Source organism: Sphingomonas sp. 179-I 2A4 NHS (assembly GCF_045369135.1).
GTDB lineage: Bacteria > Pseudomonadota > Alphaproteobacteria > Sphingomonadales > Sphingomonadaceae > Sphingomonas.
This window is the reverse complement of sequence record NZ_JBIQFL010000001.1, coordinates 340,920-715,063: the sequence shown is the minus strand read 5'-3', so window position 1 is coordinate 715,063 and position 374,144 is coordinate 340,920. Positions and strand designations below refer to the sequence as shown.

The 374,144-nt window shown below is 66.4% G+C and carries 347 protein-coding genes, 2 tRNA genes, 1 other RNA gene, 1 pseudogene and 1 riboswitch (1 of these 352 only partly in view); of the genes and pseudogenes, 139 read left to right on the top strand and 212 right to left on the bottom strand.

The features are described 5' to 3' along the window. Positions 1-51 precede the first annotated feature (51 nt). From ACH0CP_RS03290 to ACH0CP_RS03265, 6 genes are all read right to left on the bottom strand, one after another. On the bottom strand, positions 52-387 hold the full coding sequence (locus tag ACH0CP_RS03290) for a response regulator (protein WP_406893864.1): 336 nt from the start codon (positions 385-387) through the stop codon (positions 52-54). 54 nt (positions 388-441) lie between these two features. Further along, on the bottom strand, positions 442-2,736 hold the full coding sequence (locus ACH0CP_RS03285) for an ATP-binding protein (RefSeq protein ID WP_406875354.1): 2,295 nt from the start codon (positions 2,734-2,736) through the stop codon (positions 442-444). Positions 2,737-2,837: 101 nt separating this feature from the next. After that, positions 2,838-4,391, bottom strand: a complete 1,554-nt coding sequence (locus ACH0CP_RS03280) for an EAL domain-containing protein (RefSeq protein WP_406888523.1) — start codon at positions 4,389-4,391, stop codon at positions 2,838-2,840. Positions 4,392-4,584: 193 nt separating this feature from the next. Further along, positions 4,585-5,664: an alanine dehydrogenase gene (gene ald / locus ACH0CP_RS03275; protein WP_294442026.1), complete on the bottom strand. Its 1,080-nt coding sequence runs from the start codon at positions 5,662-5,664 to the stop codon at positions 4,585-4,587. Between the two features lie 128 nt (positions 5,665-5,792). Further along, positions 5,793-5,993, bottom strand: a complete 201-nt coding sequence (locus tag ACH0CP_RS03270; protein WP_294442025.1) for a CsbD family protein — start codon at positions 5,991-5,993, stop codon at positions 5,793-5,795. Between the two features lie 52 nt (positions 5,994-6,045). Further along, a complete protein-coding gene (locus ACH0CP_RS03265) occupies positions 6,046-6,930 on the bottom strand; it encodes a tyrosine-type recombinase/integrase (RefSeq protein ID WP_294442024.1) in 885 nt (294 codons plus the stop codon). Between the two features lie 57 nt (positions 6,931-6,987). Between ACH0CP_RS03265 and ACH0CP_RS03260 the strand changes: the two genes are divergently transcribed. Beyond that, positions 6,988-9,156, top strand: a complete 2,169-nt coding sequence (locus ACH0CP_RS03260; protein ID WP_294442023.1) for a primosomal protein N' — start codon at positions 6,988-6,990, stop codon at positions 9,154-9,156. 114 nt (positions 9,157-9,270) lie between these two features. Here the strand turns inward: ACH0CP_RS03260 and ACH0CP_RS03255 are convergent, their stop codons facing one another. The 5 genes from ACH0CP_RS03255 to ACH0CP_RS03235 form a co-directional block, all read right to left on the bottom strand. Next, complete coding sequence (locus tag ACH0CP_RS03255) at positions 9,271-9,522, bottom strand: ATP synthase F1 subunit epsilon (RefSeq protein WP_294442022.1); 252 nt, start codon at positions 9,520-9,522, stop codon at positions 9,271-9,273. 114 nt (positions 9,523-9,636) lie between these two features. Beyond that, complete coding sequence (gene atpD, locus ACH0CP_RS03250) at positions 9,637-11,109, bottom strand: F0F1 ATP synthase subunit beta (RefSeq protein ID WP_294442021.1); 1,473 nt, start codon at positions 11,107-11,109, stop codon at positions 9,637-9,639. A 23-nt stretch (positions 11,110-11,132) separates the two neighbouring features. Next, positions 11,133-12,014, bottom strand: a complete 882-nt coding sequence (locus tag ACH0CP_RS03245; RefSeq protein WP_294442020.1) for a F0F1 ATP synthase subunit gamma — start codon at positions 12,012-12,014, stop codon at positions 11,133-11,135. 121 nt (positions 12,015-12,135) lie between these two features. Then, positions 12,136-13,665, bottom strand: coding sequence for a F0F1 ATP synthase subunit alpha (atpA, locus tag ACH0CP_RS03240; RefSeq protein WP_406875355.1), 1,530 nt, complete (start codon positions 13,663-13,665; stop codon positions 12,136-12,138). 3 nt (positions 13,666-13,668) lie between these two features. Continuing rightward, positions 13,669-14,238 carry a F0F1 ATP synthase subunit delta gene (locus ACH0CP_RS03235; RefSeq protein WP_294444769.1) on the bottom strand — a complete coding sequence of 190 codons (570 nt, stop codon included), beginning with the start codon at positions 14,236-14,238 and terminating at the stop codon, positions 13,669-13,671. Between the two features lie 129 nt (positions 14,239-14,367). On the opposite strand from ACH0CP_RS03235, the gene ACH0CP_RS03230 reads away from it, so the two are divergent. Next, positions 14,368-15,096, top strand: coding sequence for a dienelactone hydrolase family protein (locus ACH0CP_RS03230; protein WP_365928927.1), 729 nt, complete (start codon positions 14,368-14,370; stop codon positions 15,094-15,096). A gap of 30 nt (positions 15,097-15,126) precedes the next feature. Here the strand turns inward: ACH0CP_RS03230 and ACH0CP_RS03225 are convergent, their stop codons facing one another. Together ACH0CP_RS03225 and ACH0CP_RS03220 are read right to left on the bottom strand one after the other, a co-directional pair. Further along, entirely contained in the window at positions 15,127-16,650 is a 1,524-nt protein-coding gene (locus tag ACH0CP_RS03225) for a hypothetical protein (protein ID WP_406888525.1), read from the bottom strand. 65 nt (positions 16,651-16,715) lie between these two features. After that, positions 16,716-17,477 carry an enoyl-CoA hydratase gene (locus tag ACH0CP_RS03220; RefSeq protein ID WP_406888527.1) on the bottom strand — a complete coding sequence of 254 codons (762 nt, stop codon included), beginning with the start codon at positions 17,475-17,477 and terminating at the stop codon, positions 16,716-16,718. A 78-nt stretch (positions 17,478-17,555) separates the two neighbouring features. On the opposite strand from ACH0CP_RS03220, the gene ada reads away from it, so the two are divergent. Together ada and ACH0CP_RS03210 are read left to right on the top strand one after the other, a co-directional pair. Then, positions 17,556-18,596 carry a bifunctional DNA-binding transcriptional regulator/O6-methylguanine-DNA methyltransferase Ada gene (gene ada, locus ACH0CP_RS03215; RefSeq protein ID WP_294444772.1) on the top strand — a complete coding sequence of 347 codons (1,041 nt, stop codon included), beginning with the start codon at positions 17,556-17,558 and terminating at the stop codon, positions 18,594-18,596. A gap of 107 nt (positions 18,597-18,703) precedes the next feature. Continuing rightward, the gene (locus tag ACH0CP_RS03210) at positions 18,704-20,224 is read left to right on the top strand and encodes a CpaF family protein (RefSeq protein ID WP_406888529.1); all 1,521 of its coding nucleotides are present in this window, start codon (positions 18,704-18,706) and stop codon (positions 20,222-20,224) included. Between the two features lie 7 nt (positions 20,225-20,231). On the opposite strand, the gene ACH0CP_RS03205 is transcribed toward ACH0CP_RS03210, so the two are convergent. The 6 genes from ACH0CP_RS03205 to ACH0CP_RS03180 form a co-directional block, all read right to left on the bottom strand. Continuing rightward, positions 20,232-20,307: transfer RNA gene (locus tag ACH0CP_RS03205), tRNA-Val, on the bottom strand. Between the two features lie 73 nt (positions 20,308-20,380). Continuing rightward, positions 20,381-21,325, bottom strand: a complete 945-nt coding sequence (locus tag ACH0CP_RS03200; protein WP_294444765.1) for a winged helix DNA-binding protein — start codon at positions 21,323-21,325, stop codon at positions 20,381-20,383. 124 nt (positions 21,326-21,449) lie between these two features. Beyond that, positions 21,450-22,958, bottom strand: coding sequence for an NAD(P)(+) transhydrogenase (Re/Si-specific) subunit beta (locus ACH0CP_RS03195; protein WP_294444763.1), 1,509 nt, complete (start codon positions 22,956-22,958; stop codon positions 21,450-21,452). Positions 22,959-23,013: 55 nt separating this feature from the next. After that, positions 23,014-23,313, bottom strand: coding sequence for a proton-translocating transhydrogenase family protein (locus tag ACH0CP_RS03190; RefSeq protein WP_294444761.1), 300 nt, complete (start codon positions 23,311-23,313; stop codon positions 23,014-23,016). 124 nt (positions 23,314-23,437) lie between these two features. Next, positions 23,438-24,562 carry a Re/Si-specific NAD(P)(+) transhydrogenase subunit alpha gene (locus ACH0CP_RS03185; RefSeq protein WP_294444760.1) on the bottom strand — a complete coding sequence of 375 codons (1,125 nt, stop codon included), beginning with the start codon at positions 24,560-24,562 and terminating at the stop codon, positions 23,438-23,440. A gap of 3 nt (positions 24,563-24,565) precedes the next feature. Continuing rightward, the gene (locus ACH0CP_RS03180; protein WP_294444759.1) at positions 24,566-24,700 is read right to left on the bottom strand and encodes an aa3-type cytochrome c oxidase subunit IV; all 135 of its coding nucleotides are present in this window, start codon (positions 24,698-24,700) and stop codon (positions 24,566-24,568) included. A gap of 128 nt (positions 24,701-24,828) precedes the next feature. On the opposite strand from ACH0CP_RS03180, the gene ACH0CP_RS03175 reads away from it, so the two are divergent. Together ACH0CP_RS03175 and ACH0CP_RS03170 are read left to right on the top strand one after the other, a co-directional pair. Then, positions 24,829-26,250 carry a sigma-54 dependent transcriptional regulator gene (locus tag ACH0CP_RS03175; protein WP_294444758.1) on the top strand — a complete coding sequence of 474 codons (1,422 nt, stop codon included), beginning with the start codon at positions 24,829-24,831 and terminating at the stop codon, positions 26,248-26,250. 95 nt (positions 26,251-26,345) lie between these two features. Then, complete coding sequence (locus ACH0CP_RS03170; RefSeq protein WP_406875357.1) at positions 26,346-26,546, top strand: hypothetical protein; 201 nt, start codon at positions 26,346-26,348, stop codon at positions 26,544-26,546. Here the strand turns inward: ACH0CP_RS03170 and ACH0CP_RS03165 are convergent. Further along, positions 26,543-27,235, bottom strand: a complete 693-nt coding sequence (locus ACH0CP_RS03165; protein WP_294444178.1) for an HAD family hydrolase — start codon at positions 27,233-27,235, stop codon at positions 26,543-26,545. The genes ACH0CP_RS03170 and ACH0CP_RS03165 overlap by 4 nt on opposite strands. Before the next feature lie 127 nt (positions 27,236-27,362). Between ACH0CP_RS03165 and ACH0CP_RS03160 the strand changes: the two genes are divergently transcribed. Then, a complete protein-coding gene (locus ACH0CP_RS03160; RefSeq protein ID WP_406875358.1) occupies positions 27,363-28,163 on the top strand; it encodes a Coq4 family protein in 801 nt (266 codons plus the stop codon). Positions 28,164-28,270: 107 nt separating this feature from the next. Continuing rightward, the gene (gene phhA / locus ACH0CP_RS03155; protein WP_294444180.1) at positions 28,271-29,140 is read left to right on the top strand and encodes a phenylalanine 4-monooxygenase; all 870 of its coding nucleotides are present in this window, start codon (positions 28,271-28,273) and stop codon (positions 29,138-29,140) included. A gap of 21 nt (positions 29,141-29,161) precedes the next feature. On the opposite strand, the gene ACH0CP_RS03150 is transcribed toward phhA, so the two are convergent. The 4 genes from ACH0CP_RS03150 to ACH0CP_RS03135 all read right to left on the bottom strand — a co-directional run bounded on the left by ACH0CP_RS03150 (position 29,162) and on the right by ACH0CP_RS03135 (position 33,651). Continuing rightward, on the bottom strand, positions 29,162-30,121 hold the full coding sequence (locus ACH0CP_RS03150; RefSeq protein WP_294444181.1) for a 50S ribosomal protein L11 methyltransferase: 960 nt from the start codon (positions 30,119-30,121) through the stop codon (positions 29,162-29,164). After that, the gene (locus ACH0CP_RS03145) at positions 30,111-30,812 is read right to left on the bottom strand and encodes an SDR family NAD(P)-dependent oxidoreductase (RefSeq protein WP_294444182.1); all 702 of its coding nucleotides are present in this window, start codon (positions 30,810-30,812) and stop codon (positions 30,111-30,113) included. The genes ACH0CP_RS03150 and ACH0CP_RS03145 overlap by 11 nt, the downstream gene beginning before the upstream one ends. A 67-nt stretch (positions 30,813-30,879) precedes the next feature. Beyond that, positions 30,880-32,250: a methyl-accepting chemotaxis protein gene (locus ACH0CP_RS03140; RefSeq protein ID WP_294444183.1), complete on the bottom strand. Its 1,371-nt coding sequence runs from the start codon at positions 32,248-32,250 to the stop codon at positions 30,880-30,882. Positions 32,251-32,295: 45 nt separating this feature from the next. After that, positions 32,296-33,651 carry a methyl-accepting chemotaxis protein gene (locus ACH0CP_RS03135; RefSeq protein WP_294444184.1) on the bottom strand — a complete coding sequence of 452 codons (1,356 nt, stop codon included), beginning with the start codon at positions 33,649-33,651 and terminating at the stop codon, positions 32,296-32,298. Positions 33,652-33,820: 169 nt separating this feature from the next. Between ACH0CP_RS03135 and sdhC the strand changes: the two genes are divergently transcribed. The 4 genes from sdhC to ACH0CP_RS03115 are packed head-to-tail and all read left to right on the top strand — an operon-like array spanning position 33,821 to position 37,942. After that, positions 33,821-34,246 carry a succinate dehydrogenase, cytochrome b556 subunit gene (gene sdhC, locus ACH0CP_RS03130; RefSeq protein WP_294444185.1) on the top strand — a complete coding sequence of 142 codons (426 nt, stop codon included), beginning with the start codon at positions 33,821-33,823 and terminating at the stop codon, positions 34,244-34,246. After that, positions 34,246-34,626, top strand: coding sequence for a succinate dehydrogenase, hydrophobic membrane anchor protein (gene sdhD / locus ACH0CP_RS03125; protein ID WP_294444186.1), 381 nt, complete (start codon positions 34,246-34,248; stop codon positions 34,624-34,626). Before sdhC ends, sdhD begins: the two co-directional genes overlap by 1 nt. Beyond that, positions 34,626-36,428 (top strand): succinate dehydrogenase flavoprotein subunit, encoded by a 1,803-nt coding sequence (sdhA, locus tag ACH0CP_RS03120; protein WP_136451411.1) that lies wholly within the window; start codon positions 34,626-34,628, stop codon positions 36,426-36,428. Before sdhD ends, sdhA begins: the two co-directional genes overlap by 1 nt. Before the next feature lie 32 nt (positions 36,429-36,460). Further along, positions 36,461-37,942 carry a DUF389 domain-containing protein gene (locus ACH0CP_RS03115; RefSeq protein WP_294444188.1) on the top strand — a complete coding sequence of 494 codons (1,482 nt, stop codon included), beginning with the start codon at positions 36,461-36,463 and terminating at the stop codon, positions 37,940-37,942. On the opposite strand, the gene ACH0CP_RS03110 is transcribed toward ACH0CP_RS03115, so the two are convergent. Beyond that, on the bottom strand, positions 37,927-38,529 hold the full coding sequence (locus ACH0CP_RS03110) for a 2-hydroxychromene-2-carboxylate isomerase (RefSeq protein WP_294444189.1): 603 nt from the start codon (positions 38,527-38,529) through the stop codon (positions 37,927-37,929). The genes ACH0CP_RS03115 and ACH0CP_RS03110 overlap by 16 nt on opposite strands. A gap of 92 nt (positions 38,530-38,621) precedes the next feature. On the opposite strand from ACH0CP_RS03110, the gene ACH0CP_RS03105 reads away from it, so the two are divergent. The 10 genes from ACH0CP_RS03105 (at position 38,622) to odhB (ending at position 51,085) form a co-directional block, all read left to right on the top strand. Further along, positions 38,622-39,605, top strand: a complete 984-nt coding sequence (locus ACH0CP_RS03105; protein WP_294444190.1) for a C13 family peptidase — start codon at positions 38,622-38,624, stop codon at positions 39,603-39,605. 110 nt (positions 39,606-39,715) lie between these two features. After that, positions 39,716-40,285 (top strand): ClpP family protease, encoded by a 570-nt coding sequence (locus tag ACH0CP_RS03100; protein WP_294444191.1) that lies wholly within the window; start codon positions 39,716-39,718, stop codon positions 40,283-40,285. A gap of 45 nt (positions 40,286-40,330) precedes the next feature. After that, complete coding sequence (gene creD, locus ACH0CP_RS03095) at positions 40,331-41,713, top strand: cell envelope integrity protein CreD (protein ID WP_406888531.1); 1,383 nt, start codon at positions 40,331-40,333, stop codon at positions 41,711-41,713. A 14-nt stretch (positions 41,714-41,727) separates the two neighbouring features. After that, positions 41,728-42,510, top strand: a complete 783-nt coding sequence (locus tag ACH0CP_RS03090) for a succinate dehydrogenase iron-sulfur subunit (RefSeq protein ID WP_294444193.1) — start codon at positions 41,728-41,730, stop codon at positions 42,508-42,510. Positions 42,511-42,627: 117 nt separating this feature from the next. Then, positions 42,628-43,089, top strand: a complete 462-nt coding sequence (locus tag ACH0CP_RS03085) for a PaaI family thioesterase (protein ID WP_294444194.1) — start codon at positions 42,628-42,630, stop codon at positions 43,087-43,089. A 252-nt stretch (positions 43,090-43,341) separates the two neighbouring features. Next, a complete protein-coding gene (gene zapE, locus ACH0CP_RS03080) occupies positions 43,342-44,436 on the top strand; it encodes a cell division protein ZapE (protein WP_294444195.1) in 1,095 nt (364 codons plus the stop codon). A 136-nt stretch (positions 44,437-44,572) separates the two neighbouring features. Next, a complete protein-coding gene (mdh, locus tag ACH0CP_RS03075) occupies positions 44,573-45,535 on the top strand; it encodes a malate dehydrogenase (RefSeq protein WP_227770666.1) in 963 nt (320 codons plus the stop codon). A gap of 75 nt (positions 45,536-45,610) precedes the next feature. Continuing rightward, entirely contained in the window at positions 45,611-46,495 is an 885-nt protein-coding gene (gene sucD, locus ACH0CP_RS03070; protein WP_294444196.1) for a succinate--CoA ligase subunit alpha, read from the top strand. Between the two features lie 219 nt (positions 46,496-46,714). Further along, entirely contained in the window at positions 46,715-49,687 is a 2,973-nt protein-coding gene (locus ACH0CP_RS03065; protein WP_406875359.1) for a 2-oxoglutarate dehydrogenase E1 component, read from the top strand. Between the two features lie 132 nt (positions 49,688-49,819). After that, positions 49,820-51,085, top strand: a complete 1,266-nt coding sequence (odhB, locus tag ACH0CP_RS03060; RefSeq protein WP_406875360.1) for a 2-oxoglutarate dehydrogenase complex dihydrolipoyllysine-residue succinyltransferase — start codon at positions 49,820-49,822, stop codon at positions 51,083-51,085. 70 nt (positions 51,086-51,155) lie between these two features. Here the strand turns inward: odhB and ACH0CP_RS03055 are convergent, their stop codons facing one another. The 27 genes from ACH0CP_RS03055 to ACH0CP_RS02925 form a co-directional block, all read right to left on the bottom strand. Continuing rightward, a complete protein-coding gene (locus tag ACH0CP_RS03055) occupies positions 51,156-51,836 on the bottom strand; it encodes a DJ-1/PfpI family protein (RefSeq protein ID WP_294442856.1) in 681 nt (226 codons plus the stop codon). Positions 51,837-51,855: 19 nt separating this feature from the next. Further along, positions 51,856-51,935: riboswitch (ZMP/ZTP riboswitch) on the bottom strand. A 65-nt stretch (positions 51,936-52,000) separates the two neighbouring features. Further along, complete coding sequence (locus ACH0CP_RS03050) at positions 52,001-52,522, bottom strand: hypothetical protein (protein WP_294442857.1); 522 nt, start codon at positions 52,520-52,522, stop codon at positions 52,001-52,003. Between the two features lie 13 nt (positions 52,523-52,535). Next, positions 52,536-53,069 carry a demethoxyubiquinone hydroxylase family protein gene (locus ACH0CP_RS03045; protein ID WP_294442858.1) on the bottom strand — a complete coding sequence of 178 codons (534 nt, stop codon included), beginning with the start codon at positions 53,067-53,069 and terminating at the stop codon, positions 52,536-52,538. Beyond that, complete coding sequence (locus tag ACH0CP_RS03040; protein WP_294442859.1) at positions 53,066-53,548, bottom strand: disulfide bond formation protein B; 483 nt, start codon at positions 53,546-53,548, stop codon at positions 53,066-53,068. Before ACH0CP_RS03040 ends, ACH0CP_RS03045 begins: the two co-directional genes overlap by 4 nt. Next, a complete protein-coding gene (locus ACH0CP_RS03035) occupies positions 53,545-54,894 on the bottom strand; it encodes a S41 family peptidase (protein WP_294442860.1) in 1,350 nt (449 codons plus the stop codon). Before ACH0CP_RS03035 ends, ACH0CP_RS03040 begins: the two co-directional genes overlap by 4 nt. A 123-nt stretch (positions 54,895-55,017) precedes the next feature. Then, on the bottom strand, positions 55,018-56,148 hold the full coding sequence (locus tag ACH0CP_RS03030; protein ID WP_406875361.1) for a murein hydrolase activator EnvC family protein: 1,131 nt from the start codon (positions 56,146-56,148) through the stop codon (positions 55,018-55,020). A 27-nt stretch (positions 56,149-56,175) separates the two neighbouring features. Further along, positions 56,176-56,598: a 23S rRNA (pseudouridine(1915)-N(3))-methyltransferase RlmH gene (locus tag ACH0CP_RS03025; RefSeq protein ID WP_294442931.1), complete on the bottom strand. Its 423-nt coding sequence runs from the start codon at positions 56,596-56,598 to the stop codon at positions 56,176-56,178. Position 56,599: 1 nt separating this feature from the next. Next, on the bottom strand, positions 56,600-57,001 hold the full coding sequence (gene rsfS, locus ACH0CP_RS03020) for a ribosome silencing factor (protein WP_406875362.1): 402 nt from the start codon (positions 56,999-57,001) through the stop codon (positions 56,600-56,602). Then, positions 56,998-57,633: a nicotinate-nucleotide adenylyltransferase gene (locus ACH0CP_RS03015; RefSeq protein WP_294442864.1), complete on the bottom strand. Its 636-nt coding sequence runs from the start codon at positions 57,631-57,633 to the stop codon at positions 56,998-57,000. The genes rsfS and ACH0CP_RS03015 overlap by 4 nt, the downstream gene beginning before the upstream one ends. Positions 57,634-57,676: 43 nt before the next feature. Then, positions 57,677-59,050 (bottom strand): glutamate--cysteine ligase, encoded by a 1,374-nt coding sequence (locus ACH0CP_RS03010; RefSeq protein WP_294442865.1) that lies wholly within the window; start codon positions 59,048-59,050, stop codon positions 57,677-57,679. 45 nt (positions 59,051-59,095) lie between these two features. Beyond that, entirely contained in the window at positions 59,096-59,962 is an 867-nt protein-coding gene (locus ACH0CP_RS03005) for a hypothetical protein (RefSeq protein WP_294442867.1), read from the bottom strand. Further along, the gene (locus ACH0CP_RS03000) at positions 59,946-60,704 is read right to left on the bottom strand and encodes a 16S rRNA (uracil(1498)-N(3))-methyltransferase (RefSeq protein WP_294442868.1); all 759 of its coding nucleotides are present in this window, start codon (positions 60,702-60,704) and stop codon (positions 59,946-59,948) included. The genes ACH0CP_RS03005 and ACH0CP_RS03000 overlap by 17 nt, the downstream gene beginning before the upstream one ends. Then, positions 60,701-60,877 carry a hypothetical protein gene (locus tag ACH0CP_RS02995; protein ID WP_294442869.1) on the bottom strand — a complete coding sequence of 59 codons (177 nt, stop codon included), beginning with the start codon at positions 60,875-60,877 and terminating at the stop codon, positions 60,701-60,703. Before ACH0CP_RS02995 ends, ACH0CP_RS03000 begins: the two co-directional genes overlap by 4 nt. Further along, positions 60,878-61,315, bottom strand: a complete 438-nt coding sequence (locus ACH0CP_RS02990; RefSeq protein WP_294442870.1) for a DUF2147 domain-containing protein — start codon at positions 61,313-61,315, stop codon at positions 60,878-60,880. It abuts the gene before it with no gap. Then, on the bottom strand, positions 61,312-61,638 hold the full coding sequence (locus ACH0CP_RS02985) for a (2Fe-2S) ferredoxin domain-containing protein (RefSeq protein ID WP_294442871.1): 327 nt from the start codon (positions 61,636-61,638) through the stop codon (positions 61,312-61,314). The genes ACH0CP_RS02990 and ACH0CP_RS02985 overlap by 4 nt, the downstream gene beginning before the upstream one ends. Then, positions 61,635-62,171: a J domain-containing protein gene (locus ACH0CP_RS02980; RefSeq protein ID WP_294442872.1), complete on the bottom strand. Its 537-nt coding sequence runs from the start codon at positions 62,169-62,171 to the stop codon at positions 61,635-61,637. Before ACH0CP_RS02980 ends, ACH0CP_RS02985 begins: the two co-directional genes overlap by 4 nt. Before the next feature lie 39 nt (positions 62,172-62,210). Continuing rightward, an RNA gene (rnpB, locus tag ACH0CP_RS02975) (RNase P RNA component class A) lies at positions 62,211-62,589 on the bottom strand. A gap of 71 nt (positions 62,590-62,660) precedes the next feature. Beyond that, positions 62,661-63,275: a hypothetical protein gene (locus ACH0CP_RS02970; RefSeq protein ID WP_294442873.1), complete on the bottom strand. Its 615-nt coding sequence runs from the start codon at positions 63,273-63,275 to the stop codon at positions 62,661-62,663. Between the two features lie 72 nt (positions 63,276-63,347). Then, on the bottom strand, positions 63,348-64,214 hold the full coding sequence (locus ACH0CP_RS02965; protein ID WP_294442874.1) for a sterol desaturase family protein: 867 nt from the start codon (positions 64,212-64,214) through the stop codon (positions 63,348-63,350). A gap of 93 nt (positions 64,215-64,307) precedes the next feature. Beyond that, on the bottom strand, positions 64,308-64,997 hold the full coding sequence (locus ACH0CP_RS02960; RefSeq protein ID WP_294442875.1) for an N-acetylmuramoyl-L-alanine amidase: 690 nt from the start codon (positions 64,995-64,997) through the stop codon (positions 64,308-64,310). 97 nt (positions 64,998-65,094) lie between these two features. Then, positions 65,095-65,940 (bottom strand): protein-glutamate O-methyltransferase CheR, encoded by an 846-nt coding sequence (locus tag ACH0CP_RS02955; RefSeq protein ID WP_294442876.1) that lies wholly within the window; start codon positions 65,938-65,940, stop codon positions 65,095-65,097. Continuing rightward, positions 65,937-67,007 carry a chemotaxis protein CheB gene (locus tag ACH0CP_RS02950; RefSeq protein ID WP_406875363.1) on the bottom strand — a complete coding sequence of 357 codons (1,071 nt, stop codon included), beginning with the start codon at positions 67,005-67,007 and terminating at the stop codon, positions 65,937-65,939. Before ACH0CP_RS02950 ends, ACH0CP_RS02955 begins: the two co-directional genes overlap by 4 nt. A gap of 17 nt (positions 67,008-67,024) precedes the next feature. Then, positions 67,025-67,390, bottom strand: coding sequence for a response regulator (locus ACH0CP_RS02945; protein WP_294442878.1), 366 nt, complete (start codon positions 67,388-67,390; stop codon positions 67,025-67,027). Between the two features lie 62 nt (positions 67,391-67,452). Then, positions 67,453-67,881 carry a chemotaxis protein CheW gene (locus tag ACH0CP_RS02940; protein WP_294442880.1) on the bottom strand — a complete coding sequence of 143 codons (429 nt, stop codon included), beginning with the start codon at positions 67,879-67,881 and terminating at the stop codon, positions 67,453-67,455. Then, a complete protein-coding gene (locus ACH0CP_RS02935; RefSeq protein ID WP_294442881.1) occupies positions 67,878-70,163 on the bottom strand; it encodes a chemotaxis protein CheA in 2,286 nt (761 codons plus the stop codon). The genes ACH0CP_RS02940 and ACH0CP_RS02935 overlap by 4 nt, the downstream gene beginning before the upstream one ends. Before the next feature lie 77 nt (positions 70,164-70,240). Then, positions 70,241-70,885 carry a histidine phosphotransferase family protein gene (locus ACH0CP_RS02930; RefSeq protein WP_294442882.1) on the bottom strand — a complete coding sequence of 215 codons (645 nt, stop codon included), beginning with the start codon at positions 70,883-70,885 and terminating at the stop codon, positions 70,241-70,243. A gap of 24 nt (positions 70,886-70,909) precedes the next feature. Continuing rightward, positions 70,910-71,320 (bottom strand): Mov34/MPN/PAD-1 family protein, encoded by a 411-nt coding sequence (locus ACH0CP_RS02925; protein WP_294442883.1) that lies wholly within the window; start codon positions 71,318-71,320, stop codon positions 70,910-70,912. A gap of 12 nt (positions 71,321-71,332) precedes the next feature. On the opposite strand from ACH0CP_RS02925, the gene ACH0CP_RS02920 reads away from it, so the two are divergent. The 3 genes from ACH0CP_RS02920 to ACH0CP_RS02910 all read left to right on the top strand — a co-directional run bounded on the left by ACH0CP_RS02920 (position 71,333) and on the right by ACH0CP_RS02910 (position 74,069). Next, a complete protein-coding gene (locus tag ACH0CP_RS02920) occupies positions 71,333-72,280 on the top strand; it encodes an RluA family pseudouridine synthase (RefSeq protein ID WP_294442884.1) in 948 nt (315 codons plus the stop codon). Between the two features lie 61 nt (positions 72,281-72,341). Next, positions 72,342-73,241, top strand: coding sequence for an RNA polymerase sigma factor RpoH (gene rpoH, locus ACH0CP_RS02915; RefSeq protein ID WP_294442885.1), 900 nt, complete (start codon positions 72,342-72,344; stop codon positions 73,239-73,241). A 69-nt stretch (positions 73,242-73,310) separates the two neighbouring features. Beyond that, positions 73,311-74,069 (top strand): hypothetical protein, encoded by a 759-nt coding sequence (locus ACH0CP_RS02910; RefSeq protein ID WP_294442886.1) that lies wholly within the window; start codon positions 73,311-73,313, stop codon positions 74,067-74,069. Positions 74,070-74,460: 391 nt separating this feature from the next. Here ACH0CP_RS02910 and ACH0CP_RS02905 read toward each other — a convergent pair whose 3' ends face one another. Together ACH0CP_RS02905 and ACH0CP_RS02900 are read right to left on the bottom strand one after the other, a co-directional pair. Then, complete coding sequence (locus ACH0CP_RS02905) at positions 74,461-75,351, bottom strand: ROK family protein (protein WP_294442887.1); 891 nt, start codon at positions 75,349-75,351, stop codon at positions 74,461-74,463. A 2-nt stretch (positions 75,352-75,353) separates the two neighbouring features. Continuing rightward, a complete protein-coding gene (locus ACH0CP_RS02900) occupies positions 75,354-75,794 on the bottom strand; it encodes a MarR family winged helix-turn-helix transcriptional regulator (RefSeq protein WP_294442888.1) in 441 nt (146 codons plus the stop codon). Between the two features lie 78 nt (positions 75,795-75,872). Between ACH0CP_RS02900 and hppD the strand changes: the two genes are divergently transcribed. From hppD to ACH0CP_RS02875, 5 genes are all read left to right on the top strand, one after another. Then, the gene (hppD, locus tag ACH0CP_RS02895) at positions 75,873-76,922 is read left to right on the top strand and encodes a 4-hydroxyphenylpyruvate dioxygenase (protein ID WP_294442889.1); all 1,050 of its coding nucleotides are present in this window, start codon (positions 75,873-75,875) and stop codon (positions 76,920-76,922) included. 156 nt (positions 76,923-77,078) lie between these two features. Next, positions 77,079-78,371 carry a homogentisate 1,2-dioxygenase gene (gene hmgA, locus ACH0CP_RS02890; RefSeq protein ID WP_294442890.1) on the top strand — a complete coding sequence of 431 codons (1,293 nt, stop codon included), beginning with the start codon at positions 77,079-77,081 and terminating at the stop codon, positions 78,369-78,371. Next, positions 78,335-78,718 carry a Rieske (2Fe-2S) protein gene (locus tag ACH0CP_RS02885; RefSeq protein ID WP_294442891.1) on the top strand — a complete coding sequence of 128 codons (384 nt, stop codon included), beginning with the start codon at positions 78,335-78,337 and terminating at the stop codon, positions 78,716-78,718. The genes hmgA and ACH0CP_RS02885 overlap by 37 nt, the downstream gene beginning before the upstream one ends. A gap of 10 nt (positions 78,719-78,728) precedes the next feature. Further along, a complete protein-coding gene (locus ACH0CP_RS02880; RefSeq protein WP_294442892.1) occupies positions 78,729-79,604 on the top strand; it encodes an alpha/beta fold hydrolase in 876 nt (291 codons plus the stop codon). Then, complete coding sequence (locus tag ACH0CP_RS02875; protein WP_294442893.1) at positions 79,601-80,245, top strand: DsbA family oxidoreductase; 645 nt, start codon at positions 79,601-79,603, stop codon at positions 80,243-80,245. Before ACH0CP_RS02880 ends, ACH0CP_RS02875 begins: the two co-directional genes overlap by 4 nt. 36 nt (positions 80,246-80,281) lie before the next feature. Here ACH0CP_RS02875 and ACH0CP_RS02870 read toward each other — a convergent pair whose 3' ends face one another. Next, the gene (locus ACH0CP_RS02870) at positions 80,282-80,914 is read right to left on the bottom strand and encodes a glutathione S-transferase family protein (RefSeq protein WP_294442895.1); all 633 of its coding nucleotides are present in this window, start codon (positions 80,912-80,914) and stop codon (positions 80,282-80,284) included. 11 nt (positions 80,915-80,925) lie between these two features. Continuing rightward, a complete protein-coding gene (locus ACH0CP_RS02865; RefSeq protein ID WP_294442897.1) occupies positions 80,926-84,069 on the bottom strand; it encodes a carboxyl transferase domain-containing protein in 3,144 nt (1,047 codons plus the stop codon). 141 nt (positions 84,070-84,210) lie between these two features. On the opposite strand from ACH0CP_RS02865, the gene ACH0CP_RS02860 reads away from it, so the two are divergent. Continuing rightward, positions 84,211-85,536 carry a dicarboxylate/amino acid:cation symporter gene (locus ACH0CP_RS02860; protein ID WP_294442898.1) on the top strand — a complete coding sequence of 442 codons (1,326 nt, stop codon included), beginning with the start codon at positions 84,211-84,213 and terminating at the stop codon, positions 85,534-85,536. After that, entirely contained in the window at positions 85,533-86,792 is a 1,260-nt protein-coding gene (locus ACH0CP_RS02855; RefSeq protein WP_294442899.1) for an MFS transporter, read from the top strand. The genes ACH0CP_RS02860 and ACH0CP_RS02855 overlap by 4 nt, the downstream gene beginning before the upstream one ends. Here ACH0CP_RS02855 and ACH0CP_RS02850 read toward each other — a convergent pair. From ACH0CP_RS02850 to ACH0CP_RS02820, 7 genes are all read right to left on the bottom strand, one after another. Continuing rightward, positions 86,779-87,315, bottom strand: coding sequence for a (2Fe-2S)-binding protein (locus ACH0CP_RS02850; RefSeq protein WP_294442901.1), 537 nt, complete (start codon positions 87,313-87,315; stop codon positions 86,779-86,781). The genes ACH0CP_RS02855 and ACH0CP_RS02850 overlap by 14 nt on opposite strands. Before the next feature lie 30 nt (positions 87,316-87,345). Next, the gene (locus tag ACH0CP_RS02845; protein ID WP_294442902.1) at positions 87,346-87,516 is read right to left on the bottom strand and encodes a hypothetical protein; all 171 of its coding nucleotides are present in this window, start codon (positions 87,514-87,516) and stop codon (positions 87,346-87,348) included. Positions 87,517-87,528: 12 nt separating this feature from the next. Continuing rightward, positions 87,529-88,653 (bottom strand): CaiB/BaiF CoA-transferase family protein, encoded by a 1,125-nt coding sequence (locus ACH0CP_RS02840; protein WP_294442904.1) that lies wholly within the window; start codon positions 88,651-88,653, stop codon positions 87,529-87,531. A gap of 154 nt (positions 88,654-88,807) precedes the next feature. After that, positions 88,808-89,920 carry a CaiB/BaiF CoA-transferase family protein gene (locus ACH0CP_RS02835; protein ID WP_294442906.1) on the bottom strand — a complete coding sequence of 371 codons (1,113 nt, stop codon included), beginning with the start codon at positions 89,918-89,920 and terminating at the stop codon, positions 88,808-88,810. Between the two features lie 10 nt (positions 89,921-89,930). Next, positions 89,931-91,115, bottom strand: coding sequence for an acyl-CoA dehydrogenase (locus ACH0CP_RS02830; RefSeq protein WP_294442907.1), 1,185 nt, complete (start codon positions 91,113-91,115; stop codon positions 89,931-89,933). Positions 91,116-91,264: 149 nt separating this feature from the next. Then, a complete protein-coding gene (locus tag ACH0CP_RS02825; protein WP_294442910.1) occupies positions 91,265-91,618 on the bottom strand; it encodes a DUF6285 domain-containing protein in 354 nt (117 codons plus the stop codon). Beyond that, complete coding sequence (locus ACH0CP_RS02820) at positions 91,615-92,631, bottom strand: phosphotransferase family protein (protein WP_294442911.1); 1,017 nt, start codon at positions 92,629-92,631, stop codon at positions 91,615-91,617. The genes ACH0CP_RS02825 and ACH0CP_RS02820 overlap by 4 nt, the downstream gene beginning before the upstream one ends. Before the next feature lie 90 nt (positions 92,632-92,721). Here ACH0CP_RS02820 and ACH0CP_RS02815 point away from each other — a divergent pair, with 90 nt between their 5' ends. The 4 genes from ACH0CP_RS02815 (at position 92,722) to ACH0CP_RS02800 (ending at position 97,962) form a co-directional block, all read left to right on the top strand. Beyond that, positions 92,722-94,089 (top strand): acyl-CoA dehydrogenase family protein, encoded by a 1,368-nt coding sequence (locus tag ACH0CP_RS02815; RefSeq protein WP_294442912.1) that lies wholly within the window; start codon positions 92,722-92,724, stop codon positions 94,087-94,089. Between the two features lie 134 nt (positions 94,090-94,223). Further along, entirely contained in the window at positions 94,224-95,222 is a 999-nt protein-coding gene (locus tag ACH0CP_RS02810) for a nitronate monooxygenase family protein (RefSeq protein WP_294442914.1), read from the top strand. Between the two features lie 104 nt (positions 95,223-95,326). Next, entirely contained in the window at positions 95,327-97,438 is a 2,112-nt protein-coding gene (locus ACH0CP_RS02805) for a histidine kinase dimerization/phosphoacceptor domain -containing protein (RefSeq protein ID WP_294442915.1), read from the top strand. Positions 97,439-97,506: 68 nt separating this feature from the next. Then, positions 97,507-97,962: a DUF983 domain-containing protein gene (locus ACH0CP_RS02800; protein WP_294442917.1), complete on the top strand. Its 456-nt coding sequence runs from the start codon at positions 97,507-97,509 to the stop codon at positions 97,960-97,962. A gap of 7 nt (positions 97,963-97,969) precedes the next feature. On the opposite strand, the gene ACH0CP_RS02795 is transcribed toward ACH0CP_RS02800, so the two are convergent. The 4 genes from ACH0CP_RS02795 to dksA all read right to left on the bottom strand — a co-directional run bounded on the left by ACH0CP_RS02795 (position 97,970) and on the right by dksA (position 99,585). Continuing rightward, positions 97,970-98,482 carry a biliverdin-producing heme oxygenase gene (locus tag ACH0CP_RS02795; RefSeq protein ID WP_294442918.1) on the bottom strand — a complete coding sequence of 171 codons (513 nt, stop codon included), beginning with the start codon at positions 98,480-98,482 and terminating at the stop codon, positions 97,970-97,972. A gap of 47 nt (positions 98,483-98,529) precedes the next feature. Next, positions 98,530-98,615 (bottom strand) — tRNA-Leu (locus ACH0CP_RS02790). 67 nt (positions 98,616-98,682) lie between these two features. Next, complete coding sequence (locus ACH0CP_RS02785) at positions 98,683-99,048, bottom strand: PilZ domain-containing protein (protein WP_294442919.1); 366 nt, start codon at positions 99,046-99,048, stop codon at positions 98,683-98,685. A gap of 72 nt (positions 99,049-99,120) precedes the next feature. After that, positions 99,121-99,585: an RNA polymerase-binding protein DksA gene (dksA, locus tag ACH0CP_RS02780; protein WP_294442920.1), complete on the bottom strand. Its 465-nt coding sequence runs from the start codon at positions 99,583-99,585 to the stop codon at positions 99,121-99,123. 365 nt (positions 99,586-99,950) lie between these two features. Here dksA and ACH0CP_RS02775 point away from each other — a divergent pair, with 365 nt between their 5' ends. Further along, positions 99,951-100,763: a hypothetical protein gene (locus ACH0CP_RS02775; RefSeq protein ID WP_294442921.1), complete on the top strand. Its 813-nt coding sequence runs from the start codon at positions 99,951-99,953 to the stop codon at positions 100,761-100,763. A gap of 74 nt (positions 100,764-100,837) precedes the next feature. On the opposite strand, the gene ACH0CP_RS02770 is transcribed toward ACH0CP_RS02775, so the two are convergent. Continuing rightward, positions 100,838-101,347, bottom strand: a complete 510-nt coding sequence (locus tag ACH0CP_RS02770) for a host attachment family protein (RefSeq protein ID WP_294442922.1) — start codon at positions 101,345-101,347, stop codon at positions 100,838-100,840. 93 nt (positions 101,348-101,440) lie between these two features. Here ACH0CP_RS02770 and serS point away from each other — a divergent pair, with 93 nt between their 5' ends. The 3 genes from serS to tyrS are packed head-to-tail and all read left to right on the top strand — an operon-like array spanning position 101,441 to position 105,092. Next, complete coding sequence (gene serS / locus ACH0CP_RS02765; RefSeq protein ID WP_294442923.1) at positions 101,441-102,730, top strand: serine--tRNA ligase; 1,290 nt, start codon at positions 101,441-101,443, stop codon at positions 102,728-102,730. A 10-nt stretch (positions 102,731-102,740) separates the two neighbouring features. Beyond that, positions 102,741-103,808: a M23 family metallopeptidase gene (locus tag ACH0CP_RS02760; protein ID WP_294442924.1), complete on the top strand. Its 1,068-nt coding sequence runs from the start codon at positions 102,741-102,743 to the stop codon at positions 103,806-103,808. A 57-nt stretch (positions 103,809-103,865) separates the two neighbouring features. After that, positions 103,866-105,092 (top strand): tyrosine--tRNA ligase, encoded by a 1,227-nt coding sequence (gene tyrS / locus ACH0CP_RS02755; protein ID WP_294442925.1) that lies wholly within the window; start codon positions 103,866-103,868, stop codon positions 105,090-105,092. Between the two features lie 20 nt (positions 105,093-105,112). On the opposite strand, the gene ACH0CP_RS02750 is transcribed toward tyrS, so the two are convergent. Continuing rightward, positions 105,113-105,988 (bottom strand): MBL fold metallo-hydrolase, encoded by an 876-nt coding sequence (locus ACH0CP_RS02750; protein ID WP_046411776.1) that lies wholly within the window; start codon positions 105,986-105,988, stop codon positions 105,113-105,115. 69 nt (positions 105,989-106,057) lie between these two features. Between ACH0CP_RS02750 and ACH0CP_RS02745 the strand changes: the two genes are divergently transcribed. From ACH0CP_RS02745 to ACH0CP_RS02735, 3 genes are read left to right on the top strand one after another with little or no spacing between them, the layout of a single operon-like run. Then, positions 106,058-106,378: a helix-turn-helix transcriptional regulator gene (locus ACH0CP_RS02745; RefSeq protein WP_186314011.1), complete on the top strand. Its 321-nt coding sequence runs from the start codon at positions 106,058-106,060 to the stop codon at positions 106,376-106,378. Further along, positions 106,375-106,893: a rhodanese-like domain-containing protein gene (locus ACH0CP_RS02740; protein ID WP_046410754.1), complete on the top strand. Its 519-nt coding sequence runs from the start codon at positions 106,375-106,377 to the stop codon at positions 106,891-106,893. Before ACH0CP_RS02745 ends, ACH0CP_RS02740 begins: the two co-directional genes overlap by 4 nt. Positions 106,894-106,900: 7 nt before the next feature. Beyond that, on the top strand, positions 106,901-107,680 hold the full coding sequence (locus ACH0CP_RS02735) for a sulfite exporter TauE/SafE family protein (RefSeq protein WP_294442927.1): 780 nt from the start codon (positions 106,901-106,903) through the stop codon (positions 107,678-107,680). 46 nt (positions 107,681-107,726) lie between these two features. Here ACH0CP_RS02735 and recG read toward each other — a convergent pair whose 3' ends face one another. Continuing rightward, complete coding sequence (gene recG, locus ACH0CP_RS02730) at positions 107,727-109,781, bottom strand: ATP-dependent DNA helicase RecG (RefSeq protein WP_294442928.1); 2,055 nt, start codon at positions 109,779-109,781, stop codon at positions 107,727-107,729. 114 nt (positions 109,782-109,895) lie between these two features. On the opposite strand from recG, the gene ACH0CP_RS02725 reads away from it, so the two are divergent. Continuing rightward, the gene (locus ACH0CP_RS02725) at positions 109,896-110,180 is read left to right on the top strand and encodes a succinate dehydrogenase assembly factor 2 (protein WP_046411778.1); all 285 of its coding nucleotides are present in this window, start codon (positions 109,896-109,898) and stop codon (positions 110,178-110,180) included. Between the two features lie 43 nt (positions 110,181-110,223). Further along, on the top strand, positions 110,224-113,679 hold the full coding sequence (mfd, locus tag ACH0CP_RS02720) for a transcription-repair coupling factor (protein WP_406875369.1): 3,456 nt from the start codon (positions 110,224-110,226) through the stop codon (positions 113,677-113,679). 1,036 nt (positions 113,680-114,715) lie between these two features. Here the strand turns inward: mfd and ACH0CP_RS02715 are convergent. Together ACH0CP_RS02715 and ACH0CP_RS02710 are read right to left on the bottom strand one after the other, a co-directional pair. Continuing rightward, positions 114,716-115,459, bottom strand: coding sequence for a hypothetical protein (locus ACH0CP_RS02715; protein WP_406875371.1), 744 nt, complete (start codon positions 115,457-115,459; stop codon positions 114,716-114,718). Between the two features lie 311 nt (positions 115,460-115,770). Then, positions 115,771-116,580: a hypothetical protein gene (locus tag ACH0CP_RS02710; protein WP_294443157.1), complete on the bottom strand. Its 810-nt coding sequence runs from the start codon at positions 116,578-116,580 to the stop codon at positions 115,771-115,773. Between the two features lie 346 nt (positions 116,581-116,926). On the opposite strand from ACH0CP_RS02710, the gene trmFO reads away from it, so the two are divergent. Further along, entirely contained in the window at positions 116,927-118,258 is a 1,332-nt protein-coding gene (gene trmFO / locus ACH0CP_RS02705; protein WP_294443156.1) for a methylenetetrahydrofolate--tRNA-(uracil(54)-C(5))-methyltransferase (FADH(2)-oxidizing) TrmFO, read from the top strand. Between the two features lie 112 nt (positions 118,259-118,370). On the opposite strand, the gene ACH0CP_RS02700 is transcribed toward trmFO, so the two are convergent. Both ACH0CP_RS02700 and ACH0CP_RS02695 read right to left on the bottom strand, forming a co-directional pair. Next, on the bottom strand, positions 118,371-118,856 hold the full coding sequence (locus tag ACH0CP_RS02700) for an EF-hand domain-containing protein (RefSeq protein WP_294443155.1): 486 nt from the start codon (positions 118,854-118,856) through the stop codon (positions 118,371-118,373). Positions 118,857-118,880: 24 nt separating this feature from the next. Then, the gene (locus ACH0CP_RS02695) at positions 118,881-119,543 is read right to left on the bottom strand and encodes a hypothetical protein (RefSeq protein ID WP_294443154.1); all 663 of its coding nucleotides are present in this window, start codon (positions 119,541-119,543) and stop codon (positions 118,881-118,883) included. 80 nt (positions 119,544-119,623) lie between these two features. Here ACH0CP_RS02695 and ACH0CP_RS02690 point away from each other — a divergent pair, with 80 nt between their 5' ends. Genes ACH0CP_RS02690 through ACH0CP_RS02680 form a run of 3 tightly spaced genes read left to right on the top strand, consistent with a single transcriptional unit; the run spans position 119,624 to position 122,888 of the window. Continuing rightward, complete coding sequence (locus ACH0CP_RS02690) at positions 119,624-121,639, top strand: pilus assembly protein (protein WP_294443152.1); 2,016 nt, start codon at positions 119,624-119,626, stop codon at positions 121,637-121,639. Next, positions 121,636-122,226, top strand: a complete 591-nt coding sequence (locus tag ACH0CP_RS02685; RefSeq protein ID WP_294443151.1) for a TadE/TadG family type IV pilus assembly protein — start codon at positions 121,636-121,638, stop codon at positions 122,224-122,226. Before ACH0CP_RS02690 ends, ACH0CP_RS02685 begins: the two co-directional genes overlap by 4 nt. Before the next feature lie 44 nt (positions 122,227-122,270). Next, entirely contained in the window at positions 122,271-122,888 is a 618-nt protein-coding gene (locus ACH0CP_RS02680) for a histidine kinase (protein WP_294443150.1), read from the top strand. Positions 122,889-122,912: 24 nt separating this feature from the next. On the opposite strand, the gene ACH0CP_RS02675 is transcribed toward ACH0CP_RS02680, so the two are convergent. Both ACH0CP_RS02675 and pdhA read right to left on the bottom strand, forming a co-directional pair. Then, positions 122,913-124,352: a pyruvate dehydrogenase complex E1 component subunit beta gene (locus ACH0CP_RS02675; protein WP_294443149.1), complete on the bottom strand. Its 1,440-nt coding sequence runs from the start codon at positions 124,350-124,352 to the stop codon at positions 122,913-122,915. A gap of 1 nt (position 124,353) precedes the next feature. Next, a complete protein-coding gene (gene pdhA, locus ACH0CP_RS02670; RefSeq protein ID WP_294443148.1) occupies positions 124,354-125,397 on the bottom strand; it encodes a pyruvate dehydrogenase (acetyl-transferring) E1 component subunit alpha in 1,044 nt (347 codons plus the stop codon). 142 nt (positions 125,398-125,539) lie between these two features. Between pdhA and ACH0CP_RS02665 the strand changes: the two genes are divergently transcribed. Together ACH0CP_RS02665 and cysK are read left to right on the top strand one after the other, a co-directional pair. After that, positions 125,540-126,832, top strand: a complete 1,293-nt coding sequence (locus ACH0CP_RS02665) for an MFS transporter (protein ID WP_294443147.1) — start codon at positions 125,540-125,542, stop codon at positions 126,830-126,832. Then, positions 126,829-127,749, top strand: coding sequence for a cysteine synthase A (cysK, locus tag ACH0CP_RS02660; RefSeq protein WP_294443146.1), 921 nt, complete (start codon positions 126,829-126,831; stop codon positions 127,747-127,749). The genes ACH0CP_RS02665 and cysK overlap by 4 nt, the downstream gene beginning before the upstream one ends. Before the next feature lie 96 nt (positions 127,750-127,845). Here the strand turns inward: cysK and ACH0CP_RS02655 are convergent, their stop codons facing one another. After that, positions 127,846-128,259: a hypothetical protein gene (locus ACH0CP_RS02655; protein WP_406888488.1), complete on the bottom strand. Its 414-nt coding sequence runs from the start codon at positions 128,257-128,259 to the stop codon at positions 127,846-127,848. Between ACH0CP_RS02655 and ACH0CP_RS02650 the strand changes: the two genes are divergently transcribed. After that, positions 128,239-129,099, top strand: coding sequence for a cell wall hydrolase (locus ACH0CP_RS02650; RefSeq protein WP_406888486.1), 861 nt, complete (start codon positions 128,239-128,241; stop codon positions 129,097-129,099). The genes ACH0CP_RS02655 and ACH0CP_RS02650 overlap by 21 nt on opposite strands. A gap of 95 nt (positions 129,100-129,194) precedes the next feature. Here the strand turns inward: ACH0CP_RS02650 and ACH0CP_RS02645 are convergent, their stop codons facing one another. The 5 genes from ACH0CP_RS02645 to ACH0CP_RS02625 form a co-directional block, all read right to left on the bottom strand. Further along, positions 129,195-130,991: an acyl-CoA dehydrogenase C-terminal domain-containing protein gene (locus ACH0CP_RS02645; protein WP_294443144.1), complete on the bottom strand. Its 1,797-nt coding sequence runs from the start codon at positions 130,989-130,991 to the stop codon at positions 129,195-129,197. Positions 130,992-130,997: 6 nt separating this feature from the next. Then, positions 130,998-131,414 (bottom strand): MerR family DNA-binding transcriptional regulator, encoded by a 417-nt coding sequence (locus ACH0CP_RS02640; RefSeq protein ID WP_294443143.1) that lies wholly within the window; start codon positions 131,412-131,414, stop codon positions 130,998-131,000. A gap of 34 nt (positions 131,415-131,448) precedes the next feature. Then, entirely contained in the window at positions 131,449-131,946 is a 498-nt protein-coding gene (locus ACH0CP_RS02635) for a hypothetical protein (protein WP_294443142.1), read from the bottom strand. Then, the gene (gene hisI / locus ACH0CP_RS02630) at positions 131,943-132,305 is read right to left on the bottom strand and encodes a phosphoribosyl-AMP cyclohydrolase (RefSeq protein ID WP_294443141.1); all 363 of its coding nucleotides are present in this window, start codon (positions 132,303-132,305) and stop codon (positions 131,943-131,945) included. Before hisI ends, ACH0CP_RS02635 begins: the two co-directional genes overlap by 4 nt. Before the next feature lie 102 nt (positions 132,306-132,407). Further along, positions 132,408-132,659, bottom strand: coding sequence for a Rho termination factor N-terminal domain-containing protein (locus ACH0CP_RS02625; RefSeq protein ID WP_294443140.1), 252 nt, complete (start codon positions 132,657-132,659; stop codon positions 132,408-132,410). Positions 132,660-132,774: 115 nt separating this feature from the next. Between ACH0CP_RS02625 and purF the strand changes: the two genes are divergently transcribed. Together purF and ACH0CP_RS02615 are read left to right on the top strand one after the other, a co-directional pair. Then, positions 132,775-134,232 (top strand): amidophosphoribosyltransferase, encoded by a 1,458-nt coding sequence (gene purF, locus ACH0CP_RS02620; protein WP_294443139.1) that lies wholly within the window; start codon positions 132,775-132,777, stop codon positions 134,230-134,232. A gap of 112 nt (positions 134,233-134,344) precedes the next feature. Next, positions 134,345-135,058, top strand: coding sequence for an SDR family NAD(P)-dependent oxidoreductase (locus ACH0CP_RS02615; protein WP_294443160.1), 714 nt, complete (start codon positions 134,345-134,347; stop codon positions 135,056-135,058). 9 nt (positions 135,059-135,067) lie between these two features. Here ACH0CP_RS02615 and ACH0CP_RS02610 read toward each other — a convergent pair whose 3' ends face one another. From ACH0CP_RS02610 to ACH0CP_RS02585, 6 genes are all read right to left on the bottom strand, one after another. Further along, positions 135,068-136,270: a serine hydrolase gene (locus tag ACH0CP_RS02610; protein ID WP_294443138.1), complete on the bottom strand. Its 1,203-nt coding sequence runs from the start codon at positions 136,268-136,270 to the stop codon at positions 135,068-135,070. Further along, positions 136,267-137,475: a cyclopropane-fatty-acyl-phospholipid synthase family protein gene (locus ACH0CP_RS02605; protein WP_294443137.1), complete on the bottom strand. Its 1,209-nt coding sequence runs from the start codon at positions 137,473-137,475 to the stop codon at positions 136,267-136,269. Before ACH0CP_RS02605 ends, ACH0CP_RS02610 begins: the two co-directional genes overlap by 4 nt. A 51-nt stretch (positions 137,476-137,526) precedes the next feature. Continuing rightward, positions 137,527-138,876, bottom strand: a complete 1,350-nt coding sequence (locus tag ACH0CP_RS02600; RefSeq protein ID WP_294443136.1) for a deoxyribodipyrimidine photo-lyase — start codon at positions 138,874-138,876, stop codon at positions 137,527-137,529. A gap of 75 nt (positions 138,877-138,951) precedes the next feature. Beyond that, entirely contained in the window at positions 138,952-139,986 is a 1,035-nt protein-coding gene (locus ACH0CP_RS02595) for a 2-oxoacid:ferredoxin oxidoreductase subunit beta (RefSeq protein WP_294443135.1), read from the bottom strand. Positions 139,987-140,053: 67 nt separating this feature from the next. Continuing rightward, the gene (locus tag ACH0CP_RS02590) at positions 140,054-142,036 is read right to left on the bottom strand and encodes a 2-oxoacid:acceptor oxidoreductase subunit alpha (protein WP_294443134.1); all 1,983 of its coding nucleotides are present in this window, start codon (positions 142,034-142,036) and stop codon (positions 140,054-140,056) included. 35 nt (positions 142,037-142,071) lie between these two features. Beyond that, on the bottom strand, positions 142,072-143,022 hold the full coding sequence (locus ACH0CP_RS02585) for a histone deacetylase (RefSeq protein WP_294443133.1): 951 nt from the start codon (positions 143,020-143,022) through the stop codon (positions 142,072-142,074). Positions 143,023-143,068: 46 nt separating this feature from the next. On the opposite strand from ACH0CP_RS02585, the gene ACH0CP_RS02580 reads away from it, so the two are divergent. Next, positions 143,069-144,088 carry an alpha/beta hydrolase gene (locus ACH0CP_RS02580; RefSeq protein WP_294443132.1) on the top strand — a complete coding sequence of 340 codons (1,020 nt, stop codon included), beginning with the start codon at positions 143,069-143,071 and terminating at the stop codon, positions 144,086-144,088. A gap of 141 nt (positions 144,089-144,229) precedes the next feature. Here the strand turns inward: ACH0CP_RS02580 and ahcY are convergent, their stop codons facing one another. After that, positions 144,230-145,684, bottom strand: coding sequence for an adenosylhomocysteinase (ahcY, locus tag ACH0CP_RS02575; RefSeq protein ID WP_406893866.1), 1,455 nt, complete (start codon positions 145,682-145,684; stop codon positions 144,230-144,232). Between the two features lie 132 nt (positions 145,685-145,816). Then, entirely contained in the window at positions 145,817-146,377 is a 561-nt protein-coding gene (locus ACH0CP_RS02570) for a YqgE/AlgH family protein (RefSeq protein WP_294443130.1), read from the bottom strand. A gap of 108 nt (positions 146,378-146,485) precedes the next feature. Between ACH0CP_RS02570 and ACH0CP_RS02565 the strand changes: the two genes are divergently transcribed. From ACH0CP_RS02565 to ACH0CP_RS02550, 4 genes are all read left to right on the top strand, one after another. Then, positions 146,486-146,965, top strand: coding sequence for a peroxiredoxin (locus tag ACH0CP_RS02565; protein WP_294443129.1), 480 nt, complete (start codon positions 146,486-146,488; stop codon positions 146,963-146,965). 45 nt (positions 146,966-147,010) lie between these two features. Beyond that, on the top strand, positions 147,011-147,283 hold the full coding sequence (locus ACH0CP_RS02560; protein WP_294443128.1) for a hypothetical protein: 273 nt from the start codon (positions 147,011-147,013) through the stop codon (positions 147,281-147,283). An 88-nt stretch (positions 147,284-147,371) separates the two neighbouring features. Further along, the gene (locus tag ACH0CP_RS02555; RefSeq protein ID WP_406875374.1) at positions 147,372-148,805 is read left to right on the top strand and encodes an AMP nucleosidase; all 1,434 of its coding nucleotides are present in this window, start codon (positions 147,372-147,374) and stop codon (positions 148,803-148,805) included. Between the two features lie 93 nt (positions 148,806-148,898). Next, positions 148,899-149,435, top strand: coding sequence for a hypothetical protein (locus ACH0CP_RS02550; protein WP_294443126.1), 537 nt, complete (start codon positions 148,899-148,901; stop codon positions 149,433-149,435). Positions 149,436-149,507: 72 nt separating this feature from the next. Here ACH0CP_RS02550 and ACH0CP_RS02545 read toward each other — a convergent pair whose 3' ends face one another. Genes ACH0CP_RS02545 through ACH0CP_RS02535 form a run of 3 tightly spaced genes read right to left on the bottom strand, consistent with a single transcriptional unit; the run spans position 149,508 to position 152,587 of the window. Beyond that, complete coding sequence (locus ACH0CP_RS02545; protein WP_294443125.1) at positions 149,508-151,346, bottom strand: M2 family metallopeptidase; 1,839 nt, start codon at positions 151,344-151,346, stop codon at positions 149,508-149,510. A gap of 55 nt (positions 151,347-151,401) precedes the next feature. Next, a complete protein-coding gene (locus tag ACH0CP_RS02540; protein ID WP_294443124.1) occupies positions 151,402-152,163 on the bottom strand; it encodes an alpha/beta fold hydrolase in 762 nt (253 codons plus the stop codon). Further along, positions 152,144-152,587: a GFA family protein gene (locus ACH0CP_RS02535; protein WP_294443123.1), complete on the bottom strand. Its 444-nt coding sequence runs from the start codon at positions 152,585-152,587 to the stop codon at positions 152,144-152,146. Before ACH0CP_RS02535 ends, ACH0CP_RS02540 begins: the two co-directional genes overlap by 20 nt. A gap of 130 nt (positions 152,588-152,717) precedes the next feature. Here ACH0CP_RS02535 and ACH0CP_RS02530 point away from each other — a divergent pair, with 130 nt between their 5' ends. The 3 genes from ACH0CP_RS02530 to ACH0CP_RS02520 are packed head-to-tail and all read left to right on the top strand — an operon-like array spanning position 152,718 to position 155,842. Continuing rightward, complete coding sequence (locus tag ACH0CP_RS02530; protein WP_294443121.1) at positions 152,718-153,188, top strand: MarR family winged helix-turn-helix transcriptional regulator; 471 nt, start codon at positions 152,718-152,720, stop codon at positions 153,186-153,188. Then, entirely contained in the window at positions 153,181-154,260 is a 1,080-nt protein-coding gene (locus tag ACH0CP_RS02525; RefSeq protein WP_406875375.1) for an HlyD family secretion protein, read from the top strand. Before ACH0CP_RS02530 ends, ACH0CP_RS02525 begins: the two co-directional genes overlap by 8 nt. Before the next feature lies 1 nt (position 154,261). Then, entirely contained in the window at positions 154,262-155,842 is a 1,581-nt protein-coding gene (locus tag ACH0CP_RS02520) for a DHA2 family efflux MFS transporter permease subunit (protein ID WP_294443119.1), read from the top strand. 9 nt (positions 155,843-155,851) lie between these two features. Here ACH0CP_RS02520 and ACH0CP_RS02515 read toward each other — a convergent pair whose 3' ends face one another. Beyond that, positions 155,852-156,046 carry a hypothetical protein gene (locus ACH0CP_RS02515; protein ID WP_294443159.1) on the bottom strand — a complete coding sequence of 65 codons (195 nt, stop codon included), beginning with the start codon at positions 156,044-156,046 and terminating at the stop codon, positions 155,852-155,854. A gap of 6 nt (positions 156,047-156,052) precedes the next feature. Between ACH0CP_RS02515 and ACH0CP_RS02510 the strand changes: the two genes are divergently transcribed. After that, on the top strand, positions 156,053-156,205 hold the full coding sequence (locus ACH0CP_RS02510; RefSeq protein ID WP_294443118.1) for a hypothetical protein: 153 nt from the start codon (positions 156,053-156,055) through the stop codon (positions 156,203-156,205). Here the strand turns inward: ACH0CP_RS02510 and ACH0CP_RS02505 are convergent. The 3 genes and pseudogenes from ACH0CP_RS02505 to ACH0CP_RS02495 form a co-directional block, all read right to left on the bottom strand. Further along, positions 156,151-156,285 (bottom strand): annotated as a pseudogene (locus ACH0CP_RS02505) (GFA family protein); the annotation flags it as partial. The gene ACH0CP_RS02510 and the pseudogene ACH0CP_RS02505 overlap by 55 nt on opposite strands. After that, positions 156,282-157,310 carry an aspartate-semialdehyde dehydrogenase gene (locus ACH0CP_RS02500; RefSeq protein WP_294443117.1) on the bottom strand — a complete coding sequence of 343 codons (1,029 nt, stop codon included), beginning with the start codon at positions 157,308-157,310 and terminating at the stop codon, positions 156,282-156,284. The pseudogene ACH0CP_RS02505 and the gene ACH0CP_RS02500, both read right to left, overlap by 4 nt. Positions 157,311-157,392: 82 nt before the next feature. Continuing rightward, complete coding sequence (locus tag ACH0CP_RS02495; protein WP_294443115.1) at positions 157,393-159,621, bottom strand: DPP IV N-terminal domain-containing protein; 2,229 nt, start codon at positions 159,619-159,621, stop codon at positions 157,393-157,395. Between the two features lie 141 nt (positions 159,622-159,762). On the opposite strand from ACH0CP_RS02495, the gene ACH0CP_RS02490 reads away from it, so the two are divergent. Continuing rightward, positions 159,763-160,794, top strand: a complete 1,032-nt coding sequence (locus ACH0CP_RS02490) for a TrkA family potassium uptake protein (protein WP_294443114.1) — start codon at positions 159,763-159,765, stop codon at positions 160,792-160,794. Between the two features lie 98 nt (positions 160,795-160,892). On the opposite strand, the gene rplS is transcribed toward ACH0CP_RS02490, so the two are convergent. Genes rplS through ACH0CP_RS02470 form a run of 4 tightly spaced genes read right to left on the bottom strand, consistent with a single transcriptional unit; the run spans position 160,893 to position 163,900 of the window. Beyond that, entirely contained in the window at positions 160,893-161,282 is a 390-nt protein-coding gene (rplS, locus tag ACH0CP_RS02485; RefSeq protein ID WP_294443113.1) for a 50S ribosomal protein L19, read from the bottom strand. A 6-nt stretch (positions 161,283-161,288) separates the two neighbouring features. Then, on the bottom strand, positions 161,289-162,014 hold the full coding sequence (gene trmD / locus ACH0CP_RS02480; RefSeq protein WP_294443111.1) for a tRNA (guanosine(37)-N1)-methyltransferase TrmD: 726 nt from the start codon (positions 162,012-162,014) through the stop codon (positions 161,289-161,291). Next, positions 162,011-163,528, bottom strand: coding sequence for a serine hydrolase (locus ACH0CP_RS02475; RefSeq protein ID WP_294443110.1), 1,518 nt, complete (start codon positions 163,526-163,528; stop codon positions 162,011-162,013). The genes trmD and ACH0CP_RS02475 overlap by 4 nt, the downstream gene beginning before the upstream one ends. 51 nt (positions 163,529-163,579) lie before the next feature. Further along, positions 163,580-163,900, bottom strand: a complete 321-nt coding sequence (locus ACH0CP_RS02470) for a hypothetical protein (protein WP_294443109.1) — start codon at positions 163,898-163,900, stop codon at positions 163,580-163,582. Positions 163,901-163,954: 54 nt separating this feature from the next. On the opposite strand from ACH0CP_RS02470, the gene ACH0CP_RS02465 reads away from it, so the two are divergent. After that, positions 163,955-164,860 (top strand): NAD(P)/FAD-dependent oxidoreductase, encoded by a 906-nt coding sequence (locus ACH0CP_RS02465; RefSeq protein ID WP_294443108.1) that lies wholly within the window; start codon positions 163,955-163,957, stop codon positions 164,858-164,860. Positions 164,861-164,879: 19 nt separating this feature from the next. Here the strand turns inward: ACH0CP_RS02465 and rimM are convergent, their stop codons facing one another. Genes rimM through ffh form a run of 4 tightly spaced genes read right to left on the bottom strand, consistent with a single transcriptional unit; the run spans position 164,880 to position 167,478 of the window. Then, complete coding sequence (gene rimM / locus ACH0CP_RS02460; RefSeq protein WP_294443107.1) at positions 164,880-165,377, bottom strand: ribosome maturation factor RimM; 498 nt, start codon at positions 165,375-165,377, stop codon at positions 164,880-164,882. Then, the gene (locus ACH0CP_RS02455; RefSeq protein WP_294443106.1) at positions 165,337-165,474 is read right to left on the bottom strand and encodes a hypothetical protein; all 138 of its coding nucleotides are present in this window, start codon (positions 165,472-165,474) and stop codon (positions 165,337-165,339) included. Before ACH0CP_RS02455 ends, rimM begins: the two co-directional genes overlap by 41 nt. A 48-nt stretch (positions 165,475-165,522) precedes the next feature. Next, entirely contained in the window at positions 165,523-165,930 is a 408-nt protein-coding gene (gene rpsP / locus ACH0CP_RS02450) for a 30S ribosomal protein S16 (RefSeq protein WP_406875376.1), read from the bottom strand. Positions 165,931-165,963: 33 nt separating this feature from the next. Then, on the bottom strand, positions 165,964-167,478 hold the full coding sequence (gene ffh, locus ACH0CP_RS02445; protein ID WP_294442013.1) for a signal recognition particle protein: 1,515 nt from the start codon (positions 167,476-167,478) through the stop codon (positions 165,964-165,966). Positions 167,479-167,693: 215 nt separating this feature from the next. On the opposite strand from ffh, the gene ACH0CP_RS02440 reads away from it, so the two are divergent. After that, the gene (locus ACH0CP_RS02440; protein ID WP_294442012.1) at positions 167,694-169,298 is read left to right on the top strand and encodes a bifunctional diguanylate cyclase/phosphodiesterase; all 1,605 of its coding nucleotides are present in this window, start codon (positions 167,694-167,696) and stop codon (positions 169,296-169,298) included. A gap of 15 nt (positions 169,299-169,313) precedes the next feature. Here the strand turns inward: ACH0CP_RS02440 and ACH0CP_RS02435 are convergent, their stop codons facing one another. Then, positions 169,314-170,822, bottom strand: coding sequence for a YifB family Mg chelatase-like AAA ATPase (locus tag ACH0CP_RS02435; protein WP_294442011.1), 1,509 nt, complete (start codon positions 170,820-170,822; stop codon positions 169,314-169,316). A gap of 102 nt (positions 170,823-170,924) precedes the next feature. Here ACH0CP_RS02435 and ACH0CP_RS02430 point away from each other — a divergent pair, with 102 nt between their 5' ends. The 8 genes from ACH0CP_RS02430 to dapE all read left to right on the top strand — a co-directional run bounded on the left by ACH0CP_RS02430 (position 170,925) and on the right by dapE (position 176,285). Further along, positions 170,925-171,203 carry a hypothetical protein gene (locus tag ACH0CP_RS02430; protein ID WP_294442010.1) on the top strand — a complete coding sequence of 93 codons (279 nt, stop codon included), beginning with the start codon at positions 170,925-170,927 and terminating at the stop codon, positions 171,201-171,203. Positions 171,204-171,289: 86 nt separating this feature from the next. Further along, entirely contained in the window at positions 171,290-171,424 is a 135-nt protein-coding gene (rpmH, locus tag ACH0CP_RS02425; protein WP_028056723.1) for a 50S ribosomal protein L34, read from the top strand. 59 nt (positions 171,425-171,483) lie between these two features. Continuing rightward, positions 171,484-171,762 carry a ribonuclease P protein component gene (gene rnpA / locus ACH0CP_RS02420; RefSeq protein ID WP_406875377.1) on the top strand — a complete coding sequence of 93 codons (279 nt, stop codon included), beginning with the start codon at positions 171,484-171,486 and terminating at the stop codon, positions 171,760-171,762. Continuing rightward, complete coding sequence (yidD, locus tag ACH0CP_RS02415) at positions 171,759-171,971, top strand: membrane protein insertion efficiency factor YidD (RefSeq protein ID WP_294442009.1); 213 nt, start codon at positions 171,759-171,761, stop codon at positions 171,969-171,971. Before rnpA ends, yidD begins: the two co-directional genes overlap by 4 nt. Before the next feature lie 15 nt (positions 171,972-171,986). Then, positions 171,987-173,690 carry a membrane protein insertase YidC gene (gene yidC / locus ACH0CP_RS02410; protein WP_294442008.1) on the top strand — a complete coding sequence of 568 codons (1,704 nt, stop codon included), beginning with the start codon at positions 171,987-171,989 and terminating at the stop codon, positions 173,688-173,690. Then, entirely contained in the window at positions 173,687-174,427 is a 741-nt protein-coding gene (gene yihA / locus ACH0CP_RS02405; RefSeq protein WP_406875378.1) for a ribosome biogenesis GTP-binding protein YihA/YsxC, read from the top strand. The genes yidC and yihA overlap by 4 nt, the downstream gene beginning before the upstream one ends. Positions 174,428-174,483: 56 nt before the next feature. Continuing rightward, the gene (locus ACH0CP_RS02400) at positions 174,484-175,161 is read left to right on the top strand and encodes a glutathione S-transferase family protein (RefSeq protein ID WP_294442007.1); all 678 of its coding nucleotides are present in this window, start codon (positions 174,484-174,486) and stop codon (positions 175,159-175,161) included. Beyond that, positions 175,110-176,285 (top strand): succinyl-diaminopimelate desuccinylase, encoded by a 1,176-nt coding sequence (gene dapE, locus ACH0CP_RS02395; protein ID WP_406875379.1) that lies wholly within the window; start codon positions 175,110-175,112, stop codon positions 176,283-176,285. Before ACH0CP_RS02400 ends, dapE begins: the two co-directional genes overlap by 52 nt. On the opposite strand, the gene ACH0CP_RS02390 is transcribed toward dapE, so the two are convergent. The 3 genes from ACH0CP_RS02390 to ACH0CP_RS02380 are packed head-to-tail and all read right to left on the bottom strand — an operon-like array spanning position 176,282 to position 178,714. Further along, a complete protein-coding gene (locus ACH0CP_RS02390; RefSeq protein WP_294442016.1) occupies positions 176,282-176,785 on the bottom strand; it encodes a Smr/MutS family protein in 504 nt (167 codons plus the stop codon). The two genes, dapE and ACH0CP_RS02390, sit on opposite strands and share 4 nt — an antisense overlap. Positions 176,786-176,810: 25 nt before the next feature. Continuing rightward, entirely contained in the window at positions 176,811-178,070 is a 1,260-nt protein-coding gene (locus tag ACH0CP_RS02385; RefSeq protein ID WP_294442005.1) for a murein transglycosylase A, read from the bottom strand. Then, positions 178,070-178,714 carry a Tim44/TimA family putative adaptor protein gene (locus ACH0CP_RS02380; RefSeq protein ID WP_294442004.1) on the bottom strand — a complete coding sequence of 215 codons (645 nt, stop codon included), beginning with the start codon at positions 178,712-178,714 and terminating at the stop codon, positions 178,070-178,072. The genes ACH0CP_RS02385 and ACH0CP_RS02380 overlap by 1 nt, the downstream gene beginning before the upstream one ends. Before the next feature lie 150 nt (positions 178,715-178,864). On the opposite strand from ACH0CP_RS02380, the gene secB reads away from it, so the two are divergent. The 7 genes from secB to ACH0CP_RS02345 all read left to right on the top strand — a co-directional run bounded on the left by secB (position 178,865) and on the right by ACH0CP_RS02345 (position 186,067). Further along, complete coding sequence (gene secB, locus ACH0CP_RS02375) at positions 178,865-179,377, top strand: protein-export chaperone SecB (RefSeq protein ID WP_294442003.1); 513 nt, start codon at positions 178,865-178,867, stop codon at positions 179,375-179,377. A 133-nt stretch (positions 179,378-179,510) separates the two neighbouring features. After that, on the top strand, positions 179,511-181,097 hold the full coding sequence (gene murJ / locus ACH0CP_RS02370) for a murein biosynthesis integral membrane protein MurJ (protein ID WP_294442002.1): 1,587 nt from the start codon (positions 179,511-179,513) through the stop codon (positions 181,095-181,097). Positions 181,098-181,102: 5 nt separating this feature from the next. Then, positions 181,103-182,110: a tryptophan--tRNA ligase gene (gene trpS, locus ACH0CP_RS02365; RefSeq protein WP_294442001.1), complete on the top strand. Its 1,008-nt coding sequence runs from the start codon at positions 181,103-181,105 to the stop codon at positions 182,108-182,110. A gap of 52 nt (positions 182,111-182,162) precedes the next feature. Continuing rightward, a complete protein-coding gene (locus tag ACH0CP_RS02360) occupies positions 182,163-182,984 on the top strand; it encodes a metallophosphoesterase family protein (RefSeq protein WP_294442000.1) in 822 nt (273 codons plus the stop codon). A gap of 19 nt (positions 182,985-183,003) precedes the next feature. Further along, positions 183,004-183,918 (top strand): 4-hydroxybenzoate octaprenyltransferase, encoded by a 915-nt coding sequence (gene ubiA / locus ACH0CP_RS02355; protein WP_294441999.1) that lies wholly within the window; start codon positions 183,004-183,006, stop codon positions 183,916-183,918. Between the two features lie 33 nt (positions 183,919-183,951). Continuing rightward, positions 183,952-185,298, top strand: a complete 1,347-nt coding sequence (locus ACH0CP_RS02350; RefSeq protein ID WP_294441998.1) for a TldD/PmbA family protein — start codon at positions 183,952-183,954, stop codon at positions 185,296-185,298. Then, complete coding sequence (locus ACH0CP_RS02345; protein ID WP_294441997.1) at positions 185,291-186,067, top strand: 3'(2'),5'-bisphosphate nucleotidase CysQ; 777 nt, start codon at positions 185,291-185,293, stop codon at positions 186,065-186,067. The genes ACH0CP_RS02350 and ACH0CP_RS02345 overlap by 8 nt, the downstream gene beginning before the upstream one ends. Before the next feature lie 45 nt (positions 186,068-186,112). On the opposite strand, the gene ACH0CP_RS02340 is transcribed toward ACH0CP_RS02345, so the two are convergent. The 7 genes from ACH0CP_RS02340 to ACH0CP_RS02310 form a co-directional block, all read right to left on the bottom strand. Beyond that, entirely contained in the window at positions 186,113-186,859 is a 747-nt protein-coding gene (locus ACH0CP_RS02340) for an HAD-IIB family hydrolase (RefSeq protein ID WP_294441996.1), read from the bottom strand. Beyond that, positions 186,856-187,656: a Cof-type HAD-IIB family hydrolase gene (locus tag ACH0CP_RS02335; RefSeq protein ID WP_294441995.1), complete on the bottom strand. Its 801-nt coding sequence runs from the start codon at positions 187,654-187,656 to the stop codon at positions 186,856-186,858. Before ACH0CP_RS02335 ends, ACH0CP_RS02340 begins: the two co-directional genes overlap by 4 nt. A 10-nt stretch (positions 187,657-187,666) precedes the next feature. Then, complete coding sequence (gene gnd / locus ACH0CP_RS02330; protein ID WP_294441994.1) at positions 187,667-188,650, bottom strand: phosphogluconate dehydrogenase (NAD(+)-dependent, decarboxylating); 984 nt, start codon at positions 188,648-188,650, stop codon at positions 187,667-187,669. Positions 188,651-188,774: 124 nt separating this feature from the next. Beyond that, entirely contained in the window at positions 188,775-189,884 is a 1,110-nt protein-coding gene (gene tal / locus ACH0CP_RS02325) for a transaldolase (protein ID WP_294441993.1), read from the bottom strand. Between the two features lie 121 nt (positions 189,885-190,005). After that, positions 190,006-192,066 carry a transketolase gene (gene tkt / locus ACH0CP_RS02320; protein ID WP_294441992.1) on the bottom strand — a complete coding sequence of 687 codons (2,061 nt, stop codon included), beginning with the start codon at positions 192,064-192,066 and terminating at the stop codon, positions 190,006-190,008. A 65-nt stretch (positions 192,067-192,131) separates the two neighbouring features. Next, entirely contained in the window at positions 192,132-192,809 is a 678-nt protein-coding gene (gene rpiA, locus ACH0CP_RS02315; RefSeq protein WP_294441991.1) for a ribose-5-phosphate isomerase RpiA, read from the bottom strand. Positions 192,810-192,852: 43 nt separating this feature from the next. Then, the gene (locus ACH0CP_RS02310) at positions 192,853-193,746 is read right to left on the bottom strand and encodes a crotonase/enoyl-CoA hydratase family protein (RefSeq protein ID WP_227771001.1); all 894 of its coding nucleotides are present in this window, start codon (positions 193,744-193,746) and stop codon (positions 192,853-192,855) included. 270 nt (positions 193,747-194,016) lie between these two features. Between ACH0CP_RS02310 and ACH0CP_RS02305 the strand changes: the two genes are divergently transcribed. From ACH0CP_RS02305 to ACH0CP_RS02295, 3 genes are all read left to right on the top strand, one after another. Then, positions 194,017-194,451: a MaoC family dehydratase gene (locus ACH0CP_RS02305; RefSeq protein WP_241212609.1), complete on the top strand. Its 435-nt coding sequence runs from the start codon at positions 194,017-194,019 to the stop codon at positions 194,449-194,451. Between the two features lie 86 nt (positions 194,452-194,537). Further along, on the top strand, positions 194,538-195,716 hold the full coding sequence (locus tag ACH0CP_RS02300) for an acetyl-CoA C-acyltransferase (RefSeq protein ID WP_294441989.1): 1,179 nt from the start codon (positions 194,538-194,540) through the stop codon (positions 195,714-195,716). A 184-nt stretch (positions 195,717-195,900) separates the two neighbouring features. Then, on the top strand, positions 195,901-196,377 hold the full coding sequence (locus ACH0CP_RS02295; protein WP_294441988.1) for a pyridoxamine 5'-phosphate oxidase family protein: 477 nt from the start codon (positions 195,901-195,903) through the stop codon (positions 196,375-196,377). A 50-nt stretch (positions 196,378-196,427) separates the two neighbouring features. Here the strand turns inward: ACH0CP_RS02295 and ACH0CP_RS02290 are convergent, their stop codons facing one another. After that, on the bottom strand, positions 196,428-197,645 hold the full coding sequence (locus tag ACH0CP_RS02290) for a polyhydroxyalkanoate depolymerase (protein WP_294441987.1): 1,218 nt from the start codon (positions 197,643-197,645) through the stop codon (positions 196,428-196,430). A 130-nt stretch (positions 197,646-197,775) separates the two neighbouring features. Here ACH0CP_RS02290 and ACH0CP_RS02285 point away from each other — a divergent pair, with 130 nt between their 5' ends. Then, positions 197,776-199,554, top strand: coding sequence for an ABC transporter transmembrane domain-containing protein (locus ACH0CP_RS02285; protein ID WP_294441986.1), 1,779 nt, complete (start codon positions 197,776-197,778; stop codon positions 199,552-199,554). Positions 199,555-199,567: 13 nt separating this feature from the next. Continuing rightward, positions 199,568-200,728, top strand: coding sequence for a trans-acting enoyl reductase family protein (locus ACH0CP_RS02280; protein ID WP_294441985.1), 1,161 nt, complete (start codon positions 199,568-199,570; stop codon positions 200,726-200,728). Positions 200,729-200,752: 24 nt separating this feature from the next. Here the strand turns inward: ACH0CP_RS02280 and ACH0CP_RS02275 are convergent, their stop codons facing one another. Next, positions 200,753-201,064, bottom strand: a complete 312-nt coding sequence (locus ACH0CP_RS02275) for a hypothetical protein (RefSeq protein ID WP_294441984.1) — start codon at positions 201,062-201,064, stop codon at positions 200,753-200,755. Between the two features lie 2 nt (positions 201,065-201,066). Continuing rightward, positions 201,067-203,313 carry a ribonuclease R family protein gene (locus ACH0CP_RS02270; protein ID WP_294441983.1) on the bottom strand — a complete coding sequence of 749 codons (2,247 nt, stop codon included), beginning with the start codon at positions 203,311-203,313 and terminating at the stop codon, positions 201,067-201,069. Between the two features lie 136 nt (positions 203,314-203,449). On the opposite strand from ACH0CP_RS02270, the gene ACH0CP_RS02265 reads away from it, so the two are divergent. Beyond that, positions 203,450-203,737: a hypothetical protein gene (locus ACH0CP_RS02265; RefSeq protein ID WP_294441982.1), complete on the top strand. Its 288-nt coding sequence runs from the start codon at positions 203,450-203,452 to the stop codon at positions 203,735-203,737. A gap of 32 nt (positions 203,738-203,769) precedes the next feature. Here ACH0CP_RS02265 and parE read toward each other — a convergent pair whose 3' ends face one another. Next, positions 203,770-205,749, bottom strand: a complete 1,980-nt coding sequence (parE, locus tag ACH0CP_RS02260) for a DNA topoisomerase IV subunit B (RefSeq protein WP_294441981.1) — start codon at positions 205,747-205,749, stop codon at positions 203,770-203,772. A gap of 152 nt (positions 205,750-205,901) precedes the next feature. Here parE and ACH0CP_RS02255 point away from each other — a divergent pair, with 152 nt between their 5' ends. Further along, on the top strand, positions 205,902-206,777 hold the full coding sequence (locus tag ACH0CP_RS02255) for an outer membrane protein (RefSeq protein WP_294441980.1): 876 nt from the start codon (positions 205,902-205,904) through the stop codon (positions 206,775-206,777). A gap of 156 nt (positions 206,778-206,933) precedes the next feature. Here the strand turns inward: ACH0CP_RS02255 and ACH0CP_RS02250 are convergent, their stop codons facing one another. Further along, positions 206,934-207,668 carry a GcrA family cell cycle regulator gene (locus ACH0CP_RS02250; RefSeq protein ID WP_294441979.1) on the bottom strand — a complete coding sequence of 245 codons (735 nt, stop codon included), beginning with the start codon at positions 207,666-207,668 and terminating at the stop codon, positions 206,934-206,936. Between the two features lie 60 nt (positions 207,669-207,728). Between ACH0CP_RS02250 and ACH0CP_RS02245 the strand changes: the two genes are divergently transcribed. Next, entirely contained in the window at positions 207,729-208,580 is an 852-nt protein-coding gene (locus ACH0CP_RS02245; RefSeq protein ID WP_294441978.1) for an ABC transporter permease, read from the top strand. Between the two features lie 7 nt (positions 208,581-208,587). Here ACH0CP_RS02245 and ACH0CP_RS02240 read toward each other — a convergent pair whose 3' ends face one another. The 21 genes from ACH0CP_RS02240 to ACH0CP_RS02140 form a co-directional block, all read right to left on the bottom strand. Then, the gene (locus tag ACH0CP_RS02240) at positions 208,588-209,766 is read right to left on the bottom strand and encodes a deoxyguanosinetriphosphate triphosphohydrolase (RefSeq protein WP_294441977.1); all 1,179 of its coding nucleotides are present in this window, start codon (positions 209,764-209,766) and stop codon (positions 208,588-208,590) included. Continuing rightward, positions 209,763-212,210, bottom strand: a complete 2,448-nt coding sequence (locus ACH0CP_RS02235; RefSeq protein ID WP_294441976.1) for an SPOR domain-containing protein — start codon at positions 212,208-212,210, stop codon at positions 209,763-209,765. Before ACH0CP_RS02235 ends, ACH0CP_RS02240 begins: the two co-directional genes overlap by 4 nt. A gap of 112 nt (positions 212,211-212,322) precedes the next feature. Then, positions 212,323-213,843: a cell division protein FtsZ gene (ftsZ, locus tag ACH0CP_RS02230; protein WP_294441975.1), complete on the bottom strand. Its 1,521-nt coding sequence runs from the start codon at positions 213,841-213,843 to the stop codon at positions 212,323-212,325. A gap of 107 nt (positions 213,844-213,950) precedes the next feature. Next, the gene (gene ftsA / locus ACH0CP_RS02225; protein WP_294441974.1) at positions 213,951-215,210 is read right to left on the bottom strand and encodes a cell division protein FtsA; all 1,260 of its coding nucleotides are present in this window, start codon (positions 215,208-215,210) and stop codon (positions 213,951-213,953) included. Positions 215,211-215,240: 30 nt separating this feature from the next. Next, the gene (locus ACH0CP_RS02220; protein WP_294441973.1) at positions 215,241-216,152 is read right to left on the bottom strand and encodes a cell division protein FtsQ/DivIB; all 912 of its coding nucleotides are present in this window, start codon (positions 216,150-216,152) and stop codon (positions 215,241-215,243) included. Further along, positions 216,149-217,111 carry a D-alanine--D-alanine ligase gene (locus ACH0CP_RS02215; protein ID WP_294441972.1) on the bottom strand — a complete coding sequence of 321 codons (963 nt, stop codon included), beginning with the start codon at positions 217,109-217,111 and terminating at the stop codon, positions 216,149-216,151. Before ACH0CP_RS02215 ends, ACH0CP_RS02220 begins: the two co-directional genes overlap by 4 nt. Continuing rightward, positions 217,078-218,016, bottom strand: a complete 939-nt coding sequence (murB, locus tag ACH0CP_RS02210; protein WP_294441971.1) for a UDP-N-acetylmuramate dehydrogenase — start codon at positions 218,014-218,016, stop codon at positions 217,078-217,080. Before murB ends, ACH0CP_RS02215 begins: the two co-directional genes overlap by 34 nt. Next, a complete protein-coding gene (murC, locus tag ACH0CP_RS02205; RefSeq protein WP_294441970.1) occupies positions 218,013-219,431 on the bottom strand; it encodes a UDP-N-acetylmuramate--L-alanine ligase in 1,419 nt (472 codons plus the stop codon). Before murC ends, murB begins: the two co-directional genes overlap by 4 nt. After that, complete coding sequence (murG, locus tag ACH0CP_RS02200) at positions 219,428-220,573, bottom strand: undecaprenyldiphospho-muramoylpentapeptide beta-N-acetylglucosaminyltransferase (RefSeq protein ID WP_294441969.1); 1,146 nt, start codon at positions 220,571-220,573, stop codon at positions 219,428-219,430. Before murG ends, murC begins: the two co-directional genes overlap by 4 nt. Then, positions 220,570-221,796: a putative lipid II flippase FtsW gene (gene ftsW, locus ACH0CP_RS02195; RefSeq protein WP_406875380.1), complete on the bottom strand. Its 1,227-nt coding sequence runs from the start codon at positions 221,794-221,796 to the stop codon at positions 220,570-220,572. Before ftsW ends, murG begins: the two co-directional genes overlap by 4 nt. Then, the gene (gene murD / locus ACH0CP_RS02190; RefSeq protein ID WP_294441968.1) at positions 221,793-223,085 is read right to left on the bottom strand and encodes a UDP-N-acetylmuramoyl-L-alanine--D-glutamate ligase; all 1,293 of its coding nucleotides are present in this window, start codon (positions 223,083-223,085) and stop codon (positions 221,793-221,795) included. Before murD ends, ftsW begins: the two co-directional genes overlap by 4 nt. After that, on the bottom strand, positions 223,082-224,152 hold the full coding sequence (mraY, locus tag ACH0CP_RS02185; RefSeq protein ID WP_294441967.1) for a phospho-N-acetylmuramoyl-pentapeptide-transferase: 1,071 nt from the start codon (positions 224,150-224,152) through the stop codon (positions 223,082-223,084). The genes murD and mraY overlap by 4 nt, the downstream gene beginning before the upstream one ends. Further along, positions 224,152-225,522 (bottom strand): UDP-N-acetylmuramoyl-tripeptide--D-alanyl-D-alanine ligase, encoded by a 1,371-nt coding sequence (gene murF / locus ACH0CP_RS02180; protein WP_294441966.1) that lies wholly within the window; start codon positions 225,520-225,522, stop codon positions 224,152-224,154. The genes mraY and murF overlap by 1 nt, the downstream gene beginning before the upstream one ends. A gap of 97 nt (positions 225,523-225,619) precedes the next feature. Beyond that, positions 225,620-225,748, bottom strand: a complete 129-nt coding sequence (locus tag ACH0CP_RS02175) for a hypothetical protein (protein ID WP_294441965.1) — start codon at positions 225,746-225,748, stop codon at positions 225,620-225,622. Next, a complete protein-coding gene (locus ACH0CP_RS02170; RefSeq protein ID WP_294441964.1) occupies positions 225,738-227,159 on the bottom strand; it encodes a UDP-N-acetylmuramoyl-L-alanyl-D-glutamate--2,6-diaminopimelate ligase in 1,422 nt (473 codons plus the stop codon). The genes ACH0CP_RS02175 and ACH0CP_RS02170 overlap by 11 nt, the downstream gene beginning before the upstream one ends. Next, a complete protein-coding gene (locus ACH0CP_RS02165; RefSeq protein ID WP_294441963.1) occupies positions 227,156-228,847 on the bottom strand; it encodes a penicillin-binding protein 2 in 1,692 nt (563 codons plus the stop codon). Before ACH0CP_RS02165 ends, ACH0CP_RS02170 begins: the two co-directional genes overlap by 4 nt. 32 nt (positions 228,848-228,879) lie before the next feature. Continuing rightward, entirely contained in the window at positions 228,880-229,539 is a 660-nt protein-coding gene (locus ACH0CP_RS02160; RefSeq protein WP_294441962.1) for a hypothetical protein, read from the bottom strand. Beyond that, positions 229,540-230,520, bottom strand: coding sequence for a 16S rRNA (cytosine(1402)-N(4))-methyltransferase RsmH (gene rsmH / locus ACH0CP_RS02155; protein WP_294441961.1), 981 nt, complete (start codon positions 230,518-230,520; stop codon positions 229,540-229,542). It lies immediately after the preceding gene. Beyond that, positions 230,517-231,020, bottom strand: coding sequence for a division/cell wall cluster transcriptional repressor MraZ (locus ACH0CP_RS02150; protein ID WP_294441960.1), 504 nt, complete (start codon positions 231,018-231,020; stop codon positions 230,517-230,519). The genes rsmH and ACH0CP_RS02150 overlap by 4 nt, the downstream gene beginning before the upstream one ends. 311 nt (positions 231,021-231,331) lie before the next feature. Further along, positions 231,332-231,649, bottom strand: coding sequence for a hypothetical protein (locus ACH0CP_RS02145; RefSeq protein WP_406888464.1), 318 nt, complete (start codon positions 231,647-231,649; stop codon positions 231,332-231,334). Positions 231,650-231,667: 18 nt separating this feature from the next. Then, positions 231,668-232,645, bottom strand: coding sequence for a cysteine synthase A (locus ACH0CP_RS02140; protein WP_294441958.1), 978 nt, complete (start codon positions 232,643-232,645; stop codon positions 231,668-231,670). 80 nt (positions 232,646-232,725) lie between these two features. Here ACH0CP_RS02140 and ACH0CP_RS02135 point away from each other — a divergent pair, with 80 nt between their 5' ends. Further along, positions 232,726-233,214, top strand: coding sequence for a DNA-deoxyinosine glycosylase (locus tag ACH0CP_RS02135; RefSeq protein WP_294441957.1), 489 nt, complete (start codon positions 232,726-232,728; stop codon positions 233,212-233,214). Here the strand turns inward: ACH0CP_RS02135 and ACH0CP_RS02130 are convergent. Beyond that, positions 233,211-233,915: a glutathione S-transferase family protein gene (locus ACH0CP_RS02130; RefSeq protein ID WP_294441955.1), complete on the bottom strand. Its 705-nt coding sequence runs from the start codon at positions 233,913-233,915 to the stop codon at positions 233,211-233,213. The two genes, ACH0CP_RS02135 and ACH0CP_RS02130, sit on opposite strands and share 4 nt — an antisense overlap. Positions 233,916-234,078: 163 nt before the next feature. On the opposite strand from ACH0CP_RS02130, the gene ACH0CP_RS02125 reads away from it, so the two are divergent. After that, positions 234,079-234,624 carry a hypothetical protein gene (locus tag ACH0CP_RS02125; RefSeq protein ID WP_294441954.1) on the top strand — a complete coding sequence of 182 codons (546 nt, stop codon included), beginning with the start codon at positions 234,079-234,081 and terminating at the stop codon, positions 234,622-234,624. A 50-nt stretch (positions 234,625-234,674) separates the two neighbouring features. Here ACH0CP_RS02125 and ACH0CP_RS02120 read toward each other — a convergent pair whose 3' ends face one another. The 3 genes from ACH0CP_RS02120 to ACH0CP_RS02110 all read right to left on the bottom strand — a co-directional run bounded on the left by ACH0CP_RS02120 (position 234,675) and on the right by ACH0CP_RS02110 (position 238,993). Continuing rightward, a complete protein-coding gene (locus ACH0CP_RS02120) occupies positions 234,675-234,893 on the bottom strand; it encodes a DUF2945 domain-containing protein (protein ID WP_294441953.1) in 219 nt (72 codons plus the stop codon). 71 nt (positions 234,894-234,964) lie between these two features. Further along, a complete protein-coding gene (alaS, locus tag ACH0CP_RS02115; protein WP_294441952.1) occupies positions 234,965-237,628 on the bottom strand; it encodes an alanine--tRNA ligase in 2,664 nt (887 codons plus the stop codon). Between the two features lie 84 nt (positions 237,629-237,712). Beyond that, complete coding sequence (locus tag ACH0CP_RS02110; RefSeq protein ID WP_294441951.1) at positions 237,713-238,993, bottom strand: sulfotransferase; 1,281 nt, start codon at positions 238,991-238,993, stop codon at positions 237,713-237,715. Between the two features lie 147 nt (positions 238,994-239,140). Between ACH0CP_RS02110 and ACH0CP_RS02105 the strand changes: the two genes are divergently transcribed. Continuing rightward, on the top strand, positions 239,141-239,488 hold the full coding sequence (locus ACH0CP_RS02105) for a hypothetical protein (RefSeq protein ID WP_294441950.1): 348 nt from the start codon (positions 239,141-239,143) through the stop codon (positions 239,486-239,488). Between the two features lie 71 nt (positions 239,489-239,559). Here ACH0CP_RS02105 and ACH0CP_RS02100 read toward each other — a convergent pair whose 3' ends face one another. Further along, on the bottom strand, positions 239,560-240,816 hold the full coding sequence (locus ACH0CP_RS02100) for a Xaa-Pro peptidase family protein (RefSeq protein ID WP_294441949.1): 1,257 nt from the start codon (positions 240,814-240,816) through the stop codon (positions 239,560-239,562). Positions 240,817-241,059: 243 nt separating this feature from the next. Here ACH0CP_RS02100 and ACH0CP_RS02095 point away from each other — a divergent pair, with 243 nt between their 5' ends. Then, entirely contained in the window at positions 241,060-242,409 is a 1,350-nt protein-coding gene (locus tag ACH0CP_RS02095) for a dicarboxylate/amino acid:cation symporter (protein WP_294441948.1), read from the top strand. Positions 242,410-242,514: 105 nt separating this feature from the next. Continuing rightward, positions 242,515-243,687 (top strand): alpha-hydroxy-acid oxidizing protein, encoded by a 1,173-nt coding sequence (locus ACH0CP_RS02090; protein ID WP_294441947.1) that lies wholly within the window; start codon positions 242,515-242,517, stop codon positions 243,685-243,687. A gap of 44 nt (positions 243,688-243,731) precedes the next feature. Here the strand turns inward: ACH0CP_RS02090 and ACH0CP_RS02085 are convergent, their stop codons facing one another. Further along, on the bottom strand, positions 243,732-246,209 hold the full coding sequence (locus ACH0CP_RS02085; protein ID WP_294441946.1) for a PhoX family phosphatase: 2,478 nt from the start codon (positions 246,207-246,209) through the stop codon (positions 243,732-243,734). Positions 246,210-246,612: 403 nt separating this feature from the next. On the opposite strand from ACH0CP_RS02085, the gene rplJ reads away from it, so the two are divergent. Continuing rightward, on the top strand, positions 246,613-247,128 hold the full coding sequence (gene rplJ, locus ACH0CP_RS02080) for a 50S ribosomal protein L10 (RefSeq protein ID WP_046406553.1): 516 nt from the start codon (positions 246,613-246,615) through the stop codon (positions 247,126-247,128). Positions 247,129-247,176: 48 nt separating this feature from the next. Further along, positions 247,177-247,557: a 50S ribosomal protein L7/L12 gene (gene rplL / locus ACH0CP_RS02075; protein WP_294441945.1), complete on the top strand. Its 381-nt coding sequence runs from the start codon at positions 247,177-247,179 to the stop codon at positions 247,555-247,557. A gap of 251 nt (positions 247,558-247,808) precedes the next feature. Here rplL and ACH0CP_RS02070 read toward each other — a convergent pair whose 3' ends face one another. The 5 genes from ACH0CP_RS02070 to ACH0CP_RS02050 all read right to left on the bottom strand — a co-directional run bounded on the left by ACH0CP_RS02070 (position 247,809) and on the right by ACH0CP_RS02050 (position 252,177). Further along, on the bottom strand, positions 247,809-248,105 hold the full coding sequence (locus ACH0CP_RS02070; RefSeq protein ID WP_294441944.1) for a hypothetical protein: 297 nt from the start codon (positions 248,103-248,105) through the stop codon (positions 247,809-247,811). A 5-nt stretch (positions 248,106-248,110) separates the two neighbouring features. Then, positions 248,111-248,527: a nucleoside diphosphate kinase regulator gene (gene rnk / locus ACH0CP_RS02065; RefSeq protein WP_294441943.1), complete on the bottom strand. Its 417-nt coding sequence runs from the start codon at positions 248,525-248,527 to the stop codon at positions 248,111-248,113. 208 nt (positions 248,528-248,735) lie between these two features. Further along, positions 248,736-248,939, bottom strand: coding sequence for a hypothetical protein (locus tag ACH0CP_RS02060; protein WP_294441942.1), 204 nt, complete (start codon positions 248,937-248,939; stop codon positions 248,736-248,738). A gap of 33 nt (positions 248,940-248,972) precedes the next feature. Beyond that, positions 248,973-250,214 carry a hypothetical protein gene (locus ACH0CP_RS02055; RefSeq protein WP_406888467.1) on the bottom strand — a complete coding sequence of 414 codons (1,242 nt, stop codon included), beginning with the start codon at positions 250,212-250,214 and terminating at the stop codon, positions 248,973-248,975. Positions 250,215-250,251: 37 nt separating this feature from the next. Then, positions 250,252-252,177, bottom strand: coding sequence for a CocE/NonD family hydrolase (locus ACH0CP_RS02050; RefSeq protein WP_294441939.1), 1,926 nt, complete (start codon positions 252,175-252,177; stop codon positions 250,252-250,254). A gap of 170 nt (positions 252,178-252,347) precedes the next feature. Between ACH0CP_RS02050 and ACH0CP_RS02045 the strand changes: the two genes are divergently transcribed. The 3 genes from ACH0CP_RS02045 to rpoC all read left to right on the top strand — a co-directional run bounded on the left by ACH0CP_RS02045 (position 252,348) and on the right by rpoC (position 262,604). Next, positions 252,348-253,889: a hypothetical protein gene (locus tag ACH0CP_RS02045; RefSeq protein ID WP_294441938.1), complete on the top strand. Its 1,542-nt coding sequence runs from the start codon at positions 252,348-252,350 to the stop codon at positions 253,887-253,889. Between the two features lie 205 nt (positions 253,890-254,094). Then, entirely contained in the window at positions 254,095-258,249 is a 4,155-nt protein-coding gene (gene rpoB / locus ACH0CP_RS02040) for a DNA-directed RNA polymerase subunit beta (RefSeq protein ID WP_294441937.1), read from the top strand. Positions 258,250-258,323: 74 nt separating this feature from the next. Continuing rightward, positions 258,324-262,604: a DNA-directed RNA polymerase subunit beta' gene (rpoC, locus tag ACH0CP_RS02035; protein WP_406875382.1), complete on the top strand. Its 4,281-nt coding sequence runs from the start codon at positions 258,324-258,326 to the stop codon at positions 262,602-262,604. 9 nt (positions 262,605-262,613) lie between these two features. Here the strand turns inward: rpoC and ACH0CP_RS02030 are convergent, their stop codons facing one another. After that, complete coding sequence (locus ACH0CP_RS02030) at positions 262,614-262,955, bottom strand: hypothetical protein (RefSeq protein WP_294442193.1); 342 nt, start codon at positions 262,953-262,955, stop codon at positions 262,614-262,616. 36 nt (positions 262,956-262,991) lie between these two features. On the opposite strand from ACH0CP_RS02030, the gene ACH0CP_RS02025 reads away from it, so the two are divergent. Beyond that, positions 262,992-263,438: a glycine zipper 2TM domain-containing protein gene (locus ACH0CP_RS02025; RefSeq protein WP_294442194.1), complete on the top strand. Its 447-nt coding sequence runs from the start codon at positions 262,992-262,994 to the stop codon at positions 263,436-263,438. A 126-nt stretch (positions 263,439-263,564) separates the two neighbouring features. Here the strand turns inward: ACH0CP_RS02025 and ACH0CP_RS02020 are convergent, their stop codons facing one another. The 5 genes from ACH0CP_RS02020 to ACH0CP_RS02000 are packed head-to-tail and all read right to left on the bottom strand — an operon-like array spanning position 263,565 to position 267,871. After that, positions 263,565-264,884, bottom strand: coding sequence for a chloride channel protein (locus ACH0CP_RS02020; protein ID WP_294442195.1), 1,320 nt, complete (start codon positions 264,882-264,884; stop codon positions 263,565-263,567). Between the two features lie 33 nt (positions 264,885-264,917). After that, positions 264,918-265,463 (bottom strand): GNAT family N-acetyltransferase, encoded by a 546-nt coding sequence (locus ACH0CP_RS02015; RefSeq protein ID WP_406875383.1) that lies wholly within the window; start codon positions 265,461-265,463, stop codon positions 264,918-264,920. Between the two features lie 5 nt (positions 265,464-265,468). Then, positions 265,469-266,260: a LysR family transcriptional regulator gene (locus ACH0CP_RS02010; RefSeq protein ID WP_294442197.1), complete on the bottom strand. Its 792-nt coding sequence runs from the start codon at positions 266,258-266,260 to the stop codon at positions 265,469-265,471. A gap of 7 nt (positions 266,261-266,267) precedes the next feature. Next, complete coding sequence (gene apaG, locus ACH0CP_RS02005; protein WP_294442198.1) at positions 266,268-266,666, bottom strand: Co2+/Mg2+ efflux protein ApaG; 399 nt, start codon at positions 266,664-266,666, stop codon at positions 266,268-266,270. Further along, positions 266,663-267,871, bottom strand: coding sequence for a PLP-dependent aspartate aminotransferase family protein (locus tag ACH0CP_RS02000; protein ID WP_294442199.1), 1,209 nt, complete (start codon positions 267,869-267,871; stop codon positions 266,663-266,665). Before ACH0CP_RS02000 ends, apaG begins: the two co-directional genes overlap by 4 nt. Before the next feature lie 138 nt (positions 267,872-268,009). Between ACH0CP_RS02000 and ACH0CP_RS01995 the strand changes: the two genes are divergently transcribed. Then, the gene (locus ACH0CP_RS01995) at positions 268,010-269,269 is read left to right on the top strand and encodes a glycosyltransferase family 39 protein (protein ID WP_406888469.1); all 1,260 of its coding nucleotides are present in this window, start codon (positions 268,010-268,012) and stop codon (positions 269,267-269,269) included. On the opposite strand, the gene ACH0CP_RS01990 is transcribed toward ACH0CP_RS01995, so the two are convergent. The 6 genes from ACH0CP_RS01990 to ACH0CP_RS01965 all read right to left on the bottom strand — a co-directional run bounded on the left by ACH0CP_RS01990 (position 269,270) and on the right by ACH0CP_RS01965 (position 274,641). Next, positions 269,270-270,370, bottom strand: a complete 1,101-nt coding sequence (locus tag ACH0CP_RS01990) for a glycosyltransferase family 2 protein (protein WP_294442201.1) — start codon at positions 270,368-270,370, stop codon at positions 269,270-269,272. Continuing rightward, positions 270,367-271,410 carry a 3-isopropylmalate dehydrogenase gene (gene leuB, locus ACH0CP_RS01985; RefSeq protein WP_294442202.1) on the bottom strand — a complete coding sequence of 348 codons (1,044 nt, stop codon included), beginning with the start codon at positions 271,408-271,410 and terminating at the stop codon, positions 270,367-270,369. The genes ACH0CP_RS01990 and leuB overlap by 4 nt, the downstream gene beginning before the upstream one ends. 46 nt (positions 271,411-271,456) lie before the next feature. Further along, entirely contained in the window at positions 271,457-272,188 is a 732-nt protein-coding gene (gene recO / locus ACH0CP_RS01980; RefSeq protein ID WP_294442203.1) for a DNA repair protein RecO, read from the bottom strand. Between the two features lie 48 nt (positions 272,189-272,236). Beyond that, complete coding sequence (locus tag ACH0CP_RS01975; protein WP_294442204.1) at positions 272,237-273,124, bottom strand: GNAT family N-acetyltransferase; 888 nt, start codon at positions 273,122-273,124, stop codon at positions 272,237-272,239. Beyond that, positions 273,121-274,071: a polysaccharide deacetylase gene (locus tag ACH0CP_RS01970; RefSeq protein WP_294442205.1), complete on the bottom strand. Its 951-nt coding sequence runs from the start codon at positions 274,069-274,071 to the stop codon at positions 273,121-273,123. Before ACH0CP_RS01970 ends, ACH0CP_RS01975 begins: the two co-directional genes overlap by 4 nt. Before the next feature lie 114 nt (positions 274,072-274,185). Further along, a complete protein-coding gene (locus ACH0CP_RS01965) occupies positions 274,186-274,641 on the bottom strand; it encodes an EF-hand domain-containing protein (RefSeq protein ID WP_294442270.1) in 456 nt (151 codons plus the stop codon). 219 nt (positions 274,642-274,860) lie between these two features. Between ACH0CP_RS01965 and purB the strand changes: the two genes are divergently transcribed. Then, positions 274,861-276,171: an adenylosuccinate lyase gene (gene purB, locus ACH0CP_RS01960; protein ID WP_294442206.1), complete on the top strand. Its 1,311-nt coding sequence runs from the start codon at positions 274,861-274,863 to the stop codon at positions 276,169-276,171. A gap of 45 nt (positions 276,172-276,216) precedes the next feature. Here the strand turns inward: purB and ACH0CP_RS01955 are convergent, their stop codons facing one another. Both ACH0CP_RS01955 and ACH0CP_RS01950 read right to left on the bottom strand, forming a co-directional pair. Continuing rightward, entirely contained in the window at positions 276,217-277,182 is a 966-nt protein-coding gene (locus tag ACH0CP_RS01955) for an agmatine deiminase family protein (RefSeq protein WP_294442207.1), read from the bottom strand. Then, complete coding sequence (locus ACH0CP_RS01950) at positions 277,179-278,819, bottom strand: M28 family metallopeptidase (protein WP_294442208.1); 1,641 nt, start codon at positions 278,817-278,819, stop codon at positions 277,179-277,181. Before ACH0CP_RS01950 ends, ACH0CP_RS01955 begins: the two co-directional genes overlap by 4 nt. Positions 278,820-278,939: 120 nt before the next feature. Between ACH0CP_RS01950 and ACH0CP_RS01945 the strand changes: the two genes are divergently transcribed. Continuing rightward, the gene (locus ACH0CP_RS01945; protein WP_294442209.1) at positions 278,940-280,913 is read left to right on the top strand and encodes a S9 family peptidase; all 1,974 of its coding nucleotides are present in this window, start codon (positions 278,940-278,942) and stop codon (positions 280,911-280,913) included. Between the two features lie 79 nt (positions 280,914-280,992). Here the strand turns inward: ACH0CP_RS01945 and rpsD are convergent, their stop codons facing one another. Beyond that, positions 280,993-281,607, bottom strand: coding sequence for a 30S ribosomal protein S4 (gene rpsD, locus ACH0CP_RS01940; RefSeq protein ID WP_294442210.1), 615 nt, complete (start codon positions 281,605-281,607; stop codon positions 280,993-280,995). A 221-nt stretch (positions 281,608-281,828) separates the two neighbouring features. Between rpsD and ACH0CP_RS01935 the strand changes: the two genes are divergently transcribed. From ACH0CP_RS01935 to ACH0CP_RS01925, 3 genes are read left to right on the top strand one after another with little or no spacing between them, the layout of a single operon-like run. After that, entirely contained in the window at positions 281,829-282,107 is a 279-nt protein-coding gene (locus ACH0CP_RS01935; protein WP_294442211.1) for a chorismate mutase, read from the top strand. A gap of 43 nt (positions 282,108-282,150) precedes the next feature. Beyond that, entirely contained in the window at positions 282,151-284,622 is a 2,472-nt protein-coding gene (locus tag ACH0CP_RS01930; RefSeq protein WP_294442212.1) for a DegT/DnrJ/EryC1/StrS family aminotransferase, read from the top strand. Continuing rightward, on the top strand, positions 284,619-285,683 hold the full coding sequence (locus ACH0CP_RS01925; RefSeq protein ID WP_294442213.1) for a glycosyltransferase family A protein: 1,065 nt from the start codon (positions 284,619-284,621) through the stop codon (positions 285,681-285,683). The genes ACH0CP_RS01930 and ACH0CP_RS01925 overlap by 4 nt, the downstream gene beginning before the upstream one ends. On the opposite strand, the gene ACH0CP_RS01920 is transcribed toward ACH0CP_RS01925, so the two are convergent. After that, entirely contained in the window at positions 285,665-286,297 is a 633-nt protein-coding gene (locus ACH0CP_RS01920; RefSeq protein WP_406875433.1) for a murein L,D-transpeptidase catalytic domain family protein, read from the bottom strand. The genes ACH0CP_RS01925 and ACH0CP_RS01920 overlap by 19 nt on opposite strands. A 279-nt stretch (positions 286,298-286,576) precedes the next feature. Here ACH0CP_RS01920 and ACH0CP_RS01915 point away from each other — a divergent pair, with 279 nt between their 5' ends. Further along, a complete protein-coding gene (locus ACH0CP_RS01915) occupies positions 286,577-287,185 on the top strand; it encodes a L,D-transpeptidase family protein (RefSeq protein ID WP_294442215.1) in 609 nt (202 codons plus the stop codon). A gap of 71 nt (positions 287,186-287,256) precedes the next feature. Here the strand turns inward: ACH0CP_RS01915 and ACH0CP_RS01910 are convergent, their stop codons facing one another. After that, positions 287,257-288,213 carry an isopenicillin N synthase family oxygenase gene (locus ACH0CP_RS01910; protein ID WP_294442216.1) on the bottom strand — a complete coding sequence of 319 codons (957 nt, stop codon included), beginning with the start codon at positions 288,211-288,213 and terminating at the stop codon, positions 287,257-287,259. A 100-nt stretch (positions 288,214-288,313) separates the two neighbouring features. After that, positions 288,314-288,793 (bottom strand): hypothetical protein, encoded by a 480-nt coding sequence (locus ACH0CP_RS01905; protein ID WP_294442217.1) that lies wholly within the window; start codon positions 288,791-288,793, stop codon positions 288,314-288,316. 134 nt (positions 288,794-288,927) lie between these two features. Here ACH0CP_RS01905 and ACH0CP_RS01900 point away from each other — a divergent pair, with 134 nt between their 5' ends. The 3 genes from ACH0CP_RS01900 (at position 288,928) to ACH0CP_RS01890 (ending at position 290,316) form a co-directional block, all read left to right on the top strand. Continuing rightward, positions 288,928-289,275, top strand: coding sequence for a DNA primase (locus ACH0CP_RS01900; RefSeq protein WP_294442218.1), 348 nt, complete (start codon positions 288,928-288,930; stop codon positions 289,273-289,275). A 184-nt stretch (positions 289,276-289,459) separates the two neighbouring features. Further along, positions 289,460-289,945, top strand: coding sequence for a hypothetical protein (locus ACH0CP_RS01895; protein WP_294442219.1), 486 nt, complete (start codon positions 289,460-289,462; stop codon positions 289,943-289,945). A 32-nt stretch (positions 289,946-289,977) separates the two neighbouring features. After that, on the top strand, positions 289,978-290,316 hold the full coding sequence (locus tag ACH0CP_RS01890; protein ID WP_294442220.1) for a DMT family protein: 339 nt from the start codon (positions 289,978-289,980) through the stop codon (positions 290,314-290,316). Between the two features lie 28 nt (positions 290,317-290,344). Here ACH0CP_RS01890 and ACH0CP_RS01885 read toward each other — a convergent pair whose 3' ends face one another. Beyond that, a complete protein-coding gene (locus tag ACH0CP_RS01885) occupies positions 290,345-291,631 on the bottom strand; it encodes a homoserine dehydrogenase (protein WP_406888471.1) in 1,287 nt (428 codons plus the stop codon). A gap of 228 nt (positions 291,632-291,859) precedes the next feature. Next, complete coding sequence (locus ACH0CP_RS01880) at positions 291,860-292,159, bottom strand: PspC domain-containing protein (protein ID WP_294442222.1); 300 nt, start codon at positions 292,157-292,159, stop codon at positions 291,860-291,862. Between the two features lie 217 nt (positions 292,160-292,376). Between ACH0CP_RS01880 and ACH0CP_RS01875 the strand changes: the two genes are divergently transcribed. After that, positions 292,377-294,326: an OPT family oligopeptide transporter gene (locus tag ACH0CP_RS01875; RefSeq protein WP_294442223.1), complete on the top strand. Its 1,950-nt coding sequence runs from the start codon at positions 292,377-292,379 to the stop codon at positions 294,324-294,326. On the opposite strand, the gene ACH0CP_RS01870 is transcribed toward ACH0CP_RS01875, so the two are convergent. The 3 genes from ACH0CP_RS01870 to queF all read right to left on the bottom strand — a co-directional run bounded on the left by ACH0CP_RS01870 (position 294,319) and on the right by queF (position 298,493). Beyond that, on the bottom strand, positions 294,319-295,602 hold the full coding sequence (locus tag ACH0CP_RS01870) for a glycoside hydrolase family 130 protein (RefSeq protein ID WP_294442224.1): 1,284 nt from the start codon (positions 295,600-295,602) through the stop codon (positions 294,319-294,321). The two genes, ACH0CP_RS01875 and ACH0CP_RS01870, sit on opposite strands and share 8 nt — an antisense overlap. A 54-nt stretch (positions 295,603-295,656) precedes the next feature. Next, on the bottom strand, positions 295,657-297,924 hold the full coding sequence (locus ACH0CP_RS01865; protein WP_294442225.1) for a glycosyltransferase family 4 protein: 2,268 nt from the start codon (positions 297,922-297,924) through the stop codon (positions 295,657-295,659). A gap of 125 nt (positions 297,925-298,049) precedes the next feature. After that, positions 298,050-298,493 carry a preQ(1) synthase gene (gene queF, locus ACH0CP_RS01860; protein WP_294442271.1) on the bottom strand — a complete coding sequence of 148 codons (444 nt, stop codon included), beginning with the start codon at positions 298,491-298,493 and terminating at the stop codon, positions 298,050-298,052. A gap of 91 nt (positions 298,494-298,584) precedes the next feature. On the opposite strand from queF, the gene ACH0CP_RS01855 reads away from it, so the two are divergent. Next, positions 298,585-299,421: a sulfurtransferase gene (locus tag ACH0CP_RS01855; protein WP_294442226.1), complete on the top strand. Its 837-nt coding sequence runs from the start codon at positions 298,585-298,587 to the stop codon at positions 299,419-299,421. Next, positions 299,418-300,626: a cystathionine beta-lyase gene (gene metC / locus ACH0CP_RS01850; protein WP_406875385.1), complete on the top strand. Its 1,209-nt coding sequence runs from the start codon at positions 299,418-299,420 to the stop codon at positions 300,624-300,626. The genes ACH0CP_RS01855 and metC overlap by 4 nt, the downstream gene beginning before the upstream one ends. An 80-nt stretch (positions 300,627-300,706) precedes the next feature. On the opposite strand, the gene ACH0CP_RS01845 is transcribed toward metC, so the two are convergent. The 6 genes from ACH0CP_RS01845 to ACH0CP_RS01820 all read right to left on the bottom strand — a co-directional run bounded on the left by ACH0CP_RS01845 (position 300,707) and on the right by ACH0CP_RS01820 (position 307,144). Then, the gene (locus ACH0CP_RS01845) at positions 300,707-301,114 is read right to left on the bottom strand and encodes a DUF3035 domain-containing protein (RefSeq protein WP_294442228.1); all 408 of its coding nucleotides are present in this window, start codon (positions 301,112-301,114) and stop codon (positions 300,707-300,709) included. After that, the gene (gene lspA, locus ACH0CP_RS01840) at positions 301,107-301,634 is read right to left on the bottom strand and encodes a signal peptidase II (protein WP_294442229.1); all 528 of its coding nucleotides are present in this window, start codon (positions 301,632-301,634) and stop codon (positions 301,107-301,109) included. The genes ACH0CP_RS01845 and lspA overlap by 8 nt, the downstream gene beginning before the upstream one ends. Beyond that, on the bottom strand, positions 301,631-304,648 hold the full coding sequence (locus ACH0CP_RS01835; protein ID WP_406875386.1) for an isoleucine--tRNA ligase: 3,018 nt from the start codon (positions 304,646-304,648) through the stop codon (positions 301,631-301,633). Before ACH0CP_RS01835 ends, lspA begins: the two co-directional genes overlap by 4 nt. 70 nt (positions 304,649-304,718) lie before the next feature. Beyond that, positions 304,719-305,648 carry a bifunctional riboflavin kinase/FAD synthetase gene (locus ACH0CP_RS01830; RefSeq protein WP_294442231.1) on the bottom strand — a complete coding sequence of 310 codons (930 nt, stop codon included), beginning with the start codon at positions 305,646-305,648 and terminating at the stop codon, positions 304,719-304,721. 42 nt (positions 305,649-305,690) lie between these two features. Continuing rightward, the gene (locus tag ACH0CP_RS01825) at positions 305,691-306,158 is read right to left on the bottom strand and encodes a dihydrofolate reductase (RefSeq protein ID WP_294442232.1); all 468 of its coding nucleotides are present in this window, start codon (positions 306,156-306,158) and stop codon (positions 305,691-305,693) included. 191 nt (positions 306,159-306,349) lie between these two features. After that, positions 306,350-307,144: a thymidylate synthase gene (locus ACH0CP_RS01820; protein ID WP_294442233.1), complete on the bottom strand. Its 795-nt coding sequence runs from the start codon at positions 307,142-307,144 to the stop codon at positions 306,350-306,352. A 99-nt stretch (positions 307,145-307,243) separates the two neighbouring features. On the opposite strand from ACH0CP_RS01820, the gene ACH0CP_RS01815 reads away from it, so the two are divergent. Next, positions 307,244-307,612 carry a JAB domain-containing protein gene (locus ACH0CP_RS01815; protein ID WP_294442234.1) on the top strand — a complete coding sequence of 123 codons (369 nt, stop codon included), beginning with the start codon at positions 307,244-307,246 and terminating at the stop codon, positions 307,610-307,612. Here ACH0CP_RS01815 and ACH0CP_RS01810 read toward each other — a convergent pair. The 4 genes from ACH0CP_RS01810 to ACH0CP_RS01795 form a co-directional block, all read right to left on the bottom strand. Next, positions 307,535-308,359, bottom strand: coding sequence for a class I SAM-dependent methyltransferase (locus ACH0CP_RS01810; RefSeq protein WP_406888473.1), 825 nt, complete (start codon positions 308,357-308,359; stop codon positions 307,535-307,537). The two genes, ACH0CP_RS01815 and ACH0CP_RS01810, sit on opposite strands and share 78 nt — an antisense overlap. Before the next feature lie 50 nt (positions 308,360-308,409). After that, positions 308,410-309,537 (bottom strand): peptide chain release factor 2, encoded by a 1,128-nt coding sequence (gene prfB, locus ACH0CP_RS01805; RefSeq protein ID WP_294442237.1) that lies wholly within the window; start codon positions 309,535-309,537, stop codon positions 308,410-308,412. Positions 309,538-309,698: 161 nt separating this feature from the next. Continuing rightward, on the bottom strand, positions 309,699-312,218 hold the full coding sequence (locus ACH0CP_RS01800) for a penicillin-binding protein 1A (RefSeq protein WP_294442238.1): 2,520 nt from the start codon (positions 312,216-312,218) through the stop codon (positions 309,699-309,701). 89 nt (positions 312,219-312,307) lie between these two features. After that, positions 312,308-313,552: an N-acetylmuramoyl-L-alanine amidase gene (locus ACH0CP_RS01795; protein ID WP_294442239.1), complete on the bottom strand. Its 1,245-nt coding sequence runs from the start codon at positions 313,550-313,552 to the stop codon at positions 312,308-312,310. Between the two features lie 455 nt (positions 313,553-314,007). On the opposite strand from ACH0CP_RS01795, the gene ACH0CP_RS01790 reads away from it, so the two are divergent. The 3 genes from ACH0CP_RS01790 (at position 314,008) to ACH0CP_RS01780 (ending at position 318,865) form a co-directional block, all read left to right on the top strand. Beyond that, on the top strand, positions 314,008-316,692 hold the full coding sequence (locus ACH0CP_RS01790; protein WP_294442240.1) for a ribonuclease E/G: 2,685 nt from the start codon (positions 314,008-314,010) through the stop codon (positions 316,690-316,692). A gap of 95 nt (positions 316,693-316,787) precedes the next feature. After that, a complete protein-coding gene (locus ACH0CP_RS01785) occupies positions 316,788-318,152 on the top strand; it encodes a M48 family metalloprotease (protein ID WP_294442242.1) in 1,365 nt (454 codons plus the stop codon). Beyond that, positions 318,149-318,865: a DsbA family protein gene (locus tag ACH0CP_RS01780; RefSeq protein ID WP_294442243.1), complete on the top strand. Its 717-nt coding sequence runs from the start codon at positions 318,149-318,151 to the stop codon at positions 318,863-318,865. Before ACH0CP_RS01785 ends, ACH0CP_RS01780 begins: the two co-directional genes overlap by 4 nt. A 36-nt stretch (positions 318,866-318,901) precedes the next feature. On the opposite strand, the gene ACH0CP_RS01775 is transcribed toward ACH0CP_RS01780, so the two are convergent. Continuing rightward, on the bottom strand, positions 318,902-319,546 hold the full coding sequence (locus ACH0CP_RS01775) for an extensin family protein (RefSeq protein ID WP_406875387.1): 645 nt from the start codon (positions 319,544-319,546) through the stop codon (positions 318,902-318,904). Between the two features lie 235 nt (positions 319,547-319,781). Here ACH0CP_RS01775 and ACH0CP_RS01770 point away from each other — a divergent pair, with 235 nt between their 5' ends. From ACH0CP_RS01770 to ACH0CP_RS01745, 6 genes are all read left to right on the top strand, one after another. Beyond that, on the top strand, positions 319,782-320,933 hold the full coding sequence (locus tag ACH0CP_RS01770) for a phosphoserine transaminase (protein ID WP_294442244.1): 1,152 nt from the start codon (positions 319,782-319,784) through the stop codon (positions 320,931-320,933). Between the two features lie 122 nt (positions 320,934-321,055). Next, a complete protein-coding gene (gene serA, locus ACH0CP_RS01765; RefSeq protein ID WP_294442245.1) occupies positions 321,056-322,633 on the top strand; it encodes a phosphoglycerate dehydrogenase in 1,578 nt (525 codons plus the stop codon). A gap of 112 nt (positions 322,634-322,745) precedes the next feature. Further along, a complete protein-coding gene (locus ACH0CP_RS01760; protein ID WP_294442246.1) occupies positions 322,746-323,843 on the top strand; it encodes a VacJ family lipoprotein in 1,098 nt (365 codons plus the stop codon). A gap of 60 nt (positions 323,844-323,903) precedes the next feature. Continuing rightward, positions 323,904-325,007, top strand: coding sequence for an ATP phosphoribosyltransferase regulatory subunit (locus ACH0CP_RS01755; protein WP_294442247.1), 1,104 nt, complete (start codon positions 323,904-323,906; stop codon positions 325,005-325,007). Between the two features lie 111 nt (positions 325,008-325,118). After that, entirely contained in the window at positions 325,119-326,408 is a 1,290-nt protein-coding gene (locus ACH0CP_RS01750; protein ID WP_294442248.1) for an adenylosuccinate synthase, read from the top strand. Between the two features lie 98 nt (positions 326,409-326,506). Continuing rightward, positions 326,507-328,312, top strand: a complete 1,806-nt coding sequence (locus ACH0CP_RS01745; RefSeq protein WP_294442249.1) for an acyclic terpene utilization AtuA family protein — start codon at positions 326,507-326,509, stop codon at positions 328,310-328,312. A gap of 17 nt (positions 328,313-328,329) precedes the next feature. Here ACH0CP_RS01745 and rpoN read toward each other — a convergent pair whose 3' ends face one another. From rpoN to ACH0CP_RS01720, 5 genes are all read right to left on the bottom strand, one after another. Continuing rightward, positions 328,330-329,808 carry an RNA polymerase factor sigma-54 gene (rpoN, locus tag ACH0CP_RS01740; RefSeq protein WP_294442250.1) on the bottom strand — a complete coding sequence of 493 codons (1,479 nt, stop codon included), beginning with the start codon at positions 329,806-329,808 and terminating at the stop codon, positions 328,330-328,332. A 72-nt stretch (positions 329,809-329,880) separates the two neighbouring features. Beyond that, positions 329,881-330,657: an LPS export ABC transporter ATP-binding protein gene (gene lptB, locus ACH0CP_RS01735; protein WP_294442251.1), complete on the bottom strand. Its 777-nt coding sequence runs from the start codon at positions 330,655-330,657 to the stop codon at positions 329,881-329,883. A 104-nt stretch (positions 330,658-330,761) separates the two neighbouring features. Next, the gene (locus ACH0CP_RS01730; RefSeq protein WP_294442252.1) at positions 330,762-331,289 is read right to left on the bottom strand and encodes an LptA/OstA family protein; all 528 of its coding nucleotides are present in this window, start codon (positions 331,287-331,289) and stop codon (positions 330,762-330,764) included. 6 nt (positions 331,290-331,295) lie between these two features. Further along, positions 331,296-331,934, bottom strand: a complete 639-nt coding sequence (lptC, locus tag ACH0CP_RS01725; RefSeq protein WP_294442253.1) for an LPS export ABC transporter periplasmic protein LptC — start codon at positions 331,932-331,934, stop codon at positions 331,296-331,298. Further along, positions 331,927-332,547: a ribonuclease D gene (locus tag ACH0CP_RS01720; protein ID WP_294442254.1), complete on the bottom strand. Its 621-nt coding sequence runs from the start codon at positions 332,545-332,547 to the stop codon at positions 331,927-331,929. Before ACH0CP_RS01720 ends, lptC begins: the two co-directional genes overlap by 8 nt. Positions 332,548-332,827: 280 nt before the next feature. Between ACH0CP_RS01720 and ACH0CP_RS01715 the strand changes: the two genes are divergently transcribed. Both ACH0CP_RS01715 and ACH0CP_RS01710 read left to right on the top strand, forming a co-directional pair. Then, entirely contained in the window at positions 332,828-333,637 is an 810-nt protein-coding gene (locus ACH0CP_RS01715) for a cold-shock protein (protein ID WP_406888476.1), read from the top strand. 163 nt (positions 333,638-333,800) lie between these two features. Continuing rightward, on the top strand, positions 333,801-334,682 hold the full coding sequence (locus ACH0CP_RS01710) for an LOG family protein (RefSeq protein WP_294442256.1): 882 nt from the start codon (positions 333,801-333,803) through the stop codon (positions 334,680-334,682). Between the two features lie 163 nt (positions 334,683-334,845). Here ACH0CP_RS01710 and ACH0CP_RS01705 read toward each other — a convergent pair whose 3' ends face one another. Continuing rightward, on the bottom strand, positions 334,846-335,565 hold the full coding sequence (locus ACH0CP_RS01705; RefSeq protein ID WP_294442257.1) for a cytochrome c family protein: 720 nt from the start codon (positions 335,563-335,565) through the stop codon (positions 334,846-334,848). 109 nt (positions 335,566-335,674) lie between these two features. Here ACH0CP_RS01705 and ACH0CP_RS01700 point away from each other — a divergent pair, with 109 nt between their 5' ends. Further along, a complete protein-coding gene (locus tag ACH0CP_RS01700) occupies positions 335,675-336,565 on the top strand; it encodes a prephenate dehydratase (RefSeq protein ID WP_294442258.1) in 891 nt (296 codons plus the stop codon). An 86-nt stretch (positions 336,566-336,651) separates the two neighbouring features. Then, positions 336,652-338,763, top strand: a complete 2,112-nt coding sequence (locus ACH0CP_RS01695) for a S9 family peptidase (RefSeq protein WP_294442259.1) — start codon at positions 336,652-336,654, stop codon at positions 338,761-338,763. A 51-nt stretch (positions 338,764-338,814) separates the two neighbouring features. On the opposite strand, the gene nudC is transcribed toward ACH0CP_RS01695, so the two are convergent. From nudC to ACH0CP_RS01680, 3 genes are read right to left on the bottom strand one after another with little or no spacing between them, the layout of a single operon-like run. Next, positions 338,815-339,684 (bottom strand): NAD(+) diphosphatase, encoded by an 870-nt coding sequence (nudC, locus tag ACH0CP_RS01690; RefSeq protein WP_294442260.1) that lies wholly within the window; start codon positions 339,682-339,684, stop codon positions 338,815-338,817. A 5-nt stretch (positions 339,685-339,689) separates the two neighbouring features. Further along, a complete protein-coding gene (locus tag ACH0CP_RS01685) occupies positions 339,690-341,048 on the bottom strand; it encodes a serine hydrolase (RefSeq protein ID WP_294442262.1) in 1,359 nt (452 codons plus the stop codon). Further along, positions 341,045-342,082 (bottom strand): A/G-specific adenine glycosylase, encoded by a 1,038-nt coding sequence (locus ACH0CP_RS01680; protein WP_294442263.1) that lies wholly within the window; start codon positions 342,080-342,082, stop codon positions 341,045-341,047. Before ACH0CP_RS01680 ends, ACH0CP_RS01685 begins: the two co-directional genes overlap by 4 nt. 26 nt (positions 342,083-342,108) lie before the next feature. On the opposite strand from ACH0CP_RS01680, the gene ACH0CP_RS01675 reads away from it, so the two are divergent. From ACH0CP_RS01675 to smc, 4 genes are all read left to right on the top strand, one after another. After that, complete coding sequence (locus tag ACH0CP_RS01675; RefSeq protein ID WP_294442264.1) at positions 342,109-342,624, top strand: DUF721 domain-containing protein; 516 nt, start codon at positions 342,109-342,111, stop codon at positions 342,622-342,624. Further along, a complete protein-coding gene (locus ACH0CP_RS01670; RefSeq protein WP_294442265.1) occupies positions 342,621-343,316 on the top strand; it encodes a thioredoxin domain-containing protein in 696 nt (231 codons plus the stop codon). The genes ACH0CP_RS01675 and ACH0CP_RS01670 overlap by 4 nt, the downstream gene beginning before the upstream one ends. Before the next feature lie 45 nt (positions 343,317-343,361). Next, the gene (locus ACH0CP_RS01665) at positions 343,362-344,108 is read left to right on the top strand and encodes a thioredoxin domain-containing protein (protein ID WP_406875388.1); all 747 of its coding nucleotides are present in this window, start codon (positions 343,362-343,364) and stop codon (positions 344,106-344,108) included. Between the two features lie 161 nt (positions 344,109-344,269). Then, complete coding sequence (gene smc / locus ACH0CP_RS01660) at positions 344,270-347,668, top strand: chromosome segregation protein SMC (RefSeq protein ID WP_406888478.1); 3,399 nt, start codon at positions 344,270-344,272, stop codon at positions 347,666-347,668. Here smc and ACH0CP_RS01655 read toward each other — a convergent pair. Beyond that, complete coding sequence (locus tag ACH0CP_RS01655) at positions 347,610-348,863, bottom strand: hypothetical protein (RefSeq protein ID WP_294442268.1); 1,254 nt, start codon at positions 348,861-348,863, stop codon at positions 347,610-347,612. The genes smc and ACH0CP_RS01655 overlap by 59 nt on opposite strands. Before the next feature lie 67 nt (positions 348,864-348,930). Between ACH0CP_RS01655 and ACH0CP_RS01650 the strand changes: the two genes are divergently transcribed. Continuing rightward, on the top strand, positions 348,931-350,184 hold the full coding sequence (locus tag ACH0CP_RS01650; protein ID WP_406875390.1) for a putative DNA modification/repair radical SAM protein: 1,254 nt from the start codon (positions 348,931-348,933) through the stop codon (positions 350,182-350,184). A gap of 19 nt (positions 350,185-350,203) precedes the next feature. On the opposite strand, the gene ACH0CP_RS01645 is transcribed toward ACH0CP_RS01650, so the two are convergent. From ACH0CP_RS01645 to gpmA, 3 genes are all read right to left on the bottom strand, one after another. Beyond that, positions 350,204-350,881 (bottom strand): NAD(P)H-dependent oxidoreductase, encoded by a 678-nt coding sequence (locus ACH0CP_RS01645; RefSeq protein ID WP_294443997.1) that lies wholly within the window; start codon positions 350,879-350,881, stop codon positions 350,204-350,206. Positions 350,882-350,957: 76 nt separating this feature from the next. After that, positions 350,958-351,881: an EamA family transporter RarD gene (gene rarD, locus ACH0CP_RS01640; RefSeq protein ID WP_294443998.1), complete on the bottom strand. Its 924-nt coding sequence runs from the start codon at positions 351,879-351,881 to the stop codon at positions 350,958-350,960. 16 nt (positions 351,882-351,897) lie between these two features. Continuing rightward, complete coding sequence (gene gpmA, locus ACH0CP_RS01635; RefSeq protein ID WP_294443999.1) at positions 351,898-352,584, bottom strand: 2,3-diphosphoglycerate-dependent phosphoglycerate mutase; 687 nt, start codon at positions 352,582-352,584, stop codon at positions 351,898-351,900. Positions 352,585-352,655: 71 nt separating this feature from the next. Here gpmA and ACH0CP_RS01630 point away from each other — a divergent pair, with 71 nt between their 5' ends. Next, the gene (locus ACH0CP_RS01630) at positions 352,656-353,381 is read left to right on the top strand and encodes a dienelactone hydrolase family protein (RefSeq protein ID WP_294444000.1); all 726 of its coding nucleotides are present in this window, start codon (positions 352,656-352,658) and stop codon (positions 353,379-353,381) included. Between the two features lie 84 nt (positions 353,382-353,465). Here the strand turns inward: ACH0CP_RS01630 and ACH0CP_RS01625 are convergent, their stop codons facing one another. After that, the gene (locus ACH0CP_RS01625; RefSeq protein WP_294444001.1) at positions 353,466-353,960 is read right to left on the bottom strand and encodes a helix-turn-helix domain-containing protein; all 495 of its coding nucleotides are present in this window, start codon (positions 353,958-353,960) and stop codon (positions 353,466-353,468) included. A gap of 157 nt (positions 353,961-354,117) precedes the next feature. On the opposite strand from ACH0CP_RS01625, the gene ACH0CP_RS01620 reads away from it, so the two are divergent. From ACH0CP_RS01620 to ACH0CP_RS01605, 4 genes are all read left to right on the top strand, one after another. Then, complete coding sequence (locus ACH0CP_RS01620; RefSeq protein ID WP_294444002.1) at positions 354,118-354,480, top strand: CC_3452 family protein; 363 nt, start codon at positions 354,118-354,120, stop codon at positions 354,478-354,480. A 129-nt stretch (positions 354,481-354,609) separates the two neighbouring features. Continuing rightward, positions 354,610-356,715, top strand: coding sequence for a bifunctional (p)ppGpp synthetase/guanosine-3',5'-bis(diphosphate) 3'-pyrophosphohydrolase (locus ACH0CP_RS01615; RefSeq protein ID WP_294444003.1), 2,106 nt, complete (start codon positions 354,610-354,612; stop codon positions 356,713-356,715). A 160-nt stretch (positions 356,716-356,875) separates the two neighbouring features. Then, positions 356,876-358,687 (top strand): DUF885 family protein, encoded by a 1,812-nt coding sequence (locus ACH0CP_RS01610; RefSeq protein ID WP_294444004.1) that lies wholly within the window; start codon positions 356,876-356,878, stop codon positions 358,685-358,687. 108 nt (positions 358,688-358,795) lie between these two features. Next, complete coding sequence (locus ACH0CP_RS01605; protein ID WP_294444005.1) at positions 358,796-359,812, top strand: glycosyltransferase family 2 protein; 1,017 nt, start codon at positions 358,796-358,798, stop codon at positions 359,810-359,812. Between the two features lie 4 nt (positions 359,813-359,816). Here ACH0CP_RS01605 and ACH0CP_RS01600 read toward each other — a convergent pair whose 3' ends face one another. Both ACH0CP_RS01600 and ACH0CP_RS01595 read right to left on the bottom strand, forming a co-directional pair. After that, positions 359,817-360,545 carry a bifunctional 2-polyprenyl-6-hydroxyphenol methylase/3-demethylubiquinol 3-O-methyltransferase UbiG gene (locus ACH0CP_RS01600; protein WP_294444006.1) on the bottom strand — a complete coding sequence of 243 codons (729 nt, stop codon included), beginning with the start codon at positions 360,543-360,545 and terminating at the stop codon, positions 359,817-359,819. A 1-nt stretch (position 360,546) separates the two neighbouring features. Next, the gene (locus tag ACH0CP_RS01595; RefSeq protein WP_294444008.1) at positions 360,547-360,969 is read right to left on the bottom strand and encodes a GtrA family protein; all 423 of its coding nucleotides are present in this window, start codon (positions 360,967-360,969) and stop codon (positions 360,547-360,549) included. A 131-nt stretch (positions 360,970-361,100) separates the two neighbouring features. Between ACH0CP_RS01595 and ACH0CP_RS01590 the strand changes: the two genes are divergently transcribed. Then, on the top strand, positions 361,101-362,945 hold the full coding sequence (locus tag ACH0CP_RS01590; RefSeq protein ID WP_294444024.1) for an AcrB/AcrD/AcrF family protein: 1,845 nt from the start codon (positions 361,101-361,103) through the stop codon (positions 362,943-362,945). Here the strand turns inward: ACH0CP_RS01590 and ACH0CP_RS01585 are convergent. The 4 genes from ACH0CP_RS01585 to ACH0CP_RS01570 form a co-directional block, all read right to left on the bottom strand. Further along, a complete protein-coding gene (locus ACH0CP_RS01585) occupies positions 362,920-364,254 on the bottom strand; it encodes a cell wall metabolism sensor histidine kinase WalK (RefSeq protein WP_294444009.1) in 1,335 nt (444 codons plus the stop codon). The genes ACH0CP_RS01590 and ACH0CP_RS01585 overlap by 26 nt on opposite strands. Next, on the bottom strand, positions 364,251-365,345 hold the full coding sequence (locus ACH0CP_RS01580) for a DUF2336 domain-containing protein (RefSeq protein WP_294444011.1): 1,095 nt from the start codon (positions 365,343-365,345) through the stop codon (positions 364,251-364,253). The genes ACH0CP_RS01585 and ACH0CP_RS01580 overlap by 4 nt, the downstream gene beginning before the upstream one ends. 36 nt (positions 365,346-365,381) lie before the next feature. Beyond that, positions 365,382-366,560 (bottom strand): hypothetical protein, encoded by a 1,179-nt coding sequence (locus ACH0CP_RS01575; protein WP_406875392.1) that lies wholly within the window; start codon positions 366,558-366,560, stop codon positions 365,382-365,384. A gap of 78 nt (positions 366,561-366,638) precedes the next feature. Then, positions 366,639-366,932 (bottom strand): Hpt domain-containing protein, encoded by a 294-nt coding sequence (locus ACH0CP_RS01570; RefSeq protein WP_294444014.1) that lies wholly within the window; start codon positions 366,930-366,932, stop codon positions 366,639-366,641. A 110-nt stretch (positions 366,933-367,042) separates the two neighbouring features. Between ACH0CP_RS01570 and ACH0CP_RS01565 the strand changes: the two genes are divergently transcribed. Then, the gene (locus ACH0CP_RS01565; protein ID WP_406888482.1) at positions 367,043-369,313 is read left to right on the top strand and encodes a hypothetical protein; all 2,271 of its coding nucleotides are present in this window, start codon (positions 367,043-367,045) and stop codon (positions 369,311-369,313) included. 46 nt (positions 369,314-369,359) lie between these two features. Here the strand turns inward: ACH0CP_RS01565 and ACH0CP_RS01560 are convergent, their stop codons facing one another. The 5 genes from ACH0CP_RS01560 to nuoN all read right to left on the bottom strand — a co-directional run. After that, entirely contained in the window at positions 369,360-369,623 is a 264-nt protein-coding gene (locus ACH0CP_RS01560) for a DUF1467 family protein (protein ID WP_294444017.1), read from the bottom strand. A gap of 6 nt (positions 369,624-369,629) precedes the next feature. Next, on the bottom strand, positions 369,630-371,273 hold the full coding sequence (locus ACH0CP_RS01555; RefSeq protein ID WP_406875393.1) for a ribonuclease J: 1,644 nt from the start codon (positions 371,271-371,273) through the stop codon (positions 369,630-369,632). Between the two features lie 219 nt (positions 371,274-371,492). Continuing rightward, positions 371,493-372,278 carry a type III pantothenate kinase gene (locus ACH0CP_RS01550; protein ID WP_294444025.1) on the bottom strand — a complete coding sequence of 262 codons (786 nt, stop codon included), beginning with the start codon at positions 372,276-372,278 and terminating at the stop codon, positions 371,493-371,495. A 12-nt stretch (positions 372,279-372,290) separates the two neighbouring features. Next, positions 372,291-373,040, bottom strand: coding sequence for a biotin--[acetyl-CoA-carboxylase] ligase (locus ACH0CP_RS01545; RefSeq protein ID WP_294444019.1), 750 nt, complete (start codon positions 373,038-373,040; stop codon positions 372,291-372,293). After that, positions 373,007-374,144, bottom strand: the 3' portion of a protein-coding gene (gene nuoN / locus ACH0CP_RS01540; protein WP_294444020.1) for an NADH-quinone oxidoreductase subunit NuoN. The gene runs 323 nt beyond the window's last position; the window shows 1,138 of its 1,461 coding nt (coding positions 324-1,461); its start codon lies off the right edge, out of view; it ends in the stop codon at positions 373,007-373,009. Before nuoN ends, ACH0CP_RS01545 begins: the two co-directional genes overlap by 34 nt.

Here is a 374,144-nt window from a genome sequence, read left to right as displayed (position 1 = left end):
GCCTTCAATACCATGTTTTATATAGGAAATATAATGGTCAGGACAGCGAAATCAGCGCCTTACTTGGGAAATGTGGGTGAAGATTACGTCGTCAGCGCCGGCGGCGATGCAGCGTTCGCGAAGGTCGATGGCGGTGTCCGCGGTAACGACGATGATGGGCACCCGGCCCTTCGCATCCTCACGCGCCCGCACGTGGCGGATGGCGGTGATGCCGTCCATGCCCGGCATACGCAGATCGACGAGCAGCATGTCGTAATCATTGATGTCGACCAAGCGCAGACCTTCCTCCGCGCTTTCGGCCTCTTCCATGTCGGCCCCGGCAACTTCCAGCATATCCCGGACGACACGGCGATTCATCCGGTCATCCTCGATGAAAAGCACGTTCATAAGTGGAGCCCGGACAGGCAGCTCATTCGTTCCATGTTGCCTACCATTATCGCGTTATGCCGCTTCGGGCACAAGAGCGGCGGCATCCGAATCTGTAGTGAACAATGCTTTAACCAACGCTTCCTTGCCAATCGGCTTTGCGACGAAACGGGTAATGCCTGCTCTGCCGAGACTTGCTCGCTCCACCGGCTCCAGTGCGGGTCCCAGCAAAGCGATCGTCGCCTGAGGCGAAGCGGCCGCCAGGGACGCAATTGCCGAGACATGATCGTCCCACCCGCGCATGGTGGTGTCATCGATGAGCAGAGTCGCGGCAGGTGCGGTCGCCAGCGCCTCGAGCGCGTCCGGCGCGGTGGCGGCAAAAGCCACCGCACCGCCGACAGGGCTGAGCAGCGCCTTGAACATGGCGCGTGTGATCGGGCTTCGATCAATTACCAGTACGCCGCGACCCTGCCCGCCTGCTCGGGCCGGTTCTTCGATCGGCTCATAGGGCAGATCAAGCGTGAAGGTCGCCCCGCCGTCCAGTTCACTTGCCACCGTGACGTCGCCGCCCATCGCACGGGAAAGATTGCGGCAGATCGACAGGCCAAGACCGGTCCCGCCGAATTGACGGGTCGTGCCTGCATCAGCCTGGCGGAAAGCTTCGAAAATTATCTCCTGCTTGTCCGCTGCAATGCCGATGCCGCTATCGGCAACGACCAGGCTCCAGCGCCCGTTCGTAGTCGACGAGGTGACGGTTACATGGCCGGACGGCGTGAACTTCACCGCGTTGGACAACAGGTTGAAGACGATCTGGCGCAACCGCGTGGCGTCGATCATCGAGTTACCGGGGCAGTCCATCAGATCGAGGCTGAAATTGAGCCCCTTCGCACGCGCCTGATCTTCCCACATGCGCGCTGATTCAACGATCGTCCGGCGAACGTCGGCCGGCGCGTTCTCGATCAGCATTTTGCCGGTTTCGATCTTCGCGACGTCCAGGATGTCATCGACAAGCGCGCGCATGGTGGTGCCCGCGCCGTGCACCACCGACAGACGATCGCGCGTACCCGGCTCGAGCTTCGGATCCGCGAGCATGACCTGGGTCATCCCCAGGATGCCATTCAGTGGGGTGCGAATCTCGTGACTGGTTGTCGCGAGGAACTCCGTTTTCGCAGCCAAGGCCTTCGCCAGAGCTTTATTCGAGACGGCAAGCGCATTGCGGCTGCGACGGATCGTGAAAAGGCCGAAGGCAAGCAGGCCGATGATCAGCAGAGTTACGGCCGCCACGCCGACGAAAATCTGCCGCTGCGTGCGCGCACGCGCTTGCTCGAACGCGACGTCCTTTTGCAGATCGGCCGCCTTGAGCTGCGCAATCCGCAGTTCCTGGTTGGCAAAATCGAACCGTGCTGCAGCGATAGCGGCGCTGTTCGACCGGGCGATCTCCGTTGCCTGGTCATCGAGCCGCTTCAACGCAGCGAGGTGTTTCAGCGCAAGATCGGGGCGCCCGACCCGCTCATAGATTTGGTATGCCGTTGCGTGCGCCGGACGATCTGGAGGTAGCGTGGCTTCGAGGTCGACTGCCCGAAACCGTTCTTCGATCAGTTGCCGCGCCCGGGCAACATCACCGCGGTCGAGCGCTAACTCTGCGGCAAGAGCGATAAAGATGGGTCGATAAGCAGCAGCGTCAGACTTTGCCGGGAAGCCGAGCCCCTCCGTGATATAGCGCTGAGCCCCCACGAGGTCCTTACGCTCCAGACGAATGTCGGCAGCGTTGGACAGGACCTGAGCATAAAGCAACGGGCTGTTCATCGAGCGAACGGCGCCGAGCGCCTTCCCGATTTCCGCTTCAGCGGCAGGCAATCGCTCAAGCTCTTTCAGTGCGCGCGCGCGACCGTTGAAGATAGCGACAGACAGTCCAGGATCGGCGCGATGCGCTTCGATCGCTTCGCCAAAGTAGCGCAGCGCCGCGTTATGATCGTTCGCGTTGGCATGCACCAACGCGATCATGATCAAGGCCTTCGCCTGACTGCGCGTGTCTCCCGAAGCCTGGAACATGGCATGAGCACGACGCAGGTTGGTCAGTGCGGGCCCTATCTGCCCTGTAGCGCTCAGCACCCCCCCTTCGGAGAGCAGGATGTCAGCGTTCAACTGCGTGCCGGGCGCCGTCTTTTCAACGATGCGCCGCGCATCTGCGAGAACCCTGGCGGCTTCCTCTGGCTCGGCCACTCGACTCTTCGCTTCGCCGAGCAACCACAGCGCAATCGCTTCCATACGTCGAGACTGAGCGCGCCGGGCGAATGCGAGGGCTTGTTCCGCACCCCCGACTGCGCGCGCCGGATCGGTGAGCATAGCTGCCTTCACATCCGCGGCCATGACATCGAACTTTGGATCGCTTACCGAACGGCTCGGAGGCGCAGCAGCCAGCAAAAGCGGGGCGACCAAGAGGGCTGCAGACGCGCAGCGGCGGAACTGTATCAACCGCGCTTCCAAGCGGTTGCAAGGCGGTTAAAGGATGCTCGCGTATCCTCGGGCGCCTGGTGGTGCCGGTCTTCTTCCAGGTACGTCATCAAAGCCTCGACCGCGATTGGACGGCTGATGAGGAAGCCCTGAACCATGTCGCATCCCATGACGGTGAGCAACGCCAGCGCGGCGTGAGTCTCAACGCCTTCCGCAACGACTTCCATCTCAAGCGCATGCGCGAGGTCGATCGTCGAGCGGACGATGAGCGGGTCGCGGTTCGAACTCGTCAATTGCGTAACGAACAGCTTGTCGATCTTGAGTTCGCGCGCGGGAAGCTGCTTCAGGTAAGCAAGGCTGGAAAGACCGGCCCCGTAATCGTCGATCGCGATGACGATGCCGATGTCCGCGAATCGCTGAAGATTGGCGATCGCAGACTGCGGATCGCGAATGACCGAAGTCTCTGTCACCTCAAAGCCGAGTTTCGCATCTGCCTCCGCAACCAGGTGACAAGCTGCATCGACAAACGCATTGTCGGCGAGCAGTTGGCCCGAGATGTTGATGAAGACGCGTAGATCGTGGCCGGCGGCCGAAAGGCGACGCTGATCGGCGATCGCCTGACGGATCGTCCATAAGGTCAGGAGGTCGATAACCCCGCCATTCTCAGCGGCCGCGATGAAGTCACCCGGGAGGACAAGCCCACGTTCCGGATGACGCCACCGAACCAAGGCCTCGGCGCTGCCAATCTCCTGCCGGCGGACATGCACCTTCGGTTGATAAAGCAGCAGCAATTGGTTTTCGGCGATCGCGACCCGTAGCTCATCTGCCATCCGGCGCAACTCGCGGGCGCCGGGTCCGGTAACATCGTGCTTTACGGCGCCATCTGCCCCTCGCGCCTCCAGCAGGGCCGCTTCCGCTTCCTCCACCAACCGGACGTCATCCGTCTGCGAGGCGCGGCCTACCGCCGCTCCGAAGACGGCCTTTAATCTATGCTCCTCACCCTCGAGGTTAAACGGAGCATCGCAAAGCTCTCGAAGGCGCTCCAACACCCTATCGAGATCGCTTGCTTCGCCGCTCTCCATCGTCAGCTCCACCATGCTGCGGCTTGCCGCGGATAGGCGCGCATCAGGCAACGCGGCGGCAAAGCGCGACACTACATCCGCGGTCAGTAGATCAGCGCGGGCACATCCAAGGTGCCGACGCAGCGCCGCGAAGTTGGTGATCTCGGCCAGCACCATGAAACACCATGCCGGCCGCTCCGCCGGCGACAACGGTAGGGCGTCGTCCGCATGATTCGTCGCTGCGACATGCATGGTTTGGGAGCCCGAGCGAGACATGGCTCCGCGATACGCCGGCATCTCTGAAGATACCTTAAACGTGCACCGTATCGGCACAGATTGTTTGGTTAATTTTCTCTTAAACTGTTTGCTAGAAGGTAAACAAATCGTTAAGGGGTTAGCTGCGTTTCCGTCGCGCACCAAACTAGGGAGACTAAAATGCTCGCTTTCATCCTCGCGCTTATCCACGGCGCTGAAATCAAGCCTTGGTAACTGCTTGGCAGTGCTCGGCATCGGAGTGTCATGTTGCGGCTAGGCTTCATGACGGGAAGATCGCAATGGTGCTGCCGCAGTAATATTAGGGTCGCGACAATCCATTTGGCTGGTCGCGTTTAAAAACAGAAAGACCTCGATCTGACACCAGATCGAGGTTTTTTTGCTTTCGAAGTAAGATGATGAGCGAACAGCGCCGCTCCCGGTGTGGCCGCTACCGCAAGCTCTCAGCCACCGCTTTGTTAACGATTTCGCCGTCGTGAATGTTGAGACCGTCCATGAGCCCGGGATCGCCGTCGCACGCCGCGACACCCTTCGCGGCGAGCGCAAGGCCGTAAGGAAGCGTGGCGTTGTTGAGCGCGTGGCTTGATGTAAGCGGCACCGCGCCCGGCATGTTCGCGACGCAATAGTGAATCACCCCGTCCACCTCGTAGGTGGGGTCAGCATGGGTCGTGGCGTGGCTCGTCTCGAAGCACCCGCCCTGATCGATCGCGACGTCGACCAGCACGGCGCGTCGCTTCATGTGGGACAGCATCGAACGGGTTACCAGCTTGGGTGCCGACGCGCCGGGGATGAGCACCGCACCAATGACAGCATCAGCCTCGCTGATCTCGTGTTCGATCGCCTCCAATGTGGAGACGCGCGTGCGCACCCGCCCCTGGAACAGTTCGTCAAGCTGTCGCAGCCGCGGGATCGAGCGGTCGACGATCGTTACCTCCGCGCCGAGGCCCACCGCCATGCGCGCGGCATGGGTACCCACCACACCGCCGCCGAGCACCACGATGCGAGCGGGCGCCACGCCCGGGACACCGCCGAGCAAGACACCGCGACCACCGTTATAGGCTTTCAGCGCAGCGCCAGCGGCCTCGATCGAGAGGCGACCGGCGACCTCGCTCATCGGCGCAAGGAGCGGCAACCCGCCTGATCGGTCCGTCACCGTTTCATAGGCGACCGCGGTGACACCGGAATCTATCAGTCCCTGCGCCTGTTCGGGATCCGGCGCCAGATGCAGGTAGGTGAAAAGGATCTGGCCCTCGCGAAGCTGCACCCATTCGTTTGGCTGCGGCTCCTTAACCTTCACAACCATCTCGGCGCGCGCGAAAATCTCTTCGGCGGTCGCGACGATGCTTGCCCCTGCGCCAACGTAGGCTGCGTCATCCGCACCGATCCCGGCTCCAGCCGTTGTCTCGATGATGACATCATGGCCGTGCGCGATGTATTCGCGAACCGCTCCTGGGGTCAGACCGACACGATATTCGTGGTTCTTGATTTCCTTCGGAACACCAACCAGCATTCATCTCTCCTGGTATCACCTGATACCACCTGAATTCGCCCTGCGCCCGCGGTTCCGAAATGACAAGGGGCCGCGCCGAACATTCGGCGCGGCCCCTCTCCCGCGTGACACTTCAAATAAAAGCCGCCTTAGATGTCGTCGCCAAGCGCGCCCTTCACCTTGCCGGCAAACTGCTGCGCCTTGCCTTTCATTTCCTGGCCGGCGCCCTCTGCAGCAAGCCGATCATCGGCTGCCGTACGAGTTGCAGGATCCTTGTCGGCAGCGGCTTGCTTGGCTTTGCCCAACGCCTCGTTGACGTTGCCTTTTACCTTGTCGATAAGCTCGCCCATATTCACCTCCTACTACTGCCAGGAAAACGGGCCCCGTCGCCGGTTTGTTCCGTCAGGCCCGGGGATGGGCGTGGCGGTACACATCCAGCAGATGAGCCGCGTCGACAGCAGTGTAGATCTGTGTTGAGCTCAGGCTCGCATGTCCGAGCAACTCCTGCAACGATCGAAGATCCGCGCCGCGACCAAGCAAATGCGTGGCGAATGAATGCCGAAGCGCGTGCGGCGTGGTGCGTTCCGAAAGGCCTAGCAGCCCCCGTGCCTGGCGAACCCGCGCTCGCACCACCCCGGGGGAGAGCGGCCCGCCGCGAAGGCCGCGGAACAATGGTTCTCCCCGATCCGCCAACCACGGCGAGATCGCCAGATACTCCTCAATCGCGCTTCTGACTGGGGGAAGCAGCGGGACAATACGAGTCTTGTCTCGTTTGCCCTGGACGATGATCGTTTCACCGAGCGGCAACACCGATCCGGTGAGCGCCAGCGCTTCACCGATGCGCAGGCCAGCACCATAGAGAAGGAGCAGCAAGGCCCAGTCTCGCTTTCCTACCCACGGCGTCTGCGCGGCCGCTCCCACCTCCTCGGCCAGCGCCACCGCTTCGTGTGGCGCGACAGGACGGGGAACACCCTTGCGCACGCGCGGCCCCTTGAGGCGAGGCGCCTTGCCATCTCCCGCTGACCAACCGAGGAAGTGCCGCACCGCCGAGAGCTCGCGCGCTGCGGATGAGTTCGATAGCCCTTCGCCGCGGCGGTGGGCGAGAAAGGCCCGCAGATCTGCGGCGCCGACCTCCGCTAGACGTAATCGCGTGGGTGGGTCGCCCCAATGCGCGCGAAGGAAGGCGAGGAGGCGCTCAGCGGTCGCGCGATACACTCGCACCGTGTGGATCGAACGGCGGCGATCACGAACAAGGTGCGCGGCATAGAGGCTCGGAAGATCTTCCACGCGTAATGCATAGCGACCGCTTTCCTCCGAGTCGCCAACAACCCATATGCAGGCGCAATGTCCCGTGCTCGCGTCCTCGTCCTGAACTCCGCTCTTGGGCCTTTAGACTACCGTGTTCCCGCCGGCATGAGCGTCGAGCCGGGATCGGTCGTGGTCGCTCCACTTGGTCCCCGTCAACTGCTCGGCGTGGTATGGGAACCGGAACGGATGCCGTCCGAAGCCGAGGTCGGCGACAATCGCCTGCGCAACTTGCTTGGAGTGGTGGATGTCTCGCCGCTCCGTCCAGCGCTGCGGCGGCTGATCGAGTGGACCGCGGACTATTATCTTGCGCCCGCAGCAGCGGTGCTACGCATGTCGCTGTCTTCTACGTCAGCATTGGAGGGCGCGAGAACCGCGATCGAATATCGGGCGACCGGCACGGAGCCGCCACGCCTGACGCCGCAACGGGCGCAGGCCCTAGAACGCATCGGTGAGCGGCAGGGGTTGATCCGCGAGCTTGCGATGATCGCCGATGTCTCGGACGGGGTGATCCGCGGTTTGGTGAAAGCCGGAGCGATTGAGCCGATCGAGGTCAACATCGACAGTCCGTTCCCAATGCCCGACCCGGACCACGCGCCACCAAGACTTTCCCAGGACCAGCGAGCGGCAGCCGATGCTCTCACCGCGGACGTGCGCACGCGCGCCTTCCGCCCCACCCTGCTGGACGGGGTCACCGGATCAGGCAAGACCGAGGTCTATTTCGAAGCGGTAGCAGAGGCGCTTCGGCAAGGACGGCAAGTACTCGTCCTGCTGCCGGAGATCGCGCTGACCGAGCCGTTCCTCAAGCGGTTCCACGATCGCTTCGGGTGCGAGCCGGTCGCCTGGCATTCGGGGTTGCGCTCCACGCAGCGTCGCCGGGCATGGCGCGCGATCGCCAACGGAGATGCGCGTGTGACGGTGGGCGCGCGCTCGGCACTGTTCCTGCCCTACGCCGATCTGGGGCTGATCATCGTCGACGAGGCGCACGAGACGAGCTTCAAGCAGGAGGACGGCGTCCACTATCACGCGCGCGATGTCGCGGTGATGCGGGGCAAGTTCGAGGGCTGTCCTGTGATCCTGGCGTCTGCAACGCCGGCCATCGAGACCCGCCAGCAGGTGACACTCGGCAATTACGCCGAGCTCAAGCTTCCCGGCCGCTTCGGCCCCGCACAAATGCCGGCGATCGAAGCAATCGATCTTCTCGAACACAAGCCCGATCGAGGCCGCTGGCTCGCGCCACCTTTGGTGAAGGCACTGGAGGAAGCGCTGGAACGGCGCGAGCAGTCGCTGCTGTTCCTCAACCGGCGTGGCTACGCACCGCTGACCTTATGTCGTCATTGCGGCCATCGCTTCCAGTGCCCGAACTGCACAGCGTGGATGGTGGAGCACCGCCTGACCCGCCGGCTTGCCTGCCACCATTGCGGGCACGTGGAGCCGATCCCGCGCGCCTGCCCGGAGTGCAGCGAGGAGGACAGTCTGGTAGCATGCGGGCCGGGCGTCGAGCGGATCGCGGACGAGGTATCGGCCCTCTTCCCGGACGCGCGCGTCGCCATCGTCACCTCTGACACCATTTGGTCACCGGCAAAGGCGGCGGAATTCGTCAACCGAATGGAGGACGGCGAGATCGATATCGTCGTCGGCACGCAGTTGGTGACGAAGGGATATCACTTTCCCAACCTGACGCTGGTCGGCGTTATCGATGCTGATCTTGGCTTGGAAGGCGGAGACCTTCGCGCTTCGGAGCGGACGTTCCAGCAGATCCGGCAGGTGTCCGGGCGCGCTGGTCGCGGCGAAAAGACCGGGCGCGTCTTTATCCAGACGCACAGCCCTAAAGCGCAGGTGATGCAGGCGCTCATCACCGGCGATACGGAGGCCTTCTATGCCGCTGAGACAGAAGCGCGGCAGGAGGCCGGCGCCCCGCCCTTCGGCCGATATGCCGCGATCATCGTGTCCAGCGAGGATCAGGGCTGCGCGAGCGAAACGGCCCGCCTCATCGGCCGAACCGCGCCGCAGGTGGACGGCATGCACGTCTATGGCCCGGCGCCTGCACCGCTGGCGATGCTACGCGGCCGCCATCGCTTTCGCCTACTCGTTCACGCCCGTCGATCAATCGATGTCCAGGATGCGATACGCGCTTGGCTCGCGAAGCTCGATTGGCCGGCAAAGGTGCGCGTTGCTGTTGATGTTGATCCGTATAGTTTTCTTTAGAGGCCGCTCCCCGACCCGCACCCGCGACGATCAGGGATCACCCGCTCCCGCACGAAGCAAAAGGCTCCACCAGGATAAACCCGGCAGAGCCTTCCAAAAGCCGTAAGGCGGCGGTCAGCCGGCGTGTTCCGCCAGAACCGTCAAGCCGTTGGCATTCACTTCCGCGAAACCGCCGCGGATCGCAATCGTCTCGGGGGCGGCGCCTTGGGTCTTCTGGACGAGCAGATCGCCGTCGCGGATCGTCGACATCAACGGAGCGTGGCCTTCCAGCACACCGAAGTCACCTTCAGTGCCCGGGACGGTGACCATGTAGACGCTCTCGCTGCGCACGAGACGTTCGGGGGTAACGAGTTCGAAGTGGAGCATCTCTTCTTCTCACTCCCCTCCGCAGACGGGAGGGGTTTGGGGAGGCCGTTGCGAAGGGCACCGCACGGCACCCCTCTCCGGATCCCTCCCGCGCGCAGGCGGGAGGGGATCGGCTTAAGCCTCCTGCGCCAGCTTCTCGGCCTTGGCGACAACTTCGTCGATGCCGCCGACCATGTAGAAGGCTGCTTCCGGCAGGTGATCGTACTCACCATTCACCACAGCCTTGAACGAGCGGACGGTGTCCTCAAGCTGCACGAACTTGCCCGGGATGTTGGTGAACACCTCGGCGACGTGGAACGGCTGGCTGAGGAAGCGCTGGATCTTGCGGGCGCGGCTGACCGTCAGCTTATCCTCTTCGGACAGTTCGTCCATGCCGAGGATGGCGATGATGTCCTGCAGCGACTTGTACTTCTGCAGGATCGTCTGCACGGCGCGTGCCGTCTCGTAATGCTCCTGACCGACGACGCGCGGCTCGAGAACGCGGCTGGTCGAATCCAGAGGGTCCACCGCCGGATAGATACCGAGTTCGGAGATGGCGCGGCTGAGCACGGTCGTCGCGTCAAGGTGAGCGAACGAGGTTGCCGGCGCCGGGTCGGTAAGGTCGTCCGCGGGAACGTACACGGCCTGAACCGAAGTGATCGAACCCTTGTTGGTCGAGGTGATGCGCTCCTGCAGCGCACCCATGTCGGTCGACAGGGTCGGCTGATAACCCACGGCCGACGGAATACGGCCGAGCAGCGCCGACACCTCCGCGCCCGCCTGCGTGAAGCGGAAGATGTTGTCGACGAAGAACAGCACGTCCTGACCTTCCACGTCGCGGAAATACTCGGCGATCGTGAGCCCCGACAGAGCGACACGGGCGCGGGCGCCGGGCGGCTCGTTCATCTGGCCGAACACCAGTGCCACCTTCGAACCTTCGCTGGTCGGGTTGCCGTCGGCATCTTTGGCGATGACGCCGGCGTCGAGGAACTCGTGATAAAGGTCATTACCCTCACGGGTACGCTCGCCAACGCCCGCGAACACCGAGGTGCCGCCGTGGCCCTTCGCGATGTTGTTGATCAGTTCCTGGATGAGCACGGTCTTGCCCACCCCGGCGCCGCCAAACAGGCCGATCTTGCCGCCCTTCGCATACGGCGCGAGCAGATCGATGACCTTGATGCCCGTCACGAGGATCGCGCTCTCCGTCGACTGATCGACGAACAGCGGCGCCGGCGCGTGGATCGGCGCCTTGTGCTCGGAGCTGACCGGACCACGCTCGTCGATCGGCTCACCGACCACGTTCAGGATGCGGCCGAGCGTCGCCGGCCCCACCGGCACAGTGATCTGGGCGCCCGTGTCAGTCACGTTCTGGCCGCGGGTCAGCCCCTCAGTGGAGTCCATCGCGATCGTGCGGACAGTGTTTTCACCCAAGTGCTGAGCGACCTCAAGAACAAGGCGCTGCCCGTTGTTCTCGGTCTCCAGTGCGGACAGGATCGCCGGCAGCTGGTTGTCGAACGTCACGTCGACAACGGCGCCGATCACCTGGCTGATGCGGCCCACATTGTTGCTGCCCGAAATGGTCGGGCGATCATCGAGGACGGTGGCCATGTTCTGCTTCCTGCTTTCGAAACTTAGAGCGCTTCCGCGCCGGAAATGATCTCGACCAGTTCGGTCGTGATCGCCGCCTGGCGGGTACGGTTATACTGGATGGTGAGGCGATTGATCATGTCGCCGGCGTTGCGCGTCGCATTGTCCATCGCGGTCATGCGGCTGCCCTGCTCGGACGCGGCATTTTCCTGCATCGCGCGAAAGATCTGGATTGCGACATTGCGGGGCAGAAGCTCAGCGAGGATCGCTTCCTCGTCCGGCTCGTACTCGACCGCAGCGCCGCCGTCGTTCGCGGTCGAGACCTCGCCGACAGGCACCGCCACCGGGATGATCTGCTGACCAGTGGGGATCTGCACCAGTGCCGACTGGAACTTGGCGAAGAAGAGATGCGCGACGTCGAACTCGCCAGCCTCATACCGGGCAATCAGATCGTCGGCGATCTCACGTGCCTGATCAAAGCCGAGTATCTTGTGCTGGCCTAGCTCATGATCCGCAGCGATCCCGTTCGGGTAAAAGCGGCGCAGCACGCGGCCCTTCTTACCGGCAAGATAGAACCGAACCGTCTTGCCGGCCGCTTCGAGTTCCTCGGCCTTGCGGCGGGCGGCGCGAACAATGTTCGTGTTGAACGCACCAGCGAGGCCGCGCTCCGACGTCGCGACGACGAGCAGATGCACCTGATCCTTGCCCGTGCCGGCAAGCAACTTCGGGCTGTTCTCGCTTACCGTCACCTTGGACGCGAGGCTGGCCATGACCGCCTCAAGCCGCTCGGCATAGGGCCGGCCGGCCATCGCCGCTTCCTGGGCACGGCGCAGTTTGGCGGCGGCGACCATTTTCATCGCCTTGGTGATCTTCTGCGTCGACTTCACCGAGCCGATGCGGATCTTGAGGGCCTTGAGGCTTGCCATTCTACTTCTTCACCGTCCCCTCACTCGTCGCACCGGCCTTGATCCGGCATCCCGCGTCTCCTCATGGATCGAAGCGGAACCCCGGCTCAGGCCGGGGCGACAATGTGTGTTGCCCTGTTCGTTACGCGAAGGTCTTCGCGAACGCGTCCAGCGCCGCGACGACCTTGCCCTTGGCTTCGTCGCCGAGGTCGCGGGTGTCGCGGATCAGCTTCAGCGTGTCGCCATGCTGGTCACGCATGAAGGCAAGCATCGCCGCTTCATAGCGGACGACGTCCTGCACCGCGACACTGTCAAGATAGCCGTTGGTGCCCGCAAAGATCGACACCGTCTGCTCCTCGAACGGCAGCGGCGAGAACTGCGGCTGCTTCAGCAACTCGGTCAGGCGTGCGCCGCGGTTCAGCAGCTTCTGGGTCGAGGCGTCGAGATCCGAGCCGAACTGCGCGAAGGCCGCCATTTCGCGGTACTGCGCCAGCTCCAGCTTGATCGAGCCGGACACCTTCTTCATCGCCTTGGTTTGCGCCGACGAACCCACACGGCTCACCGAGAGACCCACGTTGATCGCCGGCCGGATGCCCGCGAAGAACAGGTCGGTTTCCAGGAAGATCTGGCCGTCGGTGATCGAGATCACGTTCGTCGGGATATACGCCGACACGTCGCCCGCCTGCGTTTCGATGATCGGCAGCGCAGTCAGCGAACCATTGCCGTTCGCGTCGTTCATCTTCGCCGCACGCTCGAGGAGGCGCGAGTGGAGATAGAACACGTCGCCTGGATAGGCTTCGCGGCCCGGCGGGCGGCGCAGCAGCAGCGACATCTGGCGATATGCAACGGCCTGCTTCGACAGGTCGTCGAACACGATCACGGCGTGCATGCCGTTATCGCGGAAGAACTCACCCATCGCGGTGCCGGTGTACGGCGCCAGGAACTGCAGCGGCGCCGGGTCCGAAGCAGTTGCGGCAACGATGATGGAATATTCCATCGCGCCATTCTCTTCCAGCGTGCGGACGAGCTGAGCAACGGTCGAACGCTTCTGGCCCACTGCGACATAGACGCAGTACAGCTTCTTCGATTCGTCGTCGCCCTTGTTCACTTCGCGCTGGTTGATGAACGTATCGATCGCGATCGCCGACTTGCCGGTCTGACGGTCACCGATAATCAGTTCGCGCTGGCCACGGCCGACCGGCACCAGCGCGTCGATGGCCTTAAGGCCGGTCTGCACCGGCTCGTGCACCGACTTGCGGGGGATGATGCCCGGCGCCTTCACTTCGACGCGGCGACGCTCCGTCGACACGATCGGGCCCTTGCCGTCGATCGGATTGCCGAGGCCATCGACCACGCGACCAAGCAGGCCCTTGCCGACCGGAACGTCAACGATGGTGCCGGTACGACGAACGGTGTCGCCTTCCTTGATCTCGGCGTCCGAGCCGAAGATCACGACACCAACGTTGTCGGCTTCGAGGTTGAGGGCCATGCCCTGCACGCCATTGGCGAACTCGACCATCTCGCCCGCCTGGACGTTGTCGAGGCCATAGATGCGCGCGATGCCGTCACCGACGCTGAGCACCTGACCGGTCTCGCTGACCTGGGCCTCGGTGCCAAAATTGGCGATCTGGTCCTTGATGACCTTCGAGATTTCTGCGGCGCGGATATCCATCACTTAGCCTTTCATCGCGCTGGCAAGCGCATTCAAGCGGGTACGGATCGACGAATCGATCATCTGAGAACCGATGCGGACGACGAGCCCGCCAAGGAGCGCGGGATCGACCGCCAGATCGACCGACACTTCGCGGCCGACGCGTTGACGGAGCTGCTGCTTCAGCTGTTCCACCTGGTGGTCGGTCAACGCGTGCGCGCTGGTCACTTCGGCGGTGACTTCGCCGCGATGACGTGCGGCGAGCGTGCGGAAGGCACGGATGATCGCAGGCAGCTCCGCCAGGCGGCGGTTCTGCGCCAGCACGCCGAGGAAGTTGCGCGTCGTCGCGTCGACACCCAACTCGTCCGCGGTGGCAAGAACGACCTTGCTCGCCGCTTCGCGTGCGACCACGGGCGACGTCGTCAGCGCCTTGAAATCATCCGATTGATCGAGCGCGGCGCGAACCTTTGCCAGGCTCGCCTCCACCGTATCAATTGTCTTCGCCTGTTCGGCGAGGTCGAACAGCGCGGTCGCGTAACGCCCGCCCAGGCTCGCCTGGATGCTGCTGCCTAGATTACCGCTGGAACCATCCACGCGATTCGATCCCCGTTCGCACTAAGAGTAACCCCCATGCGAAAACACGGCGCGCGAGCGGCGCCGTCGCTTGGGTTGGCGGGCGCGTAGCAAAGGGATAGCGCAGATGCAACAAAAGCTAACGGAGAGATGGCGATGAACGGCGACGGGATCGGCGGCGGCCAGACGGGAACAGGCCACGCGGGCGCAATGGTCCGCATGACGATGAGCGATGGCGCCGAGATCGCGGTCTATCACGTCGATCCACTAGGTGATCGGCGCGGCGGTGTCGTGCTGGTGCAGGAGATCTTCGGCGTCACCGATCATATTCGCGACATGGCTGATGATTTTGCCGCCGAAGGCTATGAAGTGCTGGCCCCTGCCCTGTTCGATCGCGAGCATCCCGGCTTCGAGGCCGCATATGCCGGTCCGGACTTTGCCCGCGCGGTCGAACTGGCGCGCGAGCTTCACCCGTTCGATCTGTCATTGAAGGACACGCAGACCTGCATCGACGCGCTGCGCAACAAGGGCCCGGTGTTCGTCGTCGGCTATTGCTATGGTGGCTCGGTAGCCTGGGCAGCGGCGACGAAGCTTGATGGGGTGGCGGCAGCCTCCGCCTATTACGGAAGCATGGTACCGGTGCTTGCAGAGGAAGCGGCGCCGCGAGTGCCGGTGATCGCCCATTTCGGCCGCTTCGACACGGGCATCCCAATGGAAGGCGTCGAGAAGGTGATCGCGAAGGAATTTCCGCTCGCGGAGGTGTTCGTTTATGAAGCGGGGCACGGCTTCAACTCCGATCGGCGCAAGGATTATCACGAGCCGTCCGCCGACCTGGCAATTGAGCGCACTCTGAACCTTTTCCGCGCCAATGGCGGCTGAGGACCGGTTTCGCTTACTTATCAGGGCTACCTACTCCTTCGCCGCGTCTCCCGTCATCGGGGGCGCCGCGAGCGTGATCACGTCGTGCCCCTTCTTACCGGCATCGAGCGCGGCGATCATTTGGCTGGCCGGATTATTGGCCTCGGCATGAGGGTGGTAGGCGAGCGGACGTAGCAGCGCCTTGGCCTCATCCACTTCGTTCGCCGCGATCCGGGTGATCGCAGCCGCGAGGCGCACCTCCCCGTCCTGCGGCACGAGCTCCTGAGCCTTGTAGAGACCCTGGATTGATGAGGCGATCGGCTCCCTGCCCTGCATCCCGAAGCTTTGCCAGTACCACCACAAGGGCTGGGCATTATCAGGCTGCGCACGATTGGCGGCGACGATGCTGGCGCGCGCTTTCCCCCACGCCGCATTGTCCGTCGATTTCTCCCGCTCGAGCCGGCGCAGCTGCACCATCCCGCGATAGAGCAGCGCCTGAACCGATGCGGGATCCTTAGCCAAGGCATTGGCAGCCGCTTTCTCCGCGGCTGCGTCCTCATCGGCATCATGCGCCATCTCGGCGAACCAGCCTTGTACGATCGGGTCGTCCGGGTGGCGCACGGCCACAGGCGCAGCCTTGGCGTAGAGCTTCCGCCCAGATTCCTCATTGACGCCGCGAACCGATTCCATCCGCATTGCGATCATTGCCGCCTCACCCTTGGATAAGGGTCGAATCGCGACCGGTGGCACCGCTGCGTCCCCATAGCGCATCGAGACACCGCTCAGCCGGCTCTTCTTCAAGTAAGCGGAAAGCTCGCGATCGAGTTGGCGCATGTCGCCGAAAGCCTTTTGCGCCGCCAGGAGGTTTGGCGCGCCGCGATTCACCTCAGCGATGTAGCTGCGAAACTTCTCGAACCGTGCGGGATCGAACGTCATATAGTGGGTCATCAGCCAGCTTCGGCCATAGAAGCTGTCCATCTCGCTGGCGGTCCAGCTTTTCTTCGTCGACGGCTCGAATACCTGCTCAGCGCGAAGGCGGTCGCCCAGAACCAGTGCATAGGCCCGGTGCTGCGCAGGATAGCCGATGACGGCACGCTCATCCTCGATACGCGTGGTTGAAGCCAGTTCGGCAAATCCTTCCGAAAACCACTTCGGAAAAGCCAGATCGAAGCTGCCGAGCAGAAAATGATGCGCATATTCGTGGAACAGCACCAACCTGGATCCGTCCTGAGCAGTGCTCCAGCCGCCATTACCACTGAATGCGATGGAGCCGCTCACACGCGAAATATAAAAGCCCGCTGCGTTGCGGCACCGGCACAATCGCCGAATATCGTCGTCATCGACCAGAAAGACGGTGAGCTTGCGTGACGCTATTTCCGGCTCGTCCGGCGTGGACATGAACCGGCGAAGGCTCCAGTCGAAGCGCTCCAGTTCCTCCGCCTGCCGTTTCAGCGTCGCCTGGTTGCTGTCGGCATAAAGTATAAAATGGCGCGACTTGGCTTCGAGCCATTCCGCCTTAGATGCCGACGTTCCCAGAAGACTGGCCATCAGCAGCAGTACGCCGCGCCAAATCATGTAACCCCCGCCTGTAAACTGTCCCCTTGCAGTCACTTACAGGGATTGGAGGTGAGCGGAAGTAGCTATTGCGTTCGCCCGCGCGCCTGCACCGCAGCACGGCGTGCCTCGACCGCTTCCGGCGTTACTTGGCGATTTGCCGCGGAAGACCGCTCGTGTTCCAGCGCGAGAGCCTCACCGAACGGAAGCGCAAGGCCATCGTCGATCAGGCGCTTGTATGCAGAAATGAAAGCCGGATCGATGCTGGCGATGTCTGCTGCCAAGCGTTGGGCAGTCGCCACGAGTTTGTCAGCTGGAACGACCCGGTTAACGAGGCCCCACCGCTCCGCCGTCGCCGCATCGAGGAAATTGCCGCTCAGCGAAAGTTCCTTTGCGCGGCTGATGCCAATCAGGCGCGATAGCTTCTGGCTGAGCCCCCACCCGGGCATCACGCCGACGCGCGCGTGCGTATCTGCAAAGCGCGCCCGATCACTCGCGATTAGTATGTCGCAGGCCAGCGCGACTTCGAAGCCACCGGTGATGGCGACCCCATTGATCGCGCCGACCACTGGTTTGCGGCAAAGCTCAATGGCGCGGACAGGATTTTCATCCGCACCGGTCGCGTTCGCGGAACCCAGCGCACCCGGCTGCGACCCGAGTTCCTTCAGATCCAGGCCGGCCGTGAACGCGCGGTCTCCGGCGCCCGTGAGTACGACGGCGCGGACCTCGTCATCAGCATCGATCGCGGTCATCACTTCGTAGAGCCGCGCGCGTAGCGCCTTGGACAGGGCGTTCATCGCGTCGGGACGGTTCAGCGTAACCGTGGCAATCCCGCCCGCCTTTTCCATCAACACCAAATCATTCATTCATCCACTCCTTTTTTTGATCGCAAATCGCGGGATGCCCGCGCTCACGCCTTCGCCTACATCACGCCCACGACCGAGGCCATCGACACCAATGCAGCCTGGCAGGCGTTTGAGCGGCGCGACCGGGCGGCGGATGGGCGCTTCGTCGTCGCGGTGCGAACGACCGGCATCTACTGCAAGCCAAGCTGCCCGGCGCGGCATCCGAAGCGCGAGAATGTGACATTTTACGCCGATCCCGCCGCCGCGCGGACTGCTGGTTATCGCGCCTGCTTGCGGTGCAAACCCGATGAGCTTGGCCGGGACCGTATCGCAGTTGCCCAAGCGCTAGCATTTATCGACGCTGCAGAGGACGTTCCGCCGCTTCAGGTGCTCGCTGCGCATGTCGGCTATGCGCCGCACCATTTTCACCGCCTGTTCAAGCGCGCCACCGGCGTCACCCCCGCGGCGTACGGTCGCGGCCTGAGGGCGCGGCGCGCAGCTGCCGCGCTGAGCGGTGACGGGAGCGTGACGGAGGCGATCTATGCGGCGGGCTACTCCGCGCCTAGCCGCTTCTACGATCATGGCGTCCGACGGCTGGGAATGAGCCCGAGTGCATGGAAGCAGGGCGGTACTGGCGTAACGATCCGCTGGACGATTGTCCCTTCCAGCCTTGGCCCGATGCTGATCGCGGCCACCGATCGCGGGCTGTGCCGCATCGCCTTTGACGAGGACGCGGAGGATTTGGCAATGCGATTTCCTCGCGCTGAGATCATACCCGGCGATGCACGTCTGGCGAATTGGGCGGCAGAGGTGGTGGCGGCAGTCGAATCGCGGGAGCGCGATCACAACCTGCCGCTCGATGTGCGTGGCACCGCCTTCCAGGAGGCGATCTGGCAAGCATTGAAGCGCATTCCGGCGGGAGAGACCCGCAGCTACGCGGAACTAGCCGCGATGGCCGGGCGGCCCGGGGCCGTGCGCGCGGCGGGTTCCGCATGCGGCGCAAACCACCTCCCCGTGCTCATTCCCTGCCATCGGGTTACTCGATCCGGCGGCGAGCTTGGTGGCTACGCCTTTGGTCCGGAGCGCAAACGGGCGCTGCTCGCGCGGGAGCGGGAGAGCTGAGACAGCACGCCGGCCAGGGGAGCTGCCGCTAGGTATATGGCCGTTAAGCATTTTGAAAACCGTTCCCCGTAGCGTCCGATGAACGACCAGCAGGACAGGAAGCGGACGTGAGCGCATTCGGGCGTCGAAGTGCAGTAGGTTCGGCCACGCGACCTGGCTTTGGTGTTGCGCGCCCCATGCAGGGCGGCGGACCTCGGCCGGAGGGCGGGGATCAGTTTCCTCCGCTCGACACGATCGCAATGCCGGGCGAGCTGCCTGCGCCGGACGTTATGCCCTTGATGGGGGGCAGCCAGGGTGACGCGATGCAACGCCTCGCCGACCGGCAGGCAGCGTCAGGAGAGGCCGGCAACAGCCGTGTGGAAGGGTTCGAATCCTCGATCCACAAGATCAAGGAACAGGTGCTCCCGCGCCTACTCGAACGCGTCGACCCGGAAGCCGCCGCCACGCTCGGGAAGGATGAGCTTGCCGAGGAATTCCGGCCGATCATCGGCGAAGTTCTCGCTGAGCTGAAGCTCACCCTAAACCGCCGCGAACAGTTCGCGCTGGAAAAGGTGCTGGTCGACGAACTGCTCGGCCTGGGGCCGCTCGAGGAGCTGCTGGCCGACCCGGATATCTCGGACATCATGGTCAACGGCCCTGAACAGACGTTTATCGAAAAGAAGGGCAAGCTGCAGCTGGCGCAAATCCAGTTCCGCGACGAGGAGCATCTGTTCCAGATCGCGCAGCGCATCTGCAACTCGGTCGGCCGCCGCGTCGACCAGACGACGCCGCTTGCCGACGCCCGCCTGAAGGATGGCAGTCGCGTCAACGTCATCGTTCCGCCGCTTTCGCTGCGCGGCACCGCCATCTCAATCCGTAAGTTCTCCGCCAAGCCGATCACGCTCGACATGATGGCGGGCTTCGGCAGCATGTCGCCCAAGATGGCGACTGCGCTGAAGATCGCCGGCGCTTGCCGCTTCAACATCGTCATCTCGGGCGGCACGGGCTCGGGCAAGACGACGATGCTGAACGCCCTGTCGAAGATGATCGACCCGGCCGAGCGCGTGCTGACGATCGAGGACGCGGCCGAGCTTCGCCTGCAGCAGCCGCACTGGCTGCCCCTCGAAACACGCCCCGCCAACCTTGAGGGTCAGGGCGAAATCTCGATCCGCGACCTCGTCAAGAACGCGCTGCGTATGCGGCCGGACCGCATTATCCTGGGCGAAATTCGTGGCGCCGAGTGTTTCGACATGCTCGCCGCCATGAACACCGGCCATGACGGCTCGATGTGTACGCTCCACTCCAACTCCCCGCGCGAGGCACTGGCGCGTATGGAGAACATGGTGATGATGTCCGACATCAAGGTGCCGAAGGAGGCGATCAGCCGTCAGATCGCCGATTCGGTGGACATGATCATCCAGGTGAAGCGCCTGCGGGATGGTTCGCGCCGGGTGACCAACGTGACCGAGGTGATCGGCATGGAAGGCCCCGTCATCGTGACGCAGGAGCTCTTCAAGTTCGAGTATCTCGACGAGAGCGCGGACGGGAAGATCATCGGCGAATATCGGGCGATGGGCCTTCGCCCGTACACGATCGACAAGGCCAAGCAATATGGCTTTGACCAGGCGTTCCTGGAGGCGTGCCTCTGAGCGGGAATGGTGGGCGCTGACGGGTTCGAACCGCCGACCTACTCGGTGTAAACGAGCCGCTCTACCAGCTGAGCTAAGCGCCCCTGTCGGGAGAGCGGCGGTTTAGCGACCTTTTCGGATCGCACAAGACACCACCATCGATCCGTGAACCGTGAGTCAGACCAGCGGCAGGCCCATGGCGCGGATCGAGGACACGTAACGGCTCATCGCCGTCAGCCCGGCATCGGTGAGTGACATGAAGGCACGGCGGCGGTCGAAGGGATCGGGCGTGCGCTGGAACAGGCCCGCATTCGTCAATCGCGCGATCCAGCGAAGCGCGGTCGTCGGCGCGACGGCGGCGGCGATGCAGAGGCTGGATACCGACACCTGAGCGCGCTCCAGATGCGCGGCGTAGAGATCGAGCATCATGTCCCACGCCGGATCCTCGAACATCCCCTCGCCGAAATGACGATCGCGCATCCGGCGCGCGCGGACGATCTGCCGCACTTCGACCGGTGAGACCTGATGCAGTTCCACCGGTTCGACGCCATAACCCGACAGCTTAGGCTCGTTGATCGCGGCGGGCCGGATGGGGGTTTCGTGCCGCGTCAGATTGGCGAGCACATTAGTGATCCGCGCAACTTCCGCATTCAATTGGGCGATGCGGCCGATGTTGCCTTCGCTCACCCGATCATGAAGCACCAGCGGGTCAACCAGGTGCGCGGTGGCGAGTGCGGTAATCCAATCGGCTTCGGCTGGGTCGCAGAGGATTTCATAGCGCGATTGCACGAGGCCCGCGGCCGCCAGATCGATCTGATGCTCCGTGATCCCGACGATCAGCGCCAGATCGCGCCCCGCCGCCAGACCATCCAGCCGGGCAAGCGCGGTTGCGAGCGCCTCATCGCCCAGCGCGGCCGCCTCCATCAGGATGATGGGCCGCGCCGACATGGCCGTGATCCGCTCGACCGCATCCTGCCAGTCGACCTGGGCAACGACCCGGCCGCCGCAGGATTCCACCGCCGCTACAGGGCCCGTCGGCGCGCCCAGCGAAGCCTCTCCAATGATGAGGGCCTCTACCCCCGCGCTAATTCCCGCCCGTTGCTCATGATTCAACAAGTGCATGTGTTCCTCCGATCCGCCCCAGGACCATGGGATTGGCGTGCAGCCCGCAGTTGATCATAAACATCGAGAATGGAGCGGCTATCCGCAGAATCGGGCAACAGTCTCCATTATGGACAATAATCCATCAGTCCAATGCCTTTACGATCTCCTCCACCATCTTCTTCGCGTCAGCAAGAAGCATCATGGTATTGTCTCGGTAGAATACCTCATTGTCGACACCGGCATATCCAACGCCGCCCATCGAGCGCTTCACGAACAACACGGTCTTTGCCTTTTCCACATCGAGGATCGGCATGCCGTAGATCGGCGAGGACTTGTCCGTCTTTGCAGCGGGGTTGGTCACGTCATTGGCGCCGATGACGAAGGCGACGTCGGTCTGCGAGAATTCCGAGTTGATGTCCTCAAGCTCGAAAACCTCGTCATAAGGCACGTTCGCTTCCGCCAGCAGGACGTTCATGTGGCCCGGCATGCGTCCGGCGACGGGGTGAATCGCGTATTTCACGCGAACGCCCTGCTCCTTCAGCTTGTCCGCCATCTCACGCAGCACGTGCTGAGCCTGGGCGACGGCCATGCCGTAGCCCGGAACGATGATGACCTGTTCGGCCTGGCTCATGAGGAAGGCTGCGTCCTCCGCCGAGCCGCGCTTCCACGGGCGATCGATCTTCGCGGCGCCGTCACCCCCACCGCCGCTTTCGGCACCAAAACCGCCGGCAATGACGCTGATGAAGCTGCGGTTCATCGCGCGGCACATGATGTAGCTGAGGATCGCGCCGGACGAGCCGACCAGCGCGCCGGTGATGATCATCGCGGTGTTGTGCAGCGTGAAGCCCATCGCCGCGGCGGCCCAGCCGGAATAGCTGTTCAGCATCGACACCACGACCGGCATGTCTGCCCCGCCGATCGGGATGATCAGCAGGAATCCGATCGCGAACGACAGGATGACGACGATCCAGAAATCGAGCGGCGCCTGCGTCATCCAGAAGGAGAAGGAGAACCACACGATCATCAGCGCGACGCCGAGATTGATCGCGTGGCGCATCGGCAGGAGGATCGGCGCGCCACCCATGTTGCCGTTGAGCTTCAGGAACGCGATGACCGAGCCCGAGAAGGTGATCGCGCCGATCGCGACACCAAGGATCATCTCGATCCGGCTGACCGGATCGATCGAGGCGAACGGCTGGCCGATCATCGGCGTCACAAGATCGGCGATCCCGAAGGCAAGCGGATTGAGGAAGGCAGCGACGGCGACGAGCACCGCGGCGAGGCCGACGAGGCTGTGGAAGGCAGCGACGAGCTGCGGCATCGCCGTCATCGCAATTCGGCGCGCAATGAGGATGCCGATCGCCGCGCCGAGCCCGATCGCGGCCAGAATCTCGATCACCGCGAGCGTATCAACGCGCTGCATCAGTGCGACCTGATTGTAGCCGGCGATCTCACCCACCGTGAGCACCGGCATGGTCGGCACATGCGTCAGCAGCGTGGTGACCATGGCGATGGCCATGCCGATCATGCCGTAGCGATTGCCGCGGCGGCTGCTCTCGGGGCTCGACAGCCCTCGCAGGGCCATGATGAAACACACGCCCGAGATGAGGTAGGCAAGCGCCACCCAGGGATTGTCCGCGACGTGTTCCACTACCCTCTACCCCTTTAGAAGCTGAAGCGCGCCGCGTGATCGCGGCCGCGCCCGATCAGTGCTTGGCGACCGCTGGCCGCTCCTTCTTCTTGTACATCGCCAGCATGCGCTGGGTGACGGCGAAGCCGCCGAAGATGTTGATGCTGGCGAGGACCACGCCCAGCAGGCCGAGCCATTTCGCACTCGGGCTGCCGCTTGCCGAAGCGGCGATCAGCGCGCCGACGATGATGACGGAGGAGATCGCATTGGTGACCGCCATCAGCGGCGTATGCAGCGCCGGCGTGACAGACCAGACGACGAAATAGCCGACGAAACAGGCGAGCACGAAGATCGACAGGATCGCGATGAAGCTCAACTTCCCCTCCTTGTGCGGCGCGAATGTTGAATAAGTTGAGGCGATCGCGCGTTTTTCTCCAACGCCTCAACTTTCGCCGCGCCGACCCAGGAACCATGGTCGAAAAGCGGCGTGTAGGACAGCATCAGCCCGCGAGCAGCCGCGGGTTCACCACCTTGCCATCCCTGGTCAGCCGCACCGCGTCGCCGATCTCTTCATCGAGCACCGGGCGCCCCTGTTCCTTGTCCCAGAAAGCGGACAGGAAATTGAACAGGTTGCGCGAGAACAGCGCCGAGGCATCCGCCGCAAGCCGCGAAGGCACGTTGCGATGGCCGACGATCTTGACGCCGTGCCGCTCGACGATCTGGCCGGCGACTGCGCCTTCGACGTTGCCGCCCTGCTCCACCGCGAGATCGACGATGACGCTGCCGGGCCGCATGGTCGCGATCTGCGCGTCGCTGATAAGGCGCGGCGCGGGCCGCCCTGGGATCAGCGCGGTGGTGATCACGATATCCTGCTTGGCGATGTGCGACGACACCAGTTCGGCCTGAGCCTTCTGATATTCCTCGCTCATCTCGGTCGCGTAGCCGCCCGAGCCCTCGCCCTCGATCCCCTTCACATTCTCGACGAAAATCGGCTTGGCGCCGAGCGAGAGGATCTGTTCCTTCGTCGCGGAGCGCACGTCGGTGGCCGACACCTGCGCGCCCAAACGGCGCGCGGTGGCGATCGCCTGGAGGCCAGCGACACCGACGCCCATCACGAAGACCTTGGCGGCCGAAATCGTGCCCGCCGCAGTCATCATCATCGGGAAAGCGCGATCATATTCGCCGGCCGCGTCCAGCACGGCCTTGTAGCCGGCGAGATTGGACTGGGAGGACAGGATGTCCATCGATTGCGCGCGGGTGATACGCGGCATGAACTCCATTGCCAGCGCCTCGAGCCCGGCGGCGGCATAGGCATCGACCCGCGCGCGCTCGCCGAACGGGTTGAGCCCGGCGACGAGCCACGTGCCGGGCCTGGCGCCGGCGATCGAGGCCGGATCCGGCCCCTGCACGGCAAGGATTATGTCGGCATCTGCCAGCACGCTGGCGCGATCGCCGATGACCGCGCCGGCATCGGCATAGGCCTGATCGGCGATCGAAGCTGAATGTCCGGCGCTCGCTTCTACGGCGAGATCGGCCCCCAACGATGTGAACTTCTTCACCGTCTCCGGTGTCGCCGCCACTCGTCGTTCGCCGTCCGCCCCCTCCTTAAGGACAGCGATCTTCATGGCTCAGGCGATCAGCCAGATAACGATAGCGACCAGAATGACGCTGGCCACCGTTCCCCACTTGAGCAGGCTCATCACACCTTCATAGGTTGAGACATGCGCCTTGATATCACCGGGGTTCGCGCCCTGATCGGCCATGGTGGTCCTCTTCGTAGATTGTTCCGCGTCCGTCCTTATCCGGCGCCGTCATGACCCTCAACCCTGCTTAAGGGCGCTTTTACTTGCGGCCACTAAAGCTAAGCAAAGGGACGGAGACGGGATACGAGATGACGCGAAACGGCCAGCGCATGCTGATGCTGATCGACGACGAACCCGCGCAGCGCCGGCTGGTCGCAGCACTGGCCGCGCGCGGCGGCTGGCGGACCTTGTTTGCCGGCGATTCGGAGACGGCGATCGCAACCTTGGGAACGCAGGACGGGATGCGTCTGGACGCGATCCTGCTGGATCATTGGGGCGAGGATGCCGACGCGTCCGCGCTGATCGAGGAATTGCGCGTGCGCCGCCCCGCGCTGCCGATCCTGGTGCTGACGGCCAATGGATCGGTGAGCCACGCGGTCAACGCGATGCGCGCGGGGGCAACCGACTTCCTGGTGAAGCCGCTGGCGCCGGAGCGGCTGCTGCGGGCGCTGGACGCGGCGGTGGCCGATACCGCGGCGGGGGAGCTTCGCCCGCTGACCGAGAAGATCCCGGCAATGCTCGGCTTCGACGAGATCGTCGGCTCCGCGCCCGATTTCCGTGCAGCGCTGGCGGTGGCGGCGAAGGCGGCGCGAGCGCGAGTCGCCGTGCTGATCGAGGGCGAGAGCGGCGTCGGCAAGGAAGTGGTGGCGGAGGCGGTTCACGCCGCCAGCCCGCGATCGAAGAAGTCGATGATCCGGGTGAATTGCGGCGCGCTGCCCCCCAACCTCGTGGAAAGCGAGCTGTTCGGCCATGAGCGCGGCGCCTTTACCGGCGCGTTCGAACGCAAGATCGGCAAGATGGTGGATGCCGAAGGCGGCACGATCTTCATCGACGAGATCGGTGAGATGCCACTGGATGCGCAGGCGAAACTTCTGCAATTTCTGCAGACCAGCGAAGTGCTGCCGATCGGCGCGCGCCATGCGCGCGAGGTGGACGTTCGCGTGATCGCGGCGACCAACAAGCGCCTGATCGAGGAAGTGGAGGCGGGCCGCTTCCGCGAGGATCTCTATTACCGGCTGAACGTCGCCCAGGTGACGATTCCGCCGCTGCGCGAACGGGCGCAGGACATCCCTGCCCTGTCGCGGCACCTGCTGGCGCGGATTGCGCAGCAGCCCGGCCTGAAGGAGCTGGGCATCACCGACGATGCACTCGCGCTGCTGACCGACTATGATTGGCCCGGTAATGTCCGCCAGCTGCAGAACGCATTGTTCCGTGCGGCGGTGCTGTGCGAGGGCGACGCGCTGACCCGCGCCGATTTCCCGCAGATCGCCGGTTTCAACGCGCGCCGCACCCGTATGCCGCCGCCGCAGCAGATGGCGACGTCCGGCGGGGTGATGCTGTTCCGCCCCGACGGCAATCTCAGGACGCTGGACGAGATCGAGGCGGACATTATCCGGCTGGCGATCGGCCATTACCGCGGCCGCATGACCGAAGTGGCGCGGCGGCTGGGGATCGGGCGATCGACGCTCTATCGCAAGCTGGGTGAGCTGGGGATCGACAACGCGGCCTGACCAGCACGCCAATCGGGCAACGGTTCGTCGCAAAAAGGGCAGACAACCTCACCTAAGTCTAGCCACATGCGTGTTACTGGATTAACACGGCCGGCATGATCATCGGGACGAAAGCCGCGCCTGAGGACGATAATCTGTCCTATGGCACGCCGACACCGAGCGGCACGGACGGAGAAGACGCTTTCGGCCTTCCCGCCGCCTATGTCGACATGATGTTCGGTGATCTTCCCGATATTCGCGACGAAGATGCTGGCAAAACCGCGCCAGGCCCCAGGTTCGAGGCGGCAGCCCGCTAGAGCGTCGCGATCCACGCCGGCAGTTCGGCCAGCGACGACAGTTCCCGGAAACGATCCGCATCGGCTGGCGGCGGTGCGGCCTCGTGCGACCAGGCGCCTTCCTGCGGGATGAACGCTGCCCAGGCGCCGGCGGCAAGGGCCGGAAGCACGTCGGAGCGCATCGAATCGCCCGCCATAAGGGCCCGATCCGGCGTGACGCCGTAGCGGGCGAAGAGCTGCGCGAAGGTGTCGGGGTTCTTGTCGCTGACGATCTCGACACCGTGGAACCGCTCGCCAAGACCGGAGGCGGCGAGCTTCATTTCCTGGTGCAGCAGATCGCCCTTGGTGACGAGGACGAGGCGGGCATGCTCGCCCAGCTGGTCCAGCGTTTCCTCGATATCGTCGAGCAGTTCGACCGGGTGCGCCAGCAGCGCGCGGCCGGCGGCGAGGATCTCCGCCACTGCGCTTGCCGGCAACGTCTCGCCGACAAGCTCGAGCGCGGTCTCGATCATCGAAAGGGTGAAGCTCTTCGCGCCATAGCCGTAGAGCGGGAGGTTGCGGATCTCGACCGAGGCAAGCGCGTTTCGGGCGATGCCGGCATCGGCGAAGGGCGCAAGCATGGCAACAAACGCCTCCTCCGCCGCGGCGAAGAAGCGCATGTTGTGCCACAGGGTGTCATCGGCATCGAGGCAGACAAGGTCGATCGGCATAGTCGCCGTGCGCTAGCAGCAGGAGCCGGGCGGCGTCACCGGGGAACGACCAGAATGCGCCGGATCTGCCTTGACCCGGAGGCGCGGCTCGCTTATTGACAATATTGTTAATAAGGAGATCGATGTCATGGCGGCGACGCTTCCCCCCTTCCCCGGAACCACCGGCCAGCGCGACTGGCGGACGGCATTCGACGCGATCAAGAAGCTGCTGAACAACGGCGACGACACGGTGCAGGTGTTCCGCATCATGCGCGCGCTGAATACCGGCAGCACCGAATGGGGCTATGCCAAGCTGCTCGCGACGCCCGAGGGCGGGCGGATCGCTCTGGAGAAGGCGGAGCTTGCCGAGCGCTTTTCCGATCGCGCGTGGGTCGACAGCTTCGCACCCGGCACGGTGGGCGCGGCCTATCGCGACTTCCTGGATGCGACGGGCTATTCCGCCGACGGCCTCGTCGCGGTGAGCCGCGAGGGGAATGACAATGTCGAGATCGAGCATCCCTATGCGTGGTTCGGACGCCGCACGCGGGATATCCACGACATCTGGCACGTGCTGACCGGCTACAAGGCCGACGAAAGCCTGGGCGAAGCGGCGCTGGTGGCGTTCAGCTATGCGCAGGTCGGCGGCCTCGGCTGGGCGTTCATCGGCAGCGCGGCGGCGCTGAAGAGCCTGCGCGTGACCAAGGGCACGCTGTTCGCGCGCGCCGTGGCCGAAGGCTATGAGCGCGGCCGCAAGGCGAAGTGGCTGGCGGGCGAGGATTACCTCAAGCTGATGGACGAGCCGCTGGCCGATGCACGCAAGCGACTGAACCTGACCGAGCCGGTGCTCTACAAGAAGGCGCAGCGCGAGCTTGGCGAGGAAATGGCCTCGTATTTGAGCGCGCGGCGCGACGAAGCGGCGGCGGCGGAACCGCAGCGGCTCGCGGCCTGATCGACAAGCCTGGGCGCGCGCTTCCTTTTGGGGGGCAGCGCGCGCTTCAAACCCGTATCAACCGTAACTTTCTTGCCCCAAACTGGCTGCGTGCTATGCGCAACGGCATGGCAGATACCCCGCTGAGCCCGCCGCCGAACGCCGCAGCCGACTGGACCGTGCCACAGGACTGGTCGCACTATACGGCCGAGGAACATGCCACCTGGGACACGCTCTTCGCGCGACAGGCGAAGCTGCTGCCGGGCCGCGCATCGGACGCGTGGCTGCGCGGGCTGGACGTGCTGAAGCTGTCGAAGCCCGGCATTCCCGACTTCGCCGAACTGTCGGACCGGCTGATGGATCTCACCGGCTGGCAGGTGGTGGCGGTGCCGGGCCTCGTTCCCGACGACGTGTTCTTCGACCATATGGCGAACCGCCGCTTCGTTGCCGGCAACTTCATCCGTCGCCCGGATCAGCTTGACTATCTGCAGGAGCCGGACGTCTTCCATGACGTGTTCGGCCATGTGCCAATGCTCGCCGACCCGGTGTTCGCCGACTATCTGGAGGCATATGGCCGCGGCGGGCAGCGCGCGATGCAGCACGACGCGCTGAAATATCTGGGGCGGCTTTACTGGTACACGGTGGAGTTCGGGCTGATCGTCGAGCCCGAAGGGATGCGGATCTACGGCTCGGGAATCGTATCGAGTTATGCCGAGAGCCGCTTTGCGCTCGACGATCCTTCGCCCCACCGGCTGAAGTTCGATCTCGCGCGGGTAATGCGCACCGATTACCGGATCGACGATTTCCAGCAGAACTACTTCGTCATCCCGAGCTTCGACGAACTGCTGCGCGTCACCGTCGAGACCGACTTCGCGCCGCTGTACGATGCGATCCGCGACCTCCCCGAGATCGCGGTGGCGGAGATCGTCAGCGAGGACGAGGTGATCACTCGCGGTACGCAGGAATATGCGCGCAGCAAGGCACATCGCCCCGTCTGAGGCGCCCGCTGAAGCGCCCGATCAGATATCGAGCGCCCAGCCGTCCCGTCCCTTCGGATCGGGCGGGGTGAGGGGCACGTAGCGCTGCGGCCCAGCGGCGAGGCGAAGGATCGTCCAGTCGCCGCGCTGGTCCGCCACCTCAAGCGTGCAGCCGCATGCCTCAAAGGCGGCGACCACCTTCGCGCGCTGCGTCTCGAGCAGCCCGGCGAGCACGATCACCGCACCCGAATCCGCGATCGCTGCAAGCTCCGGCGCCATCGAGACGAGCGGGCCGGCGAGAATATTGGCGATCACCAGATCATAAGGCGCGCGCGCGGTGATGGCATCGCTGAGCGCGCCATCGGCAACGACGAGTTCGACGCCCTCGACACCGTTGGCCTCCGCATTCGTGCGGGTGACATCGATCGCCGCAGGATCGATGTCGGTCGCCACGATCTCGGCATCGGGCCACAGGAAGGCCGCGGCGAAGGCGAGCACGCCGGTGCCGGTGCCGACATCGATGATCCGCGCAAAGCGGCGATCCGCCAGCCCGTCGAGCATCGCAAGGCACCCGCTCGTCGTGGCGTGGTGGCCGGTACCGAAGGCGCGGCCGGCATCGATCAGCAGCGCGCGGCCGCCCGGCGGCGCTTCCACGGGATGCGCGCTGGTATGCACGACGAAGCGGCCCTCATGGATCGGCTCCAGCCCTTCCTGCGACAGCGCGACCCAGTCTTGCGCAGTAAGCGCGACCACCTGCGGCTCGATCGCGGCAGCGCTGGGGACGAGCGCACGAAGCGCGGTCAGCATCGCCTGGTCCGGCTCGTTCTCCATATACGCGTCGAGCCGCCAGCGCTCGACATCGTCCTCCACCTCTTCGGTGGTCATCAACACGGCGTCGATCACCAGATCGTCGGCGGCATCGATCGCCTCGGCCTCTGCGCGCGTACACGGCAGCGTGACGCGCCAGCTGTCGGGGGCGGTTGCCGTTTCCTCAGCGGACATAGCTTGCCCCGTTCACATCGAGCACCGCGCCGGTCATGGAAGCAGGCGCATCGAGCGCGAGCCAGCGCGCCATCTCGGCCACTTCGTCAGGCATCGCCACACGGCCGAGGGGAATGTCGGCCAGCAGCTTGTCGCCGCCGCGGCTCGCCAGATAATCGTCCGCCATGCCCGTCATGGTGAAGCCGGGGCAGATGGCGAAAGCGAGGATCTCGTCCTTGGCATAGCCGCGCGCGATCGTCTTGGTCATCGCGACCATGCCGGCCTTTGACGCGGCATAATGCCAGTGTGCGGGGCTGTCCCCGCGATAGGCAGCGCGGCTCGCCACGTTGACGATCCGGCCGGCCACGCCGCGCGATTGCCAGTGCTTGATGGCGAGCCGGCACAATTCGGCGGACGCGGTGAGATTGATACGCATCGTGCGTTCCCACCCCGCGCGCCATGCCTCGTCATCGGCATCAATCGGGTTCGCTTCGAACACGCCGGCGTTGTTGATGAGAACGTCGATCGTGCCGAGCCGGTCAAGCGCGGCCTGCCACAATTCCGCGGCGGCACCGGGTTGGTCGAGATCGATGCCGATCGTGTCTTCGGCATCACGGCTGGCGTGGCCGACGACCCTGGCGTGCGGGGCGAGCGCGGTGCGGATCGCTGCGCCGATCCCGCGCGAGGAGCCGGTGAGAAGGATGTTCGTCATCCCCCCGCCATAGGCAGGCTGGTGCCGCCGCTCAATCATGGCCTGCGTGCGAGCGCGCCACCCGCGATCAGGCCACCTTCGCGCTGAAATCCTCCGCCGCCGAGCGCAGCGCCACGAGCCGCTCGTCGACCGCGACGAACTCGCTGCTCAGGCGATCATAGTCGCGCGCGAATGCCTGCCCCTCGTGCATGATCGCCGTCATGTTCCCCGCGGTTGCATCCGCGGCCATCGCCGTCTCGTCGATCGCGGCGGTAATCGCGGTCACCGTCTGGGCCTGAACCTCCATCGCGTGGCGGATCCTGGTGGCGGAGGTCTGCACCTCTCCCACAGTCGCGCGGATGCCGGTGCTCGCCTCGACCGTTACGCTGGCGGCCGACTGGATCGCATTGATCTGCGCCGCGATGTCATCGGTGGCACGCGCGGTCTGGTTGGCGAGGCTCTTCACTTCCTGCGCCACCACCGCGAAGCCGCGCCCCGCATCACCAGCGCGGGCAGCCTCGATCGTGGCGTTCAGCGCGAGGAGGTTCGTCTGCCCGGCAATGTCGCGAATGAGGCCCAGGATCGATTCGATCGATTTGGCATGGGCACTGAGCGCTTCGCTGACGCCCACCGCGCGATCTGCCTGTTGCGACGCGCGGATCGCGACCTCGGCCGCGCTTTCCACTTCCGACCGCGCATCCTCGATCGCACGGATCAGGCCCGCAGCGGTGGACGCGGCATCGCGCATCGCGGCCGCGGTCTGTTCGGCGGCGGCGGCGACTTCGGCGCCCCGCCCGATCATGGCGCTCGCCGAGCGCGCGGCGCTGCTCGCCTGGGTGCGCAGATGCTGGCCGAGCGAGGCGGCACCGTCGATGGCACCGGCGATATGCTCCCGAAAGGCCTCTGCGTGGGCGGCGCGTTGCTCGCTCACCCGTGCACGATCGCTTCGCGCAAGATGCGCGGCCATCACGTCCGCCTCGATCAGCGCGAGCCGCTGAACGACGTCCGCCAGCCGCCGCATCCGCGTGACATCGCCCTCGACGCGCGCTTCAAGGATAGTGAGCGTACGGGCATGGGAGAAAGCGAGCGCGGCCGTGAGCGCCGCCAGCGGCACGCCGCCCTTGCGCGTCATCTCGGCATGCTTGATCGCTGCCGCCTTCCACGCCTCATCGAAGGGCGCGGCATGTTTGATGCGCATATAGTGCGCGCTGCGCTCGATCTGCCGCCGGCGCGCGGACCCGTCGAGCATGGCAGCGATATGCTGCGTCGCCGGCAGGGACAGATAATGGTCCCAGAAGGCAGACGCGATGGTCTCGCAATCCGACGCTGTCAGCAGCGCGTCAATCTCTGCCGCGCCGGGGCCGATTGCATCGTCCCAATTGTATTCGCCGACATGCGCCGCGATCGGCCGGGCACGCCCGCCCCATTCCCCGGGGGTCGTGCTCGTCTGCTGCGCCATGATCCTCTCCTCCCTCGCGCCGCTGACGGGCGCTTACCCTTATCCTCAGGCCGCGACGCGCGCGGCGAACTCCCCGGCACTGCCGTTGAGAAGGCCAAGCCGCCCGGCGAGCCGGTCGAACCCGGCACCAAGCGAATCGATTTCGCCGGCGACCGCCTCGGTATCGGCATGGATCGCCGCGATCGTGCCGGACATCGAGTCGGCGGCAAGCGCGGTCTCGTCCACTGCGGCAGTGATCGCAGTGACCGTCTGTGCCTGTACCTCCATCGCGTGGCGGATGCGGGTGGCGGACTCCTGCACCTCCCCGATGGTGGTGCGGATGCCGGCGCTTGAATCCACCGTCACGCGAGTCGCCGTCTGGATCGCGGTGATCTTGGCGGCGATGTCATCGGTCGCGCGTGCCGTCTGGTTGGCGAGGCTCTTCACCTCCTGCGCGACAACGGCGAAGCCGCGGCCGGCATCCCCTGCCCGCGCCGCCTCGATCGTGGCGTTGAGCGCGAGGAGGTTGGTCTGGCCGGCAATGGCGCGAATGAGGCCGAGGATCGATTCGATCGACTTGGCATGATCACTCAGCGCCTCGCTGACGCCGACGGCCTGCTCCGCCTGGCCCGCCGCGCGCGTCGCGATCTCGGCCGCGGCTTCCACTTCGGCGCGGGCATCCTCGATCGCACGGATGAGGCCGGCTGCAGTGGAGGCGGCATCGCGCATCGCCACCGCCGATTGCTCGGCCGCGGCGGCCACTTCGCTCGCCTTGCCCAGCACGCCGCGGGCGGAGGACGAGGCGCCCGACGCCTGGATGCGCAAGTCGCCGCCCTCAGCGGTCGCTTCCTCGACCGTGGCGGCGATGCCGTTGCGGAAATCGACCGCCAGCCGATCGCGGAAGGATCGCGCACTGTGCATGAGATATTCGTTGTAGATCGCCGCGGTCAGCTCCCCCTCCAGCGCCGAGAGCCGCATCAGCGTCTCGATCATCACCGGCAGGCGCGCATCACCCGGGGCAACGCGGCGCAGGAGCACGCCAAGCGCCGCTCGGTCGCTCGCGCTGATCATCGACAGGAGCGCCATCGGTGACACCCCGGCGGCATAAGCCGCGGCGACCGAACGCTCGACCGATTCGACCCAGGCGCGGCCGGCGGTGTCGAGAAAGCGGTTGCGCAGGAAGACGCAGCCAAGATCGATCATCTTGTCGGTTTCAGCCGGTGCCCAACTGCGCTGATCGTTGAAGCAGCGCAGCCATTGCTGCCAATAGGCCTCGGAGACGTCGCGGACCTCCGGTTCGAGCAGCGCCCAGACTTCCCGGCTGGCGCTTTCCAGCGACCCGTCGAAGTCGAACACCCTGAGCCGCGTCTCCAGATCGACGTCGCGAGCGATGGCGCCGAGAACTGGCAGATCTTCTTGCAAGGTGGTGCGCTCCCCGTTGGTGTCGGGGACGCATTACGCGCTTAGTGGTTAAGCCCCGGTTAGGTGCGGTGCTGCAAGCGATTCGCAGTAAGCCCCTCGCGCTTGCATCATCGAAGGCTGCGCCTCATAGACCGCGCCGATCCGTCGGCTCACCGCAGGAAACCACGCTTTGGCCTCCAAACCCGCCCGCCCGAGAAGCCCTCACCTCTTCAGCGGCCCGCTCGCGCTCCATTATCACTGGAGCCCCGCGATGACCGTGTCGATCCTCCACCGCGCCACCGGCAGCGGCATGGCGACGGTCGGCGCGATGCTGCTGGTCTGGTTCCTGGTCGCGCTGGCGTCCGGCGCCGAGGCATATGCGACCTTCGTCGACGTGTTCACGCTGTCCGACGGGCGGCTCAACATCCTGGGTTGGGTGGTCGGCGTTGGCCTCACCTGGTCGCTGTTCCAGCACATGATGAGCGGCATCCGCCACCTCGTGCTCGACACCGGCGCGGCGTTCGAGCTGACGCTGAACCGGCGACTCGCGCTGCTGACCTTCGTCGGCTCGACCATCCTGACGCTCGCCTTCTGGCTCTACGTGGGGACCAAGTAATGGGTACGGGAACCTCGATCGGCCGCGTCCGCGGCCTCGGCAGCGCGCATGAAGGCGCGCATCATTGGTGGCACCAGAAGATCACCGCGGGATCGAACATCCTGCTGATGAGCTGGCTGATGATCTCGCTCGCGCGCCGTCCGGCCTATGACTTCGGGACGATGCGCGAGTGGATGTCGTCGGCCTGGGTCGCGATCCCCATGATGCTGCTCGTCATCTCGGTTTTCTACCACTTCCGCATCGGCCTTCAGGTGGTGATCGAGGATTATCAGCGCCACGAGCGCCGCGTCGCCGCCATGGTGGTGCTGAACCTGTTCGTTGCCGCGATCGCCGGCACCGCCATCTTCGCGATCCTGAAGATCGCCTTCGGAGCAAATTGATGCCCGCCGCTTACCAGATCATCGATCATACCTATGACGCGGTCGTCGTCGGCGCCGGCGGCTCTGGCCTGCGCGCCACGATGGGCATCGCCGAGGCTGGCCTCAAGACCGCCTGCATCACCAAGGTGTTCCCCACCCGCAGCCACACCGTGGCGGCGCAGGGCGGCATCGCGGCGAGCCTCGGCAACAACTCGCCGGATCACTGGTCCTGGCACATGTACGATACCGTCAAGGGTTCCGACTGGCTCGGCGATCAGGACGCGATCGAATATATGGTGCGTGAGGCCCCGGCCGCGGTGTACGAGCTGGAGCACGCCGGCGTGCCGTTCAGCCGCAACGAGGACGGGACGATCTACCAGCGTCCGTTCGGCGGCCACATGCAGAACATGGGCGAAGGCCCGCCGGTGCAGCGCACCTGCGCCGCCGCCGACCGTACCGGCCACGCCATGCTCCACGCGTTGTACCAGCAGTCGCTGAAGTATGACGCGGACTTCTACATCGAATTTTTCGCGCTCGATCTCATCATGGAGAACGGTGCGTGCCGCGGCGTGATCGCGCTCAACATGGAAACGGGGCAGATCCATCGCTTCCGTGCCCATGCGGTGGTGCTGGCGACGGGCGGCGGTGGCCGCGTGTACCAGTCGGCGACGTCGGCGCACACCTGCACCGGCGACGGCAACGGCATGGCGCTGCGTGCCGGGCTCCCGCTGCAGGACATGGAATTCGTGCAGTTCCACCCGACCGGCATCTACGGCGCGGGCGTCCTCATCACCGAGGGTGCACGCGGCGAAGGCGGCTACCTCACCAATTCCGAGGGCGAGCGCTTCATGGAGCGTTACGCGCCCAGCGCGAAGGACCTTGCCTCGCGTGACGTCGTGTCCCGGTCGATGGCGGCGGAAATGCGCGAGGGCCGCGGTGTCGGCAAGGACAAGGACCACATCTTCCTTCACCTCGATCACATCGATCCGAAGGTCTTGGCGGAACGCCTGCCGGGCATTACCGAGACGGGCAAGATCTTCGCCGGCGTGGACCTCACCCGCCAGCCGCTCCCCGTCACGCCGACCGTCCACTACAACATGGGCGGTATCCCGACGAACTATCACGGCGAAGTCGTCCAGCTGAAGGACGGTGATCCGGACGCGGTCGTCCCCGGCCTGTTCGCGGTCGGCGAGGCAGCCTGCGTGTCGGTGCACGGCGCGAACCGCCTCGGCTCCAACTCGCTGATCGACCTTGTGGTGTTCGGCCGTGCGACGGGCCTGCGCCTCAAGGAAACGCTGAAGCCGAACACGCCGCACAATCCGCTGCCCAAGGGCTCGGAAGAAATGGCGCTTGGCCGGCTCGATCATTTCCGCAATTCGACCGGCGGTTCGCCCACGGCGAAGATCCGCGCCGAGATGCAGAAGACGATGCAGCGCCATGCCGCAGTGTTCCGCGACAGCGAGCTCCTGGCCGAGGGCGTCACCAAGATCGACGCGATCTACAAGTCGATGGAAGACGTCGGCATCAAGGATCGCTCGCTGATCTGGAACACCGACCTCGTCGAGACGCTCGAGCTGGACAACCTCATCAGCCAGGCGGTCGTGACGATGCGCGGTGCGGAGAACCGCAAGGAAAGCCGCGGCGCGCACATGCACGAGGATTATCCCGAGCGCGACGACGTGAACTGGATGAAGCACACCATCGCGACCTTCGATGGCTGGGGCGGCAAGGGCGGCAGCTGCTCGCTCGATTACCGTCCGGTGCACGATTACACGCTCACCGATGACGCCGAGTACATCAAGCCGAAGAAGCGGGTGTACTGATCGCGGTGAATGATGCTCTCTCCGGGGCGCCGGTGCGCCCCGGACGTGCTCATGTGATCGCCCGCTGGTGGCGATCGCGCGTGGTGGGCGACGTCCACCACGAAGCCGTCATCACCAAAATCTCCGCCGAATCCGGCTGGAGCGGCGCATATCTGTTCGCGATCGTGATCTCCGCGGGGATCTCGATCCTCGGCCTGCTGCTGCCGTCGAGCGCAGTGCTGATCGGCGCGATGCTGATCTCGCCGCTGATGATGCCGATCATCGGCCTCGGCTTCGGCATTGCGACCTTCGACCTGAACGAGATCAAGCGTGCCGGCTGGGCATTGCTGCTCGGCTCGCTGATCGCGGTCGCCCTATCCGCTGCCTTCGTGGCGGTCTCCCCGATCCAGACGGTAACCAGCGAGATCGCGATCCGCACGCGGCCAAACCTGTTCGACCTGCTCGTCGCGCTGCTCTCCGCGGTCGCCGGCGGCTATGCCCTGATCCGCGAGCGTTCGACCACGGTCGTCGGCGTTGCGATCGCCATCGCGCTGATGCCGCCGCTCGCGGTGGTCGGCTTTGGCCTTGCGACGCAGAACTGGACGGTGCTGGGCGGATCGCTGCTGCTGTTCCTCACCAACCTCATCACCATCGCGCTGACCGCGGCGACGGTGGCACGGCTCTATGGCTTCGGCGCGCACCTGTCCCCGGCGCAGACGCGGCTCCAGGGCCTGCTGATCATCGTCGGCCTCGCGGCGCTGGCGATCCCGCTGGGCCTGGCACTGAAGCAGATTGCGGTGGAGAGCCTTGCCCGGCGGCAGATCCGCGACGCGGTGCTGCAGCCGTTCGAGCGCGACGCCCGGATCAGCCAGCTCGACATCAATTTCGATCGCACGCCGGCAGTGGTTCGCGCCATCGTGCTGACATCCAAGGTCGTGCCGGGGGCGGATGCCGCGGCCGTCGCGCTGGCCAAGCGCTCGGTGAGCATCCCGCTCGACCTTCACGTCGACCAGATCCGGGTGGGCATGGAAAGCGGCGCGGGCGAAGCGGCGCAGATCGCGGCCGCGCAGGGCGGTGCCGGCGCCAGCTCCGCGGCGCGCAACGATCGCAACGCCGTTGCCGAGCGCATCGGGCTTATCGTCGGCGTGCCGGAAACGAACGTCATAGCCGATCCGGTGCTCAAGCGCGCCACCGCCCGCCCGGCCGCCCTGCCCGGCGCCGGGTTCGCCACCTATCGCGCGATTGAACAGCGCGCCGAAGCTGCGGTGCCGGGCTGGAGCGTCGAGCTGACGCCGCCGGACGGAACGCTTCCGCCGGTGCCGATTGGTGAGGATGGGCCCGATGCCAAGGCGCTCGACGACGCCATCTGGGCCGCGCATCGGCTAGGCCGCGCGCTGACCGTGTCCGGGCCGGCCGAGGCGGTCGCCACGGCGATGGAGCGGCTGTCGAATGCCGGGGTAGCGGCGGAGGAAGGCACCACGCGGCGCGGTGACACGCTGACGCTGGCATGGCTGGAGACTCAGGCGGATCGCTGAGCCAGGATCGCCGCACGGACCAGCGGTATCCGATCATTGCCGAAATACATGTCGTCACCGCCGACGAAGATGGTGGGCGATCCGAACCCGCCGCGCGCGATCAGCTCGTCCGTGTTCGCGCGCAGCATTGCCCGGGGCCCCTCCCCCGCAATGGCCGCAAACAGCGCATCGGCATCCACACCGGCGCGCCCCGCCACGTCGGCGATCACCGGATCCTGCGAGATGTCGCGGTTCTCCGTCCAATAAGCGTGGAAAGCGGCGCGCGCGAACGACACGCAATCCTGCCCCAGCCAGCAACAGGCGCGCATCACCTTGACGCTGTTCACCGGGAAGACGGCGGGCGGAAAGTTGATCGTGAGGCCTTGCAGCCGCGCCCAATCCGCAAGGTCCTTTTGCATGTAGCGTGCCTTGGCGGGAACCGGGTTCCTGCGGCCTTCATAGACGCTTGCATTGACTGCATTGAACACGCCGCCGACCAAGATCGGCCGCCACACGATCTCCGCGCCCAATCCTTCTGCCAGCGGCTGGATGCTTTCGAGGCCGAGCCAAGTCCACGGGCTCGAACAGTCGAAAAAGAACTCGATCACGGCCACTCTCCCCTGAACCAAAGTCTTGGCGAGGCGCGCGACAAGTATCAAGTGATTGACAGCGGCCAAAAGCAATCGTGAGATGCGGGCTGATGAAGAAGCTGATCACGCTGCTGCTTGCCACGGTCGCCGGCATGGCCCCGGCGCAGACGTATCAGCCACCGCAACACACCCGCCCCGTTCCCCTTGTCGCGCGTGGCGGGGAAACGGAACTGGTTCAGTTGGCCGACCAAGGGGGCGCGATCGAGCATGACCGTTCGGCCGCCTGGCTGCTGGCCGAGCATCGCCGGCTGGCAACGACACTGGCCAAGATCCAGCCGCAGCGGCGCGGGACAGTGGATGCCTATGTTGTCGCGGCGGCGCTGGACAGTGACCCTGTCTTTGGTCGCGAGGCACGCGAGGCGGGCCGCGTGCTCGCACAGCGCTATGGCGCCGAGGGCCGCACCATCGTGCTGGCCGGCACTGACGGCAGTGCCGACAGCAACCTGCCGATGGGATCGCCCGCCAATATCGACATGGCGCTGGCCCGGGTCGCGGAGTTGATGGATCCGGTCGAGGATGTGCTGGTGCTCTACACCACCAGCCACGGCGCGCGCTTCGGCATCGTCTACAATGATGCGGACCAGGGATTTGGCGCGATCTCGCCGACGCGGCTGTGGACCACGCTGTCGCAACTGGGCATCCGTAACCGGCTGATCCTGATCAGCGCCTGCTACGCGGGCGTGTTCGTGCCGCTGCTGTCGAGCGACACGACCGCGATCGTGACCGCCGCATCGTCGACCAAGACCTCGTTCGGTTGCCAGGCCGACAATGACTGGACGTTCTTCGGCGACGCGCTGGTCAATCACGCGCTGCGCAAGCCGCAGCCGCTCGCGGCGGCGGCGGACGAGGCGGTGAAGACGATCGCGAGCTGGGAGCGTGACGGGCGGCTCGAACCTTCCGAGCCGCAGGTTTCGATCGGTGCCGGCGCCGCACGCTGGCTGGCAGCGCTGGACGCGCGCGCGCCGCGGGTGGCGAGTGCGCCGGTGGGGCGTCCGGCAAACGCCGTTCTGACCACGGCGAAAGCGGGGCGCTGAGCAATCCAGCTGAAGGGTTTCGCGGGTAGCGCCGGCGACGGCCCGAGGCGGCGACACATATATTAACGCGGCACCGGAACTGTCTTCCCCCGCCCGTGGTTCGGCGCGCCATGACCAACAACAACGCCATCAATTATCCGCTGCTCGCCAACCCGCAGATCCAGCTGCACGGGACGGTTGACGACATGATGTACAACAATTTCAAGGATCAGCTTGCCAACGCTTCCGGCAACGGGCCGCTCGTCGTCTCGATCACAACCTTGGGCGGTGACCCGGAAATGGCCCGCGCAATGGGCGATACGATCCGGATGCTGCGGGAATATACCGGCCGCGAGACGCTGTTCCTGGGAAAGGTGGCGGTCTATTCGGCGGGGGCGACCTTCATGTCCGCCTTCCCTGCCGACAAGCGCTTCCTGACGCGCGGCAGTCGGCTGATGATCCACGAGCGGATCATGAACTCCACCGTCCAGCTTTCCGGCCCGCTCAACACGCTGGCGCCGGTGCTGCTGGCCAAGCTGAACGAGATCCAGGATTCGATCCGCATCCAGGACGAGGGTTTCGCGGCGCTGGTTGAGGGCACCAACGTGTCGCTCGACGAACTTCGCGCCAAGGCGCCGTCCAACTGGTATATCGAGGCGGAGGAAGCCCGTAACCTTGGGCTGATCCTCGACATCATCTGACGGCTGCGGCACCAAGGCGGCAGAAAAGCCGAAACGAGGTGCTGCTTGAGGATCGAAGGCCCGACCCCGGGGCGCAAGCTGGGAATGGCGATCCTAATCGCCCTGCTGCTCGCGATCCCGCTCTTCGCCGTCTACCTGCTCGTATACGATCGGCAGGAGCAGTCGAACACGGCGCGCGCCTCGATCGCTGCCGGATGGGGAGGGCCGCAAACGATCGCCGGGCCGGTTCTGATCCTCCCCTATCAGGCGGAGACGACCGAGACCGTCAACGAGGGCGGGCGACAGGTGGTGCGCACCAGCATGGTGTGGCGCGAGTTGACGCTGGCGCCCGAGGTGGCCGATCTCAAGACGCAACTGACCCCCGAACGCCGGCGTCGCTCGATCTATGAAGCGGTGCTGTTCGAGGCACTGGCCAGCGGCATGGTGCGCTTCCGGCTGCCAAGCGATCTCGCCCGGTTCGGGATTACGGCGGACCGGCTGGCCTATGACCGCGCGGAGCTTCGCTTCGGGCTGAAGGATGCCCGCGGGCTGTTCGGCAAGCCGCCCGAGGTAACCGCTGACGGTCGCCAGCTGGCGTTGCAGCCCGGCAAGGGGACGCCGGCGACGAACGGCTCCGGCTTCTTCACCTGGCTGGATGCGGGCACGATCCAGAGCCGGCCGATGACGGTGAGCTTCCGCTACAGTTTCCGCGGCAACGGCTGGCTGGCGCTTGCGCCGCAGGCGGGCGACACACGCTGGCAGGTGACGTCGGCATGGCCGCACCCGAGCTTCCAGGGCGGCTTCCTGCCGACCGCGCAGAAGGTAAGCGAGAAGGGCTTCTCGGCAACGTGGCGGGTCGGCAACCTCGCGCTTGGCCGCAGCCTCGTCTCCTCGGGCGATGTCGTGCCCGAGTCGCGCCCGGATGTAACGGATCGCTACATTACCGCCATTCCGGCCGGCGACTATGAGGCGCGGGTGGATCTGATCTCGCCGGTCGATCTCTACAGCCAGGTCAACCGATCGGTGAAATACGGCTTTCTGTTCATCGGCTTCACCTTCGTCGCCTTCCTCATGTTCGACGTGATCGGCGGCGTGCGCGTGGCAACGGTGGAGTATCTCCTGGTCGGCGCCGGGCTGGTGCTGTTCTTCGTCCTGCTGCTCGCCTTTGCCGAGGTGATCGGCTTTGCCGCGGCCTATATCGTCGCTGCCGGCGCGATCATCGCCCTCTTGGCGGCCTATTCCGCCGCGGTGCTGCGCAGCTGGCGTCGGGGCGGCTATATCGCGGCGCTTCTGGCCGCGCTCTATGCCCTGCTCTACGTGCTGCTGAGCCTGGAGGCGTATTCGCTGCTCATCGGATCGCTGCTTCTGTTTGCGGCCTTGGCCGGTGTTATGTATCTGACGCGCAACCTCGACTGGAGCGGCCTTCGTTCCCAGTCACCAACCGACTGAAGCGGGAACGGAAAATGGCCGAATTCACCCTGCCGGCGAACAGCAAGATCAAGGGAGGGCGCAAGATCCCTTCGCCCGAGCCGGGCGGGACGATGCGCAACTTCAAGATCTACCGCTACGATCCGGACAGCGGCGAGAACCCGCGTTACGACACGTTCGAGGTGAATCTCGACGAGTGCGGCCCGATGGTTCTCGACGCGCTGATCAAGATCAAGAGCGAGCAGGACTCGTCGCTGACGTTCCGCCGTTCGTGCCGTGAGGGCATTTGCGGTTCCTGCTCGATGAACATCGACGGCAAGAACGGCCTCGCGTGCACCACCGCGATCGAGGACGTGAAGGGCGAGGTGAAGATCACCCCGCTGCCGGCGATGGACGTGATCAAGGACCTCGTCCCCGACTTCACGCACTTCTACGCGCAATATGCCTCGATCCAGCCGTGGCTGAAGACGGTCACGCCACCGCCGGCCGGCAAGGAGCGGCTGCAGTCGCCCGAAGACCGCGCGAAGCTCGACGGCCTGTACGAGTGCATCCTGTGCGCCTGCTGCTCGACCTCGTGCCCGAGCTATTGGTGGAATTCGGACAAGTTCCTTGGCCCGGCAATCCTTCTCCAGGCCTATCGCTGGCTGGCCGACAGCCGTGACGAGATGACCGGTGAGCGGCTCGACAGCCTGGAGGATCCGTTCCGCCTGTATCGCTGCCACACGATCATGAACTGCGCGAACACCTGCCCGAAGGGCCTGAACCCGGCGAAGGCGATCGCCGAGATCAAGAAGATGGAGGTCGAGCGCGTTCTCTGACGCGCTCCACCATTCCCTCCCCCGTTCGTTTCGAGCGAAGTCGACGAACGGGGTCACGAGCGCTGCGCTTCCCGTGTCTCGACTTCGCTCGGCACGAATGGAGAATGTGTGGCGCAAGTGGCTGTTGACTCCGAACCGAAGCCGGAGTTCCTCTACGAGGATCATCCGGATCATCCCGGCTGGAAGCGCTGGGGCCTGAAGAATTCCGATCGCTACAACACCTTCCTCGGCGACATGATGGTGCGCGTCGAGGAGGGTATGTGCCGCGTCCGCATGCTGCCGGAGCGGCGCCACTCGAACCTTGGCAACAACGTCCATGGCGGGGCGATGCTGGGATTCATCGACGTGTCACTGTTCGCCGCCGCGCGCAGCTTCGGCCTGATCGAGGCGGGTACGGCGGTGACGCTTGACCTCAACACCCACTTCGTTGGCGCCGGCAAGATCGGCGAGCCGCTGGAAGCCCGCGTGGAGCTGCTGCGCGAGACTGGTCGGCTGCTGTTCATGCGCGGTCTGGTGATGCAGGGCGATGGCCCGATCACGGAATTCTCCGGCACGATCCGGAAGCCGACGAAGCGCTGATGCACCGTCGGCGCGCCGACTGGCTCGGCTGGCGCTTGTCGTGGCGGCGTCTTCTGGCCTACCGGGGCCGGTGACACGATGTTGGCGGCGTCCTGCCGCACCCGTCCAATCCCGGCGTTCAGCCGGGTCCATGCGGCCGCACATCTATTGCGGCCTCGCACCGGGCGTGCCCGCCCGCCGACCGATGGATCCGGCTGAAGACCGGGATGATTTGAGGGTCAAGCAACATCCGACGATGACCGGAGTATCTGCGTGGCCGCTGTTCTTTCCGCCTATGAAGCCCTGATCGCCGCCGGGGAGCTTCGCCCTGATCCCGAACAGGCCGCGGCCGCGGCGAAGCTCGACGCACTCGCGCACGAGCTGGAGAACCCGCGCACCACCGGCTTCTTCCGCAAGAAGGTAATTCCGCCGCGCGGCATCTACATGTGGGGCGACGTGGGCCGCGGCAAATCCATGCTGATGGACCTGTTCTTCGCCAACGTGACGGTCGCGAAGAAGCGCCGCGTGCATTTCGGCGAGTTCATGCTGGAGGTGCACGGCCGCATCGCGGTGGAACGGCGCAAGGAACAGGGTGACCCCATCCTGCCCGTCGCCGCTGCTTTGGCCGAGGAAGCGCAACTGCTCGCCTTCGACGAGATGATCGTCAACAACTCGCCCGACGCGATGATCCTTTCCCGCCTGTTCACCGCGATGATCGAGGCGGGCGTGACGGTGGTGACGACCAGCAACCGTGCGCCGAACGAACTCTACAAGAATGGCCTCAACCGCGAGCACTTCCTGCCCTTCATCGCGCTGATCCAGGAGCGGCTGGACGTGCTCGCGCTGAACGGCCCGGTAGATTACCGCCGCGATCGGCTGGGCCAGCAGGATACCTGGCTCGTCCCCAACGGTCCGGAGGCGACGGCGCAGCTTTCCGCCGCCTTCTTCCGCCTGACTGACTATCCGCCGGAAGATCGCGCGCATGTGCCGAGCGAGGACATGATCGTTCAGGGCCGCATGCTCCGCGTCCCCAAGTCGTTGAAGGGCGTCGCCGTCTTCAGCTTCAAGAAGCTGTGCGGCGAGGCACGCGGCAGTGCCGACTATCTCGCCATTGCGCGGCGCTTTCACACGGTGATCCTTGTCGGCATCCCCATCCTTGGGCCGGAGAACCGGAACGAGGCCGCCCGCTTCGTCAGCCTGATCGACGCTCTTTACGAACATAAGGTGAAGCTGCTGGCCGCGGCGGATGCGCAGCCCGACGCACTTTACCCAGCAGGCGACGGACGCTTCGAGTTCCAGCGTACCGTGAGCCGCCTCGAGGAGATGCGATCCGAGGATTATCTCGCCCAGGGACACGGCACGTCCTGAGGGCTGAATCGCTTATTGCTATTGCGAACGATTATCTTTAATATCTTCCCGCTTCGGCTTTATTGGGTTGCCCGCTGCGCCCAAACGGCGTACGCGACCGAGCCATCACGACCCAGTATCGACGGAAGGGGATTGGATGGCCCGCAAGAAGATCGCGCTGATCGGCGCCGGCAATATCGGCGGCACGCTCGCGCACCTCGCTGCCCTGAAGGGGCTTGGTGACATCGTTCTGTTCGACGTGGTCGAAGGCGTGCCGCAGGGCAAGGCGCTTGACCTGTCGCAGTGCGGCCCGGTCGAAGGGTTCGATGCCAAGATCATCGGCTCGAACGATTACAAGGACATCGCTGGCGCCGACGTGATCATCGTCACCGCCGGTGTCGCCCGCAAGCCGGGCATGAGCCGCGACGATCTGCTCGGCATCAACCTGAAGGTGATGAAGGCCGTCGGCGAGGGCATTCGTGACAACGCGCCCGACGCATTCGTGATCTGCATCACCAACCCGCTCGACGCGATGGTCTGGGCGCTGCGCGAATTCTCGGGCCTGCCGCACAACAAGGTGGTGGGCATGGCAGGCGTGCTCGATTCGGCCCGCTTCAGCCACTTCCTTGCCGACGAGTTCAAGGTTTCCGTCAAGGACGTGAACACCTTCGTGCTGGGCGGCCACGGCGACACGATGGTCCCCGTCCTCGAATACTCGACCGTGTCGGGCATCCCCGTCAGCGATCTGATCGAGATGGGTTTCTCCACCAAGGAAAAGGTGGACGAGATCATCAAGCGCACGCGCGGCGGCGGCGGCGAGATCGTCGCCCTGCTGAAGACCGGTTCGGCCTATTATGCGCCCGCCACCAGCGGCATCGCGATGGCAGAGGCCTATCTCTACGACCAGAAGCGCATCTTGCCGGCCGCGGCTCACCTGACCGGCCAGTATGGCGTTGATGACCTGTACGTGGGCGTGCCCGTCGTGATCGGCGCCGGCGGCGTCGAGAAGGTCGTGGAAGTGAAGCTGTCGGACGAGGCGAAGGCGAACCTTCAGGTCTCGGTCGATGCGGTCAAGGAACTGCTCGTCGCCTGCAAGGGCATCGACGAGAGCCTCGCATAACAACTGAATGGCGCATCCGGGAACGGCGGGGCCAGGTGGCCCTGCCGCTTTCCGGTTGATTGGATTGGAGAGCCAATGAGCATTCTCGTCGACAAGAACACCAAGGTCATCACCCAGGGCATGACCGGCAATACGGGCAGCTTCCACACGCAGGCGGCGCTCGATTACGGCACGCAGATGGTTGCCGGCGTCACCCCGGGCAAGGGCGGTGGCACCCACCTTGGCCTGCCGCTGTTCGATACGGTGGCCGAAGCCGTCGAGAAGACCGGCGCCGATGCCTCCGTCGTGTACGTTCCGCCGCCCTTCGCCGCGGACTCGATCCTCGAGGCGATCGACGCCGAGGTTCCCCTGATCGTGTGCATCACCGAAGGCATCCCGGTGCTCGACATGGTGCGCGTGAAGCGCGCGCTGTCCGGCTCCAAGTCGCGTCTTATCGGCCCGAACTGCCCGGGCGTGCTGACGCCGGGCGAGTGCAAGATCGGCATCATGCCGGGCAACATCTTCAAGAAGGGCTCGGTCGGCGTCGTCTCGCGCTCCGGCACGCTGACCTATGAGGCGGTGTTCCAGACGTCGAATGCCGGCCTTGGCCAGACCACCGCGGTCGGCATCGGCGGCGATCCGGTCAACGGCACGAATTTCATCGACGTGCTTGAACTGTTCCTCGCCGATGATGCGACCGAATCCATCATCATGATCGGCGAAATCGGCGGCAGCGCCGAGGAAGAAGCAGCCCAGTTCCTTCGTGACGAAGCGAAGCGTGGCCGCAAGAAGCCGATGGCGGGCTTCATCGCGGGCCGTACGGCACCTCCGGGGCGCCGCATGGGCCACGCGGGTGCGATCGTCTCGGGCGGCCAGGGCGGCGCCGAGGACAAGATCGCAGCGATGGAAGCGGCCGGCATCAAGGTGGCGGCTTCCCCCAGCGAGCTCGGCTCCACGCTGCTGGAAGTGCTGAAGGGTTGAACCGTTGATGTCCTCTCCCCTTATCGGGGAGAGGATACGAAGCCCGGGCGACACGTTGCCTAGGCGGAAGTTTGGAGCGGGGTCGCGCGGTGTCGCGCTCATCCGGGTTTCGCACGGAAACCGGTTACCCCTCCTCCGGCTGATCGAGGCCGCGCTGGCCAAGATCTGCGCACCCCTTTGCCCCGCGTGACGCGGGCGTGAGGGAAAAGTGAGGCGGCAATGGGCTACGAAGGCCAGGATTTCACGGATATCGCAGGCGGCGTCTCGCCGGCGTTCATCGATGCGCTCTATGCGCGCTACAAGACATCGCCGGACAGCGTCGAGCCGGGCTGGCGGGGGTTCTTCGAAGGCCTGGAAAGCGGCGCCTCGGGACCCAGCTGGAGCAGCGATCGCTGGCCGCTGACCACCACCGACGATCTGACCGCCGCGCTCGATCCGACGCAGATGGAGCCGGCGCCCAAGCCGGCCAAGGGCAAGCCCGCACCTGCCCCCGCGGCGCCCGCCCCCACCCTGTCGCAGGACGAGATCGTCCGCGCGGCGGGTGATGCGATCCGCGCGCAGCTGCTGGTGCGCACGTACCGCGTGCGCGGCCACCTCGCCGCCAATCTCGATCCGCTGGGCCTGAACGCCACGCGTGAGCTGCCGGCTGACCTGCGCACCGAATATCACGGCTTCACCGACGCCGACATCGATCGCCCGGTATACCTCGGCGGCACGATGGGGCTGCAATGGGCGACGATCCGCGAGCTCGTCGACATCCTGCGCGCCAATTACTGCGGCAACGTCGGCCTTGAGTACATGCACATCGCCGATGTCGAGGAGCGCCGCTTCCTCCAGGAGCGCATGGAGGGCAAGGACAAGGCGATCGAATTCACGCCCCAGGGCAAGAAGGCGATCCTGAACAAGGTGATCGAGGCCGAGCAGTGGGAGAAGTTCCTCGGCCGCAAGTACGTCGGCACGAAGCGCTTCGGCCTCGACGGCGGCGAATCGATGATCCCGGCACTGGAAAGCGTGATCAAGTACGGCGGCGCGGCCGGCGTGAACGAGATCGTGTTCGGCATGGCCCACCGCGGCCGCCTGAACGTGCTCGCCAACGTCATGGGCAAGCCGCTGCGCGTGATCTTCCACGAGTTTGCCGGCGGCTCCGCCAATCCGGACGACATTGGCGGTTCGGGTGACGTGAAATATCACCTCGGCACCTCCACCGACCGCGAGTTCGACGGGATCAAGGTCCACATGTCGCTCGTCGCCAACCCGTCGCATCTCGAGGCGGCGGATCCGGTGGTGCTGGGCAAGACGCGCGCGATCCAGACCATCGCCAACGACCTGGAGACCCATTCCAAGTCGCTGCCGGTGCTGATCCATGGCGACGCGGCCTTCGCCGGCCAGGGCATCGTGTGGGAGTGCTTCGGCTTCTCCGGCATCCGCGGCTACAACACCGGCGGCTGCGTCCATTTCGTCATCAACAACCAGATCGGCTTCACGACGAGCCCGCAGTTCGCGCGCTCCTCGCCCTATCCGTCGGATGTCGCGAAGGGCGTTCAGGCGCCGGTCTTCCACGTCAATGGCGACGATCCCGAAGCGGTGACCTTCGCCACCAAGATGGCGATCGAGTTCCGGCAGAAGTTCCATCGCGATGTCGTGATCGACATGTGGTGCTACCGCCGGTTCGGCCACAACGAGGGCGACGAGCCGGGCTTCACGCAGCCGCTGATGTACAAGGCGATCCGCAATCACCCGCCGGTGAGCGAGATCTATGGCAAGCGCCTGATCGAGCAGAAGGTAGTCGACAAGGCGTGGATCGACGAGAACGTCAAGCAGTTCACCACGCTGCTCGAAGGCGAGTTCGAGGCGGGTGCGAGCTACAAGCCCAACAAGGCCGACTGGTTCGCGGGCCGCTGGTCCGGGCTGTCCGCCCCGGCTGACGCCGAGAACGCACGCCGCAGTGTCGACACCGGCATCGAGCAGAAGCTGTTCGACGCCATCGGCCGCACGCTGACGACCGTTCCCGAGGACCTGGCGATCCACAAGACGCTGGCCCGCGTGATCGACGCCAAGCGCAACATGTTCGCGACCGGCGAGAATTTCGACTGGGCGACCGGCGAGGCTTTGGCCTTCGGCTCGCTTTTGTCGGAAGGCTTCGGGGTGCGCCTGTCGGGTCAGGACTCCGGCCGCGGCACCTTCTCGCAGCGCCACGCTGTCTGGGTCGACCAGAATGACGAGCGCAAATACGTGCCGCTCCACAATCTGGAGCATGGCCGTTTTGAGGTGCTCGACAGCCCGCTCAGCGAATATGGCGTGCTTGGCTTCGAATATGGCTACGCCCTCGCCGACCCGAAGACGCTGGTGCTGTGGGAAGCGCAGTTCGGCGACTTCGTGAACGGCGCGCAGATCATGATCGACCAGTTCATTGCGAGCGGCGAAGCCAAGTGGCTGCGCGCCAACGGCCTCGTGATGCTGTTGCCGCACGGCTACGAAGGCCAGGGCCCCGAGCATAGCTCGGCCCGTCCGGAGCGCTTCCTCCAGCTGTGCGCGCAGGACAATATGCAGGTCGCGAACTGCACTACGCCGGCGAACTATTTCCACCTGCTGCGCCGGCAGATGCACCGCACGTTCCGCAAGCCGCTGATCATCTTCACGCCCAAGTCGCTGCTGCGGCACAAGCTGGCGGTGTCGAGTGCCAAGGATTTCGTCGGCGACGCGCACTTCCGCCGCATCCTGTCGGACACGAACGGCGCGCCGGACGAGGCGACCAAGCGGCTGGTGTTGTGCACCGGCAAGGTGGCGTACGACCTGATCGAGGCGCGCGACGCAGCGGGTGACGAGAACACGCAGATCGTTCGCGTCGAGCAGCTCTATCCCTTCCCGACCGAGGCACTGGCCAAGCGCATCGCGCGGATGCCGAACCTCGAAGACGTGGTGTGGGCGCAGGAAGAGCCGCGCAACAACGGCTATTGGTTCTTCGTCGAGCCGTTCATCGAGGAAGCGCTGGCCCAGGCAGGCTGCGCGATCAAGCGGGCACGCTATGCGGGCCGCGCGGTCGCCGCATCGCCGGCAACCGGCCTCATGAAGCGGCACCAGGCCGAACAAGGTGCGTTGATCGCGGATGCGCTCGGCCACAATGTGCGTGAGGAAATCCGCCGCACGCGCTCGGCGGAGACGACGAAGAAGGCTGGCAAGGCGGCGAGCTGAGCCAATAGCATCGCGGGCAGCCCCGGCGGCGCGCCGGGGCGGTTCGCGGAACAGATGTAACGACGCATCGCGTTCTTCACCGAACGCCGCGCAACTGGGCCCCGGTCTTTGGCGGGGTGGAAGGAAACGGGAATGGCAACCGAAGTTCTGGTCCCCACTCTGGGCGAATCGATCACCGAAGCGACGCTGGGCGAGTGGCTGAAGCAGCCGGGCGACAAGGTCGAAGCTGACGAGCCGATCGCCAGCCTGGAGACGGACAAGGTTTCGGTCGAAGTTCCGAGCCCCGTCGCCGGCATCATGGGCCAGCACGCCGTTGCCGTTGGCGACACGGTCGAGGTCGGCGCGATGCTTGCCACGGTGGAGGCAGGCGACGGCGCGCCGGCAGCCACCCCGGCGGCACAGCCTGCGGTCACCGCGTCTCCGGCTACGGCGCCGTCCGAGCCTGCTCCTGCAGCCGGCGGCTATGGCAATCACGGCGCGACGCCGGTCGGCAGCGATGCGCCGGCCGCACTCAGCCCTTCGGTGCGCCGCGCGGTGCTGGAGCATGGAGTCGATCCGGCGACGATCCGCGGCACCGGCCGTGACGGCCGCATCACGAAGGAGGACGTGGCGACCGCCGCCTCCTCGCGCCCGGCATCAGCCCCTGCCCCGGCGCCGACGGTCGCGCCGACCACCCCGTCGGTCAGCGCCTCGGGTGGGCGCAAGGAAGAGCGCGTGCGCATGACGCGCCTGCGCCAGACGATCGCCAAGCGCCTGAAGGACGCCCAGAACACCGCCGCGATGCTGACGACGTTCAACGACGTCGACATGAGCGCGGTGATCGAGGCACGCGCCAAGTACAAGGACCTGTTCGAGAAGAAGCACGGCGTTCGCCTCGGATTCATGGGCTTTTTCGTGAAGGCCGCCTGCATGGCGCTGAAGGACATCCCGTCGGTCAACGCATCGATCGAGGGCGATGAGATCGTCTATCACGATTATGCCGACATCTCGGTCGCGGTCTCGGCACCCAACGGCCTCGTCGTGCCGGTCATCCGTGACGCGCAGGACCTGTCGGTCGCCGGCATCGAGAAGACGATCGGCGACTTCGGCAAGCGCGCCAAGGAAGGCACGCTGAAGATGGACGAGATGAAGGGCGGCACCTTCACCATCTCCAACGGCGGCGTGTTCGGCTCTCTGATGTCGACCCCGATCATCAACCCTCCGCAGTCGGCGGTTCTCGGCCTCCACCGCATCGAGGAGCGCCCGGTCGTCCGCGACGGCCAGGTCGTGGTGCGCCCGATGATGTACCTTGCGCTGAGCTACGATCACCGCCTGATCGACGGCCGCGAGGCGGTGACCTTCCTCGTCGCCCTGAAGAACGCGATCGAGGATCCGACCCGCATCCTGATCGATCTTTAAGTCGTGACGCATCGGCCCGCCGGAGATCCGGCGGGCCGATTGCTTTTTCACCTTCGGCCCGAGGCGCGCTTTAGAAGCCGCGCTGTTTCGCCAGATCGCGAAGCTCCTCGTGCCGGCCCGGCGCCAGTTTCTCCATCCGCTGCTCGAAGGCGTTCACCAGCGCCTTCCCTGCCCGCTCCGGCGAGCCCGCATCGAAAGGCGGCGCGGGATCATATTCCAGGCTCAGCTGAACCATCCGGGCGTGATCCTCACCACGAATGAGGCTGGTCAGCGTCAGCCCAAAGTCGATCCCCGCCGTCACACCGCCGCCCGTCACGCGGTTGCGATCCACCACCACACGCTCCGCAACGGGAATGGCGCCAAACGCCGCCAACTGCTCCCGCCACGCCCAGTGGCTTGTGGCGCGGTAACCGCGCAGCAGGCCGGCCGCGCCGAGGATCAGCGATCCGGTGCAGACGCTCGTCACCCACCCAGCGTCCCCGCCGATCCGCGCAACCCAGTCCATCGCCGCATCATCCGCGATCACGCGATTCACACCCACGCCGCCGGGAACGCACAGGATATCGGCCGATGCCACATCGTCGAAGGTGGCGGTGGGAAGGATCGAGAAGCCGGCATCGGTCGGCACCGGATCCAGCGTCTTCCACACCAGATCGAGGCGCGAATTGCCTCCCAGGCGGGCGAGCACCTGCGCCGGGCCGGTCAGATCGAGTTGCGTGACATTGGGAAACAACAGGAATGCGATACGCATCGGGCCTCTCCTTCGGCTGAAGACATGCCCAGGCGCGCGGCGTCGATCGAGCACGCTCCCCCGCGGTGATCCGCGCATGCGCCAGTCACGTGATCGTGGACCGAGGCTAGACCGGAATCCGATCCCCGATCAATCGCCCTCCTGAACGGACGATGCCCCGCGCGTCAGTACTTGCTGAGGTCGACCGTCGCTGCCTTCTTGCGCGCCTGTGCGTCGGCACGCGCGCGCCGGGCCTGTTGCACGAAGCAGCCGGTCTGGCCCCCCGCACCAACCGTCGAGCAGGATCCGACGCCGACGGCGCCGACGTCCTGATTGGCCTTCTCACGGGCAGCCCAGGTTTCGTTCTCCGGCGTCACTTCGAAAGTGCGGACTTCCTGCGGGATGCGGAACTGCTCCTGCGCGCTGCGGCGCTGGCAGACGACGATTTCCTCGCCGTTGTTGTTCGTCGGGCAGCGTTCGTTGCCGTAGAGCACCAGCACGCCATTCACCGGCGCGTTGCGCGAGGTTTCGGTGGAAACCGTCTGGCGGCTGGCGCGCGGGGCACCCGGCAGCGCAACCTTCGCCGGCGGGGGAACGATCACGACGTTCGGTGCCTTCACGGGTGCCGTTTCAGTCTCCGGCGTCTGCGCCGCCGCTGCCGGGGCGGCGATCAGCATGGCGAGAACGATCGATCGTGTCAGTCGCATTCCTTCTACTCCGTCACACCCGCTTGGCGGTGGCGATCGCCACGCGGCAGCCGAGCCGGATCACCGCCGACAGCAGGGGGTAACCGCGGGCATTTTCTGCGCCGCTCGCCAGCGCGATGTCGCGATGCTCCAGCTCCTCGGCCTGAAATTCGAGCACGGCGCCGCTCAATTCGGGATCGTCATTGCCGAGTTCAACGAGTTGATCGGCATAATGTTTGTCGATCTCGGTCTCGACGGCTGCGGTACAGGCCATCGCCGCCTCGGGCCCCATCGCAGCAGTCACCGCGCCGAGCGCGAAGCCGGCGACCTTCCAGATCGGCTGCAGCAGCGTCGGGCGGACGCCGCGCTCCGCAATCATTCGATCGAAGAAGGCGCGGTGCCGCTCCTCCTGCAGTGCCATGCCGGCGATCTCGCGCGCCATCGGCGAGCGGTGGCCCATCACCGCGAGCTGCCCGGCATAGATGCGCGTGGCGCCATACTCGCCCGCCTGGTCGACGCGGATCATGGACTTCGTGTCGCGCCGGCGATCACCCGGTTTCCAGCTCATCTCGCTCTCCCGATCAGCCAGGCGATCACCGCTGCACCGCCAAGGGACAGGATCGCGTTGAAGCCTGCAAGGGAAACGCCGAACAAGGTCCATTGTGCCGCATCGCACCGGATAACCGGCGCTGCGAGGATCCGGCGCAGCATCTCGTCGGTCGAGATCCCGTCGCCACTCACCATGGTGGAGCAGGCGGTGATGCCCTGCCACCAATGATATTCGACGCCGGCATGGAACACCCCGATCAGGCCGGAGATGGCGATCAGCACCGCGGCGACCGCGATCATTGTCACCTTGCTCGATCGCCCGGGCACGATGAACGCGAATGCCGCCGCGACCACGGCACCGTAATGCGGCCAGCGCTGCCAATGGCACATCTCGCACGGCACGAGCCCGCCGATCAGTTGCGATCCCCAGGCACCGGCCAGCAGCAATAATGGGAGGAGAAGGGCGATCAGCCGCGCCCGCGATTGCGCCTCGGTCACTTGGCGGCGACTTCCTTCTTCATCGATGCGGTCACCGCCGCCACCTGCGTCGGCCCACCAATACGCGCGATCGTCTTCAGCGCATACCAGAGCTGGAAGTCCTCGATGCCCTGCTTCTCCAGCGCCTCGGGCGTCGCGGTGAAGCGCGGATCGTCCTTGGTATCCTCTTCGAGAATCTTGTCGTCGGCCTTCACCTCGTTGATCAGGTGACGGCGCAGGTCAGCCTCGCGGAACACCGGGCGGGACTTGTAATCGGGATCGCTGATCTGCGGCACGCGGATATCGGGCTCGATCCCGCCTTCCTGCACCGACCGGCCGGACGGGGTGTAGTACCGCGCGGTCGTCAGGCGGAGCGCAGTGGTCGGCCCGAGTTGCAGCAGCGTCTGCACCGATCCCTTGCCGAAGGTGCGTTCACCCATGACGAGGCCGCGGTGGTGGTCCTGCAGCGCGCCGGCGACGATCTCGGACGCGGACGCCGTGCCCGGATCAGTGAGCACGATCACCGGCAGGCCTTTCGCCAGATCGCCGGGCTTCGCATAATAACGTTCGACATCGTTCTTGCCGCGGCCGCGCTGCGAAACGATCTCCCCGCCTTCGAGGAAGATGTCGGACACCTCGATCGCCTGGGTCAGCAGCCCGCCACCGTTCGAGCGCAGATCGATGACATAGCCGAGCGGGCGGCGCCCGAGTGCTTTCTCGATTGCCATGACGGCAGCGCGGGTGTCGGCGCCGGTCGTCTCGGAGAAGGTGTTGATGTTGATATAGCCGACGTCGCCCTTCACTTCCCACTTCACCGGGCGCTGCACGATCACCTCGCGGGTGAGCGACAGCTCCATCGGCTTGTCTCGGCCAGGGCGGACGATGGTGATGGCAAGCTTCGTGCCCGGCTTGCCGCGCATCTGGCTGACCGCCTCGTCCAGCGTCCCGCCGTAGATCAGCTTGCCGTCGATGTGGGTGATATAGTCCCCGGTCTTGATCCCGGCGCGCCACGCGGGCGAATCCTCCTGCGGCGCGATCACCTTCACCGCGCCATCCTCCATCGAGACGGTGAGGCCCAGACCGCCGTAATTGCCCTCCGTCTGGATGCGCAGATTCTCGTAATCGGATGCGTCAACATAGCTGGAATGCGGATCGAGCGCCGAGAGCATGCCGTCGATGGCGCCCTTGATCAGCTGCTCGTCGGTGACCTTGTCGACGTAATCGGCCTTCACCCGATTGTAGACGTCCATGAAGCGCTCCATCTCGCGATAGGCGCCGGAATCGACCGCGGCCATCGCGCCCGTGCTGAGTGGCACGAGCGCAAGCGTCGCGGCCAAGGCAGTAGCGGAGAGCAACGGATACTTCATGCGTGCACGTCCTCGGGGGATGCGGATCGGCGTGATGTAGCGGTTTTCACGAGGTCGAGCAAAGCAGTAGGCGAGGTGAACCGCAAATGAGTGGGCGGGCAATCGAAACCGTAGAGCGCACGTTCAGCTCATCAGCGCGGCGGCATCCACCGGCCGGCCGCGGCGGCGAAGCTCGACCGTCACTTCCGCGTCTCCGCTCCTCACCGAACGCCCGATCACCTGCCCCGCCTTGACGGATGCGCCGCGCCCGACAGCGGTGCCCCCCAGCCCGGCAAGCAGCGTCGTCCAGCCGGCGCCATGATCGATAATCACGACCGTGCCGAAGCGGCGAAACGGACGCGCGAAGATCACCCGGCCCGCCGCTGGCGCGTTGACCGCAGTATTGCCGGGGACGGCAAAAGTAAGGCCGCGCGCGCGCACGCCATTGTCCGATATCTCGCCGAAGCCCGTCACGAGGCGCCCCGTCACCGGCAGGCGATATGCGGGGGGCGTATTCGATATCGCCGGATCGGACCGCGGGGGGCCGGCGAGCCCCGACAACTCCTCCAGCGTCGCCTGTGTTTCGCCCAGTGCCGCCATGCGATCGACGATGTCGCGCGCCGCTTCCCCCATTGCGATCGCCCGGTCCGACTGCACCAGCGCGTCGCGATCGAGCCGCACCGCCGCATCTGCGTGACGGGTGCGGAGCGCCGCGAGCTTCTGCCGCTCAGCGACGAGCGATCGGCGGCCTTGCGCCAGGCTCTCTTCCGCCAGCGTGGCACTGGCCTGCAATGCACGCGTACGGGCCAGATCAGCCCGCAGGCCCGCGGTTCGTTCCCGTACCGCCGGCAGGGCGCTGCCGAGCACAGCGCGGACGTGGACGAGATCACTGATGGAACCGGGCTGCACGATCGTCGCCGTTGCCGGCCGGCGGGCAAGCGAGGTGATGGCGGCCATCAGCCGTGCGATCGGCTCCTGCCGGGCGCCGAGTTCGGCGCGTTGCCGCGCGAGCAGCGCTTCGACGATGGCGACGCGGGCGCGCGCGGCGTCGATATCCGCCTGCGCCCGCCTGATCCGGGCTGCGACCGCCGCTTCCTCGGTTCGTGCCTTGCGGGCCGCGTCGCGTTCCTCGTCGGCGCGGCGCTGGAGCTCGACAGCGCGTGTCGCGGCGGCGCGCGCATCGGCCTTGGCCGCGGTCAGCCGCTCGCGTTGGATGGCCAGAGGATCAGGCGCAGCGGTGGCACTGGCGAGCGGCACCGCCGCTGCCACAAGCATCGCTGTCGCCCACCGCCCCATCCGGCGTCAGCCTTCGCGATGATAAGGGTGATTGGCAAGGATGGAGGTGGCGCGGAACAATTGTTCCGCCAGCATCGCACGCGCCAGCATGTGCGGCCACGTGGCGCGGCCGAATGACAGCAGGAGATCAGCCCCGGCACGTTCTTCGTCGTCGAAGCCATCGGCGGCCCCGATCATGAAGCGCGCCTCGCGCACGCCGTCGTCGCGCCACCGCTCCAGCACCCGCGCAAACTCGACCGAGGAGAGAAGCTTCCCCGTCTCGTCCAGCATCACCCGCCGGGTGCCCGGCGCCATTTCGGGCACCTTGCCGCCCCGGTCGGGCAATTCGCTCACGCGGGTCGGCCAGTTGATCCGCTTCAGGTAGCGATCGACGAGCTCCGCCTCGGGCGATCGGCCGATCCGCCCGCGCGCGACGATGTGAAGGATCAGGTCAGGCGTTCCCGGGCGATGGCGCAGCCGGCGCGTCGCCGAACGACCACATGCGCTCCAGATTGTAGAAGGAGCGCACCTCGGGACGGAACAGGTGGACGATCACGTCGCCGGCGTCGATCAGCACCCAGTCCGCCGTCGGCAGGCCCTCGATCCGCGGCGACTTGCCGGTCTCGCCCTTGATCTTCTCGGCGAGCTTTTGGGCCATGGAGGCGACCTGACGGGTCGAGCGGCCGCTCGCGATCACCATGTGATCAGCGATCGACGACTTGCCCGCGAGCGGGATCGAGATGGTATCGGCGGCCTGATCATCGTCCAGGCTGTCGAGGACAAGCTTATGCAATGCCGCGACGCTGTCAGCGTCAGGGGATCGATAGGCGTTGGCGGAAGCGGGCAAGTTCACTCCTGGGTGGAAGGTTTGGCTGCAGATATGGGAAGCGTATAGCGTTGATGCCAGGCAGGATCTGCGGCGCGCAGCTGCGTCGCGGATGTCGGGTCAGGGCGGAAACGTAGCAGCACCAGGGCTGGCACACTCCACTCGGTCCAGTTCTTCGCCTGGCTTGCGGGCCTCTGGAAGCGCCGCAGCCAACCCATCGCGGGTGCCGCGCGGGCAATGCCATCATAGCCTGGCCGCGCGATCACTGCAATCGGCACCGTGCGCGCGATCCGCCGCCATGCCCGCCAGCGATCGAATTGCTGCAGGTTGTCAGCCCCCATCACCCAGATGAAACGGTGACGGGGATAGCGGCGCACCAGCGCCGCCAGCGTATCGACGGTGTAGCGGGTGCCGAGCCGCGCCTCGATGTCGGTCGGCCGGATGCGCGCGGCACGGGCCATGCGCCGCGCGGAGGCGAGCCGTGCGGAGAGCGGCGCCATGCCAACGGCAGGCTTCAGCGGATTGCCGGGGGATACCAGCCACCACATCTCGTCCAGCCCAAGCGCCTCGATCGCCGCCAGGCTGATGCCGCGATGACCGGTATGGGCCGGGTTGAACGAGCCTCCGAGGAGGCCGATTCGCCGGGGCCGGCGGCTCACCAACGCCGTTCGCCCGGGGCCCGGGCCCCTTGGCCAGCGACCCTCAGAAGCTCAGCTCCTCATACACCTTCGAGACGTCGCCGCCCCACACGCCGTGGTAGCGATCGAGCAGATCCTGCGCCGGCACCTTGCCGGTGCGGACGATCTCGCGCAGCGGATTGAGGAAGCCCGTCTCGTCGTCACCCGATGCACTCAGCCGCGCGCGCGCCGCAAGGCCGCGCCCCGCGATGTCGAGCACCTCGCCCGCGATATCACGCAGCGTGCCGCGCCCCGGCACCGGCGCGTCGAGGCCCAGCTTCGGCACCAAATCGCGCAATGCCTGGCGCGCTTCCATCGACCAATGCTTCACCAGATCCCACGCCGCGTCGAGCGCGCCCTGATCGTAGAGGAGGCCCACCCACAAGGCCGGCAGCGCGCAGATCCGCCCCCAGGGGCCGCCGTCGGCGCCGCGCATCTCAAGGAAGGTCTTCAGCCGCACTTCCGGGAAGGCGGTCGACAGATGGTCGTTCCAGTCGTCGAGCGTCGGCAGCTCACCGGGCAGGACGGACAGTTCACCCTTCAGGAAATCGCGGAAGCTCAGTCCTGCGGCGTCGATATATTTGCCGTCCCGATAGACGAAGTACATCGGCACATCGAGCATGTACTCGGCGTAGCGCTCGTAGCCGAAGCCCTCCTCGAACACGAAGGGCAGCATGCCCGTGCGCGCCGGATCGGTATCCGACCAGATGTGGCTACGGTAACTGAGATAACCGTTGGGCTTGCCTTCGGTGAACGGCGAATTGGCGAAGAGCGCGGTGGCAAGCGGCTGGAGTGCCAGGCCGACGCGGAACTTCTGCACCATGTCCGCTTCGGTCGCGTAATCGAGGTTCACCTGGATCGTGCAGGTACGCAGCATCATGTCGAGCCCCATCGTGCCGACGCGCGGCATGTGGCGCAGCATGATGGCGTAGCGGCCCTTCGGCATGATCGGCAGCTCGCCGCGGGTCTTGTCCGGCCACATGCCGAGGCCAAGGAAACTGATGCCGAGCTTGTCCCCCGCCGCCTTCACCTGATCGAGGTGGCGGCCGGTTTCAGCGCAGGTCTGATGCAGGTTATCGAGCGGCGCACCGGAAAGCTCAAACTGCCCAGCCGGCTCCAGGCTGACCGATCCGTCCGCACCGGTCAAAGCAATGAGGCTGCCGTTTTCCTCCACCGGCTTCCAGCCATGCTGCTGCAGTTCGGTCAGCAACGCGCGAATGCCACCGGGCTCGTCCCAGCTGGGCGCATGATGATCCGACCGGGCGTAGACGAATTTCTCGTGTTCGGTGCCGATCCGCCAGCGGTCTTTCGGCTTCTCGCCCCGCGCGAAGCTGGCAATCAGCTGATCACGCGACTCGATCACGGGCGAGTTGCTATCCGAAACTGTCTTCGTCGTCATGGCGCGCCCTTAATCGGGGATGAAGGCGGCGGCTAGAGCGCTCGTTTAGCGCTCCATCGCCTTGCGCATGGCGGACCGCTGGACCTGGGCCGATACGCTATCGGGTGCGGCATAAAGTGCGCGCAGGAAGGCGCGGTCGTTGTCGCTCAGGCCGGCGACGCTTGAGCCCTGGTCGAACACCGACAGGATCGAACCCTCCGGCGCGTTTGCCTCAAGCGGCGGGCGGGCCAGCACCACCATCGCAAGATAGTCGCCGATCTGCCTCAGCGAGAGGCCAGCAAGCCGCTCCGCGTCGACGATGACCAGCATGTTGTCCAGCACCGTGCGCGTGCTCTTCTGCAACCGCGAGCCCGAAAGCCTGCCGACGCCGATCGCGCGCCCGGCGCCGTTCGCAAGACCGTTGGCATCCTTCACCGGGCTACCATCGAACGGCAATTCCGCCACCTGGCTGATCCAGCGAACGGGCTGCGTTGTGTCGGCGAAGTGCCTCAACCGCGCGCGCCCCTCCTGCCCCAGCGTTCGTGGATAGCGGGACCGCAGACGAGCGGCGATTTCCTCGGGGTTGCGCGTCACCAGCACGACGGCATTTGGGCGGCATCCTTCTTTCCCGACGGGGTAGCCGATGGCGCGGGCGGTCTCCTCGATCCGTCCGTTCAACACGACCGCATGTTTCGGCGCCAGCCCCACGATCCCGGTGCACAATGGCAGGTCCCATCGCGGCACCTGGTCGCTGCGCGCCGGGTCCGTGAGGTTCTGCACGAACTGGTCAATCACCGTCCGCTCACGCGCGGTAACGACGATGTCCTTGCCGCCGGTCGCGGGCGCGGGGGATTGGGAAGGCGCATCCTGCGCTACCACCGAAATCGGCAGCGTGACGAGCGCCGCGGCAACGAGGCTAAGGTGCACCCTCATCATTCCCCCTCCAGTCACCGGCCACCGCCATCCAGATCGCGATGGCTGCGGCGGCCGCTGTGTCCGCCCGCAGAATACGAGGTCCAAGGGATATGCCAAGTGCCTGGGGAAGCGCCCGGATCGCGGCGCGTTCGCCGTCATCGAAGCCGCCCTCGGGGCCGATCAGGATCGCCGCCGGCCCAGGCTTCATCGCCTCGCGCGCAGGCGCGCCGCCAAGCTCGTCGGCGAAGTACAGCGCGCGATCGGCCGGCCAGTCGCGCAGCAGCGCGGTTAGCTTCACCGGCTCCGCTACCTGCGGCAGCGCGGTTCGCCCGCATTGCTCGGCCGCCTCGATCATGTGCGCGCGCAGCCGATCGACCTTCGGCTTGTCGACCACGGTGCGATGCGTCAGCACCGGCACCAGACGCGCGACGCCCAGCTCGCACGCCTTTTCCGCCATCCAGTCGACCCGGCCCTTCTTCAGCGGTGCGGCAAGCAGCCACAGGTCGGGCACCGCCTCACGCTCGGCAAGCTTCTGCGTGATGTCGAGCGTCAGGTCGCGCTTGCCGGCAGCGGCGACGATGGCCAGCCATTCTCCCGTGCGATCATCGAACAGCCGCACCGGATCGCCCGGCTTCACCCGCATCACGCCAGCGAGATAATGCGCCGCAGGTCCATCGATGCGCAGCGGCCCGACATCGAGCCGCTGATCGACGAACAGCCGCGGTGTCGAGCGCGGTGGCCAGGCAGGCGTGGCGATCATTGACCTCTGGTCCGCGCCCGGCCGCGGGCGATCGCCCAGCGCGCGATCAGGAACAGCACCAACCCAATCAGGGCGACGCCAAGCACCACCCCGGTGATCGCCCCGGCGACCCGCAGGATGGCGTAGAACAGCGCCTCCACGAAGCGCCCGATCGCAACCGACAAATGGATCATTCAGCGCACGCGGCGCCACGTCTGCGATTTGCAGCCGAAATTGGCGAACAGACAGCCCGTGCCGACGATCGTGTCGCGATCGACCTGCTCGATCGTCCCGTCAAAGGTCTTGTCGATATCGGGCACATAGACCTGACCGTACCACAAGCCGTCATCCTCGCGGCGGAAATCGTGGAACAGCTGCGTGCCGATCAGCCGATCGGTGCCGCCGGCGGCGGCATCCGCCTTTGCCTTCTCGCTTGCCTGGACGACCGTGCCGCACAGCCCCTGTCCGCATCTCGCGACGCGGATGCGCACGCTGTCGGCATTGTTGCGCCAGATGCCTTCCCAGCCCTGCGCTCGCTGCGCTGCGGCGGGGGACGCGAGCATGACCGCGCCGGCCCCGACACCCGCCAGCACGAGGGCGGCAGCGGCGGCGCGCATTGATGCGATCGTCATGATGCTCCTCCATCCCCGGGTGAGTCCGGGCCTTCCCGGAAGCTGCGGGCAAGCTCCGCCACGTCCGCCCCTTCCGGCACCACCAGCCATTCACCGGGGCGCCGACTATCCACCACGGTCACGGCAGCTTTAGGGCAGATGCCAAGGCACCTCGTCTCGACCACGCCGATGTCCGCCTTGCGCCCCTTGCCGAAACCCGGCTCCCCGCGCAGTGCCTTTGCGAGGCGGGTATGCCCCTTGGGCCCGAAACCGCCATCGATCTTCTTCGAACATTTGCCGCACACCAGGATGGCGCCGGTCCAGTGCGAACGCGCACGCTTCACGCCGGCTTCCAGCTCCGTCGCTCCTCGGCGGCGCGCAGCACTTCATAGGCCGCCTGGATACCCTGGAAGCGCTTCGCCGCCTCGGCATCGCCTGGGCGGACATCGGGATGGTTCGATTTCGCCAGCCGCCGCCACGCGGTGCGCACGTCCTCGAACGTCGCGTCGCTCTCCAGTTCCAGCACCTCGAGCGCGCGCATCTCGTCACGCGATCGCGATCCGTCGCCCGGGCCGGCCCAGCCATGGTGACGCGACTGTTCGTAGCCCGATGCATCGCGCCGCTCGTCGCGCTCGCGTGCCGCCGCTTCCTCGGCATCCAGCCCTTCGAAGTAATTCCAGCCGCGGTTGTATTCCGCCGCATGGGCCTGGCAGAAATACCAGCGCTCCGGGCTGTTGGGCGATTTCGGCGCGGGGCAATCGCCGGGTTCCTCGCAGCCATGGCGGTCGCACAGCCGAACCTTCGTCGCCTCGCGCGCCGCACCATAAGGTCGCCAGCGGGGAAATCCCCAATCGTTCGAACGGGTAGAGCGGGCCATTGCCCACCATCTAGCGACTGATCGGCCGCGGTTAAAGGTGACACCAGAGGGCCTGTAAGCCGGGTTCTGTCCACCCGTTGCCGGGATGGGCGACCATTCATCTAGGCGAACCGTTGCCGGCACGCTCAAGCAACCAACCCGGGCGACGGGCGGGAACACGCCCCTATGCCGCCCCTATTCGGTTTTGCTCCCGGTGGGGTTTGCCATGCCGCTGCCGTTACCGGAAGCGCGGTGCGCTTTTACCGCACCCTTTCACCCTTGCCTGGCCGAAGCCTTCATCCGAAGATTGGGCGGTCTGCTCTCTGTGGCACTTTCCCTGAGGTCACCCCCGGCGGGCGTTACCCGCCACCGTTGTTCCATGGAGCCCGGACTTTCCTCGGCATGCGAGAACGCATGACGCGGCCGCCCGGCCCTCTGATGTATGGCGGGCTGTAGCGGGGGCGCGGGCAAATGCAATTGCCGCCTGTTTGTGCGAGCCGGAAGCGCCCCTCATCGCTCAGGCTTGCGCCGGAAGTAGAGACTGTAACGACTGCCTCGCTCGGCGGCGCCGAAGTGCCCCGCATAAGGCTCGAGGCCGAAGGGGGCGAGAGCCTCGTGGAACGACCCGCCCTGAAGCGCAAGCGCCGCTGCATTCTCCTGTTCCTGTCCAAGCCCAGGCGCGAAACCCCCGGTCACCTCGCACAAGGTAGCGGCGCAGCTGACCCGCACCTGCTCGTTCCCGCCCAGGTTCGGGATGGCGGCGAGCGCCGCACCGATCGCCCGTTCCGATCGCGTTGCCCATTCCCTGTCCCGCGGCTGGCTGCGGATCTTGGTGTAGAGCGTGCGTGGATCGATCCCCGGCGGCGGCAAGGCCGCTTCCATCGCCGGACCCCGCGGGACAAGTTCGTTCAGCGCCGGCGCGGCGCCGTTCGGCTGCGCCGCCAGGACAGAGCCGTCTCGCATCGGCGCAACACCGGTGGCGGCAGCGCCGGGCTTAACTCGAACGACCTTGATCGTGCTCGCATTGTCGCCAATCGGCGCATCTTGCCGCGACGATGAAAGAATAGCGGCCCCGATCATCAGGATCGCCACCCCGCCAGCCAAGACGAGCCAAGTCGCGCGCATCGGAGCAAGCTGCCCTAACACTCCCGAGATTTCCAGAAACTCTTGATGGCAGCGAGCAAGGAACGATCGTGATCAGCGTGATTCTGGCGCCTTTGAAACGGCGAAGCCGTTCAGGGAAACGCTATCGATCGCGTTCTCCTTTGGCGCGAGAGCGATCCCCTGCGCTTTGGCGAATGGCATCGCGAGAAACTCTGCCACGGTTTCAGGAAACCTTTCTCCTTGGACGCCGACATCCGGCCATTCGCCACGTTTCGGCCAATGCACGGTTCCGAACATCGCGTCCCAGAAGCTGAAGCAGATGCCGAAATTACGGTCGAAATGACGTTCTTCCACCGAATGGTGGATGCGGTGAAAGCGGTTGTCCACCACGATGCGGCGGAACGGGCCAAAGTGAATGCGCACCGGGGAATGGATATGGACCGACAGAAAGCTCACCACGAAGCCGATGACTAGGGGAACCTCTGCTCCCGGAAACTGGAAGAGGCTCAAGGGCAATGAGACGAAGAGGAAATCCGGGATCACCTGAAGTGGGTGCCCGATCGAATTGGCGGCGTGGAGTTCGGTCGGCGAGTGATGAACCTTGTGGATGCTCCAGAACCAGCGATGCTCCGCGCGATGCCGCCAGTAGCGCAGGAAATCCATCAACAGCACGAAACATGCGACCGCAATGCCGTAGCCGACCACCCCTAAGGGCTCGAGCGCTGGCCACAGCGGAACAACAATGTGGCCAAGGTCCAGCGCGAACCACAATTTCTGCAATGGCCAGCTGATCACGGGAGCTAAGGCGGACCCGATTAGGACAAGCATGGCGCCCGTTGCGCGATCACGAAGTCGGAGCCGCTCAGTGCCCGCCACGATCTCGATCACGACACAGGCGGCAAGCAGGACAACGGCGCCGAACAGCGCCCCGACAACGTCCGACCATAAGATGTTCAACATTCAGGCTCTTCCCCGTCGATCGGGGGGTATGCCAGTGCAACGGTTAAGCGGAATTAAACCCCGGTGGCCGCATCGAGCGCGCCAGGCGTCCAGTCACTCATCCCCCTGCGGCTTGGGCAGCAGCAGCGCGAGCAGGATCATGCGGCACTCGGCGTCGATCTCGCCATCGACCAGCTCAGGGCGGAAGCGGCGCTGGAAGGCGATGATCGCGGCGATCTTGTCGGTCACGTCATAACCGAAGCGTTCCAGCGCCAGCAGGAAACCCGCCTCGCTCCACATCGGGTCCATCAGGTTCTTGGTCGGCCGCGGCAGGGCAAGGCGCAGCCGGGCGAGTTTGCCCCAGGGAAACAGCTCACCCGGATCGCGCTTGCGGGCTGGTGCGATGTCGGAATGGCCGACGATGTTACCGCGCGTGATCTGGTACCGGTCCTTGATGTCGTGGACCAGGCGGATCACCGCCTCGATCTGCTCGTCCGGGAACGGCCGATACCCGAACTCGTGGCCGGGATTGACGATCTCGATCCCGATCGACGCGGAATTCACGTCATCCACGTCGCGCCAGTGTGATTGGCCGGCATGCCAGGCGCGCTTGTCCTCGGGCACCAGGCGAAGCACGGTGCCATCCTCCGCAACCACATAGTGCGATGAAACCTTTGCCCCCGGATCGCGCAGACGGGCGATGGCGGATTCGCCGTCGACCATGCCGGTATAGTGCAGCACGATCATCGTGATCGGCAGCGTCCGGTCATCGAAATTGGGCGACGGTGCCTCGATCAGCGTCATTGATGGTCCTCGGCGCGAGCGATGCGATAGGTCACGGGAACCGTCCTATCGCGCCCTTGCCGCCTCGGCCAGCATGACGAGGCCCGGAGCGCGCCGGTCAGTGCGCGGCATACGCCGGCGGAACGTCCCCGGGCCCGGCCACCTCATAGAAGCCGCGCAGCCGCTTGCTCGGCACGAACCGGTTCGATTGACCGATCACCGTTTCGCCGGCCCCCAGCATGAGGATGCCGTGGGGGCGCAGGCAGGCAGCGAATGTATCAAGCACCTTCGCACGCAGGTCTGGCGCCAGATAGAAAAGGACGTTGCGACACAGCACCGCATCAAACTGCCCCGGCGCGGGATCGGCAACCAGGTTTTGCCGCCGAAAGGTGATACGCCGCAGCAAGTCGTTGCGCGCCACCCAGTCGTTGCCGTCCTGCTCGAACCATTGGAGCATCTGCCGTACCGGCAGGCCGCGCTGGATCTCGAACTGGGAAAAGCGCCCAGTCCGCGCCCGGCCGATCGCGGCGGCTGAAACGTCAGTGGCGACGATCTCCGGCAACGGCCCGCCGCGTTCGGCGAATGCCATGGCGAGCGACAAAGGCTCCTGCCCCGTGGCGCAGCCCGCGCACCAGATGCGCGGGTTTGAACGATCAAGCGAAGCGATCGCCTCCGCCGCACCTGCGATCGCCTGGGCGTCGCGAAAGAAGGAAGTCTCCTGGTTGAGGAGAGCGTCGACCACCCGATCCGCAAGTTCCGGGCTGCTGCCGTCGAGCACCAGCCGGACAAGATCGTCAATCGTTGTCGCCCCGCGCTCCGCGGCGATCGGCCGCAGCGCGGTGTCGATCCGCCACGTTCGGTTCGCCGCGATGCGCTGCCCGGTGCGCGCCTCGAGCAGCGCGGCGAGCACGTTCACCGCGCCCGGACTGGCGTCGTTTGCGCCCAGCGTCTGGGGCGCGGTCATGCGTCCGGACGCCCGGCGGCGGCGGCGATGAGGCTGCCGATCTGCCCGGGTGGCATGATGGCATCGGCAAGGCCTGCGGCAGCCACGGCGCCCGGCATGCCCCAGACCACCGAACTCGTCTCGTCCTGCACCACCACTCGTCCCCCCGCGGCGCGCACCCTGCCCGCGCCTTCAAGCCCGTCCCGGCCCATCCCGCTCAGCACCACCGCCAACAAACGGGGGCCGAAACATTCGGCGAAGGACGAGAACATCGGATCGACGGAGGGCATGTTGCCGTTCGCTACCGGCTCACGCGACAGCCGGATCGCGGCGCGCCCGCGCGGCAAGCGAACAGCGACAACATGCGCGTCTCCCGGCGCCACTACGATCGTGCCGTCACGAAGCGCCATCCGATCGCGCGCCACCTCGCAGGGCCGGCCGGTCGCGGCCGAAAGCTGGCCCACGAAGAACGGGACGAACGCCGGGGGCAGATGCTGCGTCACCACGATCGGGGCGCGGAACGAGGCCGGAACCGCCTGAAACAGATGCATGAGCGCATGAATGCCGCCGGTAGAAGCCCCGATGGCAACGAGATCGATGTCGCGCTCCGGCAGGCTCGCCGGCGTGACGGCGCGAGGTGCCACAACGCTCCGCTCGCCCAGCCGGATCAGTTTCTCGACCAGATTGCGTGCGAACTGACTGGAAGACATGCTGCCGCCAGGTTTCACCAGCGTATCGGCGGCGCCGAGCGCCAGCGCCTGCACGGTGGCGGCCGCGCCGTCACCCGCCGCCGAAGACACGACCAGCACGCGGGCTCCCTGTCCCGTGGCAATCAGGGCAGGAAGCCCAGTCAGCCCGTCGACGCCCGGCATCTCAAGGTCGAGCAGGATGACGTCGACACGTTTGCGGGCCAGGACGTCGAGCGCACGGCCCACGTCCGGCACTGCCCCCACCACTATGCTGCCGCCGGCCTCCGTCGCGATGCGGGTCAGCACCGCGCGCGCTACCGTCGAATCGTCGACGATCAGCAGCCGCTGCGGCGCGTGATCCGCCGGTGCGAACACGCTTGCGGGCGGAGGGGCAGCCACTGAGGCCAACTGCGGTGTCAGGCGACGCCGACGATCTGGAGCTTGCTTTCCAGCGTCTCGCGGTCAAACGGCTTCATGACATATTCATCGGCACCCGCTTCGATCGCGGCGCGGATATGAGCCATGCCGTTCTCGGTGGTGCAGAACACCACCTTGGGGCGCGAGCCGAGCGGCGTTTCGCGAAGCGCGCGAAGGAAATCCATGCCGCTCATCACCGGCATGTTCCAATCGAGCAGGATCACATCGGGCGGGCTGGCGATGCAGCTCTCCAGTGCCTCGCGCCCATCGGCTGCCTCGGCGACGGTGAAGTCGAGCCCCTCCAGAATGTGCCGGGCCACCTTTCGGATCACCTTCGAGTCGTCCACGACCAGACACGACTTCATGACGCTAACCCCGCAACTATCTGTATGGCGATCGTTTCTACCCACGAAGGGTAAGGACGGCGTTAATCTGCCGCGGCGAGCGTGCCGACCAATCGGACGAGATCGATCACGAGCAGCGGTTCGCCATCGCGCTCCGCCGCCCCGATGGTCACCGCGGCCCAGCGCCGGCCGAGCGCCAGGCCCCCGGGAAGCGGCTCGACCTCCAGCGGCGCGACGTCCTCCAGCGAATCGACCAGCACCGCATGGTGATGCCCGTCGACGATGGTCAGGATCGCGCGTTCCGCATCATCCGGGCCGGGCGGCAGGCCAAGGACCTGCCAGGTATCGATCACGGTAACGACACGGCTGCGGAGGGCTGCAAGCCCGCGCACGGCCGGGTGCGCACGCGGCGCCGGCACGATCGACGTCACGTCCACCACGGAATCCACCGCTTCGCACGGTACGGCAATGGCGCGGCCGCCGACGTGGGCCAGCAAGTGGAGCGTGCTCATCGGCCCGACCCTGCCTTGCTCGCCACGCTTAACGCTCCGGCGATCAGTTCGAGATCGATCCGCGGCCGCCCGGTGGCGGCATCACGCGCCAGCTGGATCACATTGGCGTCGGCAAGTGCATCCTCGTCGGTGGAAAAGGTGATCGCCGCGGTTTCGCCGGGCTCCAGCGAATGCGCGACGCGATAGCCTGCGGCCTCGATCGTGGGCCGGAGGAACGCCTCCATCCAGCCAGTCTCCGCGCCCTTGAGAAGGCAGATCGGCGGCGCTCCGCTGTTCGTCGCGGCATTTGCCATCAGCCGTAGCGGTTCCACCACTTCGACCGGCTCACCGTCGATCACGGCGACGCCGATCACTGCCCGCGCGCCGTGGGCGGGCAGCAATTCCCCCGTGAGCGTCGCGATATCAATCGCGCAACGGACCAGATATCCCCACTGCTCGCCGCCGTGGCTGAGCAGCAGCATCGACAATTTGTCGTTGCCCGCCGGCGGCGCCTCGCCCCGCAACAGCGGCACCATGCCTTCCCGGCCCAGCACCCAGCGCCGCCCACCCGCCTCTCGCAGCGCTTCCCGCTCCACCGTTTCGATATGATCAATCGCGGAAAGCGCAACCGCGCGACGCGCCCCATCCAGCCCCTCGAACAGCAAGGCGGCGGTTCCTTCCGGCGCCGCCTCTTCGGCCTCCGGTTCGACGTCGACCACCCGCTCGAAGGACACGCCAGCGGCAGCGGCCACGCCGGCGCAGTCGATCAGCAATAGCGGCCGGCCGGTATCCGGCAGCATCTGCCCGGCATAGATGCCGGCCGCCATCACCGCCGGCGCCACCGGCTTCACCACCAGTTCCTGTGTATCGGTCACCGCGTCCACCGCCAGCGCGAACATCCCGCCCGGCAAAGTCACGATCATCAGCATCGGCGCCGCGCGATCGCCCTGCCCCAGCACATCACCCAGGACCACCAGCGGCAGTCGCCGCCCGCGCACCGTGGCCAGGGCGCTATCGCCTACGCGGTCGATCCGCACCGCCGATGAACTCGCTGCGACGATCTCCTCGACCGCTTGCCGCGGCACGGCGTAGCAATGGCCGCCCACCTCGATCAGCACGACCGACACGATCGCCAGCGTCAGCGGCACCTCGATCGTGGTGGTGAGGCCCCGGCCGCGGCGATTATCGAGCCGGATCGATCCGCCGGTCTGCTCGACGTTGGTGCGTACCACGTCCATGCCAACGCCCCGGCCGGACAATGCGGTCACTTCCTCGCGCGTCGTCAGGCCGGGCTCGAAGATGAGGTCCAGCCGCGCGCGTTCAGTCAGCGCGTTGAACTCCGCCGCGCGCGCCGGTTCCTGCGCGATCCGTCTTTCCACCAGCCGGGCTGTATCGATGCCCTTTCCGTCGTCCGCGATCTCGACGAAGATACGGTTGCCGGACTGGCGCGCGACGATCGACAAACGGCCCGTTTCGGACTTTCCCGCGCGCCGTCGCTCCTCAGGCGATTCGATCCCGTGGTCGAGCGCGTTGCGGACGATATGGACCAGCGGATCGCGCAGCAGCTCGATCATCTCGCGATCGAGCTCGACGTCCGAACCATCGATCGACAGGACCACCTTCTTGCCCAGCGAGGCTGCGGTGTCACGCACCAGCCGCGGGACGGCACTGAACAGCGAATCGATCGCCTGCATCCGCGTGCGCGTCACCGTGTCGCGAAGCTCGGCCACCGTCAGCGAGAGGCGGTCGATCGCCGATTCCAGCGTGGGGTCCGCCGCTTCGCGCAGCCGCCGCGCCAGCTCGTTGCGCGCCAGCACCATTTCGGACACGCCGTTCATCATCCGGTCGAGCAGATCCACCGACAGGCGGATGCTGCGCGTCGGCGCGCGCGGAGCGCCGGAGATTGGGGCGGCTGACGGGGCAGAGGCCGGTGCAGCCTGACCATGAAGGGCGGCAAGCAGCAGATCCTCGGTCGAATCGTCCAGCGCCGCGCCGGCATCGATCGCCTCGACGATCTCGCCGATACGGTCGACGATCGCCAATACCGCGTTCACCAGCTGCGGATCGGGCACCCGCTCGCCCGAGCGGAAGCTTTGCAGCACGTCCTCGGCGGCGTGGCTCAATCGCGCAAGGCGCGGCAGATCGAGGAACCCGCAACTCCCCTTCACGGTGTGGACGAAGCGGAAGATCGCATCCAGCCGCGCGCGATCCGCTGGATCGCTCTCCCAGGCGACGATCTCGCCCGACAGTGCGGCCAGCGTTTCGCGTGTTTCCGCGATGAATTCCTGCAGCAGATCGTCCATCGCCGACGATCTGTGCAGCAAAGCAGTAAAAAGGATGTTTACCGCACTCGATGCGATCGATGCGCAATCACCGCATCTTACTGCGCGCGCATCGCCGCCCCGAACAGCAGCACATTGTCCGCCGGCGCGCTCACCAGCACCTTGCCGTCCGCCCCCGCCACCATCTCGTGTACCAGGAAGGCTGCGGCGGCGCGCGGCGTCACCGCGTCGCTGGCGAGGCCATCAACCAGGGTCGCACGCAGTTCGTCGTCCAGCGCAATCCGCGGCCCTTCGGCCTTCAGCACGATTTCGATCGCGCCGTCGTTCATCTCGCCGCCGATATCCAGCGTACCGCCTCGCACCAGCGAATCGCCCGCGATCATCGCCATGTTCAGCAGCACCTTGATCGCCGTCTTGGGCAGCAGCGGTTCTTCGACCATCCAGTTGATCGTCAATCGCTTGTTCTCGCCGAACAGACCCTCGATCGCGGCCTGGGCCTCGCGCGAATCCACTGATTCGCCAAAGCCGCCGGCCGCGCCGAATGCCAGCCGGAAGAACTTGAGCTTCGCCGCGGACGTCCGCGCGCTCTCCGCCAGCAGTTCCATGCAGCGCTCGCGCATCGCCGGATCGGTCTCGTCGGCGAGCAGTTCGAGGCCGTTGTTCAGCGCACCGATCGGAGAGAGGAGATCGTGGCAGAGGCGGGAGCAGAGCAGGCTGGCGAAATCAACGGGATCGATGGTCATGGCCGTTCCATGACGCAGCCGACTCTAGGGTGCAATGGCGAGGGTGAGCGGATCGAAGCGCCCGTGCACCGCTCCGTCGCTGACCGCGCGCCAGGCGGTGATTTCGCCCCCTGCCGTGATCAACCAGACCGCGCGATCCGGCGCCGCTGCCGCCGCATCCGCCAGCGAGGGCGCGGCAATGCCTGACGGGTGCGAGTGGTAATGGCCCAGCACCTTGGGACCGCCCTGCCGTGCCGCGCGCAGCGCCGCGAACAGGGCGGCAGGATCAAGTTCGAACCGGACGGCGGGCGTGGCATCGACGTTGCGGCATGGCCGCGCCTCCTCGATCCGGTCGCCGTATCCGAGCAGCAAGCCGCATATTTCGTCGCTCGACCGGTCAGCTTCGGAAACGATCCGTTCCAGCAACGACCTTGAAATCCGCACCGTCGTACCCATCTAGTACACCTAATGGACCGGGGGGTTTCCATCATTCAAGCGACGATCGCACCGGCTGCCGATGGATGGCGGCTCGATCGTGCGTTGGCCGACGCAGTGCCGACCCTGTCGCGCGAGCGGCTGAAGGTGCTGATCAATGCCGGCCAGGTCCAGCGCGACGGCCTTTTGGTGCGCGATCCGTCGAAGCGCGCGAGCGCCGGCGACATCTTCGCGATCGCGGTGCCCGCCCCCGCCCCTGCCCATAATGAGGCGCAGGACATTCCCCTGGTGGTGGCCTTCGAGGACGAACACCTGATCGTGATCGACAAGCCCGCGGGGCTCGTCGTCCACCCCGCCGCCGGCAACCTCGACGGCACGCTCGTCAACGCGCTGCTGCATCATTGCGGCGGATCGCTCTCCGGCATCGGCGGGGTCGCGCGCCCCGGCATCGTCCACCGTATCGACAAGGATACGTCCGGCCTGATGGTCGCCGCGAAGACCGATCGGGCGCACGAGGGCCTCGCCAAGCAGTTCGCCGCGCACACCATCGACCGCCGCTACAAGGCGATCGTCAACGGCCGGCCGATGCCGCCGGAAGGCAAGGTCGATGCGCCGCTCGCCCGCTCGCCGCAGAACCGGAAGAAGGTTGCGATCGTCGCCAACGGCAAGCGCGCCGTCACGCATTTCCGCACGCTGGAGCGGCTGCGCGACGCCGCGCTCGTCGAATGCCGGCTTGAAACCGGCCGGACGCACCAGGTGCGCGTGCACATGGCATCGATCGGTCATGCCTTGCTGGGTGACCCGGTCTATGGTAGAACAAAACAAGCTCACAAGCGTGTGCTCGATGAACTCTCGTTCCGCCGCCAGGCGCTGCACGCCGCGCGGCTCGGGTTCGTCCACCCGATCACAAGCACCGCTTTGTCGTTCGAAAGCGCGATGCCTGCAGACATGCAGGAACTGTTCAGTCAACTCTACGTATAGGGTGAAAGCGCCACGCTGCTATGCGAGACGGCGCTTCTCCGGAAAGGGAGATTAGGTAATCATGGCAAGCGGCAACGTCCCTGCGACGATCCCCGCACTCGGCGGCGAGCAGAGCCTCAACCGCTATCTCGCCGAGATCAAGAAGTTTCCCATCCTGGCGCCCGAGCAGGAATATATGCTCGCCAAGCGTTTCCAGGAGCATGGCGATCCTGAGGCGGCAGCCCAGCTCGTCACCAGCCACCTGCGTCTCGTCGCGAAGATCGCGATGGGCTATCGCGGCTATGGGCTGCCCGTGTCCGAGCTGATCAGCGAGGGCAATATCGGCCTGATGCAGGGCGTGAAGAAGTTCGAGCCCGATCGCGGCTTCCGCCTCGCGACCTATGCGATGTGGTGGATTCGCGCGTCGATCCAGGAATTCATCCTGCGCTCGTGGAGCCTGGTGAAGATGGGCACCACCGCCGCGCAGAAGAAGCTGTTCTTCAACCTGCGCCGGATGAAGGCCCGCCTCGACGCGTTCGAGGACGGCGATCTGAAGCCGGAGGACCTGACCAAGATCGCGACCGACCTCGGCGTCAGCGAGGCGGACGTGGTCAGCATGAACCGCCGCATGGCGATGGGCGGCGACACCTCGCTCAACGTCTCGATGCGCGAGGATGGCGAAGGCCAGTGGCAGGATTGGTTGCAGGATGATTCGCCGCTGCAGGATCAGGTGGTGGCCGAAGCGCAGGAGGCGGACGTCCGGCACGACATGCTCGTGACCGCGATGGACAACCTCAACGACCGTGAGAAGCATATCCTGACCGAGCGCCGCCTGACCGACGATCCCAAGACGCTCGAGGAACTGAGCCAGGTCTATGGCGTCAGCCGTGAACGCGTCCGCCAGATCGAGGTGCGCGCGTTCGAGAAGCTGCAGAAGGCGATGATGAAGATCGCGGGCGAGAAGCGCTTGCTGACCGCCTGATCGGCACATCCGAAGCTTGCCAGCCCCGCCCCTCCCCGCCATCGTGGCGACGGAAGGGCGGGGCTTCGCATGTGGCAGGATATCAAGCGTCTCTACGCGGACAGCCTGGCTTTCGCGCTGGCGCTGCCGATCCTCTTTTCCATCCCCGTTCTCATCGAATTTGCCCAGCATGTCGTGGAGATCGACACCGGCATGTATCGCCTCGGCGTCGAGGCCGCTTGGGGAGACCAGCGCCGCCTGACGCTGGGCTTCGCCAAGGTGCTGGCGATGATCCTGCCGGGCTATTGGTTCGTGCGCTACATCGCGTGGAACCGCGACGCGGATCGCGCCAAGCGGATCGAGCGGCCGGCGGCGACGCTGTTCGGCATCATCTTCGCGTTGCAGGCGCTCGCCCAATGGTACGGCCTGTTCGGCCCGCCGATCGCCGTGTTGCTGGGGCTGGAGGGGCGGCTGGCGCAATATGCCACGCTGACCGCCGGCATTCTGGTGAGCGTGATCGGCGTGTATCTCACCGCCTGGTTCGTCGCCTGGCCGCTCGGCAACGCCCGGATCGGTCCCCTGCGGTCGATCGCGATCATGGCCGGCAGCTTCTGGCGCTCGGTGGCCTATCTCATCGCCGGATCGGTGCCGCTGATGGCGATCCACTATGCGCTCGGCTACGGCGCGCTCGGCCGGCCCGAGTGGCTGGTGTGGCTGATGATGACGAGCGACGCGCTGGTGGTCGGCTTCCTGGCGCTGACCGGCGCCGGCGCCGCCTATCTAGCCGCGAGATACGCCGCCCGCCGGAGCGACATTCCGCTTGAGCCAGAAGCGCCGGCGCGGCGGTAGGAGCATCCGGGCGGGTGCCTCACCCTCCTCGCCACACATGGGCGTCCTCCATAGGGGCAGTTAAGCGAAGCGGGTCGGATCGGCCGGCTCGCGACCTATCGGTCATTGGCCCTGTGGCGGCATATGCCAAGCCGCGTCCCTCGCCCGCTTGCACCACTTCAACGCCCCATACGCGCGACGATATGTCGGCGAAAGGTGCTCTAGGGGCGGGCACATCATCGATCGTTGGTTCTTCGTCGCGATGTTGGCGAGATTTGCCGGCTTTGCGATCGACTCCGCGGGCTTGCGCCAGCGTTTGGTGAACGAAGGAGCGCCAACCGGATGATCCGCCCCGTAAACGATGATCCGCCTGGCCGCGCTGCCCGGGCGTTACACCCTCTTCCGCCCGCCCTCACCCGCGAAGCGCCAGTTCCCCCAGCACGATCGCGCCCAGCGGCCCGGCATTGTTTCCCAGCGCTGGCGGCACGACGAAGGTGTCGACATCGTCCACCTCGGCAATGGCAATATAGCCGCCGATCGACTGGTGGAGCGCGGCGCGGATGCGCGGGAACAGGAACTGGCTGCCCACCATCACACCGCCGCCCATCACGATCCGCCGCGGCACGCCGGTCATAACCACCGCGTGCAGCATCTGCGCCAGCGCGTGGACGACGCCGTCCCAGCCGGGATGATCGGCGGGCAGCTCCTGCCCCTTGATCCCGGTGCGCGCCGCGATCGCCGGCCCCGCGGCCAGCCCTTCGACACAGGCGCCGTGGAACGGGCACACGCCGGTCCAGTCGTCCCCCGCCATCCGCTGCGGCCGGATATGGCCAAGCTCGCTATGCGTCAGCCCGTCGACCGGCTGGCCATGCGCCACCAGCCCGACGCCGATACCGGTACCCACCGTTACATAGGCGAGGTCCGCCAGCCCCTGCGCCGCGCCCCAGCGGGCCTCGCCCAGCGCCGCGCCCACCACGTCGGTATGGAAGCCGGTCGGCACGTCGTATCGGCTGGCAAAGCGCCGCGCGATGTCCGTCCCCGCCCAGCCGGGCTTCGGGGTGGAAGTGATGCGCCCGTAATCGGCGGAGCTGCGGTCGATCGAGATCGGGCCAAAGCTCGCGATGCCCAGCGCGGCGAACCCGCGCCACCCGTCGATCACCGCCTCCAGCGCCGCCAGCGTCTCGTCCGGCTTGGTCGTCGGGAGTTCCACCCGCTCATGGATGGCATCCGGCCCGCTCGCCAGGATCGCGATGCATTTCGTGCCGCCCAGTTCGATCCCGGCGATCAGCGGTGCCTCGGCCATGCTCATTCCTCCAGCGCTGCTTCGTCGATCCGACGCAGCATCGTAACGAACCCGTCCAGTTCGTCGCGGCTGAAGCGCGCGAAGATGCGGCCCTCCAGCTCCAGTGCCTTGGGCGCGACGCTGGCGTACAGGTCCCGCCCCGCCGGCGTCAGCGACAAATGGTGGGATCTTTTGTCGGTCGGGTTCGGCGCCCGGCCCAAGAGGCCACGTTCCACCAGCGCGATCGCCGCCCGGCTCACCGTCACTTTGTCCATCCGCGTACGCTCGCCGATCTCGGCCTGGGTGATCGTCTCCACCTCCGCGATCACCGCGATCAGCCGCCATTCCGGAATGGTGAGCCCGAACAGCGATGCATAGGCGCGCGCGATCCGGTCGCTCACCAGGTTCGACGTGATCGACAATCGATAGGGCAGGAACCGGTCAAGCACGAGGTGGTTGGTCATGACGCTAGCGGTAGCATTTGACACGATCCGCTCAAGCCGCGATGATCGTATCAATTGTTACGATGTAAAGGTGCCGTCATGTCCCTCGACAATCCGTCTAGCAATCCCCTGGGCCTCAACGGCTTCGAATTCGTCGAATTTACCTCGCCCGATCCCGAAGCGATGGCGAAGCAGTTCGAGCAGCTCGGCTTCGTGCCGACGCACCGTCACCCGACGAAGAACATCACTCGCTACAAGCAGGGCCGAATCAACCTGATGCTGAACCGCGACGAGGCGGGCCGGGTAAAGCAGTTCCGCAACGAACATGGCGCCTCGGCCAGCGCGATGGCGTTCCGCGTCGCCGATCCGAAGAAGGCGCTCGAATGGGCGCTCGCCAACGGCGGAAAGCCGACCGAGGAAGACGACACCGTCATCATGGGGATCGGCGGCTCGTACCTCTATTTCATCCAGGACGGCGTCGACCTGTATGAGAATTGGGCCGAGTTCGACGGCTGGCAGGAAGCCGAGGCGAAGAACAACGTCGGGCTCGATCTGCTCGATCACCTCACGCACAATGTCCGCCGCGGCCAGATGCAGGTGTGGAGCCAGTTCTACCGCACGCTCTTCAACTTCGAGGAGCAGAAGTATTTCGACATCAAGGGCAAGGCGACCGGCCTGTTCAGCCAGGCGATGATCGCGCCGGACAAAGCGATCCGCATCCCGCTGAACGAAAGCCAGGACGACAATTCGCAGATCGAAGAATTCATCCGCGAATATCAGGGCGAAGGCATCCAGCACCTCGCGCTGACCACCGACGACATCTACGACACGGTCGAGCGCCTGCGCGCCCGCGGCGTGAAGCTGCAGGACACGATCGAGACCTATTACGAACTGGTCGACAAGCGCGTCCCCGGACACGGCGAGGATCTCGAACGGCTTCGCAAGAACCGCATCCTGATCGACGGCTCGGTCGAGAACGGCGAGGGCATCCTGCTGCAGATCTTCACCGAGAACATGTTCGGCCCGATCTTCTTCGAGATCATCCAGCGCAAGGGCAATGAAGGCTTCGGCAACGGCAACTTCCAGGCGCTGTTCGAAAGCATCGAGCTCGACCAGATCCGTCGGGGCGTGATTAAGGTCGATGCCTAAGCATCGGCCGAATGCGAGCGCGAAGGCGCTCGGCCCCGACCGGCCAGCGCAGCTAAGCCGGCGCTCAAGGCGCGGCTTAGCCGCGTCTGACGCCCCGGCGAGCCACACCATGCACCACCCCTGACTACCCCAAAACAAGACCCGCCCGAGGTGAGGATGCCCACCGACACTGCCACCCCAGCCTACACTCCCGGCTTCGGCAACCATGTCGCGACCGAGGCCGTGCCGGGCGCCCTCCCCATCGGCCGCAACTCGCCGCAGAAGCCGCCCTTCGGCCTCTATGCGGAGCAGCTCTCCGGCACGGCCTTCACCGCGCCGCGCCACGAGAACCGCCGCTCCTGGCTGTATCGCCTGCGCCCTTCCGCCGAGCATCCGCCCTTTACCCGCTACGAAGGCGCGGCACGCTTCGCGCCCGGCACCGTCAAGGAACCACTCGCGCCCAATCGTCTGCGCTGGGATCCGGTCGCCGGTGACACTGGCGTCGACCTCATCGACGGCATGACGACGATGCTCGCCAATCGCGATCCCGCCGATCTCGAAGGCGTCGCGATCCACGTCTATGCCGCGAATCGCGACATGGAGAACCGCGTCTTCGTCGATGCCGACGGCGAATTGCTGTTCGTGCCGCAGGAAGGCCGGCTCGCGCTTCTCACCGAGCTCGGCCGGATCGACATCGCCCCCGGCCAGATCGCGCTGGTCCCGCGCGGCGTCCGCTTCCGTGCATTGCTGCCGGATGGTTCGGCGCGCGGTTATGCGCTGGAAAACCATGGCGCGATGTTCCGCCTGCCCGATCTCGGCCCGATCGGTGCGAACGGCCTCGCCAATCCGCGCGATTTCGAGACGCCGAACGCCTGGTTCGAGGATCGCGACGAACGTATCGAGGTGATCCAGAAGTATCTCGGCAGCCTGTGGCGCACGGAGCTGCATCATTCGCCGCTCGATGTCGTCGCGTGGCACGGCAATCTCGCGCCGTGGCGCTACGATCTCGCGCATTTCAACACCGTCAACACCGTCAGCTTCGACCATCCCGATCCGTCGATCTTCACCGTGCTGACGTCGCCCAGCGATGTGCCGGGCCGCGCCAACGCCGATTTCGTGATCTTCCCGCCGCGCTGGATGGTGGCGGAGGACACGTTCCGCCCGCCCTGGTTCCACCGCAACATCATGTCCGAGGCAATGGGCCTCATCACCGGCGCCTATGACGCCAAGGCCGAGGGCTTCCGCCCCGGCGGCCTGTCGCTCCACAATCTGCTGAGCGGCCACGGGCCGGATAAGGCGACGTGGGACGCGGCCTCCAATGCCGATCTGAAGCCGCACAAGATCGGCGGCACCATGGCCTTCATGCTGGAAAGCTGCTGGCCCTATCGCCCCACGGCGTTCGCGCTGGAGCACGCCCAGTCCGATTACGATGCGTGCTGGGCCGATTTCCCCAAGGCGAAGCTGCCCTGACCGAGCGCCTCTCCGCCACCCCGGCCGGCATCGCGCTCGGCCCGCTCGATCAGATCGCGGACGGCGCCGCGCGGAGCTTCGTCATCGAAATGCGCGCCGGCCGCTTCCACGGTTTTGCGGTGCGGCGCGGCGATCAGGTATTCGGCTATGTCGATCGCTGCCCGCACATGGGCCTGCCGCTCGCGCAGAAGCTCGACGATTATGTCGCCGCGGATCGCATCGCGTGCAGCTGGCACGGCGCGCTGTTCGATATCGCAAGCGGCGCGTGCCTTGGCGGCCCCTGCCCCGGCACTGCCTTGACGCCATGGCCGCTTCGGGTGGAGGCTGGTGCGATAATCACCGCCTGAAGGAGAGGCCATGAAGGCGCGCGCGAACGGCATCGAGCTGGAATATGAGTCGTTCGGCAATCCCGCCGATCCCACCATCCTCCTCATCATGGGCCTTGGCGCGCAGCTGACGCTCTGGCCGCTCCCGTTCGTCGAGGCGCTGGTAGAACGCGGCTTCCACGTCGTCCGCTACGACAATCGTGACGTAGGCCTTTCGACGAAGCTCGACCACGCCCGCCCGCCGCGTATTGGCATGCTCGTGCTCCAGCGCCTGCTTCGCCTGCGCCCGCGGGTACCCTATACGCTCGGGGACATGGCGGCGGACGCCGCCGGCCTGCTGGATGCGCTGGGGATTGAGAAAGCCCACATCGTCGGCGCCTCTATGGGCGGGATGATCGCGCAGATCTTCGCCGCCACCTATCCCGATCGCACGCTGTCGCTCACCTCGATCATGTCCACCACCGGCAATCCCAGGCTGTCGCGCGCCTCGCGCGAGGCGATGGACGTGCTCGTCAACCGCCCCAAAACGGACGATCTGGAGGCGCTCGTCGCCCATGGCGTCCGCGCGTCCCAGGTGCTCGCCGGCCCCGCCTTTCCCGTCGCGCACGACGTGCTGGAGGCCCGGGTCCGCGAAACGATCCAGCGCTCGAACTACCCCGATGGCTTCGCGCGCCAGCTGGCGGCGATCGTCGCCGACGGGGATCGGCGCCAGCGGCTGAAGGCGATCACCGCGCCCACGGTCGTCATCCACGGCAGCGACGATTCGCTGGTCCCGCTCGACGGCGGTCGCGATACCGCCGCAAGCATCCCCGGCGCGCGGCTCGTCGAGGTGCGCGGCATGGGCCACAACGTGCCGGTGGAAGTCATCCCGCAGATCGTCGACGCGATCGAAAGCGTCGCGCGATGACCGGCCGCACGCTCCGCATCGATTTCGTCTCCGACGTCGTCTGCCCCTGGTGCCTGATCGGCCTCGCCAATCTCGAACGCGCCCTCGCCAGCCTCGGCGACGAGGTACCGGTGGAACTCGTCTTCCACCCGCTTCAGCTCAACCCCGGGCTACCGCCAGAGGGCGAGCTGGCGGCCGACAACATCGCCCGCAAGTATGGCATCACGCCCGAACAGGCGCGCAGCCGCGGCGGCGGCGTTCGGGCGGCGGCAGAGGCAGCCGGCGTGTCGATGGCTGGCCGACCGGATCGGCTCTACGACACGTTCGACGCGCATCGCCTGCTTCATTGGGCGGGGCGCGAGGGCCGGCAATTGGCGCTCAAACATGCGCTCCTGCGTGCATATTTCGACCAGGGACGTGCAATTTCCGACCATCAGGTGCTGGCCGATGCCGCTGCTGGTGCAGGATTGGACAGGGAAGCGGCGCTCCAGATCCTCGCCCGCGGCGATTTCGCCGCCGAAGTGAACGACGACGAGATCGAGTGGCGGTCCGAAGGGATCGCTTCCGTCCCCACCATGGTGATCGACCGCGAGTTCGTCATCAACGGCGCTCAGGAACCGGATCGCCTCGAACGCGCGCTGCGCAAACTCGCGGCTCGCTAGCCCAGTGTTCGGTCGATCATCGCAGGGACGCGGGCGTTAGAACGGCGCCGCCCCGGCCTTCTGCGCCTCTTTCGCTCGCGCGAATCCATCCCGCGCCTTCAGCCGCTCCCAATAAGCGGCAACCTGCGGCGGAAAGCCGTTGTCGATCTTCAGGCTCTTGGCGAGCAGCAGCGCGTAACCCACGGAAATGTCTGCCACCGTGAAACGCCCGCCGATCAGATACTCGCGGTCCCCCAGCGCCCGCTCCACATGCCGCAGCCGTGAGTGGAACCACTGCGCATAATCATCCGCCGCCTGCGGCAGGCGCCGCTCCGGCGGCTCCAGCATGCGATATCGCAGCACCAACGTCTGCGGGAAGGTCAGCGTCGCCTCGCCGAAATGTAGCCAGTTGAGCCACGCGCCATAGTCGGGCGAGCCAGGCTCCACGACCAGTTCGTTCGGCCCCGCACGCGTCGCGAGATACTGAACGATCGCAGCCGATTCCGTCATCCGCGTCTCACCGTCCACCAGCAGCGGAATGGTGCCGAGCGGATTGACGTCGAGGTACGACGGTTCGCGCACCCGCGGGGGAAAGGGCAGCAGGTGGAGCTTGTATTCGAGCCCAAGCTCCTCCAGCGCCCACAGCGCGCGAAAGCTTCGCGCATCCGCGCAATGGTATAGTTCGATCATTGTCGCCCCAATCACCACGTATCTATATAGCGGCCTGACCGGCGCGCCGGTGTCGAAGCGAGCCCGCGCAGCAGCCAGGCGCGCGTATCCGCCGGGTCGATCACCGCGTCGATCTCCAGGAACTGCGCCACCGACACAGCTTTGCCGCGCTCATAGGAATGCGCGACAAGTTCCTGATATCGCGCCTCTCGCGCCTCGGCATCCTCGATCGCCTCCAGCTCCTTGCGGTAGCCGAGCCGCACCGCCCCTTCGAGCCCCATGCCGCCGAACTCGCCGGTCGGCCAGGCGACGGTGAACGGCCCGGCGTGGAGCGATCCGCCCGCCATTCCCTGCGCACCGAGCCCGTATGCCTTGCGCACCACGACCGTGAAGATCGGCACCGACAGCGCCGCCCCGACCACGAACATGCGCGAGGCACGGCGGATCGGCGCGGTCTTCTCCGCCTCCGGCCCGACCATGAAGCCAGGCGTGTCGCACAGCGAGACGATCGGCACGCCGAACGCGTCGCACAACTGGAAGAAGCGCGCCGCCTTGTCCGCACCTTCCGCGTCAATTGCGCCCGACAAGTAGCGGCAATTATTGGCAATCACGCCCACGGCACGGCCGTCCAGCCGCGCCAGCCCGGTGATCATCCCCTTCGCCCAGCCACCGCGCAGCTCGATGAAGGAACCAGTGTCGAACAGCCCGTCGATCGCGCGGCGGATGTCGAACACGCGCAGCCGATTCTCTGGCACCACGTGCCGCAACAGCCGCTGGTCCGGCGCATCTCCGCCCGCCACCCGCCCCTGGAAAAACGACAGCAGCCGCCGCGCGAGATCGGTCGCCTCCGCCTCATCCTCTGCCAGCACGTCGATCGCACCGCTGTTCCAATGCACCTCGACCGGCCCGACTTCCTTGGGCGAATAGACGCCGAGCCCACCGCCCTCGATCATTGCCGGGCCACCGACGCCGATATGCGCGTCGCGCGTGGCGATCGTGATGTCGCAGCTGCCGAACAGCACGGCATTGCCCGCAAAGGAATAGCCGGACGTGATCCCGATCCTCGGCGCAACACCGGACAGCGCGGCAAAGCGGCTGAACGTCGGCACGTCGAGCCCCGTCGCGCCGACCGAATCGACGTCCCCCGGCCGTCCCCCGCCGCCCTCGGTATAGAAGACGATCGGCAGCTTCAGCTCGCCCGCAATACCGAGCAGCCGATCGGTCTTGCGGTGGTTCATATGGCCCTGCGTGCCCGCCAGCACGGTATAGTCATAGGCGAGGCCAAGGCACTTGGCGGCTTCCTCGCCATGATCCGCGGCATTCACCGTGCCGATCCCGCCGATCAGGCCGTCGGCGGGGGTGTTGCGCATCAGATCGTCGAGGGTCCGGCGCCGTCGCTGCGCCGCGATCGTCAGCGCGCCATATTCGATGAAGCTGCCCGGATCGAACAGGTCGTCGATATTCTCGCGCGCCGTGCGCTGGTTGGTGCGCCGCCGCCGCTCCACGGCTGCCGGCCGGTGCTCGTCGAGCCCCAGCGCATGGCGTGCGCGCACCTCGGCAAGATCGTTCCGGATCAAGTCGAGGTCGAGCGCCGCAGCTTCAGCCGCCACATCATCGTCATCGTCGGCCGGCTCGATCGAGACGAAAACAGCGCCCTCCTCAATCACCCGCCCGGGCTCGACCACGACCGCCCGCACCACGCCGCCGTGTGTCGCCACAACGGCATGCTGCATCTTCAGCGCCTCGATCGTGCCTAGCTCAGCGCCCCGCACCACCCGGTCCCCCGGCTGCACGCCGATCGCCACCACCACGCCAGCCAGCGGCGCCACAACCGCCTGCGTATCCGTCGACGCCGCCGGGGCCGCAGCCACCGCAAAGTCGCTGACGTTGCGATCGAACCAGCCGGTGTCGACCTTGCCGGCCGCCACCTCCTCGCGCGCCAGCAGCGCCGCGTGGAGCGGCAGGTTCGTGGCGACACCCGCGATCTCGAACTCCGCAACCGCCCGCCGCGCCCGCGCCAGCGCCGCGTCCCAGTCGGGCGCATGGACAATCAGCTTGGCGAGCAGCGAATCGAACCGCGGATTGGCCGCCATGCCCGCCTTCAGCGCGCCGTCGACGCGGATGCCCGGCCCGCCGGGCACCTCGACATTGCTGATGGTGCCGCCCGACGCACGCGGCATGCCGTCGGCACCGATCGTCTCGGCATTGATGCGCAGCTGGATCGCGACGCCGCGCGCGCCCGGCCGCTCCGCCGGAACGCTGCCCCCTTCTGCGAACCGAAGCTGCAGCGCCACGAGGTCAAGGCCGGTCACCTCCTCGGTCACCGTATGCTCCACCTGAAGCCGCGGGTTCACCTCGAGGAAGGCGAACGCCTCCGGATCATCAGCAGCGCGCTCCTTGTCGACCAGGAACTCCGCCGTCGCCAGGCCGACATATCCGGTGTCCTCCAGCAGGCGTTCCGCGGCGCGCTCGATCCGCTCGGCAAGTGCTGGCTCGATCGTCTGGGCCGGCGCGATCTCGATAAGCTTCTGGTGCCGCCGCTGCACCGTGCAGTCGCGCGTGCCCAGCGCCATCACCCGGCCGTCCGCATCGGCCGCCAGCTGAACCTCTATATGCCGCGCCGCGGGGATGTAACGCTCAACCATCACTTCGGCCGATCCGAACGCCGCCAGCGCTTCGGCGCCCGCGGCCTCGATCTGCGCCGCAAGCGTCGCGCGATCCTGGACCACGCGGATCCCGCGCCCGCCACCGCCAGCCAGCGCCTTCACCACCACCGGCCCGCTTACGTCCGTCCCCTCGGCCAGCACCGGTACGCCCACCGCCCGCGCGTGACGCTTGGCGAGGGCCTTGTCACCGAACAGCGCCAGCAGACGCGCCTCCGGTCCGACGAACAACAGCCCGGCCTTGGCACAGGCCTCGGCAAAAGCCGCATTCTCGCTAAGGAAGCCATAGCCCGGATGAACCGCGTCACAGCCGGCGTCCCGCGCCGCCGCGATCACCGCATCGATCGCCAGATAGGCGCCCGGCCCTTCGCCGCGGAGCGGCACCGCCCGATCAGCAGCGCGGACGTGTGGCGCTTCGGCATCGTCGGCGGAATGAACCGCGACCGTCTCGATGCCCATGGCAGCAGCGGTGCGCGCGATGCGGATCGCGATCTCGCCGCGGTTTGCGATCAACAGGCTTCTGATTGGCCCTCTCCCTTCACCTTGTCCTTTCGAGCCATCCTGCCCTTTGCATCAACCCCTTTTTGCTGGCACGCCGCTGCCAAACCGATCGGGCGGAGGCGCGCCGCATCGGGCAAGGGGGGTCGAAGACACGTGCTACCGGAAACTGCTGGCGTCCTGCGCACGCCGCTTCCCTGGTATCGGCAATTGTACGTTCAGGTGCTGGTCGCGATCGCGCTCGGCATTGCGATCGGGCATTTCTATCCGTCTGCCGGCGCCGCGCTGAAGCCGCTAGGGGACGGCTTCATCAAGCTGGTGAAGATGATCATCGCGCCGGTCATCTTCCTCACCATCGTCACCGGTATCGCCGGCATGCACGATCTCGCCCGCGTGGGAAGAGTAGCGGCCAAGTCATTCATCTACTTCATTTTCTTCTCAACGCTGGCCCTGATCGTCGGGCTCATCGTCGCCAATGTCGTTCGTCCGGGCGAGGGCCTCAACATCGATCCCGCCAGCCTCGATGCGGGCGCCGTCTCGGGCTATGCCGCCAAGGCGCACGAGACGACGCTGACCGGCTTCGTCCTCTCCGTCATCCCGGAAACGCTCCCCTCCTCGCTGACGCAGGGGAACATCCTCCAGGTGCTGCTCGTCGCGATCCTGTTCGGCATCGCATTGGTGTCGGTGGGCGAGCGCGGCGCCAAGGTCCTGTCGTTCCTGGAGGACGTGTCGATCGTCGTCTTCCGGATCGTCTCGATCCTGATGCGCGCGGCTCCGATCGGCGCGTTCGGCGCGATGGCCTTCACCATCGGCACTTATGGCGTCGGCACGCTCGCTAACCTCGCCTGGCTGGTCGGCACCTTCTATCTCACCTCGCTGCTGTTCGTCCTGGTCGTGCTGGGCACGGTCGCGCGGCTCGCCGGCTTCTCGATCCTGCGCCTCATCGGATATCTCAAGGCGGAGCTTCTGCTGGTCCTCGGCACCTCTTCCTCCGAGGCTGCGCTGCCCGCGCTGATCGAGAAGATGCAACGTGCCGGCGCGCCCAAATCGATCGTCGGCCTCGTCGTGCCCGCCGGCTATTCCTTCAACCTCGATGGCACGAACATCTACATGACGCTCGCCGCGCTGTTCATCGCCCAGGCAACCGGGATCGACCTGTCGCTGGGCGAGCAGGTGCTGCTGCTTGGCGTCGCGATGCTGTCGTCGAAGGGTGCGGCGGGCGTCACTGGCGCGGGCTTCATCACGCTCGCCGCGACGCTCTCGATCGTGCCGTCTGTGCCCGTCGCCGGCATGGCACTGATCCTCGGCGTCGATCGCTTCATGTCCGAATGCCGCAGCCTCACCAACTTCATCGGCAATGCCGTGGCGACGCTGGTCGTCGCCCGGTGGGAGAACACGCTCGATCGTGAACAACTCGCCGCCGCGCTGGCCGGCCGCTTGCCGCCGATCGAGGATCTCCCGCCCGGCGAGGTCGAGCCATGAACCCGCGCCTCAAATCGATCATCGGCGGTTCCACCGGCAACCTCGTCGAATGGTACGATTGGTATGCCTATGCTGCTTTCACGCTCTATTTCGCGCCGCACTTCTTCCCGGAACGCGATCAGACCGCGCAGCTCCTGAGCGCGGCGGCGGTCTTCGCCGTCGGCTTCGTCATGCGGCCGATCGGCGCCTGGGTCATGGGCGTCTATGCCGATCGCCGCGGCCGCAAGGCCGGTCTCACCCTGTCCGTCACATTGATGTGCGCCGGCTCGTTCCTGATCGCGATCACGCCGGGCTATGAGACGATCGGCGTCTTCGCCCCCGCCCTGCTGGTCATTGCCCGGCTGATGCAGGGGCTGTCGGTCGGCGGCGAATATGGCGCCAGCGCGACGTACCTGTCAGAAATGGCCGGACGCGATCGCCGCGGCTTCTTCTCCAGCTTCCAATATGTGACGCTGATCGCAGGCCAGCTCACCGCGCTCCTCGTCCTTCTCGTGCTGCAATCGGCGATGAGCGAGGCCGCGCTCGACGCCTGGGGCTGGCGCATCCCCTTTGCGGTCGGCGGCGTGCTGGCTATCGTTGTCTTCCGCATCCGCCGCGGGCTCGCCGAAACGGAGAGCTTCAAGCGCGCGGAAGGGCCAAAGTCGGGCTTCTGGACGCTCGTCACGCACCATCCCCGCGAAACGCTGACGGTGATGCTGCTCACCGCCGGTGGCACGCTCGCCTTCTACGCTTACTCGATCTACATGCAGAAGTTCCTGGTCAACACCAGCGGCTTCGATCGCCAGACGGCAAGCCAGATCAACGCCGCCACCCTTTTCGTCTTCATGTGCCTTCAGCCGCTTGCGGGGGGCCTCAGCGATCGCATCGGGCGAAAGCCGCTGATGATCGGCTTCGGCGTGCTCGGCGTGCTCGCCACCTACCCGATCTTCGCCACGCTGGAGACGGTGCGCAGCCCGATCATTGCCGGCCTGCTGGTGATGGCGGCGCTGGTGATCGTTACCGGCTACACCTCGATCAACGCGGTGGTGAAGGCGGAACTGTTCCCGGCCAACATCCGTGCGCTGGGGGTCGCCCTCCCCTATGCGCTCGCCAACACCCTGTTCGGCGGCACCGCGGAATACGTCGCTTTGTCGTTCAAGAACGCTGGCTGGGAGCGCGGCTTCTACTGGTATGTCACCGGCATGATCGCGGTGTCGCTGGTGATCTACATCCGCATGCGCGACACGCGCGCGACCAGCCGGATCAGCGAGGACTGAGCGCCGGCACGCTCTTCGCCGCCTCCGCGGGGTCGATCCCCGGTCTGGTGGTGGTCGGCAAGGTCTCGTCGCCACGTGCGGCGCTCGCCGCGCGCTGGATCGCCTCCACTAGCCTGGGGTAGATGCCGCATCGACAGATGTTGGTGATCGCGCGGCGGATCTTCGCCTCCGACGGGTCCCGGTCGTTCTTGATCAGCACCGCGGCCGCCATGACGATGCCTGGGATGCAATAGCCGCATTGGACGACGTTGCCGGCCAGCAGCGCCGCCTGCACCGGATGCGCGCGCTCCCGCGACAGCCCTTCCACGGTGGTGACGAAGCTCCCCTCCACCTCCGCCAGCGTCACCTGGCACGATCGGACGGCGCGCCCGTCGACATCGACGGTGCACGCGCCGCAGCTTCCGGTGCCGCAGCCATATTTGGCGCCGGTGAGGTTGGACGCATCGCGCAGCGCCCACAGCAGCGGCGTGGCCGGATCGAGGCGATATTCGATCGCCTCGTTGTTGACGGTCAGTCTCGGCATGTCCCCGCTCTACCCGAACGCGGGCCCCGCTCAATCCAGATCGAGCGGGTCGTCCGGCGAGATGATCGTCACGCGCACATGGTCACTGAGGCGGAACAGGTCCGCCACATGATGCGCCGTCGCATCATCGTCGGCGCGCACGACCCAGACGTTGCCGTCACGATCCTCGGCGGAGGTCAGGTAGTGCGCGCTCGCCACCATCATTTCTCTCCCTCAATAACCCAGCGCCGCCACCTCGGCATCGTCGAAGCCGAGCTCGCGCAGAACCTCCGCGTCCCGGCGCTCGCCGCCCAGCGTCGGCGCCACTGTCTCGCTCTTGGAATAACGCGGCGCCGGCGCGGGCTGCTTGATCCCGTTCACCTCGGTGAAGGTGCCGCGCGCCTTGTTGTGTTCATCATTGTAGGCGTCGTCGAAGCCCAGCACGGGCGCGAAGCACACGTCGTGCCCCTTGAACGCCGCGACCCATTCGTCGCGCGTTCTGGTCTTGAACAGCGCGGTCAATTCGTCCTTCAGCGCAGGCCACTGGCGGGCGTCCATCTGCGCGGCCCATTTCTCGTCGCTCAGCCCCATGACGTTGCGGAACTCGGCGTAGAATTGCGGCTCGATGGCGCCGAGCGAGATGAACTTGCCGTCGCTCGTCTCATAGGTGTCGTAGAAGTGCGCCGCGGTATCGAGCAGATTGGTGCCGCGCTCGTCGCTCCACCGGCCCATGCCGCGGAAGCCCCACATCATCGTCATCAGCACCGCGGAGCCATCGGTCATCGCCGCATCGACCACCTGCCCCTCGCCGGTCCGCGCGGCATGGAGCAGCGCGGCGAGCATGCCATACGCCAGGAACATGCCGCCGCCGCCGAAATCGCCGACCATGTTGATCGGCGGCGTCGGCTTCTCGCCCTTGCGCCCGAAGGCGTGAAGCGCGCCCGAGATCGCGATATAGTTGATGTCGTGGCCCGGCTCCGGCGCCATCGGGCCGTACTGGCCCCAGCCGGTCATGCGGCCGTAGACGAGCTTCGGATTGTCCGCGAGCAGCACGTCCGGCCCCAGCCCCAGCCGCTCCATCACCCCCGGGCGATAGCCTTCGATGATCGCGTCCGCGCCCTTCACGATCTTGCGCACCGCCTCGATCGCCTTGGGGTTCTTCAGGTCCATGCCGATCGACTTGCGGCTGCGCAGCAGCGGGTCCTTGCTGTCGATCGAAATGCCGCTGCCGCCCTTCACCGGGCGGTCGATCCGGATCACTTCCGCACCATGGTCCGCCAGCATCATGCCGGCGAACGGGCCGGGGCCGATCCCGGCGAACTCAACGATACGAATGCCGGCGAGTGGCGCGTTGCTCACGATGTCTCTCTCCCGATTGATTTGCCGGCAGGCGTATCGCGCGGCGGCGGTGAGCACAACAAAAGTTATGCCGCCTCGGGGAACCGCTCGGGCCAACCCTGCCGAAGCCCGCGCCAACCGGCACCCGCGGCTCCGGCTTGGTCGGAGCGTCCGACTATCCCCGCACGAGCGGCGGCGCACCCTTGTCCAGCGCCAGATCCGCGCCGGAGAACTGGATCGGCGTGCGCAGCCCTGCGATCGGCCGCGTGTCGTTCACCGGCAGCACCATGCCGCGCGCCTGCACCTGCGGGTCGTTCAGCGCCTGTTCCACGGTGTTGATCGGCCCCGCCGGCACCCCCGCCGCCTCCAGCCTGGCAAGCAGGTCATCACGCATGAAGGTGCGGCAGCGCTCCTCAATCAGCGCGAACAATGGCGCGCGATGCTCGATCCGCCCGGAATTGGTGTCCCACCGCGGATCCGGTCCGATCCCGACGATGGCGGCGAAGCGGTGATATTGCGCGTCATTGCCCACCGCCAGAATGAACCAGCCATCGCTGGTCGGGAACACGGCATAGGGGCTGACGTTCGCATGGGCATTGCCCATCCGCGCCGGGTTCTCGCCACTGGCGAAATAGTTCGCGGCCTGGTTGGCGAGCACCCCAACCATCGTGTCGAGCAACGCACAATCCACCTGCTGGCCCCGCCCCGTCCGCGCGCGCATCATCAGCGCGGCCTGGATGCCGATCGTGGCATACAGCCCGGTCATGATGTCGGCGAAGGCGACGCCGATCTTCTGCGGCGCGCCGTCCGGCTCGCCGGTCAGCGACATGATTCCGCCCATGCCCTGGATGATGAAATCATAACCGGCACGGTGCGCATAAGGCCCGGTCTGGCCGAAACCGGTGATCGAGCAATAGACGAGGCGCGGATGATCCGGCGCCAGGCTCGCGTAATCGAGCCCGTATTTGGCCAGCCCACCGACCTTGAAGTTCTCGATCACCACGTCCGCATCGGCGATCAGCGACTTCACCCGTGCCACGTCCTCCGCCTTGGTGAAGTCCGCAATGATGCTCGTCTTGCCGCGGTTACAGGCGTGGTAATAGGCCGCGGCGCGGTCGCCGTCATGCTCGACGAACGGCGGGCCCCAGGTGCGGGTATCATCGCCCGCGGGGCTCTGTACCTTGATCACCTCGGCGCCGAGGTCGGCCAGGATCTGCCCCGCCCAGGGGCCGGCGAGGATGCGGGCAAGCTCGACGACCTTGATGCCCTTGAGCGGGGTTTCCTTCATGTGCCGGCGCTCAGAAGGCGGCGATGCCTGTGATCGCGCGGCCGAGGATCAGCGCGTGCACGTCATGCGCGCCCTCATAGGTGTTCACCGTTTCGAGGTTCATCACGTGGCGCATCACCTGATATTCGCCCGAGATGCCGTTGCCGCCGTGCATGTCACGCGCGACGCGGGCGATATCCAGCGCCTTGCCGACATTGTTGCGCTTCACGATCGAGACCATTTCCGGCGCGAACCGGCCCTCGTCCATCAGCCGGCCGACCCGCAACGACGCCTGAAGACCGAGCGCGATCTCCGTCTCCATGTCCGCCAGCTTCTTTTGATACAGCTGTGTCGCGGCGAGCGGCCGGCCGAACTGGTGGCGATCGAGGCCGTACTGCCGCGCGGCGTGCATGCAGAACTCCGCCGCGCCGATCGCGCCCCAGCTGATGCCGTAGCGAGCGCGGTTGAGGCAGCCGAACGGCCCCTTCAGCCCCTGAACATCCGGGAGCAATGCATCCTCGCCCACCTCGACATCATCCATCATCACCATGCCGGTGATCGACGCGCGCAACGAGAGCTTGCCCTCGATCTTGGGCGCTGACAGCCCCTTCATGCCCTTCTCGAGCACGAAGCCGCGAATCCCGCCGCCATGCGCATCGCTCTTCGCCCACACGACGAACACGTCGGCGATCGGCGCATTGGAGATCCAGGTCTTGCTGCCGGACAGGCGATAGCCGCCGTCGGTCTTGACCGCCCGGGTCTTCATGCCGCCCGGGTCGGAGCCCGCATCCGGCTCGGTCAGGCCGAAGCAGCCGATCCACTCGCCGCTCGCGAGCTTGGGCAGATACTTCCGCTTCTGCTCCTCCGAGCCATAGGCATGGATCGGGTACATCACGAGGCTGGACTGGACGCTCATCATCGAGCGGTACCCCGAATCGATCCGCTCCACCTCGTGCGCGACCAGGCCGTAGGCGACGTACGACGCGCCGACGCCGCCATACTCCTCCGGGATCGTCGGGCCCAGCAGGCCAAGCTCGCCCATCTCGCGGAAGATCGCGGGATCGGTCACTTCATTGGCGAACGCATCGATGATCCGCGGCGCCAGTTTCTCCTGCGCATAGGCACGCGCGGTATCGCGCACCATCCGCTCGTCTTCGCTCAGTTGCTCGTCGAGCAGAAACGGATCCGCCCAATCGAACGCGCCCATGCCGGCCATAATCTACTCCACCATAGTGCCAGGAGCGAAACGCCCCGCCCCGTTCGGGCTGAGCCTGTCGACACCCGTGCCAAGCGGCGACGGGCCGAACGACACGCCCGTCGACAAGCTCAGGGCGAACGGAGATGATCCGGATGGCCTATAGAGCTTCAGACGGGCGCGCCAAGCGTATGGGCATATTTCGGCTGGTCGATCGCGATCGTGTCCAGCGCCGTTGCCTTCAGGTGCGCGACCAGCGCGGGATCGTCCGGGGCGATCGCCCCGCTGCGGATCGCGGCGACCAGCGCCGCGTCCAACTCGTCACGCGTGCCGTCACGGTGCAGCAGCGCACGCATCCGCTCCACCGCACGCGCATCCGCGGCGGGGCTCAGCGCCATGTCACGCGCGGCGATCTCCAGCGCGTTGCGCGCCACGCGCAGGCCAAAGACGCTGGCGCTGCCATCGACCGGCAGCCATTGCGCGACGCCCGCCACCAGTTCCTGCGCCGTCGGATGCGTGATCATGCCGCGTTCCTTTCGATGATCGCCACGATGTCAGCCTCCGTCTCCGACAAACGGCGGCCGATCACGCCGCGCTCCGGCCCGGCGCTCGGGTCGGAGGCGAAGCTCGCGTACATGCCCATCGTCATGACGCCCCACTTGAGACTGCCGAGCATCGACCAGAAATCGACTCGCGCCGCGCTGATCGGCTCGCCGCCCGCTTCGGCATAGCCATCGAGCAGGTCCTGCACGTCGCCGAAGCCACCGACATAGCGATCCGGCCGGCCGAACTTCCAGCTGTTGGTGCACAGCCAGCCTAAGTCCTCCGCCGGGTCGCCGACATGCACCAATTCCCAGTCCAGCACCGCGACCAGCCCCTCGTTCGGATCGACCATGATGTTGCCGTTGCGGAAATCCCCGTGGACGAAGCGGGACGTCACCTTCTCCTTCGGCAGCCTTTTCTCGAGCCACCGGAACGCCGCCTCGATCGTGGGCCGCACCGCGCCGGTCGCCCGCCACATCGCCTCGTAATTGGCGAGCGTCGTCTCGGCGTCAGTCTGGTCCAGTCCATCGAGCGGCTCGACCGAATGGATCCGCGCCAGCGCCGCACCGCATTGCCGCGCGAGCTTGCCGCGTGCCGGCTCGAACGCGGGATCGCTGGTGATCTTCTTGCCCAGCGTCTCGCCGGCGACACGGTGCATGACATAGGCCTCGTCCAGCCCGTCCGCCTCCTCGTCGCAGACATAGGTCACGATTGGCGCCGGCACGCCGGCCTCAACCGCCAGCGCGATAGCCTCAGCCTCCCGCCGCAGCGGCGGCTTCGAGACGGCGGAGTTCATCACCATCCGCGTGCGTCGCCGCAGGATCAGCGGCGTCTTCGCATCCCCCGCCCCCACCGCATCGAACGCCCAGGTTTCCATGCTGGCGCCGCCCGTCAGGCGTACCAGATTCTCAACCCGCTCCGCCCCCGGGGCCATGCGCGGTGCAAGCGCGGACAATCGCCGCGCCAACTCGTCTTTCGAAAGCCTCTCCGCCATCGCCCCTCGGCTTGTTTGATTTAGGGGCTGTAAATCCTGCCTGAGCGCGCTACGCAAGTTAAAAGGATCGACTTAATTCGGGAGAGGGCCATGGATTTCGGTTTGCCGCAGGATCTGCTCGACTATCTGAAGGAGCTGGACGCCTTCATCGAAGCGGAGATCAAGCCGCTCGAGGAAGCCGACGATAACGTCCGCTTTTTTGACCACCGTCGCGAATATGCCCGCACCGATTTCGAGAACGACGGCCTGCCGCGCCATGAGTGGGAAGAGCTGATGCGGGAGGCGAAGCGCCGCGCCGACAAGGCGGGGCATCTGCGCTTCGCCATGGATCCCAAGTTCGGCGGCAAGGGCGGGTCGAACCTGTGGATGTGCGTGATCCGCGAGTATCTCGCCGCCAAGGGCCTCGGCCTCCACAACGATCTGCAGACCGAGCATTCGATCGTCGCCAACAATCCCTTCGCCAAGATGTTCGACGATTTCGGCACCGAGGAGCAGAAGGAAGAGTTCATCACCGGCACGCTGAACGGCACCCGCCGGGTGACCTTCGGCCTGACCGAGCCGTATCACGGCTCCGACGCGACCCATATGGAAACGCGCGCGGTGCCGGAATCTCGCAATGGCGTTCCCGGCTATGTCATCAACGGCGAAAAGATGTGGACGACGGGCATGCACGTAGCGACGCATTGCGCGCTGTTCGCCCGCACCAGCGGCGAGGATGGCGCGGCGAAGGGCATCACCTGCTTCCTGGTGCCGACCGACGATGAGGGCGTGAAGGTCGAGGAATATCTCTGGACCTTCAACATGCCGACCGATCACCCGCGCGTCAGCTTCAAGGACGTGTGGGTGCCGGAAACGACGATCTTCGGCGATCCGGAGAACGGCCTTCCCGTCGCTCAGGCCTTCGTGCACGAAAACCGTATCCGCCAGGCGGCGTCATCGCTGGGTGCCGCGACCTACTGCATCGAGGAATCGATCCGCTACGCGCGCCAGCGCAAGCCCTTCGGCGAGGATCTTGCCCGCAACCAGGCGATCCAGTTCCCGCTCGTGGAGCTCGCCACCCAGGCCGAGATGCTTCGCCTGCTGATCCGCAAGACCGCCTGGGAAATGGACCAGATGCCGCACCACGAGGTGGAGAAGCGCCTCTCCGACAAGGTGTCGATGTGCAATTACTGGGGCAATCGGCTCTGCTGCGAGGCGGCGGACCGCGCGATGCAGGTGCATGGCGGCATCGGCTATTCGCGGCACAAGGCGTTCGAGCACATCTATCGCCATCACCGTCGCTATCGCATCACCGAAGGCGCGGAGGAGATCCAGATGCGCAAGGTCGCAGCCTTCCTGTTCGGCTACCTCGGCCCGCGCCGACAGGAGTTCAAGGAACTCGACTGGAGCGACGTCGACTATCGCAACAGCCAGATCCGCCCGCGTTCGGGGAAGCAGGCGCTCGGCAGCGTCTTCTGATCGTCAGGCTAGCCGGCCGTCGCCCCGGCGGGGAGCCGGGCGGGCGGCCGGCGGCAAGGCTTGCGACGCCATTCAGATCAGCATAACATCTGTTACGTTACCCCGCCGACTGCGGCGGCCCAGGGGAGAGGCAAATGCTCAAGACACGGTTCACCGAAACGTTCGGGATCGATTATCCGATTGCACAAGGCGGCATGCAGTGGGTCGGCAAGGCGCAGCTCGTCGCCGCCGTCGCCAATGCCGGCGCGCTCGGCTTCATCACCGCTTTGACTCAGCCGTCGCCGGAGGAACTGGCGAAGGAAATCCAGCGCACCAAGGATCTCACCGACAAGCCGTTCGGCGTGAACCTCACCGTCTTCCCGACGATCAACGCCCCCGATTACAACGCTTATGCGCAGGTGATCATCGATTCGGGCATCAAGATCGTCGAGACCGCCGGCACCCCAGCGGTCGCCGAGCAGTGGGAGATGTTCAAGGCCGCCGGGGTCAAGATCATCCACAAATGCACCAGCGTCCGCCACGCGCTCTCCGCTGAGCGCAAGGGCGTCGATGCCATTTCGATCGACGGCTTCGAATGCGCCGGTCACCCGGGTGAGGACGACATCCCCGGCCTCATCCTGATCCCGGCCGCCGCCAACAAGGTGAAGATCCCGATGCTCGCCTCGGGCGGCTTTGGTGATGGCCGCGGCCTCGTCGCCGCGCTCGCGCTCGGTGCGGACGGCATCAACATGGGCACGCGCTTCTGCGTCACGCAGGAGGCGCAGATCGCCGACAGCTTCAAGCAGAAGATGATCGAGAACGACGAGCGCGCGACCAACCTCATCTTCCGCACGATGCACAACACCGCGCGCGTGATGAAGAACGCCGTGTCCGACGAGGTGGTGAAGATCGAGCGCGCCGGCGGCGCCCAGTTCAGCGACATCCAGCACCTCGTCGCCGGCAAGCGCGGCCAGGATGCAATGCAGGCCGGCGATACCGATGGCGGCATCTGGTCGGCCGGCATGGTGCAGGGCCTGATCGAGGACGTGCCCACCGTGAAGGAGCTGGTCGACCGCATCGTCGCCCAGGCGGAAGACATCATCGAGAACCGCTTGCAGTCGATGGTCAGCCGCTACGCCGCAGCGGCGGAGTAAGCCGCTTTATTAACATAGATCAGTTGCACCGCTCGCGTGCGTGCGCCATGCCTCTTTGATCCGCGTTGAGAAAGAGGGTCATGGCGGCGCATAGCGAGCGGGCCATGCCCGACCTGACGGATTGCGATCGGGAACCAATCCATATCCCCGGGGCGATTCAGCCCCACGGTTTGCTGCTGATCGCGGCGCCAGACACGTACCGCGTCGTCGCGGGTGCCGGCGATCTTGAAGGCACCTTTGGCTATTCCTGGCGCGGCGCCAAACTCGATACCCTGCTTTCCCAGGACGTCGCGGCGCGGCTCGGCACGATCGCGCCCGGCTCGGGCGGCACGATCCGCGCCGCCGGTGTTCGGCTGCGCGATCGCAACTATGACGTGGCGATCCATCGCGGCAGTGATCGGCTGATCGTCGAGCTCGAGCCGGCCGCTGCCGAACCGATGCTCGCGGGTGACATGCTCGCCTGGATGGACTCGATCGCCGCCAGCTTCGAACGCGCGCCCACGCTGCAGGCGCTGTGCGCTCGCGCCGCCAGCGCCTTTCGCGCGCTCACCGGCTTTGATCGCGTGATGGTCTATCGTTTCCTCGACGATGATGCCGGCCGCGTCGTCGGCGAGGACCGCGATCCGGCCCTCAGCAGCTTCATGCATCACCATTTCCCGGCCGGCGACATCCCGCGCCAGGCCCGCGCGCTCTATGTGCGCAACCGCGCCCGCGTCATCCCGGACGTGGATTATGTCCCGGCCCCGCTCCGCCCCGCCCCTTTCGCGGATGTCGATCTCAGCGACGTGGCGCTGCGCAGCGTCTCGCCGATCCACGTCCAGTATCTCAAGAACATGGGCGTCGGCGCCTCCGCCTCCATCTCGATCGTCAAGGATGGCGTGCTGTGGGGCCTCATCGCCTGCCATCACCGCACGCCGATCGCCATGCCGCTCGACGTGCGGCTTGCCGGCGTGGCGCTTGCCGGCGGCCTCGCGCGCCAGATCCGCGCCAAGGAAGAGGCGGAAAGCTACCGCGAGCGGCTCGCCCTGCGGGCCGCCGAGGACTCGCTCGTACCGTCGCTTCGGCCGCCGCTCACCAGCGCCGTCGCTGCCCGCGCCGACGACCTGCGCCGCATGTTCGATGCCGATGGCGTGGCGGTGCTCCATCCCGGGGGGATCGACTGCTACGGCCGCTGTCCCGACTCAGATCATATCCGCGCGATCGGGGACTGGCTGCGCGAGCGCAACTCGACCGAGGCGTTCGCGACGCATCATCTCTCCAGCGTGCTGCCCGCCGCGGAGGGCTTTGCCGATCGCGCCAGCGGCATTCTCACCCTGCCCGTGCCCGAGGAGCAGGCGACGCTCGTCTGGTTCCGCGTCGAACAGATCGAGGAAGTCGAATGGGCCGGCAACCCGCACAAGGGCACCGGCATCGGCGAGGGTGAGATGCTCACCCCGCGCACCTCGTTCCAGTCGTGGAGCGAGACGGTGCGTGGCCGCTCGCGCCGCTGGACGCTCGAACAGGTCGAAGCCTCGCATCGCCTGCGCCGTGTGCTGCGCGAGGCAGGCGACGCGCGTGAGCGCCAGCGCCTCTATCACGAGCTCGAACGCGCCTCGGCCGAAAAGGACGTGCTGCTCGGCCAGAAGGACGTGCTGATGAAGGAGGTGGACCATCGCGTCCAGAACAGCCTCCAACTCGTCGCTGCCTTCCTGTCGCTTCAGGCGCGTGACGCTGGCCCCGGCCCGGTCGCGGATCAGCTGATCGAGGCACGTTCGCGGCTTTCCGCTGTCGCCCTCGTCCACCGCCGCCTGTACCGCGACGATCAGATTGAGACGATCGACCTCGCGCGCTACCTCGAGGAGCTGATCGGCGACATCAAGAACTCGCTCGGCCAGAACTGGGCATCGCAGATGACGGTCGATCTCATGCCGATGCTGATCCCCACCGATCGCGCCGTCAGCATCGGGCTGATCGCGGCTGAACTCGTCATCAACGCCACCAAATATGCCTATCCCGGCGGCTCGGGCCCGATCGACATCGCGCTGGAGCAGCACCGCAATCGCCTGCGCCTGATCGTCGCCGATCAGGGGCAGGGCCTGTCCGGCGATCGCCGCGGCTTCGGCAGCCGGATGATGGATGCGATGATGGCGCGGCTCGATGGCGAGCTGGAACAGGTCGATAACCATCCGGGTCTGCGCACGATCGTGACGGCGCTGATCGAGGACAAGACGCGTTAGGTGGCGGCGATGGAAATAGGACAATTTGTCTCATCGCGGTCGCCCGCGCGGCTCCCTACCTCCCGCGCATGACAGATGAACATGTATCCGCGCGCGCGCCGCTGAGCGGTGAAGCCAAGTTCCGCTGGATCATGAAGTGCGGCTGGAAGGGCCTTTGTCCTCGCTGCGGCCAGGGAAAGATGTTCCGCTCCTGGTTGAAGCTTGCCGATCGCTGCGACAATTGCGGGCTCGACTATCGCTTCGCTGCACCGGACGACGGCCCCGCCTTCTTCTCGCTGTGCATCATCGCCCTGCCGCTCACCGCCTTCGTGGTCTGGCTGCAGGTCGCGTTTGATCCCCCCGCCTGGGTCCACCTCCTCACATCGGTTCCGGTCATGGTGATCGGCACGCTGCTGCCGCTCCAGCCGATCAAGGGCTGGCTGGTCGCCTCGCAATTCGTCAACCGCGCGCAGGAAGCGGGAACCGGCGCCTTATGGTCGAAGCTGCACGGAACGGACGACAAGACCAACGATTTCGATCAGTGACGGCCGCTCACGCAGCCCGCGCGGCAGCGGCATAAAGATCGAACGTCTCGAGCGCACCGGCGACCAGCTCCTCGGCCCAATGCTCGTCCTTCCCCTCTCCAGCCGCGTCGATCGCGGAGCGGATGTCGCGCCATTCGCCCGGCGCGTGAGTCGCGGCCAGATAAGCGGTCGGCAGCCCGCCGCCCACCTGCTTGGCCAGCATCCCGAAGCCCAAACGCGATCCTTCCACCACATAGAGCGCGCCCCAAGCGCGCGGATCGTCATTCGCCGCGCGCGGTGTGGCCACCACTGGCCCCTCATGGCCCAATTGGACGAGATCCTCGGCCAGTAACGGCAAGCGCGGGCGAAGATCCGGCCAGACTGCCGCGGCTCTCGCCTCCGCAATCGGCAGCGCCTTGGCATGCGCCGCCAGGAAGCGCGTATAAGCCTCCCGGTCGAGCAGATCGAACCCGCCAAAGGCAGCGTCGACCGCCTCGTGGGCGGCAGCGGTTCGCGATCGGAGAAGGGAAATCGATGACATCGCCGCACGCGATGCCCGATCCGGCGGCCGCGGTCGAGGGACCAGCGTGGTACGGGCGGTCGGACTCGAACCGACATGTTGTCACCAACGGCGGATTTTGAGTCCGCTGCGTCTACCATTCCGCCACGCCCGCGTGTCCGGGCGGCGGCTTTGGCATGATTGGGGCGGGCCCGTCTAGCCCGGCGTTGATGGCGCGTCGTTTAGCCGGGGAAGCGGAGCGGCTTGGGCGAGTCGTCGCTCTTGGCTGTGCCCACCGGCTTGCGCGCACGTTGCGGATCGATCTGCCGGTCGAACGCGATCCCGGCGCGTCCCTCGGTCTGCCATGCGACCCGGCCCTTGATCTTGCCGACGCCGCGAAGATCGATCTCCACCGCACTGTCGGGTGATACCGGCTCGGGCAATTCGGCCATCAGCCCGCCAGCGGAAAGGTTGCGGACGCGGACTGGCATCGCCTCGGCCATGCCTTCCACCTTCAGGCTCGCGAGCAGGAACAGGCTGTCACGGCCACGCGCCCCGCCGTCGGCAGGCGCTGCCTCGAGGAAGACGTTTTCGCGGGCAGGATCCATGGCTTCTGGATACGACCGTATTTCTTGACGAATTACGAAGACGCGTCCGCAATGGCGCCACCTGCGCGCGCTTTATTCCTCGCGCGACACCTTTTCCTGCCGCTCGTGCCGCTCCTGCGCCTCGACCGTCATGGTGGCGATCGGCCGCGCTTCCAGCCGACCCAGGCTGATCGGCTCGCCGGTCACTTCGCAATAGCCATATTCGCCGTCATCGATCCGCCGCAGCGCGGCCTCGATCTTGCCGATCAGCTTGCGCTGGCGATCACGGGTGCGAAGTTCGATCGACCAGTCGGTTTCACTTGAAGCGCGATCGTTGAGATCGGGCTCGCGGATCGAATCGATCTGCAATTGGGAAAGGGTGCCCTGCGCCTCGCGCAGGATCGCTTCCTTCCATGCCAGCAGCTTGTTCCGGAAATACGCCTGCTGGCGTGGGTTCATGAAGGGCTCGTCAGCATGTGGCCGGTAACCATCGTCGCCGTCATTGGCCGCGAAGCCGGATACCTCAGTCTGATCCACGCGATTGTACGCCGTCGCCATCGACCTGTCTCCCCGCCGGCGTCACAGCGTTTCTCAAAGCACCACTGAGCGCCCCAGGCGCGCCCTATAGTCGCGCCTTAACTAACGGACAAGCGCTCCTGCACTCGACTCACCAATAAGTGTGAGCATTCCATCCACGAGAACGGGGGGAATTCATGTTCGCAGCCGCGGCAAGTTCCGTCCCCTACTGGCACGTTAACCATGATTTTGTCAGCAAACCTGCGGGAAATACGATCTTGAGACGGTGAATCGCACCGAATCACGTTGCGCTTAATGCTTTGTTTCGCACTTTACGGTGATAGCAGCCCCTCGTCGTCGCGAGGGGCAATGCGGCGGTAACGTCGTTCTTGATTGAAAGAGACATCATGTCGGTGCGGATGGCTTTGGCGAAACTCTGCGCGTGCACGGTCGGTGGCGCGATCGTCGGTGGGGGCGCTGTGCACGTGGCGGAAACGCAGAAGGCGCGCACGTCCTTCACCAAGAAGTCGACGCCCGTGAAGCGGGTGGCGAAGCGCCCGCCGCCGCCGCGCACCAGGGTCCGCACGATCGTGAAGAACACCACCACCACCTGCGCGCCCGCGGTGGTGACGGTCGCCAGTCAGGCTGCCCCCATTCCCGTGCCGCTGCCCGCAGCAGCGCCGGTCGTCTCGGGCGGCGGCGCGCCGGTGGCAGCGCCGATCATCGGTGGCGGCGGCTTTGGCGGCGGCGGCTTCTTCGCTGGCGGCTTCTTCGGTGGCTCGGGCGGGAGTGGCGGCTCGGGCGGGATCGTGGTCTCCTCGACGTCCAGCTCCAGCGGCGGCTCGACCTCGACGTCGACCGGCGGCTCGTCCACCTCGACCGGTGGTTCGTCCACCTCCACCTCGACGGGCGGTTCGTCGACATCCACGTCGACCGGCGGCTCGTCGACCTCCACGTCCAGCTCGACCAGCGGCTCGACCTCAACCTCCACCTCTTCCTCGACGTCCAGTTCGTCCTACGGCTCGTCGTCGAAGGGCTGGGGTTCCAGCCACGGCTGGGGCTCGAACCATGGCTGGTCGTCGAACGGCGGGCACAGCAGCAACAGCAGCGGCAATCCCTCGCCGGTGCCGGCCCCGCCGATGGTGCTGCTGTTCGGCGCCGCCGCAGCCGCGCTCATTGCGCGCCGCCGCCTCGCCAAGAAGGCACCAGTCGCGGCCTGATCTTACCATCGCGCCACCAGAAAGGGCCCGCGCGACACCATCGCGCGGGCCCTTTTTAATGCGACTCGGCCGGCTCAGGCGTTCAGCAGCGCCTGCTCGATGTCCGAAATGGGGTGGCCGGTCAGGTCCTTGGAAAGCTCGCCCGCAAGCCGATCGCTCACTTCCTTGTGGTAATGCTTGCGCAATTCGCCCAGCGTCTTGGGCGGCGCGACCACGATCAGCTTCTCATATTCGTTCGACAAGGCGCGCTTCTTCAGCAGTTCCGCCGCGTCGGCCGCAAAGCGATCCTCTTCCAGCTGATGGAAATCCGCCTCGCCCAGCGTGCCGCGTGCCGGGGCGAACTGCGCGCCGCCGCCGCGGGCGTGCATCGATCCGTTCTGCGCCACCGCCGGCGCCCCCGGGCCACTCTGCGTCGAGGAAGCCGCGCCTGCCGCATCCGTCTTCTGGTCGCGGTCCGCGGGGTTGCTCTGCTCCTCCGCATATTCCACCGTCAGGTTCGGATATTCGCCGTCACCTTCATTACGCAGGAACAGCAGCTTGCGGCCGTCCGCCACCAGAACGACGGCGTTGTGCGGAACTTGCATGTTGATACCTCCTTGCATGCCGTATTTGCCGACCAACGCGCCGTCACCCACCCGGGTTGCCTCGCTGGTCGCTGCCCGGCATAGCGCCGCGCCATGCTCGACATTCGCCTGATCCGTGACGATCCCGCCGCCTTCGACGCCGCCATGGCGCGCCGTGGCAAGCCGGCGGACGCCGCCACCATCCTCGATCTCGATCGCCGCCGCCGTGAGGTGGTGACGGAGCTTCAGGTCGGCCAGGCGCGCCGCAACGAGGCGTCGAAGGCCATCGGCGCCGCCAAGGCCAAGAAGGACGAGGAAACCGCCGCCGCGCTGATGGCGGAAGTCGCCACGCTGAAGCAGCGGCTGCCCGAGCTTGAGGCGGAGGAAGCACGGCTCGGCGGCGAACTCGACAGCCTCCTCGCCGGCCTGCCCAATCTCCCGCTCGCCGACGTGCCCGACGGCGCGGACGAGAACGACAATCAGCTCGTCCACGAACGGGGCCAGCGCCCGACGTTCGATTTCGCGATCAGCGAGCATGATGCGATCGGCCCTGCGCTCGGTCTCGACTTCGAAACCGGCGCACTGCTGTCCGGCGCGCGCTTCACGCTGGTGCGCGGCCATGTCGCGAAGCTCGCCCGCGCGCTTGGCCAATATGGGCTCGACGTGCTGACGCGCGACTATGGCTATGAGGAAGTGATCCCGCCGCTCCTCGTACGTGACGAGGCGATGTTCGGCACAGGCCAGTTGCCCAAGTTCGCCGAGGATCTGTTCCGCACCACGGACGGTCGCTGGCTGATCCCGACGAGTGAGGTCAGCCTCACCAACATCGTGCGCGAGAAGATCCTGTCGGCGACCGATCTGCCGCTGCGCTTCACCGCCCTCACCCCCTGCTTCCGCTCCGAAGCGGGCGCCGCGGGGCGCGATACGCGCGGCTTCATACGCCAGCATCAATTCGACAAGGCCGAGATGGTCTCGATCGTCGAGCCCGATCAGTCGGAGGCGGAGCATGAGCGGATGACCGCCGCGGCGGAGGACGTGCTGACCCGGCTGGAGCTGCCGTTCCGCCGCATGAAGCTGTGCACTGGCGACATGGGCTTCTCCGCCGCCCGCACCTATGACATCGAAGTGTGGCTGCCGGGGCAGGATCGCTATCGCGAGATCTCGTCCTGCTCCACCTGCACCGATTTCCAGGCGCGCCGCATGAACGCCCGCTTCCGCCCGGAAGGCGAAAAGGCGACCCGCTTCGTCCACACGCTCAACGGCTCCGGCCTGGTGATCGGCCGGACGATCGTGGCGATCCTGGAGAATTACCAGCAGGCCGACGGCTCGGTCGCGGTGCCCTCGGTGCTGCAGCCGTATCTCGGGGGCCTGAACCGACTGGAGCCGCGGCCCGTCCAGGGTTAATGCAGCGGTAATGACGAACCGTATCCCGCTTGCGCTGCCGCTCGCGATCGCGTTGGCGGGATGCATTCCCTCGGTCGACCGCCCGGCGCGGCCCACTCCGCCGCGTCCCGATACGGGCGGCAGTTATCCGCCGCCCCGTCCCGGGCCGCGGCCGCAGGAGCAGGTGGATCAGCTTCCCGCCCCGCCGCCCGCGTGGGAGCAGCGCGGAGTGGCGGACGATGCGCGCCAGGTTCCGGATCAAACCTATGTCGTGCGTTCCGGCGACTCGCTGCGCGCCATCGCGGAGCGGACCGGCGCCGGCTCCGAAGCGATAGCGCGCGCCAACGGCCTGTCCGCCCCGTTCGTCATCTACGCCGGCCAGCGGCTGCGCATCCCCGGCGGCCGCTATCACCTCGTGCGTTCCGGTCAGACCGGCATCGCGATCGCCCGCGCCTATGGCGTCGAATGGTCGCACATCGTCGCCGCGAACAACCTCAGCGAGCCTTACATCCTGCGCACCGGGCAGCGGATCCTGATCCCGGGTGACACGCGCCCGCGCAGCGCTGCTGAGCGCGCCGCCGCCTTCCGCCTCGACATCGATGATATCATCACCGGCGGCGAGCCCGCCATCGCGGAAAACCAGGCACCGGCGAAACCGGTCGCGACGCCGCGCCGCGTCCTTCCCGCCACTGCGGCGGTGGCGCCGCCCACCAGCAGCCCGGGCCGCTTCATGTGGCCGGTCGACGGCCGCATCGTCGGCCGCTTCGGCGCCGGCGCCAGTGGTCAGCGCAACAACGGCATCAAGATCGCGGTGCCGACCGAAACGCCGGTCCGCGCCGCCGCCGACGGCACCGTGGCCTATGTCGGTGACGGCATCGCTGCGCTCGGCGGCCTCATCATCGTCCGCCACGGCGAGAACTGGACCAGCGTGTACGGTCACGCCTCCAAGCTGCTCGTCCAGCGCGGCCAGGCGGTGAAGAAGGGCCAGACGATCGCACTGTCCGGTGACACCGGCTTTGCCGATCAGCCCGAACTGCACTTCGAATTGCGCAAGGGCCGCAACCCGGTCGACCCGACGACTCAACTGCCCAAGCGTTAACCGGGACGCCCGGCCCGCTTGCGGGCGCCGCCTGGTGAGGGCATGTGCCGCTCCACTATGACCGAAGCAAAGTCCGATCTGCTCCGCGTCCTCACGGACCGCGGCTACATCCACCAGATGACCGATGCGGCGGCGCTCGATGCGCTCGCCGCTCGCCAAGTGGTGCCGGGCTATATCGGCTTCGATCCGACCGCGCCGTCGCTCCACGTCGGCAGCCTTGTCCAGATCATGCTGCTGCGCCGCCTGCAGCAGACCGGGCACAAGCCGATCGTCCTGATGGGCGGCGGCACCGGCAAGATCGGCGATCCGTCGTTCAAGGAAGAATCGCGTCAGCTGCTGACCGAGGATCGCATCGGCGCCAACGTCGCCTCGATCCGCCGCATCTTCGAACGCTTCCTCACGTTCGGCGACGGCCCGACAGACGCGGTGATGGTCGACAATGCCGACTGGCTCGACAAGCTCGAATACATACCCTTCCTGCGCGAGGTCGGGCAGCATTTCTCGGTCAACCGGATGCTGTCGTTCGATTCGGTGAAGCTCAGGCTCGACCGCGAGCAGTCGCTCAGCTTCCTCGAATTCAACTACATGATCCTGCAGGCCTATGACTTCCGCGAGCTGTCGCTGCGCCATGGCGTGCGGCTGCAGATGGGCGGTAGCGATCAATGGGGCAATATCGTCAACGGCATCGAACTCGCCCGCCGCATGGACGGGACCGAGGTGTTCGGCGTCACCACCCCGCTGCTGACCACCGCCGACGGGCAGAAGATGGGCAAGACCGTCTCCGGCGCCGTCTGGCTGCATGAGGATCAGCTGCCGCACTTCGATTACTGGCAGTTCTGGCGCAACACCGATGACCGCGACGTCGGCCGCTTCCTGCGCCTGTTCACCGACCTGCCGGAGGACGAGATCGCCCGCCTCGAAAAGCTCGAGGGCGCGGAGATCAACGAGGCGAAGAAGATCCTCGCCAATGAAGCCACCGCGATGTGCCGCGGCCGCGAGGCAGCGGAGCAGGCGGCGGAGACCGCCCGCAAGACCTTCGAGGAAGGCGCCAGCGGCGACGCGCTCCCCACCTTCGCCGCGGACGGCGAGGTGGCGTTGGTCGACGTGCTCGTTGGCCTCGGCTTCTGCGCCTCCAAGGGCGAGGCCCGCCGTCTGATCAAGCAGGGCGGCGCGCGCGTCGCCGGCGAGAAGGTCTCGGACGAAGCCGCCATTGTGGCCGCAGGCGGCGAGCCGGTCCGCATCTCCGCCGGCAAGAAGCACCACGGCCTGCTCGTCGCCGGCTGACCATCGGCGCCCTTCCCTCCTTACTCTGCGCGTTCCCGGGGCTTCACGGGAATGCGCAAATAGGTGACGCCATTGTCCGCCGCCTCGTGGAAGCGGCCGGCGCGGATGTTGACCTGGATCGACGGCAACAACAGCCGCGGCACGGCGAGGCCGGCGTCGCGCTGCTCGCGCATGGCGACGAACGCGTCCTCGCTGACCGCGTCATGAACATGCACGCTCGATCGACGCTGCTCGTCCACGGTCGTTTCCCAGCGATATTCGTCGCGACCGGGCGCCTTATAGTCATGGCACAGGAACAGGCGCGTCTCGCCAGGCAGCGACAGCAGCCGGCGGATCGAGCGATATAAAGTGCGGGCGTCGCCACCCGGGAAGTCGGCACGCGCGGTGCCATAATCGGGCATGAACAGGGTATCGCCGACGAACGCGGCATCACCGATCAGATAGGCGACATCGGCTGGCGTATGGCCGGGCACGTGCAGCACCTCGACGGCAAGGTCGCCGATCTGGAACCGCTCGCCGTCGTCGAACAGCCGGTCGAAGTCCGATCCGTCGATTTTCAGGTCCGTCATCGCGAATACCGGCCGAAAGATGCGCTGCACGTCGCGGATGTGCGCGCCGATGCCGATCCATGCGCCCGTATGCGCCTTGATGAAGGGCGCCGCCGACAGGTGATCGGCATGCGCATGGGTCTCGAGCACGATCGCGATCTGCCATCCGTCCTCATCGGCAAAGGCGAGGATCCGCTCTGCGGACCGGCTATCCACCTCGCCGCTCGCCAGGTCGAAATCGAGCACCGGGTCGATCACCGCCGCGATGCGGGTGGCAGGGTGGCCGACGAGATAGCTGATCGTGTTGGTCGGCTCATCGAAGAAGGCCTTGATGAAAGGCTGGGTCATATTCGGCTCCATCATGCCTTGCACATGTATTAGAGATTGCTAAATTAGCAATATCTAATGGAGAAGCAGATGCTGAAGCCGCCGATGGATCTGGCGACGTTCGAGGAAAAGGCCGGCCACGTTGCCGACACGCTCAAGGCAATCGGCAATCCCCGGCGGCTGATGCTGCTGTGCAAGCTGGTCGAGCATGGCGAGGTGACGGTCACCACCCTCGCCCGCGATGTCGGCCTGTCGCAGTCCGCCTGTTCGCAGCATCTCGCGAAGATGCGGGACGAAGGCCTCGTCGCCTTCCGGCGCGAGAGCCAGACGCTCTGGTACGCGATCGCGGATCCCCGCGTCGAAACGCTTCTCGCCACCCTCTACCAACTTTACTGCAAGGACGTTGATTGATGCTTCCCACCCTGTCCCCGCGCGACGCGCGCGTCGCCCTCGATGGCGGCGCGCGGCTGGTCGACATCCGCGGCGCTGACGAATTCGCGCGCGAGCGCATTCCCGGTGCGGTCAATCTGCCGCTCGACCGCGTTGCCACCCTGCGGCGCGAAGAGCGCCCGGTGATCTTCCACTGCAAGTCGGGGATGCGCACGGCTGCCAACGCCAGCGCGCTCGCCGCCGCTGCCGCAGGCGCCCCGGCCTATATCCTGGATGGCGGCGTGGATGCCTGGCGCTCGGCCGGGCAACCGACGGTGGTCGATCGCGCCCAGCCACTTGAGGTCATGCGGCAGGTGCAGATCACGGCAGGCATGCTGGTGCTTGCGGGCGTGCTGCTGGGCCTGTTCGTCACTCCCGCCTTCTTCGGCCTGTCCGCCTTCGTTGGTGCCGGCCTGATGCTCGCCGGGGCGACCGGCTGGTGTGGGATGGCGAACCTGCTGCGCATGATGCCGTGGAACCGGCGCGCCGCGAGCTGAGCCGCTCATGACCGCCGCCGCCATCCTCGCCACGCTCGCGTCCGGCGCGGCGATCGGCCTGATCCTGGCGCTGGTCGGCGGCGGCGGGTCGATCCTCGCCGTGCCGTTGCTCGTCTATGTCGTCGGGACCGGGTCTGCGCATCTCGCGATCGGGACGGCCGCCGTTGCAGTCGCCGCCAGCGCGCTGGCCAGCCTTGCCGGCCACGCCCAGGCGGGCACGGTAAAATGGCCTTGCGCCACCGTGTTCGCGGCGGTGGGCGTCGCCGGGGCGAGCATCGGTGCGGAACTCGGCAAGGCAATGGATGGCGCGCGGCTATTGGCATTGTTCGGCCTGCTGATGGTCGGCGTCGGCCTCTCGATGCTCCGCCCCCGCAAGTCTGCGCCAGCGCCGGACGTTCGCCTGTCGCGAGAGTCCGCCGCGACGCTGCTGCCGAGGCTGATCCCGATTGGCCTTGGCGTCGGCCTTGCAGCCGGCTTCTTCGGTATCGGCGGGGGTTTCCTCATCGTCCCGGGCCTGATGCTGGCCACTGCCATGCCGATCGCCAACGCGGTGGGAACCTCGCTCGTGGTGGTGAGCGCACTGGGGCTGACCACCGCAGCGTCCTACGCCACCTCGGGCATGGTCGACTGGCCGATCACCGCGCTGATGATCGCGGGCGGCGCGATCGGCACCGTAGCCGGGATGGCCGCCGCTCGGGCCCTCGCCACGCGCAAGGGCCTGCTCGAACGCGGCTTTGCCGTGATGGTCATCGCTGCCGGTCTATTCGTCGCGCTGACCTCATTCTGACGGCGCCGCTTGCCCGCGCATCCGGGACGCGGCGCGAAATCGTTGATCAGCCCGATCGCAGCAGGGCGACGCCGGCGTCGCGCTCGAACAGATACAGCGCCACCCGCGCCGCCTGCCCGCGCGCGCCGGAAAGCCCGCCGTCGCGATCGATCAGCAGCCGTGCGTCATCGTAAGCGATCGGCAGCAGCTCATTGAGCAGCTCCGGCGTCGCCAGCCGGAACGCCGCCTCGCCCGATTGCCGCGTGCCGAGCAATTCGCCGCCGCCGCGCAGCCGCAGATCCTCCTCGGCGATCATGAAGCCGTCGTTCGTCTCGCGCATCAGCGCCAGCCGCGCGCGCGACGTTTCGCTCAGCGCATTGCCGCGCAGCAGCAGACAGCGCGATTGCCCGCCGCCGCGCCCCACCCGCCCACGCAGCTGATGCAGCTGCGCCAGTCCGAAGCGGTCGGCATGCTCGATCACGATCAGCGTCGCATTGGGCACGTTCACGCCCACCTCGATCACCGTCGTCGCCACCAGCACGCCAAGCTCGCCGCCGGCGAAGCGCGCCATCACCGCGTCCTTCTCCGCCGGCCGCATCTTGCCATGCACCAGCCCGACGCGATCCCCGAAGCGCCCCGCCAGCGCCGCCGCCCGCGCCTCGGCGGCGGCAAGGTCGCTCTTCTCGCTCTCCTCCACCAGCGGGCAGACCCAATAGGCCTGCTTGCCCTCTGCCAGATGCCGGCCGAGCGCGTTGACCACCTCGTCCAGCCGCTCCTCGCTGATGACGCGCGTCTCCACCGGCTCGCGCCCCGGCGGCATTTCGTCGAGCCGGCTCTGGTCCATCTCGCCATGTTGCGCGAGGACGAGCGTGCGCGGGATCGGAGTCGCGGTCATCGCCAGCAGGTGCGGCGTCGTCTTGCCCTTGGCCGACAGCGCCAGCCGCTCCGCCACGCCGAAGCGATGCTGTTCGTCCACCACAACAAGGCCAAGGTCGCGGTAAGTCACCGCATCCTGGAAGATCGCGTGCGTGCCGATCAATATGTCGATCGACCCATCCGCCAGCCCCATCAGCACGCCCTCGCGCGCCCGACCCTTGTCGCGCCCGGTCAGCACCGCGATGTTCACCGGCAAGCCGGCCAGCGTCTCGCGCAGCGTGTCATAATGCTGCCGCGCCAGGATCTCGGTCGGCGCCAGCAGCGCGCCTTGCGCCCCCGCCTCCACCGCGATCATCAGCGCGAGCGCCGCGACCAGCGTCTTGCCCGACCCTACATCGCCCTGCAGCAGTCGCAGCATCGGCGCGTCCTGCGCCAGATCGCCCTCAATCTCGCGCGCCGTCCGCGCCTGTGCGCCGGTCAACGCATAGGGCAGCCGAAGCATGTCGCGCAGCCGACCGTCGCCCTTCAGCGCGCGCCCGCGCCGACGCCGCGTATCCTGCCGCACCAGCGACAGTGCCAGCTGGTTGGCAAAGATCTCGTCATAAGCGATCCGCGCCCGCGCCACCGCATCGGCCGGATCGGCATGGACGCGCGTCAGCGCCTCCTTCCACCCCGGCCAGTCGCGCTGGGCAAGCAAGCCGGGCTCGATCCATTCGCCAAGCTCGGGCGCGCGGGCGATCGCCTGCTCGACCAAGCCACCGACGCGGCGCGACGTAATCCCCTCCGAAAGCGGATAGATCGCCTCGCGCTCGCGAAAGCTGTCCTCCCCATCCACGATCTCCGGGTGGATGATCTGCAATTCCTGGCCGTATGTCTCCAGCTTGCCAGACACGCGCACCGGCTCGCCAACGGTATAGAGCTTGCGCACCAGCCCGCTCGATCGCCCGAAATAGACGAGGCTGACGATGTTGCCGTAGCCGTCGGCGGCCTGCACCCGCGTCGGCCCGCGCGGGCTTGAGGAGACGCGGATGTCGCGCACCGTCAGCGTGATCGCGATCGTGCGCCCCGCATCCTGCGCCATCAGCTCGTCGCGCGGCAGGCGATCGATCCAGCCGCTCGGCAGATGGAACAGCACGTCCACCACCCTCGCAAGGCCAAGCCGATCCAGCGGCTTGGCCAGCCCTGCCCCGACGCCCTTCAGCGCGGTGACTTCGGCGAACAGTGGATTGAGGATATTGGGTCGCATGACTATCTCTTGCGCCACGCCTAGCCGTTCGCATCGATCCTGTCAGGCGAGCGGATGAATTATCGTCGCCGACCGTGCGAAACCACGGCCGGCCAAGTGTCGTTGGAGCCCCTGATGGATCAAGAAACTCGTTTGCGGCGCACCCGCTTCCGCGCCTGGCACCGGGGCACGCGCGAGGCCGATTTCATGATCGGCGGCTTCTTCGATGCGCATCACGCCAGCTGGTCCGAAGAACAGCTGCAATGGTTCGAACGCCTGCTGGAGGAGCAGGACGTGGACATCATGGGCTGGGCGATCGGCTCCATCCCCTGCCCGCCCGAATGGGAAGGCGAGATGATGCAGACGATGCGCCGCGTCGATTTCGCGCTCGCCACCCCGGGCAGCCAGCCCGGCGCCTGACCAAGCCCCTACCTGCCGCCGCCCGATACGAACGGACCCGCCTTTGCCCGATCTGAAGACGATTCTCTCCGCCAAGACGCCGCTCACCCTCTCGGGCGTGCCGACCGGCTTCCTGCCCAGCCTGCTCGCCGATCTCGCCCGCGCGGCGACGACGCGGGCGGTGTTCATCGCGCCGGACGAAGCGGCGATGCGCGCGATCGCCGGCACCGCGCGCTTCTTCGCGCCGGAGATCGAGATCGTCGAATATCCCGCGTGGGACTGCCTTCCCTATGACCGGGCCTCGCCCTCCCTGCGCGTCATGGCGGAGCGGATCGGCGCGCTGCACAAGCTGCAGGCGACCCCCAAGACGCCGCAGCTCGTCCTCACCACCGTCAACGCCGCCACCCAGCGCACGCTCACCCCGTTCCGCATCCGCCAGCTCGTCGCGAACCTGAAGCCGGGTGAGCGAATCGCGCGTGACAAGCTCGCCGCGCTGCTTTCCGCCAACGGCTATGTGCGCACCGATACGGTCCACGACGCCGGCGAATATGCCGTCCGCGGCGGTCTGGTCGATCTGTTCCCCTCGGGTGAAACCCAGGCGCTCCGCCTCGATTTCTTCGGCGACGAGATCGAAAGCGTCCGCACCTTCGACCCCGCCGACCAGCGCACCACCGGCAAGATCCCCGGCTTCACCCTCCTCCCCGCCTCCGAGGCGCTGCTGGACGAGGAAAGCATCAAGCGCTTCCGCAGCCGCTATCGCGAAACCTTTGGCGCCACCGCCACCGGTGACCCGCTCTACCAGGCGGTCAGCGAAGGCCGCCGCCTCGCCGGCATGGAGCATTGGCTCCCGCTGTTCGAGGAGCGTCTCGAGACCCTGTTCGACCATATCGGCGAGGACGCGCTGGTCGTGCGCGACGGCGGCGTGAAGGCCGCGGGCGAGGCGCGGTTCGAGGCGGTCGCCGACTATTACGAGAACCGCAAGCGCGCCGAGGCGGCGCAGCCCGGCAGCTACCGCGCTCTCCCCGCCAAGACGCTCTACATGCCGCCCAAGGAGTGGGAGGAAGCGCTCGCCACCGCGACCGCGCACGTCACCACCCCGTTCCACGAGCCCGAATCCGCCACCGTCGTCGATTTCGGCGTCGACGGCCCGCGCGATTTCGCGCCCGAGCGCGCCGCCAGCACCAACGTCTACGAAGCGGTGGTCGATCACCTCCAGAAGCTGCGCAAGGAGGGGCGCACCCCCGTCCTCGCCAGCTATTCCGCCGGGGCGCGCGATCGCCTCGGCAATCTCCTCAAGGATCACGGCCTCACCGGCGCGAAGCCGGTCGAGACGTGGCAGGACGCGCAGGGCGTCGGCGAGACGCAGGTCGCGCTCATCGTCCTGCCGCTCGATCACGGCTTCACCGCCCCCAAGGTCGCCGTCCTCACTGAACAGGACATGCTGGGCGACCGGCTGATCCGCCGCGCCAAGCGCCGCAAGTCGGCCGACGCCTTCCTGGCCGAGCTCGCCACGCTCTCGCCCGGCGATCTCGTCGTCCACACCGATCACGGCATCGGCCGCTACGTCGGGCTCACCCAGGTGCCCGTCGCCAAGGCGCCGCACGATTGCGTGCAGCTGGAATATGCCGGCGGCGACAAGCTCTACGTGCCGGTCGAGAACCTCGAGGTCCTCTCGCGCTACGGCGCCGGCGAGGAAGGCGCCACGCTGGACCGGCTCGGCGGCGAGGCATGGCAGCGTCGCAAGTCGAAGATGAAGGAGCGCATCCGCGAAATCGCGGGTGATCTCATCGCCACCGCGGCGCTGCGCGCGCTGCGCCACGGCGAGGTCGCGGCGCCCGATGCCAGCGGCTATCCGAGCTTCGTCGATCGCTTCCCCTATCAGGAAACCGACGATCAGGACCGCGCGATCGAGGAAACGCTGGCCGATCTCTCCGCCGGCAAGCCGATGGACCGGCTGATCGTCGGCGACGTCGGCTTCGGCAAGACGGAAGTCGCCCTGCGCGCCGCCTTCGTCGCGGCGATGGCCGGCATGCAGGTCGCGGTCGTCTGCCCGACGACGCTGCTTGCGCGCCAGCACCACCTCAACTTCACCCAGCGCTTCGAAGGCTATCCGATCGAGATCGGCCGCCTCTCCCGCCTCGTCCCGGCGGCGGAGGCGAAGCGCGTCAAGGAAGGCCTCGCCAGCGGCACGATCGACATCGTCGTCGGCACCCACGCGCTCCTCGCCAAGAACGTCGATTTCAAGCGTCTCGGCCTCGTCATCGTCGACGAGGAGCAGCGCTTCGGCGTCACCCACAAGGAACGGCTGAAGGCGCTGAAGGCGGACGTCCACGTCCTCACGCTCACCGCCACGCCCATCCCCCGCACGCTGCAGATGGCGATGAGCGGCCTGCGCGAGCTCTCCGTCATCCAAACGCCGCCGGTCGATCGCCTCGCGGTGCGCACCTATGTCATGCCGTGGGATCCGGTCGTCCTGCGCGAGGCGCTGCTGCGCGAACATTACCGCGGCGGCCAGAGCTTCCTCGTCACCCCGCGCATCGCCGATCTGCCCGACATCGAGGAATTCCTGCGCAAGGAAGTGCCCGAGGTCCGCTACGTCATTGCCCACGGCCAGATGGCGCCGACCGAGGTGGAGGAGCGCATGTCCGCCTTCGTCGAGAAGAAGTTCGAGGTGCTCATCTCCACCTCGATCATCGAAAGCGGCATCGACATCCCGTCCGCCAACACGCTGATCGTCAACCGCGCCGATCGCTTCGGCCTGGCGCAGCTATACCAGCTGCGCGGCCGCGTCGGCCGGTCGAAGACGCGCGCCTACGCCTATATGGTCACGCCCCCCGAACGGCAGATGACGGATGCGGCGGAAAAGCGCCTGAAGGTCCTCTCCGATCTCGACAGCCTCGGCGCCGGCTTCCAGCTCGCCAGCCACGATCTCGACATTCGCGGCGCCGGCAACCTCCTGGGCGACGAACAGTCCGGCCACATCAAGGAAGTCGGCTACGAGCTCTACCAGTCGATGCTGGAGGAAGCGATCATGGACGCGCGCGCCGGCGGCCTCGCCAGCCGCCCGCGCGATTTCTCGCCGCAGATCACCGTCGACGCAGCCATCCTCATCCCGGAGGATTACGTGCCAGATCTCGATCTGCGCATGGGCCTGTACCGCCGCCTCAACGATCTCGATACGAAGCCCGATCTGGATGCCTTCGCCGCCGAGATGATCGACCGCTTCGGCCCGCTGCCGGAAGCGACCGACAATCTCGTCAAGGTGATCGAGATCAAGCTGAACGCCAAGAAGGCCTGCGTCGCGAAGATGGACGTCGGCCCCAAGGGTGCGCTCGTCAGCTTCCACGACGATACGCCGCCCAGCGTCCCCGCCCTCCTCGCCTATGTCGAAAAGCTCGGCCCGATCGCAAAGCTGCGCCCGGACTCAAAGCTCGCGCTGACGCGTAACTGGGCGGACCCGGCCGCCCGGCTGCATGGCGCGCTGCAACTGTCCAAGGGACTGGCGAAGGCGGCGGGGTGAGTTGTCAGGCGTTTAACCTACGCAAGGATAGCGCGATGCATGTAGGCTCCACGACCCAATAGTGGGGCCGAGAGAAATCGGCTTTCAAACCCGCAAGCATTGACAAACAAAGGATGTTTCCTGAGCGTCGGGACAGTTGTGTTAGCGCTTTCTGCTAGCGAGGGCAAAGGGCTGGCTGACGTCCGGTCGCACTGATATCCCGCGTAGATGACGACAAGCGAACGCCTCGGACATACCCTTGTCGCTATCCCCGTGGCGCATATCCTTGGCTCTGCCTTTTTCCTGTGGAGCTACTGCCTAGGATTCGGCGCAAACTTGGTTGTTCATGCCTCAGCCTCCGATCTGTTCTCTGTGTCAGTAAGCGACATGGTTCGGGTGTACGCACTGTCGCTTGTTCTGCCGCTGGCGGTAACTCTGATGCGCGTGACCTCAGCAACACCCTACGCTGTGAATATGGCTAACGCCTTGCCGCAAGAGCAACAGCCCAGCGCCCACTCTCGCAACAAGAAAATGAGGAGTGGGATAAATTGGTTTGCTGCGGCCATATTTGTTATCTGCCTTGTCCGCGCGGCACACGATATATATTCGGGCAATCAGTTCCCATACACGATATTATGGGTAGCGTTGCAATTGCCTGCGACAGTAGCGTGGATGACTTTCAGTGAGCGTCGTAATTATAGCGGCTACACCTTCGAAGCCGGCACCCTAATTGGTGGCTTCATGATATCCCTTTTTTGCATTGGGGCAACTAAAGGTCAGTCTGACCGCTTCATTCTGTACAAGGATGCAGTCGGTTCTCACACGTCTTGCGCACGGAATGTTGTCCTAAGACAGATATCAGGTAAGTATTTAGCGATACAACCTGATAATGCCCGATCGCTGATCTCGGAAGACTGCAAAGTTGCCTTTCGAGTTCCCCCGCCCCGTGGCCGTTCTCTGTATGAGGAACCAAAGCCTACCGCACATCCGCAACCCGCTAAGGCGGCAGAACGTAGAAAGCCAAGTGCTCAAGCGCCTGCCAACCCGCCTGCGTCGTTCAATCGTCAGGCCCCACCCCCGGCCAACTCATCGACAAGGTAGCCAATCGATCAGTCAAAATAGTCGCTATCTCTAGCTCAGCATACGCTTCGATCATAACCGAGTGCAGCCTAGCCCCTTGAAGCATGGCACCGGCCATCATCATAAGGTGCATCTTTCGCTCTAGCTCGCTTATTTCTCGCTGTTCTGCATCCATGCGCTCGTTTGTAACACCGCGTAAAATCGACAACCCGGTGACATGGGATGAGACGCTCGATAGCATCTTGTGGAAGCTGTAAAGCTGAGGCGCTCCGCCCTGTTCGGCAAGCTCCTTCCAACGCAAAGTGGCAGGCTTAACTCCCACCGGAAGTTTGGATTGCAATAAGCGCAGTGTGGCCTCTCCCTCCTTTACGAGCTCATAAGCTTCATTATCTCGGTGAATTTTAATCTGACCTTGGATCGTGGCAGCGGCATCTCTACTCATCAGAAGAACAAATTCTTCTCTAAGCTTTGCATTGGCGGCAATGCATATCGCTGCCTCAACAGCAGACCTTAAGACAATGTTGGCCTCTAGATTTAAGTTCATTTTCCATAAGGCAGTGTAGCCTCGCTGGTTGCTCCATAGCCTCTTGTACAACATGATGGAGGACATCTTAGGATCGGTATTTAGACCCTCGATAGAAGTCGATATTTTCCAAAGCCTTTCACCTAGCTTCGAAATGTCATCATATATCGTTAGCTCATCAGCGGACGGTTCGATCATGTGAGCAGCTTACTCCGGCCTTCTGTGCGGCCAAGACCCTTACGATCTATTCTCGGTACAGATATGCGAGGGGGTAATCAAATCGTTCTGAGCGACCGTTTACCCCCGTATCCCTACCCAGCCGGGTGGCGATTATGACACGCCGCACCCGACCTGCATTATAGCGCGTGGTTCTCCATCCCTGCATGACGGGTCACAGTAGCTAGATCATCGCTTCTCTAGCTTTGTCCAGAATAACCTAACGAGGACTTGGAGCTTACCAGATAAAACAGACTCCGATCTGGCGATCAGGAACCACCGTCATGGTTTCATCACCATGATGCCCGCTCCCGCCGCGTGCCCAACACCAGCCCCACAACCACCAGCACCGCCGCGATCGCCGTCGCGCCCGCCACCAGCGTTGCTTCCTGCCCGCCGGCCGCGAAGATCGCCGCCAGCGCCCACAGGAACACAACCGCGAAAGGCAGGTTGCCGCGCCCGCGGATCAGCGCGGTCGCGGCGATCACGCCGGCCGCCACCACCACGGCGCCCGCGATCATCGGTGCCGCCGCGCCGCCCTCCACGCCGTGGAAGCGCAGGCTGGCGGCGATGTTCACCGTCGTCGCCACCGTCAGCCAGGCGGTCAGCGCGCTGAGCGGCACATAGGCGAGCCAGCGCTCGCCGGTGCTGAGCCGCCCGCTGCCGGACTGCCCAATGCCGGGCCCGCCGCTCGCGAACACGCGATAGATGGCGACGAGGCACGCCAGCGTCAGGATGATGATCGATACCGATATCGCGCTCAGCCCGAATACCTGGGTGTAGGCCGCCCACAGGCCGTTGCCGAGGAACGCGCCCGCCGCCGGCCACCGGATGCGCGCGAGCAGCGGATTGCCCCGCTGCGCCGGCAGCAGCTGGTAGATCGCGAACAATGTCGAGCCGAGGTACAGCGCCCCCCAGATCGAAAAGGCCCAGCCCGCCGGGGTGATCAGCGTGCGCACCGCATCGGACTGGTCGCCGATCGGCTGTCCCACCCCCAGTTGCGGCAGCAGCGGCGTCAGGATCTGGAACGCCGCCGCCAGCAGCACGGCGATGGAAGCAGCGTTCAACGCGCCGCGGGCGGGGGTGTGGATGCGGGTTGCCATTGGCGCTGAACGCCCGTCCCGCCCGCACGGTTCATCGCCGCCTGCCCCACCCGCACTCGCGCCCTGCCGCCACGCGCGCCTCGGATCAGCCTTGCCATGCGCCCCATCCCCGGCACCCCCGCCGCGCCGATCCGTCTTCCTGTCCTACATGCCCGCCGGGGCGTATCATCCCCGCCATGATCCCTGCGCCGATCCATCCCGCGAATGTTGAGGCTGTTGGAAAAAAACGCGCTATCGCCTCAACTTCCTCAACATTCGCGCGCGGCGATTTTCCGAAAGCCGCGGTTTTCCGCCGTTTTTCGCCGGCACGTTCCTTTTCGTATTCGGCCCGCCTAAACGCCCCTCCATGACTTACGACATCCACGTCATTGGCGGCGGCCTCGCCGGAAGCGAAGCCGCGTGGCAGCTCGCCGAAGCCGGCTTCAAGGTCCGCCTGTCCGAAATGCGCGGCTCGGGAGAGAATACCCCGGCGCATCACACCGATCATCTGGCGGAGCTCGTCTGCTCCAACAGCTTCCGGTCGGACGATGCCGAAAGCAACGCCGTCGGCCTCATCCACCAGGAAATGCGCGCGCTTGGCTCGCTCATCCTGCGGGAGGGCGATGCGCACAAGGTGCCGGCCGGCTCCGCGCTGGCGGTGGATCGTGATGGCTTTTCCGCCGGCGTCACCGCCGCGCTCGCCGCGCATCCCAACGTCACGATCGTGCGCGAGCGGGTCGATGCGTTGCCGGAAGGGCCCGCGATCATCGCCACCGGGCCGCTGACGGCGCCGGGCCTGTCGCAGGCGATCGCCAGTGAGACGGGGAAGGACGCACTCGCCTTCTTCGATGCCATCGCGCCGATCGTGTACCGCGATTCGATCGACATGGAGAAAGCGTGGTTCCAGTCCCGCTGGAACAAGGGCGACGGCACCGATTACATCAACTGCCCGCTCAATCGGGAGCAATATGAGGCGTTCGTCGAAGGGCTGCTCGCCGGCGAGAAGAGCGTGCCGCGCGAATGGGAGAACGTGCCCTATTTCGAAGGCTGCATGCCGATCGAGGTGATGGCGGAGCGCGGGCGCGAGACGCTGCGCTTCGGCCCGATGAAGGGCGTCGGCCTCGATGATCCGCGCACTGCGACGCCGGAACACCCCAATGGCCGCTGGCCCTATGCCTGCGTCCAGCTGCGGCAGGACAATGCCGCCGGCACGCTGTGGAACATCGTCGGGTTCCAGACGAAGCTTAAACATGCCGAACAGGTGCGCCTGTTCCGCACCATCCCGGGGCTGGAAAAGGCGGAGTTCGCCCGGCTCGGCGGCCTCCACCGCAACACCTTCCTGCGCTCGCCCGAGCTGCTGGATCCGGAGTTGCGGCTGAAGTCCCGCCCCAACGTCCGCTTCGCCGGTCAGATCACCGGCTGCGAAGGCTATGTCGAAAGCGCCGCCATCGGTCTCCTGGCCGGCCGCTTCGCGGCGGCCGAGCTTGGCGGCCGCCCGATGATACCCCCGCCGGTGGAAACCGCGCTCGGTGCGCTGTTGAACCACATCACCTTCGCCGCGGTGGCGGAAACGTATCAGCCGATGAACGTCAATTTCGGCCTCTTCCCGCCGATCGAGGGGCGCACGAAGAAAGCGGATCGCAAGAAGATGTACACCGACCGCGCCCGCACCGCGCTGGCCGAATGGATGGCCGCCTGACGGCCCCGGTGCGCCCTCACCCCGGCGCGCCGGGTCAAGGTCGAGGGCGGCCGCCTGTCAACCGCGTTCGTCCCGAGCATCGCCGAGGGACGTGAAGTGCTAGCCCCCGCGCTTAGCTGTCGTCATCCGCGCTGCGCACCGGCGGGCACTCGGGTTTGCGCGCCGATCGCAGCGGGGTCTTGCGCTTCACCGCCGTGGTGGCGAACTCCGCCCGGTCCATGGCGCCCGATTTGTCTCGGTCGGCGCTGGCGAACTTGGCGGTCGTCTTGGCCGCCCATTCCTCGAACGACAGCCGCCCGTCGCCATTGGTGTCGAGCTTCGCAAAAGCCTTGCGACGCGAGGCGAGATATTCCTCGCGCGTGATGCTGTCGTTGCGATCCTTGTCGTATCGGTCGAAGCGCTTCTCCTCCCGCGTCCGCGCGCTGGCTTCCGGCACCGGCGCATCGGCCACTTCGTTGCCAGCAGTGCGCTGCGCCGAGGCGGGCGGCGGCGGTGCGGACGGGATGATCGGGTCGCTCGTCGCCCGGGTCGAAAACAGCATCCAGCCCGCCGCCACCATCAGCAGCGCCGCGACACCCCCTGCCAGATACCGCCACATGCCCCTCTCCCCCTGTGGAGCCCGTTACCGCCCCGTCAATCGATGCCACGCCAGCCGCGCTACCCGCGCCGGCGCCCCAACCGGTCGCTCGCCCGCCAGGTCCGCCCGCGCGACATGCACCAGTGCCCCCAGGAAGCGCCCCGCCGAACTCCAGCGCTGCCCCGCCGCCCGCGCCAGCAACGGCGCCGCCAGGGCCCGCGACCGGCTCGCTACCGCCGGATCAGCCGTGATGCCGGCCAGATCCGCCAGCGCCCAGCCAGCGCCAGCGTCGGCGACGTTGTCTGCAGCGCCAGCCAGCCGCCCCGCCTCCCGGAACACGCCCGCCCGCGCGGTCGCAAACGCCATCAACGCTGCGTCGTCCGTCTCCCCAAGCAACTGTTCCCAACCCACCTCAGTGGCGGCAAGCGCCGCGCCATCCGCCCCTGCCTCGGTCAGCACCTGGAGGATCGGCTGCGCGGGTGCCGGCGCTGCATGGAGCGCCATCAGCGCCTCGTACCACCAGGTCAGTCGCAGCTGCGCCACCATCGGATCGCGCGTGCCGAGCGCCAGCTTCGCCAGCGTCGCATCCAGCGCGAACACCGCAAGCACCCCCTCGCGCCCGGCCGCCGGCGCATAGCCGAGCGCAAGCGCGCGCTCCGGATGGCCGCCTCCAGGGTCGATCCCAAAGGTTCGAGGGTTGTTAACCATGTCGCTTGATCGTAGTTTAGAAGCTGCACGTCATAACAGCCCGCTAGAACATAAACAATATTTGCGGGGACAGGGGCAACATGAAGCCGTCGGGCGTTGCGCCAAAGACTTTTCTCAAGCGACTTGGGCAAGACACGCGGGGCAATGCTCTGGCGATCATGGCCATCGCAACTATCCCCGTCACGGCCCTCGCCGGTTCGGCGATCGATACCTCGCGAATGTATTTCGTGAAGGTGCGCCTGCAGCAAGCTTGCGATTCCGGTGCCCTGGCCGGCCGCAAATTCATGGTCGACACCACGTATTCCGCCGATGCGAACCAGAAAGCGGAAATGTTCTTCGACAATAATTTTAAGGTCGGGGTGTTTGGTACAAAGTCCCGCACTCGCATATTCTCCAAGACGTCGGACAATCAGGTGCGCGGAACCGCATCCGCGGTCGTGCCGATGACGCTGACCAAGATGATCGGCGCCGGCGACGCCACGATCAATGTCACCTGCCAGGCGAAGCTCGACATCCCGAACCTCGACGTGATGTTCGTGCTCGACACGACGGGATCGATGGGCCTGACGAACCCGTCCGACAGCGTCAGCAGGATCAGCGCGCTTCGTTCCTCCGTCGTCAGCTTCTATGACGCGCTAGAGGGATCGAAGACCAATTCGAGCCAGATCCGCTACGGGTTCGTGCCCTATTCCTCGACCGTCAACGTCGGCATGCTGCTGAAGCGCGACTGGATGGTCGACAGTTGGACATACCAGTCCCGCGCTCCTGCCGACATCACGGAGAAGACGAACACCTCGACCCAAGGCGAGTGGAATGCGTCAACCTATAGCGGCTGGACGACCTTGTCCGGCAGCACCGAGACGTTCGTGACCTATGGCCTGCCGGAGAATTGCTTCGCGCCGCCGAACACGCAGAAGACCGCCAGTTCTTCGACCAGCTGGACCACCAACCCGAACGGATCACAGGGTCGAACGACGACTGAGACAATTACCGGGAGCAGCTTTTCCGCGAATTTGTCGAACGGCGTCTGCAAAATCACGGAGACGCGGTACAACAATCTGAAGCGCAGCCGCGTCGAGACCCGCACCAAGAACCCGAACTGGGGCAGTACATCAAGTTCCACGGCCAAGACCTATTGGTGGAACTATCAGCCGGTAACGTTCGACGTCAGGGGGCTGAAAGGTAATGGCGGCTCCGGCCTGATGGCGGGCGGCACCTTCCAGGCGATGATCAATGGTGGCAACGGCTCCCAATGGTCGAACCGTGCGATCACGTGGAACAGCTCAAGCGCCTGCATCGAAGAGCGGGCCACCGTGCGCCAAAGCGATTATCCGAGCATCCCTACTGACGCTTACGATCTCGATGTCGATATGGTGCCCAGCGCCAGCGATCCTGCCACCCAATGGAGGCCCTGGCTTCCGCAACTCGTCTATGCGCGCAGCTACACAAGCTACTCGAACCCGACGACCTCAACCGCCAATTGGCCCGCAGACACGATGAAGGCCGTGCGGCACAACGGCAATTACATCAACCTCAGCAACTATCCGAATGATTATGCTGCCTGCCCATCCGCGGCGCAAAAGCTTGCCGCAATCAACAAGGGCACGCTCACCTCATATTTGAATGGATTGAAGGTCGCAGGGCGCACATATCACGACATCGGGTTCCTCTGGGGCCTACGCCTGCTGTCGCCCGACGGCCTCTTCGCCTCGGAGAACACGACTGCCCCAAATGGCAGCGCGATCGCCCGTCACGTCATCTTCATGACCGATGGCAAGACGGAAACAAACTTCGGCGATTATGATGCTTACGGACTGGCGGGCATCGATCGTAGGCGCACCGACGCCTCCCGACTGCCTTATGGCGACTCCGAACAGAATACGCTGGTCGAGAAGCGGCTGACCGCGCTCTGCCAGGTGGCGAAGAACAAGAACATGACAGTGTGGGTGATCGCGTTCGGCACGTCACTCACGCCCCTGCTCAGCGATTGCGCGTCCTCGGAGAGCAACTCGTTCGAGGCGAAGAATGCCGCCGAGTTGAACAGCGCCTTCGCCAACATAGCGTCGAACATCGCGAAGCTTCGGGTGTCGGAGTGAGACATATCACTCCAAAGCGCCTGACCGCGGACAGCCGAGGCGTAACGATCGTCGAGTTCGCGCTGGTCGCGCCGGTGATGCTCCTCCTCCTCATGGGTGTGATGGACCTCTGCTACCGGCTCTACGTCCAGTCGATCCTGACGGGCGCCGTGCAACGCGCGGGGCGCGACAGCGGGCTTGAGACCGGCTTGTCCAAGGTAACCGAGATTGACGCCCGCGTCGTCTCATCGGTTCGGGCTGTCGCGAAGGATCTCACGTGGAACAGCCAGCGGTCCGCCTATTCCAATTACACCGCGATCGGCCCGGAGCCCTTCACCGATACCAATGACAACAAGGTCCGCGATCCGGGCGAGTGTTTTGCCGATCTCAACGGCAACGCGCAGTGGGACGCCGACCCCGGAAAGACCGGCCAAGGCTATGCCAATGACACCGTCGTCTACACGATGAACATTCGCTATCCGCGGCTTTTCCCGCTGGGAAAGATGCTTGGCCTCCCGCCGAACCAGGACGTGTCCGCATCGACACTGCTGAAGAACCAGCCGTACGACAAGAGCAGCAACTCAACTCCGGCAACGATATGCACGTGATACAGACGTTCCGCAGCCTCCGGCGGGATCGCCAGGGCCTTGCGATGCTAGAATTCGCCCTGACGCTGCCAATCCTCGTGCCGGTCGGCCTCTATTCGATCGAGCTCGCCAATTTCGGCATAACCCAGATGAAGGTCAGCCAACTCGCCCTGGTTTTGGCCGATAACGCCTCCCGCGTCGGCGCTGATACGTCGCTGCAGACGCAGGAGCTGCGCGAGGTCGACATGAACGACGTTCTGCAAGGCGCGCGTCTGCAGGGTCAGGCGATGGGAATCACTCAGACGGGGCGGATCACCGTGTCGAGCATCGAGACAACCAACTCCGGCGGCCAATATATCCATTGGCAGCGCTGCGTCGGTCTAAAGCGGGGTGCGAACTGGGACTCGTCCTATGGCAACGAAGGCGATGGCAAGTCCGCCTCATATTCCTTCACCGGTATGGGGCCGGCCGGCGCCAAGGTCATCGCACCGCCGGGATCGGGCGTGATCTTCGTGGAGATCAACTACGATTATCGCCCGCTTGTCTCGAACTACTTCATTGGCGAGACGCGGCTGCACCATATCGCAAGCTTCATCGTTCGCGACAAACGTGACTTCGGCAAGGGCATCACCAATCCCAGTCCGGCCGCACCGCGCATGACGTGTGACAAATACACGGCATGACGCAGCCGGACTGGGAGTGGTACATCAGCCCCGATAGGTTACCTTGCGAACCGCCTCGACGATCTTCTCGGACGAGACGAGCGCCAGCTTCTCGAGGTTTGCGGCATAGGGAAGCGGCACATCCTCGTTACATACGCGCATCACCGGGGCATCGAGATCGTCGAAGCCTTCCTCCATGCAGATCGCGATGATCTCGCTGGCGATCGAGCAGGTCGGCCAGCCTTCCTCAGCCACCACCAAGCGGTTGGTTTTGGCGAGGCTCTTGAGCACCGTATCCTTGTCGAGCGGACGCAGCGTGCGAAGGTCAATCACTTCGGCTTCTACACCCTCGCCTGACAGCTGCTCAGCGGCTTCAAGCGCCAGGCCGACCCCGATCGAATAGCTGACGATCGTCACGTCCTTGCCCTCGCGCATCACGCGCGCCTTGCCGATCGGCAGTACCCAGTCGTCGAGCTTGGGGACTTCGAACGAGCGGCCGTAGAGCAGCTCGTTTTCGAGGAACACTACAGGGTCCTCGCTACGGATGGCGGCCTTCAGCAGGCCCTTTGCGTCCGCAGCATCATACGGCGCGATGACGATCAGGCCCGGCACGCTAGCGTACCATGGGCCGTAGTTCTGGGAGTGCTGCGCCGCGACACGGCTGGCGGCACCGTTCGGCCCGCGGAAGACGATCGGGCAGCGCATTTGCCCGCCAGACATGTAGTTCGTCTTCGCAGCGGAGTTCACGATGTGGTCGATCGCCTGCATCGCGAAGTTGAACGTCATGAATTCGACGACGGGCCGGAGGCCGCCCATTGCCGCGCCTGTGCCGACGCCGGCAAAGCCGTACTCGGTGATCGGCGTATCGATAACACGGCGATCGCCGAACTCGTCCAGCAGCCCCTGCGTCACCTTGTACGCGCCCTGATACTGCGCGACTTCCTCGCCCATCACGAACACGCGCTCGTCAGCGCGCATTTCCTCGGCCATCGCATCGCGAAGCGCCTCGCGGACGGTCACCTTCACCATCTCGGTGCCTTCGGGGATCGCCGGATCGGTCACTTCAGCGTCGTGCCTCGCCGCCTCGAACATCTGCCGGGCGCCCGTCTCGACCTTCTCCTGCGCCGGGTGCGCGGAGTCCTCGACCTCGTCAGGCTTCTTCTCGTCTGCCTTCGCTTCAGGCGCCGCGGTGTCTTCCTTGGTCGCAGCCGGATCGCTGGTGCCCGCAGGGGCTGCGTCAGCGCCCTCGCCCTCCAGCTGCATGATCACCGTGCCGACCTTCACGTTGTCGGTGCCCTCGGCAACAAGGATCTTGCCGACGACACCTTCGTCGACTGCCTCGAATTCCATCGTCGCTTTGTCGGTTTCGATCTCGGCCATGATGTCGCCGGACTTCACGGTGTCGCCTTCCTTGACGAGCCACTTGGCGAGCGTGCCCTCCTCCATGGTGGGGGAGAGCGCCGGCATCTTGATGTCGATCGCCATCTCAATACTTCTCCACCAGCACGTCGGTATACAGTTCCTTGGGATCGGGTTCAGGGGTGCTCTCGGCGAAATCCGCGGACTCGTTCACAACCTTGCGGATTTCGGTCTCGATCGCCTTCAGCTCGTCTTCCTTGACGCCCTGCGCATCAAGCAGCTTCTTCACGTGCTCGATCGGATCGGACTTGTCGCGCACCGCCTGCACTTCCTCGCGGCTGCGATACTTGGCCGGATCCGACATGGAGTGACCGCGGTAGCGATAGGTCTTCATCTCGAGGATGATCGGCCCCTTGCCGGCGCGCACCCAGGCAAGCGCCTCTTCGGCCGCGCCGCGTGCGGCCAGCACGTCCATGCCGTCCACCTGGATTCCCGGGATGCGGAAGCTCTCGCCACGCCGATACAGCTGGTCCTCGGCGGAGGCGCGGTTGACGCTCGTGCCCATCGCGTACTGATTGTTCTCGATGACGAAGATCACGGGCAGCTTCCACAGCTCCGCCATGTTGAAGCTTTCGTACACCTGCCCCTGGTTCGCTGCGCCATCGCCGAAATAGGCAAGGCAAACGCCGCCATCGTTATTGTACTTGTGCGCGAAGCCGAGGCCCGCGCCGAGCGACACCTGCGCTCCGACGATGCCGTGCCCGCCGTAGAACTTATGCTCGACGCTGAACATGTGCATCGAGCCGCCCTTGCCCTTCGAAATTCCGGCCTGACGCCCGGTCAGCTCCGCCATCACGTCCTTGGGCGGGATACCACAAAGCAGCATGTGGCCGTGATCGCGATAGCCGGTGATAACCGAGTCCTTCTCGGTCAGGGCCGATTGAAGGCCGACGGCGACTGCTTCCTGGCCAATATAGAGGTGGCAGAAACCCCCAATCAGGCCCAGACCATAAAGCTGTCCCGCCTTCTCCTCGAAGCGGCGGATCAGCAGCATGTCCTTGTAGAATTTAAGCAATTCGTCTTTCGAGGCCGTATAGGGCTGCGGCTCGTTCGGGCGCTCGCGGTTGGAGACGGGGGGTTCGGCGCTCTTCGCGCGGGCTGTTCTTGCCACGGGGGTTGACCTCGTAGGTTCCTGGGGAAGGGGAGCAGCCGCCTATAGGCCCGGAAACGGTGACGGCGCAATTCCTCGCCAATGCCTCGCATAGATCGGGTTTCTTGTGTGTGGCCTTCAGCCGCCCTAAGCCACGAGCCGCATGTCGACCTCTGTCCATCCGCTCAGGATCTCGAACTATCGCAGCTACTGGCTGGCACGGCTGGCAAGCACGATCGCGCAATCTGCACTCGCGATCGTCCTGGGATGGCAGGTCTACAGCATCGCGCGAGAGACAATGGACATCCGAGAGGCAGCGTTCCTCCTCGGTATGATCGGCCTGGCGCAGTTCTTGCCATTGTTTCTCCTCACGCCCGTCGTGGGCCTGATTGCGGATTCAATCGATCGCCGGTGGATCGTTCGCGGCACCACGACCTTGCTCGCCGCGACGACCGCGATGCTCGGCTTCGCCACCTGGGAGGGGTGGCTCGGGCTGCCGATCCTGTTCAGCGCGGCTGTGTTCGTGGGTGTGGCGCGCGCCTTTGCCGGCCCGGCCTATTCCGCGCTCGCGCCCAATCTGGTTCCGCGCGAAAGCCTGCCGACGGCAATCGCGCTGGGCTCGATCGCGATGCAGGTTGGCTTCATCGCGGGACCGAGCGTCGGCGGGCTACTCTTCGCAATCGGGCCGATCGTGGCGTATTGCGGCATGACGCTGTTCTTCGGCGTCGCACTCCTCCTGCTCCTCACCATCGGCCGGGTGCCGCAACCAGCCGCCCAGAAGGACCGTCGCCCCCTCGCCCGCATCGCCGACGGCTTCGCCTATGTGAAGCGCAACCGCCTCGTGCAGGCGGCGATCACCCTGGACCTGTTCGCCGTTCTGCTTGCCGGCGCGACCGCCCTGCTTCCGATCTACGCCCGTGACATCCTGCATGTCGGCCCGACGGGTCTTGGCTTCTTGGCCGCAGGCATGGGCATCGGCGCATCTGCGACCGGCATCTTGCTGTCGTTCCGCCCCATGCGCACCGATGTCGGCCGCAAGATGTTGATCGCGGTGGTCATCTTCGGGCTTGCGATCCTCACCTTCGGCATCTCCAAGAACTTCTTCCTGAGCCTCGCCGCACTGATCGTCGCGGGAAGCGCTGACATGGTATCGATGTACGTGCGCGGCTCGCTGATCCAGCTTCACACGCCGGACGAGATGCGCGGCCGCGTGAGCGCGGTAAGCCAGCTCACTATTTCGGCGTCCAATGAACTCGGCGAAGCGGAAAGCGGCCTCATGGCTTCGCTGCTTGGGCCCGTAGGCGCCGTGGTGATCGGCGGTGTGGGGGCAATCGCCGTCACGTTGCTATGGTCACGGCTCTTCCCGGAACTGAAAAACGCCCGAACCTTTGACCCACCAGAGACACCTCTTTCGGTTATCCCACCCGAAACCCAGCACGGAGTGAGCCAGCCATGAAGGCGAACACGATCCTCGACACGATCGGCAACACGCCGCACATCCGCGTCCAGCGGCTGTTCCCCGGATCCGAAGTGTGGATCAAATCAGAACGGTCGAACCCGGGTGGTTCGATCAAGGACCGCATCGCGCTTGCCATGATCGAGGCGGCGGAAGCGTCGGGCGAGTTGAAGCCTGGCGGCACGATCATCGAACCGACCAGCGGCAACACGGGTATCGGCCTTGCCATGGTCGCGGCGGTGAAGGGCTACAAGCTCATCCTTGTCATGCCGGAAAGCATGTCGCTCGAACGTCGCCGGCTGATGCTGGCCTATGGCGCCACGTTTGACCTGACGCCGCGTGAAAAGGGCATGAAGGGCGCGATCGAACGGGCGCTGGAGCTGGTGTCGACCACCCCTAATGCGTGGATGCCGCAGCAGTTTGAGAATGCTGCCAACATCGACGTCCATGTGCGCACGACGGCGCAGGAGATTCTGAACGACTTCCGCGACGCGCCGATCGACGTTCTGATCACCGGCGTCGGCACTGGTGGCCATATAACCGGCGTCGCGGAGACGCTGAAGAAGGAATGGCCGGATCTGAAGGTCTATGCAGTCGAACCGGCAGCCTCGCCGGTGATCGGCGGCGGCCAGCCCGGCCCGCACCCGATCCAAGGCATCGGCGCTGGCTTCATTCCGGCGAACCTGCACACCCAGTCGCTTGACGGCGTGATCGAAGTCGACGCCGCGGTCGCCAAGGACATGGCACGTCGTGCCGCGCGTGAGGAAGGCATGCTGGTCGGTATTTCGTCGGGCGCCACGCTCGCGGCGATCCTCCAGAAGTTACCGGATCTCGCGGATAACGCGCGCGTCCTTGGTTTCAACTATGACACGGGTGAGCGCTATCTTTCCGTGCCGGACTTCCTGCCTGAAGCTTGATCGGAAATGCCGTGTCGTCGCCCGGCGACACGGCGGAACCGGATCATAATGGTACCAGCCGCCATTGATGCCACTTCGCCCGGCTCGTAATTTCCATTAAGCGCCCGCGCCGTGACTAAGCTGCGCCCGCTTCATTTTCTTCTTGGCCTGATCGCAATCGTCGCGCTTGTTGCGCCGCTTGTCGTCGTGCACCTCATTCCTACCGTTGCGCGCGAGGCCGGAGTTCCCGCGCTGGCCAAGAAGCGCATCATTCCGGCGCGCGTTGCGCCGCCACCGGTCGAACCCGTGGAATTTGCGGCGATCAATCCGGAAGACGCCCGCGCGATCAACGCTGCGGTTCCCTTCGTCAAAGGCCCGGTGCCGCCTGCTAGACCCTTCCACTTCATCGGCGGGGCCGCAGACTTCAGCCGGGCGACCGACTGCCTCGCGGCAGCGGCTTATTATGAAGCCGGCGATGATGCGGTTGGCGGGCAAGCGGTTGTCCAAGTCGTGCTTAATCGACTGCGACATCCAGCGTTTCCGAAGACGGTGTGTGGTGTCGTATTCCAGGGATCGGAGCGTTCCACCGGCTGCCAATTCACCTTCACCTGCGATGGCGCTTTGGTACGCCAGCCTTCAGCGGCCGCCTGGACTCGCGCTCGCGACATCGCAACCAAAGCGTTGCGCGGCGCCGTTTACAAGCCGGTCGGCTGGGCGACGCATTATCATACGGACTGGGTGGTGCCGTACTGGAGCACCAGCCTCGACAAGATTGCCGAAGTCCACACCCATTTGTTCTTCCGCTGGACGGGCTGGTGGGGCACCGGCCCGGCCTTCAACCGCGGGCAGCAGCCGGGCGAAATGGCGATCGCGAAGCTCGCTGCAGTATCGGATGCGCACCGGCTCGCACTTGGCGCGGGAGACGGCGACACGGCGGTGGCCGAAGCCGTGCCGTTCTTTGGCCGTACGCCGCTGCCGCTCGCGAGCGACCAGAGCACGTTCCTGACCATGCTGAACCCGGCGCAGGCGGACAGCTTCACCGGCATGGCTCTTGCCTCCTGCGCCGAGCGGCCGCGCTGCAAGTTCATGGGGTGGACGGAGCCGAACGCAATGGCTTTTACCCTTCCTCTGACGCCCGAGCAGCTGAACGCCATGTCGTTCAGCTACATCCGTGATCGAAGCAGCGGCTTGGAGCGTACGCTCTGGAATTGCGATGAGTTCAAGAAGCGTTCGCCCTGCATGAAGCGGATGACGCTGCGCGCGAACCCGGTCCCAAAGGAAGAAGGTCGCGGACCGACGGAGTTGGACGGTGTGCGCCGCAAGTCCGATCTCGGTGAAACCGGGACGCAGAACAGCACCGGAGTGGAGTGACGCCCTGCTGCAGCGTCATTGCGCAAGTACAGAAATGGCCGGCGAAGCATAGGCCCCGCCGACCTTCTATTTGATCAAATCGAGAACTGTCCGCCTCAAGCAGAGCGGAACATCTCGGGCGGCAGCGCCATCAGCGCCTCCGCACCGCCCTCGATCTGGCGACGATAGGAACCCGCCTCCGGCAGCACGCGCTCCGCGAAGAAGCGTGCCGTCACCAGCTTCGCGTCGAGGAACGCGGCATCGCCCTGGCCCGCGTCCTTCAGCGCCGCAGCAGCCACCGCCATGCGCAGCCACATCAGGCCGACCGACACGACGCCCAGCAGGTGCATGTACGGCACTGCGCCCGCACCGATGTTGTTGGGGTTGGAGATGTTCCCCATGAACCACATGGTCGCCGCCTGAAGCTCACCCAGCGCCTTTTCGAGGCGCGTGGCGAAATCAGCCGCCGGACCGCCCTTCGCCCCGGCGCATTCCTCCGCCACGATCTTGAAGAACAGCTGGATTGCGCGGCCGCCGTTCATCGCCAGCTTGCGGCCGACGAGGTCCATCGCCTGCACGCCGTTGGTGCCTTCGTAGATCATCGCGATACGGGCATCGCGCACGTACTGCTCCATCCCCCATTCCTGGATGTAGCCATGGCCGCCATAGACCTGCTGCGCGTCGGTCGCGATCGCATAGCCCTTGTCGGTGCCGACGCCCTTGATGACCGGGGTCAGCAACCCGATGAGGTCAGCCGCCTCCTGCCGCGCGGCCTCATCCTCCGCGCTATGCTCCAGGTCGACCTGAAGCGCGCCCCACAGGCACAATGCGCGCAGCCCCTCGAGCCACGCCTTGCCGTTCATCAGCATGCGGCGAACGTCCGGGTGGACGAACAGCGTATCAGCCTTTTCGTCGGGCTCCGCCGCGCCGGTCAACGCGCGACCCTGGCGACGGTCCTCGGCGTATTGGACGGCGTTCTGATACGCCGTCTCGCCCACCGCGAGACCCTGAAGACCCACACCCAGCCGTGCCGCGTTCATCATGATGAACATCGCCGCCAGGCCCTTCATCTCCTCACCGACAAGCCAGCCCGTCGCGCCGTCATAGTTCAACACGCAGGTCGCGTTGCCGTGGATGCCCATCTTGTGCTCGATCGAGCCACAGGACACCGCGTTGCGCTCACCCAGCGAGCCGTCGTCGTTCACCATGAACTTGGGCACCACGAACAGGCTGATGCCCTTCGAGCTGTCCGGCGCCCCCGGCGTCTTCGCAAGGACCAGGTGGATGATGTTCTCGGTCAGATCATGCTCGCCGGCCGAAATGAAGATCTTGGTGCCGGTGATCTTGTACGAACCGTCCGCCTGCGGCTCCGCGCGGGTGCGGATGAGGCCCAGATCGGTGCCGCACTGCGGCTCGGTCAGGTTCATGGTGCCGCCCCATTCGCCGGACACCATCTTGGGCAGGTACTTCTCCTGCTGCTCGGGCGATCCCTTCGCCACCAGCGCCGCGATCGCACCATGCGCGAGGCCCGGGTACATGGCGAACGCCATGTTGGAGGAGATCATATACTCCTGAAACGCGGTCGAGATGACGTGCGGCATGCCCTGCCCACCGAACGCCTCTGGCGCGGACAGCGTGCCCCAGCCGGATTCAACGAACTGCTTGTACGCTTCCTTGAAGCCGGCCGGCGTCGTGACCGAACCGTCCTCATGGCGGGTGCAGCCTTCCTGGTCGCCCGACTGGTTCAGCGGGAACAGAACCTCGGCGACGAAGCGTCCGCCCTCTTCCAGCACCGCGTCGACGGTATCCGGCGCGGCAGCCGAAAAGCCCGGCACATTCGCATAGCGGGAGAGGCCAACGACATGCTCCAGGACGAAGCGGGTGTCGCGCACCGGCGGGGTATATTGCGGCATCGGGAATCAGTCCTTCTGATCTGACTGGTCAAGCAATTGAACGAACTGGTCGAGTTCGGCGATGGCGGCGTCGATGTCGCGCTTTTGCGCCTCAAGTGCCTCAATCCGCGCGCGGCAGCGGGCGACCGTCACGGCGCGCTGCGTGTTCCGGCCATCCCCAATGTCGTAGAGGTCGATCATCTCGCGGATCTCGGCGAGGCTGAACCCCACACGCTTTCCACGCAAAATCCAGGCAAGCCGGGCGCGATCGCGATGCGAATAGATGCGTGCCGTTCCACGGCGATCGGGTGCGATCAGCCCCTCATCCTCGTAGAAGCGAAGCGCGCGAGGCGTGACGCCGAATTCCACCGCCAAATCCGTGATGGTGAAATGCGAGCGATCCTCGCGTGGGGGGATCGAGTCGAAGGCTGCTGCAACCGACATAATCGTTGCTAGGTACGTTCCGCTTACGTGAACGTCAATTGCAAAGCTGTTGACCGTTTGGGCCGCGCATTGCGCGCGCTTCGCTCTCCACGCCGCTCAAGCGCGGAGCATTGAGCGCCGAAAACGAGGCTCGACCGGTGCACTTTCTATCGCATGCAGCAGGCACTGCGGCGGGGAAGAAGAGCCGCTCCCCGTCGAAACGCGCCTCGAACCGGCAATCTTCGCCGAGATCGACGCGCAGGCGCACCCGCCCGGTGGCCACCCCTCGCGCCGCGCATCCATGGCCCTCGCCATAATCGACGACAGCGGCAAGCCGCATCTGTCGATCAGCGCGAATGACGCATACGCGGTCGGTCTCGGATGCGTAGGCACCCACCGGGTCGATGACCGATGGATCCGCGACAATCCCCCCTTCCATGGCGGCGCGTTCCAGCATGCCCCCGGCTGCATTGCCGCCCGAATCGCTGGGAGCCGGGCTCTCACAGCTCAACAGGGCAAGCAGAAGCAGCGCTGCAACGCCGCCGTTCTTCAATCGACCGGCTCCAGACCATCAGGCCCTATCCGCCGATAAAAGCACGAGCGCGCGCCCGTGTGACAGGCAGGCCCAACGGGATCGGCGATGATCCAGATCGCGTCCTGATCGCAGTCGATCCGCATCTCGCGGACGTTGAGGACGTTGCCGGACGTCTCGCCCTTCACCCACAGGGACTGGCGGCTACGCGACCAGAAGGTCGCCTTGCCCGTCGCCCGCGTGGCAGCAAGTGCCTTCGCATTCATGTGGGCGACCATCAGAAGCTCGCCGGTCTCGCTGGCAGTTACCACTGCCGTGACGAGGCCCGCCGAATCGTACTTGGGATCGAGGATGCTTCCGGCTTCGCGAGGGTCTGACATATGGCCTCCTTACAGAGGCTAAGCTCGGGATCGAAGCGCGCTGTTTACGTGCGCGCCACCGGCCATGCCAGTTGGGGACAGATGCCCCCGGGCACCCTTCGCTTATTTGTGGTTGCGGATCGCTTCGACCAACTCAGCCTTGCTCATCTTGGAGCGGCCCTCGATGCCGATGTCCTGCGCCTCCTCGTACAAATCGTCCTTGGTCCGGTCCTCGAGGCGGCGGCCGCGATGATCGAGCGTGCCCGCGGCCTTGGCATTGGCGATCCGCGCCGCCTTTTCCTTCGACTCGCCCTTCTTTCGAAGGTCCTCGTACAGCTTGTCGTCCTTGATCTGTGCGCCGTGGTTCCTGGGCATCACCGCCTCCTGTATCCTCCCGCCAGAACCCTTCGGCCCGCCAATCGCTCCAAGCCCATGACATTTCGGCGACAGTCGCTATATGGGCCGCGCACGACGTGAGCCCCCAATCACCATGCTGACTACAAATCCCTTCGACGATGACCATCTGCACGAGGAGTGCGGCATTTTCGGAGTGTCCGGCTCCGACGGCGCTGCTGCTCTGGTGGCGCTCGGGCTTCATGCCCTGCAGCACCGCGGCCAGGAAGCCGCCGGTATCACCAGCTTCGACGGCACGAACTTCCACACCAAGAAAGCGATGGGCCACGTTGCCGGCAATTTCGACAGCGAGGCGGTGATCGCCAGCTTGCCGGGTTCGGTCGCGTGCGGGCACGTGCGCTATTCGACCACTGGCGAGACGGCACTGCGCAACGTCCAGCCGCTGTACGCGGAGCTTGCGAGCGGCGGCTTTGCGGTGGCGCACAACGGCAACATCTCCAATGCGATGAAGGTGCGCCGCGAGCTCGTCCGCCGCGGCTCCATCTTCCAGTCGACCAGCGACACCGAGACGATCATCCATCTCGTCGCGACGTCCAATTACCGCACCCTGCTCGATCGATTCATCGATGCGCTGAAGCAGGTGGAAGGCGCCTACGCGCTGATCGTGATGACGCCGGAGGGGATGATCGCCTGTCGCGACCCGCTCGGCATTCGCCCGCTCGTGATGGGCAAGCTCGGCGATTCGGTGATTTTTGCCAGCGAGACGGTGGCCCTCGACGTCGTTGGCGCCGAATTCGTCCGCTCGGTCGAGCCCGGTGAACTGGTGATCGTCCAGGGCACGGAAACCCGCTCGGTCCGTCCCTTCGCCCCGCTGGCGCCCCGGCCTTGCATCTTCGAGTGGGTCTATTTCTCGCGCCCAGATTCGATCGTGGACGATCACTCCGTCTATTCGGTGCGCAAGTCGATCGGGCAGCAGCTTGCCATTGAATCGCCGGTCGATGCCGATCTGGTGATTCCAGTGCCCGATTCGGGTGTGCCCGCGGCGATCGGCTATGCGCAGCAAAGCGGCATACCGTTCGAGCTTGGCATCATCCGTTCGCACTACGTTGGCCGCACCTTCATCCAGCCCGGCGACAAGGTCCGCCACCTGGGTGTCAAGCTGAAGCACAACGCAAACCGTGCGCTGATCGCCGGCAAGAAGGTCGTGCTGATCGACGATTCGATCGTACGTGGCACGACGAGCCTGAAGATCGTGCAGATGATGCGTGAGGCTGGGGCGGCGGAAGTCCACATGCGGATCGCCAGCCCTCCGACCAAGCACAGCTGCTTCTACGGCGTCGATACACCGGAGCGCGCCAAACTGCTCGCCGCGACTCATGACCTAGGTTCGATGACCGACTTTATCCATGCGGATAGCCTCGCGTTCATCTCGATCGACGGGCTGTACAAGGCATTGGGCGAAGCAAAACGCGCTGCCGTTCGCCCGGGCTATTGCGACGCCTGCTTCACCGGTGATTATCCCACCACGCTGACCGATCACGACGACATCGGCGAGGTCGATCAGTTCGCCATGCTGGAGGAGCGCGTCGCCTGACGCGCCATAGCAGCGCCGGGCTGATCGGGCTTGTCCCGACAGCGGGCGTGCCGCACTAGTCGCAGATAAGGGTTCACGGGGCGCTCGATCCCGGAACAACTTCGGGGTCACGATCTTGAACAAGCCACTTCAGAACCAGCTCGCGCTCGTCACTGGCGCAAGCCGCGGGATCGGCGCCGCGACCGCGATTGCCCTCGCGGCACAGGGCGCACACGTCGTGGTGACCGCGCGTACCGCCAAGGCGCTTGAGGACGTTGAGCAGGCGATCTTCGATGCCGGCGGCTCCGCCACGATCGCGCCTTTGGACCTGACCGAGAAGGATGCAATCGCCCGGCTTGCGTTGGCGATCGGCGAGCGCTGGCAAGCGCTGGACCTGATGGTGCTGAACGCCGCAACGCTCGGCTCGCTCGCCGCGGTGCCGGCGATCGATCCTAAGGAACTGGCCTCCGTACTGACGCTGAACGTGTCCGCGCAGGTTGCCCTGATCCAGGCGTTCGACCCGATGCTGCGCCAGTCGCAGGCGGGGAAAGTGATCGGGATCACATCCTCCGTGGGCCGGAAACCCCGTGCATATTGGGGCGCTTATGGCGCCTCAAAGGCAGCGTTTGAGACATTGCTGGGCGCTTATGGCGACGAGATGCACGAAATTAGCCGCGTTCGTACAGCGGTTGTCGACCCTGGCGCGACCCGCACCAATATGCGTGCGCGCGCCTATCCGGGAGAGGATCCCGCATCGGTGAAGCCGCCGGAGAAGGTTGCGGAGCGGATCGTCTCCCTGGCAGTCTCCGGATTCGAGACCGGCCACTTCGAGCGCGTCGAGGCCTGATCCGGCCAGTCAGCGCCCACGCGCTGCGGCGAACAACCGATCCAGGAAGGCGTGGCGTGCCTGGCTCAAGGCCGGGTCGCTTGCCTTCGGCCACGCACTGACCATTGCGATCACTGTGCGCGTCTTCGGATCGACGGTGATGCTCTGGCCGAAGATGCCAACTCCGCCGAAGCGATCTTCGGGGTACGTCCACCATTGATAGCCATAGCCGAAGCCGGGGCGACCGGTGGAAGCATTTGCCTTGGTTGCGTCAGCGAACCAACCCGGCGGAACAATCCCTGCCCCGCCCTGCATCGCGAGCTGGCCCATCCGGGCATAGTCACGCAACGACACCGAAAGACAGCAGCCCGCCACTTCGCGCCCCGTGGCGTCGACCATCCAGAAGGCGTCCCGCTCCATGCCGTAGGGCTGCCACACCTTCTCGCTGAGATACGTGGCCAGGGGTTTCTTCACGGCATTGGCGACCAGCACGCCGATGAGGTTGGTCTCGCCCGTCTTGTACACCCACTTGGCGCCAGGCGCGCTCTCGCGCGGCAGCGTACGCATATAAGCGACGGTTGGGTCCATCCGCGGTGGCACAGCGACCGAGAACATCCGCGCCACGTCCGACTGCGGATCGGTATAATCCTCGTTCCACTTCACGCCTGACGTCATCGTCAGCAACTCGGCAATCGTGACCCCGTCATAGCCGCTGCCGGCCAGATCCGGGATGTATTTGGTTACCGGTTCGTCGACCGACTTGATGAAGCCGTCTCGAATCGCGGCGCCGACCAGCGTCGAGGTGAACGACTTGGCGACCGAGAAGCTCGTCCAGCGACCATCGCGGGTCAGCCCGCGCGCGTAACGCTCCAGGCGGACAGCGCCGTCCTGTATCACGATCAGGCCGGCGACATTGTTCGCCGCGATGAAGGCGTCCACCTCTCCGGCGGGCACGGGGAGCGGCGGGCCAGCAGGCAGTGCCAAGGGCTTGCGGCCGGCCCTCACCACGTGGCCGGGAAACAAGCTTTCCATGTGCGGGAAGTTCTGGTCTCGCTGCTCTTGCGACCAGAACAGCACTTCCGCGCCGACCTGTTGCAGCTTGGCTCGGTTGGCATCGGTGATCGGCACACCGGCGGTTTGGGCCTGGGCTGTTCCCTCTTGCGGCTGGGCGGACGTGGTGGCGCAGCTCGCCAGCGCCAAGGCCCCGAGCGTCAACCAGATGGCGTGCTTCATTCCCCCTCCTTCACGAGGGTGATCTGCACGACGTCGATTCCGCCGCCTCGAAAGCCCCCTTCGCAATACATCAGGTAATAGCGCCAAAGATCAATGAACTTCGCGTCGAAGCGCGATGGCAAACGCGCTTCCGCCACCGCAGTGTCGAAGCGTTCGCGCCACAATCGAAGCGTCTCGGCATAGTCCAGTCCGAAGGCGTGGCGATCCTGCCAGCTTAACCCGTGCGCTTCGGCCAGCCCCCGGAACCGCGGCTCGTTGATCAGCATGCCGCCGGGGAAGACGTATGCCTGAATGAAGTCGACGTTCGTCGAATAAGCCGGCCAGATATCGTCCGCGATGTTGATGAACTGGATCGCGGCACGGCCACCGGGTTTGAGGGCGCCAGAGACGGCCGCGAGATAATCCCGCCAATAGGCTTCGCCCACCGCCTCCACCATCTCGACCGAGGCGACCGCGTCATACTGGCCGGTGACGTCGCGATAGTCGGTGAGCGAAACGGCCACCGGCAGGCCGCGGGTGCGCTCGGCCACGAAGCGCTGTTGTTCCGCGGCAAGGGTGATCGCGCGCACCTTGATGCCGCGGCGAGCGGCGGCCTCGGCGAGGGCGCCCCAGCCGCAGCCGATTTCGAGCAGCGTCCCGCCCGCCGGCACGGCTGCGCGGTCAAGTATGGCGTCGATCTTGCGGCGCTGGGCGCCCTCGAGTGGTTCATCGCCGGCAAACAGCGCGCTCGAATAGGTGAGCGATGGATCAAGCCAGGCGTCGTAGAAGTCGTTGCCGAGATCGTAATGCGCCGCGATGTTCCGGCGTGCGTTGCGGCGGTCGTTGCGGCGCAGGAGGTGCATTGCGCGCGCCGCCAAGCGGGCGCCGCGTTTTGCGCGCGCGACGTTGCCCAACGTCGTGCGGTTTCGCATGAACAGATCAAACAGCGGGACGGGATCTGGGCTGGACCAGTCGCCGGCCGCCCAGGCTTCATACCAGCCGATCGAACCGCCCATCACTAGCCGGCGCAGCGCGCGCCAGCGGGTGACCGTGACGATGGCAAGCGGGCCATCGCGCCGACCGCCGAGCAGCCGCCGGGTGCCATCAGGAAGAGCGGCCTCGATCGCACCCTCCTCAAGCCCGGCGTCGATCCGATCGAGGATCCGGTGGAACACGGGCGCCATACGGCGCGCCCACACACCGCCCGCGGCGGGAAGATCGACCATGCCATGCATCGCCTGCGCTCATGCACCGGGCGCAGCCCGCACGAAAGAGGGTCAGCGCACCGCGCGCCCCGCCGCAAGCGCGCGCTCGCGTGCCTCGCGGTGACCGATGATCTTCGGCGGATAGCCATCCGGGCGGCAGCCCGCAGCGTCCGGATCGTGGATCGTCGCGTCGGGCAGATCCCGCAACTCGGGCACCCATTGGCGGATATAGTCGCCGGCGGCAAACTTCTGAGACTGGGCAAGCGGCGCCATGATGCGGCCGAACATGTTCGAATCCGTGCCCGTGCCGGCGACCCACTGCCAGTTCACGCTGTTGTTGCCGTAATCGGCATCGACCAGCGTATCCCAGAACCAGCGTTCGCCTTCGCGCCAGTCGATCAGCAAATGCTTCACCAGGAAGCTGGCGGCGATCATCCGCACGCGATTGTGCATCCAGCCGCTTGCCCACAGCTGGCGCATGCCGGCGTCCACGATCGGATAGCCGGTGCAGCCCCGCTGCCACGCCTTCAGCTCACTGGGCGCGCGGCGCCACTTAAGCCGATCGAAGCGCGGCCGGCCGTTCTCGTCGGCGTATCGTGGCAGCGCGAGGATCACGCCCGAGGTGAAATCCCGCCATGCGAGTTCGCGGCGAAAGGACTGCACGCCGGCACTCCGCCCGCTGAGCGCCGCCCAGACCGTTCGCGGCGAAATCTCGCCGTGGTGAAGATGGGGCGAGAGGCGCGAGGTGCCTTCGGTGGAGGGAAGGTTTCGCTGCTCCTCGTAATCCGTGCTGATCGACACGAAAGCGTCGAGCGCGTCCTGTGCCCCTTCCTCGCCGGGCGACCACATCTCGAAGCCCTTTGCCCAGTTCGGCGCGGTGGGAAGCAGCTTCCAGCTGGCGAGCGTGTCGCTCTTTGGCCAATGGCCGGGTGCCGGGATCCTGTCGGGCGCGGGCATGGGATCTTCCGGTGGCATCGTCGCGGACAGCGCCTTCCAGAAGGACGAGAAGATCTTGAACTGCCCGCCTGCCCCGGTGGTCACATCACGCAGCGGACGCAGGTGATTGCCGTCGTGCAGGGTGAGGAGGCCGCCCAGTTCTTCCTCTGCCGCGCGCCACCAGGGTTCATAATGGCGAATGGCGTGGATCTCGGTCGCGCCAGTCTCCTTCGCCAGCCCCTTCAGCACCTCGGCGGCGGGGCCGCGGCGGAGGATGAGGCGGCTGCCCTTTTCGCGCAGCGCGTCGTCGAGCGCGGTGAGGCTGTGGTGCAACCACCAGCGTTGCGCGCCGCCGATGCGCCAGTCCCCGGGGCCCTCATCATCGAGGACATAGACCGGAATGACCGCGTCGGCCGCGGCGGCGGCGCATAAGGCGGGTTGATCGTGGAGGCGGAGATCCTGGCGGAGCCAGAGCAGCGTTGGCATCGCTGCTCTACGCCCGTCTCAGGAATGATGTTCCGCGCCGCAGCACCGGTTGGCGGCGGCGACGCGGAAACAGGATCAGATGACGTGCGGCTGCTTGTCGACCATCCACGTCTGCCCCTTGGAGAGCAGCTTCTGGAGATCGGGCTTCTTGCCTTCGCTCGCCCTAGCGTTCTGTTCGACCACGGCGCTCTCGAACGTCGGCGCGGGATCATCGAAGATCACGCCGAGCGCCATCGGGAACGCGCCGAACGGCATTTCCACCAGCATGTGCGCGAGGCCACGGTTCGTCTGGTCATGGACGATGACGCCGGCCGACTGCCAATCGTCATCCGCCACGTCGACGACCTTGAGCGTCAGGCGCTCGCCATCCATGGCGAGGCCCTTCTTGCCGCCATCGAACAGCAGCGGCTTGCCGTGTTCGACCCACAATTGGTTCGGCCCGGCATTGGGCTTCGCCGCGAAGGGCGCGAACACGTCGTCGTTGTAGACGATGCAGTTCTGGAAAATCTCGACGAAGCCGGTGCCCTTATGGGCATAGGCCGCCTTCAGCACGTTCGGCAGGTTCTTGTGCACGTCGATCCCGCGGGCGATGAAGCGCGCGCCGGCGCCGAGCGCGAAGGCGCACGGGTTCGCGGGGCGATCGACCGAGCCGAACGGCGTCGACGGCGACTGGGTGCCGACGCGGCTGGTGGGCGAATACTGCCCTTTCGTCAGGCCGTAGATCTCGTTGTTGAACAGAAGGACCTGGCAATCGAGGTTGCGGCGGATGAGGTGCATCGTGTGGTTGCCGCCGATCGACAGCGCGTCGCCGTCACCGGTGATGATCCACACGTCGAGTTCCGGATTGGCGAGCTTTACGCCCGTCGCCACCGCCGGCGCACGGCCGTGGATGGTGTGGAAGCCGTAGGTTTCCATGTAGTACGGAAAGCGCGACGAGCAGCCGATGCCGCTGACGAAAACGGTGTTTTCCGGGCGCGCGCCGATTTCCGGCATGGTGCGCTGCACCGCCTTCAGGATCGCATAGTCGCCGCAGCCCGGGCACCAGCGGACTTCCTGATCGGTTTCCCAGTCCTTGGGCTTCGTCGCGACGATGGGAGTCATGTCGTTCATCGAACTGCCTTCTTGCAGCGAATGTTGAGGAAGTTGAGGCGATAGCGCGTTTTCTCAACCACCATGATCATGCCGATTGCGGCGAGTGGACATCGCGCAGCGAGCCATCGTCGTGGCCGGACGCGGGCTCGGGAAGCTGCGTCTGGTCGGCCGGCAGCGTGCCGCCTTCGTTGCCCGCCACGTCATCGAAGAAGGTCGCGATGGCGGCCTCGATCTCGGCGATGCGGAAGGGCTGACCCGACACCTTGTTGAGCGGCCTTGCATCGACCAGGAACTGATCGCGCAGCACCGTCTTCAACTGGCCCGTGTTCATCTCCGGCATGAGGATATTGTCGTAGCCCTTGAGCAGCGCGCCCAGGTTCGCCGGCATCGGCCAGATGTGACGCAGGTGGATGTGGCTGACGTCATAACCGCGGCGGCGCATGCGGCGCACCGCCTGGTGGATCGGGCCGAAGGTGGAGCCCCAGCCGACGACCGCGAGCTTGCCGCTCGTCTCGCCCACTTCGACCTGCTGATCCGGCACCTTGATGTTCGCCACCTTGTCGCGGCGCGACTCGGTCATCGCCTGGTGATTGGCCGGCGAATAATCGATGTTGCCGGTGCCGACCGCCTTCTCGATGCCGCCAATGCGGTGGAGCAGGCCGGGCGTGCCGGGCTTCACCCACGGGCGGGCGCCCTTCTCGTCGCGACCGAACGGCTTGAAGCCCTCCTCCGGCGCTTCCTCGAGGAAGGCCTTGGGGAACGGCTCGAGCGTGCTGATGTCCGGCACCTTCCACGGCTCGGCCGCGTTCTGGAGATAGCCATCGGTCAGCAGCATGACCGGGGTCATGTAGGTCGTGGCGATGCGCACGGCCTCAATCGCGACTTCGAAGCAATCCGACGCCGAACGCGCGGCGATCACCGGCAGCGGCGCATCGCCGTTGCGGCCGTACACCGCCTGGTAGAGGTCCGACTGCTCGGTCTTGGTGGGAAGGCCGGTCGACGGCCCACCGCGCTGCGCGTTGACGACGACGAGCGGCAGCTCGGTCATGATCGCAAGGCCGATGGCCTCGGTCTTCAGCGCAATGCCGGGGCCCGAGGAGCAGGTGACGCCGAGCTGGCCGGCGTAGCTGCCGCCGATCGCGCTGGCGACCGCGGCAATTTCGTCCTCCGCCTGGAAGGTGGTGACGCCATATTCCTTCAGGCGCGAGAGCGCGTGAAGGATCGCCGAGGCGGGGGTGATCGGATAGCCGCCGAAGAACATCTTCAGCCCGGCAAGCTGCGTGCCGGCAACGAGGCCGAGGCTGATCGCGTCCGCGCCAGTGACGGTGCGGTAAAGGCCAGGCTCCGCCGGGGCGGCCGGAAGCGCATGCTGCTTCATCGGGCCGGCAAGCTCCGCCGTCTCGCCATAAGCATGGCCGGCGTTCAATGCCGCAATGTTCGCCTCTGCCAGCGTCGGCGCCTTAGCGAACTTGTTCTTGAGCCAATCGACGAGCGGCGCGCGATCACGATCGAACATCCAGAGCGCGAGCCCCAGCGTCCACATGTTCTTGCAACGCAGCGCTTCCTTGTTGCCGAGGCCGAACGGCTTCACGGCATCGAGCGTCAGTTGCGAGATGTTGAGGCGGATGACCTGCCACTTGCCAAGGCTGCCGTCGTCGAGCGGGTTCGCATCGTACTTCGCCTTGGCGAGATTCCGTTCGCTGAACTCGCCCTCGTCGGCGATGATGAGGCCGCCGGGGCGAAGCGCCTGGACGTTGGTCTTGAGCGCTGCCGGGTTCATCGCGACCAGCACGTCGAGTTCGTCGCCGGCGGTTTCGATCTGGGTCGAACCGAAATTGATCTGGAAGGCGCTGACCCCGAACAGGGTACCGAGCGGCGCACGGATCTCCGCCGGGAAATCCGGGAAGGTCGCAAGGTCGTTACCGGCGAGCGCGGTGGACAGGGTGAACTGGCCCCCGGTGAGCTGCATGCCGTCACCCGAATCGCCCGCGAAACGGACAACCATCGACTCGGCGGGCGGATTGGACGACGCCTCTTGCGGCGTCACTTCATGGGCGGCGGTCGCCATATGTTTTCCTGCAGACTTCCCTAGATGAGGCGCTGTTACGCGCCGGGGCCCCTTGAAACCAAGGTAGAATGATCCCGCGTCGCTGCAACCCACGCTTTTTCATAGATGCGACCAAGCCGCAGTATCACGTCGACATGGCGACGCGCGATCGCGACGACATCATCACCGTATCCACCGCCAACCGTGCTGGCGATCGGGATACGGCGGGCGAGCGCGAGCGTCGCGACCACCTCGTCGCGGCGCGCCAGCCCTTCATCGGTGAGCGCGAGTCGGCCGAGCCGATCGCCCGCAAAGGGATCCACGCCGCCCTGGTAGAGAATGAGATCAGGCGCGACCTGATCGATCAGGGGCGCGAGCGTGTGAGCGAGCGTATCACAATACTCCTCGTCGCCGGTGCCGTCGCGAAGCGCGACGTCGAGCGTCGAACGGGCCTTGCGCGCGGGGAAGTTCTTTTCGGCGTGGATCGAATAAGTGGCGATGTTCGGCTGGCCCGCGGTCAGCGCGGCGGTGCCGTCGCCCTGGTGAACGTCGACATCGACGACGAGGACGCGAACGCCTTCCGCGGCCAAGCGCGCGGCAGCGACGGCGAGATCGTTGAACACGCAATAGCCCGCACCGGTGTCGGCGAGCGCATGATGGCTGCCGCCGGCGGTGTTGGCGGCAAAGCCATTGGCAAGGGCGAGCCGCGCGGCATGGTACGTGCCACCGGGAACGAGCTGCGCCCGCTGCGCGACGATCGGCGTGACCGGGAAACCGATGCGCCTTTCCTTCTCACGCGGAACGGCGGCGGCGAGCACCTCGGCGACATAGGCCGGATCATGGACCGCCTCCAGCCAGCCACGCGGCGCCGGATCGGGCACATGCCAGGCGATCCCCTGCCCTTCGCTGACCAGAATGTCACGGATCGCACCGTTCTTGCCCCAGCGGTAACCAGTGCGTGCGGGCGCCTCCACGACGTAATCGGCATGATGGACGACGGCGATCATCTGCGCCAAGATAGGTAGCAAAAGCGAACCTGAGGAGAGTTACGGCATGACCGACACGCTGATCCGCGATGCTGGCACTGGAAATGCAGCGTCCGACGGGCCCTATGTACGCCCCGACGTGCGCGGTTTCCTCGATTATCTGAACAGCGTGCCCGGCCCGAAAACCCATGAGGGCACCGCGGAAGCGGCGCGCGCGATGTACCTTGCGATGAAGGACGTGGCCGACCTGCCGCTGGGCGAGTTGGCGACGATCCGGGACCTCACCATCCCGGGGCCGGCGGGCGACATCCCGGCGCGCCTGTTCGATCCGCGCGAGAGCCGCGAACCGGGCCCGGTGGTGGTGTTCTTCCACGGCGGCGGCTTCGTGATCGGGAACATCGACACCCACGCGAGCTTCACCGCCGAGATGGCGCGGCAGCTGGACCTGCCGGTGGTGTCGGTCGACTATCGCCTGGCGCCGGAAGCGAAATGGCCCGCCGCACCAGAAGATTGCGAGGCGGCAGCACGCTGGGTTGCCTCTAACCCGGCGGAGCTTGGGCGGACCGCGACCGGCCTCGTCCTCTCCGGCGACAGCGCGGGCGGCACGCTGACCATCACCACTGCCATGGCGCTGCGCGACGAGCCCGCCGCCGTGCCGGTGATCGTGCAGGCCCCGATATATCCGGCGGCGGACATGAACAAGGAATATCCCTCGTTCAACGATTATGCCGAAGGCTTCCTGCTGACGCGCGACACGATGATCTGGTTCGCCGACCATTATCAGGCGGACTTCACCCACTTCCGCGGCTCGCCAATGATCGGCAACCTCGTCGGCCTGCCGCCCGCAGTGATCGTGACCGCCGGGCTCGACCCGATCCGCGACCAGGGCCGCGCCTATGCCGCCGCGCTGGTGCTGGCGGGCGTGCCGGTGACGTACCGCGAGGCAGTGGGCAACATCCATGGCTTCATCACGCTACGCCAGGCGGTGCCGTCGAGCGCGGGTGACGTGGCGGGATACCTCGCCGCCGTGAAGGATGCGGTGGTCGAGGCCGAGGGCCAGCGGGTGATGGTGCAGGCGGCTGGCTGATTATCGCCTGAAGAGCGTGTCCCGGGCGACAGCGTCTGGGGCACGTGCTTCGCGGCTGAGTCCGCCCTCATAGTGTGACAAAGAAAAAGGGGCGGGCCTTGCGGCTCGCCCCTTTGTCGTTTCGCGCGATCGCGTGAGCAATCAGTAGCGGTAATGGTCCGGCTTGAATGGGCCTTCCACCGGCACGCCGATGTAGCCGGCCTGCTTCGGCGTCAGCTTCGACAGCTTCACGCCCAGCTTCTCGAGGTGAAGCGCGGCGACCTTTTCGTCGAGGTGCTTCGGAAGCACGTACACTTCGTTCTTGTAGTTCTCGCCCTTGGTCCACAGCTCGATCTGAGCGAGCGTCTGGTTGGTGAACGAGGCGCTCATCACGAAAGACGGGTGGCCGGTGGCACAGCCGAGGTTCACAAGGCGGCCCTTGGCGAGCACGATGATCTGCTTGCCGTCCGGGAACTTCACCAGATCCGTGCCCGGCTTAACTTCGGTCCACTCGTAATTGTCGAGCGCCGCGATCTGGATCTCGCTGTCGAAGTGGCCGATGTTGCAGACGATCGACATGGGCTTCATCGCCTTCATGTGATCGGCAGTGATCACGTCGGCGTTGCCGGTCGCGGTGACGAAGATGTCGGCGCGCTTCACCGCCTCGTCCATCGTCACGACCTCGAAGCCCTCCATCGCCGCCTGCAGGGCGCAGATCGGGTCGATCTCGGTCACCAGCACGCGGGCGCCGCCGTTGCGCAGCGACTGGGCCGAGCCCTTGCCGACGTCACCGAAGCCGGCGACGCAGGCGACCTTGCCGGCGAGCATCACGTCGGTCGCGCGGCGGATCGCGTCGACCAGCGATTCCTTGCAGCCGTAAAGGTTGTCGAACTTCGACTTGGTGACCGAGTCGTTGACGTTGATCGCGGGGAACGGCAGCTCGCCCTTCTTGGCGATCTCGTACAGGCGGTGAACGCCAGTGGTGGTCTCTTCCGAGACGCCCTTCAGGTTCTTGACCGTCTCAGTGAGATAGCCCGGCTTCTTGGCGATGAACGCCTTCAGCGCGCGCTGGAATTCGACTTCCTCGGCGTTCTCCGGCTCGCCGAAGCTTTCGCCGCGCTCGAGCTTCGCGCCCCACAGCGCGAACATGGTGGCATCGCCGCCGTCGTCGAGGATGATGTTGGCGGTCTGGCCGTTGCCGTCATCCCAGTCGAAGATCGAGCCGACATAATCCCAATAGTCGGCGAGGCTCTCGCCCTTCACCGCGAACACCGGGATGCCGGCGGCAGCGATCGCCGCAGCGGCATGGTCCTGCGTCGAGAAGATGTTGCAGGTCGCCCAGCGCACGTCGGCACCGAGAGCGACGAGCGTCTCGATCAGCACCGCGGTCTGGATCGTCATGTGCAGCGAGCCGGTGATACGTGCGCCCTTCAGCGGCTGCGACGCGCCATATTCCTCACGCAGCGCCATCAGGCCGGGCATTTCGGTTTCGGCGATGTTGATTTCAGCGCGGCCGAAATCAGCAAGGCCGATGTCCTTGATGACATAATCAGTGGTGGGGCGATCGAGAACGGTGGCCACAACGGGTCTCCAGGAAAGTGACGCCGACCAAGGCATATCACCGGCCGACATGCCCGCCACATAATCGGGCGCGGCATCGAATACAAATATAAAGATATCTTTATATCTGCTTTGTCACTCGTCCCGCCGCCCCGTCAGCGCCGGCTGCGACGTTCGCGGGCGGTGCCCTCAGGCGTGCCCGCTCTGCGTGCCGAGGAGGCGTGGATCGATGCCGGCGGCGTTGAAGCCGCGCGTCCAGCGATCCGCGATCCCGGTATCGAACAGCATCGCATCATCGTCGCTGACGTTGAGCCAGCCGTGACGGGTCATCTCCTCGTCGAGCTGCCCGGCGCCCCAGCCGGCATAGCCGAGCGCGACGAGCCAGCGCGACGGACCGTTGCCGCTCGCGATGGCGCGCAGCGCATCGAGCGTGCCGGACAGCGCCCACTTGCCCGCCACGTCGATCGTGTCCTGGCCGCCCCAGTCCAGCGTGTGGAGGACGAAGCCGCGACGCGTTTCCACCGGCCCACCGAAATGGATCGGCGCATCCGGAGTGTCGCCGGGATCGATATCGACCTGCTTCAGCACGTCATGAAGCCCCAGCCCGGCGATCTGCGCGCCGATCCCGATGCCGAGCGCACCCTTCGCATCGTGGGCGCAGACGGCGATCACCGCCTGCTGAAAGCGCGGATCACCGATCCCGGGCATGGCGAGAAGGAACTGACCAGTGAGAAAGCTCGAGGTTTCCATGACTTCTATCTAGGCCGCAGCGGCGCGCATCGCCACGCTTGAAAACACAGGCGAGCCTTGCGACGTAGCCGCCGCCGCACCTTTGCGCGCTTGAGGAGACATTCAGAGATGACGATCAACGTCGGCGACAAGCTGCCCAAGGCGACCCTCGTGAAGGCGACCGAGAATGGGCCGGAAGCGGTGGATACCGAAGAATTCTTCAAGGGCCGCCGTGTGGCGCTGTTCGCCGTGCCGGGTGCGTTCACGCCGACCTGCTCCGCCAAGCACCTGCCGGGCTTCGTCGAGAAGGGTGACGAGCTGAAGGCGAAGGGCATCGACGAAGTGGTCTGCACCTCCGTCAACGATCCGTTCGTGCTGGGTGCCTGGTCCAAGTCCGCCAATGCCGGCGACATCACCATGCTGGCGGACGGCAACGGCGACTTCGCCGAGCAGCTGGGGCTGACCATGGACGGCTCCAAGTTCGGCATGGGCAAGCGCAGCCAGCGCTATTCGATGGTCGTCAATGACGGCGTCGTCGAGCAGCTCAATGTTGAGGCCCCCGGCGAGTTCAAGGTGAGCTCGGCCGACCACCTGCTCGGCAACCTCTGACAAAACGAGGCGTTGGTCTGGCGGCTCTGACAGGAGGTTCATGCCATGACCAACGCATCGCAGAACAAGACCGGAGCATCCCACTCCGGGTCCGAAGACACGGGTTCGCTGACCGAACGCGCCCGTGACGCGGCGAGCGGCGCCGGCGACAAGATGACGGCCGCCGCATCGTCCACGATGGAGAAGGTGAAAAGCCATCCCTATGCGGCGGCGGGCATCGTCGCCGGCGTTGCCGCCGCCGTCGGCGGGGCAGCGTTTGCAGCAAGCAAGCTTGGCGGATCCCACGGCCAGTCCAGCCACGGATCGCACGCGGGCTGACCATTGTCCCTTCCGCCGTGTCGGCCGTAGCTGGCGCGGCGGGGGGCATTGTCTTGCCAGAGTCATCGACCCGACCTAACCATCCGCGATGACTGCACATGAGATCGTTGCCGAACTGGATCGGCTCTACACCGGCGCAGTGGCGCGCCTTCAAGCGGCCCTCGACACCTATATCAGAACCGGCACCCCGCCATCGCCCGAGTCGCGGCGGGACGGATCGTTCGCTTACCCGGAGATCCGGCTGAGCTTCCGCGGCGGCATGGATCGCCCTGCCCCGCTGCGCTCCTACGGCCGGCTCGTCACCGAGGGCGAATACCGCATCTCCGTCACCAAGCCGGGGCTGTTCGCGGACTATCTCGTCGAGCAGCTGACGCTGCTGATGGAGGATTATGACGTCACCGTTTCCGCGGTGCCGGGCGCAACCGAGATTCCCTTCCCTTATGTGATCGATGCCGGCCACGCGCTGAGCCTCGACGAGGTTTCTGCGGCGGAACTGACGCGGCACTTCCCGGCGACCGAGCTGGCGCATATCGGCGACGAGATCGCCGACGGCCTGTGGGCGTCGATCGACGGCACGCGGCCGCTCGCACTGTTCGATGGCCTGCGCACCGATTTCAGCCTGGCGCGGCTGCGGCATTATACCGGCACGCCGCCGGAGCATGTGCAGCGTTACGTGCTGTTCACCAACTATCACCGCTATGTCGACGAGTTCGTCCGTTGGGCGGCGGCGCAGGTGGGGGCGGAAGGAAGTCGCTTCACCGCTTTGTCCGGGCCGGGCGGCGTGCTGTTCAAGCCGGGTGATGATCCCGCGATGCTGGACGACACGGCGTGGCGGCGACTGCAGATGCCGGCCTATCACCTGATGGCGCCGGATCGCACCGGCATCACGCTGGTGAATATCGGCGTCGGGCCGTCAAACGCGAAGACGATCACCGATCACCTTGCCGTTACCCGTCCGGATGCCTGGATGATGATCGGCCATTGCGGCGGACTTCGCCCGTCGCAGCGGATCGGCGACTATGTGCTCGCCCACGCCTATCTGCGCGACGACCATGTGCTGGACGACATGCTGCCGCCGGAAATTCCGGTGCCGGCGATCGCCGAGGTGCAGCAGGCGCTGGCGCGCGGGGCCGAGACGGTGAGCGGCCAATCGGGCGAGGAGCTGAAGCGCCGGCTGCGCACGGGCACGATCGTGACCACCGACGATCGCAACTGGGAACTGCGCTATTCGCGCTCGGCGTTGCGCTTCTCGCTGAGCCGCGCGGTGGGCATCGACATGGAATCGGCGACGATCGCAGCGCAGGGCTTCCGCTTCCGTGTGCCCTACGGGACGCTGCTGTGCGTTTCCGACAAGCCGCTGCACGGCGAGCTCAAGCTGCCTGGCCAGGCGAACCGCTTCTACGAGCGTGCGATTTCCGAGCACATGCGGATCGGGATCGAGACGTGCGAGGAGCTTCGTCGCGAAGGGCAGAAGCTGCACAGCCGCAAGCTGCGCGCGTTCAACGAGCCGCCGTTCCGCTGAGCAGCGCCGGCGGGCGGCTCCCGTTGCGTCGAGGAAACGTTTCGGCCAGTCGAGACGTTAGTTCGCGATCCATTCGACAAAGGGGAGCAGATCATGGCCGAGAACGACGACACGCCGCCCGCCGCATCGCCCAAGCCACCGGCGCGCCGCGCGCCGCGCAAGGCCGCTGCGCCGAAGAAGCCGGCGGCTACCGCGACCGACAAGCCTGCTGCCCCCAAGCGCGCCCGCAAGACCGCGGCGGCAAGCGCCGCCAGCGGCGGCGCGGCGACGACCAAGGCAACGACGAAGGTGCCGCCCAAGCCGCGTTCCAGCAAGCGGGCGACCCCGCAGCCGCGGCGCACCAAGCCTGCCGCTGCCGTCGAGCCGGCGAAGAAGGATGCCGGCTGGCGCAACAAGGCCGCGATCGCTGGTGGGCTGGCCGCGGTCGGCGCGGCGGCGACCGCCGCGCTGCTGTCGCTGCGCGGTTCGACGCCCAAGAAAGGCGCTGACGGGAAGGAAGCGGAGGCGGCCAAGGAGCCTGCGGCCGCCGCAGCAACGCCGAACCACGGCCATGCGCACATGCCGGACGGCAAGGATGCCACCGCATCCTTCGAGGCCGGGATCGCTGACGAGAATGTGATCCCGGAATGACGGATTGCTGCTCCCCCGGCCGGGGGAGCAGCTAACCTAAAGCCCCCGGGGCTGGTGCCCCGGGGCGTCGGATTACCAGCCGCTCGGCTTGCCCTTGTTCTGCTGGTCGAGCCACTTCTTCAGCGGCGCGAAATAGGCGAGCATCGGCTTGCCCGACATTTCACGCGTACCGGTGAACGCCTGCAGCGCGTCCGGCCACGGCTTCGACTGCCCCATCTTCATCATCGCATCGAGCTTCGCGCCGACGGCCTTGTCGCCGAAGAAGGAGCAGCGATGGAGCGGCCCCTTCCAGCCCGCCTGGCGGCAGGCCGCCTCGTAGAACTGGAACTGCAGGATCCGCGCGAGGAAATAGCGCGTGTACGGCACGGCGGCGGGCACGTGATACTTTGCGCCGGGATCGAACTTCGTCTCGTCACGGGCGACCGGCGGGACGATGCCCTGATACTGCAGCCGAAGCTTGTCCCAGCCCCCCTGCATCTGGCCCGCGGGGATTTCGCCCGAGAACAGCTGCCAGCGGTATTTGTCGACCAGCAGGCCGAACGGCAGGAAAGCGACCTTGTCCATCGCCTGGCGGAGCAGGAGGCCGATGTCCTTGTCCGGCGAGGGCACCTTCGCCTGATCGAGCAGGTTGATCTTCACGAGGTAATCGGGCGTGATCGACAGCGCGACGAAGTCCCCGATCGCTTCATGGAAGCCGTCGTTCGCGCCGTTCTTGTAGAGATACGGCTGCTGATTGTAGGCGCGCTGGTAGTAATTGTGGCCAAGTTCATGGTGGATGGTGATGAAATCATCCGAGTTCACCTTGGTGCACATCTTAATGCGCAGATCGTCGACATTGTCGACGTCCCACGCGCTGGCATGGCAGATCACTTCGCGATCCAGCGGCTTCACGATCTGCGAGCGCTGCCAGAACGTTTCAGGCAAGGGCGCAAAGCCGAGCGAGGAATAGAAGCCCTCGCCGGTCTTCACCATCTTAACCGGATCGTACTGCTTGGCCTTCAGCAGCTCGCCGATGTCATAGCCAAGGTCGCCGGCGCCCGGGGGAGCGACGACGTCATAGATGTTGCCCCATTCCTGTGCCCACATGTTGCCGAGGAGATCGGCGCGGATCGGGCCGGTCTTCGACTGTACCGCATCGCCATATTTCTCGTTCAGCTTCGCGCGGACATAGGTGTGCAGCGCCTTGTAAAGCGGCTCCACCTCGCTCCAGAGCTTGTCCGTCAGGGCGGCGAACTGATCGGGCGTCATGTCATAGCTGGACCGCCAGAGCGCGCCGGTATCCTTGAAACCGAGCTCGACCGACCCTTCGTTGGCGAGCGCGGTCATCTTGGCATAGTCGCTGCGCATCGGCGCGCCGACACTGTCGTGCCAGCTGACCCACATTTCCTTCAGCTTGGCAGGATCGCGGCTCTCGCCCATGGCCGCCTCGATGTCGGAGCCGTTGATCGGCTTGCCGTCCAGCGTACCGCGCCCCTTGCCGTAGAACGACGACATCTTCGTCGTGAGCGTCGACAGTTCCTCCGCTGCGCCCGGGCGCATCGGCGCCGGCAGCGTCAGGCCGCTCGCCAGGATGTTGAGCTTGCGCTTGGTGTCGTAGGAGAGGCCGGGGAGCGAGCGGTACTTTGCGGCCTCGTTGGCGAGGCGCACCGACATCTCGGTCAGTTCACCGCCCGACTTTGCGGCGAGCGCGTCGGTGTCCTCGGTGATATAGGTGGCGTTGACCCAGGCGATCCGCGCACCATCGACGCTTGCGTCGGCAAGTTCTTTCTCGGCCGCGGCAACGAATGCATCGGCCTGCGCAACGGTCGGCGAGCCGGCTGGTGCGGTGGCCGGCGCGGCCTGCTGAGCGGCGGCGGGATGCACGACCAAGGCCGCCGCCAAAGCGGCGAGCGAAATCAGGGGGCGGGTCATGAAGGGTCCTCGGTGTTTCGTATCTCGTTACAACTGGAACCACCGGGACGTGCGGTCAAGCGGCGAGGAACTCCGCAATTGCCTGCCCCAGTTCGGGCTTCGTGACCGCGCTCATATGGCCACCGGGGATCTCGACAAGGCGCGCATCCGGCAACAGGCGCGCCAGATCCGCGGCAGAGCCGTTGTCGAAATCCTCGACCCCGTTCACCACCAACGTCGGCTGGGTGAAGCCTGCGACCACATCCTGCGGCGTCGAGACGAAGGTGTCGATCACGCGGAGAAGCGCGACGGGATCGCCCCCAGTGGTCTTGAGAAATGCCTCTGCGAGCCAGGCCGGGCTGCCGCGTTCATGCTTCCCGAGGTTGGTGAGGATGTTGCGGAAGTGATCGGCACGACGTTCGGCGCTGGTCAGCCCCTCCAGCCCCATGCCGGAAAAGATCACGCGCCGTGGCGTGGCGCCGGTGGCCAGCATGCGTGACGTGGTGCGCGCGCCGAGCGAATAGCCGCCAAGATCGTAATCGGTGAGGCTGAGGTGCGCGATCAGGGCGTGCCCGTCCTTCGTCAGCGCGTCCGGCGGATAGGCGGCGGGATCGTGCGGCTTGTCGCCTTCTCCGTGTGCGCGCAGATCCGGCATGATCACTCGGTAACCCTTGGCGGCAATCGTGGCGGCATGGCCGTAGCGCACCCAGTTCGTCTGGGCGTCCGAGAAATAGCCGTGGATCAGGACGATCGGGCGACCCTCCCCCAGTTCGTGCCAGGCCAGCCGCGTGCCATCGAAGCTGGTGAAGTGATGCGCCTCAGTCGGGTATTTTGCCACAGGCCTCGATCCAGCGTTGGTTGACGCTCTCATTCTCCTCACTGCGCATCCGTGGCAAGTCGCGGGTGTCGATCCACGCCTCGTGCATGCTCTCGACCGCGTAATGATGCGCGGGGCGGAAGCGCGAAGGATCGTCGAAGCTGCCGACGGTGAGATCGATGTTCTCGCCGTTCTCCAGGAAGGCGAAGCCGAGCGGGGTGCCGCAGGTGGAGCAGAACGGCCGGTGCGCGATCGGGGACGACTGATACCAGTCAGGGCCGGATTGCCACTCGACGCCGGCCACCGGAACGTTGACGAAGGCGATCGAGACGCCGCCGGTCGCGCGCTGGCACATGCGGCAATGGCAGAGATATGCCTCGTCGCTCTCGACCTCCGCCGAATAGCGCACACGGCCGCACTGGCAGCCGCCCGTCATCCTCGTCATCCCCGCGGCTCCTTGTCCAACAGTTCAAGCGGCGGAACGCTCCAGACCGCCGGCTGCTCCAAGCGGAGAAGTTGCATCGAGCAGTGGGGCAGACCTTCCATTATATAAGCATGCTTACTATACGTGCAGTATGGCAGATAGTTTCGGGTTCCTGCTCAGTGATACCGCACGCCTCGTGCGGCGGCGTTTCGACGAGCGGGCGCGGCAGCATGGCGCGACTCGTGCGCAGTGGAAGGCGTTGCTGGGGATCAGCCGGCACGCCGGGATCAATCAGGGCGGCCTCGCGGACCTGCTGGAAGTCGAGCCGATCACATTGTGTCGCATGATCGATCGGATGGAGGATGCCGGACTGGTGGAGCGTCGGCGCGATCCGAACGATCGCCGCGCATGGCAGCTGTTCCTGACCGACAAGGCTCATCCAATCATCGAGGAGCTGCATTGCACCGCGGCCGACCTGATGGCGCAGGCGCTGCGCGGCGTGCCGCCCGAGCAGCTTGAGGCGGTGACCGGGACGCTGAACCGGATCCGGCAGAACCTTATCGATCCCGCGCCGGATGCGGCGGCACAATCCCAAGTTCCCGAGGAGGCGGCGCGTGGCTGATGCCGATCCCAAGCGCGACTTCGTCGCCGACAGCGAAATCGATTTGACGCCGGATGTGCCGGCAGAAGCGCCGCGCCAGAAGCGCTGGGGCCGGATGCTGCTGCTGTTCGGCGTGCCGCTGCTGATCGCGGCGCTGGGCGCCTATTTCTACCTGACGTCGGGCCGGTTCATCTCCACCGACAACGCCTATGTCCGGCAGGACGTGATATCGGTCAGCCCGGACGTGTCGGGCCGGATCGTGGCGGTGAACGTACGCGAGAACCAGCGGGTGAAGGCGGGCGACGTATTGTTCCGCATCGACCCCGAACCCTACCGCATCGCCCTTGCACAGGCCGACGCTGACCTTGCCGCGGCGCGCGTTCAGGTTGCAACCATGGCCACCGATACCGGAAGCGCCGCCGCCGATATCGAGAGTGCGCGCGCCGAGCTGACGCTGGCACAGGCGACGTACGAGCGGCAGGACGCGCTGATGAAGCGCGGCTTCACGACGCGCGCCAGCCTCGACGCAGCGGTGCAGGACGTTGCCGCGGCGCGGGCGAAGATCGCCACGGCGCAGGCTGCGGCCGCACGCGCACGCCAGCAGATCGGATCGGGTGGCGGATCGGGCATGCCGGCGCAGATCCAGGTGGCGATGGCGAAGCGCGAACAGGCAGCCATGAACCTGGAACGGACCACCGTGCGCGCACCCAAGGACGGCGTCGTCAGCCAGACGAGCCGGCTTCAGGTTGGCAACATCACGCCGTCCGGCGTCCCGGCGCTGAGCCTGGTGGTCAGCGACGCCGCGTGGGTGGAAGCGAACTTCAAGGAGACCGACCTTGACCACATGCGCGTCGGCCAGCCGGCAGAGTTGTCGTTCGATGCCTATCCGGGGCTGAAGGTGACGGGCCATGTGCAGTCGATCGGGGCCGGCACCGGCAGCGAATTCTCCGTGCTGCCGGCACAGAATGCCAACGGCAACTGGGTGAAGGTGACGCAGCGCGTGCCGGTGCGGATCGCGATCGACGGCAAGCCGCCGCGCGCGATGATCGCCGGGCTGTCGACTGACGTGAAGATCGACACGGGGGCGCGCTGAGGTGGCATCGCGCGCCCTGCCCGGGCGGCCACCCGCCTCCCAGGCGCCCGCCGCGCCGGCGCCGGGCAAGCCGCTGCTTCATACCAACAACCGCGCGCTGCTGACGGTTGGCATCATGGGTGCGATGATCATGCAGATCCTCGACACCACGATCGCCAATGTCGCATTGCCGCACATGCAGACCAGCCTTGGCGCGACGGTGGACACCGTCACCTGGGTGCTGACGAGCTATATCGTCGCGACCGCGATCGCCCTGCCCGCGACGGGCTGGCTTTCCGACCGGTTCGGCAGCCGCAACCTGTTCCTGATCGCGGTGGGGGGCTTCATCATCGCATCCATGCTGTGCGGCATCGCCACCAGCCTGGAGGAGATGGTGATATTCCGCGTCTTCCAGGGTGTGTTCGCGGCCTTCATCAACCCGCTGTCGCAAACCTCGATGCTGGACATCAACCCGCCTGAGCGCGCCGCCAAGGCGATGGGGGTATGGGGCATGGGCGTGATGGTGGGCCCGATCATGGGGCCGGTGCTGGGCGGCTGGCTGACCGAGAGCTACAACTGGCGCTGGGTGTTCTACGTCAACGTGCCCGTCGGCCTGGCGACCTTTGCGATCCTGTGGTTCCTGCTGCCCAGCCGACCGAAGGCGACGCGATCGTTCGATCTTGCGGGCTTCGTCTACCTCGGCGTCGCGGTGGCCTCGTTCCAGTTGATGCTTGACCGTGGCCAGAGCGAGGATTGGTTCGAAAGCTGGGAAGTGATCATCGAGGGCCTGCTGGCGCTCGCCTTCACCTGGATGGCGATTATCCACTTCATGACGGCCAAGAACCCGCTGTTCGACCGGGCGATCTTCGCCAACCGCAACCTCGTCACCGGCCTGTTCTTCATGCTGGTGGTGGGCATTTCGACCATGGCGCCAATGGCCCTGCTGCCGCCGATGCTGCAGAACCTGTTTGGCTATCCGGTGATCGATACGGGCGTGATGATGGCGCCGCGTGGCGTCGGCGTGCTGGCGACGATGTGGCTCGCCGGGCAGTTGATGGGTCGGGTCGACACGCGGCTGGTGATCATGACGGGGCTGGTGATCTTTGCCGTCTCGCTGCGCCAGATGGCGGGCTATTCGCTGGAGATGGACTTCTGGCCGGTAATCACGGCTGGGTTCGTACAGGGGCTTGGCATGGGGCTCGTCTTCATGCCGCTGAACGCCTTAGCCTTCGCGACGCTCGACAATCGCTATCGCACCGACGGCGCGAGCCTGCTCAACCTGTTCCGCTCGATCGGCCAGTCGGCCGGCATCTCGATGGTGACGGTGCTGCTCGCGCGCAACATTCAGACGAGCCATGCGGACTTGTCACAGCATGTGACGCGCAACGTGATGGCGGGGTTTGATCTTGGCATGCTGGCGCAGCTCGGCACGCTGTCCGACGCGGCGATGTCGATGGCAGATGGCATGGTCAACAAGCAAGCGGCGATGATCGCCTATCTCGACGATTTCTACCTGATGAGCTGGATCTCGTTCGCCGCGGTGCCGCTGGTGCTGCTGCTCCAGAAGCCCAAGGGCAAGGTGGAGGTGGTGCACAGTGAGTAGGCGGTTCGCCTATCGCTGAAGCGCCGCCGCGAGGTCGTCAAGCGGTGCGGCCTCACCCCATTGCGGCACATTATCTGGCAGCGTTACCCAGCGCTGGCGATAAGCGGTGAAGATGTGGGCGCGGCAGTCCAGTTCCTCGGAGCGGTCGAAGGTGCCGGCGCGCACCACCGCGATCCCCGGCCGCCGCGTGTTCGTATTGTAGATGCGCGCGTGGCAGGTGCCGCAGAAACGCTGGTCGAGGTGCGGTCCTCAGTCGTGATCTGGTGGATCACGACCGGGCCCGAGACGGTCAGCAATTCCTCGCGGACCAGCGCCTGGACGCTGAACGCGCTGCCGGAGGCGCGCTGGCAAATGTGGCAGTGACAGGCATAGACTGGCGGCAGCGCATCAAGCGCCAGCTCGTAGCGGCAGGCGCCGCAACGGCAGCCGCCGGTGATCGTCACGCCGCCTTCTTGAGGTGGCGCCGGCCGAGCAGCTCGGCGATCTGCACCGCGTTCAGCGCGGCACCCTTGCGAAGGTTGTCGCTGACGCACCAGAGCGCGATGCCGTTGTCGACGGTGGGATCGTCGCGCACGCGGCTGATATAGGTCGCGAATTCGCCGACGCATTCGATCGGCGTGACATAACCGCCGTCCTCACGCTTATCGACCAGCATGATGCCCGGCGCCTCGCGCAGGATCTTCTGCGCGTCCTCGGCCGACAGCTCATTCTCGAACTCGATGTTGATCGCTTCGGAATGGCCGACGAACACGGGCACGCGCACGCAAGTGGCGGTAACCTTCACCTTTGGATCGAGGATCTTCTTCGTCTCGACCACCATCTTCCATTCTTCCTTGGTCGAACCGTCTTCCAGGAAGCTGTCGATATGCGGGATGACATTGAAGGCGATCTGCTTGGTGAACTTCTTGGGCTCGGCAGGGTCCCCGACGAAGATGTTGCGGCTTTGTTGGAACAACTCGTCCATGCCGTCCTTGCCGGCACCGGACACCGATTGATAGGTGGAGACGACGACGCGCTTGATCGTGGCGGCATCGTGCAGCGGCTTCAGCGCGACCACCATCTGCGCCGTCGAGCAATTCGGGTTCGCGATGATGTTCTTCTTGCGATAGCCGTCGATCGCATCGGCGTTCACTTCCGGCACGATCAGCGGCACGTCCGGATCCATGCGGTAGAGCGACGAATTGTCGATCACGGTGCAGCCGGCGGCGGCGAACTTCGGCGCATAGACCTTGGTCGCCTCACTGCCGATCGCGAACAGCGCGAAATCCCAACCGGTGGGATCGAAATGCTCGATGTTCTGGACCTTCAGCATCCGGCCCGTGTCGCCATATTCGAGCTGTTCGCCAACGGAGCGCGACGAGGCGAGGAGCGCGATCTCGTCGGCGGGAAACTCCCGCTCGGCGAGGATGTTGACCATCTCGCGACCGACATTGCCCGTCGCGCCTGCGACCACTACCCGGTAACCCATCTCACTTCGTCCTTCATCCGATCGCGCGGGCCATACCGCCCCGGTGCGGGGCGTGCCAGCAAGCTTTACTTTCGTCCGCCCCTCACTTCGCGGCTGGCTTCTTCACGTGCCGGTCGAGGAAATCGAGGATCGTCGTCCAGGGATGGATGTCGCGGACCGCGCCATGGGCCTTGCCCGGGTATAGCATCATCTCGAACGGCTTGTTCGCCGCCTGCATCCGGGCGGCGAAGGCGGTCGCATTGTCGAGGAACACATTGTCATCCGCCATGCCGTGCATGAGGAGCAGCGGATCGCTGGTCTTTGCGGCGTCCGGCAGTGCGCTGGAGGCGGCATAAGCGGCCGCATCACGCGTCGGATCGCCCATGTAGCGTTCGGTGTAATGCGTGTCGTAAAGCGCCCAGTCAGTAACCGGCGCGCCGGAAATACCGGCCGCAAAGACGCCCGGATGGGCCTGCAGCATCTTCAGCGTCATATAGCCGCCGTAGGACCAGCCGTAGGTAGCGATGGCGTCCGGATCGACGAACGGCAGCGTCTTCAGATAGGCGGCGCCGGCAAGCTGGTCCTCCACCTCGACCGAGCCCATGGCGTGCCAGATCGCATCCTCGAACGCCTTCCCGCGGTTGGCGGAGCCGCGGTTGTCGATCTGGAAGACGATCCAGCCCTGCTGCACCAGGAACTGCCGCAGCGGCATGTTGCCCGGCCAGTCGCGCGCCACTTCCTGGCTGTGCGGACCGCCGTAGTGCATGAAGAACACCGGATAGCGTCGCCCCTTCTGCAACGGCGGCGTGATCATCTCCCAGTGCAGCGTCGTGCCGTCCGCGGCCTTGATGGTGCCGAACTGGGTGGGGCGATGCGCGGCGCGATACGGCGCATATGGGTGCGCGCCGGACACGGCATTCTCGTTTACCCAGGCAATCCGCTTGCCGGTCGCATCCGCGAGATAGACCTGCCGGGGCTGGGCGGGGTTGGAGCGCGACACGATGAAGCGCGACCCCTGCCCGTCTGCCGCGGCGCTGGCGTGCCACCAGCCCGGCTCCGTCAGCCGCGTGACGTCGCCTGGCCGGGCGAGATCGACCGAATAGAGGTGGCGCTCCAGCACGCCGTCACGGTTGCCGGTGAAGAACAGCCGCCCCGCCTGCTCGTGCACCGCGACGAGCGATTCAACCGACCAGTCGCCCTTCGTCAGCTGGGTCCACTTGCCCGCCTGCCAGCGATAAAGATGGCCGTAGCCGTCGCGTTCGGAGCGCCAGATCAGGCTGCCGTCCTTCAGCGGGCGATAGGCGTCGGTGAGGTTGATCCAGCTCTTTTCGCCGGCGCGCTCGGTGAACATCACCCTGGATGCGCCGGTGGCCGGATCGACGACAAGCATGTCGAGCGTGCGCTGATCACGCGACTGGCGCTGGACCAGCAGCGCCGAGCCGTCCGGTGTCCAGTCGACGCGCGCGAGATAGATGTCGGGATCAGGCCCGAGATCGACCTTCACCTGGCCCGAACCGTCCGGGTTCATGATGAAGAGATCGACCAGCACATTGGGCGTGCCGGCGGCGGGATAGCGCTGCTGATAAATGCTGGTACCGCTGGCGCCGATCGCGGCGCGGGTGAAGGTGCGCACCGGCGCCTCGTCGAAGCGCTCGACCGCGATCCTCTTGTCATCGGGCGACCACCAATAGCCGGTGCGGCGGCCCATTTCCTCCTGCGCGACGAACTCCGCCTCGCCGAAATGAATTGTGCCACCGCCCTCGCGCGTGATCGCCTGCGCCGGGCCGTCGGCGGTGCCGACCCACAGATTCTGATCCCGCACGAAGCTGACATGGCCACCGCGCGGCGAAATCACCGGATTGAGCGCGCCCTTGGTGCCTTCGAGCTTGCGCACCGAGCCATCGAGCGAAGCGACGAACAGCTCGCCGTCGATCGGCACCAGGATCGACTTGCCGTCCGGCGACCAATCATAATCGAGGATGCCGGTCTTGCCCGTCTTGGAGCGATCACGTTCGCGCTGCATCTTCTCGGCTTCGGAAAGCTCGGCGCCGCTGCCGATCTTCTTGGAATCGACCAGCATCCGCCACGTGCCGGTGCGCGTGTCCATCGCCCACAGATCGAAGCGATTGCGCTCGTCCTCGCGCGGGCGGACCGACGTCAATAGCGTGCCATCAGGCGACAGGCGGAGCGCCTGCGGCTGATCGCCGGCGAGATCCGGGCTGGCGAAGACGCGTTGCAGCGTAAGCTTCGCCGGCGCCGGCGAGGGCTCAGCCATTGCCGTTGCCGACCAGATCGCCAGACCCGCCCCGATCGCCGCCATCCATATGCGCATTCACTCTTCCCGGCTGATTGAACGATCCGGTTAGCGGCGCGCGCCGCGGAGCGCAAAGGTCAGCGCTCCATCCTCGGCCCGGAGGGAGGAGCGGCAAGACGCGTGCGTGACTTCCGATACAACAGGCGCTTAGGTGGCGCGATGCTGCGCCGCCTTCGACCGAACAAGGATCTGCACCTGCGCCGCCGCAGCAGCCTGCCGGACTGGGCCAGCCTGGCGTTGCGCGTGGCGCTGGCCTTCGCGCTCGTCAGCATCGCGCTGGGCGGCCACTGGCTCGACCGCGAGGGGCTGCGCGACAATATCGATGGCCATATCAGCTTCAAGGACGTGCTGTATTTCACCATGATCACCGTCACGACGGTGGGTTATGGTGACATCGTGCCGGTGACGGACAGCGCGCGCATGTTCGACACCTTCATCGTCACGCCGATCCGGTTGTTTGTGTGGCTGATCTTCCTGGGGACCGCTTATGACTTCCTGCTCAAGCGCACGTGGCAGCGGTGGCGGATGTCAGTGATCCAGCGACAGCTGACCGGCCATGTCGTGATCGCCGGCTATGGCACCAGCGGCACCGAAGCGCTGCGCGAGCTGATCCGGCGCGGCACCGATCCGGCAACGATCGTGGTGGTCGACCGTGGCACGGAAGCGCTCGAGCATGCGGAGCAATGTGGCGCAGTGGTGCTGGATGGCGATGCAACGCGCGACAAAACGCTCGAAGCGGCGCGAATTGAGCGTGCATCGACCCTGATGGTCTCCGCTGGCCGGGATGACACAACGATCCTGATCGTCCTGACGGCGCGGCGCCTTTCCAAGGACGTGCGGATCAGCGCGGTGATCCGATCGGACGACAACGAAGCACTGGCGCGGCAGGCGGGCGCCGACGTGGTGATCAACCCGGCGAGCTTTGCCGGGCTGTTGCTGGCCGGATCGACCGATGGGCCGCACGTGGCCGACTATCTGAACGATCTTGCCGCGACCCATGGCCGGGTGGCGCTGCGCGAGCGGGATGCAACCGCGGAGGATGTGGGGCGGCCATTGATAGGGCTGTCCACGGGGCTTGGCGTGCGGCTGTTCCGGCGCGGCGCGTGCATCGGCTTCGACCAGCCGGGTGCGCAGCGCGTGGAACTGGGCGATCGGATCGTCGAGATCGTCAAGGGTGACGCGCTGACCTAGAAGGGCACGGATCGTCCATCACGCGCGCGACAGACAAGCGAAAGGCGCCGGCGGTTTCCCGCCGACGCCTTTCCTGAAACCCTTGCGGTTCCGACCGATTACTCGGCGGCTTCGGTCTTCGCCGGGCGGTTGTCGCGGCGCTCGGCGATACGCGCCGACTTACCGGTACGACCACGCAGATAGTACAGCTTCGCACGACGCACGGCGCCCTTGCGGACCACCTCGATCGAATCGATGTTCGGCGAATACAGCGGGAACACTCGCTCCACGCCCTCACCGAAGGAAATCTTGCGGACGGTGAACGACGAGCCCATGCCCTTGTTCGAACGCGCGATGCACACGCCTTCGTAGTTCTGGACGCGGGTACGCTCACCTTCGACCACCTTCACGCCGACCTTCAGCGTATCGCCGGGGCGGAATTCGGGGATCTTCTTGTTCGCGGTCAGCTTCGCGATCTGCTCGGCCTCGAGCTGCTGGATCAGGTTCATCTCAACTCATTCCCGTTCATCGCCGCGCGCCAGAGGGCGGTTGACCCGAGCGCCGACGTGGCGCTCCCACAGGTCCGGCCGCCGTAGCCGTGTATCTTCCTCCGCCCGGCGCTGACGCCAGGCGGCGATCTTCGCATGATCCCCCGATCGCAGCACTTCGGGGATCGTGCGCCCTTCCCATTCAACAGGTCGGGTATAATGCGGATATTCGAGCAGGCCGCTTTCGTGGCTTTCCTCGACCCCACTTGAAGCGGCGCCCATTACGCCGGGAAGCAGCCGAACGCAAGCATCCAGCAGCACCAGCGCAGCCGTCTCGCCGCCGGAGAGGACATAGTCGCCGATCGACACTTCCTCAATGTCGCGGCCCTCGAACAACCGCTCGTCGAACCCCTCGAACCGGCCGCACAGGACGACGGCTCCGGAACCCGCCGCCAATCCCCGAACGCGGGCCTGCGTCAGCGGCTTGCCGCGCGGCGTCATCGCCAGCACCGGCCGCCCCTGCCCCTGCGCGTCCACCGCAGCGGCGAGGATGTCGACGCGAAGCACCATGCCCGCGCCGCCGCCTGCCGGCGTATCGTCCACCGTACGATGGCGGTCAGTGGCGAAATCCCGGATGTTGACGGCGTCGAGCGACCATCGCCCCTCTGCCAAGGCCCGGCCGGCAATGGCAAAGCCGAGCGGCCCGGGAAACATCTCGGGATACAGCGTCAGGACGGTGGCATGGAAAGTCACGGCGCGGCGGTAAAGCTCAATACCTGAAGACTCAACGCCGGCGTCGGTGCACGCTGCACGCGGCCAGCGACCTTGCCGTTCGCGCACTGCCAAATGAAGGCGCCCTCCATGGCAGAAATCGGCGCGATCGCGGCGTCCGTCCGGCAGGCGCCGACCTTCTTCTTGAGATCGGCAACATCCTTGCGCCGACGCGCGAGATCGCGATCGGGCACGACATTGTTAGCGAGCGGCGCGCGCGCCGGATCGCCAGTGCGCCACACCTCGCGCATGATGTCATAGGCGCGAGCAAGATCGGGCGAGACCGGCACGGTTCGATCCGCCAGCCCGGCACTGCGCAGGGCATAGAGCGCCTGCATCACCGGTAGGCTAGGCCCCGCATAGGTGCGGTTCGCAAAGGCGAAGACGCCGACGCCGGCGTCCGGCAGCATCATCACGATTGAGCCATAGCCCGGGTAGCCGCCGGAGTGAGTGACGATCCGCCCGACATCGCAATCGTTCACGACCTGCCAGCCCATGCCGTAGGCGCTCGACACGCGGCACTGCTTGCCGGACGGTCCAGCGCGCTCGGCCGTGTTCACGAAGTTCAGGCCCTCGACGATCTCGCGCACCGTGGCGCGCTTCACCGGGCCCTGATCGGGATCGTCGCGCGCCGGCCAGCCTGACAGCAGGAACGAGACCCAGCGCCAGTAATCATTGGCGCTCGTCTGCACGCCGCCCATCGCGCCAAACGTGCCGTCGGCCATGTCCGGCTCCCGCACCCAGGCATCATCCTGCCAGCGATAACCCAAGGCGCGCTTGTCCTGCGGGCCGTTCAGCACGTCATAGCCGGTCGACTCCATGCCGAGCGGCGCCATGATGTTGGTGCGGATGTAATCCTGGTAGCGCTGGCCGGAAACGTTGCTGATGATCCGGCCGAGCAGTGCATAGCCGAGGTTGGAATATTCCATCTTGAGCCCGGGCGCCTGCGCGAGCGGCACGCCCGCCTTCAGCAGGGCGGTGAACGCGGCCTCCGACAAGGGTTGCTGACGATCGCCCCAGGGATTGTCCTCGACGAAGCCGGCGGTGTGGTGAAGCAGATCCTCGACACGGATGCGACGACTGTCCGCGCTGGGGTACTTCCAGCCACGCATTTCGGGAACGTAGCGCTCCGCCGGGGCGTCGAGCGACAGGCGATCCTCGTCGCGCAGCTTCAGGATGGCGAGAGCGGTGAAGGCCTTGGACATGGAGGCGATGCGGAACAGGCTGTCGGGCGTGACCGGCTGCTTTGTCGTTACGTCCTGCACGCCCAGACCGCGCACGAGCACCAGCTTGCCATCCTTCAACACGCCATAGACGAGGCCGGGGACGTGCGCGTTCCTCATCCAAGCGTCGAAATAGCCGGTGAGTTGCGGCTCCATTGCAGCGATGTCGAGCTGGTCGGGCGCCGGCATCGGTGCGTTCGGCGCCGCCTGCTGCTGAGCAACGGCGGCCGCTGGAGCGGCGAGCAACAGGGCGGCAGATAGAGCGCGGATCATGATCGTCCCCCAAATCCAGTGGCGGAAGCGATACTTTGCGGCGCCTGCCCGTCAACCGCGCTGGAACGCGCGCACCGCGACGACGGCGGTGGGGAGGCCGATCAGCACGCTCGCCATCAGCCCGTAGAACCAGAACATGACGATCGAGAAGATCACCATGCCGAAGCTGCCGCGATGCGCGTCCGGCGCGCGCTGCGCGAATTGCAGCGCGATCAGCAGTGCCGCGATGACCGCCGTGACGATCGGTACCGACGCGGCAGAAAGCAGGATCTGCCCGAGGGTGGACGTTGCGAGGCCCCGGACGACGACGAGCCTTGCGGCCCCCACCGTTACCGCCGCGATCACCAGCGCGCTCACGATCAACCAGCCCATCGGCGCCTCCCTTTCCAGTGGGAACCACCTTCGGCTTGAAACGCTCCGGACGCCATGCACGACTGCGTCATTATTGGCGGGGGCCCGGCGGGGCTGACGGCCGCCATCTATCTCGCCCGCTTCCACCTTGACATCGCATTGTTCGACAATGGATCGAGCCGCGCCGCGTTGATCCCTTGCACGCACAATCATGCGGGGTTTCCGGGCGGGATCAGCGGCAAGGAGTTGCTGGCGCGGATGAGCGAACAGGCCGCCTCGTTCGGTGTGCGCACCCATCGCACCGATGTCACCGCGATCGAGCCGGACGGCGAAAATTTCATCATTCGCACCTCCGACATGCAGGTCGACGCGCGCACCGTGCTACTCGCCACGGGCGTGGTGAATAACCGGCCGAAGATGGACGATGCGCTGCACCACCGGGCGCTCGCCGACGGCCTGCTGCGCTATTGCCCGATCTGCGACGGCTATGAAGTCACCGACAAGAAGGTGGGCGTGATCGGCACTGGCGGGCATGGCATGCGCGAAGCGCTGTTCCTCAGAGGGTATTCGCGCGACGTGACCCTGATCGCCCCGGATGCCGAACATATGCTGGACGACGAATGTGCCGCGGCGCTTGATGCGGCCGGCATCGCGCGGATCGACGGGCCATGCGGCGGTTATGCGATCGAGGAAGGACGGCTCGCGCTCGATACCGCGGAAGGGCGCGTGGCGTTCGACAGCATTTATCCGGCGTTGGGATCGAAGGTGCGGTCAGATCTGGCGCTGGCCGCCGGGGCGCGGGGAACGGACGACGGGTGCATCGTGACGGACGAGCACCAGCGCACCACCCTGCCCGGCCTCTATGCCGCGGGCGACGTGGTGCGGGGGTTGGACCAGATCAGCCACGCCATGGGCCAAGCGGGCGTTGCCGCGACGACGATCCGCAATGAACTGAGCGAGCGCCGCCCGCTGCGACGCTGAATAGAAATAAGGGCGGCGGCTATTCCGCCGCGAAGGCCGTAGCAATGACGAGTTTCTCGCCATCCCACTCGGGCACCGCTTGCTTGGTCATCGGAACCATGAAGCGCTTGCCGGTCGGGCGCTCGATCTCGACCACATCGCTGGCGCCGAAATTCTCCACGGCCACCACCTCGCCCAGTGGCTCACCCTCGGTGGACACCGCGGGGAGGCCGATGAGGTCGGCGTGGTAATATTCGCCCTCCTCCAGCGGAGGAAGGGCCGATCGCGGGACCGAAAGCTCGGTGCCGCGCAGCGCCTCGGCCGCGGTGCGATCGGACACTTCGGCAAAGCGCGCGATGTTGCCCCGGAGCGACTTCAGCGTCAGCGCCCCGTCGTTGAACGAGGCATGGGCCGCCACGTCCTCAGCGAAGAGCTTCAGCTTCACTTCCCCGCCGATGCCGTGCGCGCCGGTGATCGCGGCGAGCACGACGCGCGGCTCACCCGCCGGGGGATCCTTCCTCGGCAGGGGGGGTGTCATCGCCGCCTTCGGCCGGCTCGGTGCTCGAGACGCCTTCGTTGCTGGCGAGGTCTTGATCGTCATCGGCGGCAGTCCGCGGATCGGGATCGTTGGTCATGGCACGCTCCTTTCGAACAAAGGAACGCGCCATGATCCGATCGGATGCTTATTCGGTTGCCGCTTCGACTTCAGCCGCCATCACTGCTTCGGTCTCAGCCTGCGAAGCCTCCTCGGCTGCCTTCAGCTTCTCGGCACGCTCCTCGGCGCGCTCCTTGGCCTTCTCGCCCGGCTCGGCCTTCTTCGGGTTGTTGCGGGCTGCACGCTCGCGAACGCCGGCGAGATCGAGGAAGCGGGCGACGCGGTCGGTCGGCTGCGCGCCGTTGCTCAGCCAGTGCTTCGCACGCTCGGCATCAAGCACCACGCGCTTCTCGTCATCCTTGGCGAGCAGCGGGTTGTAGTTGCCGATCTTCTCGATGAACTTGCCGTCGCGCGGGCTGCGGGCGTCCGCGACGACGATGCGGTAGTACGGACGCTTCTTCGAGCCGCCACGCGACAGGCGAATGCTGAGTGCCATTGTAGTCTCTTCCTTCTAGATATCGGTAAAACGTTACTTCTTGAACTTCGGAAATCCGGGCGGGAGCGCTCCGCCGCCCCCGCCAATGCCCGGCAGGCCAGGAAGCCCGCCGCCGGCCTTGCCGAGCATGTCGCCAAGCTCCGGCCCGCCGAGCGCGTTGCCCAGCCCGGCCATGCCGCCGCCAGGACCGCCCTTGCCCAGCATCGAGAGCATGCCCTTGATGCCGCCCATCTTGCGGATCTTCTTCATCGCAGTGGACATTTCCTGGTGCATCTTCAGCAGCTTGTTCACGTCCTGAACGGTCGTGCCGCTGCCCTTGGCGATACGGATCTTGCGCTTGGCGTTGATCAGTTCGGGCTTCACACGCTCCTTGGGCGTCATGGAGGTGATCATGGCGTCCATGCGCAGCAGGATTCGCTCGTCGACCGCGCCGTTAGCCATCGCCGCCTGCGCCTTCTTCATACCCGGGATCATGCCGGCGAGCGCGCCAAGGCCGCCCATGCGCCGCATCTGCGCCAGCTGCCCGCGCAGGTCGTTCATGTCGAACTGGCCCTTGGCGAGCTTCGCCGCCATGCGCTCGGCGTCTTCCTGCTGGATCGACTCCGCCGCCTTCTCGACGAGGCTGACGACGTCACCCATGCCGAGGATACGGCCGGCGACACGCTCGGCATGGAACGCCTCGAGCGCATCCATCTTTTCGCCGACGCCGGCGAACTTGATCGGCTTGCCCGTGACGGCGCGCATCGACAGCGCCGCGCCGCCGCGCGCATCGCCGTCCATCCGGGTCAGCACGACGCCGGTGAGCGGCACCTGCGCCGAGAAGCTCTGCGCGACGTTGACGGCGTCCTGGCCGGTCAGCGAATCGACGACGAGCAGGATTTCCTGCGGCGAGGCGATTTCGGCCACCGCCTTCATTTCGTCCATCAACGCCTGGTCGACGTGGAGACGACCGGCGGTGTCGAGCATCAGGACATCGAAGCCCTGCAGCTTCGCCGCCTGAAGCGCGCGGCGGGCGATATCGACCGGCTGCTGCCCCGGCACGATCGGCAGCGTCTGCACTTCGATCTGCTGGCCGAGGGTAGCGAGCTGTTCCTGCGCAGCCGGGCGATTGACGTCGAGCGACGCCATCAGTACCTTCTTGCGATCGCGGCCGCCCTGGCCGCCCGACAGGCGCTTGGCGATCTTCGCGGTCGTGGTGGTCTTGCCCGAGCCCTGCAGGCCGACCATCATCACCACCGCGGGAGGCGTGACATCGATCTTCAGTTCGGCCGCTTGGGGATCGTCGCCGCCGAGCATCGCAACGAGGGCGTCGTTGACGATCTTGACCACCTGCTGGCCAGGCGTGACCGAACGAAGCACGTTCTGGCCGATCGCCTTCTCGGTCGCCTCGTCGACGAACTGGCGCGCGACCGGCAGCGCAACGTCAGCCTCGAGCAGCGCGACGCGGACTTCGCGCATCGCCTGACGCACGTCCGCCTCCGTCAGCGCGCCGCGGCCGCGCAGACGGTCGAACACGCCACCAAGACGATCGCTCAGGCTGTCGAACATCGCGTCAAAACTCCTTCATCCGGCCCCAAACGCAAAAGCGCCGGCGGGCGAAACCTCGCCGGCCAGCGTGCACCACATGGGCGCTTGTCTTCAGCGTTCAACAACGGAACGTGAGCGGCCAGTAGCGGGGAATGCCGCGGAAGGCAAGTTTACGGCCGTTAACTCCTTCTACACCGATGGCCTCCAGAATGTGTCGGCTATGGAGGACGAACGGCATGGTGGAGCAGGCGCGACGCGCCGCTGACAAACGCGCCGGGAACGGCAGCGCGGCAGGGATCGTCACTGCCGCGGCCGTCGCGCTGTTCGTCATACTCGCCGGAATGGTGGCGAGCACCCTTCTGCGCCAGTCCTTCGGCTCCCCCGAGGAGCTCGACCGCACCATCGTCATCGCCCTGTTGCTGAACGTCGCGCTGATCCTGATCGGCTGGCGGCGGCATCGCCAGCTGGCGAAGACTGTGGGGGATCACGTCGCCGCCTCCGAGCGTGTGCGCGTCCTCTCGAACTGCGATCCGCTGACCGGCTTCCTCAATCGCCGCAGCCTGGTGGAAGAAGCCGCGACCATGCTGCATGACGCAGGCCGCCGCGGCCGCGCCGTCGCGCTGCTGATGCTGGACCTCGACCGGTTCAAGACGGTCAACGATCTTCACGGCCATTCCGCTGGCGACGCGCTGCTCGCCCGGGTGGCGAGCGAGATCACCGGCATCCTGCCGAGCGGGGCGCTAACCGCGCGGCTGGGCGGCGACGAATTCGCCTGCGCATTCATCTTCGATCCGCGTGACCCATCGGTGGTACAGCGAATCGCCGAACAACTCGTCAGCCGGCTTGCCCTGCCGATCGAGATCGACGGGCAGCAGCTTCACGTCTCGGCCTCGATCGGCATTGCGCGTTCCGATGTTGAGCGTGGTTCGATCGACGCACTGATGCGCGCCGCCGATATCGCCATGTATGCGGCGAAGGACGGTGGGCGGAACCGACTCGCCTGGTTCGATCCCGCCATGGCGCGTGCGCTTCATGCCCGGAACGAGCTGGAAACGGGGCTGCGCCACGCCATCCCGTCTGGTCATATCGTGCCCTATTTCGAGCAGCAGATCGATCTGGAGACCGGCCGGCTGTGCGGCTTCGAGGTGCTGGCGCGCTGGGAGCATCCCGTGCACGGGACAATCCTGCCCGACCGCTTCATCCCGATCGCGGAGCAGAGCGGCCTGATTGCCGACCTGTCGATGATGGTGATGCGCCAGGCCTTCCTGGCGGCCCGCGATTGGGACCCGGCGCTGACGCTGTCCGTCAACATCTCGCCTTATCAATTGCGCGACGCCTGGCTGCCGCAGAAGATCATCAAGCTGCTGCTGGAGACCGGATTCCTGGCGCACCGGCTCGAGATCGAGGTGACCGAAAGCGCGCTATTCGAGAATCTGTCGCTGGCGCAGACGATCGTGGGCAGCCTGAAGAACCAGGGCATCCGCATCGCGCTGGATGATTTCGGCACCGGCTATTCCAGCCTCGCGCACCTGCGCGCCCTGCCGTTCGACCGGATCAAGATCGACAAGAGCTTCGTGCAGGCGATCGCGGACAATCCCGACAGTGCGGCCATCGTTGGCGCGATCGCCAGCCTTGGCACGAGCCTGAATCTGCCGGTGACGGCGGAAGGCATCGAAGACGCCGAGATCGAGGCACGCGTGCGCACCATCGGCTGCGCGCGTGGCCAGGGCTATCTCTATGGCCGGCCAATGAGTGGGGCCAACACCCGCCGATTGCTGGCCGAGCGCCGGATGCTGGCCACTGGCGCTGGGCCGACCGACGAGCGCCGGCTGGCGAGCTGATCGCCGCGCTGCGCGTCAGGCGCGGGGCGGCTGCCGACGATAGCTGAGCGCTTCGGCGATATGGATGCGCCCGACCTCCTGCGCACCCGCCATGTCGGCGATCGTCCGCGCGACCCGCAAGATCCTGGTATAGGCGCGCGCCGACAGCCGCATCGCCTCCGCCGCCTGCGCCAGCAGCGCGCGGCCCGCCTCGTCCGGCATGCAATGCGCCTCCAGAACGTCTCCCTCAGCTTCCGCATTGGTCCGGATCGGGTGATCGGCGTAACGCGCTGCCTGCACGTTGCGTGTTGACGCGACGCGCGCTGCGACTTCCGCCGAGCCTTCAGCAGGAGCCGGCAGCATCAAGTCCGCAGCACTAACCGCCTGAACCTCGACGTGCAGATCGATCCGGTCGAGCAGCGGGCCGGAGACCTTTGCTTGATAGTCCGCCGCGCACTTCGGTGCCCGGGCGCAGGCGAGGCTCGCATCCCCGAGATAGCCGCAGCGGCACGGATTCATCGCCGCGACCAACTGGACGCGCGCGGGGAATGTGACGTGCGCATTGGCACGCGCGACGCTGACCGTGCCCGATTCGAGCGGCTGGCGCAGCGAATCGAGGACGGCGCGCTGGAACTCGGGAAGCTCGTCGAGGAACAGGACGCCAAGATGCGCCAGGCTGACCTCGCCTGGCTTCACCTTGAGACCGCCGCCGGTCAGCGCCGCCATCGAGGCGGAATGATGCGGCGCCCGGAACGGCCGGGTGCGCGTAAGGCGGCCACCCTCCAGCGTGCCGGCGACCGACTGCACCATCGAGACTTCGAGCGCCTCGGCGGCATCGAGCGGCGGAAGTATGCCCGGAAGGCAGGACGCCATCAGCGATTTGCCGGCACCCGGCGGGCCGACCATCAACAAATTGTGCCCGCCCGACGCCGCAATCTCCAGCGCACGCTTTGCCGTCTCCTGCCCGCGTACCTGCCGCAGATCCGGGCCCGAGCCCGCCGCGATCACGTCGCCAGCAATGGGTGCGGAAAGTAGGCCATGTCCCTTGAGATGATTAATTAGCGAGAGAAGATCGGGGGCGGCCACCACCTCGATTGATCCGCTCCACGCAGCCTCCGGACCTTGGGCGGCAGGGCAGATCAGGCCCTTGCCCGTCTCGGCGGCATGGAGCGCGGCGAGCAGGACCCCAGGCGAGGGCGCGAGCCGACCATCCAGTGTCAGTTCGCCGACGATCACGTACTCCGCGAGCGTCTCGGCATCGACGACGCCCATCGCGGCGAGCAGGCCGATGGCGATCGGCAGATCGAAGTGCGATCCCTCCTTCGGCAGATCCGCCGGCGACAGGTTCACCGCTATCCGCTTTGGGGGCAAGGCGAGGCCCATTGCCGCGATGGCGCCGCGCACCCGTTCCCGGCTTTCTCCAACTGCCTTGTCGGCGAGCCCAACGAGGTTGAACGCCGGCAAGCCGGGAATGAGCTGCACCTGAACCTCGACGCCGCGCGCCTCCAGCCCGAGATACGCCACCGTCGAGACGATCGCCGCCATCTATCTCCCCCGTTCCCCTCCCGTTCATACCCGCTTTGCGACGGCTGCAAACCACTCATCGAGCGTCTTGTCATTGCAACACACCGGAGCCACATCGCCGCCATGCGTGACCGCCATCCCGTTTCGCGACTCATCCAGCTGGTGCTTGGCTTCCTGCTGTGGATCGGCGCTGCCGCGGTGGCACCCCTGCCCGGCCCCGGCGGCGTTTTCCTGTTCGCTGGCGGGATGATCCTGATCCTGCGCAATTCGCGTTGGGCGCAGGTGCGCTGGGCCCGCCTCAAGCGGCGCTGGCCACGTGTCGGCAATCTGGTCGACCGGACGATGCGTCGGCGAAGCGCGCTGCGGCGCCGCGCGCGCGATCGCGTCCTTGGCTCTCGTTGACTTGGAGCCGGTCTTCACCTATGCGCCGCACCATTCGGGCCGTCCTGCGTGGCGGCCTTGTTGTTTTTCAGATTCGGGAATGAACGATGAAGCGGACCTTTCAGCCGAGCAACCTGGTGCGGGCTCGTCGTCACGGCTTCCGTGCGCGCATGGCGACGGTGGGCGGCCGGGCAGTGATCCGGGCGCGTCGCGCACGCGGCCGCAAGAAGCTGTCGGCATAATTCAGACGCTTACCCGCCGCCGGGACTTCCTGGCGGCAAACGCGGGGCGCCGTGCGCCGATGCCGGGCTTCGTGCTGCTGGTGCGCCCCCGCGAGGACGGTGATCCGACGATGCGAGTCGGCTTCACGGTCACCAAGAAAATCGGCAATGCCGTGGTCCGCAACCGGATGAAGCGCCGGTTGCGGTCGCTTGCGCGTGAGCTGCTGCCGACGCAGGGCATTGCCGGCGCGGACCACGTACTGATCGGACGCAACGGCGGGATCGAGCGCGACTTCGACAGCTTGCGGCGCGAGCTGGGCAAGGCGCTGGGCAAGGTTGCCCGGCAGGCGAGCCAGTGATCGCCCGGCTGCTCATCCTGCTGGCACGCGGCTGGCAACTCGGCCCCTCGCTGATCCTGCCGCCAACGTGCCGCTATCAGCCAAGCTGTTCCGCCTATGCAATCGAGGCCCTTCGCCGCTATGGAGCCGTGCGCGGCAGCTGGCTGGCGATGAAGCGGATCGCGCGCTGCGGTCCATGGGGTGGGCACGGCTATGATCCGGTGCCGTAAAGGATTTTGGCGCACGTGAATAAAGAGAATCAGAACTTTGTGTTGTTCGCGGTCATTGCCGCGCTCATCCTGTTCGGCTGGCCGGTCCTGCAGAACAAGTTCTTCCCCACCGCCAATCCGCCCGTCACAAAGATCGAGGACGGCAAGACCAAGGTCGTCACGCAAAAGTCGGCTGATCCGACGGCTGACGGGCCTGCCGCGATCCGTGACCGCAACCTCGTCCTGCGCGAAACGCCGCGCGTGATGATCGACACGCCGACGATGCGCGGCTCGATCAACCTCAAGGGCGCGCGGATCGATGATCTGGTGCTCAAGAATTACAAGGAAACGATCGCCAAGAACTCGCCGCCGATCCGCCTGCTGTCACCAGCCGGCGCGCCCGAGGCCTATTTCGCCGGCTTCGGCTGGCGTGACGACGGATTGTCGCCGCCCAGTGCCGATACGGTGTGGACCGCATCGTCTAACCTCCTCGCGCCGGGCAAGCCGGTCACGCTGACGGCGACCAACGGTCGTGGGCAGCGCTTCGCGATCGAGCTGTCGGTCGACGACGGCTATATGTTCGGCATCAAGCAGACGGTGGCGAACGGTGGAACCGGTGCAGTGCCGGTTGCTGCCTATGGCCTCGTCAATCGCACTGGCGTCTCCAAGGATCCGGACAGCTGGACGATCCATGTCGGGCCGATGTCGGTGCACAACGACAAGGCCGACTACGACGTCGACTACAAGGACCTGACCGAAGGGCCGCAGCGGTTCGCGACCACCGGGGGCTGGCTTGGCTTCACCGACAAATACTGGCTGACCGCGCTGATCCCGGATCAGGCGCGGCCGTTCGACGGGCAGTTCCGCGAAGGCGCGAACAAGGCGTACCAGGGCGACTATACCAGCAACGCCCAGCTGCTGCAGCCCGGCCGACAAATCACGCAGACGAGCCGCTTCTTCGCTGGCGCCAAGGAAGTGCGCCTGCTCGATCGCTATACCGACAAGGAAGGCGTGACCCGCCTGGACTATGCGATTGACTGGGGCTGGTTCCGCATCGTCGAGAAACCGATCTTCTATTATCTCGACTGGCTGTTCCGCATGGTCGGCAATTTCGGCGTCGCGATCATCCTGCTGACGCTGACGATCCGCCTGCTGATGTTCCCGATCGCGCAGCGCCAATTCGCGTCGATGGCGAACATGCGTGCCGTGCAGCCGAAGATGAAGGCGATCCAGGAGCGCTTCAAGGACGACAAGCCGCGGATGCAGCAGGAGATCATGGCGCTGTACAAGGCGGAGAAGGTGAACCCGCTTGCCGGCTGCGCCCCCACCCTGCTGCAGATCCCGATCTTCTATGCGCTGTACAAGGTGCTGATGCTGACGATCGAAATGCGGCACCAGCCGTTCATCCTGTGGATCAAGGACCTGTCTGCGCCCGATCCGCTGACGCCGGTGAACCTCTTCGGCCTGCTCGCCTTCACGCCGCCGGCGTTCCTGGCGATCGGCGTGGTTCCGATCCTGCTTGGCATCAGCATGTACTTCCAGTTCAAGCTGAACCCGGCACCGATGGATGACACGCAGAAGCAGGTCTTCGCGCTGATGCCATGGGTGCTGATGTTCGTGATGGCGCCGTTCGCGGTGGGCCTTCAGGTCTACTGGATCACGTCGAACGTCCTGACGATCCTGCAGCAGAAGCTGCTCTACGCCCGGCATCCCGGCCTGAAGGAAGCACCCGCGAAATGAACCGCCAACCTCCCCTCCATGGGGAGGGGCCCCAGCCCGCCGCTGGCACACAAGCGGCGCCGGAAACGGCGTCGCCCGAGGCCCCCTTCACCGAACTGGACAGTGGCCCTGACGAGGCCGAGATCGAGGCGGCACGCAAGATCTTCGCCGGGCCGATCACCTTCCTGAAATCGGCGCCAGCGCTGCAGTTCCTGCCCGATCCGTCGGTGCCGGAGGTGGCGTTTGCCGGCCGTTCGAACGTCGGCAAGTCGTCGCTCATCAACGCACTGACCGGGCGCAAGACGCTGGCGCGCACCTCGGTGACGCCGGGGCGAACGCAGGAGCTGAACTTCTTCGATGTGGGCGAGCCGATGCTGTTCCGCCTCGTCGACATGCCCGGCTACGGCTTTGCCAAAGCGCCAAAGGACGTGGTCAAGAAGTGGCGCTTCCTCGTTAACGACTTCCTGCGCGGGCGGCAGGTGCTGAAGCGTGCGCTGGTGCTGATCGATGCGCGGCACGGCATCAAGGATGTCGATCGCGAGATCCTCGACATGCTCGACAAGGCAGCGGTCAGCTATCGCATGGTGCTGACCAAGGCCGACAAGATCAAGGCGACAGAGCTGGATGAGGTAACGGCGCGCACCATCGCGGAAGCGCGTAAGCGGCCCGCGGCGCATCCGGAGATCATCGCCACCTCGTCCGAGAAGGGCATGGGGATTGCCGAGCTTCGCGCGGCCGTGATCGAGGCGATCGGCTGACGCTTTCCCGGCGCGCCTAGTTGCGCCTGCCGACGGCCGCCTATACGCCGGCAGCCATGAAGCTCATCATCGGCAACAAGGCCTATTCGTCCTGGTCGCTGCGCGGCTGGCTCGCGTGCAAGCAATCAGGCCGGCCGTTCGAGGAAGTCGTCGTACCGCTGTACGACCAGGATTGGGACAAGCGGCGCGAGGGCGATGAGTTCGCCCCCTCTTCGGGCAAGGTGCCGATCCTGTGGGACGGCGATGCGGTGGTGTGGGATAGCCTCGCAATCGTCGAGTATCTCGCCGACAAGGTGGGCCGGGCGCGCTTCTGGCCCGAAGACGAGGCGGCGCGTGCCATGGCCCGATCGATGGCGGCGGAGATGCACGCAAGCTTCGCAGCGCTGCGCCGCGAGCACAGCATGAACATTCGCCAGATCTACCCCCCGGTACCGCCCTCCCCGGCCGTCCTCGCCGATCTGACGCGGATGATGGAATTGTGGGCGCAGGCACGGGCGCGCTTCGGCGGCGACGGCGACTTCCTGTTCGGAGAGTTCGGCGCGGTGGACATCATGTTCGCGCCGGTGTGCACGCGGATCATCACCTATTCGCTGCCGGTCGCGCGCTTTGCCGGCCCGTATATCGAGGCGGTGCTGACCCATCCGTTCATGCAGGACTGGATCGCCGGCGCTCAGGAAGAGGAATGGGTGATCGAGCAATTCGAGCGCCCGACGCCGACCCCAACCGCCCCGTGACCGACGTCCTGGCGCTGGCGCAGGCGCTGATCGCCGCCGAGAGCGTGACCCCGGCGCGCGGCGCGGTGTTCGATGTGCTGGAGGCGGCGCTGCTGCCGATCGGCTTCGAGGTGGAGCGGTTCGTCGCCGGCGAGGCGCCCGACGGACCGGTTGAGAATCTGCTTGCGGTGCGCGGTGAAGGCGGCACGCACTTCGCCTTCGCTGGCCATGTCGACGTGGTGCCACCGGGAAGCGGCTGGACGAGCGACGCCTTCGAGCCTGAAGTGCGCGACGGCCTTCTCTTCGGGCGCGGCGCGGTGGACATGAAAGGCGCGATCGCGGCCTTCGTCGCCGCCGCGGCGCTGGTGACGGATGGGGGCACGACCAGCCTGATCATCACCGGTGACGAGGAAGGGCCGGCAACGTTCGGCACTCGCGCGCTGATCGACCGGATGGCTGCGCGGAACATCCGGCCGGACATGTGCCTGGTCGGTGAGCCAACGTCCGCGGCTAGGCTTGGGGACATGATCAAGATCGGGCGCCGCGGCTCGGTCAACATCTGGATCTACGTGCCGGGGCGGCAGGGGCATGTCGCCTATCCGCACTTGGCCGACAACCCGATCCCGCGCCTCGTCGCCGCGCTGGCTGAGATCGACGGCATCGTGCTTGATGAGGGAACTGACTGGTTCCAGCCGTCGAACATCGAGGTGACTGACATCACCGTCGGAAACCCGGCGACAAATGTCATCCCCGCGCTCGCCTCGGCACGGTTATCGATCCGCTTCAACGATCTTCACCGTGGCGCAGACCTGGCGCGGCGGATTGAGGAGGTGGTGCTTCGCTACGCGCCGGGGGCGCGTGTGGAGGCGAAGGTATCAGGCGAGGCGTTTCTTACCGCGCCGGGCGCACTCTCCACGATCGTGGCTGAGGCGATCGAGGCGCGGACCGGGATCGTCACGGAGCTTTCGACCAGCGGCGGCACGTCGGACGCACGCTTCCTGTCCGCCGTCTGCCCGGTGGTCGAGTTCGGACTGCTGAACGCCACCATGCACAAGCTGGACGAGGCGGTGGCTGTCGAGGATCTTCGACTGCTGACCGGCATCTACGCCGACATCCTGCGCCGGGCGCTGGCCCCGGCCGTCTAGGTTCCGCGCGGACGGCGCAGCACGATATAGAGAGCGCCCGCGCCCCCGTGCCGCGGATGCGCGCCGCGCACCGCTGCGATCGCGCTGGCGTGGCGTGACGCAGCCAGCCAGTCCCCGATCGCCGCGCGGATCGCGCCGCGCGCATGCGGGCGCTCGCTTTCCGGGCGCGGCGGCTTTCCCGTGACGAGCAGGATCACGCGATCACCCCGTGCAATCGCGCGGCCGAGCGCCGCATCTAGGAGGTCATGCGCGGAGTGGAGCGTATGGCCATGCAGATCTATCGTCACGTCGGGAGAGACCATCCCGCGCGACAGGCGCTTGTCCCAACCGCCGTCGAGCGTCACGCCCGGTTGGGGCCGCTTCGGAAGCTCGACCCGCGGCGGCGCCGGCGGAGGCGCTGCCTTCGTGCGCGCGACCGGCTGGCGCTCAGCGGGCTTTGCGGGGACCGGTTTCGCGACCGCTGGCGCGCTTGCGGCGCGAAGCGGCCGCACGGTCGCCATCACGCGCGCCCATAACGCCGCCTCGTCAGGGGCGAGGCTGCGCGACACCGAGCCGGCTCAGCGTGCCGACCGGCACCAGCACGAACGCCGTGCCGCGCGCGCTCATCCCGCCGGCGATCGCCCGCGCATCCTCGCCCGCACCCCAGAACGTGTCGAAGCGATTGGTGCCCTTGATCGCGCCGCCGGTATCCTGCGCCACCCACAAGCCGGTTGCGTCAGTGCGATCCATCGACAGGAACACCGGCGCGCCGAGCGGCACGAAGCGCACGTCGGCCGCCACGGTCGACTGGGCGGACACCGGCAGCCCCATGGCGCCCAGCGGCGGCCCATCGAGCAGGCGGAAGAAAACGAAACTCTTATTCTCGCGCATGATCGCGCGGCCCTGCTCCGGGTTCGCGTGCAGCCAGGCGACGATGCCCTGCATGCTCGACTGACCCGGCCCAAGCAGTCCGCGATCGCGCATCAGCTTGCCGATGCCGGTATAGTCCCGCCCGTTCTGTGTTTCGTAGCCGATCCGCAGCACCTCGCCGTCGGGGAGGCGCACAAGCCCCGAACCCTGCACCTGGAGGAAAAACAGCTCCACGGGATCCACGGCGTAGGCGAGGATCTTTGCCTTGCCGCGAAGCGCGCCTTCCTCGATGGCGGTACGATCATAGTACGGCACGAAGTTCGTGCCCTCCACCCGGCCGCGGATCTTCTTGCCCTTCAGACTGTCCGAGAAGAGGCCGAGGTCGACATCGACCAAGTCGCTCGGACGCCCATAGATCGGGGCATAGCCGCTGCGATGCTCACGCGAGCCAGCGATTTCCGGGATGTAATAGCCGGTGGCGAAAGCCTTGCCGTCGCCGACCTGCACCGTTTCGAAGAAGCGCGCGAAGAAGCGCTGAGGATCGCCGGATGCGCCCGCGGCGGCGTCACAGGCTGGCTTCCAGTCAGTGCCGCGCGTGAGCCCAGTCGGATCGGTCCTGCGGATCAGCGAGGGACAGCTGATGCGAAAAGCCGCCAGCGCGCCGGCAGCCGATTCGCGGGTGATCGGCAGGCTGGCGATTGGTGGGCCCGCGACAAGCCCTGCGCTGACCGCGGTCGTCGCCGTCGCCGATGTCATAGCGGGCACAGGCGTGATCGGGGTGGCCGGGGCCGGCTGACGCACCGGACCTTGAGGCCGCGGCTGCGATGGCACCTTGGACGGCGCCGGACCGGACCCGGGCGATGGCGGGACGACCCCGCCGACACATGCCGATAGCGCCAGCGCGGCGGCCAGCGCGGCTCCCCCCCGAAACGCCATCACGCTTCGTCGGTATCCACCAGCTTCCAGTTCGGATCGGCGCTGCGCAGCGTCCGCGCAAAGGTCCACACGTCATGCGTTTCGACCGCATCGCTCGTCGACCCGGCAATAACATTGCCCTCAGCATCGCGCGTCACGGCAGCGATGACCGCATCGAAGCGGACGGTGATCCGCGCATCCTTGCCGTTGAGCGAGGCCGAGGTGATCATCGCGCGCTCGATCGACACAAGTCGATTGTCGAGCACATGGCCCGAGGCATTACGCGCCGCGATCGCATCACCAAAGGCGCGGCTGACATCCGACGATACCAAGTCGCGCAGCGTTTCCTCGTCGCCCTTCCAGAAGGCCTCGAGGATCATGCGATAAGCCGCCTGCGCGCCATCCACGAAGCGTGCGACGTCGAACCCGGACTCGGCAGAGACGATCGCGCGAATGCCTGGCTCGGCGTCGCTTTCGAACGGCTTCACCGCCGGTTCGCGATTTTCCCGCACCGGCTCGACGGCACGCGGGAGCGCCGCGGGGGCGACACGCTCCTCCGCGGGCTTGATCAATGGCTGCTCATGCCCCGTACGCTTGCCCAGCACCGAATAGAGCCGAAGCGCGAGGAACGCGGCAACCATCGCGAGCAGGATAATGTAAAACACCCGGCCTCCGATACGCTGAAGTCCTAACATAGGCGGCAACGCATCATGTTTCAAATGGGTGCGACCGTTGAAACGCCCCGCCCCCCCTGCTAGGCGCCGCCGCCATGCGCGCGAGAGCAAGGCGCGCCCTTCTTTCAAGGATTCGACGAGATGGACGAGCAGGATCTTGGCGCCGGCAACGGCACGACGCCGCAGCCCAATGGCGAAGACACGTCGCCGGCAGTCGGGCTGATCTCGCAATATGTGAAGGACCTGTCCTTCGAGAATCCGCGCGCGCCGTCGGTCTATCAGGATCAGCAGGGCCCGGAGATTAACGTCCAGTTCGACATCGCCGCCAATCAGGTGGCAGAAGACGCGCACGAAGTGACGCTGAAGATCGAAGTCCGCGCCGAGACGCAGGGCCGCGTCACGTTCCTCGTCGAACTTTCCTATGCCGGCCTGTTCGGCGTGCGCAACGTGCCCCTCGATGCGCTGCAGCCGTTCCTGCTCGGCGAAGCGCCGCGCCTGCTGTTCCCGTTCGCGCGCCGCGTCATCGCCGATACGATCCGCGACGGCGGCTTCCCGCCGCTGCTGCTGGAGCCGATCGACTTCAACGCGCTGTACATGCAGCAGAATGAGCAGCGTGACGCGCAGCTTCAGGCCGGGAACTTCGGCCAGGCCTGAGACCGGATCATGGGCCGGGGTGGGATGCGCATCGCCCGTTCCACCCGGGCCTGCCGCCTCGTTGTGATCGCCGATCGCATGAACACAGCCGAGGTGGTGCGCGGGGCAATGATGGCGGACGGGGCGTAGCAAAATGAACCTCACGCGCGCGCTTGGTTCGGTCGGCGGGCTGACGCTGGCGAGCCGCGTGCTCGCGCTTGTCCGCGACACGTTGCAGGCAAGCTATGTCGGCGCCGGCTTTGCGTCGGACGCGTTCTTCGTCGCCTTCCGCTTGCCCAACATGTTCCGCGCGCTGTTCGCGGAAGGCGCGTTCAACGCCGCGTTCATCCCGCTGTTCAACAAGAAGATTGCCGAGGGCGGCGGGACCGCGGCGGGCATCGACTTTGCCGAGCGCGCGCTTGCACTTCTCTTCCCCGTGCTGGTGGTGTTCACCGCCATCATGCTGGCGGCAGCGTGGCCGATCACCTGGAGCCTTTCCGGCGGTTTCGAGCGGCAGAACCCGAGCGAGGCGCAGTTCGCCTTCGCCGTCACGCTATCGCGGATCACCATTCCCTATCTGCTGCTGATCTCGCTTGCATCGCTGCTCGGTGCAATTCTCAATTCGCTCGGCAAGTTCTGGGTGAATGCGGCGGCGCCGATCCTGCTGAACGTGGCCATGGTTGGCGGACTCCTCTTCTTCCATGGCGACAATCCCTACGAGACCGCGCAGTCGCAAGCGGTGGCGGTGACGGTGGGCGGCGCAATGCAGCTTGCCTGGCTGTGGTGGGCGTGCCGACGCGCCGGGGTCAGCCTGAAGCTGCGCATGCCGCGGCTCGACGACGATGTCCGGCGGCTGCTGAAGCTGATCGTGCCGGCTGCGACGGGCGCTGGCGCCGCGCAGATCAACCTAGCCATCTCAACCGCGCTCGCCGGCGGCCTGCTGTCGGCGGGCTCGATCTCGGCGATCTATTATGCGGATCGCCTGAACCAGCTGCCGCTGGGGATGATCGGCATCGGCCTTGGCACCATCCTGCTGCCCGTCATCTCGCGCCAGCTCGCGGAGGGCCGCGAGGCCGAAGCGATGGAGACGCAGAATCGCGGGCTGGAGCTCGCGCTCTTCCTGACGCTGCCCGCAACCGCGGCGTTCGTCTTTGCGGCCGAGCCGATCGTGCGGGGGCTGTTCCAGCACGGCGCGTTCGACGCATCGGACACGACGCGGGCGGCGCTGGCGCTGTCGGCCTTCTCGATCGGCCTGCCCAGCTATGTGCTGGTGAAGGTGCTGACGCCGGGCTTCTACGCCCGGGCGGATACGGCGACGCCGGTGCGCCTCGCCTTGTGGTCGGTGGCGGTGAACCTCGTCGGGAATCTGGTTCTTATTCCGCTGCTTGGCCGTTACGGCATCGGCCAGATGGGGCCGCCGCTGGCGACTGCCCTTGCCTCCACGATCAACGTGGCGTCGCTGTACATCGTGCTGGCGCGGCGCGGGCATTTCGCGATCGATGCGCAGGTGCGACGGCGGGTGCCGCGGCTGGCGCTGGCCGCAGGGGTAATGGGCGGGACGTTGCTGCTCATCGCGCCTCCGATTGACCCGTACCTTACCGGTAGCCTTCCGGTACGCATTGGTGCCTTGATGGCGCTGGTTGGCGCGGGCGTGTCGGTTTATGGCGTTGCCTGTGTGGTGACTGGGGCGTACCGGCTGTCCGATATCAAAGCCCTCCTCCGTCGCAAGAAAGCAAGCTGACCATCATGCGCGTCGTTTCCGGCATCAAGCCTACCGGCAATCTTCACCTCGGCAATTACCTGGGCGCGGTGAAGCAGTGGGTGGCGATGCAGGACGAGATCCAGGCCGCCGGGGGCGAGACGATGTATTTCATCGCCGACCTTCATGGCCTGACCGAGTGGATCGCGCCGGCCGAGCTGACCGCCAACACGATCGAGATGACCGCGACGGTGGTCGCGGCGGGGATCGACCCTGAGCGATCGACCCTGTTCAACCAGACCCGCGTGCCGGCGCACAGTGAGCTGGCGTGGCTGCTGAACAATGTCGCGCGGGTCGGCTGGCTCAACCGCATGACGCAGTTCAAGGACAAGGCGGGCAAGAACCGCGAGGGCGCGAGCGTCGGCCTGTACGACTATCCGGTGCTGATGGCGGCGGACGTGCTGCTGTACAATGCGACGCACGTGCCGGTCGGCGAGGACCAGAAGCAGCATCTGGAGCTGGCGCGCGACATCGCGACCAAGTTCAACCAGGATTACAACACCGAGCTGTTCACCCTGCCCGAGCCGCTGATCAGCAAGGCCGCGCCGCGCATCATGAGCCTGCGAGATGCGTCGGCCAAGATGTCCAAATCCAACCCGTCGGTGCAGTCGGTGGTGAAGCTGATCGACAGCGACAGCGAGATTGCCGACAAGTTCCGCAAGGCGAAGACCGATCCCGACGCGCTGCCCGACAGCTGGGATGCGCTGGCGGAGCGGCCGGAGGCACGCAACCTGGTGACGATCTTCGCGGCGCTGGCGGATCGGACGCCCGAGGATGTGGTGGCAGAGTTCGCCGGCCAGGGCTTCGGACAGTTCAAGCCGGCGCTGGCCGACCTTGCGGTGGCGAAGCTGGGCCCGATCCGCGACGAGATGCTGCGGCTGCTGAATGATCGCGGCGCGATCGACGCGATCCTGGCGCGCGGAGCGGAGAAGGCGCGTGACCTGGCGGCACCGGTGCTGGCGCAGGCGCAGAAGGCGATGGGCCTACTGGCCTGACACATCGTCAAGGAAGCCGGGGGCGAGCAAATCGGACCGCCGGCTCCCGACATTGTCGGCTGCGGCCATCTATGTCACCGTTCGCGCTATAACGTCGACCCGTGAGAGGCCCCTCCTTATCCTGAACGCGCTGCGCAACCTTGCCCGACGCAACCGGGCGCCGAGCACCGCGCCCGGCGAGCGCATCTACGCGATCGGCGACGTGCACGGTTGCATCGAGCAGCTGGAGGAACTGTGGGCGACGATCACCGCCCATGCCGCCGCGCGGCCCGACCCGCGCGCAATGCGCATCATTTTCCTTGGGGACATCGTCGATCGCGGCCCCGACACCCGCGGTGCATTGCAATGGCTGGACCGGCTGCACCACGAGGCGCCGGGCATCGTGACGCTGATGGGCAATCACGAGGAAATGCTGATCCGCGCCTGCGAGCGCGATCCGATGACGTTTGCCAACTGGCTGCGCAACGGCGGCAATGACACCGCGAGGAGCTTCGGCCTGCCCCCGTTCGATGGGGAGGATGCGGGCGCCTATATCGAGGAACTGCGCGCCGCCATCGGCCCCGAATGGATCGAGTGGATGCGCGGCTGGCCGCTGACCGCGACGTCGGGCGACTATTTCTTCTGCCACGCCGGGGTGAAGCCGGGCGTGGCGCTGCGCAAGCAGCACCGCCGCGACCTGTTGTGGATCCGCGAGGATTTCCTCGACAGCCAGCGCGACCACGGGGCCGTCATCGTTCATGGCCACACGATCAGCCCGTTCGTCGAACTGCGGCCCAACCGGATCGGTCTCGACACCGGCGCCTATCAATCAGGCGTCCTGAGCGCGGTCTATCTGGAGGATAGCGCGATCGAGGTGCTGGCGACGCGGGGATGAGGGGCCTAGGGAAAGGCGCGTGACTGCTTCCCCTGACATCACCCCCGACAGCGAACACCGCGGGCTGGTCGCTGCGCTGCCAGCGCGCATCCGCCCGTTTGCGCTTCTTGCCCGTTTCGACCGGCCGATCGGCTGGTGGCTGCTGTTCTGGCCGGGGGCCTGGGCCGTTGCGCTGGCGGGCGGCGCGATTCCGCGCTGGTCGCTGATTGCCTGGCTCCTGATCGGCAGCATCGCGATGCGGGGCGCGGGCTGCGTCTACAATGACATCGTCGACCGCGACCTGGATGCCAGCGTCGCGCGCACCCGGGCGCGGCCGATCCCATCCGGCCAAGTGTCGCTGAAGGCGGCCTGGGCGTGGCTTGGCATCCTCTGCCTGATCGGCCTCGTCGTGCTGGTACAGCTTCGTGTCGATACCGCGGTGCTGGCCGTCGCCAGCCTGGCGCTGGTTGCGGGCTACCCGTTCATGAAGCGGATCACCTGGTGGCCGCAGGCATGGCTTGGGCTGGTCTTTTCCTGGGCGGCGCTGGTCGGCTGGCTGGAAACCTGGGGCGCGCTGACCGCGCCGGGCCTGCTGCTCTATGCCGGATCGGTCCTGTGGGTGATCGGCTATGACACGATCTACGCGCTGCAGGATCGGGAGGACGACGCGCTGATCGGTGTGCGGTCCTCCGCGCTTCGCATGGGCCGGCATGTCCGCGGCGGCACGGCGCTCTGCTACGCGGGCGCGCTGTTGCTGTGGGCGACGGCGCTGTGGCTGCAGCGTTCGGATGCGCTGGTGCTCGCGGCGCTGCTGCCAATGGCACTGCACCTTGGATGGCAGGTGGCGACGCTTCGCCCCGATGACGGCGCCGGTGCCCTCGTCCGCTTCCGATCCAATCGCTTTGCCGGGCTGCTGATGTTCCTTGCCTGCCTCGTCGTCGGGACGAACCTCTAGCAACGGCGGCGTCCCGCCCCTAAGTCCGCCTTCATGCTCACTCCCCCAGAGGCGCAGGAACGCGCCGCCGATATCGTCGCCCGCGCCATGAAAGCCGGTGCCGACGCAGCCGACGCCGTGTTCGCTGCCGACGCCGCAACCGAGATATCGGTGCGCCTTGGCGCGCTTGAGGACGTCGGCCGATCCGAGAGCGAAGATCTGGGGCTGCGCGTATTCATCGGGCAGCGTTCGGCCAGCGTCTCGACATCCGATCTCGCGCCCGAAGCGCTCGAGCAACTGGTGGAGCGCGCCATCGCGATGGCGCGCGAGGCACCGGAAGATCGCTGGGCCGGCCTTGCACCGGAAGAGCGGCTGATGAAGGGCGACGCGCCGCTGCTCGACCTCGACGACGGCGGCGACATGTCCCCGACCGAGCTTCGCGAAGCCGCGCTGGCGGCGGAGGAAGCGGCACGCGCCGTTCCCGGGGTCACCAACAGCGAGGGCGGCGGGGCAAGCGCCTCGCGCAGCCTGTGGGCGCTTGCCACCAGCCACGGGTTTAGCGGCGCGTATGCCAATTCCGGCTACGGCCTGTCCGCCAGCGTGATCGCCGGTGAGGGCAGCGGCATGCAGCGCGATTATGCCTTCACCTCCGCCCGCCATCGCAGCCGGCTGGAATCGCCGGAAGAGATCGGCCGCCGCGCGGGCGAGCGCGCCGTCGCGCGGCTGAACCCCGGCCGAATGGAAAGCGCCGCGTTGCCGGTGGTGTTTGATCCCCGCGTCGGCGCCGGGCTGCTGGGCCATCTGACCGGCGCGATCGCTGGCCAGGCGATCACGCGCCGCACGAGCTTCCTCCTCGAGGCGCTGGGCACCAAGGTGTTCGCCGACGGCATCACCGTTTCCGACGATCCGCATCGTCCGCACGGCCTGCGTTCGCGCCCGTTCGATGGCGAGGGCCTGCCGGTGTCGCCTTGCGCGATCATCGAGGACGGCGTGCTTTCCACCTGGCTGCTCGATTCGGCATCTGCCCGGCAGCTCGGGCTGGAGCCGACCGGCCATGCCGCGCGCGGTGTCGGCGGTGCGCCGGGGGTGACGACCAGCAACCTCTACATGCACGCCGGACACGTGCCGGTCGCGACGCTAATCGGCGACATCAAGCGCGGCGTCTATGTCACCGAACTGATCGGCCAGGGCGTGAACGGCGTGACGGGCGATTACAGCCGCGGTGCGGCCGGCTTCCTGATCGAGGATGGCGAGCTTGCCGGGCCGATCGCGGAGTTCACCATCGCGGGCAACCTCAAGCACATGTTCCGCAACGTGACGCCCGCCAACGATCTGGAATTCCGCTACGGCACGAACGTGCCGACACTGCGCATCGATGGGATGACCGTCGCCGGTGGATGATCTCACCGATGCGGTAGCGGATATTACGCGCGAAGCGGGTGAGCGAGCGCTCGCCCGCTTCGGCACCGATTTCGCGCGCTGGGACAAGACACCGGGGAGCCCGGTATGCGAGGTCGATCTGGAGATCGACAGCCTCCTGCGCTCCCGCCTCTCGGCGCTTCTGCCCGATGCCGGGTGGCTTTCCGAGGAGACGGCGGACAATCCCGATCGGCTAGGTCACAAGCGCATCTGGGTGGTCGATCCGATCGACGGCACGCGCGATTATATCCGGGGTCGCCCCGGATGGGCCGTCTCAGTGGCGCTGGTTGAGAACGGCCGGTCAGTGATCGGGGTGCTGGATGCGCCGGCGCGACGCGAGCTGTGGCGGGCGACCGCCGGGCGCGGCGCGACGCTGAACGGCGATCCTATTCACGCCAGCACCCGCACCGAATTTGCCGGCGCGCGCGTGCCGACTGACGCCCTGCCAAAGACCGACCGCGACCTGACCGCGGTGGAGAAGCCCAATTCGATCGCGCTGCGCATGGCGATGGTGGCGGACAATCGCGCGGACCTGGTCGCGACGCTGCGCTGGGGAAACGAGTGGGACATTGCCGCCGCATCGCTGATCGCGGCCGAGGCGGGCGGCTCCGTGACCGACGCGCTGGGCGCGGACCTGTTGTTCAACAAGCCGAACCCGCGCGCGTTCGGGGTGATCACCAGCAGCGTCGGGATCCATGAAGCCGCGATCGAGCGGCTGGCGGAGCGGGCGCGGGCGGTGATCGGCCAGTAATCATCACCCCGGGCCGATGTCCGGGATGACGATCGCTGCGCCGTCTTACTTCTGGCAGGCGACGATGGCGGCGATGACGCTCAGCGTTTCCTGCGGATCGCGCACCCGGACCGTATCGAGCCCGAGTTCCTTCGCCGGATAATCATTGCCGCCGGGGAAGATCGCATCGCCGATGAACATCATCGCATCGAGCGGAATGCCGCTTTCGTCGCGCAGCCGCTTCAGGCCATAGGCCTTGTCGACACCCTCCTGCGTGATGTCGATCGAGGTCGCGCCGCCCATGTTGATCGAGAGGCCAGGCAGGCGCTTCTTGAGATCGGCCTGGATCACCTTGCGCTTGGCGAAATCCGGATCCCAGCTTTCCTTGGCGTGGATCGGCGCCTGCTGGCCGAGCGCGGAGAAAGTGATCTGGCTGCCGCGATCCTCGATCCGTTCGCCCCACGTCTGCTCCGGGACGAAGCCGGTGGCTTCGAGCGCCTCGTCGAAGGCCTTTAGGATCGTCTTCTTCTGCTCGTCGGAGAACAGCTCGGCATAGACCGAGCCCCATTTGCCGTCGCGATAGGTGTAGAGCTTCGTGCCCGTCGTCGGCATCAGCCACAGGCGCGACAGGTCCGCACGTCCGGGCAGGCGCGAGGCGACCTGCTTGTCGAACTGCGGCCAGTCCCCGCCCGAGATCACGGCGACATGCGCCACGCCGAGCAGATCGGCGAGCGCTTCCCCCATGTCCGGCTGGATCGCCTGCTTGCTCTCCGCCAGGGTGCCGTCGAGATCGAACGCGACGAGTTGCTTCACATCATTCTCCCAAGGATGAACATATCGATGGCGTGGGCGACGCCGTCCGCATCGTTGCCGTGCGTGACGTCCGCGGCCATGGCCTTCACGTCGTCGGGCGCGTTGCCCATCGCGATGGCGCGGCCGGCGCGGGCGAACATCGGCAGGTCGTTGGCTTGATCGCCGATCACGATCGTACGATCGAGCGCGACGTGCATCGCCGCGGCAAGACGCGCGATTCCGTCGCCCTTGTTGGCGGTCGTCGCGGTGACATCGAGATAATAGGTCTGCGACTTGGCGATCGTCGCCTCACCAAGATCGGCCGCGAGGATGCGATCGCGCAAGGCATCGAGAACGGCGGGATCATCGCTGACGAAGGTGATCTTGTCGGCGTGGTCGAGCAGATCCGCGAATCCGGTGCAGATCGTCGGCTCCTGATTCGATGCGCGACGCTCGCTTGGCACGTGCGCGCCTTCCCCGGAGGTGGCGTACCAGCGATCGTCGGCGAAGACCCAGATATCCACCGGCGTCTCCTGCGCCAGCGCAACGGCGCCGCGTGCGACATTTTCCTCGACGACGTGGCGGCACAGGATCTCGCCGTTGCGGCGGAAGACGAGGCCGCCGTTGAAGGCGCCCATCGGGGCGTCGAGCGACAGCGTATCGGCAAGCGGCGTCAGGCCCGACATTGGCCGGGCGCTGATCATCGTGAAGCCGAACCCGGCCGTGCGCAGGCGATCGATCGACTCGATCGTGGCGGGGGTGAGCTGCTTCTGCTTGTCGACCAGCGTGCCGTCGACATCGCTGATGACGAGCGTCACGAACGCACGCTCATTGCGGAATCTCGACGTGGCCGCCGAAGCCGTAGCGCATCGCGGAGAGCAACTTGTCGCCGTACATCTCGTCGATGCGGCTGCGGTAGCGGGCGAAGAGCGCGGTGGTGAGGACGGCGACGGGGGTCGCCTGTTCCATCGCGGCCTCGATCGTCCAGCGGCCCTCGCCGGAATCGGCGACCTTGCCGGAGAATTGCTCCAGCTTCTGGTCCTGCGCCAGAGCCGAGGCGGTAAGATCGAGCAGCCAGGAGGAAATCACCGAGCCGCGGCGCCAGACCTCAGAAATCTCCGACATGTTGAAGTCGAACCTTTCCTCTTCGGGCAAATGCGCGACGTTGCGGCCCCACAGCACATCGAACCCCTCGGCATAGGCCTGCATCAGGCCGTATTCGATGCCGTTGTGCACCATCTTCACGAAGTGGCCCGCGCCAGCGCGTCCGGCGTGGATATAACCCTTTTCCGCGCGCGGATCGGCATCCTCACCTCGGTTGGGCGTGCGGGGCACAGAGCCGATGCCGGGCGCCAGCGTGTCGAAGATCGGGTCGAGAAAATCGACCGTCTCCTTGTCGCCCCCAATCATCATGCAATAGCCGCGTTCAAGCCCCCAGACGCCGCCCGAGGTGCCGACGTCGACATAGCGGACGCCTTTTTCGGCGAGCGCCTTGGCGCGGCGAACATCGTCCTTCCAGAAGGTGTTGCCGCCATCGATGATGATGTCGCCCGAAGCACATTCGGTCGCGCTCAGTTCCTCGATCGTGCTTTCGGTCGGCGCGCCGGCAGGCAGCATGATCCAGTAGATCGCCGGGCTGGCGAGCTTGTCCTTCATGTCGGCGAGCGAGGACGCACCGATCGCACCCTCCCCGGCGAGGCCCGACACCGCATCGTCATTGCGATCCCAGACCACGACCTCATGGCCGCCGCGCATCAAGCGCCGCGCGATATTGCCGCCCATGCGGCCAAGGCCGACGATGCCGATCTTCATGTCAAAGGCTCCCGCTTTTACCGCCGCTCGGGCCAAACTTCTCGAAACTTACGCTTCGGACCCATGCTCTGGCGGCCAAAAGCGCGAACGGGGCGGAACGGCCTTTCGTTCCGCCCGCGCCCTGTCAGGCGTCCGCCGGATGCTTCGCCTGGATCGAGCCGAGGAGCTCGTCGAACGACTTGGAGAAGGACGCGACGCCCTCGCTCGCCAGTTCCTCGGTGACGCCCGGCAGATCGAGGCCGAGGCGATCCGCATCGGCCAGCACCTTGCGTGCGCCATCGACGTCCTGCGTCAGCGTGACGGCGGCGGTGCCGCGCTCGCGGAACGCATCGAGCGTTTTGGGCGGCACGGTGTTAACCGTGTCAGGGCCGATCAGCGTGTCGATATAGAGCGTGTCCGGATAATCCGGGTTCTTGACGCCGGTGGAGGCCCACAGCAGCCGCTGCGGCTGCGCGCCCTTGGCGGCCAGCGCCTGCCAGCGATCCGAGGCGATGAATTCCTGATACCAGGCGTAAGCGAGCTTGGCATTGGCGATCGCCACCTTGCCCTTCAGCGCCTTGGCTTCATCGCCGCCGACGCCATCCTCGATCTTCTTGTCGATCTTGCTGTCGATGCGGCTGACGAAGAAGCTGGCCACGCTGGCGACGCGATCAATCGGCTCACCGCGCGCGACGCGCTGCTCCAGCCCCTCGACATAAGCCAGCGCGACGGCCTGATATGCCTCCTGCGAGAAGAGCAAGGTGACGTTGACGCTGATTCCGCTGGCGATCGTCGCCGCGATCGCCGGAACACCGGCGGGGGTTCCCGGGATCTTGATCATCAGGTTCGGCCGGTCGACTGCCGCCCAGAGCTTCTTCGCCTCGGCGATCGTCGCATCAGTGTCGTTGGCGACATAGGGCGACACTTCGAGGCTGACATAGCCGTCCTTGCCATTCAGCCGATCATAGACCGGGCGAAGCGTGTCGGCTGCGGCCTTGATGTCCTCGACCGCGAGATACTCGTACCGATCGAGCGCGGCTGCGCCCGGGTGTGCCTTGTCATACTCGGCGAGGCTGGCGTCATACGCGGTGCCCTGCCCCATCGCCTGCTGGAAGATCGTCGGGTTCGAGGTGACGCCGGTAACGCCATCCTCATCGACCAGCTTCTTCAGCCCGCCTTCGTTGAGGAAATCGCGCGCGACGAAATCGAGCCAGATCGCCTGGCCGAGCGCTGCAAGATCGTTGAGCCTGCCCATTATTCTTCACTCCATCCGTTCATGTCGAGCGAAGCCGAAACACGTTGGCGCATCACAACGCCGAGCCCGTCCGGCCCCGGTTACCGACTTCGCTCGGACCGGACGGGGGTGTTGTTACCAGTTAGGCAGCCATGACTTCTTTCGCCACCTTCACCACGTTGTCAGCGGTGAAGCCGAACTTGTCCGCGAGCTTGGAGATCGGGGCGGAAGCACCGAAAGTGGACATGGTGATCGTCTTTCCGGCGAGGCCGACGTAGCGATCCCAGCCGATCTCGCCCGCCATCTCGATCGCGACGCGAGCGGTGACGGCCTTAGGCAGGACGCTTTCCTTGTACGCATCGCTCTGCTTCTCGAACCGATACCAGCTCGGCATCGAGACGACGCGGCTCTTCACGCCATCGGCAAGCAGCTTCTCATGTGCCTGGATCGCAAGGCCCACCTCGCTGCCGGTCGCGAGCAGGATCACGTCCGGCGTGCCGTCGCTGTCGGCGAGGATATAGCCGCCCTGCTTCACACCATCAGCGCTGGCGTACTTCGAGCGATCGAGCGTCGGCAGCGCCTGGCGCGACAGGACCAGCGCAGCCGGCTGCTTCGGCGTCTCGACGATCGCGCGCCATGCGGCGGCAACCTCGTTCGCGTCACCCGGGCGGAACATGTCGAGGCCGGGCGTGGCGCGCATCATGGCCAGCATCTCGATCGGCTGATGGGTCGGCCCGTCTTCACCGACACCGATCGAATCGTGCGTGAAGATCCAGGTGGTGCCGAGCTCCATGAGCGCCGAGAGGCGCACCGGCGGACGCATGTAATCGAGGAAGACGAGGAAGGTGCTGCCATAGGAGCGCAGCCCCGACAGCGACATGCCTACCGCGATCGAGCCCATGGCATGTTCGCGCACGCCGAAGTGGAAGTTGCGGCCGGCGTAATTATCCGCCTCGAACGATGCCTCGCCCTTGATGTCCGTCTTGGTCGACGGCGCGAGATCGGCGGAGCCGCCGATCAGCCACGGCATCTTCTTGGCGATCGCGTTCAGCACCTTGCCGCCGGCGTCGCGGCTGGCGACGCCCTTGGCATCCGCCTCGAAGGTCGGGATCTCCGCGTCCCAGCCATCGGGCAGCGTGCCGTTGATGATCGCATCGACTTCCCTGGCGAGATCGGCGTGCTCGGCGCGATACTTCTGGAGGGTCGCCTCCCATGCCTCGCGCAGCGGCGCAGCGCGGCTGGACATGGCCTTTTCAAAGTTTTCCTGCACGCCTTCGGGGACGTAGAAGCTCTTGTCGGTCGGCCAGCCATAGGCTTCCTTGGTCAGGCGGACATTCTCTTCGCCCAGCGCCTCGCCATGCGCCTTCTCGCTGCCGGCGCGAGGGGAGCCCCAGCCGATTACCGACTTCACGACGATGAACGTCGGCTTGTCGGTGGTGGCGCGGAATTCCTCGAACGCCCTGGTCAGCGCCGCGACATCATTGGCATCATCCACGTGGATGACGTGCCAGCCATAAGCCTCGAAGCGCTTGCCCACATCCTCATCGAACGCGAGGTCCGTATCGCCCTCGATCGAGATCTGGTTGCTGTCATAGATCCAGCAGAGGTTGGAGAGCTTCAGGTGACCGGCGAGGCTCGCGGCCTCCGAGGCGACGCCCTCCATCATGTCACCGTCGCCGCACAGGGCATAGACGTCATGATCGAAGAGGGTGAAGCCGGGCTTGTTGTAGCGCGCCGCCATCCAGCGCTCGGCGATCGCCATGCCGACCGAATTGCCGCAGCCCTGCCCGAGCGGGCCGGTGGTCGTCTCGACGCCGACGGTGTGGCTGTACTCAGGGTGGCCCGGCGTCTTGGAGCCGAGCTGGCGGAACTGCTTGATATCGTCGAGGCTGACGGCGGGGGCACCATCGGGCTGCTTCACGCCTGCGAGATGCAGCAGCGAATAGAGCAGCATCGAGGCGTGGCCGACCGACAGGACGAAGCGATCACGGTTGGGCCAGTGCGCGTTCGCCGGATCGTAGCGCAGGAATTTCGTCCACAGCGTGTGGCCGACCGGCGCAAGCGCCATCGGCGTTCCGGGGTGACCCGAATTGGCCGCCTGAACGGCATCCATCGAGAGCGTGCGGATCGTGTCGATCGCGAGCCGCTCGGGCGAGCCGTCCTCGTGAACATTCGCGGACGAAGAGGTTGCGGTGTCGGTCATGGGGCCTCGCTGATTCATTGGATCGAACGCACGGGCCCTTGCCCGGTTGCCGAATCCCGGCCCCTCTAAACGTTCGTATGGCCGCGTTCCAGTCGCGTAACGATACCGTTCGAAGCGATATAGGCAGCGTCCACTTCATCAAGGAACAGGCCATGGCCGAGCGCCCCGGGAATGGCGGCGATCGCGGCCGCGAGGGAGCGGGGATCAGGCATGGCGACGAAGCGGCAGTCGGCGACCAGATTGCCGTTATCGGTGCGATAGCCCGGGCGGACGGTGACGGTGGCGCCGAGTGCTTGAAGCTGCCTCATGACGAAGGCGCGGGCGAAGGGAAGCACCTCGACCGGGAGCTTGGCCGCTCCGATCGCCTCCACCCGCTTCGATCCGTCGGCGATCACGACAAAGCGGCGCGCGGCGGCGGCAACCGTCTTCTCACGCAGCATCGCCCCGCCCGCACCCTTGATCGCCCAGAGCCGGCGGTCGATCTCGTCCGCGCCGTCGATCGCGAGGTCCAGCGTCGCGACATCGGCGAAATCGCGCACGATGATGCCGCCGTCGAGCGCGGCGGCGGTGCTTGCCTCGCTGGTCGCCACCGCCTCGATCCGGAGCCCGGCGGCGCAGCGGCGGGCCAGAGCCTGAATGGCGAAGGCCGCGGTCGATCCGGTGCCGAGGCCGACGATCATCCCGTCCCGAACCTCCGCCACCGCAGCTTCCGCGGCCAGCCTCTTGTCATCCTCGGCGCTCATGCCGCCTTATAACGCAGGTCGAGCGCCGAAGGATCACGGCGCGTCAGGCGTACTTCTGCTCTTCCCACCACGGGAAGAAGTCCGGCATCGCCTCGGACACCTTGTCCGGATACACCGGAGTGCGCTTTTCGAGGAAGGAGGTGACGCCTTCCTTCGCATCGCCCGAGCGGCCGCGCGACAGGATCGCGCGACTATCGATCTTGTGGGCGTCCATCGGGTGGCTCATGCCGAGCCCGCGCCACAGCATCTGGCGGGTGAGCGCGACCGAGACGGGCGCGGTATTGTCCGCGATCTCGCGAGCAAGGGCATTGGCGACGGCGAGCAGCTCGCCGCCCGGCACCACCTGCTTCACCAGACGACCGTTCAGTGCCTCCTGCGCGTCGAAGACGCGGCCCGAGAAGCACCATTCCAGCGCCTGGTTGATGCCGACGACGCGCGGCAGGAAGAAGCTGGACGCGGCCTCCGGCACGATGCCACGGCGTGCAAAGACGAAGCCGAAGCGCGCGGTGTCACTGGCGATGCGGATGTCCATCGGCAGCTGCATGGTGGAGCCAATGCCGACCGCGGGGCCGTTCACCGCCGCAATCACCGGCTTCAGGCATTCGAAGATCCGCAGCGTCAGCCGGCCGCCGCCGTCACGCGCCTCTTCCATCTCATAGGTGAGGCCGCCCTGGCCGCTGCCGTGATCGGGGCGATCGGTGCGGTTGTCATAGTCGAAGGTCTTGGCGCCCGCCGACAGATCCGCGCCGGCGCAGAAGGCGCGGCCGGCGCCCGTCACAATGACGCAGCGCACGTCGTCATCGGCATCCACCTTGTCGAACGCGTCGATCATCTCGGCCATCATCGTGCCGGTGAATGCGTTGAGCTTTTCCGGCCGGTTCAGCGTGATGGTCGCGATACCGTCCTTCACGTCATAGATGATCTGCTCGTACGCCAAGCTGCCTCTCCTTACTTGCGCCGCCCCTCCGGCAGCTTCGCCTACGACCATAACATTATTTATGGTGGCACAGGCAAGCGAGTCGCTGCACTGGCCGTTGCCGTAACGGCATTTTCGAAGATCCGGTTCGCAGGTCCGGCCCTTGGCTCTCGGCAAATTCCATCCTGCGGTTCACAAGGGTTGCGAGGCTGGCGCCCTCGCGCCTACAGGTGCGCTGCACCCGCGAACGGGATGAGGAAGCCAAGGGGAGTCTTCGTGAACGCAGACGAGATGAAGGCCGCGATCGGCAAGGAAAGCGTGTCCGAATGGGTCGAGGTGACCCAGGAGATGATCAACAAGTTCGCCGACGCGACCGGTGACCACCAGTTCATCCACATCGATCCGGAACGCGCCAAGCAGACGCCGTTCGGCACCACCATCGCGCACGGCTTCCTGACGCTGTCGCTGCTGCCGCTGCTGTCGGCCAAGAACCCCGGCATGCCGCGGCTCGACGGCGTGAAGATGGGCGTGAATTACGGCGGCAACAAAGTCCGCTTCCTCGCCCCCGTGCCCTCGGGATCGCGCGTGCGCGGCCGTTCCAAGCTGACCGAGTTCGATGAAAAGCGCCCGGGCCAGTATCAGTTCACCACCGAGACCACGATCGAGATCGAGGGCAGCGAAAAGCCCGCGATGATCGCGGAGTGGATCACCCAGGTCTTCACCTGATATCCTCCTGACCGCCGCCCTCCCCAGGGAGTGCCGCCCGCAGCCGCGGGCGGACCGGCCACCAACCTTACCCAAGGACAACAATCATGCGTTCCGCCGTCATCGTCTCCACCGCCCGCACGCCGATCGGCCGGGCCTATCGTGGCGCGTTCAACAACACGCTGTCGCCGACGCTCGCCAGCCATGCGATCAAGGCCGCCGTCGAGCGCGCCGGGATCGACGGTGCTGAAATCCAGGACGTCGTGATGGGCGCCGCGCTCCAGCAGGGCGCGCAGGCGACCAACATTGCGCGCACCTCGCTGCTGCGCGCCGGCCTCCCCACCTCGGTCTCGGGCATGTCGCTCGACCGCCAGTGCGCATCGGGCCTGATGGCGATCGCGACTGCCGCAAAGCAGATCGTGGTCGACAACATGGACGTGACGCTGGGCGGCGGCGTCGATTCGATCAGCATCGTCCAGACGCCGCAGATGCGCGTGCAGCCCGACCCCGAACTGGTCGCGATGCACAAGGACATCTACATGCCGATGCTGCAGACCGCCGAAGTGGTGGCCAAGCGTTATGGCATCAGCCGCGACGCGCAGGACGAATATGGCTTCCAGTCGCAGCAGCGCACCGCCGCCGCGCAGGCCGCCGGCAAGTTCGATGACGAGATCATCCCCGTCACCGCGAACATGGCGATCACCGACAAGGAGACCAAGGAAGTCTCCTACAAGGAAGTGACGCTGGCCAAGGACGAGGGCAACCGCCCGGACACCACGCTGGAGGGCCTGAAGTCGCTGAAGCCGGTGCTTGGGCCCGATCTCAACATCACCGCCGGCAACGCCTCGCAGCTGTCGGACGGCGCATCGGCCAGCGTGCTGATGGAAGAGAAGCTGGCCGAGAAGAAGGGCCTGACCCCGCTGGGCCGCTATGTCGGCATGGCCGTTGCCGGCACCGAGCCGGACGAGATGGGCATCGGCCCGGTCTTCGCGATCCCCAAGCTGCTCGAGCGCTTCAACCTGAAGATGGACGACATCGGCCTGTGGGAGCTGAACGAGGCGTTCGCGGTGCAGGTGCTGTACTGCCGTGACAAGCTGGGCATCCCCAACGAGCTGCTGAACGTGAACGGCGGCGCGATCTCGATCGGCCACCCGTACGGCATGTCGGGCGCGCGAATGACGGGCCACGCGCTGATCGAAGGCAAGCGTCGCGGCGCTAAGTATGTCGTGATCACGATGTGCGTCGGCGGCGGCATGGGCGCAGCGGGCCTGTTCGAGGTCCTCTGATCCGCACAATCGGCCGGCGCCTCAGGTGCCGGCCACGATGATCCGGGCGATCATCCCGAGCCTCGGCCGCCGCGAGCGGCCGGGGCTCGATCTTTTTCGGGCGTGCGGATCGCCGCGCCGAAACAGCGCAACCAACGGACGTTCGCCTCGTTCTTCGGCTTGATCTAAAGCAGGAGAGTGCCGCATGGCCGATAAGGATAGTCCGCAGGAAGTCGCCGAAACCTTCCTGAAGAAGCTTGAAGCAAGCCCGTATGTGATGATCGGCCTGATGGACGGCGAACATTCCGAACCGATGAGCGTGAAGCTGGACGAAACCCAGCCGAACACGCTGTTCATGTTCTCCGCGCGCGACAACCGCATTGCCAAGGGCGGCGAGGCGATGGCGCAGTTCGTCGGCAAGGGCCACGATTTCTTCGCCTGCCTCGCGGGCCGCGTCTCCGAGGAGACGAACCAGGCGACGTTCGACAAATTGTGGGACAATCAGGTCGAGGCATGGTTCCCGAACGGCAAGGCCGATGCGCGGCTCAACCGCTTCGACATCACGTCTGCCGAGCTGTGGGAGACCGACGTGTCGATCAGCGGGCGGCTGAAGATGCTGTTCGGCGGCACGATCGATTCCGCGGAATCGTCGAGCCACGCCAAGGTCGGTTCGGTCGGATAAATCGGACGGGGGCGGCTTGGGTCGCCCCCTGGCCTCGCCTAAGCGCCGCCTCAGTCGTGCGCGGTGATCCACTGTTCGACCACGGGCGCGATCCGGTCGCGCCACTTCGATCCGTTGAAGATGCCGTAATGGCCGACGCCTTCGGCCATGTAATAGCGCTTCTTTTCCTCCGGCAGCCCGGTCGCGATCGTCAGCGCGGCCTTCGTCTGGCCGAGGCCGGAGATATCATCGCGCTCGCCCTCGATCGCGAGCAGCGCGATGTCCTTGATCGCCGCAGGATCGATCGTCTCACCGCGATGCGTCATCAGCCCGCGCGGCAGCGCGTGGCGCTGGAACACGAGGTCGATCGTCTGCAGATAGAATTCGGCCGTCATGTCACTGACGGAGCGATATTCGTCGTAGAATTCCTTGGTTGCGGTGGCGCTTTCGCCGTCGCCCTCGACGAGATGTTTGAACATCTCCCAATGGCTCATCATGTGATTGCCGAGGTTCATCGACATGAAGCCGGTGAGCTGCAGGAAGCCCGGGTACACCCGGCGGCCGGCGCCCGGATACATGGTGGGCACCGTGGCGATGACGTTCTGTTCGAACCACGCGTGCGGACGTTCGGTCGCCAGCGTGTTGACCGCGGTGGGCGCTTCACGCGTGTCGACCGGCCCGCCCATCATCGTCAGCGTGCGCGGGCGGCAAGGGTGCTCATGCGCGCTCATCAGGCAGGCGGCGGCATAGGCGGGCACCGAGGGCTGGCAGACTGCCAGCATGTGCGCGCCGGGCCCGATCTTCTCGAGGAAAGCGACGAGATAGTCGACGTAATCCTCGAGATCGAAGCTGCCCTCCTCCACCGGGACCAGCTTCGCATCGCACCAATCGGTAATGTAGACGTCCGCGAACGGGAGCATCCGCTCCACCGTGCCACGCAGCAGCGTCGCGAAATGGCCTGACATGGGCGCGACGATCAGCAGGCGCGGTCCGCCTTCCGCGCCCTCGCGCACGAAGCGCTTCAGCTGGCCGAACGGCTTCTGGAGCACGATCTCCTCACGCACGGCCACGTCGCGGTCGTCGATGACGGTGTGATCGAGGCCGAACGCGGGCTTTCCGCGCGCAGCCGCAGCATGGGCGAATACCTCCAGCGCCGAGGCGATCACCTGCCCACCACCCATATAGGCGAACGGGTTTGCCGGGTTCTGCAGCATGCCGGCGCCAAAATTCGCCATGGCGCTGGCAGTTGCCAGGATCGAACGCTGAAATTCGTACGCGTCGTAGAGCATCGGGTATCCTGAAACGCGGCTAAGTCCGGCACAGATATAGTAATTGTGCATGTGCACAAAGAGGTACCGGGACAATCGGTCCCGGGCGGTGGCCGTTGAGCCACACCCGACCGGCTGCTAGACGCCCGCGATGGCAAGCAGCGCGACCAACGAACCTCCTACCAGCCGGCGGATCGGCAACCTTGCTCTCGTCTGGCATCATGCCAAGCGGTATCCGAAGCAGATCGCCGCCGCCTGGGTCGCGCTGGCGGTCACCTCCGCCGCGACGATCGCCATTCCTTACAGCTTCAAGCGCGTGGTCGACCGCGGCTTCACGTCGGGCGGCGGCGAGGCGGTGGCGGAAGCCTTCCACTACATGCTGATGATCGTCGCGGTGCTGGCGGTTGGCACGGCGGTGCGTTTCTACTTCGTGTCGTGGCTGGGCGAGCGGGTAGTGGCGGACATCCGGCGGACGGTGCAGCGCCATCTGCTGACGCTGAGCCCGCGCTTCTTCGAGGAGAACCGCCCGTCTGAAATCGCCAGCCGCATGACGGCGGATACCGCGCAGATCGAGATGGTGGTCGGGACCACAGTATCGGTGGCGCTGCGCAACGCCTTCACCGGCATCGGCGGGCTGATCTACCTGTTCGCGATCTCGCCCAAGCTCGCTGGCATGCTGGTGCTGGGCATCCCGCTGGTGGTGCTGCCGATCATGCTGCTGGGGAAGCGCGTGCGGACCTATTCGCGCACGTCGCAAGACCGGATCGCGGACGTCGGATCGATGGTGACCGAGACGCTGGGGGCGATGAAGATCGTCCAGGCGTTCGGGCAGGAGCGGCGCGAGGCGCAGCGCTTCGCCGGCGCGGTCGAGGCGACCATGGTGGCGGCGGAGAAGCGCATCCTGCTGCGCGCGGTGATGACCGCGATCGTCATCGGGCTGATCTTCGGATCGATCACGCTGGTGCTGTGGGAGGGCGCGACGGACGTTGCCGCCGGCGAGATTTCGGGCGGTTCGATCGCGGCATTCGTGCTCACGGGCGGTATCGTCGCGGGCGCATTTGGCGCTCTGACGGAAGTCTATGGCGAGTTGTTGCGCGGTGCTGGTGCGGCTGGGAGGCTCGCCGAGCTTCTGTCCGAGCAGCCCGAGATCGCCGCGCCTGCGGATCCCGCGGCCCTGCCCGAGCCGGCGCGCGGCGCGATCGCCTTCGAGCATGTCGCGTTCCGTTATCCCACGCGCCGCGAGGTGGCGGCGCTGCACGATTTCTCGCTGACGGTGGCGCCCGGCGAGACGGTAGCGCTGGTCGGCCCGTCGGGGGCGGGCAAATCGACGCTGTTCCAGCTGCTGCAGCGCTTCTACGATCCCGAGGCGGGCCGCGTGCTGATCGACGGGGTGGACCTGCGCGATGCGGATCCGGGCGCGGTGCGCGCGCGGATCGCGATGGTGCCGCAGGAGACGGTGATCTTTGGCGCCTCCGCGCGTGACAACCTCCGTTATGGCCGGTGGGACGCGGATGACGAGGCGCTGTGGGCGGCGGCGGAAGCGGCCAATGCGGCCAGCTTCCTGCGCGCACTGCCGGAGGGGCTCGATACATTTCTTGGCGAAGGCGGCGCGCGCCTGTCGGGCGGACAACGCCAGCGGGTGGCGATCGCGCGCGCGCTGCTGCGCAATTCGCCGATCCTGCTGCTCGACGAGGCGACCAGCGCGCTTGACGCCGAAAGCGAGCGCCTCGTGCAGGAGGCGCTGGAACGGCTGATGGCGGATCGCACCACGCTGGTGATTGCGCATCGCCTCGCCACCGTGCGCGCGGCAAATCGCATCGTCGTGATGGACGAAGGACGAATCGTGGAAGAAGGAACGCATGCGACGCTGATGGCGCGCAGCGGCCTTTATGCGCGGCTCGCCAGCCTGCAATTCAGCGAAGCGGCCTGAGGGGAGAGAGATAATGGCGAACGACTTCGACGTGATCGTCTATGGCGCTACCGGCTACACCGGGCGCCTGGTGGCGGAATATATCGCGGGCGCTTACCCGCAAGGCGTGCGCTGGGCGATGGCGGGACGCTCGCTCACCAAGCTTCAGGAAGTGCGCGCCGAACTGGGGATCTCGGCGGACGTGCCGCTGATCACCGCCAATGCCGATGATCCCGCCTCGCTGCGCGCGATGTGCGAGCGCACCACCGTCGTGATCACGACCGTCGGACCGTATCAGCTGTACGGCAGCGACCTTGTTGCCGCCTGCGCCGCGACGGGCACCGCCTATGTCGACCTGTGCGGCGAGCCGGGCTGGATGCGTCGCATGATCGACGCGCATCATGAGCAGGCGAAGGCGAGCGGCGCGCGCATCGTCTTTTCCTGCGGGTTCGATTCGATCCCCTTCGACCTTGGCGTGCTGACGCTGCAGGAGGCGGCGATGGCCCGCTTCGGCCGCCCAGCCCCTCGCGTAAAGGGCCGCGTGCGCACAATGAAGGGCGGCTTCTCGGGCGGCACCGCAGCGAGCCTGAAGGCAACGATGGCGGCGGCAGCCAAGGATCCGTCGCTGATCGCGCTGCTCGCCAGCCCCTTCGCGCTGACCCCGGGGCACAAGGGCGCGCACCAGCCGACCGGGCTGATCCCGGAACATGATACGACTATCGACGCCTGGGTGGCGCCGTTCGTGATGGCGCCGATCAACACCAAGAACGTGCACCGCACCAACTTCCTGCTCGGCCAGCGCTACGGCGACGACTTCGTCTATGACGAGATGATGGTCGCCGGGCTGGGCGAGATGGGCAAAGCTGCGGCGGAAGCGCTCGCGAAGCTGAACCCGCTCGCCGGCGACAAGGGGCCCAAGCCCGGCGAAGGGCCGACGAAGGAAGAGCGCGAGAACGGCAGCTATGACGTGCTGTTCGCCGGCCTGATGCCGGACGGGACGCGAATCGACGCAGTGGTGACCGGCGATCGCGACCCGGGCTATGGCTCGACCAGCCGGATGCTGGCGGAAAGCGCGCTGTGCCTTGTCCAGGACGTCGAGGGCGAAGGCGGGATCTGGACGCCGGGCGCGTTGATGGGGCCTGAGCTTCGCAAGCGGTTGATCGCGCGGGCCGGCATGACCTTCGTCGCCGACTGACGTAATGCGCGCTGGGGCGCAGTGTCAGCGCCCCAGTGCGATTGCCCCCGCTGCGGCAAAGCCGGCGACCGCGATGGCGCCGAGGACGCGCGCCAGCTCTTCCTTGCGGAAATGGCCCAGCGTACGCTCGTCGAGCCAGTAACGGCCTTCCCCCTCCGGCACGACGGCACGGAACTTGACCATCCGTTCGAGCAGACGCTTCTCCGCCCGTCCGTTGGGCACGAGCGCGATGGCGGCTGCGGGGCGAAGCGCGCCGCCTGCACGCAGGCGCTCCACGATCCGGCTTTGCGCCCGCGTCGAATAGCGTTCCGCCGTACGCACCACGATGTTCGCCATGGTTACTTCCTCCGCCCCTGATGCCGGATGTTTCCTGGCCGCCCGCGCCGCTTGAGCACGCGGGCGCCGCGATCTTCCCGTTCGCCGCGACGCGCCGGCCGCGCGCCCTTGCCCTCCGGCAGTTCGAACCGCAACGCACCCGACACCGGGTTGGCGTCCGCGAGCCGCAGTTTCAACCGCTGGCCGAGCGTATATTCCTCGCCGCTCGTCTCCCCAACGAGGCGATGGCTCGTCTCGTCATGACGGAAATACTCGCCGCCAAGGTCGCTGATCGGCATCAGCCCGTCGCCGCCGATGCCCTCGACGGTCGCGAAGAAGCCGAAGTTCTGGATGCCGGTGATCCGCGCATCGAGCACCTCGCCCACCTTCTCCGCGAGGAAGGCCGCGACATAGCGATCGATCGTGTCGCGCTCCGCCTCCATCGCGCGGCGTTCGAGCTTGCTGATCGTCTCGCCAAGCCGCTCGAAATCCTCGTCGCCGTTGAGGCCGCCGGGGCCAAGCGCATAGGCGCTGGTCAGCGCGCGATGGACGAGGAGATCGGCGTAGCGGCGGATCGGCGAGGTGAAGTGGCCATAGGAGCCGAGCGACAGGCCGAAGTGGCCGTGGTTTGCCGGGCCGTAATAGGCCTGCGTTTGCGAGCGAAGGATCTGCTCCATCACCTGCGGGCGGAAATCGGCATCCCCCACCCGGTCGATGATGCGGTTGAACGTTGCCGGCTTGATCACCTGGCCAAGTGCGAAGGCGACATCGAAGGTGGCGAGATAATCCTTGAGACCGACCAGCTTCTCGCGCGCGGGCGGCTCGTGGATGCGGTACATCACCGGCGCCTTCTTCGCCTCCAGCGCCTTGGCGGCGGCGACATTGGCGGCGATCATGAAATCCTCGACCAGCCGGTGCGCGTCCAGCCGCTCGCGCGGGGCGACCGACAGCAGGCGCCCCTTCTCGTCGAGCGCGACCTGCCGTTCCGGCAGATCGAGCGCGAGCGGCTCGCGCTTGTCGCGGGCGATCGAGAGGCCAGCCCAGCAATCCCACAGATGCCGCAGCGCCGCCATGATCTCGTCGGCGCGCGGCGCAGCTTCTTCTGAAAGCGGGAGCGGCGCGGTGCCGTCGATCGCTGCCTGAGCATCCTCATAGGCGATATTGGCTGCGATCCGGACGATGGCGCGGGTGAAGCGGAAGGACTTGAGCGCGCCCTCCTTCGTTACCTGAAGGTGGCAGGCGAGCGCCGCGCGATCCTCGCCCTGCTTCAGCGAGCAGACATCGGCCGAGAGCACTTCAGGCAGCATCGGGACGACGCGATCGGGGAAATAAACCGAATTGCCGCGGCGGCGCGCCTCACGATCGAGCGCGCTGCCCGGGCGCACGTAGAAGCTGACATCGGCGATGGCGACGATCGCCCTCCACCCGCCCGGATTGGCGGGATCATCGTCTCGCTCGGCCCAGATCGCATCGTCATGATCGCGGGCGTCGGCGGGATCGATCGCGACGATCGGCAGGTGGGTGAGATCCTCGCGACCCGCCCCGAGCGGCTGGCGGGCGACTCGTTCGGCCTCGTCCAGCGTCTCCTGATTGAAGACGTGCGGAATCTCGTGCTTGTGGATCGCGATCAGCGAGAAACTGCGGGGCGCGAAGGGATCGCCCAGGCGCGTCACGACGCGCGCGGTGATGCGCGGCGGGCGCCCGGCTCGTTCGGCGAGGACGAGATCGCCGGCCTCCGCATCGCCGGCGTCCGAGACGGCATATTCGCGGCGGTCCTTCTTCTCCACGCCTTGCAGCCAGAGCCGATCGCCCTCGCCGCGGAGCACGCCGATCATCTGTTCCGCGGCAGGCGCAAGCGTCTTCAAGGGGTGCGCGATCCAGCCATTGCCGGCTTCCTCGGTACGCGCGAGCACGCGTGTGCCGACACCAAGCTCGCCGCGCTTGCGCTCCCGCACGCGAAGGCGCGGCGGGGGGACGTCCGCCTCCCAGCGCTCCGGCGTCGCCCAGATGGTGCCGCTGTCGTCGACATCGACGATGCGCAGCACCGTCACCTTGGGCAGCCCGCCCATCTTGTGGAAGGCGCGGCCGGGAGCGCTGTCGATCAGGCCTTCGTCGGCCATATCCTTCAACAGCGCCTTGAGGCCGATCTTCTCCTGCGCGGTCAACCCGAAGGCGCGCGCGAGCTCGCGCTTGCCGGCTGGCGTATCGCTGGTGGAGATGAAGTCGAGGATCTGCTGACGGGTGGGAAGCCCGGCCTTGGGTTTGCGCATCGGCTACAGATAGGGGCTCGCCCCGCCCCGGTCACCCGGCCAATTTTGCGACGAAGCAGTATTTCCGCCCCAAGCAGATCAATGGAGTTGATGCTGCACGTGCGATATGGGGTTTGCAGCAACAGGGGTGGATTCGATGAAGAAGATTGTCATGGCAGCATTTGGCCTCTTGGCCATTCCCGCAATCGTATCCGCCGAGCCCAAGGATGAGAACATCAGCAAGGGCGATCAGAACCGCGTCGTCTGCCGCAAGGAGAATGTTACGGGGAGCCGCCTTGGGGCGCGCAAGCGTTGCCTGACCGCCGCCGAATGGACCGAGATGGCGCGACTGGATCGCCAGTCCGTCGAGCGGATCCAGAACATGCGGTACAAGGGCAACGAAGGTGGTGGCGCGGGCATCGACCCGTTCGGCCGCTTGAACTGATCACCGCCGAGTGACGCGGTAACCAGGCCGCGTCACGCGTCGATTGCCTCCTCGTCGAGGCGCGCGGCGTTTTCCTGGATGAAGGCGAAGCGATGGGCGGGGTTGGTGCCCATCAGCCGATCGACGAGATCCTTCACGCCTGCCCGCTCCTCATATTCCTGCGGCAGGGTGATGCGGATCAGGCTGCGGGTGGCGGGATCCATGGTGGTTTCGCGCAGCTGGCCGGGGTTCATCTCCCCCAGACCCTTGAAGCGCGAGACCTCGACCTTCTTGCCCTTGAACACCGTCGCCTCGATCTCGGCACGATGCGCGTCGTCGCGCGCGTAGAGCGACTTGGCGCCCACCGTCAGTCGGTAGAGCGGCGGCTGCGCGAGATAGAGGTGCCCGCGGCGCACCAGTTCGGGCATTTCCTGGAAGAAGAAGGTCATCAGCAGCGTCGCGATGTGCGCGCCGTCCACGTCAGCGTCGGTCATGATGATGACGCGTTCGTACCGGAGGTTATCCGGGCGGCAATCCTTGCGGGTGCCGCAGCCGAGCGCCTGGCCCAGATCGGCGATCTCCTGGTTGGCGAGGATCTTGGCGCTGGTGGCGGAGGCGACGTTCAGGATCTTGCCGCGGATAGGCAGTATCGCCTGCGTCTTGCGATCGCGCGCCTGCTTCGCGCTGCCACCGGCGCTGTCGCCTTCGACGATGAAGAGTTCGGTGCCCTCGTTGCTGTCGTTGGCGCAATCGGTGAGCTTGCCCGGCAACCGCAGCTTGCGCGAGGAGGTCGCGGTCTTGCGCTTCACCTCGCGCTCGGCCTTGCGCCGCAGCCGCTCGTCCATCCGCTCCAGGACGTAGCCGAGCAGCGCGCGACCGCGATCCATGTTGTGGCCAAGCCAGTAATCGAAATGGTCGCGCACCGCCTTCTCGACCAGCCCTGCGGCCTCTGGCGAGGTCAGCCGATCCTTGGTCTGCGACTGGAACTGCGGTTCGCGGATGAAGACGCTGAGCATGAGCTCACTGCCGACCATCACGTCGTCCGCGGTCAGATCCTTCGCACGCTTGTTGTTGACCAGCTCGCCAAAGGCGCGAAGGCCGCGGACGAGCGCCTGACGCAGACCCTGTTCATGCGTGCCGCCGTCGGGGGTGGGGATGGTGTTGCAATACCAGCTGTAGCTGCCATCCGACCACAAGGGCCAGGCGACGGCCCATTCGACGCGGCCGGCCTCGCCCGGGAACTCCTGCGAGCCGGCGAGGAAATCCGCTGTCGCGCACTCCCGGCCACCGATCTGTTCGCGCAGGTGATCGGCAAGGCCGCCGGGGAACTGGAACACCGCCTCGGGCGGCGTATCGTCCGTGATCAGTTCCGGTGCGCATTTCCAGCGGATCTCGACGCCGGCGAAGAGATATGCCTTCGAGCGTGCGAGACGATAGAGGCGAGCCGGCTTGAACAACAGTTCGGGGCCGAAAATCTCCTGATCAGGCGTGAAGGCGACCGATGTGCCGCGACGGTTGGGTGCGGCACCGACGTTTTCGAGCGGCCCCAGCGTCTGGCCGCGTGAGAAACGCTGGCGATAAAGCTGCCGGTCGCGCGCGACCTCGACCACGGTATCCGACGACAGCGCGTTCACGACCGAAACGCCGACCCCATGAAGTCCGCCGCTGGTGGCGTAGGCCTTGCCCGCGAACTTGCCGCCCGAATGGAGCGTCGAGAGGATCACCTCGAGCGCGCTCTTGTCCGGAAACTTGGGGTGGGGATCGACCGGGATGCCGCGCCCATTATCGACGATGGTAAGGCGATTGCCGGCGTCCAGCGTCACCTCGATCCGCGTCGCGTGGCCGGCAACCGCTTCATCCATCGCATTGTCGAGCACTTCGGCGGCGAGGTGATGAAGCGCCCGCTCATCAGTGCCGCCGATATACATGCCCGGCCGGCGCCTCACCGGCTCCAGCCCTTCCAGCACCTCGATCGAGGATGCGTCATAATCAGTGGTGGGGACGACGGAACGGAACAGATCGGGATCGGCCATAGCGCTCTATAGCAGCCAGACCCTGCCCGGCGAACTGTTGCATGCATGCAACAGCGCGGCCGCCAATCCGGCCTGGACACGCTTCGACATGCATCCTTTCAGCGGCCGTCGCCGTTCCCTGTGCTCCCCACCCACGAAAAAGGTCGCGTTGTATGTCGCGTAACTTCAAACCCCTTTTGCTTGCCGGTCTTGCTGCTGCGATGGTCTCCCCGGCCGTGTCCGCGCAGACCAGCGATGAAGATCCCGGCTTCTCGGGCATCTACGTCGGCGTGGCCGGCGGCTATGACGTTCAGCCGAACGATGTCGGCTCCTCGATCCTGTTCGATCGCGATCTGAACGGCACGTTCGGAGACACGGTGAGCACCGCCACCGGCGCGAACGCATTCGGCGCGCCGATCGGCGGCTTCTGCAACGGTGCGGCCCTGGCCGCCGTTTCGCCGACGAACCCGGTCGCGGGTGCTGGCTGCCGCAACGACAAGGACGGCTGGTCCTATTACGCCCGCGTCGGTGCTGATCAGCAGCGCGGCCGCCTGGTCGTCGGCGTGGTCGGCGAGTTCGGCAAGAGCGAGATCAACGACAGCGTCAGCGCCTTCTCGACGACGCCCGCGTCCTACACCATGACGCGCTCCGTCGATTGGGAATCGAGCATCCGCGGCCGCATCGGCTACACCCCGAACGACACCACGCTGTTCTACGGCACGTTCGGCCCGGGCTATGCGCGGATCGACCGCAGCTTCACCACCACCAACACGGCGAACGCCTTCACTGAAAGCGGCAAGCGCAACCAGTGGGGCATCACCGGCGGTGGCGGCGTCGAGCAGCGCATCGGCCGCAACTTCTCGGTCGGCCTCGAATACATGTACCATCAGTATCAGGACGACGATTACCGCGTCCGCGCCGGCAGCACCGGCACGACCCCGGCGACCAACCCGTTCCTGCTCGGTAACGCAGGTGGCACCGACTTCCGTCGCAGTGATGACAAGTTCCGGTGGCACTCGCTGCGCGCAACTGCCGCGTTCCGCTTCTGATCAAGCACGCTGCGATCGGCCGCAAGCCCGGTCGCAGCACAGCCTTTCAGAAGTGGCGGTTTCGCCAAAAGGAAACGGATCCGCGCCCAGTGAGGGAGCGGATCCGTTTTCGTTTCCAGCCGCCCCGGTCAGACCGGAGCAACATGTACGCGGCCCTTAGCGTGGGCGCGGGCCGCCGAACGGCAGCGGCGCAGCGCGGCGATCACGGCGCGGCAGCTGCGCCTGATAGGCGTGGCCGCAATGCGCGACGCAATACGGGAAGCCGGGGTTCACCTTTTCACCGCAGAAGTGGAAATCCGGCTCACCCGGGTGGCCGAGCGGCCATTTGCAGACCTTGTCGCTGAGATCGAGCAAAGTCGTCTTGCCGGCCATTTCAGGTGACGGCTTGGCGGGAACCAGGCGGCGCGGCGGCGCCGGCGTGCTGGGGGCCTGCTGTTCACCTGGTGCCTGGCGCACGAAGCCGCCGGGACCAACCGAACGAACCATCCGCGCCTGATCCACCGACCGCTCGGGTTCAAGTGGCGTAGTGATGGTGATCGGCTTGGGCTCCGATGCCTGGGTAAAGGCAGGGGCTGTCGGCTTCGACGTCGGGGCAGGCGCTGGCGACGGCTTGGCAGTTGCGACCGGTGCGGCTGGCGGAGGCGCCGGCGGTGCGGGTGGTGGCGGAGGCGGTGCCGCGGCAGCGGCGGGCGCTTCCGCCTGCACCTGTGCCTTTGCCTCCGCATCCTTCGGGACGACGGGCGAGGGACGCGACTGGAGCCCCAGGCGGTGCGCCTTGCCGATCACGGCATTGCGGCTGACGCCGCCCAGCGCCTCGGCGATCTGGCTGGCGGTCTGGCCGCCTTCCCACATCTTGCGCAGCGTATCGATCCGTTCCTCGGTCCAGGACATGGGACTCGTCGTTCCTTCATTTCTTGCGGCGGGCAGCGGCAGCGACTACGCGATTGCGCAATGAGCAGCCACCCCCCGATCGGCAAAGATCAATCGTTGATCAGGAGCGCGCCCGGCGTGCCGACGATCCGGAACGTCAATTGGGGCGGCCTGAAGACCCTATATGTGAAGGAGGTGCGCCGGTTCTTCAAGGTGCAGCTCCAGACGATCTGGGCGCCGGCGATTACGACGCTTCTGTATCTCATCATCTTCACCGTCGCACTGGGCGGGCGAAGCGAGGTTCATCTAGGCGGCACCACGGTTGCCTTTGCCGATTTCGTGGCCCCTGGCCTCATCGTCATGGGCATGTTGAACAACGCCTTTGCCAATGCCAGCTTTTCGCTGCTGGTCGGCAAGATCCAGGGCACGATCGTCGATTATCTGATGCCGCCGCTGTCCGTTGCGGAACTGCTGACGGCGCTGGTGGGCGGCGCCGTGACGCGCGCGTTCCTGGTTGGCGCGACCGTCTGGCTGGCGATGCTGCTGTGGCCGGGCGTACACGTGCTGCCAGCGCATCCGCTGGCCGTGCTGTGGTTCGGCCTGCTGGGATCGGTGTTCCTCGCGCTGATCGGCGTGCTGACGTCGATCTGGGCCGAGAAGTTCGATCATGCCGCGGCGGTGACCAACTTCGTGGTCGCGCCGCTGACCTTGCTGTCGGGCACCTTCTATTCGGTGGACCGGCTGTCGCCGATCTTCCACAACATCAGCCACGCCAACCCGTTCTTCTACATCATCTCCGGCTTCCGCTACGGCTTCCTGGGCATCACGGACTCGCCGGTGCTGCTCGGCAGCCTCGTGATCCTGGTGATCGACGTGGTGCTGGCGATTGCTTGCTACACGCTGCTGAGCCGCGGGTGGCGGATCAAGAACTGAGCCCGGCTCAGAAGCCTTCGGGCATGCTGACCGGGCCGACGACCCGGCAATATTCGCGCACGGCGTAACGATCGGTCATGCCGGCGATATAGTCGGCGATGTGGCGGCTAAGCCCAGGCTCGTCGGGGGGCAGCCGGATGCGCCATTCCTCGGGCAGCGCCGCAGGATCGGCGCGGAAAGCGGCGAACAGCCCGGACACCACCTGCTGCGCCGCCGCTGCCGCCTCCAGCTGACGCGGGTGGTGATACAGATTGGCGTACATGAAGCGCTTCAGGTCGCGTTCGGCGATCCGCATCGGATCCGAGAAGGCGACCAGCGCACGTACGGCGGCGCGCACGTCGGCGACTGTCTCGACGCGGGCCTCCGTGATCCGCCGCTGCGTTTCCCCGATGAGATCATTCACCATCACGCCGATCTGGCTGCGCACCAGCTCGCGCGCCTGCCGGCGCTCGCTCACCTCCGGGAAGGCGGCGCGGACCTTGTCCCAGCCACTCGCCACCAGCGGCACGGCGAGGAGCTGATCGACACACAGGAGCCCGGCCCGAAGGCCATCGTCGATGTCGTGATTGTCATAGGCGATGTCGTCCGCAAGCGCGGCAACCTGCGCCTCGAGACTGGACCATCCGTCGAGACCGAAGTTCGCCAGCGCGTCCGCTTCCGCCAGGGCCCAGCCGGGATGGCGCGCCGGGCCATTGTGCTTGGCGAGGCCCTCCAGCGTTTCCCAGGTGAGGTTCAGCCCATCGAACCGGGGATAGGCGCGCTCGATCTGCATCAGCGTGCGCAGGGTGTGGCCGTTGTGGTCGAAGCCCCCTGCCCCCTGCATGGCTTCCTTCAGCGCATCCTCGCCGGCGTGGCCGAAGGGGGGATGGCCGATGTCGTGCGCGAGGCACAGCGCTTCCGTCAGGTCCTCGTTCAGCCCGAGCGCACGCGCGATGGTTCGGCCGATCTGCGCCACCTCCAGGCTGTGCGTTAGCCGGACGCGGAAGTGGTCGCCGTCGGGCGCAAGGAACACCTGCGTCTTGTGGCGCAGGCGACGGAAGGCGATCGAATGGACGATCCGGTCCCGATCGCGCTGATAGGCATCACGCGGGCCGCGCTCCACGCCAGCCGCGGACTTGCTTTGTTCTTCGTGAAGGCGGCCTTTGCTGTGCGCAGGGTCGGAAGCCCAGGACGCAAGCCCACTCACTTGTCAGAAAGCTTCGTCATCTTCTGGCCCTTCTCGCTGGTGAAGGGGAATGCGGCAATGCCCTGCTTGGCGAGCGTGTTGACGAAGGACCGCGCCTCCGCATCGGTCTTGAACGGGCCGGTGACGACGCGGTTCGTGGCGCGCAGCGGCGTCGTATAGGCGGTCTTGCCCTTGAGCGCGGGAGCCTTGGCCTGCGCCGAACTCCACGCCTTGGGCAGATCCTTCTGGTTCGCACCGCCAGCCACCTGAACCCAGATGCGCGACGGCTCGGACTTGGCGATGCGCGCCTCTTCAGCCGCCTTCTTGGCCTCGGCAGCCTTCTTGGCATCGGCCGCCTTCTTCTCGGCAGCCGCCTTGCGATCCGCTGCGGCCTTCTTCGGATCGACCGAAGGCTCCTTCTCCGTCTTGGTATCCGCCTTGGCGAGCGCCGTGCCCGCCTTCGACTTGGAGGGCGTCACCTTTTCCGTCGGAGTGGGGGTCGCAGTCGGCTTGGGCGTCGGCTCGCGTGCTGCGGCCTGGGCGACGCGCGTCGTCGGCAAGGGACGTTCGGGCGCCGCACGGGCCGGCTCCGCGGTCCCAGCGCCTGGTGCGGGCGTCGGCGCGGGTGCGGCGGCAACCTCGCGGACCGGCTGTGGCCGCACCGGCGGCACGCCGAGTTCCTCCGCCGGGATTGAAATGCCGGCCATGATGCGCGCGAGGATCGAATCCTCGCTGAGGCCGGTCGCGACGGGGGGCGAGCTGGCCGCTGCCGTGGCACCGGCCGGCGTGGTGGCACTCGGCGCCGACGCGCTCGCCAAATTGTTCGTGACCGTGGTTGATGGCGCGCTGCTGGAGAAGCCCGGCTGCGGCGTAGAACTAGCCGTGGTGGTGAGCCCACTGCGTGTGCCCGTCGTCGCTGCGACAGATGTGGGCGTGGTCCCCGATACAGCACTGGCTGCGCCCGCCTGCGCGGCAGGACGCCAAGGAGCCTGCGCCGCCGGGGCCGCGGTGGTCGCGGCAACGCTCGCGCCACCCGTTTGCGACGCGGGGCGCCAGGGAGCCTGTGCCACCGGCGCAGGCCTCGATGCCGGCGTGGTCGAGGCTACGCTTGCTCCGCCAGTCTGCGAAGCCGGACGCCAGGGCGCCTGCGCTACCGGAGCGGGCGTCGAACTCGATGTCGTGGACGTGGTAGTGTTGGCTCCGGCCGTTTGCGACGCCGGGCGCCACGGTGCTGAGGTACTGTAAGTGGACGTCGTCGCAGCGGGCGCCGGCGTCGTGCGAGTTGCCGCGTAGGTGCTCGAGGGCGAGGGCGTCGGCGCCTGGGCGACTGTCGGCGCCGGCTGTGAGGATGCTGGCGCGTTGGGCAGCGACTGCACGACGGCGCTCGGCGCCGCAAAAGTGACGCCATTGCCGTAACGCGGCGGTTGAAGCGTGGCGGCAGGATCAGCCGACGCCTTGGCGGCGACACTGGCGACCGCCACTGGCGCAGTGGTGCGGCCCGAGCGACGCGCCCGCGCCTGTTCACGGGCGAGTTCGCGCTGGCGACGCGCCTCGTCTCGCTTGCGCTGACGCTCCTGACGCGGATCGAGCGCGCGTTGCGGCGGCTGCGCCGGTGCGGCGGCGACCTGGACCGGCGGCGGGTACTCGGGCGGCAGCGCCGGGAGCGGCGGCGCCATGCGGCGATCGGCCAGTCGCTGCGGCGAGGCGCGAAGCTCTCCGAAATGAACAGCGAACGCCTTGTCCGCCGGGCTGAGCGTGCCGAGCCGTGAGAAGAACGGCGCGAGCGCATTCCCCATGCCCGGCGGCATCATCGTCGCCGCGATCTTCTCCGCGCCCGGCACATCCCCGGTCAGCGCCAGAATGAAGGCGCGCGTGCGCCACGCACTGCGATCGTTCTTGCGGACCTGCTGATCGATCTCGGCGAGCGCCTGTTCACGCTTGCCGGACAAGGCAAGGGACAGGGCATAGCGGCGCTCAACCTCGTCGCTGCGTGCTTGCTTTAGCGCGACTCGGTAGTCGCGCTGCGCCCGCTCCTGTTCGCCGATCAGGTCGTAGGCGAGCGCACGATCGCCAGCGAAGGTGCGCGGATCGAGGCCGTAGCCGATTGCCTGGTCGAAATAGCGCAGCGCCTCGCCAGGGCGCTCCTGCGTGACGAGGATCCGCGCCATGCCGGCCTTAACGCGGCCGTTCATCGGATCGACGTTCTCCGCGCGCTTGAACAGCGCGGCCGCGGCATTCACGTCACCAAGCCGCAGCGAGAGCTCGCCTGCCTCGATCAGCGACGACAGGTCGCGCGGGTTGGTGCCGAGTCGGCGCATCGCATTGGCGAGCGCATCCGCGTCCGGCGTAGGGCGCGGCATGGTCTGCAGCGGCTGCACCATGCCCGGCGCGGGCGAGGTCTGAGCAAGTGCCGCCGGGGCGCCCGTCAGGGCGACGGCGATGATGAGAGGGCGAGAAATCGACATGAGCGTCAGGCGCTTACAACGGGGCACGATGAACCGGCAATGAGCCCCGCGCCACCGCGCGCCAAGCTGCACGCGGCGGCCGACGAACGCCGGCCGCCGCCCGCGCCCATGATTACTGGTTGTTCTGGCGGTGAAGGAAGCGCGGGATGTCGAGCGAGTCCTTGCCCTCTTCCTCTTCCTTGCGCTGCGTGCCGCGCGAGGCGTTCTGCATCCGCTCGAACAGCGTGCCGCCGAGCTTCACGCGCGGCTGCGGCGGGATGCCTTCGGCGCCCGCCTCGCTGCCGCCCGACAGGAAGCGGCGGCGCGGTGCCTCCGTCGGCTCGTCATCCCCGAACACGCGCGGCTGGGCGGGCTTCGTGGACGCCGACGGCGTGGCGGGAACGATCGTGTCGGCGCCTAGCAGCAGCTCGTCGCCGCCAGCCTCGTCCTCGACTTCGCGAACGGCAGGAGCCGGCTGAACCTCGGGCGAGGCGCCGGGCGTCGGCACGCCGCTCGCCATCGCACCGGCGGCAGCACCGGTCGGCTGCGGTGCGGGCGCCGGCGTGGTCGAAGCAGCAGGTGCGGCCGGCGTGGCGGCGGCAGGTGCGGTGGCCGGAGTGTCGATGCGGCGCGGTGCCGAGAAGCTGAACGCGCGGCCGGGCTCAGCGACCGGCGCCTCGGTGCGCTCGACGGCCTCTATGCCGGTGGCGACCACCGAGACTCGGATACGGCCTTCCAGATCCGGGTTGAAGGCCGAACCCCAGATGATGTTCGCGTCCGGATCAACCAGTTCGCGGATGTGATTCGCAGCCTCGTCCACCTCGAGCAGGCGCATATCCTCGCCGCCGGTGATCGAGATGATGACGCCCTTCGCACCCTGCATCGACACGCCATCGAGCAGCGGATTGGCAATCGCCTTCTGCGCGGCAACAAGCGCGCGGTCGTCGCCTTCCGCCTCGCCGGTGCCCATCATCGCCTTGCCCATCTCCTGCATCACCGAGCGGACGTCGGCGAAATCGAGGTTGATGAGGCCCGGCATGACCATGAGGTCAGTGATGCCGCGCACGCCCTGCTGCAGCACCTCATCCGCCAGCTCGAAAGCCTGCTTGAAGGTGGTGTTGGCGTTGGCGATCAGGAACAGATTCTGGTTCGGGATGACGATCAGCGTGTCGACGAACTTCTGCAGTTCCTCGATGCCCTGCTCGGCCGATTTCGCGCGGCGTTTGCCTTCGAAGGCGAAGGGCTTGGTCACGACGCCGACGGTCAGGATTCCCATGTCGCGTGCGGCCTTGGCGATCACCGGCGCGGCGCCGGTGCCGGTGCCGCCGCCCATGCCGGCCGCGATGAAGCACATATGGGCGCCCTCAAGCAGCTTTGACACCTGCTCGATCGTCTCCTCGGCGGCGGCGCGGCCGATCTCCGGACGGCTGCCCGCACCAAGACCTTGCGTAATCTTCGCGCCAAGCTGGATCTTCTGCGGCGCGATCGATTGCTTCAGCGCCTGGGCATCGGTGTTCGCGACCAAGAAGTCGACGCCCTGCACATCTGCCCGCATCATGTTGGCAATTGCGTTGCCGCCCGCACCGCCGACGCCGACAACCGCGATCTTCGGGGTCAGTTCGTCAACTTCGGGTGCAATGAATTCAATGCCCATCGCAAATTACTCCGTCATTTCGGGCACGAAACACTGGCCCGCCATCGCCATTGATCTTAGTGCAGCATTGAAAGCGTAGGTGCCAGCCGAAAAGCGGCACTGCGCGATCAATAATTCGCCTTCGCCGCCTGGAACAACCGCTTCAACGCGCCAAGCCCCTTTTGTCGCACCACCATTTGCTGTTGGGGCACCAGACCGCGCAGGTCGACCGGATCAGATGCCGCGAAGAAGGCAAGGCCTGCAAGGGTGGCGAAGCCCGGCCCGGCATGGGCATCGGGCAGGCCGGTCAGCCCGCGCGGCCGGCCGACGCGCACCGAGCGGCCGAGCACCTGCTGCGCGTAATCGGCAATGCCCTTCAGCTCCGCGCCGCCGCCCGTCAGCACCACCTGGCGGCCGACAGGGCCTTCGAACTTCAGTTCCTTCAGCGCATTCTGAATCTCGTTGACGAGATGCTCCAGCCGCGTGCGGATGACCGCGATCAGCGCAGCCTTGGTGATCTGCAGCGGGTCGGCGTCATCGTCCCCCGCCCCCGGGCGGATCGTGATCATCTCGTGGTTATCGCGCGGGGAGGCATTGGCCGAGCCGTGGAAGCACTTCATCCGCTCCGCCTGGCTGCGCGTGGTGCCGAATGCCGATGCGATATCGTCCGTGATGTCGCACGAGCCGATCGCGAGCGACTTCAGGCCGACGAGCATGCCGCCAGCGAAGAGCGATACATTCGTGATTCCGGCACCGATCTCGACCAGCGCAACGCCAAGGTCCCGTTCCTCCTCGCTGAGGCAGGCGAGCCCGGTCGCGACCGGCGAGGCGATGATCGACTTCACCTCGAGATGCGCGGAGCGGACGGTGAGGTCAAGATTGCGCACCGGCGAACCATCGGCGGCGATGACGTGGATGTGCACGCCCAAGCGATCGGCATGGAGGCCGAGCGGCTTCTTCACGCCGGTGAGGCCATCCAACGTATAGAGCGCGGGCTGTGCGTGCAGTACCATGCGGCCCTGCGGGTCGATCGCCGAGCGACCTTCCTGCAGCAGCGCGTCGATATCCTGCTGCTCGATGCGATGGCCGTTCAGCTCCACCTCGATGAACGCCTCGTCGCTGACGAGCCCGCCGGCCGAGAACCCGGCCCAGACGTTCTCGATGTTGAAGCCGGCGATCCGCTCCGCCTGCGCCACCGCCTCGCGCACGGCGACCTCGGTTAGCGCCATGTCGGCGATGTAGCCGCGCTTCACGCCCTTCGACTCGCGCTGGCCGGTGCCGAGCACGATCAGTTCGCCGCCGTCGCCGCGCTGCGCGATCATCGCCGACACCTTCGACGTGCCAATGTCGAGTGCGGTAATCAGTCCTTCCGGTGCTGCCTTCGCCATTGCCTGTTCCCTGTTGCCTGCCCGTCGTCGTTATGCGTCGCCCACCCGGGCCAGTCGTTCCGGATCGATCGCGGCCCCGTCCCCATCGGGCACCTGATGCTCCATGTCCGCGCCCGGCTTGCGCGCCACGAGTTTTGCCGGATCGCGCATGTCGAAGCGAAGCCATCCCTTGCCGAGCAGGGAGCGGGCGCCGTCGAGCTGCGCGAACTTCACCAGCGCCGCCGCGGCGCCCTCCTGCGGCAGGGCGAGCGTCTCGCCAGTATCGAAGGTGAGATCCCAGCGGCGATTGCCCACCCACGTCGCCGCCTTCACCCGTGGCTTCAGCGCCGGCGCCGCGGCGAGAAGGCGCTGGTATGCGGCCTCCTGCCGATCCGCTCCAGGGCCGATCACCAGCGGCAAATCTGGCATGTGGTTGCGGTCTACGGCCTCCAGCGGCACGCCCTGCGCGTCGATCAGCGTCAGATTGCCGCCGTTCTGCCAGATCGCCGCCGGCTCCCGCTCCACGATATGGATCAGCAGTCGATCGGGCAGCCGGCGTGAGACATAGGCGTCCGCAACCCAGCCGTAGGCGAGCAGGCGCTCGCGGATCTGATCGAGATCGACGCGAAGCATGGCCTTCGGCTGATCCTCCAGCGCGACGGCATAGACCGTCTCGCGGTTCATCCGCTTCAGGCCCGTGATGTCGACTTGCTCGACCCGAAGGCCAAGCTGGCCTGTGCTGTCCGCCACCGCCGCGCCAACCGCGGCCGGCACGCCGAACCACGTGGCGGTGGCAATCGCCACGGCGCCGGTCGTTGCCAGGATCGTCCACGTCACCGCGCGGCGTAGCGTCGCCTCGCTGACCGGCAACTTGGCGATGATGCGATCGCCGAGCGACTGCTTGGGCGGGGGGCGGCGTACCGTTGGGCGGCGCGGCGTGTCCCGCTTGATCGCGCGGCTCATTGCACGTGATCCTTCAGCGCTTCATCGACGATCGCCTGGACAAGCTCGGGATAGCTCATGCCGATATGGCGCGCCTGTTCGGGCACCAGGCTGAGCGGCGTCATCCCCGGCTGCGTGTTCACTTCGAGCAGGAACAGGCCGTCGACGCCGCGCTCGTCATCCCAGCGGAAATCGGCGCGGCTGCAGCCCTTGCAGCCGAGCAACTGGTGCGCGCGCAGCGCGATCGCCTTGCACGCTTCAGTGATGTCGTCCGGCACCGGGGCGGGGAAGATATGCTCGGTCATCCCCTCGGTGTACTTGGCATCGTAATCGTACCAGCCGGACTTGGGCCGAAGCTCCGTGACGCCGAGCGCGCGATGGCCGAGCACCGCCGTCGTCAATTCGCGGCCACGCACATACGGCTCGGCGAGAAGCTCGTCGAACTCCTGCCATGGCCCGCTCGCCTCGCGGCTGATTGGATTGCCGTAATTCCCCTCGTCCGTGACGATCGCGACACCGACCGACGAGCCTTCGTTCACCGGCTTCAGCACATACGGCCGGGCAAGCGGATCCGCGGCATAGAGATCCTCCGTCGCGACGATACGGCCGCCGGGCATGGGTACGCCGTGCGGCACCAGGGCCTGCTTCGTCAGCACCTTGTCGATGGCGATGACGGACGTGGCGAGGCCACTGTGCGTGTAACGCAGCCCCATGATGTCCATCAGGCCCTGGATCGAGCCATCCTCGCCGGGCGAGCCATGCAGCGCATTGAACACCAAATCGGGCGCGGCCTCTGCAAGGCGCGCGGCGACGTTGCGATCCATGTCGATCCGGGTGACGCGATGACCAAGCGATTCCAGCGCCTCGGCGATGCCGGCGCCGGACGACAGCGATACGTCGCGCTCGGCCGACCAGCCGCCCATCAGCACGACAATATGCAACAGGCTCACGATGCTACCCCCACGCGCTGGATCTCCCATTCGAGGGTCACGCCGCATTTCTCCTTCACCCGTACGCGCACCTCCTCCCCCAGTCCTTCGATATCCTCGCTGGTCGCGTTACCGAGGTTGAGGAGGAAGTTCGTATGCTTCTCGCTGACCTGCGCGTCGCCACGCTTCAGCCCGCGGCAGCCTGCCTCGTCGACCAGCGCCCAGGCCTTGTGCCCGGGCGGATTCTTGAAGGTGGAGCCGCCGGTGCGCGAACGCAGCGGCTGCGACGCCTCGCGGCTGGCGGCGATGCGGTCCATTTCCTCCTGGATCGCGGCCGGATCGCCCGGCTGGCCACGGAAGGTGGCGCTGACCACGATCGCGCCATCGGGCAGCTCCGAATGGCGATAGCTGTAATGGAGGTCGGCGGCGGGGAGCGTCACCAGCTCGCCCGAGCGAAGCACGACATCGCATTCGACCAGGATGTCGGCGGTCTCACGGCCATAGGCGCCGCCGTTCATGCGCACGAAGCCGCCGACGGTGCCGGGGATCGAGCGGAGAAACTCGACGCCGGCGATGCCCGCGTCCCGCGCGGTCGACGACACGAGGATGCCGCTCGCGCCGCCGCCGCAGCGCAGCGTCGTCGCGTCAACCACCTCGACCTTGGCGAAGGGCTTGCCGAGGCGAACGACGACGCCGGGTACGCCGCCGTCGCGCACAATCAGGTTGGAGCCGAGGCCGAGCGGCATCACCGGAACGGCGGGATCGAGGTTGGCGAGGAACTTCGCGAGATCATCCACGGTCGCCGGCTCCAGCAGCCATTCGGCCGGGCCGCCCGACTTGAACCAGACCAGCGGGGCGAGCGGCGCGTTTTGCGTGAGGCGGCTTTGCACCGGCGCGCGCGTGGTCGCAGCGTCCCCGGTGCTCGGGCCGGGCGTGGTTTCGTCGATTGCGCTCACCGCCGTGCCTCGATCGCGGGTGCGAGGCCAGCGGCCCATTTGGTGATGTCGCCGGCACCCAGGCAGACGATCTGATCACCGGGGCGCACCTCCGCAGCGAGCGCGGTTGCAAGCGCATCGGCATCGGCCACCATCGCCGCGGCGCGGTGCCCGCGGTGGCGCAGTCCGCTGACCAACGCATCGGCGTCGACACCGGGCACCGGCGCCTCGCCCGCGGCGTAAACCGGGGTCACATAGACCGCGTCGGCATCGTTGAACGCGCCCTGGAACTCGTCCATCAAATTGCCGAGGCGCGAGTAGCGGTGCGGCTGCACCACGGCGATTACGCGGCCCTGCGCCGATTCACGCGCGGCGGCGAGCACGGCTCGGATTTCGACCGGATGGTGGCCGTAATCGTCGATCACCGCAGCGGTGCCGCCGTCAGCGAACGAGACCTCGCCAACCTTGGTGAAGCGGCGCTTCACGCCGTTGAACTTCTCGAACCCCTTCTGGATCGTCGCGTCGTCGATGCCGAGTTCAAGCGCGACGCCGATCGCGGCAAGCGCGTTCTGCACATTGTGACGGCCAGGCATCGGCAGGTCGATGCCCTCAATCGAGCGGCTGGTGCCGTCGCGATGGCGGATGATCGCCTCGAACCGGTTACCCCCCGGGTAGGGCGCGACATTGACGCCGCGCACGTCAGCGCTGGCCGCAAAGCCATAGGTGACGATGCGGCGGTCGCGGACGCGCGGGATCAGCGCCTGCACTTCCGGATGATCGAGGCACAACAGCGCCGCGCCGTAGAAGGGCACGTTCTCGACGAACTCGACGTAGGCGTCCTTCGCCCTCTCGAAGCTGCCGTAGTGATCGAGATGCTCGGGATCGATGTTGGTGACGACCGCGATCGTCCCATCGAGACGGAGGAAGCTGCCGTCGCTCTCATCGGCTTCCACCACCATCCAGTCGCTGTCGCCGAGGCGGGCGTTGGAGCCGTAGCTGTTGATGATCCCGCCGTTGATGACGGTCGGGTCAACGCCGCCAGCGTCGAGCAGCGCGGCGATCATCGAGGTGGTCGTCGTCTTGCCGTGCGTGCCGGCAACCGCGACGGTGGACTTCAGCCGCATCAGCTCGGCCAGCATCTCCGCCCGGCGCACCACCGGTATGCGCTGGCTGAGCGCAGCTTCGACTTCCGGGTTACCGCGCTTCACTGCGGTCGAGGTGACCACCACGGCAACGCCATCGACGTTGGCCGCATCGTGGCCGATCGTTACCTTGATCCCGCGGCTGCGCAGGCCCTCCACAACGTAGCTTTCCGCGACGTCGGAGCCCTGCACTGCATAACCGAGATTGTGCATCACCTCCGCGATGCCGGACATGCCGATGCCGCCGATACCGACGAAATGGATCGTACCGATGTCGGTCGCAACACCCTTCACGCAAACGCCTCCTTCTTCACTGCCGGCCCGACCGGCAGCGGCGTGAGCGGCGAATCAAGGCTTTCGACCAGATCGGCAAGATCGCGTGCGGCATCGGGCTTGCCACAGCCGCGGGCGCGGCCGGCGGCATTCTGCAGCGCGGCCGGATCGAGGCCGAGCTTCTGCATCTGTTTGGCCAGTTCGCTGGGCGTAAAGGCGCTTTGCGGAATCGTCCGCGCCCCGCCCGCTGCGGTGATCTCGCGCGCATTCGCCGTCTGGTGATCGTCCGTGGCACCGGGCAGCGGCACCAGGATCGCGGGGCGGCCAGCAGCGGTCAGTTCCGAGATGGTCGACGCTCCCGCGCGCGCGATCACCAGATGCGCCCAGCCAAGCTCCTCCGGCAGATCGGGGAGGTAGGTGGCCAGCGTGGCGGCAATCTCAAGCTCGGCGTACTTGGCGCGTGCGGCATCGATATCCTCGATGCGCGCCTGATGCGTCACCTGAAGGCGCCGACGGAAGGCGACCGGCAGCATTGCGAGGCCGTCGGGCACCACCTTGGAAAGGACGCTCGCGCCTTGCGAGCCTCCGGTAACGAGCAGACGGAAGATGCCATCCTCTTCCAGCAGCGGATAAGGCTTGGCGCGCAGGGCCAGCACGGTGTCGCGCACCGGATTACCGATATAGTGCGTCTTGCCTTCGAACTTGGGCTTCAACCGCTCCGTCTTGGCATAAGAGGTGGCGATCGCGTCGACACGGGCGGCGACGAGCCGATTTACGCGGCCAAGCACGGCATTCTGCTCGTGCACCGCGGTCGGAATCTTTTCGGCGAAGGCGGCGGCCAGTGCCGGGAAAGCGGGGTAGCCGCCAAAGCCGATCACCGCGGCCGGCCGGAATGTGCGATACAGCTGGCGCGCCATCGCGCGGCCGCGCCACATCTCGCGCGCCGCCTTGGCCCAGCCGAGCGGGCCGCCAGCCAAGCGACCGGCTGGCAGCACGTGGGTCTGCACGCCTTCAAACAGGCCGGGGAAGCGCACGCCGCGCGCATCGCTGACCAGCGCGACGCGGTGGCCGCGACGCATCAGTTCTTCGGCAAGCGCAGCGGCCGGCACCATGTGACCGCCGGTGCCACCGGCAGCCAGAACGAAGTGGCGCGCGCGCGTCATGCCGCCGGCCCCCAGCGCGTGACATAGGGGCTGCGCAGCAGGAACGGATTGCGACGGGTGAACGCCAGCAACAGCCCCATGCCAAGCGAGAGCGCGATCATCGACGAACCACCATAACTGATAAACGGCAAGGTCATCCCCTTGGAGGGTGCGAGGCCGGTGTTCACCGCCATCGACACCAGAGCCTGGACGCCGAACTGGGTCGCCAGCCCCGACGCCGCGAGCAGCTTGAACCCGTCCTGCTCGTCCAGCATCTTCACGAACACCCGCACAACGATGGCGAGGAACAGCACCGCGATTACCATGCAGGCAAGAAGGCCGAACTCCTCCCCGATCACCGAAAAGATATAGTCGGTATGCGCTTCGGGCAGGCCGAACTTCACCGTGCCCGCGCCGGGTCCCGTCCCGGTCCAGCCGCCGGACGTCAGCGTCGCATGCGCGGCGTCGGTCTGGAAGTGCGCACCCTCCGCCTCGTTCGGATCGCGAAACAGGAAGGCGTCGATGCGCGCACGCGCCGTGCCGTAGAACATATAGGCCGCGACCAGCCCGACCGGCGCCATGGCGAAGAAGGCGGCGAGCGTGCGCATCGGCGTGCCGGCGATCATCAGCAGCACCATCCAGACGGTCGCGAACACGATTGTCTGGCCGAAGTCGGGCTGGAGCATCAGCAGCAATGCGACCGTTGCCGTCATGCCGCAGGTGATCGCGGTGAGCGGCAGGCTCTCGTCCTTGGAGCGCAGCGAGAGCAGCCAGGCGACGGTGACGATGAAGCAGGGCTTCAGGAACTCGGACGGCTGGAACTGGGCGACGCCGACACCGAGCCAGCGCTTTGCACCGTTCACCTCGACGCCAACGCCGGGTATCAGCACGAGCACGAGCATCACGCTGAACGCCGCCGCCCCGATCACCGCTGCGCGCCGTGCGACGTTCACCGGAAGCATCGAAACGCCGATCAGCACCGGCAAGGACACCAGCACCCACATCACCTGGCGCCAGAAGTAGTAAAGCGGCGGGATCTTCAACTGCTCGCCCGAATAGCGCACCGCGCTCGCCGGCGACGCCGCCGCGACGGAAAGCAAGCCGACCGCGATCAGCGCGAAGGTGAGGAGCAGCAGCAGCCGATCGGTATCCCAGAACCACGTGCCGAGCGGCGAGCGATCGCCCCGGCCGCCCCGCTCCTTGAACCGGCCGCGCAGGCCGGCCCTGTTCGACAATTCGGTCACGCGAGGCCCCCTACCGCTTCACGAAATGCCTGGCCGCGATGCTCGTAATCGCGGAATTGATCGAATGATGCGGCCGCCGGTGACAGCAGCACCGTTTCCCCCGGTGCCGCAAGTTCTGCCGCGCGGCGCACCGCCGCCTCCAGCGTTCCCGCTTCCTCAACGGGCACCTTGCCGGTGAGCACGCGGGCGAACACCGGCCCGGCCTCGCCGACCGTGTAGGCACGTACGACATGCCCGAAATAGGGCGCGCAAGCGTCGAGATCCTCACCCTTCGCGCGTCCGCCAACGATCCAGTGCACGCGATCGAAGGCGCCGAGCGCTGGCGCGGTGCTTTCCGGGTTCGTGGCCTTGCTGTCATCGACATAAGCCACGCCGGCCACCTCGCCGATCTTCTCCATGCGATGTGGCAAGCCAGTGAAGCTGGCAAGGCCGCGCTGGATGTCATCCTCGGCGATGCCGAGCGCCTGGCACACGGCAATCGCGGCGAGCGCGTTCTGCGCGTTATGCGGACCCTGAAGGGAGGGCCAACCGGACTGATCCACGCCGACTTCCGGCGCGATCCGGATCAGGCGCTTGGCCGCCGCCTCGATCGTGCCTGCGATAGCCGAAGAGGGCGCGTCAGAGGTGCCGATCACCGCCGCGTGATCTGCCGACTGCATGGCGAACAGCCGCGCCTTGGACGCGGCATAGCCCTCGAACCCATCGTAGCGATCGAGGTGATCGGGCGTGATGTTGAGCAGCACGGCGACGTCGCAATCGAGCCGCGACGTCAGGTCGATCTGGTAGCTCGACAGTTCGAGCACATAGACGCCGCCTTCCGGCAACGGATCCTGCGCGAGGATCGGCAGCCCGATATTGCCGCCCATCAGCGCCGGCACGCCGGCCGTCTTCAGGATGTGCGTGACGAGCGCGGTGGTGGTCGATTTGCCGTTGGTGCCGGTGATGCCGACCACCTTGTGTGGTGGCAGGCCCGAGCGGGCCTCCGCGAACAACTCGATATCGCCAATGACCGGCACGCCTTCCGCCCGCGCTTTGGCGGCCAGCGGGTGCGTGTTGAGCGGCACGCCGGGGGAGACGACGAGGCCCGCCGCGCCGGTCAGCGTGAGTGCGGCAATGTCATGGACGATGACGCCGTCGATCTGCTCCGCCGCGCTGCGCGCCTCGGCGTTACTGTCCCAAGCGACGACATGCGCGCCAGCCTGCGCCAGCGCGCGCACGGTCGCCAGGCCCGAACGCGCGAGCCCCAGCACCGCGTAGCGCTTGCCGGCCCAGGCGGGGGAGACGATCACCGCAGTTTCAGCGTCGACAGGCCGGCAAGCGCCAGAACAAGGCTGATGATCCAGAAACGGATCACAACGGTCGGCTCGCTCCAGCCCAGTTGCTCAAAATGGTGATGGATCGGCGCCATGCGGAACACGCGCCGGCCAGTCCGCTTGTACCAGAACACCTGGATGATGACGCTCATCGCCTCGACAACGAAGAGGCCGCCGATGATGCCGAGCACGATCTCGTGATGTGCGACGACCGCGATGGTGCCAAGCGCCCCGCCAAGCGCAAGGCTGCCGGTATCGCCCATGAACACCGCGGCGGGCGGCGCATTATACCACAGGAATGCGAGGCCGGCCCCGATCATCGCGCCGCAGAAGATGGCAAGGTCGCCCGCCCGTGCGACATGCGGAATGCCGAGGTAATCGGCGAACTTCACGTTACCGGCGAGGTATACGATCAGCATGAACGCGACCGAGGCGATGATCACCGGCATGGTCGCCAGGCCATCCAGCCCGTCCGTCAGGTTCACCGCATTGCCGAAGGCGACGATCGTGAAGGCCGCAAACAGCGGGTAGAACAACCCCAGGTCGATATACATGCGGTTGGTGAACGGCAGGTAGAGCGCCGTGCCGTTCTCGTAGCTGATGATCCACGCCGCGACGCCGGCAATGATGAATTCCAGCAGCAGGCGGACGCGCCCGGGCACGCCGGCGGTGGTCGCCTTTCGCACCTTGTCGTAATCGTCGAGGAAGCCGATCGCGCCGAAGCCGAGAGTCACGAACAGGCAGGCCCAGACGAACGGGTTTCGCAGATCCATCCAGATGAGGATCGACAGCGCAAGGCTGGTCAGGATCATCAGCCCGCCCATCGTCGGCGTGCCGCGCTTGGCGAGGTGAGTCTGCGGCCCGTCGGCCCGGATCGGCTGCCCCTTGCCCTGCCGCACGCGCAGCCAGCCGATGAACTTCGGCCCGATGATCAGGCCGATGAACAGCGCGGTCGCGATGGCGGCGCCGGCGCGAAACGACAGATAGCGGATGAGGTTGAGGACGCTCGGAAACCCGAGCTGCTCGGCGATCCAGTACAACACTAAGCCATGCCCCCGGCAAGCGCCGCGACGATCCGCGACAGCCCTACCCCATTCGATCCCTTGACGAGTACCGCGTCACCCGGCGCGAGCATATCCGGAAGGACCTCCAGCGCCGCCGCGGCGTCGCGCACATGGACGAATTTCGTCTTTCCCTCAAGCGCCTGCGCAAGAGGGGCCATCGCTTCGCCGACCAAGAGCGCCGCTTCGACGCGGGCCGCCGCAATGGGGCCAGCAAGGGCCGCGTGATAGTCGGCCGAGGCCTCGCCCAGCTCGCGCATTTCGCCAAGAACAGCGACGTGGCGGCCGGGCTCGGCACCCAGGACGGCAAGGGTCGCGGCCATGGAAGCGGGGTTGGCGTTATAGCTTTCGTCGATCACGAGGATGTCGCCGCACTGCACCTGTGCTTCGAGTCGCGCGCCGCGTCCCTGCAGGCCGCCGAGATCACCGAGAGCCAGCCCGGAAAGCGCCAGATCGCCGCCCACCGCGTCCACCGCCGCCAGCAACGCGAGTGCATTCGACACCCAATGCGCGCCGGGCTGCGCCACGGTGAAGCTCAGCTCGCGCTCGCCGATCCGCGCGGTAACGAACGTGCCGCCGCCTTTCACCGGCATCGTCTCGATCGGCCGAACATCGGCATCAGGCGCGGAGCCGAAGGTGACGATGCGTGCTGCGTACGGCCGGGCCGCCGCGATGAGTCGATCGCGATGCGGGCTGTCGAAGGGGATGATGGCGACGCCGCCAGGCTCCAGCCCGCGGAAGATCTCCCCCTTCGCATCGGCGATCGCGGCTTCGTCGGGGAAGAATTCCGTATGCGCCGGCGCGATCGCGGTGACGATCGCAACATGGGGGCGGACGAGCGTGGTTAGATGCGCGAGTTCGCCGGGATGATTCATGCCCATCTCAAGCACGCCGAAGCGAGAGTCGGCCGGCATTCGGGCGAGACTGAGCGGCACGCCGGTGTGGTTGTTGTAGCTCTTGACCGAACGGTGCACCGCGCCGCGCGCGCCGCGATCCAGCGCAGCGAACAGCGCCTCCTTCGTCGACGTCTTGCCGACCGAGCCGGTGACGCCGATGATCCGCGCCTTGGTGCGCGCGCGGGCGGCGCGCGCGAGATCCTCGAGAGCCGCGAATGTGTTGGAGACGGCGACATGCGGCCCCGCTGCGCCGGCAGAGACGATCGCGCCGGCCGCGCCTTGCGCATAGGCCTGCTCTAGAAAGCGGTGGCCGTCCGTGGCCTCGCCCTTCAACGCGACGAAGAGGTCACCCGGCCCCACCTCGCGCGAATCGAAAGCGACGCCGCTCGCGGCAAAACTGCCGTGGGCGACGCCGTGCGTAGCGGCGGCGATGTCATCAGAGGTCCAGAGAGTCATCGCGCGCCTATACCACCGCGGCGGACGGCCGGGTCCAGTATCGACAGGCCGGGGCGTACCCCGGCCAGGGAGAGAGAACGCGGTGCCGCCGCGCGGTTCAACGCAGCCCGCTGACGCTGTCACCCGTCACCAGCTCATACCGCACGCCGAGGGTGCGGCGCTCGCGCGGGCGCTTCTCACCCTCGCTGGCATTGGGCTTCGACGGGGTCACGAACTTATGCTTCACCTGCAACCTCCCTGGCTACACTCACGTCATCAAACGGCAGGACGAGATCGCCGACGATCTGCCCCTGTTCATGTCCCTTGCCGGCGATCAGCACGATGTCCTCCGGTCCCGCCTGCTCGATGGCGAGGCGGATGGCGCCGCGGCGATCGCCATGTTCGACCGCGCTAGGCGCTGCCTTCAGGATGTCGGCGCGAATCGTGGCCGGATCCTCACTTCGCGGATTGTCGTCCGTCACGATCACCACGTCGGCCAGCGCCTGGGCGATCGCCCCCATCGGTTCGCGCTTGCCCTGATCGCGGTCACCGCCGGCGCCAAAGACGAGGATCAGCCGGCCAGTGACGTGCGGGCGAAGCGCGGCGATCGCCGCCTCCAGTGCGTCGGGCGTATGCGCGTAATCGACATAGACCGGCCCTCCGCTGGCGGTGATCACGGCGCGCTCCAGTCGACCACGCACGGGCTGCAGCCGGGATAGGCCAGCGATCGTGGCCGTGACATCGCCGCCCGTCGCGATCACCAACGCTGCAGCCATCAGCGCATTCGCTGCCTGGTAAGCGCCGATCAACGGCAGCTTCACATGATGCTCGGCGCCCCCGGCTGCGATGACCAGCCCCTGCCCGAGCAGCGTCGGATCGCGCGAGACAAGCCGGATGTCGTCGCCATGCTCGCCCACCGTCATCAGGCGGTTGCGGCGCTGGCGGGCAAGATCGATCACCCGGTCCGAATGGGGATCGTCAGCCCAGACGACGGCGGTGCCGTCGGGCGCCAGCACTTCCGAAAAGAGCCGCAGCTTGGCGGTGAAATACGCCGCCATGTCACCGTGATAGTCGAGATGATCGCGGCTGAGATTGGTGAAGGCGGCAGCGGACACACGCAGGCCTTCGGTGCGATATTGCGTCAGCCCGTGGCTCGATGCCTCGAAGGCGACATGCGTCACGCCCTCCCGCGCGAGCCCGGCGACATTGGAGAGGAACGTGACGACGTCGGGCGTCGTAAGGCCAGTCGTCACCCGCTCGTCCGCCGTGGTGACGCCGAGGGTGCCGATCGAGGCGGCATGGTGTCCGGCCATGCGCCACAATTGGCGCGTCAGTTCGACCGTCGAGGTCTTGCCGTTGGTTCCGGTCACCGCAACCGCGGTTTCTGGGAAAGGCGCAAAGAACGTCGTCGCCAGTTCTGCGAAGCGCGCGCGGGGGTTGTGATCAGCAATGTGAAGCGCACCCTCAACGACGGCCTGAGGGCGGGCGACGACCGCGATGGCGCCGGCGGCGATCGCAGCGGGGATGAAATCCTCTCCGTTCACCCGCTGGCCCTCGAATGCGCCGAAGATGGTGCCCGGCGCGACCTTGCGGTGGTCGATTGCGAACCCGGTGACGGTCTGATCGCCGCCGTCGGGAATGAGGTCGCCAAGCTTCATTCTGCGGCGACCTTCTTGTCGCCAGGAGCGTGCCACAAGAGGTTTGGCAGTTCACCAAGGTCGATGTCGCGATTCGCGTCCGGAATGACGCCCAGCATCGCGCCGGTCCGGCTGATCACACGGCTGACGACGGGAGCGGCGGTATAGGCGGCGGTGGTCTGGAAGGAGTTTTCCTGCACCCGCTTCGGGCTGTCCATCATAGTCAGCACCACATAGCGCGGCGCATCCATCGGGAACACCGCCGCAAAGGTGGAAACGTTGCGGTTGCGGGCATAGCCGCCAGCTTCAGCGGCCTCGGCAGTGCCAGTCTTGCCACCGACGCGGTAGCCTGGGGCCTCGGCCTTTCGCCCCGTGCCGTTGGTGACGATCAGGCGGAGCAGCTGCCGAAGCCGTGCGCTGGTCTCCTCCTTCAGAACGCGGCGGCCCTTCGGCGCATGGCCCGGCGCCACCTTCAGCAGCGTGGTCGGGCGCCAGATGCCGCCGTTGACGAGCGTGGCATAGGCATTGGCGAGATGAAGTGGCGTCACCGCAATGCCGTGGCCGTACGCGGTCGTCATCACCGTGGTCCGCGCCCAATAATGCGGCCAGAGCGGGCGGCCCTTCTCGATCAGCTCGATATCGGGCTTCGTGTCGAAGCCCATCTTGCGGAACATGTCCTGCATACGCGCGGCGCCGATCTCGTCTGCGACGCGGGCAGTGGCGATGTTCGACGAGTGGATCAGCGTTTCCGGGATGTTGAGCCAGCGGTTCTGAGCGTGGTCGTCCTTGATCCGGAAGCGGCCGACCTGGATCGGCGCCGTCGCGTCGAACCGACGCGACATATCGGTGACGATGCCATTGTCTATCGCGGTCGCCATGGCGATCGGCTTGAACGCCGAACCCAGCTCGTAAACGCTCTGGGTGACGGTGTTGCGCAGCTGTTCGCTGCCCGCCATGCCGACTCGGTTCGGGTTGAACAGCGGCAGCGACACCATCGAGATGACCTCGCCCGTGTCGACGTCGAGCACGATGCCGGCGGCGGCGCGCGCCTGCATCGTCGACATGGCCCGGCCAAGCTCGCTTTCCATCGCTGCCTGGACGCGGCTGTCGATCGAGAGCGCGACGGGGGTGCCGGAGAGTGCAGGGTTGGTCAGCCGCTCCTCCAGCGCCCGCTCCATGCCCAGCCGTCCGCGAACGACAGGATCCTTCTGCGTGGTGCCGATATAGCCGAGCACGTGCGCGGCAAGCGAGGATTGCGGGTACAGCCGCTGCGTCTCGCGTTCGAAAACGATGCCCGGCTCACCGATGGCATTCACCGCCTGGACCAGGGCCGGAGATGCGCGGCGATTGAGATAGGTGAAGGTCACCGGCTTGGTGATCAACCGGTAGAAGCGCGCCTGATCGCCGACATCGGGCATCAGGTCGGCGAGGCGCTTGGCGATCTCCATCCGGTCGCCGAGCAGCTTGTTCGGGTGAACGCCGATCGTCCACGCATCGATCGTGCGCGCCAGCTGCGCGCCGTTGCGATCGACGATATCGCCGCGCGGCGCGGTGCTGATCGCGGCCGACCGGCGCGGGCCGCCGTCAAACGCGAGCATCGCCAGTCGCCCGATCACCAGCAGGATCGCTGCCGTGAACAGCAGCAGCAGCATCATCAGCCGCTGGTGCTGTGTCGCGAGCAGCGCCTGCCGCTGTTCGGCGGCACGCATGGGGCGTGCCGCCTGCCGGGCGACCATCGTGCTCAACGCAAGCGGCTCGTCTCGGTGCGGGCGCCGCTCAGCAGGTCGCCGAGGGTGCGGTCGCTGAGCAGCGACTTGTCGAGCATGGCAACGGCATTGGCCTTGCGGATCGTAGCGACCGGCTCATCGCCGCGCGCTGCCGCAACCTTGATCGCGGCCGGGCGCACCGGCTTCGTGACGGCGGACGCAAGCTGGACGGTGGCGGGACGCGGCTCGCCAGGCTTGGCAGCGACCTGGACGAGCTTGGCAGCGGCGGCGGCGGCCGGCGTTTCGGTGATTGCGGCCGGCGCCGAGTCGATGGGGCGCGACGGCACGATCAGCTGGGCGGTCTGGATCGCGCCCTCGGCTATCGGCGCAGCGCCGCCGGGCGTGAAGCTGATCGCCGCAAGCTGCGCTTCGTCACGCACGAACTGCTGCGCCGTCGGGGCGACGAGCGCGAGCGTATCGCCGTTCCAGCGTTCGAGCTGCGCCAGGTTCGCACGAACGTCGAACTCCGTTTCCAGAGCGCGGATATCGCGTTCGGCAGCGCTGATCTTCGCGTCGACCTGCGCCAGCCGCTTGCGCTCCGCCGCCACCTGGAGGCTGACAAGATAGAAGCTCAGCGACACGATCACCACGCCGCCGAACCACCCGAGCCCTTTCAATCGATACGCCGCCGTCATTTACTCGTCTCCACTGCCGGCTCGCCCCAAACCGTCGTTGCCCCATGCCGGCGCGGCCGTCCGCCGCGCCGTCCGCAATGTCGCGGAACGAGCGCGCGGGTTGCGCGCCGCTTCCGCTGCACCCGCGCGCACGGCGCGGGCAGTAATCTCGAATGTCGGCGCCTGCGCCGCGGCCACCGCCGGCCGATGGCGCGATCCTGCCGGCGTTCCCCCGCTCCGTTCGCGCAGGAAGCGCTTGATCATGCGATCCTCGAGCGAGTGGAAGCTGATCACGGCCAGCCGCCCGCCCGGCGCGAGGATCCGCTCCGCCGCGGCCAGCCCTTCGGCCAGTTCATCAAGCTCGCGGTTCACATGGATGCGAACTGCCTGGAAGGCGCGGGTCGCCGGATCCTTCTTGTCGTGCGGCCGGTGGCCCAGCGCCTTGCGCACGACACGGGCGAATTCGCCGGTCGTGGTCAGCGGCCGCGCAGCGACGATCGCGCGCGCGACGCGGCGCGACTTGGGCTCCTCGCCGTACCGCCACAGGACGTTGGCGATATCCTCTTCATCGGCGTGATTCAGGAAATCGGCCGCGCTCTCGCCCGACTGGCTCATGCGCATGTCGAGCGGCCCGTCCTGCTGGAAAGAGAAGCCGCGCTCCGCCTGGTCGAGGTGCATCGAGGAGACGCCGATATCCATCGCCACGCCATCAACGGAGGCGATCCCCCGCGCCGCCAGTTCGCGATCCATGCGCGAGAACTCGCTGGGGACGAGCGTGAGGCCAGCCTCTGCCTCCTCCAGCGCGCGGCCCGCCGCGATCGCGTCAGGATCGCGATCGAAGGCGAAAACCTGCACCCCGGCGCCAAGCAGCGCACGGGTGTAGCCGCCGGCGCCAAACGTGGCATCGACCATGGTCTCGCCGCGCTCGGGGGCAAGCGCGGCGAGAACTTCGTCGAGCAGCACCGGGATGTGCGGTGCATCGGCGTCTGGGCGGGGGCTCACAGCGTGATCCCCTTGTCTCGGCACATGATGGCGGCGTGACGCTTCACCATCTCGTCGACCCCCTCGTGCGCCATGAGCGCGCGCGGGTCCCAGATCATGAAGCTCTCGTAGTCGCCGAGGAAGAAGGCGATGTCGGTGATTCCGGCAAGTTCACGCTCGGCCGCAGGCAGGATGAAGCGGCCGCTGCCGTCGAACGGCACTGGCTCGACTGAGGCGCCGCGCATGCGGGGCGCGTAGTAAGCCGCGGAACCGGTGTGTGCGCCGGCCTCGGCCTGGCGCTGGATCAGCTGGTTCTTGGCGAATTCCACATAGCCGCGGTCATGCGCGATCAGACACGGGAAATCCGGGTGAACGCCGACGAGCACGGTGCCGCCGTCCTTGCCGTCCGGCCGCGGTGCATTCTGGGCGAGGGCGGCCCGCAGGGTGCTGGGAATGGCGACACGACCCTTGTCATCGACAAGGCCGACCCCCTTCCCAAGATAATCCACCCGTTCCGACACGCCCACCTCGCACAAGGCGCGCAAGACCCGCCCGAGCCGAAAAGCAGCTCACACCGCCCTCGGTTGTCGCCATCGACAAAAAACAGTGGTCCTGCCCCTCTGTCATCCTGATGAATATCAGGGAGACACGGGGAAAGGAAGGGAAATTTGGGGAAAGTCGGGGAAACGAGGCTATTCCGGTGGGATTCCCACGTCGCGTCTCGTGTGCAGAGGGCGCAGTTCGGTATCCGTTCCGCAATCGGGCCCGGCCGCTGGGCGACCAGATGCCATTCCAGGCGCTCGATTCCCGCCCATCCCCGGATTTCCCGCGATCATTGGCGGTTCGCTTCCGGGGCAGGTGACGGCGACGGATCGGTGGCGCTGGGCGCAACGCCAAGCTCGGCCAGCGGCTCGTTCGCCGCGTCGCTGGTGTTGGTGACGGTGAGGTTCGTCAGCGCGCCCGTCTGCGGCGCGCCGGGGGCAGCGACAGGCTTTTCGCGGTTGGCGGCACTGAAGATGGCACTTGCGAGGCCGATGAGCAGGACAACCAAGGCAAGCCCGACCAGGCCAACCTTCACGCGCTGCATCGCCTGATTATGTGATGCGACGGATTTCATTTCGTCGTCGTCAGTTAACGGAACATCGCGCACTTGTCGAATTCCGGGACCTCACCCTGCCACCCTGAGGCCTTTCGACTCGCGCCAGGCCGGATTGTAAAGGCTCGAAAGATAACGGAATCCCGTGTCGCACAGGATCGTGACGACCCGCTTCCCCGGCCCCAGATGCCGCGCCAGCTGCACCGCGCCGGCAACATTGATGCCCGATGACAGGCCAAGGCAAAGCCCCTCCTCCGCCAGCAGACGATCGACCCATTCGAGCCCCTCGGCGTCCGAGATGCGGAACTGCGTGTCGATCGGCGCGCCTTCCAGGTTGGCGGTGATCCGCCCCTGCCCGATCCCCTCGGCTACCGAGGATCCTTCCGCGCGTAATTCGCCGTGGGCGTAGTAGTTGTAGAGCGCGGCGCCGTGCGGGTCACTCAGCGCAATCGTGATCCGCTCGTCCTTTTCCTTCAGGCCGAGGCCGACGCCCGCGATCGTGCCGCCGGTCCCCGCGGCGCAGGTGAAGCCGTCAATCCGCCCGTCGAGCTGGTTCCAGATCTCCTCCGCGGTGCCCATGATATGGGCGCGGCGATTGGCGATATTGTCGAACTGATTGGCCCAGACGGCACCGGGCGTCTCCTCGGCAATGCGGCGTGACTGGTGCACGAAGTGGCACGGGCTGGAGTAAGGCGCGGCCGGAACGGTCACGAGCTCGGCACCGAGCGCGCGGAGCGTGTCCATCTTCTCCTTCGACTGGGTATCCGGCATCACGATGATCGTGCGATACCCCTTGGCGTTGGCGACCAGCGCCAGGCCGATGCCGGTGTTGCCGGCCGTTCCTTCGACGATCGTGCCGCCGGGCTTGAGCGCGCCGCGCGCCTCGGCATCCTCGACGATGAACAGCGCCGCGCGATCCTTCACGCTGGCGCCGGGATTGGCGAACTCACATTTCCCGAAGATGTCGCAGCCGGTTTCCTCACTGGGGCCTTTGAGACGGACGAGCGGGGTGTTGCCGATGAGCGAAAGCGTGTCGTTGGCGATATGCATCCGGCTTAGATGGCGAAGCCATGCCCGCGCCACAAGCAACCTTGCGTTGTAGCGCGCGAAGGCTGATCTCGGCCGGCGACGTGACGCTCAAATCTTCCTTCCCGCCGATCGCCCCGGATGATGCGCGCGTGCTGATCCTCGGCAGCCTGCCGGGTGAGCGCAGCCTCGCCGAACGGCGCTATTATGCGCATCCGCAAAACCAGTTCTGGCGCTTGCTATCGCCGGTGGTCGGGCGTGATCTCGCGGCGCTTGAATATGAGGCGCGGCTTGCTGCCGTCAGCGCCGCAGGCATCGCGCTATGGGACGTGGTCGCCACCGCGCGGCGCACCGGAAGCAGCGACGCGACCATCAGCGACGCCAGTGCGAACGACCTCGTCGCTTTGGTGGATCGCCTGCCGCAACTTCGCGCGGTCGCCTTCAACGGCGGCAAGGCGCTGTCGATCGGGCGGCCGATGCTGGCCGGGCGAGATCTCGCGATCCTCGCCCTCCCCTCGTCCAGCCCGCTCCACACGGTCGGCCTCGCCGCCAAGCAGCCCGCCTGGTCGGCCATCGCCGAGTATCTGGCCTAAGGCCGCTTGGGGATTTCCAGCCCACGCTGCACGGCCGGACGGGCAAGGCCCCGCTCCAGCCATGCGACGACGTTTGAATAGCCGTCGAAGCCAGTGAGGTCGCGCGCTTCGTAGAAGGTGATGAGGTTGTTCACCCAACCGATCATCGAGATGTCGGCGACCGAATACTCATCGCCGAGGAACCACTGCTTGCCCTCCAGTGCGGAGTCCATGACGCCAAGCAGTCGCTTCGCCTCGTCGACGTAGCGCTGCAGCGGGCGCTTGTCCTCCCACTCACGGCCGGCGAACTTGTTGAAGAAGCCGAGCTGCCCGAACATTGGGCCGACGCCGCCCATCTGGAACATCACCCATTGCACCGCCTGCCAATGGCGCGCCGGGTCCGCGGGCAGGAACTTGCCCGTCTTTTCGCCCAGGTACAGCAGGATCGCGCCACTTTCGAACAGCGCCAGTGGTGCACCGTCTGGGCCATTGGGATCGAGGATCGCGGGGATCTTGCCATTCGGGTTCAGCGACAGGAATTCCGGCGACTTCTGATCGTTCTTGGCAAAGTCGACGAGGTGAACCTCGTAGGGAAGACCGGTTTCCTCCAGCATGATCGACACCTTGACGCCATTGGGCGTCGGCAGGCCGTAATATTGCAAGCGATCGGGATGCCGGGCGGGCCAGCGCCGGGTGACCGGGAATGCGGAAAGATCAGGCACGAAGGGTTCTCCTGAAGTGTGCACCGGAAGGTAGGTGGCTGGCGCGGTTGCGCCAAGGAGGCTCGGTTTATCCCCGCGATGGAGCGGCCCGCCGCCCCGCACTTGCAGGAACCCGGGTCGCGCGCCCTCGTTGGAACACTGACGCAACAACCAAGGAGCGACCATGTACCGTTACGCATTCCTTCTGCTTGCCGCGGCGCCGATCGCCGCCACCGCCCAGACTGCCCCGGCTCCGGCCACCACGCCCGCAACCGGCGCTGCTGCTGCACCGGCAGCCGGCGCGCCGACCGTCGGCGCCACCATTTATGACGCGCAGGGCGGCACGGTCGGCACGATCGCATCGACCGACGGCACCAACGCAGTCGTCGACACCGGCACCGTCAAGGCTGCCGTCCCGCTCACCTCGTTCGGCACCGGCCCCAAGGGCCCAACGCTCGGCATGACGAAGGCGGAGCTTGAAGCTGCTGCCGGCCAGGGCGCGGCGCAGGCCGCTGCCGACTTCAAGTCGAAGCTGACCGCGGGCACCACCGTCTATGGTTCGGCCGGCGCGTCGGTCGGAACGATCAAGGAAGCGGACGCGCAGTTCGTGACGCTCACCACGCCCAAGGGTGACGCGAAGCTGCCGATCGGCTCGTTCGGCCCCGGGCCGCAGGGTGTCACCATCGGGATGACCGCTGCGCAGCTCGAAGCAGCGATGGCCGGCAAGTAAGAGCGGCCAAGTAAGTACGGCAGAGGCCGCGGGCACGGCGCCCGCGGCCGTTAGCCTTTGTGCAATTCAGATCCGCGCTTCAGCACCTTCGCGCCGTCCTCCTGTGCGATGAGGAACGCGGGGTTATCCTTGGTTCCGTTCTTGACGACCTTGGCACCCTTCAACGTCCGCTGGACACGGCGTTCGAACCGCTCCTCGACCTTGCCGTGCGCCGTGCCACTACCCCAGTGCCAGCTGACCTTGTCACCCTTGTGAATTGAATTCGCCAAGCATCGTCTCCTTCGACGATGCCGAACGCACCAGCAGCGCGCGAGATGCACGCCGCCGGTGACACGGGGGTTCAGGCTGCGGCCTTGGCTTCCTCCAACGCGGCGCGAACCGCGGCCAGCGCGTCATTGGCCTTGTCGCCGTCCGGACCGCCGCCCTGCGCCATGTCGGGCCGGCCACCGCCGCCCTGCCCGCCCACCGCGGCGACCGCGCGCTTCACCAGATCGACCGCATTGTACGTCGCGACGAGATCGTCGGTGACGCCGACCGCGACCGTGGCGCGGCCGTCGTTGACCGCGACCAATGCGGCGACGCCCGACTCGATGCGCTTCTTGGCATCGTCCACCGCGCCGCGCAGGCCCTTGGCCTCGAAGCCGTTCAGCACCTGACCGACGAAGGCGACGCCGCCGACGGTTTCGGGACCGGCCGGCGCAGCGCCGCTGCCGCCGCCCATCGCCAGCGCCTTCTTCGCCTCGGCCAGTTCACGCTCCAGCCGGCGCTTTTCCTCGAGCAGCGAGGCGACGCGGCCGGGGACTTCGTCTGGCGTGGTGCGCAGCGCGGAGGCTGCCTCGCGCAGCTTCTCGTCGCGCGAGGAGAGGTAAGCGCGCGCGGCTTCGCCGGTCAGTGCCTCGACGCGGCGGACGCCCGAGGAGACGGCGCCCTCGCCGATCACCTTGAACAGGCCGATGTCGCCCAGCGCGCTGACATGGGTGCCGCCGCACAGCTCGACCGAATAGGTCTTGCCGCCGTCATCGCTGCCCATCGAGACGACGCGGACCTCGTCGCCGTATTTTTCGCCGAACAGCGCCATCGCGCCCATCGCGATCGCATCGTCGGGCGTCATCAGCCGGGTGGTGACGGGGGTGTTCTGGCGGATCTTGGCGTTCACCGCTGCCTCCGCATCGGCCAGTTCCTCCGCGCTCATCGCGCTGGAATGGCTGACATCGAAGCGCAGGCGATCGGGCGCGACGAGCGAGCCCTTCTGCGCGACATGCGTGCCGAGCCGCTGGCGCAGCGCCTCATGCAGCAAGTGGGTGGCCGAGTGGTTGGCGCGGATCGCGGCGCGTCGCGCGACGTCGATCGCGAGCTTCACCGTGTCGCCGACCTTGATCTCGCCCGCGCCGAGCGTCGCGTGATGGACCCACAATTTGCCGAGCTGCTTCGAGGTGTCGGTCACCTCGGCGGAAAGGCCCCCCTCACTGCTGATCGTGCCGGCATCGCCGACCTGACCGCCGCTCTCGGCATAGAAAGGCGTCTGGTTGACGATCACGTCGACCTGGTCGCCGGCTGCGGCCTTTTCGACCCGCGCGCCATCCTTGACCAGCGCGAGCACGACGCCCTCGCCGACATCGCTGGAATAGCCGGTGAATTCGGTCGCGCCGACTTCCTCGGCGAGGTCGAACCACAATTCGTCCGATGCCTTGGCGCCAGAGCCCTTCCAGGCGGCGCGCGCCGCGCGCTTCTGCTCCGCCATCGCGGCGTCGAAGCCGGCGCGGTCGACGCCGAACGACTGGGCGCGCAGCGCGTCCTCGGTCAGGTCATAGGGGAAGCCGAACGTGTCGTAGAGCTTGAACGCGGTCTCACCCGGCAGCACGTCGCCCGGCTTCATCCCCGCGGTCGCCTCGTCGAGGAGCTTCAGCCCCTTGTCGAGCGTCTGGCGGAAACGGGTTTCCTCCTGGGAGAGCGTCGCCTCGATCAACGGCTGCGCACGGACGAGTTCCGGGTAAGCCGCGCCCATTTCGGCGACCAGCGCCGGCACCAGGCGGTGCATCAATGGCTCCTTGGCACCGAGCAGGTGCGCGTGACGCATCGCGCGGCGCATGATGCGGCGCAGGACATAGCCGCGACCCTCGTTGGCGGGCAGCACGCCATCGGCAACGAGGAAGCCGGCGCAGCGCAGGTGATCGGCGATCACGCGGTGGCTGGCCTGATTCGCGCCTGTCGTCGCAGTGTGGGTCAGCGCGCCCGAGGCGGCGATCAGCGCCTTGAACGTGTCGGTATCATAATTGTCGTGCACGCCCTGCATGACGGCCGCGATCCGTTCCAGCCCCATGCCGGTGTCGATCGACGGGCGCGGCAGATCGCCGATGATCGTGTCGGCTTCCTGCAGGAACTGCATGAAGACGAGGTTCCACACCTCGACAAAGCGGTCGCCATCCTCGTCCGGCGAGCCGGGAGGGCCACCGGGGATATGATCGCCATGATCGTAGAAGATCTCGCTGCACGGCCCACACGGACCATCCGAGCCCATCGCCCAGAAATTGTCCTTGGTCGGGATGCGGATGATGCGGTGATCCGGGAGGCCGGCGATCTTCTTCCACAGATCAAACGCCTGGTCGTCGGTGTGATACACGGTCGCGGTCAGCTTATCCGCGGGAAGGCCCCATTCCTTGGTCAGCAAGGTCCAGGCGTGAGTGATCGCCTGTTCCTTGAAATAATCGCCGAACGAGAAATTGCCGAGCATCTCGAAGAAGGTATGGTGCCGGGCGGTGTAGCCGACATTGTCGAGATCATTGTGCTTGCCGCCGGCGCGCACGCATTTCTGCGCGCTTACCGCGGTCGAATAGGGCCGAGTCTCGAGGCCCGTGAACACGTTCTTGAATGGCACCATGCCCGCGTTGACGAACATCAGCGTCGGATCGTTCTGCGGCACCAAGGGTGCGGAGGGCACGATGCTGTGCCCGGCCGAGCCGAAGTAATCGAGGAAGCTGCGGCGGATGTCGTTCGTCGAGGTCATGGCGTGCGACTTAATCACCTGAACGCCCGGTGACTAGCGGTAGTCGTACGGTCGATCGCGCGCAAAAACGGTCGACAATGGCGCTCAAGCGGCGCGCAATGGCAGCTCCCCGGCCAGCGCCCGCACGACCATGGGCTCGCTCAGCCCGTAATCCGCCAGCGAATAGCGGTGCGCGACGTGGCTTCCCTCTTTCGACCGCGCAACGAAGCGCTCCATCCGCTCCTCGACGCGCGACGAGAGCGGCATGGCAAGCATCCGGTACACGCGGCGCATTTCGGAGCGCCAGTCGGCGCCGACCGCCTCGAAGCTGACGTCGACCTGCGGCACGATCGCGGCGCGGCGGGCAGCGGCGGTACGCTGCTGGCGAAGCGCGATCTTGCGCAGCCATTCCGCCCCCACCCAATGCGGATCGACGGCGTCGGACTGGACGCGCATCTGGCTGTGCACCAGCGAAGCGGACGAGGCGACGGTCGCCGGTGCGGCGCGATCAAGGCACACCAACCGCGCATCCGGGAAGGTATCGAGCACCGCATCCAGATCCTGCGTGAACTGCGGCAGCTTCAGCACCAGCGGCTTGTCCCCGCGTTCGCGCCGCAGCCACGCGGCGGTCTGCAGCAGCCGCTTGAATTCGGCGTAAACGGGGCGCGTGTCCATCGCCTCCGTCATCGCGACGAAGCTGGGGATCCGCCACTGCGCCTCGAACGCGGCGCCGAAGATCGACACGTTGTGAAGCCCGATCTCCTCGTCCGGCTCCGCCGTGGCGGTGGGATGGATGGTCTGGAATTCAGGATTGAGCCAGGCGGCGCAGCGCAGGCCGATCCAGCCGCGCAGCCGGCGATCGTCGAAAGGGCCAAGGCGCCCGCTCGGCAGCGGGTTCCAGCTTTCGAAGAAGCGCGTGTGCGCGATGCGCGGATCGCACGCGAGCAGCCGCTGCATCCGCGTACTTCCCGAGCGCATCTGCCCCAGGACGATGATCGGGCGGCGAATCGGCTGGGCGAGGATTTCGGGGTGGCGCCGCCACCAGGCGTGCATGCGCGCGCGATTGGCCAGCGCCGCCACGATTTGGCCATGAGCGATCACCGTGCCGAGCGGGGTGAGCGCCGCCTCGTCGCGCAGCGCCGCGGTGAGCACGTCGAGCCGTTCGCGCCAGCCATTGTCCGGCCCCAGCGTCGCATCGCCGACCTGCCGGCGCGCGGCCGCGATCAGCGCGTCCGATTCGATCACCGGGCGCGACAGCCAGCCACGCGTCCAGGCACGCTCCAGCACCTCGTTGACGCGGGCGTGTCGACGGGACGGCTCCCCCACGACGCCTGACGCGCGCGGGACGACAGAAGGACCCGCGCTGTCGGCGGTGATGGTGAACATGAAAGGCAAACCCCCTGCCCGCCGTTTAGTGCCCAAGGAAAAATGATCCAAGTGAGTGCGTTGCGCGCGACTGCTCGGTTCGTCGCACTTGTGCGTGCCGCGCAGGCGCGCTCATAGTGCGCGGCACACCTGAAGGAGCGCGCCGGCATGTGGCTGATCCTGGCATTGCAAGCTGCCGTTCCCTCCGCCGAAGCCGCGGTCGATCGCTATCGGGAGCTGACCACCGCCGATTCGCGCTGCGTACGCGACCCCCAGTCGACGGACATCACGGTGTGCGGGATGCGCAATGCGGATCGCTTCCGCGCACCCTTCACGGTGCACGAGGCAGGCGATCCGATGTGGGAGCCGGTCGCCAACGAACGGCAGCGGTTCCTGGCGCGGACCGACAATTGCCAGGAGAAGAACCTGTTCCTGGTCGGCTGCGGGGCGTTTGGCCTCAGCGTCACCACCGGCGGCGGGCGTGACGGCGTCGAGCTTCGGCCGATGGCCAAGTGATCCGCCGACCCCTCCGGAACAAGAAGAAGAAGTGGGATCCCGGCTCCAGGCCGGGGTGACGAGTGAAGTCGCTAGACCGGGCGATCGAGGCTGGTCGGCGGGGTGCTGAACCATTGCGGGCCCGATGCGCCCATCCCGAAGCAATCTTCCAGCCGGATGCCGAACTTGCCCGGCAGGTACAGGCCGGGCTCATTGGAAAAGCACATGCCGGCGGCGAGCGGCGCGGTTTCGCCGTGGACGAGGTTGATCGGCTCGTGCCCGTCCATGCCGATGCCGTGGCCGGTGCGGTGCGAGAGACCCGGCAGCCGGTAGCGCGGGCCATAGCCCCAGCGTCCATATTGCGCCCGCACCGCATCGTCGATCGTGCCGGCGGGTGCCCCGAGCCGAGCGGCCTTCAGCGCGATCTGCTGGCCCTGCGCGACATGATCCCAGACACGGCGCTGCTCGGCAGTAGCATCGCCGTGAACCCAGGTGCGCGAGACATCCGATTCGTAGCCGTGCACGGCGCAGCCGCAGTCCATCAGCACGACCTGGCCGCCGCCCACGCGGTGCACCTCGCGGCTGCCATGCGGATAGGCCGATGCCTCGCCGATCAGCGCCATGGAGAAAACCGGCTCCCCGCCCAGCTTGCGTGTCGCGGCACTCATCAGCGCGCCGACCTCCGCGCCGGTCATGCCCTTCTCGACCCGCGGGTGGAGCCAGCGATAGGCGGCGATCGTCACGTCTGTCGCGCACTGCAGCAGCGCGATCTCGGCCGGCGTCTTGATCATCCGGCAGCCGCGCACGACCGGATTGGCGGAGACGAGCCGGACGCCCGGCAGCGCGCGCTTCAGCCCATCGCTGGCAAAGAAGCGCACCGTTTCCTCGACGCCGACCGGCCGGCCCGCCAGCTTGCGTTCGGCGAGGAAGCCGGCGACGAGCTTCAGCGGATCCTCGTCCTCCTGCCACACCCGCACCTCCGCCGGCACGCCCAGCGTCTCGCGGACCGACGGTTCCTCGAAGAAGGGCGTGACGACGAGCGCTTCCCCCTCCACCGGTATCACCGCCGCCGTCAGCCGTTCGCTGCGCCCCCAGCGCACGCCGGTGAAATAGGTGAGGCTTGCCCCCGGCTCGATCAGCACGGCGCCGATCACGTTGGCCTTCATCAGCGCCTGAGCCCGCGCGACACGCGCCGTGCGCTCCGCCGGGGTGATCGGCCGGGCGCCGGTGGTGATGTCGGAAAGCTCGGCCAGATCCGGCTCCGCGGCACGAAGAACCCCAGTGATCGAGAGCAATGGCAGCGCCGCTGCCGCCCGAAGCAGTGATCGGCGGGAGGGGGCGAAGATCATCGGCTTGTTCTTTTCCTATCGGGTGCGTGGATGAATTGACCGGAGGGCGACAGACCCAGTGCTGCGCTGCCCGGGCGGGCGCAGCCATGCCTAAAGCGACTATGCGTGTGAGAACAGAGTCACTTGACCTCGCGCCGCCAATCCCCTTTCACCTTCGCGCGACGACCTATCCACCGTTCGCCCCGAGCTTGTCGAAGGGTCGCCACGCAGCGGTAAGGCCAGGCGCACATCTCGGGAGCATACATGGCCAAGCGGCTCACTTATTATATCATGATCGCGCTCGTCGCTGGCCTTGCGTTGGGGGTTGCCCTCAATGCCTGGATCGATGACGGCAGCGCCGCCGCGACGGCCCGGCTGGAAGAGATCGCCGGATATTTCTCGATCGTGACCGCCGTTTTCCTGCGGCTGATCAAGATGATCATCGCCCCGCTGGTGTTCGCGACCCTCGTCGCCGGCATCGCGCACATGGGGGACACCAAGGCGCTGGGCCGGATCGGCGGGCGGGCGGTGGCGTGGTTCATCTGCGCCAGCCTCGTCAGCCTGACGCTTGGCCTCATCCTGGTGAACCTGTTCCAGCCGGGCGTCGGGCTGAACTTCCCGATCCCGCCGGAAACCGCCACCAGCGGCGTCGAAAAGGCCGCGTTCAACCTCAAGGATTTCATCACCCACGTCTTCCCCGCCTCCGGAATCGAAGCGATGGCGAAGAACGAGATCCTGCAGATCGTCGTCTTCTCGATCTTCATCGGCGTGGCGATCACCGCAGTCGGCGAGAAGGCCGCGCCGCTGGTGCGCGGCATCGAGGCGCTGGTGCAGGTGATGCTGACCGTCACCAATTACGTGATGCGCTTCGCCCCCATCGCGGTGTTCGCGGCGGTGGCTGGCACGTTGACCGAGCGCGGGCCCTCGATCATCGGCAACCTCGCCTATTTCATGGGCACCTTCTACCTTGGCATGATCATCCTGTGGATGCTGCTGTTCGGGGTCTGCTGGGCGATCGTCGGAAAGCGTACGAAGCTGCTGGTGCGCTACGTGCGCGAGCCACTGCTGCTCGCTTTCTCCACCGCATCGTCCGAAGCCGCCTATCCCCGCACGCTGGAGGCGCTGGACAAGTTCGGCGTGCCGCCGCGCATCGCCAGCTTCGTCCTGCCGCTGGGCTACAGCTTCAACCTCGACGGCTCGATGATCTACATGACCTTCGCGACGATCTTCATCGCGCAGGCCTATGGCATCGATCTGACGCTGTGGCAGGAAATCACCATGCTGCTGGTGCTGATGATCACCAGCAAGGGCATTGCCGGCGTGCCGCGCGCCAGCCTGGTGGTGATCGCGGCGACGCTTGGCTTCTTTGATATTCCCGAGGCCGGCCTGCTGCTGATCCTTGGCATCGACCACTTCCTCGACATGGGCCGGTCGGCAACCAACGTCGTCGGCAATGCGGTGGCGAGCGCGGTAATCGCGAAATGGGAAGGCGAGCTCGATCCGATGGAGCCGGACGTGATCGACGGGCCACGGGCGCCAGCGGGAGGCGGGCCGGCCTTTGACACCGACAGCTTCCGCGAGACGCCGAACCTCGACGTGGACCGGCGCGCCTGACGTATCCCCGCCGGCGTGGCACTGATGCGTTGCCGCGCCGGCGCAGGCCAAGGGGGTGACAGCGCGCCCCCGCGCGGCAATGAAGGCGGCAAAGGAGAGCCTTCCATGCCGCATTACGGCGACCTGCAAACCCAGATCTATGGTGCCGGCCTGTCCGGCGTGGTCCCCACCTATCCGGTCGATTTCGCGACGCTGGAGAAGCGCGCGCAATCCGCGCTGCCGCCGCATGTGCTGACCTATGTCCAGGGCGGCTGCGGGGACGAATATACGCAGGACGAGAATGCGCGCGCCTTCCGCCATTGGGGGATGGTGCCGCGCATGATGGTCGATGCGACGCACCGTGATCTTTCGATCGAGCTGTTCGGGCTGAAACTGCCCTCGCCGTTGTTCATGGCGCCGATCGGCGTCACCGGCATGATGACGCAGGACCAGCACGGCGACGTGGCGGCGGCACAGGCCTCAGCCATGACCGGCGTGCCGCTGACCGCCTCGACCCTGTCGAATGATCCGCTGGAGGACGTGAAGACCGCCTGCGGCGAGACGCCGGCCTTCTTCCAGCTCTACACGCCGCGCGACAAGGAACTGGCCGAAAGCCTCGTCGGGCGCGCGGAGGCGGCGGGATACAAGGCGATCGTCGTCACGCTCGACACCTGGGTCACCGGCTGGCGGCCGCGCGATCTCAACCCGTCGAACTTCCCGCAGCTGCGCGGCCATGTGCTGCAGAACTATTTCGTGGATCCGCGCTTTCGCCAGATGCTGGGCGGCAAGGCGCCCGAGGAGGATCTGCGCACCGCCATCGGCACCTGGGGCGCGACGTTCGGCAAGGTGCTGACGTGGGACGACATGGCGTGGCTCAAGTCGATCACGAAGCTTCCGATCGTGCTGAAGGGGATATGCCACCCCGATGACGCGCGCCGCGCGATCGATAGCGGCGCGGACGGCATCTATGTCTCCAATCACGGCGGTCGGCAGGCGAACGGCGGCATCGCGGCGATCGACATGCTGCCGGCGGTGGCCGACGAGGTGGCGGGACGCGTGCCGGTGCTGTTCGATTCGGGCATCCGATCGGGCACCGATGTGGTGAAGGCGATCGCGCTTGGCGCGGATGCGGTGGGTGTCGGCCGGCCCTATTCCTATGGCCTGGCGCTGGGCGGCGCGGCGGGCTGCGCGCACGTGCTGAAGTGTTTCCTTGCCGAGGCGGACCTGCTGATGGCGGTCAACGGCTGGCCAACCTTGGAGGCGGTGCGCCAGGCGGGGGCGATCCGGACGGATCGCTAGCGCCGGGAAGGCGTCATCCGGCGAAGGGATGACGCCCCTGAAGATCAGATCCCGACCAGCCCGCCATCCTCGCGGGTGATCACGATCGTGGCCGAGCGCGGTCGGCTGGCGCTGGCCGAAGTGCCGCTCTGCGACGCCGGCCAGTTCGACGTGATATTGTCCGGCCCGCCATTCTCGCCCGGGTGCTGGATGTTGACGAACAGTGCCTTGCCGTCCGGCGTCGAGGTTATGCCGGTGATCTCGCACTCCTTCGGGCCGACGAGGAAGCGCTTCAGCGTCGCGCCCGGCACCTTGCCGACGCGCGTCGTCGCGGTGCTGGTGCCGGCAGGCGTGGTGTTGGTGATCGTCTTCACGCCCCCGTCACCCACCCGGCCCGGAATTGCGGCCAGCATCATGCAGTTGGTGACATCGGTATAGGCGCCATCGTCCGTCTGCAGCCACATCACCGGATTGGCCCCCTGCCCTGCGACGTTCGAGGGCAGGCTGAACCACATGCCGTCGGGCGAGGAGAAATCGTTGCTGTCGTCCAGCCCCGACAGGTTGATGTTGGCCGCGTCGAGATCACGGCCCGAACCGAAGGCATAGACGTCCCAGGTGAAGCTCGTCGCCTCGGTCGTGTCGCCGGCTTCGCGCAGGCGGATGACGTGGCCATTGACGTTGCCCACGCTGTTGCTGCGCCCATCGGTGCGGGGATCGACATAGGCGCGCGGGTTAGTGGCATCGACGCCGGCTGCGGTGCGCGAGCTGTTGTTCGTCAGCGTGCAATACATCTCGCCATTGGCCGGGTTCACCGCGGTCCATTCCGGCCGGTCCATCTTGGTGGCGCCAAGCGCATCCGCCGCGAGGCGGACGTTGATCAGCACGTCGGCCTGATCGGCGAAGGGATAGTCCGTGTTGGCGCTGGTCAGCGGGCCCGAGCCGAAGGTGAGCGGCAGCCACTGGCCCGAACCGTCGGCGTTGAACTTCGCGACGTACAGCGTCCCGGCGTCGAGGTATTTGTCGCCCACCGCCAGCCGGCTCGCGGCATTGGCGTCCGCCGCGGACCAAGCGGTGTTGGAGACGAACTTGTAGATATATTCGTTCTGCGCGTCGTCACCCATGTAGAAGGCCGGCTTTACGCCGGCGACCATCCGGCCGGGCTCCACGCCCTCATGGTTCATGCGGCCGAGCGCGGTGCGCTTGCGCGGCGTGGAGGCGGGATCATAGGGATCGATCTCGACGATCCAGCCGAACTGGAACGGCTCGTGCCGGAAATCACCGGTGCCGTCCGCGGCGAGCGCCGCGCTGGCGGTGGCGTTCCAGCGGCGAAAGCTGGTGTTCGACGGGTCTGACGCGGCCACCGTCGACCAGCCGTAATTGCCCGCGCGGCCCTCACCGATGCCATAGCGGGTGAGGCTGCGGTTCTCCTTCGCGGCCCCCGCATTGGTGCGCACCGTCGCGTCGCCGGTGTCGCGGCGGAAGTAGCCGGCCCAATTCTCCTCCGCGGTGGCATAGGTGCCCCAGGGCATCGGGCCGTTTGCGCAATTGTTGATCGTGCCGCGGCCCTGCGTCCCATCGGGCGAATGGAGCGTCCTCAGCTGACGGTTGCCGCGCGCCGGGCCGCTGAAGGCAGTCGGCGTATTGGGCGTGACGCGCCGGTTGAGCGCCGACGCCTGGACATAGCTCCATGCGGAGGCACCGCGGGTGACCTCGACCACCGAGACGCCATGCGCCTCGATCTCCTTGGTCGCCTCGGCCTCCGGCCGCACGCCGCCGGCGCTCGTCGGGCCGTTCGGGTGAAGATAGGCCTGGGTGATGTTCTCGTGATTGAGCACCAGCAACCCGCGGGTGCTGTTCGATGCGTCCCGCGCGGTGCCGCTGGCGGCAAGGCCGAAGAAGCTCATCCCGTCATGATGATCGCCCGCACGGGTCGCGAAGCTCGAATCGCTGCCGTCATTGGCGAAGGCAGGCGTCGCGCCGTTGATCGGATCGCCAAGGCGGTACAGCACCGTCACGCGATAGCCGGCCGGCACAGTGACGATGTCGTTGCGGTTCTTCGCCACGGCGGCGAAATCGAGCGTCGCGGGAGAGACGGTGACCGTCGTATCCGCCGTTGCGTTGTCGCCGGAACTGGTGGTGCCGCTGAAACGGAACACAAGCGGCGTCGCGGCGGCGACGGCAGGGGCAATGAACGTCGCGCTCGCGCCGCTGCTGCTCAGCGTCACCGCCGGGCCGCTCACCTGCGTCCATCCGACCGCCTGCGCGGTGGGGCTGGCGGTACCCTGCAGCGTTACGATCTTGCCCGCAGTGATCGCCACCGCACTGCCCGCCGTCACGGTGATCGGATCGCGCGTGATCGTGTCATCGTCGTCGCAGCCCGCGAGGAGCACGCCGCCGAACACTGCGGTCGTCATCGCGCTCAAGCCGCCGCGCAGCGTCTGCCGGCGCGAATAGCGGCGCGCGATCAGATCGCCCAGATGCGTGTTCGCGCTCTCGTTCGTGTCAACGTCGCCATCGTCGTAGAGGAAAGTCGAATCGGTCATGATCGCCCCCGGAAGCTGCCCTGTTACGGGGTCATGTGGCGGGCGCTGGTGACGGCTACGTGGCGTGACGAAGTCGCTACGGTTGCAATTTGATGTGAAGTCCAAGACACTTGACCCAGCGCACGCTTTCGCTATGGAGCCGCGCTTGTCGTACGCCTTTGGGCGAACGGCGCCGTCCGAGACAGCGGGTGGGCCCTGGCGCCCTTAATTCCCCGCCGAGGCGGGGACAGGATTTTGCCGCAGCGCCCTGGCGCTTCGGTTTGCCGCACCGCTTACGGGGTCATTCCCGCGCCGTGCGACTGCTTCCCATTCCCCTTCGCTGGACAACCGGATGCGGTATCTGCCGCATACGGATCGTAACCGGCCGCAGCCTTCGGGACGCGGCCAAAGTGTGGAGAATGGCATGGATCGTGCTGAAAAGGCCCAAGCCGTCGCCGAACTCAAGCAGACCTTCTCCGAGGTCGGCGTGGTGGTCGTCACCCGCAACCTCGGCCTCACCGTCGCACAGTCGACGCAGCTGAGGACGAAGATGCGCGAGGCCGGTGCCGTCTACAAGGTCTCGAAGAACAAGCTTGCCAAGATCGCGCTCGATGGCACCGACTATGACGGCCTGGGTGAATATTTCACCGGTCCGGTCGGTCTCGCGACCTCGGTCGACCCCGTTGCGGCTGCCAAGGTGGCCGTGGACTTCGCCAAGACGACCGACAAGTTCGAGATCGTCGGCGGCGGCATGGGTGCGACCAAGCTCGACGTGGAGGGCGTGAAGGCGCTCGCCACGATGCCGTCGCTCGACGAGCTCCGGGCGAAGATCGTCGGTCTCATCGTGGCCCCGGCCACCAAGATCGCGACCATCACCCAGGCGCCCGCCGCGCAGATCGCGCGCGTGCTTGCAGCTTACTCGGAAAAGGAAGCCGCCTGATCCTTCAGGCAGCATCGTTTCATTCGAACGTTTCAAAGGAAGTATATCATGGCAGACCTGAACGCGCTGGTTGACCAGCTGTCCGAACTGACCGTCCTCGAGGCGGCTGAGCTCTCGAAGCTCCTCGAAGAGAAGTGGGGCGTCTCGGCCGCAGCAGCGGTTGCAGCAGCTCCGGCAGCTGGCGGCGCCGGCGGCGGTGCACCGGCCGCTGAAGAGAAGACCGAGTTCGACGTGATCCTCACCGGCGACGGTGGCAAGAAGATCAACGTCATCAAGGAAGTCCGCGCGATCACGGGCCTGGGCCTGACCGAAGCGAAGACCCTCGTTGAGTCGGCTCCGAAGGCGATCAAGGAAGGCGTCTCGAAGGACGAGGCCGAGAAGGTCAAGAAGCAGCTTGAAGAAGCTGGCGCGACCGTCGAGGTCAAGTAAGCCGCTGCGGGGAAGACGGGCCATGCTGGCCCGCATCCCCGCAAGGCCGGCCGGCGTGGGCCAAGGCTCACGTCCGACGTCACGGGACCTGCTCCCGTGACGGCATAGCCGAAGACAGAAAAAGGCGGCTCCCCTCGCGGGCGCCGCCTTTTTCTATGCATGCTCAATTCGGTGACGACGCCGGAGAAGAGAAAGAAGCGGGACGCCGGATCAGGTGCGGGGTGACGCAGCCCTGCAAGACGACACGGCGCTCAGGCGTGCCCCACCCAGTCGTCGCCGTCCCCGGCCCGCGTCGCGATGCGCGCCGCGGGCGCACAGCCGCAGCGGCGCGTATCATGGGCGAGCAATTCGCCCGTCGCGACCACTTCGAAGGTACTGGAATCGAGATACCGCACCGGTTCGCCGTCAAGCAGCGTCGTCCAGGCCGCGCCGCGATGCTGGCGCACGCCCGTGCCGCCGTTCGTCATGAAGACGTGGCGACGCTCCACTACCACCAGCGCGGTGCCGTCGTCGCCGATGCACCGGTGCCGTGCGAGTTCCTCGATCATCGCCCTCAGTCCACGGCCAGCGGCGTGACGCGAACGATGCGCAGGTCGCGATCGCGTCCGTCGCGGTCCGGCCAGCGGATCGTGCTGCCGGCCCGCATCCCGATCAAGCCCGCGCCCACCGGCGTCAGGATCGAGACGCGGCCTGCGTCGATGTCCGCGTCCTTGGGATAGACCAGCTGCACGGTCCGCTGCGCGCCCGTCCCCTCGTCGACGAATTCGATCTGCGAATTCATCGTCACCGTCTGCTGCGGCAGCTCATCGGGTTCGCGCACCTCGGCCCGGTCGAGCTCCGCCATCAGCAGCGCCGTGGTGTGAGGATGGGCCCGCTCGGCACGAAGCGCCAGCTCCCAGAGCTGATCGCATTCCGCGGCGGTGAGATAGATCGCCGGCGGCTCCGCCGGCAGCGAGGCGAGTTGTTCCATGAAAATAGCAGCTTTCCGCTTGATCGAAATCGGCCGCGCACGCGCGCGGCCTAGGGAGGTCATATCGATGAAGGCCCGAACCCAGGCGGCGCATGCCGTCCGGGGCCCGGGCTAGCGGCGTGCGGCGAGCTGCCCTGCGTGATCGCGAAAACGCTGATATGTCGCCCAAGCGTACATTAGTGGAACGTGAGGACAGGCGCGCCGGAAGTCAAGTTTTCGCGCGATCGGCTCCCGTCTCGCCCCGGGCCCGCGGCACGCGTTTTCCCTTCGTGCGGCTGGTGAGATGCCAGCGGCCGCAGCGATCGCAGCGATAGGGCCGCAGGACGATCTCCGCCGCGATGGCGGCCGCCGCCGCCTCTCCTTGCGACGGGAAGCGTCGCTTGCGGTTACAGACGCTGAGCTTGGTGCGCATCGCGCGCGCCCGAGGCACAGAGGCTCGTTCTGATCACCTGCCGTGCGGCCGCACGCCGATCGTATCGTACATGCGCGGCGGCTGATCGAGCCAGAAGGGCCCGAGCTTCGCCTGGCCGGGCCGGTCGATGCCAAGCGCGTGGACGGACGTGGTCTGCGCACCCTCATGCACCGCGCGGATGGCGAGCACCGGCACGAACATTGGCCGCCCGCCCGCCTGAAGCACGGTGATCGCGTCGCGTGGCATGGTGGCGAGTGTGCGCACCCGCTTCGTTTCGCCCGGCGCCAGCGTGAACGGTGCGATCGCCGGCTTGCCGACCGGGCCGCCGAAGATCGTGGCGATCACGGAATCGAGCCCCGGCTGCGCACTGAGCAGGCGCACCTCGACCGCGACGCCGGTGGCCGGCACGTCCGAGGTGTTGCGCACCGTGACGATGACGTCCGCCGTGGCGGTGACGAGGTTGATGCCGGCACGGCTGATGACCGGCTCGTCGATGTCGATCCGGGCGGTCGTAGCAGGCGCGGTTGCCGCTGGCGTTGTTGCGCCCGGAGCGGCGGCGCTGGGCGTCGGCTGCAGGAAGCGCGGTGTCGGCGGCGCAGGCGGCGGCGTCACGGGCGCGGCAGGTGTGACGGGCGCCGCCGGTAGCGGGCGCGGCGCGGCGGCAGGTGCCGGCGGCGGCGGCGGTGTCGGCTCGGTCACCGTTGGGGCGAAAGGCTCCTCGTCCGCCACCTCCTCGCGCCGCCGGCGACTGCGCCAGAAAAGCAGGCCGGCGATGACGGCGGCGACGAGAAGCACGGGCAGCAGCCAGATCGGACGCGCCGGTTCTTCCGCGGGCGGGAGCGGCTGCGGTGCGGCGCTCGGCTCGACCGGCGCCGGGGTCTCCGACGCAATCGGCGAAGGTAAGAGTGGTGCGGCGGGCGTCGGAGAGGCAACGGGCGTCGGTGCGCTCGTCGTCGGGGTTGCCGTCGCCGTCGGAGTCGGCCGCGGCGTGGGGGTCGCGGCCGGCCGCGGCGTCGGCGTGGCGCGGGGCGTTGGCGTGGCACGGGGCGTCGGTGTCGCGCGCGGCGTGGGCGTCACCACCGACGGCGGGGGTGGCGGCGTGACGACCGGAACCGGCGTCGGAGTGGGCGTCGGCTGCGGGGTCGATTGGCCCGGCGGCAGGCTGAAATTGCCAAGGTCCGGCAAGCCGCCCGGCGGCACCTGGGCCGCGGCCGATCCGGCCAGGGCGAGGATCGCCGCGCCCGCCAAATATCCCGTCGTTCTGCGCATCGTCATCGCGCTAGTCCTGCCAAGATGAACGCGCGACAACGGATCACGGCTTCACCTGCGGCTGATCGGTAGGGACGACGGGCAGCCACACCGCGCTCGCCTGCTCACCCCCGCGCATCAGCGTGACGGTTGCCTTGCGATAATCCTCGGGCTTGGCGTGGAAGATGTTGGGCACGAACGTCTGCGGGTTGCGATCGTAGAGCGGGAAGAGCGAGGATTGCACCTGCACCATGATGCGGTGGCCCGGCTGGAACACGTGGTTCACCGTCGGCAGGCGGAAGCGATAGCGCTGCACCTTGCCGGCGGGGATCGGCGTCGGCTTTTCGAAGCTGTCGCGGTAGCGCCCGCGGAAGATGTCGAGACTGATCGGCAGCTGGTACCCGCCCTTCTTCGGCTCGTTGGGATAATCGTCCGGATAGACGTCGATCACCTTGACGACGAAATCGCCGTCGGTGCCGGTCGTCTTGGCGAAGATATCCGCCAGCGGCGCGCCGGAGACGCGCACCGCCTGGGTCAGCGGCTCGGTCTGGTACGTCATCACGTCGGTCCGCCCGTCGACCGAGCGCTGGTCCGAGACGAGCCAGGATTGCCAGCGGCCGTCGTTGAAGTTCACCGGGCGCGGCAAGTGCGGGACGGGCTTCGCCGGATCGGCGACGTAGCTGTCGCCGCCGGTCGCGGCCTTGGCGAAATCGAGCCCGCCGTCGCCCTGCAGATAGATCGGCTTCATCGGCGCGGCGCAGCCCGCCTCGCAGGCGAGCGGCCATTGCGCCAGCTTATCCCAGCGGTTCGCGCCGGTGTTGTAGATCAGCGCCTGCGGCGGGGTGAAGGCGGGGCGGCCATCGCGCAGATACTGGTCGAAGAAGGGAAAGAGGTAATCCTCGCGCCATTCGGTGGCGGTATCGCCGTTCCACTTGAAGTCGCCCAGCGACGAGCCGTCGTAATTGGCCTGGCTATGCCGCCACGGCCCCATGACGAGGAAGTTGTTGCCCGCCTTGCCCTTCGCCTTCAGCGCTTCCCACGCGGTGATCGCGCCGTACATATCCTCCTGATCGAACAACCCTTGTTCCCACATCGTTGGCACGTTCGACGGGTTCGCGGCGAGCAGCTTGTCCAGCGCTTGGCCCTGCCAGAAGGCGTCATAGGCAGGATGCGCCGCCATTCGCTGCCAATAGGGAAGCTTGGCATAGCCGGACTTTTCCGCCCAGGCACCGGCCGACCCGGCGCGGCGGAATACCTCGTAATCGTCATAGACTTCCGGCGCCGGGCCGCTTCCGGCGCCCTTGAAGCCCGTCTGGCTGCCGAACCAGCGGATGTTGGCGAGGCGGAAGGCACCGTAATGGAACCAGTCGTCCCCCATCCAGCCGTCGATCATCGGGCTTTCGGGCGCCGCCACCTTCAGCGCCGGATGCGGGTTCAGCAGCGCCATCACCACCGTGAACCCTTCGTAGGACGATCCGAGCATGCCGACGCGGCCGTTCGTTTCCGGCAGGTTCGCCTTGTTCACGAGCCAATCGATCGTGTCATAGGCATCCGTGACGTGATCGGTCTTGGTCGGGTTGAGCGGCCCGATCACCGGGCGGGTGACGACATAATTCCCTTCTGAGCCATATTTGCCGCGCACGTCCTGGAAGACGCGGATGTAGCCGGCGCGCACGAACGGCTCGTCCCCCTGCGGCAGCAGCGCGCGCATGTTCGGGCTGTTCGCCACGCGATTGGCGCGGCCGCTGGCGTTATAGGGCGTGCGCGTCAGCAGGATCGGCGCGTTCGCCGCCCCCTTCGGGATGACGATGACGGTGTAGAGCTTCACCCCGTCGCGCATCGGGATCATCACTTCGCGCTTCACATAGTCGCGCGCCTCGATCGGATAGGCGAAGCCGGGCGGGATGTCCCCGGCGGGCGCGGGCGATTGCTGCGCGGCGAGCGGGGTGACGGCCATCGCAACGCCGGCGAGCAGCAGCAATTTCTTCATTCGCTTCACCCCTTTTGCCGACCATCGGCCCGATCGCGTCCGCCTCTTCTCCCTGCGAAGTTGGACGGATGCTCAAGCGCCGGGCGATAGTCGGACGCGGGGCTGGCGATCAACCGGCATCGGCCAGCTTTCACGGCTCCTTGACGCGCTTTGTGCCATGATCGCCGGCGATGCGCCCCGGCCCCACCCCCGCCTTTCCTTCCGCCCGGCCAACGGAGCGCCGGCGCGGCCTGCCGCGCTTCGGCGTGGTGCTGGCGGCAATGGCGCTCCTGGCGTGCGTCCCGTTCCTCAGCGCCACCATCGCGTCGATGACCGATCTGCCGGGCCATATCGGCCGCTACGCCGTCATGCTGGATGGTGGGCGCTCGGCTGATCTTGCCTCTTATTATGACTTCACGTGGAAGCTCGTCGGCAACCTCGGCGTCGACCTGACGGTCCGCGCGCTCGGCTGGCTGGGGGCGGAACGCGCCGCATGGCTGGTCGCCGCCGCCATCGCACCGCTGACGATCCTCGGCATGGCGGCCGTCGGCCATGCACTGCACGGTCGCATCCAGCCCGCCACCGTGGCGGCCGCCTGCTTCGCGCTGGCCAATCCGCTGATGTTCGGCTTCGTCAACTATTCGCTATCGTTCGCGCTGGCGCTGCTTACCTTCGCCGCGTGGATCCGGCTGCGCGACGCGCCCGCCTGTTGGACGGTGCCGCTGCTCGCAATCGCCGCGCTCGCTACGTGGATCGCCCATGCCATGGGCTGGGGCGTGCTGGTGCTGCTCGCTGGCGGGTTCGAGCTCGAACGGCTGTGGCGGCGGCGCAGCGCTCAGGCGCTAGCGGACGCGCTGCTGCGCGGGGTCCCGCTCCTGCCCCCGCTCATCCTGACGCTTGCCTGGCAAAGCGGCGACCATGGCGCGCTGATGGCATGGGGCGACAGCCTCGTCACCCGCAAGGTGATGAACTGGGTGGTCATGCTGCGCGGAGAGGCGAAGTGGATCGATCTCGCGACGCCGGTGCTGATCGCCCTCGCCTGCCTTGCCGCCTGGCGCCGGCAGTTGATCGACTGGCGGATCGGCACCGGCGCCGTGCTGATCGCGCTTGCCTGCCTCGCCATGCCGACCACCATGTTCGGCAGCTGGGGCGCCGACGAGCGGATCGCGCCGGCGGCGGTGATCGCTGCGCTGCTGTCCCTGCGCTGGCGCGGCAGCCGACGCGGCGCGATCGCGCTTGCCGGCCTCGCGTCCATGCTGTTCGGGGTGCGCACCGTGATGATCGCGCGGGACTGGCACCGGCTCGACGCGGCCTATGCCTCGCACCTTGCGGCGCTTGAGCTGGTGCCGGCCGGCGCGCGCATCCACGCTGTCGTGCTGCAGGATCGCTGCCACAGCGCGTGGCAGGCAACCGCGTACAATCATCTGCCCAGCCTCGCGATCGGCCGGCGTCACGCGCTGGTGAACAGCCAGTGGCTGCTGCCGGGCGCGGCGCTGCTCACCGTGCGCGCGCCGGGGGACGCCGCCCTGATGCACGATCCCTCGCAGATGGTGGATGGCTTCGATTGCAACGGTCCGCTCGCCCAGCCGCTCAGCGCGAAGCTGGCGCAGATCCGTGGCGGCGGCTGGCAGTATCTATGGGTACTCGGCACGCGCGGGCATGATCCGTGGCCCGGCGCTGCACCTGTCTATGCCGATGGAAATAGCGCGCTTTACCGCCTGCCGACTGGTTGACGCCGGCAACCGCGTCACCTATATCCGGTCAATCACCACAGCTTCGGGAAATGACATGGCGTCGCGCACCGTGTCGAACGGATAGGAGTTGGTGGTTTCATAAGACGCTTCAAGGCTGCCGTTTGTTCCTGAACCGGAACATGACGTGCGGCCTTTTCGTGTCTTGTCTGCGCCCGGACGAATTAGACCAAGGCGGTACAGCTACATGGCATCCAAGGCGATCGAATACGGCACTGCGAAGCGCCGCATCCGCAAGGTGTTCGGCAACATCCACGAAGTGGTGCAGATGCCGAACCTCATCGAGGTGCAGCGCGAGAGCTACGAACAGTTCCTGCGGTCCGACCCCTCGATCGGTTATGTCTCGGGTCTCGAGAAGACGCTGCGCAGCGTGTTCCCGATCCGTGACTTCGCCGGCACGGCAGAGCTCGACTTCGTGAACTACGAACTCGAACCGCCGAAGTTCGACGTCGAGGAATGCCGTCAGCGTGGCATCACCTATGCCGCGCCGATGCGCGTGACGCTTCGCCTGATCGTGTTCGAGGTGGATCCGGAAACGGAAACCCGCTCGGTGCTCGATATCAAGGAGCAGGACGTCTACATGGGCGACATGCCGCTGATGACGGAGAACGGCACGTTCTTCATCAACGGCACGGAGCGCGTGATCGTCAGCCAGATGCACCGTTCGCCGGGCGTCCTCTTCGATCATGACCGCGGCAAGACGCACGCCTCGGGCAAGTATCTCTTCGCGGCGCGCGTGATCCCGTATCGCGGTTCGTGGCTCGATTTCGAGTTCGACGCGAAGGACATCGTCAACGTCCGTATCGACCGCAAGCGCAAGCTGCCGGTGACGGCGCTGCTCTACGCGCTTGGCCTCAACAGCGAGGAAATCCTCAACCACTTCTACAACCGCGTCACCTATGTGCGCGGCCAGGGTGGCTGGCGCATCCCGTTCGCGGCCGAGAACTGGCGCGGCGTGAAGCCGACGTTCGACCTCGTCGACGCGAACTCGGGCGAAGTCGTGTTCCCGACGGGCACGAAGGTGACGCCGCGCGCCGCCAACAAGGCAGCCAAGGACGGCCTGACCGACCTCCTCATCCCGACCGAGGAAATCTACGGCCGCTATTCGGCCTATGACCTCATCAACGAGCAGACCGGCGAGATCTACGTCGAGGCCGGTGACGAGATCGGCCCGGAAAGCCTGGAGAAGCTCGACAAGGCCGGCATCGACCGGATCGAGCTGCTCGACATCGACCATGTCACCACCGGCCCGTGGATCCGCAACACGCTGAAGGCCGACAAGGCCGAAGAGCGCGAGCAGGCGCTGAGCGACATCTATCGCGTGATGCGCCCTGGCGAGCCGCCGACGCTCGAGACGGCGGAAGCGCTGTTCGCTGGCCTGTTCTTCGATCCGGACCGCTACGACCTGTCGGCCGTGGGCCGCGTGAAGCTCAACATGCGCCTTGACCTCGATGCCGAGGACACGGTGACGACGCTGCGCACCGAGGACATCCTGGCAGTCGTGAAGACCCTCGTCGACCTGAAGGACGGCAAGGGCGAGATCGACGACATCGACAACCTCGGCAACCGCCGCGTGCGTTCGGTGGGCGAGCTGCTCGAGAACCAGTATCGCGTCGGTCTGCTCCGCATGGAGCGTGCGGTGAAGGAGCGCATGAGCTCGGTCGACGTGTCGACCGTCATGCCGAACGACCTCATCAACGCGAAGCCGGCGGTCGCCGCGGTGCGTGAATTCTTCGGCTCGTCGCAGCTGTCGCAGTTCATGGACCAGACGAACCCGCTGTCGGAAGTGACGCACAAGCGCCGCGTCTCGGCCCTCGGGCCGGGCGGTCTGACGCGTGAGCGCGCGGGCTTCGAAGTGCGCGACGTTCACCCGACGCACTATGGTCGTATCTGCCCGATCGAAACGCCGGAAGGCCCGAACATCGGTCTCATCAACTCGCTGTCGACGTTCGCGCGCGTCAACAAGTACGGCTTCATCGAGACGCCGTACCGCCGCGTAGTGGACGGCAAGGTGACCGGCGAGGTCGTGTACCTCTCCGCGATGGAAGAGCAGAAGCACACGGTTGCGCAGGCGAACGCCGAGCTCGACGCCGAAGGCCGCTTCACCGAGGATCTCATCTCCGCCCGTCAGGCCGGCGAATTCCTCATGGCGCTGCCCGAGACGATCACGCTGATGGACGTGTCGCCCAAGCAGCTCGTGTCGGTCGCCGCCTCGCTGATCCCGTTCCTCGAGAACGACGACGCGAACCGCGCGCTGATGGGCTCGAACATGCAGCGTCAGGCCGTGCCGCTGGTGAAGGCGGAAGCGCCGTTCGTTGGCACCGGCATGGAAGAGACGGTGGCACGCGATTCAGGTGCCGCGATCGCCGCACGCCGCGCCGGCGTCGTCGACCAGGTCGACGCCAGCCGTATCGTGATCCGCGCCACGGGTGAGGTCGATGCCGGCAAGTCGGGCGTCGACATCTACTCGCTGATGAAGTTCCAGCGCTCCAACCAGTCGACCTGCATCAACCAGCGCCCGCTGGTGAAGGTGGGCGACGTGGTGAACGCCGGCGACATCCTCGCCGACGGCCCGTCGACCGAGTTCGGCGAGCTGGCGCTCGGCCGTAACGCGCTCGTCGCGTTCATGCCGTGGAACGGCTACAACTACGAGGACTCGATCCTCATCTCCGAGCGGATCGTGAAGGACGACGTGTTCACGTCGATCCACATCGACGAGTTCGAGGTGATGGCCCGCGACACGAAGCTCGGGCCGGAGGACATCACGCGCGACATCCCGAACGTCGGCGAGGAAGCGCTGCGCAACCTCGACGAGGCGGGCATCGTGTACGTCGGTGCCGAGGTCGAGCCGGGCGACATCCTGGTCGGCAAGATCACGCCGAAGGGCGAAAGCCCGATGACGCCGGAAGAGAAGCTGCTGCGCGCCATCTTCGGTGAAAAGGCCAGCGACGTGCGTGACACCTCGCTCCGCCTGCCGCCGGGCGTTGCCGGTACGGTCGTCGACGTTCGCGTCTTCAACCGCCACGGCATCGACAAGGACGAGCGTGCGATGGCGATCGAACGCGAGGAGATCGAGCGCCTGAAGAAGGACTCGGACGACGAGCGCACGATCCTCAACCGTGCCACCTGGTCGCGCCTGCGCGAGATGCTGATCGGCCAGACCGCGACTGCGGTGCCGAAGGGCGGCCCCAAGAAGGGTGCCGTGATCGATCAGGACATGCTCGACAGCGTCGACCGCCACGAATGGTGGAAGTTCGCGGTCGCCGACGACAAGGTCCAGTCGGATCTCGAAGCGGTAAAGGCGCAGTACGACGAGGCCGCGAAGCTCATTAAGGAGAAGTTCGAGGACCGTCGCGAGAAGCTGGAGCGCGGCGACGAGCTGCCGCCGGGCGTGCTGAAGATGGTCAAGGTGTTCGTCGCGGTGAAGCGCAAGCTGCAGCCGGGCGACAAGATGGCCGGCCGTCACGGCAACAAGGGCGTCATCAGCCGCATCCTGCCGGTGGAGGACATGCCGTTCCTCGCCGACGGTACGCCGGTCGATCTCGTGTTGAACCCGCTGGGCGTGCCGTCGCGCATGAACGTCGGTCAGATCTTCGAGACGCACCTTGGCTGGGCCGCGCGCGGCCTCGGCCAGCAGATCGCGCAGCAGCTGGAGGAATGGCGTGAGGCCAATCCGGATGCCACCGCGGGCGCCATGCCCGAGGCGGTGAAGGAACGGCTGAAGACGATCTACGGCGAGCATTATGTCGACGAGATCGAGGCACGTGACGCGCAGGGCATCATCGAGCTGGCGACCAACCTGAAGCCCGGCGTTCCGATGGGCACTCCGGTGTTCGACGGTGCGGTGGAGCAGGACGTTGCCAACATGCTCGAACTGGCGGGTCTCGATCCGTCGGGTCAGTCGGATCTGTTCGACGGGCGCACCGGCGATCAGTTCGACCGCAAGGTGACGGTAGGCATCATCTACATGCTGAAGCTGCACCACCTCGTCGACGACAAGATCCACGCACGTTCGATCGGGCCGTACAGCCTCGTCACCCAGCAGCCGCTGGGCGGTAAGGCGCAGTTCGGCGGCCAGCGCTTCGGCGAAATGGAGGTGTGGGCGCTGCAGGCTTATGGCGCTGCGTACACGCTCCAGGAAATGCTGACGGTGAAATCCGACGACGTGGTCGGCCGCACCAAGGTCTATGAGGCGATCGTCAAGGGTGACGACACGTTCGAGGCCGGCATTCCGGAGAGCTTCAACGTGCTCGTCAAGGAAATGCGTTCGCTGGGCCTCAACGTCGAGCTGAAGAGCATGGAAGACGCGGACGACGGTGATCTGGCCGAGGCGGCCGAGTAACCGCACCGCTCCGACGATCGACCATCCCTCCCCTAGCCCCTCCCGCCCGCGCGGGAGGGGGAAGAGGTAGAAAAATGAACGAACTTACCAATTTCGCGAACCCGGTCGCCAAGCCGGAGACCTTCGACCAGATCCAGATCGGCATCGCGTCTCCGGACCGCATCCGCTCCTGGTCGTTCGGCGAGATCAAGAAGCCCGAGACGATCAACTATCGCACGTTCAAGCCCGAGCGTGACGGCCTGTTCTGCGCGCGCATCTTCGGTCCGATCAAGGACTACGAGTGCCTGTGCGGCAAGTACAAGCGCATGAAGTACAAGGGCATCGTCTGCGAGAAGTGCGGCGTCGAGGTCACCGTCTCGAAGGTCCGCCGCGAGCGGATGGGCCATATCGAGCTCGCCGCCCCGGTCGCGCACATCTGGTTCCTGAAGTCGCTGCCGTCGCGCATCGGCCTGCTGCTCGACATGCAGCTCAAGCAGCTCGAGCGCGTGCTGTACTTCGAAGCCTATATCGTCATCGAGCCGGGCCTCACCCCGCTGGAGAAGTATCAGCTCCTCACCGAGGATGAGCTGCTCGAGGCGCAGGACGAATATGGCGAGGACGCCTTCTCCGCCGGCATCGGCGCCGAGGCCGTGCGCATCATGCTCGAGAGCCTGGATCTCGAAGGCGAGAAGACCGCGCTGCTCGAAGAGCTCGCCGTCACCAAGTCCGAGCTGAAGCCCAAGAAGATCATCAAGCGGCTGAAGGTCGTCGAGAGCTTCCTCGAATCCGGCAATCGTCCGGAGTGGATGATCCTCGAGGTCGTGCCGGTGATCCCGCCCGAGCTTCGCCCGCTGGTGCCGCTCGACGGCGGTCGTTTCGCGACGTCGGATCTGAACGATCTGTACCGCCGCGTGATCAACCGTAACAACCGCCTGAAGCGCCTGATGGAGCTGCGTGCGCCGGACATCATCGTCCGCAACGAAAAGCGCATGCTGCAGGAAGCCGTCGACGCCCTGTTCGACAACGGCCGCCGCGGTCGCACGATCACGGGCGCCAACAAGCGTCCGCTGAAGTCGCTGTCCGACATGCTCAAGGGCAAGCAGGGCCGCTTCCGTCAGAACCTGCTCGGCAAGCGCGTCGACTATTCGGGCCGTTCGGTCATCGTGACCGGTCCGGAGCTCAAGCTGCACCAGTGCGGCCTGCCCAAGAAGATGGCGCTCGAGCTGTTCAAGCCGTTCATCTACGCCCGGCTCGACGCCAAGGGTCTGTCCATGACCCTGAAGCAGGCGAAGAAGTGGGTCGAGAAGGAGCGCAAGGAAGTCTGGGACATCCTGGACGAGGTGATCCGCGAGCACCCGGTTCTGCTGAACCGCGCGCCGACGCTTCACCGTCTTGGCATCCAGGCGTTCGAGCCGGTGCTGATCGAGGGCAAGGCGATCCAGCTTCACCCGCTGGTCTGCTCGGCCTTCAACGCCGACTTCGACGGTGACCAGATGGCCGTGCACGTTCCGCTGTCGCTTGAAGCGCAGCTGGAAGCGCGCGTCCTGATGATGTCGACCAACAACATCCTGTCGCCGGCGAACGGCAAGCCGATCATCGTGCCGTCGCAGGACATGGTGCTCGGTCTCTACTACCTCTCGATGGAGAAGCAGAACGAGCCGGGCGAAGGCATGCTGCTGGCGGACATGGAGGAAGTGCACCAGGCGCTGTTCAACGGCGCGGTGACGCTGCACACCAAGATCATCAGCCGCGTCCCGCAGACCGACGAGAACGGCAACCAGTACCTCAAGCGCTACGAGACCACGCCGGGCCGCATGCTGCTCGGCGAGTGCCTGCCGAAGAGCCACAAGGTACCCTTCGAGACCGTCAACCGCCTGCTGACCAAGAAGGACGTCACCGACGTCATCGACGAGGTGTATCGTCACACCGGCCAGAAGGAGACGGTGCTGTTCGCCGACGCGATCATGGCGCTGGGCTTCCGTCACGCGTTCCGCGCCGGCATCTCGTTCGGCAAGGACGACATGATCATCGCGCCGGACAAGACCAAGCTGGTCGACGAGACGCGTGAGCAGGTGAAGGACTTCGAGCAGCAGTATCAGGACGGCCTGATCACGCAGCAAGAGAAGTACAACAAGGTGATCGACGCCTGGAGCCGTTGCGGTGACCAGGTGGCGAACTCGATGATGAACGAGATCAAGGCCGTTCGCATCGACGAGGAGACCGGCCGTGAGAAGCCGATCAACTCGATCTACATGATGGCGCACTCCGGTGCGCGTGGTTCGCAGGCGCAGATCAAGCAGCTTGCCGGCATGCGCGGCCTGATGGCCAAGCCGTCAGGCGAGATCATCGAAACGCCGATCATCTCGAACTTCAAGGAAGGCCTGACCGTCCTTGAATACTTCAACTCCACCCACGGCGCTCGTAAGGGCCTCGCGGATACGGCGTTGAAGACGGCGAACTCGGGGTATCTCACCCGCCGTCTCGTCGACGTGTCGCAGGATTGCGTCATCGTCGAGGACGATTGCGGCACCGAGCGCGCGCTGGAGATGAAGGCGATCGTTCAGGGCGGCTCGGTCATCGCGTCGCTCGGCGAGCGTATCCTTGGCCGTACGACGGCGGAGGACATCGTCGAGGCGAAGACCGGCGAGATCGTGATCCCGATCGGCACCCTGCTCGACGAGCCGATGGTGGCGAAGATCGAGGCGACTGGCATCCAGGCCGTCAAGATCCGCTCGCCGCTGGTCTGCGAAAGCAAGATCGGCGTCTGCGGCAAGTGCTACGGGCGTGACCTTGCCCGCGGTACGCCGGTGAACATCGGCGAGGCCGTCGGCGTCATCGCGGCGCAGTCGATCGGTGAGCCGGGCACGCAGCTGACGATGCGTACCTTCCACATCGGCGGTGCGGCGCAGCTCAATGAGCAGTCAAACCTCGAGGCACCGACCGACGGCACGATCGAATATCGTGACCTGCGCATCATCGTCGACCAGCGTGGTCGCCGCGTGGTGCTCAGCCGCTCGGGCGAAGTCGCGATCGTCGACATGGATGGCCGCGAGCTGGCGGTGCACAAGATCCCGTATGGCGCGAACGTGCTGTGCGACGATGGGCACATCATCAGCGCTGGCGATCGCATCGCCGAATGGGATCCGTTCACCATGCCGGTGATCACGGAAACCGGCGGCACGGTGAAGTATCAGGACCTCATCGAGGGCAAGACGCTGACCGAGCAGGTCGACGAGGCAACGGGCATCGCCCAGCGCGTCGTGATCGAATATCGTGCAGCTGGCCGTTCGAAGGAGGATCTGCGTCCGCGCATCACCCTGCTCGACGAGGGTTCGGGTGAAACCGCCCGCTACATGCTGGCGCCGGGTGCGGTACTGTCGGTGGACGACAACTCGGTCGTCTACGCCGGCGACGTGGTTGCCCGTGTTGCCCGCGAGTCCGCCAAGACCCGCGACATCACCGGCGGTCTGCCGCGCGTTGCCGAGCTGTTCGAAGCGCGCAAGCCGAAGGAAAATGCGATCATCGCGAAGGTCTCGGGCCGCGTGGTGTTCGGCAAGGACTATAAGGCGAAGCGCAAGATCGGCATCCAGCCCGAGGACGGCGGCGAGGTGGTGGAATACCTCATCCCGAAGTCGAAGGTGATCGACGTCCAGGAAGGCGACTACGTCAAGCGTGGCGACAACCTGATCGGCGGCAGCCCGGATCCGCACGACATTCTCGAGGTGCTCGGCATCGAGCCGCTCGCGGAATATCTCGTGTCGGAAATCCAGGAAGTCTATCGACTGCAGGGCGTGAAGATCAACGACAAGCACATCGAGACGATCGTTCGTCAGATGCTGCAGAAGGTCGAGATCACCGAGGCCGGCGACACCACCCTGCTCCCTGGCGAGCAGGTGGACCGTGCGGAGATGGACGAGGTCAACGCGAAGCTCGGCAAGAACGAGGCGCCCGCCCAGGGCAAACCGATCCTGCTCGGCATCACCAAGGCGTCGCTGCAGACCCGGTCGTTCATCTCGGCCGCGTCGTTCCAGGAGACCACCCGCGTCCTCACCGAGGCGGCGGTCCAGGGCAAGCAGGACACGCTGATGGGCCTGAAGGAAAACGTCATCGTCGGCCGGCTCATCCCGGCAGGCACCGGCGCCGGCATGAACCGCCTGCGCGTGGCGGCTTCCTCGCGCGACGCCGCGCTTCGTGCCCAGCAGAAGAAGCTGGCCGAAGCGATGATCGTGGCCCCGACCAGCGCGGACGAGCTGCGTGCGGCAGAGAACGCCCGCAGCCCGCGTGAAGACGTCGGCACCGGTGACGATCCGCTCGCCACCGTCGTCCCCTCGGGCGACGGCAGCGATGAGGCGGCCGGTGAGTATCTGAACGACTGATCGTTCGGCTCAGCCTGATGCAATCAGCCCCGCCGGAGCGATCCGGCGGGGCTTTTTGTTGGTTGCGAAAACGACGGCGCCGGCGACCCCGCATTTCCACCACGCCAAGATGTCACGTCGCGACTGCCAACCGCGCATAGCTGACGCCGAAACGCCTTCAGCAAAGATGCAGTCACCCTCTGCAATCAACGTGGCGACACGGTGGACCAGGTAACATCTATGAGCATCATCGACGGTATTCGCCGTCACCAATGCATAGGGCGATCCACCTTTTTTTTGCGGGAACACACGCCAGTTGCCCAGAAGATCGTCGTCGCACAGCCATGCTACTTTCTGAACCTTCTCGCCCATCGATGGTTGACCTGACGTTCAGATCAGGAGCTTAGTTTGAAAACTCATCTATTAGCCGCGCTTCTGTCGGTGGCGGTCGCATCGCCCGCAATGATGCCGACGGACGCCGCCGCGCAGCGCCGCGACGATCGCCATGATCGGTACGACCGCAACGATCGCGATCACCGCGGGAACCGCAACAACCGCGGAGACTATCGCTGGCAAGGCGACCGGAACGACCGCAACTGGGATCCGGCCTCCAGCTATCGGAGCGGCAATTATCGGGAGCGTCGCCTCAGCCGCAACGACCGGATCTACCGCGGCCAGGACGGCCGCGCCTATTGCAAGCGCAACGACGGCACGACGGGCCTGGTGATCGGCGCGGTCGGGGGTGGCTTGCTGGCCAACCTGATCGGTGGCGGCACGCTAGGCACGCTGGCGGGCGCCGGTGGCGGGGCGTTGCTCGGCCGTTCGGTCGATCGCGGGCAGATCAAGTGCCGCTGAGAGTGCGCTGAGGGTGACGCGATCTCGGATGCGCGCCCGCGTGCCGCTCCGAGATTGCGGGCTCCCAGGACGCCGCCGGAATCGCGCGACGCTTCACAGGCCGCCGCCAATCCAGGTGAGGTGCGCCTAGGGCTGGCCGGCGAACGTCCGCGACAGGCCGTGGTAGAGCTTCTCCCGGCACACCGCCCGGCTTGCCCCGTCCGCCAGGAAGGCGGCGGCGAACATCGGCAGCATCAAACCGCGGCTCGCCGTCGTCTCGGACAGGATGATCACGGCGGTCAGCGGCGCGCGCACCACGCCGGTGAAATAGGCCACCATGCCGAGGATTACGACTGCTTCGGCGGGCTCCCCGGGGAACAGCTCGCGCAGCAGGTTCCCCACCCCTGCCCCGACCGCCAGGCTCGGCGCAAAGATGCCGCCTGGCAGCCCGGCCACCGCAGTGGCGAGCGTCGAGACGAACTTCGCCGGCCCGAACCACAAGGGCGCATCCGCCCCGGTGATCACGGCGCGCGCCGCGCCATAGCCGGTGCCCCATGTCAGCCCCGTCGCCACGCCCAGCACCGCGACGACCGCGCCGCACAGCCCGGCGAACAGCACCGGCCGCGCCTTACTCCACCGTGTCACCCGGTGGCTGCCGCTCGCCAGCGCCAGCACCACCCGCGAGAACAGTCCGCCGGCAAGGCCGCCGCCGATGCCCGCGATTGGCGCTACGATTAGCGCACCGGCGATCGGCATGTGCGCTCCGATCGCACCGAAATAGACGTAATCGCCCGCCAGGCTCTGCGCGACCATGCCGGCAATGACGATCGATGACAGAACCATCAGCGTCATGCGCTGCTCATAGGCCGCGGCCAGCTCCTCGATCGCGAACAGCACGCCCGCCAGCGGCGTGTTGAAGGCCGCCGCCACGCCCGCCGCACCGCCGGCGATAACGACGGTGCTGCGCAGCGCGACGTGCATCACCCGGTGGCTGACGTTCATTACCGCCGCCGCCAGCTGCACGGTGGGGCCCTCGCGCCCAACGCTGGCCCCGCACAGGATCGCCGCCATGGTCAGCAACGCCTTGCCCGCGACGGTCCTGACCGCGATCAGCCCGCGCATCGCGGCTGGCGGATCATCCCGCGCCGCCATCACCTGCGGGATGCCCGATCCACGCGCTAGCGGCACCCAGCGCCGCGTGATCCACACCAGCGCCATGAAGCCGAACGGCGTCGTCACCAGCGGCGCGTAGGGCCAGCGCCGGGCGTAGTGCTCGAAGATCAGCCCCATTTCGTCCGAGGCCTTGGCGAAGAGCACCGCCACCACGCCGATGATCACCGCGCCGGTGATCACTGCGATCCGGCGGCGGAACAGGATCGAGGTGGGGCCGCGGGAACGGAGCAGCGCGCGCGCCCGGCGCGGGGTCCAGCGTCGGCGCGCCCGGGCGATCGTCGGCTCGTCAGTCACGCCTGTTCCTCTATGCGGATCAGCGCGCGCGGATCACTCCTGCGCCGCACGCGACTGCTTCGGGCGCCATTCGTCGTGCAGCAGGCCCCAGATGATGCTGTCGCGCACGCCGATATGCGTTTCCCACTCGGCGCGCAGCAGGCCCTCGCGTCGGAAGCCGAGCGTCGTCAGCAGCGCGATCGAGCGGACGTTGTCGGGATCGGTATCGGCGAACACCCGCCGCGCGCCTTGCGCGAACAGCAGGTCGATCAGCGCGCTCACCGCTTCACGGGCATAGCCCTGGCCGGAGGCGGCGGCGGAAAGGAGGTAGCCGATCTCCATCACCGCGCGGCGCCGTTCGCCGGCGGCCAGCGTGCCGATTGCACGGCCGCTGGCCTTTTCCACGATCACCCATTGCCGCCACTGATCGCCGGCGTGGGGCGTCACATAAGCGATCGTCTCCTCCAGCGAGGCATGCGGCGGGCTGGACCAGAAGCGCATCACCCGCGGGTCACGATACGCCTCGTGCAACGCCGGGGCATCGTCCGCCGTCGGCGCCCGCATGATCAGCCGTTCGCTCTCAAAAGGCTCGGCCCGCATGCCGATCAACCCGCCAGTGCCTCGACCAGCGCCTGCACTTTCTGCTGGCGCCACTGCGGCAGCGGCGCGACCAGCCAATAGCCGAGCCGGGAGGGCCGCGGCTCGCCGATCGCCGCGATCCGCCCTGCAGCAAGATCTCGCGCGGCAAGGAGCTCCGGCACAGTCGCCTTCCCCAGCCCCTGCGCGGCAGCATCAAGCGCCAGGCCTGCGTCGCCCACCTGGATCAGCGGGCTGCCATCCTCGCTGCCGCAGCCCGGCCAGGCGATCACCGCGTCAGCGCCGCCGCCGGCGCGCTCGATCGTCACCATGCCCTCACTCTCGATCGCCTCGCCTTCGTGCGCGCCGGGGCCGTCACCCCAGGTGATTGCGAGGTCGAGGTTCGCCTCCGTGAAGTCGGGCGGCGTATCGGCGGCGACCAGCACGAAGCGGAGGTCGCCGTCATTGCGCGCGATCTCCGCCAGCCGCGGCAGCAACCACTTCTCGGTCAGGTCGCGCGGCGCGGCGATCGTCAACGATTTGGACGATTGCCCGGCCTGCATCGCGCGCACCGCTTCCTCGAACTGCAGGAAGCCATGCCGCAGCGGCCCGAGCCCCGCCTCTCCTTCCGGGGTCAGCTCCAGCCCCTTGGTGGTACGGCGGAACAGCACGACGCCCAGCGTGTCCTCGAGCGCCCGGATCTGCTGGCCGACGGCGGCGGGCGTCACCGCCAGCTCGTCCGCCGCGCGGGTGAACGACAGGTGGCGCGCCGCGGCGTCGAGCACGCGCAGGCCGTTCAGCGGAAGATGGGTACGCTTCATGCCCGGCTCACCCCGCCACCGCAGGCGCCGTCAGCGCGAACTTCGGGATCGCCACGTCGAACAGCGCGCCATCCTCGCCGATCATGCGATAGCTGCCCTGCATCGATCCGCTCGGCGTCGCGAGCGGGCAACCGGATACGTAATCGTAGCTGGCGCCCGGCGCGATCACCGGCTGCTCGCCGACCACGCCCTCCCCTTCCACCGAATGGCGCGCACCCCGCCCATCGGTGATGATCCAGTGGCGCGTCAGCAATTGCACCGTCTGCGGCGAATCGTTCTCGATGCGGATGTGATAAGCCCAGAACCATCGCCCGCGCGCCGGCTCCGATTGCTCGGGCAGGTAACTGACGGAAACACGCACCGTCACCCCGCGCGTCGTCTCCGCGGCGGGGAACAGCGCCTTCACAGGCCCACCTTGCGCAAGGCACGGTCGAGATCCTCGATCAGGTCCGCCGGGTCTTCAAGGCCCACGTTAAGGCGAAGCATCCCCTCCGTCACGCCCATCTCCTCGCGCTTCTCGGGCGCCACGGAATTGTGCGTGGTGGAGGCGGGGTGCGTCATCAGCGACCGCGAATCGCCGATGTTGTTGGAAATGTCGATCAGCTCCAGCGCATCGAGCAGCCCGTGCGCCTGGGTGCGCCCGCCATCCAGCAGAATGGCGAAGATCGGCCCCGCCGCTTCCATCTGGCTCATCGCCAGTTCGTGCTGCGGGTGGCTCGGCAGGCCGGGGTACAGCACCGTCGGCACGCGGCCTTCGAGGAAGCTTGCCACCTTCATCGCGTTCTCGGACTGACGGCGGATGCGCAGGTCCAGCGTCTCCAGCCCCTTCAGCACCACCCAGGCGTTGAACGCGGACAGCGTCGGCCCGGTGTTACGGGTGAAGGGCAGCAGCGTGTTGTCGATGAAATCCTTGGTACCGCAAACGGCACCGGCCAGCACGCGCCCCTGCCCGTCCATCATCTTGGTCGCGGAATAGGCCGTCACGTCCGCGCCGAACTCCATCGGCCGCTGCAGCGCCGGGGTGGCAAAGGCATTGTCGACCACGCTGGTGATGCCGCGCTCGCGGGCGATGGCGCACACCGCGCGCAGGTCCACGACGTCCATCGTCGGATTGGCCGGCGTTTCGAAGAAGAACACCTTGGTTTCAGGGCGCACCGCATCGATGAACTGCTGCGGGTCACGCGCATCGACCACGGTGGTGGCGATGCCGAACTTGGGCAGCAACGTATCGACCAGCCAGCGGCACGATCCAAACGCGGCGCGGCCGGCGACGACATGGTCGCCTGTCTGCAGCTGGCTCAGCAGCACCGCCGTCATCGCCGCCATGCCGCTCGCCATGGTGCGGCACGCCTCGGCGCCTTCCAGCAGGGCGATGCGATGCTCCAGCATCTCGACGGTCGGGTTCTGCAGCCGGGAGTAAGTCATCCCCTGCTGCTCGCCGGCAAAGCGCGCGGCGGCATCGCCGGCGCAGTCATAGGCATAGCCGGAGGTGAGGAAGATCGCCTCGGACGTCTCGCCGAATTCGGAACGCACCGTGCCGCCGCGGATCGCCCGCGTGGCGGGGCGCCAGGTGTCGGTGATCGAGCGGTCTTGTCCGGTATGGCGTTTCATGCCGCCGCTTTCGGCCATTCGGCACGGGCTTTCAAGGGCGGCGGCCCCTGTCCTACAAGGCCGTAACCGTGCGAAGGTGGCGCCATCCACGTCCAGGCGCGGGAGGCGCAAAATTCCCTTTCCACATGCGTCAACTTCATGAAGTTCCGCACCGCCTTATCCTCGGCTAAGCAGGACGTGATGCTTCGCCGCCCGCTGCCGCTCGCGATCCTGATCTTCGCGCTTGCGCAGGCGTTGTTCATGATCCGCCTATCGGTGCCGCACCAGTTCGTGTTCGACGAGGTGCACTACGTGCCCGCAGCCCGCGCGCTGATCACGCTCGCCGGGCCGATGAACATCGAACATCCGCTGCTGGGCAAATGGCTGATCTCGCTCGGCATCCGGCTGTTCGGCGACACGCCGTTCGGCTGGCGCTTTCCGTCAACCGTGGCCGGCAGTGTCACCGTGGTATCGCTGTTCGCCACCGTCTGGCTGATGACCGGGCGCCTCCGCCCTGCCCTTGTCGCGGTGGCGCTGACGCCGCTTGGCTTCACCGTCTACGTCCAGTCGCGGATCGCGATGCTGGACGGGTTCATGCTCGCCTTCCTGATGGCGGCGATCGCCATGGCGGCCTGGACGATGCGGCGCGGCGGCTGGTGGCGCTGGACGTTGGTGGCGGTGCTGCTCGGCTGCGCGGTCGGCTGCAAATGGCTTGCCGCACCCTATATCGCGTTCGCCGCGGGCGCGCTGGTCATCCTGAAGCGGGGTGACGCGCGCCGCTTCCCCGGCATCCGCCCGCTGCCGGCGATCGCGCTGCTCGGCGCCGTGTCGGTCGCGACCTATCTCGCCACCTTCGCTCCTGCCTTCTTCTACGCCAGCGAACCGCTGACGCTGGCCAGCCTCATTCCGTTCCAGCTCACCATGTACGAACGGCAGACCCAGGTGCTGCCGCCCCATCTCTACCAGTCGAACTGGTGGACGTGGCCGCTGCTGATCCGACCGATCTGGTATCTCTACGAGCCCGCCGACGGCGCGCAGCGCGGCATTCTGTTCCTCGGCAATCCGGCGATCATGTGGTCGGGCCTAGTCGCGGTCGCGGCGTGCTGGATCGGGTGGGTGCGCTCCGGTTCGACGCGGCTGTTTGCCGCGGCCTGGCTGTGGACGGGCAGCCTCGCCCTATGGGCAGTGATCCCCAAGTCGCTCGGCTTCTATTATTATTACTATCCGGCCAGCGTCTTCATCGTCATCGCCATCGTCGCCGCACTCGACCACTGGCGTGAGCGGACGCGCAACTGGGACGTGGCGTTGATCGCCGTCACCGCTGCGCTGGCGATCTACTTCTATCCCATCCTCTCCGCCCAGGCCCTGCCTGACGCCGGCGCCTTCCGGCGCTGGACGTGGTTTACGACCTGGGTGTGATCAGTAGCGGCCCCAGGTGAAGCGCGACGACAAGGCGTAGTTCCACACCGCGCCGATCAGCACCCCGGCCATCGCCGATGCCGCCCAGGCACCATAGCGGAAGTCATAGAGGAACGCCGCCACACCAACGTTCGCCACCGCACCGACCGAACAGACCAGGCAGAAGGAAACCCACCCGTCGAGCAGTTGCCGCCAGCCCTTCAACCGCCGATCACGATAGGTGAGCGCATTGTTGAGGAAGAAGTTGAACGTCATCGCCGCCATCGTCGCGGCGATCTGGCCGGCCAGGAAGCTGACGCCGAGGCCAAGGTACAACAAGGTCAGCACGCCCATGTGGATGCCGACGCCGATCACCCCGATGGCGGAGAACATCGCGAAGCGCACCGGCACGACATTGCCGAACTTCCGATCGTACAAGGCGATCAGATATTCCAGCGCCACCACGTGATCGAGCTTGGACTCGCCAACGCTGCGGGTGCGGAAGACATAGGGCAGCTCGAGGAAGCGCAGCGGGCGATCGCCGGCTGCCATGATGTCGAGCAGGATCTTGAAGCCGATGCCGGCGAGCCGCGGCGCGATGGCGCGCAACAGCTCGGTGCGCATCATGAAGAAGCCGCTCATCGGATCGGTCAGGCCGACGTCGAGCACGCGCTGCGACAGCTTGGTGGCAAAGGCGGACTTCGCCACCCGGTCCCGGTCCCACTCGCCCGTCCCGCCACCATCGACGAAGCGCGAGCCGACCACGATGTCCAGCACGGGATCACCCTTCAAGGCCGCGAGCATCGCAGGGAGGATCGTCTCGTCATGCTGCAGGTCACCGTCGATCACCGCGACGGCAGGCGCGGCGGTCGCGCACATCCCCTCGATGCACGCAGTCGCGAGGCCGCGGCGCCCGATGCGCTGGATCACCCGCACCCGGCGATCGAACCGGCCGATCTCCCGCGCGGCATCCGCCGTGCCGTCCGGACTGTCGTCATCGACGAAGATCGCTTCCCAGTTGATCCCGGCCAGCGCCTGATCGAGCTTGGCGACGAGCACGGGCACATTGCCGCGCTCGTTGAACGTCGGGATGACGATTGCGAGGTCGAGCGCGTCGCTCACAGGTGGGCAAGCACCGCATCGCCCATCGCGCGGGTCGAACAATCACCGCCAAGGTCAGCGGTGCGATTGCCCGCTGCCAAAGCCTTCGCGACCGCCGCCTCGACGCGATCGGCGGCGGCGGCGTGACCCAGCGAGTGGCGCAGCATCATCGCCGCGGACAGGATCGCCGCGCACGGGTTCGCCTTGCCCTGCCCGGCAATGTCCGGTGCGGATCCGTGGATCGGCTCGTACAGGCCCTTGCCCGCCGCATCGAGCGAGGCGGAGGGCAGCAGCCCGATCGAGCCGACGCACATCGATGCCTGGTCGGACAGGATATCGCCAAACAGGTTGCCGGTGACGATCACGTCGAACTGGCCCGGATCGCGCACCAGCTGCATCGCGGCATTGTCGACATACATGTGGCTGAGCGTCACGTCGGGATAGTCCTTCGCGGTCTCGATCACGACGTCGCGCCACATCTGCGATGTCTCCAGGACGTTTGCCTTGTCGACCGAGCAGAGCATCCCGCGCCGACGCTGCGCCGCCTCGAAGCCGGCAATCGCGATGCGGCGAACCTCGCCCTCGTCATAACTCATGACGTCATAGCCTTCGCGAAGGCCAGCGGCGGTGGTGCGCATGCCTTTCTCGCCGAAATAAACGTCGCCGTTAAGCTCGCGCACGATCAGCAGGTCGATCGCTCGCGCCACCTCCGGGCGGAGCGCGGAGGCCTCCTCCAGCCCCGCGAACAGCTTTGCCGGGCGCAGGTTCGCGAAGAGCGTCAGCTCCTTGCGCAGGCCAAGGATCGCCTGCTCCGGCCGCAAATGGCGCTCGAGCGAGTCGCAGCTGGGATCGCCCACCGCGCCGAACAGGATCGCATCCGCTCGCCGCGCGAGGTCCAGCGTCTCCGGCGGCAGCGGATGCCCGCTCGCGTGATACGCCGCGCCGCCGACGGGCGCTTCCTCGAACGCCAGGTCGAGCGCCAGCGCCTCGAGCACGCGCCGCGCCTCGGCAGTCACTTCCGGGCCGATGCCGTCGCCGGGCAGGATCGCGATCAGGGCCATGTTCAACTCCGCTAAAGGCGCGCGTCCCTTGCCGCCCGGCATGCACTCACGCAACCGCTCTCTTCAGCCGATCGAGCAGCCGGTCGCGCGCGGCGAGCGCTTCCGCCCGCCGATCGACCAGCACGTCGCGCGCGAGGAAGCGGCCGGTGATCGCCAGTGCATCGAAGACATCGGGCCAGTCGGGCTCCCCGCCCGCGAGCAGGAAAGGAGGCAGCCGCAGCAGCCGATCCTCATAACCCGCCGCCGCCGCACGGCTGACGGCGCCGCCGCTCTTGGGGCTGACGAATGCCATTTCGCCGGTCGCGCCGCTGGCGACGCATTGTTCAAGGTCCAGCCCGAAGCCAAGCTCGGCCAGCACGAGCAACTCATAACGCGCAAGCGCGCCAGCCCATCCCCGCGCTGCCGGTGCCGCCTCGACCGCGTCGAGCAGCCCGCTCAGCGCCGCGTGGAGGCGCGGATACGGCTGCGCCTCCGGAAGCGCCGCAGCGGTGAGCGCGGTCACCCATTCCAGCACCGCCGCCGGCAGCGGCTCGGCATGCAACGCCGCCAGGCTGTGCACCAGTTCGATCGTCAACGCGGGCAATTGATCTGCGGTACGGGCGCGCCATTCGCCCAGGATCGTGTTCGCGGGCTGAAGGATGGGGCGCAGCGCGCGCGATCGGCCACCGCGCACATAGCCCGCCTGGACCCCGTCAGAGGGCGTCAGCGCGCGAACGATTGCACCATGCTCGCCGTGCGGCCGGATCGCGAGGACGATGGCGGGCGAGGCAAGATGCATGTGCCGATTGTACCGCGTCCCTCGCGCCGCGAAAGGGCGCGCGTCCGGTCAGGCCCGCCGTACGCGCCGGGCAAGATCGCGGAACGCGGGCGTGGCCGCAGCCCGCTTGGCGAGCCGCATCGCACCGTCGAACCCGCCGACCAGCGCCAGCGCCCCGCGATTGGCGATGGTCGGCCGCAGCAGCAACAGGTCCCGGCAGGCGACGCCGCCGCTCGCCATGCTTCGCTTGTGCTGCCCTTCGCCTTCGGTGAAGTCAAAGCGGAGGAAGCGATCCGCGAACAGATCGGCCAGCGCCGCCTCCATCAGCACGCTTCCCGGCGACAGCGCGGCGAAAGCGGGATCATGGCCGACGTAATCGTAGCGCAACGTGTCCCCGTCTGCGCTGGACCACAGATAAGCCGCGGGCGCCTCACCGATGTACAGCAGCCAGGCGCGCACCGCGTCTGCGGCCGCCAGCGTCTGCATTCGGTGGAAAAATGCAGCATCCCCGGGAAGGCCGGCCGCCATCAGCCGCTCCTGATAGGTCTTCTCGGCCAACGCCCGCGCAACCGGATGGAAGACGGCCAGCTCTTCCGGCGATCGGAACCGGCGGACATCAACCGAACCGCCGCTCGCCGCCGCCGCCTTCTTCGCCTTGCGCTTCAGCGTCGAGCGCGTCTGGCCAGAAAGGCCGGCGCGCCACGCCGCCTCGCCCGCCGCCAGATCGACGAAATAGCGCGTGTAACGCTGACGCTCGAACTGCAGCCCTGCCCAGCTCGGCGCGGTCGCGGCCGGAAGCGACGTGACGAGATACCCATGGTGGTCACCAAGTGGCGGGAGCGAGGGCAGCGTTCCGGCAAGGGCGTCGTCGAGGGACAGCCCGACGCGCAGCAGCCGGCGTGGGATCGAGGCGATCGTGCGCGCACCAATCTGCAATCGCAGGGCGGTCGCGCTCACGCCGCGCGCTCCGCGACGAGGTTCGACCACAATTGCTCCGCCTGCCGCCGGCCGCGTCGCAACGCACTGGCCGGAAGAGGAGCATCCTCACGATCAAGCGCGAGTATAGGGTTGTCCGCGAAATGCGTCGTCGGCGCGGTATCCCGACGCTCGGCCAGCAAAGCGCACAGCCGTTCGAACCGGTTCACATGCACGCGGTTGGCGGCCGTTCCAGCACGGTTCGCCAGTTCGAAACTGTGCCCGACGATCGTCGTCGCCACATGCTGCTCGGAGATCGCGTGATCCAGCGCCGCGCGCATCTCTCCGGCGGACAGCGCGCAAATCTGGAAGTTGCGCCACAGGCCCGGCCGGTCCTCGATCACCGTCACCGGCACCTCGACGACGCCGTGCCGCGCGACCGGCGCGATGCACGACGGTGGCAGGCCGATTGCACTGGGCCAGGGATGATGCGCACCATTGTGACTGGAATCGTACTGGATCCCCAGGCCGGCGAGCGCCGACAGTGTCTCGTCGTTGGCGGAATAGCTTCCGCTACGAAATGCCACCGGCGTAGGCGCGTCAGCCCCCATCAGCAGATCGCGCGCCTGCGCCAGAAGGTCACGCTGTTGCTCCGCCGAATGGTCGATCAGCTCGAACGCCCCATGCGCGCCCCGATCGTCGATGGCCGCGCCCCGCCAATTGGCGTGGAGATGAAGCTGCACCTCCTGCCCTGCCTCCAGCACGGCCGCGACGATCCGCCGGAAGGGATCAAGGCCATAGACGAGGGCCGGCATCGGATCGACGAAGAAGGTCGCCTTCAGTTGATGCCGGGTGAGTGCCGCAAGTTGCCAGGCAAGCCCCACCCCACCCGGTTCGATCGACCGCGCCTCCACCGTCGCCGCATCGTGGCCCGCCGCATGGTGCCGCCAGGCGAGTTCGGTATCGATGGTGAGGAAGACGCGCGGCATGGGTGCCGGGATAATAGCGGCGGCGTAAAGATTCGGCGAACGATCACAAATGAAAGCGGCCGCCGGATCGCTCCAGCGGCCGCCCGTGAACATGAAGTCTGGTGCAATTGGCGCTTACATCGTGCCGCTGGAAGCGGCGCCACCCAGGAAGCCGGCAAGTTCCTGCTTCGTAACGGTCGACGACTTGTCTGCGTCAGCCTGGGCAAAAGCAGCGTCATTCCACTTCGGGTCAGACGGCTGAGCCGAGGCATTCGGCGCCTTTGCCTTCAGCGCGTCCATCCAGGCAGCAAACTCCGTCTTGTCGAGCGTGCCGTTCGAATCCTTGTCGTAGGTGCCGAACTCGCTCTCGACGATCGCCGCCACCTGGTTGCCCTGCGCTGCCGGCTGAGCCGTGGTCGGTGCCGCAGTCGTCGCCGGGCTGGCAGTAGTCGTCGAGTCAGTAGCAGTCGTGCCAGTAGTGGCGGAGGGGGTTGCAGCAGTCGACGGCGTCTGCGCCGTCATGCCGGCGTCCTGCGCCATAACAGGCGTAGCAACAGCCATGGCGGTACCCAGAAGAACATACTTCAACATCTTCACTCTCCGTTGCTTGCTTTTATGAATTGCAGATGAACGACGCCGGAATACGCGCGCGGCGCCAAGAAACTGGCGAATAATCAACCCTCATCTGTTCTATTCGGTTCCCTGTTGGCGATTTGAACACTTCCCGGGACCCTGCTACCGAGCGCGCGATTTGTCTGGCCCGCGGCAGTCTCCGCGCTGCCGCGCCGCCGTTGATTTGAGGAAATTCAAATGGTTCCGCGCTATTCCCGGCCCGAAATGACCGCGATCTGGACGCCGGAGGCGCGGTTCCGAATCTGGTTCGAGATCGAGGCTCATGCGACTGAAGCTTTGGCCGAGTTGGGTGTCGTCCCGAAGGAAGCGGCGGACGCGCTCTGGGCCTGGTGGCGCACCAACCCCGAGATCGACGTCGCCGCGATCGATGCGATCGAGGCGGTGACGAAGCATGACGTGATCGCGTTCCTCACCTGGGTGGCGGAGCAGGTCGGCGACCAGGCGCGCTTTATGCACCAGGGCATGACCAGCTCCGACGTGCTCGACACATGCCTTGCGGTACAGCTGGCGCGCGCGTCCGACATCCTGATCGCGGACATGGACGCGCTACTCGCGGTGCTGCGTCGCCGCGCCGAGGAGCATAAGTTCACCCCCACGATCGGCCGCAGCCATGGCATTCATGCGGAGCCGGTCACCTTCGGGCTGAAGCTTGCCGAGGCCTATGCCGAGTTCAATCGCTGCCGCGCGCGGCTCGTCGCGGCGCGGGAAGAGATCGCGACCTGCGCCATCTCCGGCGCGGTCGGCACCTTTGCCAATGTCGATCCCCGGGTTGAAGCGCATGTCGCCGAGAAGCTCGGCCTCGCGGTGGAGCCCGTGTCGACCCAGGTGATCCCACGCGATCGCCACGCCATGTTCTTCGCCACGCTCGGTGTCGTCGCCAGTTCGATCGAGCGCCTCGCGGTCGAGGTTCGCCACCTGCAGCGCACCGAAGTGCTGGAAGCGGAGGAATATTTCTCACCCGGGCAGAAGGGTTCGTCGGCGATGCCGCACAAGCGCAACCCCGTGCTGACCGAGAACCTGACCGGCCTCGCCCGCATGGTGCGCGGTTATGTGACGCCCGCGCTGGAGAATGTCGCGCTGTGGCATGAACGGGACATCAGCCACTCATCGGTCGAGCGGTACATTGCGCCCGACGCGACCATCACGCTCGATTTCGCGCTCGCGCGGCTCACTGGCGTGATCGACAAGCTGCTGGTCTATCCGGCGCGGATGCAGAAGAACATGGACCGGATGGGCGGGCTGATCCATTCGCAGCGCGTGCTTCTGGCGCTGACCCAGGCCGGGGTCAGCCGCGAGAACGCCTATCGCCTCGTCCAGCGCAACGCGATGAAGGTGTGGGAGTCGGACGGCGCATTGTCGCTGAACGAGCTGCTCAAGGCCGATCCGGAAGTCACTGCGGCGCTCAGCCCCGAAGCGATCGATGCCGAATTCGACCTCGGCTATCACTACAAGCACGTCGACACGATCTTCGATCGCGTCTTCGGCTGATCGGTCGGGCCCGGCGGGCGCCGGGCCCAACGCCATCCCGGCTGATCAGGCCGGGATCTGCTGCGAGATGCAGTGGAAGCTGCCGCCCCCGGTGAGGATCGCGTCTGCCCGCAGGCCGACGACGTTGCGACCCGGGAAGATCGCCTGGAGTTCCCGCACCGCGGCCTCGTCGTCAGCCGCGCCATAGATGGGCACGACGACACTCGCATTGCCGATGTAGAAGTTCATGTAGCTCGCAGGCACGATCTCGCCATCGCGCAACACACGGCCGGCCGATGGCACCGGCACCACCTCCACACCAGCGCCGCGCGCGCGCTCGGCGGCATTGGCATAGACCTGCCAATTGGGATCATTCTCCCCGCCGACCGGGATCGCCAGGCGCCCCTCGCCTACGAAACGGGCGAGATTGTCGACATGGCCATCGGTGTGATCGTTGTGCAGGCCGTCACCGAGCCATAGCACCCGGTTGAAGCCAAGATCGGAATGGAGGCGCGCCTCGATGTCGCTGCGCGATAGGTTAGGATTGCGGTTCGGGTTCAGCAGGCATTGCTCGGTCGTCACGACCAGGCCGGTACCATCACCGTCGATTGCGCCGCCTTCCAGCACCCAGGAATGACGCTCGATCCGCTTGCCGCGCTGCGCGGCGAGCCGCTGTCCAATGTCGTCATCGCCCGGCAGATCGTATTTGCCGCCCCAGCCGTTGAAGAGGAAGCTGTGCGCCACCCGGTCACCGGCGATGATCGGGCCGGTATCGCGCAGCCAGATATCGCCGAACGGCTCCACGACGACATCGGCGAACGGCGCAAGGCGGCGCGCCGCCTCGCCCGCTTCCTCGTCAGCAGCAACGAGCAAGACCGTCTCGCCCTTGCCGCCAGCGTGCACCGCTGCGGCGAAGGCGGCGACTTCGTCGCGCGCCTGATCGAGATCCTCCTGCCACAGCTCCGGATGGCTGGGGAAGCCGATCCAAATGGCCTTGTGCGGCGCCCATTCGGGCTTGGGTGCGTGGGTCATTTCGCCTCGCTGCGGGACTTGTCACGGATCGCCTTGAACTCGGCGGTGGAGTACCAGCTCGGCCAGGCGTTTCCGTCGGCAAGCTGGCGACCGAGCTGATAATAGATCGTCAGATCCTGGACCGCGCCGTCCCAGTTCCAGTTGGGATCATATTCATCCTTCGGGCCATGATAGCGATTCTTGAGGTAATCCTCGCTTGCCGCCTTGCCGGCAAGCGCGCCACCCTTGACCAGATCGATGCCGCCGCCGGCCGACAACATCGGCACGCCGAGCTTGGCGAAGCTGAAGTGATCCGAGCGGTAGTAATGCCCCTTCTCCGGCGTTGCCTCTGCCGCGATCGTCCGGCCCTGCGCCGCGACGAGCGGCTTCACCATGTCCTCAAGCTCGGACTTGCCGGCGCCGGTAATCTCGAAATCCTTCGTCGCACCGATCACGTTCAGCCCGTCCATGTTGACGCCGCCAACCGTCTTGCCCAGCGGGAACACGGGATTGCGGGCATAATATTCGGAACCAAGCAACCCGCTCTCCTCCGCGGTCACGGCAACGAAGGCGACCGAGCGGCGCGCCGGCCCTGCCTTGGCGTAAGCCTCCGCCGTGGCGACCAGCCCCGCGATCCCCGAGGCGTTGTCGAGCGCGCCGTTGCAGATGTCGTCGCCATCTACCGCATCACAGCGGCCAAGATGATCCCAATGGCCCGAATAGAGCACCACCTCGTCGGGCGCAGCGGTACCCGGCAGCACGCCAACGACATTTTTCGACATGCTCCGCTTGATGTCGTTCGAGAAGCTGCCCGACAGCTTCAGGCCCAGCGGCACGGCGCGGAAGCCTTTCTGCTTGGCGGCAGCAGACAGCTGATCAAAATCCTTGCCCGCTGCGGCGAACAGTTCCTTCGCCTTGGCAAGCTGGATCCAGCCGACCATCTCGTTCTGGTCCATGTGATTGCCCGGCGCATCGAGCTTGTACTGCGGGCCAGTCCACGACGACTGGACGACAGACCAGCCATAAGCGGCAGGCTCCGTATCATGGACGATGATCGCGCCCGCGGCGCCCTGCCGTGCAGCTTCCTCGAATTTGTAGGTCCAGCGGCCATAATAGGTCATCGCGCGGCCCTCGAAGGGCCCGGCGTCCTGACCGGCGGCGGTCGTCTGCCAGTCCGGATCGTTGATGAGGATGACGACCGTCTTCCCCTTCACATCAAGGCCGGCATAATCGTTCCAGCCCTTTTCGGGCGCATTGATGCCGTAGCCGACGAAGACGATCTCACTGTCCTTCAGCGTCACCTTCGGCACGACGCGATACGTGCCCGCCACCATATCGGTGCGATAGTTGAAGGTGACTGGCGCCTTTCCGCCGGACGCGGTGAACGGCGTCACGTCCCTGGCAGTAATCTCCACCATCGGCACGTCCTGCGTCCACTGGCCCTTGTTGCCCGGCTTCAGCCCGGCCGCGGCAAAGCGCTTGACGATATAGTCGATCGTCTTCGCCTCGCCGGCTGTAGTGGGCGCGCGCCCCTCATAGGCGTCCGAGGACAGTTCCTGGGTGACCGACTTCAGCGTCTCGACGGAAATGGCGGGCGCGGTCTGCGCAACGACGGGAAGCGGCAGCGCCGCCAGGGCAAGCAGAACGAAGGAACGCATGGGTACTCCGGCAGAATGACTGCCCTGCTGTTTGGCAGCGGCCGTGCAGGTGCGCAAGCGACGGGCTTGGCACCGCCCCCGCTTCCGTTATGCTGGTGAAACAAGGGGGAGTTTTGGGGGATGCGTAAGGTTTTGACAGCCGCTCTTTTGAGCGGCGCTATCGCCGTGCCGGCGGCAGCCGAGCCGTCGAAGGAAGCAAAGGCGTTCGGTGCGCGCGAGTTCGTGCAGGACATCAGCCTGTCACCCGACGGCAAGCGCGTGGCCATGGTCGAGGCGAGCAGCGGGCGCGGCGCTCGGCTCGTCGTGGGGGATTTCGAAAGCGGGGCGATCACGCCGGTGACGAGCGTGTCGGGCGATCCCGAGCGGTTCGATCGTTGCCATTGGTCAACGAACTCTCGGATCGTGTGCCGGATCTATGGCGACACGACGACTTTGGGTGTTCTCACCGGCTTCACCCGCCTGATCGCGATCAACGCGGACGGCACAAACCCCAAAATGCTGTCCCAGACGGGATCGTCACGCTCGCTGGGCCCGACGTTGAACGGTGGCAATGTCATCGACTGGAGAGGCCAAGGGAAGGAGAGCTCCATTCTGGTGACCCGGTCCCACGTGCCTGAACAAACCACGGGCAGCCGCTTCGGCAGCGACGCGGAGGGATTGGGCGTCGAAAGCATTGATACCATCACGCTGGCCCGCCGCGCAGTGGAGCCGCCAAAGCCGATGGCGGTGGAATATATCAGCGATGGCCGCGGCACGGTGCGCGTAATGGGGCTCCTGACCAGCGCGACCGGGGGATACGTCGGCGAGACGATCGCTTATAGTTACCGTAAGGCAGGTGAACGGACCTGGGAGCGGCTTGGCACGTTTCAGCTCACCCAGAACGCGCGAGCAGGGTTCAATCCCTATGCCGTCGATCCCGATCTCAACGTCGTTTATGGCTTCGATGACAGTGACGGCTTCAAAAAGCTGGTGCGGATCAACCTTGACGGGAGCTTGAAGAAAGAGATCGTCGTCGAGCGACCTGGCGTGGATGTCGACGGGCTGATCCAGATCGGCCGTCAACAACGTGTCGTCGGCGCAAGTTGGGCTGGCGAAGTGCGCGAGTTCACCTTTTTCGATCCCGAGTTGAAGGCGCTCGCCACGTCGCTCGGGCGGGCCATCCCCAACCTGCCGCAGATCCGGTTCGTCGATGCAAGTGCGAACGAAAAGCAGCTGCTGCTTTCCGCATCAAGCGACGACCATCCCGGCATTTATTACATCTATGACAAGGGCACCAAGAAGCTCGAGGAGGTCATGCCTGCCCGGCCTCAGCTCGCGCTTCTCGGCCTCGGCAAGATGAAGCCGATCACCTATCGCGCCGCCGATGGCACGATGATCCCGGGGTATTTGACCCTGCCGGCAAACAGCACGGGCAAAGGCCTGCCCGCAATCGTCATGCCGCACGGCGGGCCAAGTGCGCGCGACGAATGGGGGTTCGACTGGCTGGCGCAATTCTTCGCTGCGCGAGGCTATGCGGTTCTCCAGCCCAATTTTCGCGGCTCGTCCGGTTACGGCGAGGCGTGGTTCGAGAAGAACGGCTTTCAATCGTGGCGCACCGCGATCGGCGACATCAATGACGGGGGAAAGTGGCTGTTGGCGCAGGGCATCGCTGCGCCGGGCAAGATCGCGATCGTCGGCTGGTCCTACGGCGGCTTTGCGGCGCTACAGTCGCCCGCGCTCGATCCGGACCTCTTTAAGGCGATCGTCGCGATCGCGCCAGTCACTGATCTGGAGCAGCTGCGCACGGACTCGCAGATGTACACGAACTTCAAGCTGGTCGATAAATTCATCGGGACCGGCGCGCACGTCCGCGAGGGGTCTCCGGCACGGCTGGCGAGCGGGATCAAGGCGCCGGTCCTGATGTTCCACGGTGACCGGGATCAGAACGTCCGCATCGGGCACTCGCGCCTCATGGCTGATCGGCTGAAGGATGCGGGCAAGAAGGTCGAGCTCGTTGAATATAAGGGGCTCGCCCATTCGCTGAATGATTCCACGGCGCGCACCGAGATGCTCGACAAATCGGATACATTCCTGCGCATGACGCTGGGGCTCTAGAAACGAAGAAGGGCGGCCCCGCGGGACCGCCCTTTTTTGCGACCGATGGAGGCACCGGCGGCTGCCGGCGCCGTCAGGATCAGCGGCTGTAGAACTCGACCACGAGGTTCGGTTCCATCTTCACCGGGTACGGCACTTCGTCCAGCGTCGGCACGCGGATGAAGGTGACCTTGGTGGTGCCGTCCTGCACGACATAGTCAGGCACGTCGCGCTCGGCGAGGCTCTGCGCCTCGAGCACCAGCGCCATTTCCTGCGCCTTCTTGCCGATCGTGATCTCGTCGTTCACCGCGCAGCGGCGCGACGCGATGTTGCACTTCACGCCGTTCACATAGACGTGGCCGTGGCTGACGAGCTGACGCGCTGCGAAGATCGTCGGCGCGAACTTCGCACGGTACACGATCATGTCGAGGCGGCGCTCAAGCAGGCCGATCAGGTTCTGCGAGGTATCGCCCTTCATCCGGGCAGCCTCGTCGTAGCAGTGGCGGAACTGCTTCTCGGTGACGTCGCCGTAATAGCCCTTCAGCTTCTGCTTCGCGCGCAGCTGGATGCCGTAGTCCGACACCTTGCCCTTGCGGCGCTGGCCGTGCTGGCCGGGGCCATATTCGCGCTTGTTGACCGGGCTCTTGGGACGACCCCAGATGTTTTCGCCCAAACGGCGGTCGAGCTTGTGCTTGGCGCTATGGCGCTTCGACATCGTCTTTCCTTCGATTTGCTAACAACGTTGGTCCCGGTATCGCACCGACCGTGCGGGGCACGGGCAGGCCGCCTGCTTCACCGGGATGCAGGGGCGATCGCGAAGCGGCGCGCCTAGCCGCAGGGCCGCACGGAGTCAAGGTAGGCAAGGTGGCGCTGGACAGCCGCGCCCTGTACCGCCACAGCCGGGCAATGATCCTTCCCGGACAAGAATGCACCACGATGGCCGAGGTACGCGCAGGCGTGGACCAGGTCGACCGCGAACTCATCGCGCTGCTCCGTCGGCGCTTCGATTACATGGATGCCGCGGCGCGCATCAAGCCAACCCGTGATGCCGTGCGCGACGAAGGACGCAAGGCACAAGTCATCGCCAATGCCCGAGCTGCCGCGGAAGCCGCCGGGCTTCCCGGCGAAGCAATCGCGCAATTGTGGAACGACTTGGTTGAGGCGTCGATCGCCTATGAACTTGCCGAATATGACCGGCGGGTAACCAACTATTAGGCCGTAATCGGCAAAGCATCGGACGGGAGACAGGGACCGTCCGATGAAGAAACTGCCGTTGATTGCGCCGCATCCGCCGCGCCTGTCGAGCATGGTCGAGGCGCTGACGCGTGTCGAGCAATCCGGCATCTTCAGTAACAACGGGCCGGAGCTTCGTGCGTTCGAGGCGGACGCCACGCGGCGCCTGTTCGGCGGGCGGGGTGCCTGCCTGGCGGTGGCAAACGCCACGCTCGGCCTCATGATCTCATTGCGCGATGCGGTCAGCGACGGGCCGGCGGGCCGCTTCGCGATCATGCCCGCGATGACCTTCGCGGCGACCGCGCAAGCCGCGTGGTGGGCCGGTCTGACGCCGCTCGTCTGCGATATCGATGCAGACGATTGGGGCGCCGCCGCAGACGAAGAAGAACGCCTGCTCGCCCGCTATGGAGCGCAGGTCGCAGCGGTGGTGCCGTACGCTACCTTTGGCTACGGCATCGACCTCGATCGTTATCGTTGGCTGTCTCGCCGCTATGGCGTTGCCGTCGTCATCGACGCTGCCGCCTCGCTCGGCACAACCGATGCGCAAGGCGTCGGCTTCGGGGCGGGCGCGCCCTTCCCGGTCGTCTTCTCGATGCACGCGACCAAGCCGTTCGCGACGGCCGAAGGCGGCCTCATCCATTGCGCGGATGCCGATCGGATCGAGCGGCTGCGCGCCATGGCGAACTTCGGCTTCACCGCGCCGCGCACCGCGACCCTGCCCGGCCTCAACGCCAAGCTGCCGGAGGCCATGGCGGTGATGGCGCAGGCGCGGCTCGATGATTTCGCCCGCGTGGCGCGCCACCGCGATCAGTTGGCGCTCGCCTATCGCGAGCTGATCGGGGACCGCTATCGCATCCAGCCACGGCAGGCAGGACGCCAGGCGCTGGGCTTCTTCCCGCTGCTCCTGCCGTCCGAATATACGCACGAGCGCGACGAGATCATCGCCCGGCTCGGGCGCGAAGGCGTAGGCGCCGGCAAGTACTTCAGCCCGCACCTGGGCGAGCAGCCCTGGGTCCGCAGCGTCGCGCAGATAGAGGAGACGCCGGTCGCGGACATGGTCGGCAGCCGCCTTCTCTCCCTCCCGCTTTCCGACACGATGGCGATCGAGGATGTGGCGGAAGTCGTCGCGGCGCTGGATCGGGCCGTCGCCCGCCCCTCACGCCGGACGTCGCGTGACGCGCCGCCACCCGTGGCCGAGACGCTGATCGTCGGCGGCGGGCCGGCTGGCACTGCCATGCTGACCGCCGCAAGCCGCCACGGCCTGCTGCCCGAACTGTCGCGCGGCCTCGTCATCGTGGAGCGTGATCAGGCGATCGGCGGTGGCCAGCTCGGCCGCTATTCGATCACGTCGGACTCGACCGCGCAGACCTTCCTGACCGCGATCGAGGGCAATCCCGATCCGGCGATCGCCGCACTTGCCAATCACCCCGCGGCGCTCGCGGTCGCCCGGCATCGCGACTCGCTCGGCGTGCCGCTGGCAGAGGTGGGCCCGCTGCTCCGCGCCATCGGTGACCGGCTGCATATGACGGTCGAGGCGAATGGCGGAACGGTGCTGACTGGCCAGGAAGTCGTCTCGGCACGGCAGCAGGACGGCATCTGGCGCGTGCGCATCCGTGATGTGGCAACCCACCGCGATACCGAACGGCTGGCGCGCAACCTCGTGATCGCGACGGGCGGGCATCAGCCGCTCACGCGCCTGGTCGAGCAGCGGTTCGCCGGCGCCCCGCTCCTCGAGCTTGCGGCGGATCGCCTGCTACAGTCGGACTCCGTTCTCACCCGCGGCGGATTCGAGATGGTCACCGATCTTCTCTCCGGCAGGCGCGCGCCGCGCGTGGCGGTGATTGGTGGCTCGACCAGCGCGCTGACAACCGTCGCTCTTCTGCTGCGGGAGCGGCCGGCACTGCCGTTCAGCGCCGGCGCGATCACCCTGCTGCACCGCCGCCCGCTCCGCCCCTTCTATCATTCGGTGGAGGCCGCTCACGCAGAGGGCTTCACCGATTTCGGCCCGGACGACATGTGCCCGGTCTCGGGCTTCGTATATCGCCTCGCCGGCTTCCGCCTCGAAGCGCGCGAACTCGTCCTGCGCATGCTGGCCATCGATGGCCGCGAGCCAGATCCCCGCGTCGCAACTCACCGCGTCACGGGTGACGACGAAGCGGCCCGCGAGATCGTCCGCCGTGCCGATATCGTCATCGCCGCGCTTGGGTATCGCCCGCGCGCCCTGCCTCTTGAGCAAGCCGACGGTTCGCTGCTTCCGCTTGCCGCCCATAGCGGAGCGCCCATGGTCGACGATCTGTGCCGCGTGCGGGATCCCGCCGGTGCAGCGATCCCGGGCCTCTACGGGATCGGCCTTGCTGCCGGCTTCGTGCCGCATGGTCGCCTCGGCGGCGAGGCAAGCTTCGTCGGCCAGGCCAACGGGCTATGGCTGTGGCAGAACGACGTCGGCATGATGATCGTCGATCAGCTGCTGGCAGATCGGGCAAGGGCAGCGGCGTGACCGCAGCGCCCGCGATCAGCGTCATCATGGCGGCCTATAACGGCGCCGAACTGCTGCCCGCGACGCTTGCTTCCCTGCAGCGCCAGACGTTCACCGATTTCGAAGTGATCGTGGTCGACGATCGTTCGACCGACAGCACGCTCGACGTGCTGCGTTCCTGGCCCGACCCGCGCGTTCGCGTCATCGCGCTCGACGAGAATGGCGGGCCAGTCCGTGCACGCAACCGCGCCTTTGCCGAGGCGCGCGGCCGGTACATCGCGGGTCTCGATCAGGACGACCTGTGCCTGCCGAGCCGCTTCGCGCGCCAGCTGGCCTATCTTGATGCCAACCCCAACGTGGTTCTTGTCGCCACCGCGACCGAAGTCCTGGAAGGCGCGCGCCTTCTCCCCTCGCCGCATGTCGCTCATACGACGCCGGGCCTGCTCGGCTGGCTGATCCGGATCGAGAACCCGTTCGTCTGGTCGTCGGTGATGGTCCGGGCCGATGTGGCGCGACGGCTCCATCCCTTCACCCGCCCCGACATTCTCTACGCCGAGGATTTCGATCTCTACCATCGGCTCTCCGCTTATGGCGACATTGCGCGGATCGACGAGCCGCTGCTGGCCTACCGCCGCCACGCCGGCGGCGCATCGCAGCGCTACGAGGGCATCATGCTGGCCAATGCGCGGCGAGTGCTTGGCGCGGCCTATATGCCGGTCCTGGGCGATGAGGCGGAGCAAGCAGCGGCGCTGGTGGTAGAACATCTGATGCACGGCCAGCCCGTGCCCGACCGGGCGACGCTTGCACGACTTGGCACCTACCTGGGTCGACTGCAGGAGGCGTTTCTCGCTGAGCGGAACGTCAGCGACGCCGATCTGCGCATGATCCGCTGGGCAACCGCGCGTCGCTGGGCCGCGGTATCACGCGCCTCGCTGCGCGCCGGCACGATAACCCTGAGCGACGCGATACGAGTGCGGCCGCCACACCTCGGCCTTGGCCACGCAGGCATCGAGCAGTTGCTGTGGGCGCGCCTGATCGGCAGCGCCCGCAGCATCAAGCGTCGTTACACCTTGGCGGCGTAGATCATCCGGCCCTGCCCGAGACGCTGGAACACTTCGGCCAGTTCGTTCTCGCCCACTGCGAAACAACCCTGGCTACGCCCCAGCCGACCGTGCTTCTGCAGCATGTCGGCGTTCGAATACCAGGCGCCATGCACGACAATCGCCCGCGCGAGCGCATTGTCGTTCGTGGGATCAAGCCCGATCAGCCGCTGCGAGCGGCCGTGCTTGCCGACATAATAGTCGGACGCGAGGAAGGCGCCCTCACACGACGCGTTCGAGCCGTTCTGGTTGGAGAAGCGTTGCAGGTATCCGCTATGCGCCGGGTCCGAGCCGCTGCCGTGCGCGACCAGCTTCGACACGCTCGATCCGTTGACGAGATCGATGAAATGGAAGCGACGCTGCGACGAGGGTGCCGAAAAGTCCGCGATGACGATCCGATCGCGCAGCGCGATGCGGTTGCCATGGCGCTCCAGCGCAGCCAGCGCCTTGCGCATTAGATCAGGGGACACGACGCGTGGCGAGCTCGGCGTCACCTTCGGCGTGGGGCGCACAGGTGCCAGCGAAGATGACGGCAGCTGTGCCGATCCTGATTCGGTCGCCCGCATCGCGGCGGATACTGCATCCGGCAGCACCATCGCACCGGCGAGCGCGCCGGCCGTCTTGAGCAAGCCGCGTCGAGTCGGCGCCTTTTCACGCATCGTGAGCATTGATCCTGAAGTCCCCATACCCGGTAAGTCGTTCATAACACGGAAATGGTGAACGATCTGCCCATGCGGGCCCAATCTGGCCCGATGCTTGCTTCATCCGCCGTGCAAACCCTTCCGTTCGTCGCATGGCACCAAATTCGAGATAGTGCGTTTTACCACTTGACAGCCCCGCAATGAGGGCTCGGACATCGAGAAAGAGGGACGCACATGCGCATGATTCGCGCCATGATGGCGGCTGCCCTGACGACGGCAGCCTTTGTTTCGACGCCCAGCCTGGCGCAGACCGCCAATGCCGGTAGCGTAGCTCTGGTGGAGGCCGCTGCCAGCCTGACCCCGGGCAAGTATCTGTGGGAGGAGGATGTGGCTGCCGGCCCGGTCAGCCTCCTGATCAGCATCCCGGACCAGAAGGCCTATGTCTATCGCGGTGATACGCTAGTCGCCGTATCGACCGTCTCGACCGGCAAGGAAGGCAAGGAGACCCCGGTTGGCGTCTTCACCATCCTGCAGAAGAAGCAGATGCACCACTCCAATCTCTACGACAACGCGCCCATGCCTTACATGCAGCGGCTGACGTGGGATGGCGTGGCGATCCACGCCGGCAAGAACCCGGGATTCCCCGCCTCGCACGGCTGCATCCGCGTTCCCACCAGCTTCGCCAAGAAGCTGTTCGCAGCCACCGAGATGGGCGCAACGGTGGAAGTGACGGATCTGTCGTACATGGATGGCATGCCGGCGCCGCGCAGTGACGCTCAGATGACGGCCGCGGCGAATGCAAGTACGCAGAAGGATCTCAACACCTTCCTCGCCAGCAAGTGACCGGTGTGGGAGATCGGCCCCGCACCCTGGCGTTCAGCGTATCGGAACACCTGGGCGCGGGGCCGTCGTGATTACTTCTTCAGCAGGCCGATCTCGATCAGCCGCTCGGTCAAATAATTCTGGGCGGTGATCGGCGTCGGGTAACGGTTCGGATTGTCGCTCGTGATCGTCTGCGGCAGCGTCTTGATCAGGAAGTCGGGCACTGGATGCAGGAAGAACGGCATCGAATAGCGTGAGTGACCGCGGCGCTCCGGCGGCGGGTTGACCACGCGGTGCGTGGTCGATGGCAGCACATGGTTGGTCAACCGCTGCAGCATATCGCCGACGTTGACGACCATCGCGCCCTCGGGCGGCTTCACCGCGAGCCACTTGCCCGAATCGCGATCCAGCAACTCAAGGCCCGCCTCTTCCGCGCCCAGAAGCAGCGTGATGAGGTTGATGTCCTCGTGCGCTCCGGCCCGCACGCCCTCCGCATCGGCAGGGATCGGCGGATAGTGAAGCAGGCGGAGCACGGAGTTGCCGTCTTTCACTGCGGGGTCGAACCAATCGGGCGCCAGGCCAAGATGCCGTGCGACCGCCGAGAGGAGCTTGTCGCCCGCCGTATCGAACGCGCTGAACAGCTCGACGAACGTCTCCTTGAACCCTTCAGGCCGGGCCGGCCATACATTGGGCTGCATGTCCGCCGCGAACTTGTGCCCCTCGGGCAGTTCGCGCCCAACGTGCCAGAACTCCTTCAGGTCGACGTGCTTGGCGTCCTTGGCGATCTCGGTCTTGAACGGGGTGTAGCCACGCGCTCCCCCGCCGCCTTCGATGAAATAGCCGCGCTTCTCTTCCTCGGGCAGCGCGAAAAGCGCCTCGGTCGCCGCCCAGGCGCGGTCGATCAGACCCTGCGGCACGCCATGGTCGGCCACCACGGCGAAGCCGAACCGGCGGAAGGAGCCCCCCAGATCCGCCGCGAACCGCTCCGGGTCGCGCGCCTGATCGGCGAGGCTAAGCGTCGGCACCTGGGCCAACGGCGAGTCGAGCATTACACCAGCCTTTGTCGAACTTTATGGATGGCGGGCGTATACGCCGCCCGCCTGAACCCCGCCAGTCCGTCACCGCCCGTCATCGGCCGCTCGCGCGTCGTCAGCCGATCGTCACCGTTCCCATCGCCCGGTCGCCCGCGGGTTTAAGATCGATTCGGAAACGCTCGCCATCGGTCGTGCCGCTCAGCGTGTCACCCTGCACTTCCACCTTGGTGCCGGCCTTCTCGAACTCGCTGCGCAGCCAGTCGCGCACCGTCTCCAGCTTTGCCGGGCTATCGAACGACAGCCGCACCACGCCATCCTCATCGCCCTTCGCATTGACGTTCATCGCTCCGATGCGGGTGCCCGGAAACAGATGCACCCCGCCAATCTCGAAATTGTCGGCGGTGAGGTCGAGCTTCGGCAGCTTGATCGATCCCTTGATCAGCGGTGTGTCCAGCGTCACCTCGCCGGTGCTGCCATCCACGCGCGCCGCACCGTTGCCGGCATCGATCGACACCGTCGTGCCCTCCCCGTCACGCTGACCGCATGCGCCCAGCGTCGCAGCGATGGCCAGCGCCGGAACGATATAGAAGCGCATCTCAATCTCCGTATTACGAGTGTAACACACTAGCCCTCTGAGCGGCCTGTCGCAAGCCCCGAGTACTGAGCGGCTTTTGCCGGAACCGCCCCGCCCTCACAGCCGTTCGCGCCTTGGTCAGCAGGAGAATGATCATGGGTGGCCATCAAGTGACGAACTTCGGCTCGGGCGACGGCGGCCCCTTCGACGAAGACGGCTATGACGAGGCGCAGCGCGCCGAAATCCTGGAAGCGACGCGAGACGGCCCGAGCGACGGGACGATCATCACGGATCTCGATCCGGACGTCGGCCTCGATGATGATGAGGACGATGACGAGGACGATCTGCAGATGCTCGACGGCGAAGTCGCGGAACAGGACGATGATGCAGATCAGGATGAGGACGACATCGATGAAGATGTGGTCCAGGATGAATTCGACGATGGCACCATCAACGAGGACGAGGACATCGACGACGAGGACGATACGGCGCTCAATCCGTAACCGCCCGGCCGCCAGCGCCGTCGCCGCGGCATGCGTCCTCCTCGCTGCGTCCTGCTCCAGGCAGCCGACCACCGAGGAGGTCGATATCGGCGACGCTGCGCGCACGGCGCAAGGGTCGATCGATAGCCAGCAATCCCTGCCGATGGCGGCCACGCCGACCGCACCTGGCTTGGCGAACTCAGGTGTGTCCAATGCTGTTGGCGCGCCGACACCCGCATCGGCGACCGCCGAAACTCCGGGGCTTCCCGAAGCTGAACCGGCGGAGGATGGCGCCGAGGCAGCGGCACAGGTGCTGCGCGATTATTATGCGCTGATCGCGCGCAAGCAGTTCCGGGAGGCCTGGAACCTGTGGGATCGGGAGGGCCAAGCCTCCGGCATGACGCCGGATGCGTTCGCTGCTTCGTTCAACAAGTACCGCGATCTCAGTGCGCAGCTTGGCCCGCCGGGCCGGATCGATGCCGGTGCTGGCCAGCGGTACATCACCATCCCGGTCACCGTGCGCGGCACGCTTCGCGATGGGGCGCCGTTCGCCATGGACGGTCCGGTGACGCTTCATCGCGCCGCCGACATTGACGGCGCAACGGCGGCGCAGCGCCGCTGGCGGATCTATGTATCCGGTTTGAAGCCGCGGCCGACAACGGCGACGACGACTCCGACGCCGGGCGACTAGCTGCCGCCTCCGGCGGAGGCTATGGCGCCGACATGCCGACCCTCGCGCTGCTCGTCGTCTCGAACGTCTTCATGACGATCGCCTGGTACTGGCATCTGAAGGGCGGCATGTCGAAGCCGCTCCACGTGGTGATCCTGTTGAGCTGGAGCATCGCGCTCGTCGAATATTGCTTCGCCGTCCCCGCCAACCGGATCGGCTTCGCCAGCGGTTGGTCTGGCGGACAGCTCAAGATTGCGCAGGAGGTGATCTCGCTGCTGGTGTTCGGCGCCTTTGCGGTGCTGGTGCTCGGTGAACAGCTGAGCTGGCGCCACGCGGGCGCCTTCGTCTGCCTCGTCGGCGCGGCCGCATTCATGTTCGCCGGGCGGAACTGAGCGCCACTTTGGGCCGCCCAGCCGATCCTTAGTCGAGAATATGCATCCAGAGCGGCTCGCCGGCGAGGCTCTGCGATCCGCGAAGCCGCTCCAGCGCCGCTGCGATGTTCGCCTCGGGCGCCTCGTGCGTCACGATCGCGACCAGCACCGTGCCGTCCGCCGCCGCGCCGCGCTGGATCAGGCTCTCGATCGAGACGCCGGCATCGCGCATCGCCGCCGCAATCTCGGCCAGCACACCCACTCGGTCGGCAACCATGAAGCGCAGGCAAGCGCGCCCACGTCGCGTGTCCGGCGCGGCGGCGGGCGCCGCCACCAGCGACGTTGCCGGCATCGCATATGGCGGGCCGAACTCGCCGCGTGCAATGTCGATCAGATCGGCGACGACCGCACTTGCGGTCGGGCCGTCACCTGCCCCCGCGCCTTGGAACAGCAGCCGGCCGACAAAGTTGCCGTCCGCCACCACCGCATTGGTCGATCCGGTGACATGCGCCAGCGGATGATCCTGCGGCACCAGATGGGCGTGGACGCGCTGGAACAGCCCGTCCGCGCCGGCCTCCGCCACGCCGACGAGGCGGACGCGATAGCCCAGCGCCGCCGCCTCGGCGATGTCGGCCGCGATGACATGCCTGATCCCGCTCGCGGCCACATCACCGAAGGCTGGCTTGGTACCGAAGGCGATCGAGGCCAGGATCGACAGCTTGTGCGCCGCGTCCACGCCATCGATGTCGAACGACGGGTCCGCCTCGGCATAGCCAAGCGCCTGCGCCTCGGCGAGCACTTCGGCGAAGTCGCGACCTTCCGCTTCCATCTTGCTGAGGATGAAATTGCACGTGCCATTGAGGATGCCGTAAACCCGCGCAATGGCGTTCGCGGCCGCACCTTCGCGCAGTCCCTTGATCACCGGGATGCCGCCCGCCACCGCCGCCTCGAACTTGAGCGGCGCGCCGGCGGCTTCCGCGGCTTCCGCAAGCTCAAGCCCGTGATGAGCGAGCATTGCCTTGTTCGCCGTGACCAGCCCCTTGCCGGCACCGAGCGTCGCACGCGCCAGCGCGAGCGCGGGGCCGTCGGCACCGCCCACCAGCTCGACCACGACGTCCGCGTCACAGCGCGCAAGCGCCGTCGTATCATCGACCCATTCATAGCCGCTGATGTCGACGCCGCGGTCCTTGCTGCGGTCCCGCGCTGACACGGCGACAATCTCGATCGGCCGCCCGGCACGCCGAGTGATCAGCTCACGGTTGGTCTCCAGGACGCGGATTACCCCGCCGCCCACCGTGCCCAGCCCAGCCAATGCCACTCGCAATGCGTCCGCCATCTCAATCCCTCAGTTGCACGCGGCTGCCGCCTACGGGCTTGCGGCGAGAGTGTCGATACCGCGGCCCGCGGCAATTTTCTTTTGCCATACCCCATTCGGGGGATGTGAATATGTCGCGCGCAACGCAATGAGATCAGGCGACCCAAGCCCATGGTAAAACAGGGGCAACCTGCCCGGCACCGCTACTTGGCGATGCTGGGCATCTTTTTTGGGCGCGCCGTCAGCCGCTCAGGCAGCCTTGGCATATTCCATCTCGCCGTCTTCGGCCGCCGCTCGGTCCGGCGCCTGCGGTAGAGCCACCTGCTGCTGCTTCGGTTTGGCAGAACTCGGGAAGGCGAGGCGTGATACCAGAACCACCAGCCCCAGCGCGAGGTAGCTCACCACGACGCCGACGGGCTGAAGCACGAAGGCGGCGCCTAGCGCGAGGCGAAGCCACAGCGGATTGAAGCCGAAATCCTCGCCCAGCGCGTTGCAGATGCCGAGCAGATTGTCCTTCGGGGTGGAAAGCGGCTTGCTGTTGGTGGTCATGGTCCTTGGCTCCGATCGACTGGCACGGCGCTCGCCGTTCATGCCCGGCGCCTTGCAGCCTCCATGCCAAACCTGTTTTTCGTATCTTTACCGCTACTTAGAAGAGGCGACGGTTATGCGTCCGAGGCGCAAGGTCGGAAACCGCGCTATCTCTTGGTGAAATACGCCAGCCAACCAGCCCCTTGTGCCGCAGCAATAATCTGCAACACCTCCCGTCATGACCAATCCGACCAAGGCCGTGGCCGAACTCACCTTTCGCGGGGTCCTGCTCGGCGGGATCATCACGCTGCTGTTCACCGCAGCGAACGTTTATCTCGGGCTGAAGGTCGGCCTCACCTTCGCCACCTCGATCCCGGCCGCGGTGATCTCGATGGCGATCCTGCGGCACTTCAGCGGGTCGACGATCCTTGAGAACAATATCGTCCAGACGATCGCGAGCGCCGCCGGGACGCTCGCGGCGATCATCTTCGTGCTGCCGGGGCTGGTCATCATCGGATGGTGGCAGGGTTTTCCGTTTCTCCTCACCGCCGGGATCACCGCGCTCGGCGGCACGCTGGGTGTGATGTTCTCCGTGCCTTTGCGCCGCGCTTTGGTGGTTGAAAGCGATCTTCCCTATCCCGAGGGGCGCGCGGCCGCAGAGGTGCTCCATATCGGATCGGGCTCACGTGAAGGCGCCGCGGAAAGCGCTGCTGGCCTGCGGCTGCTCGTCGCCGGCAGCTTGGCCTCGGCCGGCTTTGCAATCCTCACGCAGATGCGGCTGGCCGCGGCCGAGGTCTCCACCTGGTTTCGCGTCGGCAGTGGCGCGACTGGCCTGTCCGGCGGCCTCTCCTTCGCGCTGTTCGGCGTCGGTCACCTCGTCGGGCTGTCAGTGGGCATGGCGCAGCTTGCCGGGCTCATCACCGCTTGGTTCATCCTGCTGCCGATCCTCACCGCGGCCCAGCCAATGGCGGGCGACGTCGAAGCCTGGGCCGGCACCGTCTTCCGGCAGGATGTGCGCTTCTTCGGCGCCGGCGTGATCGGCGTCGCTGCGCTCTGGACATTGCTGCGGATCGCCCGCCCGGTCGTCGGCGGCGTCACGTCCGCGCTTGCCTCCAGCCGCGCGCGCCACGCCGGTGAGGCACTGGCGATCGAGGAACAGGATCTGCCGATCGGCATCGTCGGCGGGGTCTCGCTCGCGCTGCTGGTGCCGATCGCGTGGCTGTTGTGGAGCGTTGCCAGCGTCGGGCCGATCGCCGGATCCGCCGCGATCCTTGTCGCTGGCGCCTTGCTCTTCATCCTCGTCATCGGCGTGATGATCGCCACTGTCACCGGCTATATGGCGGGCCTGATCGGCGCGTCGAACTCGCCCGTTTCGGGCATCGGCATCCTGTCGATCATCGCCGCCTCGCTGCTCCTCATCGGGCTGTTCGGTCGCGGACTGGCTGAAGACACCACCGCGGCTCTGGTCGCCTACGCGCTGATCGTCACCGGGATCGTCTTCGGCATCGCGACGATCGCCAACGACAATCTGCAGGATTTGAAGACCGGCCAGCTGGTCGGCGCGACGCCCTGGAAGCAGCAGGTGGCGCTGATCATCGGCGTCTTCTTCGGCTCGATCGTCGTGCCGCCGGTGCTCGACCTGCTCAATACCGCCTTCGGTTTCGCCGGCGCGCCGGGCGCAGGACCGAACGCGTTGGCGGCGCCTCAGGCCGGTCTCATCTCCTCGCTCGCCAAGGGTGTGCTTGGCGGAAGCCTCAACTGGTCGATGCTCGGCTGGGGCGTGGTCGCCGGCGTGATCTTCATCATCCTCGACGAACTGCTCGGCAAGGCCGGCAGGTTGCGCCTGCCGCCGCTCGCGGTGGGCATCGCGATCTACCTGCCCATGTCGGTGATCCTGCCGGTCGTCTTGGGCGCCCTGGTCGGCGCGGCGTACGAGCGCTGGGCGGAGCGCACCGACGATCCCGAGCGCACGCGCCGTTTCGGCACGCTGACCGCGACGGGCATGATCGTCGGCGAAAGCCTGTGGGGCGTTGCCTTCGCCGGCATCGTCGCCGCCAGCGGCAGCGATGCGCCGCTGGCGTTGGTCGGCGAGGGCTTCCTGCCCGTCGCGCTGATCGGCGGGACGCTGCTGTTCGCGGCGCTGATCGCCTTGCTATATCGCAACACCCGCCGCGCGGCGCTCACATGAGCGCGAGCAGCTTGTCGATCTCGACGAAGGCGAAGCCGACCGAACTGTCCGCAATGCCATAAGGCATGAACAGCTTGTTGCCGTGCCGCATCGCGCCGCAGGTATAGACGACGTTCGGCACATAGCCTTCACGGTCCTGATCGGCGGCGGCCAGGATCGGCTCCTTCGTCCGCCCGAGCACCTTGGACGGATCGCGCTTGTCGAGCAGCGCCGCGCCGATCGAATATTTGCGCATCGCGCCAACGCCATGGGTCAGCAGCAGCCAGCCCTCGTCCACTTCGATGGGGGGCCCGCAATTGCCGATCTGCACCAGCTCCCACGGGTACATCGGGCTCAAGATCAGCTCACCGTCGTCCCAGTGATCAAGGCGGTCGGAGCGAAGCAGATAGAGATTCTCCCCGTCCTGCCGGCCGATCGAGAGATATTCGCCGTTCACCGTCCTTGGGAACAGGGCGATGCCCTTGTTGCGAGCCGCCGAACCGCTCATCGGCACAAGATCGAAGGACCGGAAATCGCGCGTCCGCATCAGCTCGGACTGGATCTTCGCGCCATTATAGGCGGTGTAGGTTCCAAGCCATTCGACCGAGCCGTCGTCGTGGGTGAACTGCACCAGCCGCAGGTCTTCCAACCCCTTCGACTGCGCCTCGGTGATCGGGAAGATGACGGTGCCCGACAGGGTCGAGTCGCGGTTGCGATGAACCGTCACCGGCCCGCTGGGCGTCTCGTCATTGTCGAGGCCATGGGCATCCGCGGCCGTGGCGAAGGGCGGTTCGGGCGCCAGCTTCAGCTGGTTCTCGTCGGTGATGATCCCCTCGCGGAAGGCGACGGACGAGATATGCCCCTCGCCTACCGCCCGCAGGCTCATCAGGATGCGCTGCGATCCCGGCGGCATGCCGGACTGATCGGGGTGCGCCACCGCGCTCGGGTTCATCAGCGCCGCAGCGGCATAGCTGTATTCATGGCAGAAATAGGCCCCGATCAGCTGCCGCTTCTCGTCACCGATGTCGGCATCCTTCAGCCCGTGCTGACCGGCCACTTCCTCGAACCGGGTCATGAACACGCGGCGCGTCTGCCAGTGCCGCGCTTCGAAGTCCTTCAGCACGACGGCCAGTTGCTCGCTCGCCTGGATCGGCGACATGGCAAGCACTTCGGCCACCATACGCGCGGCACGGCTTTGTCCCTGGCCGTTCAGCGCGGACCAGGGGATATGAAACGGGCGGACCACCACGCGTGAGGGATCGGCTTGCAGCCGAAGCTGATGATTGAACAAATCCAAGGAAAGCAGCCTCGCGGTGGCGTCAGGACAACAATGCGCCGACGCAAATGTTGCTTATGCGACCGCGCGCCGCGTTCCTGCCACGCCTTGGGTGGCCTTTGAAAGCCCCGAAATGGCGCAGCTGGACAATTGCAGCGCCAAAATCGATTCTGCGCCTTGGTTGCGGTTGAGGCCGGTCGGCATCAGCCCGTCGAAACAGCCGCCGTCCTGCGCCGTCGCCAGCGGAAGGTCGAGGTCGTTGTGCCCCATGTACCAGCCGTAAGCGCGCATCGCTTCCTCCCGCCACCGCTCGTCGCCGGTGGCCTGGAACGCCGCGCAGCACGCATCGATCGTCGCCTGCGCCTCGAGCGGCTGCTGATCGAACGGCAGCGGCTCGGCATAAGCGCGGCCGAAGCTTTCCGAACCCACCGCGCGGAAGCGGCCCTCCGGGTTCTTCTGCTTGCTGATGATCCACTCCAGCGTCTCGAGCCCGCGCTCGATCACGTCCCGGCGGCCAAGCGCCATGCCGGCGCGGATCAGACCTTCGGGCAGGCGGCAATTGTCATAGGCGAGCACCACCTCGAACCACACCCAGTCGGGGCGGCGCGCCGTATCGAGCAGGGCGAGATGCTCGTTCGGGAATCGCTCCAGGATCGAGCGGGCAAGCTGGTGGCCGGGCGACGCCTCGAGCATCGCAGCCGCCCCCAGCATGGCGAACGACTGCGCGCGCGGGCTGCCCAGCTCGAACGCGAGGCTTGCCGTCATGTCGAACATCATCGTCGCCCAGTCGCGGTGCTTGCGCGAACGTGCGTCACGCGCAGTGACGCCAAGCGCCCACAATGCGCGGCCGTTGGAATCCTCGGAGCCGACGTCCTCGCACCACGTGCGATCGAAGTTCATGAAGTTGCGGAAGCGGCGCTTCTCCGGGTTCCAGGCATATTGGACGAACGAGGCGTATACCGTCGTCCACTTGTCGCGCACCGTCTCGTCCAGCTTGTCGATCGCACACATCAGGATGAGCGCGCGCGCATTGTCGTCGATGCAATAGCCATGGCGGCGGTCCGGCACCGAGTAGATCGAATGCTGGAGCATGCCGGTCGAATCGCTCATCCGCTCGACCGCCGAGATGTCAGGGTCCAGCGGCTTCATCGCCGACGGGGCGGCAATCCGCGCCGGCTTCGTCGCGACGATCTGCTCGATCTCGCCTATCGCCCGCTCCGCGACGCGCGACCAGGTCATCGTCCGTCCGCGATCATAAGCGCGCTGGGACAGCTTGATCCGGCGATCGTCATTGCCGAGCAGGTCGTTGATCGCCTGAGCGATCGCCGCCGAATCGCGGAAGTCCACGAGAACGCCGTGCCCGTCCGCCAAGATCTCGGTCGCATGGACATAGGGCGTGGAAATCACCGCCTTGCCGACGCCCACGGCATAGGAGAGCGTGCCGCTCGTGATCTGCGCCGGGTTCAGATACGGCGTAACATAGAGGTCGGACGCCTGGAGATAGTCGATCAGATCGTCCTGCTCGACGAAGGCATCGATGAACGCGACATTGTGCTCGACGCCCTTCGACCGTGCGAGCGCCTTCAGGCTGTCGCGGTATTTCTCGCCTTCATGCGCCACCAGATTGGGGTGCGTCGCGCCGAGCACGACGTAGGTCGCATCCGGATGCTTCGCGACCACCTCCGGCATCGCTTCGATCACCGTCTCGATGCCCTTGCCGGGCGCGAGCAGACCGAAGGTGAGGATGACGCGGCGGCCTTCCCAGCCAAAGCGCGGCTTGAACGTCGCGGGGTCGGCGAACAGGCGATCGGGCACGCCGTGCGGAATGTTGACGATCGAGCGCGGATTCGCGCCGTAGACACGCGTCAGGATCTCACCGCCGCGCTCGGCCATAACGATCACTTTCGACGCGCGCCGCAGCAGCCCCTCCATCACCGCGCGCTCATCCGCGCTCGGCTTTTCAAGCACGGTGTGAAGCGTAACGATTAACGGCAGCGTGGTGCGATCGAGCAGCGCCAGGATAAATTCACCCGCCGCGCCGCCGTAGATGCCATATTCGTGCTGCACCCAGATCGCCTGCGCGCCTGAAGCCTCGATCTTGCGCGCGACATCCAGGTACGCCGCACGGTCCTGCTGCGGGATCGTGTCGGTGACTTCGGGCGGATAATCGTAACGCCCGGGGTGATCGTCCATCGCATAGACGTCCACCGCCAGATCCGGATAGCGGCTTTTCAGAGCATTGAACGTGTCGGTCGTGAACGTCGCCAGCCCGCACTTGCGGGGCAGGAAATTGCCGATGAGCGCGATACGCGCGACGGTGTTCGTTTCGACCGTGTCGTTCATCCTCTAATGCCTTCGCTGTTTACGGAACGCCATTCACAGGGCGTTCACGTTCCGGACAACGGGTAAGGGGCAGGAAGGTTGCGGCGTTTGATGCACCGCAACAAGATTCTGAAATAAAAGCGGGATCAGCCGCGACCGCGATACGAGGGGACGCCTTGGTCGGGCACCCACAGGTCGGCCGGCGGCGCGCCCGTTTGCCAGAAAACGTCGATCGGAATCCCGCCACGCGGATACCAGTAGCCGCCGATGCGCAGCCACCGCGGCGCCATTTCCGCCACCAGCCGTTCACCGATGCCCACGGTGCAATCCTCGTGAAAGGCGGCGTGGTTGCGGAAGCTACCGAGGAACAGCTTCAGCGATTTCGATTCGACGATCGTCTCGCCCGGCACGTAGTCGATCACGATGTGCGCGAAATCCGGCTGGCCGGTCACCGGGCACAGCGACGTGAACTCGGGCGTCACGAAGCGGACCAGATAGGTGCGTCCCAGGCGGGGATTAGGAACATAGTCCAGCACCGCTTCTTCCGGAGAGGTGGGCAGCGCGGAATTCTTGCCGAGGTGGAGTGTCATGCGCCGCCAGATAGGCGCGAGCGCCCGCCCGCGCCAGTTCACCGGTGCGCCGCCCTTCGACAACGCGCCGCATGAGACTAAGAAGGCGCTCATGGACGCCCTCGTTTCGACTGAATGGCTCGCCGCTCAAAGCGGCGCGCCCGATCTGCGCATCGCCGACTGCAGCTGGTTCCTCCCCACCGAGCATCGGGACGCCGCCGCGGAGTTCCGCGCCGCGCACATCCCTGGTGCGGTGTTCCTCGACCTTGCCGAGATCGTCGATGCCGCCGCCGACGTACCGATGATGCTTCCTCCGCCCGAGAAGTTCGCCAGCCGCATGGGTCGGCTAGGTCTCGGCGATGGCACGCGCATCGTCCTCTACGACAACTCGCCGCACCACACGGCCGCGCGCGGCTGGGCGATGCTGCGCAGCTTCGGGCTTACCGATGTTGCGCTGCTCGATGGCGGCTTCGCAAAGTGGCAAGCCGAAGGCCGGCCGATGGCTACGGGCGACGCGGCGCCGAAGCCGAGGCACATCACGGTACGGGATCGCGGCGCCGGCATCCGCGACCTGGCGCAGATGAAGGCAGCGCTGGCGAGCGGTAGCGAGCAGATCGTCGACGCTCGCTCCCCCAGCCGCTTCGCTGGCGCCGAGCCCGAGCCGCGCCCCGGCGTGGAACCCGGCCACATACCCGGTTCCACCAACCTCCATTACGCCCGCTTCTTTCACGCCGACGGCAGCTGGAAGCGCGGCGATGAACTGGAGGCGGTGTTCCGCGACGGCGGCATCGACCTTGATCGGCCGATGGTTGCCACGTGCGGGTCCGGCGTGACCGCTGCAGTCATCGCCTTTGCCGCGCATATGCTCGGCCGGGAGGTGCCGATCTACGACGGCAGCTGGGCCGAATGGGGCGCGGATCCCGCCACCCCGAAGGCGCGCGGCGCATGAGCAAGGATCGCGACACGGCTGACCGCACGATCGGCGATGCCACCCGCGTCGTCGCCGCCGGCCGGCGCCCGGAATGGACGCAAGGTGTGGTCAATCCGCCGGTCTGGCGTGCATCGACGCATCTCTATGGCTCGGTCGCCGAACTGCGCGCCGCTGGCGGTCGGGACACCCACCACCGCCTGTTCTACGGCCGGCGCGGGGCACCGACGCAGTGGAGCCTCGCCGATGCGCTGACCGAACTGGAGCCGGGTGCAGAGGCGACCTTCCTCTATCCCTCGGGCGTCGCCGCGATCGCTGCCGCCCTCCTCTCCGTCCTGTCACCGGGTGACGAGCTGCTGCTGGTCGATTCGGCCTATGATCCCACCCGCTCGATGGCTGATGGCCTGCTGAAACGCTTCGGCATCACGACACGCTTCTACGATCCGCTGATCGGGGCCGGCATCGCGGACATGATCGGCGAGCGGACCCGCGCGATCTTCATGGAAAGCCCCGGAAGCCTCACCTTCGAGGTGCAGGACGTGCCCGCGATCACCGCGGCGGCCAAGGCACGCGGCGTGACGGCGATCCTCGACAATACCTGGGCGACGCCGCTCCACTTCCGCGCGCTGGAGCATGGCGTCGATCTCTCGATCCTCGCCTGCACCAAATATGTCGTCGGCCATTCGGACGTGATGCTCGGCAGCGTGACAGCGGCGCCTTCGCACTGGCGCAAGCTGCGCGAGACGAGCTTCCAGCTTGGCCAGGTCGCCAGCCCCGACGACGCCTGGCTTGGCGCGCGCGGGCTTCGCACCATGGCGGTGCGCCTCGCCCAGCATCAGTCAAGCGCACTTCAGATCGCGCGCTGGCTGGAAACCCGGCCGGAGGTGGATCGCGTGCTCCACCCTGCGCTGGAGACGTGCCGAGGCCACGACCTGTTCGCCCGCGATTTCCGCGGATCGAGCGGGCTATTCTCCTTCGTTCTCTCAGGCGGGGACGAGGCGGCGCGCGCGGCGCTGATCGATGGCCTCGTCCATTTCGGAATCGGCTATTCCTGGGGCGGGTTCGAAAGCCTCGCGATCCCCGTCGATCCACAGCGTTATCGCACTGCGACCGCGCCCAGCTTCGCCGGCCCGCTGGTGCGGCTCCAGATCGGGCTCGAGGATCCGGCCGATCTCATCGCGGATCTCGAAGAAGGGCTGAAGCGCTTCGCCGCAGCCCGCGGCTAAGAACCGCATCGTTGGACAAGTCCCCGGGCCGTCGCCCGGGGCGTCATATCATATTGCCCCGCTGCCGCGGAGCGAAGGCGTCAGCGCGGCGCGTTGGCGCGGGCGTCCTGGCCATCGCCTTCGGGCGCCGCGATGATGTCCCGCGTCGTCTGCCCCTTGTCGACGACGTTGGTGTCGGGATCACCGGCGGAGGAGCGAATGCCGGCATCCACCGTATCGCCGCCCGCCGCCTGAACCACCGAGCGCTCGCCGGCGCTACGCGGGGCGCTGCCGAACAGCGCCTCCAGCGTCTGCGACTGCGCCGAGGTGGCGGACTGGACGCGCGCCGCGCCCGGGGTCGGCGGCACCAGCGCGAAATCGGGCGGGATGATCAGCGAGGGCTGGCGCGCCACCGCGAATTCGTCCGGACGGTCACGATCGAGGCCGTTGCTCGCGCACCCGGCCAGCGTCACCGCGAGGACTGCGCCCATGACGATCGACTTACGCATTCACATTCTCCGAAGCCATCTTGTCCGGCTTTGCCGCCGGCTTATCGCGGATCAGCAGCGCCCGCGCCAGCAGAATGAGCACGCCGATGGTGATCGCCGCATCCGCGACGTTGAAGACGAGGAACGGCCGCCATTCGCCGAAGTGCAGGTCGGCGAAGTCCACGACATAGCCGAACCGCACCCGGTCGACGATATTGCCGAGCGCCCCACCGAGCACCAGGCCGAGCGCCAGCTTGTCGGCCGCCTTCTCCTCGCGCCACATCCAGAAGGTGACGGCGCCGGCGATTGCCGCGGTCATCACCACCAGGCCCCAGCGCGCGAACTCACTCTCCGCGCGCAGCAGGCCAAGGCTCACGCCCATGTTCTGCACGAACCGCAGATCGAAGAACGACACGATCTCGCGCGAGGCACCCAGGAAGTTGATGCCGAGCGGCCCGGTCACCACCCATTTGATCAGCTGGTCGAGCACGAACACGACTGCCGCGGCGACGAGGCCGGCAACAGGCACGCTGCGCTTCACGCCGCCACCTCGCCAACCACCTCGGCGCAGCGGCCGCACAGGGCGCTGTCCTCGACAACTTCGGGCAGCAGGCGCCAGCAGCGCCCGCACTTGTGGTAATCGGTCCGGCTCACCGTCACCTCATCGCCCGGCGATACCTTCGCCACGATGAACGCCTCGGCCAGCGCATCGACGGACAGCGGCGTTTCGGGCACGGTCACGTTCGCCTCCAGGCTGGAACGCACGATCTTCTCGCGGCGCAGCGGCTCGATCGCCTCGGTCACGCGCTCACGAAGGCGGCGCACCTCCAGCCAGCGGGCGCTGACGTCCTCGCCCGCTTCCGCCGGCAGTTCCGGCCAGTCGAGGAAGTGAACCGAGCCATCCTCGCTCGGGAAGCGCGATTGCCACACTTCCTCGGCGGTGAAGACCAGCACCGGCGCAGCCCAGCGCACCATCGCGTGGAACAGCACGTCCAGCATGGTTCGGTACGCCCGGCGCTTCGTATCCGTCGGCGCGTCGCAATAGAGCGAATCCTTGCGGATATCGAAGAAGAACGCCGACAGATCCTCGTTGGCGAAATCGCTCAGAAGGCGGACATAGCCGTTGAAGTCGTAATCAGCGATCGCACGGCGCAGCTGCTGGTCCAGCGCATGGACCAGATGGAGCATGTACCGCTCCAGTTCCGGCCATTCCGCCACCGGCAGCTTCTCCGCCTCGTCAAACCCGTCGAGCGCGCCCAGGAGGTAGCGGAAGGTATTGCGCAGCTTGCGATACTGGTCAGCGACACCGGCCAGGATTTCCTTGCCGATGCGGTGATCCTCGGTGAAATCGACCGACAGCGCCCACAGCCGCAGGATGTCCGCGCCATAATCGCGCATCAGATCAAGCGGGTTGATCGTGTTGCCGAGGCTCTTGGACATCTTCATGCCCTTGGCATCCATCGTGAAGCCGTGCGTCAGCACCGCATCATAAGGCGCCCGCCCGCGCGTGCCGCAGCTTTCCAGCAGCGACGACTGGAACCAGCCGCGATGCTGGTCCGACCCCTCGAGGTAGAGATCCGCCGGCCATGACAATTCCGGCCAGCGCCCGCTTTCCAGCACGAAGGCATGGGTGCAGCCCGAATCGAACCACACGTCGAGAATGTCGGTAACCCGCTCGTAATCGGCCGGATCGCGTCCCTCGCCAAGGAAGCCCGCGGCGGCCTCGTCGGTCCAGGCATCGACGCCCTTCTCGCGGAAGGCGTCGACGATGCGCGCGTTCACTGCCGGATCGACCAGCAATTCGCCCGTCGCACGATGCACGAACAACGCGATCGGCACGCCCCAGGCGCGCTGCCGGCTGATCACCCAGTCGGGCCGCCCCTCGACCATCGCGCCGATGCGGTTGCGCCCCTTCTCCGGCACGAAGCGCGTGGCCGCGATCGCGGCGATGGCGCGGTTGCGGAGGGTGTCACCTGCATTCTGCGCCGGACCAGATAGACGTTTTGCTTGTTCAAGTCCGGGAGTCTCTGGACGCTCCACACCAGTGGCTGCGATCAGTTCTTCTTCATTGCCGCTAAGATACCCCACGGCAGCGGACGTGGTCAGAAGCGCCGTGATCGGGTCCCTGCCCGTATTCGGCTTAGGTTCGCCTGAGCTGGCCTTAATTGGCTTGTCGACGGCGATGAACCATTGCGGCGTGCAACGGAAGATCACCTTCGCCTTGGAACGCCAGGAATGCGGGTAGCTGTGCTTGAAATCGTCGCTCGCCGCGATCAGCGCGCCCGCTTCGCTGAGGTCGGTGCAGATCGGCCCGTCAGCGGCGACGAACTTCTTGTTGATGACGCTGCCCTGCCCGCCCAGCCACAGCCAGTCCGGGCGGTACATGCCGCCGGCATCCACCGCGAAGACCGGATCGATGCCATGCGCCTTGCACAGCTCAAAATCGTCCTCGCCATGGTCGGGCGCCATGTGGACGAGGCCAGTGCCCGCGTCGGTGGTGACGAAATCGCCCGGCAGGAACGGACGCGGTTTGGCGAAGAAGCCGCCCAGTTCATGCATCGGGTGACGCGCCACCGCGCCCGCCAGCTTCTCGCCGCTGAACGCCGCCAGCACGGTCACCGTGCCCGCCGCATCGCCGATCTTCACCACCACCGGGTGGCCGATCCGCGCGCCGAAGCTCTCCAGCAGATCGCGCGCCACCAGCAGGGTGCGCGGCCCTTCCACCATGTCGTCGAAGCGGGCGAGGACGTATTCGACCTCCGGCCCGTAGGCGAGCGCCTGGTTCACGGGGATCGTCCACGGCGTGGTGGTCCAGATCACCGCATGGGCGCCGACCAGCTCCGGCGCGTTCGGCGCCTCGGTGATCTCGAACGCAACGTCGATCTGCGTCGACACCACGTCCTCATATTCGACCTCGGCCTCGGCCAGTGCGGTCTTCTCGACCGGGCTCCACATCACCGGCTTTGCGCCGCGATACAGCTGCCCCGTCTCGGCGAACTTCATCAGCTCGGACACGATGGTCGCCTCGGCGGCGAAGTCCATCGTCAGATACGGCTTGTCCCAGTCGCCGTTGACGCCCAGCCGCTTCAGCTGCTCGCGCTGCGTATCGACCCATTTCTGGGCATAGGCGCGGCATTCGGCGCGGAATTCCGCCGGCGGCACCTCGTCCTTGTTCAGCTTCTTCTTGCGATATTCTTCCTCGACCTTCCACTCGATCGGCAGGCCGTGGCAATCCCAGCCGGGAACGTAGGGCGCGTTCTTCCCCAGCAACGTCTGGGTGCGCACCACCATGTCCTTCAGGATATGGTTCAGCGCATGGCCGATGTGCATATCGCCATTGGCATAGGGTGGGCCATCGTGAAGGATGAACTTCTCACGATCCGCACGCTGCTCACGCAGCCGCTGGTACAGGCCCAGCCGCTGCCACCGCTCCAGAATCGCAGGCTCCTTTTGCGGCAGGCCCGCCTTCATCGGGAAGTCGGTCTTCGGCAGGAAGACGGTGTCGCGCCAATCCTTCTGATCGGTCTCGCGTGCGGTGGTGTTTTCGTCGGCCATAGAAGCTCGCGCCCTTAGCGGAACCGCGGGCTTTCACAAAACCGTTCGTGCGCTTTGCCGCGCGCGACGATCACACGGTGCGCAGCAGCGCCCGGGCGCGGTCGCAATCCGCTGCCATTTGCGCCTTCAGCGCGTCGAGGCTGTCGAACTTCGCCTCCGGCCGCAGGAACTCGATCAGCGCCACCTCGATCGTCTGGCCGTAAAGATCGCCCGAGAAATCGAACAGGTACGGCTCCAGCAATTCCTTGGGCGGGTCGAAGCTTGGACGGATGCCAAGGTTCGCCGCGCCGTCATGCCAGCGCCCGTCGGGCAGCTTCACGCGCACGGCATAGATGCCATAGGCCGGCCGCAGGTAGTTGCCGAGATCGACGTTCGCCGTCGGATAGCCGATCTCGCGGCCCAGCTTGTCGCCGTGTCGCACCTCGCCCGCGATCGTGAACGGCCGCGTCAGCAGCCGCGCCGCGTCCGCCGGCCGTCCGTCGCGCAGCGCCGCGCGGATGCGGGTGGAGGAAACGATCTCGCCATCCAGCGTCACCGCGCCGACCGCATCCGCGCTGAACCCATGAACCGCGCCAAGCGCGGCCAGCGCCGCAACGTCGCCGCTGCGCCCCTTGCCGAAGGTGAAATCCTCCCCCGTCACCACCCCGCCGACGCCCAGCTGGCCGACGAGATGAGTCGTCACGAATTCCTCGGCGGAAAGCGCCGCAAGGCGCGCATCGAACTGGAACACCAGCACCGCATCGACGCCGGCATCACGCATCAATGCCGCGCGCTGCTCCAGCGTCGTCAGGCGGAACCAGGGCGCGTCGGGCGCGAAATAGCGCATCGGATGCGGGTCGAACGTCGCGACCAGCGCCGGCCGCCCCTCACGCCGCGCCCGCTCGATCGCGCGGCCGACGACTGCCTGGTGCCCGAGATGGAAGCCATCGTAATTGCCCAGCGCGACGATCCCGCCACGCAGCTCGGCGGGCAGCGTCGTGCCCGCATCCAGCCGTATCAACCCCTGCCGCTCCATCGCCGCCGGCGCATAGCGGGCTGTACGTCAGCGCACCAGTGTCACGAAGCTATAGCCCGGCCGGTCGCCATCCGCGGCATGATCCTCGCGGAAGACCTCGCGCCAGCCGGTGAAGGCGGGAACGATCGTGTCCCCATCGGGATCGGCATGAACTTCGGTCAGTTCGATCCGGTCGGCGCGATCGAGGAACAGCGCGAAGACGTCCGCCCCGCCGATCACGGCGGCATCCTCGCCGGCCAGCGCCAGCGCCGCGTCGGGCGAGTGCACCACCTCCGCCCCTTCCGCCTGCCAGGCCGCGTCACGCGTCAACACGATATGGCGGCGGCCGGGCAGCGGCGACGGAAAACTATCGAACGTCTTGCGCCCCATGATCATCGGGCGTCCGATGGTCTGCGCCTTGAACCGCTTCAGGTCAGCCGGCAGCCGCCAGGGGAGCCCTCCATCCCGACCGATCACGCCATTGCGCGCCCGCGCGAGATGGAACGTGATCGTCATCGAACGCTGCGCTCCGCGATCATGGGCGTGTTCCCCTGGCACGGCTGGGGCGCGCCCGATTGCAACAGCCAGGCTGCGAGCGTGGCGGTGGCGATGGTGATGACATAGTCCCGCATGGCATCGTCTCCCTAACGATTACGTTTGTAGTCGTCAAGGCTGAACGCCCGCTGAACTCTGCTGCACCTCCTCCGTCAGACGGCCACCGGCGCCTTGATATGCGCCTGCGCTTCATAGCCGTGAAGCACGAAATCCTCATATTCATACTGGTCGATCGCCGGCGGCTTTCGCAGGATCTCGAGCCGCGGCAGCGCGGTCGGCTCGCGGGTCAATTGAAGCCGCGCCTGCTCCAGATGGTTGGAATAAAGGTGGCAATCGCCGCCGGTCCAGATGAACTCTCCCGGCTCCAGCCCGCATTGCTGCGCCAGCATATGGGTCAGCAGGGCATAGCTGGCGATGTTGAACGGCACCCCAAGGAAGATGTCCGCGGAACGTTGGTAAAGCTGAAGCGACAGCCGTCCGTTCGCCACATGGGTCTGGAACAGGCAGTGGCACGGCGCCAGCGCCATGGCGTGGAGGTCCCCGGGGTTCCACGCGGTGACGATCTGCCGGCGCGAGGCAGGGTTGGTGCGGATGTCCTCGATCAAGCCCTTGATCTGGTCGATGTGGCGCCCGTCGGCAGTCACCCAGTCGCGCCACTGCTTGCCATAGACCGGTCCAAGGTCGCCCTTCTCGTCCGCCCACTCATCCCAGATGCTCACCTTGCGCTCCTGCAACCAACGGACATTGGTGTCGCCGCGCAGGAACCACAGAAGCTCGATGATGATCGATCGGAGGTGCAGCTTCTTGGTGGTCAACACCGGGAAGCCTTCCGCCAGGTCGAAGCGCATCTGATGGCCGAACACGCTGAGCGTTCCAGTCCCGGTGCGGTCCATCTGCCGGGCACCCGAATCGAGCACACGGGCCATGAGGTCGAGGTATTGGCGCATGAGGCGACGCTAAATCGATTGGTCCACCGCGCCAAGTGACGAGTCCGGATCGGCGGGGTTCTCTTGCCGCGGCAGGCATCGCCGCCCCACCCCCATCCCATGCACGGCATCGACCCGGTGATCCTCCCGCACCTCTTGGCGATCGCGGCCGGGAAAACCGAATCGGTCGCCTTCATCTTCCTGAACAAGGGAGGCGCGGCGCTCGGCCTGCATCACATGCCCTCCACAAGCGCCTCGCGCGTGGACGTGTCGCTGCGCACCGTCACCGCACTGGCGATGGCGCATGATTCGCAGGACGTGATGATGGCCCACAACCACCCGTCCGGCGATCCCGAGCCCTCGGCGGAGGATCTGCGCACCACGCGCCGACTGGCGGCGGCGCTCGACGCTTTAGGGATTCGGCTGGTCGACCATCTCGTGCTGGCCGCCGGTGCCAGCGTCAGCTTCCGCGCGCGCGGGCTGCTGTGACGGCTGCAGACGGCACGACTGGATTGCGCTCGGTTCCGGCCGCGCGCCGCGCGCGGTGAAGGTCGCGAAATAGCCGCCGGCTGACGGCATCGGCTGCATCGCGACGAGTTGATAGCCGACCGCGGCAAACTCGCATTTCAGCAATGCCGGCGGGGTGCCGTGATCGACGGTACTGCGGTTCGCGTCCACCACAACCACCAGCCCGCCCGGTCTCAGCGACGGGCGCATCCGCCACAGGAACTCATACGGCTGCGCAATCTCATGGTACATGTGGACCATGAAGATCCGGTCGAAGCTCGCCTCGGGCAGCTTGGGATCGGCCGGCTCGCCCAGCTTGACGCTGACATTGTCCAGCCGCTCGCGCGCGACACGTTCCGCCAGCGCGTCGCGCGTCGCGGGCATGATGTCCTGCGCCAGAACGCGGCCGTCCTCGCCCACCTTCTGCGCCAGACGGATCGTGTAATAGCCTTCGCCCGCGCCGATATCGGCGACCGTCATGCCCGGCCTGATCTTGGCGAGCACCATGACGGTGCCCGCCTCGTTCACCCGGTCACGCGCTTCCTCGTTCGACCAGCGCGACGAGACGATATGGGCGACCGGCCGGTCCGCCGCGGGGAACGGGCCGGGATCCTTCGGCTCTTTCTTGATCAGCGGCTCGCCGCCGTCACAGGCGGCAAGAAGCAGCGCGCTCGACGCGATCGCCGCGATCAGCCCCACGCGCAGGTACGGCGCACCGCGCCGGGGCATGGCTCCGCCCCGCATCCCCCCACAGCGAAGCGTCGTCCCCCGGCTCATCCTTATTCCACGTCCTCCACCTCGACAGCCTCGCCCGTCACGCGCTGCGCCAGCGCCGCGGCCATGAACTCGTCGAGATCCCCGTCAAGCACGTCGCTGGGCGAGGTGGAAGTGGCACCGGTGCGCAGGTCCTTCACCAACTGGTACGGCTGAAGCACGTACGAGCGGATCTGGTGGCCCCAGCCGATGTCGGTCTTGGTCGCGTTGACGGCGTTCGCCTCTTCCTCGCGCTTGCGCAACTCGTGCTCGTACAGGCGGGCGCGCAGCTGGTTATACGCCTCCGCCTTGTTCTTGTGCTGCGATCGCTGGTTCTGGCACGCCACGACGATGCCGGTCGGCAAGTGGGTGATGCGCACCGCCGAATCGGTCGTGTTGATGTGCTGACCGCCGGCGCCCGACGCACGATAGGTATCGATGCGCAGCTCGCTGTCGTTGATCTCGATGTCGATCGAATCGTCGATCACCGGATAGACCCAGACGCTGGAGAAGCTGGTGTGGCGGCGCGCGGAGCTGTCGTACGGGCTGATCCGCACCAGGCGGTGAACGCCGCTTTCCACCTTGGCATAGCCATAGGCGTTCTCGCCCTTGATCAGCAGCGTGGCCGATTTGATCCCCGCCTGCTCGCCGGCGTGATAGTCGATCAGCTCCACCTTCATGCCGCGCCGCTCGGCCCAGCGGGTGTACATCCGCTGCAGCATCTCGGCCCAGTCCTGGCTCTCGGTGCCGCCAGCGCCGGCGTTGATCTCGATATAGGTGTCGTTGCCGTCGGCCTCGCCGGCCAGCAGCGCCTTCACCTTGTCCTCGGTCGCCTTGCGCGCGAGCTGCGCCAGGGCCTGGGTGCCCTCCTGCGCCATCTCCTCGTCACCCTCGGCCTCTGCCATCTCGATCAGCTCGACCGTGTCGGACATTTCGCGCTGGATCGCGCGCGTCGCCGTAATCGCCTCGTCCAGCCGGCGGCGCTCGCGCATCACGTCCTGCGCCGCCTTGGGGTTCTCCCACAGCGTCGGATCCTCGACACGCGCATTCAGTTCGTCCAGCCGCCGCACGGCACGATCCCAGTCGAGGAACCGCCGCACCAAAGCCAACGCCTCGTTGATCGTGTCGACATGGGCCTGCGCTTCAGCGCGCATGGTTATTCTCCGCTTCTGGCGTCAGTCCAGCACAAGTCGGGAATCCCCTGCGGCACGAGCAACGCGTCAGTGGCGGGAGATCCCGGCCTGCGCTGGGATGACGATTTGGTTGGCGGACTTAGGGCCTCAACAACGACGACACAATGCCGCCCGTTATGGCTCTAGTAGATGCCGCCCTCGCGCTGCAGGAAGTCGCTGTCGCTTGCCTTCTTCTGCTCGCCGCTGCTCGCCTTTTCGGTCGCCGCCGGTGCCGGGCCGGTGCGGCGCGGCGCACGGCGCGCCTCGGCCTGCGGCTTGAACGCCTCCCAGATCACCGATGCCTTGGGATCGCTGTCGGTCGGGAAGGTGCCGTAGACAGGGCGCCCGCTCGCGCGGTCGATCCGCACCATGCGGATGCCGGCGGGCGCGCGGAACGGCAGCACTTCCATCCCCTCATACGCCTTCTGCGCCCATTGCTTGAAGATCGGCGCCGCGAGCGTGCCGCCCTGTGCGTAGCCCCCAAGGTTCACTGGCGAATCGTAACCGATGTAGACGCCGGCCACCATCTGCGGCGTGCCGCCGATGAACCACACGTCCTTCGGGCCCGAATTCGTGCCGGTCTTGCCGAAGATCGGGCGATCGAGGTCACGCAGCGTGGTCGCGGTCCCGCGCTGGATCACGCCCTCGGCGATGTGCACCATCTGGTAGGCGGACATGGCGTCCAGCACCTGGCGGCCACGCGTTACCGGCCGCGGCATCGGCTTGCCGTCCCATTCCGGCATGTTGCAGCGATCGCACGCGCGCCAGTTCTCCGGCCAGATCACCTGGCCGCGCCGGTTCTGCACGAAATCGATCAGCGACGGCGCATGCCAGCGGCCATGATTGGCCAACACGCCATAAGCGTTGACCATCTTCATCACGGTCGTCTCGCCGGCGCCCAGCGCATAGGAAAGGTACGGCTCGTAATCGCCGACCTCCAGCGCCTTCATCAGCTTGACGACGTTGCTCATGCCGGTGCTGGCGGCTGCCCGCACCGTCATCAGGTTGCGCGATTGCTCGACGCCCCAGCGCATCGTCCGCGGGCCCGCACCGCGCGAATTGCCGAAGTTGCGGAAGCACTTCTGCCCAAGCCGCGCGCCCTGATAGACGCAGAACGGACCGTCGACGATGATCGAGGCGGGCGTCATGCCGTGCTCCAGCGCCGCCGCATAGACGATCGGCTTGATCGTCGATCCGGGCTGGCGCATCGCCTGCGTCGCGCGATTGAACGATTGGAGCGATGCGTCGAACCCGCCCTGCATCGCCAGGATCCGCCCGCTTTGCGGCTCCTGCACCACGAACCCGCCTGAAATCTTCGGCACCGATCGCAGCGCGAAGCTGCTACCCCCGGCCGGCGCCACCGCGATGATGTCGCCTTCCTTCAGCGTGCCGAACGCCGGCGTGCCCTTGCCACGCAGCGGCATCTGCGCGGCGGAGCGCGGCAGGGTGCCTTCCGTCCCGTCCGCGAACCCGATCCGGGCCGCGCTCGCATCCCGCGAAATGACGATGGCGGCGCGCCAGTCGGCATAATCGAGTGCGATATTGGTATCGAGCAGCGCCCCCTGCCAGCGTCCGTCCGTAATCTCGACGTGCCGCAGCGGCCCCGAGAACCCACGCCCGCGGTCGTAGCGTAGCAGGCCATCACGAAGTGCCTGAGCCGCCGCTTCCTGCACGTTGCGATCGAGCGACGTGCGCACCCACAGGCCGCCGGAATAGACGCTGTACGGCCCGTCGCGCGCCGTCTCGCCGAACTTGTTGATCAGTTCGCGGCGCACTTCTTCCACGAAATAGCCGCCGACGCGCTCGAACTTGGGCGTGCGGCGCGTGATCGCGCCGATCGGTTCTGCCTGCGCCGCCAGCTTCTGCTGCGTGGTGATGAAGCCGTTCTTCTCCATTTCGCCCAACGCCCAGTTGCGCCGGTCGATCGCGCGCTGGGTGTTGCGGAACGGATCGTAGTTCGCCGGCCCCTTGGGAAGGATGGCAAGATACGCCATCTGCGCCAGATCCAGCTCGCTCAGTTCCTTGTCGAAATAGGCATGCGCCGCCGCCTCGACACCGTACGCGTTCCGGCCAAGGAAGATCTGGTTGAGGTACAGCTCCAGGATCTGCGGCTTGGTCAGCGTATCCTCGATGCGCCACGCCAGAATCGCCTCGCGCATCTTGCGGGTGGGCGAATATTCGTTTCCGATCAGCAGGTTCTTCGCCACCTGCTGGGTGATCGTCGAGCCGCCGCGCGCGCGCCGCCCGCTCCCCAGCTTCGACACATAATCGACCACTGCACCGGCAAGCCCGGGATAGTCCACGCCGTGATGCTCGAAGAAGGTCTTGTCCTCGGCCGCGAGGAAAGCGTTCACCAGCATCTTGGGATATTCGTTGAACGACAGTTCCACGCGCCGCTCGCGGGCGTAGGAATAGATCGGACCACCATCGATCGAGCGCACGTTGGTCGGCAGCGGCGGTTCGTAGGTCCGAAGCTGCTCCACCGATGGCAGATCGCGGGTCACGACGTACCAGAAGCCGCCAAAAACGACCATGCCGAGCACGGCAAGCGCCGTCAGCAGCTTCACCCAGCGCCGCCCCCAGATCGGCGCCAGCCGCTCGGCGATGCCGCCGCTCATGCGGCGCAGCCGCAGCTTGTTCGGTTCGGGAGGTGTCGACGCCATACGCGGCGCCGGTGTTTAGGGAGCAGGCGCAGGGCTGGCAACAACGCTCGGCCAAGCAGTTGCCCGCGGCGGACGCGCTGCCCCTGCCCTCATCGGGCTGCGGTCTGCGTCAACCGCCGCGCGAAGTAGACTTCCACCGCGCGCCTAACGCTCTGCGCCACACGCGTGCGCCCCTCGCGGCTGTCGAGGAAGGCGGCGTCCTGCGGATTGGAGATATAACCCGTCTCGAACAGGATCGATGGCATGTCCGGCGCCTTCAGCACCAGCAGCGATGCCATGCGGTGGAAGTTCTGCTTGGTCGGGATGAGCGGCTTCGCCTCGCGCCCCAGCAGCCGCGCGAACCCGGCGGAGGCGTTCATCGTCTCGCGCTGCGTCAGATCGATCAGGATCGAGGAGACGTCGTCGCTCTCGTCGAGGTCGACGCCGGCGATGATGTCCGACTTGTTCTCGCGCGAGGCGAGCCGGGCGGCTTCCTTGTCGGAAGCGATGTCTGACAGGGTGTAGGCCGTGGCGCCGGATGCGTCGCCCGAACCGACGCTGTCGCAATGGATCGAGATGAACAGGTCCGCCCGCAGCCGTCGCGCCACGCCAAAGCGCTCGCGGTGCAGGATGTACCGGTCATCCTCCCGCGTCAGCGCCACGCGCACGCGGCCCGACGCGAGCAGTTCGTCGCGGATCGCCTTCGCAATCTTCAGCGTCACGTCCTTTTCGCGCAGCCCCGTTTCCGGGTTGATCGCGCCCGGATCGTTGCCGCCATGCCCGGCGTCGATCACCACCAGCGGGCGGCTGTCATCGCCCTGCACCCGCGGCAGCACGCTTTTCTTCGCCGGCGGCACCGGGATCGACACCTTGTACTTCGGCCGCTTCTCGCCCCAGCCGAACGGGAGGAAGCTCAACGGCGAGGCATTGCTGGCCGCGGAGAAGTGCTGCGCATCCACCTGGCGCAGCGACAGTTCCAGCGTGCGCCCGTCGTCCTCGAACTTGCCCTTCGACACGACCATCGGCTGCGCCAGATCCAGCACCACCCGCGCGCCATCGCTGCCCCGCCAGCCCTGGCGTACCCGCGTCACATATCGCTCGCCCTGGTCGGATTGGCCCGGGCGCGCGCCGTCGATGTCCACCGCGATCCGCTGCGGCCCGTCCAGCACGAAGCTTGATGCACCGCGCACCGCTTCATCGAACCGGATCAATACTCGGCCGTCCTTGATCTCGACACGCTCGACGGTCGCGGCCCAGCTGGGCGCGGCAAGCATCATGCCGACGGCCGAGGCGAGAATGTACGACACGCGCCGATTATGCCGCGCCGGGGGGTGGCCGGTCCAGCCAAAAGCCATGAAACAAACCCTTTTACTCCGGGGCGTCCGGCTTATCTTCTGTGTGTCAAACCAGGGTTTCGGCATTCGGTTAATGCGGCATTCGGCATATTCTTGCCGCTTCGCCGGCAAGGACGTTCCGGTTGCCGAATGACGCTTGAGATGCTAGGCATCATCTTGATCGGATTGCGCGTTGCCTTGACGCGCCGCCGACCCACCGCCCGTCCGGCCGTTCGCGCCGGCGCGGCGCAACCAGGTTGACGTTCGCATGTCGCATTTCCCCGCACCGCAGATCCGACCGGCCCTCGCCGGCGGCGCGGATACGGGTTCGGTCCAGGGCGTGCTGCTCGGCCGTGCGCGGCGCACGAAGGCACAGTTCACCACCATTTGCTTTGCCGGCCACAGGGGGCCGGCAGCGCCTTTTTATCGCGTGGCCCCGCCGTTCGGCGGCGCGAGCCGCGCGCGGAGACCATATAATGACCATGCGCATGCTGATCGACGCACGCCACCGGGAAGAGACCCGCGTGGCAGTCGTCAAGGGAAACCGCATCGAGGAGTTTGATTTCGAGAGTGCCGAGCGCAAGCAGCTCAAGGGGAATATCTATCTCGCCAAGGTAACCCGGGTCGAACCGTCGCTGCAGGCGGCGTTCATCGACTACGGCGGCAACCGCCACGGCTTCCTCGCCTTCTCGGAAATTCACCCGGATTATTACCAGATCCCCAAGGAAGATCGCGAAGCCCTGCTGCGCGAAGAGGCGGAGCATGCCGCCGAGGAAGCCAAGCTGCGCGCCGAACAGGAAGCGCACGAGGACGATTCCGACGACGCCAACGAGGATGATCTCGAGCGGTTCGAGGATGACGGCGGGATGGATCCCGAAGTCGCCGAGGAGATGGAAGGCGAGGATCGCCCGACCCCTTCGGCCACCGGCATCAACGACGATCAGGTCGAGGCGCTTCGCCAGCGCCGTATGAACCTGCGCCGCCGCTACAAGATTCAGGACGTGATCCGCCGCCGCCAGGTGCTGCTGGTCCAGGTCGTGAAGGAAGAGCGTGGCAACAAGGGCGCGGCGCTGACGACCTATCTGTCGCTCGCCGGCCGCTATTGCGTGCTGATGCCCAACACGTCGCACGGCGGCGGGATCAGCCGGAAGATCAGCAATTCGTCCGATCGCAAGCGCCTGAAATCGATCATGGCCGAGCTGGAGCTGCCGCCCTCGATGGGCTGCATCGTGCGCACCGCCGGCCTCAGCCGCACCCGCACCGAGATCAAGCGCGACTTCGATTACCTCGCCCGCCTGTGGGACGGTATCCGTGAAAAGACGCTGACCAGTGCGGCCCCCGCGCTGATCTATGGCGACAGCGATCTCATCAAGCGCGCGATCCGCGACATCTACAACAAGGACATCGACGAGGTCATCGTCGAGGGCAACGACGGCTATCGCCAGGCCAAGGAATTCATGCGCCTGCTGATGCCGAGCCACGCGAAGCGGGTGAAGCATTACAGCGATCCCATTCCGCTGTTCCAGCGCTGCCATGTCGAGGATCAGCTCGCCGCCATGTACCATCCGGTGGTGCAGCTGAAGTCCGGCGGCTACCTCGTCATCAACCCGACCGAGGCGTTGGTCTCGATCGACATCAACTCCGGCCGGTCGACGCGCGAGCATAATATCGAGCAGACCGCGACCGCGACGAACCTTGAGGCGGCGCAGGAAATTGCCCGCCAATTGCGCCTGCGCGACATGGCCGGCCTCGTCGTCATCGACTTCATCGACATGGACAACAATTCCAATGTCCGGAAGGTCGAGAAGGCGATGAAGGAGGCGCTGAAGAACGATCGCGCCCGCATCCAGGTTGGCCGCATCTCCAGCTTCGGCCTGATGGAAATGAGCCGCCAGCGCCTGCGCACCGGCGTGCTCGAAGCCTCCACCCGCCCCTGCCCGCATTGCGAAGGCACCGGCCTCGTCCGCACCGCCTCGTCCGCGGGCCTCAGCGCGCTGCGCCTCATCGAGGACGAAGCCGCACGCGGCCGCGGTTCGATCCTGACGCTGCGCGCCAGCGTCGAGGCAGCGGTGTACGTGCTCAACCGTAAGCGCGCCGACATTGCCGAGATCGAGGACCGCTACGGCGTCACGGTCGAGATCCTGCCCGACGGCGAGCAGGAAGGCGCCCGCATGCTGGTCGAGGCATCGGGCCCGCCGCCCGCTTACCCGCCGAAGTTCGATCCGCCGGTCGAAGAGATCGAGGACGATATCGTCGACGAGATCGAGGAAGAAGAGGACGAAGTGGTCCTCGCCGGCGAGGAAGAGGATGAGGCGCGCAGCGACGAGCCCCGGTCTGAGGAGCATCGCGAGGGCGGCCGTCGCCGCCGCCGCCGGCGTGGCCGTCGCGGTCGCAGCGATGCGGACGCAACGCCCGCCTCGAACGCCGATCTCAGCGAGCCGGAGGACGCGGAGTCGATCGACAGCGAGTCCGATCAGGACGAAGCGGCCGAGGAAACCGTCGCCGCTGCCGAAGGTGAGAGCGAAGCCGAAGGCGGCCGTCGTCGCCGCAATCGTCGCGGACGGCGCAACCGTCGCCGTGATGGCAACGGCGATGAGGCCGGCCAGGCAGAAGTCGCGACCGACGCCGCTGACACCGCCGCGGCAGAGCCGGTCGTAGGGGTCGCTGCCGAGCCGGCCCCGGCCGAGACCGCCCTGGTCGAGGTTGCCGAGGCCGCACCGGCGGAAGCGCCCGCGCCCAAGACGCGTCGTCGCCCCCGCGCCAAGGTTGCGGCAGAGGCAGCACCGGCTGCCGACGCGCCCGTGACCGAACCGGTCGCCGCTCCTGCCGCGATCGAGACGCCCGGCATCGAGGCGATCGCACCGGCTGCGGAGGAAGCACCGGCCAAGCCGAAGCGCACCCGTCGCAAGAAGGCCGATACCGCGGAAGCCGCACCGGCTCCCGCCGAGCCAGCGGCAGAGGCGGAAGCACCGGCCAAGCCCAAGCGCACCCGCCGCAAGAAGGCGGACGCACCGGCAGCCGAGGCAGCCGCAGTGGTCGCGAATGACGCGGCCGAGCCGGCGGCTGCGCCTGAGCCCGAAGCCGAGCCCGCGGCTGAAACCACCGAAGCATCGTCGGGCGAAGCGCCCCGGCGCGGCTGGTGGCAGCGGACGTTCGGCTGATCGATGAACCTGCGCCGGGCTTCAGCGGCAGTTAAGCCCACTGCCTGCTTGGTCCGGCGCATGGTTTTCAACGACTTGATCCCGGCCAGCGCCGAATGACGCGTCGTCGCTCCTCGATCCGGATCGTCGCCGTCGCGGCGGTGGTCAGCCTCGCCTGGGCCCAGCCGGCGCAGGCGCAGTCGATCCTGCGCGACGCCGAAACCGAAGCGCTGCTCACCGACATGACGGCGCCGCTCGTCACCGCCGCCGGCCTCTCGCCGCGCGACGTGAAGGTGGTTCTGGTCAACGACGATTCGATCAACGCCTTCGTCGCCGGCGGCCAGATCGTGTACGTCAATTCCGGCACGCTGCAGGCCGCCAAGACGGCCAATGAAGTGCAGGGCGTCATCGCGCACGAGCTTGGCCATATCACCGGCGGCCACGTCTCGCTGTCCGGGCGCGGCTTCCAGGAAGCGACCGGCATCACCTTGCTCTCCGTCGTCCTCGGCATCGCCGCACTGGCGGCCGGCGCTGGCGAGGCCGGCGCCGGCCTCCTCGCCGCTGGCCAGCAGGCAGCGATGGGCAAGTATCTCGCCTTCTCGCGCCAGCAGGAAGCATCGACCGACGCCGCGGGCGTCAAATATCTCAATGGCGCCGGAATCACCGGCAAGGGGTATTTGAACTTCTTCAAGACGATGCAGCAGCTGGAGTATCGCTACGGCATCACCCGGAAGGTCGAGTATATGCTCAGCCACCCGGTGTCATCGGAGCGTATCGCCGCCATCTCGGAATCGCTGCAGTCGTCGCCCGCCTGGAACAAGCCGCTGAACCAGGACTGGGAAGAACGGTTCAAGCGCGTCCAGGCGAAGCTCGACGGCTATCTCCTCCCGCCCGCGCAGGCGCTGCAGAAATACCCCGAGAGCAACCAGACCATCTACGGCCACTACGCCCGGGCCTATGCCTACCACCGCGGCGGCTACCCGGACAAAGCCGATGCGGAAGCGGCAGCGCTGGTGCTGGCCAAACCGCACGACCCCTATTTCCTCGAGATCAAGGGCCAGATCCTGCTCGAGGCCGGCAAGCCGAAGGAAGCGCTCGCCCCGCTGCGCGAAGCGACCAATGGCTCGCGCAACAATCCGTTGATCGCCACCACCTTCGGCCATGCGCTGATCGCCACCGAAGATCGGGCGAATTACGACGAGGCGAAGAGCGTGCTGCGCACCGCGGTCGCGCGCGACGATCAGAATCCCTTCGCCTGGGTCCAGCTCGGGACGATCTACGAACTCACCGGTGACAGCGCGCGCGCCGCGCTCGCCACGGCCGAGCGCGCCAGCATGATGGGCGATTCGCGCACCGCGGCGCTCAGCGCACGCGCCGCCATGGCCGGCATCCCACAAAATACCTCGGACTGGATCCGGGCTCAGGATATCGCGATGACTGCACAGAACGATCTCGACAGCGGCAAGCGCAAGCGTCGATGAATCGCCTGCAATTGCTGCTTCTCGTGCTGCTCGGCGCAGCCTTCGGTGCCGGCGGCGTGTGGCTTGCCGAACGTGTCGCGCCGGCTGACGTCTCCACCACCAACAAGGCCCAGATCGAGCGGATCGTGCACGATTACGTGCTCGCCAATCCGCAGATCATCCCCGAGGCGATGCAAAAGCTGCAGGAACGGGAAAGCGCGCGCGCCATCGGCGCCGATCGTTCGCGGCTGGAGACGCCCTATCGCAGCGCGGTGATGGGCAACCCGCAGGGTGACGTCACGCTGGTCGAGTTCTTCGACTATAATTGCGGCTATTGCCGCGCGAGCCTTCCCGTCCTCGAGGAACTGGTGAAGGCCGATCCCAAGCTGCGCATCGTCTTCCGCGAGCTGCCGATCCTCAGCGACGAAAGCCGCGATGCCGCGCGCGCTTCGCTCGCCGCCGCGGCGCAGGGCAAGTTCAAGGCGTTCCATGACGCGCTCTACGCCGCAGGGCCGCTCAGCGCGGAGACCATCGCCGCCACCGCCCGCCGCACCGGTGTCGACCTGACCAAGGTGCCGGACGACGCCGATAGCGAAATCGCCAGCAACCTAACGCTCGCCGGCAAGCTCGGCCTCACGGGCACGCCCACCTGGGTGGTCGGTGACAAGGTCCTGTCCGGCGCGCAGCCGCTCGATCGGTTGCAGGACGCGATCGCCGCCGCCCGCGCCAAGTAATCGCAAGCTGATCGAAGGGGAAAGCGCGCTTCCCGATCAGCGGCAGAATTTTGCCTTGTCGTCCTCGAGGTGCAGGTGGTTGCGGTGCGCTGAATTGTAGTTCGGGCCCAACACCGTGCCGAACCGCTTGCAGGCAGAGCCGCTGATCGTCTGCAGGAACCGTCGCACCGCCGGGTCCGGCGAGTTCCAGTCCTGCAAGATCGTGATCCGCCGCCCGTCCTTCAGCTGGAACGCGCCGATGTCGATCGCATTGGCGATCGAATGGCCCGATCGGCGCGCCGTGCCCGCGACGTTGCGGCAGTTGTAGCTTCCCATGCTCTCGATCTTGGTCAGTTCGCTGCCCAGGATCTGGTACGCCGCCGGCCCCACCGCGTTGCGCGCCCATTGCGCATAGGTGCGCGCCTGGCCGCATCGCACCGCGCCGAGGTTCGTCGTCGGCACGCCGATGTCGAGCAGCTTCACCGTGCCGACGATGCCGCAACCCGGGCCGAACTGCCGATCCGGCAGCGGCTCGAACGCAACGCCCAGTTCGCGCAGATCGCGATGGCATTGCGCCGTCTCGCGCGGCGACGGGCCCTCCACCCGCGGCCCGGGGCTGCGCGAATCGCTTCGTTTGGGGGGCTCCGATCGGCCACACGCGGCGAGCATGGCGATGGCGGCCAGCAGGATGACGGTACGCACACTTCCCCCATTCGCGCCTGTCTGATCATTCTTCCGGCGCGTTGATCTTCTATTTCTGCCCTGATTGCAGAAGGAAAGCAGCCCGCCTTGGTGCTCCGCCGAACAGTGTGTGCAGGCGGACGAAACGAGTCCCGCGGCGCTGATCGTGGTTGCTACATCGGCGAACCGCCTCTAGGGCCGTCGGCGGGCCACGCGGTCCCAACGCCGCGCGTGCTCTCTGTAAGGAGAGTCAGACATGACTGATACGACGCTCGCCGACGCCACTCTTGCGCCTGCGAAACCTGCCGCAAAGCCGGCACGACCCTATTTTTCTTCGGGCCCCTGCGCCAAGCCTCCCGGCTGGGATGCCGCCAAGCTGGCCGACGCCACGCTCGGCCGGTCGCACCGCTCGAAGATCGGCAAGCAGCGCCTCCAATATTGCATCGATCTGATGCGCGAGCTGCTGAAGCTTCCGGATACGCACCGCATCGGCATCGTTCCGGGTTCGGACACCGGTGCGTTCGAGATGGCGATGTGGACGATGCTGGGCGCCCGCCCGGTCACCGCGCTTGCCTGGGAAAGCTTCGGCGAAGGCTGGGTGACGGATGCCGTCAAGCAGCTCAAGATCGACCCGAATGTGATCCGCGCCGATTATGGCCAGCTGCCCGATCTGAACGCGGTCGACTGGTCGAACGACGTGCTGTTCACCTGGAACGGCACCACCAGCGGCGTTCGCGTGCCGAACGGTGACTGGATCGCTGACGATCGCGAAGGCCTCTCTTTCGCTGACGCGACCAGCGGTGTGTTCGCGTACGACCTGCCGTGGGACAAGATCGATGTCGCCACCTTCTCCTGGCAGAAGGTGCTGGGCGGCGAAGGCGCGCATGGCGTGCTGATCCTCGGCCCCCGCGCGGTCGAGCGGCTCGAAACATACACGCCCGCCTGGCCGCTGCCCAAGGTGTTCCGCCTCGTTTCCAAAGGCAAGCTCACCGAGGGCGTGTTCAAGGGCGAGACGATCAACACCCCGTCGATGCTGGCCGTCGAAGACGCGATCTTCAGCCTCGAATGGGCCAAGTCGCTGGGCGAGAACGGCCTCATCACGCGCTCCGATGCGAACGCCAGGGCGCTCGACGAGATCGTCGCCGCCCGCGACTGGCTCGGGCATCTCGCGACGGATCCCGCCTCGCGCTCGACCACCAGCGTCTGCCTGACGGTCGATGCCGACGAAGCGGTGATCAAGAAGATGGTCTCGCTGCTCGAGGCAGAGGGCGCCGCCTATGATATTGGCGGCTATCGCGATGCCCCGCCGGGCCTGCGCATCTGGTGCGGCGCTACGGTCGACACCGCGGATATCGTCGCGCTGGGCCCGTGGCTCGACTGGGCCTACGCGACCGCCAAGGCGGCCTGAAGACCACCCCTCCCTTGCGTCACCCCGGACTTGATCCGGGGTCACGCTTCTTCTCACCGTTGCGCCGCAGATGGCGGGCCCGGATCAGTTCCGGGGCGACGGTGCAGGCAAAGGACTATCCCATGCCCAAGGTTCTCATCAGCGACAAAATGGATCCCAAGGCCGCGCAGATCTTTCGCGAGCGCGGCGTGGAAGTGGACGAAATCACTGGCAAGACGCCGGAAGAGCTGAAGGCGATCATCGGCCAATATGATGGCCTGGCGATCCGCAGCTCGACGAAGGTCACCAAGGAGATCCTCGAGGCGGCGACCAACCTCAAGGTCGTCGGCCGTGCCGGCATCGGCGTCGACAATGTCGACATCCCGGCGGCTAGCGCGAAGGGCGTGGTCGTGATGAACACCCCCTTCGGCAACTCGATCACCACCGCCGAACACGCCATCGCACTCATGTTCGCGCTCGCCCGCGACCTGCCGGAGGCCGACAAGTCGACCCAGGCGGGCAAGTGGGAAAAGAACCGCTTCATGGGCGTCGAGGTCACCGGCAAGACGCTGGGCCTGATCGGCGCGGGCAACATCGGCTCGATCGTCGCCGATCGCGCGCTGGGCCTGAAGATGAAGGTTGTCGCCTACGATCCGTTCCTCACCGAGGAGCGCGCGATCGAGCTTGGCGTGCAGAAGGTGACGCTGGACGAGCTTCTCGCCCGCGCCGACTTCATCACGCTGCACACGCCGCTGACCGACCAGACCCGCAACATCCTGTCGGCCGAGAACCTCGCCAAGACGAAGAAGGGCGTGCGGATCATCAACTGCGCACGCGGCGGCCTGATCGACGAGGCGGCGCTGAAGGAAGGGCTCGACAGCGGCCATATCGGCGGCGCCGCGCTCGACGTGTTCGTCACGGAGCCGGCCAAGGAAAGCCCGCTGTTCGGCACGCCGAACTTCATCTCCACGCCGCACCTCGGCGCGTCGACCACCGAGGCGCAAGTGAACGTCGCGATCCAGGTCGCCGAGCAGATGGCGGATTATCTGGTGTCGGGGGGCGTCACCAACGCGCTCAACATGCCCAGCCTCACGGCTGAGGAAGCGCCCAAGCTGAAGCCGTACATGGGCCTTGCCGAAAAGCTCGGCAGCCTCGTCGGCCAGCTGGCACATGGCGCGATCGATCGCATCTCGATCCACATGGAAGGCGCCGCGGCGGAGCTGAACCCCAAGCCGCTGACCAGCGCGGTGCTGAAGGGCTTCCTCGGCACGCAGACCGATACGGTGAACATGGTCAACGCGCCGCTCCTCGCCCGTGAGCGCGGCATGGAAGTGCGCGAGATCCGCACCGAGCGTGAGGGCGATTACCACACGCTGATCCGCGTTTCCGTCCGCACCGCCGACGGTGAGCGTTCGGTCGCCGGCACGTTGTTCGGCGATCAGGCCGCGCGCCTCGTCGAGCTGTTCGGCATCAAGGTCGAGGCCGATCTCACCGGCGCGATGCTTTACGTCGTCAACGAGGACGCGCCGGGCTTCATCGGTCGCCTCGGCACGACGCTGGGCGAGGCCGGCGTCAACATCGGCACCTTCCACCTCGGCCGTCGTCAGGCGGGCGGCGAAGCCGTGCTGCTGTTGTCGGTCGACGAGCCGGTGACGGCGGACCTCCTCGCCAAGGTGAAGGCGCTGCCGGGCGTAAAGACCGCGATGGGCCTGAAGTTCTGATCTGTCTCACGGGCTGTTCGACGGACTGGCAATTCCTGTTGCCATCCGTCGGATAGCCCGTCACCGTTCCGGGCGCGCCATGGGCAATGGCGCGACCATCAGGGGGCGGCAGGTGAGCGCGTTGATTTTTGCCGGTGCGATGCTCTTTACGCCGCCTGCGCTGCCCGGTCCGCCGCCGATACCCCCCCTTTCCACAACCATTCCGGCCCATCCCGCGCCATCGGTTGCCATCTTCGCACCAGGATCGGCCGCGATTGTACAGTCGCCGGCCGGCGGCGTCGCCCCCGCAGCGGCCCAAGCGCAGACGCCCAGTGACAGCGGCGCGCAATCGCCATCCCCCGATATCGTCATCACCGGCAAAGCCGAATGGGAGGCGCCCGATCCACTCGCCGGGATCAACCAGATGGCCTTCGACGCAACCATGGCCGTCGACAAGGCGGTGATCGGCCCGATCTCGCTCGCCTATAAGAACACCCTGCCCGAGCCGGTGCGCGACGGGATCCACAACTTCCTCTACAACATGCGCGAACCGGTCGTTTTCCTGAACTTCGTGCTTCAGCTGAAGTTCGGCCGCGCGCTGGAAACCGCGGCGCGCTTCGTGATCAACACCACGGTGGGCGTCGCCGGCCTGTTCGACATCGCGAAGCGCAAGCCCTTCCGGTGGAAGCGCCGCAGCAACGGCTTCACCAACACGCTCGGCTTCTACGGCGTGAAATCCGGCCCGTTCCTCTTCCTTCCGATCGTCGGGCCGACAACGCCGCGCGATCTGATCGGCGGCGCGATCGACAGGCTCATCTTCCCGTTCGTCTATGGCTCGCGGGTCACCAAGCCCGAGGTTGCAGTGCCTCTGGGCGTACTTGGCGTGCTCGACCACCGCGCCGAGTTCGACGAGACCCAGCACCAGCTTCATGACGGGCAGGCCGATCCTTATGCCCGCTCGCGCGATTTCTACCTGCAGCGCCGCCAGAACGAGATCGACGAGCTGAAGGGCAAGGCGCCGCGCAATTCCAGCCCGATGTCCGAGGCCCCGACCGCGCCGATCGAGGTGCGCAAGCGGTCCTCGGAGATTTCGGCGGAAGAGGCCCCGCCCGCCGCGGCACCGCGGATCACCCCACCGCCGGTCGTGCGCACCCTTCCCGAAGCAACTCAGCCCGCCGTGTCGGAACCGCCTGCGCCCGCCCCGGGTCCCGTGCTGCCGCAGGGCGCGTAGCTTCACGCCTGCGCTCGCTCCGGCTGGCGCTCCGCCCGGCGGCTGGGTATGCGCGCGGCCATGACCTATGCCAGCCTGCTTCCCGAGGGGTTTCGCGATCGCCTGCCCCCCCACGCCGATGCCGCCGCGACGGTGGAAGCTCGGGTGCTCGGCGTGGCGCATGGCTATGGCTATGAGCGGGTCGATCCGCCGCTTGCGGAGTTCGCCGACGGCCTGGGATCGCGTCTGAAGGACGGCGGCCTCTCCAATGCGGTCCGTTTCGTCGACCCGGTCAGCCAGCGCAACATGGCGATTCGCCCCGATATCACCGCGCAAGTTGCGCGCATCGCCGCCACCCGCATGGCGCATCACCCGCGCCCCGTGCGCCTCAGCTATGCCGGTTCGGTGCTGAAGCTGCGCGGCGCTGCGCTCCAGCCGGATCGCGAGGCACGCCAGATCGGCTGTGAGCTGATCGGCCTCGATTCGGTCGCCGCCGCCCGCGAGGTGGTGCTGGTCGCCGTGGAGGCCCTGTCGGCCGCCGGGGCGCGCGGCGTGTCGGTTGATTTCACCCTGCCCGATCTGGTCGACACGCTGGCCGCCGGCCCGCTGCCGGTCGATCGCGTGGACGAATTGCGCGAGCGCCTCGATGCCAAGGATGCCGGCGCCGTGGCGGTGATCGCGCCGGCTTACCTCCCGCTGATCGAGGCGGCCGGCCCCTTCGATGCCGCGATCGCACGCTTGCGGGCCTTCGACACCAGCGGTGTCCTGTCCTCCCGCCTCGACGGCCTTGCCGCCATCGCCGACGCGCTCGGAGACAAGGCGACGCTCACGCTCGATCCGACCGAACGTCACGGCTTCGAATATCAGACGTGGCTCGGCTTCTCGCTATTCGCGGAAGGTGCGACGCGCGAGGTCGGGCGCGGCGGCACCTACATGCTCGTCCACGAAAACGGCGCGGAAGAAGCCGCCACGGGCTTCTCGCTTTTTGCCGGGGCGATCGCCCGCGATGCCGCGGCCGAACGCCGCCGCCTGTTCCTGCCGCTCGGCACGAAGGATGCGGACGCAGCGGCGATGCGCGCGGCCGGCTGGGTGACGGTCGCGGCGCTTGAAGCAGGCGACACGCCTGAGAAGCAATTGTGCACGCATCTCTTCGTCGAAGGCGAGGCACGCCCGCTCGGCGATTGACAGCGCACTGCGCCCCCCGCTACCCGCCGCGGCGCATTTCTGGTCCCTCCTGGCTGCCGAGTCCTGTCGAAGGGCGGCCAGGGTCATCCCGGCAGGGGGAGTATCGTATCCATGGCGAATGTAGCGGTGATCGGCGCCCAATGGGGTGACGAGGGCAAAGGCAAGATCGTCGACTGGCTGGCCGAGCGCGCCAACATGGTCGTTCGCTTCCAGGGCGGCCACAATGCCGGCCACACGCTGGTCGTCGGCGAGAACGTCTACAAGCTGTCGCTCCTCCCCTCCGGCATCGTGCGCGGCACGCCGTCGGTGATCGGCAATGGCGTGGTGCTCGATCCTTGGGCGCTCAAGGCCGAGGTCGAGAAGCTGTCGGGTCAGGGCGTGAAGGTGTCCCCCGACACGCTGCGCATCGCCGATACCTGCCCGTTGATCCTCCCCTTCCACCGCGATCTCGACGGGCTGCGCGAGGACGCGAGCGGTGCGGGCAAGATCGGCACCACCCGCCGCGGCATCGGCCCCGCGTATGAGGACAAGGTCGGCCGTCGCGCACTGCGTGTGTGTGACCTGGCGCATCTCGACGATCTTGATCCGCAGCTTGATCGCCTCACCGCGCATCATGATGCGCTGCGCGCCGGCTTTGGCGAGCCCCCGATCGATCGGGCGCGGCTGCTGGCGGACCTGCGCGAGATTGCCGACTTCGTCCTGTCCTTTGCCAAGCCGGTGTGGCGGGACCTGAACGAGGCCCGCGCCGCGGGCCGGCGCATCCTGTTCGAAGGTGCGCAGGGCGTGCTGCTCGACATCGATCACGGCACCTATCCGTTCGTCACCTCGTCCAACACCATTGCCGGCACAGCCGCCGGTGGGTCGGGCCTCGGGCCGGGTGCGGTGGGCTTCGTTCTGGGTATCGCCAAGGCGTACACGACCCGCGTCGGCTCCGGCCCGTTTCCCACCGAGCTCGACGATGAGACGGGCGAGCGTCTCGGCACGCGTGGTCATGAGTTCGGCACGGTCACCGGGCGCAAGCGTCGCTGCGGCTGGTTCGACGCCGTTCTCGTCCGCCAGTCGGCGGCGGTCAGCGGCATCACCGGCATTGCGCTCACGAAGCTCGACGTGCTCGACGGTTTCGAAACCATCTCGATCTGCACCGGCTACCGCTTGCGCGGCGAGACGCTGGACTATTTCCCCTCGCACGCGGCCGATCAGGCGGCGGTCGAGCCGATCTACGAGACGATGGAAGGCTGGTCGCAGTCGACGGCCGGTGCGCGCAGCTGGGCCGATCTGCCGGCACAGGCGATCAAGTACATCCGCCGCATCGAGGAACTGATCAACTGCCCGGTCACGCTGGTCTCGACCAGTCCGGAACGCGAGGACACGATCCTCGTGCGCGATCCTTTCGCCGACTGAGCTGATCCCCCCTCCCTCTTTGGCGCTTCACGCCGAGAGGGAGGTTTGCCTCCCCGCCCCTTTCCATTACCGCTCCCGCAAAACATTGGGAGAGTATGATGGGCAAGGTGGTCCGGATCGGCGGCGCTGGCGGGTTCCTGGGGGATAGTTCGGTCGCCGCACCGCAACTGCTGGCGGGCGGCAAGCTCGATTACATGATCCTCGATTATCTCGCCGAAGCGACGATGGCGCCGCTTGGCCAGTTGAAGCAGGTTCGCCCGGATCAGGGCTATGCGCGCGATTTCACCGAATGGGTGTGGAAGGACAACCTGCGCGAGTTCAAGGAACAGGGCGTCCGGCTGGTGACCAACGCCGGCGGCGTCAATCCCGAAGCGTGCCGCGCCCGCATGGAAGCGATCGCGGCAGAGGTCGGCCTCTCCTTCCGCATCGCGATCGTCACCGGCGACGATCTGATCGCCCGCGTGCCTGATTTCGCCGCAAGCGGCACGACGGAGATGTTCTCCGGCGCCCCGTTCCCCGATCCCAGCAAGGTGTGGACCGCCAACGCCTATCTCGGCGGCGGCCCGATCGCGGCAGCACTCGCAGCGGGCGCCGACGTCGTCATCACCGGCCGCGTGGTGGACAGTGCGCTCACCCTCGGGCCGTTGATGCATGAATTCGGCTGGGGCCCGGACGATCACGATCGACTGTCGGCAGGCTCGCTCGCCGGCCATGTCATCGAATGCGGCGCACAGGCTACGGGCGGCCTGTTCACCGACTGGGAGAAGGTGCCGGACTGGGCACACATCGGCTACCCGATCATCGAATGCCACGCCGACGGCGATTTCATCGTCACCAAGCCGGATGGTACCGGCGGGCTCGTCTCGCCTGCTGCGGTGTCCGAGCAGATCCTCTACGAGGTCGGCGATCCCCAGGCCTATGCGCTGCCCGATGTGGTCTGCGATTTCTCGCAGCTGAAGGTCACGGCGGAAGGCGAGCATCGCGTGCGCGTCTCCAATGCCAAGGGCTATCCACCGACCGGCAAGCTCAAGACATGCGTCACCTATGAGAACGGCCATCGCTTCATCGGCATCATGCCGGTCGTGGGTCGCGACGCCGCAAGGAAGGCCCAGGCCCAGGCCGATGCGGTGCTCACCCGCGTCGGCGAGATGCTCCGCGGCCGCAACCTCCCGCCGCTGCGCGACACCCGCGTGGAGCTGCTCGGCACCGAGGCAAGCTACGGCGCACAGGCCAACCCGGCGCTTTCCTCGTCCCGTGAAGTCATCGCCCGCATTGGCGCCGAGCATGACGATGCCGAGGCGCTCGGCATCCTGATGCGCGAATTTGATTCCCCCACCACGTCGATGAGCGTCGGCTCCACCGGCTGGTTCGGCGCGCGCCCGACGATCAGCCCGGTGGCACAGGTGTTTTCCTTCCTGGTGGACGGCAACTCGGTCGAGCCGCGCGTCTCGCTCGGCGCGGAGACGCTCTCAGTGCAGAACCCGGCCCCGGCCACGCCCTTCACGCCGAACATGATCACGCGCCCCGTGGTAAAGGACGGCCCGGCCGACGAGGATGATCTGGTCGAGGTTCCGCTCATCGAGGTCGCCTGGGCACGCTCGGGAGACAAGGGCGACGCGTTCAACGTCGGCGTGATCGCCCGCCGACCCGAACTCCTCCCGTGGATTCGCGCCGCGCTGACCGAGGATGCCGTGAAAGCCTTCTTCGCGCATGAATTCGAAGGCGCCACGCATCCCGAGGTACGTCGTTACGAGCTGCCGGGGATGAACGCGGTCAACCTTCACTGCATCCAGTCGCTCGGCGGTGGGCAATTCGCCAGCCTGCGGCTCGATCCGCTCGCCAAGGGCAAGGGGCAGCAGTTGCTCGACATGAAGGTGAAGGTTCCGCGTCGCCTCCTCGACTGAGGCCACGCAGCACAGGTTCAGCCGCCGCCGAGCGCGCGTTGCCGGCGGCGCTGGACCGAACTGCCGATCCCCATCGCTTCACGGTATTTGGCCACGGTGCGCCGCGCGATATCGAAGCCCTTGGCGTTCAGCAGTTCGACGATCGTGTCGTCGCTCAGCACCTTGGCGCCTTCATTGGCGATCAGTGACCTAATCGCGCTCTTCACTGCCTCCGCGGAAACGGCATCGCCACCATCCGCCGACTGGATGGCAGACGTGAAGAAGTATTTCAGTTCGAACAGCCCGCGCGCGCAGCTCAGATACTTGTTCGACGTCACCCGGCTGACGGTCGATTCATGCATCTCGATGGCGTCCGCGACCTGGCGCAGGGTCAGCGGGCGCAAATGCGCGACGCCCTTCAGGAAAAAAGCTTCCTGCTGGCGCACGATCTCCGTCGCGACGCGGATGATCGTCTTCTGCCGCTGGTCCAGCGCCTTCACGAGCCAGTTGGCGCTCGCCAGCATGTCGCCCAGCCACGCCTTCGACGCCTTGTCCTGCGGCCCCGATGACAGTTCCGAATAATAACGGCGGTTGACCAGCACCCGCGGCAGCGTTGCACTGTCAAGTTCCACCACCCAGCCGCCCCGTGTGCGGCGCACGTGCAAATCCGGCGTCACCGCATGCACCGGCTCCCCGCCGTAACGGCAGCCGGGCTTGGGATCATAGCTGCGCAGCTCGCGGATCATGTCCGCCAGATCCTCGTCGTCCACCTGGCAGATGCGCTTCAGCCGAGCGAGGTCCCCGCGCGCGACGAGATCGAGGTTATCGATCAGCCGCGCCATCGCAGGGTCGTAGCGATCCGCTTCCTTCGCCTGCAGCGCAATGCATTCCGCCAGATCGCGCGCTCCGACGCCGGTCGGGTCGAACGCCTGGATCACCGCCAGCACCTGCTCGATCCGCGCCAGCGGCACGCCAAGTCGGTTCGCCACGCTGAGCAGGTTCTCGGTCAGATATCCCGCCTCATCGATCAGATCGATCAGATGCTGCGCCACGAACAGATCAGCGCCAGTCACCACCTCGCCGGCCTGCTGCAACAGATGATCGGCCAGCGACACATCGCTCGCGGCGAAACTGTCGAGATCCGGAGCCTCCTCTCCCGCCCCGCTGCTCGCGCCGGTCAGACCCAGCCCGTCACCGGAAACACGGTCACCCGGCCCATCGTCGAAGCGCTCCGCGGCGATATCGACATCCAGCGATTCGCCCGCGGCCTCGCCCGCCACCACCAGTTCATCCGTCGGCGCCGGCTCGTCACGCTTTACCTCGGGCTCGCGCTCGATCGCCGGCCCGTCGTCGCTTGGCGGCGCACTCTCCAAGAGCGGGTTCTTCTCGATCTCCTCCGCGATCACGCCCTCGATCTCGAGGTTGGACAGCGTCAGCAGCTTGATCGCCTGCTGCAGCTGCGGCGTCATCACGAGCGATTGTGACTGGCGCAGGTCGAGCCGCGGCGCGAGGCTCATGAGCGGCCCCCGTTACGCGCCGCCCCTGCCGTCGCCGGAATGACAAGGAGGAAGGACGCGCTACGCATGGCCTCAGAGCGAGAAGCTCTCGCCCAGATAGAGCCGGCGTACGTTGGGATCTGCCACGAGATCGGCAGGCGCGCCGCTGAACAGCACGCGGCCGTCATAGATGATGTAGCCGCGGTCGACGATATCAAGGGTCTCGCGCACATTGTGGTCGGTGATCAGCACCCCGATCCCACGCCGCTTCAGGTCCTTCACCAGATCGCGGATGTCGGCGATCGATAAGGGATCGATGCCGGCGAACGGCTCGTCGAGCAGGATGATCGAGGGATCCGCCGCCAGCGCACGCGCGATCTCCGCTCGCCGCCGCTCGCCACCCGACAGCGCCATCGCGGGCGCATCGCGCAGCCGCGTCAGGCCAAACTCCTCCAGCAACTGATCGAGCTTGCGCTTGCGCTCGGCCGGCTCCGGCTCGGCGAGCTCAAGCACGGTCAGGATATTCTTCTCGATCGTCAGGCCGCGGAAGATCGAGGTTTCCTGCGGCAGATACCCCAGCCCCAGGATCGCGCGGCGATACATCGGAAGGCCGGTAATATCCTCGCCGTCGAGCATGATCCGCCCCGCGTCGGGCTTCACCAGCCCCATCACGGAATAGAAGCACGTCGTCTTGCCGGCGCCGTTCGGTCCAAGCAGCCCGACCACTTCACCGCGCCCCACTGAAACCGAGACGTCGCTCAGCACGATTCGCTTGTCGTAGGACTTGGCGATCGAAACCACCTGCAGCCCGCTCGCGGTCGGCGCCTCGTGGATGGCTTCCACCTCGCTCAGGGTCGTCACGTCATCCATTCCTCGCCTCCCCCTCGCAGATCATGGTTATCGGGCCGTTCAGGCAGAACGATTGGCAGGATTCATGCATAAGGGCCACAACATAGGAAAGTCCGGGCGAAACGCTAATTGCGCTTCGGGACGGAGAAGGTGCCCGTCACGCGGCCAGACGGCGCCGTCGTTGCATTGCCGCCAGAACCGCTCGATCCACCACGTACCGAGGAACCGTCGATTACCGCCCGGCCCGTGTCGAGATTGATCGTCAGCCTTGCGCCCCGGACGGTGTTCCCGCCCTGCGTCAGCGTCACGCCGCCGACCATGGTGATCACGCGCTTGTTGAGGTCATAGACCGCGTACTGGCTGCGCGCGGTCTGGTCCGGTCGCTTCACGATCACGTTGCCGGACGCGTCGAGCCGGGAGACCTGCGGGTTACCGCCGATCACCTGGCCGGTGTAGATCACCGTCATCCGCGCCGCGTTCAACGTCATCTCGCCCTGCCGCACCGCGACGTTGCCCGACAGAACGGCGCGATTCGCCCGGTCCTGCAATTCGATGGTGTCGGCGCCGAAATCGATTGGGGCATTGGAATTGTGGCGCGTCTGGGCGCTCGCACCCGAGGCGATCAGAATGGAGAGGAGAACGGCGCGTTTCATGCGGCGCTATCTCGTACCTCGCGGGTTCACGCGCAAGCGCGCATTGCCACGAAGCGTCACCGTGCGCGCTTCAAGGTCCGCGTCCAGGCGATCGGCGGTAAACGTTCCCTGCGAAACGGTCCCGCTCACCGCGCCTTCTGATTGCAGCCGGCGGCTCTTGAGATCGACGACCGCATTGTTGGTGTCGAGCGTGTACCCATCCGGCCCACGGAAGGCGATCGGCCCGTTCACGTTCATCCGCTCGCTTTCCATGTCGTACCGGCCACTCGGCGCGGTCAGCTGCGCTGGCCCGTCGGTCAACCGGATCTGCGCCGCAAGATCATTCAGCTGCACGACCGGCTCGGCGGAGCTCTTCTGCACAGCGGATCCCGCGTTCAGCGTGAACGGCTGCCCCTTCGCATCGGCACCACGATATTGCGCCTTCTGGATCTTCAGCCGCTCCTTGGCGACCTCAACCTTGTTCTTGTCGAGGACGAACGAAACGTCGCCCCCCGTGGTCAGCGGGGCCATCACCAGGAACGCCGCAAGCACACCGATCAGCACCGGCAGCAGCCAGTGGGTGATCCCCACCAGCCGATCGTGCCGGCTGCCGGGCATCGCCCAGCGCTGCCGTGCGGTACGTTCACGGACGGCAATCTCAGACATGCGCGAAGATATCGGTCTCTGGCCATCCCGCGAGATCGAGCTCGGCCCGATGCGGCAGGAAGTCGAAGCATGCCTGCGCCAGCGCGGTGCGGCCCTCGCGCGCCAGGCGGCGATCGAGTTCTTCCCGCAGGCGATGGAGATAACGGACGTCGGACGCGGCATATTCGCGCTGCGGCTCGCTCAATTCCGGGCCGCCCCAGTCCGACGATTGCTGCTGCTTCGAAATATCCTGCCCCAGAAGTTCGCGTACCAGCTCCTTCAACCCGTGTCGGTCGGTATAGGTCCGCACCAGTCGCGACGCGATCTTTGTGCAATATACCGGCGCAGCGACGATCCCCATGTAATGGCGGATCGCGGCGATATCGAACCGGCCGAAATGATAGAGTTTCAGCCGCGCCGGATCAGCGAGCGCAGCCCGCAGGTTCGGCGCGACATAGTCGGATCCGGGATTGAACCGCACCAGATGCTCGTCGCCCTGCCCGTCCGAGATCTGCACCAGGCACAGCCGATCGCGCGGCGTGATGAGGCCCATCGTCTCGGTATCGACGGCAAGCGGGGCGCCGGGTGCGAACACGTCACCGGGCAAATCTTCTTCGTGGAAAAATACGGCCATGACGCGCCCTAGCGTGCTGTGACGCGCGGCTCAACAAGCGGCAAAAATCCTGCGCCAACTAAGTCGAACATGCGACGGATTGTGCTTTCAACGCGACAGTTCCGCAATGAATAGCGGCGAATACTTTGTTTGCGCGACGATTCTGTTCGCGGAGTGCCGCGCAATGCGCTATGACGAGTCTCGTGGCGCACTGGATTTCGCGCCTCGAAGCCTTGCGTGGCCGTCCATCGCGCAAGGCTTGACCGATCGGCGGGACGGAGCGGGAAGACGAACAGGGTTTATGGTTTACGACAAAGGTGGCCGCGGCAATCGTGGCGGGCGCGGACGCGACAAGCGCGATGATTTCGGTGGCGGCGACTTCGGCGGCGGCGATTTTGGTGGCGGCTTTGGCGGCGGTGGTTTTGGTGGCGGCGGCTTCGGCGGCGGTGATCGCGGCTTCGGTGGCGGCGGTGGATACCGCGGCGGTGGTGGCGGCGGCTTCGGCGGCGGCGGCGGTGGTTTCCGCGGCGGCGGCGGTGGTGGCGGCTTCGGCGGCGGCAATCGTATGCCCCCGCAGGTCGTTGGCGAAGGCACGGGCGTCGTTAAGTTCTTCAACGCGCAGAAGGGCTTCGGCTTCGTCGTTCGCGATGACGGCGGCGAGGACGTGTTCGTTCACATCTCGGCAGTCGAGCAGGCTGGCCTGAGCTCGCTCGCCGAAGGGCAGCCGCTCGGCTTCACGCTGGTCGATCGTGGCGGCCGTATCTCGGCAACCGACCTCAAGATCGAAGGCGAACCGCTTCCGGTCACCGAGCGCGCACCGCGTGACGGCGGCTTCGGCGCCCCGGGCGGCGATCGTGGCCCGCGTGCGGGTGGTGCGCCGCAGCGTCAGCTGACTGGCGAGAAGGCGACCGGCACGGTCAAGTTCTTCAATGCCATGAAGGGCTTCGGCTTCATCCAGCGCGACGATGGGCAGCCCGACGCCTTCGTGCACATTTCTGCGGTCGAGCGCGCCGGTATGGCGGGTCTCAACGAAGGCGATCGTCTGTCGTTCGAGATCGAGGTTGACCGTCGCGGCAAGTATGCCGCCGTCAACCTGTCTTCCGCCGGCTAAGCGTCAAGCTTCACAGCTAGGAGAGGGTGGGGCCGTCCGGGGAAACCGGGCGGCCCCCTTTCTTTTCACCCGCCCTCTTCGCTCCAGGCGCCGTCCGGGCCCTCCCGGTTGCGGCATATTTATCCGTCGCTCCGGCTCACAAAGTCCTTTATTGGCTGTCGAAATGACTGAAACACGAGTTCCAAGCCGCGTTTTTCCGCGCGCGCGCCAGGATGCCGAATCTGCCAAGACGGGCATCTCCACTCCGCAGACCGAAAATCCCGCCTATCGCCTCGCCTTCCAGGACATGGATTTCCTGCTGCGCGAGGATCTTCGGCCGGTCCGTTTCCAGCTTGAACTGCTGAAGCCCGAGCTGCTGCTTGAGGAAGCACATATCGGCTCGACCTTCGTCTTCTATGGTTCTGCACGTATCCCGGAGCCCTCGAAGGCGCAGGCGATGCTCGACATGGCCGATGAGGCGCATCGTCCGGTCGCGGAGCGGCTGGTCGCCAAGTCGAAATATTACGAAATGGCCCGCGAGCTCGCGCGGCAGGCTAGCAACTTCCCGCGTGACGAGCAGGGCAAGCGGCAGTTCGTCGTCTGCTCCGGCGGCGGCCCGTCGATCATGGAAGCGGCGAATCGCGGTGCGGCGGACGTTCACGCCGAATCGATCGGCCTCAACATCGTGCTCCCGCACGAACAGGCGCCCAATCCCTATGTGACGCCGTCGCTGTCGATGCAGTTCCACTATTTCGCGCTGCGCAAGATGCACTTCCTGCTGCGCGCGCGCGCGCTTGCCGCCTTCCCCGGTGGCTTCGGCACGTTCGACGAATTGTTCGAGCTGCTGACGCTGATCCAGACCGGGAAGGTCGCGCCGATTCCGGTGCTTCTGTTCGGCCGCGAGTTCTGGGAGCGAGTCGTCAACTTCGAGGCGCTGGTCGAGGAAGGCGTCATCTCGGAACGCGATCTCGGCATCTTCACCTATGTCGAAAGCGCTGCCGAAGGCTGGGCCGTGGTGCAGCGTTTCTACCAGGAGCGTACCGAACGCGAGGCGGCCTCCGCCTGACGCGCTCCGGGCCGTCAGAGCGCCCTTTGGGCCTCTGGAGGCCGACATCGACCCAGCATAACAAAAAAGCCGTCTGCGGCACTGCTCCCGGGCAGAAACCGCAGACGGCTTTTACTTCAGTTCGAACACGTCGCGGCCGCGCGCAGCGGCGCGTTTCGCGAACTTACTTGTTCTGCTTCTGCGCCGCCGGATCGACCGAGGGTGCGCCGCTCGCGGGCGTCGCGGTGTTCGCAAGCTCGCCGGTCTCGCCGCGGATATCCTTCTCCACCGCATCGACGGCATTCGCCGCCCCCGGTGCCGCGCCGCTGGCGCCCTCGACGACATTGCCGCCGTCGCCTTCCGGCGCTGCACCCGCCGCGGGCGCTGCCGGCAACGGCAGGTTCGAGCCCTGCTGGTTCATGTAGACGAGCAGGTTCGCGCGGTCCTGCGGGTTGGAGAGGCCAGCGAAGGTCATCTTCGTGCCCGGTGCGAACTTGCGCGGGCTGGTCAGCCACGCGTCCATCTTCTCGAAATCCCAGGTCCCGCCGACCTTCTTCAGCGCATCGGTGAAGGCAAAGCCGCCCTTACCCTGGCCGACGGCCTCGCCCATCGTGGCCCACAGGTTCGGGCCGATGCCGTTCGCGCCGCCCTGGTTGATCGTGTGGCACGCCGCGCACTTCTTGAACACGTCCGCGCCCTTCGCGGGGTCCGCCGTCGGCAGCAGCGTCGCGATCGGCACCGCTGCTGCGGCGCCGCCGCCAGCCTCTTCGGCGGCCTCGATCGGATAGCCAGGCTTCTCGGGTTCACTCGAGTGGAAGATCATGCCGCCGACGATCGACAAGCCGAGCGCAGCCCCGCACGCAGCCAGCACCCAGCCCGCAATCGTGTTGTTCCGATCGTCCATTTTGCGCAGTCGCCCCTGAAACGTTTGGCCGTCCCATAGAAAAGCGTTTCGGCCACGGCAAGCACGCTTGAGGGGGCGCGGCCCCTCGCCTAACGACCCGCGCTACATCATGGAAAACTTCGCCGCTCCCGCTCGCCCGATCGTCGCTCGCATGGCGGCCGCTGCCGCTCAGGCACCGCAGCGCGCCGTTTCCTTTCAGGGCGCGCCCGGTGCGAACAGCCATGTCGCGGTAACCGAAGCGTTTCCCGAAGGCCTGCCGCTGCCCTGCTTTTCGTTCGAGGATGCGATCGACGCGGTGAAGCAGGGGCTCGCCGACCATGCGATGATCCCGATCGAGAATTCACTCCATGGCCGCGTGGCGGACATTCACTTCCTGCTGCCCGAATCGGGACTGGTGATCACCGGCGAGCATTTCCTGCCGATCCGCCACGCCTTGATGAGCACTGGGACGCGGGACGAGGTGCGTGCGGCGATGAGCCATCCGCAGGCGCTCGGCCAATGCCGCCACTGGCTTCGGGCGCACGACATTCAGCCCATTGCTTACCCTGACACGGCCGGCGCTGCGGCCGTCGTCGCCGAAAAGGGCGATGCCACAGTTGCTGCGCTTGCCCCGCCGGCGGCCGCGGAGATCTACGGTCTCAATCTTCTGGCGACCGACATTGCGGACGCCGATCACAACATGACGCGCTTCGTCACGCTCGCGCGCGAGAACCGCCCAATCCCCGGCGACGGCCCATGGATGACGACCTTCATCTTCGAGGTGCGAAACGTCCCCGCCGCGCTCTACAAGGCGCTCGGCGGCTTCGCGACCAACGGCGTCAACATGACGAAGCTCGAAAGCTACCAGCGCGGCGGCACCTTTGCCGCGACCGACTTCTACGCCGATGTCGAGGGGAAGCCGGGCGACGACAACCTCGATCGCGCGATGGAGGAACTCGGCTTCCACACCAAGTGGGTCCGCGTCCTCGGCACGTACCGGCAGGCACGCAAGCGCGGCTGAGCCAAACGCAAAGGGCCACACTGCGCCCGCTTGCGTCCTGCCCCGCCTGTCGTATCACGAGCAACGAATTTGCTTGGGGGTTGATGATGCGGAAGATGTTGCTCGCCGGCGCGGCGTTCACCCTGGCGGCCAGCGCCGCGGCGCAGACGGCGACGCCGCCGCGCGCCGCAAAGAAGCCGCATCAGGTCACGTCGCCCAACGGTGCCCGCACCGACGAATATTACTGGCTGCGTGACGACACCCGGAAGAACCCGGAGATGCTCGCCTATCTCAAGGCGGAGAACGGCTACACCGATGCCGCCCTCGCCGCGCTGAAGCCGCTGCAGGACCGGTTGTACCAGGAGACGGTCAGCCACATCAAACAGGACGACACCAGCGTCCCCTATCGCAAGAACGGCTATTGGTATCAGACGCGGTTCGAGACCGGCGCCGACTATCCCATCGTCGAGCGCCGCAAGGGCGAGAAGACCGCGCCGGTCGAGATCATGTTCGATCAGCCGGCGATGGCGAAGGGCCACAGCTTCTTCGCGCTGAGCGACTGGCAGGTCAGCCCGGACAATCGCCTGGTCGCCTATGCCGAGGACACCGTCGGCCGACGCCAGTACACGCTGAAGGTGAAGGACCTCGCCACCGGGCAGTTGCTCAGCGACACGATCACCAACGTCGAACCGAACATCATCTGGGCCGACGACAATCGCACGATCCTCTATGTCGCCAAGGAGCCGACGACGCTGCGCGGCTACAAGGTCATGGCGCACGTCCTCGGCACGCCGGTGGCGCAGGACAAGCTGCTCTACGAGGAGAAGGACGACACGTTCCAGATGGGCATCGCCCGCACGATGGACGACCGCTTCATCTGCGTCTTCGTGCAGTCGACCGTCAGTGACGAGCAGCGCTGCGCCCCTGCCGCGACCGCGCCCACCGCGTTCCAGACGATCGCGCCGCGCAAGCGCGAGCTGCGTTATTCCGCCGATCACATGGACGGCCGCTGGATCATCCGCACGAACCTGCGCCACAAGAACTATACGCTGATGACCGCCGCCGATGACGCGGTCGGCAGCGGCACCGCCGCCTGGAGAGATCTGACGCCCGCCAGCGACACCGTCTTCATCGAAAACTTCAAGCCGTTCGCCGGCTTCATCGCGATCGACCAGCGCGAAGGCGGCAATCGCATGATCCGCCTGCTGGATGCCGCGGGCAAGTCGCTCCCCGTGAAGGCGGACGAGCCCGCCTATCGCATGGCGCTCGACGTCAACGAGGAGCCCGAGACGCCGTGGGTGCGCTACACTTACGGGTCGCTCGTCACGCCGACCACCACGTACGAGGTGAACGCGAAGACGGGCGAGCGCCGCGTGCTGAAGGTCGCGCCGGTGCCCGGCTACGATCCCGCCAATTACGTCACCGAACGCGTCTGGGCGACCGCGCGGGACGGCACGAAGATCCCGGTCAGCCTGGTCTACAAGAAGGGCGTGAAGCGTGACGGCACCGCGCCGCTCTTTCAATATGCCTATGGCAGCTACGGTATCTCGATGGATCCGGCGGTCGATCCGGGCCGCATCGGTCTGCTTGATCGCGGCGTCATCTACGCCATCGCGCACATCCGCGGCGGGCAGGAAATGGGGCGCCAATGGTATGATGACGGTCATCTGCTGAACAAGAAGAACAGCTTCACCGACTTCATCGACGTCACGCGCTATCTCGTCGCGCAGAAATACGCCGCCAAGGGCCGTGTTGCCGCGATGGGCGGCTCGGCAGGCGGCCTGCTGATGGGCGGCGTCGCGAACATGGCACCGGAAGATTACAAGGTGATCGTCGCGCAGGTGCCGTTCGTTGATGTGGTGACGACGATGCTCGACGCATCCATCCCCCTCACCACCTTCGAATATGATGAGTGGGGCAATCCGGCACAGAAGCAATATTACGAGTATATGCTCAGCTACTCGCCCTATGATCAGGTGGCGGCGAAGAACTATCCGGCAATGTACGTCGGCACCGGCCTGTGGGACAGCCAGGTGCAATATTACGAGCCCGCCAAGTGGGTCGCGCGCCTGCGTGAGAAGAAGACCGACAGCAATCCGCTGCTGTTCCGCGTGAACATGGAGGCCGGCCACGGCGGCAAGTCCGGCCGCTTCGAACGCTACCGCCAGAATGCCGAATGGGGCGCCTTCGTCCTCCAGCAGCTCGGCGCTGCGCAGTAACCGCAAGCGTCTGGCCATCACCCCGGATCGTGCCGGGGTGATGGCCTGAGCTTATTCCGCCGCCGCCCAGCGCGTCAGCAGGGTATGCGCGATGGCATAGCTCGGCGGCGCCACGAAGGGTCCGTCGCCGGCAAGCGCAGCGCGCACCTCGTCACGCGTGAACCAGCCGGCCTTTTCCAGCTCGTTCTCGTCCAGCGTGATGGCGTCATCATCGGCGATGCCCACGCAGGCGATCATCAGCTGCGAGGGGAACGGCCAGGGCTGGCTGGCGACATAGCGCACGCCGGAAACGCTGACGCCCGCCTCTTCCTGGATCTCGCGCGCCACCGCTTCCTCGATCGATTCGCCCGGTTCCAGGAAGCCCGCCAGCGCCGAGTAACGCCCCGCCGGCCAGCTCGGCTGGCGGCCCAACAATGCGCGGCCGTCATGCTCGGCGATCATGATCACCACCGGGTCGACGCGCGGGAAATGCTCGGTCCCGCAATTGCCGCACTTGCGGCCCCAGCCGGCGCGGAAGGCTTCGGTCAGCGTGCCGCAATTGGCGCAGAAGCGATGCCGCGCATTCCAGTCGAGCACCGACCGCGCCATGGCATAGGTCGCAGCCTCGCCTGCCTCCAGCTGGTCGAGCGCGCGGAACAGCGCCGGCGAGCGCAGCGGCGGCGCCGGCACCCCCTCGGGCGCCGCAGCGAACCGCGGACGTCCGTCGTCGAAGCCGAGCAGCACGATATGCGCGTCGTCCGGCGCCTCGGTCACCATCGTCCAGCCAAGCCGGCCGTCCTCGGTGATCTCGGGATCGTAACCGTCGAGCTTCAGCAGCCGCGCCCGCCAGTCGCCCATTGCCGCGGCAAAGGCCTCGGCGTCGTTGCGATGATCGGCGACGCGGGTCAGCGTGCCACCGGTGAAGCCCGGCATCGTCTCCATCCCGCTCACTTGCCGTGCAACCGCATCGCGTCGCGCGCGAGCGCCGCAGGCACGCTCTGCCGCAGGCCCCATTTCTCGGCCGGGAAATATTGCACCATGATCGTGCCGCGCATCTTCCGCGCGGGATCAACCCAGGCGATCGTCCCCGCCGCGCCGCCCCAGCCGTACGTGCCCTTCGACGGTCCACCGTTGGGGGCATCCTCCAGATAGACCGATCCGCCCGCGCCGAACCCCATCTTGGCTGACATCGCGCCGCCAGTGCCGCCGCCGATGCCACCAAAGGCAACGCCCGGCGGCAACAGGTTGGACATCGCCAGCGCCGCCGTCTCCGGCTTCATCACCTGCTTGCCGTCCAGCGTCCCGCCGTTGCTCAGCATGTGGAGGAACCGGTCGTAGTCGCGCGCGCTCGAGACGAGGCCTGCGCCACCATAAGGGAAGCTCGGCGGCTGGAGGTAGACGGAGGTCGCTCCCGGGTCGATCGGGGTGCGATTGTCGCCCACGAACACGTAATTGGTCGACAGCCGCCCGGCCTCGCTCGCCGGCACGCTCCAATAGGTCGATGTCATGCCCAGCGGATCGAGCAGCCGTGTCTGGACGAACCGGTCGAACGGCATGCCGCTCGCCTTCTCGATCACCGCGCCCATCACGTCGAGGCCGATCGAGTAGACCCATTTCGTGCCCGGCTCCGCGATCAGCGGCACGCTCGCGACACGGTTCGCGAACTCCGCCAGCGTGGCGGGGCGTGTCGTGCGAGCCTTGGCCTCCAGCTGCGTGTTCACCTGCGCCGGCAGGATGCCCAGCCGCTCATATTCCTTCAGCAGCGGCCCCTTGGCGGAGATGTTGTAGCTCAGCCCCGCCGTGTGGGTCAGCAGGTGGCGGATCAGGATCGGGTTCTTCGCCGGCGCGCTGTCCAGCGACGCGTCAGGATTGGTCAGCACCCGCATGTTGGCGAAGGCCGGGATGTACTTGCTCACCGGATCGTCGAGGCTGATCTTGCCGTCCTCCACCAGCAGCATCGCTGCCATGCCGGTGATCGGCTTCGTCATCGAATAGATGCGCCACAGGCTGTCAGGCCCCGCGGCGGGTGCATTGGCACCATCCGCGATCTTCCCGGCGGACACGAACTGGGTCGGGAAGTCTCCGATGCCGAAGGCGCCGACGATGCCGGGCATCTTGTCCGACTGGACCAGGCCGTCGAACAGCGCCTGCGTTTCTGTCAGCAGCGGATTGCCACGGGGAGCCGCGGCGTTGGGCGCGGGTTGCGGGCCCGGTTGCGGCTTGGGCTGGGCCTGCCGGGCAGAGCCGACCCCCGTCGCCAGCGCCACTGCCGCCACTGTTCCGACCAGCCACTTGCCCCTCATCATTCCCTCCCTATTGCAGCCGCCGCTTTGGCGAACACCGTCGGCAATCCGGCGTCGGCGAGTTCATCAGCCGGCCACCATTCGCCATCGGCCGTCGCTGAATGCGCGTCCATCCGCGCCACGGCAAGCGCGAGTTCCAACGTAAAGTGCGTGAATCCATGGGCGACAATTTGGTTCAGCATCACCCAATCGACCGCTGCCGGCGCGCCGCTGAGCCCCGGCTGGCTCTCCTCCCACGGCCCGGTCGGCAGCGCGCGCATCCCGCCGAGCAGGCCCTTCGCCGGCCGCCGCACCAGCAGCACGTCGCGCCTGCCGCCCACACCCTCGCGCTCCAGCCAGAAGATCGTCCCGAACCGCGCCGGCCGCGGTTTCTTTGCCGGCTTGACCGGGAATGCCTCTTCCTCCCCCGCCGCGTGTGCCGCGCAGTCCGCCTCCAGCGGGCAGAGCAGGCATTTCGGGCGCTTGGGCGTGCAGATCGCGGAGCCCAGGTCCATCATGGCTTGCGCGAAATCGCCCGCCCGCGCGTCCGGCGTCACCGTCTCCGCCGCGGCGCGCACGGCACGCTTCCCGGCTGCCCGGAACAACCGCGCCACCACGCGTTCGACATTGGCGTCGATCACCACTGCGCGTCGCCCGAAGGCGATCGCCGCCACGGCCGCCGCGGTGTAATCGCCAAGCCCCGGCAGGGCGCGCAGCGCCTCCTCGGTATCGGGCAGCGCGCCGCCATGGTCGGTCGCGATCGCGCGGGCGGCGCGCACCAGGTTGCGGGCCCGGGCGTAATAGCCAAGCCCCGCCCAGGCGGCCATCACCTCCGCCTCGTCCGCCGCGGCGAGGCTCGCCGCATCCGGCCAGCGCGCCACCCACGCCTCGAATCGCGGGCGCACCGTCGCCACGGTCGTCTGCTGCAGCATCACTTCGGAGAGCCACACGCGGTAGGGATCGGCGCGCTCGCCCGGCAGCGCGCGCCACGGCAGCGTCCGACGATGACGATCGTACCAATCGAGCAGGGTAAGGGCGATCGAGCGCTTGGCGTCCACGCCCCGGCTATGGCATGGAGCGCCGGATGAGCAAGCGCGCCGGCGCCCCCCCGAAACAGGAACCCGCGCGGTCGAACCGCTCGCGCCAGGTGTCCGAACTGCTGCCCAGCGTCGGCGGGGCGGCATTCCGGCGCTTCGGCTTCATTCAATCCTCGATCGTCACGCGCTGGCCGGAGATCGTCGGCGAGAAGCTGGCCGCCGCCAGTTCGCCCGAATCGATCAAATTCCCGATGGGGAAGAAGCAGGACGGCACCCTCACCCTCGTCGCGCGCAGCGCGCATGCGGTGATGATCCAGCACGTCGTGCCCGAGATCATGGAGCGGGTGAACCGCTTCTTCGGCTATCCCGCCGTCGCCAAGGTCGCGATCCGCCAGGGCGATGTCGCCCCCCGCCCCAAGCCCCGCGTCGTGCCGGAAGCGCGGCCCGTCCCGGCCGAGCTTGGCCACAGCCTGAAGACCATCGCCGATCCCGAACTCAAGGCCGTGCTGGAGGCGCTTGCCGCCGGCATCGGCGCCAGCAGCGGACTGCCAACAATCAGATGAAGAAGCTCCTCGCGCTCGCCGCGCCCATGCTCCTTGGTGCGCTCGCCGTCCCCTTCGCCGCGCCGCTGGTGGCCGCCCCGCAAAAGCCGTGGACTGCGGTCGCGACGCCGGCGCCGGAGGGCAGCTATGTCATCGGCAATCCCAAGGCGAAGGTGAAGCTGATCGAATACGTCAGCTACACCTGCCCCCATTGCGGCCATTTCGCGCGCGACTCGGCGGCGGTGCTGAAGGGCAAGATGATCGCGTCGGGCTCGACCAGCCTCGAAGTGCGCAACTCGATCCATGACCGCTACGATCTGATCGCCGCGACGCTCGCGCGCTGCTCGGGGCCCGCCGTGTTCCCCAAGATGCACGAATTGCTGTACGCCCGGCAGGACGAATGGCTGAACAAGGCGGTCGCATTCGATGCGGCGAGCGGCCAGTCGCCGGCGGGCAATACCCAGGGCGAAAAGATGCGCACGCTCGCGAACGGCGCCGGCCTCACCGACATCGCCAAGGCTGCCGGCATGACGGACGCTGCGATCAACGCCTGCTTCGCCACGGAGGCGAACCTCGCCAAGACGCTTCAGGTGGCGCAGGCGCTGCAGGGCAAGATCAACGCCACGCCCACCTTCGAACTGAACGGCAAGCTGATCGAGCGCACCGACTGGGCCGCGCTCGAACCCATGCTGCGCGCTGCCGGCGCGCGCTGATCTGGCCCCGGCCGACGACTGACGTGATCTGAACGGAGTAGAAGAATGAAGCTGCGTACCGCCGCCACCGCCCCGATCCTCGGGCTCGCGCTCGCGATGCTCGCCGCCTGCGGCGACAACAGCGGCAATTCGACCTCCGCGCCCGCCAATTCGATTGCCGCGACGCCGGCGCCCGCGGGTCAGGACTGGACCCAGGTGGTCAGCAAGACGGCCGACGGCGGCTTCGTCATGGGCAATCCCAACGCCCCGCTGAAGCTTGTCGAATACGGCTCGCGCACCTGCCCCACCTGCGGCAACTTCGGCCGCACCGGCACGCGCCCGCTCGAGGACAATTACATCAAGAGCGGCAAGGTCTCTTACGAGTTCCGCGATTTCCTCGTCCACGCGCCTGACCTTGGCGTCGCGCTGATCGGCCAGTGCGCCGGCGAAGGGCCGTTCTTCGGCATGCTCGAACAGATGTTCGTCGATCAGGACCAGTTCCTCTCGAAGCTCGAGACGGTCCCGGCCGATTTCCAGCAGCGCCTCCAGGGCATGAGCCCGGCACAACAGGCCACCGCCTGGGTCGAGTATCTCGGCGTGATCGATTGGGCGAAGCAGCGCGGCCTCACCGAGCAGCAGGCGCGCCAGTGCCTTGCGGACCCCGCCCGTATCGAGGCGGTCGCCAAGGTCTCCGAAACCGCGATGCGCGACAAGGACGTCACCGGCACGCCGACCTTCATCCTGAACGGCGAAAAGCTCAACGCCGCCAGCTGGCCGCAGGTTGAGGAAGCGCTGAAGAACGCCGGCGCCTGACCTGCCGTCAGCGGCCCGCCACAGCCGCTCGATCTGAGGCTGCCCGAGGGCCATGTCACTGCGCGTCCTGCCCGTGACATGGCCTTCGGCGCGCTCGAGGCGAACGGGCGCGCTTTCCGCCTCTTGCGCTCGTTCGACAACCGCGTCTTGATACCTCACCCGTGCAGATCAAGCGCCTCCGCCTCTCCGGCTTCAAGAGCTTCGTCGATCCTGCCGATCTGCGCATCGAGCCGGGGCTGACCGGCGTCGTCGGCCCCAACGGCTGCGGCAAGTCCAACCTGCTCGAAGCATTGCGCTGGACGATGGGCGAGAACAGCGCGAAATCGATGCGCGGCGCGGGCATGGAAGACGTGATCTTCGCCGGCACCGCCACGCGCCCGGCGCGCGACTTCGCCGAAGTGTCCCTGCTTGCCGAAGTGAACGGCGCCGAGACCGAGATCGTCCGCCGCATCGAGCGCGGCGCCGGCAGCGCCTACCGTATCGACGGCAAGGACGTGCGCGCGAAGGACGTGTCGCTGCTCTTCGCCGATGCCGCGACCGGCGCCCACTCGCCGGCGCTCGTCAGCCAGGGCCGCATCAGCGCGGTCATTGCGGCCAGGCCGACCGACCGCCGCGCCATGCTGGAGGAAGCGGCCGGGATCGCTGGCCTCCATGTCCGCCGCCGCGACGCCGAGCAGAAACTGCGCGCAACCGAGGCGAACCTCGAACGTCTCGACGAGGTCATCGCCGACCAGGAAGCGCGCGCTGCCGCGCTTCGCCGCCAAGCGCGCCAAGCGGAGAAATACCGAACCCTCTCTGCCCAGATCCGCGTTGCAGAGGCGCGGATGATCTTCGCGCGCTGGCGCGATGCCGCCGCCGCTGCGGACGCAGCAAAGGCCGAAGCGGCGGCGGCCGAAACTCGCGTCGCCGGGGCGGCGGAGGCCCAGCGCGCCGCCGCAGCCTATCAGGCGCAGGCAACGGACAAGCTGGCCACCGCGCGCGCTGCCGCGCTGAAAGCGCGCGACAGAAGCGGTGAACTCGCCCACCAACTCGCGGGCCTGCGCGCCGAGGAACAGGCCGCCCGTCGCCGCCTCGCCGAACTGGCGCAGGCCGCCGCGCGTATCGCCGACGATCGAACACGCGAGGGCGCGCTCGCCAACGACGCCGCCGAAGCGCTCGCCCGGCTCGATGCCGAGCGCAAGTCGCTCGAGGCCGCCATCGCCGGTGCCGCGACCGACCTGCCGGCTCGTGAGGCCGCACTCGCGGAAGCCGAACGCCTTGCCCGCGACGCCGAAGTCGCGCTCGCCCAGGCCCTCGCCCGTCAGGCCGCCGAAGCGGCCGACGCCCGCGTCGCGCACGCCGCCGCCACTGCCGCCCGAACCCGCCTCGACCGGGCAGAGCGGGAGGCGGCACAAGTCGCACAGCAGCTCGCCGCGCTCGGTGACGCCGCACCGCTCGAGCGCGACCGCGACACAGCCGCCGCCACGCTTGCCGCCGCCCTCGAGGAGGCCGACGCCGCACGCGCCGCCCAGGCCGAGGCAGAGGCCAATGAACGCACCGCCCTCGCCGCGAGAGACGCAGCGCAAGCCACGCGCGCCGCCGCTCGCGCCGATCTCGCCGCACTCGACAGCGAGGCCACGGCGCTGCGTCGCGCCACCGAACGCAAGGGCCGCGACCGCCTGCTCGATCATGTCCGCGCCGCCCCCGGCTATGAACGCGCCCTCGCCGCGGCATTGGGCGACGACCTCGAGATCGGTCTCGATCAGCAAGCCAACGCCTATTGGTCGGATGTCCACGCTACCGCAGATGCAGGTGTCGGCGCTCCGCCCGACCGCCTCATCCACCACGTTACCGCGCCGCCGCTCCTCGCCCCCCGCCTCGCCCACATCATCGTCCTCGACGCCGACGATCAGCGCCCGCTCGCCCCCGGCGAACGCCTCGTCACCCGGACCGGCCAGCTCCGCCGCTGGGACGGTTATGTCGCGAAACAAGGCGGCGCCGCGGCTGCCGAGCGGCTCGAACGCCTCAACCGCCTCGCCGCGATCGACGAAGCGCTCCCCGCTGCCCGCGAGAGCGTGGCAGTGGCCGAAGCCGATCTTGCCGGCGAGGAAGCGACGATCGCCTCTGCCCGCACGGCTGCGCGCACCGCGCGCGAGCAGCTCGCCCGCGCCGATGCGACGGCACGCGACGCGCGTACCCGGCAGGACCGCGCCGCCGCCCAGATCGAGCGGCTCGCCGGGCTGCGTGCCGACCTCGACGCCCGCGCTGCGCGGACCGCAGCCGAACGCGACGAAGCCGCGCGCGACCATGAAGCCGCCGCCACGGCTCTCACGGCGCTGCCCGATACCAGCGCCACCCCCGCCACCGTCACCACCCTCCAGCGCGAGGCGGAGCACCGCCGCGCCGCCGTTGCCGAGGCGCGCGCCGCCCGCACCGCCATCGAACGCGCCGCGGAGGACGCCCGCACCCGCCTCGCCGCCGCCCAGGCCGATGTGAAAAGCTGGCGCGCCCGCGCCGGAGATGCCGCCCGGCGAATCGCCGACATGGGCAAGCGCGAGGCGGAGATCGCCGCCGAGACCACCGCCATCTCTGCGCGCCCTGACGAACTCGCCGGAGCGATCGCCGAGGCCGCCGCCGCACATGACTCCGCGCGCAAAGCTGCCGACGATCTCGCCGCCGCCGAACGCGCCGCCGAGGCCGCGCTACGGCAGAGCGAGGAGACCGCCCGCCGCGCCGGCGAAACGCTCGCCGAGGCACGCGAGGTCCGCGCCGGTGCCGCCGCGCGGGCCGAAAGCCAGGAGCTTCGTCGCGTCGAGTTCGACCGAGTCTCGGGCGAGCGCTTCGAATGCCCCGCCCCCGTCCTCCCGGAAAAGGTCGGCTTCGACAGCGCCGACGTCCGCTCGCCGCAGGACGAAGCCGCCGCGCACGACAAGCTCGTCCGTGACCGCGAGCGAATCGGGCCGGTCAATCTCGTCGCCGAACAGGAACTGGCGGAGCTCGAGGCCGGCGCCAGCGGCAACGCCGCGGAGCGCGAGGAGCTTGGTCAGGCGGTAAATCGCCTGCGCGGGTCGATCGGTACGCTGAACCGCGAAGGGCGCCAGCGCCTCTTTGCCGCGTTCGAGGCGGTGAACGGTCACTTCCGGCGCCTCTTCACCACCCTTTTCAACGGCGGCCAGGCGCATCTCGAACTGGTCGATTCGGACGATCCGCTCGAGGCCGGGCTGGAGATCATGGCGCAGCCGCCCGGTAAGCGGCTCCAGTCGCTCACGCTTCTGTCCGGCGGCGAACAGGCGCTGACGGCGGTCGCGCTGATCTTCGGCCTGTTCCTCACCAATCCAGCGCCGATCTGCGTCCTCGACGAAGTCGATGCCCCGCTCGACGACGCCAATATCGAGCGCTTCTGCGACCTCCTCGATCGCATGACCCGCGAAACGGAGACCCGCTACCTCATCGTCACCCACAATGCCGTCACGATGAGCCGCATGCACCGCCTGTTCGGCGTCACCATGATCGAGCGCGGCGTCAGCCGTTTGGTCTCGGTCGACCTTCAGGCAGCGGAGACATTGCTGGCGGCGGAGTGAGTGCCTGCTCCACCAGCCAAGCTGGCGCCGGGCTGCGCACCGCATCCACGATGATCCACAGCATCGCCGCCGCCCGGAACGCCGCTGCCACCGCGATATGGCCCTGCGTCACCCCCATGCCGGCGGCGCCGGGCGAGGCGAAGAACCAGAACTCCGCCCAGTACGCCGCGAGATCGCCAAGCACGAACCACGCGACGGGCCATAGCCGGCGCGAGATCAGCAGCAGGAAGGGATAGAGCCACAAGTCGAATTGCGGCGAATAGACCTTGTTGGTCAGCAGGAACCAGGCGAGCACCGGGGTGAACAGCACCCAGGACGTGTCGCCATGCCGGCGCCATCCGAGCACGATGATCGCCGCCGCGCCGCCGGCGAAGACCAGGAATGAGCCAAGGTTGCGCGTCGCGACATCGGTCCACCGCCAGCCCTGCACACTCATGATCTCCCACACCGATGCCGCCGTGCCGCTGCGCGCCTGGCTGAAAGTGTAGAATTCAGCCCAGCGCTCGAAGGCGCGAAGCGCGATCGGCAAATTCAGCGCGCCCCAAAACAGGATCGCGATCGCCGCCAGCCCGGCCGCCGAAAGAATCCGAAGCCGCCAGTCCCAGCCACGTCGGAACAGCGCCCCCAGCCCCAGCAGCGGCAGCAGCAGCACCGGGAACAGCTTTGCCGCCGTCCCGATCGCCGCCAGCGCGGCGCTGCTCGCCGCTTCTCCGCGCCGTGCCGCAAGGAACGCTGCGACCGCCAGCGCCACGGCCAGCATGTCCCAATTGTGGCCCAGGTACAGCACGAGCGGCGGCGCGGCGGCCCACCACCATCGCCGCTTCAGCGGCACCCCGGCCCGCTCCATCATCCGCAGCACGGCGAAGGCAAGCGCCGCATTGACGATCGAGACGACCAGCAGGAAATCGAATGCGTCGCCGCGCGCGCCGCCGATGCTGCGCACCATCAGCCCTTCCAGCCAGATCAGCGCGCCGGTCAGCACCGGATATTCGATCCGCGCCTCGATGTACGGCAACTGCCCCGCCGCCACCCCGCGCAATCCCCAGAAGGGCACCGCATCGGAATAACAGCCAGTCAGATACTGCTCGTCACCCAGCCAGATCGCCCCGCAATGCGCCTTGAACCACCAGCCGGCGAGGCAGGTTAGCGCGAACAGCAGGTAAGGCCCGGGATGATCGACGCGCAGCAATCGCATGGCCGACGGCTTACGCGCGGAATGTGACACGGTCGACAAGCCATACAGAAGAACTTATAGAGAACAAATGGCGCAACTCGATGTCAGTCAGAAGCTGGAAATCCTTGCGGATGCAGCGAAATATGATGCGTCCTGCGCCTCATCCGGCACCACCAAGCGCAACTCGCGCGACGGCAAGGGCATCGGCTCGACCGAGGGCATGGGCATTTGCCACGCTTATGCGCCGGACGGCCGCTGCATCAGCCTGCTGAAGATCCTGCTCACCAACAGCTGCATCTTCGACTGCCATTATTGCATCAACCGCAAGAGTTCGAACGTCCGCCGCGCGCGCTTCACCGCGAAGGAGGTCGTGAACCTCACGCTCTCCTTCTACCGGCGCAATTATATCGAGGGGCTGTTCCTCTCCTCCGGCATCATCGGCTCGTCCAACTACACGATGGAGCAACTGGTCGAGGTCGCCCGCTCACTCCGGGAGGATCACCATTTCCGCGGTTATATTCACCTCAAGACCATTCCGGATGCCGATCCGGAGCTGATCCACCAGGCCGGCCTCTACGCCGATCGCATGTCGATCAACGTCGAACTTCCCACCGTCAGCGGCCTGAAGCGACTGGCGCCGGAAAAGGACAATGGCCGGATCGAGGGCGCGATGAGGGGCCTCAAATCCTCGATTCTCGACACGCGCGACGCGAAGAAGCGCTACAAGTCAGCCCCCACCTTCGCGCCGGCCGGGCAATCGACGCAGATGATCGTCGGCGCCGATGCGGCGACCGACGGGGATATCGTCACCAAGGCAGCGACGCTCTACGACCGCTTCGATCTTCGCCGCGTCTATTATTCCGCGTTCAGCCCGATTCCGGACGCCTCCGCCGTCCTCCCACTGCAGCGCCCGCCGCTCATGCGTGAGCATCGCCTCTACCAGTCGGACTGGCTGATGCGCTTTTATGGCTTTCAACCGAAGGAAGTCGTCGCCGCGGCGGATGATGCCACCGGCATGCTCCCGCTCGATATCGATCCCAAGCTCGCCTGGGCATTGAAGTTCCGTGACAGCTTCCCGGTCGACGTGAACCGTGCCCCGCGCGAACTGTTGCTGCGCGTGCCGGGGCTCGGCACCAAGGCGGTGGCGAACATCCTCACCAGCCGCCGCTGGCGCCGCCTGGGGCTTGATGACGTCGCCCGGCTCACCGTCTCGATCGCCAAGATCCGCCCGTTCATCGTCACCGCGGATTGGCGCCCGGTGACGCTCACCGACAAGGCGGATCTCAAGCAGCTCGTCTCGCCGCGCAAGCAGCAGCGCCAGCTGGAGCTCTTCGCCGCCTGATCCGCCTTGCCGTAGGCGCTCAGCCGCCGGCGCGCGACGTGACGTTAGCCGTATTCTCCGCCTGCCGCGCGCTCAGCAGCATGGCGCAATTGCGCTCCGCGGTCGCCCGCACGCGTTCCAGCTGCTCCGCGGCATATTGCGCATCCATCCCCGGCACGACCGAGTCGATCCGGATGTGCTCGGCACGGGTCATCCCCAGCCCCTGCCACAGATAGGCGTCGAAGATCTCGCGCAGCGATCCCACTTGTCCCTTCTCGTGCAGCCAGGCGAGCGACGTGCCCGAGGTGCTGAACGATAGCAGCGGCTTGCCCTTCACCGCGGGATGGCCGGACTGCTGCTGCACGTCGCGATAGCTGTAGTTCGAGCCAAGGACGCGATCGACATAGCCCTTGAGGATCGCCGGCGGCAGCGCGAACCAGATCGGATAGACCAGCACCACGATCTGCGCCGATTGCAGCAGCTCCAGCTCCGCCGCGACGTCTGGCGCAGGATGCGCCTCGCCGTCCGGGGACGGGCGCTCCTCGTCGCGCAGCACGGGATCGAACCCCATGGCATACAGGTCGCGCACGATCACTTCCTGGTGGAAGCTCTCGGCCGTCTCGACATAGCGGTCGACGATCTGGCCGTCGAAGCTGTCCCGGCGCGGATTGGCGAAGACCAGGTGATGGCGGATCGCCGGCAGGGCCGGTTTGGTCATGATCTCAACTCCGTGGTTCGTGTTCCCCGCCGGTCTAGCATGGTCGCGAGGCGGAAACGAACCTTGGTCGCGGCTTTCAGGACGCTGCCGGCGCTACGTCGGCCGCCTCGCGCCGCAGCCGCGCCGCCGATCGCGCGCCGCGCACCGTATCCCAGGCGAAGGCCGCGCACCCCGTCCAGATCAGCGCAAAAACGATGAGGTGCAGCGGCCGCAGCGGCTCCCCGAACACCGCCACTGCGACGATGAACTGCAGCGTCGGCGCGACATATTGGAGCAGCGCCAGCGTCGAATAAGGGAGCAGCCGCGCCGCGGCGGCGAACATCAGCAGCGGCAGGGCGGTGAAGGCACCCAGCAGGATCAGGAGCGCGTCGGTGCTCAGCGACGCACCGAAAGCCCCTGCCCCTTCTGCGCCGAGTATCAGCACATAGGCAAGCGACGGCGGCGCCAGCAGCACCGTCTCCACCAGCAGCCCGCCGAGCGAATCGATCGCCACCACCTTGCGCGCCAGTCCGTAGAGGCCGAACGTTGCCGCCAAGGACAGCGATATCCACAAGGTGTCGAGCGCGACGAACGCCATGGCAAGCACGCCCGCGGTGGCCAGCCCGATCGCCACCCCCTGCCATTTGCGCAGCCGCTCCTTCAGCACGATCACGCCGAGCGCCACGTTCAGCAGCGGATTGATGAAGTAACCAAGGCTGCCGGCCAGCGTGTGCCCGGCATTCACCGCCCAGATATAGATCAGCCAGTTCACGCCGATCAGCGCCGCGCTGATCACCAGGATGCCCAGCGTGCGCCGGTTGATCGCCGCGCGGATCGCCTCCCAGCGCCGCATCACGGTCACCACCACCATCAGCAGCACCAGCGACCAGATCACGCGATGCGCAAGCACCTCGATCGCCGGCACGCTTTTCAGCAGCCGGAAGTACAGCGGCAGGACACCCCAGAAGGTATAGGCGCCCAGCCCCAGCAGCAGGCCGCCGCGGGCGGAAGTCTCCGTCACGGGCGCCGACCGATCGTCAGCGTTCGCTCAGGTAGTAACGGTCGATCGCCGACAGATCATCCGCCAGCTCATAGACGATCGGCTGGCCGGTCGGGATCTCCAGGCTGGTAATCTCGTCGTCGGGAATATTCGACAGATGCTTCACCAGCGCGCGCAGCGAATTGCCGTGGGCGGAGATCAGCACGCGCTGCCCGTCCTTCAGCGCCGGCGCGATGCGCTCCTCCCAATAGGGCAGCACGCGTGCGATCGTGTCCTTCAGGCTCTCCGTCGCGGGCACGTCGATCCCGGCATAGCGGCGGTCGTTGGTCAGGTCGTACGGCCCGCCCGCTTCGGCCGCCGGCGGCGGGATGTCGAAGCTGCGGCGCCAGATATGCACCTGCTCCTCGCCATGCTTTGCCGCGGTCTCCGCCTTGTTGAGGCCGGTCAGTCCGCCGTAGTGGCGCTCGTTCAGCCGCCAGTGCTTTTCGGTCGGCAGCCACAGCCGGCCCATCGCCTCGAGCGCCAGGTTCAGCGTCTTGATCGCGCGGGTCTGCAGCGAGGTGAAGGTCAGGTCGAAATCGAGGCCCTTGGCCGCCATCAGTTCGCCCGCCGCCTTGGCTTCGGCCGCGCCCTTCTCGGTCACATCCACGTCCCACCAGCCGGTGAAACGGTTCTCGAGGTTCCAGGCGGACTGGCCGTGGCGGATCAGGACGAGAGTTGGCATGCCGGCTCCTTGCGGTGGTCGGATGCGGTCTGTAGCGGCTTGGCGCGCACGAGCAACACGGGAGAGCTACGATGGCAATCGTTCGACAGACGCTGGTGTATGACGGCCCCGGCGGCCCGTTCGAAGGCGTGATCGCCTGGGAAGACGAAGTGGAAACGCCGCGCCCCGGCGTGCTCGTCTGCCCCAACATCCTGGGCCAGAAGGAATCGGACAATCAGAAGGCGGAGGATCTCGCAAAGCTCGGCTACGTCGCACTCGCCTGCGACGTCTATGGCCAGGGCAAGCGCAAGACGCGCGAGAGCGAGAACGCCCCTGAATATATGAACCTGCTCGATGCCGATCGCGGCCTGCTGCGCGATCGGCTTGCCGCCTCGCTGGAGGCGCTGCGCAGCTTTTCGGCGGTCGATCCGACGAAGCTTGCCGCAGTGGGCTTCTGCTTCGGCGGCAAATGCGTGCTGGACATGGCGCGCGCCGGCCTGCCGATCCTGGGCGGCGTCAGCTTCCACGGCGTCTATGATCGACCGGATTACGCCAATGTCTCGCCGATCGAGGCGAAGCTACTCGTCTGCCACGGCTGGGAAGATCCGCTCTGCCCGCCCGATGCGATGGTCGGGCTTGGCCGTGAATTGACTGAGGGCAAGGCCGATTGGCAGATCCACGCCTACGGCAATGCCGGCCACGCCTTCACCGATGCCGCGCTGGTCAAGCCAGCCGCACCGGGCGTCGCCTATGACGAGCGCGCCGATCGCCGCAGCTGGAAGGCGATGAGCGACTTCCTTGCCGAACTCTTCGTCTGATCCGGCAGCCCTAAAGAAAAAAGCGGGAACCTGGTTTGAACCCGGGCTCCCGCTTTCTCTGTCACTTAGGGTGATCGGCCGGCGCTATTCCGCCGCCTCCGGCACACCCCCGGCCACGTCGGTGTCATCGTCGCGAACATCGCCCGGCAGCGCCCAGTGGAGATCGTGCTTTCCCAGCACACGGCCGTCATGGCTCAGCACCGCGACCTGCTGCACGGGGCGATAGTCGCGCGCGTCGACCAATACCGGGAAGGCCGGGCAGCCGGTCTCCCAGCGCTCACCCCATTGGCGCAGCGCCACCATCGTCGGCAGCAGCGCATACCCCTTGTCGGTCAGGCAATAGGCGATCTTCCGCCGATCTTCCGGCAGGGATCTGCGTTCCATGATGCCATGTTCGACGAACCGGGCCAGTCGATTGGCCAGGATGTTGCGGGCAATGCCGAGTTCGGACTGGAACTCCTCGAAATGCTGCAGTCCGTTGAAGGCGGCGCGCAGGATCAGGAAGGCCCAGCGCTCACCCATCGACTCGAGCGCCGCCGGCAGGCTGCATTCGTTCAGTGGCTCGCGCAGCTCACCCATGAAATTTCCTCTTCAATCTCAACGTACCGCATCACCTCTACTAACCGAATAGAAAATAAAGGTTGCTCAATGCAACTCGCAACTGCGAGTTTTCTCTTGCAACTCGCATCTGCAGCATCTAGGTAGCGATCAGCAACTTACTCTCCGGAGGCACATCATGATTCGCGTTATCGCCAAGTCCATTCTTGCGTCCGCTGCTCTGCTCGCTGCCGCCGGTGTTTCGGCTCAGCCGTCGTCCGGCGCCTATGTCGCCACCCCGGTCAACGCACCCGCCAAGTCGGTGCTGATGACCCGCGACACCGCCTGGAACGTCCGCGACGGCGCCTTCGTCACGGTCAATGCACCGATGCGCGAAATGGCGGCTTGCCAGCTCGTCGCCCGCAGCGCGGGCCAGCTCTCGGGCTTCGTCGCCAACGGCAAGGCGTTCGATACGGCGCAACTCGACGCATGCAACGCCAAGGCGAAGGGCATCAAGACCGTCGTCGCCAAGACGGACGCGACGGCCGTTCCCGCCAACTGATCGGCACTCCCGCCGGTAAACGAGAAGGGCCCGCGCTCTGGTCAGCGCGGGCTCTTTTTGTTGCCTGTGGCGCTCGGCCCACAGGCTTTTCTGTTGCATTGCAAGGGGCAGCGGCCCCAAATCTGATCCGTGCTGCGTCAATATGAACTTGTAGACCGGGTCCTTGAGTATGACCCTGATGCCGATGAGGCGCTGCTGAACCGCGCCTATGTGTTCTCGGTCAATGCCCATGGCACGCAGAAACGTGCGAGCGGCGATCCCTATTTCAGCCACCCGATCGAGGTGGCCGGCATCCTGACCGAGCTTCACCTCGATGACGAGACAATCGCCACCGCGATCCTCCACGACACCGTCGAGGATACGGTCGCCACGACCGAGCAGATCGAGCAATTGTTCGGCGGCAACGTCGCGCGGCTGGTCGATGGCGTTACCAAACTGTCGAAGATCGAGGCGCAGACGGAGAGCGAGCGCGCCGCGGAAAACCTTCGCAAGTTCCTGCTCGCCATGTCCGGTGACATCCGCGTGCTGCTGGTCAAGCTCGCGGACCGGCTGCACAACATGCGCACGCTCCACCACATCAAGAACCCGGACAAGCGCAAGCGCATCGCGCGCGAGACGATGGATATCTACGCCCCGCTCGCCGAGCGGATCGGCATGTACGAGTTCATGAAGGAGATGCAGACGCTCGCCTTCCAGCAACTCGAGCCGGAGGCATACGAATCGATCACGCGTCGGCTGGAGCAGCTTCAGGCCGGCGGCGGAGACCGGATCGAGAAGATCAAGCAGGGCTTGAAGGACCTGCTCGCCCGCAGCGGCATCGACGCGGAAGTCTCGGGCCGCGAGAAGCATCCCTACAGCATCTGGCGCAAGATGCAGGAACGGCACATCAGCTTCGAGCAGCTGTCCGACATCATGGCCTTCCGCGCCATCGTGAAGGACGAGGACCAATGCTATGCCGCGCTTGGGCACATTCACCGGCGATGGCCGATGGTCCCGGGGCGGTTCAAGGATTACATCTCGACGCCCAAGCGCAACGGCTATCGTTCGCTGCACACCACCGTCATCCACAACGAGAATCAGCGCGTCGAAATCCAGATCCGCAGCGAGGAAATGCATGCGGAGGCGGAATTCGGCCTCGCCGCGCATTGGGCGTACAAGCAGGGCGAGAAGGCGAGCCCGCAGGCACAGCAGAGCTGGATCGCTGACCTCGTCGAGATCCTCGACACTGCCGGCAGCCCCGAGGAGCTGCTCGAGCACACCCGCATGGCGATGTACCAGGATCGCATCTTCGCCTTCACGCCGAAGGGGGAATTGATCCAGTTGCCCAAAGGCGCGACGCCGATCGACTTTGCCTATGCCGTCCACACCGATCTTGGCGATCAGGCGGTCGGGGCGAAGGTGAACGGCCGCGTCGTGCCGCTGCGCACGGTGATCGAGAATGGTGACCAGGTGCAGGTTCTGCGCTCTCAGGCGCAGGTGCCGCAGCCCAATTGGCTGAACTTCGCCATTACCGGCAAGGCACGCGCCGCGATCCGCCGCCACCTTCGCCAGGTGGAGCGCGATCAGACCGTGGCGCTCGGCCGCAAGCTCTACGACGATATCGTCAGCCGCCTTCCCGCTCCGCTTGCGCAGGATGCGCTGAAGGAAGCGCTGAAGCGCCTGAAGATGCCGGACGAGAACGTGCTGATGCAGGCGATCGCCCGCCGCACGCTCACCGATGCGCAGGTGATGGAGGCGCTGATGCCGGGCTCGGCCGGCGCCGATGTCGCGCATGCGCCGCCGCAATCCTCGGCGATCTCGATCGAAGGCCTGGCGCCCGGCGTCGCCTACGAGCTTGGCGAATGCTGTCACCCGGTGCCCGGCGACCGCATTGTCGGCCTGCGCCGGCCGGACGCTTCGATCGAGGTCCATGCGATCACGTGTTCGACGCTTGCCGAACTTGCCGAACGCTCCGACGAGGAAACCGACTGGATCGACGTTCAGTGGGGCGACAAGACCGAAGGCGCCACGGCCCGCATCGCGGTCGAGATCAAGAACGAGCCGGGCGCGCTCGGCGTGCTCGCCACGATCATCGGCCAGCACAAGGCGAACATCATCAACCTGCGGCTCGATACCCGCGACACGCAGTTCCACACCAACATCATCGATGTGGAAGTGCACGACGCCCACCAGTTGATGCGCCTCCTCGCCGCGCTTCGCGCAGTGGACGCGATCAATGCCGCCGAACGCGTCTGATCCACGCGGCGGGCTGCTGTCCCACGCCTTGCCCGCCAGGCTATCTCGTTGATGCGCCGACGGCACGATCCGCACACGAAAAGAAGTCGATCGTTCCACTTGCGGCATTATTGCTGCCCTGCTTAGAACCGCGGCGTCACTTAACGAAAGGCTCAAGCCCTTGGATCGCCGTCGCTTCCTCGCCTCTGCCAGCGCCGCCTCTGCCTTCGCGCTCCTGCCCGAAGCGCTCCGGGCGCAGACCAATGCCACGCCGGCAAATCCCGCTGACGCCCGTTTAAATGCCATTTTCGACCAGATTTTCGCAAAGACGCTCCAGCGTTCACCGGAATTGGCCACCTCCTTGGGCATGGACAAGGGCCCGAACGCCCGCCTGAAGCACCTCCTGTCCGACGATTCGCCCGCCGCAAAGGCGCGCAATCATGCAGAGCTGAAGCAGTCGATCGCCACGATCCGCGCCTTCGATCCGGCTCCCCTCTCGCCCCGCTCGAAGCTTGATCGCGAGGTGATCCTCTATTCACTCGAGAGCCGCGCGCTCCCCCGCGACAAGTTTAACCTCGATGGCGTGCAGCGCCCCTTCACGATCACCCAGCAGGCGGGCGCCTATTTCTCTGGGCCTGACTTCCTGAACTCGGCGCACACGATCAACAATGCAGAGGATTGCGAAGCCTACATCAGCCGCCTGTCCGCCTTCGCGAACAGCCTCGATCAGGACAGCGCGCAGCAGAAGGAAGAGGCAGCGCGCGGCTATCTCGCGCCTGATTTCTCGCTCGATCTCGCGCTCGGCCAGATGGCGAAGCTGCGCTCGCCAGCGCCCGCCGAGAACGGCCTTGCACAGTCCGTCGCAAAGCGCGCCGCCGCGAAGAACATCCCGGGCGACTGGCAGGGCCGCGCCGCGAAGATTGTCGAGACGCAGGTCTACCCCGCGCTCGATCGCCAGATCGCGCTGGTGAAGGCCCTTCGCGCAAAGGCGCGCAGCTCGGCCGGCATTTGGGATATCCCGCGGGGCGACGAGATCTACGCCGCCGCACTCGAGCAGGCGACCACCACCAAGTACACGCCGGAAGAGGTCCACAAGATGGGCCTCGAGCAGGTTGCGGACATCAGCGCGCAACTCGATGCGATCCTGCGCAAGCAGGGCCTGACCAGCGGCAGCGTCGCCGAGCGCCTCAACATCCTCAACGTTCGTGCCGACCAGCTCTATCCCGATACCGCCGAGGGCCGCGCTGAGCTGATCAAGAGCCTGAACGACGGCAATGCCGCGCTGACGGCGAAGCTCAGCCAGGCCTTCCTCAATCCGCCCAGCGAACCGCTCGATATCCGCGCAGTGCCGGTGGAAATCCAGGACGGCGCATCGAATGGTTATTACAATCGCGCCGCACTCGATGGGTCGCGCCCGGCAATCTACTGGATCAACCTCAAGAGCGTCGCCGATTGGCCGAAGTACTCGCTGCCCAGCCTCACCTACCATGAAGGGGTGCCGGGCCATCACCTGCAGATCTCGATCGGACAGAAGGCGAAGCAGCCGTTGCTGCGCAACCTCTCCTTCTTCAGCGCCTATTCGGAAGGCTGGGCACTTTATGCCGAAAGCGTAGCGGACGAACTCGGCGGCTATGCCGACGAGCTGGAACGCGCCGGCTTCCTGCAGAGCTACCTCTTCCGCGCCGCGCGCCTCGTGATAGACACGGGTCTCCACACCAAGAAGTGGACCCGCGATCAGGCAACCGACTACATGGTCCAGACGGTCGGCTTCGCCCGCCCGCGCTCGCAGCGCGAGGTCGAGCGTTACTGCACGATGCCTGGCCAGGCCTGCAGCTACAAGGTCGGCCACGCTGCGTGGGTTCGCGCGCGCGAAACGGCGCAGAAGATCCGCGGAGACAAATTCGATCTGAAGCAGTTCCACGAAGTGCTTCAATATGGCGCCGTGCCGCTGACGATCATGGAGCGGCTGGTCGAGGAGCAGGCCCGCGCCTGAACGGAGCTACCTGCCCTGCATCCGGCGCGGGCACGCCCCGGCCGGACGCAGGAAGACTCCAAGTTCCACGTGATTTCATAAGTGGCGGGCTGTAGACCGCCCCTCATCATGCACCGTCCTGCACTTTCGATCGTCATCCCCTGCTACAATGAAGCGGCGACGCTTCCCCTGCTCCACCAGCGTGTGTCTGCCGCGGCACGCGCCGCGGTCGGCGACGACCATGAGATCGTCCTGATCAACGATGGATCGCGAGACGATAGCTGGGCCATCATGCAGTATCTCGCGGCCACAGATCCGCGGCTCGTGGCGATCAACCTGTCGCGCAATCATGGCCACCAACTGGCGCTCACCGCCGGACTTGATCTGTGTTCCGGCGAGCAGATCCTGATCATCGACGCGGATCTGCAGGACCCGCCAGAGCTCCTTTCCGACATGCGCGAGACGATGGCGCGTGAAGGGGCGGACGTGGTCTATGCGGTGCGCCGCAAGCGCGCTGGTGAAACCATGTTCAAGAAGGCCACCGCTGCCGCCTTCTATCGCTTGCTCGATCGACTCACCGACACGCCGATCCCCCTCGATACCGGCGATTTCCGCCTCATGTCGCGCCGCGCGCTTGATGCCCTGCTGTCGCTTCCCGAACAGGCCCGCTTCATTCGCGGCATGGTCGCGTGGATCGGCTTCCGTCAGGTCCCCTTCGCCTATGATCGCGCAGAGCGGCACGCAGGTGAAACCAATTACCCGATCAGCAAGATGATCCGGCTCGCGCTCGACGCAGTCACCGGCTTCTCCACGGCGCCATTGCGGTTCGCCAGCCATGCCTCGGTGGCGCTTGCCGGCGCATCCGTGCTGCTCCTGCTCTATATCGCCTGGGGTTATTTCGAAGGCGATCCGGTGCAGGGCTGGACGTCGACGATGCTGGTCGTGACGGTGCTGAGTGCCGTCCAGATGTTCGTACTCGGCATGATCGGCGAATATCTCGGGCGTCTGTACATCGAATCGAAGCGCCGCCCGCTGTATCTGGTGGCCGACATCGCCGGCACCGTGCAGCGCCGCGCAACGCTCGGCTTCCAGGCAGAGCGCACGATTGTCTCCCCGCGTGATCTGGCCCGCGAAACCGCGAAGTAAGCCTTCAGGCGGGCTCCGCCAGCGTGACGATCGACACACCGGGCGGCATTGGCAGCCGCCCGACCAGATGACGCTCCAGCCGGAAGATCGTCTCGAACAGCTTGTTGACCGGTGCGGGCGGGGGCGAATCATCGCTGTCGTCGCGCCCGGTCAGCCGCCCCGCAATCCGCGCGCCGGCGGCGAGCGGAAACAGAAGCGAGTTGAAATAGCCAAGCTTGCGCGGCCGTAGGCCCGCCGCCTCGATCGCTTTCACCAGCGTTGCCTTGGAGTAACGCCGGTGATGATGATTCACCACGTCGTGCGCGCTCCACATCCACTGATGCGCCGGCACGGTGATCAGGATCTTCCCGCCGGGCGCCAGTCGCTCGCGCATGGCCCGCAGTGCCGCGACATCATCCTCGATATGTTCGACCACATCGAGAACCGCGATCAGATCGTAATGGCCGGAGGGAACGCCGGGCAGGCCGGGCAGCGGCGCCGCACCCACGTCCCTGCCGAGACGCTTGCTGGCGATCTCCCGGGCTGCCGGATCGATCTCGATCGCCTCGACACTGCCGAACTGAGCCAGCATCGGCAGGTTGTGTCCGGTACCGCAGCCGATCTCCAGGATGCGTGCTTGCGCCGGCAGCCCACCCTCGCGGGTCAGATAATCCGCTAGGATGTCCCGCCGGGCGCGATACCACCAATGGGTGGAATCATGCTCGGCCATGCGATCGTAGACGCGGCGATCCATATCAGGCGAATACCCACAAGCGATTGAGTGCAAAGGTGACGGCCGGCGTCACGAAGACGATTGGGATCAGCGGCCACCACCACGGCCCTGCCAGCATGGCATCGTCCGTCAGCAGCCACACCCAGAAGGTGTTCGCCGCGAAGCTGACGAGCGAGACCGCGAAGAATTTTGGCGCAGAAGATTTCGCCGAGGCACTGTGCCCGCGAAAGCTCCACTTGCTGTGGAGCACGTATCCGGACAGCATCGCTACCAAATAGCCGCAGATATTCGCCACTTGCTCCGACGTGATCTTGAATGCAGCCAGTGGCGAATAAACCAGCGCATAGCACACGGTCGCCAGTCCGCCGGCGATGCCGAAACGGATGATCTGCCCGAGGGTTTCCCGCGCCTCCTCGGAAAGGAACTTGTTGCGAACCGCGTCCACGCCTTGCCCTTTATGCCCCCGAAGCTAGAGGCGAGCCGTACCCCGAAAAGCGCCGGCACGACCAGCGCGATCCGAAGAATGTGGCGGGCGTCTAGAGCGCTGGCGCCAGCGAGGAAAGCCCCGTGAAGCAGATGCGCCATCCGTTAGCCGCTGAACTCGATCGGCACTGGATCAAGCTGACGCTGCTCGCGTGGCTGGTGATCGCGATCTATTTCGTCATCCAACGCTGGAGCGCGATCCAGTGGCTCTCGCTTGGCGACACCGACGACAACATGCGCTTGATGCAGGTCCGGGCCTTGCTGGACGGCCAGGGCTGGTACGATCTGCGCAACTATCGGCTGAACCCGCCGGAAGGGTTCGACATCCACTGGTCGCGAATCGTCGACCTGCCGATCGCCGGCCTCATCATCCTGCTGCGTCCGTTTGTGGGCGTGGCCGAGGCCGAGAAACTCGCCTGTGGCATCGCGCCGCTCATCCCGCTCAGCATCACCTTCATCGGTATCGGCGCCACCGTCCGCCGCTTGGTCAACCCGCTCGCCTGGCCGCTCGCCATCGTCTTCCTTATGGGTTCGACGGTCGCGCTGCTGATGTTCATGCCCGACCGCATCGATCATCACGGCTGGCAGCTTGCGATGCTCAGCCTGACGGTTGCCGGCCTATGCGATCCCAATGGCCCGCGCGGTGGCACCACTGTGGGCCTCGCCAGCGCGGTGTCGCTTACCATCGGGCTCGAGATGCTGCCGTATTGCGCGATGGCGGGCGCGATCATCACGTTGCGCTGGGTATGGGACGGCGCTGAACGTCGGCGGTTGCTCACCTACGCCCTGTCGCTTGGCGGCGGATGCGCGGCCGGCTTCGCGATCTTCGCCTCTGAAGCCAATCGTGTGATGCGCTGTGACGCACTCACCCCGGTGTGGCTCAGCGTGTTCGTAGCAGCCGGCGCGCTGCTCGCGCTGATGGCGCTTCTCTCGCCGGCGAACCGCCCGGCGCGCCTCGGCCTTGCCGCTCTTGCTGGCGCGATCATCGTTGGGGGGTTCGTTGCCCTGTTCCCGCAATGCCTCGGCCGGCCTGAGCAGGTGTCCGACGAACTCTATGCCAACTGGCTCGGCAACGTGCGGGAAGCAAAACCCATCTACCGGCATCCGCTACGCGTCGGCCTGCCGCTCGCCGCATTGCCGGTGATGGGGCTGATCGGTGCCGCCATCGCCACCTGGCGGGCGCGCGGCACGCCTGCCATCCTCGGCTGGGCCTGCGTCGGCCTGTTCGCCATCTTCGCGATGCTGATGCTGCTGTGGCAGGTGCGCGCCGGGCCCGCGGCGCAGGTGATGGCAATTCCTGGTGTCACCGCCCTTGGCTGGATCGTGCTTCCGTGGCTGCTCGGCCACAAGTCGATCTTCGTGCGCGTCTTCGGCACAGTGACGGTGTTCGTCGTCATTTCGGGGCTGTTTGCGGGCCTTGCATTGAAGTGGTTCCCGATCGACCGCCCCAAGCCCTATGTGCAGCGCGTCAACCGGGCCACCGGCCGCTGCATGACGATGCCGGCGATGGACCCGCTCGATCGCCTGCCAAGCCAGACGATCTTCACCTTCGTCGATCTTGGTCCACGACTCATTGCGTTAACCCACCACAGCGCGATCGCGGGCCCCTATCACCGCAATGGCGGTGCGATTCTTGACGTGCAGCACGCCTTCAAAGGCTCGCCAGCGCAGGCACGCGAGATCATGCGGCAGCATGGCGCGACCATGATGCTGGTGTGCCCGAACATGGCCGAGTCAACCGTCTATCGGGACCGCGCACCCGAAGGCTTCTACAGCCGCCTGGCGCAGGCGGAGAAGTTCCCCTGGTTAACGCCCATCCCGCTTCCGAAGGGTTCGCCGCTGCGATTGTTCAAGATCGACTATAATGCGCCGCTGACGGGGCCACGCCCCACCAATACGCAAGCAGCGCCCGCTACGCGGCGGGCAACGTCAGAATGAACCGCGCGCCCTCATTGGGCGCGCTGTCCACCGTTAGATCGCCACCCATCGCACGCGCCAAACGGCGCGCGATATAGAGGCCAAGCCCGCTGCCGCCCGATTCCGACGGGTCAACCCGTTCGAACTTGCCGAAGATCCTGTCCTGATCTTCAGCAGCGATCCCCTTGCCTTGATCGGCAACTATGGCGATCGCCCGCGTGCCGTCGTGCTGCAATCGCAGCCACACGGTCGCGCCACGCGGGGAATAGCGCACGGCATTGCCGATCAGGTTGACCATGATCTGCAACGAACGCCGAAATTCACCATGCGCCGGGATCGATTGGTCCAGATCGCCGCGATCGATCGTGACGCCGGCATCGGCAGCCCGCACCGCCAAGAGCCCCGCTGCACGGCGTGTGACGTCCGCCAGATCGATCCCCTCGTCGTCCACGGTGAAGTCATCACGCTCGATCGCCTCGATGTCGGCTAGGTCGTCGATCAACCCCATCAGATGTCGTCCGGCGTTCGCGATGTCTGCGGCGTAATCGGCGTAGTGCGGGTCGATCGGGCCGTCGGCCGCGGCATTGATGCTGTCCGCGCTCGCCACGATGCGGCCAAGCGGCCCGCGCAGGATCGTGTCGAGCCTGCGATTGAATGCGTTGCCGAGCGCAACCGCATCGCGCAGCGGCGCCAGCGGCTGATGGAAGGTGGCCCCCGTGAAACCCGCGAATGCACCAGCAGCGTCACGGCGCACGTTTCCCGCCAGCATCACCTTTCCACCACTCTCTCGCAGTGTCGCCGGCTGTTTCTCGAAGTCCTCAAGCGCCGCGACCGCTTCTAGTAGCGGCATCACGCCATGTTCGTCGCTGTCCAGCGTGAACAGCTTTGTCAGCGGCTGCCCAAGTGCGGCGCGCGCGTCGAAGCCATGCCTCGTGCCGGCTTCCATCGGCAACCGCTGAATCCGGAGGCCGGCATCCGTCTCCCATGTCCAATCCGCGCCAATCGGCGCCGGAACGGCGCCAGTTGCGCGCGAAGGCCGCCATGCCGGGCGCTCGCGAACCGGAGAGACCGCGAAAGTCACGCCATCTTCGCTCGGAGTTGCACGCACCCAGCAATCGATATCCACCTCGCCATCCGCCAGGGTGACCGCCCGCGACACCAGGATACGCAGTCTTCGCGCCAGTCGAACGATGGTCGCCAGCTGCGGCGCCGCCAAGCGCTCACCCACTGCCCCGCCTGCGCGTGCGTTCATTGCCATGAAGCTCGAGTCGGCCTCGACCAGGCGGTCTTCGCGATCGACCCGTGCGGTGAAGATCGTGCCCTCGATCATTGTGCGTCCGCCCGCCGGAGATCGCTGAGTGCGGCACGAAAATCTCGATCCAGCATCAATGGCGCGAGAGCCTCCTTGGCTCGATCGCTCGGAACCGCTGCAATGGCGTCAATCTCGTCAGCGAAGGCCTCGATGTCGCGCCGGGGATCGGCGTCCCCAAGCGCCAGTCCGATGCGGGCGATCGTTGCGCGATCGACATCGAGTGCTCGCAGACCGACCCAGAGGCGATCGCCGTCCGGGTCCAGGACAATCAGGCGCGCCTCATCGAAATCGACGCTCAAAGACTTGGACAGGAGCGCGCCGAACAGCGCCAGTTCGCCATCCTCTACCGCGCCGACGAGATGGTTCTCAATTTCGTCCGGGAACCTGATGAGCGCGCCAGCCAACCTCATCGCGGCGTCGTCCAGTCGCGTCGTTTCATCGTGCGTCGCCAGCATCCGGCGGCTTGCAGATTGCAAGGCTTCGTCAATCACACCCTGCGGAACAGCCCCGCTGGTGGCGCCAGCTCTCGTAGCTGCTGCCAAATCCCAGACAAGTTGCCGATAAAGAGGTTCGGGCAACTCGCGCGCGGTCATAGCGTCGGGATCGGTCCGACTGACACTGGCGAACTGAAAGGCTGATGCCGTACTCGCGACCGTACCGTCCGCACTGGCAATGAGCCTAACCAGTAAGCCGGGTGCCGCGCCCGGCGGGCGGTTCGACCGCAACCCCTCCTCCAGCAGCTCCTGCTGCACCTGGTTCAGCAGTTCGGCGACCAGCTTCCGATCCCGCAGAAGCCCGCTAACAACCAGCCGCCGCGCCGTCGTGCCAGGCGCCCCAAACACATCTTTAGGTTCATGGCCATTGCTGAGGAGATACGGCGACGCGTGATCGCGGAGCTCTTGCTCGGTCGAACGCAGGATCGCGCCAAGTCTCACATTCAGTGCCGCTCGCGCGCGATCATCAAGCCGATCTTCGCTGCCCAGGAAGAAGTCCTCGACCGCCTTCCTCAGCCGCGCGTCTGCACGGCGATCCGCATTGGCCGCGCGCGCCAGCAAAGGAGCGGCGTCGTAGGCCAGAGGCCCCGTTTCGCCGTTTGAATCGACCGACATAAAGGCTGCCGTAGCGCGCGCCTCGTTAAAGGGCTGCTAAAGTCGTTCCCGCAACAGTTCGATCGCGGCCGCAACCGTCACCGCGGCGTAGACAGCTACCGCACCGAGCGCGATCGTCGGGAAGCCTAGGATCGTCACCGTGGCTAAGACCGTCAGATAAGCCGCTGGGTCGCCGCACCACTGCGGCCGATCAGACGGCGCCGCCCGCTCGCCCAGCGCACCCGCCACCACGGACGCGATCGCTAGCACGACGCCGGTCAGCTCTCCGGTTTCGCTGTCGACCGCGCGCCCCAGCAACAGAGCCGAGACGGCAGGAACGCCTGCAGTCAGCCACGTCATTGCCTGCGCAACCACTGCCTCGTCTCGCAGGCGAGCGAAGCTGCCGGCCAGTTTAGCGACGACGAGCGCCACAAGCGCCGAGATCAGTCCGACCGTGAGATGCCCGGTCCAGAGGCTCGCCCAGCCCGCCAGCCCAAGCGCACCAGCAGCACCGGCGAGCGCGGTGGTCGGCAATTGGCGGCGCATGAGCGCGGGCAGGCCAATCCGCGCGAATGGGCGGACGATCCATCGGTCGAACCATCCGGTACGCGTCGCCAGCGATGAAGACACGACGGCCCGGCTGCGGAGCTCAAGAGAATCGCCGCGACGCTCGATGCCGTGTCCGATTCGCTGTTCGCCCTCAGGAAGAACCAGCCGCATGGCGCCTGCCTGGGCGGCGACATGGAGCAGCGAGGATTGAATGTCGTAATCCCGCGGCATGGCCGCGACGTTGGCAAGCCGTAGTCCATCCAACCGCGCGATACCGGCCCAAGCGTCGCCGCCTCCGATCAGCTCATAGCCGGCGTCCGCCTCACTCTCGGGTACCACAAGCAGCGCATCACCTTCCTCGCGCGCGATCGAGGCGACCACCGCATCCGTCGTCACAAGCCCGTCGGCCAGCACCAGAAGGTGCGCAAGCGGATGTAGGCGCGCCGATGCCTCACCAGCACTACGCACGTTGTCGACGGTCACGCCGCGCCGCCCGATCCGCGCGATCGCACCCAGCAATTCTGGCGTCAGGCGGGAAACAACAATGACGATCTGCGAGGCGCCGGCAGCGATCAGCAGGCGAGCCTGGTATTCGATGACCGTCATTCCGGCGAACGGCAGCGTCGCCGCGAGCATGCCCGGGCGGTCATCAGCATCCTGGACGGCGAATATCAGCCCCGCGAGCATCGAGCGCTGTTACGAGTTGCGACCTGCCGGGGCAACGGGCGTGCGGCCTGCGCCCCGGAGTCGAAAAGAGGCGGCGCGCTACAGCCGCTCTACGGCGCGCTTGAGGCGGTTCACCATGGCGCTGTCCCCATGCTCGCTTTCGGCGGCTTCCGTCGCCAACGTCATCAGCCGCACTGCGCCGAAGCTCGCGGCGAGCCCCTTCAGTCGCCACGCAGCGGCGCGCCATTCCTCGTCGTCCCGCGCCTGTTCAACGGCGGCGAGCCCACGTTGGGCGCTCTCTAGGAACGCCCCTCGCAGTTCCGCGATCAACGCCGGATCGTCGCCCACAGCTGCCGCCAAAGCGGCGTCAATCGCTCCCGGATCAAAGGCCATCCGAGTAGCGCTAGCGCGGAACGCTTAATCGCAGGTTGCCGCTATTCGTTTTGAGACCGCCGATTTCCTGTTAGGTTCAGTCCATGACCGGGGGGCCAGTGACTATCGATATGCAAACGCGTGACACGGGTGAGACGCAGCACAATGACGTCGAGCCGCCAGCGCAGGTTTTCGAGACATTCCTCCCGGAAGACCCGTACATCATGAGCGAGGACAAACACCGCGCGACGGGATGGCAGGCAGCGGCACCATATGTGCTGGGTGGCATCTCGCTCATCTGGGTGGCGGGGCTGCTATGGATCGCAAGCGACACCATCGCTGCCATGCCCCCGTTCGCGATCGCGCAATTGGCGGCAGCTCTGGTTTCGCTGCCCGCCCTAGCGGGGATCGTCTGGCTCATTACGCTTCGCACCAGCCGCGCGGAGGCTCAGCGGTTCGGTGCCTCGGCCCGAGCGATGCGCGCTGAGGCAGCCGCCCTCGAACGCTCGGTCGCAGCACTGGCCGCAGCACTCGAGACAAACCGCGAGCGGCTTGCGGATCAAATACGCCAGCTAGGTTCGATCGGTGATGCTGCTACGGCGAAGCTCGCGTCCGTCGGTCGTGGCCTGTCCGAAGAGATCGATCAGGCGGACGTCCATGCCCGCTCGCTGGCGGAAGCTGCCGCAAACGCACAGGCTAACCTCACCAGCTTCCTCACCACCATGCCGCGCGTCCAGGCGGAGGTGGAAGGCATGGCGGAGCGTATCGACCTCGCCGCTCTCGCCGCGGGCGAGCACACCGCAGCGCTCGATGCGCAAGTCATCGCGCTTGCTGAGCGCGCGCGCGAGGCGGAGGCAGCTGCTGGCGGTTCGGCCCAGGCCCTAGCCGCTCACATTGATCGCATGGAAGCCACGAGCGTTGGCGCCGGCACCCGGCTGCAATCAACCACTAGCGACATGGCGGCAGCCGTTGACGCACTCATCGAGCGCCTCGCAGGCGCGGTGGACGCCGCACGCAAGGGGATCGCCGCGCAGAGCGAAGCCGCCGTTGCTCTCGTCGGCACGACGCAGGCGACGCTCGATGCGTCCGCACGCACCAGCGCCGATGCGCTGGCAGACCGGATCACGGCGATCGAACAGGTCATCGACCGCATTGCCGAACGCCTCGATTGTCAGCGCGCCGCTGGCGACGGGCTGATCCAGGGTCTTGAAGGCGGTCTGACACGCGTCGAGAGTCAGCTTGATGCCCTTCACCAGCGCGGCGTTGAGCGTTCGCAGCACCTCGCGGCTTCGATCAGTGCACTTGGCGGATCGGCCGACGCGATGACGCAGGCACTCGCTGCCGGTGATGCCATGGCCAACAAGGCGATCGCCACCACCGAATCGCTGCTGGTCGCGCTTGATGCCGCCGCCCGCGAAATTGACGAAACACTCCCCGCTGCCGTCGACCGGCTCGATTCGCGGGTGATCGCGGCAAAGGCTGTGGTGGTGGCCGCGAAGCCAGAGCTGTTGGCGCTCGTTACTGCGGCCGAAAGCACGCACGAGGCGATCGAGGCAATCGCTCAGGTAATTTCCGATCAACGGCAGAATGTCGACACGCTGACCGGCACGCTGATCGATGCTCTATCGAACGGGCGCAGCAAGGCGGACGCGATGGGCCAGATGGTCGATGAAGCGGCCGACCGCGCCAATCGCTTCGCCGAGGAAGCCGCACCTCGCCTGCTCGAAGCGCTGCTCCGGGTCCGCGATACCGCCACTCAGGCGGCGGAACACGCCCGCGAGGTCTTGGCGAAGGTCATCCCGGAAGCGGCAGAGGCGCTGGAGAGGTCCGGCACGGCGGCACTGCAGCGCGCGGTGGACGCCGGGCTCGATCGCCAGATCGCCCAGATCGAGACGACCGCCGAAGAGGCCGTCGCCGCGGCAAATCGCGCGGCGGAACGACTCAGCCAGCAGCTTCAGGGCCTTGATGCGGCGGCGGCGATGGTCGACACGCGGCTCGATGTGGCGCGCAAGGAAATCGAGGATCGCCAGCAGGAGAGCTTCGCGCGCCGGGCCTCGCTACTGATCGACGCGATGAACTCGGCCGCGATCGACATCACGCGCACTTTCTCGCCGGACGTTGCCGACAGCACCTGGGCTGCTTATCTGAAGGGCGACCGCGGCGTCTTCACCCGGCGCGCGGTGCGCTTGCTTGATAGCGTACAGCAGGCCGAGATTGGACGCTTCTATGATGAGGATGAAGCGTTCCGTGACCAGGTCAATCGCTACATCCACGATTTCGAGGCGATGCTGCGGACCATCCTGGCGCAGCCCGAGGGTTCGTTGCTGGCCGTGACGTTGCTCTCGTCTGACATGGGCAAGCTCTATGTCGCCCTCGCACAGGGCATCGAACGTCTGCGCTGATCAAGAAAGCGTCGGCGCTTCTTAAGGAAGCGCCGACGCCGGTTGATCAGTACTTCGTCAGATCGATCATCTCCGGCGTGATCCAGCCGTTGACGTAATTGGCATAGTAAAGCGTGAAAAGCACCGTCGCGACAATGGTCGTGCGGATCACCAGTCGGCCGAGCGCGAATTCATGCGGAGCGCTCTCCGCGTGCCCGGGCAGGCTTTCGGCCCCCGCCTCCTCGCTGGTGCGCACACCAAACGGCAGAACGAGGAACACCGAGAACGCCCAGAAGAGAATGTAGATTGCGACCGCAGAGGTCCACAACATGATCGATCAAACCTCCAGCACCAGAACGTCGACGACCGGCTTCTTACCCGTCCAGCGCGTCGCGCAGCGACGCACGGCAAGCCGCACGTCCTCGCGCATGCCATCCCGATCGCGCCGCGATGTCCGGACGGCTTCCTCCGCCGCGTCCTCGGCCTCGGCAACGAACGCGTCGCGCTCTTCCTCCACCGGCACGCCCTGGAAGCGTACCTGCGGACGACCCGCGAGCCGGCCGTCCTCGCGCACGGCAACCGCGACGGAAATCTGGCCGTTGACGCCCAGCCGGCGCCGTTCGTTGATCGTGCCACCATCGGCCGGCAGGATCACGTCACCGTCCAGCACCAGCCGCCCGACCGGCACGTGGCCGATCTTCTCGGGATCGCCGGGTGCGAGCCGCACAAGCTCCCCGTCCGTCTGGACGATCGTGCGCGGGATCCCCTGCGACAGGCCGTAGCGTGCCTGCTCCATCAGGTGCCGCATCTCGCCATGTACCGGCACCAGGACTCGCGGCCGCAGCCAGCCGTAAAGCTGCGCGAGCTCAGGCCGCCCCGGATGGCCGGAAACGTGAACATGCGCCTGCTTCTCGGTGACCATCTGCACGCCGCGACCCGCCAGAGTGTTCTGGATGCGGCCAATCGCCACTTCGTTGCCCGGGATCTGCTTGGAGGAGAAGATTACCGTGTCGCCGGCATCCAGCTTGATCGGATGCTGCCCGCCGGCGATCCGCGCCAGCGCAGCGCGATCCTCACCCTGCCCGCCGGTCGCGATCACCAGCACCTTGTCACGCGGCAGCCGCATTGCTTCGTCGGGAGAGATCGTATCCGGGAAGTCGCGCAGATACCCGCAGGACCGCGCGACCTTGATGATCCGGTCAAGCGAGCGGCCAGCGACGCACAGCGCGCGGCCAGTCTCCTTCGCCACCTGGCCGAGCGTCTGGACCCGGGCGGCATTCGACGCAAAGGTCGTCACCACCACACGGCCGCGCGCCTTGCGCACCGCCTCGCCAAGCCCGATGCGCACGTCGCTCTCCGAGCCCGACGCCTCGGCGTTGAAGACGTTGGTCGAATCGCACACCAGCACGTCGACGCCGCGATCGCCGATCGTCGTCAACTGCTCGGCCGTTGCGGGGTTGCCGATGATCGGGGCAGCATCCAGCTTCCAGTCACCGGTGTGAAACACGCGGCCGGCCGGCGTATCGATGATCAGCGCGTTCGCCTCAGGGATCGAATGGGCCATCGGCACAAACTCAAACCCGAACGGCCCGACCTTGAACGGGGCACCCGGCTGGATAACGCGCAGGTCGATCCGATCAGCTATCCGTTCCTCTTCCAGCTTGTGCCGCACGAGCCCAGCCGTGAAGGGCGTCGCGTACAGCGGCACGCCCAGATCGTACGCCAGATAGGGAAGCGCCCCGATGTGATCCTCGTGGCCGTGCGTGATGACAACGCCGTCCAGTTGTTCCAGCCGGTCCTCGATGAAGGAGAGGTCTGGCAGCACGAGATCAATGCCGGGGTAGCTGTGATCGGCGAAGGTCACACCGCAATCCACCATGACCCAGCGGCTGCGAGTACCATAGAGATTGACGTTCATGCCGATCTCGCCCGAGCCGCCAAGGGCACAGAAGAGAAGTTCTTCGTTCTTCGAAATTGTCATAATCCTTTTGCTCGCCCCATGCCTCACGGGACGAAGGCACACGGATGCGCCTCGTTTTGCTCAGCCTCGATCAAGGGGGAGGCCATTCCCCAATCTCGTGTACGCCGCGGGTCCCGTCCACTTTGATGCGGCCAGATCCCGGTCACTCCTGCTATCGTTCAGCGGAGAGAAGCGACCGATTCCGGCCACATGCCGTGAATGAACGCGCGACGCGAAAACTCACCGCTTGATATGGGCGCGCTCCCACATGATCGCCAGCCCCTGGATCGTCAGATCGGGTTCGATCGCGTCAAAGACATCGGTGTGCTGCTCGAACAAGGTGGCAAGGCCGCCAGTGGCGATCACTTTTGCCGGGCGCCCGATCTCTGCCTTCATCCGGCTGACCAAGCCCTCGATCATCGCGATGTAGCCCCAGTAGATGCCGATGTTCATCTGATCGACCGTGTTGCGGCCGATCACCCCGACATTCCCCTTTGGCGCCTCGATCGCGATGCGCGGCAGCTTGGCGGCGGCGTTCACCAAAGCATCGAGCGACAGATTGATCCCGGGCGCAATGATGCCGCCCTTATAGGCGCCGTTGAAGTCGGACACGTCCAGCGTCGTCGCGGTGCCGAAGTCGATGACGATCAGGTCACCCGCGTGCAACGCATGCGCCGCGATTGTATTCACCGCCCGATCAGCGCCAAGGTTCTGCGGCTCGTCTACGTCGAGCGCCACGCCCCACTCCACCGGTGGGCGGCCGGCAATCAACGCATCGTGATGGAAGTACTTGGTTGCCAGCACTTCCAGATTGTGGAGCGCACGCGGCACGACCGTGGAGATGATGACGCCATCAACCACGCTGCGGTCATACCCCTCAAGCGAGAGCAACTGGCTCAGCCACACCGCATATTCGTCCGCCGTGCGGCGCGGATCGGTCGCAATGCGCCAGCGCGCCTTGATCTCGCGCCCTTCCACCAGTGCGAATACGACGTTGGTATTACCCGCGTCGACGGCGAGCAGCATGTTCATCCTCTCCTAGACCAGGAACACGTCGGCGGCATGGATGACACGCGTGGCGCCGTCCGCCAAGCGAAGCCGAAGCGCGCCGTCACTTGCCAAGCCATCAAAAGCGCCCGGAACCGACGATCCGTCGGACAGATTGGCGATCAGCGCGGTGCCGCGCGGATGAGCCTGTTCCTCCCATCGCTCGATCACCGGTGCCAGCCCATCCCGCCGCCAGATAACGAGCCAGCGTGCGAATTCCGCCATGAGATGTTCGTGGAGTTCCGCTGCCGAATGAACCCACAACTGGCCAGCGAGGCTGGCGGTCTCTCGCCCCTCCACCGCAGGATGAGAGGCGAGATTCACTCCAAAACCCGCAACGATCGCGTCCCCCTGCCGCTCCAGCAGGATACCGGCGAGCTTTGCACCATCAAGCAGCAGATCATTCGGCCACTTGATCGTCACCGCCGGGCAGCCGAGCGCCGCGATCGTATCGGCCAAGGCAACCGCGCATACCAGCGCCAACGAAGCAGGGGACGGATCATCCGTCCGCACCCGCACCAGAGTGCTGGCGTAGAGATTGCCGGCGGGTGAGGTCCAAGGCCGGCCTTGGCGGCCCCGGCCGGCGGTCTGCCGATCGGCACGGAGCCAAAGCCCCTCCTCCACGCCCTCCGCCGCCAGCGCGAGCAGATCGGCGTTGGTCGAACCCGTTTCGGCGACCGTCAAAATGCGGGACAGATCGGTACCGATCAGAACAGCGCTTGCGCCGCCGCCATCGACCACGCGCCGAGCAGCGGGATCGCCAGGTAGCCGAGCGGCGAAACCGCAATGGCAGCCACCGCGATCAGCCCGCCCTCCAGGCGATCGCCTTCACCAAAGGGCACGCCCGGCTCGTCGAAGTACATCGTCTTGACGACACGCAGGTAATAATAGGCGCCGATCACGCTCGCCGCGATGCCGACCACTGCCAGCGGGAACAGGCCCGCGCGCACCGCCGCGTCGAAAACCGCGAACTTTGCCCAGAAGCCGAACAGCGGCGGTATGCCCGCGAGGCTGAACATGAAGATCGCCAGGGCCGCGGCCAGTGCCGGGCGCGTGCGTGACAGGCCTGCGAGCGACGCGATGCTCTCAACCGGATGACCCTGCGCATCGCGCATCTGCAGCACCACCAGGAACGAGCCCAGCGTCGTCGCGACGTAGATCGTCATGTAGGTCATCACCGAAGCGACACCTTCAGGCGTGCCAGCCGCAAGACCGATCAGCGCGAAACCGACGTTGTTGATCGACGAATAGGCGAGCAGCCGCTTGATGTTGCTCTGGCCGATCGCTGCTACAGCACCAAAGATGATCGACGCTAGCGCCGCGAAGATGACGATTTGGCGCCACTGGTCCTCAGCCGGCCCCATTGCCTCGATCGCCACGCGTACCGCGAGGCCCATCGCCGCAACCTTCGGCGCCGACGCGAAGAAGGCGCTCACCGGCGTCGGTGCGCCCTCGTAGACGTCCGGCGTCCACATGTGAAACGGCACCGCGCTGATCTTGAACGCAATACCGGCGAAAACGAACACGAGGCCAAACATGAGGCCGATCGACTTGGTGTCCCCGCCGACGTTCGCGGTGGCATAGGCGCCCGCAACTTCGTCGAACAGCGTCGAGCCGGAGAAGCCGTATACTAGGCTGATGCCGTAGAGCAGGATGCCGCTGGCAAGTGCGCCGAGCACGAAATACTTCAGACCCGCTTCTGCCGAGCGCTGGTCCTGCCGCATGAAGCTGGCCAGCACGTAGGCGGCGAGGCTCTGCAGTTCGAGGCCCACGTAGAGCGTCAGCAGATCGCCAGCGGAAACCATGATCCCCATGCCGATCGCCGACAGCAGGATCAGAACCGGA

Coding starts and splice junctions, on each gene's coding strand:
- ACH0CP_RS03290 (WP_406893864.1), bottom strand. CDS start 387: ATGAACGTGCTTTTCATCGAGGATGACCGGATGAATCGCCGTGTCGTC.
- ACH0CP_RS03285 (WP_406875354.1), bottom strand. CDS start 2,736: ATGGCCGCGGATGTGAAGGCAGCTATGCTCACCGATCCGGCGCGCGCA.
- ACH0CP_RS03280 (WP_406888523.1), bottom strand. CDS start 4,391: ATGCCGAGCACTGCCAAGCAGTTACCAAGGCTTGATTTCAGCGCCGTG.
- ald (WP_294442026.1), bottom strand. CDS start 5,664: ATGCTGGTTGGTGTTCCGAAGGAAATCAAGAACCACGAATATCGTGTC.
- ACH0CP_RS03270 (WP_294442025.1), bottom strand. CDS start 5,993: ATGGGCGAGCTTATCGACAAGGTAAAAGGCAACGTCAACGAGGCGTTG.
- ACH0CP_RS03260 (WP_294442023.1), top strand. CDS start 6,988: ATGTCCCGTGCTCGCGTCCTCGTCCTGAACTCCGCTCTTGGGCCTTTA.
- ACH0CP_RS03255 (WP_294442022.1), bottom strand. CDS start 9,522: ATGCTCCACTTCGAACTCGTTACCCCCGAACGTCTCGTGCGCAGCGAG.
- atpD (WP_294442021.1), bottom strand. CDS start 11,109: ATGGCCACCGTCCTCGATGATCGCCCGACCATTTCGGGCAGCAACAAT.
- ACH0CP_RS03245 (WP_294442020.1), bottom strand. CDS start 12,014: ATGGCAAGCCTCAAGGCCCTCAAGATCCGCATCGGCTCGGTGAAGTCG.
- atpA (WP_406875355.1), bottom strand. CDS start 13,665: ATGGATATCCGCGCCGCAGAAATCTCGAAGGTCATCAAGGACCAGATC.
- ACH0CP_RS03230 (WP_365928927.1), top strand. CDS start 14,368: ATGGCGATGAACGGCGACGGGATCGGCGGCGGCCAGACGGGAACAGGC.
- ACH0CP_RS03225 (WP_406888525.1), bottom strand. CDS start 16,650: ATGATTTGGCGCGGCGTACTGCTGCTGATGGCCAGTCTTCTGGGAACG.
- ACH0CP_RS03220 (WP_406888527.1), bottom strand. CDS start 17,477: ATGGAAAAGGCGGGCGGGATTGCCACGGTTACGCTGAACCGTCCCGAC.
- ACH0CP_RS03200 (WP_294444765.1), bottom strand. CDS start 21,325: ATGCACTTGTTGAATCATGAGCAACGGGCGGGAATTAGCGCGGGGGTA.
- ACH0CP_RS03185 (WP_294444760.1), bottom strand. CDS start 24,562: ATGAAGATCGCTGTCCTTAAGGAGGGGGCGGACGGCGAACGACGAGTG.
- ACH0CP_RS03180 (WP_294444759.1), bottom strand. CDS start 24,700: ATGGCCGATCAGGGCGCGAACCCCGGTGATATCAAGGCGCATGTCTCA.
- ACH0CP_RS03175 (WP_294444758.1), top strand. CDS start 24,829: ATGACGCGAAACGGCCAGCGCATGCTGATGCTGATCGACGACGAACCC.
- ACH0CP_RS03170 (WP_406875357.1), top strand. CDS start 26,346: ATGATCATCGGGACGAAAGCCGCGCCTGAGGACGATAATCTGTCCTAT.
- ACH0CP_RS03165 (WP_294444178.1), bottom strand. CDS start 27,235: ATGCCGATCGACCTTGTCTGCCTCGATGCCGATGACACCCTGTGGCAC.
- ACH0CP_RS03160 (WP_406875358.1), top strand. CDS start 27,363: ATGGCGGCGACGCTTCCCCCCTTCCCCGGAACCACCGGCCAGCGCGAC.
- phhA (WP_294444180.1), top strand. CDS start 28,271: ATGGCAGATACCCCGCTGAGCCCGCCGCCGAACGCCGCAGCCGACTGG.
- ACH0CP_RS03150 (WP_294444181.1), bottom strand. CDS start 30,121: ATGTCCGCTGAGGAAACGGCAACCGCCCCCGACAGCTGGCGCGTCACG.
- ACH0CP_RS03145 (WP_294444182.1), bottom strand. CDS start 30,812: ATGACGAACATCCTTCTCACCGGCTCCTCGCGCGGGATCGGCGCAGCG.
- ACH0CP_RS03140 (WP_294444183.1), bottom strand. CDS start 32,250: ATGGCGCAGCAGACGAGCACGACCCCCGGGGAATGGGGCGGGCGTGCC.
- sdhD (WP_294444186.1), top strand. CDS start 34,246: ATGGGTACGGGAACCTCGATCGGCCGCGTCCGCGGCCTCGGCAGCGCG.
- sdhA (WP_136451411.1), top strand. CDS start 34,626: ATGCCCGCCGCTTACCAGATCATCGATCATACCTATGACGCGGTCGTC.
- ACH0CP_RS03105 (WP_294444190.1), top strand. CDS start 38,622: ATGAAGAAGCTGATCACGCTGCTGCTTGCCACGGTCGCCGGCATGGCC.
- ACH0CP_RS03100 (WP_294444191.1), top strand. CDS start 39,716: ATGACCAACAACAACGCCATCAATTATCCGCTGCTCGCCAACCCGCAG.
- ACH0CP_RS03090 (WP_294444193.1), top strand. CDS start 41,728: ATGGCCGAATTCACCCTGCCGGCGAACAGCAAGATCAAGGGAGGGCGC.
- mdh (WP_227770666.1), top strand. CDS start 44,573: ATGGCCCGCAAGAAGATCGCGCTGATCGGCGCCGGCAATATCGGCGGC.
- sucD (WP_294444196.1), top strand. CDS start 45,611: ATGAGCATTCTCGTCGACAAGAACACCAAGGTCATCACCCAGGGCATG.
- ACH0CP_RS03065 (WP_406875359.1), top strand. CDS start 46,715: ATGGGCTACGAAGGCCAGGATTTCACGGATATCGCAGGCGGCGTCTCG.
- odhB (WP_406875360.1), top strand. CDS start 49,820: ATGGCAACCGAAGTTCTGGTCCCCACTCTGGGCGAATCGATCACCGAA.
- ACH0CP_RS03055 (WP_294442856.1), bottom strand. CDS start 51,836: ATGCGTATCGCATTCCTGTTGTTTCCCAATGTCACGCAACTCGATCTG.
- ACH0CP_RS03050 (WP_294442857.1), bottom strand. CDS start 52,522: ATGCGACTGACACGATCGATCGTTCTCGCCATGCTGATCGCCGCCCCG.
- ACH0CP_RS03045 (WP_294442858.1), bottom strand. CDS start 53,069: ATGAGCTGGAAACCGGGTGATCGCCGGCGCGACACGAAGTCCATGATC.
- ACH0CP_RS03035 (WP_294442860.1), bottom strand. CDS start 54,894: ATGAAGTATCCGTTGCTCTCCGCTACTGCCTTGGCCGCGACGCTTGCG.
- ACH0CP_RS03030 (WP_406875361.1), bottom strand. CDS start 56,148: ATGCTTGTGGCAGCGGCGGTGCCGCTCGCCAGTGCCACCGCTGCGCCT.
- ACH0CP_RS03010 (WP_294442865.1), bottom strand. CDS start 59,050: ATGACGACGAAGACAGTTTCGGATAGCAACTCGCCCGTGATCGAGTCG.
- ACH0CP_RS03005 (WP_294442867.1), bottom strand. CDS start 59,962: ATGAGGGTGCACCTTAGCCTCGTTGCCGCGGCGCTCGTCACGCTGCCG.
- ACH0CP_RS03000 (WP_294442868.1), bottom strand. CDS start 60,704: ATGATCGCCACGCCTGCCTGGCCACCGCGCTCGACACCGCGGCTGTTC.
- ACH0CP_RS02995 (WP_294442869.1), bottom strand. CDS start 60,877: ATGATCCATTTGTCGGTTGCGATCGGGCGCTTCGTGGAGGCGCTGTTC.
- ACH0CP_RS02990 (WP_294442870.1), bottom strand. CDS start 61,315: ATGACGATCGCATCAATGCGCGCCGCCGCTGCCGCCCTCGTGCTGGCG.
- ACH0CP_RS02980 (WP_294442872.1), bottom strand. CDS start 62,171: ATGGCCCGCTCTACCCGTTCGAACGATTGGGGATTTCCCCGCTGGCGA.
- ACH0CP_RS02970 (WP_294442873.1), bottom strand. CDS start 63,275: ATGCGCGCGACTTGGCTCGTCTTGGCTGGCGGGGTGGCGATCCTGATG.
- ACH0CP_RS02965 (WP_294442874.1), bottom strand. CDS start 64,214: ATGTTGAACATCTTATGGTCGGACGTTGTCGGGGCGCTGTTCGGCGCC.
- ACH0CP_RS02960 (WP_294442875.1), bottom strand. CDS start 64,997: ATGACGCTGATCGAGGCACCGTCGCCCAATTTCGATGACCGGACGCTG.
- ACH0CP_RS02955 (WP_294442876.1), bottom strand. CDS start 65,940: ATGACCGCGCCCCAGACGCTGGGCGCAAACGACGCCAGTCCGGGCGCG.
- ACH0CP_RS02945 (WP_294442878.1), bottom strand. CDS start 67,390: ATGAAGTCGTGTCTGGTCGTGGACGACTCGAAGGTGATCCGAAAGGTG.
- ACH0CP_RS02940 (WP_294442880.1), bottom strand. CDS start 67,881: ATGAGCACGCTCCACTTGCTGGCCCACGTCGGCGGCCGCGCCATTGCC.
- ACH0CP_RS02935 (WP_294442881.1), bottom strand. CDS start 70,163: ATGGACGATCTGCTGCAGGAATTCATCGCGGAAACACGCGAAACGCTG.
- ACH0CP_RS02930 (WP_294442882.1), bottom strand. CDS start 70,885: ATGACCATCGATCCCGTTGATTTCGCCAGCCTGCTCTGCTCCCGCCTC.
- ACH0CP_RS02925 (WP_294442883.1), bottom strand. CDS start 71,320: ATGGGTACGACGGTGCGGATTTCAAGGTCGTTGCTGGAACGGATCGTT.
- ACH0CP_RS02920 (WP_294442884.1), top strand. CDS start 71,333: ATGGACCGGGGGGTTTCCATCATTCAAGCGACGATCGCACCGGCTGCC.
- rpoH (WP_294442885.1), top strand. CDS start 72,342: ATGGCAAGCGGCAACGTCCCTGCGACGATCCCCGCACTCGGCGGCGAG.
- ACH0CP_RS02910 (WP_294442886.1), top strand. CDS start 73,311: ATGTGGCAGGATATCAAGCGTCTCTACGCGGACAGCCTGGCTTTCGCG.
- ACH0CP_RS02905 (WP_294442887.1), bottom strand. CDS start 75,351: ATGGCCGAGGCACCGCTGATCGCCGGGATCGAACTGGGCGGCACGAAA.
- ACH0CP_RS02900 (WP_294442888.1), bottom strand. CDS start 75,794: ATGACCAACCACCTCGTGCTTGACCGGTTCCTGCCCTATCGATTGTCG.
- hppD (WP_294442889.1), top strand. CDS start 75,873: ATGTCCCTCGACAATCCGTCTAGCAATCCCCTGGGCCTCAACGGCTTC.
- hmgA (WP_294442890.1), top strand. CDS start 77,079: ATGCCCACCGACACTGCCACCCCAGCCTACACTCCCGGCTTCGGCAAC.
- ACH0CP_RS02880 (WP_294442892.1), top strand. CDS start 78,729: ATGAAGGCGCGCGCGAACGGCATCGAGCTGGAATATGAGTCGTTCGGC.
- ACH0CP_RS02875 (WP_294442893.1), top strand. CDS start 79,601: ATGACCGGCCGCACGCTCCGCATCGATTTCGTCTCCGACGTCGTCTGC.
- ACH0CP_RS02870 (WP_294442895.1), bottom strand. CDS start 80,914: ATGATCGAACTATACCATTGCGCGGATGCGCGAAGCTTTCGCGCGCTG.
- ACH0CP_RS02855 (WP_294442899.1), top strand. CDS start 85,533: ATGAACCCGCGCCTCAAATCGATCATCGGCGGTTCCACCGGCAACCTC.
- ACH0CP_RS02850 (WP_294442901.1), bottom strand. CDS start 87,315: ATGCCGAGACTGACCGTCAACAACGAGGCGATCGAATATCGCCTCGAT.
- ACH0CP_RS02845 (WP_294442902.1), bottom strand. CDS start 87,516: ATGGTGGCGAGCGCGCACTACCTGACCTCCGCCGAGGATCGTGACGGC.
- ACH0CP_RS02835 (WP_294442906.1), bottom strand. CDS start 89,920: ATGAAGGAAACCCCGCTCAAGGGCATCAAGGTCGTCGAGCTTGCCCGC.
- ACH0CP_RS02830 (WP_294442907.1), bottom strand. CDS start 91,115: ATGGCCGGCATGGGCGCGTTCGATTGGGCGGATCCGTTTCTGCTCGAC.
- ACH0CP_RS02825 (WP_294442910.1), bottom strand. CDS start 91,618: ATGATCACGCATCCGACGGCGCAGGAACTGGTGGCGGGCGTCGCGCAA.
- ACH0CP_RS02820 (WP_294442911.1), bottom strand. CDS start 92,631: ATGGCGGAGAGGCTTTCGAAAGACGAGTTGGCGCGGCGATTGTCCGCG.
- ACH0CP_RS02815 (WP_294442912.1), top strand. CDS start 92,722: ATGGATTTCGGTTTGCCGCAGGATCTGCTCGACTATCTGAAGGAGCTG.
- ACH0CP_RS02810 (WP_294442914.1), top strand. CDS start 94,224: ATGCTCAAGACACGGTTCACCGAAACGTTCGGGATCGATTATCCGATT.
- ACH0CP_RS02805 (WP_294442915.1), top strand. CDS start 95,327: ATGCCCGACCTGACGGATTGCGATCGGGAACCAATCCATATCCCCGGG.
- ACH0CP_RS02800 (WP_294442917.1), top strand. CDS start 97,507: ATGACAGATGAACATGTATCCGCGCGCGCGCCGCTGAGCGGTGAAGCC.
- ACH0CP_RS02795 (WP_294442918.1), bottom strand. CDS start 98,482: ATGTCATCGATTTCCCTTCTCCGATCGCGAACCGCTGCCGCCCACGAG.
- ACH0CP_RS02785 (WP_294442919.1), bottom strand. CDS start 99,048: ATGGATCCTGCCCGCGAAAACGTCTTCCTCGAGGCAGCGCCTGCCGAC.
- dksA (WP_294442920.1), bottom strand. CDS start 99,585: ATGGCGACGGCGTACAATCGCGTGGATCAGACTGAGGTATCCGGCTTC.
- ACH0CP_RS02775 (WP_294442921.1), top strand. CDS start 99,951: ATGTCGGTGCGGATGGCTTTGGCGAAACTCTGCGCGTGCACGGTCGGT.
- ACH0CP_RS02770 (WP_294442922.1), bottom strand. CDS start 101,347: ATGCAAGTTCCGCACAACGCCGTCGTTCTGGTGGCGGACGGCCGCAAG.
- serS (WP_294442923.1), top strand. CDS start 101,441: ATGCTCGACATTCGCCTGATCCGTGACGATCCCGCCGCCTTCGACGCC.
- ACH0CP_RS02760 (WP_294442924.1), top strand. CDS start 102,741: ATGACGAACCGTATCCCGCTTGCGCTGCCGCTCGCGATCGCGTTGGCG.
- tyrS (WP_294442925.1), top strand. CDS start 103,866: ATGACCGAAGCAAAGTCCGATCTGCTCCGCGTCCTCACGGACCGCGGC.
- ACH0CP_RS02750 (WP_046411776.1), bottom strand. CDS start 105,988: ATGACCCAGCCTTTCATCAAGGCCTTCTTCGATGAGCCGACCAACACG.
- ACH0CP_RS02745 (WP_186314011.1), top strand. CDS start 106,058: ATGCTGAAGCCGCCGATGGATCTGGCGACGTTCGAGGAAAAGGCCGGC.
- ACH0CP_RS02735 (WP_294442927.1), top strand. CDS start 106,901: ATGACCGCCGCCGCCATCCTCGCCACGCTCGCGTCCGGCGCGGCGATC.
- recG (WP_294442928.1), bottom strand. CDS start 109,781: ATGCGACCCAATATCCTCAATCCACTGTTCGCCGAAGTCACCGCGCTG.
- ACH0CP_RS02725 (WP_046411778.1), top strand. CDS start 109,896: ATGGATCAAGAAACTCGTTTGCGGCGCACCCGCTTCCGCGCCTGGCAC.
- ACH0CP_RS02715 (WP_406875371.1), bottom strand. CDS start 115,459: ATGATCGAACCGTCCGCTGATGAGCTAACGATATATGATGACATTTCG.
- ACH0CP_RS02710 (WP_294443157.1), bottom strand. CDS start 116,580: ATGGCAACCCGCATCCACACCCCCGCCCGCGGCGCGTTGAACGCTGCT.
- trmFO (WP_294443156.1), top strand. CDS start 116,927: ATGACTTACGACATCCACGTCATTGGCGGCGGCCTCGCCGGAAGCGAA.
- ACH0CP_RS02700 (WP_294443155.1), bottom strand. CDS start 118,856: ATGTGGCGGTATCTGGCAGGGGGTGTCGCGGCGCTGCTGATGGTGGCG.
- ACH0CP_RS02695 (WP_294443154.1), bottom strand. CDS start 119,543: ATGGTTAACAACCCTCGAACCTTTGGGATCGACCCTGGAGGCGGCCAT.
- ACH0CP_RS02690 (WP_294443152.1), top strand. CDS start 119,624: ATGAAGCCGTCGGGCGTTGCGCCAAAGACTTTTCTCAAGCGACTTGGG.
- ACH0CP_RS02680 (WP_294443150.1), top strand. CDS start 122,271: ATGCTAGAATTCGCCCTGACGCTGCCAATCCTCGTGCCGGTCGGCCTC.
- ACH0CP_RS02675 (WP_294443149.1), bottom strand. CDS start 124,352: ATGGCGATCGACATCAAGATGCCGGCGCTCTCCCCCACCATGGAGGAG.
- ACH0CP_RS02665 (WP_294443147.1), top strand. CDS start 125,540: ATGTCGACCTCTGTCCATCCGCTCAGGATCTCGAACTATCGCAGCTAC.
- cysK (WP_294443146.1), top strand. CDS start 126,829: ATGAAGGCGAACACGATCCTCGACACGATCGGCAACACGCCGCACATC.
- ACH0CP_RS02655 (WP_406888488.1), bottom strand. CDS start 128,259: ATGTCGCAGTCGATTAAGCACGACTTGGACAACCGCTTGCCCGCCAAC.
- ACH0CP_RS02645 (WP_294443144.1), bottom strand. CDS start 130,991: ATGCCGCAATATACCCCGCCGGTGCGCGACACCCGCTTCGTCCTGGAG.
- ACH0CP_RS02640 (WP_294443143.1), bottom strand. CDS start 131,414: ATGTCGGTTGCAGCAGCCTTCGACTCGATCCCCCCACGCGAGGATCGC.
- hisI (WP_294443141.1), bottom strand. CDS start 132,305: ATGTCAGACCCTCGCGAAGCCGGAAGCATCCTCGATCCCAAGTACGAT.
- ACH0CP_RS02625 (WP_294443140.1), bottom strand. CDS start 132,659: ATGCCCAGGAACCACGGCGCACAGATCAAGGACGACAAGCTGTACGAG.
- purF (WP_294443139.1), top strand. CDS start 132,775: ATGCTGACTACAAATCCCTTCGACGATGACCATCTGCACGAGGAGTGC.
- ACH0CP_RS02610 (WP_294443138.1), bottom strand. CDS start 136,270: ATGAAGCACGCCATCTGGTTGACGCTCGGGGCCTTGGCGCTGGCGAGC.
- ACH0CP_RS02605 (WP_294443137.1), bottom strand. CDS start 137,475: ATGGTCGATCTTCCCGCCGCGGGCGGTGTGTGGGCGCGCCGTATGGCG.
- ACH0CP_RS02600 (WP_294443136.1), bottom strand. CDS start 138,876: ATGCCAACGCTGCTCTGGCTCCGCCAGGATCTCCGCCTCCACGATCAA.
- ACH0CP_RS02595 (WP_294443135.1), bottom strand. CDS start 139,986: ATGAACGACATGACTCCCATCGTCGCGACGAAGCCCAAGGACTGGGAA.
- ACH0CP_RS02590 (WP_294443134.1), bottom strand. CDS start 142,036: ATGGCGACCGCCGCCCATGAAGTGACGCCGCAAGAGGCGTCGTCCAAT.
- ACH0CP_RS02585 (WP_294443133.1), bottom strand. CDS start 143,022: ATGATCGCCGTCGTCCATCATGCCGATTACGTCGTGGAGGCGCCCGCA.
- ACH0CP_RS02580 (WP_294443132.1), top strand. CDS start 143,069: ATGACCGACACGCTGATCCGCGATGCTGGCACTGGAAATGCAGCGTCC.
- ahcY (WP_406893866.1), bottom strand. CDS start 145,684: ATGCCTTGGTCGGCGTCACTTTCCTGGAGACCCGTTGTGGCCACCGTT.
- ACH0CP_RS02570 (WP_294443130.1), bottom strand. CDS start 146,377: ATGGAAACCTCGAGCTTTCTCACTGGTCAGTTCCTTCTCGCCATGCCC.
- ACH0CP_RS02565 (WP_294443129.1), top strand. CDS start 146,486: ATGACGATCAACGTCGGCGACAAGCTGCCCAAGGCGACCCTCGTGAAG.
- ACH0CP_RS02560 (WP_294443128.1), top strand. CDS start 147,011: ATGACCAACGCATCGCAGAACAAGACCGGAGCATCCCACTCCGGGTCC.
- ACH0CP_RS02555 (WP_406875374.1), top strand. CDS start 147,372: ATGACTGCACATGAGATCGTTGCCGAACTGGATCGGCTCTACACCGGC.
- ACH0CP_RS02550 (WP_294443126.1), top strand. CDS start 148,899: ATGGCCGAGAACGACGACACGCCGCCCGCCGCATCGCCCAAGCCACCG.
- ACH0CP_RS02545 (WP_294443125.1), bottom strand. CDS start 151,346: ATGACCCGCCCCCTGATTTCGCTCGCCGCTTTGGCGGCGGCCTTGGTC.
- ACH0CP_RS02535 (WP_294443123.1), bottom strand. CDS start 152,587: ATGACGAGGATGACGGGCGGCTGCCAGTGCGGCCGTGTGCGCTATTCG.
- ACH0CP_RS02530 (WP_294443121.1), top strand. CDS start 152,718: ATGGCAGATAGTTTCGGGTTCCTGCTCAGTGATACCGCACGCCTCGTG.
- ACH0CP_RS02500 (WP_294443117.1), bottom strand. CDS start 157,310: ATGGGTTACCGGGTAGTGGTCGCAGGCGCGACGGGCAATGTCGGTCGC.
- ACH0CP_RS02495 (WP_294443115.1), bottom strand. CDS start 159,621: ATGCGCATATGGATGGCGGCGATCGGGGCGGGTCTGGCGATCTGGTCG.
- ACH0CP_RS02490 (WP_294443114.1), top strand. CDS start 159,763: ATGCTGCGCCGCCTTCGACCGAACAAGGATCTGCACCTGCGCCGCCGC.
- rplS (WP_294443113.1), bottom strand. CDS start 161,282: ATGAACCTGATCCAGCAGCTCGAGGCCGAGCAGATCGCGAAGCTGACC.
- ACH0CP_RS02475 (WP_294443110.1), bottom strand. CDS start 163,528: ATGATCCGCGCTCTATCTGCCGCCCTGTTGCTCGCCGCTCCAGCGGCC.
- ACH0CP_RS02470 (WP_294443109.1), bottom strand. CDS start 163,900: ATGGGCTGGTTGATCGTGAGCGCGCTGGTGATCGCGGCGGTAACGGTG.
- ACH0CP_RS02465 (WP_294443108.1), top strand. CDS start 163,955: ATGCACGACTGCGTCATTATTGGCGGGGGCCCGGCGGGGCTGACGGCC.
- rimM (WP_294443107.1), bottom strand. CDS start 165,377: ATGACACCCCCCCTGCCGAGGAAGGATCCCCCGGCGGGTGAGCCGCGC.
- ACH0CP_RS02455 (WP_294443106.1), bottom strand. CDS start 165,474: ATGACCAACGATCCCGATCCGCGGACTGCCGCCGATGACGATCAAGAC.
- rpsP (WP_406875376.1), bottom strand. CDS start 165,930: ATGGCACTCAGCATTCGCCTGTCGCGTGGCGGCTCGAAGAAGCGTCCG.
- ffh (WP_294442013.1), bottom strand. CDS start 167,478: ATGTTCGACAGCCTGAGCGATCGTCTTGGTGGCGTGTTCGACCGTCTG.
- ACH0CP_RS02440 (WP_294442012.1), top strand. CDS start 167,694: ATGGTGGAGCAGGCGCGACGCGCCGCTGACAAACGCGCCGGGAACGGC.
- ACH0CP_RS02435 (WP_294442011.1), bottom strand. CDS start 170,822: ATGGCGGCGATCGTCTCGACGGTGGCGTATCTCGGGCTGGAGGCGCGC.
- ACH0CP_RS02430 (WP_294442010.1), top strand. CDS start 170,925: ATGCGTGACCGCCATCCCGTTTCGCGACTCATCCAGCTGGTGCTTGGC.
- rpmH (WP_028056723.1), top strand. CDS start 171,290: ATGAAGCGGACCTTTCAGCCGAGCAACCTGGTGCGGGCTCGTCGTCAC.
- rnpA (WP_406875377.1), top strand. CDS start 171,484: ATGCCGGGCTTCGTGCTGCTGGTGCGCCCCCGCGAGGACGGTGATCCG.
- yihA (WP_406875378.1), top strand. CDS start 173,687: ATGAACCGCCAACCTCCCCTCCATGGGGAGGGGCCCCAGCCCGCCGCT.
- ACH0CP_RS02400 (WP_294442007.1), top strand. CDS start 174,484: ATGAAGCTCATCATCGGCAACAAGGCCTATTCGTCCTGGTCGCTGCGC.
- dapE (WP_406875379.1), top strand. CDS start 175,110: ATGGGTGATCGAGCAATTCGAGCGCCCGACGCCGACCCCAACCGCCCC.
- ACH0CP_RS02390 (WP_294442016.1), bottom strand. CDS start 176,785: ATGGCGACCGTGCGGCCGCTTCGCGCCGCAAGCGCGCCAGCGGTCGCG.
- ACH0CP_RS02385 (WP_294442005.1), bottom strand. CDS start 178,070: ATGGCGTTTCGGGGGGGAGCCGCGCTGGCCGCCGCGCTGGCGCTATCG.
- secB (WP_294442003.1), top strand. CDS start 178,865: ATGGACGAGCAGGATCTTGGCGCCGGCAACGGCACGACGCCGCAGCCC.
- murJ (WP_294442002.1), top strand. CDS start 179,511: ATGAACCTCACGCGCGCGCTTGGTTCGGTCGGCGGGCTGACGCTGGCG.
- trpS (WP_294442001.1), top strand. CDS start 181,103: ATGCGCGTCGTTTCCGGCATCAAGCCTACCGGCAATCTTCACCTCGGC.
- ACH0CP_RS02350 (WP_294441998.1), top strand. CDS start 183,952: ATGCTCACTCCCCCAGAGGCGCAGGAACGCGCCGCCGATATCGTCGCC.
- gnd (WP_294441994.1), bottom strand. CDS start 188,650: ATGAAGATCGGCATCGTCGGCCTTGGCCGCATGGGCGGCAATATCGCG.
- tal (WP_294441993.1), bottom strand. CDS start 189,884: ATGGGCAGGCTCAACGATCTTGCAGCGCTCGGCCAGGCGATCTGGCTC.
- tkt (WP_294441992.1), bottom strand. CDS start 192,066: ATGACCGACACCGCAACCTCTTCGTCCGCGAATGTTCACGAGGACGGC.
- rpiA (WP_294441991.1), bottom strand. CDS start 192,809: ATGAGCGCCGAGGATGACAAGAGGCTGGCCGCGGAAGCTGCGGTGGCG.
- ACH0CP_RS02305 (WP_241212609.1), top strand. CDS start 194,017: ATGAAGGCCGCGATCGGCAAGGAAAGCGTGTCCGAATGGGTCGAGGTG.
- ACH0CP_RS02300 (WP_294441989.1), top strand. CDS start 194,538: ATGCGTTCCGCCGTCATCGTCTCCACCGCCCGCACGCCGATCGGCCGG.
- ACH0CP_RS02295 (WP_294441988.1), top strand. CDS start 195,901: ATGGCCGATAAGGATAGTCCGCAGGAAGTCGCCGAAACCTTCCTGAAG.
- ACH0CP_RS02290 (WP_294441987.1), bottom strand. CDS start 197,645: ATGCTCTACGACGCGTACGAATTTCAGCGTTCGATCCTGGCAACTGCC.
- ACH0CP_RS02285 (WP_294441986.1), top strand. CDS start 197,776: ATGGCAAGCAGCGCGACCAACGAACCTCCTACCAGCCGGCGGATCGGC.
- ACH0CP_RS02280 (WP_294441985.1), top strand. CDS start 199,568: ATGGCGAACGACTTCGACGTGATCGTCTATGGCGCTACCGGCTACACC.
- ACH0CP_RS02275 (WP_294441984.1), bottom strand. CDS start 201,064: ATGGCGAACATCGTGGTGCGTACGGCGGAACGCTATTCGACGCGGGCG.
- ACH0CP_RS02270 (WP_294441983.1), bottom strand. CDS start 203,313: ATGCGCAAACCCAAGGCCGGGCTTCCCACCCGTCAGCAGATCCTCGAC.
- ACH0CP_RS02265 (WP_294441982.1), top strand. CDS start 203,450: ATGAAGAAGATTGTCATGGCAGCATTTGGCCTCTTGGCCATTCCCGCA.
- parE (WP_294441981.1), bottom strand. CDS start 205,749: ATGGCCGATCCCGATCTGTTCCGTTCCGTCGTCCCCACCACTGATTAT.
- ACH0CP_RS02255 (WP_294441980.1), top strand. CDS start 205,902: ATGTCGCGTAACTTCAAACCCCTTTTGCTTGCCGGTCTTGCTGCTGCG.
- ACH0CP_RS02250 (WP_294441979.1), bottom strand. CDS start 207,668: ATGTCCTGGACCGAGGAACGGATCGATACGCTGCGCAAGATGTGGGAA.
- ACH0CP_RS02245 (WP_294441978.1), top strand. CDS start 207,729: ATGAGCAGCCACCCCCCGATCGGCAAAGATCAATCGTTGATCAGGAGC.
- ACH0CP_RS02235 (WP_294441976.1), bottom strand. CDS start 212,210: ATGTCGATTTCTCGCCCTCTCATCATCGCCGTCGCCCTGACGGGCGCC.
- ftsZ (WP_294441975.1), bottom strand. CDS start 213,843: ATGGGCATTGAATTCATTGCACCCGAAGTTGACGAACTGACCCCGAAG.
- ftsA (WP_294441974.1), bottom strand. CDS start 215,210: ATGGCGAAGGCAGCACCGGAAGGACTGATTACCGCACTCGACATTGGC.
- ACH0CP_RS02220 (WP_294441973.1), bottom strand. CDS start 216,152: ATGAGCCGCGCGATCAAGCGGGACACGCCGCGCCGCCCAACGGTACGC.
- ACH0CP_RS02215 (WP_294441972.1), bottom strand. CDS start 217,111: ATGGGAGATCCAGCGCGTGGGGGTAGCATCGTGAGCCTGTTGCATATT.
- murG (WP_294441969.1), bottom strand. CDS start 220,573: ATGACGCGCGCGCGCCACTTCGTTCTGGCTGCCGGTGGCACCGGCGGT.
- murF (WP_294441966.1), bottom strand. CDS start 225,522: ATGACTCTCTGGACCTCTGATGACATCGCCGCCGCTACGCACGGCGTC.
- ACH0CP_RS02170 (WP_294441964.1), bottom strand. CDS start 227,159: ATGAAGCTTGGCGACCTCATTCCCGACGGCGGCGATCAGACCGTCACC.
- ACH0CP_RS02165 (WP_294441963.1), bottom strand. CDS start 228,847: ATGCGTGCCGCCGAACAGCGGCAGGCGCTGCTCGCGACACAGCACCAG.
- ACH0CP_RS02160 (WP_294441962.1), bottom strand. CDS start 229,539: ATGACGGCGGCGTATCGATTGAAAGGGCTCGGGTGGTTCGGCGGCGTG.
- ACH0CP_RS02140 (WP_294441958.1), bottom strand. CDS start 232,645: ATGCATATCGCCAACGACACGCTTTCGCTCATCGGCAACACCCCGCTC.
- ACH0CP_RS02125 (WP_294441954.1), top strand. CDS start 234,079: ATGTACCGTTACGCATTCCTTCTGCTTGCCGCGGCGCCGATCGCCGCC.
- alaS (WP_294441952.1), bottom strand. CDS start 237,628: ATGACCTCGACGAACGACATCCGCCGCAGCTTCCTCGATTACTTCGGC.
- ACH0CP_RS02110 (WP_294441951.1), bottom strand. CDS start 238,993: ATGTTCACCATCACCGCCGACAGCGCGGGTCCTTCTGTCGTCCCGCGC.
- ACH0CP_RS02105 (WP_294441950.1), top strand. CDS start 239,141: ATGTGGCTGATCCTGGCATTGCAAGCTGCCGTTCCCTCCGCCGAAGCC.
- ACH0CP_RS02100 (WP_294441949.1), bottom strand. CDS start 240,816: ATGATCTTCGCCCCCTCCCGCCGATCACTGCTTCGGGCGGCAGCGGCG.
- ACH0CP_RS02095 (WP_294441948.1), top strand. CDS start 241,060: ATGGCCAAGCGGCTCACTTATTATATCATGATCGCGCTCGTCGCTGGC.
- ACH0CP_RS02090 (WP_294441947.1), top strand. CDS start 242,515: ATGCCGCATTACGGCGACCTGCAAACCCAGATCTATGGTGCCGGCCTG.
- ACH0CP_RS02085 (WP_294441946.1), bottom strand. CDS start 246,209: ATGACCGATTCGACTTTCCTCTACGACGATGGCGACGTTGACACGAAC.
- rplJ (WP_046406553.1), top strand. CDS start 246,613: ATGGATCGTGCTGAAAAGGCCCAAGCCGTCGCCGAACTCAAGCAGACC.
- rplL (WP_294441945.1), top strand. CDS start 247,177: ATGGCAGACCTGAACGCGCTGGTTGACCAGCTGTCCGAACTGACCGTC.
- ACH0CP_RS02070 (WP_294441944.1), bottom strand. CDS start 248,105: ATGATCGAGGAACTCGCACGGCACCGGTGCATCGGCGACGACGGCACC.
- rnk (WP_294441943.1), bottom strand. CDS start 248,527: ATGGAACAACTCGCCTCGCTGCCGGCGGAGCCGCCGGCGATCTATCTC.
- ACH0CP_RS02060 (WP_294441942.1), bottom strand. CDS start 248,939: ATGCGCACCAAGCTCAGCGTCTGTAACCGCAAGCGACGCTTCCCGTCG.
- ACH0CP_RS02055 (WP_406888467.1), bottom strand. CDS start 250,214: ATGACGATGCGCAGAACGACGGGATATTTGGCGGGCGCGGCGATCCTC.
- ACH0CP_RS02050 (WP_294441939.1), bottom strand. CDS start 252,177: ATGAAGAAATTGCTGCTGCTCGCCGGCGTTGCGATGGCCGTCACCCCG.
- ACH0CP_RS02045 (WP_294441938.1), top strand. CDS start 252,348: ATGCGCCCCGGCCCCACCCCCGCCTTTCCTTCCGCCCGGCCAACGGAG.
- rpoB (WP_294441937.1), top strand. CDS start 254,095: ATGGCATCCAAGGCGATCGAATACGGCACTGCGAAGCGCCGCATCCGC.
- rpoC (WP_406875382.1), top strand. CDS start 258,324: ATGAACGAACTTACCAATTTCGCGAACCCGGTCGCCAAGCCGGAGACC.
- ACH0CP_RS02030 (WP_294442193.1), bottom strand. CDS start 262,955: ATGGGCGAGAAGGTTCAGAAAGTAGCATGGCTGTGCGACGACGATCTT.
- ACH0CP_RS02015 (WP_406875383.1), bottom strand. CDS start 265,463: ATGCGGGCCGAGCCTTTTGAGAGCGAACGGCTGATCATGCGGGCGCCG.
- ACH0CP_RS02010 (WP_294442197.1), bottom strand. CDS start 266,260: ATGAAGCGTACCCATCTTCCGCTGAACGGCCTGCGCGTGCTCGACGCC.
- ACH0CP_RS02000 (WP_294442199.1), bottom strand. CDS start 267,871: ATGAAACGCCATACCGGACAAGACCGCTCGATCACCGACACCTGGCGC.
- ACH0CP_RS01995 (WP_406888469.1), top strand. CDS start 268,010: ATGAAGTTCCGCACCGCCTTATCCTCGGCTAAGCAGGACGTGATGCTT.
- leuB (WP_294442202.1), bottom strand. CDS start 271,410: ATGGCCCTGATCGCGATCCTGCCCGGCGACGGCATCGGCCCGGAAGTG.
- recO (WP_294442203.1), bottom strand. CDS start 272,188: ATGCATCTTGCCTCGCCCGCCATCGTCCTCGCGATCCGGCCGCACGGC.
- ACH0CP_RS01970 (WP_294442205.1), bottom strand. CDS start 274,071: ATGCCGCGCGTCTTCCTCACCATCGATACCGAACTCGCCTGGCGGCAC.
- ACH0CP_RS01965 (WP_294442270.1), bottom strand. CDS start 274,641: ATGTTGAAGTATGTTCTTCTGGGTACCGCCATGGCTGTTGCTACGCCT.
- purB (WP_294442206.1), top strand. CDS start 274,861: ATGGTTCCGCGCTATTCCCGGCCCGAAATGACCGCGATCTGGACGCCG.
- ACH0CP_RS01955 (WP_294442207.1), bottom strand. CDS start 277,182: ATGACCCACGCACCCAAGCCCGAATGGGCGCCGCACAAGGCCATTTGG.
- ACH0CP_RS01950 (WP_294442208.1), bottom strand. CDS start 278,819: ATGCGTTCCTTCGTTCTGCTTGCCCTGGCGGCGCTGCCGCTTCCCGTC.
- ACH0CP_RS01945 (WP_294442209.1), top strand. CDS start 278,940: ATGCGTAAGGTTTTGACAGCCGCTCTTTTGAGCGGCGCTATCGCCGTG.
- rpsD (WP_294442210.1), bottom strand. CDS start 281,607: ATGTCGAAGCGCCATAGCGCCAAGCACAAGCTCGACCGCCGTTTGGGC.
- ACH0CP_RS01935 (WP_294442211.1), top strand. CDS start 281,829: ATGGCCGAGGTACGCGCAGGCGTGGACCAGGTCGACCGCGAACTCATC.
- ACH0CP_RS01930 (WP_294442212.1), top strand. CDS start 282,151: ATGAAGAAACTGCCGTTGATTGCGCCGCATCCGCCGCGCCTGTCGAGC.
- ACH0CP_RS01920 (WP_406875433.1), bottom strand. CDS start 286,297: ATGGTGCTGCCGGATGCAGTATCCGCCGCGATGCGGGCGACCGAATCA.
- ACH0CP_RS01915 (WP_294442215.1), top strand. CDS start 286,577: ATGCGCATGATTCGCGCCATGATGGCGGCTGCCCTGACGACGGCAGCC.
- ACH0CP_RS01910 (WP_294442216.1), bottom strand. CDS start 288,213: ATGCTCGACTCGCCGTTGGCCCAGGTGCCGACGCTTAGCCTCGCCGAT.
- ACH0CP_RS01905 (WP_294442217.1), bottom strand. CDS start 288,793: ATGCGCTTCTATATCGTTCCGGCGCTGGCCATCGCTGCGACGCTGGGC.
- ACH0CP_RS01900 (WP_294442218.1), top strand. CDS start 288,928: ATGGGTGGCCATCAAGTGACGAACTTCGGCTCGGGCGACGGCGGCCCC.
- ACH0CP_RS01890 (WP_294442220.1), top strand. CDS start 289,978: ATGCCGACCCTCGCGCTGCTCGTCGTCTCGAACGTCTTCATGACGATC.
- ACH0CP_RS01885 (WP_406888471.1), bottom strand. CDS start 291,631: ATGGCGGACGCATTGCGAGTGGCATTGGCTGGGCTGGGCACGGTGGGC.
- ACH0CP_RS01880 (WP_294442222.1), bottom strand. CDS start 292,159: ATGACCACCAACAGCAAGCCGCTTTCCACCCCGAAGGACAATCTGCTC.
- ACH0CP_RS01875 (WP_294442223.1), top strand. CDS start 292,377: ATGACCAATCCGACCAAGGCCGTGGCCGAACTCACCTTTCGCGGGGTC.
- ACH0CP_RS01865 (WP_294442225.1), bottom strand. CDS start 297,924: ATGAACGACACGGTCGAAACGAACACCGTCGCGCGTATCGCGCTCATC.
- queF (WP_294442271.1), bottom strand. CDS start 298,493: ATGACACTCCACCTCGGCAAGAATTCCGCGCTGCCCACCTCTCCGGAA.
- ACH0CP_RS01855 (WP_294442226.1), top strand. CDS start 298,585: ATGGACGCCCTCGTTTCGACTGAATGGCTCGCCGCTCAAAGCGGCGCG.
- metC (WP_406875385.1), top strand. CDS start 299,418: ATGAGCAAGGATCGCGACACGGCTGACCGCACGATCGGCGATGCCACC.
- ACH0CP_RS01845 (WP_294442228.1), bottom strand. CDS start 301,114: ATGCGTAAGTCGATCGTCATGGGCGCAGTCCTCGCGGTGACGCTGGCC.
- ACH0CP_RS01835 (WP_406875386.1), bottom strand. CDS start 304,648: ATGGCCGACGAAAACACCACCGCACGCGAGACCGATCAGAAGGATTGG.
- ACH0CP_RS01825 (WP_294442232.1), bottom strand. CDS start 306,158: ATGACGATCACGTTCCATCTCGCGCGGGCGCGCAATGGCGTGATCGGT.
- ACH0CP_RS01820 (WP_294442233.1), bottom strand. CDS start 307,144: ATGCGCCAATACCTCGACCTCATGGCCCGTGTGCTCGATTCGGGTGCC.
- ACH0CP_RS01815 (WP_294442234.1), top strand. CDS start 307,244: ATGCACGGCATCGACCCGGTGATCCTCCCGCACCTCTTGGCGATCGCG.
- ACH0CP_RS01810 (WP_406888473.1), bottom strand. CDS start 308,359: ATGCCCCGGCGCGGTGCGCCGTACCTGCGCGTGGGGCTGATCGCGGCG.
- prfB (WP_294442237.1), bottom strand. CDS start 309,537: ATGCGCGCTGAAGCGCAGGCCCATGTCGACACGATCAACGAGGCGTTG.
- ACH0CP_RS01800 (WP_294442238.1), bottom strand. CDS start 312,218: ATGGCGTCGACACCTCCCGAACCGAACAAGCTGCGGCTGCGCCGCATG.
- ACH0CP_RS01795 (WP_294442239.1), bottom strand. CDS start 313,552: ATGGCTTTTGGCTGGACCGGCCACCCCCCGGCGCGGCATAATCGGCGC.
- ACH0CP_RS01790 (WP_294442240.1), top strand. CDS start 314,008: ATGACCATGCGCATGCTGATCGACGCACGCCACCGGGAAGAGACCCGC.
- ACH0CP_RS01785 (WP_294442242.1), top strand. CDS start 316,788: ATGACGCGTCGTCGCTCCTCGATCCGGATCGTCGCCGTCGCGGCGGTG.
- ACH0CP_RS01780 (WP_294442243.1), top strand. CDS start 318,149: ATGAATCGCCTGCAATTGCTGCTTCTCGTGCTGCTCGGCGCAGCCTTC.
- ACH0CP_RS01770 (WP_294442244.1), top strand. CDS start 319,782: ATGACTGATACGACGCTCGCCGACGCCACTCTTGCGCCTGCGAAACCT.
- serA (WP_294442245.1), top strand. CDS start 321,056: ATGCCCAAGGTTCTCATCAGCGACAAAATGGATCCCAAGGCCGCGCAG.
- ACH0CP_RS01755 (WP_294442247.1), top strand. CDS start 323,904: ATGACCTATGCCAGCCTGCTTCCCGAGGGGTTTCGCGATCGCCTGCCC.
- ACH0CP_RS01750 (WP_294442248.1), top strand. CDS start 325,119: ATGGCGAATGTAGCGGTGATCGGCGCCCAATGGGGTGACGAGGGCAAA.
- ACH0CP_RS01745 (WP_294442249.1), top strand. CDS start 326,507: ATGGGCAAGGTGGTCCGGATCGGCGGCGCTGGCGGGTTCCTGGGGGAT.
- rpoN (WP_294442250.1), bottom strand. CDS start 329,808: ATGAGCCTCGCGCCGCGGCTCGACCTGCGCCAGTCACAATCGCTCGTG.
- lptB (WP_294442251.1), bottom strand. CDS start 330,657: ATGGATGACGTGACGACCCTGAGCGAGGTGGAAGCCATCCACGAGGCG.
- ACH0CP_RS01730 (WP_294442252.1), bottom strand. CDS start 331,289: ATGAAACGCGCCGTTCTCCTCTCCATTCTGATCGCCTCGGGTGCGAGC.
- lptC (WP_294442253.1), bottom strand. CDS start 331,934: ATGTCTGAGATTGCCGTCCGTGAACGTACCGCACGGCAGCGCTGGGCG.
- ACH0CP_RS01720 (WP_294442254.1), bottom strand. CDS start 332,547: ATGGCCGTATTTTTCCACGAAGAAGATTTGCCCGGTGACGTGTTCGCA.
- ACH0CP_RS01715 (WP_406888476.1), top strand. CDS start 332,828: ATGGTTTACGACAAAGGTGGCCGCGGCAATCGTGGCGGGCGCGGACGC.
- ACH0CP_RS01710 (WP_294442256.1), top strand. CDS start 333,801: ATGACTGAAACACGAGTTCCAAGCCGCGTTTTTCCGCGCGCGCGCCAG.
- ACH0CP_RS01705 (WP_294442257.1), bottom strand. CDS start 335,565: ATGGACGATCGGAACAACACGATTGCGGGCTGGGTGCTGGCTGCGTGC.
- ACH0CP_RS01700 (WP_294442258.1), top strand. CDS start 335,675: ATGGAAAACTTCGCCGCTCCCGCTCGCCCGATCGTCGCTCGCATGGCG.
- ACH0CP_RS01695 (WP_294442259.1), top strand. CDS start 336,652: ATGCGGAAGATGTTGCTCGCCGGCGCGGCGTTCACCCTGGCGGCCAGC.
- nudC (WP_294442260.1), bottom strand. CDS start 339,684: ATGGAGACGATGCCGGGCTTCACCGGTGGCACGCTGACCCGCGTCGCC.
- ACH0CP_RS01685 (WP_294442262.1), bottom strand. CDS start 341,048: ATGATGAGGGGCAAGTGGCTGGTCGGAACAGTGGCGGCAGTGGCGCTG.
- ACH0CP_RS01675 (WP_294442264.1), top strand. CDS start 342,109: ATGAGCAAGCGCGCCGGCGCCCCCCCGAAACAGGAACCCGCGCGGTCG.
- ACH0CP_RS01670 (WP_294442265.1), top strand. CDS start 342,621: ATGAAGAAGCTCCTCGCGCTCGCCGCGCCCATGCTCCTTGGTGCGCTC.
- ACH0CP_RS01665 (WP_406875388.1), top strand. CDS start 343,362: ATGAAGCTGCGTACCGCCGCCACCGCCCCGATCCTCGGGCTCGCGCTC.
- ACH0CP_RS01655 (WP_294442268.1), bottom strand. CDS start 348,863: ATGCGATTGCTGCGCGTCGATCATCCCGGGCCTTACCTGCTGTTCGCG.
- ACH0CP_RS01650 (WP_406875390.1), top strand. CDS start 348,931: ATGGCGCAACTCGATGTCAGTCAGAAGCTGGAAATCCTTGCGGATGCA.
- ACH0CP_RS01645 (WP_294443997.1), bottom strand. CDS start 350,881: ATGACCAAACCGGCCCTGCCGGCGATCCGCCATCACCTGGTCTTCGCC.
- gpmA (WP_294443999.1), bottom strand. CDS start 352,584: ATGCCAACTCTCGTCCTGATCCGCCACGGCCAGTCCGCCTGGAACCTC.
- ACH0CP_RS01630 (WP_294444000.1), top strand. CDS start 352,656: ATGGCAATCGTTCGACAGACGCTGGTGTATGACGGCCCCGGCGGCCCG.
- ACH0CP_RS01625 (WP_294444001.1), bottom strand. CDS start 353,960: ATGGGTGAGCTGCGCGAGCCACTGAACGAATGCAGCCTGCCGGCGGCG.
- ACH0CP_RS01620 (WP_294444002.1), top strand. CDS start 354,118: ATGATTCGCGTTATCGCCAAGTCCATTCTTGCGTCCGCTGCTCTGCTC.
- ACH0CP_RS01605 (WP_294444005.1), top strand. CDS start 358,796: ATGCACCGTCCTGCACTTTCGATCGTCATCCCCTGCTACAATGAAGCG.
- ACH0CP_RS01600 (WP_294444006.1), bottom strand. CDS start 360,545: ATGGATCGCCGCGTCTACGATCGCATGGCCGAGCATGATTCCACCCAT.
- ACH0CP_RS01590 (WP_294444024.1), top strand. CDS start 361,101: ATGCGCCATCCGTTAGCCGCTGAACTCGATCGGCACTGGATCAAGCTG.
- ACH0CP_RS01585 (WP_294444009.1), bottom strand. CDS start 364,254: ATGATCGAGGGCACGATCTTCACCGCACGGGTCGATCGCGAAGACCGC.
- ACH0CP_RS01580 (WP_294444011.1), bottom strand. CDS start 365,345: ATGTCGGTCGATTCAAACGGCGAAACGGGGCCTCTGGCCTACGACGCC.
- ACH0CP_RS01575 (WP_406875392.1), bottom strand. CDS start 366,560: ATGCTCGCGGGGCTGATATTCGCCGTCCAGGATGCTGATGACCGCCCG.
- ACH0CP_RS01570 (WP_294444014.1), bottom strand. CDS start 366,932: ATGGCCTTTGATCCGGGAGCGATTGACGCCGCTTTGGCGGCAGCTGTG.
- ACH0CP_RS01565 (WP_406888482.1), top strand. CDS start 367,043: ATGCAAACGCGTGACACGGGTGAGACGCAGCACAATGACGTCGAGCCG.
- ACH0CP_RS01560 (WP_294444017.1), bottom strand. CDS start 369,623: ATGTTGTGGACCTCTGCGGTCGCAATCTACATTCTCTTCTGGGCGTTC.
- ACH0CP_RS01555 (WP_406875393.1), bottom strand. CDS start 371,273: ATGACAATTTCGAAGAACGAAGAACTTCTCTTCTGTGCCCTTGGCGGC.
- ACH0CP_RS01550 (WP_294444025.1), bottom strand. CDS start 372,278: ATGCTGCTCGCCGTCGACGCGGGTAATACCAACGTCGTATTCGCACTG.